This is a genomic window from Adlercreutzia faecimuris, assembly GCF_022669055.1.
Lineage (GTDB): Bacteria > Actinomycetota > Coriobacteriia > Coriobacteriales > Eggerthellaceae > Enterorhabdus > Enterorhabdus faecimuris.
Map to the genome: position 1 here is coordinate 922,747 of NZ_JAJMLW010000001.1, position 427,127 is coordinate 1,349,873.

At 70.4% G+C, this 427,127-nt stretch carries 393 protein-coding genes, 5 tRNA genes, 1 other RNA gene, 2 pseudogenes and 1 riboswitch; of the genes and pseudogenes, 333 read left to right on the forward strand and 68 right to left on the reverse strand.

All coding sequences use genetic code 11. The features are described 5' to 3' along the window. Positions 1 to 91: 91 nt before the first annotated feature. The 5 genes from LPT13_RS03240 to LPT13_RS03255 all read left to right on the forward strand — a co-directional run bounded on the left by LPT13_RS03240 (position 92) and on the right by LPT13_RS03255 (position 4,032). Positions 92 to 1,084, forward strand: coding sequence for a uroporphyrinogen decarboxylase family protein (locus LPT13_RS03240; RefSeq protein ID WP_242163460.1), 993 nt, complete (start codon positions 92 to 94; stop codon positions 1,082 to 1,084). Positions 1,085 to 1,126: 42 nt separating this feature from the next. Next, complete coding sequence (locus tag LPT13_RS03245) at positions 1,127 to 2,116, forward strand: uroporphyrinogen decarboxylase family protein (protein ID WP_242163462.1); 990 nt, start codon at positions 1,127 to 1,129, stop codon at positions 2,114 to 2,116. 44 nt (positions 2,117 to 2,160) lie between these two features. Next, on the forward strand, positions 2,161 to 2,799 hold the full coding sequence (locus LPT13_RS03250) for a corrinoid protein (protein ID WP_242163464.1): 639 nt from the start codon (positions 2,161 to 2,163) through the stop codon (positions 2,797 to 2,799). A 9-nt stretch (positions 2,800 to 2,808) separates the two neighbouring features. Then, complete coding sequence (locus LPT13_RS11885; RefSeq protein ID WP_430622551.1) at positions 2,809 to 2,994, forward strand: zinc-ribbon domain-containing protein; 186 nt, start codon at positions 2,809 to 2,811, stop codon at positions 2,992 to 2,994. Between the two features lie 147 nt (positions 2,995 to 3,141). Continuing rightward, entirely contained in the window at positions 3,142 to 4,032 is an 891-nt protein-coding gene (locus LPT13_RS03255; RefSeq protein WP_242163466.1) for a hypothetical protein, read from the forward strand. Positions 4,033 to 4,347: 315 nt separating this feature from the next. Here LPT13_RS03255 and LPT13_RS03260 read toward each other — a convergent pair whose 3' ends face one another. Together LPT13_RS03260 and LPT13_RS03265 are read right to left on the reverse strand one after the other, a co-directional pair. After that, a complete protein-coding gene (locus tag LPT13_RS03260) occupies positions 4,348 to 4,878 on the reverse strand; it encodes a DUF2284 domain-containing protein (RefSeq protein WP_242163468.1) in 531 nt (176 codons plus the stop codon). Positions 4,879 to 4,974: 96 nt separating this feature from the next. Beyond that, positions 4,975 to 6,876, reverse strand: coding sequence for an ASKHA domain-containing protein (locus tag LPT13_RS03265; RefSeq protein ID WP_242163471.1), 1,902 nt, complete (start codon positions 6,874 to 6,876; stop codon positions 4,975 to 4,977). Between the two features lie 545 nt (positions 6,877 to 7,421). Here LPT13_RS03265 and eno point away from each other — a divergent pair. From eno to LPT13_RS03290, 5 genes are all read left to right on the forward strand, one after another. After that, a complete protein-coding gene (gene eno / locus LPT13_RS03270) occupies positions 7,422 to 8,714 on the forward strand; it encodes a phosphopyruvate hydratase (protein WP_242163473.1) in 1,293 nt (430 codons plus the stop codon). 188 nt (positions 8,715 to 8,902) lie between these two features. Further along, complete coding sequence (locus tag LPT13_RS03275) at positions 8,903 to 10,159, forward strand: molybdopterin molybdotransferase MoeA (RefSeq protein WP_242163475.1); 1,257 nt, start codon at positions 8,903 to 8,905, stop codon at positions 10,157 to 10,159. 27 nt (positions 10,160 to 10,186) lie between these two features. After that, on the forward strand, positions 10,187 to 10,690 hold the full coding sequence (locus LPT13_RS03280) for a MogA/MoaB family molybdenum cofactor biosynthesis protein (RefSeq protein WP_242163478.1): 504 nt from the start codon (positions 10,187 to 10,189) through the stop codon (positions 10,688 to 10,690). Between the two features lie 141 nt (positions 10,691 to 10,831). After that, positions 10,832 to 12,283: an alanine racemase gene (alr, locus tag LPT13_RS03285; protein WP_242163480.1), complete on the forward strand. Its 1,452-nt coding sequence runs from the start codon at positions 10,832 to 10,834 to the stop codon at positions 12,281 to 12,283. Positions 12,284 to 12,388: 105 nt separating this feature from the next. After that, positions 12,389 to 12,979, forward strand: coding sequence for a uracil-DNA glycosylase (locus LPT13_RS03290; RefSeq protein WP_242163482.1), 591 nt, complete (start codon positions 12,389 to 12,391; stop codon positions 12,977 to 12,979). Positions 12,980 to 13,040: 61 nt separating this feature from the next. Here the strand turns inward: LPT13_RS03290 and LPT13_RS03295 are convergent, their stop codons facing one another. Continuing rightward, complete coding sequence (locus tag LPT13_RS03295) at positions 13,041 to 13,964, reverse strand: CorA family divalent cation transporter (RefSeq protein WP_242163484.1); 924 nt, start codon at positions 13,962 to 13,964, stop codon at positions 13,041 to 13,043. A gap of 304 nt (positions 13,965 to 14,268) precedes the next feature. Here LPT13_RS03295 and LPT13_RS03300 point away from each other — a divergent pair, with 304 nt between their 5' ends. The 3 genes from LPT13_RS03300 to LPT13_RS03310 are packed head-to-tail and all read left to right on the forward strand — an operon-like array spanning position 14,269 to position 19,138. Then, on the forward strand, positions 14,269 to 15,465 hold the full coding sequence (locus LPT13_RS03300; protein WP_242163486.1) for a sulfide/dihydroorotate dehydrogenase-like FAD/NAD-binding protein: 1,197 nt from the start codon (positions 14,269 to 14,271) through the stop codon (positions 15,463 to 15,465). 3 nt (positions 15,466 to 15,468) lie between these two features. Next, entirely contained in the window at positions 15,469 to 17,226 is a 1,758-nt protein-coding gene (gene gltA / locus LPT13_RS03305; RefSeq protein WP_242163488.1) for an NADPH-dependent glutamate synthase, read from the forward strand. Between the two features lie 4 nt (positions 17,227 to 17,230). Then, positions 17,231 to 19,138 carry a bifunctional folylpolyglutamate synthase/dihydrofolate synthase gene (locus LPT13_RS03310; RefSeq protein ID WP_430622552.1) on the forward strand — a complete coding sequence of 636 codons (1,908 nt, stop codon included), beginning with the start codon at positions 17,231 to 17,233 and terminating at the stop codon, positions 19,136 to 19,138. 70 nt (positions 19,139 to 19,208) lie between these two features. On the opposite strand, the gene LPT13_RS03315 is transcribed toward LPT13_RS03310, so the two are convergent. Continuing rightward, positions 19,209 to 19,427, reverse strand: a complete 219-nt coding sequence (locus LPT13_RS03315; RefSeq protein ID WP_242163490.1) for an acyl carrier protein — start codon at positions 19,425 to 19,427, stop codon at positions 19,209 to 19,211. Between the two features lie 2 nt (positions 19,428 to 19,429). Further along, positions 19,430 to 20,014 carry a ribosome hibernation-promoting factor, HPF/YfiA family gene (gene hpf, locus LPT13_RS03320; RefSeq protein WP_242163492.1) on the reverse strand — a complete coding sequence of 195 codons (585 nt, stop codon included), beginning with the start codon at positions 20,012 to 20,014 and terminating at the stop codon, positions 19,430 to 19,432. Positions 20,015 to 20,381: 367 nt separating this feature from the next. On the opposite strand from hpf, the gene nhaA reads away from it, so the two are divergent. Then, positions 20,382 to 22,082 carry a Na+/H+ antiporter NhaA gene (gene nhaA, locus LPT13_RS03325; RefSeq protein WP_242163494.1) on the forward strand — a complete coding sequence of 567 codons (1,701 nt, stop codon included), beginning with the start codon at positions 20,382 to 20,384 and terminating at the stop codon, positions 22,080 to 22,082. A gap of 21 nt (positions 22,083 to 22,103) precedes the next feature. Here the strand turns inward: nhaA and LPT13_RS03330 are convergent, their stop codons facing one another. Next, the gene (locus LPT13_RS03330; RefSeq protein WP_242163496.1) at positions 22,104 to 23,195 is read right to left on the reverse strand and encodes an imm11 family protein; all 1,092 of its coding nucleotides are present in this window, start codon (positions 23,193 to 23,195) and stop codon (positions 22,104 to 22,106) included. Between the two features lie 534 nt (positions 23,196 to 23,729). Here LPT13_RS03330 and LPT13_RS03335 point away from each other — a divergent pair. The 15 genes from LPT13_RS03335 to LPT13_RS03405 all read left to right on the forward strand — a co-directional run bounded on the left by LPT13_RS03335 (position 23,730) and on the right by LPT13_RS03405 (position 39,103). Next, complete coding sequence (locus LPT13_RS03335) at positions 23,730 to 24,089, forward strand: metal-sensing transcriptional repressor (RefSeq protein WP_242163498.1); 360 nt, start codon at positions 23,730 to 23,732, stop codon at positions 24,087 to 24,089. 9 nt (positions 24,090 to 24,098) lie between these two features. Continuing rightward, a complete protein-coding gene (locus LPT13_RS03340; protein WP_242163500.1) occupies positions 24,099 to 26,429 on the forward strand; it encodes a heavy metal translocating P-type ATPase in 2,331 nt (776 codons plus the stop codon). Positions 26,430 to 26,637: 208 nt separating this feature from the next. Next, positions 26,638 to 28,005 (forward strand): bifunctional UDP-N-acetylglucosamine diphosphorylase/glucosamine-1-phosphate N-acetyltransferase GlmU, encoded by a 1,368-nt coding sequence (glmU, locus tag LPT13_RS03345; RefSeq protein ID WP_242163502.1) that lies wholly within the window; start codon positions 26,638 to 26,640, stop codon positions 28,003 to 28,005. Positions 28,006 to 28,078: 73 nt separating this feature from the next. After that, positions 28,079 to 29,050, forward strand: a complete 972-nt coding sequence (locus LPT13_RS03350) for a ribose-phosphate diphosphokinase (protein WP_242163504.1) — start codon at positions 28,079 to 28,081, stop codon at positions 29,048 to 29,050. Positions 29,051 to 29,089: 39 nt separating this feature from the next. Then, on the forward strand, positions 29,090 to 29,647 hold the full coding sequence (pth, locus tag LPT13_RS03355; protein ID WP_242163506.1) for an aminoacyl-tRNA hydrolase: 558 nt from the start codon (positions 29,090 to 29,092) through the stop codon (positions 29,645 to 29,647). Further along, entirely contained in the window at positions 29,647 to 31,011 is a 1,365-nt protein-coding gene (locus LPT13_RS03360; protein WP_242163508.1) for a DHA2 family efflux MFS transporter permease subunit, read from the forward strand. Before pth ends, LPT13_RS03360 begins: the two co-directional genes overlap by 1 nt. A gap of 3 nt (positions 31,012 to 31,014) precedes the next feature. Further along, the gene (locus LPT13_RS03365; protein ID WP_242163510.1) at positions 31,015 to 32,913 is read left to right on the forward strand and encodes an ABC-F family ATP-binding cassette domain-containing protein; all 1,899 of its coding nucleotides are present in this window, start codon (positions 31,015 to 31,017) and stop codon (positions 32,911 to 32,913) included. 3 nt (positions 32,914 to 32,916) lie between these two features. Beyond that, complete coding sequence (locus LPT13_RS11815) at positions 32,917 to 33,534, forward strand: IMPACT family protein (RefSeq protein ID WP_242163512.1); 618 nt, start codon at positions 32,917 to 32,919, stop codon at positions 33,532 to 33,534. 317 nt (positions 33,535 to 33,851) lie between these two features. Further along, positions 33,852 to 34,271 (forward strand): 6-pyruvoyl trahydropterin synthase family protein, encoded by a 420-nt coding sequence (locus LPT13_RS03375; RefSeq protein ID WP_242163514.1) that lies wholly within the window; start codon positions 33,852 to 33,854, stop codon positions 34,269 to 34,271. 4 nt (positions 34,272 to 34,275) lie between these two features. Further along, the gene (locus tag LPT13_RS03380) at positions 34,276 to 35,181 is read left to right on the forward strand and encodes a radical SAM protein (RefSeq protein WP_242163516.1); all 906 of its coding nucleotides are present in this window, start codon (positions 34,276 to 34,278) and stop codon (positions 35,179 to 35,181) included. Positions 35,182 to 35,198: 17 nt separating this feature from the next. Continuing rightward, positions 35,199 to 35,936 carry a 7-cyano-7-deazaguanine synthase QueC gene (gene queC / locus LPT13_RS03385; protein ID WP_242163518.1) on the forward strand — a complete coding sequence of 246 codons (738 nt, stop codon included), beginning with the start codon at positions 35,199 to 35,201 and terminating at the stop codon, positions 35,934 to 35,936. A gap of 139 nt (positions 35,937 to 36,075) precedes the next feature. Further along, complete coding sequence (queF, locus tag LPT13_RS03390; protein ID WP_242163520.1) at positions 36,076 to 36,627, forward strand: preQ(1) synthase; 552 nt, start codon at positions 36,076 to 36,078, stop codon at positions 36,625 to 36,627. An 8-nt stretch (positions 36,628 to 36,635) separates the two neighbouring features. Next, positions 36,636 to 36,968: a hypothetical protein gene (locus LPT13_RS03395; RefSeq protein ID WP_242163522.1), complete on the forward strand. Its 333-nt coding sequence runs from the start codon at positions 36,636 to 36,638 to the stop codon at positions 36,966 to 36,968. A 147-nt stretch (positions 36,969 to 37,115) separates the two neighbouring features. Beyond that, a complete protein-coding gene (locus LPT13_RS03400; RefSeq protein WP_242163523.1) occupies positions 37,116 to 37,418 on the forward strand; it encodes a ferritin family protein in 303 nt (100 codons plus the stop codon). 467 nt (positions 37,419 to 37,885) lie between these two features. Next, on the forward strand, positions 37,886 to 39,103 hold the full coding sequence (locus tag LPT13_RS03405) for a MerR family transcriptional regulator (RefSeq protein ID WP_242163525.1): 1,218 nt from the start codon (positions 37,886 to 37,888) through the stop codon (positions 39,101 to 39,103). Between the two features lie 206 nt (positions 39,104 to 39,309). On the opposite strand, the gene LPT13_RS03410 is transcribed toward LPT13_RS03405, so the two are convergent. Both LPT13_RS03410 and LPT13_RS03415 read right to left on the reverse strand, forming a co-directional pair. Then, on the reverse strand, positions 39,310 to 39,525 hold the full coding sequence (locus LPT13_RS03410) for a helix-turn-helix domain-containing protein (protein ID WP_242163527.1): 216 nt from the start codon (positions 39,523 to 39,525) through the stop codon (positions 39,310 to 39,312). Positions 39,526 to 39,696: 171 nt separating this feature from the next. Further along, positions 39,697 to 40,905: a diphosphate--fructose-6-phosphate 1-phosphotransferase gene (locus LPT13_RS03415; RefSeq protein ID WP_242163529.1), complete on the reverse strand. Its 1,209-nt coding sequence runs from the start codon at positions 40,903 to 40,905 to the stop codon at positions 39,697 to 39,699. 235 nt (positions 40,906 to 41,140) lie between these two features. Between LPT13_RS03415 and recJ the strand changes: the two genes are divergently transcribed. The 5 genes from recJ to LPT13_RS03440 all read left to right on the forward strand — a co-directional run bounded on the left by recJ (position 41,141) and on the right by LPT13_RS03440 (position 49,743). Next, positions 41,141 to 44,470: a single-stranded-DNA-specific exonuclease RecJ gene (recJ, locus tag LPT13_RS03420; protein WP_242163532.1), complete on the forward strand. Its 3,330-nt coding sequence runs from the start codon at positions 41,141 to 41,143 to the stop codon at positions 44,468 to 44,470. Positions 44,471 to 44,495: 25 nt separating this feature from the next. Further along, a complete protein-coding gene (locus LPT13_RS03425) occupies positions 44,496 to 46,922 on the forward strand; it encodes a RelA/SpoT family protein (RefSeq protein WP_242163534.1) in 2,427 nt (808 codons plus the stop codon). Between the two features lie 196 nt (positions 46,923 to 47,118). Next, the gene (locus LPT13_RS03430) at positions 47,119 to 47,796 is read left to right on the forward strand and encodes an MBL fold metallo-hydrolase (protein ID WP_242163536.1); all 678 of its coding nucleotides are present in this window, start codon (positions 47,119 to 47,121) and stop codon (positions 47,794 to 47,796) included. 237 nt (positions 47,797 to 48,033) lie between these two features. Then, complete coding sequence (locus LPT13_RS03435; RefSeq protein ID WP_242163538.1) at positions 48,034 to 49,089, forward strand: inorganic phosphate transporter; 1,056 nt, start codon at positions 48,034 to 48,036, stop codon at positions 49,087 to 49,089. Positions 49,090 to 49,113: 24 nt separating this feature from the next. Further along, positions 49,114 to 49,743 carry a DUF47 domain-containing protein gene (locus LPT13_RS03440; protein ID WP_242163540.1) on the forward strand — a complete coding sequence of 210 codons (630 nt, stop codon included), beginning with the start codon at positions 49,114 to 49,116 and terminating at the stop codon, positions 49,741 to 49,743. A gap of 63 nt (positions 49,744 to 49,806) precedes the next feature. Here the strand turns inward: LPT13_RS03440 and LPT13_RS03445 are convergent, their stop codons facing one another. After that, entirely contained in the window at positions 49,807 to 50,934 is a 1,128-nt protein-coding gene (locus LPT13_RS03445; RefSeq protein ID WP_242163542.1) for a trimeric intracellular cation channel family protein, read from the reverse strand. A 6-nt stretch (positions 50,935 to 50,940) separates the two neighbouring features. Beyond that, positions 50,941 to 51,942 carry a zinc dependent phospholipase C family protein gene (locus LPT13_RS03450; protein ID WP_242163544.1) on the reverse strand — a complete coding sequence of 334 codons (1,002 nt, stop codon included), beginning with the start codon at positions 51,940 to 51,942 and terminating at the stop codon, positions 50,941 to 50,943. A gap of 224 nt (positions 51,943 to 52,166) precedes the next feature. Between LPT13_RS03450 and LPT13_RS03455 the strand changes: the two genes are divergently transcribed. Beyond that, entirely contained in the window at positions 52,167 to 53,411 is a 1,245-nt protein-coding gene (locus LPT13_RS03455) for an MFS transporter (RefSeq protein WP_242163546.1), read from the forward strand. Between the two features lie 142 nt (positions 53,412 to 53,553). Here LPT13_RS03455 and LPT13_RS03460 read toward each other — a convergent pair whose 3' ends face one another. After that, positions 53,554 to 54,411, reverse strand: coding sequence for a DegV family protein (locus LPT13_RS03460; RefSeq protein ID WP_242163548.1), 858 nt, complete (start codon positions 54,409 to 54,411; stop codon positions 53,554 to 53,556). A 141-nt stretch (positions 54,412 to 54,552) separates the two neighbouring features. Here LPT13_RS03460 and LPT13_RS03465 point away from each other — a divergent pair, with 141 nt between their 5' ends. From LPT13_RS03465 to LPT13_RS03485, 5 genes are all read left to right on the forward strand, one after another. Then, a complete protein-coding gene (locus tag LPT13_RS03465; RefSeq protein ID WP_242163550.1) occupies positions 54,553 to 55,197 on the forward strand; it encodes a DUF1836 domain-containing protein in 645 nt (214 codons plus the stop codon). A gap of 336 nt (positions 55,198 to 55,533) precedes the next feature. Then, a complete protein-coding gene (locus LPT13_RS03470) occupies positions 55,534 to 56,811 on the forward strand; it encodes an aspartate kinase (RefSeq protein ID WP_242163552.1) in 1,278 nt (425 codons plus the stop codon). A 212-nt stretch (positions 56,812 to 57,023) separates the two neighbouring features. Further along, complete coding sequence (locus tag LPT13_RS03475) at positions 57,024 to 58,073, forward strand: aspartate-semialdehyde dehydrogenase (RefSeq protein ID WP_242163554.1); 1,050 nt, start codon at positions 57,024 to 57,026, stop codon at positions 58,071 to 58,073. A gap of 398 nt (positions 58,074 to 58,471) precedes the next feature. Further along, positions 58,472 to 58,633: a rubredoxin gene (locus tag LPT13_RS03480; protein WP_242163556.1), complete on the forward strand. Its 162-nt coding sequence runs from the start codon at positions 58,472 to 58,474 to the stop codon at positions 58,631 to 58,633. A gap of 214 nt (positions 58,634 to 58,847) precedes the next feature. Continuing rightward, complete coding sequence (locus tag LPT13_RS03485; protein WP_242163558.1) at positions 58,848 to 59,624, forward strand: TlyA family RNA methyltransferase; 777 nt, start codon at positions 58,848 to 58,850, stop codon at positions 59,622 to 59,624. Positions 59,625 to 59,709: 85 nt separating this feature from the next. Here the strand turns inward: LPT13_RS03485 and LPT13_RS03490 are convergent, their stop codons facing one another. Then, positions 59,710 to 61,074, reverse strand: a complete 1,365-nt coding sequence (locus LPT13_RS03490; RefSeq protein ID WP_242163560.1) for a PFL family protein — start codon at positions 61,072 to 61,074, stop codon at positions 59,710 to 59,712. A gap of 335 nt (positions 61,075 to 61,409) precedes the next feature. Between LPT13_RS03490 and nrfD (LPT13_RS03495) the strand changes: the two genes are divergently transcribed. From nrfD (LPT13_RS03495) to LPT13_RS03505, 3 genes are all read left to right on the forward strand, one after another. Then, entirely contained in the window at positions 61,410 to 62,339 is a 930-nt protein-coding gene (gene nrfD, locus LPT13_RS03495; RefSeq protein ID WP_242163562.1) for an NrfD/PsrC family molybdoenzyme membrane anchor subunit, read from the forward strand. Positions 62,340 to 62,516: 177 nt separating this feature from the next. Continuing rightward, positions 62,517 to 63,470, forward strand: a complete 954-nt coding sequence (locus LPT13_RS03500) for a slipin family protein (protein ID WP_430622561.1) — start codon at positions 62,517 to 62,519, stop codon at positions 63,468 to 63,470. A 75-nt stretch (positions 63,471 to 63,545) separates the two neighbouring features. After that, entirely contained in the window at positions 63,546 to 63,944 is a 399-nt protein-coding gene (locus LPT13_RS03505) for a GntR family transcriptional regulator (protein WP_242163566.1), read from the forward strand. Between the two features lie 34 nt (positions 63,945 to 63,978). On the opposite strand, the gene LPT13_RS03510 is transcribed toward LPT13_RS03505, so the two are convergent. Further along, positions 63,979 to 64,932 (reverse strand): LysR family transcriptional regulator, encoded by a 954-nt coding sequence (locus LPT13_RS03510; protein WP_242163569.1) that lies wholly within the window; start codon positions 64,930 to 64,932, stop codon positions 63,979 to 63,981. Between the two features lie 232 nt (positions 64,933 to 65,164). On the opposite strand from LPT13_RS03510, the gene LPT13_RS03515 reads away from it, so the two are divergent. The 5 genes from LPT13_RS03515 to LPT13_RS03535 all read left to right on the forward strand — a co-directional run bounded on the left by LPT13_RS03515 (position 65,165) and on the right by LPT13_RS03535 (position 72,070). Next, positions 65,165 to 67,375 (forward strand): molybdopterin-containing oxidoreductase family protein, encoded by a 2,211-nt coding sequence (locus LPT13_RS03515; protein WP_242163571.1) that lies wholly within the window; start codon positions 65,165 to 65,167, stop codon positions 67,373 to 67,375. Next, positions 67,375 to 67,710, forward strand: coding sequence for a 4Fe-4S dicluster domain-containing protein (locus LPT13_RS03520; RefSeq protein WP_242163573.1), 336 nt, complete (start codon positions 67,375 to 67,377; stop codon positions 67,708 to 67,710). Before LPT13_RS03515 ends, LPT13_RS03520 begins: the two co-directional genes overlap by 1 nt. Positions 67,711 to 67,953: 243 nt before the next feature. Next, entirely contained in the window at positions 67,954 to 69,372 is a 1,419-nt protein-coding gene (locus LPT13_RS03525) for a radical SAM protein (protein ID WP_242163575.1), read from the forward strand. 52 nt (positions 69,373 to 69,424) lie between these two features. After that, positions 69,425 to 69,814: a CdiA C-terminal domain-containing protein gene (locus LPT13_RS03530; protein ID WP_242163577.1), complete on the forward strand. Its 390-nt coding sequence runs from the start codon at positions 69,425 to 69,427 to the stop codon at positions 69,812 to 69,814. 105 nt (positions 69,815 to 69,919) lie between these two features. Further along, positions 69,920 to 72,070 (forward strand): helix-hairpin-helix domain-containing protein, encoded by a 2,151-nt coding sequence (locus LPT13_RS03535; protein WP_430622553.1) that lies wholly within the window; start codon positions 69,920 to 69,922, stop codon positions 72,068 to 72,070. Between the two features lie 23 nt (positions 72,071 to 72,093). Here LPT13_RS03535 and LPT13_RS03540 read toward each other — a convergent pair whose 3' ends face one another. Then, positions 72,094 to 72,636, reverse strand: a complete 543-nt coding sequence (locus LPT13_RS03540; protein WP_242163579.1) for a hypothetical protein — start codon at positions 72,634 to 72,636, stop codon at positions 72,094 to 72,096. After that, on the reverse strand, positions 72,620 to 73,171 hold the full coding sequence (locus LPT13_RS03545) for a DUF6036 family nucleotidyltransferase (protein WP_242163581.1): 552 nt from the start codon (positions 73,169 to 73,171) through the stop codon (positions 72,620 to 72,622). The genes LPT13_RS03540 and LPT13_RS03545 overlap by 17 nt, the downstream gene beginning before the upstream one ends. Positions 73,172 to 73,539: 368 nt before the next feature. Between LPT13_RS03545 and LPT13_RS03550 the strand changes: the two genes are divergently transcribed. The 8 genes from LPT13_RS03550 to LPT13_RS03585 all read left to right on the forward strand — a co-directional run bounded on the left by LPT13_RS03550 (position 73,540) and on the right by LPT13_RS03585 (position 85,472). Then, complete coding sequence (locus LPT13_RS03550) at positions 73,540 to 76,086, forward strand: molybdopterin-containing oxidoreductase family protein (RefSeq protein WP_242163583.1); 2,547 nt, start codon at positions 73,540 to 73,542, stop codon at positions 76,084 to 76,086. A gap of 1 nt (position 76,087) precedes the next feature. After that, complete coding sequence (locus LPT13_RS03555; RefSeq protein ID WP_242163585.1) at positions 76,088 to 76,720, forward strand: 4Fe-4S dicluster domain-containing protein; 633 nt, start codon at positions 76,088 to 76,090, stop codon at positions 76,718 to 76,720. Between the two features lie 14 nt (positions 76,721 to 76,734). After that, positions 76,735 to 78,012, forward strand: coding sequence for an NrfD/PsrC family molybdoenzyme membrane anchor subunit (nrfD, locus tag LPT13_RS03560; RefSeq protein WP_242163587.1), 1,278 nt, complete (start codon positions 76,735 to 76,737; stop codon positions 78,010 to 78,012). A 235-nt stretch (positions 78,013 to 78,247) separates the two neighbouring features. Continuing rightward, complete coding sequence (locus LPT13_RS03565) at positions 78,248 to 78,610, forward strand: hypothetical protein (RefSeq protein ID WP_242164267.1); 363 nt, start codon at positions 78,248 to 78,250, stop codon at positions 78,608 to 78,610. 5 nt (positions 78,611 to 78,615) lie between these two features. Further along, on the forward strand, positions 78,616 to 79,104 hold the full coding sequence (locus tag LPT13_RS03570; RefSeq protein ID WP_242163589.1) for a DUF4405 domain-containing protein: 489 nt from the start codon (positions 78,616 to 78,618) through the stop codon (positions 79,102 to 79,104). Further along, a complete protein-coding gene (locus LPT13_RS03575; RefSeq protein ID WP_242163592.1) occupies positions 79,088 to 79,792 on the forward strand; it encodes a TorD/DmsD family molecular chaperone in 705 nt (234 codons plus the stop codon). Before LPT13_RS03570 ends, LPT13_RS03575 begins: the two co-directional genes overlap by 17 nt. A gap of 208 nt (positions 79,793 to 80,000) precedes the next feature. Next, a complete protein-coding gene (locus LPT13_RS03580) occupies positions 80,001 to 80,624 on the forward strand; it encodes a TetR/AcrR family transcriptional regulator (RefSeq protein ID WP_430622562.1) in 624 nt (207 codons plus the stop codon). A gap of 27 nt (positions 80,625 to 80,651) precedes the next feature. Beyond that, on the forward strand, positions 80,652 to 85,472 hold the full coding sequence (locus LPT13_RS03585; protein WP_242163596.1) for a 2-hydroxyacyl-CoA dehydratase: 4,821 nt from the start codon (positions 80,652 to 80,654) through the stop codon (positions 85,470 to 85,472). 353 nt (positions 85,473 to 85,825) lie between these two features. On the opposite strand, the gene LPT13_RS03590 is transcribed toward LPT13_RS03585, so the two are convergent. Both LPT13_RS03590 and LPT13_RS03595 read right to left on the reverse strand, forming a co-directional pair. Next, complete coding sequence (locus tag LPT13_RS03590) at positions 85,826 to 86,410, reverse strand: NUDIX hydrolase (RefSeq protein WP_242163598.1); 585 nt, start codon at positions 86,408 to 86,410, stop codon at positions 85,826 to 85,828. A 5-nt stretch (positions 86,411 to 86,415) separates the two neighbouring features. Beyond that, positions 86,416 to 87,954 carry an LCP family protein gene (locus LPT13_RS03595; protein ID WP_242163601.1) on the reverse strand — a complete coding sequence of 513 codons (1,539 nt, stop codon included), beginning with the start codon at positions 87,952 to 87,954 and terminating at the stop codon, positions 86,416 to 86,418. Between the two features lie 70 nt (positions 87,955 to 88,024). On the opposite strand from LPT13_RS03595, the gene rsmI reads away from it, so the two are divergent. The 3 genes from rsmI (at position 88,025) to LPT13_RS03610 (ending at position 90,603) form a co-directional block, all read left to right on the forward strand. Next, positions 88,025 to 88,933, forward strand: a complete 909-nt coding sequence (gene rsmI, locus LPT13_RS03600) for a 16S rRNA (cytidine(1402)-2'-O)-methyltransferase (protein WP_242163603.1) — start codon at positions 88,025 to 88,027, stop codon at positions 88,931 to 88,933. Beyond that, positions 88,930 to 89,508 (forward strand): M48 family metallopeptidase, encoded by a 579-nt coding sequence (locus LPT13_RS03605; protein ID WP_242163606.1) that lies wholly within the window; start codon positions 88,930 to 88,932, stop codon positions 89,506 to 89,508. The genes rsmI and LPT13_RS03605 overlap by 4 nt, the downstream gene beginning before the upstream one ends. Before the next feature lie 240 nt (positions 89,509 to 89,748). Then, entirely contained in the window at positions 89,749 to 90,603 is an 855-nt protein-coding gene (locus LPT13_RS03610; protein ID WP_242163608.1) for a DegV family protein, read from the forward strand. A 37-nt stretch (positions 90,604 to 90,640) separates the two neighbouring features. Here the strand turns inward: LPT13_RS03610 and LPT13_RS03615 are convergent, their stop codons facing one another. Then, positions 90,641 to 91,042 (reverse strand): RrF2 family transcriptional regulator, encoded by a 402-nt coding sequence (locus tag LPT13_RS03615; protein ID WP_242163610.1) that lies wholly within the window; start codon positions 91,040 to 91,042, stop codon positions 90,641 to 90,643. Between the two features lie 192 nt (positions 91,043 to 91,234). Between LPT13_RS03615 and nifS the strand changes: the two genes are divergently transcribed. Further along, positions 91,235 to 92,440, forward strand: coding sequence for a cysteine desulfurase NifS (nifS, locus tag LPT13_RS03620; RefSeq protein WP_242163613.1), 1,206 nt, complete (start codon positions 91,235 to 91,237; stop codon positions 92,438 to 92,440). A gap of 33 nt (positions 92,441 to 92,473) precedes the next feature. Further along, positions 92,474 to 92,947, forward strand: coding sequence for a Fe-S cluster assembly scaffold protein NifU (nifU, locus tag LPT13_RS03625; protein WP_430622554.1), 474 nt, complete (start codon positions 92,474 to 92,476; stop codon positions 92,945 to 92,947). Between the two features lie 386 nt (positions 92,948 to 93,333). Here nifU and LPT13_RS03630 read toward each other — a convergent pair whose 3' ends face one another. Then, on the reverse strand, positions 93,334 to 93,693 hold the full coding sequence (locus LPT13_RS03630; protein WP_242163615.1) for a YccF domain-containing protein: 360 nt from the start codon (positions 93,691 to 93,693) through the stop codon (positions 93,334 to 93,336). A gap of 95 nt (positions 93,694 to 93,788) precedes the next feature. Between LPT13_RS03630 and LPT13_RS03635 the strand changes: the two genes are divergently transcribed. The 5 genes from LPT13_RS03635 (at position 93,789) to LPT13_RS03655 (ending at position 98,358) form a co-directional block, all read left to right on the forward strand. Next, positions 93,789 to 94,430, forward strand: coding sequence for a DUF4230 domain-containing protein (locus LPT13_RS03635; RefSeq protein WP_242163617.1), 642 nt, complete (start codon positions 93,789 to 93,791; stop codon positions 94,428 to 94,430). Between the two features lie 74 nt (positions 94,431 to 94,504). Continuing rightward, positions 94,505 to 95,257 carry a hypothetical protein gene (locus tag LPT13_RS03640; protein WP_242163618.1) on the forward strand — a complete coding sequence of 251 codons (753 nt, stop codon included), beginning with the start codon at positions 94,505 to 94,507 and terminating at the stop codon, positions 95,255 to 95,257. A 540-nt stretch (positions 95,258 to 95,797) separates the two neighbouring features. Next, a complete protein-coding gene (gene metG, locus LPT13_RS03645; protein WP_242163620.1) occupies positions 95,798 to 97,387 on the forward strand; it encodes a methionine--tRNA ligase in 1,590 nt (529 codons plus the stop codon). A 2-nt stretch (positions 97,388 to 97,389) separates the two neighbouring features. After that, a complete protein-coding gene (locus LPT13_RS03650; protein ID WP_242163623.1) occupies positions 97,390 to 97,686 on the forward strand; it encodes a nitrate ABC transporter substrate-binding protein in 297 nt (98 codons plus the stop codon). A gap of 18 nt (positions 97,687 to 97,704) precedes the next feature. Further along, entirely contained in the window at positions 97,705 to 98,358 is a 654-nt protein-coding gene (locus LPT13_RS03655; protein ID WP_242163624.1) for a TatD family hydrolase, read from the forward strand. A 90-nt stretch (positions 98,359 to 98,448) separates the two neighbouring features. Here the strand turns inward: LPT13_RS03655 and LPT13_RS03660 are convergent. The 3 genes from LPT13_RS03660 to selA form a co-directional block, all read right to left on the reverse strand. Further along, positions 98,449 to 98,545: transfer RNA gene (locus tag LPT13_RS03660), tRNA-Sec, on the reverse strand. A gap of 251 nt (positions 98,546 to 98,796) precedes the next feature. After that, positions 98,797 to 100,722 carry a selenocysteine-specific translation elongation factor gene (gene selB / locus LPT13_RS03665; RefSeq protein ID WP_242163626.1) on the reverse strand — a complete coding sequence of 642 codons (1,926 nt, stop codon included), beginning with the start codon at positions 100,720 to 100,722 and terminating at the stop codon, positions 98,797 to 98,799. Continuing rightward, positions 100,719 to 102,239: an L-seryl-tRNA(Sec) selenium transferase gene (selA, locus tag LPT13_RS03670; protein ID WP_242163629.1), complete on the reverse strand. Its 1,521-nt coding sequence runs from the start codon at positions 102,237 to 102,239 to the stop codon at positions 100,719 to 100,721. Before selA ends, selB begins: the two co-directional genes overlap by 4 nt. Positions 102,240 to 102,597: 358 nt before the next feature. Here selA and LPT13_RS03680 point away from each other — a divergent pair, with 358 nt between their 5' ends. The 9 genes from LPT13_RS03680 (at position 102,598) to LPT13_RS03720 (ending at position 113,018) form a co-directional block, all read left to right on the forward strand. Then, positions 102,598 to 105,744 (forward strand): molybdopterin-dependent oxidoreductase, encoded by a 3,147-nt coding sequence (locus tag LPT13_RS03680; RefSeq protein ID WP_347263835.1) that lies wholly within the window; start codon positions 102,598 to 102,600, stop codon positions 105,742 to 105,744. Positions 105,745 to 105,754: 10 nt separating this feature from the next. Continuing rightward, positions 105,755 to 106,687, forward strand: a complete 933-nt coding sequence (locus LPT13_RS03685) for a 4Fe-4S dicluster domain-containing protein (RefSeq protein ID WP_242163635.1) — start codon at positions 105,755 to 105,757, stop codon at positions 106,685 to 106,687. Then, positions 106,680 to 107,450, forward strand: a complete 771-nt coding sequence (locus tag LPT13_RS03690; RefSeq protein ID WP_242163637.1) for a cytochrome b/b6 domain-containing protein — start codon at positions 106,680 to 106,682, stop codon at positions 107,448 to 107,450. The genes LPT13_RS03685 and LPT13_RS03690 overlap by 8 nt, the downstream gene beginning before the upstream one ends. Next, positions 107,447 to 108,349, forward strand: coding sequence for a formate dehydrogenase accessory protein FdhE (locus tag LPT13_RS03695; protein WP_242163640.1), 903 nt, complete (start codon positions 107,447 to 107,449; stop codon positions 108,347 to 108,349). Before LPT13_RS03690 ends, LPT13_RS03695 begins: the two co-directional genes overlap by 4 nt. Before the next feature lie 140 nt (positions 108,350 to 108,489). After that, positions 108,490 to 109,215, forward strand: a complete 726-nt coding sequence (locus LPT13_RS03700; protein WP_242163642.1) for a formate dehydrogenase accessory sulfurtransferase FdhD — start codon at positions 108,490 to 108,492, stop codon at positions 109,213 to 109,215. Positions 109,216 to 109,688: 473 nt separating this feature from the next. Further along, on the forward strand, positions 109,689 to 110,408 hold the full coding sequence (locus LPT13_RS03705) for a flavodoxin family protein (protein ID WP_242163644.1): 720 nt from the start codon (positions 109,689 to 109,691) through the stop codon (positions 110,406 to 110,408). Beyond that, positions 110,395 to 111,351: a 16S rRNA (adenine(1518)-N(6)/adenine(1519)-N(6))-dimethyltransferase RsmA gene (gene rsmA / locus LPT13_RS03710; protein ID WP_242163646.1), complete on the forward strand. Its 957-nt coding sequence runs from the start codon at positions 110,395 to 110,397 to the stop codon at positions 111,349 to 111,351. The genes LPT13_RS03705 and rsmA overlap by 14 nt, the downstream gene beginning before the upstream one ends. Positions 111,352 to 111,719: 368 nt before the next feature. Continuing rightward, a complete protein-coding gene (locus LPT13_RS03715; protein ID WP_242163648.1) occupies positions 111,720 to 112,520 on the forward strand; it encodes an SDR family NAD(P)-dependent oxidoreductase in 801 nt (266 codons plus the stop codon). Between the two features lie 282 nt (positions 112,521 to 112,802). After that, positions 112,803 to 113,018 carry a DUF6440 family protein gene (locus tag LPT13_RS03720; protein ID WP_242163651.1) on the forward strand — a complete coding sequence of 72 codons (216 nt, stop codon included), beginning with the start codon at positions 112,803 to 112,805 and terminating at the stop codon, positions 113,016 to 113,018. Positions 113,019 to 113,114: 96 nt separating this feature from the next. Here LPT13_RS03720 and LPT13_RS03725 read toward each other — a convergent pair whose 3' ends face one another. Further along, positions 113,115 to 114,227: a DUF5692 family protein gene (locus tag LPT13_RS03725; protein WP_242163653.1), complete on the reverse strand. Its 1,113-nt coding sequence runs from the start codon at positions 114,225 to 114,227 to the stop codon at positions 113,115 to 113,117. 64 nt (positions 114,228 to 114,291) lie between these two features. Beyond that, positions 114,292 to 114,888 carry a TetR/AcrR family transcriptional regulator gene (locus LPT13_RS03730; RefSeq protein ID WP_242163655.1) on the reverse strand — a complete coding sequence of 199 codons (597 nt, stop codon included), beginning with the start codon at positions 114,886 to 114,888 and terminating at the stop codon, positions 114,292 to 114,294. 465 nt (positions 114,889 to 115,353) lie between these two features. Between LPT13_RS03730 and LPT13_RS03735 the strand changes: the two genes are divergently transcribed. Genes LPT13_RS03735 through LPT13_RS03750 form a run of 4 tightly spaced genes read left to right on the forward strand, consistent with a single transcriptional unit; the run spans position 115,354 to position 119,035 of the window. Continuing rightward, on the forward strand, positions 115,354 to 115,890 hold the full coding sequence (locus LPT13_RS03735; RefSeq protein ID WP_242163657.1) for a cytochrome c3 family protein: 537 nt from the start codon (positions 115,354 to 115,356) through the stop codon (positions 115,888 to 115,890). A gap of 11 nt (positions 115,891 to 115,901) precedes the next feature. Next, complete coding sequence (locus LPT13_RS03740; RefSeq protein ID WP_242163659.1) at positions 115,902 to 116,426, forward strand: FMN-binding protein; 525 nt, start codon at positions 115,902 to 115,904, stop codon at positions 116,424 to 116,426. Continuing rightward, positions 116,419 to 118,260, forward strand: coding sequence for an FAD-dependent oxidoreductase (locus tag LPT13_RS03745; RefSeq protein ID WP_242163661.1), 1,842 nt, complete (start codon positions 116,419 to 116,421; stop codon positions 118,258 to 118,260). Before LPT13_RS03740 ends, LPT13_RS03745 begins: the two co-directional genes overlap by 8 nt. 1 nt (position 118,261) lies before the next feature. After that, positions 118,262 to 119,035: a hypothetical protein gene (locus LPT13_RS03750; protein WP_242163662.1), complete on the forward strand. Its 774-nt coding sequence runs from the start codon at positions 118,262 to 118,264 to the stop codon at positions 119,033 to 119,035. Positions 119,036 to 119,143: 108 nt separating this feature from the next. On the opposite strand, the gene LPT13_RS03755 is transcribed toward LPT13_RS03750, so the two are convergent. Further along, positions 119,144 to 120,109, reverse strand: a complete 966-nt coding sequence (locus LPT13_RS03755) for a MarR family transcriptional regulator (RefSeq protein ID WP_242163664.1) — start codon at positions 120,107 to 120,109, stop codon at positions 119,144 to 119,146. A gap of 608 nt (positions 120,110 to 120,717) precedes the next feature. Between LPT13_RS03755 and LPT13_RS03760 the strand changes: the two genes are divergently transcribed. From LPT13_RS03760 to LPT13_RS03785, 6 genes are all read left to right on the forward strand, one after another. After that, positions 120,718 to 121,053: a Veg family protein gene (locus tag LPT13_RS03760; RefSeq protein WP_242163666.1), complete on the forward strand. Its 336-nt coding sequence runs from the start codon at positions 120,718 to 120,720 to the stop codon at positions 121,051 to 121,053. A gap of 115 nt (positions 121,054 to 121,168) precedes the next feature. After that, positions 121,169 to 122,395, forward strand: a complete 1,227-nt coding sequence (locus LPT13_RS03765) for a glycosyltransferase family 4 protein (RefSeq protein WP_242163668.1) — start codon at positions 121,169 to 121,171, stop codon at positions 122,393 to 122,395. Between the two features lie 514 nt (positions 122,396 to 122,909). After that, positions 122,910 to 123,992: an extracellular solute-binding protein gene (locus LPT13_RS03770; RefSeq protein ID WP_242163670.1), complete on the forward strand. Its 1,083-nt coding sequence runs from the start codon at positions 122,910 to 122,912 to the stop codon at positions 123,990 to 123,992. Positions 123,993 to 124,064: 72 nt separating this feature from the next. Then, positions 124,065 to 125,042, forward strand: coding sequence for an ABC transporter ATP-binding protein (locus tag LPT13_RS03775; protein ID WP_242163672.1), 978 nt, complete (start codon positions 124,065 to 124,067; stop codon positions 125,040 to 125,042). Positions 125,043 to 125,161: 119 nt separating this feature from the next. Next, positions 125,162 to 126,952 (forward strand): ABC transporter permease, encoded by a 1,791-nt coding sequence (locus LPT13_RS03780; RefSeq protein ID WP_242163674.1) that lies wholly within the window; start codon positions 125,162 to 125,164, stop codon positions 126,950 to 126,952. Positions 126,953 to 127,066: 114 nt separating this feature from the next. Then, positions 127,067 to 127,142 (forward strand) — tRNA-Ala (locus tag LPT13_RS03785). A 90-nt stretch (positions 127,143 to 127,232) separates the two neighbouring features. Here the strand turns inward: LPT13_RS03785 and LPT13_RS03790 are convergent. The 5 genes and pseudogenes from LPT13_RS03790 to LPT13_RS03810 all read right to left on the reverse strand — a co-directional run bounded on the left by LPT13_RS03790 (position 127,233) and on the right by LPT13_RS03810 (position 131,256). Continuing rightward, a complete protein-coding gene (locus LPT13_RS03790; RefSeq protein WP_242163676.1) occupies positions 127,233 to 128,279 on the reverse strand; it encodes a tyrosine-type recombinase/integrase in 1,047 nt (348 codons plus the stop codon). Positions 128,280 to 128,516: 237 nt separating this feature from the next. Next, complete coding sequence (locus LPT13_RS03795) at positions 128,517 to 129,467, reverse strand: Abi family protein (protein ID WP_242163678.1); 951 nt, start codon at positions 129,465 to 129,467, stop codon at positions 128,517 to 128,519. A gap of 219 nt (positions 129,468 to 129,686) precedes the next feature. Continuing rightward, positions 129,687 to 129,950: pseudogene (locus tag LPT13_RS11820) on the reverse strand (S24 family peptidase); the annotation flags it as partial. Positions 129,951 to 130,059: 109 nt separating this feature from the next. Beyond that, positions 130,060 to 130,800, reverse strand: a complete 741-nt coding sequence (locus LPT13_RS11825) for a hypothetical protein (RefSeq protein WP_242163683.1) — start codon at positions 130,798 to 130,800, stop codon at positions 130,060 to 130,062. Next, complete coding sequence (locus tag LPT13_RS03810) at positions 130,801 to 131,256, reverse strand: helix-turn-helix transcriptional regulator (RefSeq protein ID WP_347263844.1); 456 nt, start codon at positions 131,254 to 131,256, stop codon at positions 130,801 to 130,803. It abuts the gene before it with no gap. Between the two features lie 64 nt (positions 131,257 to 131,320). Between LPT13_RS03810 and LPT13_RS03815 the strand changes: the two genes are divergently transcribed. Together LPT13_RS03815 and LPT13_RS03820 are read left to right on the forward strand one after the other, a co-directional pair. Then, a complete protein-coding gene (locus LPT13_RS03815; protein WP_242163687.1) occupies positions 131,321 to 131,536 on the forward strand; it encodes a hypothetical protein in 216 nt (71 codons plus the stop codon). Next, positions 131,533 to 131,766: a helix-turn-helix transcriptional regulator gene (locus LPT13_RS03820; RefSeq protein ID WP_242163688.1), complete on the forward strand. Its 234-nt coding sequence runs from the start codon at positions 131,533 to 131,535 to the stop codon at positions 131,764 to 131,766. Before LPT13_RS03815 ends, LPT13_RS03820 begins: the two co-directional genes overlap by 4 nt. 174 nt (positions 131,767 to 131,940) lie before the next feature. Here LPT13_RS03820 and LPT13_RS03825 read toward each other — a convergent pair whose 3' ends face one another. Continuing rightward, positions 131,941 to 132,384, reverse strand: a complete 444-nt coding sequence (locus tag LPT13_RS03825) for a hypothetical protein (protein ID WP_242163690.1) — start codon at positions 132,382 to 132,384, stop codon at positions 131,941 to 131,943. 67 nt (positions 132,385 to 132,451) lie between these two features. Between LPT13_RS03825 and LPT13_RS03830 the strand changes: the two genes are divergently transcribed. Together LPT13_RS03830 and LPT13_RS03835 are read left to right on the forward strand one after the other, a co-directional pair. After that, a tRNA-Arg gene (locus tag LPT13_RS03830) sits at positions 132,452 to 132,526 on the forward strand. Positions 132,527 to 132,624: 98 nt separating this feature from the next. Beyond that, entirely contained in the window at positions 132,625 to 132,846 is a 222-nt protein-coding gene (locus tag LPT13_RS03835) for a helix-turn-helix transcriptional regulator (protein WP_242163692.1), read from the forward strand. On the opposite strand, the gene LPT13_RS11890 is transcribed toward LPT13_RS03835, so the two are convergent. Next, on the reverse strand, positions 132,782 to 133,033 hold the full coding sequence (locus LPT13_RS11890) for a helix-turn-helix domain-containing protein (protein WP_430622555.1): 252 nt from the start codon (positions 133,031 to 133,033) through the stop codon (positions 132,782 to 132,784). The two genes, LPT13_RS03835 and LPT13_RS11890, sit on opposite strands and share 65 nt — an antisense overlap. A 132-nt stretch (positions 133,034 to 133,165) precedes the next feature. Between LPT13_RS11890 and LPT13_RS03840 the strand changes: the two genes are divergently transcribed. From LPT13_RS03840 to LPT13_RS03950, 23 genes are all read left to right on the forward strand, one after another. Next, complete coding sequence (locus LPT13_RS03840) at positions 133,166 to 133,507, forward strand: hypothetical protein (RefSeq protein WP_242163694.1); 342 nt, start codon at positions 133,166 to 133,168, stop codon at positions 133,505 to 133,507. Positions 133,508 to 133,522: 15 nt separating this feature from the next. Continuing rightward, positions 133,523 to 133,810, forward strand: coding sequence for a helix-turn-helix domain-containing protein (locus LPT13_RS03845; RefSeq protein ID WP_242163696.1), 288 nt, complete (start codon positions 133,523 to 133,525; stop codon positions 133,808 to 133,810). A gap of 223 nt (positions 133,811 to 134,033) precedes the next feature. Further along, positions 134,034 to 134,381 carry a hypothetical protein gene (locus LPT13_RS03850; protein WP_242163697.1) on the forward strand — a complete coding sequence of 116 codons (348 nt, stop codon included), beginning with the start codon at positions 134,034 to 134,036 and terminating at the stop codon, positions 134,379 to 134,381. Next, positions 134,365 to 134,622 carry a hypothetical protein gene (locus LPT13_RS03855; protein ID WP_242163699.1) on the forward strand — a complete coding sequence of 86 codons (258 nt, stop codon included), beginning with the start codon at positions 134,365 to 134,367 and terminating at the stop codon, positions 134,620 to 134,622. The genes LPT13_RS03850 and LPT13_RS03855 overlap by 17 nt, the downstream gene beginning before the upstream one ends. Position 134,623: 1 nt before the next feature. After that, positions 134,624 to 135,289, forward strand: a complete 666-nt coding sequence (locus LPT13_RS03860; RefSeq protein WP_242163700.1) for a DEAD/DEAH box helicase family protein — start codon at positions 134,624 to 134,626, stop codon at positions 135,287 to 135,289. Beyond that, positions 135,289 to 135,453 (forward strand): hypothetical protein, encoded by a 165-nt coding sequence (locus LPT13_RS03865; protein ID WP_242163701.1) that lies wholly within the window; start codon positions 135,289 to 135,291, stop codon positions 135,451 to 135,453. The genes LPT13_RS03860 and LPT13_RS03865 overlap by 1 nt, the downstream gene beginning before the upstream one ends. After that, complete coding sequence (locus LPT13_RS03870) at positions 135,450 to 135,689, forward strand: hypothetical protein (protein WP_242163702.1); 240 nt, start codon at positions 135,450 to 135,452, stop codon at positions 135,687 to 135,689. The genes LPT13_RS03865 and LPT13_RS03870 overlap by 4 nt, the downstream gene beginning before the upstream one ends. Before the next feature lie 3 nt (positions 135,690 to 135,692). Next, positions 135,693 to 136,235 (forward strand): hypothetical protein, encoded by a 543-nt coding sequence (locus LPT13_RS03875; RefSeq protein WP_242163704.1) that lies wholly within the window; start codon positions 135,693 to 135,695, stop codon positions 136,233 to 136,235. Positions 136,236 to 136,248: 13 nt separating this feature from the next. Further along, a complete protein-coding gene (locus tag LPT13_RS03880; protein ID WP_242163706.1) occupies positions 136,249 to 136,737 on the forward strand; it encodes a PDDEXK family nuclease in 489 nt (162 codons plus the stop codon). Further along, entirely contained in the window at positions 136,719 to 138,758 is a 2,040-nt protein-coding gene (locus tag LPT13_RS03885; RefSeq protein WP_242163707.1) for a virulence-associated E family protein, read from the forward strand. The genes LPT13_RS03880 and LPT13_RS03885 overlap by 19 nt, the downstream gene beginning before the upstream one ends. 204 nt (positions 138,759 to 138,962) lie before the next feature. Continuing rightward, positions 138,963 to 139,232 carry a hypothetical protein gene (locus tag LPT13_RS03890; protein WP_242163709.1) on the forward strand — a complete coding sequence of 90 codons (270 nt, stop codon included), beginning with the start codon at positions 138,963 to 138,965 and terminating at the stop codon, positions 139,230 to 139,232. Positions 139,233 to 139,383: 151 nt separating this feature from the next. Beyond that, positions 139,384 to 140,199, forward strand: coding sequence for a hypothetical protein (locus LPT13_RS03895; RefSeq protein ID WP_242163711.1), 816 nt, complete (start codon positions 139,384 to 139,386; stop codon positions 140,197 to 140,199). 2 nt (positions 140,200 to 140,201) lie between these two features. Then, on the forward strand, positions 140,202 to 140,387 hold the full coding sequence (locus LPT13_RS03900; RefSeq protein WP_242163713.1) for a hypothetical protein: 186 nt from the start codon (positions 140,202 to 140,204) through the stop codon (positions 140,385 to 140,387). Positions 140,388 to 140,405: 18 nt separating this feature from the next. Beyond that, positions 140,406 to 140,555 carry a hypothetical protein gene (locus LPT13_RS03905; RefSeq protein ID WP_242163715.1) on the forward strand — a complete coding sequence of 50 codons (150 nt, stop codon included), beginning with the start codon at positions 140,406 to 140,408 and terminating at the stop codon, positions 140,553 to 140,555. Beyond that, positions 140,555 to 140,842 (forward strand): hypothetical protein, encoded by a 288-nt coding sequence (locus LPT13_RS03910; RefSeq protein ID WP_242163717.1) that lies wholly within the window; start codon positions 140,555 to 140,557, stop codon positions 140,840 to 140,842. Before LPT13_RS03905 ends, LPT13_RS03910 begins: the two co-directional genes overlap by 1 nt. 70 nt (positions 140,843 to 140,912) lie before the next feature. After that, the gene (locus LPT13_RS03915; RefSeq protein WP_242163719.1) at positions 140,913 to 141,161 is read left to right on the forward strand and encodes a hypothetical protein; all 249 of its coding nucleotides are present in this window, start codon (positions 140,913 to 140,915) and stop codon (positions 141,159 to 141,161) included. After that, positions 141,158 to 141,484 carry a DUF4406 domain-containing protein gene (locus LPT13_RS03920; protein ID WP_242163720.1) on the forward strand — a complete coding sequence of 109 codons (327 nt, stop codon included), beginning with the start codon at positions 141,158 to 141,160 and terminating at the stop codon, positions 141,482 to 141,484. The genes LPT13_RS03915 and LPT13_RS03920 overlap by 4 nt, the downstream gene beginning before the upstream one ends. 169 nt (positions 141,485 to 141,653) lie before the next feature. Next, entirely contained in the window at positions 141,654 to 141,941 is a 288-nt protein-coding gene (locus LPT13_RS03925) for a hypothetical protein (RefSeq protein ID WP_242163722.1), read from the forward strand. Further along, entirely contained in the window at positions 141,934 to 142,242 is a 309-nt protein-coding gene (locus tag LPT13_RS03930) for a hypothetical protein (RefSeq protein ID WP_242163723.1), read from the forward strand. The genes LPT13_RS03925 and LPT13_RS03930 overlap by 8 nt, the downstream gene beginning before the upstream one ends. Before the next feature lie 312 nt (positions 142,243 to 142,554). Further along, positions 142,555 to 142,731 carry a hypothetical protein gene (locus LPT13_RS03935; RefSeq protein WP_242163725.1) on the forward strand — a complete coding sequence of 59 codons (177 nt, stop codon included), beginning with the start codon at positions 142,555 to 142,557 and terminating at the stop codon, positions 142,729 to 142,731. After that, a complete protein-coding gene (locus LPT13_RS03940; RefSeq protein ID WP_242163726.1) occupies positions 142,728 to 143,087 on the forward strand; it encodes a LexA family protein in 360 nt (119 codons plus the stop codon). The genes LPT13_RS03935 and LPT13_RS03940 overlap by 4 nt, the downstream gene beginning before the upstream one ends. Positions 143,088 to 143,161: 74 nt before the next feature. Next, a complete protein-coding gene (locus LPT13_RS03945; protein ID WP_242163728.1) occupies positions 143,162 to 143,674 on the forward strand; it encodes a hypothetical protein in 513 nt (170 codons plus the stop codon). Between the two features lie 153 nt (positions 143,675 to 143,827). Beyond that, positions 143,828 to 143,998, forward strand: coding sequence for a hypothetical protein (locus LPT13_RS03950; RefSeq protein WP_242163731.1), 171 nt, complete (start codon positions 143,828 to 143,830; stop codon positions 143,996 to 143,998). Between the two features lie 7 nt (positions 143,999 to 144,005). Here LPT13_RS03950 and LPT13_RS03955 read toward each other — a convergent pair whose 3' ends face one another. Next, entirely contained in the window at positions 144,006 to 144,188 is a 183-nt protein-coding gene (locus tag LPT13_RS03955; RefSeq protein ID WP_242163733.1) for a hypothetical protein, read from the reverse strand. Positions 144,189 to 144,461: 273 nt separating this feature from the next. On the opposite strand from LPT13_RS03955, the gene LPT13_RS03960 reads away from it, so the two are divergent. The 21 genes from LPT13_RS03960 (at position 144,462) to LPT13_RS04060 (ending at position 159,505) form a co-directional block, all read left to right on the forward strand. Further along, on the forward strand, positions 144,462 to 144,830 hold the full coding sequence (locus tag LPT13_RS03960; RefSeq protein WP_242163735.1) for a hypothetical protein: 369 nt from the start codon (positions 144,462 to 144,464) through the stop codon (positions 144,828 to 144,830). Between the two features lie 125 nt (positions 144,831 to 144,955). Beyond that, complete coding sequence (locus tag LPT13_RS03965) at positions 144,956 to 145,414, forward strand: hypothetical protein (protein WP_242163736.1); 459 nt, start codon at positions 144,956 to 144,958, stop codon at positions 145,412 to 145,414. Beyond that, positions 145,386 to 147,068, forward strand: coding sequence for a terminase TerL endonuclease subunit (locus tag LPT13_RS03970; protein ID WP_242163738.1), 1,683 nt, complete (start codon positions 145,386 to 145,388; stop codon positions 147,066 to 147,068). Before LPT13_RS03965 ends, LPT13_RS03970 begins: the two co-directional genes overlap by 29 nt. A gap of 127 nt (positions 147,069 to 147,195) precedes the next feature. After that, positions 147,196 to 148,365: a phage portal protein gene (locus LPT13_RS03975; RefSeq protein WP_242163740.1), complete on the forward strand. Its 1,170-nt coding sequence runs from the start codon at positions 147,196 to 147,198 to the stop codon at positions 148,363 to 148,365. Beyond that, positions 148,362 to 149,159: a head maturation protease, ClpP-related gene (locus LPT13_RS03980; RefSeq protein WP_242163742.1), complete on the forward strand. Its 798-nt coding sequence runs from the start codon at positions 148,362 to 148,364 to the stop codon at positions 149,157 to 149,159. The genes LPT13_RS03975 and LPT13_RS03980 overlap by 4 nt, the downstream gene beginning before the upstream one ends. Positions 149,160 to 149,184: 25 nt before the next feature. Next, complete coding sequence (locus LPT13_RS03985; RefSeq protein ID WP_242163744.1) at positions 149,185 to 150,417, forward strand: phage major capsid protein; 1,233 nt, start codon at positions 149,185 to 149,187, stop codon at positions 150,415 to 150,417. A gap of 16 nt (positions 150,418 to 150,433) precedes the next feature. Then, on the forward strand, positions 150,434 to 150,766 hold the full coding sequence (locus LPT13_RS03990) for a hypothetical protein (RefSeq protein WP_242163746.1): 333 nt from the start codon (positions 150,434 to 150,436) through the stop codon (positions 150,764 to 150,766). Then, the gene (locus LPT13_RS03995) at positions 150,732 to 151,091 is read left to right on the forward strand and encodes a hypothetical protein (protein WP_242163748.1); all 360 of its coding nucleotides are present in this window, start codon (positions 150,732 to 150,734) and stop codon (positions 151,089 to 151,091) included. The genes LPT13_RS03990 and LPT13_RS03995 overlap by 35 nt, the downstream gene beginning before the upstream one ends. After that, positions 151,078 to 151,431, forward strand: coding sequence for a hypothetical protein (locus LPT13_RS04000; RefSeq protein WP_242163750.1), 354 nt, complete (start codon positions 151,078 to 151,080; stop codon positions 151,429 to 151,431). The genes LPT13_RS03995 and LPT13_RS04000 overlap by 14 nt, the downstream gene beginning before the upstream one ends. Beyond that, complete coding sequence (locus LPT13_RS04005) at positions 151,428 to 151,841, forward strand: hypothetical protein (RefSeq protein WP_242163752.1); 414 nt, start codon at positions 151,428 to 151,430, stop codon at positions 151,839 to 151,841. Before LPT13_RS04000 ends, LPT13_RS04005 begins: the two co-directional genes overlap by 4 nt. Before the next feature lie 16 nt (positions 151,842 to 151,857). Further along, on the forward strand, positions 151,858 to 152,424 hold the full coding sequence (locus LPT13_RS04010; RefSeq protein WP_242163755.1) for a hypothetical protein: 567 nt from the start codon (positions 151,858 to 151,860) through the stop codon (positions 152,422 to 152,424). A gap of 16 nt (positions 152,425 to 152,440) precedes the next feature. Continuing rightward, entirely contained in the window at positions 152,441 to 152,716 is a 276-nt protein-coding gene (locus tag LPT13_RS04015) for a hypothetical protein (RefSeq protein ID WP_242163757.1), read from the forward strand. Between the two features lie 76 nt (positions 152,717 to 152,792). Continuing rightward, a complete protein-coding gene (locus LPT13_RS04020) occupies positions 152,793 to 153,134 on the forward strand; it encodes a hypothetical protein (protein ID WP_242163758.1) in 342 nt (113 codons plus the stop codon). Between the two features lie 32 nt (positions 153,135 to 153,166). Continuing rightward, on the forward strand, positions 153,167 to 153,358 hold the full coding sequence (locus LPT13_RS04025) for a hypothetical protein (protein WP_242163760.1): 192 nt from the start codon (positions 153,167 to 153,169) through the stop codon (positions 153,356 to 153,358). Positions 153,359 to 153,362: 4 nt separating this feature from the next. Then, positions 153,363 to 155,816 (forward strand): hypothetical protein, encoded by a 2,454-nt coding sequence (locus LPT13_RS04030; protein WP_242163762.1) that lies wholly within the window; start codon positions 153,363 to 153,365, stop codon positions 155,814 to 155,816. Between the two features lie 216 nt (positions 155,817 to 156,032). Next, a complete protein-coding gene (locus tag LPT13_RS04035) occupies positions 156,033 to 156,659 on the forward strand; it encodes a hypothetical protein (RefSeq protein ID WP_242163765.1) in 627 nt (208 codons plus the stop codon). After that, the gene (locus LPT13_RS04040) at positions 156,650 to 157,606 is read left to right on the forward strand and encodes a hypothetical protein (protein WP_242163767.1); all 957 of its coding nucleotides are present in this window, start codon (positions 156,650 to 156,652) and stop codon (positions 157,604 to 157,606) included. The genes LPT13_RS04035 and LPT13_RS04040 overlap by 10 nt, the downstream gene beginning before the upstream one ends. Positions 157,607 to 157,612: 6 nt before the next feature. Then, positions 157,613 to 158,380, forward strand: a complete 768-nt coding sequence (locus tag LPT13_RS04045) for a hypothetical protein (protein ID WP_242163769.1) — start codon at positions 157,613 to 157,615, stop codon at positions 158,378 to 158,380. A gap of 10 nt (positions 158,381 to 158,390) precedes the next feature. Further along, on the forward strand, positions 158,391 to 158,927 hold the full coding sequence (locus LPT13_RS04050) for a hypothetical protein (RefSeq protein WP_242163771.1): 537 nt from the start codon (positions 158,391 to 158,393) through the stop codon (positions 158,925 to 158,927). Position 158,928: 1 nt separating this feature from the next. Next, positions 158,929 to 159,066: a CD1375 family protein gene (locus LPT13_RS04055; RefSeq protein ID WP_242163773.1), complete on the forward strand. Its 138-nt coding sequence runs from the start codon at positions 158,929 to 158,931 to the stop codon at positions 159,064 to 159,066. After that, entirely contained in the window at positions 159,056 to 159,505 is a 450-nt protein-coding gene (locus LPT13_RS04060) for a hypothetical protein (protein WP_242163775.1), read from the forward strand. The genes LPT13_RS04055 and LPT13_RS04060 overlap by 11 nt, the downstream gene beginning before the upstream one ends. On the opposite strand, the gene LPT13_RS04065 is transcribed toward LPT13_RS04060, so the two are convergent. From LPT13_RS04065 to LPT13_RS04075, 3 genes are all read right to left on the reverse strand, one after another. Continuing rightward, positions 159,502 to 159,660 carry a hypothetical protein gene (locus LPT13_RS04065; protein WP_242163777.1) on the reverse strand — a complete coding sequence of 53 codons (159 nt, stop codon included), beginning with the start codon at positions 159,658 to 159,660 and terminating at the stop codon, positions 159,502 to 159,504. The genes LPT13_RS04060 and LPT13_RS04065 overlap by 4 nt on opposite strands. Positions 159,661 to 160,125: 465 nt before the next feature. Beyond that, positions 160,126 to 160,395, reverse strand: coding sequence for a hypothetical protein (locus LPT13_RS04070; RefSeq protein ID WP_242163779.1), 270 nt, complete (start codon positions 160,393 to 160,395; stop codon positions 160,126 to 160,128). A gap of 46 nt (positions 160,396 to 160,441) precedes the next feature. Beyond that, complete coding sequence (locus LPT13_RS04075; RefSeq protein WP_242163781.1) at positions 160,442 to 161,425, reverse strand: tyrosine-type recombinase/integrase; 984 nt, start codon at positions 161,423 to 161,425, stop codon at positions 160,442 to 160,444. Between the two features lie 52 nt (positions 161,426 to 161,477). Here LPT13_RS04075 and LPT13_RS04080 point away from each other — a divergent pair, with 52 nt between their 5' ends. From LPT13_RS04080 to LPT13_RS04100, 5 genes are read left to right on the forward strand one after another with little or no spacing between them, the layout of a single operon-like run. Further along, positions 161,478 to 161,924 carry a hypothetical protein gene (locus LPT13_RS04080; RefSeq protein WP_242163783.1) on the forward strand — a complete coding sequence of 149 codons (447 nt, stop codon included), beginning with the start codon at positions 161,478 to 161,480 and terminating at the stop codon, positions 161,922 to 161,924. Positions 161,925 to 161,930: 6 nt separating this feature from the next. Next, positions 161,931 to 162,254: a hypothetical protein gene (locus LPT13_RS04085; RefSeq protein ID WP_242163785.1), complete on the forward strand. Its 324-nt coding sequence runs from the start codon at positions 161,931 to 161,933 to the stop codon at positions 162,252 to 162,254. Then, a complete protein-coding gene (locus LPT13_RS04090) occupies positions 162,251 to 162,412 on the forward strand; it encodes a hypothetical protein (protein ID WP_242163787.1) in 162 nt (53 codons plus the stop codon). Before LPT13_RS04085 ends, LPT13_RS04090 begins: the two co-directional genes overlap by 4 nt. Further along, positions 162,399 to 163,136, forward strand: coding sequence for a peptidoglycan-binding protein (locus LPT13_RS04095; protein ID WP_242163789.1), 738 nt, complete (start codon positions 162,399 to 162,401; stop codon positions 163,134 to 163,136). The genes LPT13_RS04090 and LPT13_RS04095 overlap by 14 nt, the downstream gene beginning before the upstream one ends. A gap of 53 nt (positions 163,137 to 163,189) precedes the next feature. Next, on the forward strand, positions 163,190 to 163,765 hold the full coding sequence (locus LPT13_RS04100; RefSeq protein ID WP_242163791.1) for a DUF4145 domain-containing protein: 576 nt from the start codon (positions 163,190 to 163,192) through the stop codon (positions 163,763 to 163,765). Between the two features lie 290 nt (positions 163,766 to 164,055). Here the strand turns inward: LPT13_RS04100 and LPT13_RS04105 are convergent, their stop codons facing one another. Then, complete coding sequence (locus LPT13_RS04105) at positions 164,056 to 164,625, reverse strand: DNA-3-methyladenine glycosylase I (RefSeq protein ID WP_242163793.1); 570 nt, start codon at positions 164,623 to 164,625, stop codon at positions 164,056 to 164,058. Between the two features lie 128 nt (positions 164,626 to 164,753). Continuing rightward, positions 164,754 to 165,641: an arylamine N-acetyltransferase family protein gene (locus LPT13_RS04110; RefSeq protein WP_242163795.1), complete on the reverse strand. Its 888-nt coding sequence runs from the start codon at positions 165,639 to 165,641 to the stop codon at positions 164,754 to 164,756. Between the two features lie 85 nt (positions 165,642 to 165,726). Here LPT13_RS04110 and LPT13_RS04115 point away from each other — a divergent pair, with 85 nt between their 5' ends. After that, complete coding sequence (locus tag LPT13_RS04115) at positions 165,727 to 166,533, forward strand: serpin family protein (protein WP_242163797.1); 807 nt, start codon at positions 165,727 to 165,729, stop codon at positions 166,531 to 166,533. Between the two features lie 28 nt (positions 166,534 to 166,561). Here the strand turns inward: LPT13_RS04115 and proC are convergent, their stop codons facing one another. Next, positions 166,562 to 167,356 carry a pyrroline-5-carboxylate reductase gene (gene proC, locus LPT13_RS04120; RefSeq protein WP_242163799.1) on the reverse strand — a complete coding sequence of 265 codons (795 nt, stop codon included), beginning with the start codon at positions 167,354 to 167,356 and terminating at the stop codon, positions 166,562 to 166,564. Between the two features lie 640 nt (positions 167,357 to 167,996). On the opposite strand from proC, the gene LPT13_RS11950 reads away from it, so the two are divergent. Beyond that, positions 167,997 to 168,377 carry a hypothetical protein gene (locus LPT13_RS11950; RefSeq protein WP_488211937.1) on the forward strand — a complete coding sequence of 127 codons (381 nt, stop codon included), beginning with the start codon at positions 167,997 to 167,999 and terminating at the stop codon, positions 168,375 to 168,377. Continuing rightward, a complete protein-coding gene (locus LPT13_RS04125; RefSeq protein WP_488211938.1) occupies positions 168,287 to 169,765 on the forward strand; it encodes a molybdopterin dinucleotide binding domain-containing protein in 1,479 nt (492 codons plus the stop codon). The genes LPT13_RS11950 and LPT13_RS04125 overlap by 91 nt, the downstream gene beginning before the upstream one ends. 109 nt (positions 169,766 to 169,874) lie before the next feature. Here the strand turns inward: LPT13_RS04125 and pdxR are convergent, their stop codons facing one another. After that, positions 169,875 to 171,257, reverse strand: a complete 1,383-nt coding sequence (gene pdxR, locus LPT13_RS04130) for a MocR-like pyridoxine biosynthesis transcription factor PdxR (protein ID WP_242163803.1) — start codon at positions 171,255 to 171,257, stop codon at positions 169,875 to 169,877. 181 nt (positions 171,258 to 171,438) lie between these two features. Between pdxR and LPT13_RS04135 the strand changes: the two genes are divergently transcribed. The 7 genes from LPT13_RS04135 (at position 171,439) to LPT13_RS04165 (ending at position 178,383) form a co-directional block, all read left to right on the forward strand. After that, positions 171,439 to 172,032: a 4Fe-4S dicluster domain-containing protein gene (locus LPT13_RS04135; protein ID WP_242163806.1), complete on the forward strand. Its 594-nt coding sequence runs from the start codon at positions 171,439 to 171,441 to the stop codon at positions 172,030 to 172,032. A gap of 115 nt (positions 172,033 to 172,147) precedes the next feature. Next, entirely contained in the window at positions 172,148 to 174,700 is a 2,553-nt protein-coding gene (locus LPT13_RS04140) for a molybdopterin-dependent oxidoreductase (RefSeq protein WP_242163808.1), read from the forward strand. An 11-nt stretch (positions 174,701 to 174,711) separates the two neighbouring features. Continuing rightward, positions 174,712 to 175,047 carry a hypothetical protein gene (locus tag LPT13_RS04145; RefSeq protein WP_242163809.1) on the forward strand — a complete coding sequence of 112 codons (336 nt, stop codon included), beginning with the start codon at positions 174,712 to 174,714 and terminating at the stop codon, positions 175,045 to 175,047. Between the two features lie 8 nt (positions 175,048 to 175,055). Then, the gene (locus LPT13_RS04150; protein WP_242163812.1) at positions 175,056 to 175,397 is read left to right on the forward strand and encodes a chaperone NapD; all 342 of its coding nucleotides are present in this window, start codon (positions 175,056 to 175,058) and stop codon (positions 175,395 to 175,397) included. Between the two features lie 58 nt (positions 175,398 to 175,455). Continuing rightward, on the forward strand, positions 175,456 to 176,406 hold the full coding sequence (locus LPT13_RS04155) for a NapH/MauN family ferredoxin-type protein (RefSeq protein WP_242163815.1): 951 nt from the start codon (positions 175,456 to 175,458) through the stop codon (positions 176,404 to 176,406). Positions 176,407 to 176,427: 21 nt separating this feature from the next. Beyond that, on the forward strand, positions 176,428 to 177,660 hold the full coding sequence (locus LPT13_RS04160; RefSeq protein WP_242164271.1) for an ammonia-forming cytochrome c nitrite reductase subunit c552: 1,233 nt from the start codon (positions 176,428 to 176,430) through the stop codon (positions 177,658 to 177,660). 18 nt (positions 177,661 to 177,678) lie between these two features. Beyond that, on the forward strand, positions 177,679 to 178,383 hold the full coding sequence (locus tag LPT13_RS04165; protein ID WP_242163817.1) for a cytochrome c3 family protein: 705 nt from the start codon (positions 177,679 to 177,681) through the stop codon (positions 178,381 to 178,383). A gap of 75 nt (positions 178,384 to 178,458) precedes the next feature. On the opposite strand, the gene LPT13_RS04170 is transcribed toward LPT13_RS04165, so the two are convergent. After that, complete coding sequence (locus LPT13_RS04170) at positions 178,459 to 179,514, reverse strand: FAD:protein FMN transferase (RefSeq protein WP_242163819.1); 1,056 nt, start codon at positions 179,512 to 179,514, stop codon at positions 178,459 to 178,461. A gap of 894 nt (positions 179,515 to 180,408) precedes the next feature. Between LPT13_RS04170 and LPT13_RS04175 the strand changes: the two genes are divergently transcribed. The 19 genes from LPT13_RS04175 to LPT13_RS04265 all read left to right on the forward strand — a co-directional run bounded on the left by LPT13_RS04175 (position 180,409) and on the right by LPT13_RS04265 (position 204,991). Beyond that, on the forward strand, positions 180,409 to 181,347 hold the full coding sequence (locus LPT13_RS04175; RefSeq protein ID WP_242163821.1) for a 3-hydroxyacyl-CoA dehydrogenase: 939 nt from the start codon (positions 180,409 to 180,411) through the stop codon (positions 181,345 to 181,347). Between the two features lie 35 nt (positions 181,348 to 181,382). Then, positions 181,383 to 182,135: an SDR family NAD(P)-dependent oxidoreductase gene (locus tag LPT13_RS04180; protein WP_242163823.1), complete on the forward strand. Its 753-nt coding sequence runs from the start codon at positions 181,383 to 181,385 to the stop codon at positions 182,133 to 182,135. Positions 182,136 to 182,437: 302 nt separating this feature from the next. Then, positions 182,438 to 183,106: a cytochrome c maturation protein CcmE domain-containing protein gene (locus LPT13_RS04185; RefSeq protein ID WP_242163825.1), complete on the forward strand. Its 669-nt coding sequence runs from the start codon at positions 182,438 to 182,440 to the stop codon at positions 183,104 to 183,106. A gap of 3 nt (positions 183,107 to 183,109) precedes the next feature. Then, positions 183,110 to 185,386 (forward strand): heme lyase CcmF/NrfE family subunit, encoded by a 2,277-nt coding sequence (locus LPT13_RS04190; RefSeq protein WP_242163828.1) that lies wholly within the window; start codon positions 183,110 to 183,112, stop codon positions 185,384 to 185,386. Continuing rightward, positions 185,383 to 186,105, forward strand: coding sequence for an ABC transporter ATP-binding protein (locus LPT13_RS04195; protein ID WP_242163830.1), 723 nt, complete (start codon positions 185,383 to 185,385; stop codon positions 186,103 to 186,105). The genes LPT13_RS04190 and LPT13_RS04195 overlap by 4 nt, the downstream gene beginning before the upstream one ends. Then, complete coding sequence (locus tag LPT13_RS04200; protein WP_347263868.1) at positions 186,106 to 186,876, forward strand: heme exporter protein CcmB; 771 nt, start codon at positions 186,106 to 186,108, stop codon at positions 186,874 to 186,876. A gap of 30 nt (positions 186,877 to 186,906) precedes the next feature. After that, positions 186,907 to 187,674 (forward strand): cytochrome c biogenesis protein, encoded by a 768-nt coding sequence (gene ccsA / locus LPT13_RS04205; protein WP_242163833.1) that lies wholly within the window; start codon positions 186,907 to 186,909, stop codon positions 187,672 to 187,674. A 121-nt stretch (positions 187,675 to 187,795) separates the two neighbouring features. Then, positions 187,796 to 187,987, forward strand: a complete 192-nt coding sequence (locus tag LPT13_RS04210; RefSeq protein ID WP_242163835.1) for a CcmD family protein — start codon at positions 187,796 to 187,798, stop codon at positions 187,985 to 187,987. Positions 187,988 to 188,241: 254 nt separating this feature from the next. Continuing rightward, entirely contained in the window at positions 188,242 to 189,054 is an 813-nt protein-coding gene (locus LPT13_RS04215; RefSeq protein ID WP_242163837.1) for a UTP--glucose-1-phosphate uridylyltransferase, read from the forward strand. 305 nt (positions 189,055 to 189,359) lie between these two features. Next, positions 189,360 to 190,679 carry a replication-associated recombination protein A gene (locus tag LPT13_RS04220; protein ID WP_242164275.1) on the forward strand — a complete coding sequence of 440 codons (1,320 nt, stop codon included), beginning with the start codon at positions 189,360 to 189,362 and terminating at the stop codon, positions 190,677 to 190,679. Between the two features lie 141 nt (positions 190,680 to 190,820). Next, on the forward strand, positions 190,821 to 191,594 hold the full coding sequence (locus LPT13_RS04225; RefSeq protein ID WP_242163839.1) for a DUF948 domain-containing protein: 774 nt from the start codon (positions 190,821 to 190,823) through the stop codon (positions 191,592 to 191,594). A gap of 15 nt (positions 191,595 to 191,609) precedes the next feature. Further along, entirely contained in the window at positions 191,610 to 193,178 is a 1,569-nt protein-coding gene (locus LPT13_RS04230; protein ID WP_242163840.1) for an AI-2E family transporter, read from the forward strand. 281 nt (positions 193,179 to 193,459) lie between these two features. Next, entirely contained in the window at positions 193,460 to 196,096 is a 2,637-nt protein-coding gene (gene alaS, locus LPT13_RS04235) for an alanine--tRNA ligase (protein ID WP_242163842.1), read from the forward strand. Between the two features lie 121 nt (positions 196,097 to 196,217). After that, positions 196,218 to 198,725 (forward strand): type I restriction-modification system subunit M, encoded by a 2,508-nt coding sequence (locus LPT13_RS04240; protein WP_242163844.1) that lies wholly within the window; start codon positions 196,218 to 196,220, stop codon positions 198,723 to 198,725. Then, on the forward strand, positions 198,718 to 199,980 hold the full coding sequence (locus LPT13_RS04245) for a restriction endonuclease subunit S (protein WP_242163846.1): 1,263 nt from the start codon (positions 198,718 to 198,720) through the stop codon (positions 199,978 to 199,980). The genes LPT13_RS04240 and LPT13_RS04245 overlap by 8 nt, the downstream gene beginning before the upstream one ends. Positions 199,981 to 200,007: 27 nt before the next feature. Next, positions 200,008 to 200,193 carry an antitoxin VbhA family protein gene (locus tag LPT13_RS04250; RefSeq protein ID WP_242163848.1) on the forward strand — a complete coding sequence of 62 codons (186 nt, stop codon included), beginning with the start codon at positions 200,008 to 200,010 and terminating at the stop codon, positions 200,191 to 200,193. Continuing rightward, positions 200,183 to 200,833 (forward strand): Fic/DOC family protein, encoded by a 651-nt coding sequence (locus tag LPT13_RS04255; RefSeq protein ID WP_242163850.1) that lies wholly within the window; start codon positions 200,183 to 200,185, stop codon positions 200,831 to 200,833. Before LPT13_RS04250 ends, LPT13_RS04255 begins: the two co-directional genes overlap by 11 nt. A gap of 24 nt (positions 200,834 to 200,857) precedes the next feature. Beyond that, complete coding sequence (locus tag LPT13_RS04260) at positions 200,858 to 204,094, forward strand: type I restriction endonuclease subunit R, EcoR124 family (RefSeq protein ID WP_242163851.1); 3,237 nt, start codon at positions 200,858 to 200,860, stop codon at positions 204,092 to 204,094. A 15-nt stretch (positions 204,095 to 204,109) separates the two neighbouring features. Continuing rightward, the gene (locus LPT13_RS04265) at positions 204,110 to 204,991 is read left to right on the forward strand and encodes a GIY-YIG nuclease family protein (RefSeq protein ID WP_242163853.1); all 882 of its coding nucleotides are present in this window, start codon (positions 204,110 to 204,112) and stop codon (positions 204,989 to 204,991) included. A gap of 43 nt (positions 204,992 to 205,034) precedes the next feature. Here the strand turns inward: LPT13_RS04265 and LPT13_RS11895 are convergent. Continuing rightward, a pseudogene (locus LPT13_RS11895) lies at positions 205,035 to 205,436 on the reverse strand (restriction endonuclease subunit S); the annotation flags it as partial. A 102-nt stretch (positions 205,437 to 205,538) separates the two neighbouring features. Here LPT13_RS11895 and LPT13_RS04270 point away from each other — a divergent pair. After that, positions 205,539 to 206,852, forward strand: coding sequence for an ATP-binding protein (locus tag LPT13_RS04270; protein WP_242163855.1), 1,314 nt, complete (start codon positions 205,539 to 205,541; stop codon positions 206,850 to 206,852). Here the strand turns inward: LPT13_RS04270 and LPT13_RS11900 are convergent. Next, entirely contained in the window at positions 206,804 to 207,274 is a 471-nt protein-coding gene (locus tag LPT13_RS11900; RefSeq protein ID WP_430622563.1) for a restriction endonuclease subunit S, read from the reverse strand. The two genes, LPT13_RS04270 and LPT13_RS11900, sit on opposite strands and share 49 nt — an antisense overlap. A gap of 27 nt (positions 207,275 to 207,301) precedes the next feature. Continuing rightward, positions 207,302 to 208,306 (reverse strand): Fic family protein, encoded by a 1,005-nt coding sequence (locus LPT13_RS04275; protein ID WP_242163857.1) that lies wholly within the window; start codon positions 208,304 to 208,306, stop codon positions 207,302 to 207,304. An 83-nt stretch (positions 208,307 to 208,389) separates the two neighbouring features. Between LPT13_RS04275 and LPT13_RS04280 the strand changes: the two genes are divergently transcribed. Beyond that, positions 208,390 to 208,950: a restriction endonuclease subunit S gene (locus LPT13_RS04280; RefSeq protein ID WP_347263953.1), complete on the forward strand. Its 561-nt coding sequence runs from the start codon at positions 208,390 to 208,392 to the stop codon at positions 208,948 to 208,950. A gap of 10 nt (positions 208,951 to 208,960) precedes the next feature. Here LPT13_RS04280 and LPT13_RS04285 read toward each other — a convergent pair whose 3' ends face one another. After that, entirely contained in the window at positions 208,961 to 209,887 is a 927-nt protein-coding gene (locus LPT13_RS04285) for a site-specific integrase (RefSeq protein ID WP_242163860.1), read from the reverse strand. Between the two features lie 163 nt (positions 209,888 to 210,050). On the opposite strand from LPT13_RS04285, the gene ruvX reads away from it, so the two are divergent. The 10 genes from ruvX to efp all read left to right on the forward strand — a co-directional run bounded on the left by ruvX (position 210,051) and on the right by efp (position 219,260). Further along, positions 210,051 to 210,473 carry a Holliday junction resolvase RuvX gene (gene ruvX / locus LPT13_RS04290; RefSeq protein WP_242163862.1) on the forward strand — a complete coding sequence of 141 codons (423 nt, stop codon included), beginning with the start codon at positions 210,051 to 210,053 and terminating at the stop codon, positions 210,471 to 210,473. A gap of 11 nt (positions 210,474 to 210,484) precedes the next feature. Continuing rightward, positions 210,485 to 211,624, forward strand: a complete 1,140-nt coding sequence (gene mltG, locus LPT13_RS04295) for an endolytic transglycosylase MltG (RefSeq protein WP_242163864.1) — start codon at positions 210,485 to 210,487, stop codon at positions 211,622 to 211,624. A gap of 6 nt (positions 211,625 to 211,630) precedes the next feature. Next, positions 211,631 to 212,182, forward strand: a complete 552-nt coding sequence (locus LPT13_RS04300) for a YqeG family HAD IIIA-type phosphatase (protein ID WP_242163866.1) — start codon at positions 211,631 to 211,633, stop codon at positions 212,180 to 212,182. Then, positions 212,179 to 213,135, forward strand: a complete 957-nt coding sequence (locus LPT13_RS04305) for a shikimate dehydrogenase family protein (protein ID WP_242163868.1) — start codon at positions 212,179 to 212,181, stop codon at positions 213,133 to 213,135. Before LPT13_RS04300 ends, LPT13_RS04305 begins: the two co-directional genes overlap by 4 nt. 120 nt (positions 213,136 to 213,255) lie before the next feature. Beyond that, on the forward strand, positions 213,256 to 214,428 hold the full coding sequence (gene aroC / locus LPT13_RS04310) for a chorismate synthase (protein WP_242163870.1): 1,173 nt from the start codon (positions 213,256 to 213,258) through the stop codon (positions 214,426 to 214,428). Beyond that, positions 214,425 to 215,102 carry a shikimate kinase gene (locus LPT13_RS04315; RefSeq protein WP_347263878.1) on the forward strand — a complete coding sequence of 226 codons (678 nt, stop codon included), beginning with the start codon at positions 214,425 to 214,427 and terminating at the stop codon, positions 215,100 to 215,102. Before aroC ends, LPT13_RS04315 begins: the two co-directional genes overlap by 4 nt. Next, positions 215,084 to 216,196 (forward strand): 3-dehydroquinate synthase, encoded by a 1,113-nt coding sequence (aroB, locus tag LPT13_RS04320; protein ID WP_242163874.1) that lies wholly within the window; start codon positions 215,084 to 215,086, stop codon positions 216,194 to 216,196. The genes LPT13_RS04315 and aroB overlap by 19 nt, the downstream gene beginning before the upstream one ends. A gap of 72 nt (positions 216,197 to 216,268) precedes the next feature. Beyond that, positions 216,269 to 216,790 carry a type II 3-dehydroquinate dehydratase gene (aroQ, locus tag LPT13_RS04325; protein ID WP_242163876.1) on the forward strand — a complete coding sequence of 174 codons (522 nt, stop codon included), beginning with the start codon at positions 216,269 to 216,271 and terminating at the stop codon, positions 216,788 to 216,790. Positions 216,791 to 216,858: 68 nt separating this feature from the next. Then, positions 216,859 to 217,992 carry a M24 family metallopeptidase gene (locus LPT13_RS04330; RefSeq protein ID WP_242164277.1) on the forward strand — a complete coding sequence of 378 codons (1,134 nt, stop codon included), beginning with the start codon at positions 216,859 to 216,861 and terminating at the stop codon, positions 217,990 to 217,992. Positions 217,993 to 218,696: 704 nt separating this feature from the next. Next, a complete protein-coding gene (gene efp, locus LPT13_RS04335; RefSeq protein WP_347263880.1) occupies positions 218,697 to 219,260 on the forward strand; it encodes an elongation factor P in 564 nt (187 codons plus the stop codon). A gap of 214 nt (positions 219,261 to 219,474) precedes the next feature. Here efp and LPT13_RS04340 read toward each other — a convergent pair whose 3' ends face one another. From LPT13_RS04340 to LPT13_RS04355, 4 genes are all read right to left on the reverse strand, one after another. After that, positions 219,475 to 220,323 (reverse strand): DegV family protein, encoded by an 849-nt coding sequence (locus tag LPT13_RS04340; protein WP_242163877.1) that lies wholly within the window; start codon positions 220,321 to 220,323, stop codon positions 219,475 to 219,477. Positions 220,324 to 220,740: 417 nt separating this feature from the next. Further along, positions 220,741 to 222,180 carry a helix-turn-helix transcriptional regulator gene (locus tag LPT13_RS04345; protein ID WP_242163878.1) on the reverse strand — a complete coding sequence of 480 codons (1,440 nt, stop codon included), beginning with the start codon at positions 222,178 to 222,180 and terminating at the stop codon, positions 220,741 to 220,743. 139 nt (positions 222,181 to 222,319) lie between these two features. Further along, on the reverse strand, positions 222,320 to 224,047 hold the full coding sequence (locus tag LPT13_RS04350) for an FAD-dependent oxidoreductase (RefSeq protein ID WP_242163879.1): 1,728 nt from the start codon (positions 224,045 to 224,047) through the stop codon (positions 222,320 to 222,322). Next, positions 224,037 to 224,723 carry a cytochrome c3 family protein gene (locus LPT13_RS04355; protein ID WP_242163881.1) on the reverse strand — a complete coding sequence of 229 codons (687 nt, stop codon included), beginning with the start codon at positions 224,721 to 224,723 and terminating at the stop codon, positions 224,037 to 224,039. The genes LPT13_RS04350 and LPT13_RS04355 overlap by 11 nt, the downstream gene beginning before the upstream one ends. Positions 224,724 to 225,217: 494 nt before the next feature. On the opposite strand from LPT13_RS04355, the gene accB reads away from it, so the two are divergent. From accB to LPT13_RS04390, 7 genes are all read left to right on the forward strand, one after another. Further along, on the forward strand, positions 225,218 to 227,110 hold the full coding sequence (gene accB / locus LPT13_RS04360; protein ID WP_242163883.1) for an acetyl-CoA carboxylase biotin carboxyl carrier protein: 1,893 nt from the start codon (positions 225,218 to 225,220) through the stop codon (positions 227,108 to 227,110). Beyond that, on the forward strand, positions 227,110 to 228,462 hold the full coding sequence (accC, locus tag LPT13_RS04365; RefSeq protein ID WP_242163884.1) for an acetyl-CoA carboxylase biotin carboxylase subunit: 1,353 nt from the start codon (positions 227,110 to 227,112) through the stop codon (positions 228,460 to 228,462). The genes accB and accC overlap by 1 nt, the downstream gene beginning before the upstream one ends. Further along, positions 228,459 to 228,809: an Asp23/Gls24 family envelope stress response protein gene (locus tag LPT13_RS04370; protein ID WP_242163886.1), complete on the forward strand. Its 351-nt coding sequence runs from the start codon at positions 228,459 to 228,461 to the stop codon at positions 228,807 to 228,809. Before accC ends, LPT13_RS04370 begins: the two co-directional genes overlap by 4 nt. 118 nt (positions 228,810 to 228,927) lie before the next feature. Further along, positions 228,928 to 229,563: a transcription antitermination factor NusB gene (gene nusB / locus LPT13_RS04375; RefSeq protein ID WP_242163888.1), complete on the forward strand. Its 636-nt coding sequence runs from the start codon at positions 228,928 to 228,930 to the stop codon at positions 229,561 to 229,563. Between the two features lies 1 nt (position 229,564). Next, positions 229,565 to 229,885, forward strand: coding sequence for an exodeoxyribonuclease VII small subunit (locus LPT13_RS04380; RefSeq protein ID WP_242163890.1), 321 nt, complete (start codon positions 229,565 to 229,567; stop codon positions 229,883 to 229,885). A 10-nt stretch (positions 229,886 to 229,895) separates the two neighbouring features. After that, positions 229,896 to 231,785, forward strand: coding sequence for a 1-deoxy-D-xylulose-5-phosphate synthase (gene dxs / locus LPT13_RS04385; RefSeq protein WP_242163892.1), 1,890 nt, complete (start codon positions 229,896 to 229,898; stop codon positions 231,783 to 231,785). Positions 231,786 to 232,007: 222 nt separating this feature from the next. Then, the gene (locus tag LPT13_RS04390; protein ID WP_242163894.1) at positions 232,008 to 236,264 is read left to right on the forward strand and encodes a hypothetical protein; all 4,257 of its coding nucleotides are present in this window, start codon (positions 232,008 to 232,010) and stop codon (positions 236,262 to 236,264) included. Positions 236,265 to 236,429: 165 nt separating this feature from the next. Here LPT13_RS04390 and LPT13_RS04395 read toward each other — a convergent pair whose 3' ends face one another. Further along, positions 236,430 to 236,984 carry a GNAT family N-acetyltransferase gene (locus LPT13_RS04395; RefSeq protein WP_242163897.1) on the reverse strand — a complete coding sequence of 185 codons (555 nt, stop codon included), beginning with the start codon at positions 236,982 to 236,984 and terminating at the stop codon, positions 236,430 to 236,432. A 316-nt stretch (positions 236,985 to 237,300) separates the two neighbouring features. Here LPT13_RS04395 and LPT13_RS04400 point away from each other — a divergent pair, with 316 nt between their 5' ends. The 10 genes from LPT13_RS04400 to recN all read left to right on the forward strand — a co-directional run bounded on the left by LPT13_RS04400 (position 237,301) and on the right by recN (position 251,315). Next, positions 237,301 to 238,629 carry an ammonium transporter gene (locus LPT13_RS04400; RefSeq protein WP_242163899.1) on the forward strand — a complete coding sequence of 443 codons (1,329 nt, stop codon included), beginning with the start codon at positions 237,301 to 237,303 and terminating at the stop codon, positions 238,627 to 238,629. 106 nt (positions 238,630 to 238,735) lie between these two features. Further along, complete coding sequence (locus LPT13_RS04405) at positions 238,736 to 239,074, forward strand: P-II family nitrogen regulator (RefSeq protein WP_242163901.1); 339 nt, start codon at positions 238,736 to 238,738, stop codon at positions 239,072 to 239,074. A 68-nt stretch (positions 239,075 to 239,142) separates the two neighbouring features. Beyond that, the gene (locus LPT13_RS04410) at positions 239,143 to 241,356 is read left to right on the forward strand and encodes an efflux RND transporter permease subunit (RefSeq protein ID WP_242163903.1); all 2,214 of its coding nucleotides are present in this window, start codon (positions 239,143 to 239,145) and stop codon (positions 241,354 to 241,356) included. Beyond that, on the forward strand, positions 241,353 to 243,242 hold the full coding sequence (locus LPT13_RS04415) for a hypothetical protein (RefSeq protein ID WP_242163905.1): 1,890 nt from the start codon (positions 241,353 to 241,355) through the stop codon (positions 243,240 to 243,242). The genes LPT13_RS04410 and LPT13_RS04415 overlap by 4 nt, the downstream gene beginning before the upstream one ends. Before the next feature lie 267 nt (positions 243,243 to 243,509). Then, positions 243,510 to 243,758, forward strand: coding sequence for a TIGR03905 family TSCPD domain-containing protein (locus LPT13_RS04420; protein WP_242163907.1), 249 nt, complete (start codon positions 243,510 to 243,512; stop codon positions 243,756 to 243,758). Positions 243,759 to 244,030: 272 nt separating this feature from the next. Then, positions 244,031 to 245,245: a 30S ribosomal protein S1 gene (gene rpsA, locus LPT13_RS04425; RefSeq protein ID WP_242163909.1), complete on the forward strand. Its 1,215-nt coding sequence runs from the start codon at positions 244,031 to 244,033 to the stop codon at positions 245,243 to 245,245. A gap of 244 nt (positions 245,246 to 245,489) precedes the next feature. Continuing rightward, on the forward strand, positions 245,490 to 246,560 hold the full coding sequence (gene mnmA / locus LPT13_RS04430; protein WP_242163911.1) for a tRNA 2-thiouridine(34) synthase MnmA: 1,071 nt from the start codon (positions 245,490 to 245,492) through the stop codon (positions 246,558 to 246,560). Next, entirely contained in the window at positions 246,561 to 247,160 is a 600-nt protein-coding gene (gene coaE, locus LPT13_RS04435; protein WP_242163913.1) for a dephospho-CoA kinase, read from the forward strand. Between the two features lie 95 nt (positions 247,161 to 247,255). Beyond that, positions 247,256 to 249,406 (forward strand): excinuclease ABC subunit UvrB, encoded by a 2,151-nt coding sequence (gene uvrB, locus LPT13_RS04440; protein ID WP_277926815.1) that lies wholly within the window; start codon positions 247,256 to 247,258, stop codon positions 249,404 to 249,406. A gap of 160 nt (positions 249,407 to 249,566) precedes the next feature. Next, positions 249,567 to 251,315 (forward strand): DNA repair protein RecN, encoded by a 1,749-nt coding sequence (gene recN, locus LPT13_RS04445; RefSeq protein WP_242163915.1) that lies wholly within the window; start codon positions 249,567 to 249,569, stop codon positions 251,313 to 251,315. A 90-nt stretch (positions 251,316 to 251,405) separates the two neighbouring features. On the opposite strand, the gene LPT13_RS04450 is transcribed toward recN, so the two are convergent. Beyond that, positions 251,406 to 253,097, reverse strand: coding sequence for a polysaccharide deacetylase family protein (locus LPT13_RS04450; RefSeq protein ID WP_242163917.1), 1,692 nt, complete (start codon positions 253,095 to 253,097; stop codon positions 251,406 to 251,408). Positions 253,098 to 253,763: 666 nt separating this feature from the next. Between LPT13_RS04450 and LPT13_RS04455 the strand changes: the two genes are divergently transcribed. The 8 genes from LPT13_RS04455 to pheT all read left to right on the forward strand — a co-directional run bounded on the left by LPT13_RS04455 (position 253,764) and on the right by pheT (position 263,655). Continuing rightward, positions 253,764 to 254,444, forward strand: a complete 681-nt coding sequence (locus LPT13_RS04455; RefSeq protein ID WP_242163919.1) for a hypothetical protein — start codon at positions 253,764 to 253,766, stop codon at positions 254,442 to 254,444. A 9-nt stretch (positions 254,445 to 254,453) separates the two neighbouring features. Next, the gene (locus LPT13_RS04460) at positions 254,454 to 255,293 is read left to right on the forward strand and encodes an energy-coupling factor ABC transporter ATP-binding protein (protein WP_242163921.1); all 840 of its coding nucleotides are present in this window, start codon (positions 254,454 to 254,456) and stop codon (positions 255,291 to 255,293) included. Next, complete coding sequence (locus LPT13_RS04465) at positions 255,290 to 256,177, forward strand: energy-coupling factor ABC transporter ATP-binding protein (RefSeq protein ID WP_242163924.1); 888 nt, start codon at positions 255,290 to 255,292, stop codon at positions 256,175 to 256,177. The genes LPT13_RS04460 and LPT13_RS04465 overlap by 4 nt, the downstream gene beginning before the upstream one ends. Position 256,178: 1 nt before the next feature. Next, positions 256,179 to 256,949: an energy-coupling factor transporter transmembrane component T family protein gene (locus LPT13_RS04470; RefSeq protein ID WP_242163926.1), complete on the forward strand. Its 771-nt coding sequence runs from the start codon at positions 256,179 to 256,181 to the stop codon at positions 256,947 to 256,949. A gap of 198 nt (positions 256,950 to 257,147) precedes the next feature. Beyond that, a complete protein-coding gene (locus tag LPT13_RS04475) occupies positions 257,148 to 257,981 on the forward strand; it encodes a deoxyribonuclease IV (RefSeq protein WP_242163928.1) in 834 nt (277 codons plus the stop codon). Positions 257,982 to 258,272: 291 nt separating this feature from the next. Then, positions 258,273 to 259,364 (forward strand): PcsB-like coiled-coil domain-containing protein, encoded by a 1,092-nt coding sequence (locus LPT13_RS04480; RefSeq protein ID WP_242163930.1) that lies wholly within the window; start codon positions 258,273 to 258,275, stop codon positions 259,362 to 259,364. A 578-nt stretch (positions 259,365 to 259,942) separates the two neighbouring features. Further along, on the forward strand, positions 259,943 to 261,004 hold the full coding sequence (gene pheS / locus LPT13_RS04485; RefSeq protein WP_242163932.1) for a phenylalanine--tRNA ligase subunit alpha: 1,062 nt from the start codon (positions 259,943 to 259,945) through the stop codon (positions 261,002 to 261,004). Positions 261,005 to 261,204: 200 nt separating this feature from the next. Continuing rightward, the gene (gene pheT, locus LPT13_RS04490) at positions 261,205 to 263,655 is read left to right on the forward strand and encodes a phenylalanine--tRNA ligase subunit beta (RefSeq protein ID WP_242163934.1); all 2,451 of its coding nucleotides are present in this window, start codon (positions 261,205 to 261,207) and stop codon (positions 263,653 to 263,655) included. Between the two features lie 578 nt (positions 263,656 to 264,233). Here pheT and LPT13_RS04495 read toward each other — a convergent pair. Further along, positions 264,234 to 265,025 carry an MBL fold metallo-hydrolase gene (locus LPT13_RS04495; RefSeq protein WP_242163935.1) on the reverse strand — a complete coding sequence of 264 codons (792 nt, stop codon included), beginning with the start codon at positions 265,023 to 265,025 and terminating at the stop codon, positions 264,234 to 264,236. A gap of 295 nt (positions 265,026 to 265,320) precedes the next feature. Between LPT13_RS04495 and LPT13_RS04500 the strand changes: the two genes are divergently transcribed. The 9 genes from LPT13_RS04500 (at position 265,321) to LPT13_RS04540 (ending at position 277,226) form a co-directional block, all read left to right on the forward strand. Continuing rightward, a complete protein-coding gene (locus LPT13_RS04500) occupies positions 265,321 to 268,158 on the forward strand; it encodes a molybdopterin-dependent oxidoreductase (protein WP_242163938.1) in 2,838 nt (945 codons plus the stop codon). Positions 268,159 to 268,184: 26 nt separating this feature from the next. After that, positions 268,185 to 268,763, forward strand: coding sequence for a 4Fe-4S dicluster domain-containing protein (locus LPT13_RS04505; RefSeq protein WP_242163940.1), 579 nt, complete (start codon positions 268,185 to 268,187; stop codon positions 268,761 to 268,763). Then, a complete protein-coding gene (gene nrfD, locus LPT13_RS04510; protein WP_242163942.1) occupies positions 268,763 to 269,746 on the forward strand; it encodes an NrfD/PsrC family molybdoenzyme membrane anchor subunit in 984 nt (327 codons plus the stop codon). The genes LPT13_RS04505 and nrfD (LPT13_RS04510) overlap by 1 nt, the downstream gene beginning before the upstream one ends. 108 nt (positions 269,747 to 269,854) lie before the next feature. Next, the gene (locus LPT13_RS04515; protein WP_242163944.1) at positions 269,855 to 270,907 is read left to right on the forward strand and encodes a heterodisulfide reductase-related iron-sulfur binding cluster; all 1,053 of its coding nucleotides are present in this window, start codon (positions 269,855 to 269,857) and stop codon (positions 270,905 to 270,907) included. Between the two features lie 11 nt (positions 270,908 to 270,918). Further along, positions 270,919 to 273,186 (forward strand): molybdopterin-containing oxidoreductase family protein, encoded by a 2,268-nt coding sequence (locus LPT13_RS04520; RefSeq protein WP_242163947.1) that lies wholly within the window; start codon positions 270,919 to 270,921, stop codon positions 273,184 to 273,186. Between the two features lie 78 nt (positions 273,187 to 273,264). Continuing rightward, complete coding sequence (locus LPT13_RS04525; RefSeq protein WP_242163949.1) at positions 273,265 to 274,134, forward strand: TIGR04282 family arsenosugar biosynthesis glycosyltransferase; 870 nt, start codon at positions 273,265 to 273,267, stop codon at positions 274,132 to 274,134. A gap of 3 nt (positions 274,135 to 274,137) precedes the next feature. Beyond that, complete coding sequence (locus LPT13_RS04530; RefSeq protein ID WP_242163950.1) at positions 274,138 to 275,472, forward strand: radical SAM protein; 1,335 nt, start codon at positions 274,138 to 274,140, stop codon at positions 275,470 to 275,472. A 256-nt stretch (positions 275,473 to 275,728) separates the two neighbouring features. Continuing rightward, positions 275,729 to 276,703 carry a DUF169 domain-containing protein gene (locus LPT13_RS04535; protein ID WP_242163952.1) on the forward strand — a complete coding sequence of 325 codons (975 nt, stop codon included), beginning with the start codon at positions 275,729 to 275,731 and terminating at the stop codon, positions 276,701 to 276,703. Positions 276,704 to 276,800: 97 nt separating this feature from the next. Continuing rightward, positions 276,801 to 277,226 (forward strand): GNAT family N-acetyltransferase, encoded by a 426-nt coding sequence (locus tag LPT13_RS04540; protein ID WP_242163954.1) that lies wholly within the window; start codon positions 276,801 to 276,803, stop codon positions 277,224 to 277,226. A gap of 48 nt (positions 277,227 to 277,274) precedes the next feature. Here the strand turns inward: LPT13_RS04540 and LPT13_RS04545 are convergent, their stop codons facing one another. Together LPT13_RS04545 and LPT13_RS04550 are read right to left on the reverse strand one after the other, a co-directional pair. Continuing rightward, the gene (locus LPT13_RS04545) at positions 277,275 to 277,931 is read right to left on the reverse strand and encodes a flavin reductase family protein (RefSeq protein ID WP_242163956.1); all 657 of its coding nucleotides are present in this window, start codon (positions 277,929 to 277,931) and stop codon (positions 277,275 to 277,277) included. 98 nt (positions 277,932 to 278,029) lie between these two features. Further along, positions 278,030 to 278,473, reverse strand: coding sequence for a PadR family transcriptional regulator (locus tag LPT13_RS04550; protein WP_242163958.1), 444 nt, complete (start codon positions 278,471 to 278,473; stop codon positions 278,030 to 278,032). Positions 278,474 to 278,763: 290 nt separating this feature from the next. Between LPT13_RS04550 and glmS the strand changes: the two genes are divergently transcribed. The 5 genes from glmS (at position 278,764) to ligA (ending at position 285,409) form a co-directional block, all read left to right on the forward strand. After that, complete coding sequence (gene glmS, locus LPT13_RS04555; protein WP_242163960.1) at positions 278,764 to 280,593, forward strand: glutamine--fructose-6-phosphate transaminase (isomerizing); 1,830 nt, start codon at positions 278,764 to 278,766, stop codon at positions 280,591 to 280,593. 101 nt (positions 280,594 to 280,694) lie between these two features. Beyond that, the gene (gene acpS, locus LPT13_RS04560) at positions 280,695 to 281,327 is read left to right on the forward strand and encodes a holo-ACP synthase (RefSeq protein WP_242163963.1); all 633 of its coding nucleotides are present in this window, start codon (positions 280,695 to 280,697) and stop codon (positions 281,325 to 281,327) included. Further along, positions 281,324 to 282,217 (forward strand): NAD(P)H-hydrate dehydratase, encoded by an 894-nt coding sequence (locus LPT13_RS04565; protein WP_242163965.1) that lies wholly within the window; start codon positions 281,324 to 281,326, stop codon positions 282,215 to 282,217. The genes acpS and LPT13_RS04565 overlap by 4 nt, the downstream gene beginning before the upstream one ends. Positions 282,218 to 282,520: 303 nt before the next feature. Next, the gene (locus LPT13_RS04570; protein WP_242163966.1) at positions 282,521 to 283,066 is read left to right on the forward strand and encodes an HdeD family acid-resistance protein; all 546 of its coding nucleotides are present in this window, start codon (positions 282,521 to 282,523) and stop codon (positions 283,064 to 283,066) included. 201 nt (positions 283,067 to 283,267) lie between these two features. Then, positions 283,268 to 285,409: an NAD-dependent DNA ligase LigA gene (ligA, locus tag LPT13_RS04575; protein ID WP_242163967.1), complete on the forward strand. Its 2,142-nt coding sequence runs from the start codon at positions 283,268 to 283,270 to the stop codon at positions 285,407 to 285,409. 301 nt (positions 285,410 to 285,710) lie between these two features. Here the strand turns inward: ligA and LPT13_RS04580 are convergent, their stop codons facing one another. Then, on the reverse strand, positions 285,711 to 286,700 hold the full coding sequence (locus LPT13_RS04580; protein ID WP_242163969.1) for a hypothetical protein: 990 nt from the start codon (positions 286,698 to 286,700) through the stop codon (positions 285,711 to 285,713). A gap of 652 nt (positions 286,701 to 287,352) precedes the next feature. Between LPT13_RS04580 and LPT13_RS04585 the strand changes: the two genes are divergently transcribed. The 4 genes from LPT13_RS04585 to LPT13_RS04600 all read left to right on the forward strand — a co-directional run bounded on the left by LPT13_RS04585 (position 287,353) and on the right by LPT13_RS04600 (position 291,484). Further along, the gene (locus LPT13_RS04585; protein WP_242163971.1) at positions 287,353 to 288,036 is read left to right on the forward strand and encodes a C40 family peptidase; all 684 of its coding nucleotides are present in this window, start codon (positions 287,353 to 287,355) and stop codon (positions 288,034 to 288,036) included. A gap of 306 nt (positions 288,037 to 288,342) precedes the next feature. Next, positions 288,343 to 289,383 carry a FecCD family ABC transporter permease gene (locus LPT13_RS04590; protein WP_242163972.1) on the forward strand — a complete coding sequence of 347 codons (1,041 nt, stop codon included), beginning with the start codon at positions 288,343 to 288,345 and terminating at the stop codon, positions 289,381 to 289,383. A 91-nt stretch (positions 289,384 to 289,474) separates the two neighbouring features. Continuing rightward, positions 289,475 to 290,308, forward strand: coding sequence for an ABC transporter ATP-binding protein (locus LPT13_RS04595; RefSeq protein ID WP_242163974.1), 834 nt, complete (start codon positions 289,475 to 289,477; stop codon positions 290,306 to 290,308). Positions 290,309 to 290,362: 54 nt separating this feature from the next. Continuing rightward, positions 290,363 to 291,484 carry an ABC transporter substrate-binding protein gene (locus LPT13_RS04600; protein ID WP_242163976.1) on the forward strand — a complete coding sequence of 374 codons (1,122 nt, stop codon included), beginning with the start codon at positions 290,363 to 290,365 and terminating at the stop codon, positions 291,482 to 291,484. Between the two features lie 44 nt (positions 291,485 to 291,528). Here LPT13_RS04600 and LPT13_RS04605 read toward each other — a convergent pair whose 3' ends face one another. Then, positions 291,529 to 292,215, reverse strand: coding sequence for a Crp/Fnr family transcriptional regulator (locus tag LPT13_RS04605; protein WP_242163978.1), 687 nt, complete (start codon positions 292,213 to 292,215; stop codon positions 291,529 to 291,531). Between the two features lie 155 nt (positions 292,216 to 292,370). Between LPT13_RS04605 and LPT13_RS04610 the strand changes: the two genes are divergently transcribed. From LPT13_RS04610 to LPT13_RS04680, 15 genes are all read left to right on the forward strand, one after another. Continuing rightward, complete coding sequence (locus LPT13_RS04610; RefSeq protein WP_242163980.1) at positions 292,371 to 293,573, forward strand: molybdopterin molybdotransferase MoeA; 1,203 nt, start codon at positions 292,371 to 292,373, stop codon at positions 293,571 to 293,573. 149 nt (positions 293,574 to 293,722) lie between these two features. After that, positions 293,723 to 294,568: a ModD protein gene (gene modD, locus LPT13_RS04615; RefSeq protein WP_242163982.1), complete on the forward strand. Its 846-nt coding sequence runs from the start codon at positions 293,723 to 293,725 to the stop codon at positions 294,566 to 294,568. Between the two features lie 287 nt (positions 294,569 to 294,855). Next, positions 294,856 to 295,761, forward strand: a complete 906-nt coding sequence (gene modA, locus LPT13_RS04620; RefSeq protein WP_242163984.1) for a molybdate ABC transporter substrate-binding protein — start codon at positions 294,856 to 294,858, stop codon at positions 295,759 to 295,761. Between the two features lie 89 nt (positions 295,762 to 295,850). Next, entirely contained in the window at positions 295,851 to 297,419 is a 1,569-nt protein-coding gene (gene modB, locus LPT13_RS04625; RefSeq protein WP_242163986.1) for a molybdate ABC transporter permease subunit, read from the forward strand. Beyond that, positions 297,416 to 298,522, forward strand: coding sequence for a sulfate/molybdate ABC transporter ATP-binding protein (locus LPT13_RS04630; protein WP_242163990.1), 1,107 nt, complete (start codon positions 297,416 to 297,418; stop codon positions 298,520 to 298,522). Before modB ends, LPT13_RS04630 begins: the two co-directional genes overlap by 4 nt. A gap of 187 nt (positions 298,523 to 298,709) precedes the next feature. Beyond that, positions 298,710 to 299,711, forward strand: a complete 1,002-nt coding sequence (gene moaA, locus LPT13_RS04635) for a GTP 3',8-cyclase MoaA (protein WP_242163992.1) — start codon at positions 298,710 to 298,712, stop codon at positions 299,709 to 299,711. 66 nt (positions 299,712 to 299,777) lie between these two features. Beyond that, entirely contained in the window at positions 299,778 to 300,290 is a 513-nt protein-coding gene (moaC, locus tag LPT13_RS04640) for a cyclic pyranopterin monophosphate synthase MoaC (protein WP_242163994.1), read from the forward strand. A gap of 153 nt (positions 300,291 to 300,443) precedes the next feature. Further along, a complete protein-coding gene (gene pyk, locus LPT13_RS04645) occupies positions 300,444 to 301,895 on the forward strand; it encodes a pyruvate kinase (protein ID WP_242163996.1) in 1,452 nt (483 codons plus the stop codon). A gap of 147 nt (positions 301,896 to 302,042) precedes the next feature. Beyond that, the gene (locus LPT13_RS04650) at positions 302,043 to 302,843 is read left to right on the forward strand and encodes a YebC/PmpR family DNA-binding transcriptional regulator (RefSeq protein WP_242163998.1); all 801 of its coding nucleotides are present in this window, start codon (positions 302,043 to 302,045) and stop codon (positions 302,841 to 302,843) included. Between the two features lie 193 nt (positions 302,844 to 303,036). Next, complete coding sequence (locus tag LPT13_RS04655; protein WP_242164000.1) at positions 303,037 to 303,816, forward strand: 4Fe-4S binding protein; 780 nt, start codon at positions 303,037 to 303,039, stop codon at positions 303,814 to 303,816. Positions 303,817 to 303,899: 83 nt separating this feature from the next. Next, positions 303,900 to 304,490, forward strand: a complete 591-nt coding sequence (gene ruvC, locus LPT13_RS04660) for a crossover junction endodeoxyribonuclease RuvC (RefSeq protein WP_242164001.1) — start codon at positions 303,900 to 303,902, stop codon at positions 304,488 to 304,490. Then, on the forward strand, positions 304,487 to 305,080 hold the full coding sequence (gene ruvA, locus LPT13_RS04665) for a Holliday junction branch migration protein RuvA (RefSeq protein WP_242164003.1): 594 nt from the start codon (positions 304,487 to 304,489) through the stop codon (positions 305,078 to 305,080). Before ruvC ends, ruvA begins: the two co-directional genes overlap by 4 nt. Positions 305,081 to 305,089: 9 nt before the next feature. Further along, on the forward strand, positions 305,090 to 306,178 hold the full coding sequence (gene ruvB, locus LPT13_RS04670) for a Holliday junction branch migration DNA helicase RuvB (RefSeq protein ID WP_242164005.1): 1,089 nt from the start codon (positions 305,090 to 305,092) through the stop codon (positions 306,176 to 306,178). 43 nt (positions 306,179 to 306,221) lie between these two features. After that, positions 306,222 to 306,635, forward strand: a complete 414-nt coding sequence (locus LPT13_RS04675; protein ID WP_242164007.1) for a hypothetical protein — start codon at positions 306,222 to 306,224, stop codon at positions 306,633 to 306,635. Between the two features lie 536 nt (positions 306,636 to 307,171). Continuing rightward, positions 307,172 to 307,375, forward strand: a complete 204-nt coding sequence (locus LPT13_RS04680; RefSeq protein WP_160708638.1) for a cold-shock protein — start codon at positions 307,172 to 307,174, stop codon at positions 307,373 to 307,375. 63 nt (positions 307,376 to 307,438) lie between these two features. Here LPT13_RS04680 and queA read toward each other — a convergent pair whose 3' ends face one another. After that, the gene (queA, locus tag LPT13_RS04685) at positions 307,439 to 308,524 is read right to left on the reverse strand and encodes a tRNA preQ1(34) S-adenosylmethionine ribosyltransferase-isomerase QueA (protein WP_242164009.1); all 1,086 of its coding nucleotides are present in this window, start codon (positions 308,522 to 308,524) and stop codon (positions 307,439 to 307,441) included. 51 nt (positions 308,525 to 308,575) lie between these two features. After that, on the reverse strand, positions 308,576 to 309,439 hold the full coding sequence (locus tag LPT13_RS04690) for an epoxyqueuosine reductase QueH (RefSeq protein ID WP_242164011.1): 864 nt from the start codon (positions 309,437 to 309,439) through the stop codon (positions 308,576 to 308,578). 118 nt (positions 309,440 to 309,557) lie between these two features. Here LPT13_RS04690 and LPT13_RS04695 point away from each other — a divergent pair, with 118 nt between their 5' ends. The 4 genes from LPT13_RS04695 to LPT13_RS04710 all read left to right on the forward strand — a co-directional run bounded on the left by LPT13_RS04695 (position 309,558) and on the right by LPT13_RS04710 (position 314,933). Further along, positions 309,558 to 310,484 carry an HAD family hydrolase gene (locus LPT13_RS04695; RefSeq protein ID WP_242164013.1) on the forward strand — a complete coding sequence of 309 codons (927 nt, stop codon included), beginning with the start codon at positions 309,558 to 309,560 and terminating at the stop codon, positions 310,482 to 310,484. A 2-nt stretch (positions 310,485 to 310,486) separates the two neighbouring features. Next, a complete protein-coding gene (gene tgt / locus LPT13_RS04700; protein ID WP_242164016.1) occupies positions 310,487 to 311,632 on the forward strand; it encodes a tRNA guanosine(34) transglycosylase Tgt in 1,146 nt (381 codons plus the stop codon). Between the two features lie 207 nt (positions 311,633 to 311,839). Beyond that, entirely contained in the window at positions 311,840 to 314,599 is a 2,760-nt protein-coding gene (gene secD / locus LPT13_RS04705) for a protein translocase subunit SecD (protein WP_242164019.1), read from the forward strand. Between the two features lie 4 nt (positions 314,600 to 314,603). Then, a complete protein-coding gene (locus LPT13_RS04710; protein ID WP_242164021.1) occupies positions 314,604 to 314,933 on the forward strand; it encodes a DUF1292 domain-containing protein in 330 nt (109 codons plus the stop codon). 256 nt (positions 314,934 to 315,189) lie between these two features. On the opposite strand, the gene LPT13_RS04715 is transcribed toward LPT13_RS04710, so the two are convergent. The 4 genes from LPT13_RS04715 to LPT13_RS04730 all read right to left on the reverse strand — a co-directional run bounded on the left by LPT13_RS04715 (position 315,190) and on the right by LPT13_RS04730 (position 319,145). Continuing rightward, a complete protein-coding gene (locus LPT13_RS04715) occupies positions 315,190 to 315,606 on the reverse strand; it encodes a pyridoxamine 5'-phosphate oxidase family protein (RefSeq protein WP_242164023.1) in 417 nt (138 codons plus the stop codon). Positions 315,607 to 315,796: 190 nt separating this feature from the next. Beyond that, the gene (locus LPT13_RS04720) at positions 315,797 to 316,606 is read right to left on the reverse strand and encodes an energy-coupling factor transporter transmembrane component T family protein (RefSeq protein ID WP_242164025.1); all 810 of its coding nucleotides are present in this window, start codon (positions 316,604 to 316,606) and stop codon (positions 315,797 to 315,799) included. Next, positions 316,596 to 318,626, reverse strand: coding sequence for an ABC transporter ATP-binding protein (locus tag LPT13_RS04725; protein ID WP_242164027.1), 2,031 nt, complete (start codon positions 318,624 to 318,626; stop codon positions 316,596 to 316,598). The genes LPT13_RS04720 and LPT13_RS04725 overlap by 11 nt, the downstream gene beginning before the upstream one ends. After that, on the reverse strand, positions 318,627 to 319,145 hold the full coding sequence (locus tag LPT13_RS04730; RefSeq protein WP_242164283.1) for an ECF transporter S component: 519 nt from the start codon (positions 319,143 to 319,145) through the stop codon (positions 318,627 to 318,629). A 339-nt stretch (positions 319,146 to 319,484) separates the two neighbouring features. Further along, positions 319,485 to 319,670, reverse strand: a riboswitch (FMN riboswitch). A gap of 152 nt (positions 319,671 to 319,822) precedes the next feature. Between LPT13_RS04730 and LPT13_RS04735 the strand changes: the two genes are divergently transcribed. The 15 genes from LPT13_RS04735 to LPT13_RS04805 all read left to right on the forward strand — a co-directional run bounded on the left by LPT13_RS04735 (position 319,823) and on the right by LPT13_RS04805 (position 339,028). After that, complete coding sequence (locus tag LPT13_RS04735; RefSeq protein WP_242164030.1) at positions 319,823 to 321,244, forward strand: alanine/glycine:cation symporter family protein; 1,422 nt, start codon at positions 319,823 to 319,825, stop codon at positions 321,242 to 321,244. Between the two features lie 311 nt (positions 321,245 to 321,555). Beyond that, positions 321,556 to 322,977, forward strand: coding sequence for an alanine/glycine:cation symporter family protein (locus LPT13_RS04740; RefSeq protein WP_242164032.1), 1,422 nt, complete (start codon positions 321,556 to 321,558; stop codon positions 322,975 to 322,977). 422 nt (positions 322,978 to 323,399) lie between these two features. Beyond that, the gene (locus tag LPT13_RS04745) at positions 323,400 to 324,734 is read left to right on the forward strand and encodes an NAD(P)/FAD-dependent oxidoreductase (protein WP_242164033.1); all 1,335 of its coding nucleotides are present in this window, start codon (positions 323,400 to 323,402) and stop codon (positions 324,732 to 324,734) included. Beyond that, on the forward strand, positions 324,731 to 326,446 hold the full coding sequence (locus LPT13_RS04750; RefSeq protein WP_242164035.1) for an NAD(P)/FAD-dependent oxidoreductase: 1,716 nt from the start codon (positions 324,731 to 324,733) through the stop codon (positions 326,444 to 326,446). The genes LPT13_RS04745 and LPT13_RS04750 overlap by 4 nt, the downstream gene beginning before the upstream one ends. 96 nt (positions 326,447 to 326,542) lie before the next feature. Then, positions 326,543 to 328,186, forward strand: a complete 1,644-nt coding sequence (locus LPT13_RS04755; protein ID WP_242164037.1) for a PucR family transcriptional regulator — start codon at positions 326,543 to 326,545, stop codon at positions 328,184 to 328,186. Between the two features lie 260 nt (positions 328,187 to 328,446). Further along, positions 328,447 to 328,707 carry a DUF2089 domain-containing protein gene (locus LPT13_RS04760; RefSeq protein WP_242164039.1) on the forward strand — a complete coding sequence of 87 codons (261 nt, stop codon included), beginning with the start codon at positions 328,447 to 328,449 and terminating at the stop codon, positions 328,705 to 328,707. A 25-nt stretch (positions 328,708 to 328,732) separates the two neighbouring features. Then, positions 328,733 to 328,921, forward strand: a complete 189-nt coding sequence (locus LPT13_RS04765; protein WP_242164041.1) for a hypothetical protein — start codon at positions 328,733 to 328,735, stop codon at positions 328,919 to 328,921. 61 nt (positions 328,922 to 328,982) lie between these two features. Then, positions 328,983 to 331,343, forward strand: a complete 2,361-nt coding sequence (locus tag LPT13_RS04770; protein ID WP_242164044.1) for a molybdopterin-dependent oxidoreductase — start codon at positions 328,983 to 328,985, stop codon at positions 331,341 to 331,343. 12 nt (positions 331,344 to 331,355) lie between these two features. Then, positions 331,356 to 331,691 carry a 4Fe-4S dicluster domain-containing protein gene (locus LPT13_RS04775; RefSeq protein WP_242164045.1) on the forward strand — a complete coding sequence of 112 codons (336 nt, stop codon included), beginning with the start codon at positions 331,356 to 331,358 and terminating at the stop codon, positions 331,689 to 331,691. 89 nt (positions 331,692 to 331,780) lie between these two features. Beyond that, positions 331,781 to 333,130 (forward strand): MFS transporter, encoded by a 1,350-nt coding sequence (locus tag LPT13_RS04780; RefSeq protein WP_242164047.1) that lies wholly within the window; start codon positions 331,781 to 331,783, stop codon positions 333,128 to 333,130. Between the two features lie 39 nt (positions 333,131 to 333,169). Then, the gene (locus tag LPT13_RS04785; RefSeq protein WP_242164049.1) at positions 333,170 to 335,527 is read left to right on the forward strand and encodes a molybdopterin-containing oxidoreductase family protein; all 2,358 of its coding nucleotides are present in this window, start codon (positions 333,170 to 333,172) and stop codon (positions 335,525 to 335,527) included. A 9-nt stretch (positions 335,528 to 335,536) separates the two neighbouring features. Further along, positions 335,537 to 335,872 carry a 4Fe-4S dicluster domain-containing protein gene (locus LPT13_RS04790; protein ID WP_242164051.1) on the forward strand — a complete coding sequence of 112 codons (336 nt, stop codon included), beginning with the start codon at positions 335,537 to 335,539 and terminating at the stop codon, positions 335,870 to 335,872. Positions 335,873 to 335,916: 44 nt separating this feature from the next. Beyond that, positions 335,917 to 336,099, forward strand: coding sequence for an FmdB family zinc ribbon protein (locus LPT13_RS04795; RefSeq protein ID WP_242164053.1), 183 nt, complete (start codon positions 335,917 to 335,919; stop codon positions 336,097 to 336,099). Positions 336,100 to 336,195: 96 nt separating this feature from the next. After that, positions 336,196 to 337,461 (forward strand): MFS transporter, encoded by a 1,266-nt coding sequence (locus LPT13_RS04800; RefSeq protein WP_242164055.1) that lies wholly within the window; start codon positions 336,196 to 336,198, stop codon positions 337,459 to 337,461. 313 nt (positions 337,462 to 337,774) lie between these two features. Next, positions 337,775 to 339,028, forward strand: coding sequence for an MFS transporter (locus LPT13_RS04805; RefSeq protein WP_242164057.1), 1,254 nt, complete (start codon positions 337,775 to 337,777; stop codon positions 339,026 to 339,028). 57 nt (positions 339,029 to 339,085) lie between these two features. On the opposite strand, the gene LPT13_RS04810 is transcribed toward LPT13_RS04805, so the two are convergent. After that, positions 339,086 to 339,481 carry an MGMT family protein gene (locus tag LPT13_RS04810; RefSeq protein ID WP_242164059.1) on the reverse strand — a complete coding sequence of 132 codons (396 nt, stop codon included), beginning with the start codon at positions 339,479 to 339,481 and terminating at the stop codon, positions 339,086 to 339,088. 88 nt (positions 339,482 to 339,569) lie between these two features. Between LPT13_RS04810 and LPT13_RS04815 the strand changes: the two genes are divergently transcribed. From LPT13_RS04815 to ychF, 27 genes are all read left to right on the forward strand, one after another. Further along, positions 339,570 to 340,091, forward strand: a complete 522-nt coding sequence (locus LPT13_RS04815) for a cob(I)yrinic acid a,c-diamide adenosyltransferase (protein WP_242164062.1) — start codon at positions 339,570 to 339,572, stop codon at positions 340,089 to 340,091. 199 nt (positions 340,092 to 340,290) lie between these two features. Next, positions 340,291 to 340,890 carry an L-threonylcarbamoyladenylate synthase gene (locus LPT13_RS04820; protein ID WP_242164064.1) on the forward strand — a complete coding sequence of 200 codons (600 nt, stop codon included), beginning with the start codon at positions 340,291 to 340,293 and terminating at the stop codon, positions 340,888 to 340,890. After that, positions 340,887 to 341,855, forward strand: a complete 969-nt coding sequence (locus tag LPT13_RS04825; RefSeq protein ID WP_242164068.1) for an alpha/beta fold hydrolase — start codon at positions 340,887 to 340,889, stop codon at positions 341,853 to 341,855. The genes LPT13_RS04820 and LPT13_RS04825 overlap by 4 nt, the downstream gene beginning before the upstream one ends. 204 nt (positions 341,856 to 342,059) lie before the next feature. Further along, positions 342,060 to 342,503 (forward strand): ribose 5-phosphate isomerase B, encoded by a 444-nt coding sequence (gene rpiB / locus LPT13_RS04830; RefSeq protein WP_242164069.1) that lies wholly within the window; start codon positions 342,060 to 342,062, stop codon positions 342,501 to 342,503. Between the two features lie 3 nt (positions 342,504 to 342,506). Beyond that, a complete protein-coding gene (gene glyA, locus LPT13_RS04835) occupies positions 342,507 to 343,763 on the forward strand; it encodes a serine hydroxymethyltransferase (protein WP_242164071.1) in 1,257 nt (418 codons plus the stop codon). A gap of 64 nt (positions 343,764 to 343,827) precedes the next feature. Next, entirely contained in the window at positions 343,828 to 344,466 is a 639-nt protein-coding gene (gene upp, locus LPT13_RS04840) for a uracil phosphoribosyltransferase (RefSeq protein ID WP_242164073.1), read from the forward strand. A gap of 39 nt (positions 344,467 to 344,505) precedes the next feature. Continuing rightward, complete coding sequence (locus LPT13_RS04845; protein WP_242164075.1) at positions 344,506 to 344,985, forward strand: deoxycytidylate deaminase; 480 nt, start codon at positions 344,506 to 344,508, stop codon at positions 344,983 to 344,985. A gap of 267 nt (positions 344,986 to 345,252) precedes the next feature. Continuing rightward, entirely contained in the window at positions 345,253 to 345,534 is a 282-nt protein-coding gene (locus LPT13_RS04850; RefSeq protein ID WP_242164077.1) for a hypothetical protein, read from the forward strand. Between the two features lie 17 nt (positions 345,535 to 345,551). Beyond that, positions 345,552 to 346,334, forward strand: a complete 783-nt coding sequence (gene atpB / locus LPT13_RS04855) for a F0F1 ATP synthase subunit A (protein WP_242164080.1) — start codon at positions 345,552 to 345,554, stop codon at positions 346,332 to 346,334. Between the two features lie 140 nt (positions 346,335 to 346,474). Continuing rightward, positions 346,475 to 346,693: an ATP synthase F0 subunit C gene (gene atpE, locus LPT13_RS04860; protein ID WP_347263917.1), complete on the forward strand. Its 219-nt coding sequence runs from the start codon at positions 346,475 to 346,477 to the stop codon at positions 346,691 to 346,693. Positions 346,694 to 346,747: 54 nt separating this feature from the next. Beyond that, the gene (gene atpF, locus LPT13_RS04865; protein ID WP_242164082.1) at positions 346,748 to 347,365 is read left to right on the forward strand and encodes a F0F1 ATP synthase subunit B; all 618 of its coding nucleotides are present in this window, start codon (positions 346,748 to 346,750) and stop codon (positions 347,363 to 347,365) included. Further along, positions 347,355 to 347,933 carry an ATP synthase F1 subunit delta gene (gene atpH / locus LPT13_RS04870; protein WP_242164084.1) on the forward strand — a complete coding sequence of 193 codons (579 nt, stop codon included), beginning with the start codon at positions 347,355 to 347,357 and terminating at the stop codon, positions 347,931 to 347,933. Before atpF ends, atpH begins: the two co-directional genes overlap by 11 nt. Next, positions 347,927 to 349,498, forward strand: a complete 1,572-nt coding sequence (gene atpA, locus LPT13_RS04875; protein ID WP_242164087.1) for a F0F1 ATP synthase subunit alpha — start codon at positions 347,927 to 347,929, stop codon at positions 349,496 to 349,498. The genes atpH and atpA overlap by 7 nt, the downstream gene beginning before the upstream one ends. Before the next feature lie 12 nt (positions 349,499 to 349,510). Further along, positions 349,511 to 350,440 carry an ATP synthase F1 subunit gamma gene (atpG, locus tag LPT13_RS04880; protein ID WP_242164088.1) on the forward strand — a complete coding sequence of 310 codons (930 nt, stop codon included), beginning with the start codon at positions 349,511 to 349,513 and terminating at the stop codon, positions 350,438 to 350,440. Continuing rightward, entirely contained in the window at positions 350,441 to 351,886 is a 1,446-nt protein-coding gene (gene atpD, locus LPT13_RS04885; protein ID WP_242164090.1) for a F0F1 ATP synthase subunit beta, read from the forward strand. Beyond that, positions 351,886 to 352,320: a FoF1 ATP synthase subunit delta/epsilon gene (locus LPT13_RS04890; protein WP_242164092.1), complete on the forward strand. Its 435-nt coding sequence runs from the start codon at positions 351,886 to 351,888 to the stop codon at positions 352,318 to 352,320. The genes atpD and LPT13_RS04890 overlap by 1 nt, the downstream gene beginning before the upstream one ends. Positions 352,321 to 352,569: 249 nt before the next feature. Then, positions 352,570 to 356,076 (forward strand): DNA polymerase III subunit alpha, encoded by a 3,507-nt coding sequence (gene dnaE / locus LPT13_RS04895; RefSeq protein ID WP_242164094.1) that lies wholly within the window; start codon positions 352,570 to 352,572, stop codon positions 356,074 to 356,076. A 187-nt stretch (positions 356,077 to 356,263) separates the two neighbouring features. Beyond that, positions 356,264 to 357,223: a tRNA pseudouridine(38-40) synthase TruA gene (truA, locus tag LPT13_RS04900; protein WP_242164096.1), complete on the forward strand. Its 960-nt coding sequence runs from the start codon at positions 356,264 to 356,266 to the stop codon at positions 357,221 to 357,223. Beyond that, positions 357,220 to 357,474: a hypothetical protein gene (locus LPT13_RS04905; protein ID WP_242164098.1), complete on the forward strand. Its 255-nt coding sequence runs from the start codon at positions 357,220 to 357,222 to the stop codon at positions 357,472 to 357,474. Before truA ends, LPT13_RS04905 begins: the two co-directional genes overlap by 4 nt. Before the next feature lie 213 nt (positions 357,475 to 357,687). After that, positions 357,688 to 358,593: an NrfD/PsrC family molybdoenzyme membrane anchor subunit gene (gene nrfD / locus LPT13_RS04910; RefSeq protein ID WP_242164100.1), complete on the forward strand. Its 906-nt coding sequence runs from the start codon at positions 357,688 to 357,690 to the stop codon at positions 358,591 to 358,593. A 21-nt stretch (positions 358,594 to 358,614) separates the two neighbouring features. Continuing rightward, the gene (locus tag LPT13_RS04915) at positions 358,615 to 359,013 is read left to right on the forward strand and encodes a GntR family transcriptional regulator (protein WP_242164102.1); all 399 of its coding nucleotides are present in this window, start codon (positions 358,615 to 358,617) and stop codon (positions 359,011 to 359,013) included. A 9-nt stretch (positions 359,014 to 359,022) separates the two neighbouring features. Next, positions 359,023 to 359,952 (forward strand): slipin family protein, encoded by a 930-nt coding sequence (locus LPT13_RS04920; RefSeq protein ID WP_242164104.1) that lies wholly within the window; start codon positions 359,023 to 359,025, stop codon positions 359,950 to 359,952. Between the two features lie 324 nt (positions 359,953 to 360,276). Further along, positions 360,277 to 362,733, forward strand: coding sequence for a molybdopterin-containing oxidoreductase family protein (locus LPT13_RS04925; protein WP_242164106.1), 2,457 nt, complete (start codon positions 360,277 to 360,279; stop codon positions 362,731 to 362,733). Positions 362,734 to 362,743: 10 nt separating this feature from the next. Further along, the gene (locus LPT13_RS04930) at positions 362,744 to 363,364 is read left to right on the forward strand and encodes a 4Fe-4S dicluster domain-containing protein (RefSeq protein WP_242164108.1); all 621 of its coding nucleotides are present in this window, start codon (positions 362,744 to 362,746) and stop codon (positions 363,362 to 363,364) included. A 53-nt stretch (positions 363,365 to 363,417) separates the two neighbouring features. Next, positions 363,418 to 364,686, forward strand: a complete 1,269-nt coding sequence (gene nrfD / locus LPT13_RS04935) for an NrfD/PsrC family molybdoenzyme membrane anchor subunit (protein ID WP_242164110.1) — start codon at positions 363,418 to 363,420, stop codon at positions 364,684 to 364,686. A 266-nt stretch (positions 364,687 to 364,952) separates the two neighbouring features. Further along, positions 364,953 to 366,332 carry a sodium-dependent transporter gene (locus tag LPT13_RS04940; protein WP_242164112.1) on the forward strand — a complete coding sequence of 460 codons (1,380 nt, stop codon included), beginning with the start codon at positions 364,953 to 364,955 and terminating at the stop codon, positions 366,330 to 366,332. A gap of 110 nt (positions 366,333 to 366,442) precedes the next feature. Beyond that, complete coding sequence (gene ychF, locus LPT13_RS04945) at positions 366,443 to 367,516, forward strand: redox-regulated ATPase YchF (RefSeq protein WP_242164114.1); 1,074 nt, start codon at positions 366,443 to 366,445, stop codon at positions 367,514 to 367,516. On the opposite strand, the gene LPT13_RS04950 is transcribed toward ychF, so the two are convergent. Continuing rightward, a complete protein-coding gene (locus LPT13_RS04950; protein ID WP_242164116.1) occupies positions 367,513 to 368,442 on the reverse strand; it encodes a DNA-binding protein in 930 nt (309 codons plus the stop codon). The genes ychF and LPT13_RS04950 overlap by 4 nt on opposite strands. A gap of 245 nt (positions 368,443 to 368,687) precedes the next feature. Between LPT13_RS04950 and LPT13_RS04955 the strand changes: the two genes are divergently transcribed. Further along, positions 368,688 to 369,395 (forward strand): 7-cyano-7-deazaguanine synthase, encoded by a 708-nt coding sequence (locus tag LPT13_RS04955; RefSeq protein ID WP_242164118.1) that lies wholly within the window; start codon positions 368,688 to 368,690, stop codon positions 369,393 to 369,395. A gap of 49 nt (positions 369,396 to 369,444) precedes the next feature. Here the strand turns inward: LPT13_RS04955 and LPT13_RS04960 are convergent, their stop codons facing one another. Then, entirely contained in the window at positions 369,445 to 370,791 is a 1,347-nt protein-coding gene (locus LPT13_RS04960) for a serpin family protein (RefSeq protein ID WP_242164120.1), read from the reverse strand. Between the two features lie 244 nt (positions 370,792 to 371,035). On the opposite strand from LPT13_RS04960, the gene gatC reads away from it, so the two are divergent. The 21 genes from gatC to LPT13_RS05065 all read left to right on the forward strand — a co-directional run bounded on the left by gatC (position 371,036) and on the right by LPT13_RS05065 (position 394,102). Further along, a complete protein-coding gene (gatC, locus tag LPT13_RS04965; RefSeq protein ID WP_242164122.1) occupies positions 371,036 to 371,347 on the forward strand; it encodes an Asp-tRNA(Asn)/Glu-tRNA(Gln) amidotransferase subunit GatC in 312 nt (103 codons plus the stop codon). Then, entirely contained in the window at positions 371,347 to 372,840 is a 1,494-nt protein-coding gene (gene gatA / locus LPT13_RS04970; RefSeq protein WP_242164124.1) for an Asp-tRNA(Asn)/Glu-tRNA(Gln) amidotransferase subunit GatA, read from the forward strand. Before gatC ends, gatA begins: the two co-directional genes overlap by 1 nt. Positions 372,841 to 372,842: 2 nt before the next feature. Beyond that, a complete protein-coding gene (gene gatB, locus LPT13_RS04975; protein WP_242164126.1) occupies positions 372,843 to 374,444 on the forward strand; it encodes an Asp-tRNA(Asn)/Glu-tRNA(Gln) amidotransferase subunit GatB in 1,602 nt (533 codons plus the stop codon). Positions 374,445 to 374,630: 186 nt separating this feature from the next. Then, complete coding sequence (locus LPT13_RS04980; RefSeq protein WP_242164128.1) at positions 374,631 to 374,915, forward strand: holotricin-3; 285 nt, start codon at positions 374,631 to 374,633, stop codon at positions 374,913 to 374,915. 187 nt (positions 374,916 to 375,102) lie between these two features. Then, a complete protein-coding gene (locus LPT13_RS04985) occupies positions 375,103 to 375,477 on the forward strand; it encodes a MerR family transcriptional regulator (protein WP_242164130.1) in 375 nt (124 codons plus the stop codon). A 444-nt stretch (positions 375,478 to 375,921) separates the two neighbouring features. Continuing rightward, positions 375,922 to 376,899, forward strand: coding sequence for a nickel pincer cofactor biosynthesis protein LarB (gene larB, locus LPT13_RS04990; protein WP_242164132.1), 978 nt, complete (start codon positions 375,922 to 375,924; stop codon positions 376,897 to 376,899). Positions 376,900 to 377,164: 265 nt separating this feature from the next. Further along, positions 377,165 to 378,109 (forward strand): nickel pincer cofactor biosynthesis protein LarC, encoded by a 945-nt coding sequence (larC, locus tag LPT13_RS04995; RefSeq protein ID WP_242164134.1) that lies wholly within the window; start codon positions 377,165 to 377,167, stop codon positions 378,107 to 378,109. Positions 378,110 to 378,667: 558 nt separating this feature from the next. Next, a complete protein-coding gene (gene hisG, locus LPT13_RS05000) occupies positions 378,668 to 380,368 on the forward strand; it encodes an ATP phosphoribosyltransferase (RefSeq protein WP_242164136.1) in 1,701 nt (566 codons plus the stop codon). 95 nt (positions 380,369 to 380,463) lie between these two features. Further along, positions 380,464 to 381,792, forward strand: a complete 1,329-nt coding sequence (gene hisD / locus LPT13_RS05005) for a histidinol dehydrogenase (RefSeq protein WP_242164138.1) — start codon at positions 380,464 to 380,466, stop codon at positions 381,790 to 381,792. Continuing rightward, entirely contained in the window at positions 381,789 to 382,868 is a 1,080-nt protein-coding gene (gene hisC, locus LPT13_RS05010) for a histidinol-phosphate transaminase (protein ID WP_242164140.1), read from the forward strand. Before hisD ends, hisC begins: the two co-directional genes overlap by 4 nt. Continuing rightward, on the forward strand, positions 382,865 to 383,458 hold the full coding sequence (gene hisB, locus LPT13_RS05015) for an imidazoleglycerol-phosphate dehydratase HisB (protein ID WP_242164142.1): 594 nt from the start codon (positions 382,865 to 382,867) through the stop codon (positions 383,456 to 383,458). Before hisC ends, hisB begins: the two co-directional genes overlap by 4 nt. 12 nt (positions 383,459 to 383,470) lie before the next feature. Further along, a complete protein-coding gene (gene hisH / locus LPT13_RS05020) occupies positions 383,471 to 384,136 on the forward strand; it encodes an imidazole glycerol phosphate synthase subunit HisH (protein WP_242164144.1) in 666 nt (221 codons plus the stop codon). A gap of 20 nt (positions 384,137 to 384,156) precedes the next feature. Further along, positions 384,157 to 384,957: a 1-(5-phosphoribosyl)-5-[(5-phosphoribosylamino)methylideneamino]imidazole-4-carboxamide isomerase gene (gene hisA, locus LPT13_RS05025; protein ID WP_242164146.1), complete on the forward strand. Its 801-nt coding sequence runs from the start codon at positions 384,157 to 384,159 to the stop codon at positions 384,955 to 384,957. Between the two features lie 13 nt (positions 384,958 to 384,970). Beyond that, entirely contained in the window at positions 384,971 to 385,735 is a 765-nt protein-coding gene (hisF, locus tag LPT13_RS05030; RefSeq protein WP_242164148.1) for an imidazole glycerol phosphate synthase subunit HisF, read from the forward strand. Positions 385,736 to 385,762: 27 nt separating this feature from the next. Next, a complete protein-coding gene (gene hisI / locus LPT13_RS05035) occupies positions 385,763 to 386,086 on the forward strand; it encodes a phosphoribosyl-AMP cyclohydrolase (RefSeq protein WP_242164150.1) in 324 nt (107 codons plus the stop codon). Between the two features lie 324 nt (positions 386,087 to 386,410). Beyond that, a complete protein-coding gene (locus LPT13_RS05040; protein ID WP_242164152.1) occupies positions 386,411 to 387,097 on the forward strand; it encodes a transaldolase family protein in 687 nt (228 codons plus the stop codon). Then, positions 387,094 to 388,956 (forward strand): transcription termination factor Rho, encoded by a 1,863-nt coding sequence (rho, locus tag LPT13_RS05045; protein ID WP_242164155.1) that lies wholly within the window; start codon positions 387,094 to 387,096, stop codon positions 388,954 to 388,956. Before LPT13_RS05040 ends, rho begins: the two co-directional genes overlap by 4 nt. An 18-nt stretch (positions 388,957 to 388,974) precedes the next feature. Further along, on the forward strand, positions 388,975 to 390,135 hold the full coding sequence (gene sppA, locus LPT13_RS05050; RefSeq protein ID WP_277926828.1) for a signal peptide peptidase SppA: 1,161 nt from the start codon (positions 388,975 to 388,977) through the stop codon (positions 390,133 to 390,135). Further along, positions 390,116 to 392,143 (forward strand): class I tRNA ligase family protein, encoded by a 2,028-nt coding sequence (locus LPT13_RS05055; protein ID WP_242164156.1) that lies wholly within the window; start codon positions 390,116 to 390,118, stop codon positions 392,141 to 392,143. The genes sppA and LPT13_RS05055 overlap by 20 nt, the downstream gene beginning before the upstream one ends. A 54-nt stretch (positions 392,144 to 392,197) precedes the next feature. Continuing rightward, entirely contained in the window at positions 392,198 to 392,827 is a 630-nt protein-coding gene (locus LPT13_RS05060) for a cysteine hydrolase family protein (RefSeq protein WP_242164158.1), read from the forward strand. A 324-nt stretch (positions 392,828 to 393,151) separates the two neighbouring features. After that, positions 393,152 to 394,102: a hypothetical protein gene (locus LPT13_RS05065; RefSeq protein WP_242164160.1), complete on the forward strand. Its 951-nt coding sequence runs from the start codon at positions 393,152 to 393,154 to the stop codon at positions 394,100 to 394,102. A gap of 642 nt (positions 394,103 to 394,744) precedes the next feature. Here the strand turns inward: LPT13_RS05065 and LPT13_RS05070 are convergent. Continuing rightward, a complete protein-coding gene (locus LPT13_RS05070; RefSeq protein ID WP_242164162.1) occupies positions 394,745 to 396,226 on the reverse strand; it encodes a DUF1846 domain-containing protein in 1,482 nt (493 codons plus the stop codon). A gap of 285 nt (positions 396,227 to 396,511) precedes the next feature. Between LPT13_RS05070 and pyrG the strand changes: the two genes are divergently transcribed. From pyrG to LPT13_RS05175, 21 genes are all read left to right on the forward strand, one after another. Continuing rightward, complete coding sequence (gene pyrG / locus LPT13_RS05075; protein ID WP_242164165.1) at positions 396,512 to 398,170, forward strand: CTP synthase; 1,659 nt, start codon at positions 396,512 to 396,514, stop codon at positions 398,168 to 398,170. A 207-nt stretch (positions 398,171 to 398,377) separates the two neighbouring features. Beyond that, the gene (locus tag LPT13_RS05080) at positions 398,378 to 399,268 is read left to right on the forward strand and encodes a site-specific tyrosine recombinase (RefSeq protein ID WP_242164167.1); all 891 of its coding nucleotides are present in this window, start codon (positions 398,378 to 398,380) and stop codon (positions 399,266 to 399,268) included. A gap of 634 nt (positions 399,269 to 399,902) precedes the next feature. After that, entirely contained in the window at positions 399,903 to 400,379 is a 477-nt protein-coding gene (locus LPT13_RS05085; RefSeq protein ID WP_242164169.1) for a division/cell wall cluster transcriptional repressor MraZ, read from the forward strand. A gap of 18 nt (positions 400,380 to 400,397) precedes the next feature. Beyond that, on the forward strand, positions 400,398 to 401,354 hold the full coding sequence (gene rsmH, locus LPT13_RS05090; protein ID WP_242164171.1) for a 16S rRNA (cytosine(1402)-N(4))-methyltransferase RsmH: 957 nt from the start codon (positions 400,398 to 400,400) through the stop codon (positions 401,352 to 401,354). Positions 401,355 to 401,498: 144 nt separating this feature from the next. After that, complete coding sequence (locus tag LPT13_RS05095) at positions 401,499 to 401,957, forward strand: FtsB/FtsL family cell division protein (RefSeq protein ID WP_242164173.1); 459 nt, start codon at positions 401,499 to 401,501, stop codon at positions 401,955 to 401,957. Positions 401,958 to 401,967: 10 nt separating this feature from the next. Further along, complete coding sequence (locus tag LPT13_RS05100) at positions 401,968 to 403,707, forward strand: peptidoglycan D,D-transpeptidase FtsI family protein (protein ID WP_242164176.1); 1,740 nt, start codon at positions 401,968 to 401,970, stop codon at positions 403,705 to 403,707. Between the two features lie 12 nt (positions 403,708 to 403,719). Further along, positions 403,720 to 405,222 (forward strand): UDP-N-acetylmuramoyl-L-alanyl-D-glutamate--2,6-diaminopimelate ligase, encoded by a 1,503-nt coding sequence (locus tag LPT13_RS05105; protein WP_242164178.1) that lies wholly within the window; start codon positions 403,720 to 403,722, stop codon positions 405,220 to 405,222. Beyond that, positions 405,213 to 406,670 carry a UDP-N-acetylmuramoyl-tripeptide--D-alanyl-D-alanine ligase gene (locus LPT13_RS05110; protein WP_242164180.1) on the forward strand — a complete coding sequence of 486 codons (1,458 nt, stop codon included), beginning with the start codon at positions 405,213 to 405,215 and terminating at the stop codon, positions 406,668 to 406,670. Before LPT13_RS05105 ends, LPT13_RS05110 begins: the two co-directional genes overlap by 10 nt. A 2-nt stretch (positions 406,671 to 406,672) precedes the next feature. Then, positions 406,673 to 407,713: a phospho-N-acetylmuramoyl-pentapeptide-transferase gene (gene mraY / locus LPT13_RS05115; RefSeq protein ID WP_242164183.1), complete on the forward strand. Its 1,041-nt coding sequence runs from the start codon at positions 406,673 to 406,675 to the stop codon at positions 407,711 to 407,713. Positions 407,714 to 407,728: 15 nt separating this feature from the next. Next, positions 407,729 to 409,243 carry a UDP-N-acetylmuramoyl-L-alanine--D-glutamate ligase gene (murD, locus tag LPT13_RS05120; protein ID WP_242164185.1) on the forward strand — a complete coding sequence of 505 codons (1,515 nt, stop codon included), beginning with the start codon at positions 407,729 to 407,731 and terminating at the stop codon, positions 409,241 to 409,243. A 1-nt stretch (position 409,244) separates the two neighbouring features. Further along, positions 409,245 to 410,477 carry an FtsW/RodA/SpoVE family cell cycle protein gene (locus tag LPT13_RS05125; RefSeq protein WP_242164187.1) on the forward strand — a complete coding sequence of 411 codons (1,233 nt, stop codon included), beginning with the start codon at positions 409,245 to 409,247 and terminating at the stop codon, positions 410,475 to 410,477. 4 nt (positions 410,478 to 410,481) lie between these two features. Beyond that, entirely contained in the window at positions 410,482 to 411,594 is a 1,113-nt protein-coding gene (murG, locus tag LPT13_RS05130; protein ID WP_242164189.1) for an undecaprenyldiphospho-muramoylpentapeptide beta-N-acetylglucosaminyltransferase, read from the forward strand. A 37-nt stretch (positions 411,595 to 411,631) separates the two neighbouring features. Beyond that, positions 411,632 to 413,035 (forward strand): UDP-N-acetylmuramate--L-alanine ligase, encoded by a 1,404-nt coding sequence (gene murC / locus LPT13_RS05135; protein WP_242164191.1) that lies wholly within the window; start codon positions 411,632 to 411,634, stop codon positions 413,033 to 413,035. Positions 413,036 to 413,042: 7 nt separating this feature from the next. Beyond that, positions 413,043 to 413,969, forward strand: coding sequence for a UDP-N-acetylmuramate dehydrogenase (gene murB / locus LPT13_RS05140; RefSeq protein ID WP_242164194.1), 927 nt, complete (start codon positions 413,043 to 413,045; stop codon positions 413,967 to 413,969). Positions 413,970 to 414,153: 184 nt separating this feature from the next. After that, positions 414,154 to 414,987, forward strand: a complete 834-nt coding sequence (locus tag LPT13_RS05145) for a cell division protein FtsQ/DivIB (RefSeq protein ID WP_242164196.1) — start codon at positions 414,154 to 414,156, stop codon at positions 414,985 to 414,987. A 183-nt stretch (positions 414,988 to 415,170) separates the two neighbouring features. Continuing rightward, positions 415,171 to 416,295, forward strand: a complete 1,125-nt coding sequence (ftsZ, locus tag LPT13_RS05150; protein WP_277926830.1) for a cell division protein FtsZ — start codon at positions 415,171 to 415,173, stop codon at positions 416,293 to 416,295. Between the two features lie 20 nt (positions 416,296 to 416,315). Next, complete coding sequence (locus LPT13_RS05155; protein WP_242164289.1) at positions 416,316 to 417,134, forward strand: purine nucleoside phosphorylase YfiH/LACC1 family protein; 819 nt, start codon at positions 416,316 to 416,318, stop codon at positions 417,132 to 417,134. A gap of 4 nt (positions 417,135 to 417,138) precedes the next feature. Beyond that, positions 417,139 to 417,828 (forward strand): YggS family pyridoxal phosphate-dependent enzyme, encoded by a 690-nt coding sequence (locus tag LPT13_RS05160; protein ID WP_242164199.1) that lies wholly within the window; start codon positions 417,139 to 417,141, stop codon positions 417,826 to 417,828. 111 nt (positions 417,829 to 417,939) lie between these two features. Further along, entirely contained in the window at positions 417,940 to 418,842 is a 903-nt protein-coding gene (locus LPT13_RS05165) for a cell division protein SepF (RefSeq protein ID WP_242164202.1), read from the forward strand. 45 nt (positions 418,843 to 418,887) lie between these two features. Next, the gene (locus LPT13_RS05170) at positions 418,888 to 419,142 is read left to right on the forward strand and encodes a YggT family protein (protein WP_242164205.1); all 255 of its coding nucleotides are present in this window, start codon (positions 418,888 to 418,890) and stop codon (positions 419,140 to 419,142) included. Between the two features lie 85 nt (positions 419,143 to 419,227). Next, the gene (locus LPT13_RS05175) at positions 419,228 to 420,064 is read left to right on the forward strand and encodes a DivIVA domain-containing protein (protein WP_242164208.1); all 837 of its coding nucleotides are present in this window, start codon (positions 419,228 to 419,230) and stop codon (positions 420,062 to 420,064) included. A gap of 109 nt (positions 420,065 to 420,173) precedes the next feature. Here the strand turns inward: LPT13_RS05175 and rnpB are convergent. Next, positions 420,174 to 420,531: RNase P RNA component class A (rnpB, locus tag LPT13_RS05180), an RNA gene on the reverse strand. A gap of 54 nt (positions 420,532 to 420,585) precedes the next feature. On the opposite strand from rnpB, the gene LPT13_RS05185 reads away from it, so the two are divergent. The 7 genes from LPT13_RS05185 to LPT13_RS05215 all read left to right on the forward strand — a co-directional run bounded on the left by LPT13_RS05185 (position 420,586) and on the right by LPT13_RS05215 (position 425,349). Further along, complete coding sequence (locus LPT13_RS05185; protein WP_242164210.1) at positions 420,586 to 421,212, forward strand: thiamine diphosphokinase; 627 nt, start codon at positions 420,586 to 420,588, stop codon at positions 421,210 to 421,212. 168 nt (positions 421,213 to 421,380) lie between these two features. Continuing rightward, complete coding sequence (gene thiC / locus LPT13_RS05190) at positions 421,381 to 422,736, forward strand: phosphomethylpyrimidine synthase ThiC (protein ID WP_242164212.1); 1,356 nt, start codon at positions 421,381 to 421,383, stop codon at positions 422,734 to 422,736. 80 nt (positions 422,737 to 422,816) lie between these two features. After that, positions 422,817 to 423,485 (forward strand): thiamine phosphate synthase, encoded by a 669-nt coding sequence (thiE, locus tag LPT13_RS05195; RefSeq protein WP_242164214.1) that lies wholly within the window; start codon positions 422,817 to 422,819, stop codon positions 423,483 to 423,485. A 35-nt stretch (positions 423,486 to 423,520) separates the two neighbouring features. Next, the gene (locus tag LPT13_RS05200) at positions 423,521 to 424,126 is read left to right on the forward strand and encodes a cysteine hydrolase family protein (RefSeq protein WP_242164217.1); all 606 of its coding nucleotides are present in this window, start codon (positions 423,521 to 423,523) and stop codon (positions 424,124 to 424,126) included. Between the two features lie 25 nt (positions 424,127 to 424,151). Further along, positions 424,152 to 425,006, forward strand: a complete 855-nt coding sequence (gene thiD / locus LPT13_RS05205; RefSeq protein ID WP_242164219.1) for a bifunctional hydroxymethylpyrimidine kinase/phosphomethylpyrimidine kinase — start codon at positions 424,152 to 424,154, stop codon at positions 425,004 to 425,006. A gap of 133 nt (positions 425,007 to 425,139) precedes the next feature. Then, a tRNA-Gln gene (locus LPT13_RS05210) sits at positions 425,140 to 425,213 on the forward strand. Between the two features lie 59 nt (positions 425,214 to 425,272). Further along, a tRNA-Glu gene (locus LPT13_RS05215) sits at positions 425,273 to 425,349 on the forward strand. Between the two features lie 67 nt (positions 425,350 to 425,416). On the opposite strand, the gene LPT13_RS05220 is transcribed toward LPT13_RS05215, so the two are convergent. Continuing rightward, a complete protein-coding gene (locus LPT13_RS05220; RefSeq protein WP_242164221.1) occupies positions 425,417 to 426,814 on the reverse strand; it encodes a CCA tRNA nucleotidyltransferase in 1,398 nt (465 codons plus the stop codon). Between the last annotated feature and the right edge of the window lie 313 nt (positions 426,815 to 427,127).

Sequence of the window (427,127 nt, forward strand, 5' to 3'; positions counted from 1 at the left end):
TATTGTGCATAAGGCCTAATTCATTATAGCGTGTCGCTTCCTATCATGAGACCCGTGGAAAGCAGTGTCCGGGACGGGAGAAGGGGGCGTCATGCTCACGAAGCGGGAGAACTTCATCGAGTGCATCACCGGGGGAAGCCCCGATCGGTTCGTCAACCAGTACGAGGCCCTGGCCATGATCGCGCCGAGTCCCTTGAGCGACAAGTCGCACCTGGCCAGCGACGGCTACCTCATCGACGCGTGGGGCTGCTACCAGGGCAAGGTGGCCGGCGAGCCCGGCTTCTTCCCCTTCCACGACCTCGAGCACCGCGTCATCACCGACATCTGCGACTGGCGCAGCCAGGTGAAGGTGCCGGGCGACCCCGACATCCCCGAGTTCTGGGAGCCCTTCGCCAAGCAGGCCGAGGAGGTCGACCGCACCGAGCAGCTCGTGTGCAGCGCGGTGATGCCGGGCATCTTCGAGCGCTGCCACCACCTGGGCGAGATCACCGAGACGCTTATGAACTTCTACGAGGAGCCCGAGGCCATGCACGAGCTCATCGACGAGATCGTGGCGTGGGAGCTGCGCCTGGCCGACGCGCACCTCAAGTACCTCAAGCCCGAGGTGCTGTTCCACCACGACGACTGGGGCACCCAGATATCCACCTTCATGTCGCCCGACATGTTCGAGGAGTTCTTCCTCGAGCCCTACAAGACGGTCTACGGCTACTGGAAGGACCACGGCGTGAAGTACGTGATCCACCACTCCGACAGCTTCGGCGAGACGCTCGTGCCCTACATGATCGACATGGGCGTGGACGTGTGGCAGGGCGTCATCAGCTCGACCAACGACATCCCCAAGCTGGTGGATCAGTACGGCGGGCAGATCTCGTTCATGGGCGGCGTGGAGTCGCAGCTCATCGACAAGCCCGACTGGACGCCCGAGGAGGTCGCGGCCGAGGTCGAGCGCGCGCTGACGTCGGTCGACCGCACGCGGTACTTCATCCCGTCGCTCACGTCCGGCCTCAACAACAGCGGGTACCCGGGCGTGTACCAGGCGGTCACCGACGAGATAGCGAAGCTGAGCCCGCGGTTCTTCGGCTAGGCCGGGCGGGTTGGACGCAGGAAAGGGAGAAGGAGGAACGGCATGGAGATGACCCCGCGCGAGAACATGATGGCCATCCTGGAGGGCAGGCAGCCGGAGTACTACGGCGACTTCCAGTGGGCCGTCAAGCTGATGATGGACCCCGTCTGGAAGAGCGACTCGATGCCCAAGGACGGCCTCGAGCACAAGGACTCCTGGGGCACCGTCTGCGTGAACCCCGTCGGCGGCGCCGGCAAGCACCCGGTCATCACGCCGGAGAACGCGGTGGTGACCGACATCGAGAAGTGGCGCGAGCAGCTGGTCATCCCGTCGCTTGACGACAAGGACTGGTCGGACGCCGCGGCGAAGGCGGCGGCGGTGGATCGCAGCCAGTACTTCGTCGAGTACTTCTGCGCCCAGGGCCTGTTCGAGCGCTCGCACTTCCTCATGGGCATGGAGGAGGCCTTCTGCGCCTACCTCGAGGAGCCCGAGGCCATGTACGAGATGCTCACGGCCATCGCCGACTACAAGAAGCGGCTCATCAAGGAGGCCGCCTTCCACCTCAAGCCCGACGTGATCTTCTTCCAGGACGACTGGGGCTCCAAGCAGAACCTGTTCCTCCCGCCGGACGTGTGGCGCGAGATGATCAAGCCGCTGCAGACCGAGATCGCCCAGGTCATCCACGAGTGCGGCATGATCTACGTCCACCACGCCGACTGCATCTGCGAGCCCATCGTCGAGGACATGGCCGAGATCGGCATCGACATCTGGCAGGGCGTCATCCCGCAGAACGACATCCTGTCGATCCAGGAGCGCCTGGGCGGGCGCATGGCCCTCATCGGCGGCATCGACGGCCCGGCCATCGACGACGTGGACACGACCGACGCCGAGATCATGGCCGAGGTGCACCGCTGCGTCGACACGTACTGCCCGGCCGGGCGGTTCTTCCCGGGCGCGCCGGCGCACCTGCTGCGCGACCCCAACGAGCACCTGGTGGAGGCCGACCTGCGCGTCTACGGCGCGCAGTGGGCCCGTGAGCATCCCATCCGCTGAGAGGCGAAGACCCCGTAGACGACCCTGAGAGAAAGGAACCCATCATGACCATCCTCGACGACATCTCCTCGGCGGTGCAGCGCGGCAAGCGCAAGGAGGTCGCGCCGCTCGTGCAGCAGGCGCTCGACGAGGGGCTCGACCCCGTCGCCATCCTGAACGACGGCCTCGTGCCCGCCATGTCCGTGATCGGCGAGAAGTTCAGCGCCGGCGAGGCCTTCGTGCCCGAGATGCTCGTGGCCGCCCGCGCCATGGCCGCCGGCACCGAGGTCCTGAAGCCCCGCCTGGCCGAAGCGGGCGCCGAGCCGCTCGGCAAGGCCGTCATCGGCACCGTGCGCGGCGACATGCACGACATCGGCAAGAACCTCGTGCGCATGATGATCGAGTCGAAGGGCTTCGAGGTGACCGACCTGGGCGTCGACGTGGCGCCCGAGCAGTTCGTGACGTTCCTGCAGGAGCACGAGGACACCGACATCGTGTGCTGCTCGGCGCTGCTCACCACCACCATGCCCGAGATCGGCGCCACCATCCGCGCCATCGAGGAGGCGGGCCTGCGCGACCGCGTGAAGGTCATGATCGGCGGGGCTCCCGTCACCCAGGCCTTCGCCGACGAGGTGGGCGCCGACGCCTACACCGTCGACGCCGGCGCCGCGGCCGTGCGCGCCGTCGAGCTCGTGCGCGGCTAGCCGCCGGTCATGTGCTACCAGTGCTCGGGATGCGGGCGGTGCCTGGGGAAGGACACCACGGCGCCGGGGGTGACGCGGTGCCCCTGCTGCCGCGCCGAGGTGCCCGAGGGGGATCGGCGCTGCCCGAAGTGCGGCGCCTTCATCCGGCCCGCGCCCGGGAGCCTGGGGCGGCGCCCGAAGCCGCCTGACGCCTGATGCCTGACGCGATGGAGGTCCGCCTGAGTGCGGGCCTCTTCTTCGTTGTGCCACTAAATAGGCTGATTATCTCAACTATTATAAGCCGGAATGATATTAGAATAGCGCCAAGAGAGATCTGCCAGAGGCGAGTGAGGGGAGCATGCCATGGGATACGCCGGCCAGGGGAGGATCGTGCGGGGGATCGCCGCCGTGGCGGCCGCGACGGCGCTGGGGGTGCTGCTGGCGCTGGGGGTGCCCGGGGCCGCGGGGGCAGACGAGGGGCCGGCCGACGGTGGCGCCTACTACCTGGGCAGCGCCGTGAACACCGGCACCGACAACGGCTTCCAGGGCAAGCAGGCCCTGCGCAAGGGCGACCCGCACTTCGAGTGGGAGCTCGGCCGGTTCTCGGTCGACGGCTTCGCGCGCGTCGAGGAGGGCGCCGACGGCGTGCCCACCTTCATCGTGGCGCCTGGCGGCGGCGTGACCCTGCGCTTCACGCTCGACCAGGACCTGGTGGGCACGAGCCTCAACCCCGCGCTCTCCGTCAACCGCGACGAGAACGGCCGCGACGCGCAGTACGGCGTGCCCGAGCAGGACTTCGGCCGCGGCGCGCTCATCATCTCGCGGGCGCCGGCCGACGGCGAGCCGGCCGCGCCGGAGGTGACGCTCGACTTCCTCGGCAGCCAGGCCGTGCGCGACGAGGCCGTGGCCGTGGGGACGTTCGGCGCGGGCGACTACGGCGTGGCGCTCGACTACGAGCTGCGCGAGGACGCGCTGGTGCTGCTGGGGGTGTCCGTCTTCCCGTCGTTCACCGACTACCGCATCGCCTTCGACTTCCGCGTGCGCGCCGAGGAGGGGCTGGAGCCCGGCGCCGTGAGCGCTGCGCCCGTACCCGCCGCGTCCGAGCCGGCGCCGGGCGAGGGCGCCGCGGCCGAGGATCCCGCTCCGACGGGGATGCCGCTGTGGCAGGTCATCGTCATGGTGGCGGCCATCTCCATCGGCGGGCTCATGGTCATCCGCGGCGAGCGCGGCCCGGCCAGGCGCCGCGGGAGGTAGGGCCGGCGGCGCGGGCGCCGGCGCCCAGGGCGGGACGCCCGGAGCGGGGCGCCCGGGGCGGGGCGTCTGGGGCGAGGTGCCCGGGCGTGGTGCCCGGGGCGAACCGCGGCTTCCCGGCCTCTTGCTGCAAATTCGCGCGGTTATGCACTCTCTTCTAGGCCTCGGAGGCTGATGGCCGCCGCCGGCTTTCTCGCGACCTGGCCTTTTCGCGAGCTGGAGGAGCTTTGCGCTCCACGTGGCGAGTTTCGCGGGTGCAAAACCGCGCGAATTTGCGTTTTCGGGGCGAAAAACGATGACGGGCCTCGCGCGGCGCGCCTAGACGAGGGCGCAGCTGGTGTAGGCGATGGTGCCCCGGCCATGGTTGTAGGGGGTGCCCGCCGCGACGCAGACGTCGGAGACGAGCAGGCCGGCGGCCTCCATGGACGTGAGGGCGCGCCCGGGCTGGCGGCAGGGCTCATCGGGGCAGGTGCACGCGGGGCAGAGGGTGCAGGTGCCCGCGCCCAGCAAGAGCGCGTCCGGCGCGACCGCGCGCGCTCGCTCGGCGAAGGCGCTGAAGCGGCGCTTGTGCAAGGCCTCGGCTTCCATCATGCCCTCGAAGTCGAACTCGTCCTCGAGCTCCCAGACGGTCTGGACCACCAGGCAGCGGCCGCGCGCGGCGATGAGGGCGGCGAACTCGTCCAGGTCGCCGCAGGCCGGCGGGCAGCGCCAGTTGCGCCCGTAGGCCTGGCAGCGGTCGGCCGCGCACATGTCGCGCACCTCCGGGCGCACGCGCAGCTCGGTGGCGTCGGCTATGCCCGTGGCCTCGAAGCCGGCCTCGAGGGCGATGGCTCGCAACTGGTCGATCATGGCGGCTCCTTTGCTCGGGACGTCGCGCCGCGTGCGGGCGGGTGGGCGACGCGGCGTGCGGGTGGTCGGCGGGCGCCCTCCCGGCGCCCGCGCTGCCTACTCGTCGAAGGCCATAGCTTCGATGTAGGCGTCGTTGAAGGCGGGGTGGGTGGAGAGCTCGAGGTACTCGCAGCGGGCGGCGACGTCCTCGAGCGCGGCGCGCCCCTCGTCGGCGAGCGCCGCGACGGCGCCCCGCCCCGCCGCGTTGCCGATAGCCGCGGTGCGCCCGGCCAGCTCGGGCGGGATGAGCCCGATGCGCGCGGCGCTGGCCGTGCGCAGGTGCGACCCGAAGCCGCCGGCCAGGGCGAGCTCCTCCACGTCGGCCGCCGTGACGCCCAGCTCTCCCATCAGCACCTCGATGCCGGCGCGGATGGCTGCCTTCGCCAGCTGGGTCTGGCGCACGTCGGCCTGGGACAGCCACACGCGGCGCGCCGGGTCGAGATAGCACACGGCCTGGCCGTCCTCCTCGCCGATGCGCGCGGCTAGGCCGGCGGGCACGCCCTCGTCGACGGCCTCGTCGGCGTCGAACAGGTAGCCCGTCTCGTCGATGATGCCGGCGTCGATGAGGCACGCCACGGCGTCGAGCAGGCCCGAGCCGCACAGGCCCCGCGCCGCGCCGCCGCCGATGACGCCGACGCGCAGGGCGTCGGCGTCGAGCTCGACCGACTCGATGGCGCCCGGCAGCGCCGGCATGCCGAAGGTGATGCCCGCGCCCTCGAAGGCGGGGCCGGCGGCGGTTGCGCAGCAGACGATGCGGCGCGCGTCGCCTAGGGCCATCTCGCCGTTGGTGCCGATGTCCACGAGCAGCTGCAGGCCGTCGCGCCCGCGCATGCCCGCCGCGTGGAGGCCGGCCGTGATGTCGCCGCCGACGTAGGCCGCCACCGACGGCGCGAGGTAGGCGCGGGCGAGGGCGGGCAGCGGGGCGTCCGCCGGCGCGGCGCCCGGCGCGCCGGCCTGTGCGGACGGGGCCGCCCCGGCGTCACCCGCGTCCGGCGTGGCGCCGCTGCCGGCGGGGCATGCTGGCGGGGGCGTCCCGGCGCCGCATGCGCCAGCGTCGTCCGCGGGCGCAGGTGCCCCGGTGTCGCGCGCGTCCGCGTCGGGCGCCGGAGTGGCGGGGGAGAGGTCGGCCTCCGCGCCGAACAGCGTGGGCGGGGTGAAGGGCGCCACGCCGAGGGGCGCCGGGTCGATGCCGGCGGCCAGGCACTCCATGACGGTGTTGCCCGCGCAGGCGACGCGCTCGACGCGGGCCGGGTCGATGCCGCGGCGCGCGCAGAGCCCCGCGGCCGCCTCGGCGACGGCGGCGCGCACGGCGTCGCGCTGGGCCGTGAGCCCGCCGGGCCGCGCGGCGGCCTCGATGCGCGCGATGACGTCAGCGCCGAAGGGAGCCTGGGGGTTGACGAGGCCGGCCGTCTCCAGCACGCGCAGCCCGTCGAGGTCGACCAGGTAGAGCGCGATGGTGGTGGTGCCGATGTCGACGGCCACGCCGTAGCGGGCGTCCCCGGCCGGCGCCGGCGCCTCGGAGCGCGCCGCGCCCTCGGCGATCGTCGCCCCACCACCTGGCGCCGTTCCCTCGGCGGTCGTCGCCCCGCCCGGCGCCGCGCTCGCCGCGGGCCCGGTCGGGCCGGGGGAGCCTGCGCCGCCTGCCGCCGGGTCGGCTACGCCCTCCACGCTCATGGCGCCCAGGTCGTCGACGAGCACCTCCATCCCGGCCTCGGCCGGCGTCTGGCAGGCCAGGACGCGCCGCGCGCCGCCCGGCGCCGCGTCGTCGGCCAGCGCCACCTCGCAGCGGCCGCACGTGCCGGCGCCCCCGCAGGGCGCGAGCACGACGATCCCCGCCGCGCGCAGCGCCTCGAGCAGCGTGTCCCCCGGCGCGAACGGCACCGCCTCCGCGTGCCCGTCCCCGTGCCGCGCCGTCAGCGCGCCCGCCGCGCTGCCGCGGCCCTCTCCCTCGCTCCTCATCACATCCCCCTTACTAATATATGCACCCCCGATGATAGGCCATCCGCCCCGCCGCGGCCACCTTCCTGGAGCCCCTTTGCACGCGGGAGGCGGTTTCATATCCATTTCGTCGAGTTTTCCGAGGCTGTGACGGGGCGTCGCGGGCCGCTTGGCGACGTTTGCCCAGGTCATGATTTTTCCGTTGCGCGAAAACGGCGCGAAAACGCCCCTGGAAGGCGGACGAGCCTCGGAAAACTCGACGAAATGGATATGAACGGCGATTTTCGCTGCACGGCGCCCGTGGGGACGGGCCACAGCGCGCGGGCGACGGCCCTCCCGTGCCGCGGCGCGACGCCGCCGCCGCGGGTGATGGCCCTCATGCTGGCGCCGGAGCGCGGCGTCGCGTCACGCGTGTGGTGGCCCTCGCGTCGGCGCCACGGCACGCCGCGGCCACCCCGGGCGGCGCGGCTGCCCGCACGCGCGAAAGAGCCGTGGCGGCGGCGCGGCCCATGCTATGATGGAAGCGCTATGGGTAAAGCACCTTTTTCACCTGCTAGGAGGCATACATGAGCGTCATCATCGATGTGTACGGGCGCGAGATCCTCGACTCCCGCGGCAACCCCACGGTCGAGGTCGAGGTCGTTCTGGAGGACGGCGCCTACGGGCGCGCGGCCGTTCCGTCGGGCGCGTCGACGGGCGCCTTCGAGGCCGTCGAGCTGCGCGATTGCGATAAGAACCGCTACCTGGGCAAGGGCACGCAGGACGCCGTGGGCCACGTCAACGAGGAGATCGCCGAGGCGCTGCTCGGCAAGGAGGCCGACGACCAGCGCGCCATCGACGCCGCGATGATCGCCGTGGACGGCACCGACAACAAGGGCGCGCTCGGCGCCAACGCCATCCTGGGCGCGTCGCTGGCCGTGGCCCGCGCCGCCGCCGACTCCGCCGACCTGCCGCTGTACAAGTACGTCGGCGGCGTGAACGCGCACCTGCTGCCCACGCCGATGATGAACATCCTGAACGGCGGCGTGCACGCCGACAACAACGTCGACTTCCAGGAGTTCATGATCATGCCCGTCGGCGCCAAGACCTTCGCCGAGGGCCTGCGCTGGTGCGCCGAGATCTACCACACGCTGAAGAAGGTCCTGCACGACGCGGGCCTCGGCGGCGGCGTGGGCGACGAGGGCGGCTTCGCGCCCAACCTCACCACCAACGAGGAGCCGTTCAAGTACATCGTGGAGGCCTGCGAGAAGGCCGGCTACAAGCCCGGCACCGACATCATGTTCGCCATGGATCCGGCGTCCACCGAGTTCTACGACGCCGAGAAGGGCAAGTACGTCCTGGCCGGCGAGGGCCGCGAGCTCACGAGCGACGAGATGGTGGACTATTGGGAGGCGCTGGTGAACAAGTACCCCATCGTCTCCATCGAGGACGGCATGGCCGAGGAGGACTGGGACGGCTGGAAGGCGCTCACCGAGCGCATCGGCGACCGCGTGCAGCTGGTGGGCGACGACCTGTTCGTCACCAACTCCAAGCGCCTGTCGAAGGGCATCGCGCTGGGCTGCGCCAACGCCATCCTCATCAAGGTGAACCAGATCGGCAGCCTCACCGAGACGCTCGAGGCCATCGAGATGGCGAAGCAGGCCGGCTACGCCTGCGTCATGAGCCACCGCTCCGGCGAGACCGAGGACACCACCATCGCCGACCTGTCCGTGGCCTGCAACACCGGCCAGATCAAGACCGGCGCGCCGTGCCGATCCGATCGCGTGGCCAAGTACAACCAGCTCATCCGCATCGAGGAGCAGCTGGGCGACCAGGCCGCCTACGCGGGCATGGACGCGTTCTACAACATCAAGCGCTAGGGCAGCGCGAGAAGGGGGGCCGTGCCGAGGGGTGCGGCCCTTTTTTGCGCGTGGGCGAAATCCCGGGCGTCCTCGTCCGGGGCTTTCCGGGCGCGGGATATTCTCGAACGGGTATAATGGCCCCAACTCTAGGAACATGGCGCGGCGCCGGCCCCGGCCGGGGCGCGCCTTCGCGGAAAGGATGGCCCATGACCGACATGATCTCGCTGGAGGAGGCGCGCGCGCTCGTGCTCGCGCAGGTGGCGCCGCTCGACTCGGAGGTCGTTCCCCTGCTGGAGGTGGTGGGCCGCGTGGCTGCCGCCGACCTGGCCAGCGACATCGACATCGCCCCCTTCGCCCACTCGGCCATGGACGGCTTCGCCCTGCGCGCCGCCGAGATCGCCGGGGCGACCGAGGACGCGCCGACCCAGCTCAAGGTCATCGCCGAGATCGGCGCGGGTGATGTGTTCTCCGGCGCCATCGCGCCGGGCGAGTGCGTGCGCATCATGACCGGCGCCCCGCTGCCGGACGACGCCGACTCCGTGGTGAAGTACGAGATCGTCGCCGTGGTCGAGGGCGACGGCAAGCCCGGGTCCACCGTGGCCTTCGCCGCCCCCACGGCCGAGGGCTCCAACGTGCGCCCGGCCGGCGAGGAGGCGCGCGCCGGCGAGGTGGTCGTGGAGCGCGGCGAGGTCATCGGCGCCGCGGGCGTGGGCTTCCTCGCCAGCTGCGGCGTGCTCGAGGTGCCGGCCTACCGGCGCCCGCGCGTGGCCATCATCGCCACGGGCAGCGAGCTCGTGCCGCCCGATCAGGTGCCCGGCCCCGGCCAGATCCGCAACTCCAACAGCTACGCCATGGCCGCCTGCGCCCAGGAGGCCGGCGCGGTGCCCGTCGTGCTGCCCATCGTCGCCGACACCTTCGAGGCTCTGCGCGACGCGGTGGACGCCGCCTCGCGCGCCTATGACTTCGTGGTGACCACCGGCGGCGCAGCCAACGGCGACTTCGACTTCATCAAGCCGGTCGTCGACGAGCTGGGCGACCTGCTCATGACCTCGGTCAACATGCGCCCCGGCAAAGCCCAGACGTTCGGCCTGGTCAATGGCACGCCGGTCTTCGGGTTGCCGGGCAACCCCGCTGCGGCCTACTGCGGCTTCGAGCTCATCATCCGCGCGGCGCTGCGCAAGATGCAGGGCTTCGCGCACGTCGATCGGCCCACGGTGCGGGCGCGCCTGACCGCGCCGGTGCGCAAGAAGGACGTGCGGCGCCTGTTCAGCCGCTCGACGCTCACGCGCGCGGCCGACGGCGCCTTCGAGGTGACGCCCGCCAAGAACCAGAGCTCGGGGCTGTTCGGCCCCATCCAGAAGTCGAACTGCCTGGCCTCCATCCCCGAGGGCCCGCAGATGCTCGAGCCGGGCGACGAGGTGGAGTGCATCCTCCTCGACGTGTCGGAGGAAGTGCCGCTGTAGGCGGGGAAAGCAAGCGAAAGGAACCCTATGTCCCACGATCATGATCACTCTGCGCCGGCGCTCACCTTCGCCATCGTCACCTGCTCGGACACGCGCACGATGAGGGAGGACGCCGCCGGCGCCGCCCTCGAGCGGCTCATCGCCGAGGCGGGCTGGACGTGCGCCTCGCACGTCGTCGTCAAGGACGAGCGCGCCGACATCGGCGCCGCCATCGTCGAGGCCGCCGACCGGCCGGAGGTGGACATCGTGCTCACCTGTGGCGGCAGCGGGCTGTCGCTGCGCGACGTGACCCCCGAGGCCACCCGCGACGTGTGCGAGCGCGACGTGCCCGGCATCGCCGAGGCCATGCGCTACCACAGCCTCCAGATCACGCCGTTCGCCATGCTGTCGCGCGCGGTGTGCATGCAGCGCGGGCGCACGCTCGTCATCAACCTGCCCGGCTCGACCAAGGCCGCGACCGAGAACTGGGAGGGCATCGTGGCCGCGCTGCCCCACGCCGCCAAGATGATGGCCGGCGGCGGCCACGAGTAGCACCTGACGCGAGGGCGCGGCGAGCCACGGGTAGGCCTGTCGCGCCGCCGCCCGCAGGCGGGCCCGGGGCGCGCGGCCGCCCCGGGCCCGTTGCGCTATACTGGCAGGTGATCAGGTAGGCGAGCGAAGGCGAATACGGACATGACAGAACCACTCAACGGCTTCACGGGGTTCGGGCGGCGCGACCCCGGGTTCGTCTCGGCCAGTCAGGCCATGCGCCAGGCCGAGACCGAGGCGCGCATGGCGCAGTCGGATCCGGCCGGCGCCGCGCGGCGTGCCCGTGACGCCCGGGCGGCCAACGCCCAGGCGCTCTCGCAGGCCACGGCCGACCTGGGTCGCGCGGCCGGCGCGTGGGGCGCGCCCACGGCCAAGACGGGCGTGCTGCGCTTCGCCCAGGCCGGCGCCGGCGAGGCCCCGCGGTTCGACCCCGACAAGCTCGCCCTCATCCCGCCCGCCGACCGCCGCTGGTCGTGGGTGGAGATCGACCTCAACGCCATCCGCCATAACGCCTCCGCCGTGAAGAAGCGCCTGGCCCCGGGCACGCGCCTCATGGCCGTCGTCAAGGCCGACGCCTACGGCCACGGCGCCGTGCAGTGCGCCAAGACCGCCCTCAACTCCGGCGCCGAGTACCTGGGCGTCGCCACGGTGAACGAGGCCATCGAGCTGCGCGAGGCGCTCATCAACGCGCCCATCCTCATCCTGGCCGAGCCGCCCGCGGCGTCCATCCCGCTGCTCCTGGGCTACAAGGTGATGCCGACCGTCTACTCGGCCGAGTTCGCCATCCAGTACGCCGAGGCCGCCGACGCCATGGGCCTGCGCGCGCCCTTCCACCTGAAGGTGAACACGGGCATGAACCGCATCGGCGTGCGCCATGACGAGGTGGTGCCCTTCATGCACCAGGTGGGCTTCCACCGGGCGCTCGAGCTGGTGGGCACGTTCACGCACTTCGCGACGGCCGACTGCGCTGAGACCCTCGACTTCCAGATCCAGGTCAAGCGCTTCATCGAGGCGATCAACGCCCTGCGCGGGGCCGGCATCGACCCGGGCATCGTGCACGCGGCCAACTCGGCGGCGGCCATCCGCTACCCCGACGTGCAGTTCGACATGGTGCGCCTGGGCATCGGGCTGTACGGCTTCCACCCGTGCCCGGAGACGTTCCCCCTCATCGAGCTCCGGCCGGCCATGAGCGTGAAGGCGCGCATCACCGACGCGCGGCTCGTGCCCATGAGCGAGGGCGTCAGCTACGGGCTGCACTACCGCAGCCCCGGCTCGATGAAGATCTGCACGCTGCCCATCGGGTACGCCGACGGGCTGCGGCGCAACCTCTCCGGCCGCGTCGAGTTCCTGCTGGGCGAGCAGCGCGTGCGCCAGGTGGGCAACATCTGCATGGACCAGTGCATGTTCGAGGTGGACATGCGCACCTACGGCACGCGCACGCGCATCGACCCGCAGGTGGGGGACGAGGTGGTCATCGTGGGCGCCGTGGGCGACGCGGTGGTCACCATCGACGAGATGTGCGATCTGCTCGACACCATCCCGCACGAGGTGGCCATCGGCTTCGGCTGCTCGCGCATGCCGCGCATCTACGTGTAGGGGCCGCGCGCCCTCTGCTCGCGCCCGCTGCGAGCGTCGCCGCGCTCGCACCGCTGCCGCTGGCCCGCCCTCGTACCCGCCCCGTCCGACCGAAAGGAACCCGCCATGTCCAAGCCCCACATCCCGCTGGACGAGCTGCGCGCCCAGGTGGCCGCGTGCCACCGCTGCCCGCTCGCCGACGGGCGCACCCAGACGGTCTTCGGCGTCGGCGACCCCGAGGCGCGCGTGCTCATCGTGGGCGAGGCGCCCGGCAAGAACGAGGACCTGCAGGGCGAGCCCTTCGTCGGAGCCGCGGGGAAGTACCTCGACGAGCTTCTGGCCATCGCCGGGCTCACGCGCGGCGACGTGTTCATCGCCAACGTGCTCAAGTGCCGCCCGCCGGGGAACCGCGACCCGCGCCCCGAGGAGATCGAGCTGTGCACGCCGTTTCTGCGCGAGCAGACGCGCACCATCGACCCGGAGTTCATCGTCACGCTGGGCAACTTCTCCACCAAGTTCATCCTGAAGACCGAGGTGGGCATCACGCGGCTCCACGGCACGCTGCAGCGGGCCGGCCGCTTCAAGGTGTTCCCCATCTTCCACCCGGCCGCCGCGCTCTACGACTCGAAGAAGCGCGAGGCGCTCGAGAACGACTTCGCCACCTTGGGCGAGCTTCTGGGCACCCGGCCACCTGCCGCCGCGCAGCCGACCGCTTAGCGTCGCCGCGTGCTCTGCGGGGCGCCCCGCCGCGCCACCGCCGCGTCCCGCGTGGCCGGCGCTACAGCCAGTGGCGCCGGCGGAAGTAGATGAGGAAGCCGGAGGTGGTGACGACGGCCAGCGCGATGAGCGCGGCGGCCATCCAGGGCCAGTCGACGCCGGGCAGCACCGTCAGGTTCATGCCGAACCAGCCCGTGACCAGCGTGAGCGGGGCGAACAGCACCGTCACGATGGTGAACGTCTGCATGATGGAGTTCTGCTTGAGGTCGATGCGCGTCTGGTGCAGCTCGTGGAGCTGGATGCCGTACTCCTTGATGATCTCGGCCCGGTTGGCCAGCCGGTCGGCCAGGTTGGACACGCGGGTGAAGGCCCGTGCGTCGGCGGGCTCCATCAGCTTGTTCTCGTCGTCGGCGATGATGGCGGCCATGGCGGCCACCTGCTGGTAGTAGGTGCCCAGCCGCGACGACGCGCGCCGGTACGCCATGATCATGCTCGTGGTGATGTCGGCGCCGCGCTCGATCATCGCCTCCTCGGCGTCCTCCATGGTGTCCTCCAGGCGGCCCAGGTAGGCCAGGTCGTCCACGAGCAGCGTCTTGAAGAACAGGTAGAGGCAGTGGGCGGTGCCCATGGTGCGCATGACGCCGCTCTTGGCGATGGAGGCCAGGATGGCCTCGGCCACGGTGCCGTCCTCGATGAAGATGAGGTGCTCGTCTTCCAGGTAGAATGAGAACAGGGCCGGGTCGCCGGTGGGGTCGGCCTTGTCGGGCACGGCGAAGGAGCCCACCAAAAACCCGGGGTAGACCTCCACGAAGCTGGTCTCGGACGCCTCGAGGGAGCGGAGGGCCTCGACCCCGTCCCGCTCGATGCCGGTGAGGGTGCGGAAGGCGTCGGAGGTGATCACCTCCACCACGGGGACGTCGGAGCGCTTCGCCTCGTCGGCGGAGACCTCCGCCATCTTGTCCCTCAGCTCGTAGCGAACGGCCATGGCTCCTCCTCCCTGCTTCCCCGCGTTCCTCGCCGCTCGCGCCCTGCGCGGCGGCCACGTCCCATCGCCCCGATTATAGGCCGCGGCCCCGGGGTGCCCCGGTTCTGTGGGCAGTTCGTGGACTTCTCGTTTTCGCTACAAATGCAGGGGCACGCAGCGGGCTTTCGCTATAATTCGCCCTGATCAACGTGAGACGGGGCGGCCGGCATGCCGAGGGGGCGCGCCGGCCGCCCCGCGTCCCCCGGCCGCGTCCGCCGCGCCGGCTGCGGGGGTCTGCCCGAGGCAAGCGGGGAAGGGGTCTGGCATGTACCCAATCGAGAGCGTCGAGGCGCTGAACGACGAGGTGACCCGCATGGTGGTGCGCGCGCCCGACATCGCGCGCAAGATACGGCCCGGCCAGTTCATCATGCTGCGCATCGACGAGCGCGGCGAGCGCATTCCGCTCACCATGAACGACTGCGACCCCGAGGCCGGCACCGTCACCATCGTGTTCCAGGCCGTCGGGGCCACCACCATGCGCCTGGCCACGCTCAAGGCCGGGGACGCGCTGCTGGACTTCGTGGGGCCGCTCGGCAACCCCACCGAGCTCGAGGGCGCCCGCCGCGCCTGCGTCGTGGGCGGCGGCCTGGGCACCGCCATCGCGTACCCCCAGGCCAAGTGGCTGCGCGACCACGGCTGCGAGGTGGACGTCATCACCGGCTTCCGCACGGCCGACCTCATCATCATGGAAGACGAGATCGAGGCCGTGGCCAGCCGCTCCATCGTCATGACCGACGACGGCTCCAACGGCAACAAGGGCGTGGTCACCGAGCCTCTGCAGCGCTGGATCGACGAGGGCGCCGGCTACGACCTGGTGCTGGCCGTGGGGCCGGTCATCATGATGAAGTTCGTGGCCAAGACCACCGAGCCCCACGGCATCCGCACGCTCGTGTCGCTCAACCCGCTCATGATCGACGGCACCGGCATGTGCGGCGGCTGCCGCGTGAAGGTGGGCGGCGAGTACCTGCACGCCTGCGTGGACGGGCCCGACTTCGACGGGCATCTGGTGGACTACGACGACGCCATGCGCCGCGGCGTGATGTACCGCGGCTACGAGGGCTCGGCGCGCGAGGCCATGGCCAAGCGCCTGGCGTCCGAGGCGCGCGACTGCGACGTTGCCGCGGGGCTGCGGGCGGCCGACGGCGGGGCCTGTGGGGCTGCGGGCGACGGCGGCCGCGCGCGGCGCGCCGCGCGCGGCCGCATCACGCTCGACGCCGCCACCGAGGCGCAGCTGGCCGCCATGGAGCCCGAGAAGGCGAAGAAGGTGCGCGCCGCGCTGGAGGCCAAGGCCGCGCGCGAGGCCGCGGCGGCCGCCGCCGAGCGCGCCGAGCGCGCCGGGGCGGGGCAGTCCGCCGCCGACGCCGACGATGCCAGCGCCGCCCGCGCCGCGGGTGCCGGGGGCGCTGCGGGCGCCGGGCGCGCCGCCCGTCTCGCGCGCGCCGACGAGGGGAGGGGGGAGTAGCCGATGGCGAAGATGGTCAACTACAACCGCCAGGGGTACAAGACCCCGATGCCCGTGCTTGACCCGGCCGAGCGCGCCCACACCTTCGCGGAGGTGTCGCTCGGCTACAACGCCGAGCGCGCCGTGAACGAGGCGCGCCGCTGCATCCAGTGCAACTCGCGCCCCTGCGTGGCGGGCTGCCCGGTGGGCGTGCCCGTGCGCGAGTTCGTCGGGCACATCGCGCGGCGCGACTTCCCGGCCGCCTACGCCGCCGTGAAGGACGCCAACGCGCTGCCCGCCATCTGCGGGCGCGTGTGCCCCCAGGAATCCCAGTGCGAGGGCGTGTGCATGCGCGGCCGCAAGGGCGAGGCCGTCGGCATCGGGCGCTTGGAGCGCTTCATCGCCGACTGGGCCGAGGAGCACCCCGACGAGGCCGCCCGCGCGCTCGCCGAGCGCCGCGCCGCGCACCTGGCGGCCCGCGCCGACGCGGCGGGGGCGGCGGCCGACGCCGAGGAGATCACCCCGCTCGGCGGCAAGGCCGTGCCCGTCATCCCGCCGGGAACCGACCTGTCCGCCTTCCGCGTGGCGGTGGTGGGCTCGGGCCCCGCGTCGCTCACCTGCGCCGGCGAGCTGGCCAAGGCCGGCGCGTCGGTCACCGTGTTCGAGGCGCTCCACGCCGTCGGCGGCGTGCTCACCTACGGCATCCCCGAGTTCCGCCTGCCCAAGTCGCTCGTGGCGCGCGAGGTGGCCGCCATCGAGGAGCTCGGCGTGACCTTCGAGGTCAACGCCGTGGTCGGCAAGCTCTTCGACATCGACGAGCTCATGGGCGAGCGCGGCTTCGACGCCGTGTTCGTCGCCACGGGCGCGGGGCTGCCCAGCTACCTGGGCATCGAGGGCGAGGGGCTCAACGGCGTGTGCGTGGCCAACGAGCTGCTCACGCGCGTGAACCTCATGCGCGCCTACGAGTACCCGGAATACGAGACGCCCGTCTTCGCCGGCCAGCGCTGCGTGGTGGTCGGCGGCGGCAACGTCGCCATGGACGCCGCGCGCACCGCCCGGCGCCTGGGCGCCGACGTGACGGTGGTCTACCGCCGCAGCCGCGAGGAGATGCCCGCGCGCCGCGAGGAGATCCGCCATGCCGAGGAGGAGGGCATCCGCTTCGCCACGCTCACCAACCCGGTGCGCCTGATCGGCGACGACGCGGGCTGGCTCACCGGCGTCGAGGTGGTCGACATGGAGCTGGGCGAGCCCGACGACAGCGGCCGGCGCCGCCCGCACGAGGTGGCCGGGTCGAACCACGTCATCAGCTGCGACATGTTCGTGATATCCATCGGGAACAAGACCAACCCGCTCATCGCGCAGACCACTCCGGGGCTCGACACGACGCCGCGCAACCTCATCGTGGTGGACGAAGAGACGTGCGCCACCTCGGTGCCGGGCGTCTTCGCCGGCGGCGACGCGGTGTCGGGCGCGGCCACGGTCATCCTGGCCATGGGCGCCGGCAAGCGGGCGGCCGCGGGCATCGCGGCGTACCTGAACCCCGAGGGGCCGGCCGCGGGGCTGGCCGAGGCCGAGGTCGCGGGCTTGGAGCTCGTCGCGGAGGAGGCTGTCGTCGAGGCCGAGGCCGCCGAGGAGGCCGCGCCGTCCGGCGTGCCGGCCGAGGAGCGCGCCGCCGTCGACGAGGAGGCCGCGCTGGCCGCGGCGCTGGTGGCCGCCGGCATCGCGCCGGACGTGGCCGCCCGCGCCGCCGCAGCCGCCCTCATCGAGGGCGCGAAGGGGTAGGCGCGTGGCCGAGCGGGAAGAGGGGCGCGCCGCCCGCGCGGAGGCGCGGGGCGCTGCGGGCGTGACGGGTGCTGCGAGCGTGACGGGCGCCGTGGCGGGCGCCGCCGGCGTGGACGCGTCGGGTGGCGTTGTCGCGGACATGACGGACGCGGGCACCGACGCGATGAGTGCGGGTGCGGCGAGTGCCCCCGATGCGGGCGCGTTCGACCCGGTGGCGTACATCAACACGCCGCGCTGGCAGGCCTCGCGCCTGGGGCTCGACCGCATCCGCGCGCTGCTCGAGCGGCTGGGCCGCCCGCAGGACGCGCTGCGCTTCGTCCATGTGGCCGGCACCAACGGCAAGGGCTCGACCTGCGCCTACCTGGCCTCCGTCCTGCAGGCTGCGGGCCTTCGCACGGGCCTGTTCACGAGCCCCTTCATCCTGCGCTTCGAGGAGCGCATCCGCGTCGATGGCGCCGACATCCCCCGTGACGACCTCACGCGCGCCACCCTGCTCGTCCGCGAGCAGGCCGAGGCCCTCGAGCACGAGACGGGCGACCATCCCACCGAGTTCGAGCTGATGTGCGCCGTGGCGCTCGTCCACTTCCGCGCCGCGCGCTGCGACATCGTCGTGATGGAGGTGGGCCTGGGCGGCCGCCTCGACTCGACCAACGTCATCGATGCGCCCGAGACCTGCGTCATCGCCCGCATCGGGCTCGACCACACGGCGCTGCTCGGCGACACCCTGGCCGCCGTGGCGGGGGAGAAGTGCGGCATCATCAAGCCCGGCGCCCCCGTCGCCAGCTGGCCCCAAGACCCCGAGGCCGACGAGGTGGTGCGTCGCGCCTGCGCCGCTGCCGGCTGCAAGTTAGTTGAACCTGACTTCACGCAGCTCCAGGTCAGCCCCCTGGAGTTGCCCTCGGCCGTCCCGTCCGTCCCGCCCGTCCCGCCCGCATCGGCTGCCTCGCCTCTTCCGTCGCACGAGCCTTGCGAGCATGTCGAAGGCGCGGAAGTCACGTCGGCATCTTCGAGCCAACTTCAGAATGTTTCACGTGAAACATTTGTGCGCCATTTCGCGTATAAGGGCGCGCGGTACGAGACGGCGCTTCTGGGGAGCTACCAGCCGGCGAACGCGGCGCTGGCCATCGAGGCCGTGGGACTTCTGCGCGAGCGCGGCTGGCGCATCCCGGACGAGGCCGTGCGCGCGGGCATCGCCGCGGCGCGCTGGCCGGGGCGCTTCGAGGTGGTGGCCGCCACTCCGCTCACCATCGTCGACGGCGGCCACAACCCCCAGGGCGCCCGCGCCCTCGCGGATTCCCTCGCCGACCTGCTGTCCGCCCTCTCGCCGGCGTCTCACCCGCGTGCTGGCTGTGCGGGCGCGGACGCGGACGAGGCGTCGCCTGCCGTCGCCCCGTCGGCCGCCGTCCCGTCGCCCGCCGCCTCGACGCCGGCGACCGGCGCCCCTGCCGCCTCGTCGGGCGCCGCCTCCGCCTCCAAAGAATATGACCGAGAAGGTCATCAAAAAGTCGTCCTCGTCATGGGCGTGCTCGCGGACAAGGACTACCCGGCCATGATCGCCGAGGTCGCCCCGCTGGCGGACGCCTTCGTCTGCTACGCTCCCGACAACCCCCGCGCCCTGCCCGCCGTCGACCTGGCCGCCGCCATCGCCGCCAACGCCCCTGACCTCATCGCGGCTGCTCCCGACGGCCCTTCCGCCGCGGCTGCTCCCGACGGCCCCTTCGCCGTGGCTGTCGCCCCGGGCGCTCCCGCCAACGCCGGCGAGAGCCCCGCAGGGGAGGGCGGCCCCCTCGTCGAGGTCGCGCCGGGCGCCGCGGAGGCGCTGCGCCGCGGCCGCGCCCTCGCCGGCGCGGACGGCATCGTCGTCGCCTTCGGCAGCCTCTACGCCATCGCCGACCTCAGCCGCGCCCTCTAGCGCCGCGTCTCGCGCGCAAAAAAAGACGCGCCCGGGGGGCGCGTCTTTTTTTGCCGCTCGCTTCTCGCTGCTACAGCGAGTCGATGTAGGCCACCAGGTCGGCGGTGGTCGTGAGGCCCTCGGGCTCGCCGAAGTCGATGTCCAGCTCGTCCTCGAGGTCGCAGATCAGCTCGACCATGTCGAGCGAGTCGATGCCCAGCGACTCGAAGGTGGACTCCTCGGTGACCGCGGCCGGGTCGATGTCGAGGTTGCGCTGCAGGATGCCGCGGACGGTGTCGATGGTGGCCATGCCTAGTTCTCCTTCTGCTTCAGCAGGCCGTAGCCGCCGTCGTCGCGGCGGTACAGCACGTTGACCAAGTTCGTGTCACGGTCAGTGTAGACGAAGAAGTCGTGGCCGAGCAGGTCGATCTGGACGAGCGCCTCGTCCTCGGTCATGGGCGTGAACTCGGTCTCCTTGCGGCGGACGACCTCGTCGCCGGCCAGCTCGTCCATCAGCTTGTCCAGGTCGAGCTCGCTCTCGGGCTTGGCGTCCTCGTGGGCGTAGTCGACGATCTTCTCGGTGGCGCGCACCTTCTTGTCGATGATGCGGGTCTTGTACTTGCGGATCTGGCGCGCGATCTTGGCGGCGGCCACGTCGATGGCTGCGTACATGTCCTCCTCGTTCTCCTCCACGCGGACGATGTGGCCCTTGATGCGGACGGTCACCTCGCAGATGGCCGGCAGGGGGTTCGCCGGGTTCTTCTCCTTCATCAGCACGACCTCGCAGGAGATGGGGTCGGCGTCGATGGCCTTCAGGGAATTGCCGACCTTTTCCTCGGCGTACTGGCGCAGCGCGTCGGTGATGGGCATCTTGCGGCCGGTGACGGTAATGCTCATAACGTTCACCTCTTTGCTCGAAGCGAATAAAAAAACAGCTGATGAGAAGGCGTTTCCGCGTGCCGTATCGTCGTCTCGGGGAACGCGCGTCATGGGGCACGTCTCTGTCCTCAAGGTCGATCCGTCTGCGGCGGCCTCCTTCGTCAGGCTGTGGGTCAAGCATAGCGCAAAACCGGGGGGAGGGCGAGCCAAAATGAGGGCGGAAGAAAACGTTTCCATGACGCGCCGCGGGGGCGCGGGGAGGGCGCGCGGGGCTGTTACGGGGTTTTTACGGAAGTTCGCTTTTGCGCCGCATGGGCGGCCCGTTGGAGGATAATAGGGCGCTTACACGAGGTTTCGCACGCGTCGAGGCATACGAGGTGTCCCCATGGAAAGCACGCATAAGGCCCAGGACGAGCAGGCTCCCCGGGAGGAGGGCCCCGCGCCGGACGCGCCTGCGGGCGAGCACGGCGAGCACGGCGAGTCTGGCGGGCTGTTCATCGACGCGGTGCAGGGGCACCAGCGCCGCTTCACCAAGCTCCTCCACTTCACCCACTCCTCCACCAAGGCTGCGGGCGCCATGCTCGTGGCGGCCGTGGTGGCGCTCCTGGTGGCCAACTTCGGCGACCACGAGGCGTTCCTCGAGTTCTGGCACATGCACGTGGTGGCGGGCGTCGGCCCGCTCGTGGGCGAGATGTCGATGGCGCACGTCATCAACGACATCTTCATGGCCGTGTTCTTCCTGCTGGTGGGACTCGAGATCAAGTACGAGATGACCGTCGGCGAGCTGACGAATATCCGCCAGGCGGCGCTGCCCATCATCGCGGCGGTCGGCGGTGTGCTGGCGCCCATCGTCATCTACTCGATCTTCAACGCGGGCAACCCGGAAACGGCCCACGGCTGGGGCGTCCCGACGGCCACCGACATCGCCTTCGCGCTGGGCATCATGGCGCTTCTGGGCAACCGCGTGCCCAACGGCGTGCGCGTGTTCCTGTCGACGCTGGCCGTGGCCGACGACATCATCGCCATCCTGGTCATCGCCATCTTCTACGGCCAGAGCCCCTCGCTTCTGTGGCTGGCGGCCGCGGCCGTGGTGTTCGTGCTGCTCATGGTGATGAACCGCACCCACGTGTACTCGCTGTTCCCGTACCTGGCCGTCGGCGTGGTGCTGTGGTTCTGCGTGTTCATGTCGGGCGTGCACTCCACCATCGCTGGCGTGCTGCTGGCCTTCTCCATCCCGTCGGGGTCGCGCGTCAACCTGCGCAGCTTCCTCAAGTGGTCGGGCGACCGCGTGCAGCAGGCGCGCGAGGTGTACAAGCCGGACACCCCGGTCATCGCCCAGGGCGAGTACATGGAGACGGTGAGCAGCCTGTCGCAGGTGGCGCGCCAGGTCATCCCGCCGGCCACGCGCCTCGAGCACAAGCTGTACCCGTGGGTGTACTTCGGCGTGCTGCCGCTGTTCGCGCTGACCAACGCCGACGTGGCCATCTCGGGCGATCTGGGCGTCATGCTGTCGAGCCCGGTGCTCCTGGGCGTGTTCTTCGGCCTGGTGCTGGGCAAGCCGCTCGGCATCATGCTGTTCAGCCTCATCACGGTGAAGCTGGGGATAGCGAGCCTGCCTCAGAACGTGAACTGGCGCCATATGCTGGGCGCGGCCATCCTCGGCGGCGTCGGGTTCACCATGGCCATCTTCGTGGCCAACCTGGCGTTCCCCGAGGCCATCATGGTGTCCGAGGCGAAGCTCGGCATCCTGGCGGCGTCGCTCGTGGCCGGCGTGGTGGGCTTCCTGTTCCTGCTGGGCCAGGCGAAGGTCGCCGACGCCCAGGGCGTGGCCTACGTGACCGCCTACAGCGACGACGTGCACCCGCAGACCGCGAGCGCCGAGGTCGACCGCGCGGGCGAGGAGCTTCTGGCCACGCTCCACGACGAGGAGCTCGAGCGCGAGCTGAAGGCGCGGCTGCAGGACGGCAGCCACAGCGCCGAGATCGTGGTCGAGCTGCCCCACGAGGCGGCCGAGGCCGCGCGCGAGGACGCCCTGCGCGACGAGGCCTGCGACGTCACCGGCCTCTCCGGCGACGAGCGGCGCTAGCGCGGGCGGCGCGCGGGCGCGCTAGCCCTTCCAGACGGGGACGAACTTGAAGCCCCGGATGCCGTTTCGCTCGATGACGGCCTTGAGCTTGTCCGTGACGTAGGGGTGGGCGGGGGCCTCCTCGGGGATCTTGAAGATGACCTCGTCCTCGACCAGGGCCTTGTCGAACGCGTACTCCTCGATCCGCATGACCCGGCCGGTGCTGGGGAAGCGCTTGAGCTTCGAGCGCTCCTCGTCCAGGCAGTCGATCACGCGCGTCACGTTGAGGACGTAGGCGGCCTCCGATCCCCAGGCGGCCGGGAGGACCTGCGCGCTGTCGCCCAGGTAGGGGCCGATGAGGCGGTAGCACCGCTCGCCCACGACGACGGCGCCCGGCCAGACGGGGAAGACGTCGCCGACGGGCTTGCCCTCCTCCGCGTGGTGCGCGCTCGGAACCAGCTCTATCGGGAGCCAGTCGGCGACGGGCTCGCCGTCGAAGCGGAGGGCCTGCCAGCCGCCCTCCTCCCGCGTCTCGAACGCCCGGTACGCGTGGTCGGGCCAGAGCTGGTAGAGCGTGACCTGCCGGGGCTCCTTCCTGATGCGGGTGAAGCGCTCGCCGTTGACGTCCGCCGCCGCGGCCTTCGCCTGGTCGCCGCCCGACTGCTCGCGCTGGTAGAGGATGTCCAGGTCGCCGTCGACGAAGCCGAGGGCGACGGCCGCCTTGGCCTTGAGGACGTCGCGGTGCGCGCCGGTCTCGAGGTACCGCGCGATGAGGTCCCGGGCGAGCGCGAGGACCTCCTGCCAAGGGCCGTCGTGGGCTATCGCGAAGGGATGCCGGCGGGTGGCGAACAGCTCCTCGCAGGCCCAGTCGGACCCGGCCGCCGAGAAGCGGCGCGTGCCCACCAGCTCGAGCGACCAGCGCCCGCCGCCGTCCTCGTAGAGGTTGAAGCAGAAGGCGGCGGCCTGGTCGACGCCCTCTGAGGACAGCACCCAGTCGAGCCATGCGCAGAAGCTGCCGTAGCTCGCGGCGCCGTCGGCCTCCGCGTCCGATCGCGCGGCCTTGTCGGCCTGGCGCTTGGCGCGCAGCGCCAGCTTCGCCAGCGAGCCTATGGCATGTGCCGCGTCGAGTCCCATGACGCCCTCCGCTCTCCCACGGCGCGCATCCGTGCCGGCGCGCCTGCCGCCATGATAGCGCACGTGGGACGTTGGCAGCGCGGTGGGGAGCGAGGGCGCGTGACGCGTAGTGCGCGGGGCGGGTGCGTGGCGGGTGAGGGTGCCGCGTTTGATGCCAAAATGGCCGAAACTGACGGTTTGACGACAGAAACAGGCCCGTCGGGGCATGATTTTGGTAGCTCTGCTCTATCTCTGAATGAGGATAAAGAAGCTGACCTGGGGTTTCGTCTTCCGCTGCTTCACGGAGACGCGGGGATTCGTCGTCAAACCGTCAGTTTCGGCCATTTTGCGCAGGATTTCTGCGGGGGCGTGGGTACAGATCGCGTGGCGCGCGTGGTGCACGGCGCGTCGCGGGGCGTCTTTGCGCGTACGAACGTTTCACGTGAAACATTTTTCCGGCGTTTTCCTATTGGGTGTTGAATATACCAGGGGAGGGTATACAATCGAGGGAAAATACCCTATGGGGGTATCGATGCCCCCCGGAAGCGAGGAATCATGGATGAGGCGAAGAGGGAGGGCGCGGCTGCGGGCGCGTCCTCGGCGGCGTCCGCGGGCGGCGCGGCGGGGTGCGAGTGCCGCTACAAGCACACGCCGCGCAGCGCCGAGCTGCAAGACGACGTGCAGCGGCGGCTCAACCGGGCCATCGGGCAGCTGACCGGCGTGAAGGCGATGGTCGAGGACAACCGCTACTGCGGCGACGTGCTCACGCAGCTGGCCGCCGCCGAGAGCGCTGTGCGGCGCGTCTCGGAGCTGCTGCTGGAGGAGCACCTGCGCACCTGCGTCGCCGAGGGCCTGCGCGCCGGCGACGACGCGGTGGTCGACGAGGCCGTGGCGCTCATGCGCCGGTTCCGCTAGGAGGGCTCCATGGAGAACGAGAAGCTCGCGTCCACGCCCGCCCCCGCATCGCCCGCCGCCGGCAGCGCCCCCGCGCCCGCCGCGGCCACCATCCGGCTGGCCATCGACGGCATGCACTGCGCGAACTGCGCGGCCAACATCGAGAAGCACTACCGCGCCACGCCCGGCGTCGTCGACGTGGCCGTCAACCTGGCCAACAACACCGGCTCGGTCACCTTCGACCCGGCTATCGCCAGCGTCGACGACATGCTGCGCGTCTTCGACGACCTCTCCTTCACGGCCGAGGTCATCCCCGACGACGCCTCGCTCGTCGACGAGGGCCGCCGCGCCAAGGAGGCCGCGCGCGCCAGGCACGACCTGCGCGTCTTCGCCGCGTCCGCCGCGCTCACCGTCGTCATCTTCTGCATCGGCATGCTGCCCGGCGCCCACATGGCGGTGGGCTCCGCGCTCGCGGGCCTCATCACGCCCGACCCCACCCACGCCCAGGCCATGTTCGCGGCCAACCTGGTGCTGCTCGCGCTCACCATCCCCGTGCAGTTCGGCTGCGGCGCGCGCTTCTACCGGGGCGCGTGGGCGTCGCTCAGGAGCGGCTCGGCCAACATGGACGTGCTCGTGGCGCTCGGCACCACCATCGCCTTCGCGTTCTCGCTGTGGATCACGTTTCTGCCCGTGGCGACCGGCGACTGGGCGGGCCACCCGCCCGTGAACGACGGCATGCCCTACTACGAGACCTGCGCCATGCTCATCACCTTCGTCCTTCTGGGGAAGATCCTCGAGGGACGCGCGAAGGGGGCCACCAACCAGGCCATCGAGGCGCTCATGAACCTGACGCCGCCCACGGCGCGGGTGGTGCGCGGCGGCGCGGAGGTCGAGGTGCCGCTGGCCCAGGTGGTCGTCGGCGACGTGGTGATGGTGCGCCCGGGCGAGAAGGTGCCCGTGGACGGCGTGGTGGTGGAAGGCGCGTCGGAGGTGGACGAGTCGATGCTCACCGGCGAGCCGCTGCCGGCGCTCAAGGTGCCCGGCGACGACGTGACCGGCGGCACGGTGAACGCCGCCGGCGCGCTCACCGTGCGCGCGCTGCGCGTGGGCGCCGACTCCACGCTCGCGCGCATCGTGCGCGCCGTGGAGGATGCCCAGGGCTCGAAGGCCCCCGTGCAGCGGATGGCCGACAAGATCGCGGCCGTGTTCGTGCCGGCCATCCTCGCCATCGCCGCCGTCACCTTCTGCGCGTGGCTCGTCCTCGCGCCGCCCGCGGACGGCGGGTCGCTGCTCGAGCGAGCGCTCCTGCCGGCCATCGCCGTCATCGTGGTGGCGTGCCCCTGTGCGCTGGGGCTGGCCACGCCCACGGCGCTCATGGTGGGGATGGGCAAGGGCGCCCAGATGGGCATCCTCATCAAGGACGGCGAGGTGCTCGAGCGCGTGTGCAAGCTCACCGACGCCGTCTTCGACAAGACGGGCACCATCACCGAGGGCGCGCCGCGGGTGGTCGCCTGCGACGTGGCGCCCGGCGCCCTGCGCCTGGCCGCCGCGCTCGAGGCCCGCAGCGAGCACCCGCTCGCCCGCGCCGTGGTGGCCTACGCCGCCGCGTCCGGCGCGCTCGGGCCCGCGGCCGCCGCGGCCGAGCCCGGCACCGAGGACGCCGCCCGGGCCATCGCCGCCGCCCTGCCGCCCGTCGAGGCCTTCGAGGCCGTGGTGGGCCGCGGCGTGCGCGGCGTCGTGGAGGGCCACGACGTGTTCGTCGGCTCCCGCGTGGAGGTGGACGGCGCCGACGCGGGCGGCCTGGCCTTCGAGGACGAGCCCAAGCCCGGCGCCGCGGCCGCCCTGGCCGAGCTGCGCGAGGGCTACGGCGTCACGCCGCATATGGTGACCGGCGACGCCGAGGGCCCGGCGCTCGCCGTGGGCGCGGCCGTCGGCATCGACCCGGCCCGCGTGTCCTGGGGCGTCAAGCCGCTCGAGAAGGCCGACCGCGTGCGCGCCGTGCGCGAGGCCGCCGGCCCCGCGGGCGTGGTGGCCTTCGTGGGCGACGGCATCAACGACGCGCCGGCGCTCGCCGCGGCCGACGTGGGCGTGGCCATGGCGTCCGGCACCGACGTGGCCCTCGACGCCGGCTCGGTGGTGCTCATGCGCAACCGCCTGGGCGATCTGGCCTGCGCCGTGCGCCTGTCGCGCGCCACCATGCGCAAGATCAAGCAGAACCTGTTCTGGGCGCTCATCTACAACTGCGTCATGATCCCGCTGGCCGCCGTGGGCATCCTGGCCCCGGCGCTGGCCGGCGCCGCCATGGCCTTCTCGAGCGTGTCGGTGGTTTGCAACTCGCTGCTCCTCAAGCGCTTCAGGTAGCGCGGCCGCCGGGGGGGCGTAGCGCGGCCGCCGGGGGGGCGTGGGCACGCCCCCGCGCCCCCGGCCGACGGGCGCACGGGGCCTCCACAGCCTTGCGCTATACTCCCTAGGTTCGCGACGCGGCCGGTGGGGGCCGCCCGTCGCGGCGGGCCCCGCGCGGGCCCGGCACTGCCAGGGCGCCCCCAGGCGCGACACGAGAGAAGGTCCCATGGATACTGCCGCCATCATCCTCGCCGCCGGCGCGGGGACGCGCATGAAGTCAAAGAAGCCCAAGGTCGCCCACGAGGTGCTCGGCCGCCCGCTCGTCCGCTGGGTGGTCCAGGCCGCCCGCGACGCCGGCGCCGGGCGCGTGGTCACCGTGGTGGGCCACGGCCGCGACGTGGTGGAGCCGCTCGTGGCCGACACCGACGTGGTGGTGCAGCGCGAGCAGCGCGGCACGGCCGACGCGGTGCTCGCGTGCGCCGACGCGCTCGCCGGCTTCGACGGATCGGTGGCGGTGCTCTCGGGCGACTGCCCGCTCATCACGGCCGACACCATCGCCGCGCTCTGCCGCGCCCGCGAGGAGGCCGGGGCCGCCGTGGCGGTGCTCACCATGGACATGGCCGACCCCTTCGGCTACGGGCGCATCGTCCGCGACGCCGCGGGCCAGGTCGAGCGCATCGTCGAACAGAAGGACGCCACGGCCGAGGAGGCGGCCCTCACCGAGTGCAACTCCGGCTTCTACTGCTTCGACGCGCGCGCCCTGTTCGACGCGCTGGCCCAGGTGGGCAGCGACAACGCCCAGGGCGAGTTCTACCTGACCGACGTCATCGCCATCAGCCGCGCGGCCGGCCGCCCCGTCGTGGCCCTGCGCGCGGACGACGCGACCGAGTGCCTTGGCGTCAACTCGCGCGTCCAGCTGGCCGAGGCGACCAAGGCCATGCAGCGCCGCGTCAACGCCGCGCACATGGCCGCCGGCGTCACCATGACCGACCCCGGCACCGTGTGGATCGGCCCCGACGTCGCCATCGAGCGCGACGTGGAGATCCTGCCCGGCGTCATGCTCATGGGCGCCACGGCCATCGGCGAGGACTCCCTCATCGGCCCCAACACCCGCCTCACCGACACCCGCGTCGGCCGCGGCTGCGTCGTCGACGAGACCGTCGCCGTGGAGGCCCTCATCGAGGACGGCGCCACCTGCGGGCCGCGCGCCTACCTGCGCCCCGGCGCGCACCTGTGCGAGGGCGCCAAGGCCGGCACCCACGTGGAGATCAAGAAGTCGACGGTGGGCCGCGGCTCGAAGGTGCCGCACCTGTCCTACGTCGGCGACGCCACCATCGGCGAGGGCGTGAACCTGGGCGCCGGCACCATCACCTGCAACTACGACGGCGCCAAGAAGCACCCGACCGTCATCGGCGACGACGTGTTCGTCGGCTCGAGCACCATGCTGGTGGCGCCCGTCACCATCGGCGAGGGCGCCATCATCGGCGCCGGCTCGGTCATCACCGAGGACGTGTCCGCCGGCGCGCTCGGCCTGGGCCGCGCCCGCCAGGTGGAGAAGCCCGGCTGGGCGTCTGATCACGCCAAGAGGGGGTAGCTGCGCTACAATAGCCAGCTAACGGAAGAACCCGCGCGCGGCGGGGCTGGCCTACCCTTGAAGGAGCGTCTCCATGACCGAAATGCAGAAGAGCCTGGCGTTGTTCTCCGGCTCGGTGAACCCCGAGCTGGCCGATAAGGTCGCCAACGAGCTGGGCGTGAGCCTGGGCAACGTGAAGCTCGAGCGGTTCTCCAACGGCGAGATCTACGCGCGCTACCTCGACAGCGTCCGCGGCGCCGACGTGTTCCTCATCCAGTCAGTGGCCGGCGACCGCATCAACGACGCCCTCATGGAGCTGCTCATCATGGCCGACGCCGCCAAGCGCGCCTCGGCCCGCACCATCACCGCCGTCATCACCCACTACGGCTACGCGCGCCAGGACCGCAAGGCCGCGGCCCGCGAGCCCATCACCGCCAAGCTGGTGGCCAACCTCATCACCAGCTCGGGCATCACCCGCGTCATGTCCATCGACCTGCACCAGGGCCAGATCCAGGGCTTCTTCGACATGCCGGTGGACCATCTGACGGCCCTGCCCATCCTGGCCGACTACTTCAAGGCGAAGAACCTCGACCACAGCAAGCTGTGCGTCGTGTCGCCCGACGTGGGCCGCGCCAAGGCCGCCAAGAAGCTCTCCGACATGCTCGAGGCCGACCTGGCCATCATGCACAAGGGGCGCCCCGGCCACAACAAGGCCGAGATCACGGCCCTCATCGGCGACGTGGCCGGCAAGATCTGCGTCCTCAACGACGACATGATCGACACGGGCGGGTCGGTGGTGGCCGCCGTCGAGACGCTCAAGAACAAGGGCGCCGAGAAGATCTACGTCTGCTGCACCCACCCCGTGTTCTCGGGCCCCGGCCTCGACCGCATGGCCAACCTGGACGTGGAGGAGGTCGTCGTCTGCGACACCATCCCCGTCCCGCTCGAGAAGCAGACGGGCAAGATCAAGGTGATCTCCGTGGCGCCGCTCTTCGCCCGCGCCATCGCCAACGTCTACTCCAACCGCTCCGTGTCCGACCTGTTCGACCCCGACTTCGCCCTGTAGGGCCGGGAAGAGCCGGGGAAGAGGGAAGACGGGCGAGGAATGTACCTGATCGTGGGCCTGGGGAACCCGGGCGATGAGTACGCGCACACGCGGCACAACGCCGGGTTCGACGTGGTGGACGCCATCGCGGACGAGATCGGCGTGCGCTACTGGAAGACGGAGTGCGGGGCGCTCACGGCCAAGGGCGCCTGGCACGACCACGACGTGGTGCTGGCCAAGCCTCAGAGCTACATGAACACCTCGGGCGGCCCGGTCAAGCAGCTCATGAACGCCTACGGCGTGGACGGCGCCCACCTCATCGTCGTCCACGACGAGCTCGACATCGACCCGGGCACCGTGCGCGCCAAGTTCGGCGGCGGGCACGCGGGCCACAACGGCCTGCGGTCGATCTGCGACAAGACGGGCACGCGCGACTGGTTCCGCCTGCGCATCGGCATCGGCCGGCCCCCGGGGCGCATGGCCGTGGCCGACTACGTGCTGTCGCTTCCCAAGCGGGAGGCCAAGGAGGACTTCGACTGCGCCGTGGACAAGGGCGCGCAGGCCGTGCTCTACCTGATCGACAACGGGCTGGAGAAGACGCAGCAGAGGTTCAACTGATGATCCGCCTGACCGACCGCGGGCACGTCTACGCCCTGTTCGCCATCGTGGTGCTGGCCACGGCGCTCGGCTCGCTCACCCAGACCGTGATGAACTCGATGCTCGGCGGCGTGGAGGCCGACTTCGGGGTGGACGCCGCCGTGGGCCAGTGGCTCACCACCGCCTACATGCTCGTGCTCGGCGTGACGGTGCCGGCCGTCACGTGGCTGGCGCAGCGGCTGCCGATGCGGCGCCTCGTGTTCCTGGCGCTCGGCATCTTCGTGGCCGGCGCCGTCGTGTCCGGCGCGGCCCCGTCCTTCGGAGTGCTGCTCGCCGGCCGCGTGCTGCAGGCCGTGGCCGCGGGCATCACGCTGCCGGTGCTCCAGTCCATCGCCATGACGCGGTTCCCGCCGGGGCAGAACGCCACGGCTATGGGCATCGCCGGCATCGCCATGGGCTTCGCGCCCAACATCGGCCCGCTCATCGGCGGCGCGCTGGTGGACTCGCTCGGGTGGCGCAGCTTCTACGCCATCCTGCTGGGCATCCTGGCGACGCTCGTGCTGGCCACCGCGCTCACCGTGCCCCGCGGCGAGGCCCCGACCCGCGACGCGCGGCTCGACGCCCGCTCGCTCCTGCTCTCCACGCTCGGCTTCGGCGGCCTGCTGCTCGGGTTCTCCGAGGCGTCCACCCTGGGGCTCTCCCATCCGCTGGTGTGGGCGGCCGTCGCCGTGGGCGCGGCGTGCCTCGGGCTGTTCGTGCGGCGCCAGCGCCGGGTGGACGACCCCCTCATCGACCTGCGCATCTTCGAGTCGCGCCGCTTCCGCGCCAGCTTCGCCGCCCAGAACCTGCTGTTCGCGTCGTTCATGGGCATCACCCTCATCGTGCCGCTGTTCGTCGTGGGGCTCCAGGGCGGCACGGCGCTCGAGGCCGGCATCGTGTTCATCCCCGCCACCATCATGGCGCTCGTGTGCAACCCGCTGGCGGGCTTCCTGGCCGACCGCGTGGGCGTGCGCCCGGTGACGGTGGTGTCGGCCGTGCTTTTGGCCGCCGGGTCGGTCGCCATGGCGTTCATGGACGAGGCCACGCCGCTGTGGGCCATGACGCTCATGCAGACGGTGCGCGGCCTGGGCGTGAGCTCGCTCATCGGGCCCTACGCGTCCTGGGGGCTCTCCAAGCTGCCGCGCGCCATCGTCATGGACGGCAGCGCCTTCTTCGCCACCGCGCGCCAGGCGTGCGCGTCGCTGGGGACGGCGGCGATGGTGCTGCTCATCACGACCGCGGGCTCGCTCGGCGCGGCCCCGGCCCTCGGCTACCAGCTGGCCTTCGGCCTGTCCGCCGCGCTGGCCGTGGCCGTGCTGGCCGTCACGCTGGCGAAGGTGAGGTAGCCCGTGGCCTTCCTCCTGGGATGCGAGCGCGCGCGGGTGGAGTTCCCCACCAAGACCGTCTTCGAGGGCGTGTCGCTCGGCGTGGACGAGGGCGCGCGCATCGGCGTGGTCGGCCGGAACGGCGACGGGAAGTCGACGCTTTTGCGCCTGCTGGCGGGGATGGTGGAGCCCGACGAGGGCCGCGTCATCCGCACGCGCGGCGTGTCGGTGGGCGTGCTCGGCCAGGCCGACGCGCTCGACGGCGCGGACACGGTGGGGCGCGCCGTGGTGGGTGACGCCCCCGAGTACGAGTGGGCCGCCGACGCGCGGGTGCGCGACATCATCGCGGGCCTTTTGGCCGACGTCCCGTGGGACGCGCGCGTGGGGACGCTGTCGGGCGGGCAGCGGCGCCGGGTGGACCTGGCGCGCCTCCTGGTGGGCGACTGGGACGTGCTCATGCTCGACGAGCCCACCAACCACCTGGACATCCGCGCCATCACGTGGCTCGCGGCGCACCTGCGCGAGCGCTGGCGCCCGGGCCAGGGGGCGCTGCTGGTGGTCACCCACGACCGCTGGTTCCTCGACGAGGTGTGCACCGCCATGTGGGAGGTGCACGACCGCGCCATCGACCCGTTCGAGGGCGGGTTCTCGGCCTACATCATGCAGCGGGTGGAACGCGACCGCCTGGCCGACCTGGCCGAGCAGAAGCGTCGAAACCAGCTGCGCCGCGAGCTGGCGTGGCTCTCGCGCGGGGCGCGGGCCCGGGCCACCAAGCCCAAGTTCCACGTGGCCGCCGCCCGCGCGCTCATCGCCGACGTGCCCGAGCTGCGCAACCCCATCGAGCTGCGCCGCATGGCCATGGCGCGCCTGGGCAAGCAGGTGGTCGACCTCGAGGGCGCCACGGTGCGCTTCGGCGACGGGCCCTGCGTGCTCGACCACGTGGACTGGATCATCGGGCCGGGCGACCGCTACGGCATCGTCGGGGCCAACGGCGCCGGCAAGACGACGCTCCTGCGCACGATCCAGGGGGTGCAGAGGCTCACGGCCGGCCGCGTGAAGATCGGCCAGACCGTGCGCTTCGCCGTGCTCTCGCAGCACCTCGACGAGCTGGCGAAGTGGGGCGACGACCGCGTGCGCCAGGTGATCGGCCGCTACTCGCGCCGCACGATGCTCGACGGCAAGGAGGTCACCCCGGCCCAGCTGCTCGAGCGCCTCGGGTTCTCGAAGGCCGACCTCAACGAGCCGGTGTGCGACCTGTCCGGCGGCCAGAAGCGGCGGCTGGCGCTCATGCTCATCCTGCTCGACGAGCCCAACGTGCTCATCCTCGACGAGCCGGGCAACGACCTGGACACCGACATGCTGGCCGCCGTGGAGGACCTGCTCGACGGCTGGCCGGGGACGCTTCTGCTGGTCACCCACGACCGCTACCTCATGGAGCGCGTGACCGACCACCAGTTCGCCATCCTGGATGGCAAGGTGCGCCACCTGCCGGGCGGCGTGGACGAGTACCTGCGGCTGGTCGACGAGCGCGAGCGCGCCGCGGCGCGCGAGGCGGCGGCTGGCGGCGCGGGCGCGGGCGGGTCGCGCGGCGCCGCGGGCACGCCCGCGGGCGGCGGAGCGCGGGGGGCGGCGAGCGCGGCGGCCCCGGGCGGCGTGGCCGCAGGCGACGCGGAGGCCCCGGTCACGGGCGCGCGCCTCTCCGGCGGCGAGCAGCGGGCGCTGCGCAAGCTCATGGCGTCCAACGAGAAGCGGGCCGACACCCTGCGCGGCAAGATCGAGGCCAAGCGCGCCGAGATGGCCCAGGCCGACCCGTCCGACTACCTGGCGCTCACGGCCCTCCAGGAGGAGATCGCCGACTTCGAGGAGCAGATCGACGCCCTCGAGCTCGAGTGGCTCGATGCCGCCGAGAAGCTGGGGGAGTAGCCCGTGGCGGCGTACCGGACCGTCGCGGGGGAGGCCGCGGCGGAGATCGTGGAGAAGAGGTCGCGGTTCATCGCGCGCATCGCGCCGGTGGCGACCGAGGAGGAGGCGCTCGCGTTCATCGAGGCCGTCCGCGCCGAGCACCGCATGGCGCGCCACAACGTGTACGCCTACGTGCTGCGCGGCGGCCGCGTGCGCTACACCGACGACGGCGAGCCGGCCAAGACGGCCGGGATGCCCACGCTCGAGGCCGTCCAGCACGCGGGGCTCGAGGACGTGGCCGTGGTGGTGACGCGCTACTTCGGCGGCGTGCTCCTGGGCACAGGCGGGCTCGTGCGCGCCTACGGCGACGCGACGCGGGCGGCCATCGCCGCGGCCGACGTGGTGAGCGTGTCGCGGGTGGTCGACGTGCTGGCCGAGGTGCCCTACCGCCTCTACGAGCCGGCGGTGCGCGCCGCCGAGGCCGCCGGCGCCCGCGTCCAGGACGCCGACTTCGGCGCGGCGGTGGCGCTCACCCTGCGCGTCCTCGACGGCTGCCAGGATGACCTCGCCCGCGCCCTCACCGAGGCCACCGCCGGCGCCGCCGAGCTGCTGCCGGGCGATCCCTTCGACGCCCCGTTCTAGCGACGGGCGCCGAGGTGCGCCGCCGGTCGCGTCGCGCCCATCGCGCCAAACGCGCCCCGTTCTGCAAATTCCGACGGTTTTGCACCCACGCAACGGCCCCCAGCCGCGATTGCGCCCATCGCCGCCCATCCCCACCTGGGGAAACGCGGGCGCCCGTGCGGCCAGGCGTCCCGAACGCCCGCGACGGGAGTGCAGAACCGGCGGAATTTGCGAAACGGCGGCGGTTTTCCGTGGCGTCGACGCGGCTGGCCTATAATGGTGCGCGACCGAAACGCCACCCGCGGGCGCGCCCGCGCCGGCCTGACGAGAGGGGCCCCATGTACGGACTGAGAACCGAGAGCGAATTCGACGCCGCCCACTTCCTCACCGACTACCACGGCAAGTGCGAGAACCTGCACGGCCACCGCTGGCGCGTCGTCGCCTACCTGGAGGTCGACGAGCTCCAGCGCGAGGGCACCTGCAAGGACATGGTGGTCGACTTCGGCGAGTTCAAGGGCGCCCTGCGCGCGCTGACCGAGCGGCTCGACCACCACTTCCTCGTCGAGGAGGGCTCGCTTTCCCCCGACACGCTGGCCTGCCTCGACCGCGAGGGCTTCACCCTGTTCACGGTGCCCTTCCGCGTGACGGCCGAGAACCTGGCCCGCTGGTTCTTCGACTGCCTGGCCGAGCTCGGCCTGCCCGTGTCCCAGGTGGACGTCTACGAGACCCCCGCCAACTGCGCGATCTACCGGAGGTAGCCCGATGACCAGAGACAAGGGAAACGACCTGCCCGACTGGCTGGAGAACGTCGTGGCCAAGGAGGAGAAGGCGCGCCGCCAGGCCGTCCAGGCCGCCGAGCGCCGCGCCGCGGCCGAGAACCGCGCCGAGATCATGCCCATCGCCGAGCGCTTCGTGTCCGTGAACGGCGAGGGGCCGCGCTCGGGGCGCCTGGCCGCGTTCATCCGCTTCGCCGGCTGCAACCTGCGCTGCGCCTGGTGCGACACCGCGTGGGCCCAGGGCTCGGACTCGGTGAGCGAGTGGCGCACCACCGAGGAGCTCGTGCGCTGGGTGCGCGAGGCCGGCGTGGAGTGCGTGACGCTCACCGGCGGCGAGCCGCTGCTGCAGCCGGGGGCCGCCGGGTTGGTGGAGGCGCTCGTGCGCGCGGGCGCGGCTGCCGCCGACGAGGGGGGCGCCACGTCCTACGCGTCGCTCGTGGAGCGCGCCTCGGCCGCGGCGGAGGAGGCGCCGGCCGCCGGCCCGCTGTTCGTCGAGATCGAGACGAACGGCTCGCAGCCCATCCGCCCGCTCGTCGCCCTGCGCGACCGCCTGGCCGAGGAGGGGCTGCCCGGCCGCTTCGGCTTCACGCTCGACTGCAAGCTGCCCGCCAGCGGCGAGGCCCGCGCCATGAACGAGGACAACTACGCGCTTCTGGGCGCCGACGACGTGGTGAAGTTCGTCATCGCCGAGGAGGACGACCTGGACGCGATGCTCGCGGTGGTGGAGGCCCACGGCCTGGGCGGCCGCTGCGGCGTGTACCTGAGCCCCATCATGGGCGTCGTCGACCCGGCCGTGGTGGTCGACTTCATGCGCGAGCACGCCATGGCCTACGCCACGCTGCAGCTGCAGCTGCACAAGATCATCTGGCCCGGCGTGGAGCGGGGCGTCTGATGGCGGGGGAGGAGCGCGTGGAAGCCGGGCCCGGCGCGGCCGTGGGCGCGCGGCCCGCGGCGGGCGCCGACGCGCCCAAGGCGCTCGTGCTGTGCAGCGGCGGCGTGGACTCGACGACGCTTCTGGCCCGCGCGGTGCGCGACTTCGGAGCAGCCAACGTCTACGCGTTGTCGGTGTCCTACGGCCAGCGCCACGCCCGCGAGCTGGACGCCGCCCGCGCCGTGGCGGCCTTCTACGGCGTGGAGCAGCGCTTCCTCGACCTGGCCGCCATCTTCGCCGACAGCGACTGCTCGCTTCTGTCCCACTCGGGCGCCGCGCTGCCCCGGGGCGCCTACGCCGACCAGCAGGACGCCGCCGAGGGCGCGCCGGTGAGCACCTACGTGCCCTTCCGCAACGGGCTGTTCCTGTCCTCGGCGGCCTCGATGGCGCTGTCGCTCGGCTGCTCGACGGTGCTCTACGGCGCGCACCACGACGACTGGGCCGGCAACGCCTACCCCGACTGCTCGCCGGCGTTCGTGGACGCCATGGCCCGCGCCATCGCCGAGGGCACGGGCGGCGAGCTGCGCCTGGAGGCTCCGTTCGTGAACGCGAACAAGGCCGCCATCGTGGCCGAGGGGCTGGCGATGGGCGTGCCCTACGAGCTCACGTGGTCGTGCTATGAGGGAGGCGAGGCCCCCTGCGGCACGTGCGCCACCTGCATCGACCGGGCGGCCGCCTTCGCCGCCAACGGCGCGGCCGACCCGCTGCTGGGCTAGCCCGGCGAGCGCGCCGGGCGGCACCGGCCCCGGCGCTGGGCATCGGCGCGCCGTGCCCGCCACGCCCCGCAGTGCCGCGCCGCCCCGCGTCCGCCTGCCTCTTCCGCATTCCCCGTCTTCCCCCAGAAAGGACCTTCCCATGACCTCCTCCAGCCTCTCTGCCGCCTTCGCCGACTTCCAGGCCCGCGGCGCCGGCCGCGACGACGCCGAAACCCGCGCCGGCGGCGTCACGCACCTCGGCAGCCAGGGCACGCGATACCCCTCCGACTACGACCCGTCGGTGCTCGAGACCTTCGTGAACAAGCACCCGGGCAACGACTACTTCGTGAAGTTCAACTGCCCCGAGTTCACGAGCCTGTGCCCCATCACGGGCCAGCCGGACTTCGCCACCATCTACCTCTCCTACGTGCCCGGCGAGCTCATGGTGGAGAGCAAGTCGCTGAAGCTCTACCTGTTCAGCTTCCGCAACCACGGCGACTTCCACGAGGACTGCATGAACATCATCATGAAGGACCTCATCGCGCTCATGGATCCGAAGTACATCGAGGTGTGGGGCAAGTTCACGCCGCGCGGCGGCATCTCCATCGACCCGTACTGCAACTACGGGCGCCCCGGCACCCGCTGGGAGGAGGTGGCCTGGAACCGCCTGGCCAACCACGACCTGTACCCCGAGAAGGTGGACAACCGCTAGGAGGCGCCGTGGGCTACGGGTACGACGAGCTCGTCGAGGCGCGGCGCCAGGTCGACTCGACGCTGCACAAGCTGCGGGAGACCCTGCGCACTCTCGAGGCGAAGGAGAACGCCACGCGGCTCAAGCCGCAGATCACGCTGGCGCGCCGGCGCATCGCCGCCTTCGAGGTGGCGAGCGACCTCATCGGCCGCGAGGCCGACGCCGTGCGCGCGGAGGCGGATGCGGCGGGCGCGCGAGGTGCGGACGACGTGCGAGGCGCGCGGCGCGCTGATGCGGCGGCTGACGCGTGGGATGCGGCGGACGCGGGCGCGACGCTGGGCGCGGGCGCGGCGGGGGAGTAGTCGGCTTTCTTTCGAGGCGCCTACGGGTTGGTTGCGAGGGCCGCGCGTCCGGCGCGGGCGGCCGTTGGCTGCCTAGGATGTACGCATCGCCGCCGGGTGGGTCCGCGCGGCGCATGGTTGCGAACATCCCGCAGAAAGGAGCGACTTATGGCCATCCTGTCCAATCCGTTCGTCATGGAAGTGCCGCGCAAGCTCACCGACGAGGAGCTCGTGAACGCCATCCGCCAGGATCTGGTGGGCGAGCTCGAGGCCATCCACGAGTACGACGCGCACGTCCAGGCCACCGACAACGAGGACGCCAAGAAGGTGCTCTCCGACATCCGCGACGAGGAGCGCGAGCACATGGGCGAGCTGCTCGAGCTGCTGGAGCGTCTGGCTCCCGACGAGAAGGGCCTGCACGACGAGGGTCGCGAGGAAGTCCGCGAGATGCTCGGCAAGGCCAAGAAGTAACGCATCCTGCCACCGCCAGGGCCCCGGCCGCGCCAAGCGCCCGGGGCCTTTCGCGTCCTCGGGCGCCACGCCCCGCCCACGTCCTATCCGTGTCCCGCCTGCATCGCGCTCCGCCTCCCAAGCGCGCATGTTCCACTCGCGCCCGCCCGCGCTGCGCACGTTCCGACACGCCCGCGCCCCGACTCCCAAGCGCGCATATCCAATCAGCCTTTTCCGCCAAAAATCGTACTTGTGCGCTCCGCTCCCTCCCTTCCGCGCCTCCTCCTCCGTTCCCTCTGGGTGTTTTCCCAGGAAAAAGACGCGGCTAACTTATCTGCCCGCCGTTTGCAGGCGCTCTGCGGGTTCACAAGTCCAATTTTTGGCGAAAACCCGTTGACCTGCACGTTACGTGCACGTTTATGCTTCGGGTGAGAACGACGCCGCCGTCCCTGCGCGGGGTGGCGGCCGGAGAGGGAGGAGCCGACGCCATGACCGATGGAAGAAACCAGTCGAACACCTGGAAGGGGCGCCCCGCGCTGTTCGTGCACGGGCAGCCGGAGGACGGGCGCCTCATGACCGCGGGGGAGGTGGCGCGCCTCGCCGACGTGAGCCCGCGGACGCTGCAGCACTACGACGACATCGGACTGCTCTGCCCGCGGCGCAGCGGCCAGGGCGTCGCCAACAACCGCAAGCTCTACGACGAGGGGGACATCGACCGGCTGGGTCGCATCATCGCGCTCAAGGAATACGGCTTCACGCTCGCTGAGATCAAGGGGGTCATCGATGCGGGCGACGGCGCCATCCTGGCGGTGTTCGACGAGAAGCTGGCGGCTCTGCGCCGGCGCGAGGCCGAGCTGCGCGACCTCATCCTGTTCGCGCGCTTTCTGGCGCTCACGGAATCGGACCTGATCGAGGGGCTCATCGCCGGGCCAGCCGTCATCGACGATCTGGCCGACGCCGCGCGTCTGCTGCCACCCTACGAGCACGGGCGCCGCTGGGACGACGAGATGGCGACGCCGGAGGAGCGCGCGGTGGCGTTCCTGGCGCTTGACAAGATCATCGAGGAGTTCAGGGAGGCGGGGACGGCGGGCGGCTTCGCGCCGTTCGAGCGGATGGTCGCCCTCCTGTCGTCGTGGTGGGACTTGTACGTGCATCCCTACGATGAGCTGGGAATACTGGGCTGGTGGGCGCTGTTCGAGGACGAGCGGCCCATCGCGGCCGAGGTGGAGCGCGTCGGGGGCGAGGCGATGTGCGCCACCGTGGAGACGGCGTTCTTCCTGGTGTTCCTGCGCCGGTTCATGGATGAGGCCGCTCCGCTCGTCCCGCTTGCCGCTGCGGCGTGGAAGCACGACCTCGCGTCGAAGGGCGCAGCCGTGGCGCGCCCCTTGGTGGCCGAGGCGCGATCGCGGGAAGCCGCCGAGGAGCTCGCGTGGCTGATCGGGCGCATGACCGGCGGGTTCTACGTCAAGAACGGCCCGGTGTCCGAGGCCTCGGGTCGGGCGGGGTACGCGCGGCTGCGCGAGCGCATCCTGCGCTTCGCGGGCAACGCGCTGGATGATGGGGAGATCATGACGCTCATCGACCCGGAGGGTGCCATCGGCATCGACGCGGGGGAGCTGCAGGTGGCGGCCGACGCCGTCGTCCGCGCGGTGGAGGCCGGCGCCGGCGGCCGCGACCCCTCCTGGTGGGAGGGCCTGCGCGACTAGGGGAGGGTGCGGTGCGATGCGTCGCCCCTCGCTCTGAAAGCGTGCTGGGTGTGGTTGCCACATGACGCCGTCCCTGCCTCGAAAGCAGGCTGCGCACGGTAGCAGTGCGATGCCCACCTGAAAGCGCGTCGGGTGCGCACGTCGTGACGGCCACCGCGCGCAGCGGCGGCGCCCTCCGGGTCGGGGGAGTCGGCCGCGGCGGGCGGCTAGAACGCGATGAAGTCGCCCACGCGGGCGTCGAGGGCGTCGGCGATGCGGATGAGGTCGTCGATGCCGACGGACACGCGCCCGGTCTCGATGCGCCAGATATGTGACTTGCTGCTGCCCATCATGAGCGCGAGCCGCTGCTGCGAGAGCCCTTGCTCCTCGCGCCGCCGGCGGACGGCAATCCCCAGCGCAGCTCTTTTCTCTTTGGCGTCCATGCCCAAAGGCTATGTGCTGGGCCACCTAAGATGGCTTCAAATCCGAAGTCATTTACCGTGATGGGGCGAGGAGGCTCGGCGGTGTCGCGCCCAGCGGGCGCCGGGCGGCAAAAGAGGGCCCCGTGTCCGGAAGACGCGGGGCCCTCTTAGCGGTGTAGGCGCGGGGGCGCGCTAGCGCCGGTTGAACGGCACCACGGTGGCGGGCAGGCCGTGCTCGTAGACGAGCTTGGGCTCGCCCTCGATGAGGGGCGCGAAGTAGCGCAGCGCCTCGTCCGAGACGCCCTGGTAGTCGGGCAGGATCCACTCGGCGGGCAGCTGGCGCACGTAGTTGGCGAACTCGCCCGCCGGCCCGGCGAAGAAGCGGGCCTCGTAGGGCGCGTCCAGGTCGGCGCGGGGCGCCACGCCCACCACCATGCCGGTGAACGCCGGGTCGGCCGAGCGCATGTGCGCGCTCAGGCCCAGCTCGTAGGCCTCGGTCATGTCCACCAGCGACTGCGCGAAGTTGGACGAGCGCGCCGCGCGCGACAGGTCCTGCACCACGCCGCGGGGCGCGATCCCCGCGTCCACGATCATCTGCTTCAGGGTGAGCGCCGCGCCGCCGAGCACCGCGTGGGCGAAGCCGTCGTTGGCCGTGTCGTCGGCGGCCAGGTAGGTGCCGTCGGCGTAGCGCGCGCCCTCGGACACCACGATGTAGCAGGCGCCCGTCTCGTCCATCTTCCGCTGCACCTGGGCCAGGAACGCGTCGCGGTCGAAGGGGGCCTCGGGCAGCAGCAGCAGGTCGACGTCGCCCGACACGCAGCAGCTGGCGGCCAGCCAGCCGGCGTCGCGGCCCATGGTCTCCAGCACGAACACCTCGGGGCGCTCGTAGGCGTCGTAGTCGAGCCTCGTGGCGTGGGTCACCAGGTTCGCCAGCTTGGCGGCGCTCGGGAACCCGGGGCAGTGGTCCACCGGCACCAGGTCGTTGTCGACGGTCTTGGGGATGCCGACGAAGCGCTTGGCGCAGCCGTTGGCGGCGGCCCACTCGGAAAGCGCGTCCACGGTGTCCATCGAGTCGTTGCCGCCGATGTAGAACATCACGTCCACGTCGTGGGCGTCCATGACCTCCACGAGCCGCCGGTAGTCGGCGTCGTTGCCGCGCTTGAGCTTGTAGCGGCAGGTGCCCAGCGCCGAGGAGGGCGTCTGCTTGAGCACCTCGATCTCGCGGGCGGGCAGGTCGGTCAGGTCGAACAGGCGCCCGGCCAGCACGCCCTCGATGCCGTGGATGCCGCCGAGCACGCGGCCGTAGACGGGGTTGAGCTGGTTGGCGCGGATGACGCCGGCGAGGCTGGCGTTGATGACGGCGGTCGGGCCGCCGGACTGAGCGACGAGGCAGTTGCCCATGGGGTGTCCTCCTTGTCCCTTCGGGTCGGCGCCGCGGGAGGCCCTGCGGCGGGCTTGCTGGGGCCACGGTAGCGCCGCGCCCGCGGCGCCGGCGACCCCTGGCCGGGAATCGTGCCCGAATTGTAACGAACCCGGGAAAGGGGGCAAGGGGGCAAATGACAGCCCACCGGGTTTGTGAGAAAATAACCACCGATCAAGCAGAGAAGACGACGCAGATGAATGTAGGTAGCACGTCATGCCAGCCCAGTTCAACATCCGGGCGGCCGACCCGGCGCGGACGGCCGCGTTCCAGCAGGCCCTCGGGCTCCCCCGCTTCATAGCCGCCACCCTCGCCGCCCGCGGCGTCGCCGACGTGGAGGAGGCGCGCGCGTTCCTGTCGCCCTCCCTCGACCGCGACTGGCTCAACCCCTACGACATCCCGGGCCTGCGCGAGGTGGCCGACCTTTTGGAGGAGGCCCTGCGCGAGCGGCGCCATGTCGTTGTCTTCGGCGACTTCGACCTGGACGGCATCTCGGCCACCACCGTGCTCACCCGCGGCCTGCGCGCCCTGGGCGGCAAGGCGACGCCCTTCATCCCGCGCCGCTTCGAGGAGGGCTACGGCATCACCGCCGCCTCCTACGCGCGCCTGCGCGAGCTCGGCCCCGAGGTCATCGTCACCGTGGACTGCGGCATCGCGTGCAGAGACGAGGTGGCCGCCATCGTGGCCGACGGCGTGGCCGTGGCCATCACCGACCACCACGAGGCGGGCGATCTGGTGCCCGAGGGCGTGCCCGTGGCCGACCCCAAGACGGTGGAGGGCTGTGAGAGCGCCATCCTGGCCGGCGTGGGCGTGGCCCTGAAGCTCGTGCAGGTCCTCGGCGCGCGGTTCGGGTTCCCGCACCTGTGGCGGTCCTACACCGACCTGGCCACCCTGGGCACCGTGGCCGACCTTATGCCCATGCGCGGCGAGAACCGGGCGCTCGTGGCCGACGGCCTGGCGCGCATGAACGCCAGCCCGCGCCCGTGCATCGCGGCGCTCATCGGCACCTGCGGCGCGAACGGGCCGCTCACGGCCACCAACCTCAGCTTCTCGCTCATCCCGCGGCTCAACGCCGCCGGGCGCATGGGCGACGCGTCGCTGGCGCTCGACCTGCTCATGTCCGACAGCTTCTCCGACGCCTGCGCGCTGGCCGAGCGCCTGGAGGAGGTCAACTCCCAGCGCCGCGCCATCGAGTCCGAGCTGTCCGAGACGGCCAAGGCGCGCGCGGCCGAGGCCTACCACGGCCAGCGGGCGCTCGTCGTGTGGGGCGAGGGCTGGCACGAGGGCGTGAAGGGGATCGTGGCCAGCCGGCTCGTCAACATCTACGGCGTGCCGGCGCTGCTGTTCACCGTCGACGGCGACGAGGCGCGCGGGTCGGGTCGGTCGGTGGGCGCGGTGAACCTGTTCGCCGCCGTCGAGTCGTGCTCCGACCTCATCACCCGCTTCGGCGGCCACGAGGCGGCCGTCGGCGTGACGCTGCCCACGGCCAACCTGCCGGCCTTCGCCGAGCGGCTGGCCGCCCTCATGGACGAGCTGCCCGAGGACGCCTTCCACCCCCGCGTGGACGTGGACGCCTGCGTCACTCTGGACGAGCTCACCCTGCCGGCCGTGGAGGCCTTAGACGTGCTGGCCCCCTTCGGCCAGGAGAACCCCGTGCCCACCTACCTGGCGCGCAACGTCACCCTGGCCAGCTGCCGGGCCGTCGGCGCCGACAAGAACCACTTCTCGTGCACGCTGTCCGACGGGCGCTGCGCGGTGTCCGGCATCATGTTCCACTGCCCCTCCATCGACGCGCTCCTGGGGACGGAATGCGTGGTGGACGCCGCGTTCTCCGTCCAGGTAGACGAGTGGCGCGGGCGGCGCTCGGTGAAGGCCATGCTCGACACCCTGGCGCCGGCGCGCACCTGCTGCGGGCTGACGGCCTGCCTCGACCCGCGGGCCCAGTCCTTCGTGGACGGCCTCTACGCCGGCGGCGACGGCTGCTGCGCGGCGCGCGAGCGGCGGCCCCGCGGCGCCTGCGAGCGCCTGGACGAGCGGCTGGCCCTGCGCGAGCGCTGGGCGGCCCTCGGCGCGGCCGACCCCGACGCCCTCGAGCGCGCGCTCGTGGAGGCCCTCATCGGCGACCGCGAGCTGCACCCCTCGCAGCGCGCCATCCTCGATAGGCTGCGCGCGGGGCTGTCCACCCTGGCCGTCATGGCCACGGGCCGCGGCAAGTCGCTCACCTTCCAGGTCTACGCCGCCCTGCGCGCGCTCACGGCCGGCGAGGCGAGCCTGCTCATCTACCCGCTGCGCGCCCTCATCGCCGACCAGGCCTTCCACCTGACGGCCGCCCTCGAGCGCTTCGGGCTGACCTGCGCGGTGCTCACCGGCGAGTCGTCGCCGGAGGAGCGCGCCCGCGTCTACCGGGGGCTGGCGAGCGGCGCGGTGGACCTCGTGCTCACCACGCCGGAGTACCTCGCCTTCCACGCCCCCGAGCTGTCCGCGAGCGGTCGCATCGGGTTCGTCGTGGTGGACGAGGCGCACCACATCGGCCAGGCCAAGGCCGGCCAGCGGGCCGCCTACGCCCAGCTGGGCCGGGCCGTCGCCCTGCTCGGCGCGCCGGTGGTGCTGGCCGTGACGGCCACCGCCCCCGACGAGGTGGCCCGCGACATCGGCGAGGTGCTGCCCCTGGCCGACCGCGTCATCGACGAGACGGCGCGCGACAACCTCTACCTCGACGACCAGCGCGACCTCAAGAACCGCGACGACTACCTGGCCAACCTGGTGGCCGCGGGCGAGAAGACGGTCGTCTACGTGAACTCGCGCGAGCAGTCGGTGGCGCTGGCGCGCCTCCTGCGGCGCAAGGTGCCCCAGCTGGCGCCGCTCATCGGCTTCTACAACGCGGGGCTCTCCCGCGAGGAGCGCGCCCGGGTGGAAGACCTCTTCCGCGCCGGCGAGATGCTCGTGCTGGTGGCCACCTCGGCCTTCGGCGAGGGCATCGACATCCCCGACATCCGCCACGTGGTGCTCTACCACCTGCCGTTCAACGAGGTGGAGTTCAACCAGATGGCGGGCCGGGCGGGCCGCGACGGGCTGCCGGCCGGCGTGCACCTGCTGTTCGGCCACCGCGACGTGGCCGTCAACGAGCGCATCCTGCACGACATGACCCCCGACCACGACGTGATGGCCCAGGTCTACCGCCGCCTGCGCACCGCCCAGCGCGAGGCGCCGGGCGACTACTTCTGCCTGCCCGACGACGACCTGGCCGCCCAGGCCTCCGACGCCCTGCGGGCCGTGAGCCCCACGTCGGCGGCGTGCGGCGTGGCGGTCTTCCGCGAGCTGGGGCTCATCGAGACGCGCGTGTCCTACCGCGAGGGGCGCCCCGTCCGCTGGATCCGCGTGGTGGAGGACGCTGCCAAGGTGGACCTGGGCGACTCGGTGCGCTACCGCGAGGGGCTCGGCGAGCGCAGCGTGTTCGAGGCGTTCCGCGACTGGGCCTTGCGCGCAGACCCCCAAGGGCTTATCGTGCGCGTGTCGCATCCCATCGTGCCGCGCGGCGGCCGATAGGGGACTTGAGAAGGGAAGGTGCGCCATGGGCGCTGAGCATAGAGACGGCGGGCCCGGCGCCCGCGAGGAGCTTCTGGGCGAGCCGGCGTCCGGCGCGGCCCAGAAGCAGACGGTGGACGCCCTCCTGGGCCGCCCCTACGTGGCCGAGCGCTCGGTGGTGCGCGGCGTGGGCCGCCACGGGGCCGAGCTCGGCTCGCGCACGCCCGAGGAGCGCTTCGCCGAGCTCCAGGAGCTGACGGGCGCCTACCTCTCGCCCGAGGAGGAGGCGATGCTCGCGCGCGCCTTCGCCTTCGCCAGCGCCGCCCACAAGGGGCAGTGCCGCAAGTCGGGCGAGCCGTTCATCGTGCACCCCATCGAGGTGGGCATCATCCTGGCCGACCTGCGCATGGACGCCGAGACCATCTGCGCGGCGCTTCTGCACGACACGGTGGAGGACACCAAGGTCACCTCCGAGGACGTGGAGCGCGAGTTCAACCCGCAGGTCCGCGCGCTCGTGGAGGGCGTCACCAAGATCACGCGCATCGAGGTGGAGAGCCTCACCGACGAGCAGGCCGCCACCATCCGCAAGATGTTCGTCGCCATGAGCCAGGACATCCGCGTCATCGTCATCAAGCTGGCCGACCGCCTGCACAACATGCGCACGCTCGCGGCCTTGCGCGAGGACCGCCGCATCTTCAAGGCCCGCGAGACGCTGGAGATCTACGCCCCCATCGCGCACCGCCTGGGCATCAACTCCATCAAGTGGGAGTTGGAGGACCTGGCGTTCTTCTACCTGGAGCCCAACAAGTACAAGCAGGTCAGCCGCATGGTCACCGAGTCGCGCGGCGCGCGGGAGGGCTACCTGCAGGACTGCATCGACGTGCTGCGCGACGAGATGGGGAAGGTGGGCATCGAGGCCCAGATCATGGGCCGCCCCAAGCACCTCTACTCCATCTACCAGAAGATGTCGCGCAAGGGCAAGGGCTTCTCGGAGATCTACGACCTCATCGCCGTGCGCATCATCGTGAAGTCGGTGAAGGACTGCTACTCGGCGCTCGGCGCCGTGCACACCCTGTGGCACCCGATGCCGGGGCGCTTCAAGGACTACATCGCCATGCCCAAGTTCAACATGTACCAGTCGCTCCACACGACGGTCATGGGGCCGGCGGGGCGCCCGCTCGAGGTGCAGATCCGCACCGAGGACATGCATCGCGCCAGCGAGTACGGCGTGGCGGCGCACTGGCGCTACAAGGAGTCGGGCGGCAGCGGCCGCGGCAACGCGGACGCGCTCGACCAGCAGCTCGCGTGGCTGCGCGAGATGGTGGACTGGCAGGACGAGACGGAGGACTCGCGCGAGTTCCTCAAGTCGCTCAAGATGGACCTCGACAACACCGAGGTGTTCGTGTTCACGCCGAAGGGCGAGGTCATGAGCCTGCGCGCCGGCGCGACCCCCATCGACTTCGCCTACGCCATCCACACCGAGGTGGGCAACCACTGCGTGGGCGCCAAGGTGAACGGCTCCATCGTGCCACTCACCTACGAGCTGCAGGTGGGCGACCGCGTGGAGATCCTCACCCAGAAGTCGGCCGGCCCCTCGCGCGACTGGCTCAACGTGGTGAAGACGCCCTCGGCCCGCAGCAAGATACGCTCGTACTTCTCCAAGGTGTCGCGCTCCGACGACCTGCAGTTCGGCCGCGACCGCCTCACCCGCGAGATGCGCAAGCACGGGCTGGGCATCTCCAACGCCCAGTCGATGCGCGCCCTGCGCACGGTGGCCGACGCCATGGGGTTCAACGACCCCGACGACATGCTCGTCCACATCGGCACGGGCAAGGAGAGCGCCCAGCACGTGGCCAACCGCCTGCTCAAGATCCTCGTGGACAAGGGCAACGAGGAGGCGCAGAAGCCCCAGATAGGGATGTCCGACAGCTCCACGGGCATCATGGCCCCCATGCTCACCTCGGTGAAGCGCCCCAAGAAGCACGAGACGCACTCGTCCCACGGCATCGTGGTGAAGGGCATCGACGACGTGCTCGTGCGCCTGTCGCGCTGCTGCAACCCCGTGCCGGGCGACGAGATACTCGGGTTCGTCACCCGCGGGCGCGGCGTGTCGGTGCATCGCGCCGACTGCCCCAACGCCATCGACCTCAAGAAGCACCCGGAGCGCATCATCGACGTGTCGTGGGAGGGCACGCCGCCCAAGGGCGCCTCCTACCAGATAGAGATAGCCATCGAGGCGCTCGACCGCATGAACCTGCTGCTCGACGTGACGCGCGTGCTCTCGGAGGCCGGCGCCAACGTGCTGTCGTGCACCACCACCACCCACCGCGACGGCATGGTGGAGATGCGCTTCCTGTTCCAGGTGTCCGACCTGGCCGTCATCGAGCGCACCCTGAAGCGCCTGACCGAGGTGGAGGGGGTCTTCGACGCCCACCGCATGGTCCCAGGCCAGGCCATCGGGAAGAAGAAGTAGCCGGAGTCGGCCGGAGGGGCGCCGGGGTTCCCGGCACGCTCCTCACGGCGGAGGGCTGTGGTAGGTTATACCACAGCCCTCCTTGCTCCGGGGAAGTGCCGGGAACCCCGGCGCCCCTCCGGCCTACGCGTCGGCTTGTGTCGGCGTGGGCGGTGCGGTGAGCGTCTTCGAGAGTGGATGAGAAAGGACTGAAGGCATGCAGAAGCGGCTCTTCGAGGTGCAGGGGCTCTGCGCCGATGTGGAGTACCTGGTCATGGGCCAGCTCCAGAACAACGTGTACGTCATCTCCGACGGACGGGGCACGATGGTGGTCGACCCGTCGTGCGACGTCGACGACATCCTGGCCGCGGTGGGGGAGCGCGCGGTGGACGCCATCGTGCTCACCCACGCGCACAACGACCACGTGGGGGCCGCCGCGGCCCTGCGCGAGGCCACGGGCGCGCCGGTCATCGCGTCGGCGGCGGACGCGGACGCCATCGAGGACCCGCGCCCCGGCGCCTTCCTCGACGCGGCCCCGGCCTGCCCGGTCGACCGCCGCGTGGCCAACGGCGACGTGGTCACCGTCGGGGGCATGGCCTGGAAGGTCATCTCCACGCCGGGGCACACCCCCGGGTCCATCTGCCTGTTCCTCATCCCGCAGTTCGGCAATCACGGCGACGGGCTGCCCATCCTCGTGTCGGGTGACACGCTGTTCGCCGGCACCGTGGGGCGCACCGACTTCGAGGGCGGCTCGATGGACGAGATGCGCGCCTCCATCAAGAAGCTGGCCGCCCTGCCCGACGACACCGCCGTGCTGCCCGGCCACAACGACCTCACCACCATCGGCGCCGAGCGCCGCCGCGTCTTCGCCCGCTTCGGCGACGAGGAGGAGTAGAGGCGCCGCTTCGTCCCCCAGCCTCCCTGTAGGCGGGGGGGAGCGCCGGACGGCCCGGGCATGCGGGGGCGTCGCGGCGCATCCGCCGGGGCCGCCCCGCCGTTGGCAACAGGTTCGTTCCATCTGCGGAAAAGGGTCGCCCCGGCTGGCGGGTTCCCGTAGAATTCGGATAAACTTGATGCGTTTGCGCAGCGAACCGTGGCGGCCGCCGGGCCTGCCCGCGTCGGAAGGACTTCCGTGACCATAGAGTGGACCCTTTTCCTCTCGGAGCTCTTGGCGAACCCCGTCCTGGCAGTGGTGACGCTGCTCAACGTGGGGGTCATCATCGTCAACGGCGCCACTGACGCCCCCAACGCCATCGCCACGGTGGTGTCCACCCGGGCCATGAAGCCGCGGCACGCCATCATCATGGCCGCCATCTGCAACTTCTTCGGCCTCCTGCTCGTATCCCTCGTATCCTCGGCCGTCGCCCAGACCATCTTCTCGATGGTGGACTTCGGCGGCAACTCCCACCAGGCCATCATCGCCCTCATGTCGGCCATGGTGGCCATCATCGTGTGGGGCGCCGCCGCCTGGTGGTTCGGCATCCCCACGTCGCAGTCCCACTCGCTCATCGCCGGCCTCACCGGCGCGGCCATCGCCGTGCAGGGCGGCTTCGACGCCATCAACGGCGCCGAGTGGATCAAGGTCATCTACGGCATCCTGCTCTCCACGCTCATGGGCTTCGGCCTGGGCTGGGTCAACTTCAAGGTGTTCGGCTTCTTCTGCCGCAACCTCAACCGGCCGCGGGCCAACCACTTCTTCCGCTGGGCGCAGATCATCGCCGGCGCGGGCGTGGCCTTCATGCACGGCGCCCAGGACGGCCAGAAGTTCATGTCCATCTTCCTCCTGGCCATCACCATGGCCGTGGGCCTGGGCATGAGCGGCGCGTCGATGGTGCTGCCCGTGTGGCTCATGGTGTTCTGCGCGCTGTCGATGGGCTTCGGCACCGCCGCGGGCGGCGAGCGCATCATCAAGTCCGTCGGCGTCGACATGGTCAAGATGGACGCCTTCCAGGGCTTCGCCGCCAGCCTCTCCACCTGCGTGAGCCTGGCCGTGGCCACCTTCGGCGGCCTGCCCGTGTCCACCACCCACACCAACACCACGGCCATCATGGGCGTCGGCGCCGCGCGCAACCCCAAGGCCGTCAAGTGGAGCATCGCCATCGACATGGTCAAGACCTGGGTGCTCACCTTCCCCGGCTGCGGCATCCTGGGCTTCGTCTGCGCGAAGCTGTTCCTGCTCATCCTCTAACGACGCTCGAGAAAGGGCCTCACCATGGCAAGGAAGAAGAAGTTCGACTACTTCGAGGCATACGAGAAGCTGTCCGACCTGGCGGTGCGCGAATCCGAGCTGCTGCTCGAGAGCTTCAAGTCGTTCGACGGCGCGCCGTCGCTGGTGGGCACCCTCGAGGCCGTCCACGAGCTGGAGCATCAGGGCGACGACATCAACCACGACATCTTCCAGAGCGCGGCCGTGGACTTCATGCCGCCCATCGACCGCGAGGACATCGTGGAGCTGGCCCAGGCCCTCGACAACGTGCTCGACAACGTCGAGGCCGTGCTGCAGCAGGTGTACATGTGCGACGCCCGGGTCATGCCCGAGGACGCGGTGCGCTTCGCCAAGCTGGTGAAGAAGAGCTGCGAGGCCCTCGACAAGGCCATGGAGGACTTCCGCAACTTCAAGAAGTCCAAGGCGTTCAAGCAGCTCATCGTGGACGTCAACACCTACGAGGAGGAGGGCGACACGCTGTACCTGACCGCCATGCGCGCGCTCCACACCCAGGAGAACCCCGACGTCATGCACGTGTTGCGCTGGTCGCGCATCTACAGCCGCATCGAGAAGTGCTGCGACGCCTGCGAGCACGCCGCCGACGTGATGAACACCATCCTGCTGAAGAACCTGTAGCACGCAGTTGCGCGCCGACGAGGGGTACGGGACGGCGGGCTCTCCGCGCGCGGGCCGCTCGGGCTAGCTGCGGGGCTCGAAGGGGTCGCGGGGCTGCTCGGCGGCGTGGCGGTCCTCGATCTCGGCTAGGGCGCGGCGCAGCTCATCGCGGTCGACGAGGAGGCGGTCGCTCGGGTCGGGCGCCGGCGCGGGCGGGCGGTCGTCGGGGGCGTCGGGCGCCGCGTCGCCGGCGGGCGCGCGCCGGGCATCCGACGGCGCGGGGCGGGTGGCGTCGGCGAGCGCCTGGTAGGGCACGTCGGCCTCGGGCGGCACGTCGGCCCAGTGGGTGCAGTCGGCCTCGGCCCCCTCGGCGCAGCCGGCGTCATGCCCGGCGGCGTCGTCGCGCACCGTGTCGCGCAGCTCCATCCACCGGCCCGAGACGCGGTTGTAGAAGCGCGTCCACAGCTTGGCCGCCCGGGCCAGCCGCCCGCTGTCGCCGCGGTCGCGCGCGGTCTTGCCCAGCGGGACGCGGGCCTTGCGGGCCACGAACTGCATGGGCTTGGCGACGGCCCGGGTGACCTTGTCGCTGTAGTCGCGCGGCGGCCGGGTGCTCCAGCCGAAGACGAGGCTGCCGTAGCGGATGCCGAGCACGAGCGCCGCGCACATGCCCGCGGCCAGGCTCGGGAAGAAGGCGTAGGTGCGCATGAGCGCGAAGGCGGTGCAGCCCAGGAGCGCCGCGCTGCCGTAGAGGGGGCCGGCCTGGAACGCCTCGGGCGGCCGGTTCATCAGCACGTCGCGCATGACGCCGCCGCCGATGGCGGTGATGGTGCCCAGGATGATGGAGGGGATCACCCCGAGCCCCGCCGAGAGCGACTTGCCCACGCCGATGATGGCCCACATGGCCACCGACAGGTTGTCGAGCAGATCGACGATGGGGTCGAGGTAGGTGGCCAGCTTGCCGAAGTAGAACACGATGACGCCGGCGATGGCGCACGACAGCAGGAGCGAGGGGTTCTGGAAGGCGTAGATGCCGTAGTCCTGCAGCAGTACGTCGCGGGTGATGCCGCCGCCCAGGCCGGTGGCACAGGCGATGAAGACGCACCCGAAGATGTCGAAGCGGGCGCGCACCGCGCTCATGGCGCCAGACAGCCCGCCGGTCAGCGTAGCGGCGAGCTCCAGCCAGAACGGTATGGCGATGGCGACCTCGAGCATGGCCGGCTAGCGCGCGTCCGTGGCGGCGGGTGCGTCGTCCGGGGCGTCCGCGTCGTCGACGGCCACGATGACGGCCACCGTGGGCTCGCCGGAGAAGTCGAGGTCGCCGGTGAGGGCATGGGCCGCCGCCAGGTCGAAGCCGGGGGCGTCGAAGGCGTCCAGGGCCGCGCCCGCCCGGGTGCGGGCGCGCTCGAAGAGGTCGGCGAAGCTCGCGTCGGACACCTCGCCGGTGTAGGGGTTCTCCCAGGGCGCGCGGCCGCTGTTGGCGAAGGCGCTCTCGGTGAGCGGCTCGGCCCGGTGGCTCATGGCGCGGTAGAACGAGAAGGGCCGCACGAGCTCCTCGACGCGGCCGATGACGGCGCGCTTGGCGCCAGTGGGGGACCAGAACAGCCGCTGGGCGCGGCGGAACAGCTTGACGGACGCCTTGAACGAGTCGGCGGGCAGCGCCACGCCGTACACGTCCATGGCCACGTAGGCGTAGAGCGCCGACACCACGTCGAGCACCCGGTCGGAGGCCCTGAGGATCTCGCGGGAGGGATCGAAGTCGGCGATGGAGCGGCCGCGGCGCGTGGTGAGCACCAGCTCGTCGAGCTCGCTCTCGATGACGGCGTGCACGTCCGAGCCGCTCTCGCGCGTGAGGCCCGGCTCGCCGGCGTCGCACAGCGCGTACTGCTGGCTGAAGACGAGCGGGTGGACGGTGGAGTCCAGCACGTAGTGGCACAGGAACCCCAGGGCGTAGGCGCGCCCGATGGCGCGGCTCTCGTCGGGCAGCATCCCCACGGCGCGCTTGAGCGCGGCCAGCAGCTCGGCGGGCCGCTGGGCGTGCATGACCGACCCCAGGCGCCGGGCGGCGCCCAGGCGCGGGCTCGCCACGGCGTAGAACAGCGGGTCGGGCCCCTGGTTGCCCAGGAGGAAGGCGTCGCACTCGTCGCGACCCTCGCCGATGAGCTCGTAGCGCTCGGCGTAGGTCTCGCGGCCGAAGGTGTCGTGGGTTATGAGCGCGGGCATGGGGTCTCCCTTCTGGCGGATCCGCCGGCTGCCCTCCATCATATACAATGGGCGTCGCGGCGCGAAGGCCGCGTTGCCCAAGCGTGACCAACTTCCCGGCCGGCCCTCGGCCCGCGTGCGACGCCGGCCGACCCCAGCCGCCGGGGCGCGGGGCGGAGTGCTAGGGTGGGCACACGACGATGGCGGCCGCGGGCCGGTGCGCGAGAAGGCGAGGATCAGGCGCTATGTCCATGAAGATGACCAAGCAGGAGCGCAGCTGGGTGCTCTACGACGTGGGCAACTCCGCCTTCGTGATGCTGTCCACCGCGCTCATCCCCGTCTACTTCGCCACCCTGGCCGAACCGGGCTCGTCGGTGGTGGTGGCCTGGGGCTACGCCGAGACGGTCGCCTCGCTCGTGCTGGCCCTGCTCATGCCCGTCCTGGGCAGCCTCGCCGACCTCAAGGGCAACAAGAAGAAGTTCCTCATCGGGTTCATCGGCACGGGGGCGGTGGCCTGCGCGGCGCTCGGCATCCCCACCCACGCCCTGGCCTTCCTGGTGGTCTACGTCATATCCTCGGTGATGCTCAACGGCTCGATGGTGTTCTATGACGCCTTCCTGGTGGACGCCACCACCGAAGACCGCTACGACCTGGTGTCGTCCAACGGGTACGCCTGGGGCTACATCGGCTCGTGCATCCCGTTCGTGGCGTGCCTGGCGGTGGTGCTGGGCGGCCCGGCCGTCGGCATCGACATGGGCGTGGGGATGAAGATCGCCTTCCTCATCACGGCGGCGTGGTGGGTGGCCTTCAGCGTGCCGGTCATCCGCAACGTCCACCAGACCCACTACAAGCCGCGCCAGCCGCGCCTCATGCGCGCCACCTTCCGCGGGCTGGCCGCCACGATGCGCTCCATCGCGCGCGACCGGCGCATCCTGCTGTTCATGCTGGCGTACTTCTTCTACATCGACGGCGTGCACACCATCATCAAGATGTCGACGAGCTACGGCACCGAGCTCGGCATCGACGCGGTGCAGCTGGTGCTGGCGCTTCTGGTCACGCAGTTCGTGGCGTTCCCGTCGGCCATCGCCTACGGGCGGCTGTCCACGCGCTTCGGCACGCGGCGGATGCTCCTGGTGGCCGTGGGCGCCTACTTCTGCATCACGCTGTTCGCCGCGTTCTTCCTGCGCAGCGCCTTCGAGTTCTGGGTGCTCGCCATCTGCGTGGGGCTGTTCCAGGGCGGCATTCAGGCGCTCTCGCGCAGCGAGTTCGGCAAGATCATCCCCAAGGAGCACGCCAACGAGTACTTCGGGTTCTTCGACATCTTCGGCAAGTACGCCGCCGTGATGGGAACCTTCCTGGTGAGCCTGTTCACCCAGCTGACGGGCAACCCGTCGGCCGGCGTGCTGTCCATCGCCGTGCTGTTCGTGGTGGGCTTCGTCCTGATGGCGAAGGTGCCCGCCGGCGTCTACGAGGACGGCCCGGCGCGGTAGGCGGCGCGGCGCGCGGGTAGCGCGCGTGACGCGCGGGTAGCGTGCGAGCGCGGTGCCCGCGTGGCCGGCGCGCGCATGGCGTGTGGCCGACCGGCGGCGCGGGCGTGGCGTGCGGCCGGTCGGCCACACGCGCCCGGCGCGCCTAGGCGCCCTCGAAGCCGACGAGCAGGCCGCCGCGCTCGGCGTAGAAGCCGCAGAGCGCCCCGGCGGGGTAGACGGCGATGTCGGCGGCGGGGTAGGCGTCGGCGATCAGGTTGGCCAGGCGCTCGGCCAGAGGCTCGTCCAACACGTGGGATAGGCGCACCTTGCCGCCCGCGAAGCCGCCGCGCGCCAGCTCGCCCATGAGCGCGGCGAGGGTCTTCCGCTCGCCGCGGCACTTCGCGAAGGGCTCGATCTCGCCCGAGTCCGAGGCGCGGGCCGCCAGGCGCACCCCCAGCATCCCCGCCAGCTTGGCCACCGCCGGGCTCACCCGCCCGTTGTTCGCCAGGTTGGTGAGCGATTGGAGGGCGAACATGAGGTGCGTGCGCTGGCGGTAGGCGTCGATGGCGGCCGCCGTCTCCTCGAAGGAGGGGGCCGGCTCGGCGCGCAGCAGCTCGGCCAGCCGCTCCACGATGAGGCGCATCTCCGGCCCGGTCGACAGCGAGTCGACCAGGTGCACCCGGCGTCCGGGGTGGGCCGCCTCGTAGGCGTCGCGCGCCATGCACGCCGACTCGTAGCTGGCCGACAGGGTGGAGGTCATGGTCACGCCGAACACCTCGTCGCCATCCTGGAAGGCGGCCTCCCACTCGCCGACCGAGGGGCACGCCGTGCTCGAGCGCCCCTGGTAGGAGGCCAGGTAGTCGGCCATGGCGGCCACGTCGGCCGTGCCGTCGTCGACGAAGTGGCGGTTCCCCGCGACGATCTTGAGCGGGGCGAAGCCGAAGGGGATGCCCTCGGCCCCGGGGATGGACGCCAGGTCGGCCAGGTCGGCGGACGAGTCGGCGATGATGACGCGCTTCATGGGTGCTCCTGTCGTTGGTGCAGCGGTTTTCTATAGCCACTCTATCAGGTATTGAAAAACCTGTATACCATTATGAGGAACTTCATCAGGTTTCCGAGAGCCGGTTGCGCGGGCGGCGGCGGGGCGATAGAATCCAGTCCCATGACCAGATCGATCGACAATTCCGCCGTCGCCCCGCGGCGCCCCGCGGGCCCCGCGGGCCCCGCCGCCTCGCCGCGCGCCGTCCGCCCGGCCGCCCCCGGCATCGCCGCCGCCGTGCCCGCGCCGGAGGACTTCCGCCTGCCGCGCTTCCGCGACATCCCCGACGTGGGGCTCTACCTCGAGCAGGTGGTCGCCTACGTGAACGGGGCGCTCGCGCCGCTCGCCGTTCCGCCGCTCACGCCGTCGATGGTCAGCAACTACGTGAAGCAGGGCATCGTGCCCGGCCCCGTCAAGAAGCGCTACGGCGCCGAGCAGCTGGCCTACCTCGTGTTCGTCGCCTGCGCCAAGACGGTGCTGTCGATGGAGGACATCGGGCTGTTCTGCGCCATGCAGCGCGTCACCTACGACACGGCCACGGCCTACGACTACTTCTGCGATCAGCTGGAGGCGGCCATCGCCTTCGTCTTCGGCGAGGCTGACGACATCCCCGAGACGGGCGTCACCACCTCCGCCGAGAAGACGATGCTGCGCTACTGCGTCATCGCGCTGGCCAACGTCGTCTACCTCACCGCCGCCTTCGCCGCCGTGCGCGCGGCGGGGGAGGGTGGGCCGAGGGCGCCTGAGGGGCCGACCGCGGAAATCTAGGCTCCGGCTGCAAATTCGGACGATTCTGCACTCCCATTCGGCGGCCAAGGAGCGATTTCTCTCGCGGCGAGGCCTTCTCGCGGCCGTTTCGGGCGGCGGAGGGGCATCGGGGCGGTTGCCGAGGGTGCAAAATCGCTCGAATTTGCAGAACGAGGCTCTTTTTCGTGGTACGCGCCCCCTGCTCCCCGGAATTCGGCCCGCGTGCCGCCGGCGTGCGGCCTCGGCGCGAATGGGCGCGCCCCCGTCCGAGGGCGGCGCCGTTTTGCTATAGTGATGCGACGCTGTGCGTTCTCGCCCGGCGCCTCGTATGCGGGCCTCGATTCGGAAAGACGTGCCATGTCACTCATCGTCGCAAAGTTCGGGGGCACCTCGGTCGCCTCCCCTGAGCGCATCAAGAACGTCGCGAAGCGCCTCGTGCGCATCCGGCAGAACGGCAACCAGGTGGTGGCGGTGGTGTCGGCCATGGGCAAGACCACCGACGAGCTGGTGGGCCTGGCCGCCGCCCTCAACGACAACCCGCCCTCGCGCGAGATGGACCGGCTGCTGTCCACCGGCGAGCAGGTGTCCATGACGCTTCTGGCCATGGCCATCGAGGCGCTCGGCTACAAGTCGATGAGCTTCACCGGCCGCCAGGCGGGCATCATGACCGATGGCACCCACAACAAGGCGCGCATCACCAAGGTGGACAACGAGCGCATCGAGGCGGCGCTCGCCGCCGGGGTCATCCCCGTCATCGCCGGGTTCCAGGGCATCGACGCCAACGGCGACATCACCACCCTCGGGCGCGGCGGCTCGGACACGACGGCCGTGGCCGTGGCCTGGGGCATCAACGCGGACGTGTGCGAGATCTACTCGGACGTGGACGGCGTCTACACCACCGACCCGCGCGTGGCGCCGCGCGCCCGCAAGCTCGACGAGATCTCCTACGACGACATGCTCGAGCTGGCCAGCGCCGGATCGGGCGTGCTGCAGAGCCGCGCGGTGGAGTTCGCGCGCAAATGGAACGTGGTCATCCACTCCCGCTCGGCGTTCTCCGAGGCGGAAGGCACCTACATCAAGGAGGAGACGGACATGGAGGAAGCGGTCATCACGGGCATCGCCCACGATACCTCCGAGGTGAAGGTCACCATCCGCGGCGTGCCGGACAACACCGGCGTGGCCGCGAAGGTGTTCTCGGCGCTCGCGACCAACGCGGTGAGCGTCGACATGATCATCCAGAACATATCCGAGGACGGCATCACCGACATCAGCTTCACGTGTCCCGGCGCCGACCTGCCCCGCGCCACCGACACCATGGAGCGCATCCTGCCCGAGATCGACGCCCGCGAGTTCGTCGTGGACGAGGACATCGCCAAGGTGAGCCTGGTGGGCACGGGCATGAAGTCGTCGCCTGGCGTGGCGGCGCGCGCCTTCCAGACCCTCGGCGAGAACCAGATCAACATCCTGGCCATCTCCACGTCGCCCATCCGGCTGTCCGTGGTGGTGGACGCCGCCCAGACCACCCAGGCCGTGCGCTGCCTGCACACCGCCTTCGGCCTGGACTCCGACAGCGTGTTCGAGGAGACGCAACTGTCTGCCGAGGAGATAGCGGCGAAGATGAAGAAGGGGCGGTAGGCTGTTCCGCCGTTGCTGACGCAACGACGGGTGCGGGTGCGGGGCGAGGGTGCCGTGCTCAGACAGTCCTCGCTCGGCGAAACAGCCCACTGGGCTGTTTCGTTCGCTGCGGAACTGCGCGCGGGCCCTCGCCCCGCACCCGCACCCGCACGGCGCGACGCCGATTCCGTCCTGCAAGAAGACATCTGAGAGAGCTGAGAGAGGAAAGAACGATGACCTGGGATAAGACGATGCCGGCTAACCCGGTGGTGGCCGTGGCGGGGGCCACGGGCGCGGTGGGGCGCGAGTTCCTGCGCGTGCTGCACGACGTGGACTTCCCCGCGAGCGAGGTGCGCGCCCTGGCGAGCGCGCGCTCGGCCGGCAAGAAGGTGCCCTTCGACGGCTGCGGGCTGGTGCCCGCCGGCGAGCTCACCGTGCAGGAGATGACGCCCGAGTCCTTCGAGGGCGTCGACATCGCCCTGTTCTCGGCTGGCTCGGGCGTGTCCGAGGCCATGCGCGAGGCCGTCGTGGCCGCCGGCGCCGTGATGATCGACAACTCGAGCGCCTTCCGCATGGACGAGGACGTGCCGCTGGTAGTGCCCGAGGTGAACCCCGGCGACGTGGCGTGGCACTCCGGCGTCATCGCCAACCCCAACTGCTCCACCATCCAGATGGTGGCGTCCCTGAAGCCGCTGCACGACCTGGCGCCCATCACGCGCGTCGTGGTGTCCACCTACCAGGCGGCCTCCGGCGCCGGCGCGCCGGCCATGGCCGAGCTCTACGACCAGACGCGCGAGTTTTTGGACGGCACGCCCGACGACGAGCTGACCGTGAGCGCTTTCCAGCACCGCATCGCGTTCAACTGCATCCCGCACATCGACAGGTTCCTCGAGGACGACTCCACCAAGGAGGAGTGGAAGATGGTGGCGGAGACGAAGAAGATCATGGGCGACGACGGCATCCAGGTGGCCGCCACCTGCGTGCGCGTGCCCGTGCTGCGCTGCCACGGCGAGTCGATCAACGTGGAGTTCGCCGACGAGGTGACCGTGGAGGCCGCCCGCGCGGCGCTCGAGGCGGCGCCCGGCATCACGGTGATGGACGACCCGGCGGCCAACGTCTACCCGATGCCCGGCATCCTGGCCGGCACCGACGGCGCCTTCGTCGGCCGCCTGCGCAAGGATCCGACGGTGCCCCACGGCCTGGCCTTCTGGAACGTGGCCGACCAGATCCGCAAGGGCGCGGCGCTCAACGCCGTGCAGATCGCCCAGCTGCTGCTGCCGTAGCGCGCCAGCCGGCACGCGCGTCGCGGGAGGGCGCCCTTCGGGGCGCCCTCCCTTGCTTTTGCGGGCGCGTTGCAGCGGAATCGGGGTTTCATATCCATTTCGTTGAGTTTCCCGAGGCTCGGGACGGCCTTGTGGCCGTTTTCGCGGCCTTTTCGCATCCGCGGTTTTCCGCGACCTGGGCAAATGCTCGCGAGGGTCTCCCGGCGGCGCTCGGCTGCCTCGGGAAACTCGCCAAAATGGATATGAAACGGGCTTTTTCCTACGGCTGGCCCACGAAGCGGCCGCGCGCGAGCCGGCCGGGGCGGCGGGGCGCTAGGCTGGCGGGTGTCGTGAAGAGCGCCCCGGCGGCGCCGGCGAGGGCCGGCCGCCGGGCGGGGCCGAGACGTGAGGAGTCTGCCATGAGAAAGTTCCTGTGCCCCTGCGGATACATCTACGACGAGGCCCTGGGCGACCCCGACGGCGGCGTCGAGCCCGGCACCCTGTGGGAGGACGTGCCCGACGACTGGACGTGCCCGGTGTGCGGCCTGCCGAAGGACGCCTTCGAGGAGATCGTCGACTAGCGCGGGCCTCTCTGCCAGCGTGTCGCGGGCGCCGGCCCCCTTGGGAGCCGGCGCCCTTGCGTTGGGAGGGCGGGGCGCCCGGGGCGGCACCTCGCCCGGGGCGGCGCTCTCGCGTCGGAAGCGTCTCGCCGGGGGGGTGGGGGTGGCCGGGCGCCGGCCCCCGCCGGGCCGCCCGCGCCGGGCGCGCGGCAAGCGCGCGGGTATAATGGCGCCCATGGATACCGAGAGACATGGCGGCGCCGCGGCGCCCGCCCCGCGAAAGCCCAAGAAGGTGCGCCTCGACGAGCTGCTGGTGGCCCGCGGCGACTTCGCCGACGCCGGCGAGGTGCTGCGCGCCGTCGTGGCGCGCGAGGTGCGCGTGGACGACGTCTACGTGACGAGCGCGGCCGTGCGCGTGCGACCCGACGCCGACGTGTTCCTGCGCGGCCGGCGCGCCTACGTGTCACGCGGGGGCCACAAGCTGCGCGGGGCGCTCGACGCCTTCGGGCAGGACGTGGCGGGGCTGCGCTGCCTGGACATCGGCTCGTCCACCGGCGGCTTCACCGACTGCCTCCTGCAGGCGGGCGCCGCCGAGGTGGCGGCCCTCGACGTGAACTACGGGCAGCTGGCCTGGAAGCTGCGCCAGGACCCGCGGGTGCGCGTCTTCGAGCGCACCAACATCCGCGAGGCCGATCCGGCGGCCCTCGGCGCGCCCTTCGACCTCATCGTCATCGACGTGAGCTTCATCGGCCTGGCGCCGCTCGCGCCGGTGATCGCCGGGCTCTGCGCGCCGGGCACCGTGTTCATCGGCCTGGTGAAGCCCCAGTTCGAGTCGCGCCATGACGAGACCGACCGCGGCATCGTGCGCGACGAGGCCGTGCGCGCCCGCACGGTGGCCGAGGTGCGCGCGGCCCTCGAGGCGGCGGGACTCGCCGTGACGGGCGTCGTCGAGTCGCCCATCCGCGGCGCCGAGGGCAACGTCGAGTACCTGGTGCGCGCCGTCTTCGCGTAGCGCGCGGGGCGCCGGAAGACGACGAGGGGCGCCCCGGCCGGGGCGCCCCCTCGCAGCGGGCATCGGGCCCGGCGCGTCGCCGCGCCTAGTTCTTGAGGGAGTTGAGCGGGGCGGGCATGCGGCCCCCGCGGTGGGCGAACACGGTGCCGGCGTGCTGGTTGACGGGCATGACCGGCGCGTAGCCGAGCAGGCCGCCGAAGTCCAGCCGGTCGCCCACCTGCTTGCCGATGGCGGGGATGATGCGCACGGCGGTGGTCTTGGAGTTGATCATGCCGATGGCGCACTCGTCGGCGATGATGCCGAAGATGGTCTCCACCGAGGTGTCGCCCGGGATGGCGATCATGTCGAGGCCCACCGAGCAGACGCAGGTCATGGCCTCGAGCTTCTCGAGCGAGAGCGCCCCGTCCTCGGCCGCGCGGATCATGCCGGCGTCCTCGGACACGGGGATGAAGGCGCCCGACAGGCCGCCGACGGATGACGACGCCATCACGCCGCCCTTCTTCACGGCGTCGTTGAGCATGGCGAGCGCCGCCGTGGTGCCCGGGCCGCCGCACTCGCCGACGCCGATGGCCTCGATGATCTCGGCGACCGAGTCGCCCTCGGCCGGCGTGGGGGCCAGCGACAGGTCGAGGATGCCCTTCTGCACGCCCAGGCGGCGGCTCGCCTCGCGGGCCATGAGCTCGCCGGCGCGGGTGATCTTGAAGGCGGTGGCCTTGATGGCCTCGGCCACGGTGGTCAGGTCGGCGGAGCGGGGCAGGTCGGCCAGGACGGCGCGCACGACGCCGGGGCCCGACACGCCCACGTTCACCACCTCGTCGGCCTCGCCGGAGCCGTGGAAGGCGCCGGCCATGAAGGGGTTGTCCTCCACGGCGTTGCAGAACACGACGAGCTTGCCGGCGCCGATGCACTGGGCGTCGGCCGTGGCCTCGGCGGCCTTCTTGACGATGCCGGCCATCTTGAGCACGGCGTCCATGTTGATGCCGGCGCGGGTGGAGCCCACGTTGACGCTGGCGCAGACGCGCTCGGTGGCGGCGAGCGCCGCGGGGATGGAGTCCATGAGCTTGTGGTCGGCGGCCGAGGCGCCCTTCTGCACGAGGGCAGAGAACCCGCCGACGAAGTCGACGCCCACCTCGCGTCCGGCGCGGTCCATGGCGACGGCGACGGGGGAGAGGTCCTGGGCCGTGACGGCGGCGCAGATCTCGGCGATGGGCGTCACTGAGATGCGCTTGTTGACGATGGGGATGCCGAACTCGCGCTCGAGCTGCTCGGCGGTGGGGACGAGGTGCTCGGCGGCCGTGGTCATGCGGTCGTAGACCTTGGCGGCCAGGCGGTCGACGTCGGTGTCCACGCAGCCTCGCAGGCTGATGCCCAGCGTGATGGTGCGGATGTCGAGGTTCTGCCGGTTCACCATGGCCAGGGTCTCGGCGATTTCAGCAGGGGTGATCTGCATGGGGGCTCCTCATCTTCGGGCGGTCGGTCGGGTCGGTTGGGCGCCCCGGCGGGCGTATCGCCCTAGCATAGCAAACGCCATCGGGCCGTTCTGCGCGACGGGGGCGGTTTTCGGCGTTATACTTCGATTGTCGTAAAGTATTGCGACATTGATTCATAGGAGGAAGGCGCGGCGGCGCGAGCGGGCTCGGGCGCGGCGAGCGGCGAGCGAGTGCGAGCATGGGCGCGCGGCGGCGCGAGCGGGCGCGGGCGCGGCTGCCCGCGCCCCGCGCGTGCCGGCCGCAAGGCGGGCGGCGTCGGAGGAAGGCGTGCGATCAGGCGACGGAGGGCGACGGCGTGTTCAACGCGTTGACGACAGGGTACCTCTTCCTGGGCGGCACGGGTGCCGGCCTGGCCGCCGTGCTCGCGGCGCTCGAGCTGGCGGGCCCGCGGTGGCGCCGCCCGGGTGCCGCGGCCGGGCGCGTGGCGCGCACGCTCGCGCTGCCCGGCGAGCTGTTCGCCCGGGCGTGGCCGGCCTGCCTGGTGGTGCTGGGCGCGGCGGTGCTGTGCCTGGTGGCCGACGTGGGCCGCCCCGACCGGCTGCTCGCCCTGTTCGCCTCGCCGGCCCCCACGCCCATGGCGGTGGGCGCCTGGGCGCTCGCGGCGACGCTGGCCGTGGCCGCGGCGTTCTCGGCCGCGGCGCTCTTGGACGGGTGGGCGCCCCCGGGCGCGCTCATGCGCGCCGCGGCCGCCCTCGGCCTGGCGACGGGCCTCATCGCGGCCGCCTACACCGGCGTGCTGCTGAGCTCGCTCGCCTCGGTGACGGCCTACCAGACGCCGCTTCTGCCCGCGGTGTTCACGCTGTCGTCGGCGTCGTGCGGGCTGGCCTGCGTGTTCGCGGCCCTCGTGTTCGTGGAGTCGCGCCACGCCTACGTGCGGGCGCTCGGCGCGCTCAGCGGCGCCGACACCGTCGTGGTGGCGGCCGAGGCCGCGGCGCTGGCGGCCTACGTGGCGTGGATGGCGCAGGCGCCGGGCGCCCGGGCCGCCGCCGACGCCCTGCTCGCCGGCGAGATGGCGCCCCTGTTCTGGGGCGGCCTGGTGGCCGTGGGGCTGGCGGCGCCGCTCGTGCTCGAGCGGTTCCTCACCCACGGCAACGCGCGCACCCAGCTCCTCTGGGCGTCCGGGTGCCTGCTCGCCGGCGGCCTGGCGCTGCGCCTGTGCGCGGTGGGGCTGGCGGCCTACGACGTGACGCAGATGCCCGAGCTGGCGTTCGGGCTGGTGGGATAGGACGCCGCGCCCGAGCGCGGCGAGTGGGGGCGTCCCGACGGCGGGGCGCCGGCGCGGGCCCCGACGCGGGGCGCGCGGAAGACGGGGCGCCCGCGGGCGCCGGAAGGGAAGGCCATCGTGGCGAAGTGGGACAAGCAGGCGGATCGGGCCGGCGCGCGCCGGCAGCCCGTCGGCCGCGTGGGGCGCGACGCCCCCTACCCGTTCAACGACAAGGAGGCCGAGGTGCGCGCCGCTACCTCCTACGTGCCGCGCAAGTCCTCGCGCAACGGCGCGGTCATCTTCAACATCGCCGTCTTCGCCGTCGCCTGCGCGGCGGTGCTCGGCGCGGGCTGGGCGGTGCTCGGGCGCATTGACTTCGGCCTCATCTGCCTCATGGTGGTGGTGGCGCTCTTGGCGCTGTCGTCCGTCCACATCGCGCTGTCGTGGGAGAAGGTGGTCGTGCTGCGCTTCGGCAAGCTCGCCCGCGTGGTGGGGCCGGGGCTCTACCTCACCATCCCCATCATCGAGCACGGCACCATCCGCGTGGACCAGCGCGTCATCGCGACGCCCTTCTACGCCGAGAAGACGCTCACGGCCGACCTCGTGCCCGTCAACATCGACGCGGTGCTGTTCTGGGTGGTGTGGGACGCCGAGAAGGCGTGCACCGAGGTCGAGGACTACTACGCGGCCGTGTCGTTCCTTGCCCAGACGGCCATGCGCGAGGCGGTGGGCCGCTCCACCGTGGCTGAGGTGGCGCTGCGCCGTGACCAGCTTGACGTGGAGATAAAGGCCGACATCGAGAAGGAGGCCGCGGGCTGGGGCGTCGACATCATATCGGTGAAGGTGCGCGACATCGTCATCCCCGACGAGCTGGTGGACGTCATGTCGCTCGAGGCCCAGGCTGACCGCGAGAAGAACGCGCGCATGGCCGTGGCGAGCGTCGAGGCCGACCTGGCCGAGATGCTGGCCGAGGCGGCCCGGGCCTACGGCGACCCCGAGGCGGCGCTGGCGCTGCGCACCATGCTCATGCAGTACGAGACGGTGCGCAAGTCCGGCAGCGCCGTGGTGACGGTGCCCACCGCCGTGAGCGACGGGTTCACCGAGGGCGCGGCCCGCGCCGCCGGCCAGTCCGGCCGCGGCGCGCCGGCCTGACGGCCTCTGGTAAGATGACCCCAGAGGTCTCCCTTCTCCCGTCTCGTTCCCATCCCCTCCTAAGGAAGCAAGCCCATGAGCGTACTCGAGTCCTTTGAGATCGACCACAACAGCGGCATGCCCGTGTGGATCCAGGTGAAGAACCGCCTGGCCTACCTCATCGGCGCCGGCACCTACGCGCCGGGGGAGCGGCTGCCCACCGTGCGCTCGCTCGCCATCGAGCTGGACATCAGCTACAACACGGCCAACCGCGCCTACATGGATCTCGAGCGCGAGGGCTACATATCGACGCGGAAGGGCCGCGGTACCTTCGTCGCGGAGCGCAACGACGTGGGCGCCGCCCGGGCCTCGGACAGCCCCGTCGAGCTGGTGATCGACGACATGATCCGCGCGTGCAGCGCGTCGGGCCTGGCCGACGAGGACATCCTGGCCATGGTGGCGGCCCGCCTGGAGCACCGCCGCTACAGCGCCTAGGCCGCCCGCGCGGGGCGCCCGCGGCCGCGCGGCCCTACGGGAGGGGGTGGCGGGCGCGGTAGGGGGCGCACGTCGTCGTGATGCACGCCGCGAGCTGGCGCAGGTAGCGCCGCTCCCCGTCGTCGAGCTTGGCGGGGTTGTCGGCCGCGCCCACGATGAAGGAGGGGCCGTCCTTGATCGGGACGAAGATGCGCGGGTCGGTCTCCGCGCCCAGGAAGGCGCTGAACGAGTCCCAGAACGTCACGGCCCTGCCCGCCGCCACCAGCTCCTCGATCATGGGCAGGTTGGTGGTGTGCTGGATCTCGTTTCGCAGGGGGATGGCGGCGAACAGCCGCGCCACCAGGTCGTCGAGCATCCTCTCGCTGTAGGAGGCTATGGGCAGCTGCGCCACGTCGGCCGCGGCGATGCCGCGCAGCCGGGGCGAGAGGAGCGCCGAGGTGCCGATGACCCCCAGGTCGGCGCTGATGAGCGGCTCGAAATCCAGGGCGGGGTCCGCCGCCAGCGCCGCGGCCTCGTCGGACGGCAGGGCCACCAGTGCCAGCCTGCAGGGGCCGGCGGGGCTGCGGAGGGCTTGCAGGACGTCGGCGCGGTCCCGCTCGACCAGCACCGCGTGGCGCAGCCCCCAGCTTTCGAGATCGCTCTTCATGTAGTTGAACACCACGCTCGACGTGAACGACGTCGTCCACAGCGTCACGGCCTCCTCGGGGCGATCGGGCGCGAGCTTGCGCATGGCGTCGCGGATATCGCGGTCGAGGGCGAGGTAGTCCTGGGCCAGCGGCACGAGGCGCTTGCCGGCCTCGGTGAGGTGTACCTTGCGGCCCGTCTTCTCGAACAGCGGCACCCCCAGGTCGCGCTCGAAGGCCCGGATGGACTTGCCCAGGCCCTGCTGGGACACGTAGAGCCGCCGGCTCGCGAGGGAGTACGATCCGCACTCGGCGATGGCCAGGAAGTACCGTAGTGTCTCGACGCGCATGCCCCTCCCCCTCATCCTTGACATCCTCCCATGATAGGCGCGCCGCCCGCGCCCGCACAAGCCAAAAATGAAACCGTTGGTTGTGAAACCAGAACTTTTGCCTGTTGGACGCCACGTCGGCGGCGGGCCTACGATATCCCCACCTTGGCCATCGGATGCGGCGCTTCAGCCTCCCCCGGGCAGCAGGCCCGGATAACCCGCGGTAGGGAGGGCCGCCCCCAACGGCCAGAGTCGAAAGGAGATTGGCATGACGGTCAAGAAGACTCGGACGCAGTGCACGACGTGCCATGCGCGATGCGGGGTGTTCGTGTACTCCGAGGACGGCAAGATCCTGAGGATCGAGGGCGATCCCGACAACCCGAAGTCGCACGGCGTGTGCTGCAGCTCGGGCATGTCGGAGCGCGAGATCCACAACAACACCGAGGGGCGCGTGCTCTACCCGATGAAGCGCATCGACTGGAACCCCGACAAGGGCGAGCGCAACCCGCAGAACCGCGGCAAGAGCGAGTTCGTGCGCATCAGCTGGGACGAGGCCCTGGGCCTGATCGCCGACGAGTGCCTGCGCATCAAGGACGAGTACGGCCCCGAGGCCATCATCACCGGCCAGGGCACCGGCCGCACCTCCAACCACTGGCACTGCCGCCTGAACTCGTCGCTCGGCCTGGAGGGCTGGTCGCTCGTGCCCACCCACGTGTGCCTGATGCCCCACATGTTGCCCAACGCGTTCACGCTGGGCGTCTACAGCCCCGCCGACGGCGACCTGGCCAACTCCAGTACCATCGTCCTGTGGGGCGAGAACCCCGCGATGGAGCGCGCGATCACCCGCACCATCTTCGACCGCCAGCGCCAGGGCGCCAAGCTCGTCGTCATCGACACGCGCTTCCAGGACATGTCCAAGCACGCTGACGTCTTCCTCCAGCCCCGCCCCGGCACCGACGCGGCCATCGCGCTCGCGCTCATGCACGAGATCATCGAGCACGGCTGGTACGACCGCGAGTGGATCGACGCGTGGACCTACGGCTTCGACGAGCTGGCCGAGCGCGTCCGGGACTGGACGCCCGAGCGCGCCGCCGAGGTCGCCCAGGTTGATGCCGACGACATCCGCGCCATCGCCGAGCTTCTGGGCACCAACGGCCCGGTTGGCATGAAGATCGGCCTCGGGCCCGGCTGCATGCACACCAACGCCATCCAGAACGGCCGCGCCGTCGCCTGCCTGCAGGGCCTGCTCGGCTGGGTCGACCAGAAGGGCGGCATCAGCGTGCCGGTGTCGTTCTCGGTCATGCTCGACGACCGCATCACGCTGTGGGACGACAAGGACCCCGGCCGCCCCGAGCTGTTCACCTTCGGCGGCGAGGAGCACCCGCTCTACAAGTCCTTCGGCCGCTCGAACGACCCCCACGCGACGTTCGAGGCCATCATCACCCAGGAGCCGCGGCCGGTGCGCGCCTACATCGCCATCGCGAACGACCCGCTTCTGTGCTACGAGAACACGAACCTCACCTACGAGGCCATGACCAGCCCGAACCTGGACATGCTCGCGGTCAAGGACTTCTACTTCTCGCCGACGGCGAAGATCGCCGACCTGGTGCTGCCGTCGTCTGACTGGGCCGAGCGCTGCACCTACGACGAGGAGATCGACGGCAACATGATCCTCACCTTCGACCAGGCCGTCGAGGCGCCCGGCGAGTGCAAGGACGACTGGTGGTTCTTCCTGCACCTGGGCAAGCTCATCAAGGAGGAGGACTGGCCGTGGGAGGACGAGAAGGACATGGTGCTCTGGCGCCTGCGCGAGTTCTACGGCTTCGACCTGACCTGGGACGAGTTCCAGTCTGAGACCGTCCGCTCCACCGAGCCCGGCGGCGAGGCGGGCGAGGTCGTCTACGAGAAGTACAAGAAGGGCCTCATGCGCCCCGACGGGCGGCCCGGCTTCCCCACGCCCACCGGTCGCATCGAGTTCTGGTGCGATGCGCTCGCGTCGTTCGGCTACGACCCGCTGCCCGACTACGTCGAGCCCCTGGAGAGCCTCGTGAGCCAGCCCGAGCTGGCTGAGGAGTACCCGCTGACGGTCATCACGGGCCATCGCCTGTACTCGTTCTTCCATTCCGCGTGGACGAACATCCCCGCCCAGCGCAAGCTCTATCCCGAGCCGTTCGCGCTTGTGCACCCCGATGACGCGCAGGCCTTCGGCGTCACCGACGGGGAGTGGATCACCATCTCGTCGCCGCGGGGCAAGATCATCTCGAAGGCGCGCGTCACGCGCGAGATCAAGAAGGGCGTCGTCGCGGTGCCGCGTCCCGGCTGGCGCGACGAGTGCCCCGAGCTGGGGCTGCCGGGGTACGGCTGGAACAAGGCGAACGGCAACATCCTGGTGCCGTCCACGCCGGCCGAGCCGGGCTACGGCGCGACGGCCATGCGCTCGTCGCTTTGCAAGATCGAGTCAGGAAGGGGTGACCTGTAATGGGCAGGATTCAGGGGAACGGCATCGCGCTGCTGCTCGACTTGGATGATTGCACGGGCTGCTTCAGCTGCGAGGCCGCGTGCCGCGAGACGCACCGCTACCCGTACGAGGAGGACTGGATGCGGGTGGTGCGCCGCGACCCGTTCCTCGTCGACGGCAAGCTGCGCCAGTACCACCTGGTCGCGCCGGTGATGGACAAGTGCGCCGCGTGCTACGACGGTGAGCACGAGCCACTGTGCGTGAGCGGCTGCCCGGCGGCGGCGCTGCGGATCGGCTCGCTCGCCGACATGGCGCGCGAGGCCGAGGGGCGCCACTGCGCCATCTACACGGCCTAGCGGGGGATGCGCGGGGGCGGGGCGCCGGGAGGCGGCCCGCCCCCGCCTGCGTCGGCTGCGCCTGGGGCGGCCGCGCGCGGCGCGGGGCGCTCGACGTGGCGGGGCGCCCCGCGGGGGAGGGCGCCTCGTGCCCGCCGGTTGATTGTCGCAAATGGCTGCGATACTATGACAATCGAAGACGGGACGTCGGGCGCGGCCCCGCGCATGGCGCGGCGCCGCGCCCCCTTTCGAGAGGGGAAGGCGATGGGCGAGCGGGACGAGGCGGCGCGGGCGCGCGGGGCGGCCGCGGGCGGCGCGGGGGAGGCTCCCAACCCGCAGCGGGACGCGGCGCTGGCGCTCTACCGCGGCATCGAGGACGACTACCTGCGGGCGCTCGAGGCCACGGGCGTCGCCTTCGCGCCGCGCGACGAGGAGCGCGCGCGGGCCCGGGTGCTCCGGGCCCAGGTGGAGGCCGCGGGCGGGCGCGTGCGCAACGGCGGCGCCAGCGTGGCGTCGGGCTTTCTCAGCCGGGCCTGCGCGGCGTGCACCGGCGACTGCGTGAGCCGCAGCTTCGCCCTCACCAACAACTGCCACCGCGACTGCTTCTTCTGCTTCAACCCCAACCAGGAGGACTTCGCCTACTGGTGCGAGCATCCCTTCCCGTGGCGCCGGCTCCTAGACGAGCTGGCCGCCGAGGAGCCCCGGCCCGCCGCCGTGGCGCTCACCGGCGGCGAGCCTCTGCTCATGCCCGACGAGGCAGTGGCCTTCTTCGCCCGGGCGCGCGAGCTGTTCCCCGACGCGCACCTGCGCCTCTACACGGCCGGCGACATGCTCGACCGCGCGCTGCTCGGGCGGCTGCGCGACGCGGGGATGGACGAGGCCCGCTTCTCCGTGAAGCACGACGACGCGCCGGCGGCCCTGGAGCGCGTGCTCGGCAACCTGGCGCTGGCGCGCGAGGTGATCGGCACCGTCATGGTGGAGATGCCCGTCATCCCCGGCACCGAGGGCTTCATGCGCGATCTGCTGCGCCGCCTGGACGCCATGGGCGTCGACGGCGTGAACCTGCTGGAGTTCTGCTACCCGCTGTGGAACTGGCCGGTGTACGAGTCGATGGGGCTCACCCTGCGCAACCCGCCGTTCCGCGTGTTCTTCGACTACTCCTACGCCGGCGCGCTGGCGGTGGAGGGCAGCGAGGAGGCGTGCCTGGAGCTCATGGCATGGGCGCGCGCGGAGGGGCTCGCCCTCGGGCTGCACTACTGCTCGCTCGAGAACAAGCACCGCGCCCAGGTGCGCAACGTGAACGAGCCGCACCGCGATGTGGACGCGCGCTACGCCTTCGACTACGGCGACTTCTTCCTCAAGGCGGGGATGGTGTTCGGGCCCGACCGCGCGCCGGTGCGCGCCGCGCTGCGCGAGACCGGCTGCCGCGACTTCCTGGAGGACGAGGCGGCGGGCTCCACGACGTTCCACCCGCGCTGGCTCGCCGCAGCCGCGGCGGTGCGCCGGCCCGACGGAGGCCTCGCGCGCCCCTGCGTGTCGAGCAGCATCGCGGTGGCCGGCGAGGACGGCGCCGTGGGCCTGCGCGAGCTCAAGCTGGAACCCCTGGAGGACGCCGCCCCCGTCCAGCTGGACGACGCCACCGCCCCTGCCGATGCCGCTGCCGGCATCACCTGCTGGGGCTAGCGCCCTCCCCGGCAGCCCGCCCCGGCGCGGGGCGAATGCGTATAATCCCCTTATGCAGAAACCGGTGGGGAACATAACCATTCCTGGCGATGCCAACGTTTGGCCGCATGAGTACCAGACTGCGCTTGCGCTGGCCAAGTCCGGCCGTAGCGTCGCCTTCATCAAGAAGAGCGAGAGCGACCACCAGTCCACCCCTGACATTCTCATGGATGGACTGACCTGGGAGCTGAAGGCGCCGACGGCGTCAAATATCAAGGCGGTGGAGAGGAACTTGAAGCGTGGTCGGTGGCAGTCCTCCCGCATTGTGTTCGATTCCCGGAGAATGAAGGGCATACCCGATGCGGCCATAGAGAGGGAGCTGAGAAAGCACGCATTCGCTCTGAAGGGGATCGATCGCGTCCTTTTCGTGAACCGTCGCGGTGATGTCGTTGACATTAGGTAGGGGTTGCCTACAATGAGTTCATCAACGCCCGAACGGTACGTCAGTTACCTTCCTCGGGCGTTCTTTTTTGCCCGACCCTTCTTTTAGGCCCTGAGAGGAGCCCTGGTGGACATCTCTTCCGTTCTCGCTGATGAGCTGGGGGTGCGGCGGTGGCAGGTGGAGGCCGTGCGCGGGCTTCTGGCCGAGGGCTGCACCATCCCGTTCATCGCGCGCTACCGCAAGGAGGCCACCGGCGGCCTGGATGACGCGACCCTGCGCGAGCTGGGCGAGCGCCTGGCCTACCTGGAGGCGCTCGAGGCGCGCAAGGCCGAGGTGCTGCGCGCCATCGACGAGCAGGGGCGGCTGACCGACGAGCTGCGCGCCCGCATCGGGGAGGCGCAGGTGCTCCAGCGCGTGGAGGACCTGTACAAGCCGTTCAAGAAGAAGCGCGCCACCCGCGCCTCGCGCGCCCGCGAGGCCGGGCTCGGGCCGCTGGCGTCGCTCATCCTGGCCCAGGGCCGCGGGAGCGCCGCCGACCCGGCCGCCGAGGCCGCGCGCTACGTGAACGCGGCCGCCGGCTACGCGACCGCCGCCGCGGCGCTCCAGGGTGCCCGGGACATCGCCGCCGAGGCCATCGCCGAGGACGCCGACAACGTGGCCGACCTGCGCGCCTTCACCCGCGCGACCGGCTCGCTGGAGGCGCGCGCCGCCGACGAGTCCGCGCATGAGGGCTACGAGGCGTACTGCGACTTCTCCGAGGGGATCGGCCGCGTCCCGGGCCACCGGGTGCTGGCCGTCAACCGCGGCGAGCGCGAGGGACGCCTCAGGGTGCGCGTGCGGGTGGACGCCGACGCGGCCGTCGAGCGGCTCGGCCGCCGCGTCATCCGGCGGGGGAGCGCCGCGCCGCAGCTCGAGGAGGCCGTCGCCGACGGCTACAAGCGCCTGATCGCCCCGTCGCTCGAGCGCGAGATGCGCGCCGAGGCCACCGCCCGGGCCGAGGCCGACGCCATCCGCGTCTTCGCCAGGAACGTGGAGGGCCTGCTGCGCCAGCGGCCCGTGCGCGGCGTGCGCGTCATCGCGCTCGACCCGGGCTACCGCACCGGCTGCAAGGCGGCCGTCATCGACGAGTACGGCAACCTGCTCGACTACGGCACCGTCTTTCCCACGCCGCCCCGCCGCGACGTGGAGGGGACGCGCCGCGCCCTGGCCGCGTGGGCGCGCCGCTACGACGTCGACGTCATCGCCATCGGCAACGGCACCGCCAGCCGCGAGACCGAGGAGGCGGTGGCGGACTTCATCGAGGGGTTCGACCGGCCGCTGCGCTACACCATCGTCAACGAGGCCGGCGCGTCGGTGTACTCGGCCTCGGCGCTGGCCGGCGAGGAGTACCCCGACCTGGACGTGACCACGCGTGGCGCGCTCAGCCTGGGGCGGCGGCTGCAGGACCCGCTGGCCGAGCTCGTGAAGATACCGCCGCAGTCCATCGGGGTGGGGCAGTACCAGCACGACCTGGACCAGGCCGAGCTCGGGCGCGTGCTCGCCGGCGTGGTGGAGCGCGTGGTGAACGAGGTGGGCGTCGACCTCAACACCGCGAGCGCGAGCCTGCTTAGCTACGTGGCGGGCGTGAGCGAGGCGGTGGCGCGCAACATCGTGGCCTATCGCGACGAGCACGGGCCCTTCCGCAGCCGCCGCGAGCTCAAGGACGTGCCCCGGCTGGGGCCCAAGGCGTTCCAGAACTGCGCCGGGTTCCTGCGCGTCGCCGGCGGGGGCGAGCCGCTGGACGCGACGGGCGTGCATCCCGAGAGCTACGAGGCGGCCCGCGCGGTGCTGCGGCGCGCGGGCGTGGGGCCCGCGGCGCTGGCCGGCGGCGGGGCGGCGGGCCTGGCCGGGCGCGTGGGCGACGTGGGCGCGCTCGCGGCCGAGCTGGGGGTGGGGGAGCCCACCCTGCGCGACATCATCGCTGAGCTGGAGAAGCCCGGCCGCGACCCGCGCGACGACGCGCCGCCCGTGGTGTTCAGCCGCACCGTGCGCGATATGGGCGACCTGGCGCCGGGGATGGAGCTTTCCGGTACCGTGCGCAACGTGGTCGACTTCGGCGCCTTCGTCGACATCGGCGTCAAGCAGGACGGCCTGGTGCACGTGTCGAAGATGGCCGACCGCTTCGTCCGCCACCCGAGCGAGGTGGTCACGGTGGGCGACACCGTCACCGTGTGGGTGACCGCCGTTGACGCTCAGCGCGGCCGCATCTCGCTGTCGATGGTGCGCGACAAGGCCTGACCCGCCGCGTCGCCGCCGGGGCGTCAGCCCTTCGCCGTCTCCCTTGCGGCCGCGGAGGCGTGCTCCATGATCCGGCGCGCGGTCGCGCGGCTCACCTTCGCGTCGTCGCCGGCGAGGTAGGCGTAGAGGTTGCCGGCGTTCAGCCCGAGGTCCTTGCAGAGCCGGTAGCGGGTCATTCCCGCGGCATCGAGCGCGGCGAGCGTGCGCGTGCGCAGCAGGCCGTTGATGCGGCGATCCGCGGCCAGCGCATCATCGGGCGCGCGGTAGGCGTCGAGGACGGCGGCGTAGCGCTTCGGCGCCTCGCCTGATTCGAGGAAGGGCAGCACGCCGCCGTGCTCCCGGATCGATTCGGCGACGCCCTCCCATTCCTCCCCGAGCCGGCTGCCCTCGGCCAGCTTGAGGAGGTAGTCCTCCCTTCCCTCCTCGAAGGCGAGGAGCAGGAGCGGCTCGGCCACGCGGGGTGCGCGTTCCCGCGCGGCGGCGCAGAGCCTTCGGAGGCTGGTGGTTCGCATGCCGGAGAGCTCCGCGCAGTATGCCTTGAGGAAGCCCCTAAACGTGCGGTTCATGGCCGTGCCTCCTCGCGTAGTCGTCATAGAGGCCCGCCATCTCGCGGTAGCGCCGCGGCGACAGGGCGGAGGCCCGCGCCTCCTCTTCGCCATGCACGAGCTCGTCCATGAGATCCCAGTCGATCTGCCGGAGGAGCTGGGGACTCTCGAGATCCTCCTGGTCGGTGGGACGCCAGGCGTAGAGCTTCATGACCGCCAGATCCTCCAGGCTCGGGCGCATGAACCGGATGCGCCTCGCGGGGAGGGGGAGCGGCACGAGGCGATCCTCGAAATTGTAGGGGACGTGGTCCAGGTAGGCTGCGACCGCGCCGTTGGCGACGCGGTGGGCCGCGATGACCTTCCTGACCGCGGCATCGCACTGCAGCACGTCGATGTCATGGGTCGCGGGCCGGCTGGTCAGGTCGGCCAGCATGAGCGCGCTGCCTCCCACGATGACCACCTGGGGGTGATGGCGGCTCTCGGCCAGCAGCAGGTCGGCCTCCTCATCGATCCTCAGGAGCGTGGCGGCGAGCCGGTCTTTCCCCAATGCGTCCATGATTCATCCCCTTCATATAATTATTATTGATATTGAATAATAATACTCTTCGCCTAAACGGGGCAAGACGCGCGGCATATTCTCCTCAAATCAGATAACGTCACATTGTCGCAATGACTTGCGACAATCATACGATCGGCGTACACTACGGCCCAGAAGGCGGGGAGGGGCCAGCCCCGCCGAGGCGCAGGGCCCGCCGGGATGCAGGACCGGGCGCCGAGACGCGGGCCCGCCGCTGGGCGGGGTCGCGCCGGCGGGAGCCGCCCGTGCACGGCGGCTCGCGCACGGGGGAGGGCCGCGCATGCGACGCCCTCTCCTGGGGAGGGAAGGACGCGGGAGGCGTCCTTCACGCAAGAGAAGGAGGAGGAATGTCGGATTCCGCCGCCCCGGTCCGGGGCATATCCCGCAGAAGCTTTCTCAAGACCTCCGCTGCCGTGGCCGGCGCCGCGGCCGTGAGCGGGGGCGCCATGACCACCCTGGCGCCGGATGCCCACGCGGCCGAGACGCCCGAGGAGCGCGAGGTCGTCTGCGTCTGCGGCTGCAACTGCCAGGGCACCTGCTCGCTGGTGGCCACCGTCCGCGAGGGGCGCATGGTCAACATCCGCGCCAACGAGAACATCCCGTACCCGGCCTACGAGCGCATCTGCATGCGCGGCTTCAGCCACGCCAACCGCCTGTACGACTTCAACCGCGTGCTCTACCCCATGAAGCGCGCCTCCTGGTCGCTCGAGGATCCGCACGTCGAGAACCGCGGCAGCGACGAGTGGGAGCGCCTGACCTGGGATGAGGCCGCAAAGCTGGTGGGCGAGACCCTCGAGTACAACACGAAGAACTACGGCCCGCACTCCAACTGCATCCTGGTGTCGGCGGGCAACTCGTTCGCCGCCTATGGCGGGCTCACCGCGGGCATCGGCTTCATCAACGCCTTCGGCTTCCAGGGCCTGGACGTGTGCCTGGACTACGGCGACCTGGTGGGCATCGGTGAGGTGACGGGCAGCGGCTGGGACTTCAACCAGCGCAACATGTCGGGCGACTACCGCTTCGCCAAGACGCTGCTCATCTGGGACTCCAACCCGCCGAACTCCGAGCCGCACAACTGGCACTTCTGCATCGAGGCCAAGGAGGCCGGCGCGAACCTGGTGGTCATCGACCCCACCTACACCATCGCGGCGCGCCAGGCCACGAAGTGGGTGCCCATCAAGCCCGGCACCGACCCGGCGCTCGGCATGGCCATGGTGAACGCCATCATCGAGAACGAGTGGTACGACACCGACTTCCTGCGTGACAAGACCTGCGCCCCGCTGCTCGTGCGCGAGGACAACGGCCACTTCCTGCGCAGCACCGACTTCGGCGAGGCCGGCCCCGCCCAGCTTCCCGAGTACCCCTTCTACGGCATGCTGCTGCTCCAGGGCACCAAGGCCGGCAAGATCCCCACGGCCGAGCAGACGGCCGCCTACGTGGTGTGGGACGCCGACGCGGGCGCCCCGGGCGGCCTGAACGACGTGGCGAACCCCGCGCTCGAGGGCACCTTCGAGGTCAACGGCGTCAAGGTCACCACGGCCTGGACCCTGCTCAAGGAGCACATGGCCGAATGCACGCTCGAGTGGGCCGAGGAGATGACCGAGGTTCCCGCCGACACCATCCTGGAGCTCGCGCGCATGTACTCCCAGGACACCCCATCCACCATCTACGCCGGCTACCACCTCTACGATAACTGCGAGGAGATGGGCATGACCTGGGCCACCCTGGCCTCCATCACCGGCAACATCGGCAAGCGCGGCGCCTCCATCGGCCACCTCGGCAAGAACAAGCCCTCCATCAACCAGGCGGGCATCCTGTTCCCCGCGGGCCTGGCCGGCATCACCGACGAGCTGCCGTGGCTCCAGCTCCCCGAGGTCCTCGAGACGGGCCAGTACAAGGGGAAGGACTTCCCCGTGCGCCTGCTCTACAACATCGGCGCCAACCCCGTGGGCAGCTACGCGGCCCAGCGCAAGACCATCGAGGAGGTCCTGCCGAAGATCCCCTGCATCGTCACCAACGACATGGAGTTCAGCGAGACCTGCGAGTACAGCGACATCGTCCTGCCGTGCACCCACTACTTCGAGTACGACTGGGTGCAGGCGTCCTCGCACACGCCGTTCCTCTACATGGCCAACAAGGTGGTCGACCCCATCGGCGAGGCCAAGGAGGACGTCGACATCTTCCGCCTGATCGCCCAGCACACGAGCAACGAGAAGGCCAAGGCGTTCTACGCGAAGACCAACGAGGAGATGATGCGCATCGTCCTCGATACCGAGAAGGGCAAGCCCTGGGGCATCAGCTACGACAACCTCAAGGAGAAGGGCGTCATCGCCGACCGCGAGGAGAACTGGATCCACTGGGAGGACCAGCGCTTCCCGACGCTGTCCGGCCGCCTCGAGTTCTACGTCGAGAATCCCGGCGCCCGCATCAACATCGGCAAGCCCATCGACAAGGACTTCTACCACCTGCCCACCTACCATACGCCCGACGAGGCCTATGACGGATCCGAGCAGCACGCGAAGTACCCGCTCTACCACTACTGCGAGCGCACCCGCTGGCACCTCCACACCCAGTACAACCACGCGCCCATCCTGCGCGAGCTCGACCCCGAGCCCTACCTGCGCATGAACCCGGTGGACGCCGAGGCCCGCGGCATCGCCCCGGGCGACTACGTGGAGGCCTACAACGACCGCGGCCACTGCGTCTGCAAGGTGAAGTTCGACAACGCCGTGCGCCCCGGCATGGTGGCCTCGCCCAAGGGCTGGCACCGCAAGGCCTACGTGGCGGGCAGCTACCAGGAGCTCACCAACGATCATCTGAACCTGCTGCACCAGAACAGCTCGTTCGACGACACGCTCGTCGAGGTGCGCAAGTACGAGGGAGAGGTGAAGTAGGATGACCCATTACGGAATGGTGATCGACACCGAGAAGTGCATCGGGTGCCACGTGTGCGCCATGGCGTGCAAGCTGGAGAACAACCTGCCCAACGACATGTGGTGGAACCGCGTCCTCACCGACAACGGGGGAGACGCCGAGTTCGACATGGTGGGCGGCACCTATCCCGATGATCTGAAGTTCGGCTACATCCCGGTGTCGTGCCAGCACTGCGAGAACCCGGCCTGCGTGAAGGTATGCCCCGTGGGCGCCACCTACCGCGACCCGGAGACGGGCGTCGTCCGCCAGGACTACGACAAGTGCATCGGCTGCCGCATGTGCATGTCGGCCTGCCCCTACAACGGCGTGCGGTCGTTCAACTGGGAGGACCCGCAGTACCACATGGACTACGCGACGGGCAGCAAGGACGCCCCGGCGCACCAGAAGCACGTCGTCGAGAAGTGCACGTTCTGCTACCACCGTACCTCCCAGGGCGAGGAGCCGGCCTGCATGCGCCTGTGCGTCGGTCGCGCCCGCTTCTGGGGCGACCTGGACGACCCCGACAGCGACGTGTCCAAGATGATAGCGAGCCGCAACTACAAGCAGCTGCTGGAAGACCGCGGCACCAAGCCGTCCGTCTACTACCTGGTCTAGAAAGGATGACGACCATGTCTGATATCAACAACGGCGTCGGCGTCATCGACGACGACTTCAACCCGGCCGCGGCGCCGAAGGCCCGCGAGGCCGCGGGCGCCCGGGCGGCGACCTGGGGCGGGAAGGGCCTCACCGTCGGCATCGGCGTGTCGGCCGTGATCACCCTGATCGGCATCGTCTTGTGGGTCATGCAGCTCTCGGGCGGCATGGTGCAGACCGCCATGAGGAACCTCGACTCCTGGGGCCTCTACATCACGATGTTCATGTTCTTCGTCGGCTTGAGCGCCGGCGGCCTGATCATCTCGTCGGTGCCGAAGGCCTTCGGCATCAAGGGCTTCGGCGGCATCTCCAAGGTGGCTGTGTTCAGCTCCATCGCCTGCACCGTGGCCGCCATCGGCTTCGTCGTGGTCGACCTGGGCCAGCCGGTGCGCCTGTGGGAGCTCTTCGCGTACTCCAACCTGGGCTCGCCGCTGATGTGGGACATCATCGTGCTGGGCACCTACCTCATCCTGTCGTGCGTCTACCTCTGGGCGCAGGTACAGGCTGAGAAGGGCAAGGTGTCCCACACGGCCCTGCGCGTGATCTCGGTCGTCGCCCTCGTGTGCGCCGTGCTGGTGCACAGCGTGACCGCCTGGATCTTCGGCCTGCAGCAGGGCCGCGAGATGTGGCACACGGCGCTGCTAGCCCCCTGGTTCGTGTCCTCGGCCCTCGTCTGCGGCACCGCGCTCGTCATGGTGGCGTCCATGGCCCTGCGCGCGGCCGGCTACCTCAAGCTCGACCAGGCCCACCTGGTGAAGCTCGCCAAGCTCCTGGCCGTGTTCGTGCTCGTCGACCTGTACTTCTTCGGCTGCGACCTGCTCACCGAGGCCTTCCCGGCCGCCGACGGCATGGCCGTGGTGGACATGCTCGTGTCCGGCCCGCTCGCGCCCTTCTTCTGGGGCGAGATCGTGCTCTGCGTCGTGGCCGCCGTCATCTGCCTGGTGCCCTCCCTACGCACCAACCCGCTGCTGGCCGTGGCCGGCGTGGCCGCCATCCTGGCGATCCTCTGCAAGCGCGTGCAGCTGCTGGTGGGCGGCTTCCAGATCAACGGCCTGGCGGACTACGCCGGCCCCCTGACGCCGATGACCGTCACCGGCTGGGAGTCGGGCATGGCCGGCGCCTACCAGGGCATGGTCTACTGGCCGGCCCCCATCGAGTGGGGCGTGTGCCTGGGCGTCATCGGCCTGGCCGTGCTCATCTTCCTGCTCGGTGTGAAGTACCTGCCGCTGCGCCCGAAGGCCGACGAGCAGTAGCCGGCCCGGGCGGGCTTGCCTGCCCCCCCCTCTCTCTTCGGGGCGGATCGGATCTCTCCCTCCTCCGATCCGCCCCCTTCCTCACGCAGGCGCGGCCGCTCCCTCCCGGGGGGTCGGCCGCTTCCTGTCATATCTTGTCATAGTATCTACGACCTGACATAATGCAGGTAGTTCGCGGGACGGCCCGAGGGCGCAGGGGAGCGCCGGCATCCCGCCTGAGGAGAAGGCTGTGCCCATGGTGAAGAAGCTGCTGATAACGTTCGCTGCGCTGGCGCTCATCGGCGCCTGCGTCCTGGGGGCCGGGGCCCTCGCCCAGCCGGGCGCGGCGCCCGTGCCCGTGCCCATCGAGGAGTCGTCGCCCTGCCCGGCCACCGGCTGCGCCAGCGGGTCGTGCCACGGCTTCGACGACGTGCCCGAGCCCGACGGCGTCCACGAGATGACCTGCCCCGAGGCGGGCTGCGCCTCCGTCGAGTGCCACGCCTGGGACACCCTGCGCGGCCGCTACCACCAGGCCTCCGACGCCTCGCTCAACCTGTGGATACTCATGCCCGTGGCCGTCGTCATCGCGCTGGTCCTCGTCGTCCGGAAGGTGAGGTGATCGCCATGCGCGGAAAGCTCGCCGTCGACGCCGTCGCGCTCGTCGCCTACGTCGTCGTGTCCCTGCCCGCCCTCACGGGCGTGGCCTTCCACGAGTGGCTGGGCCTGGCCGTGTTCGTGGTGCTGGGCGTGCACCTGGCCCAGCACCTGATCCAGGCGCTGCCCCGCCGCAAGGCGTCCCCCGCGCAGGACGCGGCCGCCCCGGTTCGCGGCGCCGGGGCCCGCACGGCTCGCACGGTGCTCGCGGTGCTGCTCGCCGTGGCGCTCATGACCTGCGTGGTATCGGGCGTCATGGTGTCGGGCGCCGTGCTTCCGGCGCTCGGGCTCTACGCCGAGGGCTACTACTTCTGGAACCCGCTGCACGCCGCCTCGGCCAAAGTCCTTTTGGCTCTCCTTCTGATTCACCTGTTCCTGAACGCGGGAATAGCGTATCGTTTGCTCAGAAGAAAAAGCCCCTCCGCGAAGAAGGAGACCGACCATGACCGTGACCGCTGATACCTGGCAGGCCCGCGCCGCCCTGTGCGAGCTGCTCGCCCTGAGCTTCCGCTACCCCGATGACGTGCTGGTGGGCGCGCTCGCGAGCGGCGAGTGGGGCGAGGCCGCCGAGGAGATCGTCGGCGTCCTGGGCCTGGACTGGCCGGCCGACGGCGCGCCCGGCGCCGCCGAGGCCGCCCAGATGGACGACCCCGACGAGCTCAAGCACGCCCTGCGCGCCGAGGCCACGCGCCTGTTCGTGGGCGCGCCCGAGCCGACGTGCAGCCCCTATGAGGGCGTCTGGCGCGCGGCCGACGACGGGGTGCAGGCGCTTCTGTTCGTGAACCCGCACTCCATGGACGTGGAGCGCTTCTGCAAGGCCTGCGGCCTGGGCCGCCCCGAGGGCACCAACGAGCCGCTCGACCACATCGCCACCGAGATGGAGCTCTTGGAGTACCTGGCCCTGCGCGCCGCCGTGGAGGCGGCGGGCGCCGACGCGGCCCCCGACGGCGACGACGCCGGCGAGCCCGGCGACGTGGTGGCCTCGGCCGACCTGCCGGGCGGATCGCCCGAGGCGGCCTACGCCCAGTTCCTCGACGAGCACGTCCGCACTTGGGCGCCCCGCTTCGCCGACAAGGCCGCCGAGGAGGCGCGCCTGCCGTTCTACCCCCAGGCGGGCAGCCTGCTCAAGGCGTTTCTCGCCGCCTAGCGCCCGCTGCGCGCCTGCGCCGGCCCGCGCCCGCGCCGTGCCCGCCGCGCGCCATCCGCGCCTTTCCGACGGCCCCCGGATCCCCCGGGGGCCGTCCTGCGTCTGGGCCGTTCGTGACGGTTGCGGCGGTCGTTGGTTCCAGGTACAATGCGCCCTAATGAACAGCGTGTTCATTTTTGCTCTCGCTGTGCAAGACGGGGGAAGGAGCCTGTTGGCTGATACCGGTGGGGCCTGCGTGCAGGACCGGCGCATCGTCCGCTCGAAGCGGGCGCTGCGCGACGCGCTCATCGCGCTTCTGGAGGAGCGCGGCTACGACGCGTTCACGGTCAATGACCTGTGCGCCCGGGCCGATCTCAACCGCGGCACGTTCTACAACCACTTCCGCGACAAGGAAGATCTGCTGCTCACGCTCGAGGACGAGGTCATCGCCGACCTCGACCGCTTCCGCGAGTCGATGCGGCAGATCTCGCTCACGCAGCTTCTGCGCTCGCGCCTCGGCCGCGCGCCGCTGCCGTTCCTCGTGGATCTGTTCGACTACCTGCGGGGCCAGGCCGACTTCCTGCGCGCGGTCATGGGGCCGGGCGGCGACGTGCGCTTCGCCCCGCGCCTGCGCGATGCCGTGTGCACCGATCTCATCGAGAACATCCTCCACGAGCGCTACCGCGAGAACCCCACGCCGTTCGTCAGCTACTACGTGGCGTTCTACGCGTCGGCGTACCTGGGGGTCATCACCCGTTGGCTGGAGACGGGCATGGCGGAGTCATCCGAGGAGATGGCCGTCATCGCCCTGCGCCTGCTCTTCATCAAACCTGGCGAGTCCATCGAGCTTTAGGCCACGACAGGGAGAGGCTAAAGGATCATGAAGCGAGCCAAGACTGGCAAGTACGTGCAGATCAGAAACGACGAGAGCGTCGACCCCGCCGTCATGCGCGTCACGCGCGTGGAGGAGACGTGGCCCGGGTCGGCTGCGTCGCCGCAGGGCGGGGAAGGCGGGGAGGGTGCCGGCGGAGGCGGAGCGAGGGCTGCGCAGCTTCTGAGCGGAGCCTCCGCCGGCACCCTCCCCGCAGACGCCGACGCCGCGCCGGCCGCCGACCCGGCCGCCCTGCGCATCGGCATCGACGTGGGCTCGACCACGGTGAAGCTGGCCGTGCTCGACGCCGCCGACGAGGTGCGCTGGTCGGTGTACCGCCGCCACCACGCCGACGTGCGCGCCACCATCATCGAGGTGCTGCGCGAGGCCGCCGCCGCCTTCCCCGACGAGGCCATGACCGTGGCCATCACCGGATCCGGCGGGCTTCTGCTGTCGCAGTGGCTGAACGTCGCCTTCGTGCAGGAGGTCATCGCGTCGAAGACGGCGGTCGAGACGTTCATCCCCCGCACCGACGTGGCCATCGAGCTGGGCGGCGAGGACGCCAAGATCATCTACTTCGACAACGGCATCGAGCAGCGCATGAACGGCACCTGCGCCGGTGGCACGGGCGCGTTCATCGACCAGATGGCGGCGCTCCTCAACACCGACGCGGGCGGCCTGAACGAGCTGGCGAAGAGCCACGAGACCATCTATCCCATCGCCAGCCGCTGCGGCGTGTTCGCCAAGACCGACGTGCAGCCGCTTTTGAACGAGGGCGCGCGCAAGGAGGACATCGCCGCGTCCATCTTCCAGTCCGTGGTCACCCAGACCATATCCGGCCTGGCATGTGGGCGCCCTATCAGGGGAAACGTCGCCTTCCTCGGCGGCCCGCTCCAGTATCTGCCCGAGCTGCGCGCCCGCTTCTACGAGACGCTCGCCCTCGACGAGGACCACATCCTCGTGCCCGAGAACGCGCACCTGTTCGTGGCGTCGGGCTGCGCCATCGCCGGCGCGGCCGAGGGCGCGGCCCCCGAGCGGCTCGCCGACATCCTCACGCGCCTGGAGGGCCTGGGCGATATGCAGGGGTCCGAGGTGGTGCGCCTGGCGCCGCTGTTCGCCGACGACGCCGAGTACGCCGCCTTCCGCGAGCGCCACGACGCCGAGCGGGTGCGCCGCGCCAGCCTGGCCGACTACCGCGGCACCGCCTTCCTCGGCATCGACGCGGGCTCGACCACCTTCAAGGCCGCCCTCATCGGCGGCGACGGCGCGCTTCTGTGGTCGACCTACGCGTCGAACAAGGGCGACGTGCTCGGCTGCGCGAAGGCGGCGCTCGCCGACCTGTACCGCGCGCTGCCGACCGATGCCGCCACCGGCGAGCCGCTCGTGACCATCGGGCACGCCACCGTCACCGGCTACGGCGAGGGCCTGCTCCTCGAGGCGCTGCGCGTCGACTCCGGCGAGATCGAGACGGTGGCGCACCTGCGCGGCGCCCAGGCGATGCTGCCCGGCGTCGAGTTCATCCTGGACATCGGCGGCCAGGACATGAAGTGCCTGCGCGTGAAGGACGGCGTCATCGACCACATCATGCTCAACGAGGCGTGCTCGAGCGGCTGCGGCAGCTTCATCGAGAGCTTCGCGAGCGGGCTCGACCTGGACGTGGCCTCCTTCGCCGAGACCGCCATCCGCGCCGAGAGCCCGGTCGATCTGGGCAGCCGCTGCACCGTGTTCATGAACTCGCGCGTGAAGCAGGCCCAGAAGGAGGGCGCCACGGTGGGCGACATCGCCGCGGGCCTGGCCATCTCGGTCATCAAGAACGCGCTGTTCAAGGTCATCAAGATCCGCGACCCGCACGACGTGGGCACCAAGGTCATCGTCCAGGGCGGCACGTTCCTGAACGACGCGGTGCTGCGCGCCTTCGAGCAGCTCTCCGAGGTGAACGCCGTGCGGCCCGACATCGCCGGCAACATGGGCGCGTTCGGCGCGGCGCTTCTGGCCCGCGACCGCTACGAGGCGGCCCTCCAGCGCGACGTGCGCGCCGAGCCGCCGACGTCGTCGCTGCTCACCCTCGACGCCATCGAGGCGCTCGCACCCACCCACAGGACGGTGCGCTGCAAGGGCTGCGCGAACGCCTGCCTGCTCACCGTGAACGACTTCGGCGTCGACGAGGCCACGGGCAAGCACCGCCGCTTCATCACCGGCAACCGCTGCGAGAAGGGCGAGAGCCTCGGCGCGGGCAAGGGCGCCGCGCAGGTGCCCAACCTCTTCGAGTACAAGAGCCGCCGGCTGTTCGACCACTACGAGCCGCTCGCGCCCGAGGACGCCCCGCGCGGCACCGTGGGCATCCCGCGCGCGCTCAACCAGTACGAGAACTTCCCCTTCTGGTTCACCTTCTTCACGCGCCTGGGCTACCGCGTCATCCTCTCCGACCCGTCCACGAAGAAGACCTACGAGGCGGGCATCGAGTCCATGCCGTCCGAGAGCGTGTGCTACCCGGCCAAGCTCTCCCACGGCCACATCATGAACCTGCTGGACAAGCGGCCCGACTTCATCTGGATGCCGTGCTCCAAGTGGGAGCGCCAGGAGGACGAGACCGCGGGCAACCACTTCAACTGCCCCATCGTGGCGAGCTACCCCGAGGCGCTGCGCCTCAACATCGACGAGCTGCGCGGCGGCGACGTGCCGCTGCTCACGCCGTGGCTGCCCTACGACAACAAGGAGCACCTGAAGGAGCGCCTGTTCGTGGAGCTGGGGCGCAACCTGGCCGACGCGGCCGGGCGCCACGGCGCGCCGCTTGCGGCCGACGAGGTGGCCGCCGCGGTGGACGCCGCCTGGGCCGAGGACGAGGCGTTCAAGCGCGACATGCGCACCAAGGGCGTCGAGACGCTCGCCTGGATGGAGGAGACGGGCACCCGCGGCATCGTGCTGGCGGGGCGCCCCTACCACAACGACCCGGAGATCAACCACGCCATCCCCGAGCTGCTCACGAGCTTCGGCCTGGCCGTGCTCACCGAGGACTCGGTGGCGCACCTGGGCCAGCTCGAGCGGCCCATCCGCGTGGTCGACCAGTGGATGTACCACACGCGTCTCTACGCGGCGGCGAAGGTGGTCACCCAGCGCAAGGACCTCGACCTCATCCAGCTGAACTCCTTCGGCTGCGGCCTGGACGCGCTCACCACCGACCAGGTCCAGGAGGTGCTCGAGGCGGCCGGCAAGGTGTACACGGTGCTCAAGATCGACGAGGTGTCCAACCTTGGCGCCGCCCGCATCCGCGTGCGCAGCCTGCTCGCCGCGCTCAAGGACCAGGCCGACCGCGACGCCGAGGCCGAGGCCGACGCCCGCGCCGCCGGCCACCCGTGCCCGGCCGCGTCCATCAACCTGGACGACATGGACAAGCTCGTGCCCGCCTCGTTCACCGAGAAGGCCGACGGCGTCGTGCGCGCCGCCGAGGTCGAGCAGCGCGAGGGCGCGTCCACCGAGTTCGCCCGCCCGCAGTTCACCGAGGAGATGAAGGAGGCCGGCTACACCATCCTGGCGCCGCAGATGGCCCCCATCCACTTCGACCTGCTCATCGACATCTTCCAGCGCTTCGGCTACAACGTCGAGCTTCTGCCGTCGGTGGACCACGGGGCGGTGGACGCGGGCCTCAAGTTCGTCAACAACGACATCTGCTACCCGTCCATCCTGGTCACGGGCCAGATCATGGAGGCGGTGCTGTCGGGCAGGTACGACACCGACAAGCTGGCCGTGCTCATCACGCAGACCGGCGGCGGCTGCCGCGCCACCAACTACATCGCGCTCATCCGCAAGGCGCTCAAGGCCGTGGGGCTCGGGCACATCCCCGTCATCGCGCTGTCGTTCAAGGACCTGGGCGAGGTGAACCCCGGCTTCAAGATCACGCCGAAGATGCTGCTCCAGGCCATCTACGCGCTGTGCTACGGCGATCTGCTGATGATGTGTTTGTACCGCACGCGTCCCTACGAGGTGGAGCCGGGCAGCGCCACGCGCCTGTTCGACCACTGGATGGCCACGTGCAAGGGGCAGCTGCACCGCGGCGTCAAGTACGGCGAGTTCAAGCGCACGGTGCGTCAGATCGTCGAGGACTTCGACACGCTGCCGCTGGCCGGCGAGGGCACCAAGCCGCGCGTGGGCGTGGTGGGCGAGATCCTGGTGAAGTTCCACCCGACGGCCAACAACCAGCTGGTGGACGTCATCGAGCGCGAGGGCTGCGAGGCCGTCGTGCCCGGGCTCATCGAGTTCTTCCTGTTCGGCATCGCGGGCGCCATCTTCCAGAAGGACCCGCTCGGCCGCTCGTCAAAGGGCGCGGTGGGGTCGAAGATCGCGCTCGAGGCCATCGCGAAGTTCCGCAAGCCGGTGAACGACGCCCTGCGCCGCTCGCAGCGCTTCCAGCCGGTGACCGACATCTACGAGCTGGCCGACTACGCCGAGCAGATCCTGTCGCTGTGCAACTCGATGGGCGAGGGGTGGCTGCTCACGGCCGAGATGGTCGAGCTCATCCGCGAGGGCACGCCCAACGTGGTGTGCGCCCAGCCCTTCGCGTGCCTGCCCAACCACGTGGTGGGCAAGGCGGTCATCAAGGAGCTGCGCCGTCAGTACCCCGAGAGCAACATCGTGGCGGTGGACTACGACCCGGGCGCCTCCGAGGTCAACCAGCTCAACCGCATCAAGCTGATGATCGCCGTGGCCAAGGCGAACCTGGCCGCGAAGGAGCGCGAGGCCCGCGCCGACCGCGATGCCTTCGTCGCCAAGCCCGGGAAGCCCAAGAGCGAGAAGGTGGGCTACGTGGAGATAAGGACCGAGACCGCGGAGTAGCGCCGCGCCCCGCGCCCCACGCGCGGGGCGCGGGCCCACGCGTGGGTGCGTGAGGGAGGGGTCGCCCGGGTGGGCGGCCCCTCCCTTTGCGGGCGCGTCCGCGTCCTTGCGGCTTTTTGCGCTCTCCGGGGCGTTTCATATCCATTTCGGCGAGTTTTCCGAGGGCGAGCGGCGAAAATCAGTGCCTCGCGCGAACGATGGCGCCCCTATGAAATATCGTGACCTGGGGAAATGGTAATCGCATCCCAAGAGGAGCCCTCGAAAGGCGGCCACGTGGGGCAAAGAGCCTCGGAAAACTCGCTGAAATGGATATGAAACGGCAAATCGGCTGCAAGGAGGGCGCCGCGCCGGCGCTACCTCGGCTGCACGGCGGGGAGCTTGGCTATGAGCTTGCGGTAGATGCGGTCGCGGATCCAGGGCTCGGTGGAGAGCGCCAGGGCCTCGTCGAGGGCGGCCCAGCGGACGCCGGAGTTCTCGTCGGGCTTGGGGCGCAGGGGCGCGGCGGGATCGGCCACCGCCAGGTACGTGACGTTGAGGTGCAGGTGCGAGCCGACGTAGCGGCCGCGCTTCTCGTGGCCGTCCACGGTGAGCACCTCGAGCGAGTAGATGCCGCCCGGCCCGCAGGGGACGAGGCGCGCGTCCTCGACGCCGGTCTCCTCGGCCAGCTCGCGCAGGGCGATGGAGGCCAGGTCGGCCTCGCCGTCGGCATGGCCTCCGATCCAGCTCCACGAGTCGTAGATGTTGTGGTAGACGAGCAGCGTGCGCGTGAACGTGGGATCGACCGTCCAGATGGAGCAGGCCAGGTGCGCGAGCGCCGAGCGGTCGAGGCAGGCGGGGCCGGCCGTGAGCGCGCGCAGGATGACCGGCTTGTCGACGGCCTCCTGCTCGTTGAACGGCTCGTAGGCGCGGATGTCTGCGATGAGGGCGTCGAGGGCCATGGGGATCAGGCGGCCTTCCCCGCGGCCGCGCCCGCCGCGCTGCCGGCTGGCGCCGAGCTCTCCGCCGGCGCGCCGCCAGCGGGCTGCTTGCCGCCCGCCGCGCCGGCGTCCGGCTTGACGGCCCCGCCGCCCGCGCCCGCGTCGCCGGATCCCGCGCCGCCGTTGGGCTTGGTGCCGCCGGATCCCGCGCTTCCGCCGCTGGATCCGCCGTCGCCCGCGCCGTCGCCCGGCTTCCCGGCGCCCGCGTCCGTGCCGCCGCCGTCACCGCCGGCGGGCGGCTTCGCGTCGCCTCCCGCGCCCTCGCCCGCGCCCGGCTTCCCGCTGATCGTCCCCGCCCCCGCATCACCGCCCGGCTGGGCCGCCGGCGGCTGCTCGGGGGCCGCGGGCGCCGCGGGCTGCTCGGGTTCAGCTGGCGCCGCGGGCGCGCTCGGGGCGGTCGCGGCGCCGGATCCGCCCACGTCGGCCGCCGACTTCGTCGACACGATCCCGCTCGGGTCCTCGCCCGCCTCCACCAGGGCCATCATCTCGGCCGTGGCCTCCGCGTCGTTGATGACGTAGGACACCCCGCCGATGTTCTGCGTGAACGACGGCAGCATGGCCGAGTAGATGACCAGGTCGCCCGCGTCGCGGAACTGCAGGGCCAGGTCGAGCACCTGGGCGATCGTGAGGTCGGTGGTCACGCACTTCGCGCCGGCCTCCACCACGGCGGGCAGCTGCGTGGGCGACAGGCCGAGGGCCTGGTTCACGATGGCCATGATGAGGGTGCGCTGGTGCGCCGTGCGCGTGAAGTCGCCGTCGGGGAAGGCGCGGCTGCGCGCGAAGGTGAGCGCGTGGCTGCCGTCGAGGTGCTGCAACCCCGGCTCGATGACGTTGTGGCGGTCGTAGGTGTTGTAGTCGGCCTTCACGTCGTCGATGCGCACGTCGACCTCCACGTCGACGCCGCCCAGGGCGTCCACCAGCTCCATCAGCTTGTCGAAGTTGACCTCGGCGTAGTGGGCCACCTCCACGCCCAGAAGGTCGTTGGTGGCGCGGATGACGCCCGGCACGCCGCCGTAGGCGTAGGCCGCGTTGAACTTGCAGGTGCCGTGGCCGGGGATGGTGACCTTGGTGTCGCGCGGGATGGAGACGAGGGTGACCTGGTCGGCCACGGGGTCGACGCGCGCGAGGATGTTGGTGTCGGACCGCGCCCCCATGGACGGGTCGTCGGGCCGCGCGTCCGAGCCGATGAGCAGCAGGTAGAAGGGCTCGGTGAAGTCGGAGTGGTGGGCGAGGGCCTCCTCGATCTCCTCGACCTCCTCGACGGTCTTGTCGCCCTGGGTGAGCTCCTGGTTCACGTTGGCGAGGTAGCTGGCGAAGGCGAGGCCCGCGCCGACGAGGGCGCCCACGACGGCGATAGCGCCGGCCGCGACGAGGCGCTTGCCGCGCGCCGAGAGGCGCCTTCTGGGAGCGGGGGCGTCGGGCGCAGGCGTCACGGCGGCTTCCGCAGGCGGCTCTTCCCCCGCGTCCGGGAGGCGGTCGGCGTGGGGGAGGGGGTCTCGTTCCATGGCTGCTCCTCGCTCCGGGATACCACGATTACGCCCGTATTCTACCGCGTGCGGGCTATAATTCCCGTCTATGGAAACGAGAACGGGAAAACTCATCATAGTGCCGACGCCCCTGGGCAACCTGGGCGACATGACCGACCGCGCGCGGGCGGCGCTGGTCGAGGCGGACGTGGTATGCGCCGAGGACACGCGGGTGACCGGGCGGCTGCTGGCGGCCTTCGGGATAGGGAAGCGGCTCGAGCGGCTAGACGAGGCGCTGGTGGGAACCCGCGCGGCGGCCGTCGTGGAGCGGGTGCTGGCCGGCGAGCGCATCGCCTACTGCTCGGACGCGGGGATGCCCGGCGTGTCCGACCCGGGGCTGCGCCTGGTGGCCGCGGCGCGGTCGGCCGGAGCGCCGGTGGAGGTGCTGCCCGGGCCGACGGCCGCCGCGACGGCCTACGTGGCCAGCGGCACGGTGAACCCGCGCTTCTACTTCGGCGGCTTCCTCCCGCGCAAGGCCGCCGAGCAGCGCGCCTGCCTGGAGGCCCTGCGCGGGCTGGACGCGGCGCTCATCTTCTACGAGAGCCCGAACCGGCTGGCCGCGTCGCTGGCCGTGGTGGCCGAGGCGCTGCCCGCGCGCGACGTGGCCGTCTGCCGCGAGCTGACGAAGCTCCACGAGGAGGTGGTGCGCGGGCCGGCGCCCGAGGTACGCGACGAGTTCGCGCGCCGCGCCGCGGGGCCGGGCGGCATCCGCGGCGAGATCGTGCTGGTCATCGACGGGCCGAATGCCGCCGAGGCCGCCGCCGGCGCCGAGGAGGCGGCGGCCTCGGCCGAGGCGATGGCCACCGAGCTGGCGGCCGAGGGCCTGCGCACCAAGGAGATCGCCCGCCGCGTGGCCGCCGCCTGCGGCATCGCCCGCAACGACGCCTACGACCTGGCGATGGCCGCCGCCCGCGCCCGGGATGCCGGCGCGAACGGCCCGCGCGCGGAGCGCCCGTGACGCGCGCCGGCGGCCCGCGCGGCGCCAGGGCCGAGACGCGGGTGCTCGTGGTGGACGGCCTGGAGGTGGCCCTCACCCGCAAGCGCGTGAAGAACGTGAACCTGCGCGTGCGGCCCGACGGCACCGTCGCCGTGTCGGCGCCCCCGCGCACGTCCGACGCGTTCGTCAGCGCCTTCGTGCGCGAGAAGCGCCCGTGGATCGAGGCGCGCCGCCGCGACCTGGCCGCGTCGCCCCGGGCGCGCGCCGCCGCGGCCACGCCGGAGGAGGTGGCCGAGTGGCGCGCCGTCGTCGAGGCCTGCGTGCCCGCGCTCATCGCCGCCTGGGAGCCCATCATGGGCGTGCGCGCCGGCACGGTGGCCTACCGCAACATGACGAGCCGCTGGGGCAGCTGCCAGCCGTCCACCGGCCGCATCTGCATCAACGTGCGGCTGGCGCTCTACCCGCCCGAATGCCTGGAGTACGTGGTCGTCCACGAGCTGTGTCACCTCATCGAGCGGGGCCACGGACCTCGCTTCCAGGCCGCCATGGACCGCCTCATGCCCGACTGGCGCGCCCGCCGCGCCAAGCTCCGCTGAGCCCCGGCCATCCCTGCGCCCCGCATTCCGCCCCCGCACCCCGCGCCGCCCCGCCGCTCGTCGCGCTCCGTCGCGCCCTCCATCCCTCCTTCCTTCCCCTCCTTCCGCTGTGTTTCCCTTGTGATGGCGTCGAGTATTCCCCATTTCGCTGGTAAACTGGGGAATAACTAACCACTTAGATTCTCAAACTAAATTGCCGCCGCACACGGGCGCGGGGACAGGTTGGAGGGGGAGGGCGCCATGGGCCGCTACATCATCGTCACGGAGACGGGCGGGGACATCCCCGCGGAGTTCGTCGAGCGCTACGGGCTGGAGATGGTGCCGATGCACGTGACCTTCGGCGATCGCAGCCTCGACGACGGCAGCTTCCCGGTCGCGGACATCTTCGCGCACTACCGCGCCACCGGCGACCTGCCGCGCACGAGCGGCTGCACCCCGCAGGACTTCGCCGACGCCTTCGCCCGCATCGACGCGCGCAGCGCGGGCGAGCACGTGCTGTACCTGGCGTATTCCGCCTGCACCACCTGCTCGTTCGAGTCGGCGCGCATGGCGGCCGAGGGGCGCGGCGACGTGACGGCCATCGACACGAAGTCGGTGACGGCCGGACTGTTCCTGGTGGTCACGAACACGGCGCGCTTCCTGGAGGATCACCCGGACGCGCCGCTGCCCGAGGTGGAGGCCTTCGTCGCCAGCCAGGTCGAGCGCGTGCGCATGGCGTTCATCCCCGGCGGCCTGGACTTCCTGCGCGCGGGCGGCCGCCTCAGCAACGGCGCCTACCTGGGCGCGCAGCTGCTGCGCATCAAGCCGGTCATCGAGATCCTGGACGGCAAGCTGGTGGCCACCAAGAAGCTGCGCGGGTCCATGGAGAAGGCGGTGCTGGCCCTGGTCGACGACTTCCTCTCCCGCGAGCCGCTCGACGTCGCGCGCGTGGCGCTCATCCGCAACGAGGGGCTCGACGAGGGGCTCCAGCGCCAGGTGGAGGATCGCGTCCGCGCCGCCGGCTTCCAGGAGGTCACCTGGATCGAGACCGGCGGCGTCATCTCGTCCCACTGCGGCCCCGGCTCCTTCGGCATAGCCGCCGTGGCCGCGGAGTAGGGGGGGGGCGCCGGGTGCCGCGCGCCCGGCCCGCCGCCTAGTCGGCGACGGCGTCGGCCAGGGTCATGCCGGCCAGGTAGTCGTGGATGGCGCGCTCCATGCCGCCCCAGATGCGCTGCGAGGGGCAGCCCTCGGCGCGCTCGCAGGCGAAGACGCCGCTCATGCAGTCGAGCAGCTCCAGGCCGTCCTCGCTGGCCGAGACGATGTCGGCCAGGCTGATGTCCTCGGGCGGGCGGGCCAGCTCGTAGCCGCCCTGGTAGCCGCGCGTCACGCGCAGCAGCCCGGCGGACGTGAGCGGCGCCACCACCTGCTCCAGGTACTTCTTCGAGATGCCCTGGCGCTCGGCCACGTCCTTCAGGGCGACGCAGCCGCCTTCGCGGTGCTGGGCCAGGTCGATCATGAACCGCATGCCGTAGCGGGTCTTCGTCGATATCTTCATCGGGCTCCTCTCCGGGGCTCCTCGTCCGCGCGCTGGCGCCGCCCGTCGCTCGCGGCCTCTCCCCACATCCTACGCGAGCGATGGCGATTTCGCGACCGCGGAATTAAATCTACCAAAACACTTGACATTGTCTCACGGCAGTCTATATTAAAGTCCAGCAAATTACTAGACAATGAGGATCCGAGGACACCCATGAAGCAGATATACCTGGACAACGCGTCGACCACCCCGGTTCGCCCCGAGGTACTCGAGGCCATGATGCCCTACTTCGCCGAGGACTTCGGCAACCCCTCGTCGCTCTACCCGGCCGGCCAGCGCGCCTCCGACGCCGTTGCGGCGGCCCGCGCCACGCTGGCGGGGCTCATCGGCGCCAAGCCGTCCGAGGTGTACTTCACCAGCGGCGGCTCCGAGGCCGACAACTGGGCGATCAAGGGCTTCGCCCGCGCCAACGCCGGCAAGGGGCGCCACCTGATCACCAGCGCCATCGAGCACCACGCGGTGCTGCATGCCTGCGAGGCGCTCGAGCGCGAGGGCTTTGAGGTCACCTACCTGCCCGTCGACGGCGACGGCCTGGTCGACCCGGCCGCCTTCGAGGCCGCCATCCGCCCCGACACCATCCTGGCGTCGGTCATGTTCGCCAACAACGAGATCGGCACCATCGAGCCCATCGCCGAGCTGGCCGCCATCGCCCGCGCCCACGGCGTCGCCTTCCACACCGACGCGGTGCAGGCCTTCGGCCACGAGGACATCGACGTGCGCGAGCTGGGCATCGACCTTCTGAGCGCGTCGGCCCACAAGCTCAACGGCCCCAAGGGCGTCGGGATGCTCTACGCGCGCAAGGGCGTCAAGCTGGCCAACCTCATCGACGGCGGCCAGCAGGAGCGCGGGCGGCGCGCCACCACCGAGAACGTGCCCGGCATCGTGGGCTTCGCCAAGGCCGCCGAGCTGGCCTGCGCCGAGGCGGCCGGCGAGCGCGAGCGGCAGACGGCCATCCGCGACCACGCCATCGCCCGCGTGCTCGCCGAGATCCCGCACGCGCGCCTCAACGGCAGCGCGACGAGGCGGCTGTCGAACAACGTCAACTTCTCCTTCGAGTTCATCGAGGGGGAGGGGATGCTGCTCCAGCTGGCGGCGCGCGGCATCTGCGTGTCGTCGGGCAGCGCCTGCACGTCGGGCTCGCTCGACCCGAGCCACGTGCTGCTGGCCATCGGCCTGCCGCATGAGATCGCCCACGGCTCGCTGCGCCTGACGCTCGGCCGCGACACCACGCGCGAGGACGTCGACTTCGCCATCGACTGCCTCAAGCAGACGCTCGGCAACCTGCGGATGATGAGCCCGCTTTACGAGGACTACCAGCAGGGCCGCGTCGAGTCGATCATCGAGAAGATGGCCGCCTAGGCCGCCCATCCCAGTCAGAAAGAGAGAACCATCATGGCTATGAACTACTCCGAGGCGGTCATGGACCACTTCACCAACCCGCGCAACGTCGGCGAGATCGAGGGCGCGAGCGGCTGCGGCACCGTGGGCAATGCGGTATGCGGCGATATCATGCGCATCTACCTGGACATCGACGACGACAGCGTCATCCGCGACGCCAAGTTCAAGACCTTCGGCTGCGGTGCGGCCATCGCCACCAGCTCCATGGCCACCGAGCTGGTGAAGGGCAAGACCGTCCAGCAGGCGCTCGAGGTGACCAACAAGGCGGTCATGGAGGCGCTCGACGGGCTGCCGCCGGTGAAGGTGCACTGCTCGCTTTTGGCCGAGGAGGCCATCCACGCGGCGCTGTGGGACTATGCCGAGAAGCACAACCTGGTGATCGAGGGCCTCGAGAAGCCGGTGAGCGACATCGGCGAGCACGACCACCATCACGGCGTCGAGCTCGTGGAGGATGCGGACGACCTGTAGAACGGGCGCCCCACGCGCCACGCCGCGCCCGGCGCCTCGCGCGCCGTGCCGCGCCCCGCGCGGGTGATGCGCCTCGCGCCTGACGCATCCCCGGCGCCCCGCCCTGCGCATGCCGCGGGCGGCGTTTCCGCCAAAAATCGGACTTGTGAACCGCGGAGGCGGCCCGTCGAGGGCCGCCTCCGGCGTATCGGGGGTGTTTCGCCAGGAAAAAGCCGCGGCTAACTCTCGCAGGGACTGCGTAACACCCCCGCGGGAGCGCACAAGTCCGATTTTTGGCGGAAACGCCGCCTCGCGTCTGCGAGGTGACGCACTGTTCGAGCGCGCCCAGCGCGTTTCCCGCGTCCCGAGAGCCGCCGGGCCCGCCCCGCGCGGGGCTCGCGCGCGCCCTAGCGCACGACGGCGCCGAAGGGGAGCAGCGAGAGCTTCGCCATCTTGAACAGCTGGATCCCCGGCGGCAGCCCGATGACGGTCACGCAGAACAGCACGCCGGCTACGGCGTAGTAGAGCGCCATGGGGATGCCCGCGATGACGAGCCAGACGACGTTGGCGACGAGCGAGGGCGCCCCGCCGCCGTAGACGACCGTCTTCCCGAACGGCGCCAGCGTCAGCGCCGCCATCTTGAACGCCTGGCGCCCCAGCGGGATGCCGACGATGGTCACGTAGCACAGCATCCCCGCCACGCACCACCAGAGGGCGGTGAACACCCCGCCCAGGATAATCCAAACGATATTGGCAACCGTGCTCACGAGCCCTCCGCTCCCATCGCCCCGCCCTATGCTACGATAATTGTAACGGCTCCGTATATGGAGCCGGCAGAAGAACCAGGGGAAAGGGGAGGCGGATGGCGACGAAGAAGAAGTGGAAGCTGGGGGCGAAGGCGAAGTCGTTTCTCGGGGGCATCGTCTTGGGCCTGGTGGGCGGCGCGGTGGTGGCGACCCTCCTGCTGACGTACAACCCGCCCGACCGGCCCGACTCGGCAAAGGTCGACGCCGCCATCCTGCTCGAGGAGATATCCCAGATCAACGAGCTCGCCACGGCCGAGCAGTCCTACACGGTGGCCGAGAAGGTGTCGAGCTCCAGCCGGCTCTTCGACCTGGTGGACATCCCCTTCACGGAGAAGTTCTTCATCCTGACCTACTCGGGCACCATCAAGGCGGGCGTCAACCTGGACGCGGCGTCGGTCGCGGTCGAGGGCCAGACGGTTCACGTGGCGCTGCCGCCGGCGGAGGTGCTCTCCGACGCCATCGACACCGAGAGCTTCAAGACGCTCCACGAGCAGGAGGGCCTGTTCAACCCCCTTCACGTGGATGACGTCACCCAGTACATCGACAAGACGCGCCAGGAGGCCGAGGCCGCCGCGCTCGCCGGCGAGGTGCTCGCCGAGGCCCAGGCCAACGCCGAGGCCTCCGTCCGCGCCCTCCTCACCGCCGCCCTCCCCGAGGGCTACGCCATCGAGTTCGAGCCCCCAGAGGCGGGGGAGTAGTGGGTTAGCGGCGAGCTAAGGACGCACAGCAAAGGCGCCGCTACCATGACCATGCAGGAGAGAGGAGAGTGAATATGGCAGAGCAGAAGAATGCGCCAGCGAAGACCGCCGATGACTACCAGGCGGCTGTCGACGCTGTTTTCGAGGTGGTCGGATTGGCCGCCGCTGCGGTTATTCCGGGTGGAAAGGCGGCCCTCGCGGTTCAGGCGGCCCTGCCTGTGGTGAAGGCTGCCGCCAAGGTTGCTCCGCAGGTGGGGAAGGTAGCGCAGCCCGCCCTTGGCAAGATGGCCGACGCGGCACCTGATGTGGCGCAGAAGGCGGGTGTTGCTATCGGCGATGCAGCTGCCGGTGTCGCCGGCGCGGTCGGGGCGGCGGCGAAGAGGGTGTTCGATCCCATCGGCGATGCCCTTGATGCGCGCAAGGAGGAGCAGGCCCGCGCTGAGGCGCGGCGCGTCATTCTCGAGGGCGCTGGCGTTCGGATGAGCGTCGAGCGCTTCCGAGAGAACAAGGAGACGCACGAGCGCGCTTCCGAGGAGACGTATCTCGGCTATCCGGGCTGCTACGCCATCGCCGTCTACGATCATGCGCCCAAGGAGAAGGGTTTCGGGAAATACCGCGGCATCTACGTGGGGAAGTCGCGGAGCATCGGGCAAGGTGTCGCTGATGACTTCGCCGGGCGTGGCAACGTTGATGTCTACGCCGATGCGAAATATGAGCAGGACATCCTCGTCTACCTCTTCCCGTGTCCCGAGGAGAGCCTGGACAGGCTGGAGCAGTCGCTCATCGTGGCGCTTGATGCTGATGAGTCGTATAACGTTGCTAAATAAATGACCTTTTAACTTATAGCGTCGTTTCCTCTCTTTCCCAATTTTTCCTTTCTTTCCTATTTTGTAAAGGATGGGGATCAGCGGGAGTGCGGGCTTGGCTGGTGCCGCAAAGTGGCGTTGAAGTGCACAGAATTCACGAGTTTGCGACAGTGGGAAGTGCTTTTTCGGGCTTTTGGGGCGGAATGGGGCGGAAATGCCCGGGTCTCGGGGGAAGGTTGGCCTCCAAGCTACCGGTGCGCGTCGCAAAGTCGTGAATTCTGTGCACTTGGCGCGCGTCGGCGCGCTGGCGGCGCACACGGGCGGCACGCGCGGACGCGCTGCATGCAGGCGGTGGTGGCGCTGGTGGAGGGTGCAGCGCACTTTGGCGTGGCGTGCGGCCACGCCGACGGGCGCGCCGCACGCAGGTGGCGGCGGACGTGGCGCGCGCCGCGCGGGCACGCGGGAACGCGGCGCACACGCGGCTCGTGGTACAATGAGCGGCTGTATGCTGGCGGGTTGGCGGCGTCATTGGCCGTCGGCCCCGGGAAGAGGAGTCGCTCCATGCCTAAGGGAACCTACGCGTTCACCACGCCGATCTACTACGTCAACGCCGCGCCGCACCTGGGGACGGCCTACACCACCATCGCCGCCGACACCGTGGCGCGCTACCAGCGCATGAACGGGCGCGAGGTGGCCTTCGTCACCGGCATGGACGAGCACGGCCAGAAGGTGGCCGACGTGGCCGCCGAGCACGGCATGACGCCGCAGGCCTGGTGCGACTCGATGGAGCCCGCCTTCCGCGAGGCGTGGGACATGCTCGGCATCACCTACACCGACTTCGTGCGCACCACCGAGCCGCGCCACGCGCGCTCCGTCCAGAGGTTCTGGACCGACCTCTACGACAAGGGCTACCTCTACAAGGGCGCCTACGAGGGCTGGTACTGCGTCCACGAGGAGACCTACTACGCCGAGAGCGACCTGGAGAAGGACGAGGAGGGCACCTTCGTCTGCCCCGACTGCAAGCGCCCCGTGCAGCTGATGGCCTCGGGCGAGGAGAACTGGTTCTTCAAGCTGTCCGAGTTCCAGCAGCCGCTGCTCGACTTCTACGAGGCGCACCCCGACTTCATCCGCCCCGAGTCGCGCAGAAACGAGATCGTGTCGTTCGTGAGCCGCGGGCTGAAGGACCTCTCCATCAGCCGCTCCACCTTCGACTGGGGCGTGCCGCTGCCCTTCGACGAGGGCCACGTCGCCTACGTGTGGGCCGACGCGCTCATCGCCTACCTCACGGGCATCGGGTACGCCGACCCCGACCGCCCCGGCGAGTTCGACGCCGCCTGGCCCATGCAGTACCACTTCGTGGGGAAGGACATCATCCGCTTCCACTGCGTCATCTGGCCGGCCATGCTCATGGCGGCCGGGCTGCCCGTCACCCACACCGTCTTCGGCCACGGCTTCCTCCTCACCAAGGGCGAGAAGATGTCGAAGTCGAAGGGCAACGCCGTGCGCCCCGCCGACCTGGTGCGCGTGTTCGGCGTGGACGCCTACCGCTACTACTTCATGAGCGACGTGCAGTTCGGCCACGACGGGTCCATCTCGCTCGAGCGCATGGTGCAGGTGTACAACAACGAGCTGGCCAACACCTGGGGCAACCTGGTGTCGCGCGTGTTCAACATGACGAAGAAGTACTTCGACGCGCTGGTGCCCGCGGTGCCGGTGTCGATGGCGGGCGCCGACAACCCGCTGCGCGACGAGGCCGCCGGCCTGTACGCGGCCTATGACGCGGCCATGGAGCAGGTCGACTTCACCGCGGCCGCGGCGGCGGCGCAGCGCCTGGCCGCCCGCGCCAACCGCTACATCGAGGAGACCGAGCCCTTCAAGCTGGCGAAGGATCCGGAGCGCGCCGACGAGCTGGCCTTCGTCATGTACAACCTGCTCGAGGCCATCCGCATCCTGGCGCTGTACTTCGCGCCGTTCGCGCCCGCCACGTCGGCTGAGGTCTTCCGCCGCCTGCACCTGGGCGACGTGACGGGCGTCGACGACATCGAGGCCGCCACCGCCTGGGGCCAGCTGCCCGCCGGCAACCTGGTGGAGACGGGCGACCCGCTCTTCCCCCGCCTCGACGCCGAGACCATCGACCTGGAGATGGAGTAGCCGTGGCGCGCGAGGACGAGCCCGTCTTCCGGGACCAGTTCTTCCGGAGGAAGAGGCGCAACGGGGAATGGGAGGTGGTGGCGTCGCCGACGCTGTTCACGTCGGTCGCCGACACCCACGCGCACCTGCAGCTGCTGCCCGACCCGGGGCTCGCGCTGGCGCGCGCGGCCCTGCACAAGGTGCGCTTCATCGAGACCATCGTGGACGTGTGGGAAGACGGCGATACGACCTTCGAGAAGCTGGGGGAGTGGAAGCGCGAGGGCGCCATCGGCATCCGCACCATCGCCCGCCACTGTTGAGGCGTGCCCATTCCGTGCGTGCCACGGATCCGCATCGCCATCGGGTGCCATCCCCATAACGCCGCGCACTACGACGACGCCTTGGAGGCGCGCCTGCGCGAGCGCCTGCACGACGAGAACGTGAGCGCCGTGGGGGAGATCGGGCTCGACTACCACTACGACCTGTCGCCGCGCGAGGACCAGCGCGAGGCGTTCCGCCGCCAGATCCGCCTGGCGAAGGAGGCCGGCCTGCCCGTCGTGCTGCACCTACGCGAGGCTCACGACGACGGCTTCGCCATCCTGTCGGAGGAGGGATTCCCCGAGGCGGGGACGCTGCTGCACTGCTTCAACCTGGACGCTGCCGAGCTCGCCCGCTGGGTGGACGCGGGCTGCTACATCGCCTTCGGCGGGCCGCTCACGTTCAAGAAGGCCGACTACGTGCGCGAGGCGGCCAAGCTGGTGCCCCTCGACCGGCTGCTCACCGAGACGGACGCGCCCTACATGACGCCCGAGCCCCTGCGCGGCACCACCTGCGGGCCCGAGCACGTCGTGTTCACGGCGGCCAAGCTGGCCGACGTGCGCGGCTTCGAGGGCGACCGCACGCCGGCGCGCTGGGAGTTCATGCGCCACACGCTGGAGAACGCGCTCGGGCTGCTCGACCGCGAGCCGACGCCCTGGCAGCGCGGGGAATAGGGGAAGAGGGCCGGCGCCGCCGCGCGGGCGGAGGAGCCGGAAGAAAGGCGGGCCCCGCGACCTGGTGGTCGCGGGGCCCGCGCGCGTCTCTGGCGGAGATGCGTGCGAATCGAACACACCCGAGACGTTCTGCGCGCCTCACAACGGCTTTGAAGGCCGCGGGGGCCACCAGGCCCCATTCATCTCCAGGAAGGGGCGGCCTGGTGAGGAGCCGCCCGCAGTGATGGCCATGATACCCCATGCCCGCGGCGGGAGGCGCGGGAACTTTCGTCCGTCGCCGCGACGTTGAGGCGAGGACACGTCGGGGGAGCATCGCAGCCAGGCGGGCGCTGCCGCTGCGCGCGGCAGCCGCCACGACCGGGCGGGCGCCCGGCGCGCTTGCGAGGGAGGGGCGGGCGCGCCGGGGAGCGGGGGAAGCTGGGGAAGCCTTCGCGCGCCCTAGCGCTCCACCAGGACGCGGAGGTCGCCCTCGCGGCGGGTGAGGCCCTCGGCGTCGAAGCGCTCGAGCAGCGGCATCGCGTACTTGCGGGTGATGCCCATGGCGTCCTTGAGGTCGGCGGCCGTGGCGGGCCCCCGCTCGCGGATGAGGCCGGCCACCAGCTGGCGGTAGCCCTCCACCACCGCGGCGTCGTAGAAGCGCTCCGAGTCGATGCGCACGGCGCGCCCGTCGCGCTCGAGGGCCGCGGCGGCCTTGCGGGCCTGGGGCATCGCCATGCCGGACTGCTCGCAGAACTCGGGCAGCGTCGGCGGCATCCCTGCGGCCGCGGCCAGCGCCGCGGACAGCTGGTCGGCCGCCTCGGCCTCGGCCATGCGCGCTCCGGCGCCGGCCTTGGGGTGGCTCACCTCGCCGCCGGAGCGCACCGCGGCCCCGCGCCGGACGGCCTCGTCGAGCAGCGCGTCGAAGACCGCCGGCGCCGCGGCGGGCGCGGCGGCCTGGCGCAGGGCATCCTTGGCCATGCCCGTGGCCCGGGGGTCGGCGGCGTGGAAGCCCGTGAGCGCCCGCTCCACGGCGGCGACCGCCTTCTGGATGAGGGCCGGCCGGGCGTAGAGCGGCTCGCGCCCCTCCAGCACGGCCACGGCGCCCTCGTCGGCCAGGCGCCCGAGGGCCGCGGCGGTGGTCGCCTCGTCCAGCCCCGCGGCCGCGGCCACCTCGGCCAGCGGCTCGGGCAGCGCGGCGAGCCCCAGGTGGGCCCCCACGGCGCCGTCCACGTCGCCCTCGCCGAGCGCACCGAGCAGCAGCCGCTCCTCGTCCTTGAGGTTGGTGCGTCGCCGCGGGTGGGCGGCGAGCACCGTGCCGCCGCCGATGACGTGGACGGGGGAGTAGGAGCGCACGATGAAGCGGTCGCGGTAGGCCACGGGCAGCGGCTCCTCCAGGCGCAGCTGCGCGAACGCCGTCTCGCCGGGGGCGAGCGCCTCACGCCCGTCCATGAGCAGCACGCGCCCGAGCACCTCGCGGGTGCCGTGGGCCACGTGCACGCGGGCGCCGGTCTTGAGCGGCTTGCCCAGGGCGAAGGGGTCGCGGTAGGCGAGCTCGGCGTCGAAGCGGTCGGTGGGCTCCACCGCGCCGGGCGCCGCCAGCAGGTCGCCGGGCCGCACCTCGTCGGTGGACAGCCCCGCCAGGCTCACGGCCACGCGGTGCCCGGCCGCGGCCTCGGCGGCGTCATGGCCGTGCATCTGGATGCTGCGGACGCGGGTGGCCAGCCCCGCGGGCAGCACGACGAGCGGGTCGCCCTCGGCCACGGTGCCGCTCCAGAGCGTGCCGGTGGCCACGGTGCCGAAGCCCCGCACGGTGAACACGCGGTCGACGGGCAGGCGCGCCGGGCCGTCGAGCTTGGTGCGCTCGGCGCGCGCGGCGGCCTCGTCGATGGCGGCCCGCAGATCGTCCAGGCCCTCGCCGGTGCGGCTCGACACGCCCACGATGGGCGCGCCCGCGTAGGGGCCGCCCTCAAGGCGCGCGGCCACCTCGCCGGCCACGAACTCGCGCCACTCGTCGTCCACCAGGTCCACCTTCGTGAGCGCCACCACCAGCGTGCGCACGCCCAGGAGCTCCAGCACGGCCAGGTGCTCGACGGTCTGCGGCATCACGCCGTCGTCGGCCGCCACCACCAGCAGCGCCACGTCCACGCCGGTGGCGCCCGCCACCATCGAGCGCACGAAGCGCTCGTGGCCCGGCACGTCCACCACGCCGAGCGCGCGCCCGCTCGGCAGCTCGAGCTGCGCGAAGCCGAGCTCGATGGTGATGCCGCGGCGCTTCTCCTCGGCCAGGCGGTCGGGGTCGGTGCCGGTCAGCGCGCGGACGAGGGAGGACTTGCCGTGGTCGATGTGGCCGGCGGTCCCCAGGATGAGGGAGGGCTGCGCGCTCATCGGGCCACCTCCCCGTCCCGGGCGCCGGACGGCCCGGCGTCGCCCGCCGCCCCGTAGCCTGCGCCCGCGTCCCCGCCCAGGGCGGCGGCCACGGCCTCGGCGACGAGCGGCAGCTCGTCCTCGGTCAGGGTGCGTGCGTCGAAGAGCAGCTGACCCTGGCGGATGCGGCCCACCACGGGCACGGCCGCGCGCCGGATGAGGGCCTCCTCGCAGCGCTGGGCGCCGTCCTCGGCGCGGAAGGCGAGCGCCACCGCCGCCGAGGGGATCTCCAGCAGCGGCAGGGTGCCGCCGCCCACGCAGCTCACCTCGTCGACCACCGACACCGCCGCCGCGCCGCCCACGGCGCCCTCGAGCAGCGCCGCCAGCCGCCCGGCGCGCTCGCGCACCGACGCAGCGGGCTCGGAGAGCATGGCGAGCGTGGGGATCTCGGCCAGGGCGCGCTCGGGCTCCAGGTACAGGCGCAGCGTGGCCTCGAGCGCGGCGAGCGTCATCTTGTCCAGGCGCAGGGCGCGCACCAGGGGGTTGGCCTTGAGCCGGTCGATGAGCGCGCGCCGCCCGATGACGATGCCCGCCTGCGGGCCGCCGAGCAGCTTGTCGCCCGAGAAGGACACCAGGTCGCACCCCTGGGCCAGCGCCTCGCCGGCCGTGGGCTCGGCGTCGGCGCCGAGCGCCGGCGGGCGCAGCAGCGCGCCCGAGCCCAGGTCCTCGTAGACGATGATGCCGGGCGCCGCGGGGTCGGCCGCCCGGCGCGCCGCCACGGCCGCGTCGGCGATGGCGCGCATGGCGGAGGCCGGCACCGTCTCGGTGAAGCCCACCACGCGGTAGTTGGAGGTGTGCACCTTCAGCAGCATGGCCGTGTCGGCGCCGATGGCGCGCTCGTAGTCGGCCGGGTGCGTCTTGTTGGTGGTGCCCACGCCCACCATGACGGCGCCGGACTGGGCCATGATGTCGGGGATGCGGAACGACCCGCCGATCTCCACCAGCTCGCCGCGGGACACCACGGCCTCGTGCCCGGCGGCGAACTCGGCCAGCACGAGCATGACGGCGGCGGCGTTGTTGTTGACGGCGATGGCCGCCTCGGCCCCGGTGAGCGCGCAGAGCAGCCGCTCGCAGTGGCTGTGGCGGCTGCCGCGGGCCATGGCCTCGGTGTCGTACTCCAGCGTGGAGTACGACCGCGCCGCCTCCTCGACGGCGCGCACGGCGCTCTCGGCCAGGCAGCTGCGCCCGAGGTTGGTGTGGATGATGACGCCGGTGGCGTTGACCACCCGGCGCAGCGACGGGCGCTGGAAGCGGGCGAGCGCGGCCAGGGCCCCGTCGGCCAGGGCCTGCGCCGTCACATCCGCCTCCTCGCCGGCCAGGATGCGCGCCCGGGCGGCGTCGAGGGCCGCGCGCACGGCGTCGGCCACCCGGTCGCGGGGCGCCTGGCCGAGCGCCGCCGCCAGGGCGGGGAGGTTGAGCATCTGGTCGACGCTCGGCAGCGCCCGCAGGCGCTCGTTCAGGGACTTCTCTTCGCTCATGGCTCTCCTTAGGGGGAGGGAAGGGGGGAAATTGCGTGGTACGACGCGCATTCTACCACCGCCGCGGCCCGCGCGCGGCGGCCTGGCGCCCCCTTGACAGAAGGCGGAAACCCCCCTGCGCCCCGGCCCTGCCCGCAGATCCGCCGCCCTCGCCCTCCTCCCTGGTCGCGACACGGTATTCACCAGGGAAAACTTCAGGTAGGGCCCTCATCAATGGACGGAATCTGCAGAAAGCGGCCCGCGCGAGATCGCCAGGTGCGCCGCGGCCGCGTGCTGGTATGTTGCGTCGCGCCGAAAACGGGCCCCGGCGGGGCCCGCGAGGAAGTAGAAGGAGCGAGACGAGGAAAGGAGCAAGCCCATGACACTGTCACGCCGCGGGTTCTTCAAGGCCACCGGCGCCGCGCTCGCCGCGACCATGGCCTACGAGGTCACGGCCGCCTCGCCGGCCCTGGCCGTCGAGGCGTCGGGGGACTGGAAGCTCGTCAATACCGAGGAGTACACCAACATCTGCTGCTACTGCGCCGGCGGATGCGGGTCGCTGTGCTCGGTGCGCGACGGCGAGCTGGTCAACCTGGAGGGCGACCCGGACCACCCCATCAACGAGGGCGGCCTGTGCCCCAAGGGCGCGGCCATGCTGCAGCTGCGCAACGTGGTGGACCCCGCCACGGGCGCCGTGTCCAAGAACGCCGACCGCGTCACCAAGCCGCTGGTGCGCCGTCCCGGCGCCGCCGACTGGGAGCCCATCTCCTGGCATGACGCCATCAAGGAGATCGCCCGCAAGGTGAAGGAGACGCGCGACGCCACCTTCGTCGAGGTCGAGGACGGCCTCACCGTCAACCGCTGCGAGGGCATCGCGAGCCTGGGCGGGTCCCAGCAGAACTCCGAGGAGGAGTACCTCATCCTGAAGATGATGAGGTCGCTCGGCCTGGTTGCCATCGACAACCAGGCGCGTGTTTGACACAGCCCCACCGTCGCCGGTCTGGCGGCATCATTCGGTCGCGGCTCCATGACGAGCCACTGGTGCGACTTCCAAAACGCCGACGTCATCCTCCACTGCGGGTCCAACTCCGCCGAGAACCACCCCGTCAGCGCCAAGTGGCTCAACCGGGCCCACGAGCGCGGCGCCAAGTGGATCGTCGTCGACCCCCGCTACACCCGCACCGCGGAGCTGGCGGACATCTACTGCCCCATCCGCTCGGGCACCGACATCGCCTTCTACGGCGGGCTCTGCAACTACATCATCGAGCATGACCTGTGGCAGCACGACTACGTGCTCAACTACACCAACGCGTCCTACCTGCTCGACCCCGACTACGGGTTCGACCCGGCCACGGGCCTGTACTCCGGCTTCGACGCCGACAGCGCCACCTACTCCAACCGATCCTGGCACTACCAGGTGGAGAGCGAGTCGCACTGGGACACCGCGCCGGGCGGCGCGTACGCGTGGGCCGCGGCCCCCGGCGTGCCGGCCTTCACGCCCCCGACCGTCGAGCATCCCAAGCGCGATATGACGCTTGCCGACCCGCTGTGCGTCTGGCAGCAGTTCAAGAAGCACTACTCCCGCTACGACCTGGACACCGTATGTGCCATCTGCGGCATGGACAAGGAGACCCTCGAGCTGGTCTACGCCACCTACGCCGCCTCGGGCGCGCCGGACAAGTCGGGCACCATCCTCTACGCCCTGGGGCAGACCCAGCACACCTACGGCGCCCAGAACACCCGCGCCATGTGCATCGTCCAGCTGCTGCTGGGCAACATCGGCATGGCCGGCGGCGGCGTGAACGCGCTGCGCGGCGAGCCCAACGTCCAGGGCGCCACCGACATGGGCATGATGGTCAACGAGCACCCCGCCTACCTCAAGTGGCCCAACACCACCGACCGCAAGAGCCTGCGCGACTGGATGGAGAGCCAGACCTACGCGGACGGCTACTACACCAACAAGCCCAAGTTCCTCGTGTCGAGCCTCAAGGAGTGGTGGGGCGAGCACGCCACGGCGGACAACGACTACGGCTACGACTGGTGGCCCAAGGTGCACGCCGGCGGCCTCGCCGACACCATCATCCCGTCCTTCGAGATGATGGAGCAGGGAAAGATCCGCGGCTACTTCAACTGGGGCATGAACCCCGCCAACTCGGCGCCCAACACCGCCAACGTGCGCCAGTGCATGAGCAACCTCGACTGGCTCGTGGTGGTCGACCAGGTGGCCACCGAGTCGGCCACGTTCTGGAAGGCGCCGGACATGGACCCGGCCTCCATCGACACCACCGTGTTCCTGCTGCCCTGCGCGCTCATCTTCGAGAAGCCGGGCCTCATCCTGAACTCGGGCCGCTGGATCCAGTACCGCCACCAGGCCGTGGAGCCCTGGGACGAGGCGAAGCCCGACTACGAGATCTGCGACCTGCTGTGGCGCGAGATCCGCGCCCTGTACGAGGCCGAGGGCGGCGCCAACCCGGCGCCGGTGCTCAACGCCAAGTGGGACTACTACGTGGACGGCAAGATCGACCCGCGCCCCGTGGCCTGGGCCCTCAACGGCTACCGCGTGGACGGCACTGACTTCGCCCGGGCCGAGGTCGACCTGTGCTCCGGCTACGGCGAGCTGGCCGCCGACGGCTCGACCGCCTGCGCCATGTGGATCTACACCGGCTTCTGGGCCAACTCCGAGGCCCCGCTCGACCCCGAGAAGCAGGCGTGCTGCCGCCGCGGGCACGAGGATCCGAGCGGCCTGGGGCTGTACTCCAACTGGTCGTTCAGCTGGCCGTCCAACCGCCGCATCCTGTACAACCGCGCCTCGGCCGACCCCGCGGGGCGCCCGTGGAGCGCCGACAAGGTGCTCGTGGAGTGGACGGGCGAGGCCTGGAAGACCTTCGACCAGCCCGACTTCGTGGCCGCCCAGGGCGGCGTGCCCGTGCCGCCCAACGACAACGCCTTCTTCATGCTGTGGGAGCAGAACGCCCGCCTGGAGAGCTACGCCATGGAGGACGGCCCGCTGCCCGAGCACTACGAGCCCTTCGAGTCGCCGACGGACGTGAACCCGCTCAACGGCGCCTTCAGCTCGCCGTGCATCCGCTTCGCCGACTACCCGTCCACGAAGCGCGGCACCAACGAGGAGTACCCCATCGCCGCCACCACCTACTCGGTGGTCGAGCACTGGCAGACCGGCGGGCAGACCCGCATGTGCCCCGCGCTCATCGAGGCCATGCCCACCCAGTTCATCGAGCTGTCGCCCGAGCTCGCCGCCGAAAAGGGCATCAAGGCCGGCGACAAGGTGCGCGTGTGGAACAACCGCGGCTCGGCCGTGGTGGACTGCGTCATCACGCACCGCTTCAAGCCGATGACGGTCAACGGCAAGCTGACCCACCTCGTGGGCATGACGCACCACTTCGGCTGGGCCGGCGTCTACGCCACCTCCGAGAGCATGGTGAACGACCTCACCCCGAACGTGGGCGACCCGAACACCCAGGTGCCGGAGTACAAGGCGTTCCTCGTCGACATCGAGAAGGCATAGGAGGGGGATCATGGCTGAGAAGGCGATACTGTTCGACACGTCCCAGTGCAGCGGCTGCAAGGGCTGCCAGGCGGCGTGCAAGTGCTGGAACGACCTGCCGTCGCCCACGGCGCTCAACGCCGACGCCCCGTCGTTCACCGGCACCTACCAGAACCCCCCGGACCTGAGCGGCGTGACGCGCCTCGTCATGACGTTCTCCGAGGAGCAGGGCGGCCCCAAGGGCATCAAGTGGGCCTTCGGGCGCCGCTCCTGCCAGCACTGCGGCGACGCGCCCTGCGCCACCATCTGCCCGGCCGGCGCCATCTTCGTGGACGAGGCCACGGGCCTGGTGACCACCGATGCCGCGCGGTGCATAGGCTGCCGCTTCTGCGCGTCGGCGTGCCCCTTCGACGTGCCCCGCTACGCCGGGGACCGCGGCGTCATCAACAAGTGCACCGGCTGCGTCGACCGCGTTGCCAACGGCCTGGCGCCCGCCTGCGTGACCACCTGCCAGCCCGGCGCGCTCAGCTTCGGCGACCGCGACGAGATGGTGGCCCGGGCCGAGGAGCGCGCCGCCGTCCTGCGCGAGCGCGGCTACGCCGACGCCGTGGCCTACGGCGCCGACGAGGTGGGCGGGCTCCACGTCATCCAGGTGCTCAAGTACGGGGCCGCGGCCCACGGCCAGCGCCCCGACCCCGCCGTCAACCCGGCGGTGCAGCTCACTCAGGTCATGAAGCCGGTGACCGGCGCCGTGACGGGGCTCACCGTGGCGGGCCTGGCGGCCATGTTCGCCCTGGGCGCCGGCTATAAGCGCGACCGCCGCGCCTACAACCCCGCGACCGGCGACACGCTCGACGTCGACACCCGCGAGGTCATCAAGCACGGCGACGGCCAGGACACCGAGTCGGTCAAGGAGCACATCCTGGAGAATCTTCCGCGGAGGAAGGGAGGCGACCATGAGTAACGAGGCCTACGTCCCCACGGCCGCGGAGGCCCGGGCCGACGAGGAGTTCCTGCGCGCGCAGGAGGCCTCCGGCACGGAGCGGTTCATCAAGCGCCACTCGCTCCAGGCCCGCGTCACCCACGGCGTCACCATCGCCTGCTGCCTGTGGCTGGTGGTAAGCGGCCTGTTCGTGTTCATCCCGGCGCTGGCCCAGGCGGCCGGCCCGGGCGTGGTGTTCGCCATGCGCATGTCCCACCGCGTCATCGGCGTGGCCTTCATCGCGGTGCCGCTCGTGAGCGCGCTCCTGGCGCCCAAGGGCGTGCGCCACATCTTCAGGAACCTGTTCGCCAAGTGGGACTCCGATGACAAGAAGTGGATGATCCTGTTCTTCCCCTACCTGTTCATGGCCAAGTGGATCCACATGCCCGACCAGCACGAGCTGAAGAGCGGCCAGCGCTTCGCCGACGGCATGCTGTGGTTCTCCGGCGCGCTCATGGCGGTGACCGGCGTCATCCTGCTGGTGGGCTCCACCGTGGCGAGCTTCCCGGCGGTGTACGCCTGGACGCTGTTTTTGCACGACATCGGGTTCTTCCTCATCTGCGTGTTCGGCCTGGCCCACATCTTCCTGGGCGCGGGCATCTTCCAGCCCTACCGGGGCAGCGCGCGCCTGATGTTCGGCGACGGCATGGTGTCGGAGTCCGACGCGCTGTACCACTGGGGCCATTGGGCCCGCGAGGAGCTCGAGAGCGGCGAGAACGTCGTGGAGAAGGAGGCCCGCCGATGAACCTCGGGCTGATCGACGCCGCCATCCGCGGCTACGGGGCCTCGCTCGACGAGGCCGACCGGGGGCGCCTGGCGTTCTTCCGGGGGCTGTGGGGCGCGGCGCAGGCCGCGGCCGACGACGCCGGGGCCGGGACGGACGCGGCCTGGGAGCCGCCCTCGGCCCACGCGCTGCGCGCCGCCCGGCGCGAGGGGCGGTCGGTGCTGGCCCAGGCGCCGGCGGCCGTGGACGGCGCGGCGCTGGCCCGGGTGGCCGACGCCGTGGCCGCGGCGGCCCTGGCGCACGGCGCCTTCCCGCCGGCGGTGGCCGAGGCGCTCGGCGCCGTGCGGTGGGATCGCGTCGTGCGCGCCAGCGACCTGACGCTCGCCGGATCGGACCCGGCGGCGTGGCTGGCCGACCTGGAGGCCGTGCTGGCCGACGACGGCCTGGACGGGCAGGCGGCGCGCCTGGGGACGCTGCTGGCGTCGCTGGCCCTGCGCCCGCTGATCGAGGGCCCGGCGGCCCGGGCGTCGGCGGCCCTGGAGGCGGCCGGGCCCGAGGGGCCGCGCCCGCTCGCGTGCCCCGTGTGCGGCAGCGCGCCGGCGCTCGCCCACGTGGGCGGCGAGACGTCCACGGCCGGGCGCGGCCGGCGGCTCGCGTGCCTGCAGTGCGGCACGTCCTGGGAGTTCGAGCGGGTGCGCTGCGCCCGCTGCGGCACCACCGCCCAGACGTCGCTGCACTTCTACAACGTGGAGGGCGACGACGCCCACCGCCTGGCCGCCTGCGACGAGTGCGGCGGCTACATCCGCACGCTCTACGCCGGGGACGCCCTGGCGCCGGTGGCCTACGAGGTGGAGGACGTGGTGATGGCCCGGCTCGACGCCATCGCCCGCGACCCCTCCCTGGCCGCCGCCGAGGGCTAGGGGGCTGCCGTGGACGCGCGCCTGACGCTGCCCGGCACCGTCGCCGGGGCCCCTCTCGCCGCCGGGGCGCCGGCGGCCCTGCACCGCGTGCCCGAGGCCGCGCGCTTCGGGGCGCCGTCGTCCGCGGCGAGTGCCGCCGGGTGGAGCTGCCCGCCGAGCACGCCCTGGACGTGCACGTCGACGGCGCGCTGGCCATGGAGCTGACCTGCACCCCCACCTACCTGCGCGAGCTGGTGCTCGGGCGGCTGCTCACGTCGGGCGTCATCGCCGAGGCGGCCGACGTGCGCTCCCTCTCCGTGACGGCCGACGGATCGCGGGCCGACGTGGTTCTGGCCCCGGGCGCCGCCGCGCCCGCCGGCGTGGCGGCGGTGCCCACCTACGGCACGGCCGGCCGGCGCCGCGACGTGCCGGCGGGCGCGGATGTGTCGCGGCCGGGGGCGTGGGATCCGGCCCAGGTACTCGCCCTGGCGCGCGCCTTCGCCGAGGACACCCCGCTGCACCACGCCACCTACGGCACCCACAGCTGCTATCTGGCCCTCGACGGCGAGCTGCGCTTCGCCTGCGAGGACCTGGGGCGCCACAACGCCCTCGACAAGGCCATCGGACACGCGCTCGACGCGGGGCTGCCCCGCGAGCGCTGCCTCGTGTTCTCCAGCGGGCGCATTCCGCTGGACATGATCTCCAAGGTCATCCGCGCCGGCATCCCCGTGCTGGCCACCAAGTCCATCCCCACCGACCTGGCCGTGCAGACGGCGCGCGAGACGGGCCTCACCCTCATCTGCTGCGCGCGGCCCGACTCCGTCAAGGTGTTCAACGACCCCACCGACCGCCTCTTCGGGCTCCCCGGCGCCGCCTCCGCGGCCTAGGCCGCGGAGGCGGCGCCGGGGAGCCCCGTCCGCCTAGGTCGTGGGGGCGTGTCGCCTCGCCCCGCCCCGTCCCGCCTAGGCCGCGGGGGCACGTCGCCCGCCCTGGGGCCCTCGCGCCCCTCCCCTGGGAAGCCCTCGCGCCTCCTCGCCAAGGCTGCGGCGCCGTTCCGCCCCCCCCTCCTGCGAGATCGCCGGTTTTCGTCCAGATCCTTGGACAAAAACCGGCGATCTCGCATTCGCGTGGACAAAAACCGGCGATCTCGCAGCCCTCGCGCCCCCTTCTCCGCCCTTCTCCGATTCCCTCGCTTCGCTGACCTGGGGAAACGCGCTCGCGCCTGCGAGAGGCGCCCGCCTTTTCCTGCGAGATCGCCGTTTTTTGTCCACGCCCCCGCCTCCGGGCCGGCGCGGGGGTGGCGAAACGCGGCGGAGGTGCGATAATGGGTGGCCGAACCCTACCGGAAGGACGGACCTCCATGCACCGACTCATCATCGCCGGCTCGCCGCGGGCTGACGGGCGCAGCGCCCACCTGGCCGACGAGCTGTTCAACGCCTGCATCGAGGAATGCCCCGGCGACGGCGTGTCCATCGTGTCGGTGGCGAGCACCGAGGTGGCGCCCTGCACCGGCTGCGACGCCTGCCGAGCCGCCCGGCCCGAGCCGCCCGCCGCGCCCCCCGAGGGCGACCCGCTGTCCCCCTGCGCGGCCATGGCCGCCAGCGACGCGGCCCGGCACCAGTGCGTCATCGCCGACGACATGGCCGAGGTGCGCAAGCACCTCGACGCCGCCGACGAGCTCATCGTCGTGTCCCCGGTCTACTTCGCCTCCGCCCCGGCCCAGATGAAGGCCCTGCTCGACCGCCTGCAGCCCTACTACTGGTCCGACGCGCGGCGCGGCCCCGCCCGCCCGGCTGTCCTCCACGTGGTGGGGGAGGGGGGCGACCCCCACGGTATCGGGCCTCTGGTGGGCACCGTGCGCTCGGCCCTGGCCGTGGCCGGGTTCCGTCTTGAGCTCGTCTTGGACTGGGTGGGCAAGATCGACGCCGACGGCGAGATCACCGCCGAGGCCGACGAGTACCCCGTCGAGCCGCTGGACGCCGCGTGGGGCGACGGGGCCGACGCGCCCGCGCCCGCGGAAGACGAGGACGACGGCTGGGACGACCCCTGGGAGGACGAGCGCCGCGATGGCCGCCGATAGGATGTCGCCCCTGTCCTCGGTGTCCGCCGCCCGCGCGGTGCTCGAGGACCACGGGCTCCAGGCCAAGTACACCCTGGGGCAGAACTTCCTGGTCAACGACGAGATCCTGCGCAAGATCGTCGAGCTTGCCCAGGTGGGGCCCGACGATGTGGTGCTCGAGGTGGGACCGGGGCTCGGCACGCTCACCATCCCGCTTCTGCGCCATGCCGCCCGCGTGGTGTCGGTCGAGCGCGACCCCGACCTGCCGGCCGTGCTGGCCGAGACGCTCGACCCGTGGAAGGAGGGCTTCGCGCTCATCCGCAAGGACGCCCTCGACGTGACGGCCGACGACCTGCGGGCCGTCGGCTGCGAGCCCGAGGTGCCCGGCGGCTCGCCGGGCAAGCTGGTGGCCAACCTGCCCTACGCCGTGGCGGCCACCGTGGTGCTGGACTACCTCGAGCGCTTCGCGTCCCTCCAGTCGGCCACCGTCATGGTGCAGCGCGAGGTGGCCGACCGCATGGCCGCGCGCCCCGGCACCAAGAGCTACGGGGCCTACACGGTCAAGCTCGGGCTCCACGCGCAGCTGGCCGGGCGCTTTGCCGTGGGGCCGGGCAACTTCTTCCCGCCGCCGCGGGTGGACAGCGCCGTGGTGCGCCTGGAGCGCCGCCTGCCCGTCGACGCGGCGGGCATCCCCCTCGGGCCGCGGGCCGTGCGCGCCGCCTGCGCCATGGCCGACGCCGCCTTCGCCAGCCGCCGCAAGACGCTCGCCAACTCGGCCAAGACGTGGTTCGCCGGCCGGGGCGCGGCGCCCGCGGACGCCGCGGCCGCGCTCGCGAAGGTGTGGGAGGCCGCGGACATCGACCCGGCGCGCCGCGGCGAGACCCTCGACCAGGCCGAGTTCATCCGCCTGGGCACGGCCCTGCTCGACCGGGGCGGCTCCCTCGTGGCGGCCGCGGGCCTCTAGGGGCCGTACGTGGCGCGCCGCTACTCGAAAACGCGCAACGAGGGCTTCAAGGAGGCGCTCGACCGCGCGCCCGTGCCCGCCTCGGGCGGCGGCGCGCAGGCCAACGGTCGGCGCCCGGGGAAGGCGCGCGCCTCGGCGGCCGGCGCCCGGGGCCTGGAGGGCGTGCTCGCCCATCCCGTGGAGGCCCTCGTCGCCGCCTCCCGGCCCGCGCACCCGCGTCCTGGCGTCCGCCGACCTTCCCTAGGGCGCTCCCTCCCGGCGCGCGAGGCGTCCGCGGCCGGCGGGGAGCGGCCGCTTCTGCTATAGTCGCGTGTGTTTCTTCGGGCGCCCGACCGGGCGGCCCGCCATCGCAGGAGAGAAGAGGAACCATGGGATTTCTTGAGGGCAAGACCGCCATCATCACCGGCGCCGGCTTCGCCGCGCTGAAGGACGGCTCGGCCGGCTCCATCGGCTACGGCATCGCCACCGCCTACGCCAAGGAGGGCGCCAACCTCGTCATCACCGGCCGCAACGTGGCCAAGCTCGAGACCGCCAAGGAGAAGCTCGAGGCCGCCTACGGCATCCAGGTGCTCGCCGTGCAGGCCGACGTCAACGCCGGCGCCGACAATAAGGCCGTCGTGCAGTCCGTCATCGACCAGGCCATCGAGAAGTTCGGCCGCATCGACGTGCTGGTGAACAACGCCCAGGCGTCCGCGTCGGGCGTCACCCTGGGCGACCACACCACCGACCAGTTCGACCTGGCCATCTACTCGGGCCTCTACGCCACCTTCTACTACATGCAGGCCTGCTACCCGTACCTCAAGGAGACGAAGGGCTCGGTCATCAACTTCGCGTCCGGCGCGGGGCTGTTCGGCAACTACGGCCAGTGCGCCTACGCCGCCGCCAAGGAGGGCATCCGCGGCATGAGCCGCGTGGCCGCCACCGAGTGGGGCCCCGACGGCATCAACGTCAACGTCGTGTGCCCGCTGGCCTGGACCACGGCGCTCGAGAACTTCAAGGAGGCCTACCCCGACGCCTTCGAGGCCAACGTGCACATGCCCCCCATGGGCCACTACGGCGACGTCGAGAAGGAGATCGGGCGCGTGGTCGTGCAGCTGGCCAACCCCGACTTCAAGTTCATGAGCGGCGAGACGCTCACGCTCGAGGGCGGCATGGGCCAGCGCCCGTAGCCCCCGTCCTCCCGAGACGAGAAGGGGGCCGCCCGGTGGCGGCCCCGCCCTTCGGGGATGGCCGCCGCCCGCGTCCTTCCCCGCCTGCGAGGGGGCCCGCCGATGGCGGGCCTCCTCGCTTTCACGGCCCTGACCGGGGATGTCAAAGACTTTGGACAGGCATCCGCCGGCGTTTTCGCCATGGTTTCCGCCCCGGGCGCCTACACTGCCCCTGCGCGTTCCCGCGGGGTGGGCGATGGGGCGGGGCGCGCGGCATCCCGCATCGCCCACGAAGGAGCCATCATGGCCAAGAAGCGCTTCGTCCGGATCTACTACGCCGGCGTCTTCGAGCAGCAGCGCGTCTACGTCGACACGCTGACCGGCGTGAACTACCTCCTGCTCATCTGCAACACCAACAACATGGGGTCGGGCCTCACGGTGCTGCTCGACGCCGACGGCAAGCCCGTGGTCACGCCGCTCGACGAGATCGACCGCCTCGCCATCGAAGACGACGACTAACGCGCCGCGGGCGCGGGCGCGCGGCGCAAAGGGAAGGGCCCCGCGGCCGTTCGGCTGCGGGGCCCTTGGGGGAGGGGGTGTCCCAGCGGGCGGGCGTTACTTGCGCACGTCCTCCTCGACGGCGACGTAGACGAAGCCCGGGGTGCCCTCGGCGGGCAGCTCGTTGTAGGCCACCATCTCGGCGATCTCGGCCGGCGTGGCGCTCTTGGGCTCGGTGGCCAGCAGCTCGGCCGTGTCGGCACGGCGCTCCATGGCCTCGCGGAAGTCCTTGGTGCCCACGAAGACCTCCTGCTTGTAGGGGTTCACGCCCAGCTTCTTAGAGCGGTACACGATGTAGGCCAGGGCGGCGATGTTGGCGAACAGGGCCAGAAGCGACACGACCAGGTTCACGTCCGGGTTGTTCACCGACTGCGCGGCGAAGATGGAGTCGTTGGCGAACATCGGCACCATCTGGCAGAACATGCACCACATGGAAAGCGTGAAGGCGCGGTTCTGGATCCAGCCGCCCTTGTTCCAGATGAGGCCGGCGATGGTCGGGGCGAGCAGCAGCGCGATGCCGCAGTACCAGGAGTGGGTGGGCAGGTTGTTGTAGGTGTAGCAGAAGTTCCACAGGTCATAGGCGATGATGAACACCCACGTCATGTCGGGCCACAGCATGTCCTGGCGCTTCTTGGAGATGTAGATGCCGAACCAGCCGGTCATGCAGAAGATGTTGAGGATGCCGGCGATGCCGTTGAACACGTTGTGCCAGCCGCCGTACAGGGTGACGCCCTCGGAGGACACCCAGGTGGTGCCGAAGGCGCGGATGGCGCTCTCGAAGTCGCTCACCACGGCGATGAGGATGTTGATGGCCACGATGACGAAGGGGAAGGCCTTGAACCAGTGGGAGCGGCCCACCTTCGTCCAGGAGTACTTGATCATCATGAAGCCGATGCAGCCTGCGGTGGCGGCGTAGACCTTCGCGTAGTGGAACCAGCTGTTCATGTCGGTGTGGGTGGGGTTCGTGAGCGCCCACTCGGCGCCCATGGCCGCGCCGATCTCGACGGCCAGGCAGTAGACGGTCATGGCGCCGCAGACGCCGAAGAACATGAACACGCCGCCGGCCTTGGAGCGTCGGGCGAGCTCGTTGAGCAGGATGAGGGCGACGAGCACGATGATGAGCCCGGCCCACTGGTACAGGGCGTTGGGGCCGTAGACGTCGAACAACATGGGTGAATCCTCCTTAGGTCTCGGTTTCCTTCTTATGTGCCTTGTCCGCTTGCGCGGCTGGTCGCTAGCAGGGGAGGGGCGCCGCCCGGGGCGAGGTGCCCCGCTCCATGTGGAGCGTCTGGGCGATGAGGTCGGCGATGAGGGCGTCGTCGGCGTCGGGGTGCTGGCGCATGTAGCCGATGATGCCCAGGATGAGCACGTAGAACGTCTCGTACCGATGATCGATGCGCACCTCGTGGCGCGCCTCGTAGTCGCGCACGGTGCTCTCGAGGAGGTAGGCCGCCGTCTGGTCGGCCACGCGGTTGACGAAGTCGAGGTAGAGGGCCGCGTTCTCGCGCGAGGCGAGCGCGGTGCGGAAGGCGTCGTGCTCGAACAGCGCCACGCGCAGCAGGTGGACGACGCTCGACAGCGCGTGCTCGATGTCGCCCGGGCGCCGGTTGTCGTTCCAGTAGTGCAGCGCCTCCAGGTAGTCGGCGATGTAGGCGTCGAGCACCGCCGAGGTGACGGCCTCCTTGTCGGGGAAGTAGTGGTAGAACAGCGACCGCGCCACGCCCAGGCGGTTGGCGATGTCCTGGATGGTGGTGCGCGCGAGCCCCTTCTCCTCGTAGAGGGCGCGGGTCGCGGCGATGATCTCCTCGCGGCGCTCCGTCGGGCTTGCCATGGCGGTCCTCCCTTCCCTCGCACTCGATCCGGTTCTTACGGTCGCGAAGATTACTCGTGAATTGACAGCCCGTCAATGTACACATTTGACAATCCGTCAATGGTTGACGGCTTGTAACCATACGTCAATGAATGCTTTTCTGTACTGGGACGATGGTGCTATACTCGCCGCAATAAACTTCATTGATGTATTAATAAAAATACTTCGGTGAAGCAATTACTAGGAAGCGATGATGAAAAGACGGGAGGCGCTATGGACGAGCGGAAGACAGGGGCGGGCCCGGCGGAGGGCCCAGGCGCCTCGGCGGGACGGGCTCCGGACGTCCCGGCGGGGACGGGGTCTGCGGGACGTTCGGACGCCGCCTCGGCAGGCGCGGGGCACGCGGGGTGCCCGGATGCCGGCGCGCCCGGCGCGGCGCCCGCGCAGGAGGCCCCGGCCGCGCGGCGGCCCCGGCGGCGGTGGCCCGTGGCCGTGGGCGTGGTGGCGGTCGTCCTCCTGGTGGCGGGAGGCGGCTTCTGGGTGTGGCACGAGCAGCCCAGCTTCTGCAACGCCGTCTGCCACCAGCCCATGGACGCCTACGTCGACGGCTACTACGAGGATGACTCCCTGCTGGCCCACGCCCACATGACGGCGGGAACGACGTGCCTCCAGTGCCACGAGGCCAAGATCGAGGACCAGGTGCACGAGGCGATGGTGTGGGTGTCCGGCGACTACCCGATGGACGAGAACGGGCTGCTCACCCGCGTGGGCGTGCGTGCGGACGAGGCCCTGTGCGCCACGGCCGGCTGCCACGACATGGCCGAGGTCATCGCCGCCACCGCGGACTGGGGCGGCGAGCCCGGCGTGAACCCTCACGACTCGCACCAGGGCCGCGCCATCGACTGCTCCAACTGCCACGGCGTCCACGAGCAGTCGGTTATGTACTGCAACACCTGCCATGACTACGCGGTTCCCGAGGGCTGGGCCGAGCCGGTCCGCACCGACGCCGCGGCCGCGAAGTGAAGGAGGATGCGATGAGGACGACGAGGCTATCGGCCGTGGCCTGCGGGGCCGCGGCGCTCACCCTGGGGCTCGCGGGATGCGGCGCCAGCTTCGAGGGGTCTGGGTCGAAGGACGCGGCCTCCGCCGAGCAGCTGGCCCTGCGCGCCGACGACCCGTGGGCCGCCGAGGTAGTGGCCGACCCGCAGGCGCGGGCCGAGGGCGACCTGCATGACGGCGTGTACACCGGCACGGGCCGCGGCATGGAGGGCCCCATCACCGTGACGCTGCTGGTCAGCGACGGGCGCATCACCTGCCTGGAGACCACCCAGGAGGGCGAGAGCCAGAGCCGCGGCGGCTACGAGGCCATCCGCGACGGCAAGTTCGCCGCCATGATCGAGGCGGCGCAGGGATCCGACATCGACGCCATATCGGGCGCCACCATCACCACCGCCGGCGTGCGCCAGGCCGTGGATGACGCGCTCGCCCAGTCCGAGGCGGGCGCCGCCGCCGACGCGGCCGTGCCCGGCGCCGCCGAGAAGGGAGCCGACGATGAGTAAGGCAGACGTTTCCGCCCGCGGCCTGTCGCGCCGCGACTTTCTGGCCGGGGGCGCCCTGGCCGCCACGGCCGCCGCGGCGACGGCGCTCCTGGGCCCGGACGCGGCCCTGGCCGCCGAGGGCCGCATCGGCGACTGGGCGGCCGACGGCAGCGCCGCCATCCCCACGCCGGCCAGCGACGCCACCAACGCGAGCGCGTCCGACGGCACCTACCGCGACCACAACCCGGCGTGCTTCCCTGCCAACGACGCAAGCCCCATCCCGCCGCGCGCCGTGCCCGACGTGTGGGACTACGAGTGCGACATCTGCGTGGTGGGCGCCGGCGGGGGCGGCCTGAACGCCGCGGCCCGCTCCGCCGAGCTGGGCGCGAAGGTCATCTGCGTCGAGGCGCTCGGGCTCCACGGCGGCAACGCCCAGGAGGCGGGCATGTGCGGCATCCTGGGCGGGTACTCCGGCCAGGACGAGAAGAAGTTCGCCTTCCCGAGCTACCCCTTCGACGCCCAGGCGCTCACCGACTGGGCCATGGACGAGTACCACTACGCGGCCGATCCCAAGCTCATCTACCGGCTGGCCTCCGAGGGCGGCAAGTCGCTTGACTGGATGGCCGACTGCGGCGTGCAGTGGCGCCTCGGCGAGGTGCCCGTGTACGTGGCGCCGAAGAACTCAACGCTCGACCACCACGTGCTGAAGATGAAGGACGCCACCGACGCCATGTTCGCCTACGGCCAGCGCCAGGGCGTGGACTACAAGTTCCAGAGCCCGGCCGTGGCCCTCGTACGGGACGACGGCGGACGCATCGTGGGCGTGGTCGTCAACGAGGGCTTCTCCCATGAGCGCTACATCCACGCGAAGGACGCCGTCATCCTCACGGCCGGCGGCTTCTGCAACAACAAGGCGCTCTTGGACAAGTACATCCCCACGGCGGCCATGGGCTGCGCGTCGAGCTACCTCACGGCGGGCGAGACGGGCGAGTGCTTCCGCATGGGGCTCGGCGTCGGCGCCGACGTGTCGGGCTTCAACAGCTCGGCCTCCTTCGACGGCGGCGTGGACTGGCAGGCCGAGGGCGGCCAGTGGGCGCGGTTCCTCTACGATGGCATGACCCAGCTCTCGCGCCAGCCGTGGCTCACCATCGACCGCTGCGGCAACCGCCTGCGCTACATGGACTCCCGCGTGGGCGAGGACGGCGCCAACGCCATCTACGCCCTGGGCGACCTGGCCACCATCCAGATGACCCCGCCGGGCCACCGCTCCTACATCATCTTCGACTCCCACTACGAGGACCACCTGGCCGGCTTCGCCCAGGAGCACTGCCGCAAGCTCATCACGCCCGACCTCGAGCAGATCGACAAGGTGCCCGAGCACTACCGCGACTGGCATCACGGCGTGCAGGACGCCATCGACGCCGACGTGCTGAAGCGCCGCGACACCCTGGAGGAGCTCGAGGCCGACCTGGGGTTCGCCCCGGGCGTGCTCACCGGGGCCGTGGCCGCGTGGAACGAGGCCTGCGCGCGCGGCGAGGACGACTTCCTGTACCCGATGCCGCCCGAGTGGCTGCACCCCGTCCTCGACCCGCCCTTCTACGGCTGCCGCATCGGCGGCAACCTCTACGGCACCAAGGCCGGCCTGCTCATCAACGACCAGATGCAGGTGGTGGGCACCGACGGCCTGGTCATCCCCGGGCTCTACGCCGGCTGGCACACCGCCGGCGGCGCCTGCGGCGAGAACAGCTACATCGGCGACCCCATCTTGGGATCGCTCATGGGAGACGTCGGGCTCGCCTTCTGCGGCGGGTACCTGTGCGGCACGTCCGCGGTGGCGAACGAGAGGGGTGAGTAGCATGGGAGAGGTCATGCGGAGGACGGCGCGGCCCTACCTCACGCTGTTCGGGCTGGCGCTCGTGGTGGCGCTTCTGGGGCGCGTGGCGCTCGGGGTGGCCGGCGCGACGGGCATCCTGGCCTTCGACTACATCTCGGCGTCGGGGGTGCCCATGCTGGACGTGGTCTGCTCCATCCTGACCGGGTCGGCGCTCGTGGCGTTCATGTTCGCGGCGGGGCTCGCGCTGGTGGTGTCCACCGCCGGCCCCGTGCTGGGCGCGGTCCTCTACGCCCGCGGCGAGGAGGGCGCCGGCCGGCCGGTCGTCGCGTTTCTGTGGGGCTGGGCGACGGCGCTCGCGGCCGTCGTGTGCCTGGCGGTGCTGGCGCTGGGGATACTCTCGGCCGTGCAGGTGGGGTCGATGAGCTCGAAGCTGCCGGGGCTGCCGGTGATCGCGCTGGGCGCCGTGGCGTTCGCGGCGTTCATTGGGACGCTCCTGGCCGCGGCGCAGATGGTGCTCGTGGCCTGCGTCGAGCGCGCCCGCGCCGGCCGCTCGCTGGCCGCGTCGCTGCTCGCGGCCTGCGCCGTCTGCGGCGCCGTGGCGGCCGCGCTCACCCTGGGCACGTTCGCCGCGCTCAACCAGGCGAGCGTGCAGGTGCCCGCGCTTCTGGGCTGGGTCGCCGCCGACGTGGCGGCCAACCTCCTCATGACGGCGCTCGCCGCCCGCGTGGCCCGGCGCGCCCGTGCGGCCAAGGCGGCGGGATCCGGTGGCGCAGTAGGCGCCCCTGTGCTGCAGTAGGATCAATCGGCGCCCCGCCTGGCCGGGCAGCATCGGTTAATGGTTAAGCCGGGTCCGCCCTAGACGGGTGGCCCGGCTTTCTCTTTTCCCAACGCCGTTTGTCGCGCCCTATTCCGCGGGCACCAGCTGGTCGAGCTCTGCCTGCTCGCGGGCGGCCTTGCGGTCGCGCAGGTCGGCGACGACGGTGTGCCCCACCCGGGCGATGGCGTCGCGCTGCCCCGGCTCCAGGTTCGCCCACAGGCGGGTGCGCGCCAGCTCGTTCACCGTCGCGCCGATGAGGTCGGCCTGGAACGCCCCCTCGTCGGTGAGCGCCACGTAGACCGCCTTTTTGTCCTGGGGCGATCGGAGGCGCCGCGCCCACCCGCGCCGGACCAGCCGGTCGGCCGCGCGCGCCGCGTTCACCGACGACAGCAGCAGCGACTCGCCCAGCAGCCCCAGGCGCTGGGGCCGCCCCTCCTCGGCCAGGCGCTGGACCATGCGGCACTCGTTGAACGAGGCGCCGCAGGCCTCGCGCAGGGTGCGCTCGGTCTCCTGGCGGATGAGCTCGACGGCCATGAGGGCGCGCGTGGCGGGGAAGCGCGGCGGCTGGCCCCCGTCGAGCGGCGGCTCGATGCGCGCGCCGGCGGCGATGGCGGCCTCCAGGATGGTGCGGTAGGCCGGGTTGTCGGTGGGGAAGGTGGCGTAGAGGCTGGCCACGAGCGCCTCGTTCACGGCGGCCACGTGGGCGGCGCCCTCGTCGGTGACGGCCAGGAAGCGGGTGCGCCCGTCGGCGTCGCCGGCGGTGCGCGTGACGTAGCCGGCGGCCTCGAGCGCGTCGACCGCCTGGGTCACCACGTTGGGCTTGAGGGCCAGGAGCCGCCCGAGCTCGCCCTGGTTGACGGCGCCGGGCGCCTGGAGCAGCTTGGTGAGCACGCGGTACTGGGTGGCGTTGAGCGTGCTGGCGGCGGCGAGCCCGCGGCGCAGCGCCTCGTGGGCCATCTCGAAGGCCACGAAGTACGTGGAGTCGAGCGTCAGGTCGTCCGCGCCGGCGCGGAGGGCGGCGGGGGAGGAGGATGCGGGGGAAGCGGGGGTCATGGTCACCTTCGGCTCGGACGAGAGTTAGTTCATCGGTGTAGCGATAAGTCTAGCCCTCCCGCGCGCCCCCGCGCCGCGCGCCGCGAAGAATCCACAAGGGCGCTACGTCGCCGCTGCCCCGCCGGCGCGCCGTGGACAAAAAACGCCGATCTCGCGGGTTTTCGGGGGCCCAGAATCGGGATGGGGAAGCTGTGCTGCGCGTTTCCCCAGGTCAGAATCGCTGGTGGTTGGCGCAGGGCTTCGGGTGGCCTGCGAGATCGGCGTTTTTTGTCCACCGAGATGCGAGATCGCCGCTTTTTGTCCACCGGAGGGCCGCGTGCGTCCCTCGGGCGCGTCGCGTGCCGCCGCCCACTCGCGCCCCTCGGACGCGTCGCGCCGCCCCGCGCCCCTCGGGCGCGCCGCGCGCCGCCCACCCGCGCCCACCCGCGCCCCTCGGGCGCGCCGCGTGTCGCCGCCCACCCGCGCCCTCGGGCGCGCCGCGTGTCGCCGTCCTGTGTGGATAGCCAGGAAAAACTTACCAAGCCTAACTTTTGCTTGACAAGGATGGTATGATATGCAGCTGTTATCTGTGAGTTTTGCCCCGAGACACCCGGTAAGGATGATTGAGCATGGATTTGGCCAAGCAGGCAAAGATCGTCGATGGCATTCATGATACCCTTCATGACTTCGTCGGTCAACGACTGAAGGTGCGCGCCAACATGGGCCGCTCGAAGATCGTCGAGAGCGAGGGCGTGCTGACCCAGGTGCACCCCCAGCTGTTCATCATGGAGGTGGACCGCAAGCGCGGCCGCACCGCCCGCCAGTCCTACCAGTACGTCGACGTGCTCACCGGCATGGTGGAGCTGTCGCAGAACGGCGAGCCGCTGTTCGCCCCGTTCATCGAGGAGAACCCGCTGGAGGACGGCCTCCTGGGCGAGCCCGAGGCCGAGCGCGTGCTGGCCTAGGCCTCCCGCCCGCACCGTCCCGCCGCCCCCGTCGCGCAGCGACCGTTGCAAGCGCCCCGCCGCCCCTGGCCGCGGGGCGCTTCTCTTCCATCCCCTCCCTCCTGAAAGGCACGCCATGCGAATCCTCAACGTCCTCGCCCAGAAGCCCGACTCCACCGGCAGCGGCACCTACCTGGCGCAGCTGGTGGCTGCCCAGCGCGCGTTCGGGCACGAGGCGGCCGTCATCTGCGGCATCGGCCCCGACGACGTGGTGACCACCCTGCCGGCCGACGTGGAGGTGCGCGCCGTGCGCTTCGAGACCGAGGCGGTGCCCTTCCCCGTCTGCGGCATGTCCGACGCCATGCCCTACCGCGCCACGCGCTACCGCGACCTCACGCCCGCGCAGTGCGCGCTCTACGAGGCCGCCTTCACCGAGGCGCTCGACGCGATGGACGCCTCCTTCCGGCCCGATGTGGTGCTGTGCCACCACCTCTACCTGCTCACGGCCATCGCGCGCGAGCGGCTGGAGCACCGGCCGATGGGCGCGGTGTGCCACTCCACCGACCTGCGCCAGATGCAGACCCACGGCCTGGAGCGCGAGCGCATCATCGCGGGGGTGCGCGGGCTCGACCGCGTGTTCGCGCTCCACGAGGAGCAGGCGCGCGAGGTCGCCGACGTCTACGGGGTCGATCCCGCGCGCATCGACGTGGTGGGCGCCGGCTACGACTGCCGGGTGTTCGCGCCGGCGGGGGAGGAGGCGCCCGGCGGCGCGGAGGTCGGCGACCCGCGTCCGGCGCGAATCGTCTTCGTGGGCAAGATCACCCAGAAGAAGGGGGTGGCGAGCCTGCTGCGCGCCCTCGACGCGGTGGAGGCGCCCGCCGGCCTGGAGGCCGACCTCATCGGCGGGTCGGGGTCGGAGGCCGAGCTGGCCGAGATCACGGCCCAGGTCGCCGCGTGCCGCTGGCCCGTGCGCCTGCAGGGCCGGCGCGACCCCGCGGCCGTGGCGGCCTTCAACCGCGCGGCCGACGTGTTCGTGCTGCCCTCGCTGTTCGAGGGGCTGCCGCTCGTGGTGGTGGAGGCGCTGGCCTGCGGCTGCAAGGTGGTCGTCACCGACCTGCCCGGGCTGCGCCCCTGGCTGGAGCGCCATATCCCCGGCGCGCCGGTCACCTACGTGGCGATGCCCGCCATGGCCTCCATCGACGAGGCCGAGCCGGCGGCGCTGCCCGCCTTCGAGGAGCGGCTTGCCCGCGCCATCGAGCAGGCCATCGCCGCGCCGCGCGTGGCCTGCGACGCCTCGGGCGCCTCGTGGGAGCGCGTCACCGAGCGCATCGTGGGGGCGCTCGCCGCCTGCCGGGCGCGCTAGGGGAGGGCACCGGCGGGCGCCTGGCGGGCGGGGCGCCGCGTGCCGCCGCGTTGCCGGGGGCCGCGCCGGCGGGTGCCCTGCCCCGGCCTGCCGCCTCCGCCACCTCGCCCCGCGTTCCGCGCGCCGTCTGCCGGCTCCCCGCGGCCTTCCCGTCGCCCGCCCCCGCCTCTGCCAACGCCGACCTCTTCGCTTATCTTACGGGACGTCAACGCCGGCCGGCCGTCGATCCGGCCCCGCGCGCCCGGCGTGCTATACTCGCGCGAGGATCGCGGCCGGCCATTGATTCTGCACCTTGGCCGCCCTCGGGGCGATCCGGTTCGTTTCGCCCGCGCCCTCGCGCCGCGGGTCCAGGAAGGCGACATCTTCTGCGGATGCCGCGAACGCCGCTCGGCAGTGACGCGTCCCCTCGCGGGCGCCTCGTCCCCGTGCGCGCAGCCGGCGAACCCACCTCATCTCTGGTGCCTTCCCCGGCGGCCCGCGCCAGCCGAGCCGAGGAGACCGAGGAGGCACATCCGTGCTCAACAGGAAGATCACCGCCGCGCTGTGCGCCGGCGCGCTGGCGCTCACGCTGGCCGGCTGCTCCGGCGGCGACGCCCCCAAGCAGGAGGCCGACAAGGCCCCCGACGCCCCCGCCCAGGAGCTCGAGGACACCGTCGTCGTCTACTCCACCCACCCCGAGAAGCTGCTGACCGCCGTGGCCGACGACTTCACCGCCGAGACCGGCGTCAACGTCGAGTTCGTCAACCTCAAGGGCGAGCTGGCCGACCGCGTCCGCAGCGAGAAGGGCAACCCCCAGGCCGACGTGATGTACGGCGCCGACGTGTCGGTGTACCTGCAGCTGGCCGACGAGGGCTGCTTCGCCGTGTCCGACCCCACCTGGGCCGCCGAGCTGCCGAGCGAGTTCAAGAGCGACAAGGGCCTGTGGTACGGCACCATCAAGACGCCAGTCATGATGTTCTACAACACCGACAAGCTGGACGCCGCCGACGCGCCCGCGGACTGGTCTGACCTGACCGACCCGCGCTTCGCCGACCAGATCGTCGCCCGCGACTACCTGTCGTCGTCCATGCGCTCGGCCGTCTGCAACCTCTACTACTACTTCAGCCAGGACGGCGGCGACGAGGCCGCGGTCAACTACCTGACCGGCCTCAACGCCAACGTGAAGAACTACTACAACTCCGGCTCGATGATGTTCAAGGCCATCGGCAACGGCGAGGCGTCGGTGGGCATATCCACCATGAACGACATCATCGACAACCGCGACAACAACGGGATGCCGCTCGCGTACGTGAACGCGACCTCGGGTGACGTCATCGTCACCGACTGCGCCGCCGTCATCAACGACGCGCCGCACCCCAACGCCGCCCAGGCGTTCCTCGAGTACGTGGGCAGCAAGGACACCCAGGTGATGCTGGCGAACGACTTCAACCGCATGCCCACGCTCGACTCGGCGCTGGCCGAGGCGCCCGAGTGGATGCGCGCCGACGTGAAGATGCTGCCGGCTGACTGGAACGTCATCGCCGCCAACCAGAAGGCCTGGCTCGACGAGTGGCAGAACGCCATCTACAGCCAGGACAAGACGGGGGCCTCGAGCTAGGCCGCCCGCCGGGGCGTCCGGTCCGCGCCGGGCGCCCCGGTTGCTTTTCCGCCCCGACCGTCAGGAAGCCCCATGGCCGACATCGCCCTTGAATCCGTCACCTGCTCCTACGGGGGCGCGCCCGTGCTGTGCGGGGTGGACCTCACCATCGCCGACGGCGAGCTGCACACGGTGCTCGGGCCGTCGGGCTGCGGCAAGACCACCACGCTGCGGCTGATCGCCGGCTTCCTGCGGCCCGACTCCGGGCGCATCCTCATGGACGGGGCCGACATCACGCACCTGCCGCCCGAGAAGCGGCGCATGGGCGTGGTGTTCCAGAACTACGCGCTGTTTCCCCAGATGACGGTCGCGCAGAACGTGGCCTACGGGCTGCGGGTGGCGCGCCGCCCCAAGGCCGACGCGGCCCGGGCGGTGGCCGACTACCTCGATCTGGTGGGGCTGGCCGATCTGGCCGACCGCAACGCCATGGAGCTCTCCGGCGGCCAGCAGCAGCGCGTGGCGCTGGCCCGGGCGCTCGCGCCCGAGCCGCGGGTGCTGCTTCTGGACGAGCCGCTGTCGAACCTCGATGCCGAGCTGCGCCAGCGCATGCGCGAGGAGATCCGCCGCATCCAGCGCCAGGTGGGGGTGACGACGCTGTTCATCACCCACGACCAGCAGGAGGCGCTCGCGCTGTCCGACGCGGTGTCGGTGATGCACGCCGGCGCCATCGCCCAGACGGGCGCCCCGCGCGAGGTCTACGAGCACCCGGCCGACGCCTTCGTGGCGGCCTTCACCGGCGAGGTCAACCGCATCCCCGGCGCGGGGCCCGACGGGGGCGAGGCGCTCGTGCGCCCCGAGGCACTGCGCCTGGCGGCCGAGCCGGGCCCGCGCGCCCTGCTGACGGGCCGCGTCGCCGTCGCGCGCTACGAGGGCTTCGCCACCCGCTACGAGGTGGTGTGCGAGGGCGCGGGGGAGGGCGTCGCGGTCCTGCGCGTCGGCGTGCTCATGCTCAACGACGGGCGTTCGCCGGTGTTCGCCGAGGGCGACGCCGTGGCCGTGGAGCGCGCCTGATGAGCGGGCCCGCCCCCGCATCCGACGCCGTGTCCCCCCGCCTCGGCGCCCGCGCCTTCGGCGCGCATGCCGGGAGGGCCGGCCGTGGCGGGTCCGCGTGGCCGCGGCGGCGCTGGCGCGTGACGCCCTTGGGCGTGGCCGCGGCGCTCTACTTCGCGCTGGTCGCCTTCCTCGCCGTGGGCTACATCCTCGTGCCCGCCCTGCGCACGGCGGCCATCTCGCTCGACGGCCGGGGTCTGGCGGGCCTTGCCACCTACGCCGGCTTCCTTTCCGACCCCGTCAACCAGACGGCCGTGCTCAACACGCTGGCCGTGGGCGCCGCCTCGACGCTGACCTGCGCCGTCGTGGGCATCGCGCTCGCCGTCTACGTGCGGTTCTTCTGCACGCGGCACCGCCGCCTGCTCCAGATACTGCTCATGAGCCCCGTCATGATCCCCGGCGTGGTGATCGTGGTGGCGTTCATGCAGCTCTACGGCGAGAGCGGCATGGTCACCCGCGCCCTCGGCGCGCTTTTGGGGGCCGACCGCCCGCTGCTCTCCTTCGGCGGGTTCGGGGGCATCGTCTTCGTCATCACCTACACCCAGTACGTGTACTTCTACCTCAACGTCTACACGGCGCTGCAGTACGTCGATGCCAACGTGGTGGAGTCGGTGCGCAGCCTGGGCGGCGGGATGGGGCGCGTGGTGCGCGACGCCGTGCTGCCCGTGGTGCGGCCGGCCGTCATCGTGTCGGCCATGACGACGTTCGTGTCGGCCGTGGGGTCGTACTCGGCCCCGGCGCTCATCGGCGGCACCTACCGGGTGCTCTCCACCCAGATCGTGCTGGCGAAGGTGAACTACGACATGGTGCTGGCGTCGGTGGAGGTCATGGTGCTTCTGGCCATCGGCGTGGCGGCCACGGCGCTGTGCTCGGCCCTCGCGCGGCGCTACCGGGTGGCGGCGGGCGCGCGGGCGGTCTACTGGCGCCCCGACGTGGGGAGATCCCGCGTGGCTCGGGGGCTGTTCACGGCGTTCGTCGCCGTGCAGCTCGTCGTCGTGCTGCTGCCCGTGGCCGTCATCTTCTACCTGTCGCTCATGTCCACCCAGTCGATCATGACCGAGGTGTTCCCCACGGGCCTCACGCTCGGCAACTACGAGGCCGTCCTCACCAACCCGCGCACCTTCCGTCCCCTGGGAAACTCGCTCGTCATGGCGCTTGCGGCCGTGGGCGCGGGCCTGGCGCTGACGCTGCCCGTGGCCTACGCGTCGCGCAAGGGGAAGAGCCTGCCGGCGGCCGTGCTCGAGGGGCTGCTGATGCTGCCCTGGTGCATGCCGGCCAGCGTCATCGCCATCGACCTCATCAACGTGTTCAGCGGCCCGTCGCCGTTCTCGCTGGGGCGGCCCCTCATCGGCACCTTCGAGATCCTGCCCATCGCCTACGCCGTGATGGCGCTGCCGCTTCTGCTCAACGCGTCGCGGGTGGCCGTCGGCGGCGTGCGCGAGAACGCCGAGGAGGCCGCGCGCAGCCTGGGCGCCGGGCCCGCGCGCACCTTCGCCCAGGTGGTGCTGCCGGCCATCGTGCCCGGGGTGCTGGCCGGCGCCATCTTGGCGTTCGTGCGGACGATGGGGGAGTACACCATGTCGGCGCTGCTCTACGGCGTGCACAACCGGCCCATCGCCGTGAGCATCGTCACCACCATGCAGGAGTACCAGATCGGCGTGTCCATGGCCTACGGCGCGCTGGTGATCGCGCTGTGCTGCGTGCTGCTCTTCGCCATCCTGCGCCTCGACGCCGCCCGCCTCGGCGTGGAGGACGCCCCGCGCCGGCGCCGGGCGCGCGGAGCCGGCGGTGCGAAGCCGCGGGGCGTCGACGCGCCCGGCTGCGCAGAGGAGGCCGACGAAGGGCAGGCCGCCCTCCCGCCCGAGAAGTAGCGCGCGGTCGGGCACGCTCCCGCCTCTGGCGGTTGTGGAATTCCCCGTCTTGCGCGTTGACAAACGCCCCGCCATCCGTCATCATATGATCTTGCGCCAAGGCGCATGACCCGTGGGGATGTAGCTCAGCCGGGAGAGCATCACGTTCGCAACGTGGGGGTCGTGGGTTCGAATCCCATCATCTCCACCACGGAATACCAGGTCAGGGCTTAAAAACCCTGACCTTTCTTTTTTGCTGGAATTGACCTTTGTACAAAAAATGGACAAATCGTTCTGACGCCTACCAGTCAACCACGTCCAGGGCAGCCCGCTTGTCCTCCATGTCAACATGGGCGTAGATGTCCATGGTGGTGCTGTACTTCGCATGACCTGCGATCTTCTGGAGTACCTTAGGCTCGACCTTACGCCTCGCCAGCTCCGTTATGTAGCTGTGCCGAAGCCCGTGGAGGGTTATGTCCCCGAATCCGAGGGACGACCTGTTCCGCGTCCACCAGCGGGTCGAGGAGTGCGGCAGCATCCGCTCCCCGAGCCCGTTGCACACGAGGGGCGTGTCGTCCCCCAGCACGGGCACTTCGGCCTTGTACCGCCTCCTCGCTCGCGCGAAGCTGCGCTCTATCGCGTCGAGTCGCGCTTCGATGTCGGACATGGCGCTCTCCGTGAGCGGGAGGTCGCGCGCCCCGGCGGCGGTCTTGGGCTCCTTGAGGTTGCCGTCGTCGTCGAAGCTGTGCCTGATGCGCAGGATCATGCCCTCGCGGTCGACGTCGCCTGCGGACAGCCCGTGCGCCTCGCCCCTCCGTATGCCGGTCTTGGCCATGAGCCGGATCGCGAACTGTATGGGATCCTCCGGGTCGAGCTTGTCGATGAGGTCTACGATGCCGTCCCTGCGCAGCGCGGTCTTCTCTGCCGTATCACGCGATGGCGCCTCGGCGCAGTCGCAGGGATTCGCCGTCAGGAGCCCGTCCTTCACGGCCTGCTTGAACATGGCGTGCAGCGTCGCGGCGACGTCGCTCACCGTCGTGCCCCTGAGCGGCCTCCCGGACACGCTCTCGCCGGCGAGCAGCTTCGAGTACACGTCCTCCAGCACTGACGGCGTCACCTCGTCCAGCCGCGCGCCCTCAAGGTGCAGCCGCGCGTTCTTCAGCCGCTCGCGTGAGCTGCGCCACGTGCCGTGGGACTTCTGCTCCCGCCGCACCGCCAGCCATATGTCGGCGTACTCCCCGAACGTGACGCCGGACTTGGACACGACGTCCCCGCGCTCTACCTCGGCTATGAACTCGCGCAGCGCGGCCTTAGCCTCGGTGCGGGTGCCGTGGAACGCCCGCGTCATGGTGCGGTACTTCCCGGTCGCCAGGTCTCGTCCGACGGATACGCGCAGCTGCCAGCTTCGGCACCTCGACTTAGGGACGCCCTTGTCGAGCTGCACTATCGTGCCGCTTCCCCTGACTCTAGGCATGGGGCATCATGGCGTATAATCACCTTGCCTTCCGTTTTCGGTGGGTGTCTTTCGAGCCTCGTGCTAGGGTTGCCGCCCTGTGACGCGCGGGGCTTTCTGTTCCTCGATCTTCTAGACTCCCTTCTTTTCGAGAAGCTTCATCAGCGACTCTGTTTGCTGGTCGTGCCGGACGACGAAGTCCTCAAACCCCATCGCGAGGATGACGTGCGAGGCGCCCTTGCTGAGTCCGGAATCTTTGCCGGCTAGAGCGGCGATGCCCCTCAGGAGAGCAACGTACTCATCGCTTGGCATGAACTTTGACGCGTAGGAGACACATCCGAAGTAGTCGACCGGGTTCCTTTTGTCGACGCGTGCGCAATACAGGCGCTCGTCGTGTGCACAGATGTTCCTGAATTTCACCAACACGTCAATGGCTCGCCTAGCTGAGATGGGAGCGAGGTGGCCCGGGCTGTCGGTCATCTGCACGATGCGCCTGCAGATAAGGTTCTGATCCTCTCGGCTCATCAGATTGAAGAAGTGCTCGATGGCGCCGAAGGAAAGCGTGTTGGCCAGAACCCATATAGGCACCTCTCCGTATTCGTGGAGGTAGTGTTCCACAGCTTCGTTCCTTGGGTTCTCCAAGGCATTGTTGAACGTTGCCTGAAGTCTTGTCATGTTGCGGGCATAGTTGGAAAGCCCTAGCTCACGGTACTCCTTCTGGGTGGCAAATGACCCCCTGTCCAAGTAGCTGCTGCACTCAGGGTGCCTCTCTGCGAACGTATAGCAGGAAACGGTTCTCAGCAACGCCTCTATTCTCAGCAGGTGATGAAAGGTAAGTTCTCGCAGATCCCGATCAAAGGCGAACACGCCATAGATATCGTCAAAGGACGTGCCTGGCCTGTACCGGTCTTCCCCCGCCTCCTTGGTGCGCTCTTCGTCGATAAACGGGCCTTTGTACCCGTTTACTACCGAGTAGTATCCCTCGCGCATCAAGATTCCTGCTGTGGTTGAGTCGATCTTGACGCCACGAGATTGCAGCAGCTCGACCTGCTCCTCGATACTCTTGAAGGGTTTCTTGTCCATGACGTCTTCCTAAAACCACAAAAGCGACCACCGATAGGCAGTCGCTTTTGCTTGGCCGGGACTCCGTGGAGTTGCCCGTCATAACCACTGCCATTACTCTATCAATGGAAACCATGTTTGGTCAATTACTTGGTACAAAAAATTTAACGTTTCTATTTATGAAACTATCTAAAAGTTCTGTACTTAAGTAGATTCCGGCTTTCGCCTCCTCCTGTGTAGCTATGCCAGCTCCTTTGCGGGTTGGTACCAAACAACGGTGCCGGCAAGCTCGACGGTCTTGCCGCTCGCGGCGGTAATGACGATGTCCTCGTGTTCTGGATTGAAGCTCTCCGGCGCAAGCACGATAGTGCTAGGCGTCTTCAGGAGGCGCCTCATGACGTAATTCGCCCCATCGATGCTCACGGCGGCTATGGAGCCGTTTCTGGGCTCCTGGTCGGGGTCCACCAGAATGAGGCAACCTTCTGGGTACACCTTGTCCATGCAGTCTCCCTCGACTCCAGGATCCGCATCTTGCCGCCTCCCGTCTGGAGCGCGAGGGTCAGCCGCTCCTCGCTCCTGTTCGCGTAGACCTTGTAGCCCTTCGTGTACATGCTCACTCCTGCCCCTCCAGGCCCTTCTCGTACTCGTCGAGGAAGTCGAATATCCCGGGCCTCTTCCATCCCGTAACCCTGAAGCTGACCGGCTCGTCGTACTCGAGTCGGTTCCCCTCGGAGAAGATGCCCTCGTCGGGGAGGCCGTCCTCCTCGAGCGCCGCGGCCCACTCGGCAGGCTTGCGCCTGATCCTAGCCCTGGTCGCCGCGCTGATCTGGAACACGCGCGCCGACTCGTCCTCGTCTATGTAGTCGAGGTAGCCCTGCGCGTTGAGGAGCTCCGCCGCGTTCATGCGCCGCCTGTCGTCCTTCTCCACGCGGCGCTGCTCGCCGTCCAGGAGCTCGAGTATGAGCTGCTTGCGGTCGCGCGGCATGGCCATGAACTCTTCCGTCTCGCGCTCCCACGCCTTGAACTCAGCAAAGCGGGACGGGTTGACGCTGCGCCTGACGGCGTCGTCCCTCTCGGCCTCCAGCTCGGCTATGCGCTCGGCGGTGACGCCCTCCCGGGTCATCCGGCGCCGCCTCAGCGACCATCCTGCCCAGAAGCCGCATCCGAGGGCGGCGAGCGGGAACATCCACCACGAGTTGTCCAGCGTCCAGGCCATGAAGCCCGTCAGCTGCGCATCGTGCTCGCCGACTATCGTTATGGCCCCAGACCACAGGCCTACGAGGCCGACGGCCGCCTTTCCGATGACGGACAGCACCCTCCTACCCGTCCACTCCTTCCCCTTCGCCTCGCTCACCTACGCGCTCCTCTCCACCTGGGCCGGAATTCCAGGAGACGCGGCCCTATCTTTTTCGATGCGCGTGTCCGGAGACCCGCTCATGAGCTCGGCGGTGCCGAGGAGGGCAGACCGCCCCTTGTCGTTCATGGACTCCCAGTAGCCGTTGAGGGCCTCCTGCGCAGGGTCTGCGTATGAGACGGGAGGGGAGTAGCCTGCTATGGCGTCGATGGAGCAGCCGAGGATGACTGCGCAGTCATAGGCTTGCTTGAGGGAAAGCATGCGCTCACCTCTCTCCCATGTGCCATATCTGCTGGTTTTCACCCCCAACTTCTCAGCCATTTCGTCTTGAGAAAGACCTTTGAGAGTTCGCAGTTTTTTCAACTGTAAGTTCATCTTCTGCCCTTTCTCTCCAACACAAATCATACATTTATATTTGAATCGGTTCAACAGAAAGATGAAATTCATGCTTGACATTTCATCTTTACGCTGATTTAATCAGAATCGTTTCATCGCAAAGTTGAAGTTTTGAGGAGAACCCGTGAAGGGAGAAGAAATGAGGGGTGATCCGCAGGATGTGGCCGTCCACCTTGTCGCCGGCCTCCTGGCTGCCGTGTTCCTGGCGCTTCAGATTTTCTTCGTGATCAGGGGCGACGCGCATATGGCGACGCTTATGTGCGGGGCGTGCCTGGCGTGCGTGGGGATGAGCGCGGGGTGGAGCCTCGCGGGGAGGAAGAGGGGAGGTGACGGCGAGTGATCGAGTACGAGAACGAGAGGGTCGCGCGGAACCTCAAGGTCGAGCGCGCTAAGCACGGCTGGAGCCAGGACGACCTGGCGAAGGAGTCCGGCGTCGGCCAGAACAGCGTCGCCCGCTACGAGATGGGCGGCACGACGCCGGGGCTTGACCAGGCCTACAAGATGGCAAAGGCCCTGGGCTGCTCCATCGACGCTTTGGTCGGGTGGACGCCGCCGGCTGACGCTATCTAGCGAAGGTTAACCACCAGATACCTACAGCGCGGCTTAGTCACGCCAAAGTCTATGCACCTTGAAAACGAGATACGGAAAGCGGACGCGGGAAAGGTGGCCTAAATTGAAGCTCACCGACTCTGATAAGCGTATTTTTCTCAGATGCTTTTCCGCTTCGTTTGCACTAGGCCTTTTCTATTCGCTGTTCATGAGATTGGTAGGGCAGTGGTGAGGCTTGCTATAGCGGCGACTATCCTGTCCAGGTTTTTCAGACAACAAGCCCAATAGGAATCCAATCGCTGCGCTGAACAGGGATACCTTGTAGTCATGGCGATGTTCGGCTTTTCTCTCGCGAATAGCCTCTGCCTTGTCTTCAAAGTAGCTTCTTCCTCGGCTTGTCAGCCCACCATAAGTCTCTGTCCTATCGTCGAACCAGCAATCGATCATTTTTGCCTGTGCAAGCCCGATCAATGCGCTGTTTGCTGATTCGATCTCTTTCCTGTTTCCACAACCGGAGACGTAATCGTTCCTTATCGATTCAATCTTGTTGATTACGGCGTCTTCGCCGCTGCTTTCGTCAATCTCCTTGAGTTGACCTAAGAGACGTTCGTCCTCTGCTGGCAGCTTGCATAGCTCCATTTTGCCCCCTGTTCTCCCCTTTTCAATCATACGCGCCCGTTTTCCGTATCTCGTTTTCCGCAACAGCGCCCGCCTAGCTCAACGGACAGAGCGCCGGCCCCCTAAGCCGGGCGTCGGGGTTCGACTCCCCGGGCGGGCGCCACGCACATTGAAAACCGAATGGCCGACTTGGGGAACGCTGGCGTGAAAAGCGACCCCCAGATGATTGGTGGACTACATGGACGAGGGGAGGTGGCGCCCATGTCACGAGACAACCTCAAGGCCGCCCGCAAGGGCGCCGGCATGACGCAGCAGCAGGTGGCCGACCGGCTGGGGATCAGCCTGCGGTACTACCAAGACATCGAGGCTGGATCAAAGACAGGCGCGTTCGAGATTTGGGACGCCCTGGAAGACCTGTTCAGCGTTCATCAGCGTTGTCTAAGAGAATCCAACGCCTTTCGTAGGGCTCGGAATGGTCGGTGAGGCCGAGCAGGTAGTCGGCAGACACGCGGAGCGTCGCGGCGATGCTCGCGAGGGTGTCTAGCGGGGGGTTTCGCGACCCCTGCTCGTAGTTCTGATAGTTGCGCAGGGACACGCCGATCAGATCGGCGAGCGCCTGCTGCGTGAGGCCAGCGTCCATTCGGGCCTGGCGGAGTCTTTTGCCGAACACTGCGCTCCTTCCGTTTACGCTCAAATTGTACGGAAGTTCATTCCTGTGCTTATACGATCTTGTTGAGCGTGCTACTATTAGGACGTAGCTCAATTAGGACGTAACTCGAATAAGACGTAAAAGGAGGCAGCGATGATCACGCCCATTTCGCGCGCGGAGATACCGCCGTACCGCGACGAGCCGCGCAGCCCGATGCGCCAGTTCGCGTTCGAGGCGGCGATGGACTTCATGTCCCTCGCCAAGAACGGCGACGTGTGCGAGGTGACGGGGTACCCCGGTGAGGGCTCGGAGGGATGGCTGCGCGCCGTCCAGAGCCTGACGGCGGCCCTCAACACCGAGCTGTACCACCTGGGCAGGCGCTCCGACGTGCGGGTGTTCCGCAGGAGGGGCCGCGTGTTCATGGAGATGAAGGAGCCGCTGGCCGCGCCGGCGCGGGCGCGCAACCCGTGGCCGGGCGACCTGCCGAAGGTCTAGGAAGGAGGTGGCGCGATGACGGTCAAGATGATGACGACCGGCGAGTACGCGCGATTGATGGGAATGCACGAGCACTCCGTTCGACGCATGTGCGAGCAGGGGCGCATCAGCTGCGCTAAGGTCGGCGGCCGCTGGCGCATAGCGCACGAGGAGCCCGCCGCTGCCGGCGGCGCGCGCCCGGCGGACGCGCAGGAGGTGGACGCCGGTGAGCTCGTGGCCGCGCTGTCCCTGGCCGCGGAGTCCCTGGCTGCCGCATGTCGGGCGGCCGCGGTGGCGCTCGGCTCCAAGGGGGAGCAGGCGTGAGGCCATGGCGGATGCCGCCGAAGAGGCGGCGCGACGCGGGGCCGACGCGCAGGCCGTACGTGCGCGTGCCGAAAAAGAAGACGGGCCCCGATGCTTGGCGGCGAGGGCCCGTACGTCCGTCCACGGCGGACGAAGACGATCAGATTATAACACGGCGCGACCGCGCCCTGCTGCTGGCCGTGGCGGCGGCATGGGTGCTGATAGCGCCTGATTGGAGCTACGTATGGGACTGTTTGACAAGGTGACCGGGCGCGAGGCCGACGGCATGGACGTGGGCCTCGTCGTCAGGGCGGGCGGCTCCGTCGTCGAGGAGGCCGAGGCCGACGTCGCCATCTACTGCTCGACGGCCGGGGACGGCGAGGGAGGGATGTCCTCCAGGGCGGGGGTCGTCGGCACCCCCACCGTGGACAGGCTCAACTCCGCTGTCAAGGGATGCCTCGCGGCGTACCTGTCGGCCTGCGAGAAGCTGGGCCTGCCGAGGGCGATCATCGCGGTCATGCTGCTCGATGTGATCGAGTCCGCGCTTGGGGCCGAGGACAGCGAGGAGGTCGGCGATGACGATGCAGCTTAGTCGGCTCCTCGACCTCGTGGACGCCAAGTACCGCTACGACGCCGCGCACTTCCGCGCGCTCGGCTCCGTGGCGTCGGACATCTACATGGACTCCGCCACCGACCTCGTGGAGGCGGCGCGCGTCCTCGACCGGCCCATCCGCCGCACCGACACGGACGGCGCCACCAAGGTGCTGTCCATGGACTACAGGGGCGTGACGTTCCGCTACGTGGGCAGCGCGCTTCCCGAGGAGGTGGCCTAGCATGGGCGTCTCGGTGCTGATCCTGGGCCACTCCGGCTCGGGCAAGTCCACCTCGCTGCGCAACTTCGCCGAGGACGAGGTGGGCGTGTTCAACGTCGCTGGCAAGCCCCTGCCGTTCCGCAAGCGGCTCCCGTCCCTCGACCACGCCGGTTACGCCGACATCAGCAAGATGCTCGCGGCGAACCACCGCCGTGCCTACGTGATCGACGACGCGAACTACCTCATGGCCTTCCAGAACTTCGCCATGGCCCGCCAGTCGGGCTACGGCAAGTTCACCGAGATGGCCGTCAACTTCGAGCAGCTGCTGGAGGCGGCGAACCGCACGAGCCCCGACACGGTGGTGTACTTCATGATGCACCCCGACTACGACGAGTCGGGCCGCATGAAGGCCAAGACCATCGGCAAGATGCTCGACAACCAGCTCACCGTCGAGGGGATGTTCCCCATCGTGCTCATGGCGGAGTGCGGCGAGTCGGGGTACCGGTTTGTCACCGCATCGGACGGCACCAACCCCGTCAAGGCGCCCATGGGGATGTTCGGCGACGAGGGACGCATGGACAACGACCTCAAGGCGGTGGACGACGCGATCCGCGAGTACTGGGGCATGGCCCCGCTCGCGGCGCCGCAGGGCATGGTCGTGTCCGAGCCGGTGTACGAGGTGGTCTGATGGGATACGACCCGACCTACAGCCAGCGCATCAGCGAGCTCGCGGGCACACGCCCGCTGCCGGGCGCGCGCCACGGCACCATCCGCGCCGTCATGGACGGGTGCCGCTGCCCGAGGTGCCAGGAGCGCCTGAAGAAGGCGCGCAAGCGGGGGATGCGGCTATGAGCCTGTCGCGGCGCACGAGCCGCATCTACATGGACGAGTTCGACGTGGGAGGCGCGCTCAAGGTGCTCGCCGACCGCATAGAGGAGGGAGGGGGCGCGGCGCCCTACTACGTGGGCGCCCACCTCGTCCTCAACCTCATCAACAACCACAGCGAGATCAGGGATCAGAGCGTGCTGCTCGCCCTGTTCGACAATCAGCTGCGCGAGCACGGGGTGCTGGCGCCGGAAGGAGAGTGACGCATGAAGGTCATCAACTGGGAGCTCATCGAGGAGTCTAGGCCGGGCACGATGCTCGAGCCGGGCGGGTACGTCTGCCGCATCGAGCGCGTCGAGGACGTCCCGTCTCGCGAGTACCTCTGGGTGGTCTACGACGTCGCCGAGGGCGAGAAGGCCGGCTGCTACGCCGGCGTGCCGGTCACCGACGACTGGAAGCACCGCTTCACGCGCTCCTACAAGGAGTCGGCACAGGGGATGTTCAAGGCGTTCCTCAACCGGCTGGAGGAGTCCAACAGGGGGCGCTTCAGCGTGGCCAACTGGCAGGCCCGCGGGTGCAACGAGCACGAGCTCGTGGGCCTGGAGGTCGGCCTGGTGTTCGGCAAGGAGCTCTACACCAACGACAGGGGCGAGGACAAGGAGCGCACCGTCGTCTCCTTCGTCGAGGCCGCCCAGGACATCCGCAACGGCGACTTCCGCGTGCCCGAGCCCAAGGATCGCCGCGAGTCGGTGGCGCAGGCCCCCGCGCCCGCCACGTACGCTCCCGCAGACGACTACCTGCCGTTCTAGGGGCCGCTGAGCCATGGCCCTGATAGAGGACGTAAACAACAAGCTGGGCCAACACGCCGCCAAGAACGACTACTGGGCGTCGGCCGGCGTCAGGGTCATCCGCTGCAAGCTGCCCTATGGCGACTACTGCGTGCCGCCGGCCGTGGTCGTCGACACGAAGCGGGACGTGGCCGAGCTGGCCATGGACGTGTCGAGCGACCACCGGCGCTTCCGCGACGCGGCGATACGGGCCCGCGACCACGGCAGCACCATGGTCATCCTCGTGGAGAACGAGGAGGGCTACCGCTGCCTGGACGACCTGGCGGCCTGGGAGAACCCGCGCGCCGGCGTCAACCGCCGGAAGGGCATGAGGCCCCCCATAGGGGGCGCCAGGCTCGCGAAGGCGTGCAAGTCCATGAGGAGCCGCTACGGGCTCCAGTTCGCGTTCTGCAGCCCGCAGGAGGCGGGCCGCGCGGTCATCGAGATACTGAGGGGGGAGGGAGCATGGCTGGATCGGAGCTGACGGAGGCGGCGCTGGAGTACGCCCGCATGGGGCTGGCGGTGTTCCCGCTCGCCGAGCGCGACAAGGTGCCGGCCGTGTCCGGCGGGTTCACGGTCGCGACGACCGACCGAGATCAGGTCGATGCGGCGTGGGCCGTCCGGCAGCACATGAACGTCGGCATAGCCACGGGCGCCGTCTCCGGCGGCCTCGTGGTGATCGACCTGGACGTGGACGACCTGCGCGGCAAGGACGGCCTGGCGACGCTGCGCGCCTGGGAGGCCGCCAACGGCGAGCTGCCCGAGACCGCAAGCGTCGTGACCGGCTCGGGCGGCACGCACCTGTACTACCTGTGCGACGAGCCGGTGGGCTGCTCGGTGGACGCCGACCTCGGCGTGGACGTGCGCGGGGACGGCGGCTACGTGGTCGCCCCTCCCTCGACCCATCCCAACGGGCGGCGCTACGAGTGGGAGGAGTACTTGTCGGACAGGCCGATAGCTCGTGCGGACGAGCGCGTCATGCGGTTCATCCGCCACGTGCAGGGCGCCGCGCGCGGAAAGGCGTCTAAGTTCCGCCTGCCGGATGCCATAGGCGCGGGGCGCCGCAACGACACGCTCTACAAGCTGGCGTGCTCGATGATGTCCCGCGGCGATGACGACGACGTGATATGCGCCTACGTCGAGGCGGTCAACGACGCCCGCTGCAAGCCTCCGCTGCCGCGCGACGAGCTGGGGAGGCTGCTGGCGAGCGCCCTGTCACATGACAAGGGCCACTCCGCCGAGGTGCGCGCCCAGGAGGCGACCAGGCGCCCCGCTCTCATGCTCAACGAGCGCGGAAGGCCCATGCAGACCATCGACAACTGCACGCGCGTGCTGACCGCAGACCCGGCGCTCTCTGGGCGCTTCGCGTACAACACCATGGCCCACACCCGCATGGTCGAGCTGCCGGTGCCGTGGGATCGCGGCGCGGGGTGGCGGGCCGTGGCCGACCACGACTACTGCGGGCTGTCGGCCTACATGGAGAGGGAGTACCTGCTGACCGGCAAGGAGCGCGTGCGCGACGCCGTGGTCAACGTCGCCATGGCCAACCGGCGCAACCCCCTCGTGGAGTGGCTGGACTCGCTCTCCTGGGACGGCGAACCCCGCGTGGACACGCTGCTGCCGTGCTTCCTCGGCTGCGACCCGAGCGACTACAACGTGTCGGTCATGCGGCTGTTCATGCAGGGGGCGGTAGCGCGCGCCTACGAGCCGGGCGTCAAGTTCGACGTGATGCCCATCCTCGTCGGCGCCCAGGGCCTCGGCAAGTCGATGTTCCTCAGGCGCCTGGCGGCCCGCAGCGAGTGGTACTGCGACAACTTCGCCACCGTCGAGGGCGACGCCGCCGTGGAGCGGCTGCGCGGGATGTGGATCGTGGAGTTCGCGGAGCTGCTGGCCACCAAGCGAAGCAAGGACGTGGAGGGCATCAAGGCGTTCATCACATCGACGGTGGACGTCATACGCCCCAAGTACGGCCACGAGACCGAGCAGCGCCCGCGCACCTGCGTGCTGGCGGGCACCACGAACAATCCCCACTTCCTCACCGACAAGACGGGCAACCGCCGGTTCCTGCCGGTCGAGTGCGGAGCCCACGAGCCGCCCATGTCGCTGTTCGGCGAGGGCGTGGAGGCCTACTTCGAGCAGGCGTGGGCCGAGGCGGTGGACACCTACAAGTCCGGCCGCGGGTCGCTCGTGCTCGACCGTCCCATGCAGGCCTACGCCATGGAGCGCCAGAGGCAGTACCTGGAGGACGATCCGCGAGTGGGCGCCATCCAGGCCTACCTCGACGAGCGGGAGGCCGCGGACGGCCCGGTGTGCGTCGCGGAGCTCTGCGAGAGGGCGCTGGGGCTGTCTCGGGAGGACTACTACGGCAAGCGGTCGCTGTCCAACGAGATACACGCGATCATGCGCACCGAGATCGAGGGGTGGCGCAAGATGGAGCGGAAGTTCAAGACGAGGGCGTACGGCGCCCAGTACTGCTACGAGAGGGTTCCGGACGATGGTTCCTAAGGGCGTGCAGTCAGGAATTTCGGCACCTCGGAAAGTTTCGGAAACGCTGGGAACTGGGAATCGGGGCCGAAAAGGGGCTCCGGGAACCTCCTGGGAACCGATACGGAACTAATTAGGTTCTGCTTTGACCTGGGAGGATACCTGCTAATTCCTTAGGTTCCTTACTTTTATATATAAGTAATAAATATAGGTATAGGGGTGTATATGGGCTTTATAGGCAACGATGGAACCTGGGAACGCCCAGACGACCCCTCCATGGCTGCCGACGCGTACTGGTCGGCAATCGAGGAGGCGCGCGAGCGCGAGCTCGAGGCGGCGACGTGCGGCGGCTGCCGCCTGTTCGCCGAGCCGCCCGCGTCGGAGTTCCCCGAGGCGGCCGCGACCGGCATCGGCTGGTGCCTGGCCTACGGGTGCTTCGCGGACGCGGGCGACATGGCGTCGGACTACGGGTGCGACAGGTACGAGGCGATGTGACGCCTGCGGCTGGCACGCAGATGCCCATGCTGGGCGCTGTGGCGCCCCTGGGAGCCTAGTTTACGCGATTTGTGCACTCCGAGCCACGATTGCGAAACATGGGGCCTTAGAAACGACCAGAGCCGGCGTGCCCGGTTGGAGAGGATAGGACATGGGAGAGACGAAGAAGGGCGTGGCCGAGAGGCTGCGCGGGTATGAGGGGGCAGATGACGGCTGCTCCATGGAGAGGCTTGCCAAGGCGATGGGGTGGGGCGCGCCAGTGTGCAATGGCGTCCTATGCGTGGATTGTTATGGTCGCATCATCGGCAAGCTGTCCGAGGAGCTCGACGCCGAGCTCACCGCTGCCCGCGATGCGAGCGCGCGGGAAGGCATGGTGTTCATCGCCGCTGCCGAGGGATGGCCTGACCTGCACGACGGCGAGTCCGTGACCGAGTGGATGGCGCGCTGCTGGCTGCCGCGACCGCTGTACGAGGACGGCGAGCCGGTGCAGATGGGGGATCGGTACCTCATGGCCAACGGGAGCCATGACACGGTCAGCTCCCTGTCCTACTCCAAGGGCAGCGTCGACTACGTGAGCATCAACGGCCGCCGCAGGATGCTGTCGGAGCGCGTCAAGCGCCCCGCCACCGAGGCGCTGGGAGCCGACGGGAAGCCCATCGTGGTGGGCGAGACGGTGTGGAACAGATTCGGCACTAAAAACACGGTCGAGCGTCTTGAATATTCAAAGTCGGGACTCGTCAAGGTTTGGTATAAGAACGGACACTTCGACATCAGCTGCACGATTACCCACACCCCTCCCGACACCCAGCAGAAGATTGACGATGACGCGACCATGCCGCCTGCCGAGTACTGCGCCGTGCGCGGCATCGACCTCGGCGATGACCCCGACAGGGCGACTGCAACCGAGGCCATGGTGCTCGACCTGCTGCGCCGCCAGCGCGCGGTGCTCGCGAGAGGGGGCGAGTAGCCATGATGAACCTCGGCGTTGAGACCGAATTGACGCTCGGTGCCCTCGGCTACTCCAAGGACGACGTGCTGGCCGTCGGATGCAAGGACTTCCGCGTGCCGACCGAGCTGTTCTGGCGCATCGCCCACCTGTCCACCTACGACGAGGGGTACGGCGCCCAGGCGGTGGCTAGCGACCTCGTCATCTGACTTCGCGACGGGGCGGCGATGATCCGCTGCGAGTACGACGGGTCGGAGTGGTGGCACCTCGTCCCGCAGCCGCCGGACGTGATCCGGGATGACATCCTGAGGCTCGCCGGCGGCCCGTGCTGGTCGACCATCGACGAGAAGAACAAGCGAGAGGGGGGCGAGCAGTGATGGCCGACCTCATGGACGAGCGCCCCGTCACCATGGACTACGGCCTAGTCCACATGGTGGTATGCGGCGCCGTCCGATACTACATGGGGCGCGCCACCATCGGCGCCCACGCGGTCGCGGACGGCATCGCCGAGCTGCTGCCGCAGCTCACCTCCGCCACCAAGGGCTGCCTGGCACGCGATATCCGGCGGTACCTGGAGGATCACCCGCACCTCATGTGCGGCCCCATCGACGACAGCGCCCCGTGGGCTCGCCTGCTCGCCGCCATCGAGGAGGAGCCGTGCTAGCCGCGATCCCCTGGGTGGCCGGCGGGCTGCTCGCGGTGGTGGCGGTGGCGGCGATCATCGAGGGGGTGAGGTGCCGGTGAGCGAGGCCCTGGCCGCCTACGATGGCTCCTCGCTCGCGATCCTGCGCAGGGTAGCCCGCTGCAAGGACTGCGCGCTAGCCAGCCCTCTCGACCCGGCGGAGCTGCCGTGGCTGCCCGGGGATGCCGCCGAGCAGACGACGGGGTACATGACCTGCTGGAGGTATTCGCGAGATGACGACCCCTGGATCGTTGAGGCCGACGGCTTCTGCGCATGGGGCTACCGAGAGGAGGAGCTATGAGGCTCTACGTGTCCGGCCCGGTGACGGGCCGGCCTGACGGAAACCGCGCCGCGTTCGAGGAGGCGCGCGCCGCGCTCGAGGTCGCAGGGCATGACGTGTTCGTGCCGCACGACCTCGTCCTTGAGAGCGACACCCACGAGACAGCCATGCTGATTTGCCTCAATGAGCTGACTGGCAGGGACTTTTTCAGAGGGCAGGTACAGCCCCGCTTCAACGGCGTGGCGCTGCTGGACTGGTGGCACGTGTCCAAGGGCGCGTGCGTCGAGCGCGACGTGGCCGAGGCGTGCGGCATCGAGTGCAGGCCGTTGCGGGACTGGCTATGACGTGCCCGGCGAGCAAGGACGGAGTCTGCCAGCTTGTCGTCGCGCTCGGCCAGCGGTGCGACGGGTACAGCGTGTCGTGCGGGATGCGGCCCATCCTCGAGAATCGGCAAAGGCTTGCGGAAGATGCTGTCCGATCATTTCGCAAGGCATTCGGCATAGAAGGAGACAGATGATGGGCGGATTCTACCGCTTCCCGGCCATGGCCGGGATACCTACCTGGACGCGCGAGGAGCAGGTGGACAAGATCCTCGCCGAGGCAAATGAGGTTCTAGCAGAGCAGTTCCGCCTGGACTGCAAGGAAGATGCCGGGCGCCGCGTTGCCTACGGCATGGAATTGCTTGATGTGATCCATGCCGCCGAGACCGCGCTGAGGATGGAGTTCGGCGACGAAGAGGTGGAGACGCTTCGCGGCTGCGTTGAGCGCAAGAACAGGGAGCGGGGGTACTACGGTGAGTGAGATCAAGCGCAACGAAGGGGCGGTTTCGGCTCCTTCGATGTCCGATATTCCGCGTCTCGGCGCGATTCCGCGCAACGGGGGAGCCGATCAGCAGATTCGCTGCGGCGCCGAGGGGGCTGGCGAGCGCACCGCCCACATCGAGGTCTGCCACGGCGACCACGGCCCGGAGCCGAGGTTCGAGGGCGACGTGTGGACGATGTGGCACGTGTGCTCGGCGTGCCGTTACCCCGTGAGCCAGGGCGATGCGTTGTGCGGGCACTGCAGTGCGAGATTCGAAGAGGTGGCAGGCGATGACGAGTGAGCCCAAGACCTGCGGCACCTGCCACCACTGGCAGAGAGACCCTGGCTGTGATCACATGGGGGTCTGCTGGCGCACGTGCTTCAGGGATGATTATGGAAGCGAAGTATACGCCGAGATAGGCGACTATTACAAGGCTTGCGCCATACACGAGCCGCGAGGCGACAGCCTCGAGCGGGTTGCGCTGGACGCCCTTAGGGTGATCAATGACGCGGCCGAGGACATGCATGGCGCCGGTATGTTTTCTGAGGCGCAGGCAGCGTGGATGAGCTACAGAGGACTCAAGGCCCGCCTGAGCGAGCTGGGGGTGGGGGAATGATCGTGATAGATGTGCTGTACACGGTCGCGCTGACCACGGGCGTCCTCGTTGGGCTCGCGGTCTCCTTTGCGCTGGCCCTGCTTGCGTTCACGAGCCTGTACGCGCTCGTCAAGCCGCACGTCGCCCCGCTCGTGGACGCGTGGATCGACTGGTTCGAGGGAAGGGTGCTATGAGCCTGTTCCGAATAGGAGCCGACGGCGACCGCATGGACGCCGACCTCGAACACCAGGCCGAGGGGTGGGATCGCGATGACGGCATCGACTGGGGCAGGGTCGAGTGGGTTGAGGTTGAGGGCGTCACGTTCGTGAGGGCCGACCTCGCCCGACGCATCCCGACGCCGTCCAACGACCGGGCCCTCGACGCCATCCGCGAGTACCGCGCCGAGCGCGGCTTCAGCCCGACGATACGCGAGCTGGCCGCCGCCCTCGGCGTCTCGCCGTCGACCGCCGAGGGCCACGTGCGCCGTCTTGAGCGCCGCGGCCTCGTGGAGGTCGACCGCCGGCGGCCCCGCGGCGTGAGGCCCCTCTAGACGACGAGAGCCGCCCAACCCGTGGACAGCCCCCTGCGCAAAGGCGATTGTACCACGGACGTGAGGAGCGGCGGTTGGACAGGCACGACTACGAGGTAATGCGCATATGCGTCATCGCGTGGCTGCGGGACGTGCGGGCCATGGAGGAGTCCATGCGCGACCTGGAGCACCGCATAGACGACATGAGGCACCGCATAGCGGGCGTCGCCGGGGTGGACTACTCCGCGGCCGGCGGCTCGGGCGGCGCGGCGTCCCCAGACCCGACGGGCGAGGGGGTGGCGGCGCTGCACGCCCTGCTTGACGAGTGGGACGGCCTGGCGGCGGCGTACGCGGCCGAGATTGCCGGCGCCATGGCCCTGTGCGACGCGCGCTGGCCCAACCGCCGGGCGCTGTGGCTGCACGAGGCGTGCCGGCTCACCTGGGCGCAGGTTGCCGGCAGGATGGGGTACTCGGTGGACAGGGCGAAGCACATGGGTGCGGAGGGGGTCGTCGAGCTATACGCCTTGATGCCGGAGCGGTGGCGCAGAGACGTGATCCCCAACGCGGTTCCGGCCGACTGTATGGCGGACGGGCGGATGCGATCTTAGGGGCTTTTTCGGCCGGGGCGGAAAGATAGCACGTTTTAGCACGGTCAACCGTGCTATTGTGGTATCAGCGGTTCCCCGCGAGGGGGAGCCAAGCGATAAGACTTCAGAGGGCCGTCCCGAGTGGGCGGCCTTCGTGCGTCCAGGGGGTGGCCCATGACGCTGCTCGAGGTGGCCCGCATCGCGGCCAAGCACGAGACCGAGATCGCCCACGCCTGCCTCCAGGCGGTCGCCTGGGCGCTCTCGCGCGGCCGCCCGTGGGACGACCCCGTGGGAGCCGGGATAGGGGACTGGGGCCTGTCCGACGAGGACGAGGCGCCGGCATGACGGCGTGCTACTCGCCTGGCGCCGCCACGCGGCCCTCCATGTCCGCCCTGACGAGCGACTTTAGGTAGCCGGCCATGTTCTCCTTGCCCTCGATGAACTCGAGCAGGTCGGGCTCGGTGTTGCGGTTGAAGGCGACCATGACCTTTCGCAGGGCCTTCTTCTCGTAGCGCGACTGGGCGTTGTCTGCCATGCCCTTTCTCCTCTCTGATAGAATGTGCGGAGGTGAGGGATGAGACCGAGGCGGCGCCCGCCCGTTTCCGAACGGGCGCCTCGTCTGCTACTTCCTGCGAACCGTGAACCTGACAATCCACTTCGCAAGAGCAACCTCGATGCTTATCCTCATTCCTCACCTCCTTTCTCTCGATGAATATAGTATACAATATAGTTAGCTATATTGCAACGACTTTTTCAGTAAGGGCCCGCTGTCGCGGGCCCGTTCTCTTTCCGGGGGGGGGTGGCGCGCGTGAGGGTACCGCTCGACCGCCCTCTGGCGTCGTGGATACGCGAGCTCGAGGCGGAGGGCAGGCTGTACCTGTTCTACAAGAGCCCCGAGTGGCGCGCCCTCCGCGATCAGGTAATGGCCGACCACCACTGGGAGTGCGAGCGGTGCGCGGCGAGGGGGGAGTACGCGCGGGCCGACACCGTGCACCACGAGTACGAGGTCAAGAGGCGTCCGTGGATGGCGCTCATCCGCTACGTGGACGAGCCGGACGGCACGCGGCGAGAGGTGCTGCACCCGCTGTGCGGAGACTGCCACAACGAGGCGCACGGCCGCAGGATGGCCGGGCCGGCGCGGAGGAGGCCGCAGGTGAACGAAGAGCGGTGGGACTAACACCCCCCGCCCCCCCCATAGGGCCACTGCTGGGGAGGGGGCGGCAACGCGGGAGGGTACCCGACTGATCCATTTTTTTCCCGAGAACGGGCGCTGAATCTGGGAACTGGGAGGAGGTGAGCGCCATGGCAAGACCGAGGAAGCCGATGGCCCAGAAGGTGGCAGAGGGCGCGCACATCTCCAAGGCGGCGAAGCAAAAGGGCTTGGAGAGCGAGGTCTACGCGTCTGATGGGGCCATCGAGCCGCCTCCCTATCTGAACGGCCCGTCGCTGGCCCACTTCCGCAAGGTGGCGCGCTACATGATGCGCAAGAACGCGATGGCGAAAGCTGACATCTACGGAGAGATCGACGCGGAGGCTCTGGCGATGGCGTGCGTCTCCTACCAGAAGTCACTCGATGCGCTGCAGGAGGAGAAGGACGCGGACTCGAGCGAGGACATGGCCAGGGCGCAGCGCAAGCGCATATCGGAGAACAAGAACTACCGCGAGTTCATGACGAAGCTGCAGCTGGATCCGTCGAACCGCTTCATCGTGAACGCGAACGACGGTGACGACGATGCCGGCAGCGAATACGACGACGTGTAAGGCGCGCAAGAGGAAGCAGATCCGCTGCACTGAGATCACTGAGTACCTGCGCCTGGTCGAGACCGGCAAGGTGCGCTCGTGCGAGCGCCAGAAGAAGCTGTGCGCCTACGTCCGCAGGGTGTTCGCCACCGAGGAGCTGGTCATAGACACCGCGCGCCTGGAGAAGTACAAGGGCTTCATACGCTTCTTCCCGTTCGACAGGCTGTTCCCGTGGGAGACGTTCCTGCTGGCGCTCTTCCTCTGCGTGTACCGCAAGGACGGGGAGCCCAGGTGGGACGAGCTTATCTGCATAGTCGGGCGCGGAGCCGGGAAGAACGGGCTCATATCCTTCTTCTCCTGGTGCCTGACGACGGCAGCGAACGGCATAGAGAGGTACAACGTCAACATCGTGGCCAACTCCGAGGAGCAGGCCATGACGTCATTCAACGACGTCCGCGACATCCTCGACGGCGATCCGCTCCACTGGGGGCCGAAGTGGAGGTGGAACAAGAAGGAGATCGTCAACAGGTCGACCGGCTCGAAGATCAAGTACCTCACGAGCGGGGCGAACTCCAAGGACGGCGGTCGCCCCGGAATGGTCGTGTTCGACGAGGTCCACGAGTACGTCCGCTGGAAGCTCGTCGAGGTCATGACGACCGGCCTCGGCAAGGTCGACCACGGGCGCGCCGCCTACATCACGTCGATGGGTGACATCCGCGACGGCGTGCTCGACTCACTGCTGTCCGACTGCGACGACATCCTGGACGGCGACGAGCCGGACAACGGACGGCTCCCGTTCGTCTGCACGCTCGACAGCCGCGACGAGGTGCACGACGAGAAGAACTGGGAGAAGGCCAACCCGTCGCTACGATACCTGCCGCCGCGCTTCGTCGCGAAGCTGCGAAAGGAGTACCAGAAGTGGAGGAAGAACCCGGCTGGCGGCAACGCGTCCTTCATGACGCGCCGCATGGGAATCCCTCAGGGCGACATCGAGCACCAGGTGACCTCGTGGGAGAACCTGAAGCGGGCGTCGCGGCCCGTCCCAGACCTCACCGGCTGGCCGTGCGTGCTCGGCCTCGACTTCGCGAAGAAGGATGACTTCGTCTCCGCCGTGCTGCTGTTCAAGGACGGCGAGAGGTTCTACGCGATCCACCACTCGTGGTTCTGCCTGCAGTCACGCGACCGCGCGCGCATCAAGCCGCCGCTCGACGACTGGGCGGGCATGGGCATCCTCACGCTCGTCGACGACGTGGAGGTGCACACGAGCCTAATCAGGCAGTGGGTGAGCGACATGCAGGACGTCTACGACATCGAGATGGTCGCCATAGACGACTACCGCTACGACACCCTGCACGAGGCGCTGAGGGACGTCGGCTACGACGCCGCCGACGGCACGGTGTTCAGGGTGCGCCCGTCGAACCACATGAGGGTGCAGCCCATCATCAACTCCGCCTTCCTCACCGGGGGCATCGCGTGGGGCGACGACCCGGCCATGAGGTGGTTCACGAACAACACGAAGGTGGTTCCGTTCGCCAACGGGAACTACAAGTACGAGAAGATCAGCCCGAGGGACCGCAAGACCGACGGATTCATGGCGCTGGTGGCGGCCTTCTGCATCCAGGACAAGATACCGGAGCGCTACGAGCCGGTGTTCATGGAGCCGCTCATCTTCTGACAAGGCGCCGCCAAAAGGGTTAAAAGCGCATGGAAACGCGCGATTGGCGGCCACTTCCAGCAGAAAACAGTGAAAAACGCGCCCAAAGGCGCGAGGAACGCGGGATAAGGCGAAAGGAGCGCGAACAATGGCCAACTTCCTCACCAGGCGCCTTGGCTTCCTCGGCAGGCCCTTCACTGAGGCCGAGATCGACGCGGTGATAGGGTCGATGAGCGAGCGGGTCGCCTTCAAGCAGCTGGCCCTCTACATCGCCAAGTCCTACGTCGCGAACGCGCTCTCGAAGTGCGAGGTCAAGGTGTACGACGGCGGCGAGGAGGTGCATGACGACCTGTACTACCGCCTGAACGTCTCGCCGAACCCAAACCAGAGCGGATCGCAGATGCTCAACGCCCTCGTGGACAGGCTCTGCACCGACGACGAGGCGCTGATCGTGCCGTACAGGAAGAAGTACCTCTACGTCGCCGACAGCTTCGCGCTGGACAAGCAGCCGCTCCGGGACCACGTCATGCGCAGCATCGTCGTGGAGGGCAAGCAGGTGAGGGACATGAGGGCGTCCGACGTCTACTACTTCCGGCTGAACGGGGACTCCTGCGGGAACAGCGTCAAGTCAATCATCGACAGCCTCTACGACGACTACGGAAAGCTGATCGGGGCGGCCATCGAGGGCTTCCGCGCCACGCGCGGGCGGAAGTACAAGCTGGTGCTCGAGAACGTCAAGATCGGCGACGCGAAGTTCAACGAGGAGTACGAGAAGGTCGTCAAGAAGCAGCTCGAGGCGTTCATGGCCAACCCAAACGCCATCTACCCGCAATTCAAGGGATACGACCTGCAGGAGATGAAGCACGAGACGGCCGGCGACTCCGGCGACATCATCGCCATGCGCAAGGAGATATTCGACACGGTGGCCCAGGCGTACAAGATCCCAAACTCGATGATGTACGGCAACATGACCAACACCAACGACGTGGTCAACCAGTTCCTCACGTTCGCCGTCGACCCCATCGCCTCGGTGATCTCCGACGAGCTCACGCGCAAGTCGTTCACATTCCAGGAGTGGGAGTCCGGGTCGAAGGTTCAGGTCGACACCAAGCGCATCAACCACGTGGACATCTTCAACGTCGCCAACGGCATAGAGAAGCTGATCGCCTGCGGGGCCTTCAGCGTCGACATGGTGCTGGCGGAGCTCGGCTACCAGCCGCTCGACACCGAATTCAGCGCGGCCCACTTCATCACGAAGAACTACAGCCGCGCCGAAGATGCGATGAACCCGCTCTTAGAGGGAGGTGAGAAACAATGAAACGCTACTACTCGCTAGTCCAGGACGGCGCCACCGCCGACGTCGACATCTACGGCGACATCACGTCATACCCGTGGAGCGAGTCGGACGTGAGCGCCTACGGCCTCTCCAAGCAGCTCGCCGAGCTCGAGGGCGTCGAGACCATCAACGTCAACATCAACAGCTACGGCGGCGAGGTGGCGGAGGGCCTGGCGATCTACAACGCGCTCAAGCGCCACAAGGCGCGGGTGGTCACGCGCTGCGACGGCTTCGCGTGCTCCATCGCGTCGGTGATCTTCGCCGCCGGCGACGAGCGCGTCATGCACGACGCCTCGCTGCTGATGATCCACAACGCGTGGACGTCGGTATGGGGCGCCAACGCCGCCGAGCTGCGCAAGCAGGCCGACGACCTCGACACGATCACCCAGGCGTCGAAGGCCGCCTACATGGCCAACGTGAGCATCACCGAGGAGGAGCTGTCCGCGCTCATGGACGCGGAGACGTGGATCAGCCCGCAGGACGCGCTGGACATGGGCTTCGCGACATCTGTCGAGAGCTTCGAGTCGGCGGCCAACGTGAGCCAGAGCGCCCGCGCCTCCGTGTTCGCCAAGATCGCCGCCGCGCAGGCCGAGGAGCCCGACGACCCCGACGACGAGACGGAGGAGCCGGAGGATCCCGGTGAGCCGGACACGCAGCCCGATGACCCCGAGGGGCCTGAAGACCCGGAGGAGCCCGACGAGACGGAGGGCGCAGACGACGAGGACGATAAGGGGGCGCAGCGATGCGCCTCCTTCGTATCCATGGCATTCAACTAAAAGCAGAAACTAGGAGGCAACGAGAATGGCAATCAAGCTCAAGAACGCTAACATCGGCTCCGTCATGGCCAAGGCGATGAAGTCCGGGGATGAGAAGGAGATCGAGTCGGCGTGGGATCAGTTCCACGCCGCCCTCGCCGAGCAGGTGGCTGACGACGCGGAGGAGGTCAGGCAGTCCAACGACGCGGCGATCCTCGCGCAGCGCGGCTACCGCCAGCTGACCGCGAGCGAGACGAAGTGGTACCAGCGCTTCGCCGAGGCGGCCAAGTCCGACAACCCGCAGCAGAAGTTCACCGAGATCATCGGCTCCGGCGAGGAAGCCGACCTGATGCCCGAGACGATCATCGAGAACATCTACAAGGACCTCGTCGAGGATCACGCGCTGCTCGGCAAGGTGAACTTCCAGTACGTCAAGTATGCCGTCAAGTGGATCCTCAACGACCACACCAAGCAGAAGGCCGTCTGGGGCAAGATCACCGACGCGATCACGAAGGAGATCACCAGCGGCTTCAAGATCATCGACATCAACCAGGCGAAGCTCTCCGCCTACTGCTTCATCGAGCGCGGGATGCTCGACCTCGGCCCGGTGTTCCTCGACGGCTACATCCGCACGGTGCTCCTGGAGGCCCTTAAGTGCGGCCTCGAGACCGGCATCGTGTCGGGTAACGGCCTCAACGCTCCCGCCGGCATCGACCGCGACATCCACGAGGGCGTGTCCTTCTCCACCACCACCGGCTACCCGAAGAAGACCGCCGTCGCGGTGACCGACTTCACGCCCGCGACCTACGGGGAGCTGCTAGGCAAGATCGCCGTGACCGAGAGCGGCGCCATCCGCAAGTTCGACAAGGTGCAGATGGTCGTGAACATGGCGGACTACCTGACCAAGGTCATGCCGGCCACGACGATGCTCACGCCGCAGGGCACCTACGCCAACAACCTGTTCCCCTTCCCGACCGAGGTCATCGTCTCCAACGAGGTGGCCAAGGGCGAGGCCCTGATCGGCCTGCTTGACGAGTACAACATGTTCGTCGGCGGCGAGCAGAACGGCGTGATCGAGTTCAGCGACGACTTCAAGTTCCTGGACGACACCCGCTACTTCAAGGTCAAGCAGTACGGCACCGGCCGTGCCTTCGACAACACCTCGTTCGTCCTGCTCGACATCAGCGGCCTCGACCCCGCGTACCTCAACGTCAAGACGGTCGCTACGGTCGCAGGCGAGGTCAACGTCAACTCCACGGACGTGACCCCCACGGTCTAGGAGGAGGTGACGGCGAATGGCTGCCATCAGCCTCAAGGACATGGTGCGGGCGAGGATCAGCGTCACGTGGAGCGACCCCGCGACCGACGCCCGCATCGACGATGCGATCATCCCAGCCGCCGAGGCGGCCATCCGCCAGAAGGTCGGCATCCCGGACGGCGCCGGATTCGAGTTCGGCGCCCCCGGGTCTGAGGCGGAGACGATGCTGCTCCTGGCCCACTGCTACTACCAGTGGAACAACGCCGAGGACGAGTTCGACGGCAACTACGGCCACGAGATCGCCCAGGCGCGGATCAGGTGGGAGGTGCTGCAGAATGCTCAAGCCGAGGAAGCACCTGCCGGCCTATAACGACGGCATCCTCCGCGTCTACCGCGAGGAGCGGGGGCGCGTCACCGACTTCGGCGCGCCCCGCAACGTCTACGGCATCGCTGACATGGAGCTCGTGGCGCGGCTCGCGTACCGGGTCGAGGGATGCCGGGAGCAGGACTTCGAGTTCGCGGAGCGGGCCAGCTTCCAGCTGACGCTGAAGGTCAGCACGCAGCGGGTCGGCGGCATCGACGCCGGCTGCAAAGTGGTCATCGGGAGGACGCTGTTCGATATCGGGCACGTCGACCCGAGCCGAACCGAGCTGTACTTCTACCTGCAGGAGGTGGGCGAAGTTGACGACGCTTAACGACGTGCGGGACGCGCTCGCGGATATCGACCCGAACGTGTACTACGGCACCGCCGCGAAGCTGCCGAAGGGCGCCCCGTGGAACTACATCGTGTTCTCGCGGTCGACCATGGGGCGCTCGCCCGGCAGGACGGGCATGGCCGACGGCGTGGAGGTCGCCATCGTGCGCGAGGAGTACATACCCGACGGCCTGGCCGAGGCGGTGGTCGAGGCCGTCGAGGCAATACCGGGGATGCGCCAGGCGTCAGGCGACGCCCGCTACTACTACGAGGTTCGCCCCGGCACCACGACGACGTGCGAGATGCTGCTGCTGGACTTCACGAGGGCGAGGAGGCGGTGAGGGGCGGCGTCGTCTCGATGGACTACTCGGAGATCGCGGAGCTGTCCGAGGCGGCAGCCAGGTTCGGGGACGGGGCGGAGGACGCCGTCAGCGACGTCCTGCACAGCGAGGCCGGCGCCGCAATCTACGAGCGCATCAACCCGCTCATCCACCCGTCCGGCAGGAGGTTCAAGGGGCACACCGCTTCCGCCGCGCGGGCGGACTGGCCGCGCTACGACACCGACGAGGCCCTGGCCGTCACCGTCGGCGCGAAGGCTAGGTGGCGGTACCTCTACTTCCCGGACGACGGGAGCGCCACTGCTCGGCACGCCGGCAACCAGCGGTTCTTCGAGCGCGGCGCCGAGCAGGCCGCGCCGGAGATCGCCAGGAGATGCGTCGACCGGCTGCTCGGCAAGTGGAACGAAGAATGAAGAAGGAGTGATCCGAATGGCAACTACCAACGAGACGCAGTTCAGCGAGTTCGAGTGCGACCTCCTGAGCATGAAGATCGGAGAGACCGCCTACGATGTGAAGTGCATCGGCAACATCGAGCAGGAGTCGGAGGTGCGCAAGGTCACCAAGAAGTGCTGCGGCGTCGTCGCGAAGAGCCGCACCTACGGCACCGGCAACGGCACGCTGAAGCTCACCGCGCACATGCCCTACAAGTGCTACGTGGAGCTGCACGCCATGGACGGCGCCGACCTCAAGGACGGCATCTACGGCTACGGGCGCGGCAGCCTCCACCCCGTCGTCCCCATCACGGGGCACATCACCAACGAGGACGGGGACGAGAAGTACAAGGCGTGGCCCTGCTGCACCGTCTCCACCGGCCCCGCCGACAAGATCGAGAACGGCGCCGAGGAGGTGGCCGAGGTCGAGCTTGAGATCGCGTTCACGCCCGACGTCAACGGCTACGGCGTGTACGAGGCTCTGGCCGACGACCTCGACGAGGCCACCAAGGCGGCGTGGATGAAGGAGTTCACCCCCGCGCTCATGCAGGTTGCTACCGTCTAGCAAGGAGGAACGAGACATGGCAGAGAGCAAGACCAAGAAGAGCGCCGTCAAGGCGGCCGAGCCCGAGGAGAAGTCCGTTGAGCCCATGGCGCCCGACGCGGCGCCGGAGGCCGAGGAGGCCGGGCCCGAGGAGGCGGCTGCCGATCTCGTGGCCGCGCGCGTCGTCGAGAAGTTCCGCGACGCCAAGACCGGCAGCATCCTCGACGTGGGCCTCGTTGTCGTCCTGACCCGCGAGCGGTTCGACGAGATCGCCGCGAAGGGCCGATACGTCGAGGAGGCCATGGCCGTCTAGGCCACGAGGCGACGACGCAGAATGACACGGGGGGGCGCGGGCGACCACGCCCCCCTCTCATTTGGAGGAATGACTGATGAAGGATATCAACTACCGCGACTTCACGCTGGGGAGCGGCGAGACGGTGAAGCTGTCGCTCGCCCACATCCTGCAGCTCAAGCTGAGCACGAAGCGCAAGGACATCTACGCAAAGTACTCGAAGATCAGCGGCAGGGGCCCGCAGAACGAGCTCGAGAACGCCTACATCCTCTACGCGGCCTACGCCTGCGCCTACGTCGGCATGAACGACGGCGACGGGGGGATGATGGGGGAGACGGAGTGGTACGAGGCCATGACCGAGGATCGCGACGCCATCAACGAGGCGCTCCAGGGGCTGTATTACCCAAACCGCAAGACGGCTTCCGCGGGCCGTTCGTAGAGGCAACGAGCAGGACAAGGCCGAGGAGGAGGGTGCCGCGCTTCGAGATCGAGGGCGTCGAGGACGCGTACACCTACTACGTCCTCCTGCTGGGGATACCGGAGGGCGTGTTCTGGTACGCGGACCCGCCGTTCGTCCAGCGCGTAGCCGAGAACAAGTCGGCGTACGACGCGTGGGACGCATGCGAGCGGGAGAAGGAGATCGAGAGGGCGGGGAGGAGGTAGGGCCATGGCCAGGAACGAGGCGAAGGTAAGGTTCGTCGCCGAGACGGAGGGGCTTACCGCCGGCATATCCAAGGTAAACGGCGCAAACAAGGAGCTGCGAAGCGAGCTGAAGCTGGTCGACGCGCAGATGAGGAGCGGCGGCGAGTCCGCGTCCCTCCTTGAGCAGCGCCAGCGCATCCTCGGGGAGCAGGCGGCGAACACGGCCGAGAAGGCCGCCATGCTGCAGCAGAAGCTGGAGGCGGCGGAGAGGGCGTTCGGCACGGGCTCGGCCGAGGCCGAGCGCCTGCGCACCTCCCTCAACTACGTGCGCGTCGACCAGGAGAAGCTGGCCGCCGAGATGGCCTCGACGACCGCGAGGCTCGAGGCCCAGGCCGCCGCAGAGCGGAGCTCGGAGAGCGCGCTGGACAAGCTGACGGCCACCATCGGCCGCCAGAAGGCGGAGGTCGCGCGTCTCGAGGGCGAGTACAAGAGCGCCGTCGTGCAGTTCGGCCGGTCGTCTGCCGAGGCGCGCCAGCTGGAGTCCGGCCTGTCGCGCGCCAACTCCGGGCTCGCGCAGAGCGAGGCCAAGATGCAGGAGGCCGAGCGCGCCGCCAAGGACCTCGCGTGCGGCCTGGACGACGCGGCCGACAGCGCGCGCGACGCCGGCTCGAGCATCGGGGACATCGCCGCGGGGAACATGCTGGCAGACATGGCCGGCGGCGCAGCGAGCGCCCTCGCGGGGCTCTCGGAGGCCACCGAGGAGAACCGCGCGGCCATGAACAGGCTCGGAGTGGCCTACGAGTGGTCCGGGCGCAGCATCGACGAGGCCAGGGACGTGTACCAGGGCTTCCTCGGCCTGTGCGGGGACAGCGGCCAGGCCGTCGAGGCGGCGCAGCTCATGAACAACCTCGCCGACGCCGGCGCGAGCATCGACGAGTGGTACGGCATCGCCGCCGGCACCACCGCGGCCTTCGGCGACGCCCTGCCCATCGAGAGCCTGATCGAGTCTGCGAACGAGACGGTCAGGTGCGGCACGGTGACGGGCGGCCTGGCGGACGCACTCAACTGGACTGCGATCAGCCAGGCGCGCCTGAACGACCAGCTGGGCGACCACCCCGCCGTCATGGGCGCCTACAACGAGGCCGTCGCGGAGGGGGCGAGCCAGGAGGATGCCATGAACGCGGCCCTGGCCGCCTGCTCGTCCGAGCAGGAGCGCCAGGAGGTGCTGACGGCCGCGCTGCTGCAGCAGTACGGGGAGCTGGGCGCCGGCTTCGCCGAGGTCAACTCCGACATAGACGCCGCGCGCAGGGCCAACGACGACCTCGTGCAGGCGCAGTCGCAGCTCGCCGAGCAGGTGGCCCCGCTGCAGACCGCGGTGACCCAGCTCGCCGCCGATGGCATAGGCCTCCTCGCCGGCAACCTGCAGACCGTCGTCCCTGTCGTGGTTGGGCTCGGGACCGCCCTTGGCGGCCTCTGGCTCGTCATGAACGGCGCCAGCGTCATCCAGGGCGTCGCGACGTCGTTCGGCGCGCTCAACGCCGTCATGGCGGCGAACCCGGTCGGGATAGTGGTCGTCGCGGTCGCGGGGCTCGTGGCCGGCATCATCACGCTCTGGAACACGAGCGAGGAGTTCCGCGTGTTCTGGATAGGCGTCTGGGACGGGGTGCGCGCGGCGGCGGGCGACGCCCGGGCGTGGGTCGAGGGCAACGTGATCCAGCCCATGTCGACCGGGTTCGGGCAGTTCTGCGAGTTCATCAACCTTCTGTTCTCCGACCCGTTCGCCGCCCTGCGCGTCGCGGGGGAGGGCATAATCGCGTGGTTCTCCTCGAGGTTCCCCGGCGTCAGCTCGACCGTCGGGTCGGTCATCAGGGCGGCCCAGGCGTTCTTCTCCGACCCGTTCGGGGCGCTCCGCTCGGCCGGGGACGCCGTCGTCGCCGCCATAGGGGCGAGGTTCCCCGGCGTCAGCTCGACCGTCGGGTCGGTCATAGGCGCCGTCAAGGGCTTCCTCGCTGATCCGTTCGCTCCCCTGCGAAACGCGGTCGACTCCGCCGTGTCGTGGTTCAAGCGCACGTTCCGGCTCGAGATACCGCCCATCAAGATGCCCCCGCTGCCGCACCCGAAGATCAGCGGGAGCTTCAGTCTCAACCCCCCTAGCGTCCCGCACATCAGCGTCGAGTGGTACGCGAGGGCCATGGACACCGCGACGGTGCTCACGGGCCCCACGATCTTCGGGGCCGCCGGCGGATCGCTCCTTGGCGGGGGAGAGGCCGGCAGGGAGGTCGTGTCGGGCGAGGGCCACCTGATCGGCCTCATCGAGGCGGCGGTGTCCCGCAACGTCGACAGGTCCGGCATCGACCGCGTCGTGGCGGCCATCCGGAGGCTCGACGATGGCCTCGGCGGCAAGATCCGCGACAACTCGCCGCGGTTCCCGGACGAGCGCCAGTTCGGCCGCATGGCGAGGAAGGCGGTGGAGAGATGAGCGACGGGTTCACCTACGCCGGCGGAAACGGCGACGTGATCGACTTCCTCTCCGAGCCGTACTTTGCCGACCCCACCGCTTTCTGCGCCCATGAGTGGTCGGTGCTGCAGCTCGGCTCGTCGATAGCGGGCCTGGGCAACGCCAGCGGCGAGTACGAGGTCAGCGTGGGCATATCAGCCGCCACCCAGGATGGGGGGGCGAGAGGCGTACAGGCGGATGGCCGACGCGTTCGAGTTCGACGCCGCGGCCGGCAAGCCCGCCGCGCTGACCGTGAACGGGTACGGGGCGAGGGCCTACGCGACAGCCGTCGGCGTCTCGGAGGACGACTCGTTCGGCCTCTACGAGGTCACCTGCCAGGTGAGGTTCGTCGTGGACGGCGGGCTCTGGACGATGGAGCACCCGCGCTTCTTCGCAGCCGGGTCGGGAGACGGCCTCAACTACCCGTACGACTACCCGTACAACTTCGGCAGCGGCACGGGCCAGCACGTCGCCAACCCCGGCTCGCCGCCCGCGCCGGTCGTGATAACCGTCTACGGCCCGGCGGAGGGCCCCAAGGTCGTCATCGCCGGCAACTCCTACGAGGTGGACGCCGCCGTTGACGCCGGCGGGAGGCTCGTCATCGACGGCCTGGCCAAGACCATCACGCTCTACGACGCCTACGGGCGGGCGGAGAACGCGTTCTCCAAGCGCCGGGGGGTGCAGAGGGAGGGCAGCGGCTCCTACGTGTTCCAGCGCGTCCCGCGCGGCCAGTCGCCGGTCAGCTGGGACGGCGGGTTCTCGTTCGAGGCGCGCGTCGTCGAGGTCCGCGGCTCGCCGATCCCGGAGGTGCCGCGATGGTGGTAGACGTTGTGTACACGGACGCCGCCGGCGTGGAGCAGGGCATGGTCGACTGCGACCTAGACCTGGCGTACGGCGATGACGAGAACGACTTCGAGGCCGTCATCCCCTACGGGGCGCAGGTCGCCTACGGGTCGCTCATGTACGTGGACGGCACGGAGTGGGGAGGGGTCGTCAGGGGATTCCGCGAGGACACCACCGGCCCCGCCCCCGTCCTGACAGCCCTCGGCCAGACGTGGCACGGCATCCTCGCCGAGACGTACGTCTGCCCCGACGGCGACCACCTGGCCGTGTCGGGCGACGCCAACGCGGCCATCGCGGCGGTGATCGCCCACGTGGGGCTGTCCGCCGTGTTCGACGTGGAGGCGGGCCCGAGCGGCATCGCCGTGTCCCACCAGTTCGCACGCTTCTGCGACGCCTACTCGGGCATCAGGGAGATGCTGGCGAAGGCGAACGCGAAGCTGCGGATCACCAAGGATCCCGGCGCCAGGCCGCGCCTTGCCGCCGTAGAGGCCGGCGAGCACGCGGACGGCGAGATGGGGATACGCATCGGCTACAAGATGCAGCGTACGAGGCCCGTGAACCACCTCATATGCCTGGGGAAGGGCGAGCTGTCCGAGCGCACAGTCCTGCACCTCTACGCGGACGAGGACGGCAACGTGTCGCAGGGGCAGACGCAGTACGGCCTGGCGGAGCGCCAGGCGATCTACGAGAACACCAACGCCGAGGACGACGAGCTCATGGCGGACGGCATGAGGGAGCTGGCCGAGATGCAGGCCACGTCCACGGTGACGCTCAGGCCGCCGGCAGGCATGGAGCTTGAGGTGGGGGACGCCATCGGGGCGTCATCTGAGCGAATCGGACTCTCGGCCATGGCTCGGATCACGAAGACGGTCGTGAGAATCAGCGGTGGCGCCGTGGAGATAGAGCACGACGCCGACGAGAGGAGGTAGCGATAGATGACGGTAGAGCTGGTAACGGGGAAGGGCGCGGACAGCCACGTCGGCTCCGATGACATCGGCCTGTATAACGCGCGCACCATAGGCCCCGGCCGCTACATCCTCCACGGATGCGAGGCCACCGTGGTCAACGCCAACACGGTGCGCATCGGCGAGGGCGAGATGCTGCTGGACGGCAGGTACGTCCGCGTCAAGGGCAGCGAGGACGTGGCCATACAGAGCGGCGTCGTCGACAAGAAGAGGATCGACCTGATAGCGGTCAGGTACTCCAAGGGGACGGACGGTGTCGAGGACTCGCCCATCGCGGCTATCCCTGGCACGCCGACCGCGGGTGAGCCCGCCGATCCGGCCCACGTCGACGGGAGCATCCTGGACGGCGACGTGGACGTGGACATCCCCGTCTACAGGGTGAGGGTGGACGGTCTCGCGGTCGGCGACCCGGAGCTGCTGATAGACCAGGGCCCCGAGCCCTACGTCGGCCACCTGCACGGGAAGGGCGACATCACCGACCTGGCCACGTGGGCCAAGGCCGACAGCAAGCCGTCGTACACGCCGGATGAGGTGGGCGCGGCGGCCAAGAGCCACAGCCACGTCGCGGCGAGCGTGACCGACCTCAAGGCGTGGCTGCTCGCCAACATCTTCAGGGTCGGGTACATCTGGCCGTCCCGCGTGGCGACCAACCCGGCCTCGATCCTGGGCGGCACGTGGGTGGAGATCACGGACACGAAGCTGTTCATCGGCGTCTACCTGTACCGCCGCACGGCATAAGGAGGGAACCATGAGAATCATCGACGCCGACGGCATCGAGGTCGAAGACCCCGACCTGTCCCTCGGCCGCCTCGAGCCCGACACGCTCGTCATCGCGAGCCACCCGGCCGTGCCCGAGGTCGAGGAGCTGCGGGAGGAGGTGCTCGTCTGGCCCGAGCCCGGGATGCCCGAGTGGGACGAGCGCGACGGGGACGGGCGGCTGCTCGCCGCCCTCTACCGCGAGGAGGTCGTCCGCGAGTGGCAGCCAGCCCAGGACGCCTGGGACGAGACCGAGGACGTGCTGCGCTACGTGCCCTACACGGAAGAGGAGCTGGCCGAGATCGCGCGCGCCGAGGCAGAGGCCGAGGAGGCCCGCAAGAGGGCCGAGGAGGAGGCCGCCCGTCGCGCCGAGCTGGACGCGTGGCTCGCCGGCGCGCCCGAGCAGGCGGCCGACCTGGACGAGGCCGTGGTTGAGCTGTACGAGGCCCAGTCCCAGGCGCAGCTCGACACCGACGAGGCCCTGACGGCCCTATACGAGGCCATTCTCTCGATGAACGGAGGAGACTAGCATGAAGACCATCGCCAAGAGCTACGCACGCCTTATCCGGGCCGGCCGCAAGGCGCTCGCCGAGGTGCCCGCCGAGATCGTGCCGGCGCTGCGCGAGGTGGCCCCCGACCTGTTCGAGGAGGCGACTGATGGCGATTAACTACAAGAAGACCGCCTGGAACGACAACGCCAGCGGCTACACGCCCATCACGCCCACGCGGCTAAACAACATCGAGAACGCCCTCAAGTCGGTTTGCGACGGCTGGGATTCCGTATCCCAGCCGACCGCCTTCGCCTGCGCGATGCATAACTGCACCAGCTCAGGCGTGCTCAAGGGCTACAAGGTAGGCCGGCTCGTAACTCTCTACATGACGGGCATCCCCGCGCTGTCGGCCGACCTCGCGGCCTGGAACGGCCGCCAGGTCGCCACGGTGCCGGCCGGCTACAGGCCGGCGGCCGAGGCATGGCTCCCGGCCTCGTTCGACCGCGGCGGCGGCTACGTCACCATTGCCACTAACGGCGCCGTGACGATCCACGCGCGCGACGTCGCGCTGCCCAAGGGGTACGGCTTCGCCGTCGGCGGGCCTTACGTATCCTAGAGGATGCGCCAGACGGCCGTGACGGGCGTCGCCGACGAGTATCCGGCGGCCGTGAAGCCGTTGCCTACGGCGGTAGCCCTGGACAGCATGATGGAGCACCTCTTGAGCGTCAGGGTGTTGCCCGAGATCGCGAACCAGCCGCCCCAGTCCTGCACGTCCCAGTCGACTACTTCTGGGACGAATTGCGTCGCCGCGAACCGCACGTCTCCGCTCTTCAGGACGACCGGGAAAACCTGCCCGTTTCCGTCCTTGAACTCAAGCCCGATCACCTTGCACGCGCTCAGGCCGTTGATCGTGACGCTACTCCCAGGGTTTAGGGTACCCGCCCAGAGCCTCTGGGATACGGAATGCCGTCAGCCGACGACGAGCCAGTTGACCAGGAACCCTTTGTGCGTGATGCCAGACGTTGTGAACACGTACAGCGTGAAGCTCGTCGTGGTCTTTCGCCGGACGCTACAGCCTGCCGGCACCCCGTCCGCCTGGGCGGTCGCCAGCACGGCATAAGAGGTGTCGGGCATGGTTCGCCCGATGCTGACGGTGATTTCGCAAAAGGCGAAGTTGCCCCACGCTGACAAGTCTCGTCCGCCGGCGTCCACGACGCCACGGGATACGGAATGCCGTCAGAACCCGATGGGGTAGGACGCGGTGCCGGTGCGCTTGTCCGACGAGCCCGTGTTGCCGTAGTTGCCCACCTCTATGACGCCGCTCGCGAACACCGTCATGTAGCCCGTACAGCTCGCCCCGTTGGCGGTAAGCATCGGCACTTGGATATCCACCCTGGGGCGGTACCCCTCAGGGATGGTATAGGGGCACCGCACCGTGTCCCACGAGCCGGCGCCGGTGCGGACGTCCTTGGCCATGACCCATACCTCGCCGTTGTGGCGCTGCACGTACCAGCCATTCCCCTCATACATCTTGACGCGGGATACGGAATCCCTATGCGGCCATCGGCAGCGCCTGGGCCGACGCGAGGTCTATCCCAGCGTACATGTCGTCGCAGGTCTTGCCCATGACGCGCCGGGCCACCTTGCGCTGGGCGCGCTTCGCGCTCGCCTGGGTGAGGGCGAAGTAGTACCGGTAGGTCGTCTGGATGGACGAGTGCCCCATCATGGCGGCCACCGTCTCCATGGGCACCCCGGCCTGCGCGGCGATGGAGCCCCAGGTGTGCCGCAGGTTCTTCATCGTGATCCTGGGCAGCCGGTTGCGCCGTATCCACGCCTGGATGCGGTAGGCCGCCTGGCGCGGCGTGAGGGCGCCGATGACGAGCCCGCGGGGCCGCCCCTTGGCCACCCACAGCTGGTGCAGCCGGTCTAGGGCCCAGGGCGGCAGGCAGCAGTCGCGCTCGCCCTTGGCGGTCTTGGTGGGCCACTCGCGCGCCCCCTCCGAGCCCTGGACGAGCGTGGAGCGGATGGGCACCGCGCCCGTGCGCCAGTTGACGGACTCCCAGCGCACGGCGTAGCACTCGCCCGGGCGCGTCCCGAGGGCCGCCTGGATGATGGCCGTGGCCTCGCACTCGCAGCCGACGAGCCCGCGTATGAGGCGCTTGAGCCGCCTCTGGGTCAGCGTCTCGGGCCTGTAGGCGGGCTTGCGGGGCATCTCGACGCCGCGGGTGGGGTCGGCGACATAAAGACCCCACTTGTCGATGGCCCAGCGGATCACCTGCCGCAGGCACTTGTAGGCCTTCTCCGCGCCCCCGGGGCCGGCTGAGGGCGCGAGCTCGTCCACCCAGTCCTGCACGGCGTCCCGGGTGATGTCGCGGATGGCCATGCCGCCCCAGCGCGGCAGCACGTGGCGGCGGATGGACGACTCGTAGCCGTCCACGGTGTGCGCCCTCTTGCGGCGGCGCTTCTCGGGCAGGTAGTGCTGGGTTGCGATCTGCCCGATGGTCATGGCCATGGCGGCCTCGGCTGTGACGGTCATGGTGGGCTCCTCTCGTTTTCCGGTCAGCGATCCCATCGTATGAAAGGATGTGATGCCAATGCCAGGAGAGGACGCGGCGACGCACTACATCGACGCCATGGCGGCGGCGGGGGAGGGCCCGATGTGGCTCTTCGCCCTCGGGGTGCTGGCCATCGCGGCCGTCGTCGCCTACAAGATCCTCCCCGTCGTCAAGGAGTGCAAGCTGCGCTCCATCGACATCGAGGAGCAGCGCGAGCAGCGCAAGGCCGAGGAGGCCAGGATGCGCGACGAGCGCGACCGGGAGAGCGCGGCCATCAACGCGCGGGCGGTGGACGCCCAGGAGAGGTCTACCGCCGCCATGGCGGCCATGACCCAGCAGATGGCCGTGATGTCGGGGCAGCTCGAGATGTCCCGCGACAGGAGCGCCCACATGGGCGGCCAGATCGACGACATGGCCCACAAGGTGAGCGAGATCCACGGGGCCGTTGTCGTAAACCAACCACCTAACAGCAAGGAGTGATGCAAAATGACCATGATCGAGGCAGTCGCGGTGATCGTCGCCGCACTGGCCGTGCCCTACGGGGTGCAGCTCATCAAGCACGGGGCCGTGTCCGGCTCCGCCGCCCGCTGGCTCGCCATCGGCGTGTCGGTCGCGGCCGGCCTGCTCTGCGGCCTGGCGGGCGGGCCGCCCCAGTCCCCGGGCGCCTGGCTCGCCTGCGTGATGTCCACCGTGGGCGGCGTGCAGGTGGCCTACTCGACGTACAAGTCTGTCGGCGTGACGTCCAAGTGGCTCGACGCGCTCGCGGACGTGGCGACCGGCTGGGAGACGACGCCCGAGGACGAGCGATGACGCGCCAGGACTGGGCGGACGCCGCCGTGTTCGCCGTGTGCGCGGCCGTCGCGCTGGGGTGCTGCGGGCTCATGTGGATCGCGCAGCACCCGCTGGACGAGCCCGGGCCGGCTCCCATCGCGGCATCGGCCGAGGAGGCGCGCCATGGCGACCGCTGACGAGCTCGTGGCCCTCGCCCAGGGGGAGGTCGGCTACTCGCGCTGGGACGACCCGCTGCCGGGCACCAAGTACGGCAGGTGGTTCGAGGAGCAGGTGGACAAGGATCCGAGCAACTTTGACTACGGGGCCAGCGGCGTGGCCTACTGCGCCATGTTCGTCAGCTGGTGCCTGTGGATGCTCGGCGTCGAGTGCGCCGGGATGCCGTCGGCCTACTGCCCGGCCATACACAACCACCAGCACCTGAGCGCCGGAGAGCTGGAGCCGGGCGACCTCGCGCTGTTCGACTGGGAGGACGACGGCACCGACGACCACGTCGGCATCGTCGTGTCCAACGACCGCGAGGCGCGCGTGATCCGCACCATCGAGGGCAACACCGCGGGCGGGCGCGTCGCCGAGCGCACGCGCGCCTACTCGACGGTCTGCGGGGGCATCCGTCCCCGCTTCGACGCGGCACCGGCCGCGAAGCCCTCTGCTCCGACTGCTCCGACCGAAGGAAAGGAGGAGACGGTGTACGCCTTCCCCCTCGTCAAGCGCGGCGCCGAGGGCGACGCCGTGCGCCTCATGCAGGCCGCCCTCAACGTCCGCGCCGCCGCCAAGCTCAGCGTGGACGGCGACTACGGAGACAAGACCGGCAAGGCCCTCGTCGCCTGGCAGCGCCGATGCGGCGTCGAGGCCGACGGAGACTGCGGCCCCATCACCTGGGGCACGCTGCTCTGCGACTAGAAACGATGATGTCCGCAAAGTGGTAGGATGAGACAGAGATGAGAGGAGGGCCAGTGGCGCTTGGGTGGTATAACACATCTGACATGAGTAGCATGGGGTGGACGTGCGGATACTGCGGGAGGGCTGTTGGCGGGAGCGTTGGATACCATCGCAATGCGACAAGCGATGATTCGCGAGTCATCTACATCTGCCCCCATTGCGAGAACCCGACGGCGTTCGTCCGTAATGATTCCGGCCGGTATGAGCAGTTCCCCGATGCTGTGCGAGGCAACGAGGTGGGAAGCCTGCCGCCCTCAGTGGCATCGCTCTACGGAGAAGTGCGGCGCTGCATCCAGTATACGGCCTATACCTCCGCAGTTCTTGGCATGAGGAAGCTGCTCATGCACGTAGCCGTGGATAAGGGCGCTCCCGAGAACTGCGCCTTCATCTCGTACATAGACTTCCTCAACGACAACGGCTGGATTCCACCGAGCGGTCGGGACTGGGTGGACGCCATCCGGAAGGGCGGCAACGAGGCGACCCACGAGATAGTCCTCATGTCGGAGGAGGATGCGGTGAGGCTCCTGGACTTCGCCGAGATGTTGCTGAAGATAGTGTACGAGTTCCCGGCTAAGATCAACCCCTCGTAAATCGCTCTGCCTGATGCGCCCCGTCCCCGCATAACGCTGGAGGCGGGGCGCCTTTTGCTTTTCGTGTACAAATTCGTGTACAAATAAACGGATTTGAAGCGTACTATTCCGTATTGTCCGATAGTTCGAATAATACCGAATTATTCGTTTGATCAGGTAAAACGTATTCGAACGATAACGTCTGATAATGTCCAATTTAGATTTCGCAACGTGGGGGTCGTGGGTTCGAATCCCATCATCTCCACCACGGTAACTCGAGCGGGGCCGGATCGTCTGATCCGGCCCCGCCTTCATTTCCCCGCCTTCTCCTCGTGCAGGAAGCAGCCCTCGTCGTGGGACCAGATGACGCCGACGGACTGGAGGTAGGCGTAGGTGACGGTGGTGCCGACGAAGCGCATGCCGCGGCGGCGCAGGTCGGCCGACACCGCGTCGGAGAGCGGCGAGGACGCGAGCCCCGCCTCGCGCACGACCTCCCCGCCCGTCCAGCCCCACAGATACGCGTCGAAGTTGCCGAACTCGCGCTGGATGGCGCGGAAGGCGCGCGCGTTGCCGATGGCGGCTTCGATCTTGCGGCGGTTGCGGACGATGCCGGCGTCGGCCATGAGCCGCTCGACGTCAGCGGGGCCGAAGGCGGCGACGGCGTCCAGGTCGAAGCCGGCGAAGGCGCGGCGGAAGGCCTCGCGCTTGTTCAGGATGCACTCCCAGCTGAGCCCGGCCTGGAAGCACTCCAGCACGAGCATCTCGAAGAGGCGCCCGTCGTCGTGGCAGGGCACGCCCCACTCGCGGTCGTGGTAGGCCAGGTAGGTCGGGTTGTGCGGGTTCGCCCACGCGCACCGCGCCTTGCCGTCGTTCCATTCCATGGGCGCTCCCTCCGCCGTCGTGGTCGCCGCGCGGCCGCGGCGCGGGGTTCCATGGTAGCGCATCGGGTGCGGGGAGGGCGGGGGCGCCGCGCCCGACGCGTCCCGCGGCGCGGCGCCTTTCCGCGTTGTCAGACGCGTCCGTAGCGCAGGCCGAAGCGCTCGGCCAGGGCCGCGGCGACGGCGTCGTCGTCGGGCAGGTCGATGATGTCCCTGCGGCCGTCCTCGCGGATGGTGAGGCGCCGATCGCGCAGGCCGACGTAGCCGCGTGGCGTGCGGAGGTTGGCCAGGTCGTGGTCGCGGAAGAGCGCGCCGGGGCTCGAGAAGGCCAGGTTGAGCGCGTCGAAGTCCTGCTCCTCGACGGCGGCCGCGCACAGCTCGAGCTCCACCTGGCGCCGCGGGGGAGCGGCCTCGTTGAACAGGTCGCCGGCCGCGCTCGTCACGCGCTCGACGCGCCACCAGCCGCCGCCGGCGTCCGCGGCGACGAACGTCTCGCCTGCGACGGCCTGCTCGACGCCGTCGCGCAGCGGCAGCGCGCCCAGGGGCATGGGGCCGCCGAAGCCCACGTCCGCGAAGAGCTCCTCGCCGCCGAGGGCGACGACCATGCCGCGGTGGTTGACGGGCATGCGGCCCGGCCGGCCCAGCACGGCGCGGCAGAGCACGGGCCGCACGCTGAAGCCGAGGGAGGCGAGCAGGGCCTGGAACAGCCGGTTCAGCTCGAAGCAGTAGCCGCCGCGCCCCTCGGCGACCACCTTGCGGAACAGGGCGTCCAGCGCGAGGTCGGGCGTCCCGCCGGCGCGGCGCAGCCCGATGGTCTCGAAGGGCACGCTCAGCTGGTGGAGCGCCACCAGCGCGTCGAGCGTCGCGCGGTCGGCCCGCGCCGCGCCCGCGAACTCGATGCGCGCCAGGTACGCGTCGACCTGCGCGGGCGCGAGCATCGGTTCCGCGCTCGCTGTGCCCGCCTCCTGCGCGCCACCCCCGGCAGCCCTCGCGGTATCCTCGTGCTGGGAATCGGCCACATCGTCCTCCTCGCCGATCGGCGGCCCGCCATCGCGGTGCCGCGCTGACAATCCGGCCGGACGAGGCCGTGCGCCTTAGTATAGCGTGAGAACCGCCGCCTCCTACGGCGCCGAGGTGCGCGCCATCCCCTTCGACGCCTCCGGCTGCCAGGCGGTGAACGACTGGGTCGCCCGCCAGACCCGCGGGCGCATCCCGCGCCTGCTCGCCAGCCTGCCCGAGCGCGGCGAGATGACCCTGGTGAACGCCCTGGCCCTCGACGCCGCGTGGGAGAGCCCCTACGAGGACGCCCAGGTGGCGCGGGCCGATTTCCGCAACGCCGACGGAACCGCGTCCTCGGTGGATCTCATGGCGTCGACGGAGCGGGGCTACCTGGAGATCGCCGGCGGCACGGGTTTCACGCGGCCCTATGCCGACGGGCCCTACGCCTTCGCGGCGCTTCTGCCGCCCGAGGGCACGGCGCTCGCCGACTACCTGGGCGCCCTCGACGGCGACGCCCTCGCCCGCGTCCTGGTCAGCCCCTCCTTCCGCGAGGTGCGCGCGTGGCTGCCGGCCTTCGAGGTTCGGACGCACGTCGACCTCACCGAGCCGCTGCGCGCGCTCGGCATCGTCGACGCCTTCGACCCGCACGACGCGGACTTCGGCCCCCTGGGCTCCTCGAGCGCGGGCCCGCTGTTCATCGGCGGCGCGGTCCAGGCCTGCGCACTCGAGGTGGACGCCGAGGGCACGCGCGGCGCCGCGGCGACGGCCCTGGTGCTCGAGGCCGGCGCCGCCCCCGACCCCGCCCCGCCCGCCGAGGTGCGCCTCGACCGGCCGTTCCTCTACCTCGTCTACGACCGCGCGGCCGGCGTGCCCCTGTTCATCGGCACGGTGGAGTCCCTGCCCTCCGCGTAGCGGGTCGCAGGTCGCGCGACCGGGCGCGCTAGAGGCGCTGGGCCTTCTCGACGCAGGCGGCGACGGCCTCCATGACGGCGGCGCGGAAGGCGCCGGCCTCGAGCGCGGCAACGCCCTCGATGGTGGTGCCGCCCGGCGAGCACACCATGTCCTTGAGCTCGCCGGGGTGCCGGCCGGTCTCGAGCGCGAGCTTGGCGCTGCCCATGACCGCCTGGGCGGCGAACTCGAGGGCCTGGGCGCGCGGCATGCCCGCGGCCACCCCGCCGTCGGCCAGGGCCTCGACGAACATGAACACGAAGGCCGGCGAGCTGCCCGCCACGGCGCTGGCGGCGTCCATCAGGCGCTCCGGGATGACCGAGGCCGTGCCGCAGGCGCCCATGAGGCGCAGGACGAGGGCCTCGTCGTCGGCGGTGGCGCGGGGCCCGGGGCACACCGCCGTGCAGCCCGCCCCCACGAGCGCCGGCGTGTTCGGCATGCAGCGCACCAGGCGGACGGGACGGCCGAAGAGCCCCTCGATCACCTCGACGGTGAGCCCGGCGGCGATGCTGACGACGAGCGTCTCGTCGCGCACGGCATCGCGCGCCTCGGCGATGACCTCGGGGAAGAAGACCGGCTTCACGGCCAGCACCAGCACGTCGGCGGCACGCGCCACCGCGGCGTTGTCGGCCGTGACCTCGATGCCGAGCTCCGCGGCGCGACGCTCGCGCGTGGCCGCGGTCTTGGCCGAGCCGATGACGTCGCCCGGCTCCACGATACCCTGGGCCAGAAGCCCGCCGATGATGGCCGTCGCCATGTTGCCCAGCCCGATGAACCCGATGCGCATGTCGCGCCCCCTTCGTCGCCGCGCCCGCCGGGCGCCCTCGCGCGGGGCGCCGCGCGCCCCGCTCCTTCCGTGCCAGCCATTATAGGCCGCCCGCCCACCCCCGGTACCCGTGACCTCCCGCAGCGGCGCCGGCGCCCGCCGACGCCGCGCCGCACGCGAATGGCCCACGCTGCCAGAAAAGCCGACTTATCACACGGGATTCCCTCCTCCTGCGAGATGACCTTCTCCTTCTATCAGCGTTTTACCTGTTAGAAATTATTCTCAATATAAATAATTAAACGAAAGAGGCCGCAGAAGCCGAAAAACCGCGAAAACGCGTGTGATAAGTCAGCTTTTCTGGCAGCGAGATGTGATAAGTCCGCGTTTCTGGCAGGATCTGCCGAAAAAGCGGAGATATCACACGCCCGCCAGCGCGCTCACGGCGCCGCACCTCCCGCCGCCCCCGGCGCCCGCGACCTCCCACCTCCGCCCGCGCCCCGGCCCGAAGAAAACCCCGCGTGGGGCGCTTTCTTTCCAATATGGAATCTTTCTTTCCATCCCCCTAACAACGTCTCGGCCAAGGCGCCCTTATGCTTCGGGGCATCGGGCAGGGCCCGGCCTCGCGCAGGCGGAACCGCCCGGAAGAGAGAAAGGGGATACCATGGTAAAGAAAGGCGTCGGGGCCGACTCCTCGCACCTCCTGGGCCTCGGCTGGTGCGGCAACGGCCTGGGCTCCAACACCGCCGTCGTCGACGTGAGGGACGGCAAGATCCTGCGCACGCGCAACTTCGACTTCTCCGAGGGCTACGCGCCCGAGGACCTGAACGCCTGGAAGCTCACCGTGGGCGACAAGACGTTCGAGGGGCCGATGGTCATGCCGCTGCCGCCGGCGTCCACGCCGACCGCTGGATACCGGTCTACCCCAACACCGACCTGGCGCTGCAGTTCGCCATCGCGTACGTGTGGATCACCGAGGGGCTCTACGACCGCGACTACGTCGAGACGCACACCGTCGGCTTCGACTGGCTCGAGTACGAGGTGATGGGCGGCGCCACCGGCGTGGTCAAGACGCCCGAGTGGGCCGAGGCCGTCTGCGGCGTGCCCTCCCGCATCATCAAGGCCCTCGCCCGCAAGTGGCACCGCCAGGCCACCACCGTCGCCCACTGCAACGGCGGCGGCTACATCCGCAGCGCCTACCCCCACGAGCCGGCGCGCATGGAGGTGGTGCTCCTGGCCATGCAGGGGCTCGGCAAGCCGGGCCGCAACCAGTTCAAGTTCGTGGAATGGGGCCTCTACGGGGCCGACAGCCAGAAGGCCGTGCCGCTGAGCGTTCCCTTCGGCACGCTCCAGGCCGGCTACAACGGCGCGCAGTCGCCCTTCGTGCGCTTCATCCCCAAGACGCTCATCCCCCAGGGCATCCGCGCGAAGGAGCCCTTCACCTGGATGGGCATCCCACGCCCGAGCATGCCGCGCGAGAACCAGTTCCGCGAGTACCGCTTCCCCATGACCGACGACGACCCGTACCTGCACATGATCTGGACGGACTGCCCCTGCTGGACCACCTGCTGGAACGGCGGCAACGACTTCATCGACGCCCTGCGCAGCCCCGAGCTGGAATGCGTGGTGGCCCAGCACCCCTGGCTTGGGAACGACTGCCTGTTCGCCGACCTGCTGCTGCCCGTCAACACCAAGTACGAGGAGCGCGACATCGGATCGGAGTTCGACGACGCCGTGCCCAACGTCATCTACCTGGAGACCCAGTGCATCGAGCCTCTGGGCGAGTCGAAGTCCGACTGGGAGGTGGCCTGCGCCGTGGCCGAGCGCGTGGGCCTGCTCGAGGAGTACACCGACGGCCGCGACGTGGACGCCTGCATCCGCGACGCCTTCGACGACTCGGGCGCGCCGGACTTCATATCCTGGGAGGAGTTCGTGGACAAGGAGTACCTGGCGGTGCCGTTCGTCAAGGACTGGGAGGACATCCCCGCCGGCTACGAGGAGTTCTGCGCCGACCCGAAGGCCCACCCGCTCACCACGCCCTCCGGCCTGCTGGAGATCTACTCCACGTCGCTGGCGGCGCGCTTCCCCGATGACGTGGAGCGCCTGCCCTACCCCCACTTCATCGACGAGGGCCCGAGCCATCAGGAGAGCCGCCTGGGCGAGCGCGGGAGGGACTACCCCTTCCTCATGGTGTCCAACCACCCGCGCTGGCGCGTGCACGCCCAGATGGACGACATCCCCTGGCTGCGCGAGGTGGCCAAGGTCACGGGCGAGGACGGCTACGCCTACGAGCCCGTCTGGCTGCACCCCTCCGACGCGGCGGCCTACGGCATCGCCGACGGCGACGTGGTGCGCATCTACAACGAGCGCGGCTGGACGCTCGGCGGCGCGGTGGTGACCGAGCGCATCATGCCCGGCTCATCCTCACCATGAACATCGACGGGGAGCTGCGGCGGCGCTGCAACTTCATGCGGCTGCGCCAGGACTCCTTCTGCGTCGCGACGCCGCTCGGGCACCCCCTGGCCGGCCGCGCAGGGGCGCGCTACTCCCCGAACCAGGCCGCCGTCAGGGCGCGCACGCCGGGGGCGATGTCCTCCTCGGCGATGGCCGAGAACCCCACCAGCACGCAGCCGGCCGGCGCGGCGGACGCGCGGGCCCAGTAGCGCTTCGTGCCGTACACCGCCACGCCCCCGGCGCGCGCCGCCTCGATCAGCTCCTCCTCCGTCCTCCCGTCGCGCACGCGCACGAGCAGGTGCAGCCCCGTGCCGTTCTCCAGCACGTCCACGCGATCCCCCATCTCCTCGCGCAGCGCGCCGGTGAGCGCCTCGTACTTGCGGCGGTTGCGCACCTGGATGCGCCGGAGGTGCCGATCCCACCCGTCGTGCATGAACTGCCCGAGCACCGCCTGGTTGAGCCACGGCACCTCGGCGTAGGCCCCCTCGAAGACGGCCCGCCACCGCTCGAGCAGCGTCGGCGGCAGCATCAGGTAGTTCATGCGCAGGGCGGGGGAGAGCGACTTGGAGAACGTCCCCATGTACGCCACGCGCCCGTCCCGATCCATGGTGGCCAGGGGCGGCAGGGCCCGCTCGCGGTAGCGGAAGTCGCGGCAGTAGTCGTCCTCCAGGATGAAGGCGTCGCGGTCGCGTGCCCATTCCAGCAGCCGGGCGCGCAGCGCCGCCGGCATGACCTGGCAGGTGGGGAACTGGCTCGAGGGCGTCACGTAGGCGAGCCGCGCGCCGCTGGCGTCCAGGTCGTCCAGGAAGTGGGCGTAGTCGTCGCCCACGCGGCACGGCGCCACGGCGAACCGCGCGCGCTCGACGGCGGCGCGCACCCCGCCGTAGCCCGGATCCTCCATGGCCACCACGTCGCGCGGGTCGAACAGCGCGAGCAGATTGCGCACGCCGCTGCACGTGCCGCCCTGGATGATCACCTGGTCGGGCGTGCAGTCGATGCCGCGCTGGGTGGTCAGGCGCCACGCCACCTCGGCGCGCAGCTCCGGCTCGCCGGCCGGGTCGTTGTAGGCGTCGCATCCGACGCCCTCCACCGACAGCAGGACGTCGTCGGTGAGGGCGCGCCAGGCCGCGGCGGGGAAGGTGCCCGGCTCGAGGTCACCGTAGGTGAAGTCGTAGCGGGCGCATGGCGCGGGCTCGCCCAGCATCACGGGCCGCTCAGGCGCGCTCGGCGACACTAGCGCCAGGTCGCAGGCCACGTACCCCGACCCGGGGCGGCTGGCGACGTAGCCCTCGGCCACGAGCATCCGGTAGGCGGCCTCCACGGTGTTGCGCGAGCAGCCCACGTCGTCGGCCAGGCCGCGGATGGAGGGGAGCCTGCTGCCCGGTGGGTAGGCCCCCGTCTCCACCCCGTCGTGGATCTGCCGGTAGATCTGCTGGTAGATGGGCTCGTCAGACCGCTCGTCGATGTGCATGGCGTCGCTCCCTCCCGCGGTAAGCCTCGGGCAACTTTGTGGAGGCCCTGTGGAACCGTCCCCCTCGACCGCCCCAACTGTCCCCATGATTTTAACAGGCGCCGTCCCTTCCGCCGCCGGCGCGCGGCTTCGTAAGATGCGAGGCGGAAGGGAAGACCGCGCAACTGGGGAGAGGAGGCCCATGGCCCGCATCGGCACCATCGCCGCCGTCGGCGCCGCCACGCTGCTGGCCGCCGTCGCCGCCTGGGAGGGCACCCGCCCGCCCGCGGCCCTGCTGCGCCCGCCGGGGGCCGGCGAGCCCGCCCGCTTCGACGCCCGCTGCATCAAGTGCGGCCGCTGTCTGGAGGCCTGTCCCTACCAGGCCATCCACGTGGCGCCCCTCGCAGCCGGGGTGGCTGCGGGCACGCCGGCCGTCGACGCGCGGGCCCAGGCCTGCCGGCTGTGCCCCGACTTCCCCTGCATAGCGGCCTGCCCTACCGGCGCCCTCGCGCCGGTGGAGGGACGCGCGGCGGCCGCCATGGGCACCGCGCGCATCGACGAGGGGCTCTGCCTGTCGTTCAAGGGCATGCGCTGCGAGGTGTGCTACCGCGCCTGCCCCCTCATCGACGACGCTATCACCATCGACTACCGCCCGCGCGAGGGCGACGCCATCCACGCCGTGTTCGCGCCCGTCGTCCACGAGGGGCGCTGCGCCGGCTGCGGCCTGTGCGAGCAGCGCTGCCCGGTGAGCGACCCGCGACCCGCCATCGAGGTGGTTCCGACGGGGTTCGCCTGACGGCGCCGCGCCGGCGCCTCCCGCCCCGGCGGGGAGGCGGCGCGCGGGGCCTCGGGGCCGGCCGGGAGGCAGGGCGCGCGTGGGCGCGCGGGAGCAAGCAAGGAGGAGAGAGCACATGGAGCTTACGCGACGGAAGTTCGTGAAGACCACCGCGGTGGCGCTTGCCAGCGCCGCGGCCGCGGGCACCATGGCCACCATGGCCGGCTGTGCCGGCGAGCCCGCCAAGGGCGGCGCTCAGGCGCCGGCCGGGCAGGGGGACGTCACCCGCACCGTGGGCGTCTGCCGCTTCTGCGGCTGCGGCTGCGGCGTCATCGTCGAGGCCAGGGACGGACGCCTCGTGTCGGTCACGGGCGATCCGGAAAACGGGTCGAACCGCGGCCTGAACTGCGTGAAGGGCTACTACCTGGCCAGCGCCCTGTACGGCGACGACCGCCTCACCACGCCGCTTGTCCGCGATGACAAGGCCACCAAGGGCGCGCCGGGCGGCCTGCGCGAGGCCACCTGGGACGAGGCGCTCGACCTGGTGGCGTCCAAGCTGCGCGAGACGTGGAAGGCCGACAAGAGCCGGCTGGCCTTCTGGGGAAGCGGCCAGCAGCCCATCGTCGAGGGCTACTGCACCGCCAAGTTCTGGAAGGCGGGCCTGCTCTCCAACAACATCGACCCCAACGCGCGCCTGTGCATGGCCAGCGCCGTCGTCGGCTTCATGAACGTGTTCCAGACCGACGAGCCGGCCGGCTGCTACGCCGACATCGACGAGGCTGACGTCTTCGTCACCTGGGGCGCCAACATGGCCGAGGCGCACCCCATGCTCTACTCGCGCCTGACCGCCCGCAAGCTGGCCGACGACCGCGTGCGCCACTACGACCTGACCACCCTGCGCACCCGCACCTCCGCCAGCGCCGACAAGGTGCTCATGTTCAAGCCCGGCGCCGATATCGCCATCGCCAACGCCATCGCCAGCTACCTGGTGGAGAACAACCTCTACGACAAGGCCTTCGTCGCCGACCACCTGCAGTTCAAGCAGGGGACGGAGAACATCGGCAACGCCTTCGAGGACGGCTACGACGCCTCGGAGACGGGCCAGTCGGTCGACGCCGTCACCTCCATCACCTTCGAGGAGTACGCCGCGCGCCTGGCCCCCTACACCCTGGAATACGCCGAGGAGGTCTCCGGCGTGCCGGCCGCCGACATCCAGGAGCTGGCCGAGGTGTTCGCCGACAAGTCGCGCAAGGTGCTCTCCCTGTGGACCATGGGCGTGAACCAGCACAACCGCGGCACGTGGATGAACCACTGCATCTACAACATCCACCTGCTCACCGGCCGCTACGCGCGCCCCGGTGACGGCGCCTTCTCGCTGACGGGCCAGCCCACGGCCTGCGGCACGGCGCGCGAGGTGGGCACGTTCAGCCACCGGCTGCCGGCCGACCTGCTGGTGGCCCAGGAGCCGCACCGCCGCTACACCGAGGCTATCTGGAGCCTGCCCGAGGGCTACCTCGACGCCATCGCCAAGCCTGGATTCCACACGGTCAAGATGTTCCGCGAGCTCTCCAAGGGCAACATCGACTTCCTCTGGAGCGCCCACAACAACTGGGCCGTGAGCCTGCCCAACCTCACCCGCTTCCTCGGCCGCGGCGACAAGAGGGGCGTCATCGACGCGTTCATCTGCGTGTCCGAGGTCTACCCGACGCTTTCCACCCAGTACGCCGACGTGGTGCTGCCCGCGGCCATGTGGGTAGAGCGCGAGGGCCAGTTCGGCAACGGCGAGCGCCGCACCGCCGTCTTCGAGAAGGCGGTCGACCCGCCGGGAGACGCCCGGTGGGACCTGTGGATGCTCATGGAGGTGGCCAAGCGCGTGCTGGCCGGCGAGCAGATCGGCGGGAAGGACGCCTTCGACGTGCTGTTCGGCGCCTGGTACGACCCCGAGGCCGGCGCGTTCCGCGGCACCGACCGCGAGGTGTCGCGCGCCATCTGGGAGGAGTACCGCACGTTCTCGAACCCGGCGCTCAACGAGGCGGCCGCGGCCATCAACGAGTCCGCGGGCCTCAAGATGGAGGCCAAGCAGCTGGCCCCCTACGACCTCTACATCGACAACCACGGCCTCACCTGGCCCGTGCGCGAGGTGGACGGCGAGTGGCTGCCCACCCTGTGGCGCTTCTGCGACGGCCCCCAGGCCGACGGCTTCGACGAGCAGGGCGTCGAGCGCTACGGCGAGCACGACAGGGCCGGCGGCGTGAGCTTCTACAAGTCGGCTGGCAAGCGCCCCTCGGTGGTGTTCCGCCCCTGGGAGCCCCCGGCCGAGATCCCCGACGACGAGTACCCGTTCTACCTGTGCACCGGGCGCCTGCTGGAGCACTGGCACACCGGCTCGATGACCCGCCGCATCGCCGAGCTCGACCGCGCGCTGCCCGAGGCGCTCCTCGACGTGAACCCGGCCGACTGCGAGCGGCTGGGCGTCAAGGACGGCGACCGCGTGCGCGTCACGTCGCGCTACGGCAGCTGTGACATCACCGTGTCCACCACCGGGCGTACCGCGCCGCCCGAGGGCATCGTGTTCGCGCCGTTCTTCGCCGAGGAGACGCTCATCAACCTGGTGGTCCAGGACGTGTACTGCCCGCTCTCCAAGGAGCCGGACTACAAGAAGACCACCGTGTCCATCGAGAAGATCTAGGGAGGCGGAAGATGAAGAGAAGGATCATCATCGGCGCCGCGGGCGCGCTCCTGGCTCTCTCGCTGGCCGGCGTGGCCGGATGCGCCGCGCCTGCCGGCCTTGGCGGGGCGGGCGACGCCGCGCGCGCCGCCGGGGAGCCGGCCCTCATGCCGGCGAGCCACGAGGGTCGCTTCCAGGAGCTCGGCGCCCCCGGCTGCTACGGCTGCCACGGCGCCGGCAAGGATGCCGACTCCCTGCTCGCGCAGGCTCCGGCGTTGCCGGCGGACCACTACGTCGACGGCGACCCGGCCACCCGCGAGGTGTTCGGCCCCCGCGGCGAGTGCATCACCTGCCACCCGCAGGGCTAGGAGGGCGCATGATGGCGAGCGATCAGGTGGCGGTCGGCCCCCGCGGCGTCGACGGGGTCCCGGAGCCGGCGCCCGTGGCATCCGGCGCGCCCACCGCGGGGGAGCCCGTGGTCATCTCCAGCCTGGTGGTGGAGACGGCCCCGGAGCTTGCCGGGGCCGTGGCCGGCGAGCTGGCGGCGCTCCCGGGCGTGGAGGTGCACGAGCGCCAGGGCCACAAGCTGGTGGTGACCATCGAGGCCGCCAGCGTGGAGGCATCCCACGCCCGGGCGAGCTCCTTCATCCAGGTGGCGGGCGTGACCGGCGTCAACCTGGTGTACTGCAACTTCGAGGACGAGGCGGCGGCCCGCTGAGGCGGGTTGCCCGGATGCGCCCGCCGCGAGGTGCGGGCGACGCGAGAGGAGGGGAGAGATGGTAAGGGGAACGAGGCCGCGCCGCGGCATCGGGCGCGTCACGGCCGTGCGCCGCGTCGTGCAGTGCGCGGCGCTCGTGCTGTTCTGCCTGCCGCTCGTGGCGGCGGGCTGGGGCCTGGCGGGCGGCTTCGCCGGCGGCGACGCGGCGGTGCCCACGCCGGCCGAGGGCGTCTTCTACGGTAGCCTGGCCTCCTCGTCGGTCGGCGGGGTGACGCTGCTCGACCCGCTCGCCGCCCTCCAGGTGGCGGCCGCCTCGCGCGAGCTCGCCCCGGCGCTGCTTGTGGGCGTGCTGCCCGTCGTGGCGGCCTACGGGCTCATCCGCGGCCGCGCCTTCTGCGGCTGGGTGTGCCCGGTCAACTTGCTGGGCGAGGCCGCCGACTGGCTGCGGGCCCGGCTGGGGATCGAGGTGCGCGAGCGGGCGGTGCCGCGCCACGCCAAGCTCGGCGTGGCCGCGGGCGTGGTCGCGCTGTCGGCGGTGGCGGGCGTGCCGGTGTTCGAGTCGTTCAACCCCGTCGGCGCCGTGAACCGCGGCCTGCTGTTCGGCGCGCTGGCCGGCGTGTGGACGCTCGCGGCCGTGCTGGCGTGCGATGTGCTCTGGGGCCGGCGCGTGTGGTGCCGCGCGCTCTGCCCGATGGGCGGCGTCTACGAGGCCCTCGGCCGCATGGGCCAGGTCAACGTGGCCATCGACCACGATGCCTGCACCCGCTGCGGCCGCTGCGAGGCCGTCTGCCCGGCCGACCCGGCCATCCTGGCGCCGGCCGTCGACGGGGCCGACGCCATCGTCCGCGCCGGCGACTGCATGGCCTGCGGCGCCTGCGTGGATGCCTGCCCCGCGGACGCCCTGCGCTTTCGCCTGGGGCGCCCGCGCCGGCCCGCGGCAGCCGGCGCCCCATCGCCGGCAGCGGCTGACGCCGCGCCGCCTGCGCCCGCCGGCGCAGGCACCGAGTAACACGAGGGAAAGGGAGTGACGATGCTCAAGAGCAAGAAGCTGCGCCTCACCCTGGCCGCGCTCTGCGCCACGGTGATGGTGGTGGGCCTGGCGGCCTGCGCGCCGCGGGCGAACAACCCCGCGGCCCCCGAGGCCGACCTGACGCCCGCAGAGGATCGCTTCGGCGTCATCAAGGCCGAGGAGTGGGCGGGGCTCTACCCGCACCAGTACGAGACATGGAGGGCCAACGAGGCCAACTCGCCGGAATCCGGCAAGGACGACTACCTGGAGACGTACCCCGCGCTCAGGACCATGTACAAGGGCTACGGGTTCGCCAAGGGCTATGACGAGGCGGCGTCCCACAGCTACACGCTGCGATCCATCGCCGAGACCCCGCGCGTGACCGACGCCACCCTCGCCAACTGCATCACCTGCAAGACCCCCCAGTTCACCGCCCTGGTGAACGAGGAGGGCGACGGCGTCTACGCCGAGAAGTTCAGCGAGCTCATCGTCCAGTTCGACGAGCCCGTCAGCTGCTACAACTGCCACGGCAACGACCCGACCGCCCTCGAGGTGACCTCCGGCTTCTACCGCGCCTCCCTGGGCGACGCCGCCGAGTCCACGCCCCTCGAGGCCCAGGTGTGCGGCCAGTGCCACAACGAGTACTACTTCAACGCCGACAAGGTGACGAGCAACCCCTACGATGGCCTGGCGGGCATGGACGCCGAGGCGATGCTCGCCTTCTACGACTCCATCGGCTTCAAGGACTGGGAGCACCCGGACACGGGCGCCCCGCTGCTCAAGGCCCAGCACCCCGAGTTCGAGACCGTCTACGGCGGCCGCCAGTCGCACATGGCCGCGGCCGGCTTCAGCTGCGCCGACTGCCACATGGCCACGATGGAGACCGAGGGCGGCGCGCGCTACGCGTCCCACGACCTGGTGAGCCCGCTCGAGAGCCCCGAGCTCATGGAGAAGTGCTCGCTGTGCCATGACGACCTTGCCGGCGAGGTGGCAGGCTGGCAGAAGGAGGTCACCGATCGCGAGCAGGCCATCTCGCGTGACATCGTCCGATACATCGAGGCCCTGGCCGCCGCCCGTGACGCCCTCGACCCCGACACCCTGGCCCGCGCCCAGCAGATCCACCGCCACGCGCAGTTCTACTGGGACTACGTGATGGTGGAGAACAGCGAGGGCGCCCACAACCCCGAGGCCGCCCACGCCAACCTCGACAAGGCCGAGGCGCTCCTGGCCGAGGGCTTCGCCCTCTTGGCCTAGGCGGAAGGAGGAGACGACATGACCGACGAGAAGAATAACGCCGTCCCCGGCGCGCCCGCGTCCTCGCCTGCTGCCAGGCGGGTGCCGCGCAGCCGTCGCAAGCTGGCGGTCGCCGGGGCCGTGGTGGCCGCGGTGGTCGTCGCGGCCGGCGCCGGGTTCTGGGTATGGCACGAGCAGCCGAGCTTCTGCAACGCCATCTGCCACGCGCCGCAGGATCCCATCAACGCCACCTACGACGGCGAGCCGGGCCAGGCGGGCCTGGACAAGTGGGGAAACCCGGTCGATGACATGGGAGACCTCATGGTGGTCCAGCACAAGCAGGCGGGCCTCACGTGCCTGTCGTGCCATGAGCCCACCTTGGGCCAGCAGGTAACCGAGGGGCTGCACTGGGTGAGCGGCGACTTCGAGTACCCGCTTGACGAGCGCTCGCTCACTGACCTCAACCACTACCTGCAGAAGGACGATCCCGAGTCGTTCTGCCTGAACGAGGGCTGCCACAACATGACCCGCGACGACCTGGCGGCCGCGACCACGGCTCTGGGGAAGCGGAACCCCCACGCCACCGAGGTACGTCACGAGCAGATCGAGTGCGGCGAGTGCCACAAGTCCCACCGCCAGTCGGTGAACGCCTGCAGCCGCTGCCACGACGACGCGCCCATCCCCGACGGCTGGCTCGGCGCCCATGAGGCCGCCCAGCTCGACGCGAGCGGGTTTCCGTACTAGCGCGCGAGGGCGCGGCTCTCGGGAGGGGACGCCCCGCGGGGCGCCCCCGTCCCTCGCGTTCGGGGGCGGGCCCGGCTAGCGCGCCGCGGTGACGGCGCCGTCGAAGCCGACGAAGAACGCCTGGTCGATCTCGGGGCGGCTGCGCGCGAGGGCGAGCCCGCGCCCGAGGCCCAGGGCGAGCAGCGTGGTGGAGAAGCCCTCGGCGTCTAGCGAGCGCGCGGCCACCACGGTGACGCCGGCCACGTCGGTGGCGGCGGGCCGGCCCGTGCGCGGGTCGAGCACGTGGTGGCAGAGGCGCCCGTCGGCCGTGGTGAACGACCGCTCGTAGACGCCGCTCGTCACGGCCGAGCCCGCCGCCAGGGGCACGGCGCCCAGCAGGGCCTTGGGGTTGCGCGGATCGCGCGGGTCGCGTATTCCGACGCGCCACGGCCCGCCGCCGGGCTTGGCGCCGCCCACGGCCACGTTGCCGCCCAGGTTCACCACGTAGCCGGGGATCCCGCGCGCGGCCAGCAGCGCCGTGAGCTCGTCGGCGATCCAGCCCTTGGCGATGCCGCCTGCGTCCACCGCCGCGGCCGGGTCGGCCAACCGCGCCCAGCAGCGCCGCCGCCCCGGTGCGTCGCCCGCGTTGCCCGCGCCCGCCGTGCTGCCCGCGTTGCTCGCGCCCGCGCTCGCCGCGCCGTCCGCGTCCTCCCATAGCTCCAGGTTCTGCCAGCCCACGTGGCGCACGGCCTCGGCGAGCGCGGCCGGGTCGGGCTCGCGGCCCTCGTGGAAGTCCCACAGCCGCACGGCCGGCCCCACGGTCACGTCGAAGGCGCCCTCGCTCGCCGCGCAGTACCCGAGCGCCGCGCGCAGCAGGCCCGCGGTGCGCGCGTCCACCTCCACGGGCGCGCCGCCGGCGGCGTTGAGCCGGGCGATGTCGGAGTGGGGCAGCGTCCGCGAGAGGAGCCGCTCGTAGGCGCGGCAGGCCGCCACGGCCTCGTCGAGCGCCGCGGCCACCGCGTCGGCCTCGCCGTAGGCGGCCAGCTCCGCCACGGTGTTGAACGCCAGGAACCGCACGCCGCCCGGCGCGTCGCCCGCGGGCGCCCACGCCTCGCGCCACGCCTCGTCGGGTATGGGGTCGACCTCGCCCACGCCCCCTCCTCTCGCCTCGCCGCCCGCGCGGCCGGCCGTCCGGCGGCCGTCCCGCCGGCGCCGCCCCGCGCCCTCGTTGCGCCCATTGTACCCCGCGCGCCCCGGATGCGCCGCATCCGCCCGCGCGCCGGCGCCGTCCCGCGCGTTCGGCTGCCCACGTCGCCCCGCGCCCTCGGCGCGCCCATTGCGCCCGCGCGCCCCGGATGCGCCGCATCCGCCCACGTGTCGGCCCCGCGTCTTCGTCCCGTGCCCTTGGCCGTGACGGCATGGCGCCGCTTGCCGCCGTCCTGCGCGCGACCCGCCCCTCCCGGCCGTCTCCGGCTGGGTCGTGGTAGCCCGATCGCCCGTTCATATCCATTTCGTCGAGTTTCCCGAGGCTTGGAGCGCCTTTTCGGGGGGATTTGGGGGCATTCGGCGCCCGCGAAAAAACGTGACCTGGGGAAACTTCACGCCCGCGTCGCGCGCGGCGGGGTCATGCCTCGGGAAACTCGCCAAAATGGATATGAAACGCCGTTTCGCCTGCATCCCGCGCCTCCTGCGCGCCACTGGGCGCGACGGGGCCCGTGCCGTCCGGCGTCCCGCGCCCCGCCGGCCCCGCACGCTGCGCCCCGGCCCTGCGCCTCCGCCGCGCCCCGCCGGCCCCGCGCCCCGCCGGCCCGGCCCGCGCCTCGTCTCGGTCCCGCGCCCTCGTCGCGCCCATTGTACCCCGCGCGCCTCGGATGCACCGTGTCCGCCCGCGCGACGGCCCCGCCCGTCCTCGGCCGTGACGGTATGGCACCACTTGCCGCCGCGCCGGGCCGCCGCCCGCCCGCCGCCGGTACAATTACGCGCACCCGACCACGGAGGACGGCCCGCCTGCGCGGCGCCCTCTTCCCCGACCTCTAAGGAGGCCCCATGGAAATCAAGAACGTCACCGTCGCCGGGGGCGGCGTGCTCGGCAGCCAGATCGCCCTGCAGAGCGCCTACAAGGGATTCGCCGTCACGCTGTGGCTGCGCAGCGAGGGCTCCATCGAGCGCACGCGCCCCAAGCTCGAGCGCCTGCGCGGCATCTACAAGGCGTCCCTCGAGGCCCTCAAGACCGACCCGTCCGCCTTCTGCCGCGGGCTCACCGACTCGCCCGACGTGCCGCCCGCCCAGCTCGACGAACTCATCGCGCGCGTGGACGCCGCCTTCGACTCCCTCGTGCTCACCACCGACGTCGAGCAGGCCTTCGGCGGCGCCGACCTGGTCATCGAGGCCATCGCCGAGGTCATCGCCGAGAAGGAGGCCTTCTACGGCTCCATCGCCGGCGCGCTGCCCGAGCACGCCGTGCTGTGCACCAACTCGTCCACGCTGCTGCCCAGCGCCATGGCCAGCTTCACCGGGCGCCCCGACCGCTTCCTGGCGCTGCACTTCGCCAACAACATCTGGAAGAACAACACCGCCGAGGTCATGGGCACCGCCGAGACGAGCCCTGCGTCCTACCGGGCCGTGGTCGACTTCGCGCGCGCCATCGGCATGATCCCGCTGGAGCTCAGGAAGGAGCAGCCCGGCTACCTGCTCAACAGCATGCTCGTGCCCTTCCTCAACGCCGCCGAGGCGCTGCTCGCCAACGACGTGGCCGACGTGGAGACCATCGACCGCGCGTGGATGCTCGGCACGGGCGCGCCGCTCGGCCCCTTCCGCATCCTCGACATCGTGGGGCTCACCACGGCCTACAACATCGTGGCCGCCAGCCCCGCCGCCCAGGAGCCCGGCTCCACCGCCGCCCGCATCGCCGCGATGCTGAAGGCGCGCATCGACGAGGGCAAGACCGGCGTCAACGCCGGCGAGGGCTTCTACCGGTACAACTAGGGGATCGACCAGAGAGAAGAGAGAGGAACCGCATCATGGGAAAGCTCGAGGGACGCGTCGCCATCGTGACGGGGGCCAGCTCCGGCGTGGGCCGCGGCGTGGCGAAGGTGCTGGCCGAGAACGGCGCGCGGGTGTGTGCCTGCGCCCGGCGCCTGGAGAAGCTCGAGGAGCTGCAGGCTGAGGTGGCCGCGTTCGGCGGCGAGGTGCTGCCCGTGGCCTGCGACGTGACCGACGTCGAGCAGATCAGAAACGTGGTGGCCCGCTGCGCCGAGCACTTCGGCGGCATCGACATCCTGGTGAACTGCGCCCAGGGCGCCATGCAGTACCGCGAGATCAACGACATCGACGAGGCCTACGCGCTGGAGGCCTTCGAGTCCGGCGCGCTCGCCTCGCTCATGTTCATGAAGGAGTGCTTCCCGTATCTGCGGGACAGCGGCCACGGGCGCATCATCAACACCGCCTCGGCGGCCGGCTACGACGGCAACGCCGGCTTCGGCGCCTACGGCATGGCCAAGGAGGCCATCCGCGCCATCACCCGCACGGCGGCCAGCGAGTGGGGCCGCTACGGCATCACGGCCAACGTGTTTTTGCCCATCATCGCCACCGACTTCTTCCGCGAGACCCAGCCCGAGGCCCTGAAGAGCCTGGAGGCGAAGACGCCGCTCGGGCGCATCGGCACCACCGAGGAGGACTGCGCCCCGCTCATCGTGTTCCTCGCGAGCGATGACGGCAGCTACTTCACCGGCCAGTCCTACATGGTCGACGGCGGCATCCACAAGCACTCCTAGGCCGCGGCCCGGCCGACCTGAGCGCCTCGAGGGGGCGCCCCGCCATCGCGCGGGGCGCCCCCTTCGCTTCCGGGCGCCCGCGGGGCGCCAAATTACACCAGCTGGGTGATGCCCACGTCGCGCCCGAGCGGCTATGATGGTTCCACGACCTTGCGCTGTCCTGCTGGTTTTCCGCGAAACCGTACCTTCGACGGCGCTCGAACATGGTAGATACTTGCGAAGGGGAGCGCGGGCGTCCCGCCCCGGGGCGCCGAGCCGCCGCGCCGGCGGCCGCGCGTGACGCATGGAAGAGAAAGGGCAGCATGAACGCGAAGATGAAGAGGCGCCTGATCGCCGTGTCGGGCATCATCGTGATCGTCCTCATCCTGGTGCTCGCCTTCGTCGGCGGCAACTCCGCGGCGAGGACGATGTCGGTGGCCGAGGCCGCCGAGCTGGCCGATCCGGGCCAGAAGGTCCAGGTGTCGGGCAACGTGGTGGCCGACTCGTTCTCCACCAGCGACAACGTGCTGACCTTCAGCATCTACGACCCCGAGGGCGACCCGTCCACGCACCTGGCCGTGCGCTACGGCGGCGCCGCGGCGTCCACCTTCGGCAACGACGTGACCGCCATCTGTACCGGCAAGGTGGGCGACGACGGCGTGCTGGAGGCCACCGAGCTGGTGACCAAGTGCCCCTCGAAGTACGAGAGCGCCACCGATGCGCTCACCGTGGGCCAGCTGCTCGGCTACGGCGAGTCCGTCCACGGCAAGGTGGTGAAGGTGTCCGGCACGGTGGGCGCGGGTACCCTGGGCCCCGCGGGCCAGGACGTACGCTTCAGGCTCACGGACGACGAGTCCCTGAGCGTCACGCTGCCCGTCAGCTTCGACGGGGCGCTGTCCGACGAGGTGGCCGACGGCTCGGCCGTGGTGCTCACCGGCGCGCTCGGCGCCGACGGCACCTTCGCCGCCACCGACGTCGCGCTGGAGGGTTAGGCCATGGCATTTCCCCTGATGGGCCTTCTGGGCCTGCTCATCGCCTTCGCCTCCTGCCTGCTGTCCCTCGGGTGCCTCGGCGCGGGCCGCCTCCTCGGCCGCCGCTCGCCCGAGCGCGGCGAGACGCTCGCCTGGGGCGGTCGCGTGGCCGTGGTGGTGGGCGCCATCGGCCTCACCTTCTGCTGCGCCATCCTCGTGTGGTGCTTCTTCGCCGGCGACGTCAGCATCGAGTACGTCGTGCGCAACCGCTCGGACGCCACGGGCGAGCTGGGGTGGCTCTTCCACCTGGCGGGGCTCTGGGCCGGGCGCCAGGGGTCGCTCCTGTTCTGGGCGTGGCTCATCGCCGTGTTCAACCTGGTGGTGGTGCTGCGCACCCGCAGGGACGCCCGCCCGCTCGACGACGTGGCGCTCCTGGTGGCCCAGGTGGTGCTGACGGCCTTCGTGGGCGTGCTGCTGTTCTCCGAGGGCAACATGCCCTTCACGGCCCTCGACCCGCGCTACGTGGGCGCCGACGGCCAGCTCACGGGCGCGGCGGCCCTCTGGGGCATGAACGCGCTCCTGGAGCACTGGGCCATGGCCATCCACCCGCCGACGCTCTTCGTCGGCTACGCGGGCCTCACCGTGCCCTTCGCCTACGCCATCGCCGCCCTCGTCGTCAATGACGACTCGCCGCGCTGGGTGGTGCGCTGCACCCCCTACGCCGTGTTCTCGTGGCTTCTGCTCGGCATCGGCATCGGGCTGGGCGCCGTGTGGGCCTACGTGGTGCTCGGCTGGGGCGGCTACTGGGGCTGGGACCCGGTGGAGAACGCGAGCCTCCTGCCGTGGCTCGTGGGCGTGGCGCTCATTCACTCGTTCACCGTGTACCGCCAGCGCGGCGCCTTCAAGCGCTGGAGCGTCATGTGCGCCTGCCTCACCTTCGCCTTCGTCATCCTGGGCACGTTCATCACGCGCTCGGGGCTCGTGCAGTCGGTGCACGCCTTCGAGGGCGACCCGGTATCGCTCGTGCTGTTCCTGGCGCTCATCGTCGCGTCGCTCCTGGCGGGGGCCGTGGGCCTCATCGCGCGCCGCGGGAGCTTCGGCGCCGCGGTCGCGGGCGGCGACGACATCGAGTCGATGGCGTCCAAGGAGGCCGCCTACTACGTGAACAACCTCGTCATGGTGGTGTTCGCGGTGCTCTTGGCCTACCTGACCGTGTCGAGCGCGCTGCCGGCGTTCCTCCCGTTCGGCGGCCAGGCCATCTCGGCCGGCACCTACAACGCCGTGGCGCGCCCGCTCGGCATCGCGTACTGCGCGCTCATCGCCGTGTGCCCGCTGCTCGGCTGGCACCGGACCGACCGCGCCGCCTTCTGGAGGCGCGCCCGCGTCCCCGGCATCTGCGCCATCGTCCTGTTCGCCGTGCTCATGGCCTACTTCGCCACCTATCTGCTGCCGAGCTACGACGCCATCGTGGCCGCCGGGGGATCCGGGGCCGAGGGGCTGCTCGAGCAGGGGCCGGGCTGGTACTACAACGGGCTGGCCGTCGTCGGCTTCGCCGTGGCGAGCCTGCTTCTCTTCAACGCCGGGTTCATGGCGGTGAAGGTGATCGCCCGGGCCAAGGGCGCCTGGCGCACCCGCTTCCCGGCCCTCGGCGGCGCCGTGTGCCACCTGGGCATGGCCGTCGTGCTGGTGGGCCTCATCGGCTCGTCGATGTACGTGACCGAGAAGGTGACCTACCTGCCCCTCGACGCGGACACCGGCACGGCGGCCGAGCCGCTCGTCATCCAGGACTTCGAGCTCGTCTACGTGGGGGGCTCCCTCGAGGAGCTGGAGAACGGGAGCGACATCCTCAACGAGGCCACCTTCGACGTCTATCGCGACGGCGCCTACGTGGGGTCGGTGAGCCCGGCGGTGCAGATGGTGAAGGCCACCATGCAGACCAAGCAGATCGCCAGCGTCATCAGCTTCCCGCTCGAGGACCTGTTCGTAGTGTACCGCGGCGCGAGCTCCGACGGCGCGCTTTCCATGGACGTGCGGGTGAACCCGCTGATCAGCCTCGTGTGGGTGGGCTTCGGGCTCATCGTGGCCGGCGGCCTGGTCGCCCTGCTCGCCCGCCGCTCGGCGCGGCGCGAGGCGGATGGCGGCGACGGTGAGGCGCGGACCACGGGCTGCGTCGCGCCCATCGTGGACGCCTGCGTGCCCGGCGCGGCTGCGCCCGTGGACGCGCCCACCGTGCCCGCGCCCGACGCGCCTGCCGCGTCCGACGCACCCGACGAGCCCGCCGGGGACGGGGGCGCGCGATGAGCGCCGCGCCGGCCGCCATCCGCTGCGAGGGCGTCACCAAGGCCTTCGGCACGCGCAAGGCCGTCGACGACCTCTCGCTCGAGCTGCCCCGCGGCGCGTTCCTGTCGGTGTTCGGCCCCAACGGCGCCGGCAAGACGACGCTTCTGCGCATGATCGCCACGCTCACGCGTCCGAGTGCCGGGCGCATCGAGGTGGAGGGCGTCGACGCCAAGGAGGAGCCCGACCGCGCCCGCGAGGCCATCGGCCTCATCTCCCATAACCCCATGCTCTACCCCGACCTCACGGCTGAGGAGAACCTGCTGCTCTACGCGCGCCTCTACGGCGTGCGCGACCCCGGGGCCCGCGTCATCGAGCTGCTGGACGCCGTGGGCCTCAAGCACCGCCGGCTCGACCGCGTGCGCACGTTCTCGCGCGGCATGACCCAGCGCGTCTCCATCGCCCGGGCGCTCGTGAACGACCCGGCGGTGGTGCTCTTAGACGAGCCCTACTCAGGGCTCGACCCTCACGCCATCGAGGTGTTCGACGACCTCATCGCCAGCGTGCGGCAGGACCGCACCTTCGTCATGGTCAGCCACGACCTGGAGAAGGGCCTGCGCCTGGCCGACCACGTGCTGGTGATGGCCCGCGGCCGCGCGGTGGCCTTCGACCCGAAGGACGAGCTGGACGAGGACGAGTTCCGCGCGCTGTACCGCTCGACCGTCGGGATGGGGGTGGCCTAGATGGCGGAAAGGGAGAAGCAGGAGCGCGCCCGGCGTTCCGACGCGCCCGCGTCGCCGCGCAGCGAGCTCTGCGCGCGGCCGAGCGCGCTTGAGCAGTACCGCGTCCTGCTCATGAAGGACCTGCGCCAGGAGCTCCGCACCAAGGAGATGCTCGTGTCCATGGGCATCTACGCGCTTTTGGTCATCGTCGTCTTCGGCGTGGCGCTCTCCTTCGCGCGCCCCGGCGCCGACTTCCTGGAGGTGTCGGGCGGCCTTCTGTGGGCGCTCGTCGTGTTCACGTCGCTTCTGGGCCTCAACCGCTCGTTTTCCCACGAGACCGAGAACGGCTGTCTGGAGGGGCTGCTGCTCGCGCCGCTCGACCGCGGCGTGGTGTTTCTGGCCAAGGCCACGTCCAACCTGGCGTTCCTCGCCATCGTCGAGGTCATCGCCGTGCCGCTGTACTGGGTGTTCTTCTCGTCGTTCGCCGCTCCGGCGGCCTCGGCGCCGCTCATCGTCGTGCCGCTCCTGCTCGGGTCGGTGGGCATCGCCGGCATCGGCACGCTGCTCTCGACCATCACGGCGTCGACCCGCGGCAAGGACGTGATGCTGGCGCTCCTGTTCGTGCCCGTCGTGTTCCCGCTGCTCTACGCGTGCGTGTCGGCCACCACGGCCGCGCTCGCGGGCGGCGTGCTCATGGAGGAGGCGTTCGCCACCTCGCTCGCCCTGGCCGCCGGCTATGACGTGGTCATGCTGCTGGCGTCGTGGGTGCTGTACGATTTCGTCGTGTCCTAGGCGCGCCGCGCCCGGGGGAGAGGAGGGCCCATGGCCCCAGAGGGAAAGAGCCCGCGCCTGCCCGAGGCGGGGCAGTGGCCCGACAGGGTGGCGCCCGCCGCGCTGGTGGCGGGCATCGTGCTGACCACCGTCGGGTTCCTCATGGCGTTTCTGTGGGTGCCGCCGGTGGGCGGCGCCTCGGTGGGCGGCGCCGAGCTCATCGGCGACGCCATGGTCAGCCAGAAGCTGCTGCTGTCCCAGAAGATCTTCTACTTCCACATGCCCGTGGCCATCACGTCGTTCATCGCGCTGGTCTTCGGCGCGTGGTACAGCCTGCGGTTCCTGCGCACCCGCGAGGCGCGCTACGACACCTGCGCGCGCATCGCCCTGGAGATCACCCTGCTGTTCATCGCGCTGACCATGATCACCGGCGAGATGTGGACGCGCTTCGAGTGGGGCGTGTGGTGGAGCTGGGAGCCGCGGCTGACCACCTACCTGGTGCTCATGCTCGTCGTGATCGCCTACTTCGTGCTGCGCGGCTCGGTCGACGAGCCCGAGCGCCGCGCCGCCTTCAGCGCCGTGGTGGCCATCATCGCCTTCATCGACGCGCCCATCTGCTTCATGGTCACGCGCCTCATCCCCTCGTCGATCCACCCCGTGGTGCTGCGCGAGGGCGGCATGAGCCCCGAGATGGGGCTGTGCGTGGCCGTCGTGGCGGCGGGGATGCTCTGCGTCGCCTTCGCCCTGTACCGCGCCCGCTTCCGCCAGGTGCGCCTGGCCCAGCGCGTCGAGGCGCTCAAGGAGGAGCTGGGCGACTAGCGCGCCCGCCTGCCGGCGCCGCGCCGCCCGGGAGCCGCCGCCGCGCGGGAGCCGCCGCGCCCGAACCGTCGAAGACCGAGCCGGCCCGCCCGCCGCGGGCCGCCCGTGAAAGGAGACCACCGTGAACCCGATCCTCGCCGACATCTACTCGACCATCCTGCCGTCGGCCCCCTACGTCATCGCCGCCTACGCGCTTCTGTGGGTGGCGCTGCTCGCCTACGTGCTCGTCATCGCCCGCGGCCAGAAGCGCGCCGAGGCCCAGCTCATGCTGTTGGAGGAGGCCCTGGCCGACCGCCAGGCGAAGGGGGAGTAGCGCCCCTGTCGGGCGCCGGGAGAGCAGCGCCCCCGCCGGGCGCCGCGCCTGGCCCCGCACCACGTCGCGCCGGCGTCCAGGCGTGCGGCGTTCCCCGCCGGGCGTCGGGCCTGGACGTGGGAAAGCGCTCGCTCGCCAGAAATCGCGCGAAAATCCGCCCGCGCCCTTCTGTAGTATCATGGAGCCCGACTCGGCGGCGCTGCGTGCGCCGCCTTCGCGCGCCCTGGGGCGCACCCCGAAGAGAAAGGCACTCGATGAAGGCGCTCATCCCCGCCGCGGGTCTCGGAACCCGCTTCCTGCCCGCCACCAAGGCCCAGCCCAAGGAGATGCTGCTGGTGGTGGACCGCCCGGCCATCCAGTACGTGGTGGAGGAGGGCCTGGCCTCGGCCGCCGACGAGGTGGTCATCATCAACAGCCGCGACAAGAAGTCCATCGAGGAGCACTTCAGCCCCGCGCCCGAGCTGGTGGCCCTGCTGCGCGAGCGCGGCAAGGACGCCTACGCCGACGTGGTGGAGAAGGTGGGCTCCTACAACGTGAGCTACGTCTACCAGGACGAGGCGCTCGGCCTGGGGCATGCGGTGCGCTGCGCCGCCGAGAAGACGGGCGACGAGCCCTTCTACGTGCTGCTCGGCGACGTGCTCGTGCCCGACAACAAGATGCTGCCGGCCATGCAGGCGGTCTCGGACGCCCACGGCGGCGCGAGCGTCATCGCCGTCATGCCCGTGCCCGACGAGGAGGTGAGCCGCTTCGGCGTCATCGCCGGTGAGCCTGTGGCCGACGACGTGTGGAAGGTGGACTCGCTCGTGGAGAAGCCGGCGCTGGCCGACGCGCCGTCGAACCTGGCCGTGTTCGGCCGCTACCTGCTGAGCCCGCGCGTCATGGAGCTTTTGGCCGATGTCGAGCCCGGCGTGGGCGGCGAGATCCAGCTGACCGACGCGCTCGATGCCGTGCTGCGCGAGGAGGAGATGTACGCCCTCATCGTCGACCCTGCCGACGGCTTCGACACCGGCACCGTGGAAAGCTGGCTCGCGACCAACAACGAGCTCTACCGCCGCGCCCACGCCTAGAAAGAAGTGGCCCGGTGGAGAGGGGAGCTCCACCGGGCCGAAAGGAGGGGATGACGCGGCTCCGAGGAGCCGCTTCTGCTTCGTTTCAAAGCAGGCAAGTGGAGTAGGAGGGGAACCTTCGCACTTGCTGTCTCACAGTATAAAGTGACCCTTTGAATAAGCCATGAATGCCCGGTGGGCATCTTGTGAATTTCCCATCCACACTTTGAGGATTTTGTCAAATCCCCGCTTTTCGTCAATGGGTTTTGCAAACATTTGTTTGTTTCTCGTATCAGATCCGGGGAAGCCGTGCTACCATGGCCGTCATGGATACCTTGTTTACCGAAATGGAGAACGTCGAGCGCAGCCGGGTAGCGCCCCTGGCCGTGCGCATGCGCCCGCGCGCCCTCGACGAGCTCGTCGGCCAGGCCGAGGCCGTGGGGCCCGGCAGCTGGCTGCGCACCGCCATCGAGCAGGACGCCCTGAGCTCGGTCATCCTCTACGGCCCGGCCGGCACGGGCAAGACCTCGCTCGCCCACGTCATCGCCGAGACGACCAAGGCCACCTTCGTGGAGGTGTCGGCCATCGGCGGCACCGTGTCCGACCTGCGGCGCGAGATAGACGCGGCCGAGAAGCGGCTGCTCATGGGCGGCCTGCGCACCATCCTGTTCGTCGACGAGATCCACCGCTTCAACCGCTCCCAGCAAGACGCCCTGCTCCACGCCGTGGAGGATCGCATGGTGGTGCTGGTGGGCGCCACGACCGAGAACCCCTTCTTCGAGGTGAACTCGGCGCTCATATCCCGCTCGCGCGTGGTGGAGCTGCACTCCCTGGGCGACGACGACATCGCCGCGCTCGTGGGGCGCGCCGTCGCCGACGAGCGGGGGCTCGGCGGCCGCTACCAGCTGGAGGACGCGGCGCTCGACGCCATCGTGCTTCTGGCCGGCGGGGACGGCCGCACGGCGCTCACCACCCTCGAGCTGGCCGCCGGCATGGTGGGCCCGGGCACGCCCGAGGCGCCCGTCGCCATCACCGAGGCCATGGTGCGCGCCGCCACGCCGCACCGGGCGCTGCCCTACGACAAGAACAAGGACATGCACTACGACGTCATATCGGCGTTCATCAAGTCGATGCGCGGGTCCGACCCCGATGCGGCGGTCTACTGGCTCGCCCGCATGATCGACGGGGGAGAGGACCCGAAGTTCATCGCGCGGCGCATGTACATCGCCGCGTCGGAGGACATCGGCAACGCCGACCCGCAGGCGCTCCTGGTGGCCGCGGCCGCCTTCCGCGCCGCCGAGGTCATCGGGTACCCCGAGTGTCGCATCAACCTGGCCCAGGCGGCCATCTACCTGGCGCTCGCGCCCAAGTCCAACGCGGCCGAGGCGGCCATCGACGCGGCCCTGGCCGAGGTGCGCCACGGGCCGGCCCGCAAGGTGCCCGACCACCTGCGCGACCGCCACCGCCCCGGGTCGGAGGACTACGGCGCCTACAAGTACCCCCACAGCTACCCGTCCGGCTGGGTGGACCAGCAGTACCTGCCCGACGGGCTCTCCCGCGGCGCCTTCTACCAGCCCGCCCCCCGCGGCTGGGAGGCCTACCGCGCCGACGCCGCCGCCCGAGACCGCGCCGACGCCGCCGAGTAGCCGCGTCTCGCACGCCCAGGGGAGGTAACGGCGCGGCATCGGGGGTGGGGCGGCGCGCAAAAGCGTGGGCGGCCTGTATAGAATGACTCGTGAAGTCCGCGAAGTGCTATAGTTTAGCTTTCGAGTCAACAGGAGGCTGACATGGAACTGCTCAACATCGCCCTGCCCATCGTCTACGCCCTCGTCGGCGTGGCCCTGGTCTGGTTCATCATCGAGCTGGTCATGACCGTGCGCACTGCGCGCAAGACGGTGAAGTCCGTCAAGAAGCAGATCGACCCCACGCTGGAGAACGTCGGCAAGATCACCGCGTCGCTCGAGCCGGCCGTGGCCAACGTGAACCGGCTGACCGAGCAGCTCCAGCCCACCGTCGAGCACGTGAACAGCATCACCGCCTCCCTCGAGCCCGTCTCCGCCAAGATCGACCCGCTGGTCGACCGCGTCTCCCTCACCGTGGACGCCGCCAACCTCGAGATCATGCGCGTGGACCAGATCCTCGAGGACGTCACCCAGATCACCGAGTCGGTGTCCAACACCCTCGACACGGTGGACACGGTGACCAACGCCCCGCTCGAGCTCGTCACCTCCGTGACCGACCGCGTGCGCTCGCGCTTCAAGCCGCGCTACGCCAGCAAGGAGTCCGAGCAGCTCGGCCAGGCCGCGCCCGAGGCTGCCAGCCCGGTGCGTGACTTCGTCGACGCCGCCTCCGACGCGGCCGGCGCCGCCGTGGCCGACCAGCGCGCCCGCATGCAGGAGCGCAAGGAGGCCCGCGCCGCCCGCACCGAGGCCGCCCACGCCCGCGAGGACGCCCTCTCCGGCACCGCCGCCGCCATGACCGACGCCGCCGTGGCCGCAGTCGACGCCGACACCCCGGCTGCCTCCTCCGGCTACACCACCATCGCCTCCGACCAGCGCTAGCCCTCCGAGGCGCCCATGAAGCTCCCCAACCCGTCCAAGCCCGCGGGCAAGCCCCCGCGCCGTCCCTCGGTGATGGACACCGTCTCCATCCCGCCGGTGGAGGACGCCGTGGCCGCCTACGCCGAGGCCGACGGGCCGGTGTGCGCCCCGGGGCCCGAGGCCAGCGCCGCCGCCCGTGCGGTGGAGGCCGCCGACGGGCCCGACGCGGCCGCGCCGTCGGCCGAGGAGCTGCGCGCCCTCCGGTCGCGCCGCCGCTTCCTCGACGTGTGGACGCTCGTCGGCGCCATCCTGCTCACCGGCGTCATCGTCTACCTGCTCGGCATCCTCGCGGTGCCGGTGTCCATCGTCATCTGGACGGTCATCATCGTCTTCTGCCTGCGCGGCATGGTGGGCGGGCTCGAGAAGCGCGGCGTCAACCGCACGGTGGGCACGGCGCTCGCCTACGTGGCCATGGCGGCCGTGCTCGGCCTCATCGGCTTTCTGCTGTTCTCGCCGATGTTCGGCCTGAACGCCCAGTTCGCCGACCTCATGTCGTCCATCCCGCAGTACGTCGACGCGCTCACCACCTGGGGCAACGACCTGTACGCGCGCTACTCCCACGTCTTCGAGGACGAGACGGTCAAGCACCTCATCGACGAGGTGCAGGCCAACCTCACCTCCTGGGCGAGCGCCGTGGCCCAGGGCAGCGCCTCGGGGCTCGTCGGGGTGGGCACCGTCATCGCCAACGGGCTCATGGCGCTCGGCTTCGCGCTCGTCATCGCCTTCTGGATCCTCATGGAGCTGCCGGCCATCGGCCGGGAGTGCGCGCGCCTCATCGGGCCGCGCCACGTCCAGGACGCCGAGTTCCTCCACTGCACCTTCACCCGCGTGATGGGCGGCTACATCAAGGGCACCCTGCTCCAGTGCGCCATCATCGGCGTGGCCTGCGGCATCCTGTTCGCCGTCCTCGGCATCCCCAACGCGGCGGCCCTCGGCGGCATCACTGGCGTGCTCAACATCATCCCCATCATCGGCCCGTGGCTCGGCGGCGCCGCCACCGCCGTAGTCGCCGTGTTCGCGAGCCCGCTGGCCGCGCTCATCGCGCTGGTGGGCACCATCCTCATCCAGCAGTTCGTCTACACCTTCATATCCCCCAAGATCATGTCGAGCTCGGTGGACGTGCACCCGGCTCTCACGCTGATGGCCCTCATGGTGGGCTCCGCCCTCGGCGGCGCCATGAGCGGGCTGCTCGGCTCGCTCGTCGGCATGCTCGCCTCCATTCCCGCCGTGGCCGTCATGAAGTCGGTGTTCGTCTACTACTTCGAGAAGCGCACCGGCCGGCGCGTGGTGGCCGAGGACGGCGTCTTCTTCAAGGGCACCACGTCCGAGACCAGCGGAAACGCACCCGATCCCATGGCCGACGCCGTCTCGCCGCATCCCGACTCGACGGCCGCCATGGAGCGCATCGAGCTCGCGCGCGCCGAGGGGCGCCGCGGCCCCTTCGCCGGCTGGAGCATCGCGGCGCCGGACAAGGCGGCCAAGGGCAAGGCCGCGTCCGCGGGCAAGCGCGGCAAGAAGCCCCCGACCAAGGGCCGGCACGGCTAGCGCCCGCCCCGCGCTCCTCGCGCCGCCCGCGTCCCGCGCATCGCCCTGCACGTCTCGCGCCTGCCGCGCCCGGCCTCCTGCGTTTGCGCGCCCGTCGCGCCGCCCGCGCCCGGCGTCCCGCGGCCATCCCGCCCCGCCTTCCGCTGATCGCGCGGATCCGCGCCCGGCGGCCCCGTTCCGTACTATAATGTTCCGTCAGCGTGCCCGCCGCCCGGCGGGTGCCGCGCGTGTGGGAAAGCGGGCCCTTCGCGGGCCCTTCGCCATAGACAGGAAGAACGCCCATGGAATTCATGACAACCGCCGAGATCCGCGAGAAGTACCTCAGCTACTTCGAGGGCAAGGGCTGCAAGCGCATGCCGTCGTCCTCCCTCATCCCCGATGACCCGTCTCTTCTGCTCACGAGCGCCGGCATGGTGCAGTTCAAGCCCTACTTCCTGCAGCAGAAGCAGCTGGAGGAGCCCTACGTCGGCACCACCACCGTGCAGAAGTGCGTCCGCACCAACGACATCGACATCATCGGCACCACCGGCCGTCACCTGAGCTTCTTCGAGATGCTCGGCAACTTCTCCTTCGGCAGGTACTTCAAGAAGGAGATGTGCGCCTGGGCCTACGACTTCTCCGTCAACGTCCTGGGCCTGCCGGCCGAGCGCCTCTACTTCACCGTGTTCGAGGACGACGACGAGACCATCGAGATCTGGAAGGACCTCGGCGTGCCCGAGGAACACATCTCCAGGCTCGGCGAGGACGACAACTTCTGGCGCGCCGGCCCCACCGGCCCCTGCGGCCCCTGCTCCGAGATCTACTTCGACCAGGGCCCCGAGTTCGGCTGCGGCAGCCCCGACTGTGCGCCGGGCTGCGACTGCGACCGGTTCCTGGAGTACTGGAACTGCGTGTTCACCCAGTACGACGGCCAGGAGGACGGCACCCTGCTGCCGCTTCCCAAGAAGAACATCGACACGGGCATGGGCCTGGAGCGCATGGCCGCCATCATGCAGGGCGTGCAGTCCAACTACGACACCGACGTGCTGCGCAGCCTGGTGGGCGTGGGCGAGCGCCTCTCGGGCAAGGCCTACGGCGACGACCCCGAGGCCGACCTGGCCCTGCGCATCATCGCCGACCACAGCCGCGCGGTCACCTTCATGATCGCCGACGGCATCCTGCCCTCCAACGAGGGCCGCGGCTACGTGCTGCGCCGCCTGCTGCGCCGCGCCATCATGAAGGCGCACCTCATCGGCATCGAGGGCCCCTTCCTCAACGAGTACGTGGACGAGATCGTGCGCCTCATGGGCGACGTCTACCCCGAGATCGTGGAGAACCGCGAGCTTGAGCGCAAGCTCATCCTGTCCGAGGAGGACCGCTTCGGCGCCACCCTGCGCCAGGGCCAGAGCTTCCTGGAGGAGGCGCTCGCCAACCTGGAGGGCGACGTGCTGGCCGGCGAGGAGGCCTTCACCCTCCACGACACCTACGGGTTCCCCGTGGAGGTCACCCGCGAGATCGCCGAGGCCCGCGGTGTGACGGTGGACATGGAGGGCTTCGAGCGCTCCATGGCCGCCCAGCGCGAGCGCGCCCGCGCCGCCGGCGCCAAGGACGCCGAGGCCGCCTGGTCCACCTACGGCGGCGTCTACGCCGACCTGCTCAAGGAGCTGGGCCCCACCCGCTTCGTGGGCTACGAGGCCACTTCCGCCGAGGCCCGCGTGGCCGCCCTCGTGCGCGACGGCGAGCGCGTGGAGTCCCTGGCGGCGGGGGAGACCGGCGAGGTCGTCCTGGACGTCACCCCCTTCTACGCCGAGATGGGCGGCGAGGTGGGCGACACCGGCCTCATGGACAACGGCGAGGGGCACGTCTACGTGCTCGACACCAAGGCGCCGGAGAAGGGGCTCACCGTCCACTCCGTGCGCTGCGAGGACGCCCCCCTGGCGGTGGGCGACGCCGTGGTCGCCCGCGTGGACGCCCAGCGTCGCGCGGCCATCGAGCGCAACCACACGGCCACCCACATCCTCCACGCGGCCCTGCGCCAGGTGCTCGGCGAGCACGTCAAGCAGGCCGGCTCCTACGTGGGCCCCGACCGCCTGCGCTTCGACTTCACCCACTTCGAGGCCCTCACCCCCGAGCAGATCGCCGAGGTGGAGCGCGTGGCCAACCTGCGCATCATGGAGGCCGTGCCCACCACCATCTACGAGACCTCCCTTGACGAGGCCCGCGCCGACGGCGTGACGGCCCTGTTCGGCGAGAAGTACGGCGAGACGGTGCGCGTGGTGGCGGCCGGCGAGTTCTCCCGCGAGCTGTGCGGCGGCTGCCATGTGGGCAACACCGCCGAGATCGGCTTCGCGAAGATCACCTCCGAGTCGTCGGTGGGCGCCAACCTGCGCCGCATCGAGGCCGTGACCAGCTACGGCGCCCTCGCCTACGTGAACAAGGTGGAGGCCGAGCTCAAGGACGCCGCGACGGCCCTGCGCGTGGCCCCCTTCGACGTGGCTGAGCGCGCGGCCGCCAACGTCAAGGCGCTCAAGGAGCTCCAGCAGAAGGGCAAGCGCGCCCAGGGCGCCATCGGCGGCGACGCCGTGGCCGGGCTGCTGGCCCAGGTCCAGGAGGCCTCGGCCGGCTACCCGGTCATCATCGCCCGGACCGAGGTGAGCGACGGCGGCCAGATGCGCAACCTGTGGGATGTCGTGCGCTCGCGCATGGAGCGCCCGGGCGCGCTGGTGGCGGCTGCCGTGGCCGGCGGGAAGCCCGTGCTCATGGCCGCCGGCTCCGACGAGGCCGTGGCCGCCGGCTTCAACGCCGGCGCCGTCATCAAGGCCATGGGCCCGGCCATCCAGGGCGGGGGCGGCGGCAAGCCCTCCATGGCCCAGGCCGGCGGCAAGAACGCCGAGGGCATCGACGACGCCCTCCAGATCGCCCGCGACCTGATCCTCTAGCGCCCGCGCCAAGAGAGCCCCGAGACGCCCCGCCCGCCACCCGGCGCGCGGGGCGCCTCTCGTTATGCCAACGTCCGGTATAATCGTCCCACCTGCGATTATGCGAGGAGGAGACGAACCTATGAACAAGCAGCAGCTCGCATCCAAGATCTGGGAATCTGCCAACCGCATGCGCGGGAAGGTGGAGGCAAGCGAGTACAAGGACTTCATCCTTGGCTTCATCTTCTACAAGTACCTCTCTGAGCAGGAGGAGCAGTTTTTCCTCAGGGAAGGCATGGCGGCCGCCGACATGGTGCAGCTCACTGAAGAGGACGAGGACACGGTGGGGTACGCTCAGAACTACCTGGGCTATTTCATCTCCTACGATAACCTCTTCTCCACGTGGATTGCCGAGAGGAACGACTTCACCATCGCCCGCGTATACGATGCGCTCTCGGCTTTCAGCCGTCTTGTCAGCCCCAAGCGCAAGAGGCTGTTCGAGGGCGTGTTCGCCACGTTGCAGACGGGGTTGTCCAAGCTGGGAGACGCCTCCTCGCAAACGCGATCCGTGCGCGAGCTCATCCACCTCATCCAGTCCATTCCCATGGATGGCCGTCAGGGCTACGACGTGCTTGGCTACATTTACGAGTATCTCATCGAGAAGTTCGCGTCGAGCGCCGGCAAGAAGGCCGGTGAGTTCTACACGCCCCATGAGGTATCTCAGCTCATGTCCGAGATCGTGGCCGACCATCTCCGCGAGCGTGACAACATACGCATCTACGACCCCACGAGCGGGTCGGGCTCATTGCTCATCACCATTGGCGAGGCGGTCAAGCGCCGTATGGGCAATGCCGACGGCATCGTCTACTATGCCCAGGAGCTTATCCAGTCCACCTATAATCTCACGCGAATGAATCTGGTCATGCGCGGGATCAACGCCGCGAACATCTACGTTCGCAACGGCGATACGCTTGAAGACGATTGGCCGTACTTTGACGACGCGGATCCGTCGGGCACTTACGATCCGCTTTACGTTGATGCCGTGGTGTCTAATCCGCCCTACTCTCAGCGCTGGGAGCCGGATGGAAAGAATGTAGACCCGCGCTTCTCGAATTACGGCCTGGCGCCGCGATCCAAGGCGGACTACGCGTTCTTGCTCCATGACCTCTTCCACCTGAAGCCGTCGGGCATCATGTGCATCGTCTTGCCGCACGGCGTCTTGTTCCGCGGCGGCGAGGAGGGGCAGATTCGCCGGAATCTTATCGAGAACGACAAGATCGCGGCCATCATAGGACTGCCTGCGAACATCTTCTACGGTACCGGCATCCCCACCATCATCATGGTGCTGCGGCAGAACCGATCCGATAGCGATGTGCTCATCGTCGATGCCTCAAAGGGTTTCGAGAAAGATGGGAAGAACAACAAGCTAAGGTCGTCGGACATCAGGCGAATTGTCGACGTCGTTGACTCACGTGCGACAGTCGAGGGCTTCTCCCGTCTTGTCGGAAAGGATGAGATCCGCGAGAACGACTACAACCTGAACATTCCCCGCTACGTGGACTCCTCGGATCCGGTGGAGTCGTGGGATCTGTACGCCTCGATGTTCGGCGGCATCCCCCTTGCCGAAATCGACGCTCTGGATGGGTTCTGGCAGGCGTTTCCCGGCTTGAGGGAGTCTGTCTTCGGTTCCGATGATGGGCATTGCGCCCGTCTCGGCGTTGACGATCTTAAGGGAGCGGTTCTCGGTCATGGGGCGGTAAGGGCTTATTTCTCCCGCTATGACGAGGCCTTCGAGACTCTTCGTGCCGACGCTACGACAAGGCTTGTCGACAACTGGGAATCGGTCGATCCCTTGGGAGCCAAGGAAGAGCTTGCCGGCGAGATATTCGAGCGAATGGAGCTCTTCCCCCTGCTCGACAAGTACCACGCGTTCCAGGCGCTTGATGATGTGTGGGAGGCGGTTTCTGCTGACTTGGAGATGCTGCAGACTGAGGGGTTCGAGGCGGCGCGTAGCGTTGATCCGCGGCTGGTTATCAAGAAGAAGAACGGCAAGGACATCGAGGTCCAAGAAGGCTGGCAGGGGCACATCATCCCCTTTGATTTGGTGCAGCGCCTGGTTTTGGCTGACGACCTTGAGGCCCTGAGGAACTTGGAGGGCGATCTTGCCCGCGTGGATGGCGAGTGCGATGCTCTTGCCGAAGAGCTGCCCTCGGAAGAGGAGGGCGCGGCAGAGACCGAGCTAACCGAGGATGAGGTAGCGCAGAAGCAGGAGGAACTTGCCGCGCTGCAGAAGCGTCAGAAGGCGCTGAAGAAGTCGGTCAAAGAGGCGAGGGGGGCGCTGGAGCTCGCGACAGCCGAGGCGATGAAGGGCCTGTCGGACGCCCAGGTTCATGAGTTGCTGGAGCGGAAGTGGATCGATCCGCTCGTTGAGGCGTTGGAGGAGCTGCCTCGGAAAGCCGTCGATGAGTTGGTGGGGAAGATCGAGGGGCTAAAGGGCAAGTACGGTGACACCTACGCCGATGTGGCCCGACAGATTAGCGAGACGGAACGCGAGCTCGATGAGATGCTGGGCCAGCTCGTCGGAAGCGAATTCGACATGCTCGGCATCGCCGAGCTGCGCCAGCTCCTGGGCGGTGGACAGCATGACTGAGCAGCGTAAGCCGGAATCAACCCTCAAACCCGCCCTGCGATTCAAGGGTTTCACCGATCCTTGGGAACAGCGTAAGCTGGGAGACCACGGAATAACCTACGGAGGATTGTCTGGGAAGACGAAAGAGGATTTTGGCCATGGCGAGGCCAGATTCGTGCCGTATACAAACGTATTCGATAATCCCATTACGGATTCTCTCAGGCTCGAATCGGTTGAAGTAGATTCGAAACAAAACCAAGTGAAGCTAGGGGACGTTTTCTTCACGGTATCATCGGAGACACCCGAAGAAGTAGGAATGTCTTCAGCCTGGCTCTCCGACCAGCCAAATGTGTATTTGAACAGTTTCTGTTTTGGATACCGGCAGGATGGGTCTTTCGATTCTAACTATCTTGCGTATATGCTGCGATCGAAAGGTTTCAGGGAAGACATCGCGTTGTTGGCTCAAGGCATATCGCGCTTCAACATTTCGAAAAAGAAGGTCATGGAGCTTGATGTTCCTTTTCCTAAGAAGGCCGAGCAAACCCGCATCGGCTCCCTCTTCCGCAAGCTCGACTCGCTCATCACCCTTCACCAGCGTAAGGTTGATAAATTAAAGACCGTCAAACAATCGCTGCTCGACAGAATGTTTCCGAAAGAGGACGAGAGCGTCCCCGAGCTCCGCTTCGTCGGTTTCACCGATCCTTGGGAACAGCGTAAGCTGGGAGACCACGGAATAACCTACGGAGGATTGTCTGGGAAGACGAAAGAGGATTTTGGCCATGGCGAGGCCAGATTCGTGCCGTATACAAACGTATTCGATAATCCCATTACGGATTCTCTCAGGCTCGAATCGGTTGAAGTAGATTCGAAACAAAACCAAGTGAAGCTAGGGGACGTTTTCTTCACGGTATCATCGGAGACACCCGAAGAAGTAGGAATGTCTTCAGCCTGGCTCTCCGACCAGCCAAATGTGTATTTGAACAGTTTCTGTTTTGGATACCGGCAGGATGGGTCTTTCGATTCTAACTATCTTGCGTATATGCTGCGATCGAAAGGTTTCAGGGAAGACATCGCGTTGTTGGCTCAAGGCATATCGCGCTTCAACATTTCGAAAAAGAAGGTCATGGAGCTTGATGTTCCTTTTCCTAAGAAGGCCGAGCAAACCCGCATCGGCTCCCTCTTCCGCAAGCTCGACTCGCTCATCACCCTTCACCAGCGAGAGGTCGATATTCTCAAGAACGTAAAACAGGGTTTGCTCGATAAGATGTTTGTCTAGCGCTTACGCTGGCGATGGGAGGCTCCTATGGATCGCGAACGCGTGATGAAAGAGGCCATACACTCCGGGGAGATGGAGGGCGCCTATGTGTCTGCTGAGTTTCGGGAGGATGCGGACGAGTATGTCGCAGGGGAAATCTCCATCGAAGAGCTCATGACGCGCACCAAGCGTCGATGGGTTCCCAAGAAGAAGGCGTCTGCTCATGGAGCGTGAGTTCGTTGACCCTTATCTCGACCCCTCGTCGGGCGTCTTGCGCAACCTTGTCGGCGCCACCACCTACGACACGCTGAGAAACGCGGAGGGCGAGCTTGTGGCCATGCGCATGGGGCAGTTCCTCGAGGAGCTCCCCCTGCGTCCCACGGGATCCCTGGATGATTTCAAGGCCATCCATCAGTGGCTTTTCCAGGACATCTACGATTGGGCTGGTATCCCCCGTACCGTGGAGATCTGCAAGAACGCGGAGAATTCCGAGTTCTTTCTGCCGTCTGCCAATATCGGCATGGGGTTCTCCTGGTCTCAAGAAGAGCTCCTCAGGGACGGTGCGCTCAAGGGCCTTCCTCCGGATGGGTTTGTCCAGCGGTTGGCCTATCATTTCGATAACTACAACTTCATCCATCCGTTTCGTGAGGGGAACGGCCGCACTCAGCGCCTCTTCTGGACGCTTCTGTGTCACGATGCGGGCTATGACTTGGATTGGTGCCAGGTGAGCGGGGAAGAGAACGATGAGGCCAGTCGCGCCGCCGCGGAGGAAGGCGATCTGTCCGGTCTGGTGCGGATGTTCGCGCGCATCGCAAGGCCGACTGACCCCGCTTTGCCGATAAACCAGGGCCTCCTGAGGCTCTCTGACCGATAGCAGGATCTGCGGAAAGGATCTCCTATGGTGTTCGATAGCGAGGCGGCCTTCGAAGACGCGGTGGTTGAGGCCCTGTGCTCCTACGGCTGGGGGGATGCGGATGACGTGATCGTTCGTCCCACGGAGCAGCAGCTCATCGCCAATTGGGCTTCGATCCTCTTTGATCGGAACAAGCACCGTGATCGCCTGAATGACGTTCCTCTCTCCGATACGGAGATGGCGCAGATCATAGGCCAGCTTCAGACCCTGAGAACTCCGCTTGCCCTGAGCAAGCTCATAAATGGCGAGGAGATCATCATCACGCGCGACAGCGCCGACGACGACCTCCATAGGGGAAAGAACGTCGCCCTCAAGATCTTCGATCCCAACGAGATAGCCGGAGGAAGCAGTCGCTATCAGATCGTGCGGCAGCCGGTGTATGCCGCCAAGTCTAAGCTCGGTCACGACCGCCGGGGCGACCTCATGCTGCTCATCAACGGCATGCCCCTCTTCCATATCGAGCTGAAGAAGAGCGGTGTCCCTGTGAGCGAGGCAACGGGGCAGATTGAGAAGTATGCCAAGGAGGGGGTCTTCACAGGGCTGTTCTCCCTCGTTCAGATATTCGTGGCCATGAACCCCGATCAAACCCTCTACTTCGCCAATCCAGGCCCCGACGGCGCCTTCAACGAGAAATTCCAGTTCCATTGGGCTGATTTCAACAACAACCCCGTCAATCACTGGAAGAGCGTCGTGAAGAGCCTGCTGAGCATCCCCATGGCCCACCAGCTCATCGGATACTACACGGTAGCCGATGATTCCGACGGGGTGCTGAAGGTCATGCGCAGCTACCAGTATTACGCGGCGAGTCGGATATCGGATCGCGTGACGAAGGTCAATCGCGACGGACGGTGGGGCGAGCGCGGGCTTAAGGGCGGCCATATCTGGCATACCACAGGCAGCGGAAAGACCATGACGAGCTTCAAGTGCGCCCAGCTCATCGCCGCGTCGCGGGACGCGGACAAGGTTGTGTTCCTCGTGGATCGCATCGAGCTGGGGACGCAGTCGCTCGAGCAGTACCAGGCCTTCGCCAACGAGGATGAGAGGGTGCAGGAGACCAAGAGCACCGACGACCTCAGGGCAAAGCTAAGGAGCGACGACCCCGCCGATACGCTCATCGTCACCTCCATCCAGAAGATGGGGAACCTGGAGGCTGACGACTTGAGTGCCGCCGAGCTTGCCGTCATCAGGGCGAAGCGCCTCGTGTTCATCGTGGACGAGTGCCATCGCTCTACGTTCGGCAAGAACATGGAGACCATCCACAAGACCTTCCCGGCAGCCCTTCTGTTCGGCTTCACGGGAACGCCCATCCACGACGAGAACAACAAGAAGCTGAGCACCACGGTGGATGTCTTCGGCGATGAGCTCCATCGCTACAGCATCGCCGATGGAATTCGGGATGGAAACGTGCTCGGCTTCGATACCTATCTGGTCACCACCTTCCCCGATACCGACGTGCGCGAGGCGGTGGCCCTCGGCGAGGCGAAGGCGTCGTCGGTGGGCGAGGCTCTGGCCGATCCCCAGAAGGCGCGGGTGTATAACCTCTACATGGGGGAGCTGCCCATGGGGCCCTGGTATGATGAGGCGGGAACCCTGCGCCAGGGCGTGGAATCCAAGCTTCCCGAGGCGCAGTACGGAACGGCGGAGCAGACGGAGCCGACCGCCCACCAACGCCAGGTCGTGGCCGATATCGTGCGCCGGTTCCCCTTCCTGAGCAGGGATCGTAAGTTCCACGCCATCTTCGCCACCCATTCCATACCGGAGGCGCTCGATTACTATCGCCTTCTGCGTGAGGCTGACCCGACTCTGGCCGTCACGGTGCTGGTTGATCCCTCGGTGGACAACGAGCAGGGGCAGATCGATCGCGCCCTCATCAAGCAGGAGGCGCTGGAGGGGATCATCGCTGACTACAACGAGCGGTACGGCACCGATTACGACCTGCCGGGATGGGCTCGCTTCAAACTCGACGTGTCCAACCGGCTGTCTCACAAGCGACCCTACCTGGGCATCGACGGCAAGCCTGAGGAGCGCCTGGATATCCTCATCGTGGTGGATCAGATGCTCACGGGCTTTGATTCCAAGTGGGTCAACACGCTCTTCCTGGATAAGGTTCTGCGCTACGAGATGATCATCCAGGCTTTTAGCCGCACAAATCGCCTTTTCAACGAGAGCGAGAAGCCCTTCGGCAACATTCGCTACTATCGTCGTCCCCACACGATGAAGAAGAACATAGAGGAAGCGGTGGCGTTGTACTCAGGTGACAAGCCGTTTGGTCTGTTCGTTCCCAAGCTTGAGGCCAATCTCGTCACGTTGAACGAGACGTTCGACGCCATCAAGGCGGTATTCGCGAGCGCTGGGGTGGAGGATCTTCAGCGGCTTCCCGACGAGCCGGCCGCGCGTGCCAAGTTCGCGTCGCTGTTCCGTGAGCTCGACCTGGTGGTGGAGGCTGCCAAGGTCCAAGGATTCAGCTGGGAAGAGGACGTGTACGTCTTCGACGATAGCGAGACGCTCCTTGACGCCATGAGGGCCGAGGAGGCCCTGGAGAGCGGGCTGGACTTCGACGGCGCTGATGCTGTGGCGGTCTTCGTCGATCTCTCTGAGCGTGACTTCCTCGTGTTGGCTCAGCGATACAAGGAACTGTCGAGCCGTGCTCCTGGGGCGGAGGGGGACTCCCCCATTCCCTATGACCTGCGAAGCTATCTCATGGAGATAGACACGACCCGCATTGACCATGATTACATGAACGAGAACTTCGACAAGTGGCGCAAGCAGCTTGAGCTAGAGGGGCCAGATGCCGAGGCGACGGATTTGGCGTTGGCGGCGCTGCACAAGAGCTTCTCGTCTCTCTCCCAAGAGGAGCAGAAGTACGCGATGCTGTTCATCCACGACGTTCAAAGTGGGGATGCCTTCGTGGAGCAAGGCAAGACCTTCCGTGACTACGTGACCGAGTATCAGCGTCGCGCCAAGGACGAGCAGGTGACTCGGGCGTCTGAGGTTCTTGGCGTAGACCCCGCCTTGCTCTCAGCGCTGCTCGAAAGCGGTGCAAATGAGGATAACATCGACGAGTTCGGCCGTTTCGAGAGGCTCATGGAAACGCTCGACCGCCAAAAGGCACGCGAGTATTTCTCCGATCTGGAAGGATCTCAGATCCCGGTCTTCAAGGTGGGCATAAAAGCTGACAAGCTGCTAAGGGACTTCGTGCTAGAGGGCGGATTCGATCTGTAGGGGAGGGGAGTTCTTGTGGCGATAATAGACCTAAAGACGCTTACCATGCAGGTAATAAATGGCGATCCGGAAGGAATTAAGATTTGCCGCGTGGCCGGATCTACGCTGGTTACGGTTGTTGTCCCGCGTCAGATCCTTGGTGAAGCGAAGGCCCTTCCTGATATCCCTAAGCGCGGTATTTACTATCTGCTAGATGATATGCAAGGACGGCTTCGACGGGTGTACGCTGGCCAGACCGTTAAGGGGATTTTGCGCCTAGACGATCATAATAGCCGCAAAGAATGGTGGAACAAAGCTGTCATGTTCCTTGCGCCTGATAGCGAGTTTAGCATGGATGTTGTAAGCGGACTTGAGGCCCTTGCCATTCAATATATTAGGCGACACGGAGCTTACGAAGTGGAGAACTCCAACGATCCAAAGCCCTATATAGACCCCTATACCGAGGCTTTCATACATTCTCTCCATGATGACATTTTGTTCCGTATGACGTTGCTGGGGTTTGGACTTGATGCGATTGGTGACGAGGGGCATGCCGCCGTCGGTTTGTTTCACACGACGAGGCGTGGCGTGCGGGGAATTGGGCGATATGATGCCGCGGAAGGCACCTTTGAGGTGCTTGAAGGGTCGATGATTGACCTAGACAGGGTTCCCGGTTCGCGAAAAAGTCCCGTGAAAAGCCTCGTCGCGCTGAGGGAGGAGCTTGAGGGCGCCGGTGGCATTGTTCCCGGAGAGGGCCCACTCTTCCGCTTGGCAAGGCCGGTGAGCTTTACGAGCCCGAGTATGGCGGCGGATTTCGTTTTGGGAGGGAGTTGCAATGGTTGGACGGAGTGGGTGGACGAGGAGGGAAGAACCCTGTCCGATATCTTTCGAAGCACCCCTCACGCTGGTGAAGGGTGATGAGCGAGTCGAGGTCTCTCAAGAACGAGCCGATTCTGTGCTGTTCATGCTTGTTGGGCAGTAATGCCCCAATCTCTTTAAGCGTGCTTACCGCAAGACCGGGCTGTGCGGATTGGCCCGAATATTGCCCTAAATTCATACGACTAAGGAGATACACCAGAAAACCTGTATCGTTGCATTGATTAGCCTGGACGGCAACAGCATGCTCGGTAAAATATGCCTTACCATCAGCGCAATTAACATTTCCGCAGAGCGCTCCTTGTCGACCGATTAGTGCATAGAAACCCTCGTGGTTATAGCGATTCGTATAGCCCCTCAGACCGTTGCCGCCATAAACGGGATAATCTCCGTTTTCGGTTATTTCGACTGCGGAGACAAACTCGCCACTTTGAAATTCGGAAGTGACTTCCCCCAGCTTACGCTGTTCCCAAGAATGCGGTTCGATTGGGTATTATCCATGAGAAAATATCCAAAAATGGTTATAATACCCCATGAAAAATAACCAAATATGGCTATCTTCTCAGCTATAAGAACCAGAGGAGACTCCATGGAACGGTATTTGATGAAAGAGCTACTGGCATGGAAGGAGGCGCCTCGCAGGAAGCCTGTCGTCATAAATGGAGCACGACAGGTCGGCAAGACGTGGCTGCTGAAGGAGTTCGGACGCAGACACTTCGAAAACGTGGCGTACGTGAACTTCGACGGCAACGATGCCATGGCCTCCCTTTTCGAGGGCGGATACGACATCCAGCGACTGCTGCTAGGGATTCAGGCTGAAACGGGAGAAAAGGTGGTTCCGTCACGCACGCTCCTGGTATTCGATGAAGTGCAGGAGTGCCCGAAGGCACTCACGTCCTTGAAATACTTTCGCGAGAACATGCCAGAGTTGCATGTAGCCGCCGCCGGATCGCTGCTGGGCCTCACCATACATAGCGGCACGGGCTTTCCCGTGGGCAATGTGACGATGCTCAACCTCTTTCCCCTCACATTCGAGGAGTTTCTCGATGCAAGGCATGAGGAGAATCTGCGAGAGCTCCTCACAACTGGCGATGGGGTCGCCGTATCATCTTTCTCCTCCTTGGCAATCCCGTTGCTGCGCGATTACTACTATGTGGGGGGTATGCCGGCGGCCATCCTCGCCTTTATGGAGGATGGCTACGCGGCAGCTCGGCAGGAGCAGGAGCAGATATTGCTGGCCTACCGCCTCGACATGTCGAAGCACATCGACGCTCGCGAAGTTGAGCGCATCCTTGCCGTCTGGGACTCGATCCCCCGGCATCTGGGCAAGGAGAATAAGAAGTTCGTTTTTGGGCAGATCAAAGACGGCGCTCGGGCTAGGGACTACCGAAGCGCCATCACATGGTTGTCCCAGGCGGGACTCGTTATCGTGGTGCAGCGCGTGGCTAAGCCCGGAATGCCTCTCTCGGCCTACGCCGATGACTCCGCGTTCAAGCTGTTCGCCCTGGACGTAGGGCTCTTGGGGGCCATGTCCGGCCTGAGCCAGAAAGCTGTGGTTGAGGGCAACCGGATCTTCACGGAATTCAAAGGATCCCTGACCGAGCAGTACGTGTGCCAGCAGCTGACGGCAGAGGTGGGCGATAGACCATATTACTGGACCTCGGCTAATGGGGCGAACGAGGTAGATTTTATCGTTCAGAACGAACACGGCACCTTTCCTATTGAAGTAAAGGCTGAGGAAAACCTGAGATCGAAGAGTCTCCGTGCGTTTTCTGAGCGATACGAGGGAATGGAGCCCCTGCGGTTTTCGATGTCGGGCTTCAGGGTTGAAGCGTGGCTGCGCAACATTCCCCTCTACGCAATGGCGAACAGCGATCTTTGGACAACCACCTCACGCTGGTGAAGGGTGATGAGCGAGTCGAGGTCTCTCAAGAACGAGCCGATTCTGTGCTGTTCATGCTTGTTGGGCAGTAATGCCCCAATCTCTTTAAGCGTGCTTACCGCAAGACCGGGCTGTGCGGATTGGCCCGAATATTGCCCTAAATTCATACGACTAAGGAGATACACCAGAAAACCTGTATCGTTGCATTGATTAGCCTGGACGGCAACAGCATGCTCGGTAAAATATGCCTTACCATCAGCGCAATTAACATTTCCGCAGAGCGCTCCTTGTCGACCGATTAGTGCATAGAAACCCTCGTGGTTATAGCGATTCGTATAGCCCCTCAGACCGTTGCCGCCATAAACGGGATAATCTCCGTTTTCGGTTATTTCGACTGCGGAGACAAACTCGCCACTTTGAAATTCGGAAGTGACTTCCCCCAGCTTACGCTGTTCCCAAGTTAACGCCCCTTAGCCCTTTTCAGCGATCTCCCAATGTCCATTTCGGTTGGCACCAACACGGATGAGCACGCCCTGCACCTTCATGGACGCAATCAGTCTTTCAGCTTGGCGCTTACTCACTCCAAGCTGCTCGGCGATTTGAGCAACGGTGATTGTGGGGGACTTTTGCACAAGCGCGAGGATCATTTCCCTCGCTTGTGTCGACTCATTTTTTATACCGACATTTATACCGACATTTATACCGACATCGGTTGATCCAGGCAAAGATTCATCAAGGGCATCAAAGATGATCTTGAGCATAAACGCCACAAAGCCCGTACAATCACCGGCGGTATCGGCGCGGTTGAGCTCGCGGTAATATTCCTCCTGGCGTTCCTTCACAACCGATTCAACGGGAAGCCATGCGAAGAGCTGATTCCATTCGCTCAGGATTAAGGTCTGCCACAGGCGGCCCATGCGCCCGTTTCCGTCCGCGAAGGGATGGATGAACTCGAATTCATAATGAAACACGCACGAGGCGACGAGGGGATGCGCGTTCGTGCTACCCAGCCAGGTGAACAGCTCGCCCGTCACTTCGGGAACATAACGGGCTGGCGTGCCCGCGTGAATGAGTTTCTTGCCGGCAAAGACACCCACATTGCCACTTCGGAAGCGTCCGGCTTCGGGAGTGAGGCCCTCCATAAGTATCCGGTGAGCCGAAAGCAAATCGTCCACGGAATTTGCGTTGAGCGACCCGAGGGCCTCATAAGCTCTGATCGCATTCTGTACTTCCAGGATATCCTTAGGTGGGGCAATGACGTGCTTCCCCTCGATCACTGCCGTAACTTGGTCAAGCGTAAGGGTGTTGTTCTCGATCGCCAGCGAGGAGTGAATGGTTCGGATGCGATTTTCCTTGCGGAGCTTCGGAGCGGATCGCGCTTCCTCGCGAGCCGCAGCTCGTCCAACCTTTTGCGCGATGTCGGCAACAAGAGACAGAATTTCGTCGTTCAGCGAAAACGGCGGTTGATACGCCACGGCAAGCCCTCCTTCGACGAGACTGTCCTGTCTATTGTAATGAAAGCAATCCGAATTAGAGGCACAGAGAGAGGTCTCCCTGTATAACTTGGGAACAGCGTAAGGTTGGAGAAGTTTTGCGAGTTGTGTTTCGTGCTGTCGCCCTAGAGGACGAGAGAGAATACCAGCTTGTAACCGTTAAGAGGCGTAATGAGGGTGTTGTAGCGCGTGCTCGGTTAATCGGCGGAGAGATTTTGGTCAAAAACTACCAAGAAATTCGCGCGGGTGATTTCATCATCTCAAAGCGTCAACTTGTGCATGGCGGCAACGGCTTGGTTCCATCACATTTGTCCAAGTCAATCGTTTCAAACGAATATCTGGTTATTAGGGGCAACGAAGATATTTCAGCTGAGTTCTGGGCACTTATTTCTCGAACAAAACTCATGTATCGGCAATACTTCCTTAGTTCCTTTGGTGTGGATATCGAGAAACTTGTTTTCGATATCCAGGATTGGAAGAAGCGTGAAATCACTATCCCCAAGATAAAGGAGCAGAAAGAGCTGGAGACGCTCTTCCGCAAGCTCGACTCGCTCATCACCCTTCACCAGCGTGAGGGATTGGCTGCGCGTTTAGGCTCGCGGCCTCTTGTCGGTTCGTCAGCGTGAGCGCGCTGGGTTAGATGAGGCTAGAAATCGAGCGCATGACCAAATCAACGTCCTGGTTCTCCAATTCTTGGATGATGTGCAGGTAGGTCTTCTGCGTTGTGTTCATGCTGGCGTGACCGAGCCTCTTGGCGACGCTAGCGATGGACACTCCCGCGAAGAGCAGGAGCGACGCGTGGGTGTGCCGGAGCCCATGAATGGAGATGATGGGAATCTGCGCCTGGCGGCAATGTCGTTCGAGAACGCTGTTGGCGGTCGAGTTGTAGACCTTGCCCTGGACGAAGATGGGCTCATCACTTGGCATGGACTTGGTGAGCTCGGAAAACTGGATGACGAGCTGCCAGTCAAGCTGCACCTTGCGCACTGACGAGCGATTCTTCGTGGGAACGAATCCCGCGCCTGACTTGTAGTCCCAGGTTTTGCTTATGGAGACAATCTGCCGCGAGAAGTCGAAGTCTGCAGGCGTGAGGGCGATGGCCTCAGAAAACCGCAGGCCTGTCTTGGCGATGAGCAGGATGAGCCAGTCCCAGGATATCTCGGGGCCGAGATCCAAGTCGTTGAGCAGGCGGTGTAGCTCAAACTGATTGAGGTACTTCTGCTTCTTCGCCTTAGGCGGGACTCCCTTGATGATGGCCTTTCGCGTGGGGTCCCGGTCGATGAGGCCCTCGTCGACCGCATCGAGAACCGCTCCCTTGAGCTGATGGTGGAAGTCCATGGTCGTCTGCCGCTCGTGGCAGGAGGCGTAGTCGTTGAGCAGCCTCTGATAGGTTATCCGGTTAAGCTCCGAGAGCTTCAGCTGGGGGATGAGCTTCGAGAGCCACATCTTGGTCAGCTGGTACTTTCGCAGGGTGACATCGCGGACTGCGCCTTCCTTGTACATGGCGACCCATTGCTGATAGTAGTCGCAGAAAGTGCTGTCTGCGGTAAGCTCGCTAGGCATAGAATCTCCTCTCTCTCCGAAAACAAAAAGCGCGCTCACGCTGATTCGATAGGGGAGAAGGGGGAATTTTTCATGATGCGCACGTCGTCGCCAAAGCGCAAGGGAACGAACGTGCGATGCGGTAGAATACCGGCAGCGAACGTTGGCGGGGAAGGAGGCGCGGATGCGGGTCATGGCGTTGGACATCGGGGAGGTGCGCGTGGGGGTGGCGGTGAGCGACCCGGGGGAGCGCGTGGCGTCGCCGGTGTGCGTGCTGCCGGCGGCCGAGGTGGCGGGCGGCGCCAAGCCCTTCCGACGCCTCCTGGAGGACTGGGAGCCGGAGCTTCTGCTCTGCGGCCTGCCGCTTACCCTGGCCGGCGAGGAAGGGCCCCAGGCGCAGCGCGTTCGGAAGGTCGCGGCCCAGGTCAGCGCCGCGACGGGGCTTCCCTGCGCCTTCACTGACGAGCGCCTCAGCTCGGCTGCGGCAAAGCGTAGTTTGCGTGAAAAGGGCTATGACGAGCGGGCCATGCGCGGTAAAGTCGATATGATAGCCGCTAGTTTGTTTCTGCAGGCGTGGCTCGACGAGCGCGCTGCCCAGGCGAGATAAGGATACCCGCCATGCCCCTTCACCGAAAGCAGCTCACCTATTCCGAGCGCCCCAACCACGCCGCCCGCGCGGCGCACGCCAAGGGCGACGAGCTGTTCCGCACCTATGACACGAGCGCCATCCTCCCCAAGCGCAGCAAGGCCCCGGCCATCGTGGCCGTGGTGCTCGCGCTCGCGGTGGTGGCTGTGGCCGCCTTCCTCATCCTGCGCGTGGTGAACCCGCCGGTCGAGCTTTTGCCCGAGGGCCAGACCGCCGTCATCACCGTGGAGCAGGGCGAGGGCGCCTACAACGTCGGCCAGTCGCTCGAGGAGGCCAAGCTCGTGGCGTCGGTGGACAAGTTCGTCGATCGCGTGCGCGAGCTCGACGCCGAGGCGGCCCTCATCCCCGGCACCTACCAGTTCGCCGGCGGCACCTCGATGGATGACATCATCGCCATGCTCAAGGCCGGTCCCGCGGTCACGGGCGACACCCTTACCGTGCCCGAGGGCCTCACCCGCGAGGCGACGGCCGACGCCGTGGCCCAGGCCACGGGCGGCCGCGTGAGCGCCGAGGACTTCCTGGCCGCCTCCGCCGACGCGAGCGCGTGGGCCGGGCGGTTCCCTTTCCTGGAGAGCGCCGGCTCCAATTCGCTCGAGGGCTTCCTCTTCCCCAAGACCTACACCGTCACCGCCGCCGATGACGCCGACGCCATCGTGGCCATGATGCTCGCGCAGTTCCAGACCGAGACGGCGGGGCTGTCCTTCGCCTACCCGGAGTCCCAGGGGCTGAGCCTCTACGACGCGGTCAGCCTGGCCTCCATCGTGGAGAAGGAGGCGGCGCCGGAGAACCGCGCCACCGTGGCCTCGGTGTTCTACAACCGCCTGGCATCCGATCGCCCCTACCTGGAGTCCGACGCCACCACCGCCTACGAGGTGGGCCACGACCCCACGGCCGACGAGGTGCACGCGAGCACCCCCTACAGCACCTACTCCAACCCCGGCCTGCCCCCGACGCCCATCTGCTCGCCGAGCCTCGAGTGCCTGAGCGCCGTGTGCGAGCCGGAGCAGACGAACTACCTGTTCTTCTACTTCAGGCCCAATGCGCAGGGCGGCATGGACTACTTCTTCAACGAGACCTACGACGAGCACCAGCAGGCCATCGCCGGGAGCTAGGTAGCCATGGGCCTGCTTGAGCCAGACCGGTACTTCTCGCGCCTGTCCCATATCGACCTGGAGCGCGACCTGCGTGCCCGCGGGCTCGACTGCGTCCTGCTCGACATCGACAACACCATCCTCGCCCGCGATACCCACGAGGTTCCGCGCGACGCGCGGCTGTGGCTCGCGCGCGCCCGCGAGGCGGGGGTGGGCGTGTGCCTGGTGTCGAACAACTGGCACGCCTCGGTTCACCAGCTGGCCGGCGAGCTGGACCTGCCCATCGTGGCCAAGGCGCTGAAGCCGCTGCCGCACGGCCTTCTGCTGGGGATGCGCAAGCTCGGCGGCGACCGCGCCTCCACGGTGATGGTGGGCGACCAGCTGCTCACCGACGTGCTGGCCGCCCACCTGGCGGGGATGAGGGCCTACATGCTGCAACCGTTGGTCGAGCAAGACCTGCCCCACACCCTCCTGCTGCGCAACCTGGAGCGTATGATGCTGGGGTCGCGTCAGCCCGAGCCCGCGCCGCCGGCCTGCCGCCAGAACCTAGACGCCCATCCCCAGGAGGGACTGCGATGACCGATACCGCCGCCGGCGCCCCGGCCGCCACGCCCCAGCGCCTCTACGTGCTGGGCCACCCCATTGCCCACTCGAAGTCGCCGGTGATGTACAACGCCGCCTACGAGGCGCTCGGCCTGCCGTGGCGCTACGGGGCCATGGACCTGCCCGACGCCCTGGACGCCCGCGCCTTCCTCAAGCGGCGCGACTTCCTCTCCGTCAACGTCACCACGCCCTACAAGCCGCTCGCCTTCGAGCTGGCCACGGCTCGCGCCGCCTCGGCGCGCCTGGCCCACGGGGCCAACGTGCTCGTGCGCAAGGGCGACGCGCTCGTCGGCTACAACACCGACGGCCGCGGCTGCGTCGCCTACCTCGAGCGCGCCGGCTTCGCCTTCGCCGGCAAGCGCGTGGCCGTGTGCGGCACGGGCCCCACGTCGCTGGCCATCCTGCACGCCGCCGCCCAGGCCGGCGCCGACGAGGCGCTCCTGCTCGGGCGCGACAAGGACCACGCGGCCGAGGTGCTGCGCGCCTACGTGGACGAGTACGGGCTTCTGGCCCGTGCCACCATCGACCTGCCCGCTGCCGACGAGGGGCACCTGAGCTTCCGCGAGGCCTACGACCACGTGTGCTTCAAGTTCGGCAGCTACGCCACGTCGACCCAGGCCATCGCCGCAGCCGACCTCATCGTCGACGCCACGCCGCTCGGCATGGCCGCGGGCGACCCGGCGCCCTTCGACACGGCGCTTCTGCACGAGGGCCAGTGGGTCTTCGACGCCGTCTACGGCCACGGCGAGACGGCGCTCGTCGCCGCGGCCCGCACGGCCGGCGCGAGGGCGCTCGACGGCGCCGGGATGCTCGTGGCCCAGGCCGCCGTCACCGTCCAGATCGTCTGCGACATCGCCGAGGCCCCCCAGCCCCTCTCCTTCGACGAGCTGTTCGCCCTCATGGCCGACGCCGCCGGCTTCGACTGCTAGCCGGATCGCGTCGCGCGCGCCAGCGGGCTGCGCTACAATAGCGGGCGGACATCGCCGTGGCGCGCCGTCTCCAGGCGGGGGTCGGCCCCCGCAGCGCGCACGGCTCGAAAGGTTCCCCCAATGGAATACATCACCGCAGGCGAGAGCCACGGGCCGGAGCTGACGGCCATCGTCACCGGCGTGCCGGCCGGGCTCGTCATATCCGAGGAGCAGATGAACAGCGACCTGGCGCGGCGCCAGGGCGGCTACGGCCGCGGCGGCCGCCAGACCATCGAGCGCGACACGGTGCGCGTCACCGGCGGCCTGCGCTTCGGGCGCACCCTCGGCGGCCCCATCGGCCTTTCCGTGCGCAACCGCGACTGGGTGAACTGGTCGGATCGCATGGCGCCGTTCGGCCAGCCGCCGGCCGACCTCAAGCGCGAGGTCACGCCGCGCCCCGGCCACGCCGATTTGGTGGGCGCCCTGCGCACCAACACCGACGACTGCCGTAACATCCTGGAGCGCGCGAGCGCCCGCGAGACGGCGGCGCGCGTGGCGGCCACGGGCATCGCCCGCGAGCTTCTGGCCGAGCTGGGCGTGGAGGTGTTCTCCTACGTGGTGTCGGTCGGCGACGCGTCCATGGACGAGGACGACTTCCTGGCCAAGGCGCCCACCTACACGCCGCTCGACATCGAGCTGTCGGAGATGCGCTGCCCGAGCGCGCGCGCCACCGAGTCCATGAAGGCCGCCATCGACCGGGCCCGCGCCGCCGGCGAGAGCCTGGGCGGCACCTTCCGCGTGGTGGCCCGCGGCCTGGTGCCGGGCATCGGCAGCTACGCGAGCGCCGGCGAGCGCCTGACGGCGCGCATCGGCGCGGCGCTCTTCGGCATCCCCGCCATCAAGGGCGTCGAGTTCGGCCTGGGCTTCGAGGCGGCGCGCCGCCCGGGCTCGGAGGTGCACGACCCCATCGTGCTGGAGGGCGCCGAGGGCTTCCAGCGCTCGTCGAATAACGCCGGCGGCCTGGAGGGGGGCATGACCAACGGCATGCCGCTCGTCGTCACCGTGGCGATGAAGCCCATCCCCACGCTCATGCGGCCGCTCGACACGGTGAACCTGGACACGCTGGAGGTGGAGCAGGCGTCCAAGGAGCGCAGCGACGTGTGCGCCGTGCCCGCCGCGGCCGTGGTGGCCGAGGGCGAGGTGGCGTTCGCGCTGGCCAACGCCTACCTCGAGGCGTTCGGCTGCACCAACATGACCGACCTCAAGGCGTCGGTGAAGTCCTACAAGCAGCGGCTGAGGACGATGTCGCGGTGAGCCGGCGCAAGCGACGCGGCGGAACCGGCGGGCGCGGCGGGGCCGCGGGCGCGTCCGGCACTCGGGCCCGGGCGGCCGCGCGCGGCGGCCGTGGCGGCGCCCGCCCGGCGCCGACCCCGGCCCCGGCGCCCCGCGAGCCCCTGGAGCTCACGCGCCCGGTGTTCTTCGTCGGCTTCATGGGGGCCGGCAAGACCTCGGTGGCCCGCCGGCTCGCGCGCATCTGCTCGGTGGCGTCCGTGGACATGGACACCTACCTCGAGCGGCGCGAGGACCGGCGCGTCAAGGACATCTTCGCCGAGGACGGCGAGGACGCCTTCCGCGCCATCGAGACCGACGTCCTGGCCGAGCTGGCCGCCAAGGACCCGCTGCTCGTGTCCTGCGGCGGCGGGGTGATCCTGCGCGAGGAGAACCGCGCCATCCTGCGCGAGGGCGGCTTCGTCGTCTATCTGCGCGTCACCGCCGACGAGGCGGCCTCGCGCATCAGCGACACGTCGTCGCGCCCGCTGTTCCAGGACCTGGCCGCGGCGCGGGCCCGCTGCGAGGAGCGCCTGCCGCTCTACGAGGCCGTGGCCGACGTGACCGTCGACACTGCGGGCAAGGGGGTCGCGGCCATCGCCCGCGAGGTCCAACGCCTGCTCGAGAAGGAGGGCGTGCTATGCCGGCAACCAAGATAGTGGTGAACATCCCGGGCGAGGAGCCCTACGCCGTGCGCGTGGGCGCCGGCGTGCTGGGGGGGCTGGGCGAGGCGCTGCGCGCGCTGCCGGCCGTGGCCGCCGCGCCGCGGCTGCTCGTCATAACCGACGAGAACGTGGCGCCGCTGTACCTGGACGCGGCCAAGGCGTCGCTTTCGGCCGCCGGGTTCCGCGCGGCCGACATCGTGGTGCCGGCGGGGGAGGGCTCGAAGTCCCTCGCGGTCATCGGCGAGGTGTGGGAGGCCATGGCGGCGCTCGGGCTCACGCGCGACTGCGCGGTGGTGGCCCTCGGCGGCGGCGTCGTGGGCGACCTGGCCGGGTTCGCGGCCTCCACCTACATGCGCGGCATCGCCGTGGTGCAGGCGCCGACGACGCTGCTGGCCATGGTCGACTCGTCGGTGGGCGGCAAGACCGGCGTCAACCTGGAGGCGGGCAAGAACCTGGTGGGCACGTTCAAGCAGCCTGCCCACGTGTGCGCCTGCACGTCCACGCTCGCCACGCTGCCCGAGCGCGAGTGGCGCTGCGGCTGCGCCGAGGTGGCGAAGGCGGCCGTCATCGACTCCGACGACTTCTTCTTCTGGCTGCTCGGCAGCGCCGACGCCCTGGCGGCGCGCGACGAGGCCGTCACGGCCGAGGCCATCGCCCGCTCGGTCGTGTTCAAGGCGCGCGTGGTGGCCGAGGACAAGGAGGAGAGCCGCGGCGTGCGCGAGTGCCTGAACTACGGCCATACCCTGGGGCACGCCGTGGAGGCGCTCGCCGGCTACGGCACGTTCTCGCACGGGGCCGCGGTGGCCGAGGGCATGCGCTTCGCCGCGCGGCTGGGGCGCGAGCTGGTCGGCACGCCGGATGATCTGGTGGCCACCCAGGACGAGCTCCTGGACGCGCTGGGGCTGCCCCCGCTCGAATGGGCGGCGCCGGCCGCGGACATGCTGGCGGCCATGAAGCGCGATAAGAAGGCCCGCGCCGGGGTGGTGCGCTTCGTGCTGCCCGCCGACGTGGGGCGCTGGGAGCTCGTGGACGTGGCCGACGATGTGATCTTGGCCGCGCTGCGCGACTGGGAGGCGGCGAAGGCCTAGGGCGCCGGCGCGCCGCACGGCGCGGCGCTCCCGCGGCGCGGGGGCGCCATCGGTAAGCGAAGGAGCAAGCACGTGAAGAAGATCCTGCTCATGAACGGGCCCAACCTCAACATGCTGGGGGTGCGCGACCCGGCCCTCTACGGCACCGACACGCTCGCGGCCATCGAGGCCGAGTTCGCCGCCTATGCCGCCGGGCGCGGCGCCGCGGTCGACTGCTTCCAGTCGAACCACGAGGGCGCGCTCATCGACCGGCTGCACGAAGCCCATGGCCGCTACGACGGCATCGTCTACAACCCGGGCGCCCACACCCACTACTCCTACGCGCTCCACGACGCGGTGGAGACCATCGACGTGCCGGTGGTGGAGGTGCACCTGACCGACATCTCCCAGCGCGAGGAGTTCCGCCGTACCTCGGTCATCGCGCCGGCGTGCGTGGCCCAGGTCAAGGGGATGGGGAAGGCGGGCTACCTGCGCGCCCTCGACCTCCTGCTGGACGGGCCGGCGGGGGATGCCGGCGCGTCGGATGCGTGTGACGCGGCGCCTGCGGAGGCCGGCGCGCCCGAGCCCGCGGATGCGGAAGGCGGCGCGCGATGAGCGGCGCCACCGCTCCCTTGGCCATGACGGCCGCCGATGCCCGGGCGCTCGCCGACGAGCAGGCGGCCATGGCGGCCGACCCGGCGGGGGCCGGGCTCGTCGACGCGGGGGCCTGCGCGCGCCGGCTCGGCCTCCTGCGCCGCGCCTGCGCCGACGCGGACGTGGGCGCCTTCCTCGTGCGCGACACCTCCGACATCGCCTGGCTCACCGCCTTCGATCGCGTCTTCGACGAGGAGGCGGCCCACGCCCTCTACGTCGACGGCGACCGCGCCGTCCTGCACACCGACTCGCGCTACGCCACCGCCTGCCGCGCCGCGGCGGCGGGCACGCCGCTCTCGGTGGACGACGCCCGCGAGACCCACGCGGCGTTCGCCCGGCGCCTCCACGGCGACGCTATCGCCGATGACCTGGGCATCGACGACGGCATCACGCTCGCGGAGTACCGCCGGCTCGAGGACGCGTTCTCGCCCTCGGCGCCCTTCCGCGAGACGTCCGGCGTGGTGGTGGGCCTGCGCGCCGTGAAGGACGCCGCCGAGGCCGCCCGCCTGCGCGCCGCCCAGGCCATCACCGACGCCGCGTTCTCCCACATCGTGGGGTTCATGGCGCCTGGCATGACCGAGCGCGAGGTGCAGCTGGAGCTGGAGGGCTTCATGGAGCGCCACGGCGCCTGGGGCCTGGCCTTCCCCTCCATCGTGGCGACGGGGGCCAACGGGGCGAGCCCGCATGCCATTCCCGGCGCCGCGGTGCTCGAGGCCGGCCAGTGCGTCGTGCTCGACTTCGGTGCGCGGGCGTGGGGCTACTGCTCGGATATGACGCGCACGGTGTTCCTCGGCGAGCCCGCAGGCGAGATGCGCGCCGCCTGGGAGGCCATCCGCCGCGCCAACGAGGAGGTGGAGGCGCTGCTGCGTCCCGGCGTGACGGGGCGGGCCGCCCACGAGCACGCCGAGCAGGTGCTCGCCGATGCCGGCTTCGGCGGCGCGATGGGCCACGGCCTGGGGCACGGCGTCGGCATCGACATCCACGAGGAGCCGGTGCTCTCGCCGCGAAACGACCGCTCGCTCGTGGCCGGCAACGTGGTGACGGTGGAGCCCGGCATCTACCTGCCCGGCCGCTTCGGCATGCGCCTGGAGGACTTCGGCATGGTGACCGAGGGCGGCTTCGACGTCTTCACCCGGTCGACTCACGAGATGGTGGTCATCTAGCGCACGCGAGCGCCTCGCGCCCGGTGCTCGCCGCGGGCCGCCTCCGGGCGCGCCCTCGCATGCTCCGCGCCCGCCGCCTGCTCCCGCCCCGGACTTTCGTGCCCGAGCCGGCCGGGATTCCGCTTTCCCAGGCTCCCCGCGCCCTCGCACTGGCGTGCCGAAGTGGCCCCGGCTCACGCTGGTGTGCCGAAGTGACCCCGGCTCACGCTCGTCACCTCTCCCTGGGCTTCTGGACAGCCGGTCACGTTGTCCGTTCTGCGAGATTGCCTGTTTTTGTCCCGGAAGCTGGACAAAAACGCTTGGAGTCGCGTCTGGGTGGACAAAAAACGGCGATCTCGCAGGTTTCTCGGGCGATTTTACGGGCGAGCGCGGAGGCAGTTTATCGTTTCCGCAGGTCAGAGCATGACCCTCTCGCTGACGAGTGCGAGGGAGGGCCCAGATTCCCGCGAGATCGCCAGTTTTTGTCCATCGCGCATCGGCTTCGGCTGCCCCGCGCTCGGCCGCCCCGCGGCCCCCCCGCTCTTGCGCCCCTCCCCGCGCCCGTGCCGGCGGGCGCGACGCCACCTGAGGGGTCTCCGCCCCTCCCCATCCGGGCTTTTCCAGGTTTTTTCGCACAGGGCCCGGGCCGCGCGTATAATAGACCAGTTTGAAACCCCAGGCCCGCCGGCTTCGAGAGCGGGCGAGCTTCGTGAAAGGACACTCCAGTGGCTTCTGTCTCCACCGCGGACTTCCGCAACGGCATGTGCATCGTCAACAACGGCAAGATGTGCACCATCGTCGAGTTCCAGCATGTCAAGCCGGGCAAGGGCGGCGCGTTCGTCCGCACCAAGCTGCGCGACATCAAGACCGGCCGCGTCGTGGACTACACCTTCAACTCCGGCACCAAGTTCGACTCCGTGCGCCTGGAGACGAAGAAGATGCAGTACCTCTACAACGACGGCGCCGACTACTACTTCATGGACAACGACACCTACGAGCAGATGTCCATCCCGGTCGACACCGTGGGCGAGGCTGCCAAGTGGCTCAAGGAGAACGACGAGGCCACGCTGCTCTACGCCGGCGACGAGCTCATCTCCATCGAGCCCCAGATGTTCGTCGAGCTGGAGGTCACCCACACCGAGCCCGGCTTCAAGGGCGACACCGCCACCAACACCACCAAGCCCGCCACGCTCGAGACCGGCGTGGAGCTGCAGGTGCCCACCTTCATCGAGATCGGCGACGTCCTGCAGATCGACACCCGCGACGGCCGCTTCATCAAGCGCGTCTAGCACGCCACGCACCGAGGAAGGCGGAGGGCCCGCAAGCGCGAAGCTTGCGGGCCCTCCTTGCGTTCAGGCGCCCCTCCCGCCCGCCCCGCCCGGCGGTCGGCGGTCGGGGCGGGCGGGAGGGGGGTGCGTAGGGGAGGCTGCGGCTGCGCCTAGGCGTGGCCTGATGGCTTGCACGGGAGCAGCGGGGCGTCGGGATGCCGTGCGCCGACCGCTCCTAGGCGTGGAAGAACGCCACGGCGATGGCGCCGGGGCCGACGTGGGTGCCGATGACGCTGCCGACATGGGTCGTGGGCGGCTCGGGCACCTCGGCGTCGTAGAGCTCGCGGCTGTCCTCGACGTACTTGCGCAGGAGCGCGTCGTCCAGCCCCGTGTAGCCCAGCCAGATGGGGCGCGAGAAGTCCACCCCGCCGCTCTCGGCGATCTTCTGGCGCAGCAGGTTGTTGCCCTGCTTCGAGCCGCGGGCCTTGCCGAGCATGGTCACCTCGCCGTCGACCACGCCGATGACCGGCTTGATGGACAAGAGCCCGCCCGCCAGCGCCACGGCCGCCGAGATGCGGCCGCCCTTCTTCAGGAACTCGAGGGTGTCGAGCACCGCCACCAGGCACACCTCCTCGCGCTCGCGCTCGAGCTGGGCAGCGATGTCGGCGGCGGACGCCCCCGCGTCGCGCAGGGCGATGGCGCGCTCGGCCACCACGCGCTCGCCGACGGTGGCGTTCAGGCTGTCCACGACGAACACGCGCCCGGGATGGGCGGCCGCGGCCAGCCGCGCGCTGTCGCAGGTGCCCGACAGCTTGCTCGACAGGCACACGCACACCACGTCATCGCCGGCTGCGACGGCCTCGTCGAACAGCGCCTGGAACTCATGGGGCGGCACCTGGCTCGTGGAGGGGATCTCGTCGCTCTCCACCAGGCGCGCGTAGAACTCTTCGCGCGTGATGTCGACGTCCTGGGCGTACTCGCCGTCGGCGAACGCCACCTTCAGCGGCACGACCGTGACGTCGTGGGCAGCCGCATAGACGGCCTCCATGTCGCTGCCGGAATCAACGATGATGCGAACGCCCATGGGCGCCTCCTGTCTCGAGGGGGAAGGCGCCCGCGCGCGGCCGGCCGTCCCCGTGTTGCGTGAAACCGCAGGACAGGTTAGCAATCTGCCGTCGCGTCGCCAATAATTATTTAGATAACCAAACAATTTCCCCATAGGGAAGGGAGAGGAGGGAGGTGGGGAGGTGGGGAGGTGGGGAGGTGGGGAGGTGGGGAGGTGGGGAGGTGGGGAGGTGGGGGGCTTCGTCGTCTTCTGATCCGAAATCTGCCAAAAATCGGACTTGTGAACCCGAAAGCGGAGCCCGGCGGCCCCTGTGAGAAGTTAGCCCAGGCTCTTTCCAGGCACGATGGCGCGCCAGCGCAGCCGAGGGGCGCCTCGGCACGTCAGGCAGGGCTCACAAGTCTGATTTCTGGCAGGTTTTCCCGCCGCGCGACGCGCCTATTCCTCCACCAGGTCGATCAGCTCCTGGTGGGAGTGGATGCCCAGCTTGGCGTAGATGTGCTTGACGTGGGCCTTCACGGTGTTGCGCGACACCACCAGCGCGTCCTCGATGTAGGCGCGGTCGCGGCCGCGGGCGAGCATCGCGAACACCTCGGCCTCGCGCGGGGTGAGCCCGAACGCGGCGGCCAGCTCGCCGCAGCGCTCCTCGAGCCGCTCGGCGGGGGAGCCGGCCGCGTCCCGCTCGCCCACGGGTTGGATGCCCTCGATCACGCCCGAGAAGGTGAAGCCCCGCAGCCCGAAGATGACGTAGGCGGCGAACACCAGCAGCAGCGTGGCCGACACGGCGAACGCGGCGCCGGGGCTGTGGCCCACCGCCTGGTTGGCGCCCACGCCGGCCGCCGCGCCCACGAGCGACCCCAGGCTCGACACGCCGCCGCCCCAGGCCAGCGTCGTGGCGGCGGCGAGCGGGTTGCGCGCCGCGATGGAGGCGAGCGCCAGGCGCGAGGTCATGCCGAACAGCGCGTTGCCCGCGTGGAGCAGCAGGAGGGCGCCCGCGGCGTAGGCGGCGGTGCCCTCCGACGACAGCAGGAACCCGGCGATCACCGCCAGCGCTGAGGTCTGCACGAGGAAGTCGGCGGGGAAGGGGCGGCGCCCCGCGCACACCCACAGCGCCACCAGCAGCACCGGCAGCCACGACAGCGGGCTCTCGTGCGGCGCCCCGCCCACCTCGTCGAAGCGCAGGGCGAAGCCGAAGACCACCTGGAACAGGAACAGGCACACGAACAGGGCCGAGAACGGGGCCAGGAACGACGCCGGCCGCGTGACGGACAGGTCGCTGGGCGCCTCCCGGCGGCTCGCGGGGCCGAGCACCTCCTCGGTCGCCCGGCGCGCCAGGGCCGCCGCGATGACGGGGAACGCCAGAAAGCAGGTGACGCCCAGGCCGACGGGCATGGCGAAGGCGCAGCTCGTGGCCAGGTACTGGGCCGTGAAGGCGGCGCAGACGGCCACCGCCATCCCCCGCGCCTCGAGCCGCGAGAGCATGAGCCCGGCCATGACGATGGCCCCGGCGCGCCCGATGGCGCCCAGGCTCGCGCCCGCCGTGAGCAGCGCGCCGCCTTCCAGCGCCAGCCCGGCTGCCAGGCCCACGGCGCCGACCACCTGGAACCCGATCGCCGCCGCGACGAAGGGGCCGGGCGCCAGCAGGCGCGGTGCGCGATAGGCCACGTAGCCCAGCGCGATGAGCGCGCCCGCGTTGAAGGTGACCGAGATGTCGCGCGCGTAGGTGAAGATGGGGTCGAACAGGGGGAATACCGTCGTGTTCATCCACGTGCCCGACACCAGCACCAGGGCGAGCGCCGTCGCCGCGGCCGCCGTCGGCCGCAGGCCGCCCCGCGCGCCGGCGCCCTGCCCGGCGCCCCGTCCCCGCTCATCTGCCATCGCTCCTCCTCCCGCCCCGGGCCGCGCCCGTTCGATCGTCCCTCCCATTGTACGCGCCGCGAGCCCCGGCTCCCCGCAGGAGGGGGAGCCGGGGCTCGGGTAGGGGATGCGGGCCGCCGCGCGGCCGGGCCGCAGGCTCTTAGGCCTGGCCGGTGGCGGCCAGCATGCCGGCGCGGCGCCCGAAGGTCATGGTGCGCCCGCAGGCGAGTCCGGTCAGCAGGTTCGGGTAGCTCACGCTGAAGAAGCCGCCCGAGTCGTTGCCGGTCAGGTACAGGCCCTCGATGGGGTCGCCGTCCTCGTCGCAGGGGTGCAGGTTGGTGTCAATGGTGATGCCGTCGAGCGTCGCCAGGAACCACGCCCCGGTGCGCACGCCGTAGAAGGGCGGCGTGTCGATGGCCATCAGGCGGTGCTTCTCCTTGAAGTAGTCGGTGTCCTCGCCGGCCGCGGCCATCTCGTTGTAGCGCCTCCACGACGCCACGGTGGTCTCCACGGGCAGGTTCAGCTTCTCGGCCAGCTCCTCCATGGTGTCGGCCTTCTGCACGTAGCCGTCCTCGATGAGCTTGTCGATCATGCCGTCGACCACCTGCATGGGGATGTTGTTCTTCGCCCCGTTGGGGAAGGGGAACAGGCGGCAGCAGCCCACCTCGTCCATGGCCTCGGCCTGGGCGGCGTGGTTGGCGTCCCAGATGTCCACGTAGGTCTGGTGCGGCTGCATGATGGTGGAGTGCAGCATGTAGTCGTAGGGGCCGGACTCGTTGCAGAAGCGCTCGCCCTTGAGGTTGAGCTTCAGGAAGGGCTGCTCGCCGAACCAGAACCAGCGGCCGAGCACGCCGTCGCCGGCGTACTGGTCGGGCTTCACGCAGGCGCGGTTGAAGGTGCACGCCGCGCCGAGCGGATCCATGGTGGCGCCCAGCCACAGGCACGCCTTGATGCCGTCGCCCGTGGGGTTGCCGCCGGACCCGGGGGCCGCGATGCGGATCTTCTGGTTCCAGGCCTGGCGGTCCTCCATCATCTCCAGGTTGTTGCCGTAGCCGCCGGTGGACAGGATCACGCCCTTGGACGCGTTGATGCGCAGGTAGTGGCGGTCGCCCTTCACGTCGCGGGCGATGACGCCGGTCACGCGGCCGGACTCATCCTGCTCGCACTTCACGAACTCGCAGAACCAGCGGGCCTCGGCGCCCTTCTCGGCCGCGTAGGCCAGGATGGACTGGGCGAAGCTCCACTGCTCGTCCTTGCCCACCAGGCTCGTCTTCTGGGGGCTGTGGCCGGTGGCGAAGGCCTTGTCGCGGCCCGGGTCGGAGGTGTCGCCGACGCCGCCCTCGAACTCCATGACCAGCTTGCCGTCGCGCTCGATGATGTCGGTGAGCCAGTCGACCATGGCGCCGGACTCGTCGGCCCACAGCTTCACCAGGTCGTAGTCGACGAATCCGTTGGCGTAGCGGACGATGTCCTCGATGGCCTCCTTCTTGTCGATCCGGAACTCGGGGAACTCCTCGAAGGACGCCTGCTGCAGGCGCGAGTCGATGGCGCCGATGTCCTCGCGGACGTTCTTCGGCGTGCCCTGGCGGTCGATGCCGAGCACCTTGGCGCCGTTCTCGGCGGCCGAGATCATGGCGGGGATGCCGCCGGTGCCCATGCCCACCACGAGCACCTCGGTGTCGACGGTCTCGGTGATCTGGCTCTCCTCGATGGCGGGCGGCTCGCCGAGCCACGACGGGCCGCCGAAGTCGCCCAGGCGGCGCTCGGCCGGCTCGGGGGCGACGTAGCCCTTGCCGCAGCCGGTAAGCGTGGTGGCGCCGAGCGCGCCGAGGGCCGCGATGCCCGCTCCCTGCAGGAAGCTGCGGCGCGAGAATCCTCTACTGCTCACTGGGGGCCTCCCATCCCTCGGGCATGGTCAAGTCGTGGCACTCGTTGCACGCCAGCACGTTGGCCTCGTGGATGCCGTGGCAGTCGCCGCACTCCAGCGCCAGGTCCTGGTGGCTCGCGTGGGGGTTGTACTTCTCGTCGTTGCCGGCGAAGCCCCACAGGTTGGCCGTGATCTCGTCGTAGCTGTCGCCCAGCTCGTGGTGGCAGCCGCTCTTGGCGCAGAACTGTTCGGTGGCGAACTCCTTGCCGGTGGCCAGGCGGCCGTCCTCGGTCACGGGGTAGTTGTCCGACGTCCACGCCATGAGCTCGGATATCTGTGTGGTCAGCTCGGCGTCATGGCACTTGAGGCACGTCACCCCGTCGGCCGCGTGGGCGGTGATGCCCAGATGCGGGTCGCCCGAGTCGTAGCTCTCCACGTAGTAGTCCATGGGGCTGTGGCAGACCGCGTTGCAGAACCCGGGCTGCTCGTGCCACACCCAGAACCCGGCGCCCGCCACCACGATGATGGCCGCCACGATTCCCACGGTGGTCCAGGCGCGCCGATGCGGCTTGCGCGCCGCGGGCTCGCCGGCGGGCGGCTGGGCCGCGGCGCCGGTCTGCGCCGCGCTGCCCGCGCCGGCGGTCGGGGCCGCGCCCTCGGGCGCCGCGCCTGGCGCCTTCTCCTGATCGTTCGTCATCTCTCACTCCTCCCTTGTCGCTGATGAGAAACGCTGCCCCGATTCTGCGCCCCCGCGCGCCGCGCGGCTATTACCCCGCCAGGGTAAAATTCGCGAAACCCCAGGTGGGGAAGGGGTGAAGAAGAAAAGGGCGTTTCATCGGAGGGACGGCGGGAAGGGATGGGAAGGCGGGGTTCTCGGCGAGCGCCCCAGCGGGTTTCTGGCCAAAAACGCCATGAATTCCGCAGCAGTGACGCCTGGCCGACCGCTTTGGGGCGGTTTCTGGCCGGAAACGCTGCGAATTCCGCAGCCGGGGTTCCGTATCCTGCGGAATTCATGCCAATTCCGGCCAGAAACCCGCGTTGCGTCCTCTTCCGCGTACCTGCCGCCCCCTACCGGCGGTTAGTGTTTGTTGTCGGCAAATTCGCCGGGCCCCCGCGCGCGGCCGGGCTGGCTCGCCTATAATCCTCTCCTTGATCCTTGACGACCGACAGAGAAGAAGGGGGTGCGAGTTCATGCCACGGCTGCAAATCATGGATACCACCATCCGCGACGGACAGCAGAGCCTCTGGGCCACCCGCATGCAGATCGGCGAGATGCTGCCGATCCTCCCGAAGATGGACCGCGTCGGCTACTGGGCCATCGAGGCCTGGGGCGGCGCCACGTTCGACACCTGCCTGCGATTCCTCGACGAGAACCCGTGGGAGCGCCTGAGGTCCATCAAGGCGAACACGCCCAACACGCCGCTCGCCATGCTCTCGCGCGGCCAGAACCTCGTGGGCTACAAGCACTACTCCAAGGAGATCGTGCACCGCTTCATCAACGCGGCCCACCGCAACGGCATCGAGATGTTCCGCGTGTTCGACGCGCTCAACGACATCCGCAACGTCGTGGACAACGCCGAGGCCATCAAGGAGTGCGGCGGCCACTTCGAGGGCGCCATCTCCTACACCATATCGCCCGTGCACACCCTCGACAGCTTCCTGGACTACGGCCAGCAGCTCAAGGAGCTCGGCGCGGACAGCATCGCCATCAAGGACATGGCGGGCATGCTCACCCCGTACCGCACCGAGCGCATGGTCAAGGCCTTCAACGCCGAGATCGGCCTGCCGGTGCACATCCACTGCCACTACGTCGGCGGCATGGCCCCGGCCAACATCATCAAGGCCGCCGAGGCCGGCGCCGCCATCGCCGACACGGCCCACGCGCCGCTCGCCTTCGGCAACTCGCACCCCGCGGTGGAGATGATCGCCGCCGCCTTCCAGGAGTCGCGCTACGACACGGGGCTCGACCTGGAGCTGCTCTTCGAGATATCCGAGTACTGGGAGGAGATCCGCAAGCGCGGCCACTACAAGCGCGGCGTCAGCTCGCTCACCCACATGAAGGTCAACCTGCACCAGGTGCCCGGCGGCATGATGAGCAACCTCGTCAGCCAGCTGGAGGTGCAGAAGGCCGGCGACCGCCTGGCCGAGGTGATGCTGGAGATCCCGCGCGTGCGCGCCGAGGTGGGCTATCCGCCGCTCGTCACGCCGCTGTCGCAGATCGTGGGCACCCAGGCGGTGTTCAACGTGCTCACCGGCAAGCGCTGGAGCGTCATCTCCAAGGAGATGAAGGACTACATCTGCGGCTTCTACGGCAAGGCCCCCGGCCCCATGGACAAGGACATCGTGGCGAAGGTGGCCGGCAACGCCGAGATCCTGCCGCCCGACGTGGCGCCCGGCTCGCTCGTGACCACCACCTATGACGAGGTGGCGGCCGAGATCGGGGACCTCGCCAAGAGCGAGGAGGACGTGCTCATGTACGCCCTGTTCCCCAACGAGGCGCGCACCTACCTGAGCAAGCACCGCACATCCGAGAAGGTCGACTTCCTGCTCGAGCAGGAGTCCAGCGGCACCAAGGAGGACGATTACGTGGACATCAATCAGATTCGCGAGCTGGTTCGCGTCGCCGAGGAGAGCGGCGTCGGCGAGATCGTAGTCGAGGAGGAGGGCGTCCGCATCGCCGTGCGCATGCCCGGCCAGGTCGAGGCCCCGGTGGCCGCGCCCGTGGCCGCCGCCCCCGCCGTGCAGGCCGCCCCGGCCCCGGCCGCCGCGCCGGCACCCGGCGCCGACGACGGCAAGCAGCGCCCCGCCACCTGGCAGGCCGTCACGGCCCCCATGGTGGGCACCTACTACGAGGCCCCGGCCCCCGGCGAGCCGCCGTTCGTGCGCGAGGGCGACGAGGTGGCCGCCAACGAGACGCTGTGCATCGTCGAGGCGATGAAGCTCATGAACGAGATCACCGCCGAGGAGATGGGCACGGTGCGCGAGGTGTGCCTCGAGGACGCCACGCCGGTCGAGTACGGCACGGTGCTCTTCTACATCGAGCCCCACGAGCCCGTCCCCACGGTGGCCGAGGCGGCGCAGTAATGTTCGACAAGATCCTCATAGCCAACCGCGGCGAGGTGGCCCTGCGCGTCATGCGCGCCTGCAAGGAGCTGGGCGTGAAGACGGTGGCCGTCTACTCGACGGAGGACGCCGACACCTACCCGGTGCGCTACGCCGACGAGGCCGTCTGCATCGGCCCCGCGCCCGCCAACAAGAGCTACCTGGTCATGGGCAACATCATCGAGGCCGCCAAGACCACGGGCGCCCAGGCCATCCATCCCGGCTACGGCTTTCTGGCCGAGAACGCCGACTTCGCCCGCGCCTGCATCGACAACGACCTGGTGTTCATCGGCCCGTCGCCGGAGTGCATCGAGCGCATGGGCGACAAGTCGAGCGCCCGCGAGACGATGAAGTCCTGCGGCGTGCCCACGGTGCTCGGCTCCGACGGCTGCCTGGACACGGTGGAGGAGGCCCGCGAGTTCGCCCAGGCCGTGGGCTACCCGGTGCTCATCAAGGCCACCGCCGGCGGCGGCGGCAAGGGCATGCGCGAGGTGCACGACCCGGCCGACCTGGAGTCGCAGTACCGGGCCGCCCGCACCGAGGCGGGCGCCGCCTTCGGCAACGACGGCGTGTACCTGGAGAAGCTCGTCCTGCGCCCCCGCCACGTCGAGGTGCAGATCCTCGCCGACGACTTCGGCAACAACGTGGCCCTGTGCGAGCGCGACTGCTCCGTCCAGCGCCGCCACCAGAAGCTCATCGAGGAGGCGCCCTCCCCGGCGCTCACCGAGGAGCTGCGCCGCGCCATGGCCGTGGCCGCGGTGAAGGCCGTGCGCGCCACCAACTACAAGAACGCCGGCACCATCGAGTTCCTGCTCGACGAGCGCGGCCAGTTCTACTTCATGGAGATGAACACCCGCGTGCAGGTGGAGCACCCCGTCACCGAGGAGATCACCGGCACCGACATCATCAAGGAGCAGCTGCGCATCGCCGCCGGCGAGCCCATGAGCTGCGCCGACCGCGCGCCGTTCGCGCCGGCCGGCCACGCCATCGAGCTCCGCATCAACGCGGAGGACCCGGCCCACGGCTTCAGGCCGTGCCCGGGCACCGTGACCCGCTTCGAGCCCCCGGCGGGCCCGGGCGTGCGCGTCGAGAGCTACGTGCGCACCGGCTCGCGCATCTCGCCCTACTACGACTCGCTCGTGGCCAAGCTGATCGTGCACGGCCAGGACCGCGCCGAGGCGCTCGCCCGCGCCCGCCGCGCCCTGGACGAGTTCGTGATCGAGGGCATCGAGACCACCATCCCCTTCCACAAGCGCGTGCTCGCCAACGATGCCTTCATCGCCGGCGATGTGACGACGGACTTCATAGAGACCCAGATGGGAGACGTGCTATGAGCAACGAACTGAGCGTAGAGGGCATGTCCATCGCCCCCGGCGTGGTGGAGACGATCATCTCCATCGCCGCCAACGAGGTGGACGGCGTGGCGTCGGTCGGCTCCTTCGCGACCAGCTCCATCCGCTCGATGCTGGCCGCGAAGCCCTCGGCCGCGGGCATCGAGGTGGTCGTCGACGACGACGGCCGCCTGCGCATCACCATCCACGTCGAGGTGTACTACGGCTTCGTGCTGCCCGAGGTGGCGGCCAACCTGCGCCAGTCGGTGGCCGACGCCCTGCTCGTGCAGGTGGGGCTCGAGGCCGCGTCCGTCGACATCTTCGTCGACGGGCTCCAGTTCGCCGCCTAGCGTCATCCGCATGTTCCTTGCAACGACGCCCTCCCGCGCGCACAATGGCGGCAGGGCGTCGCGTCATGCCCGCCGGCCCGCGCCGGGCGGGCGCCGTCTGAGCTGATAGGGAGTTCCCATGTCCAAACGCCACGAGCGCATATCCGGCCGCCGCAGCGCGGTCCAGGTGCTCTACACCAGCGAGATCCAGGGCCGGCCGGCCACGGTGCTCCTGGAGGAGGGCTGCTGCCTGTCCGAGGACGGGCCGCTGCCCGGCTACACGGTGTCGCTGGTGCGCGGCATCGAGGATCACCTGGCCGACATCGACGCCTGCCTGGAGGCCACTTCCGAGAACTGGGCGGTGGCGCGCATGCCCATCGTCGACCGGTCGATCCTGCGCCTGGCCGCCTTCGAGATGATCTACGAGGACGACGTGCCGGTGTCGGTGGCCATCAACGAGGCCGTCGAGCTGGCCAAGGAGTTCGGCGGCGAGGACGAGTCGCCGCGCTTCGTGAACGGCGTGCTCGGCCGCATCGCCAAGTCCCTCGAGGCCGGCGAGCTGGCCGTGGAGGGCGCGCCCGCGCCCCAGCCGGCGCCGGGCGAGGTGGCCGCCGCTGTGGCCGCCCTGGCCGCCGAGGTAGCCGCCGAGGACGCGGCCGCCCGCGCCGCCGCGGACGCCGCGGACGCTGGCGAGGACGCCGCCGCGGACGCTGGCGCGGACGCCGCTGGGGACGCCCCCGCGGACGCCGCCGCGGACGCGAAGGCGGGTGAGTAGCGTGGAGGAGCACGGCACCTTCGAGGCGGTGCGCACGCGCCTCGACGAGATCGTCGACGCCGTGAGCGCCGAGGACGTCACCCTCGACGAGGCGCTCGCCCTCTACGAGGAGGCCGTCAATCTGGGCCTTTCCGCCTGCGACCTGAGCGAGAAGGACGTGGAGGCCGCCTTCCCGGAGGAGGCGGCGGGGGAGGAGGGTGCTCCTGCGCCCGCCGACGCCGAGGCTGCCGGCGCCGATGTCGCCGATGCCGCGTCCGCTGATGCCGAGCCCGCCGATCCCGCGCCCGACGCCCCGGCCGCCGAGCCCCGTCCCCAGGACTAAGGAGGCCGCCGTGGACGAAGCGCGCATCCTCGATGCCGTCCGGTCGCCCGCCGACCTGAAGGTGCTCACCGACGAGGAACTGGCCATCCTCGCCCAGGAGATCCGCGAGGAGATGGTGTCGGTCACCTCGCGCACCGGCGGCCACCTAGCCTCGTCGCTCGGCGCCGTCGAGATCATCCTGGCCGTCCACAGCCTCATCGACGCGCCCAAGGACCGGTTCGTCTTCGACGTGGGGCACCAGGCCTACGCCCACAAGCTCGTCACCGGCCGCCTCGGCGAGTTCGAGACGCTGCGCTCCTACGGCGGCATCTCCGGCTTTCCCAAGCCCGGCGAGAGCCCCTACGACGTGCACCCCTCGGGCCACGCGTCCGACTCGCTGTCCGTCGCGACGGGCCTGGCCAAGGCCCGCGTGCTGTCCGGCACCGACGAGAAGGTGGTCGCCCTCATCGGCGACGCGGCCCTCTCCGGCGGCATGGCCTTCGAGGCCCTCAACTACATGGGCGCCGAGCAGCTGCCGCTCGTGGTCATCCTCAACGACAACGAGCGCTCCATATCGCGCAACGTGGGCGCGCTCATGAAGCACCTCGGCTACATGCGCACCACCGCCGAGTACCGCGACGCGCGCGACTCGTTCCAGGAGCTGCTCGAGACCAGCGCCCCGCTCGGCCGCGCCATGGTCCGCTTCGGCAAGAACATGAAGGAGTCCATCAAGCAGATGGTCATCCCGCACTCCATGATGTTCGAGCAGCTGGGCATCGTGTGCACCGCGCCCGTCGACGGGCACGACATCGCGGCTTTGCGCGAGACGCTGGCCGTGTGCCTGGCGGCTGACGCGCCGGTGCTCATGCACGTGGTGACGAAGAAGGGCGCCGGCTACGAGCCGGCCCTGCGCGACCCCGAGCGCTTCCACGGCGTGGGCCCCTTCGACATCGCCACCGGCGCCGACGCGCCCAAGAAGCCCGGCCCGCCCAGCTACACGGCGGTGTTCGGCGAGGCGCTCGTGCGCGAGGCGCGCGCCGACGACCGCATCGTGGCCATCACGGCGGCCATGGAGGGCGGCACCGGCCTGAAGCCCTTCGCCGCCGAGTTCCCCGAGCGCTTCGTGGATGTGGGCATCGCCGAGGAGCAGGCCGTCGCCATGGCGTCGGGCCTGGCCATCGGCGGGAAGAAGCCGGTCGTGGCCATCTACTCCACCTTCATGCAGCGCGCCATCGACCAGATGGCCATCGACTGCGCCCTGCCCGACCTGGACGTGGTGTTCGCGCTCGACCGCGCCGGCATCGTCGGCGAGGACGGGCCCACCCACCACGGCATGTTCGACCTGGTCTACACGCGCATGATCCCCAACATGCGGGTCGTCGCGCCCTCCGACGAGGCCGAGCTGGCCAGCGCCCTGCGCACCGCGCTCGCCCTGGGCGGCCCCTTCGCCATCCGCTATCCGCGCGGCGCGGCCGAGGGCGTGCCCGTGCCCGAGGACCCGCCGGTGCTGCCCGTGGGCGTGAGCCGGCTTCTGCGCGACGGCGACGACGTGGCCATCCTGGCCTTCGGCTGCATGGCGCCGCGCGCCGTCAAGGCGGCGCGCCTGCTGGCGGCCCGCGGCATCGAGGCGCGCGTCGTGGACATGCGCTGGGTCAAGCCCATGGACGAGGAGGCCATCCGCGACGCCTGCGACACGCGGCTCATCGTGACGGTGGAGGCCGGCGTCATCGCCGGCGGCGCAGGCGAGGGCGTCTGCGGCTACTTGGCCGAGATGGGCCTCGACTCGCCGGTGCGCATGCTCGGCGTGCCCGACGTGTTCGTCCCCCAGGGCCGCGCCGACCTGCTCGTCGACGACCTGGGCCTGTCGCCCGAGGGCATCGCCGACGCCATCCTCGAGACCCTGGCCGAGCAGGTGGCTTAAGCCTGCCTTCCCCGCGCCCTGCCCGAGGCCCCGCCGGCACCCGCCGGCGGGGCCTCGTCATGCTCCCGTCCGCCCGCGCCCGGCAGGGGAGGGGCGGCCTGTCTTTTGTAACCATACTGTTATATACTTTGTAGCTATCTCGCGTCAGAGGGCGGCCCGTCAGGCATGCGCGCCGCGCTCTTTGCGATCCAGCTCACGCATCGACAGAAGATGGGGAACGCAATGCAGCATCCAGACACCCTCGTTCTCGGCAGGAGCCTGCGCCGCAGGGCCCTGTCCATCGCCGTCGCCTCCACGCTGGCTGTGGGCATGATGCCCGCCCTGGCCCTGGCCGAGGGGACGGACCTCTCCACGACGGCCGCTGAGGCGGCCGCAGACACGACACCCCCCCCCTTCGCTGAAAACGGGGTCGCGCTAGCCGCCGACGCGGGCGATGCGCCCGGGGCCGCGACCGGCTCCCGCGCCCTGTCCGCCACGGGGCTCTCCATCGCCGGCGGCGTCGAGGGCACCGACTTCACGGTGGACGACGCCGCCAAGAAGATCGTCTTCACCTCCGGCAAGGCCATGACCGTCAGCGGCACCTCGGCCGGCTACACCCTGGAGGTGGCGGCCGGCGTCCACGCCACGCTCACCCTGGACAACGTCACCATCCGCTTCACCCGCACGGGCGATGCCCAGAGGGTGCCCCTCAACATCGTCACGAACGTGATGGACCTCGGCGGCGAGGAGCGCACCGCGCCCGCCACCGACGGTGCCCAGATCACCAACCCCACGTCGCTCCACCTCATCCTGGCCGACGGATCCACCAACACGCTGACTGCGGGGGCCAGCGCCCCTGGCATTCGCTGTGGAGAAGGGTCACGGCTCGTCATCGATGACTCGGTGGTAAACAGCGACGAGAACGGCAATCACATCGTGCCTGTCGAGGGCCGTGTTCCGGCTGACTTAACCCTGGAGAACGGCTTGAGTATCGCGAAGGGGGATCCTCTTTACAAGCTGGACGCTGTAAGGCCTGGCAAGCTCATCAGCCAGGGTGGAATCGGCGGCGCGGGCATCGGCTCGGCTCCTCACGAGAATGCGGGTACCATCATCATCGACGGAGGCGTCATAGAGGCGAGTGCCTATGGCAACAGCAGCTCCTCTGCCGAGACCTACAACAAGACGGGTGCCGGCATTGGCGGCAGCTATGGCGGCGGTGGCATGGACATCACCATCAACGGCGGTGTCATCGTGGCCACCGGATCCTATCATGGGGCGGGCATCGGCGCCGGCTGCACGAGTCTGCCCGCCTCTACGACCGTTTCGGTGCCGCAGTACGAGAAGCTCGAGCTTCCCGGAGCTATCCGAACGCGCGAGTACAAGGCCGGCCAGCGTTGCCGCAGCATCACTATCAACGGCGGCAACGTCGAGGCTTGGGGATACGTTCACGGCTTCTCGCTCGGCGATGGCTGCGGCGGGCAGTCGAGCGCCGGACACTCCCTGACCATCACGGGAGGAAACGTCACGCCGAAGAAGGACCTTGCTGGTGCGAGCGATACCCACACCGGGGGTCTTCTCGGAGCGAGTGGCCTCGACATTATCGTGCAGGGAGGCTCCTTCAACGTTCCCTACTTCGGATTCGCCTCCAGCCCGGCTTCCACCTCCGTCACCGACGGGCGCGGCCACACGCTGCAGATGGTCACCATCAACCTCGACGGCTTCGACGAGCTGAAGGGTGCCCAGCTCAAGAACCTCACCGTCACGGTGAACGGCGCGCCCCTCACCGACGCCGACGGCAAGCGCTACGACTACGGCATGCCCTACGGCGTCGACGCCGCCGGCTGCGTGTACTTCTGGCTGCCCAGCGTGGTGAACGGCGAGCCCCTCAGCAAGCAGACCGTCTCCATCGGCAGCTTCGAGACCTCGGTGCTCGACCCTGACACCGGCGAGCGCGATGACGTGACCTCCGACTTCGACTTCGTCGTGCCCAACCCCGGCACCGGCTCCTTGGCCAAGCGCTACGTCGAGATCGACATCGACGAGTACGTGGAGAAGACCGAGGACCTGTACAAGACCCTGTTCAAGCGCTACGACGGCACGCCCGTGGGCCTGGAGGGCGGCCTCGTCGACACCATCGCCGGCTTCGGCGTCCCCGCCGGCGAGCCCAAGGGCAAGTTCCTCACCAGCTCCGCCACCATGACCGTCAGCTCCCAGCGCACCCACGACAAGAACGGCGACGAGACCACCGACGCCATCCAGGCCGGTGCCACCTTCTCCGACGTGGGCGACTACGACCTCATCGTGGAGTCGAAGGAGTACTCCGGCGATGCGAGCTTCGCCAAGTCGTTCTGGGGCCACAAGCTGTACTTCTCGGCCGCCATCACGCCGGCGGATTCCCGGGTGAGCGTGCTGAACCACGTGATCGACTACGACACGGCCGTCACCCGCGCGGCCAAGCCCGTGAAGGGCGTCACGTTCACCGCCCACGTCATGCCCCGCGACATCGGCGAGGCCCCCGAGGCCAAGACCTGCGCCAGCCCCGACGGCACCGTGCAGTTCTACGCCAACGGCGTGGCCGTGGGCGACCCGGTGAAGGCCGTGGCCGCGCCGGGGCTGACCGAGTCTGGCTACCACTACAGCGTGGCCACCCTGGTCTGGGACAAGACCGGCGTGCAGATTCCCCGCAACCCCGACGGCACCATCGAGATCACGGCCAAGTTCAACGGCGGCACCAACTACCTGGCCTCCGAGAGCAACGACGACCGCACCACCGAGGAGCTGCAGCCCGACTTCCCCTTCGGCAGCACGCCCGAGATCACCGTGAGGCCGCAGAACCCCGACCCCTCGGTGCCGGTGCCCGACATCTCGCCCGAGGGGGTGGCGAAGCCGGGCGAGCCCGACCCGGACGCCACGGACAAGGACATCGCCAACACGCTGCACTCCACCGCCGACGACAGCGTGTCCTACCCCGTGCGCCCGAACGCCCGGCCGCTGACGCCCGAGGGCGGCCTGCGGGACTGGGTGGACGAGCGCTACGACATCCCCGCCGGCTGCGAGGTGTCCTCCATCACCGTGAAGAACGCCGACGGCACGCCGGCCGCGGCGATCGACCCCTCCAAACCGGGCAGCTACCAGGTCGACATCGTGGTGCGCGATCCCGTCACCGGCAACACCACCACGCTCTCGGTGGACTACGCGGTGGTGAACCCGCCGGCGGTGAACATCCCCGTCACGCCTGACGGCCCGAAGGACGTGCCGTCCGACAAGGTGGACGACGAGCCCAACGGCGGCACGGTGCACGGCACCGGGCACGACACCGTGAGCCGCCCGGTGAAGCCCGGCCACGTCGAGTCGCCCGACTCGCTCAAGGAGTGGGCGGAGTCGCGCTTCGACATCCCGGAGGGCTGCACCATGGCCGAGCCGACCATCACCCAGGACGGCAAGCCCCTGGCCTCCATCGACTGCGGCACCCCCGGGCGCTACGAGGTGAGCTTCGTCGTGACCGACGAGCGCGGCAACAGCACCACGGTGAACGTGGACTACCGCGTCACCAACCCGCCCGCCGTCACCATCCCCGGCGCCGACGGGCAGCCGAAGCCCCCGGCCGGCTCGGACGACCCGACTGGCCCCGGCGCGGTGGAGGAGGGGCCGGGCAACGGCACCGTGCACACCACCATCGAGGACACGCTGTCGCGTCCCGCGGCACCGGGGCAGAAGGACACCCCGGCGTCGCTCAAGGACTGGGCCGACGACCGCTATGACATCCCCGATGACTGCGAGATCGCCCTGCCCGTGATCAAGGACGCGGACGGCAACCCCGTCGACGAGATCGACCGCGGCAAGCCCGGGCGCTACGAGGTCACCTTCGAGGTGAGGGATCCCCAGGGCAACAGCACCCAGGTCGTCGTCGACTACACGGTGCACGGCGCGCCCGACGTGACGCCCACCGACCCGGACAAGAGCGACCTGGTGGAGAAGGAGCCGCCCCGCACCGATCCGGACGGCACCGTCCACGAGGACCTGGAGGACCGCAAGCCGGTCGACGTGACGCCCGATGCGTCCGACCCGGCCAAGCCCATCACCAAGGACGACATCAGGGACGAGGTCGAGGACCGCTACGACATCCCGGAGGGATCCGAGGTGGAGATCACCATCATCGATCCCGACGGCAACCTCGTCGACGAGATCGACCCCCGCCGGCCCGGCGTCTACGAGGTGTCGGTGGTCATCCGCTCGCCTGAGGGCGACACCGTCACCATCGGGATGCACTGGGTCGTCTCCGAGGCGCCCGCCGCGCTCCCCGGCACGGGGGAGGGCTCGGGCGGCGCTGGCGGCGCCGACGCCGATGACGACGAGCGGAAGCGCCTCGCCGCCACGCGCCTCGCCGAGACGGGCGACGAGGGCGCCGCGGGCGTCCTCGCCCTGGGCGCGGCCGTCGCGTCCCTGCTCGCCGCCGCCGGCGCCCGCCTGCGCGCCCGCAAGCCAGGCGAGGACGCCTAGCCCGCCGCCCAAGAGAGAGGCCCCCGCCGGCAGATGCCGGCGGGGGCCTCGTCGTTGAGCGGGGAACTCCCTGGTAGACCGCGTTGACTACCCGATTTTACAATCTCTCACTACCTGATTTTCGCCTATCGCACTACCTGGTTTCACCGGGTTTCCGTCGCGCCCCTAAGCGCCGGCGGGCTTCTCCATTATGTAGTCGTCCATGATGAAGCCCTCGCCGATGTCGGTCTCGACGGCGTCGATGGTCTCGAAGCCCTTGGCCCTATAGGCGCGGATGCCCAGGTCGTTGTGCTTGTTGACCGTCAAGTACATGGCGGCAAGGCCGCGGTCGGCGCACAGGCGGTCGTAGAAGGCGATCACGCGCGAGGCGAAGTGCTTGCCGCGCTCGTGCGCGTAGAGGTAGATCTTCGAGATGAAGAAGCGGCCCGTCTCGGCCTCGACGCGCCCGCCGGTGTAGCCCACGTCGCGGAAGGCGGGCTCGGCGCCCGCGGCCAGCTCGGGCTCGGTCAGCTCGTCGGCGGCGCGCACGAGCCAGTACTCGTAGCCGTGCTCGGCCATGTCGCGCTCGATGGCCTCGAGGCTCTGGAAGTTGGCCACCATGTACTCGGTCTGGGCCTCGCCGATGAGCGCGGGCCAGTACTCGCGCCAGATCTCGCCGGCCATCTGCGCCAGGCGCTCCTTGTCCTCGTCGGTCACGACCGGCTGAAACTCCACCAGCATGCTGCTCGCCTTTCTCCCGGGGATGCTGCGAGGGCCATTGTAGCCCTTCGGCGCGGGGGAGGGGAGCGCGCTCGGGCGGACGACGCGGCGCGCCGGCCTGCGCGCCCGTCCCGCGGCCAGGTTTCCGGCGTGTAACGCCCGGGCTTCCCGCTTGTTAAAAGGGCTTTGTGGCCTCGTTAACATCCCGCCTCGCCGTCCCCGCCGGCCCGGGGCGGGGGCATCATCGGAGGTGCCCGGGGCGCGGGCGGCCGGTCACCCCGCCGCGCCCCGGGCCGCGTGACCGACGAGCCAAGCGAGAAAAGAGGAGGAAAGCGACATGATCGACACGGGATCGACGGGCTTCATGCTCATATGCACGATGCTCGTCCTGCTGATGACGCCGGGCCTGGCGTTCTTCTACGGGGGCCTGTCTCGGCGCAAGAACGTGGTGAACACCATGATGATGACCTTCGCGGCCCTGGGCATCGTGGGCATCACCTGGGTGGTGTGCGGCTGGTCGTTCGCCTACGGCGGCGACGGGTCCATCCCCTTCTTCGGGGGGCTCGACCAGATCGGCTGCCTGAGCGCGGTGGGCGACCTTCTGGCCGAGGCCGAGGGGACGCCGACGGCGTTTACGGTGTTGGCGGGCCAGGGTGCCCTCGATGTCGCCGATCCCGGGCTATCCGCCGGATATCCCGCCATCGTCGACATCGCCTTCCAGATGGCCTTCGCCATGATCACCTCCGCCATCATCACGGGCGCCGTGGCCGGCCGCATGAAGTTCGGCGCGGTGTGCGCGTTCCTGGCCCTGTGGGTGGTCGTCGTCTACGCGCCGCTCGCCCACATGGTGTGGGGCGGCGACGGCTCGCTCATCGGCGACATGATCGGCGCGCTCGACTTCGCCGGCGGCGACGTGGTGCACATCAGCTCGGGCCTGACGGGCCTCATCCTCTGCCTGTTCCTGGGCGGGCGCAAGGGCTACGGCCTCATCAGCTACCGGCCCCACAACGTGCCCTTCGTGGTGCTGGGCGCGACGCTTCTGTGGTTCGGCTGGTTCGGGTTCAACGCCGGGTCTGAGTTCGCAGCCGACGGCGTGGCGGGGCTCGCCCTGCTCAACACCGTGGCGGCCTCGGCGGCGGCGCTCGCGTCCTGGATGCTGGTCGAGCGCGTGCGCGTCGGCAAGCCCACCCTGGTCGGCGCGGCCACCGGCCTGGTGGCGGGGCTCGTGGTCATCACGCCTGCCGCCGGCTTCGTGGAGCCCTGGGCGGCGCTGGTGATGGGACTCGTCGTCTCGCCCATCTGCTACCTGGCCATCAGCGCCCTCAAGCGCAGGATCGGCTACGACGATGCCCTCGACGCCTTCGGGTGCCACGGCATCGGCGGCATGGTGGGCGGCGTGCTCACCGGCGTGTTCTGCGTGCCGGAGCTGTCCTGGACCGACTTCGGCGGCCTCATCTACACCGGCGACGCCCACCTGCTGGGCGCCCAGGTACTCGGCATCCTAGTGACCGTCGTCTTCGTCGGCGTGCTCGCCAGCCTGCTCGCCCTCATCGTGCGTGCGCTGTTCGGCGGCAGCCTGCGGGTGAGCGCCGAGGACGAGGCCCAGGGCCTGGACGTGGCGGCCCACGGCGAGAGCGCGTACCCCGCCTACCTGGGCATGGACTAGCCCGCCGCCTGCGGCCGCCGGCCCGCCTGAGGGCGGCGGCCGCCCCGCGAAGACGACGCGCCCCGCCGCCCGGCGGCCGGGGCTTGACGAGAGGAGAGGACCCATCGTGAAGAAGATCACCGCCATCGTGCGCCCCGAGAGGATGGAGGCGCTCAAGGAGGCCCTGTTCGCGGCCCATGTGTCCGGCATGACCGTGTCGCAGGTGCAGGGCTGCGGCAGCCAGCACGGCTGGACGGAGTACTACCGCGGCACCGAGGTGCTGCTCAACATGGTGCCGAAGGTGAAGTTCGAGGTGGTCGTGGACGACGCCCGCGTCGACGAGCTGGCGGGCGTCATCTGCGACGCCGCCCGCACTGGCGAGGTGGGGGACGGCAAGATATTCGTCTTCCCCGTGGACGAGGTCATCCGCATCCGCACCGGCGAGCGCGGGGACGCGGCCGTGTAGGCCGAAGAAATCATGGCGGGCCCGGCGCCTCGGCCCCGGGCCCGCGGTTTGCTGGTATCCTCCCGGGTATGGAGAAGCTCATCTCGGGGATACTCGCGCACCGGCGCGCCGTCGTCGCGGCCTTCGTCGCGCTGGCCGCCGTGTGCGCGGCGATGATCCCGCTGGTCAAGGTGAACTACGACATGGTGGACTACCTGCCGCCCGAGGCCCAGTCCACCGAGGCCGTGCGCATCATGGCCGAGGAGTTCGACCAGGCCGTCCCCAACGCCACCGTCCTCGTCCACGACGTGGACGTGCCCGGCGCCCTGGCCCTGAAGGACGCCATCGCATCGGTGCCGGGGGTCGACTCGGTGCTGTGGCTCGACGACGTGGCCGACCTGGCCGCCCCGCTTGAGACGCTGCCCGCTGCGACGGTGGAGCCGTACTACCGCGACGGCGCCGCCCTGTTCCAGGTGTCGGTGGCCGAGGGCGAGGAGGGCCCGGCCGTGTCGGCGCTGCGGGCCATCGCCGACGGGGCCGGGCCCGGCAACGCCGTGGCCGGCGAGGCCATGGACACCGCCCAGATGCAGGCGTCCATGGTCGACCAGGTGCTCAAGGCCGTGGCCATCGTCGTCCCCATCATCGTGCTTCTGCTGGTGCTGTCCACCCTGTCGTGGATCGAGCCGGTGCTGTTCCTGGCCGCCATCGGCGTGTCCATCCTCATCAACATGGGCACCAACCTCCTTCTGGGCGGGGTGTCCTTCGTCACCTTCTCGGTGAGCCCCATCCTGCAGCTGGCCGTGTCGCTGGACTACGCCATCTTCCTCTTGCACGCCTTCGCCGCCGAGCGGCACCGCGGCGGCACGGTGGAGGAGGCCATGGCCCGCGCCATGCGCTCATCGGCGTCCACCATCGCCGCCAGCGCCACCACGACGCTGTTCGGCTTCGCGGCGCTCGCCTTCATGCAGTTCCAGATCGGCGCCGATTTGGGGCTGAACCTGGTGAAGGGCATCGCGCTGTCGTTCGTGACCGTCATGGTGTTCCTGCCGGCGCTCACCCTGTGCCTCTGCCGCGTCATCGACCGCACCACCCACCGCCGCCTCATGCCCTCCTTTGCGGGCATCGGCGGGCCCCTGGCCAAGGTGCGCGTCCCGGCGCTCGCGCTGGTGGCCGTCCTGGCCGTGCCGGCCTTCCTCGGCCAGGGCAGCGTCGTGTTCACCTACCAGAACAACGTGGCCGACGCCACCCTGCGCGCCGGCGCCGACACGCTCATGGTGGAAGACGAGTTCGGCCGCCAGAACGCCGCGGTGGTGCTCGTGCCGCGCGGGGACGTGGGCGCCGAGGAGGCGCTCGCGCGCGACCTGGAGTCCCTCGACGCCGTGACGGGCGTCATGGCCTACGCCACCACGGTGGGCGCCGCCATCCCGCCGGGCTTTCTCGACGAGGGCGTGGTCGGCCAGTTCTACTCCGACGACCACGCGCGCCTCATCGCCTACCTCGACACGCCGCTCGAGGGCGATGCGGCCTTCGCCGCCGTGCAGGAGGTGGAGGACGCGGCCGCGCGCCACTACGGCGAGTTCTACGTGGCCGGCCAGTCGGCCAACCTCTACGACATGAAGCAGGTGGTGGCCGTCGACAACGTGACGGTGAGCCTGGTGGCCGTCATCGCCATCTTCCTGGTGGTGGCCGTCACCTTCCGCTCGCTGGGGCTGCCGGTGGCGCTGCTTCTGGCCATCGAGTGCGGCATCTGGATCAACCTGGCCATCCCGTACTTCACCGGCACCGAGGTGAACTTCATCGGGTACCTGGTCATCAACACGGTGCAGCTGGGCGCCACCATCGACTACGCCATCCTGCTGACCACCCACTACCTGCGCCACCGCCGCCGCGAGCCCGCCCGGCCCGCCATGCGCGCCGCCCTCGGCGAGGCGTTCCCGTCGCTTCTGGTGTCGGCCGGCATCCTGGCCACGGCCGGCTTCGCCCTGGCGGTGTCGTCGTCCATCGGCGCCGTGGCGAGCCTGGGGCTTCTGCTCGGGCGCGGGGCGCTCATATCGCTGGCCATGGTGACGTGCTTCTTGCCGGCGCTTCTGGTCTACGGCGACGGCGCCATCCGCCTCACCACGTGGCGCAGCGGGTTCTGGCGCCCGGGCGCGGGCGGGGCGGGCACCAGCGCGCCCGCCGCCGCTGCCGATGCGGCCGGCCTCGCACCCGCCGCCGCGCCCGGCCTCGCGTCCGCCGATGCGAGGGCCGCCCGTCCGCCTGCCGCCGCGCCCTCTCATCCTGACGAAGGAGATGCCTCATGAACGCGTCCGTCCTGCCCCGCGCCGCCCTGGCCGCCTTCCTGGCGGTGATGCTGGCGCTCACGTGCCTGTCGCCAGCCCTGGCCGTCGACGCCGAGCGCCCCGCCGCGCCCGCCGCGGCCGCCGCCGAGCCGGCCGCCTTCGAGAAGACCGAGGTCGTCTACGCCAACCTCTCGGCCGAGGGCGCGCCCGAGGCCGTGTTCGTGGTGAACCGCTTCGACGTGGCGTCCGCCGGCGTCGTCACCGACTGGGGCGCCTACGCCGAGCGCGCGAGCCTCACCGATGGGCGCCAGCTCAAGCCGGCCGCGGACGGGGAGGGCGCCTCCGACGGCGTGGAGGTCGTCTGCGACGAGGGCGTGTTCTCCTACCAGGGCACCGACCCGGCCGGCGTGGCGCTGCCGTGGGACATCGCGGTGAGCTACCGCCTGAACGGGCAGAGGATGACGCCGGACCAGATCGCGGGGAAGTCGGGCGATGCCGAGGTGCGCCTCACGGTGACGCGCGACCCCGACGCCGACCCCGCCTTCGCCGCCAGCTTCATGGTGCAGGCCACCTTCACGCTGCCGGGCGCCGTCTGGTCTGACGTGCGGGCCGAGGGCGGCGTCGTGGCCCTGGCCGGGTCGGACCAGACGGTGGCCTTCACGGTGCTGCCCGGCCACGACGGCGACTTCACCCTGACGGGGCATGTGGAGGGCTTCGAGCTGGCCGGCGCGCAGATCGCCGCGCTGCCCTACGCGTCGGTCATCGAGATGCCCGACGCCTCCGACCTCGAGGGGCAGATGGGCCAGCTGGCCGACGCCGTGGCGGCCCTCGACGACGGCACCGCCTCGCTCGCCGCGGGCGCCGAGGGCCTGGCCGCGGGCAGCGCGGGCCTGCGCGACGGGGTGCGCTCGCTTAGCGACGGGCTCGGCGCCCTGGATGCCTCCTCGGGCAGCCTCACCGTCGCGTCGTCCCAGGTGGCCGGTGCGCTCGACGCCCTGGCCGCGGGCCTTGCCGGGGCCGACCTCTCGGGCGTGGAGGACCTGGGCGCGCTCACCGGCGCGCTCGGCCAGGCGGCCGACGGGCTCGACGCCCTGGCGGCGCAGTCGGCGGCCGTGCGCGACGGCTACGGCCGGGCGCTCGGGGCCCTGGACGGCGCGATGGCCGCCATCCCCGCGCCGACGCTCGGCGAGGCGCAGATCGGCTCGCTCATGGCCGCGGCCCAGGCCTCGGGCAACCCCGCCGACGCCGCCACCGCCGCCGAGCTCGCGCGCGCCTACGAGGCCGCCCAGACGGCGCGCGGCACCTACCAGGCCGTGGCGCCCGCCCTCGACGGCGCCCGCCAGCTTCTGGCCGTGCTCGGCGCCGACGCCGTCACCGCCGGCTCGCCCGCCTTCCTCGCCGCGTCGCTGCGCGCCATGGCCGGCGGCCTCGAGCAGGCCGACCCGGCCGCGGCCGTCGCCCAGCTGCGCGAGCTGGCCCCTGGCGTGGCCGAGCTCGCCGGGCAGTACCGCGCCCTCGACGAGGGGCTTGCCTCCTACGTGGGCGGCGTCGGCCGGCTGGCCGCGGGCGCGGCGGCGCTCTCCGGCGGCGCCCGCGAGCTCGCCGGCGGTCTGGGGCAGTTCGCCTCCGGCGCGTCCGACCTGGCCGCGGGCGCCGGGCAGCTGGCGGGGGAGACCGCCGACCTGCCCGCCCGCATGCGCGCCTCGATGGACGAGCTGATGGCCGACTACGACTTCCCGGAGTTCGAGCCCGCGTCCTTCGTGGACGGGCGCAACCAGTCGGTGGCGGCGGTGCAGTTCGTCATGGCGCTCGCCCCCGTCGAGCCGGCGCCCGCGCCCGAGCCCGAGCCGGCCGAGGCGTCCGAGCCCACCGTCCTCGACCGCCTGCTCGCCCTGTTCGGCCTGTAGGCCCGCGCCGCGGGGTCGCGCGCCGCGGGCCACGTCGAGGCTCGCGCGCGGCGTCCCGCGTCGCCGCGCAGGCCGGCGCCCGCCGCGCCCCGTGCGCCCGCGCCCCGCCGCCGTACCCGCGGCATCGCGCCCTCGCGCCCGCTCCGTCTTGTCGCGCCCGCGTGCCGCCGCCGTGTCCCGCGCCCGCCCGCGCCCCGGGCGTCCCCTCCCGCGGCCCGTTGTGGCACAATGGCGCCCAGGCGACGAAGCGAGAGAGAGGAACCCGCCATGCACACCTACCGTCCCCGGGGCGTCTGCTCCAAGGCCATCGACGTCGAGCTCGACGGCGACACGATCAGGCAGATCCGCTTCACCGGCGGCTGCGACGGCAACCTGAAGGCCATCGCCAAGCTCGTGGCCGGCCAGCCCGTCGACGACGTGGTGGCGCTCCTGCGCGGCAACACCTGCGGCCCGCGCTCCACCTCCTGCGCCGACCAGCTCACCTACGCTTTGGAGGAGGCCCGCGCCCAGGCCTAGGGGCCCTCGGCGCCCGCGTCCCGGCGCCGCGCCGCGGCGCGTCTGTGGCGGCCGCGCGAATTCCCCCCGAATGGGGCGAAATTCTCGAATACCCCCCGCGTAGCCGTGATATACTAGCCAAACTTGCGGAAAACCCGCAGGAGGAAGTATCTGTTGGCCCCCGAGACATGTTTTATTGACCGTCCTGAGCAAGCTCGTGCAAGCGAACATGGCAAGCATCAATCAATCATGACGAAGGGTCCCCAGAATGTAATGTTCGAAAGGGGTCCGTTTTGACCGAAATCAAGAACACGTCCGTAATCGACTTCTCCGACATCTCCGACGAGCAGATGAACGAGATGATCGACGGCACGCTGACCGACTTCGACGAGGGCGATCTCGTCGACGGCACCGTCGTCAAGCTGGAGCACGATGAGGTGCTCGTGGACATCGGCTTCAAGAGCGAGGGCGTCATCCCCTCCCGCGAGCTGTCCATCCGCAAGGACGCCGACCCGGCCGACATCGTCAGCCTGGGCGACAAGATCGAGGCCCTGGTCCTTCAGAAGGAGGACAAGGACGGACGCCTGATCCTCTCCAAGAAGCGCGCCGAGTACGAGCGCGCCTGGATCCGCGTCGAGGAGAAGTTCAAGGCCGGCGAGGTCGTCACCGGCGAGGTCATCGAGGTCGTCAAGGGCGGCCTGATCCTCGACATCGGCCTGCGCGGCTTCCTGCCGGCGTCGCTCGTCGACCTGCGCCGCGTGAAGGACCTCGATATGTACCTGGGCACCGAGATCGAGGCCCGCGTCATCGAGATGGACCGCAACCGCAACAACGTCGTGCTGTCCCGCCGCGTGCTGCTGGAGGAGGGCCGCAAGAACGAGCGCGCCGAGATCCTCTCCAAGCTGTCGAAGGGCATGCGTCTCAAGGGCACCGTCTCCTCCATCGTGGACTTCGGCGCCTTCGTGGACCTGGGCGGCATCGACGGCCTGGTGCACATCTCCGAGCTGTCCTGGAACCACGTCAACCACCCCTCCGAGGTCGTCAAGGTGGGCGACGAGGTGGAGGTCGAGGTGCTCGACGTCGACCTGCAGCGTGAGCGCATCTCGCTCGGCCTCAAGCAGACCACGCCCGACCCGTGGATCAAGCTCGTCGAGTCCTACCCGGTGGGCACCATCGTCGACGGCAAGGTCACCAAGATCGTGCCCTTCGGCGCGTTCATCGCGCTCGGCGACTCCATCGAGGGCCTGGTGCACATCTCCGAGATGGCCGGCCGCCACATCGACACCCCGGCGCAGGTCGTCAAGGCCGGCGACGAGGTCAAGGTCAAGGTCATGGAGATCAACCCGGATCGTCGCCGCATCTCCCTGTCGATGAAGGCTGCCGCCGAGGAGCTCGGCTACGAGATCGAAGTGGACGAGTCCATCCAGGCCGAGGAGCGCCCGGCCAAGCGCAAGAAGGATCGCGCCGAGAAGCCCGAGGCCGCTGCCGAGGAGACGGCTGCCGAGTAGGCTGCGCTTCAAGCTGAACCCTGAGGAGGGGCGGGGCCTGGTGCCCCGCCCCTCTCTTTTCGCCCGGATTCCGCAAATTCGGACGGTTTTGCACCGGCGGCCCGGCGAAAATGGGGCTCTCCGGGCTGTTTGGCGGCGTTTTGCGCCGGTTGACCGGCGTTTTGCCCAGCCAGCGCCAACCCGGGGAGTGCATAACCGTCCGGATTTGCAGGCGGAGGCGGTTTTTCCGAGGAAAGGGGGAGAGATGCCCGGTTCGCAGACGACCGACGCGCCGCGTGGGCGCGTGGCGCTGGGGATGAGCGGGGGCGTGGACAGCTCGGTGGCCGTGGCGGCGCTCGCGGCCGAGGGCTACGAGGTCGTCGGCGTCACCCTCGTGCTGCGCGATGCGCCCGATGCCCGCGACGCGGCCCGCGCCGCCGCAAAGGTGTGCGCCCGCCTCGGCGCCGAGCACCGCGTGGTCGAGGCCGCGGCTGCCTTCGACGCAGCCGTGGTGGCGCCCTTCGCCGCGGCCTACGGCGCCGGCCTCACGCCGAGCCCGTGCGTGGGCTGCAACGCCGCGGCGAAGCTGCCGCTCCTGCTGGCCGCCGCCGACGAGGCGGGCTGCGCCCACGTGGCGACGGGCCACTACGCGCGCGTGGGAGCGCTCGCCGACGGGCGCTACGCCGTGCTGGCCGGGCTCGACCACGGCAAGGACCAGAGCTACATGCTGGCCGCCCTCACCCAGGGCCAGCTCGCGCGGCTCGTGCTGCCGCTCGGCGGCATGACGAAGCTGGCGGTGCGCGCCGCCGCGGCCGAGATGGGCCTGGCCTGCGCCGACGCCCCCGAGAGCCAGGACATCTGCTTCGCGCCGGCGGGCTACCGCGCGCTCCTGGCCGAGCGCGGCGTGCGCGCCGAGCCCGGCCCCATCCTGACGCGCGACGGGCGCGAGGTCGGCCGCCATACGGGGCTTTCCGACTACACGGTGGGCCAGCGCAAGGGCATCGGCGTGGCGGGCCCCGAGCCCTACTACGTGCTGGAGAAGCGTCTCGCCGACAACGCGCTGGTGGTGGGCCCGGCGGCTGCCGCCGTCATGGGGCGCGCGGAGGTCGGGCCCGTCAACTGGCAGGCCGTCGCCGGGCTGGACGCGCCGGCCGACGCCATGGTGAAACTCCGTTACCGCGCGCCGGCCGTTCCGTGTATCATTGTCCCCAGAGTTGGAGGCGGGGCGACCGTCCGGCTGCGCGAGCCGCAGCCCCTCACGGCGCCTGGCCAATGGGCCGTGTTCTACCAGGGCTCCACCGTGCTGGGGGGCGCCGTGATCGAGGAGGTAGGGTAGATGAGGAAGATATTCGTGGTCGGCGGCATGGGCGCCGGCAAGTCCACGGCGCGCCAGGCCCTGGTCGATGCGGGGCTGCCCTTCATCGACCTGGACCAGGTGGGCCATCAGGTGCTCAAGTGGGACACGGTGAAGGAGGAGCTGGCCGAGACCTTCGGCGACGACGTCATCGGCGAGGACGGCGAGGTCGTCCGCAGCCTCGTGGCCGCCCGCGCCTTCGTGTCGCCGGCTGAGACGCGCAAGCTCAACCGCATCACCATGCCGCGCATCGAGGAGGTCTACACCGACACCCTGGCCGAGCTCGAGGCCGCGGGCAACGACGCCGTGGTGGTGGAGTACTCCGTCTTCAAGAACCGCGAGATGTCGCTGGCGTATTCCGCCGACGTGGTGCTGGCCGTGCTGGCCCCGCTCGACCTGCGCATCGAGCGCGCCGTGGCGTCCGGCTTCGACGAGGCTGACGTGCGCCGCCGCATCGCCCGCCAGATCACCGACGCCGACCGCATCGAGGCCTCCGACGTCGTCTTCAACAACGACGGCACCAAGGAGGAGCTCCATAACAAGGTCCTCGCCTGGTGGGAAGGCTACCAGGCGTCCCTGTAGCGCCTTCGCAACGACTTTTCCCATCCCGCTTTCCTCGCGGCGGCAGTATGGTATAGTAGAACAACTGTACGTTTATGCTGCGATGAGGAGGCGGGATGGCTCATCTTTCCAACCTGGAGGGCGTGGCCATGGAGGGCAAGCTGCCGGAGGTGCGGCTGGCCTCCACGCCGCTTAAGGTGGTGTCGCCCTTCGAGCTGTCGGGCGACCAGCCCCAGGCGGTGGAGAAGCTGGCGGCCGGCATAGAGGAGGGCCTGCGCTACCAGACGCTCCTGGGCGTCACCGGCTCGGGCAAGACCTTCACCATGGCCAAGACCATCGAGGCGGTGCAGAAGCCCACGCTCGTCATGGCGCCCAACAAGACGCTCGCGGCGCAGCTGGCCGCCGAGCTCAAGGAGTTCTTCCCCGACAACGCCGTCGTCTACTTCGTGTCCTACTACGACTACTACCAGCCCGAGGCCTACGTGCCGGCGTCGGACACCTTCATCGAGAAGGACGCCTCCATCAACGAGGAGGTGGAGAAGCTGCGCCATGCGGCCACGAGCGCGCTGCTGTCCCGGCGCGACGTGATCGTGGTGGCGTCGGTGAGCTGCATCTACGGCATCGGCAGCCCCATGGACTACGCGGGCATGGCCGTGTTCGTCGACAAGGAGGTGCCGGCCGACCGCGACGACGTGATCCACGACCTCATCGACATCCAGTACGACCGCAACGACTACGAGCTCAAGCGCGGCACGTTCCGCGTGCGCGGCGACGCGCTCGACGTGTTCCCGCCCTACGCCGACAACCCGCTGCGCATCGAGTTCTGGGGCGACGAGGTCGAGGAGATCGCCGAGGTCGACCACGTCACCGGCGAGGTCCTGCAGACCTACGAGGCGCTGCCCATCTGGCCGGCGTCGCACTACGTCACCGCGCGCCCCAAGATGGACCGCGCCATCCACACCATCCAGGACGAGCTGCGCGAGCGCCTGCAGCAGTTCAACGAGGACGGCAAGCTGCTCGAGGCCCAGCGCCTGGAGATGCGCACCAACTACGACCTGGAGATGCTCGAGACCATGGGCTTCTGCTCCGGCATCGAGAACTACTCGCGCCACCTCGACGGCCGCGAGCCGGGCGAGCCGCCCTACACGCTCATCGACTACTTCCCGAGCGACTTCCTCTGCATCATCGACGAGTCCCACGTCACCGTGCCGCAGATCCGCGGCATGCACGAGGGCGATCGCTCGCGCAAGATCACCCTGGCTGAGCACGGGTTCCGCCTGCCGAGCTGCCTGGACAACCGGCCGCTGCGCTTCGATGAGTTCGAGGCGCGCGTGCCCCAGTTCGTCTACGTGTCGGCTACGCCGGGCGACTACGAGGAGAAGGTGTCCCAGGCCCAGGTGGAGCAGATCATCCGCCCGACGGGGCTTCTGGATCCCGAGATCATCGTGCGCACGAGCGCGAGCCAGATCGACGACATCATCGACGAGGCGAAGGACCGCGCCGCCCGCGACGAGCGCGTGCTCATCACCACGCTCACCAAGAAGATGGCCGAGGACCTGACCGACCACCTGCTCGACCAGGGGGTGCGGGCGCGCTACATGCACTCCGACATCGCCACGCTCGAGCGCGTGGAGATCCTCTCGGCCCTGCGCCGCGGCGAGTTCGACGTGCTGGTGGGCATCAACCTGCTGCGCGAGGGGCTCGACCTGCCCGAGGTGTCGCTCGTGGCCATCCTCGACGCCGACAAGGAGGGCTTCCTGCGCAACCACCGCTCGCTCATCCAGACCATCGGGCGCGCGGCCCGCAACGTGTCGGGCCAGGTCATCATGTACGCCGACCGCATCACCGACTCCATGGACCGCGCCATCACCGAGACGCGGCGCCGCCGTGAGATCCAGATGGCCTACAACGAGGAGCACGGCATCGAGCCGCAGACCATCCGCAAGGCCATCAACGACATCATGGGCTACGTCGCCGACGAGGCGGGCTCGGTGACGGCCGAGCAGGTGAACAAGGAGCTCGCGGAGCTGTCGCGCGAGGAGGTGCTGCGCATCATATCGTCGATGGAGGACGACATGGCCGCGGCCTCGCGCGACATGGACTTCGAGGAGGCCGCGCGCCTGCGCGACCAGGTGGTGAAGCTGCGCGCGAGCGTCGAGGGCCAGAGCGAGGACGACGTGCTGAAGGATCTCAAGAGGACGGCGCGCAAGGGCAGCGCCTACGGCAACCGCAAGCACGCCGCCTACGGCAGCGCCCGCCGCTCGTAGGCGCCGCTGCGCCTGGCGTGCGGACGGAAGGGGCAGCCGTGGCGGCGGCGTTCGGTGTTGGCGTGAGGATGGGGCGGCGCGGGCGACCTGGGGGCGTTTGTTGCGCTAAGCTGGGACTCGGCAGACACGAGCGCGCCCGCCGCGCCTGAAGGAGACATCCATGATCGACGAGATACAAGTGGAGAACGTGGCCCTCATCCGGTCGGCGTCCATGGCGCCCTCGGCGCGCCTCACGGTGCTCACGGGCGAGACGGGCGCCGGCAAGACGGCGCTGCTCTCGGCGGCGAAGCTGCTCATGGGCGCGCGGGCCGACAAGGGCGCCGTGCGCGAGGGGAGCGACGCGGCCGTGGTGCGCGGGCGCTTCTTCCTGCGTGCGGGCGCGGACGACGCGGCGGATGCACGCGGCGCGGGCGCAGATGGCGTGGCGGGCGACACGGGCGACGATGCGGCGGCCGATGCGGCAGGCGGCGCGGACGCGACCGACACGGGCGGCGTCGACGGCGAGGAGGAGCTGGTCGTCGCGCGGCGGCTCTCGGCCGACGGGCGCTCGCGGGTCACGCTGAACGGCGCGCTGGCCAGCGTGGCTGAGCTGGCCGGGCGCGTGGGCCCCTCCATCGACCTGTGCGGCCAGCACGAGCACCAGGCCCTCATGAGCCCGGCGGCCCACGGCCGCCTGCTCGACGCCTGGGGCGGCGCGCCTGTCGCCGAGGCGGCCGGCGCCTACCGCGCGGCCTTCGCCGAGGCCACCGAGGCGAGCGCCGCCTACGAGCGCGTCTGCGAGGCGGCCAGCGCCTCGGAGGCGGCGCTTGACGAGGCGCGCTTCACCCTGTCCCAGATCGACGCCGTGGCGCCCCAGGAGGGCGAGTACGAGGAGCTGATGGCCTACCTGGCCAAGACCGAGAACGCCGAGGCGCTGGCCCGGGCCGCCCACGGCGCGAGCGACGCGCTGGCGGGGGAGGGCGGCGCGCTCGACGCCCTGGGCTCGGCCGCGGCGCTGCTCGAGGACGCGGCGCGCTTCGACGAGGCCCTCGGCGCCTACGCCCAGTCGCTGCGCGAGGCCGGCTTCATCGTCGAGGACGTGTCCCGCGACATGGCCTCCTACGCCGAGGACGTGGAGTTCGACCCCGCCGAGCTCGCCGCCGCCCAGGAGCGCGCCGCCGCCTTCCAGGGCCTTCTGCGCAGCTTCGGCCCGCGCCTCGAGGACGTGACGGCCCGCCGCGAGGAGGCGGCCGAGCTGGTGGCGTCGGTGGACGACGCCGACGGCCGCCGCCGCGCCGCCGCCGAACGGGTGGAGCGTGCCGAGGAGGCCCTCGCCGCCGCGGCGGCCGCCCTGCACGAGGCCCGCGCCGCGGCCGCTCCGGCGCTGGCCGAGGCCGCGACGGCGGTCATGGGGCGCCTGGAGATGGGCACCGCGGCCCTCGAGTGCCGCGTCGAGCTGCTCGGCCGCGACCGCTGGTCGAAGGCGGGCCCCGACGCGGTGGAGCTGTTCTTCCGCCCGGGAGCCGGCATGCAGGCGCGCCCGCTCGCTCGCATCGCGTCGGGCGGCGAGGTGAGCCGCGTCATGCTGGCCGTCAAGGTGGTGCTCGGCGCCCACGACGAGGTGGACACCCTCATCTTCGACGAGGTGGACGCCGGCGTGGGCGGCGCCACGGCCGTGGCGCTCGCCAAGGTGCTCGCCGACCTGTCCCGCACCCACCAGGTCATCGTCGTGACGCACCTGGCCCAGGTGGCTGCTCGGGCCGACGTCCACTACGTGGTGGAGAAGTCGGACGGCGACGCCCCCGAGACGGCCCTGCGCGAGGTGGCCGGCGCCGAGCGTGAGGCCGAGCTGGCCCGCATGCTGTCTGGCGACGCCACCGAAGCCTCCCTCGCCCACGCCCGGGAGCTGCTGGCGGCCGCCCGGCCCTAGCACACGCGAAAGGCCCCGCCGGCACAGCCGACGGGGCCTCGTCATTCCACTCGCAAGGCCCCGCCGCCGTGGCCGACGGGGCTGATCGCGCTACATGTCCGCGGGGTCGTTGTAGGCCAAGAGCTCGTCGATGGTGATGAAGCGATAGCCCTGCTCCCTGAGGTAGGGGAGCGCCTGGCGCAGGGCCTCCACCGTCTGGGAGCGGTCGCCGCCGCCGTCGTGCATGAGGATGATGCTGCCGGGCTTGGCCTGCTTGATGCGGTCGGCGATGGCCTGGGCGCCGGGGCGGCGCCAGTCCTCGGTGTCGATGTTCCAGCCGATCTCCGCCGTGATGTGGGGCTGCAGGATCTGCGCCGTCTCGGCGCTGAAGTTGCCGCCCGGCGTGCGGAAGGCGTGGCTTGCCGGCGCGCCGGTGGCCGCCTCGATGGCCTCGTAGCCCTTCAGCACCTCGTCCACCTGCTCCTGGGCCGTCTGGCGCCCCATGTCCACGCCGCGGCCGTCGCCGGCGCTCGCGTGGTCGAAGCTGTGGCTGCTGATCTGGTGGCCGGCCGCCGCCGCGCGCTTGACGGACTCGGCGTTGCCGCCGCTGATCTGCTGGCCGATGGTGAAGAACGTGGCCTTGGCCCCGTTCTGGTCGAGGATGTCGAGGATGGCGTCGGTCGACTCGGGCCAGGGGCCGTCGTCGAAGGTGAGGGCCACCACCTTGTCGCCGGCGGTGTCGGCGTTGTACTTCTTCACCACCTCGGCGACGGGCTCGGTCACCACCTCGTCGACCGTGATGCCCGACACGCTGCCGGTGCGGCGCAGCGACGTGCCCGCGGCGCCCGTGCCCTCGTAGGCGTGGATGGCGCCCACGCCCTCGAACCCGATGGTCGGCGGCGCGGCCACCTCCTCCTCGGCGTAGTCCTCGGTGTCGTCGGCGCCGTCGGTGACGGAGATCGCCGCGTCGCGCGGCAGCCGAGCGGCGCCGTCGGCGAAGGGCTCGCCGTTGACCTGCGCGGTGAAGCGCTTGCCGCCGCCCTCCTGCAGCAGGCTGCCGTCCACGGCCAGCAGGTCGCCCGGCGCGGGCGCCACGGTGCCGTCGGCGATGAGCTTGTCGATGCTCGTGTCGGAGGGCACCTGGATGGTCTGCCCGTTGACCGTGAGGCTCATGACCGGCGGGTTGAGAAGCAGGTAGGCGCCTGCGCCCACGACCGCGATGACGAGCGCCGCCGCGATGAGGGCGCCCCTGGAGGGCCGCCGCGGCCGGTTGCGCCGGCGCACGTCGGGCAGGGCGACCGCGCCGTCGCGGGCCCCCTGGAGGCGCGGGGTGGGGCTGGCGCCGCGCAGGGGCTCGTCGCCGTCGGCGCGCGGGATCACCCGGGCGTGAGCGGTGTCCACGCCGATGACCGGGGTGGATCCGGTGACGCCGGGCTGGATGACGATGCCGCCCGGCACCGCGCCGCCGACGCCGGCGTCCTCTGCGTCGGGGCGGGCGCTCACGGTGACCCGGTCGCGCGGGTTGCCCGGCACGGCGCCCGCGGGCTGGCCCTGGGGCGCCTCGTCGACGAACTCGAAGGCCTCCTCGGCACCGGCCCACGCGGCCGCGCCGTCCTGGGCGTGGGGCGCCTCGGCGGCCGGGCCGGCCGTCGGGACGTCGTCGGGAGTGCCGGCCTGGCGGGCGGCATCCTGCGCGGGCGCGGCGTGGGCGGCGTGACGCGGGCGGGGGGCGCCCGCGTCCACGGGGGCGGCGTAGCGCCCGCGCCGGGCACGCGGGTTGTTCTGAGGGTAGGGCTGGGACATGCTGTTCTCCTGGGGGGGCCGGCGATGCCACGCCGGTATCTAAGGGCTAACTTTCGCCATTCAAGCACGTTATCGGGGCGCTTTCCACCCCTTGGGCAAAAAGACGCAAAAAGGGGAAGAAAATTAAGGAATACCAGGCGTTTCCGGGCTCCCTCGATCCCGCAGGGCCCTGGGGGCGCCCTCCCTGCGCCGACCCGTTGCCGAAACGACCCCTTGCACGCCTGCCGTGATGTGCTAAAGTGCCCTCAGCAATTGAATACCTCAAACCGATGAGGCGAAGGTCAAGCCATCAGAGCACTCACAGAGAGCGGGCGCAGCTGGGATTCCCGTAGTAACGCTGGATGGTAAATGGGTCGCCGAGGGAAAGGGGAAAGGCCGCGGGCGCTGGCGCCGGGGGCCGAGTATCCGGACCGTGAGCCTGCGTTAAGGGCAGAGCGTGTGATGGCATGCTCATGAGGGGGTTCGCGCAAGCGAGCCAATTAAAGGTGGCACCGCAGATCAAGGGATCTGTCCTTTAAGCAAAGGACGGATCCCTTTTGTTTTGCGGGGGTCATCGCCGGAAAGCCAGCGGCGCGTCGGAGGGGATGCAATTGCGATCGAGGGGCCCGCCCATCGGGGGCGGGCACGTACGAGGCGGCCGGACGGGCCGCCGGAAGGGAGATCGCCATGACCGATGCCAACGCCGTTTCCGCCGAGGACGCCCCGAAGGGCGCCCTGCGCACCCCCGCGGCCGCCGCCGAGCCGACGGGCGCGCTGCGCCAGGCCGCCGCCGCCGCGCCGGACGCGCCGGCCGCCGCCCGCGCCCCGCGCGCCGCGGCCGACCGCGCGTCCGGGGGCCTCGCCATCCAGGACCTCATCCTGGTGGCGGTGCTGCTGGCCGCCGGCGCGGTGCTCAAGCTCACCGTCGCCAGCTTCTTCAGCTTCGCCGGCATGAAGCCCAACTTCATCATCGCCATGTACTGCCTGGCCATCATCCTGGTGCGCCCCAACATCGCCCAGGCGGCCGTCATCGGCCTCATCGCCGGCCTCATCTGCCAGATCCCCATGCTCAACGCCACCCCGTGGGTCAACGTCCCCGCCGAGGTGCTGGGCGCGCTGGCCTGCGGCCTGCTCATCCGCGTCCCGATGCGCGTCGGCAAGGTCGACCTCAATCCGCTCGTGACGACGTTTTTGTCCACGGTGGTGTCGGGCTACACCTTCGCGCTCATCGTCGGCGTGGCCATGAACGGCCTGCCGCTCGTGGTGACGCTCGCCACCTACGCCGTCATGGTGCTGGGCACCGCGGCCGTCAACTGCGTGCTGGTGGCCGTCCTGACCCTGCCGCTGCGCAAGGTCCTCAAGCGCTAGGGAGGCGTCATGATCGAGTTTCGCGACTTCAGCTTCCGCTACCGGGAGGGGGACGCGCCGGTGGTGCGGGACGTGACGCTCACCATCCCGGACGGCTGCTTCGTGGGCATTACGGGCGCCGCCGGGTCGGGCAAGTCGACCCTCACCTACGCGGTGAACGGCATCATCCCGCACTGCTACCCCGGCGACTTCTACGGCGCGGTCACCGTGGAGGGCATGGACACCGTGGAGACCTCGCTCACCGACCTGTCGCGGGCGGTGGGCAGCGTCTGCCAGGACATCGACTCGCAGATGGTGTCGTCCATCGTCGAGGACGAGGTGCTCTACGGGCTGGAGAACTTCGGCGTGCCAAGGGACGAGGTGGAGGCGCGCCTGGCCGACGCGCTCGAGCTCATGGGCATCGCCGATTTGCGCCACCGCGCCATCGACAGCCTGTCGGGCGGCCAGAAGCAGAAGGTGGCCGTGGCCTCCATCATCGCCCTGCGCCCGCGGGTGCTCGTGCTCGACGAGCCCACGGCCGAGCTGGACCCGGCCTCGTCGGCGGCCGTGTTCGACCTGCTCGCCACCTACGCCCGCGAGCACGGCACGACGGTCATCGTGGTGGAGCAGAAGATAGCGCTCCTGGCCGAGCACGCCGACATGCTGGTGATCGTGGACGGCGGGCGCGTCCGCTTCGCCGGCGCGCCGGGCGAGGTGCTCGAGCACTCCGCCGAGCTGCTCGAGCTGGGCGTCAACTGCCCGCGCTCGACGAGCCTGGTGAACCGCCTGCGCGCCAGCGGGCTCTACGCCGGCCCGGCGGCCCGCGACGTGGCCGAGGCCGCGGCCGCCTGCCGGGAGGTGATCGCATGATCGAGTTCCGGAACGTGAGCGCGTCCTACGACGGCGAGCTGCCCGTGCTGCGGGACGTGAGCCTCACCATCCCCGACGGCGACTTCGTGGCCTTCGCCGGCACCAACGGCGCGGGCAAGTCCACCACGATGCGCCTCATCAACGGCCTGCTCAAGCCGACTTCGGGCGAGGTGCTCCTGGACGGCGTGCCCACCACGGCGCTGCGCACGAGCGAGGTGGCCCGCAAGGTGGGCTTCCTCTTCCAGAACCCCGACCGCCAGATCTGCCAGCCCACCGTGCGCGAGGAGCTGCTGTTCGGCTTCACCGCGGTGGGGGAGGGCGGCCCCGACGCCGAGGCGTGCGTGGACGCGATGATCGAGGCCTTCGGCTTCGACGCCGACGCCGAGCCCTTCCTGCTCAACCGCGGCACGCGCCAGCTGCTGGCGCTGGCGTCCATCATCGTGCGCGAGCCCGACGTGGTGGTGCTCGACGAGCCGACGACGGGGCTCGACTACCGCGAGTGCGCGAAGGTGATGGAGGCCGTGGGGCGCCTCAACGCCGCCGGGGCCACCGTCGTCATGGTGTGCCACGACATGGAGGTGGTGGGCGACTACGCGCGCCGGGTCATCGCCATGACCGCGGGCACCGTGGTCGACGACGGGCCCACCTTCAAGGTGCTGCGCCGGCCCGAGACCCTGCGCCGCGCCCACCTGCTGCCGCCCCAGGTGACCGAGGTGTCGATGCTGCTCGGCGCCGACCCGGCCCTGGCCGGCACGGCCGTGGCCCGCGCCGACACGCTCGACGAGATGGCCGCCGCGGTGGCGGCCCTGGCATCCGAGGCCGCCCGCGCGGCGGCCCGCGAGCGCGCCGCCCTGGGCGCGTGCGCGCCGATGGGAGGGGAGTAGCATGGCCGGCTTCCTCGAGTACGTCCCGGGCGAGAGCCTGCTGCATCGGATGAACCCGGTGGCCAAGCTGGCCTGCGCCCTCATCCTGTCCGTCGCCTGCTTCTGCACGGGCAACCTCGTCTTCCTGCTGGGCGTCGTCGTGCTGGACCTGGCGCTGGCCGCCAGCTGCTCGATGACGCGCCAGGCCCTCGGGCTCGCCCGGGCGGTGGCCGCCTTCTCGGCGGTGCTCGCGCTCATCGCGCTGCTCACCACGCCCGAGGGCGCCGTCTTGGCGCCGCTGCCCTGGGGATACGTCGGCACCGGGTCGGTGCTGGCGGCCGTGCGTATCATCGTGCGCCTGGTGGCCTGCGCCGTGCCGCTGTTCCTGGTGATGTACGTCACCCAGATGAACGACCTGGCCAACGCGCTGGTGAAGATGGCGCACGTGCCCTACCGCTACGCCTTCACGTTCACCTCCACCGTGCACTTCATCCCCGTGTTCATGAACGACATGGCCGGCATCATGGAGGCCCAGACGGCCCGCGGCGTGGAGTTCGACGGATCCTTCGCCAAGCGCCTGCGGCTCATGGCGCCCCTGTGCGTGCCGCTGCTGGTGAGCTCGGTGCGCAAGACGAACTCGGCCGCCATCGCCGCCGAGGTGCGCGGCTTCAACCTGCGCACGGCCGCGAGCGGCTACAAGACCTACCCGATGGCCGCCCGCGACTGGGCCGCCCTGGCCGCGTGCGTCCTCGTCCTGGCCGCCGCCATCGCGCTCAGCGCCCTGGGGATGTAGGCGGTCTGGCGGCCCGGGGCTCCGCGGGGATTTATTTGGTAGCATAGGCGTCTTCGGCGAGCGTGGTGCCGGGGCTTGTCCACAAAGCGAGTTCCGCAGCGACTGCGACAGCCCGGTGGGCTGTCGCACCAAGCGAGGACTGTCTGAGCGACTGGACATGCCCCGGCACCACGCGGACAGACGACGAAAGGACCTTCCATGCTCACCATCGGGTGCCACCTGTCCAGCTCCAAGGGCTACGAGGCCATGGCGGCCGCGGCGGCCTCCATCGGGGCGAACACCTTCCAGTTCTTCACGCGCAACCCGCGCGGGGGCAAGGCGAAGGCCCTCGACCCGGCGGACGTGGCCGCCTTCGGGCGGCGCGCGGCCGAGGAGGGCATCGACGTCATCCTGGCCCACGCCCCCTACACCTTGAACCCCGCGGCCGCCGACGAGCGCGTCCAGGACTTCGCCCGCGCCACCTTCGCCGACGATCTGGCCCGCATGGAGGCCACGCCCGGGCAGCTGTACAACTTCCACCCGGGGTCCCACGTCAAGCAGGGGGCCGACGCGGGCATCGCCAAGATCGCCGCGGTGCTCAACGAGGTGCTCGCACCCGGGCAGACCACTACGGTGCTCCTGGAGACCATGGCGGGGAAGGGCACCGAGGTGGGCCGCAGCTTCCAGGAGCTGGCCGCCATCATCGACCAGGTGGAGCTCGCCGAGCGGGTGGGTGTGTGCCTGGACACCTGCCACGTGTGGGACGCCGGCTACGACATCGCGGGCGACTTGGACGGCGTGCTGGGGGAGTTCGACCGCGTGGTCGGCCTGGATCGGCTGCGGGCGGTGCACCTCAACGACTCGATGAACCCGCTCGGCGCCCGCAAGGACCGCCACGCCGCCATCGGCGAGGGGTGCATCGGCTTCGACGCGCTGTCGGCCGTAACGCGCCACGAGGCCCTGCGCGACCTGCCGTTCTTCCTGGAGACGCCCCACGATGACCTGTCCGGCTACGCCGACGAGATAGCGCGCCTGCGCGAGGCCTGGGCCTAGCCGGGGCGCCCGCCCCCGCGCCCTGCCGCCCCGCGCCCGCCCTGCGCATCACGCCTCGTTCCGCCCTGCCCGCCCTGCGCCCCGCGGGGGTTGTCTGCCCTCCCCCGCGCGCCCCGCGTCCGCGGGGCGCGGGGCGCGGACCTGTGTTTTTCCGCGGAAACGCTTGCCAGCGGGGGTCACTTTAGGGAAGATGGATTGATCTGCCGGCGCCCCGGCGCCTCCCTCGGGAGGGACGCGGGCCCACCCGCGCCCGGCGCGGGCGCGGCAGCAGGACAACGGAAAGGTGACCCCTTGACGATAACGAGGTTCACGACGAGGCTGGTGGCCGTCATCACGGCCCTCGTGCTCGTCTGCTCCTGCCCCGGCTTCGCCACCGGCGCCGCCTGGGCCGACGAGGTGGACGACGCTCAGGCCGTGCTGGACGACGCCGAGGCCCGGATGCAGGAGCTCTCGGCCGAGTACGAGTGGCTCCAGGGGCAGGTCGACGAGCTCCAGGCCCAGGTCGACCAGGCCGCGGCCGATGCCCTGGAGGCCCAGGCCGAGGTGCTGGCCGGCCGCGCCGCGCTCGGCGCCACGGCCGCGTCGGAGTACCGCGGCGGCAGCTCGGTGTCGCTCCTGTCGGTGGTGCTGGAGTCCTCCAACCTCAACGACCTTCTGCGCAACGTCGAGTACGTCGGCCAGATCATGCAGTACCAGGCCGATGAGGTGCAGGCCCAGAAGGAGCGCAAGGAGCGCCTCGACGCCATCGCGGCCGACCTGAACGACAAGAAGGCCGCCCAGGAGCGCGCGCTGGCCGACCTGGAGCAGAAGAAGGCGGAGGCCTCCGAGGTGGTGGTCGCCGCCAGCGACCGGCTCGCCGACGCCAAGGCCGAGCAGGCCGCGCGCCTGGCCGAGCTGGAGCGCCAGGCCGCCGCCCTCGAGCAGGCGCGCCAGCAGGAGGCGGCCCCGGTGGTCGACAACGCCACCACCACCGGCCGCGACGAGGTGATCCCCGACACGTCCCCGGTCAAGCCCAACCCCGACACGTCGGCCCCCGGCTCCGGCTCGAGCGCGGGCGGCTGGCTCACCGGCATCGCGTCGGCCTACGGCGGGTCGTCGGACAAGACCACCCCCAACCCCGGCACGACGGCCAACGGCTCGGTCTGCGATGACTGGTCCATGGGCGTTGCCGTGCCGCTGTCGATGCCCAACTGCCGCAGCTACCTGGGCCGCACTGTCGAGATCTCCTACAACGGCATGACCGTCTACGCCACCGTCAACGACCTGGGCGGCATGGGCGGCAGCAGCCGCAAGCTCGACCTGCAGCCCGGTGTCTTCAAGGCCTTCGGCTTCAACACCTGCCAGGCCTGGGGCCTGCGCACCGTCAGCTACCGCTTCCTGTAGATAATCGCCCGCGCTCTGCAATTTCGGACGTTTTTGCACTCCTTTCGGAGCCCTTCCCGCGCGTCGTCGCGCGATCGCCGGGGTTTTGCCTGCAAAGAGCCGAGGCTAACTTCGCGAGGCCGCCTCGGACGCCGGAAGTCGGGTGCATAACCGCCCGGATTTGCGTTTCGGCGCGATAAATCCCCCGGCGCCCTCCATCTGCGCTATACTTCACGGTTACATGCGATGACGAAGACAGTGGCGCGCACCGCCCCGCCCCCAGAGAAGGGCCCCTTGGCTGAGAGGGCCCGGCCCGGGCAGCCCGCCAATTCCCTTCCGAGCAGCGTCCCTGAGAGCGGACGCCCCGCCGACGCGCGCCCCGCGGCCGCGCCCCGGGGCGAGACGGCCGGTAGGGGGCGACGGCCCGCCCCCGTCACCGGGCCCAAAGAGCGGGCGACGCCCGCGCCCCCGGGGCCCCGCCCCGCCGGCGCCGTCGCCAACCAGGGTGGTACCGCGAGAGCCTCCTCTCGTCCTTGGATCCGGATCCCGCATCCGCCAAGGGCGCGGGGAGGCTCTTTCACGTTGGAAAGGAAGGAAAGATGGCAATCACCGAGGAGCTGTCGGCGCTGCGCGACGACACGCTGGCCGCCATCGCCGCGGCCGGCACGACGGCGGCGCTGGAGGAGGTGCGCGTGGCCGTGCTGGGCAAGTCCGGCACGCTCACGGGCTACCTGCGGTCCATGGGCCAGGTGCCCAAGGAAGAGCGCGCCGCCGTGGGCAAGGCCGTGAACGAGGCCCGCGTGGCCGTGGAGGAGGCGCTCGGGGCGCGCAAGGCCGTCCTCGACGCCGCCGAGCTCGACGCCGCCATGGACGCGGCGGCCGTGGACGTGACGCTGCCGGGCCGCGTACAGCAGCGGGGCACCCGCCACCTCATCAACGGCATCATCGACGAGGTGTCCGAGATCTTCCTGGGGCTGGGCTACTCGGTGGCCGAGGGCCCCGAGGTCGAGACCGACTACTACAACTTCGAGGCCCTGAACGCCCCGGCCGACCACCCCAGCCGCTCGATGCAGGACACCTTCTACGTCCTCGACCGCTCGGGCGACGCGGCGCGGGTGCGCGGCGAGTCCGACGTGCTGCTGCGCACCCAGACCTCCGGCGTGCAGGTGCACTGCCTGGAGGACCAGGGCCTGCCCATCTACGTCATCGCGCCGGGCAAGGTGTACCGCCGCGACGTGGCCGACCCCTCGCACCTGCCCCAGTTCCACCAGATCGAGGGCCTGGTGGTGGACGAGGGCATCACCTTCGGCGATCTCAAGGGCACGCTCGACTACGTCTGCAAGCAGATCTTCGGCCCCGAGCGCAAGACCCGCTTCCGCGCCCACTACTTCCCGTTCACCGAGCCCTCGGCCGAGGTGGACGTGAGCTGCGGCATCTGCCACGGCGAGGGCTGCCGCATGTGCAAGGGCACCGGCTGGCTGGAGATCCTCGGCTGCGGCATGGTGGATCCCAACGTGCTGGAGATGAGCGGGGTCGACCCTGAGCGCTACTCCGGCTTCGCCTTCGGCATGGGCGTCGAGCGTATCGCCTGCCTCAAGTACAACGTCCCCGACCTGCGCATGCTGCTCGAAGGCGACATGCGCTTCCTGCGTCAGTTTTAATTTCGTGAGAAATTAAAACTGACTGTCGACGCTGCGGCCCCCCGCGGCCCCCCGCCTCGGGGTTTTCGTGCTTGCCCTCGCGTAACGAAGTACGCTCGGCCGCACGACACCCCGATGCGGGGCACCGCAGGGGCCCTCGCTGACTTCCTTAGGCGAACCAGTTTCCTCTCATTGCGAGAGGTATAAGAAAGGGAAGAAGAATGAGAGTATCCCTCAAGTGGCTTTCCGAGTACGTCGACGTGCCGGCGGACGTGAAGGCGCTCTGCGACAGGCTCGACCTGACCGGCACCGGCGTCGAGGGCGTCGAGAAGACGGGCGAGGCCTTCGACCACGTGGTGGTCGGCCACGTGCTCACCTGCGAGCCGCATCCCGACAGCGACCACATGCACGTGGTGACCGTGGACGTGGGCGCGGGCGAGCCCGTCCAGATCGTCTGCGGCGCGCCTAACATCGCGGCGGGCATCAAGGTGCCCGTGGCCTGCGTGGGCGCCGTGCTGCCCGGCGACGTGAAGATCAAGAAGTCCAAGCTGCGCGGCCAGGTCAGCTGCGGCATGTGCTGCTCCCAGCGCGAGCTGGGGATGGGGTCGGACCACGCCGGCATCTGGGTGCTGCCCGACGACGCGCCGGTGGGCGCCCCCATCGCCGACTACCTGAAGATGGGCGATACGGTGCTCGACCTGGAGATCACCCCCAACCGCCCCGACTGCCTGTCGATGACGGGCATGGCCCGGGAGCTGGGCGCCATGTACCAGGAGGAGGTGCGCGACCCGCTGGTCGCCATGGCGGCGCGGCTGCCCGAGGTCACCGCCGGCGACGACGTGGCCGGCACCGTGACGGTGGAGGTGGCCGACCCGGCCCGCTGCGCCCGCTACACCGCCCGCGTCATCGACAACGTGAAGGTGGGCCCGAGCCCCGACTGGCTGGCCGAGCGCGTGACCGCCGCCGGCGCGCGCTCCATCAACAACGTGGTCGACGTGACCAACTACATCCTGTTCCTGTTCGGCCAGCCGCTGCACGCCTTCGACTACGACCGCCTGGTCGGCGATGACGGCGTGGCCCGCGTCATCGTGCGGGCGGCCGGCGAGGGCGAGGCGTTCACCACCCTCGACGGAACCGACCGCGTGCTCACCCCCGACATGACCGTCATCGCCACGCCCGAGCGCGCCGTGGCGCTCGCCGGCGTCATGGGCGGGCTCGACAGCGAGGTGGAGGACGACACCGCCACGGTGCTCCTGGAGGCCGCCACCTTCGAGCGCGGCCGCACCTCGCGCACGAGCCGCAACCTGGGGCTCATCTCCGAGTCGTCCATGCGCTACGAGCGCGGCGTGGACGACAACCCCATCGACGTCATCTCCCAGGCCGCCGCGGCGCTCCTGGCCGAGGTGTCGGGCGGCACCGTGCGCCCCGGCGTCGTGGACGTGTGGGCCGAGCGCACGCTGCCCCGCGCCCTCGAGTTCCGCATCCCGCGCTTCTGCGCCATGATGGGCGCCGACATCCCGCGCGACTTCATCGCCGATGTCCTCGCCCGCCTGGGCTGCGAGGTGGCCGTGACCGCCGACGCCGACGTGCTGGCCGTCACGGCGCCCACCTTCCGCCCCGACCTGGAGCGCGAGATCGACCTGTACGAGGAGGTGCTGCGCCTGTGGGGGATGGACCGCATCCCCGCCACGCTGCCCGGCAGCCCCAAGCGCGTCGGCACGCGCACCGAGGCCGAGCGCACGGTGGCGCTCGTGAACGAGACGCTGCGCGCCGCCGGCCTCAACGAGACGATGACCTACTCCTTCGCCGAGCCGGCCGACCTCGAGCGCCTGCGCCTGCCCGCCGAGGGCCTGGGCGAGCCGGTGGAGCTGCTCAACCCGCTCAACGCCGAGCAGTCCGTCATGCGCCAGTCCATCGTGCCGGGGCTTCTGCGCTCGGTGTCCTACAACCTGGCGCGCGGCGTGGCCGACGTGCAGCTCTACGAGGCGGGCACCGTGTTCGCCGCCGCCGAGGGCCGCAAGAAGCCCAAGGAGCGCAAGCGCGTGGCCGGCGTGCTGGCCGGCGCCATGGGCGACGCGGCGTGGAACCGCCCGCGCGTGCCCTTCGACTTCTTCGACGGCAAGGGCGTGCTGGAGAGCCTGGCCCGCGAGCTGGCGCTGCCCAAGGTGCGCTTCCGCGCGCTCGCGCCCGACGAGGCGCTGCACCTCCAGCCCGGCCGCGCGGCCGAGATGATGGCCGACGGCGCCGTCATCGGCTGGGTGGGCGAGCTGCACCCGCTGGCGGCGCGTGCCTTCGACATCGAGGTGCCCGTGACCGTCTTCGAGCTCGACCTGGGCGCGCTCGTCAAGGCCGCCCGCCCGGCGCGCCCCTACGTGGACGTGCCGGCGTTCCCGCCCGTGTCGGTGGACGTGGCGCTCGTGGTGGACGAGGGCGTCACCCACGAGCGGCTCGTGCAGTGCATGACCTCGGCCGGCGGCAGGCTCTTGGAGGACGTGCGCCTGTTCGACGTGTACCGCGACGAGGAGCGCGTCGGCGCCGGCAAGAAGTCGATGGCCTACAGCCTGACCTACCGCGCCCCCGACCGCACCCTCACCGGCGAGGAGGTGGAGAAGGCCCACGCGCGCCTCATCGCCAAGGTCGAGAAGGCCACCGGCGCCGAGGTCCGCGGCTAGCGAAGGCGAGGGCGCGGCGCTAAGGTTGCCGCGCTTCCAGGCCGCACCCGCGAGGCGGTCGCCCTCCCGGCGGCCGCCTTTTTCACGCCGCGGGGCGGGACAATAAGCTACGTCCCCGTCGTCCTGCCCTGCCCCGCCCTGCCTTTTGGTGAGATCGCCGCTTTTTGTCCTTCGGGGTGGACAAAAAGCGGCGATCTCGCATTTGGGTGGACAAAAAGGCGAGATCTCACCGTTCGCGGGCGGGGGAGGGGAGGAGGCTCGCCGCGCCCCGAGACTGTGACCTGGCAAAACGCAGCGGCGAGGCGGGGCGCCCCGGAAAACCGGCGCCCGAATTCCGCGAGATCGCCGTTTTTTGTCCAGCGGGTGCAGGGCGGCAGCGCCGGCGAGCGCGGGATGGGCGCGGGGCGGGCACGGGGTGGGCGCGGCGGGCGACGGGTGGGCGCGGGGCCAGCGGCCGCGGCGGCGAGCGGGCGCTGGGCGGCGGGTGCAGGGCGGCGGGTGCAGGGCGGGCGACGGGCGGCGTGGGGCGGCGCTGGCAGCGGGCGCCTCGGCGCCCCATGCCCGCGCCCGCCGCCCGCCTAGATCTCGATGGTCATGCCGTCCATCGCGGCCACCACGCGGCCGTCGTACTGGCGCAGGTAGTCGTTCAGCTCGGCCATGGTGATCGGCTCGTCGTAGTGCAGGCACATATGGGTGAGGTAGAGGGTGCCCGCGCCGAGCGCCAGGCCCTCCTCGATGCACTCCTGGACGGAGTGGTGGGCGTCGGGCGACCAGTTGCGCTTCCAGAAGGTGGCGTCCATGGCCAGGATGTCGCAGCCGCGCACGCGCTCGGCCGTCTCCGGCGGCAGGGCGGCCGTGTCGCTCGCGTAGAACATCCGCGTGGAGGGCGTCTCGATGAGGTAGCCGTAGGTGCCCGGCGCGTGGGCGACGGGGCAGGCGGTGTAGCGCACGCCGTCGAAGACGTGCTCGTCGAAGGGCGCCAGCACGTGCTCGTCCAGGCAGTAGTCCATGTAGTGGAACTCGCCGTTCACGCCGGCGAGCGCCTCGGCGCTGCCGAAGACGGGCAGCGGCCGCTTCTGCACCAGCTGCACCAGGTACTCGTACTCGCCCATCCCGCCGATGTGGTCGAAGTGGCAGTGGGTGAGCAGCACCTCGTCCACGCGGCGCACGTCCTCGCGGATGAGCTGGTGGCGCGCGTCGGGCGGCGTGTCGATGACGAGCGTCCGCTCGCCGCGCACCATGACGCCGCAGTCGCCGCGGGCCAGGCGCGGGTCGGCCCGGGCCTCCTCGCAGGCGGGGCAGTCGCAGAAGAACGACGGCACGCCGCAGCCGGCGGCGGTGCCCATGAAGGTGAAGCGGTGGTCGGTCATGGGGGAAGGGCCCTCTCTCCTCGGGTTTCTCGGGGCGATTATAGCGCCCGGGCCGCCGCCGGCCGCCCCAGGCGCCTTTCATCGGAAAATACCAGGGGCCCACCGCCACTAGTGGACGAGGCCACTATAATCTGCCCTGATTCGGCCCGACCATGCCCTGGGGAGGAAAGGCCCCTCCGGGAAGAGGCCCCGGGCCGCGTCTTGCACCACGTGAGAACGCCACCGCTTCTCGCGGTGCGCTTGCGTCAAAGGGAGAGAGAAAAAGGAACCCAGCGAGAAGAAGAGGGGAAGGTAGATGACGGAAATCGATATCCATGCCGATGACGTCAAGATGGTGAAGTCGCTGTGCTACTTCTGCCACGCCAACTGCGGCGTCCTTGCATACGTCAAGGACGGAGACGTTATCAAGATCGAGGGCGATCCCGACTACTCGAACCAGGGCGGCCTGTGCTGCCGCGGTACGAGCGCGCTTCTGCACCTCAACCACCCGGCCCGCGTCAACCACGTGCTCAAGCGCGTCGGCGAGAAGGGCGAGGGCAAGTGGGAGCAGGTCGACTACGACCAGGCCATCCAGGAGGTCGCCGACCGCCTGAACCAGATCAAGGCCGAGTCCGGCGCCGAGGCCGTGGCCTCCGCCGGCGGCACGACGCGCACCGACGACTGGGCGCGCCGCCGCTTCCTCAACCAGTTCGGCACGCCCAACGGCTTCCACAACGCGCTTCTGTGCTGGATCCCGACCTTCATGGCCGAGACCTGCGTGGCCGGCTGGTCGCCCTTCGAGACCGACCTGGGCGCCGCCCGCTGCCTCATCCTGTGGGGCATGAACCCCGGCGCGTCCACCCTGGGCGGCATGCACGGCTACTGGGACCTGCACAACGCCGGCATGAAGATGATCGTCGTCGACCCGCGCTACTCCGAGACGGCGTCGAAGGCCGACCTGTGGCTGCCCCTGCGCCCCGGCTCCGACGCGGCGCTGGCCCTGGCCATGCTCAACGTCATCATCTACGAGGGCCTGGTCGACTACGACTTCGTCGGCCAGTGGTGCAGCGGCTTCGACGAGCTCTCCGAGCACGTGGCCCAGTACACGCCTGAGTGGGCGGCCCCCATCACCTGGCTCGAGCCCGAGCAGATCCGCACCGCGGCCCGCATGTACGCCACCAACACCCCCGGCTGCATCCAGTGGGGCTGCACCTGGGACCAGATCGGCCGCGCGTCGACCACCGGCTCCCATGCCATCGCCCTCATGCGCGCCCTCACCGGCAACCTCGACGTCCCCGGCGGCGACGGCATGCCCGGCCCGGCGCTCAACTTCCTCACCGACGAGGAGATGGAGCTCAACGAGCTTCTGCCCGAGGAGCAGCGCGCCAAGCAGATCAGCCGCTTCAAGCTGACCTCCTGGCCCGGCTACTCGCTCATCTCCGACACGGCCAAGCGCACCTGGGGCAAGACCCTGCCCACCGAGTGGTTCTGCGAGGCCCACGGCCCGTCGGTGTTCAAGGCCATCCTCACCGGCGACCCGTATCCGGTGCGCGCCCTCATCTGCAACGCCACCAACCCGGTGAACTCCTACGGCGACGCGAAGATGACCCTCGAGGCCCTCAAGAAGTGCGAGTTCCTCGTCGTCGTCGACTACTGGATGACCCCGACGGCGCTGTTCGCCGACTACGTCTTCCCGGCGGCTGGCGCGCTGGAGCGCCCCACCATCGTCACCCACTACGGCGCCACCGACTCCCTCATGGGCGGCTCGCGCGCCATCCAGCCGAAGTTCGACCGCCACACCGACATGGTGTTCTGGCGCAAGCTCGGCCTGGCCTGCGGCCAGGATCCCGCGAACTGGCCGTGGGAGACCGAGGAGGAGGCCTACTACCACATCATGGAGCCGCTGGGCCTGCCCATCAGCTGCTACGATGACTTCGTCTCGATGATCCGCATGTACTACCCGCCGCTGCACCAGAAGAAGTTCGAGGCCAACGGCGGCTTCTGGACCCCGTCGGGCAAGGTGGAGCTCAACTCCACCATCATGCAGGAGCTCGGCTTCCCGGGCATGCCGGAGTACGTCGGCTGCATCGAGAACGAGATCGACACGCCGGAGCTGTGCGAGGAGTACCCCGTGGTGCTCACCACCGGCGGCGGCTTCATGCCCTACCACCACTCCGAGCACTTCCAGATGCAGGGCATCCGCTACCTGTACCCTGACCCGTACTTCTCCATCAACCCGGCGCTGGCCGAGAAGCTGGGCATCGAGTACGGCGACTGGTGCTGGATCGAGACGCGCCGCGGCCGCATCAAGATGCGCGCCAACGTCGACAACGAGACCCATCCCAACGTGGTGTTCGCGCCGCGCGGCTGGTGGTTCCCCGAGCGCGACGGCTCGGCCGACCTGTCCAACCCCTTCGGCTGCCTGGAGTCCAACGTCAACGTGCTCACCTCGGTCGACGAGGAGGACTGCGATCCCATGGGCGGGTCGTGGGCCAACCGCGGCCTCATGTGCAAGGTGTACAAGTGCGGTGACTTCGACGCCGAGTTCACGGCCGAGGACGCCCAGTTCTCCATCCCGGGCAACGCATCCGAGCCCGGCATCCACGCCAAGCCGAGCGAGCGCCCGCTGGCGCGCGAGCCGCGTCCCTTCACCAAGCCCGAGCCCGAGATCGAGGTCCCGGAGGGCTACGAGTGGGTGTGGCAGAACAACACCCTGTACCAGAAGGGCACCAACTTCCGCCTGGATGAGTCCGGCTGGCTGGTGAACCCGCGCACCAAGGGCTACCACGACGCCTACACCGGCTGGCGCTACGACGCGGCCGGCGAGTACCTGGTCGACGACGAGACCGGCAAGATCTACACCATGGAGCGCGAGGAGATCCCGTTCCTCGGCGGCGTCCGCGGCTACCCCGGCGTCGAGGCGGCCCCGTTCGAGATGCCGGAGCACCTGCGCTGGAACGTCGAGGCCGGCTACGCCATGCTGCCCGACCGCCAGCTGGTCTACGATCCCAACAGCGGCTGGATGATCGACCCGGAGACCGGCGCGTACCATGACGCCTACTACGGCTACAAGTACGACGCCGCCACCCAGCAGCTGGTGGACGAGAACACTGGCACCCGCTACACCATGACCTACGAGCCCGTCGTCGAGTAGAGCGACCGAGGAGGAAGGATAGAGACATGACCCGTTACGTTATGGTCATCGACCAGCGTCGCTGCATCGGCTGCCACTCCTGCACGGTCGCCTGCCGCACGTGGAACGAGCTGCCGCTCGACATCGTCTACAACCCGGTGGTCACCGAGGGCGTCAAGGGCACCTGGCCCAACGTCCACCGCAGCTGGCTGCCCACCCTGTGCATGCACTGCGAGAAGCCGGCCTGCGTGCCGTGCTGCCCGACCGGCGCGTCGCACCAGGACGAGGACGGCGTGGTCTGGATCGACTACGACAAGTGCATGGCCTGCCTGGCCTGCGTGAACGCCTGCCCCTACGGCATGCGCGACCAGTCCAAGCTGCAGCCGCGTCTGCACCAGTTCGTGCGCAAGTGCACGTTCTGCCGCGACCACCGCGCCGCCGACCCGGGCGCCGAGCCCTACTGCGTGGCCACCTGCCACCAGAAGGCCCGCATCTTCGGCGACCTGGACGACCCGAACTCCGAGGTCTCCAAGCTCATCGGCTCCGTGGAGACGGTGCGCCTGATGGAGGACCTCGGCACCGGCCCGCAGATCTACTACATTCCTGAGTTGGGAGGTAAGGCATAATGAGACATCATTACTGGGAGTGGCCCATTCCGACCTACCTGTTCCTGGGCGGCCTGGGCGGCGGCATCTTCTGCCTCGCCGCCATCCTGAGCTTCTTCGTGTTCCCCGGCGTCCCCATGGTGGGCGAGGCGCTGGCGTGGCCCGGGTTCCTCGGCATCTGCGCGCTCGGCCTCGGCTGCGTCATGCTGATCGTCGACCTCGGCCAGCCGATGGTGTTCTACCGCGCCTTCGTCAAGAGCACGAGCGTGCTCGCCTGGGGCGCCCGCTTCCTGACCGTGTGCGCCATCTTCGGCGTGCTGTGGTTCGCGAGCTACGTGCCGTGGGACTGGTTCGCCCCCATCGCGGGCTTCTTCGTGCCGTTCCGCGGCCTTAACCTGGCCATCGCCGGTATCTCGGGCACCTGCATCATGCTCTACACCGGCATCTTCCTGTCGACCCTGAAGGCCCATGCCTTCTGGGCGACTCCGGCCCTGCCCGTGCTGTTCACCGTGTCGGCCCTGTCGACCGCCTGCGCCGCCATCACGCTGTCCATCGGCTGGTGGCCGGCGGTGCCCACCATGGACACCATCGTCACGGCCCTCGTGTGCAACGAGATCCTGCACACCGTCGACATCATCCTGATCGTGGTGGAGATCGTCGTGCTGCTGGTCATGGTGCTGTCCTTCCTGGGCGCCGGCAACAAGACCGCCAACAAGGCGGCCCACCGCTGGGTGCACGGCTCCTACGCGCCGCTGTTCTGGGGCGGCATGATCGTGGGCGGCCTGGCCCTGCCCGAGCTGCTCTACGTCTTCGGCGGCCACAGCGCCGCGTCGACGGTCGTGGCCCCGGTGCTCGTGCTGCTGGGCGGCCTGCTGCTCCGCTTCATGGTGGTGCTCTCCGACGACCGCGCCCCGCTGCCCGGCGAGGACCGCTACTACAACCGCCTGGCCGACAAGGACGACGCCTTCGTCACCGCGTGGAAGTACGGCGAGAACATCTTCTAGACAGTCGTTGCTGACGCGACGGAATTGAAAACAGGGGGCCCGGCTTGCAAAGGCCGGGCCCCTTGCGTATGCTGGCCCCTCACGCATGAGGGCGGTAAGGAGGAGAACGTGGAGGAGTACGTGCTCGAGGACGCGCTGACCGGGGCGACGGTGGCGTTCGACGCGGCGACGGGGGAGGCGCGCCTGGCATCGCCGGGCACGGGGGAGCTGGCGGCGTGCCCGTCGGTGTTCTTCCCGGGCTGCTCGCTCATCAACTACGCGCTGCCGCTGGTCATGGCCGTCTACGACACGCTGCTCGAGGCGGGCAGCGTGGACGGCGCGTCGCTTCTGTGCTGCGGCAAGATCCTCTCCTACGAGCCTGACGGGGATGCCGTGCGCGCCTCCTTCGAGGAGGAGCTGCGCGCGCACGTGGCCGCGGCCGGCGTGGGCCGCATCGTGGCGGCGTGCCCGAACTGCGCGGCCGCCCTGCGCGGCGCCCTCGCCGCCGACGGGGCCACCGCGGCGGTGGAGGTGGTCGCGCTGCCGGCCGAGCTCGCCCGCCTGGGCTACCGCGTCGACGCCGAGGCGGCTGCGCGCCTGGTCGGCGCCGAGGGCCGTCCCGCGCGCCTGGCCGCCCACGACTCGTGCCCCGACCGCGACCGCGGCGAGTTCGCCGACGGCATGCGGGCGCTGCTTCCCGAGGGACTCTGCGTCGAGCCGGCCCACAGCCGATCGCGGTCGCTGTGCTGCGGGTCGCTCCTGCGCGCGGCCGGCAAGTTCGAGGCGGCCGACAAGATGGCCGTCCGCAACGGCGAGGAGGCGGTCGAGGCGGGCGCCGACGCCCTGGTGACGGCGTGTCTGTCCTGCGCCTTCCAGCTGAACATGGCCCAGGCGGCCGTGCCCGCGCTCCACTTCCTGGAGCTGCTCTACGACTGGCGCGTCGACTGGGCGAGCGTGGGGGCGTGGATGAAGCTGCGATTCCTGTTCGGCGAGACGCTCGGCGTGGCCGGCGCCGAGGGCGGCCGGGCCTTCGTGGGCCTGGAGGCCGGCGGCGAGCCCACCGTGGCCGACGAGGCCGCCGTGGAGGCGTCCGAGGACGACCGCGCGCTCAGCGGGGCCGAGGAGGACGCGCGCCACGACGTGACCATGAGCAACGAGGACGTCGAGGTCCTGGGGGAGTAGGAGGAAGCCCGATGGCCATCGAGCAGAGAAAGACCAACTGCCACTTCTGCGGCTACCTGTGCGCCTTCACCGCCACGGTGGAGGACGGCCGCATCACGGCGGTCGAGCCCGACCCGACCCGCTACCCCTACGACCCGCAGGTGCTGGCGGGCTGCCGGCGCTGGCCCATGAATCTGGAGGTGCTCGACGGCGCCGACCGGGTGAACCGCCCGCTGCGGCGCGTCGCGGGCACCGAGCGCGGCGCCGGGGCGTGGGAGGAGGTGTCCTGGGACGAGGCGCTCGACGACATCGCGGCGCGCCTGGAGGCGCTGCGCGCCGAGCACGGCCCGGGCACCCTCGCCTCGATGATCGGCGGCCCGCACACGTCGTTCTGGCCGCTGCACCGCTTCATGACCCTGTTCGGGTCGCCTAACAACATGGGCATCGGGCAGATCTGCTGGAACCCGCGCATCTGGATGGACGTGCTCACCTTCGGCTGGACGGTGGAGGCCGACATCACGGATGAGACCGGCTGCGTCGTCATCTGGGGCACCAACCCCGCCGAGTCGGACAACTCGCTGTTCTGGCGCACGCTGCTCAGGATCGGGCGCTCGGAGGTGCCGCTCGTGGTGATCGACCCGCGCTACACGCGCACGGCCGCCGCGGCCGATATCTGGCTGGCGCCGCGCCCCGGCACCGACTGCGCGCTGGCGCTCGGGATGCTCAACGTCATCATCGCCGAGGGCCTCGCCGACGACGCCTTCGTGGGGGAGTGGTGCCACGGCTTCGACGAGCTGGCGGCGCACGTGGCCCCGTGGACGCCCGAGGCGGTGGCCGCGGAATGCGGCGTGGACGCCGACGACATCCGCCGCGTGGCGCGCCTGTTCGCCGGGCCCTATCCCTCGGCGCTCGTGTCGGGCCGCGGCATCGACCAGGTGGGGCGCTCGGTGGCGCCCACGCACCGGGCCATCTGCTGCCTGCGCGCCATCACCGGCAACGTGGACCGTCCCGGCGCCTGCGTGCTGGCCGAGGGCAGCGACTTCACGCCCGAGGTCGACCTGGAGCTGACCCTGGAGCACGCCGGGGAGCTGGCTGCCCGCTCGCTCAACACCGGCGTCACCCCGCTGCAGAGCTACGACGGCTACGCGCGGGTGGCGGCCCTCACCGAGCGCCTGGGCCGCAAGCTGCCGGCGCGCTACCTCACGTCGGCCCATCCCGACCTGGTGCTGCGCGCCATGGAGACGGGCGAGCCCTACCCGGTGCGCGCCCTCATCGTGGAGGCCACCAACCCCCTGCTCACCTACGCCGACACCCATCGGGTGTTCGACGCGCTCATGGGACTCGACCTCATCGTGGCGCTCGACTACTACCTGACGCCCACGGCGTCCATCGCCGACTTCGTGCTGCCGGCGGCCGGCGCCATGGAGCGCCCCACCTTCCAGGCCCACGGCGGCGTGGCGAACATCGCCTACGGCGGCCCGGCGGCCTGCGCGCCCTACTACGAGCGCAAGGTGGACTACGACGTGTTCCGCGAGCTGGGCCTGCGCCTGGGCCAGGCCGACGAGTGGCCCGAGGAGACGTTCGAAGACGCCATCGCCGCCACGCTCGCGCCCGCCGGCATGGACTGGGATGCCTACTGCGAGCTGGGGCTGTACCACCAGCCGCCGGCCTACGCCAAGCACCTGCTGCCCGGCCCGGACGGCGCCCCCCAGGGCTTCGCCACCGCCACGGGCAGGATCGAGCTGGCGAGCGAGGCGCTCGACGCGCTGGGCGGCCCGCGGCTGCCCGAGCCCGGCGAGCCGCGCCGCCTGTGCTCCGACGCCTTCGTCGCCGAGCGCGAGGCCGCCGGCTGGACGCACCTGCCCCTCATCACCGGCGCGCGCAAGCAGCCCTACAACGCGTCGATGTACTTCAACAACGAGGCCTTCCGCACGCGCCACCCCTACCCGGTGGCCGAGGTGAGCGAGGCCACGGCCGCGGCGCTCGGCCTGTCCGCCGGTGATACGGTGGTCCTGGCCACCGACCATGGCGAGGCGCGCTTCGTTTTGGCTACAATACGTATGAGAGATGGTCTAATAAATGCGGACTACGGATGGTGGCACCCCGAGTGGGCCGCCGGCGCCCCGGCGTTCGGCGGGATGTGGGAGTCCAACGTCAACTGCCTCACGTCGTGCACGGTCGAGGAGGGCGAGCCGATGATAGGCACCTGGTCCTACAACGCCGTTGACTGCATGGTCCGCGCCGACGACCGTCCGCTCACGTGGCAGCCGGGCTTCACGCCCGACCCCGCCGGGAGGTGACGAGCCGCGGCCCAGCCGGGCCGCGCAACGAGGGTATCAGCCGGGCGCCCGCGCCCGAGAGGAGAAGGAGACACACCCGTGACCGAGAAGAAGCAAGCCCTGCTGGTGTTCAGCAAGCCGCCCGTGCCGGGCATGGTGAAGACGCGCCTGACCGTGAAGCACGGCGGGTTCCTCACCGACGAGCAGGCCGCGGAGTTCTTCCGCCGCTCGCTCTACGACGTGAGCGAGGCGTGCATGCACGCGCTCTACGAGCTCCAGGCCGCCAACGACGCGGCCGTGGCCGCCGACCCGACGGCCGACAAGATCACCTACGACTTCTTCGTGTCCACCACGCCGGCGTCCAACGTCGATCTGATGCGCGAGACCTACGAGGCCATCGGCCCGTGGCCCATGGAGATCCACTACCTCACCGACGCGGGCGCCACCTTCGACGACCACTTCGACGATGCCTTCCAGCAGATCTTCGCCCTGGGCTACGACGCCATCGTGTCGGTGGGCGGCGACATCCCCACCCTGCCGAAGTCCCACATCATCCAGGCCTTCCAGTGGATCGACTACTTCGAGTCGCTCGGCACGCCCGGCTTCGTGGCCGCGCCGTGCCAGGAGTGCGGCACGTCGCTGGTGGGCTTCAGCCGTGACACGCCCATGGACCACCAGGGCGTCTACTACAACCTGGACGGCAAGGCGGCGCTCGACGCCTACATGGAGAAGCTCGAGGCCGAGGACATCCCCTGCGCCTACTTCTCGCCCGTGGCCGACATCGACGACCGCACCGACCTGGCCCACGCCATCTCCTGCATGCGCGCCATCGAGCGCGCCGCCAAGTACCAGCACGAGCTGTTCGTGCCGCGCCGCGTGCTCGACTGGGTGGACTTCATGGGCATCACCGTGTGCACCCCGCCCAACGACGAGCACGACCCGCGCCAGTACATCGACAGCGAGGAGTAGGCGATGACCGACGAGAACCGCCGCTTCCTGCACGCGACGGGCGCGCTGTGCCCGACGTGTCTGCGGGAGCTGCCGGCCGAGGTGTACGCCGACGGCGACGGCGTGGTGTGGATGACGCGCACCTGCCCCGACCACGGGCGCCTCGACACGCGCATGTGGCCCGACGCCGACCACTACGAGTGGCTGCGCTCCGAGGCGTTCCCCAAGACGCCGCCGGAGAACACGACGCCGGTCTGCGGGCCGTGCCCCAAGGGCTGCGGCACCTGCGGCCGCCACGAGCGGCGCGGGACGCTGCTGGAGATCGAGGTCACGCGCAACTGCAACCTGCGCTGCCCCGTGTGCTTCGCCAGCGCCGAGGGCAACGAGGACGACCCGACCCTCGACGAGATCGACGCCATGTACGACGTGATCGCCGACGCGGTGGGCACCGACGGCGCCGTGCAGATCACCGGCGGCGAGCCGACGTGCCGCAAGGATCTGGCCGAGATCATCTACCGCGGGCGCCAGAAGGGCTTTTGGGGCATCGAGATCAACACGAACGGCCTGGTCATCGCCGCGCGCGACGGGTACCTGGAAGAGCTGGTGGCCGCCGGCCTCACCGGCGTGTACCTGTCCTTCGACGGGCTGACGGGCGACGTGTACGAGGCCACCTGCGGCCGCGACATCCTGGACGTCAAGCTCAAGGTGATCGAGCGCTGCCGCGCCGCGGGCATCCAGTGCGTGCTGTCGGTGGCCGTGGTGGCCGGCGTGAACGACGGCCAGCTCGGCGACCTTCTGCGCTTCTGCCTGGAGAACTCGGACGTGGTGGCGGGGCTCGCCCTGCAGCCGGCCTTCACATCGGGCCGCTTCGACGCCGAGCGCGCGCTGCCCATGAGCTCGGGCGACGTCATCTTCGCCCTGGCCGAGCAGTCCGACGGGCTCTTGGAGCCCCGCGACATCTGGCCGCTCGGCTGCTCGAACCCGCTCTGCGACACCGGCGTGTTCCTGGTGAAGGACGCCGCGGCCGCGCACCCGTCGGGCTTCTACCCGGCCACGCGCGCCATGACCATGGAGGAGTACGCCGCCGGCTACAGCCCCGACAGCCCCCAGGGCTCGGTGTTCCTCGACATCCTGTACAAGAAGGGCGTCGAGGTGAAGACGGGGCTGTCCGTCATCATCATGAACTACATGGACGCCGTGTCCATGGACACCCAGCGCCTGCGCGAGTGCTCGATGATGGTGACCGTGCCCGACGGCCGCGCCATCCCGTTCTGCTCCTACCACCTGACCGACGCCGCCGGCAAGCGCGTCTACCCGCCCTGGGGCAAGGAGGAGCTGCGCGGAGTGGGGGATCGCTAGACCGGGGGACGGCCGGCGGCGGCGTGGGGCTGCGCTCAGAAGCTGCGCAGCCTTCGCTTCGCCCCACGCCGCCGCCGGCCTCGCCGTTCTTCGGACGATGCCGCAAGCCGCGAGAGGGGAGGGGTGGCGGCGGTGCTCACCAAGCGAGTTCCGCACGAGCCGAACAGCCCAGTGGGCTGTTCGTGCGAGCCAGGACTGTCTGAGCGACTGAGTGCCGCCGTCACCCCTCCCCACAGGTACGATAGAAGGAAGAGAAGTGGCTGACTACAAGATAACGAACGATCCCGCGCGGTGCGTCAAGTGCGGGCTGTGCGTGGCGTTCTGCCCGTGCTACGTGCTGGAGGAGGGGCCCGACGGGCACCCCTTCGCGGCGCACCCCGACCAGTGCGTGGGCTGCACCACCTGCGCGGGCAACTGCCCGCGGCGGGCGCTCACCGTGGAGGCCATCGGCGACGCGACCTTCGACCCCTACGCCGACGAGCCGCGCGCCGAGCCGCTCGACGCCGCGCGCCGCGAGGAGCTCGCGGGCTACCAGCGCTCGATCATGGCGTCGCTGGGGCTGCGCTGGCAGCCGGTGGCCGTGGGCCTCATCGCGGCCGATGAGCCGCTGCCCGACGTGCCCATGCCCCCGGAGAACCTGCGCTTCTGCCAGGCCATGATGGCCGCGCGCCGGGGCGCGTCCATCCTCATGCCGCCGCATCGCCACTCCTGCCCCGACGGCACGTCCATCTTCGGCATGACCGGCGTGCCCGAGAAGCTGGCCACGGGCGAGATCTACGTGCTGTTCCACAAGGTGGTCGACGCCGAGGCCGCGGCCCGCATGGTGGCCGAGCGCCCGACGCTGCCGCCGAAGAGCCGCCGCGCCACCTACGTGGCGCCGCTCGACGCGACGGTGCGCGAGCCCGAGGTGGTGGTGTTCACCGGCACGCCCGAGCAGATGATGTGGCTTTGCATGTCCATGAGCTACTACACGGGGCACCGCCACGACTTCCACGCGAGCGGCTTCAACTCGATGTGCGTCGAGGCCGTGCTGCTGCCGCTGGCCAACGACGAGCCCAACATCACCTTCGGCTGCTACGGCTGCCGCGCCGCGAGCGACATCGGCGAGGACATGATGTTCATGGGCGTGCCCACGCGCCTGCTGCCCCAGATAGCCCAGGGAGCCGCGGAGCTGGCCAAGAAGGCCATCCCCGACTCCCGCAACAAGATCTACGTCCCGCCCATCATGTAGGGCGCCCCGCCCGCCGCGGCGGGGGAGGGGGCGCGTCAGCCGGCTCGCGCCGCCCTGGCGTCGAGCCGGGCGGGTCGCGTTGGCGAGAGGAGAGCTCATGGCCGATCTGTTCACGCTGAGGGCGGCGGTGGAGGCCGACCGGCCGTATCTCGACGCGTACTGCTGGAACGAGGGGATGGACAACCTGCCCTCGCTCGAGCGCGTCACCGTGGCCGCCAACGCCGACGATGAGCCGGTGGGCTTCATCCGCATCGCGCTGGGCGCCAACGGGGCGGCGCACGTGAACCCCGTGGTGACCCACGCGTCCTGGCGCGGGTACGGCGTCGGCCGCGCGCTCATGGAGGCCGCGGCCGCCGAGCACGGCGAGCTGCGGCTCGTGGCCCGCGGCGCGTCGGTGCCCTTCTACGACGCCCTCGGCTTCGAGGAGTGCGACTGGGGCCTCATCGACACCTCGGTCACCGAGAACTGCGAGGGCTGCGAGCTCGTCGACGAGTGCAATCCCAAGCCCATGCGGCGAGGATAGCAGAAGGAGAAGGGGCGCCGGGAGCGATGTCCTGGCGCCCCTTTCTGCCTAGGGAAGTTCGAGCGGCGCGCCCACGGGGGCGTAGGCGCCGTGGTGGATGCAGAGCAGCGTCTCGACGGGGGCGAGGCGGCCGGCGTCGTCGCGCGAGCCGCGGGTGGCGGCGCGCGTCACCTCGCCGATGACGAGCAGGTGGTCGCCGGCCTCCTGGACGGAGCGCACCGCGCACGCCTCCCACGAGAGCGCCATCGCCGGCACCGGCACGAGCGCGGCCCCGTCGGCGCTCTCGCCCGGCGCGTCTGCGGCCGGCACCGCGGCGTCCTCGTCCTCCGCATCCTCCGCCGGCGCGGCCCCGCCGGCTGCCACCAGCACGTAGTCCACGGCGGCGGCCTTGTCGAAGGCGTGGCCGGTGCGGTTGCCGCAGAGCTCGGCCAGGCGCGCCGCATCGGCATCGGCGGGCAGCGTGGCCAGGCTGAACGCTCCCGACTCTCGCAGGAGCCCCATGGTGTGCGACCGCGCGCGCAGGGCGAGGGCGACAAGCGGCGGGGTGTGGGACACCGGCGTCGCCCAGATGATGGTGGCGAACCCGACTTCCCCGCCGGTTCCGCGCGCGCCGACGATCACGAGGGGGCGCGGGTCGTGGATAGCCGCGATGTCGCGGCCGCAGGCGGGCTCAAGCGCGGCGGGGAAGGCGGGCAGCTCGGGCATGGGGGCCTCCTCGGAAGACGGGCGGCGCCTGCCGCCGCGGAAGACGAGGGGCCGCGCATACCAGCGGCCCCTCGGACAGGTCTGATGGCGGCGCGCTCCTACTCGGCGGCGCCGTGGGAGCACACGGGCGCCTCGGGCAGCTCGATGCCCAGGGCGTCGGCAGCGTCGACGCGCAGCTCCTCCAGGGTGAGCTGGTAGCACGCCAGGGCGTCGATCCAGCGGCGCAGGCAGCGGTAGCCCTTGTCGGTGAGCGTGAACAGGCGCTTGGCCGAGCCCTCCTCGGGGGTGTCCCACGCGGACGTGACCAGGCCGGCTTCCTCCATGCGCTTGAGCGCCCGGTAGATGCCCGTCGCGTCGGGCTTCTTGCCGCCGAACATGGGGGAGTGGGCCGCCTGCTGCACGATGATGTAGCCGTGCATGGGCTCGCCGTGCTTCGCCATGAGCGTCAGGATGGTGGGCTGGGACAGCCGGTTGAGCGACTTGCCCAGCTCGGCGCATTCCTTCAGGTCTTCATCGGATTTCGGGTGGCAGCTGCTCCACATGGGCGGGCCCTCTCTCATCGTTCGGCGGTCTGGAACACGGGCCCATTCTCGCATAACTATTTGCAGGGTGCGAATAGTTTCTCGCTGAAGGCGTCGCCGGCGGGAGGGGCGGGCGCGCCGGGGCCCGCGCGCCGCGGCCGTCCGCCCGGCGCGGGAGGGCGTCGGGCGGGTGTTTACCGGGGCGAAACATCGCCGCCCGCCCGGTGCCCTACAATGGTCGGCGGAATTCCCGCGCCCCGGCGCCGCGCCCGCGGCCGGCCGGCGACGCACGTCACCTGACAGGAGCGCTTATGTGCGGAATCGTGGGCTACACGGGGGCCGACGCGGCCCAGGGCATCCTCATCGAGGGGCTGACGCGGCTGGAGTACCGCGGCTACGACTCGGCGGGCGTCGCCATCGAGCAGGACGGCGCGCTCCAGGTGGTCTGCCGCAAGGGGAAGGTGTCGGGGCTCGTCCACACGCTGTCCCACTTCGACTTCGCGGGCACCTGCGGCATCGGCCACACGCGCTGGGCCACCCACGGCCGGCCCTCCGAGGCCAACGCGCATCCCCATACCTCGTGCGCCGGCGACATCGCCGTGGTGCACAACGGCATCATCGAGAACTTCGCCGAGCTGCGCGAGGAGCTCGCCGCGCGCGGCCACGCCTTCAAGAGCGACACCGACACCGAGGTGGTCGCCCACCTGGTGGAGGAGGCCTACGCCGACGTGGGCGACCTCCAGGCGGCCGTCGCCCACGCCGCGGGCCGCCTCATTGGCGCCTACGGCCTGGCCGTCGTCTGCGCCTACGAGCCCGGCGTCATCATCGTCACTCGCAAGGACTCGCCCATCGTGGTGGGCCGCGGCGAGCGCGGCAGCTACGTCGCGAGCGACATCATCGCCATGATCGACGCCACGCGCGACGTGGTGGTGCTCGCCGACGGCCAGGTGGCGCGCCTCACGCCGGACGCCATCGCCTTCTTCGACGAGGCCGGCCGGCCCCTCGATCCCCCCGTCACCCACGTGGACTGGGACCTGGACGTGGCCGAGAAGGGCGGCTACCCCGACTTCATGCTCAAGGAGATCCACGAGCAGCCGCGCGTCATCCGCGACACCCTGGCCGGGCGCCTGTCCGCCGGCGCGCTGGAGATCGACGAGCTCGACCTGTCGCCCGAGGAGCTCGACCTCATCGACCGCGTCTACGTCATCGCCTGCGGCACGTCGTACCACGCCGGCCTCATCGCGAAGAACCTCATCGAGGCGTGGGCGCGCATCCCCTGCGAGGTGGAGGTGGCCAGCGAGTTCCGCTACCGCAACCCCATCATCACGCCGACGACGCTGGTGGTGGCCGTGTCGCAGTCGGGCGAGACGGCCGACACCCTGGCCGCCATCCGCGATGCGCGCGTGAAGGGCGCCAAGGTGTTCGGCATCACCAACGTGGTGGGCAGCCCCGTGGCGCGCGAGTCCGACGGCGTCATCTACACCAAGGCCAACAAGGAGATCGCCGTGGCCTCCACGAAGAGCTTCCTCGGCCAGGTGGTCTCGCTCACCCTGCTGGCGATGCTTCTGGCCCAGGCCAAGGGCAAGCTCAAGACGAGCCAGGTGCGCCTGCTGTTCCGCGAGCTGGCCGACACCGCCGAGCAGGTCGAGCGCATCCTGGCCGACGACGCGGCCATCCAGGAGGCGGCGCTGGCCTGCAAGGACGCGTCGAGCGCGCTGTTCATCGGCCGCGGCATGGGCGCGGCGGTCAGCTACGAGGGCGCCCTCAAGCTCAAGGAGATCAGCTACCTGCACGCCGAGGCCTACGCCGCCGGCGAGATGAAGCACGGCCCCATCGCGCTGGTGGACGAGGGGTTCCCCGTCATCGCCATCGCCACAAAGAGCCCCGTCTACGACAAGGTGGTGTCCAACCTCCAGGAGGCGAAGGCCCGCGGCGCCATGGTGGTGGCCGTCGCCACCGAGGGAGACGAGGACATCCGGGCGCATGCCGACCACGTCATCTACATCCCGAAGGTGCGCGACGCGTTCTCGGCCATCACGGCGAGCGTGCCGCTGCAGCTGTTCGCCCGCGCCATCGCCGTGGCCCGCGGCTGCGATGTCGACCAGCCCCGCAACCTGGCGAAGTCGGTCACGGTAGAATAGGGGCGTGCGCGCCTTGGGGCCCCGCGTCCGCCCGCGGCGGAGGTCCGGCGCCACGCGGGCGCCGGCGTGCGGCGCGCCGAGGCAGAGGGAAGGAAGCGAAGATGGCCCAGAGCAAGCGATCCCGCGAGATGGTGGAGGGGGCGCTCGGCATCCCCATGGCGTCTGACCAGGTGGGGCTGGGGGTGGATATCGTCGAGATAGCGCGGGTGCGCGCCATCCTGCATCGCAGCCCCGCCTTCGCGCGACGCGCGTTCTCGGAGGAGGAGCGCGCCTACTGCGACGCCAAGGCCAACCCCGAGGCGCACTACGCCACGCGCTTCGCCGCCAAGGAGGCGGTGCTCAAGGCGCTCGGCACCGGCTTCGCCGACGGCATCGGGCCGCGCGACGTGGAGGTGCGGCGCACCAAGAAGGGCAAGCCCTACGTGGTGCTCTCCGGGCGCGCCCGCGACGCGGCGCGGGCCCAGGGGGTGCGCGAGGTGCCCATCTCGCTGTCGTTCACCCACAGCGAGGCCGTGGCCTGCGCCATGGCCATCACCCAGGACGCCGTCACGGCCGCGAAGAGGCGCGAGGACCCGATGGAGGAGCTGACGCGCCAGTTCAAGGACGCCCGCAGCCTCCTCGACGAGCTGCCCGCGTCCGGCCCCGGGGCCGCGGGCGCGGGGGCGCCGGATGCCGCGGCGGGCGCCGCCCCGGAGGTCGCCGCGAGCGCGCCGGGCGCCGGGGACGCGCGATGAGCGAGCCGGCCGCCGAGCGGTGGGACGACGCGCGGCTGGCGGCGCTTCTGCCCTGGCCGGCGCCGGACGCGAACAAGTACGCCCGCGGGGCGCTCGCCGTGGTGGGCGGCTGCGCGCGCTACCCGGGCGCGGCCTGCCTGGCCGCCGCCGCGGGCCAGCGCGCCGGCGCCGGCTACGTGACGGTGGTGTGCGCGCCCGAGTCCCTGGCCGTCGTGCGCGGATTCCGCCCCTCGCTGGTCGCGCGCTCCTGGGAGGGCTGGCAGGCCGCCGACCTGCCCGCGGCGCGCCCCGCCCGCCCGGCCGCCGCCGTCGTGGGGCCGGGGCTCGACCCGGCCGACGACGCCTGCGCGCGCCTCGCGCTCGCCGTGCTGGCCGCGGCTGCCTCGCCGCTGCTCGTCGACGGCGGCGCGCTGGCGGCGCTCGCGACGGGGGAGGGCCGCGCGCTCGCGGCGGCCCGCGCCGCCCAGGGCCGCGTGACGGTGCTCACGCCCCATGGCGGCGAGGCGGCCCGCCTCGCCCGCGGCGCGCGCATCGGCGGGGACGCGGCCGCCGACCCCGCGCGCCTGGCCGCCGCCCTCGCCCGCGCCTACGGGGCCGTCTGCGTGCTCAAGGGCCCCGACACCCACGTCTCGGACGGCGCGCGCACCGTGCTGGTGGACCGCGGGACCGCCGCGCTGGCCAAGGCCGGGACGGGGGACGTGCTGGCCGGCGTCGTGGGCGCGCTTTTGGCCCAGGGCGCGTCGCTGCTCGAGGCGGCGGTGCTCGGCGCGACGCTCCACGCCGAGGCGGGGTGCGCGGCCGCCGACCGCATGACCGCCATCGGCGTCGTCCCTGAGGACGTCGTCGACGCGCTCCCCGAGGCCGTCCGCCGCCTCGCCGCCGCCGGGTAGGCGCCCGCGCCGCCTGGCTTCGCCGCGGGCGTCCCGTCCGTCTTCCGCGCCTTCCCTTCCGCATCCTGCCGCGGGCGTCCGCCGCGCCTTCCGCGCCTCTCCGCATCCTGCCGCCGGCGCCCCGCCCATCTTCCGCGCCTCTTCCCCTGCCCTTTCCGCCCGCGCCGCGCGGCAGGGGGAAACGGCGCCCCCTCGCTCCGCTGACCGCTCATCAACGGCTCCCCCTCGCCACCTGCGACGCGCCCGCCCGGCCCAACAATGGCGCCAGAAGGGCATTCATCGAACGAAGGAGCGTGATCGCAAATGGATGCAACCAGCAAGCGCGACTGGGGGATGTTCGCCGCGGGCATCGCCCTGGTCATCGTGGGATTCGTGTGCCTGTGGGCACCGGGGCTGACCCTGCTGAGCGTCGCCGCCATCGTCGGCGCCATGTTCTTGGTGGTGGGCGTCTTCGACGTCTACGCCTACGCGCGGTACCGCAAGTCCATGAGCCTGTCGGGATGGCTCGTCGCCTACGCCCTGTGCGACATCGTCCTGGGCGTCATGTTCCTGGCCAACCCCGTCATCGCGGCCGAGGTCGTCCCCTGGGTGGCCGGCGCGTTCATGGCGGCCTACGGCGTCTTCCAGATTTTCGCGGCCGTGCGGCTGCGCACCGCCATCAGCTGGGGCTGGCTCATCGCCAGCGGCGTGCTGAGCGTCCTGTGCGGCATCTGCTTCTTCGTGTGGCCCGGCTCGTTCGCCATCTTCCTCGGGTTCTTCCTGATGATGCGTGGCGTCACCCTGGCGGTCTACGGGGCCACGCCCCAGGCCGAGCTCGGCGGCGACACGACGGCGCACCACGTGGCCTAGCCGGCGCGCCCGGCGCCCGCCGGGCCGCCCCTCCGGCGCCCCGGCGTGGTAACATGATCGACTGATGAGGCCGAGGGGCCCGGTGGATTCCGGGCCCCTCTCATGCGCGGGACGGGACGCGCCCCGGGCGCCCCGCGCGGCGCGCCTGAGGGGCTCGCCGCCCGCCGGGCCGGCCGTCGAAGCGAAGGAAGGGACGTCGCCATGGAAAACGAGCAGGGGTCGCTCTTGGACGAGAAGGCGCTGGCCGAGGCCGCCACCGATCCGGCCGCCCGCGTCGAGGCGCTGCGCCGCGAGATCGAGCACAACTCCTACCTCTACTATGCCCTCGACGCGCCGGTGCTCTCCGACGCGGCCTTCGACTCGCTCATGCGCGAGCTGCGCGAGCTGGAGGCGGCCCACCCCGAGCTCATTGACCCGACCTCGCCCACCCAGCGCGTCGGCGGCTACGTGGGCGAGCAGTTCGCCCCCGTGCGTCACGCGCGGCGCATGTACTCGCTCGACAACGCCATGGACTTAGGCGAGCTCGACGCGTGGATGGAGCGCGTCGTCGAGGACTTCGGCCACTTTCCGCCCATGGACTGTGAGCTCAAGATCGACGGCAGCTCCATCGCGCTCACCTACGAGGACGGCGTGCTCGTGCGCGCCGCCACCCGCGGCGACGGCACCACCGGCGAGGACGTGACGGCCAACATGCGCACGGTGAAGGACGTGCCGCTGCGGCTGCGCCCCGAGGCGCTCGGCGCCATCGCCGACCGGACGGCCCCGCTCGAGCTGCGCGGCGAGGTCTACCTGTCCAAGGCCAGCTTCGAGCGGCTCAACCTGGCGGCCGAGGCCAACGGCAAGGCGCCCTTCGCCAACCCGCGCAACGCCGCCGCCGGCAGCCTGCGCCAGAAGGACCCCAAGATCACCCAGGGCCGCGAGCTGTCCACCTTCATGTACGCCATCGCCGAGGACGGCGCGCTTTCCGTGCCCGGCCAGTACCAGCTGCTCGAGTGGCTGCGCGAGGCCGGCTTCCACGTGAACCCCGACGTGGAGCTCTGCGAGAGCGCCGAGGCGGTGCGCGCCTTCTGCGAGCGCGCCCTCGAGCGCCGCGAGCAGCTTCCCTACGAGATCGACGGCGTGGTGGTGAAGGTGAACGCCTTCGCCCAGCAGGAGGCCCTCGGGTTCACGGCCCGCGCGCCGCGCTGGGCCATCGCCTTCAAGTTCCCGCCCGAGGAGAAGACGACGCTTCTGCGCGACATCACCGTGCAGGTGGGGCGCACCGGCGCGCTCACGCCCGTGGCCGAGCTGGCGCCGGTGGTGGTGGCCGGCTCGACCGTGGCCCGCGCCACCCTGCACAACCTCGACGAGGTGCACCGCAAGGACGTGCGCGTGGGCGACACCGTGGTGGTGCGCAAGGCCGGCGACGTGATCCCCGAGGTGCTCGGCCCGGTGCTGTCGCTGCGCCCGGACGGCGCGGCGCCCTGGGCCATGCCCGACGTGTGCCCGAGCTGCGGCTCGCCCGTCATCCGCGAGGAGGGCGAGGTGGCGTTCCGCTGCATCTCCATCGACTGCCCGGCCCAGGCCCAGGAGCGGCTGCTCCACTGGGCGAGCCGCGGCGCGCTCGACATCGACGGCATGGGCGAGGAGATCGTCACGCGGCTCGTGGAGGTGGGGCGGCTCACCGACGTGGCCGACTACTACTCGCTCGACGAGGTGGAGCTCGCGCTGCTCGACATGGGCCGCGTGAACAAGGAGGGCCAGCCCATCCGCCTGGGCGCCACCATCGCCGCCAAGCTGGTGGCCGCCATCGAGGCCAGCCGCACGCGCCCCTTCGCCCGCGTGCTGTTCGGCCTGGGCATCCGGCACGTGGGCAAGACCACGGCCGAGGCCCTGGCCGGGGCGTTTCCCTCCATCGACGCGCTTGCCGCCGCCACCGAGGAGGAGCTGGCCGCCGTCGACGGCATCGGCCCCAAGATCGCCCGTAGCGCCTACGTGTTCCTGCGTGTGCCCGAGAACGCGGCCGTCATCGACCGACTGCGCGCCGCCGGCGTGCGCCTGGCCGAGGAGGCCCCGGCGCCCGGCGAGGAGCGCCCGCAGACGCTGGCCGGGCTCACCTTCGTGCTGACCGGCTCGCTCGTGGAGAGCGGCATGACCCGCGACGAGGCGGGGGCGGCCCTGAAGGCGCTCGGCGCCAAGGTGTCGGGCAGCGTGTCGAAGAAGACGAGCTACGTGGTGGCCGGCGAGGCCGCCGGGTCGAAGTACGACAAGGCGGTGTCGCTTGGCGTGCCGGTGCTCGACGAGGCGGCGCTGCTGCGCGTTCTGGAGACGGGCGAGCCGCCGGCCGCCGAGCCCGCCGAGTAGCGCCGGGCCCGCCCCCGCGGGCGGCGCCGTGCGAGGGGGCGGGCCCGGCGGCGCCGTGCGGGCTGGTTGGGCGTCGACGCCGCGCCGGCTGGCGCGAGGTGTGCAGTTTCGACGACTTTGCGACGCCGCCGGCGCCCCCGCCCGAACGCGCGCCGGTAAATCCCCAGGTCAAGGGCTTTCGCCCTCGCATGATCTTCCCGATGGGTTCCGCGACCTCGCAGAAGGGCGTCCGCGCGCCCCGCATTCCGTCGCAAAGTCGTCGAAACCGCACAGCTTCGGCGGCTGGCAGCGCGCCGGGCGCTCAGCTGCCGAAGCGGATGAAGCGGGCGATCGCGTCCTGCCCGAGCCCGACGCCGAGCACGTGGCGCCGCAGCTCGCGCTGGCGCTGCTCGAAGTCGCGGCAGCGTATCTGCCGCCGCACCCCGAGCTGGCGGCGCAGCGTCGTCTCGAGCTGGCGGAACTGGCGTGGCTGGTAGATCTGGTCGTGGGTGGCCGTGACCACCGTGATCCCCAGGGCGAGGAGCGCCGTGCGCCGGGCGGCGTCGCTGTTGAGGCGGTCGGCGTCCGCATGGCAGAGGTCGCTGTCGTACTCGAGCGCCAGGCGCGCCTCGGGCCAGAGCAGGTCGCAGTCGTAGAAGCTCGCCGAGGTGGCCTCCCTCCCGCGACGTCCGGGCGTGACGCGCCGGTTCAGCTCCGGCCGCGGCAGCCCGAGTCCCCCGAGGCGGTTCGGCAGGCCGAGCAGGAGCGCGACGGCGGCCTCCATGGGGGAGTGCGCGTTCCCGCCCATGTGGGGGATGGCGCCGCGCAGGGGCTTCGCGCCCGGCGCGCCGGCGTTCGCCCGGCCGCAGGCCGCGATGCGCCGAGGGGTGGTGAGCGGCTCGGCCTCGAAGAACCCTGGCTGCTCCAGCCTGATGCGATAGCGCCCGCAGAGCTCGTGGGCCACCATGAGCAGGGCGGCGGGATGCAGGTCGGCGGCGAGGTGCAGGAGCGCGAGCTCAGGCCCCAGGCAGCAGAGCCCCTCGACGGGCTCGCGGAGCTGGGCGGCGGGGACGCGGGCCGACCAGGTGTGGAAGACGACGTCCGCCGTGTTGCGCGGGCGCTTCCCGTCGGGGGCGAGCACGTGCAGCGGCCGCGGGCACTCCGCGAGCAGGGGGTTGTCGCAGGCGACCTTGGCCACGTAGGCGGCGGAGGGGGTGCGCGCGAGCTCGCGTCCGGCCGCGGGGGCAGGGGCCCGCCGGGAGAACATGCGGAGGAGGAACAGCGCCGTGTGTTTACAAAAGATGATTTTCACGCAGGAATTCTAGCGATTCACCTGCCGGCGCACACGCCTTTTCGGCGGAAATCCCGATTTCCACAGTTGCCTTCGGAGTATTCTGCACACTTTCTTCGACTTTGTGACGGATTGGGAGGGGGAGTGGGCGCGATACTCGATTCAAGGCCGCCTGACGCGGGATAGGGCGCGCATTTCCCGGCGGCGAGGGGCCGTGACTGGCGGATCCTGTCGCAAAGTCGTCAAAACCGTGCAGTTCGGCCGGCCTTTCGAGGCGGAGGGGATGCAGTTCGGCCGGCCTTTCGAGGCGGAGGGGGAGTGCAATTCGACCGGCCCCTCAGGGGGCTGCGGGGCTATATATCAGCGGCTGAATCATGAATGAAGGACTTGCGGAGCGCCGGCGGCGAAGCTGTGGAGAGGCGCCCCGGGCGGTTGCGCGCCGGCGTTGCCCTGCCGTAACCTTCACGATGCCGATAGGGCAACCGCCCCTCCCGGCCCCGCGACAACCGGGGCCGCGGGAGCCGCCGCCGGGCCGAGGGGCCCCGGCCTCCCGTCTCGCTCGCGCCGCCTTCGCGAGCCGCGGTCGCCCGAGCCGCCCGCCGCAGAGCCGGGGGCGACGCCAAGCCGTCCCGCAAGGCGCAAGGGAAACGCGGGCCCGTTCAAAGGAATCTCCTTGATCAAAGCCAACCTGACCTGCAAGGCCGCATCGCGCGATGCGGTGGCCTCGTGCACCCGAAATCGCCTGCTGCTGGCCGGATTCGCCGTCGCGCTGTCCCTGGGGCTGGCGCTTTCGCCCCAGAGCGCGCTCGCCGACGAGGCGCCCGCCGAGGATCCCGCCGCGCCCGCGGAGGCGGGCGACCACGAAGGGCACGGCTCCGACGCCGCCTTCGGCCACGCCGTGGCGGCGCTGACCGCCACGGTCGTCAACGAGCAGTCCGCCCAGGAGATGGACGCCTACACGGCCCACCTGGAGGCCACCGCCGCCGAGGCCGTCCGCGCGTCCAAGGTCGACGCCGTGCTCGCCGAGGCGCTGTCCCACAAGGGCGCGCCCTACGCCTACGGCGGCACCACGCCGCGCGGCTTCGACTGCTCCGGGTTCACGTCGTACGTGTTCCGCACGGCGCTCGGCGTCGAGCTGCCCCGCACCGCGGCCGCCCAGGCCGGCGTGGGCGAGCCGGTGTCGATGGACGCCCTGCTCCCCGGCGACCTGCTGTTCTGGGGCCGCGGCTCGGGCGTCTACCACGTGGCCGTCTACGTGGGCGACGGCAGCTACATCCACGCCGCCGGCAGCGGCAAGGGCGTGCGCGTCCAGACGATGGAGTACTTCCACCCCACCTTCGCCAAGCGCCTGATCTAGGGCGCGACGCGCAGGGCGCCTGGCGGGCGCCGGGGAAGGGGCCGGTCCTGCGGGGCCGGCCCCGCTGCGTTGGGGGGGCATCCGATGACGCCCCCGCCTTCCCACCCGAAGCCGTTCCGCCCCTCTCCGCTCGCCTCCTTCCGCCAACCCCTTCAGGCCCCCCCCCTCCTTCATCGCCGGGGGGCTCGCTCGCCTGCCCAAGGGCAGCTTTCTCCCCCTGTTTCCCCGTTCGTGGCAAATCCAACAGATTATTCTCACTTAAATATTATTCTTATATAAGAATAATATTGAGAGAGAGAGGACGCCATGGGTCGGAAAGTGGGGACGCGGTCGCGCCGGCAAGGCATGGCGGCCATCGCGGCGGCCGCCGTCGTGCTGGCGACGCTGTTCTTCGTCTCGTTCATGATCGGGCAGTTCCCCGTCGACCCGACCGGAGTGGTCAGTGCCTTGGGAGCCCAGCTCTTCGGCCTGCCGTGCGAGGAGTCGGCGATGGCCCAGACGGTGGTGTGGAAGGTGCGCCTGCCCCGCGTCTGCGCAGCGGTGCTCGTGGGCGCGGCGCTCTCGGTTGCCGGCGCCGTCTACCAGGGGCTGTTCAGAAATCCTATGGTCTCGCCCGATATCCTAGGCGCGTCCTCAGGTGCGGGATTCGGCGCGGCGCTGGCCATCCTGCTGTCGCTTCCCTACGTGTTCATCCAGGTCAACGCGTTCGTATTCGGCATCGTTGCCGTGGCGCTGGCCTACCTCATGTGTCGCTGCGTGAGCCAGGGCAAGGACGCCGTCCTCATGCTCATCTTGGGCGGCATGATCGTGTCCACCCTGTTCTCGTCGTTCATCACGCTCATCAAGTACGTGGCCGATCCCGACTCCAAGCTGCCGGAGATCACCTACTGGCTCATGGGGAGCCTGTCGACCGTGTCGCTGCGTGACCTCGCGTTTTTGCTGCCCCCGCTGCTCATCGGCTTGGCGCCGCTGGCGTTTCTGCGCTGGCAGCTCAACGCCCTGGCCTTCGGCGACGAGGAGGCCCAGGCCATGGGGCTCAACGTCAACCGCCTGCGCGCCGTGTTCATCTTCTGCGCGACGCTGCTCACCTCAGCGTCGGTGGCCATCGCGGGCATGATCGGATGGGTGGGCCTCATTATCCCACACATGGCGCGCTTCATCGTGGGGCCCAACTGCAAGGAGCTCATACCCATGTCGTTCCTGCTGGGAGGCTGCTTTCTCCTGGTGGTGGACAACGTGGCCCGCAGCCTCTTCACCGTGGAGGTGCCGCTGGGCATTCTAACCTCCGTCATCGGCGCTCCGTTCTTCTTCTACCTGCTGTTCAAGCGCAAGAGGGAAGGAGCCTGATGCGGGATGACGTGCGATACCCGCCGCGGCCCGGCGCGGGGGAGCGTTGGCCCCGCGCGGGGGCGAGGGTCGACGACGGAAGGGAGGGAACATGGGTGGCATGAGGATGGAGGCGCGCGAGGTGCGCGCGGGCTACCGCGGACGCGACGTCGTGCGCGACGTGAGCTTCACGCTGGACAGCGGCGAGGTGCTGTGCCTGCTGGGTCCCAACGGCGTGGGCAAGACGACGCTGTTCAAGTCGCTGCTCGGGTTCATCCCGCTCACGGCCGGCAGCCTGACGGTGGACGGGCGTCCCGTCAACCACCGCGACCGCAAGGCGACGGCCTCGCTTATCGGCTACGTGCCCCAGGTGCATGAGCCGCCGTTTCCCTTCGTCGTCCATGACGTGGTGGTGATGGGGTCCATCTCCCGCGCCGACCCGCTCTCCGGGCCCCCGCGCAGGGCTTTCGAGGAAGCTGATTCCCTGCTCGAGCTGCTCGGCGTGGGCTACCTGCGCGACCGGGTGTATACCGAGATCAGCGGCGGCGAGCGCCAGATGGTGCTCATCGCCCGGGCCCTCATGCAGAACCCCTCGTTCCTCATGATGGACGAGCCCACCTCCAACTTGGACTTCGGCAACCAGATGCGGGTGCTTGCCCAGGTGTGCGCGCTTGCGCGACGCGGCGTGGGCGTCATCATGACGTCGCACTTCCCCGACCACGCGTTTCTGTGCTGCGACAAGGCGGCCGTCATGAGCCGTGGCGAGCCGTTTCGCGTGGCGTCGGTGGATGAAATCGTAACCGAGGGCACCCTCGAGCGCGCCTACGGCATTCCCGTGAAGGTGGCGTCCATCGACGTGCCCGAGCATCCCGACGGCAGGGTGACCACCTGCGTACCCCTGCTCAAGACCAAGGAACGCCCCTGTCCCTGCGAGGCGGCGGGCTGAGAGAGTCGGTAATCCGCCCGCGGGAGCGGGCGCGCGAGAAAGGAGCGGATGAGGATGGACAAGGCTGAGAAGGAGCTGGTGATGATGCGCGCGATGACGCGCCGCCGGTTCATGGAGCTGGCCGGCGCGGCGGGCGTGACCGCCGTGGCCGCGCTCGCCTTGGGCGGGTGCGCGGGAGGCGGCTCCAAGGATGGAGGCGCGTCGTCGGGCGACGCGGCCCCCGAGGCCGCCGCGTCGGCGCCGACCGTCGTCGTGGACGCCAAGGGCAACGAGTTCGTCATCCCTGAGGCGGTGGATCGCATCGCCATCACCTGCAACGGCGGCACCACCCAGGAGGTGGCCATCTTCGGGGGCGCCGACAAGATAGTGGCCCAGCCCTCCATGACCAAGTTCCCCCAGCTGTTGAGGATGTACCCGCAGTTCGAGTCCGTGGTCAACGCCGGATCCTTCGACGACCTCAACATCGAGGCGCTCATCGCCACCGAGCCGGACGTGGCGCTGGTGGGCATCAGCTCCGACAAGGGCAATGCCCAGATAGCCGACGTGGGCATCCCCACCTACGTCATGCTCATTGGCTGGGCGGCCGTCGACACGCTCAAGCAGGAGTTCCTCAACGTCGGCCAGATCGTGGGCGGCGGGGCCGGCCAGGCCAAGGCCCAGAGGCTCGTCGACCACTGGGACGACGTGTTCGCGCGACTGGACGCGCGGCTGGCGAAGGTGCCCGACGCCGAGCGCAAGTCGGTCTACTACCTGAGCAAGGCCGATGTCACCGCGGCCAACAAGGGCGACTGGGGCCGCGAGTGGGTGGCCGGCTCGGGCGGCGTGTTCGCCGTGCCCGATGCCGACCTCAACGGCGAGGTGACCGTGGAGAAGGCGCTTGAGTGGAATCCGGATGTCATCGTGGTGCAGAAGGGCGCCGACCTGAACGAGCTCTACGCCAACGAGCAGGTCGGGGACATGAGGGCCATCCAGGAGCGCCAGGTCTACACGGTGCCCATCGGCGCCTTCTGGTGGGATCGCCCCTGCCCGGAGGCCACCCTCGGGTTCCTGTGGCTGGCCAAGACGCTCTATCCCGAGCAGATGGCCGACGTGGACCTGGAGGCCGAGACCAAGGCGTTCTTCCGCGACTTCTACGAGTACGACTTGTCCACCGAGGAGTACGAGTCGTTCTTCTAGGGGAGGCGGGCGGCGCGGAGGCCGGCCGCCCCGGCCCCGCGCCGCTACCGGAGGGGGCGAAGCAGCTCGAAGCGTCGCCGCCGGAAGCGGATGAGCCCCTCGTCCTGGAGGCGCCCCAGCTCATGGGAGAGTGCGCTGCGCTCGACGTAGAGGAGATCGGCCAGCTCCTGGCGGGAGTAGGGGATGTCGAAGGCATCGGCGCCGGCCGCCTCGGCCTGTTGGGCGAGGAAGGCGAGCGCCTTCTCGCGCGTGGTACGCTGGGACAAGATCCCGAGGCGCCGCAGGAGGTCGGCGTTCATCCGCAGGGCGATGCGGGCGAGGTTCTCGCGGATGCGCGTGACATGCGCCCTGCAGCAGGGCCTGGCCTCCACCGCGGCGTCAAGGTCGAGGACGAGCACGTCGCAGGGCTCGACGGCCACCACGCACCCGTGGGAGGGGGCTTCGAGCCCAAAGAACCGCTCGGCGGCGATGGCCGACCCGGGGGCGTACTCGCCTAGGATGGAGGTGTTGCCGGCGACGTCGTAGCTGACTAGCCGTGCGTGCCCGGCACAGAGGTAGCCCGTGTGCCGTTGCCGGCTGCCCGGCTCCACGATATGCTCCTGGCGGTCGTAGCGGCGGACGCTGGCGTTGAGGCAGCGCAGCACCCGGGGCACCTTCTCCGCCGGCACCCCCTCGAAGAGGGGGAGGCGGGCGTAGCGGCTCGCGAGGCTGTGGTCGTCGGGCTGGGGCACGGCATGCTCCTTCTGCTTGCGAGGGGAGGGGCGGCCGGCGCCGCCTGGCCGCATCCGGCGCGGCCAGGTATTATTGTAGGGTGACTATATTCTAAATCAAGAATAATACGGAGAGAGGCCCGCGGCGCTGGCCGGCGGGAGGAACGGAGGGAGCCATGAAGTTCGATATCGATGCCGCGCTCACGCGGGACGAGGCCCTGGGGGCGCTGACGTCGCGGTGGAGTCCGCGGCTCTGCGAGGAGGCGGTTCCGGCGGCGCGGGCCTGCGGCCGGGTGCTGGCCCGGGACTGCCACGCGCGCTACGACCTGCCGCGCCACCGCGTGTCGTCCTTCGACGGCATCGCCGTGCGCTCGACGGACTTCGCCGACGGCATGCCCGACACGGCGGGCTGGAAGCTGGGGCGCGACTACGTGCGGGCCGACACGGGGGACGACTTCCCCGACGAGTTCGACGCGGTGGTGGCCATCGAGGACGTGGAGCTGCGGGAGGACGGGTCGGTGGCCGTCGATCCGGGCGTCGAGGTGCGCCCCGGCCTGGCGGTGAAGCCGGCCGGCGCCACCATGGCCGACGGCGAGCTGCTCTACCGGGGCGGCACCCTGCTCACGCCCGAGGCCATCGCGCTTCTGGCCGCCGGCGGCTGGGCTGAGGTGCCGGTGCTGCGCCGCCTGCGCGTGGGCTATGTGCCCACCGGCACCGAGCTCGTCTCCGTGGGCGTGGAGCCGACGCGCGGGCAGAACGTCCAGACCAACTCGCTCGCCCTGGGGGCCTACTGCGCCCAGTGGGGTGCCGACTTGGTGGCCTACGACATCGTGGCCGATGACCGCGACGCCCTGGCCGCTGCCCTTGACCGCGCCCTGGCCGAGTGCGACCTGGTGCTCGTCAACGGCGGGTCGTCCCGCGGGTCGGAGGACTTCAACTCCGAGCTTTTGGCCGAGAGGGCGTCGTTCTTCGCCCACGGCGTGCGGGCGGTGCCCGGGCGTCCCATCGGGCTGGCCATCGTCGGCGGCAAGCCGGCCGTGAACGTCCCCGGGCCGATGATAGCTGCGCTCTTGGCGGCAGACTGGCTCGTCCACGGCCTGGTGTGCCACGGCTACGGGCAGCCCCTGCCGCGCCGCGTGGCGGTTCCGGCGGTGCTCGATGCGCCGCTCGGCGCGCGTCCGGGCTTCGAGCAGCTGGCTCGCCTGGTGCTCGCCGAGCACGACGGCGTCCTGCACGCCGCGCCCGTGCCGGCTGGTGCCACCCTGGCTCAGAACGTGGGCGCGGTGAACGGCTTCGTCGCCGTCCCCGCCGGAGAGCGCTGGGAGACGGGTTCCATGGTGGACGTGGAGGTGCTCGGCACCGTGGCGCCGATGCTCTAGCGCGCGACGCGAGGGCGCCCGCCGGGCGCTCGGGGAAGGGGGCCGGTCCTGCGGGGCCGGCCCCTCTCTTATATAGGGGGCCTTTGCCAGCGGGCGGCCGATTCGCTACCCTGTCTGACGAGAGAGAAGCCCCGCAGAGAGGAACCGCCATGACCGTCCGATTCTCCCGCGCGCGCATCGACGAGCTCATCGCCGAGGACGTGCCCTACATCGACCTGACCAGCACCGTGCTCGGCGTCGGCGACGCGCCTGGGCGCCTGGAGTACTTCACGCGCGAGGACTGCGTCGTGGCCGGCACCGACGTGGTGGCCGCCGAGGCCGCGGCCCTCGGGCTCGAGGTCGCCGCCACGCGGGCGCCCGGCGAGCGCGTGGCGGCGGGGGACGTGCTCCTGGCGGCGGAGGGCCCGGCCTGCCAGCTGCACCTGCTGTGGAAGGCGGGGCTCAACGTGCTCGACCACCTGTCGGCGGTGGCCACCAAGACCCGCGCCATGGTGGACGCGGCTCACGGCGCCAACCCGGCCTGCGAGGTGCTCACCACGCGCAAGTCGCTGCCGGGCGCCAAGGACCTGCTGACGGCCGCGGTCATGGCCGGCGGCGCCTTCCCGCACCGGCTGGGGCTGTCCGAGACGGTGCTCGTCTTCGACCACCACCTGGCGTTCATCGGCGGCTTCGACGCCTTCGTCGCGCAGCTGCCGGCCATCCGCCGCCGCTGCGTCGAGAAGAAGCTGTTCGTGGAGGCCGACGCCGACCAGGCCCGGGTGCTCGCCCGCGCCGGGGTGGACGGCATCCAGCTGGACAAGGTGCCCGTGGACGAGCTGGCCGCGCTCGTGGCCGAGCTGCGCGCCATCGACGAGCGCCTCACCCTGGTGGCGGCCGGCGGCATCAACCCGTCCAACGCCGCCGCCTACGCCGCCACCGGCGTCGACGGCCTGGCCACCACCGCCCCCTTCAGCGCCAAGCCCCTCGACATGAGCGCCCGCATGCTGCCCCTGTAGGCCACGCGGGGGAGGGCGCATGCGGGGCGCGCACCTCCCGTGCGCATCGGCGCGAATGCCCGCCCCCTCCTCGGAAGCGCGCCGGGGACGCGCGCGCCGAGGCGGCCGGCCGTGCGCGGGGGAGGGGCTCGCGCCTGGCGGTACCTCTCGCGATGATTATCCTCAAATACAAATAATTTTCTTTGACTATATTCTCGATAAAGAATAATATACGTCTCGAAGGATCGCTTACCGGAGCGCTTAGGGTTTTGCCCGGCCGGCGATGGGATCGGATGAAGGAGGAACCCATGAAGAAGGCACGGGCCGCGGCAGCGGCGGCAGCCACCCTGGCCCTCGTCGGCGCGCTGGCGCTCGCCGGCTGCGCGGGCGACGGCGCGAAGGCGGGGGCCGGCGACGGCGCGAAGGCGGGCGACGCCCCCCAGTCCCAGCCGGCCGAGTCGGTGCAGCTGCAGGTGTTCGCGGCCAACTCGCTCACCAAGGCCATGGCCGAGGCCCAGGCACTCTACACCGAGCAGCACCCCGGCGTCACCTTCGCCGACACCCAGTACGAGGCGTCCGGCACGCTCAACGAGATGCTCGGCGCCGGCCAGTACGCCGACGTCCTCATCACCGCGTCGGCGGGCACCATGGACGCCGCGGTGGAGAAGGGCTACGTCGACGAGGGCACGCGCCAGACCCTGTTCCTGAACGACCTGGTCGTCGTCACCAAGCAGGGCGGCCCGCTGGTGGGGAAGGACATCACCCTGGCCGACATCGCCGCCGGCGCCTACACCCTGGCCGTGGGCGACGAGGCCGTGCCGGCCGGCAACTACGCCTGCCAGGCGCTCTCCACGGTGGGCGGCTACCTCGAGCCGGACGGCAAGACGGGCGCCGAGGCCACGGGCAAGGGCGGCCAGTTCTCCGCGACGCTCCAGCCCCTGGTGACGCTCGGCGCCAAGGTGGGCGACGTGTGCAAGTACGCCGAGACGGGCGACGTGGACATCGCCATGGTCTACACCTCCGACGTCTACCGCATGGGCGGCGTGGAGATCGTCTCGGTGGTGCCCGGCGACACCCACAAGAAGATCCAGTACCCCGGCGCCGTCTGTGCCGACTCCGAGCACGCCGAGGCCGCGGCCGCCTTCCTCGAGTGGTGCCTGACCGACGGGGACTGCGCCAAGATCTGGCAGAAGTGGGGCTTCGAGCTGGCCTAGCGGGGGCTTACGGAACGCTCCTTGTTCTGGAATAATACGGAGGGCGGGTCGCAGGGGGCGTCCCGCCCTCGTCATCTGAAGGGACGTCCATGGATACACGCAGGCAAGCGCGCCGCGCATCGGCGCTGGGGGTGCTCGCGGCGCTCGCGCTCGCGTGCGCGCTCTGGGCCGCCGCGCCGGGGGCCGCCCGCGCCTGGGCCGACGAGGCCGCGTCCGCCGCCGGGGAGCCGGTGGAGGTGTCGGCCGACGGCGCCGCCGCCCGCATCGAGGGCGTCGCCTACGCGGCCGAGGCCTTCGAGTGCGCCCGCACCGGGTCGGCTCGCGCCATCGGCGGCGTGGACTACGGCTACGCCTACCAGATGCCCGGCCCCGACGTGGTGACGGTGGTCAACACGGCCGACGTCGCCGTGCTGTTCATCCCGCGCGCCGTGGCCGACGAGTTCGGCATCGACCCGGCCGACGAGGCCTCGCTCGCGCCGCTCAAGGCGCTCCTCGTTGCGCTGGACGACAACTACGCCGCGGGCGTGAGCCCGCTTGGGCGCCAGGACGCCTGGGTCGCCTTCGTCGGCGATCCCGGGGGAGCCGAGGGCGCGGCGCTCATCCGGGGCGACGTGACCTTCGCCTTCGGCCGCGAGCTGGCCGAGGGGCGCTGGTACGCCACGGTGAGCGGCCCGGACGCGGGCTTCGACGTGAAGGCCGAGGTGGCTCCGGCGCAGATGGACACCTGCCGGCTCGTGCCGGCCGACGCCGCCGTCATCGCCGGCGCGGGCGGCCCCCTCGACGAGCTGGGGGCCTTCCTCGCCGAGCTCGACTGGTCGCCCCTGTGGATCACGCTGCGCACCTCGGGCACGGCCATCCTCATCGTGTTCTTCCTCGGGCTCGCGGCCGCCTACTTCACCATGCGCATCTCCAGCCGCGCCCAGGACGTCTTCGACACCCTCTTCACCATCCCCATGGTGCTGCCGCCCACGGTGTGCGGCTTTCTGCTGCTCATGCTGCTGGGGCGCAACACGGCGCTCGGCCAGTTCTTCATCGACGTGGGCTTTCCGCTCGTGTTCAGCTGGCAGGCCACGGTGATCGCCGCGGTGGTGGTGGCCTTCCCGCTCATGTACCGCAGCGCGCGCGGCGCCTTCGAGGCGCTCGACCCCAACATGATGGACGCGGCCCGCACGCTCGGGTGGTCCAACCCCCGCATCTTCTTCCGGCTGATGCTGCCGCTGGCGTGGTCGTCCATCGCGGCGGGCACGGTGCTCGCCTTCGCGCGCGCCCTCGGCGAGTTCGGCTGCACGCTGTTCCTCGCCGGCAACCAGCTGGGATCCACGCGCACCATCCCCATCGCCATCTACTTCGAGTGGATGAACGGCAACCAGGCCGCCACCTGGTTCTGGACCATCACGCTCATCGTGTTCAGCTTCGTGGTCATCCTGTTCATCAACCTGTGGAGCCGCCACACCACCAAGTACCGCCGCAGCGCGCGGCCCGACGGGCGCTCGCCCAAGCCGCGCCGCAACGGGCGGCGGCCGAGCGGCGAGCGCGGCGCGGGCCGCCCGGTAGGCGGGCCCGGGGCGCGGGACGGCCGCGCGCCGGCGACGCTGGCGGCCGCGGGCGACGACGCCGGAACCGCGGCGGCGGGCCCGGCCGGAGAGGGGGCGCGATGAGCCTCGAGGTGGACATCCGCAAGTCGTTCGGCGCCTTCACGCTGGACGTGGCCTTCGCGGCCGGGGACGAGACGGTCGGGTTCCTCGGCGCGTCGGGCTGCGGCAAGAGCCTCACCCTGCGCTGCATCGCCGGCATCGAGACGCCGGACGAGGGCCGCATCGTGGTGAACGGCCGCGTGTTCTTCGACTCCGAGGCCGGGGTGAACCTGACGCCGCAGCAGCGCAAGACGGCGCTCCTGTTCCAGAACTACATGCTGTTCCCCAACCTGACCGTGGCCGACAACGTCGCCGCCGGCATCGGGCGCGACGTGCCCCGGGTCGAGCGCGAGCGCATCGTGTCGGCGGAGCTCGAGCGCTTCGGCCTGCGCGGCTTCGGCCAGCGCTACCCCGCGCAGCTCTCGGGCGGCCAGCAGCAGCGCGTGGCGCTCGCCCGCATGCTGGCGGCGCGTCCGGGCATCCTCATGCTCGACGAGCCGTTCAGCGCGCTGGACGCCCACCTCAAGGGGCTTCTGGAGCAGAACCTGGTGAGCCTGTTCGACGCCTTCAGCGGCACCATCCTGTACGTGAGCCACGACATCGACGAGGCCCTGCGCTTCTGCGACCGCATCGCCGTGGTGGAGGCCGGGCGCATCATGGAGATCGACACGGGGGACGACCTGGTCAACCGCCCGCAGTCCGAGGCCGCGCTCAAGCTGTCGGGCTGCAAGAACGCGCCCGAGGCCCGCTACGCCGGCGACCATCGCGTGCTGCTGCCCAAGTGGGGCGTCACGGTGGAGACGGACGAGGAGGTGCCCCCCGACGTGCGGTGCCTCGGCATCCGCGCCTCCTACCTGGAGCGGGCCGACGGGCCGGGGCCCAACTGCTACCGGGTGCGGGTGGACCGCGTGAGTGACTCGCGCTTCGAGCGCACGGCGCTGCTCGGGTTCGTCGATCGCGAGGAGGGCGCGCCCGACGCGGTGGGCAGCGACGAGAACGAGATGACCTACCTGCACCAGCACCTGTTCTGGCGCGTGAGCAAGCTGCGCTCAGACGGCCTGCCCCAGGCCGGCGAGGAGCTGTGGGTGCGCATCCCGCCCGACCGCATCTACCTGGTGACGCGCTAGGGGCGGCCGCCGGGGACGGGCGCGTTGGGTGGCGCGCGGCGCGCAGGGCGGCGCGGCGCCGGACGGGCGCGCGAGGGCGCGCCCTTTGTCCTCGCTCGTGTATAATGGCGCCGAGAAGAAGAGGGGAGCCGCCGCAAGCGGCTTCGCGGCCGCCCGCGGCGGCCATCGGGAGAAACGGAGGGTGCCCATGAAGGACGCCCATGGCAGGACCATCGACTACCTGCGGCTGTCGCTGACCGACCGCTGCAACTTCCGCTGCATCTACTGCATGCCCGCCGAGGGCGTGGCGCAGATGAGCCACGACGAGATCCTGCGCATCGAGGAGATCGAGGAGCTCGTGCGCATCGCCGCGGGCATCGGCATCAAGAACGTGCGCCTCACCGGCGGCGAGCCGCTCGTGCGCAAGGGCGTGGTCGAGCTCGTGCGCTCGATCACGGCCATGCCGGGCATCGAGAACGTGTCCATGACCACCAACGGCGTGCTTCTGCCCCAGATGGTGGACGACCTGAAGGCGGCGGGGCTCTCGCGCGTGAACATCTCGCTCGACACCCTCGACGCCGACCAGTTCCGCATGGTCACCCGCTGCGGCAACCTCGACGACGCGCTGGCCGGCATCGACGCGGCGCTCGCGGCCGGGCTCAACCCGGTGAAGGTGAACGCCGTCACGGTGAAGAGCCTCGACCAGGACTTCCTCGCCTTCGCCCGGCTGTCGGTGGACCGCCCGCTGCACGTGCGCTTCATCGAGTACATGCCCGTGGGCGACTCGGCCGGCATCGACGGCTGCGGCTGGGGCAAGAAGGACGTCATCCCCAGCGAGGAGCTGTTCGACCTCATCAACGAGCGGGCGGCCGCCGCGGGGATGCCTGCGCTCGTGCCGGCTGGGGGCTCGCGCCCCGTCGGCTGGGGCCCGGCGCGCTACTTCCAGTTCCCCGGGGCCCAGGGCACCGTCGGGTTCATATCCCCGCTGTCACGCCACTTCTGCAGCGAGTGCAACCGCCTGCGCATGACTGCCGACGGCAAGATCCGCCCGTGCCTGTTCTCCGACGAGGAGTTCGACGTGCGCGCGGCCCTGCGCGACGGCGGCGAGGACGCGGTGCGCGCCGTGCTCATGGAGGCCCTGGGCGCCAAGCCCGACGAGCACCACGACCGCGTGGGCACCGAGCGCGGCATGTCCCAGATCGGGGGATAGCGCCGCCTGGCCAGCAGGAGTTCGTCGCGGCCCCGCGTGCCGCGTGATACCACGAGGAGAGAGAACATGACCGACCAGCAGCTGACCCATATCGACGAGCAGGGCGACGTGCGCATGGTGGACGTGTCGCAGAAGGCCGACACCGAGCGCGTGGCCGTGGCCGAGGGCTTCATCGCCATGAACCCGGCGACGCTCGAGCTCATCACCACCGGCACCGCCGCCAAGGGCGACGTGCTCGCCTGCGCGCGCGTGGCCGGCGTCATGGCCGCCAAGAAGACGAGCGACCTCATCCCCATGTGCCACCCGCTCAACATCACCAAGGCGAAGGTGGAGTGCGCGCCCGTGACCGCCGGCGAGCGCGCCGACGGCCGCGTGGGCATCCACGTCACCACCACCTGCGGCGTCACCGGCAAGACCGGCATCGAGATGGAGGCGCTCACGGCGGCGTCCGTGGCGTGCCTGACCGTCTATGACATGTGCAAGGCGGTCGACCGCGGCATGGAGATCATGGACGTGCGGCTGCTTCGGAAGGACGGCGGCAAGACGGGCCTGTGGCTGCGCGAGGGCGCCGAGGCCTAGGGTCGCGGGGGAGGGGCGCCCTGCCCCGCCTGCTCCCAGGTAACCAACCTGCTGCGCTTGGGGCGCGCCCGGCACCGTCGGGCGCGCCTCTTGCTATGATGGCCCCGAGCGCGCCCGAGAGGGGCGCCGCGGGCCGTTCGGAAGGGGAGCGCCATGACCAAGCGCACGAAGATCATCTGCACCATGGGACCGTCCGTCGACGACGACGAGACGCTTTCCGCCCTCATCGCCGCCGGCATGGACGTGGCGCGCCTCAACTTCTCCCACGGCACCCACGCCGAGCACGCCGAGCGCATCGCGCGCATCCGCCGCGTGCGCCAGGCGCTCGGCTCGCCGACGGCCGTCATGCTCGACACCAAGGGGCCCGAGATCCGCACGGGGCGCCTCGCCGGCGGCGCGCCGGTGCGCCTGGCCGCGGGCGACCCGCTCATCCTCACCGCCGACGACGTGGAGGGCAACGCCTTCCGCGTCAGCCAGACGGCGCCCGAGCTGCCCGGCTGCGTGGCTCCCGGCGACCGCATCCTGCTCGACGACGGCCTCATCGGCCTCACCGTCGAGTCGGTGGAGGGCGCCGACGTGTTCTGCACCGTCGAGAACGCGGGCACCCTGGGCGAGCGCAAGTCGGTCAACGTCCCCGGCGTGTCCGTGCCGCTGCCGGCCGTCACTGACAAGGATCGCGCCGACCTCCTCTTCGGCATCGAGCAGGGCGTCGACTACGTGGCGGCCTCCTTCATCCGCGACGGCGCGGGCGTGCGCGAGATCCGCGACTTCCTGGCCGCGAACGGCGGGGGCGACATCCGCATCGTGGCCAAGGTGGAGAACGCCGACGCCGTGCGCAACATCGACTCCATCATCCAGGAGGCCGACGGCGTGATGGTGGCCCGGGGCGACCTGGGCGTGGAGGTGCCCGAGTACACGGTGCCCCACATCCAGAAGATGATCATCCGCGCCTGCAACCGCGAGTCCAAGCCGGTCATCACGGCCACCCAGATGCTCGACTCGATGATCCGCAACCCGCGCCCGACCCGCGCCGAGGTGGCCGACGTGGCCAACGCCATCTACGACGGCACCGACTGCGTCATGCTCTCGGGCGAGACGGCCATGGGGAAGTACCCCGTCCAGGCCGTGCGCACCATGGTCGAGATCGCCGAGGAGACCGAGCCGCGCCTGTTCGACGAGCGCTTCCCCGACCGCGAGCGCACCCGCGCCCGCGTGTCCATGGCGGTGGGCCTGGCCGCCGTCCAGACGGCCGAGACGCTCGAGGCCGCCTGCATCGTGGCGCCCACCATGTCGGGCCGCACGGCGCGCCTCATATCCAACCTGCGCCCGCGCATGCCCATCTACGCCGTGACGCCGTCTCCGCGGGTCATGCGCCAGATGCAGCTGTCCTGGGGCGTGACGCCCCTGCACGACGACGTGCGCGGCGACATGCGCCAGGTCATCGAGAAGGCCGAGGCGGTGGTCGCCGCGCGCGGCCTCGTCGAGCCGGGCGACCTGGCGGTGTTCACGGCGGGCGACCCCGACACGAGCCCCGAGGAGCTCGTCGGCAGCGCCTTCCACGGCACCACCCCCACCAACGTCATGTACGTCGTCCAGATCCGCTAGGCGCGCGGCCCGGGCCCGCGGCGGCGCGCGGGGCGTTCGCCCCGCCCCACCGCGGCCGCTTTCTGCCCTTCCCGAGAAGACGGGCCGATCGGGCGCGCCCTGTGCTAACATAGACGGCTGGAATTTACCCCTTCGGAAGGATCGTCTATGTCTGGGCACTCAAAATGGGCAACCACCAAGCACCGCAAGGCCGCGCAGGACGCTAAGCGCTCGGCCCTCTTCTCCAAGCTGTCGCGCAACATCACCGTGGCGGCGAAGGAGGGCGGCGACCCCAACCCCGACAACAACGCCTCCCTGGCCGCGGCCATCGAGAAGGCGAAGGGCTACTCGCTTCCCAAGGACAAGATCAAGACGGCCATCGACAAGGCCTTCGGGTCGGGCAAGGACGCCGCCAACTACGAGACGGTCGTCTACGAGGGCTATGGCCCGGCCGGCGTGGCCGTGTACTGCGAGGCCCTGACCGACAACCGCAACCGCACCGCCGCCGACGTGCGCAGCGCGTTCTCCCACGCGGGCGGCAGCCTCGGCACCTCCGGCTCGGTGGCGTTCCAGTTCGAGCGCAAGGGCCAGATCGTCGTCCCCAAGCAGGTGGAGACGGGCGACAAGAAGAACCCCATCGGCCCCAACGGCGCGGCCGCCGACGAGGAGGAGTTCATGCTCGCCGTGGCCGAGGCCGGCGGCGACGACTACGAGGACGCCGAGGACGAGTGGATCGTCTACACCGCGCCCACCGACCTCATGGCCGTGAAGAAGGCCCTCGAGGAGCAGGGCGTCGAGACCAAGGGCGCCGAGATGACGATGGAGCCCACCACGCCCACCGCCGTGTCCGTGTCCGACGCACGCAAGGTCATGCGCCTCATCGACAAGCTCGAGGAGCTCGAGGACCTGCAGAACGTCTACCACACGATGGACATCACCGACGAGATCGCGGCGGCGCTCGACGAGTAGCCCGCCACCTCAGCGCGCTTACCAGGCGCCCGGGGCCCGTGCCCCGGGCGCCTTCTCTTTTCCGGGGCGCGGCCCTCGGTCACTTCGGCCCGGCTGTCCGGTCGCGTCCGCCCCCTGGCCCGGCAAGGGCCTACAATGGAGGCATCGGAGAAGGAGGAGGGCGGCGGGAGCCGCCGAGGAGAGAGGGGTCATCATGACGGGAAAGCTGGCGGTCATCTACTTCAGCCCCACGCACACGAGCCGCACGACGGCGCTCGCCGTGGCCGAGGGCCTGGCGGAGCTGGGGATGGAGGCGCAAGACGTCGACCTGACGATGGCGCCGGCCCGCGAGGGCTTCGCGCTTGAGCTCGGCGAGGGGGACGTGGCCGTGGTCGGCTACCCGGTCTACGCCGGGCGCGTGCCGCGCGTGCTGGCCGAGGCGCTGGCGGGCCTTGCCGGCGAGGGGGCGGTCGCCGTCCCCGTGGCCGTCTACGGCAACCGCGACTTCGACGACGCGCTCGTGGAGATGGCCGACATCCTGGCGGAGGCGGGCTTCGCGGTGCCCGCGGCCGGCGCCTTCGTCGGCGAGCACTCGTTCACGCGCCTGGTGGGCACCGACCGCCCCGACGCGGCCGACGTGGAGGCCGCCGTGGCCTTCGGCGCCGCCGTGGCCGCCAAGCTGGCCGCCGGCGACCTCTCGGCCGCCGAGCCGCGCGGCAACCGCCCCTACACTGACTACCAGGCCGACCTGCCCTTCATGCCCGTGACCACCGACGCCTGCACCGACTGCGGCGTCTGCGCGCACGTGTGCCCCATGGGCGCCATCGACCCGGCCGACGTGCGCCGGGTGGACGAGTGCTGCATCAGCTGCTGCGCCTGCGTGAAGGCCTGCCCCGAGGCGGCGAAGACCTTCGAGGGAACGCCGGTGGACGGCGTGGCCCACATGCTCCAGGAGAACTGCGTCGCGCGCCGGGAGCCCGAGACGTTCCTGTGATCTTTACGCGAATCCCGCTTGCACTAGACAAACATATGTTCTAAGATAGGGCCCGCTAACCCCAAGAGGAAGGCGGGCCCTCCGTGTCGCGGACCCAGCGCATCATACTCGGCATCGACCCCGGGCTGGCCCACACGGGCTGGGGGGTCGTGTCCCAGGACGGCCCCCGGCTGGCCTGCGTGGCCTACGGCTGCGTGACCACCCGGGCATCCGATGGGCTCGGGGCGCGGCTGCTCAAGGTGCACGACCAGGTGGGTGCCGTCGTGCGGCGCTTTCGGCCCTCCTGCGTGGGGATAGAGACGGTGTGGTTCGGCAACAACGTCACGGCCGCCTTCGCCACCGGCCAGGCCCGCGGCGCGGCCCTCGTCGCCTGCGCCGAGGGAGGGCTCGCGGTGGGGGAGTTCTCGCCCAGCCAGATAAAGCTCGCCGTGGTCGGCACGGGCTCGGCCGAGAAGGAGCAGGTGCAGTACATGGTGGCGCAGCTCCTGGGCCTGCCGGAGCCGCCCTCGCCCGACCACGCGGCCGACGCCCTGGCGGCGGCCATCTGCTACAGCACCCACGAGGGCCTCGCGCGGGGCGCCTCCCGCCTCGATAGGGCGGTGGCCGCGGCCGTGGCCCGCGACGACGCCGCGCGCCGCGCGGCCGTGGGAGGAAGGGGGGATATCTCCTCATGATCGCGTTCATCCGCGGGCCGCTCGCGGCCAAGACCGCCCAGGCGGCCGTCGTGGACGTGGCCGGCGTCGGCTACGCCGCGGCCATGTCCCAAGCCAGCCTCGCCAAGCTGCCGGCCGTGGGCCAGGAGGTGCGCATCCTCACCCACCTCCAGGTGTCCGAGAGTGGCATCGCCCTCTACGGGTTCCTCGGCGAGGAGGAGAAGGCCCTGTTCGAGCGCCTCATATCCGTGTCGGGCGTGGGGCCCAAGGTGGCCCTGGCGGCGCTCTCCACCTTCTCGCCGGCGGCCCTGGCCGACGCCATCGCCGCCCAGGACGTGGCCCTGGTGCAGAAGGTGCCCGGCGTGGGCAAGAAGACGGCCCAGCGCATCATCCTGGAGCTGAAGGGCTCCCTCGACCAGGATGGCCTGGGGCTGTTCGACCGCGCGGAGGACGCCTCATCGGTCATCGAGGACCGCCTCAAAGGGGCGGCCGAGGCGCTGCTGTCCATGGGCTTCACCACCGCCGAGGCCGACCTGGCCCTCAAGGGCGCGCCCGAGGGCGCCACGGAGGCGGCCCTGCTACAATATGCCCTCAAGCGTCTGGGGAGCTGATAGGAGGCCATGGAACGCGACGTTGAGATAGAGGGCATCGTCTTCGAGGCGGGCGATGACGACCGGGACGCCCTGGCGGGGCGCCTGGCCGCGCGCGAGCGCGCCGTGAGCGCCGCCCTCCAGGAGGACGACCTCGCCCTCGACCGGTCGCTGCGCCCGCGGCGCCTGGGCGACTACCTCGGCCAGGCGAAGGTGAAGGACTCCCTCGCCATCCTCATCGAGGCCGCCCGCGGCCGCGGCGATGTGGTGGACCACATCCTGTTCTCGGGGCCGCCGGGCCTCGGCAAGACCACGCTCGCCCAGGTGGTGGCCAACGAGGTGGGCGCCTCCATCCGCACCACCAGCGGGCCGGCCATCGAGCGCACGGGAGATCTGGCCGCCATCCTCACCAACCTCGAGGAGGGCGACGTCCTGTTCATCGACGAGATCCACCGCCTCAACCGCATGGTGGAGGAGGTGCTCTACCCGGCGCTGGAGGACTTCGCCCTCGACATCGTGGTGGGCAAGGGGCCGGCGGCCCGCTCCATCCGGCTCGACCTGCCGCGCTTCACGCTCATCGGCGCCACCACGCGCACGGGGCTGCTCACCGGGCCTCTGCGCGACCGCTTCGGCATCGCGTTTCGGCTGGCGTACTACGCGCCCGAGGAGCTGGCCGCCATCGTGCGCCGCTCGGCCGCCATCCTGGGGGTCGAGGTGGAGGAGGAGGGCGCGCTCGAGATAGCCCGCCGCAGCCGCGGCACGCCGCGCCTGGCCAACCGCCTGCTCAAGCGCGTGCGCGACTGGGCCCAGGTGCGCGGCGACGGCTGCATCACCGAGGACGTGGCCGCCCAGGCGCTGTCGTTCTTCGAGGTGGACGACCTGGGGCTCGACGCGGTGGACAACCGCATCCTCGAGCTTCTGTGCGTGCAGTTCTCGGGCCGACCCGTGGGGCTCACCACGCTGGCCTCGGCGCTGTCGGAGGACCCGGACTCGGTGGAGGACGTCTACGAGCCCTACCTCATGCAGCAGGGGCTCATGGTGCGCACGCCCAAGGGGCGCCAGGCCACCGCGCGTGCCTGGGAGCACCTCGGCATGCTGCCCCCCGAGGGCGTGGCCTAGCACGGGCGGGCGCGGCGTCGGATACGTGAAGGGATGACCGACTATGTTCGAGCAGGACTACCTCATGCGGCTTCTGGCCGAGTTCGCGGCGGCGGTGCGCCGGTCGATGGAGCGCGCCACGGGGCTGCGCGACCCGCGCGGCGCTGCGGCCATGCTCGAGGCGGCCGTGGGCAACGCCGTCGAGATGGACGGCGAGACGCTGCTGGCCCTGGCACCCGAGTCCATCGCGTCCGTGCTCGCGGTGACCGGCGTCGACCCCCACGTGACCGAGTACCTGGCGCGCAGCCTCATGCTGGCGGCGCGCTACCGGGCGGAGGCGGGCGAGCCCGACGCGGCCGCCCTGCGCGAGGCTCAGGCGCGCGCCATCGCCGACGCCTGGGGCCACGACCTCGACGCCGACGCCGGCGACCCCGTCTCGGTGGAGGCCTTCCTCCTCCGCGCCGAGGCCGGCCGCTAGCCGCGCCTCGCGGCGGCGCGCCCGTTCGCGGGGCCCTCGCGGATGCCCTGGCGGCTCTCGCCGCGATAGCGCCGGACAACCTGTCTCCTCCCTGCGCCTCGCGGCGCTCCACGCGAGTCCTCCGGGGCTTCCGCGCCTTGCGCGGCGGCGCTCCAGGCGCCCTCGCGAGGGTCGGGAACAGGGGCGCGCGGAGGCCTCGCGCAGGCTCCGCGGAAGGGGTCGCCGCGCCTACGTCAGAGGCTCTTTTTTCGTTCGGAAATCTAAGCATCCACTGCGCTGATCGTTTAAGTTAGAGTTAAGTAAAACTCCAGGTCAGAGCAGGAAAACGAGTGGAATTATGACCGATTTCCCGCCCCTGGGGAACCCTATTCTTACAGTTTGGAAAAAAAGCACGCCTTGGACGGAATCGTCGCCGCCATCCCCCTCAAAAAGGCGTATAGTAAACCCCGTGCTTTCAAAATGAAAGCGAGCAGGTCATCATTTTGAGGGTCTGTAGGATTATTCCCCGTCCGGCGGGGAGGGAAAAGAGGATTATCATGGCGGAAGGTACTGTTAAGTGGTTCAACCCCGAGAAGGGCTACGGCTTCATCTCCCAGAGCGACGGCGAGGATCTGTTCGTTCACTTCTCCGAGATCAAGATGGACGGCTTCAAGACCCTCGATGAGGGTGCCGCGGTCTCCTTTGACGTGACCACCGGCCAGAACGGCAAGCTCCAGGCGAGCAATGTCGTGCGCCTCTAACGAGTCGCTTCGTTTACCGCAAACGCTCAAAGGGCCCCTCGGGGCCCTTTTTGTTTGCGGGCGCTAGTGGAGGAACATGGCGTCGCCGAAGGAGAGGAGGCGGTAGCGCTCCTCGACGGCGTGGGCGTAGGCGGCCAGGACACGCTCGCGGGACGAGAAGGCGGACACGAGCATCATGAGCGTGGACTTGGGCACGTGGAAGTTGGTGATGAGCGCGTCGACCACGTGGAACTCGTAGCCGGGCAGGATGTAGAGCGAGGTGGCCTCGCGCTCGCGCGGCAGCAGGGTGCCCGCCTCCTCGTCCCAGGCGCTCTCGAGCGAGCGCACCGACGTGGTGCCCACGGCCACCACGCGGCCCCCCGCCGCGCGGCAGCGCCCCACGGCCTCCACCGTGGCGGGCGGCACCGTGTAGCGCTCGGTGTGGATGACGTGGTCTGCCGGGTCGTCCTCGTCCACGACGCGGAAGGTGTCGAGCCCCACCTCCAGCTCGACGGTGGCCCACTCCACCCCCTGGGCCCTCAGGCGCTCGATGAGGCCGGGTGTGAAGTGGAGCCCCGCCGTGGGCGCGGCCGCCGAGCTCTCCCGGCGTGCGTAGACGGTCTGGTAGAGCTCCTCGTCGCCGGCGTAGTCGCGGATGTAGGGCGGCAGCGGCGTGTGCCCCACGGCGTGGAGCGCCTCGTCGAGCGAGGGCAGCTCGGTGGACAGGCGCGCCACGCGCTCGCCCCTCTGCGCGCCGGGGGCCCAGTCGATGACCTCGGCCGACAGGGCCACCCGGCCCGCGGCGTCCGTGAAGTCCACCACGGCCCCCGCGCCCGGCTTCAGGCGCTTGCCCGGGCGCACGAGCGCCTCCCAGAAGGCGACGCGGTTGGTGCGGGGCTCGGGGCCGCCGCACTCCCGCAGCAGGAACACCTCGGCCGCTCCGCCGGTGCCGCGCTTGGCGCCGAGCAGCCGCGCGGGCATGACGCGCGTCTCGTTGGCCACGAGGAGGTCGCCCGGGCGCAGGTAGTCGGCGATGTCGCGGAAGACGCGGTCCTCGAGCGCGCCGGTGGCGCGATCCATCACGAGCAGGCGGCACTCGTCGCGCACGGCGGCGGGCGCCTGGGCGATGAGCTCCTCGGGCAGGTCGTAGTCGAAGTCGGCGGTTCTCACAGGGGTTCCTTTCGATGGAGTGTAGCGGGATGGGGGAGGGCGGGCCGGGGCCTAGGGGCGGCCCTGCCCGCGCAGGGCCCTCAGGGCCGCGCGCTGCCGGGCGCGCTTGGCGTCGTAGGCGGCCCGCTCGGCGCGGCGCGCGGCGCGCGCCTCCTCCTCGGCGGCCCGCTCCTCGGCGTGGGCGGCGCGCTCGGCTGCGCGCTCGGCAGCCCGGGCCGCACGCCGCTCGGCCCGCTCGACGGCGGCCTCCTCGTCGGAGAAGCGGCAGCCGCAGTAGTTCTGGCGGTACATCCCCTCCTCGCGCGAGCGGCGCGTGGCCTCGTCGTAGAAGGGGCGCCAGTCGTCGAAGCGCGCGCGGATGCCCGCCTGGGCGCAGGCGCGCTCGAGCTCCTCGCGGATGACGGCGGTGTACTGGTAGGGGCTCACCGAGAGCGTCGTGCCCAGTTCGTCGAAGCCGTGGGCCGCCGCCCACGCGGCCGCCTCCTCGAAGCGCAGCCGGTAGCACGCCCGGCAGCGCGCGCGGCGCGCCTCCTCGGCCGGGTCGGCGTCGCCGGGCGCATCGTCGTTGCGCGCCGGGGCCGCCGCGCCCCCGCCCCCGCTCGCCAGCGCCGGGTCGGGCCCGTGGGTGATGACGCCGAAGCGCGCCCGCGCCGCGTCGCCCACGCGCCCGGCGGCGTCCTCCCAGGCGGCGGGGTCGTAGGCGCCCTCGACGACCTCGAGTCCCTGGCCCTCGGCCCAGGCGCGCAGGGTCGCCAGGCGCCGGGCGTACTCGTCGGCGGGGTGGATGTTGGAGTTGGCGTAGAAGACGACGGGCTCGACGCCCTCCCCGCGCAGGACGCGCACGGGCTCGAGCGAGCAGGGCCCGCAGCAGGCGTGGAGTAGCGTTTTCGTCGGTTTCCCAGATACGTTGTCCATGGGCGCTATACTACCATGACGCCCGCGGGGGCGCCCCTGCCACCCGCGCCGCGACGCGGCCGCCCCGCCGGGCGGGCCGCCGCCCGACCGACCCTCGAGCCCCTCCAGGAGGGATCCCATGACCGACCGCCCCGCGCCTGCCGCCCCGCGCGCCTACCGCGCCGTCTGCTTCGACTTGGACGGCACGCTCCTGCCCATGGACATCGACGAGTTCATGGGCGCCTACTTCGCCGCCATCGCCCGCTTCGTCGCCGAGCGCGGGCTCGACGCCGAGCGCTTCATGGCCGGCCTCAAGGCGGGCACGCGCGCCATGGCCGTCCACGAGGACGACCGCACCAACGCCGAGGCCTACTGGGACGAGTTCTACCGCCACGTGGACGCCGGCGCGGCCGACTGGGACGTGCTGCTCGCCGAGTTCTACGACGTCGACTTCGCCCGCATCGGCGAGGGCTTCGCCCCCGACCCCGCCGCGGCCCGCGTCCTGGCCTCCCTGCGCGCGAAGGGCTACCCGCTCGCCCTCACCACCATGCCCATGTTCCCGCTGCGCGCCGTCGAGCACCGCCTGGCCTGGGCCGGCGCCGACCCGGCCGACTTCGCGCGCATCACCAGCTACGAGAACTCCAAGGCGGTCAAGCCCAAGCAGACCTACTACGCCGAGAACCTGGCGGCGCTCGGCGTGGCCGGCGCCGACGTGCTCATGGTGGGCAACAACACCCTGGAGGACCTCGCCTTCCTCGACCTGGGGGCCGACGCCTTCCTGGTGACCGACTGGCTGCTCGACCCGGTGGGCTACGACCTGGAGACGGTGCGCCACGGCACCATGGCCGACCTCGAGCGCTGGGCGGAGGCGCTGCCCCCCTGCGCCGACCCGGCGCGCGGCATCCTGCGCGGGCCCGTCCCCCGCGACTCCATGGAGGCCGCCTTCGCGGCCAACGCGGTGGGGGACATCGACCGGGCGGAGGCCGCGGCCCGGGCGGCCGCGGTGGCCGACGACGTGGCCTCCCACGACCGCGGCGCGACCGCGGCGGCCGAGGGGGCGTGCTAGCCATGGCGCTGTTCGACTGCACCTGCGACGCGACGAGCGGGCACGCCCGCGCCCTCACCTACCAGACGGCCCACGGCCCCTTCCGCACGCCGATGTTCATGCCCGTGGGCACCTCGGCCACGGTGAAGGGGGTCATGCCCTCCCAGCTGCGCGACCTGGGCGCCCAGGTGGTGCTCGCCAACACCTACCACCTGTCCCAGCGCCCCGGGGCCGAGCTGGTGGCCGCGGCCGGCGGCATCCACTCGTTCATGGCCTACGACGGCCCCATGCTCACCGACTCGGGCGGCTTCCAGATATTCTCGCTGGCCGACACGCGCAAGCTCGACGACGACGGCGTGAGCTTCCGGTCGATCTACGACGGCGCGAAGGTGCGCTGGACGCCCGAGGACAACATGCGCATCCAGGAGCTGATCGGCGCCGACATCGCCATGCAGCTCGACCAGTGCCCGCCCTACCCGGCCACGCGCGAGTTCGTGGAGCGGGCCGTCGACCTGTCGAGCGCCTGGGCGCGCCGCTGCCTGGCGGCCCATGCGCGCCCCGACCAGACGCTGTTCGGCATCGTCCAGGGCGGCATGCACCTCGACCTGCGGCTCGAGTCGGTGCGCCGCCTGCGCGCCATCGAGGAGGAGTCGCTGGCCGCGGGCGGGCGGCGCTTCGGCGGCTTCGGCATCGGCGGCTACTCGGTGGGCGAGGAGCACGACGTGATGTTCGAGACGCTCGGGCAGGTGGCCCGGGCGTGCCCCGCCGACCGGCCGCGCTACCTCATGGGCGTGGGCAACCCCACCACGCTCGTGCGCGCCGTCCGCGAGGGCGTCGACATGTTCGACTGCGTGCTGCCCACCCGCACGGCCCGCATGGGCACGGCGTTCTCGAGCACCGGGCGCATGAACCTGCGCAACGCCAAGTACAAGGACGACTTCGGCCCGCTCGACGCCGCCTGCGCCTGCCCCACGTGCCAGACGCACTCGCGCGCCTACCTGCGCCACCTGGTGAAGCAGGACGAGATGCTCGGCGCCATCCTCCTGTCGGTGCACAACCTACACTTCCTCATCGATCTCATGGCCCGCGCCCGCGAGGCCGTGCTCGCCGACGCCTACGAGGAGTTCTACGCCGCCTGGATGGCCGGCCCCGGCGCCAAGGACTACTAGGGCGCGCGATCCCTGCGGGACGCCGCCGCGGTGATGGCGGATTTTGCGGCGTACGCGAAGAAACCCGCCGGATGAGGGCGCGCTGCCGCTGAGTTGTGGCAAAATAGACAAGTTAAACCGCAGGCGCGACTCGCGCCTGTTTTCATGGGCGCGCCCGGCCCGGTCGGTCGGGGGCGCGCGAAGCGACACGCAAGGAAGGTCTGCCCCATGGCGCTCGAACGCACTGTCAAGAAGAAGCCGGCCCGCAACGCCAACCGCCGGAACCTCTGGCTGCTCATCCTCACCACCGTGCTGGTGGTCGTCTCGGCGGTGCTGTTCACCCCGCCCTCCGAGAAGATCAACCAGGGCCTCGACATCCGCGGGGGCCTGTCGGTGGTGCTCACCGCCAAGACCGACGACGGCACGGCCATCACGCCGGAGGACATGGAGGCCAGCCGCGCCATCATCGAGAGCCGCGTGAACGCGCTCGGCGCGTCGGAGGCCACGGTCCAGCTCCAGGGCACCGACCAGATCCTCGTGCAGATCCCCGGCCTGTCGGACACCGAGGAGGCCCTCGCCACCATCGGCAAGACCGGCTCGCTCGAGTTCGCCCCGCTCAGCTCCTTCACCGACGAGGACGTGAAGAAGGCCATCGAGAACGGCAACTACGGCCAGGAGGGCACCATCACCGACAGCTTCGGCAACTCCTTCCCCTCGGGCAAGGTCGAGCACCTGGAGGTGGAGCCGGGCACCTACACCCCCGTCGTCACCGGCAGCGAGATCACCCGCGTCCAGGTGGGCCGCGCGAGCGAGACGTCGTCGGACTACGCCGTCGACATCACGCTCGACTCCAAGGGCGCCGCGGCCTTCGCCCAGGCCACCAAGGAGCTCGCGCCCACCAAGGAGCCGATCGTCATCATCCTCGACAACGAGGTGCAGTCGGCCCCGCGCGTCCAGAGCGAGATCCCCAACGGCCAGGTGCAGATCACGGGCAACTACACGCTGGAGGAGGCCAAGGCGCTCCAGACCGTGCTCGAGTCCGGCTCGCTGCCCGTGAGCTTCGAGTACGCCCAGTCCCAGGTGGTCGGCCCCACGCTCGGCCAGGAGGCGCTCGCCTCCGGCGTCGTGGTGGCCCTCATCGGCCTGGTCATCGTCATGCTCTACCTGCTGTTCTTCTACCATGGCCTGGGCCTCATCACGGCGGCGGCCATGGTGGTGTTCGCCATCCTGTACCTGGGCATCCTGGCGGCGCTCTCGGCCTTCGGGCTGTTCAGCCTGTCGCTGGCGGGCATCGCCGGCATCGTGCTGACCATCGGCATGGCGGCCGACTCCTCCATCCTCGTGCTCGAGCGCTTCCGCGAGGAGATCCGCATGGGCCGCAGCGTCCGCGCCGCGTCGCTCACCGGCGTGAAGCACGCCATCTTCACCTCCATCGACGCCGACCTGGTGACCATGGTGTCGGGCCTGTGCCTGTTCTTCCTGGCGAGCGCGTCGGTCAAGGGCTTCGGTTTGACGCTCGTGCTCGGCATCCTCTGCGACATCGTGATGATGGTGCTGTTCAAGGCGCCCATCATCCGCCTGCTGGCCCCCGGCGTCATCGCCAAGAACCCCGGGTTCTGGGGCATCCGCGACTCCGAGGAGGCCGCGCGCCGCTACGGGGCGCTCGCGGCGGCCGAGGGCGTGGACGTGGCCGAGGCCGAGACGGCCGCCGAGATGGACGGCGCCGAGGCCGACGCGGTGGCCGCGCGCCGCGGCGGGGAGGCCGCCGAGGTGGCCGCCGTGGCCGTGGACAAGGTCAAGGGCCGCTTCATCAAGCACGACATCAACTTCCTGGGCTACCGCAAGGTGCTGCTCACCGCGGCCGCGGTGGCGATGGCGCTGTGCCTGGCGGTGGTGGGCATCCGCGGGCTCAACTTCGGCATCGAGTTCGTGGGCGGCACCTCCATCGCCTTCCACGGCACGGGGGACGTGACCACCGAGCAGATGCGCACGGCCTTCGACGACGCCGGCGAGCCCGACGCCGTCATCCAGACCACCCAGACGGGCGGCGAGGACGGGTTCCTCGTGCGCACCACCACGACCTCGGCCGAGGACGCCACCCAGCGCGCCAACGCCGTGGCCGATGCGCTGGGGCTGTCCACCAGCTCCTTCGAGGTGACCACCATCGGCCCGGACTGGGGCGCGAGCGTCATCCAGTCGTCGCTTCTGGCCTTCCTCGTGTCCATCGTGCTCATCATCATCTACATCGGGTTCCGCTTCGAGTACAAGATGGGCGTCATGGCCGTGGTGGCGCTGTTCCATGACCTCATCCTGGTGGTGGGCATCTACGCGCTCGTCGGCCGCGAGATCAACCCCAACACCATCGCCGCGCTGCTCACCATCCTGGGCTACTCGCTCTACGACACGGTGGTCGTGTTCCACCGCATCAACGACAACATGAAGGGCGAGAACATCCGCTGCACCTTCATGACCATGGCAAACCACTCCATCAACCAGGTGTTCATCCGCACCATCAACACGACGCTGACCTCGCTCATCCCGGTGCTCGCGATGCTCCTGTTCGGCGGCGAGACCCTGAAGGACTTCGCGTTCGCCATGGTGATCGGCCTCATCGCCGGCTCGTACTCGTCCATCGCCATCGCCACGCCGCTCTACTGCCTGTGGAAGACGCGCGAGCCGCGCTACGCCAAGCTGCAGAAGAAGTACGGCACCGAGATCGGCCGCTTCGAGTTCGACCACGCCGGCTCGCCGGCCCTGACCCAGGTGCCGCTGGCGCGCCTCGAGGCCGAGCAGGCCAAGGCGGCTGCGGCCGAGCGCGCGGCGGCGAAGGCCGCCAAGGCCGCCGGTGGGGACGCGGCGGGGGAGGCCCCGGCCGTCCCGGCCAAGGGCTCCAAGGGCGCCAAGCCCGCGCCGTCCAAGGGCGGCGCGTCCAAGTCGGCCACGCGCACGGGATCCAAGAACCCGCGCAAGAACAACCACGGGAGGTAGCGCTATGAGCACGGTACGCGAGGGGAGCGCCCCCAACTTCTGCCCGCCCGTCGAGGAGGGCGTCACCATCCAGCTCGAGGACGAGCGGGGCGACGCGCTCACGCTCGAGTTTTTGGGCCTGCTCTTGGAGGGAGACCGCAGCTACGGGTTCTTCTTCCCCGTGGACGAGGACACGCCGGCGCTGTCGTCGGGCGAGGTGGTGCTGCTCGAGGTGACCGAGCTCGACGAGGACGGCCAGCCCGCCGCCTTCGAGCTGGTGGAGGACGAGGCCATCGCCGCCGACCTCTACGCCGCCTTCCAGGAGGCCACCCGCGGCCTCTACGAGTTCGCCTAGGGGCCCGAGGGCCCGAACATGCGCCCCAAACGAGGGGGCCGGCCGCGAGCCGGCCCCCTCGTGCGTCTCCGGCGGCTAAAATGGTCGAAACACGCGGTTTGACGACAGAATCGGGCCCCGAGGGCAGTCCTCGGGGCCCGATTGCCTCCCACGGTCGAAGCCGATCTGGGGAAACGCCGGGACATACGGCGCGACGGGCGGCCAAGGCGTCGTCAAACCGTCGTTTCCGGCCATTTTGCGCGCACGTTCTGCGCGGCTAGAGGTCGAGGGGCGTCCAGGAGCCGTCGATGTCGCAGAGCCAGGCCTCGGCGCCGGTCATCGAGAAGAGGGTGAGGCGGGGGTCGTGCGGGCCCTCGTAGCTCTCGCCGAGCGACTCCAGGTGGCGCCAGGCGGCCTCGCGCACCGCCTCGCCCGCCCGGTCGTCCAGGTCGGCGCGGCCGCGCAGGATGATCCAGCCGTGCCCGGGCTTCCAGGCGGTCAGCTCGAATCGCGGGTTGGCCTCGAGCTCGCGGTAGACGTCCTTGGTGGTGGCGGTGGCGAACCAGATACGGCCGCCCTCCTCGGCGGCGAAGCTGAAGGGCCGCACGTGGGGCTGATCGTCCTCGCAGGTGGCCAGGTACCACGCGGGCACGCTCGTCAGGTAGTCGACGACGGCCTTGGTTCCGTCTTGCATGGGATTCCTTTCTCTCGTCCGGTCGTCTCGGGGAGGGGCGCCGGCAGAGGGTGCTTCACAAGCTTCGCAGCGTTTCGCACCCCCTGCCGGCGCCCCTCCCCGAGACGACCTGCTGGTGGGTTCCTGCGGCGGGGGCGGCCCGGTCAGCTGCGGGAGAGCGTGCCCGCGTGGTGCCTGGCCGCCGCTTCGGTTAGGCGGGGAGGAGGGCGTTGGCCGCTAGCACGCAGGCAGCCAGGGCGGCTAGGGCGATGGCGGCGCCGGCGTCGCGCGGGGCCAGGGCGAGCGGGTGCAGGCGGGTGCGGCCGACGCCGCCGTGGTAGCAGCGGGCCTCCATGGCGGCCGAGAGCGTCTCGGCGTGGCGGAAGGCGCTCGCGAACAGGGGCACCATGAGCGCGGAGAGCGACGCCGCCCCGCCGCGCAGGGGGTTGGCGGCCAGGCGCGCGCCGCGGCTCAGCTGGGCGCGGCGGATGATGCGCAGCTCGTCGGCGAACTGCGGCAGGAACCGCAGCGCGATGCCCATCATCATCCCCAGCTCGTGCGCCGGCAGCCCCACCCGGGCAAGCGGGGCGAGCAGGCGCTCGAAGGCCTCGGTGATGTCGAGGGTGGTCGTGGTGAGCGTGAGCAGGCTCACCCCCAGAAGGAGCAGGACCAGGCGCACGGCGATGAAGGCCGCCTGGCGCAGGCCCGCCTCGCTCACGCACAGGGGCCCCCACTGGAAATAGACCTGGCCGCCCTGGACGAACAGCACGTTCAGCAGCGCCGTCACCACCACGATGAAGAGCAGAGGCGCGATGGAGCGCGCCGCCTGGGGAAGCGGGATGCCCGCCGCCAGGTAGAGCCCGACGATGAACGCGGCGCACACCCCCAGGCCGGCCCAGCCGCGCGCCAGGAAGATGACGGCCATGAGCGCGAGCGAGCCCACGAGCTTCACCCGCGGGTCGAGCCGGTGCATGACGCTCTCGCCCGGCCAGTAGCGGCCGAAGACGGCGCTATCGCCCATGGCGCGCCTCCCCTCCGGCGCCGATGAGGGCCGCCAGGTCGGCGGCGAGGGACTGCTCGTCGTAGAGCGGGCGCGCGAGCGGCCAGCCCTCCCGGCGCAGGCGGGCGGCGAGGGCCTGGGCCGCGGGGACGCCCAGGCCCACGGCGTGCAGCGCCTCCTCGTCGGCGAAGACCTCGGCCGGCGTGCCGCAGGTGAGCACGGCGCCCTCGTTGAGCACGAGCACGCGGTCGGCCATCCGCGCCAGGTCGTCCATGGAATGCGACACCAGCACGCAGGTGAGGCCGTCGGCGTGCAGGCGGCGGATGAGGGCGAGGAACTCCTCGCGGGCGCGCGGGTCGAGCCTGGCCACCGGCTCGTCCATGACGAGCACCTCGGGCGCCATGGCCAGCACGCCGGCGAAGGCCACGCGGCGCTGCTGGCCGCCGGACAGCTCGAAGGGGCTCTTCGCGCCCACGGCGCTCGCGTCCATGCCGACGGCGGCGAGCGCGCGGCGCACGCGGCCGTCGACCTCGTCGGGGCCGAGCCCCAGGTTGCGCGGGCCGAAGGCGACGTCGTCGTAGACCGTCGCGGCGAACAGCTGGTGCTCGGGGTACTGGAAGACGAGCCCCACGGCCGTGCGCGCCCGGGCGCCGACGGCCTTGTCGGCCAGGTCCTCGCCGCGCAGGAGCACGCGCCCGCGCGTGGGGCGGGACAGGCCGTTCATCTGCTGGATGAGCGTGCTCTTTCCGCTGCCGGTGTGCCCCGCGATGCCGAGGAGCTCGCCCTCGCGCACCTCCAGGCTCACGTCGCGCAGGGCCCACACGGCCTCCGGGTCGGTGCCCCATGCGGCCCGCTCGGCCTCGGGCGCGCGCCTGCCCCCGCGCCGCCGCCGGCGCTCCTTGCGCTCGGGGTCGCCGTAGGAGTACCACACGCCCTCGAACGAGAGGAGGGGCGCGCCCGCGCCGGCCGTGCCGCCGCGGGGAGCGTCCCCGTCCGCGCCGGCCGCCCAGGCGCCCGCGCCCCGCGCCGCCGCGCCGCCGCCCCCGCCGGCGGGCGCCAGCGCCGCCAGCTCGCGTTCCAGGTCCGCGTCGTCCACGCAGGGGGCGATGGGCGCGCCGTGCTCGCGCAGGGCCAGCGAGAGGCTCGCCGCGAAGGGCACGTCCAGGTTGAGGGCGCGCAGCTCGGCGGCGCGGGTGAGCACCTCGCCCGGCGCGCCGTCCATCGCCACGCGCCCCGCGTCGAGCACCACCACGCGCTCGGCCAGGGCGGCCTCCTCCATGTAGTGGGTGATCATGATGATGGTCATGCCCGCCTCGTGCAGCTCGCGGCACACGCGCATGAGCCCGGCGCGCCCGCGGGGGTCGAGCATGGCGCTCGCCTCGTCCAGGATGAGGACGGCCGGGTCCATGGCCAGCACGCCGGCGATGGCCACGCGCTGCTTCTGGCCGCCGGAGAGCGCCGCCGTCTCGTGGCGCTGGAAGCCCTGGAGCCCCACCTCGCCGAGCGCGTCGGCCACGCGCCGCGCCAGCTCGGGCGCGGGCACGCCCAGGTTCTCCGGGCCGAAGGCCACGTCGTTCTCGACGAGGGAGGCCACCAGCTGGTCGTCGGGGTTCTGGAACACGAGCCCCGCGTTGGAGCGGATGAAGTAGGTGGCGTCGGCGTCGCGGGTGTCGCGCCCGAAGGTGAGCACGCGCCCGGCGTCGGGCGTGAGCAGCGCGTTCACGCACTGGGCCAGCGTCGACTTGCCCGACCCGTTGCCGCCGAGCAGGCACAGGAACTGCCCTTGGCCCACGCGCAGCCCCAGGTCGCGGAAGACCCAGGCGGCCCCGTCGTAGGTGAACGACGCGTCCTCGAAGACGACGAAGTCGCCGCCCGCGGCCCCCGCCGCGCCGTCCGGCGCGCTCGCCCCCGCCCCTGCGTCCGCCCGGGGCGACCCGCCCGGGGCAACGGGCCCGCCCGCCGCGCCGTCCGGCGCCCCCGCATTCGCCCGGGGCGCCCCGTCCGCCGCGGCCATGCCGGCCCCCTTCTCCTCGTCAGCCATCTAGCGTCCCTTCACCTGGTCTTTCCTCGGGGTGATGAGGTTGGACACCGACTTGTACACCACCAGCGTCAGGACGGCGTTGATGACGCCCTTCGCAAGGTTGAACGGGATGAGCACCGGCACGATGAGGGCCACCACCGCGTCGAGGGGCACGCCCAGCCAGCTGGGGGTGAGCAGCAGGTTGCCCACGACGGCCATGGCCACCACGCCGACGACACCGAGGGCCAGGCCCGCCAGCGCGCCGCGGAAGGTGCGCACGCGCCCGTAGACGAGCGCGGCCGGCGCCACGAAGCCGACGACCACGAGGATGTTCATGAGCGCGCCGGTGAAGTCGGCCATGAGGATGCCGTGGATGACGGCGCCCACGACGCCCACGGCCAGGCCGCCGGCCGGCCCGTAGGCGAAGCCGCACACCATGGCCGGCATGGCCGAGGCGTCGTACTTGAGCCAGGTGACGCCCGGCAGCAGGGGGAACTCGATGAAGGACAGCAGTACGCCGATGGCGCACAGAAGCGCCATGGTCACGAGCTGGCGGGTGGACCAGGCGTTGGTGTTGGCCAGCGCGGCCTGGGCCGTGGGCTGGCGGGGCGAGGGGGCCGCGGGCTGCTTGGGCGCGCGCCCGGCCGCGGCCGGGGCGGGCTCGTCGTAGACGCGGGGCTGCTTGGCGATCTTCTCTTCCATGGTGACCACTCTTCCTGCGGGACGTCCGGTCGGTGGGTCTGCCCCTCCGTCCCGTGAGAAAGGGACAGGCCCGCGTGAATTCCAATTCACACAGGCCTGTGACGATGCGGATGCGGCCGGCTCGCCCGCCCCACGGCGCCCCGGCGGGCGCGCGGCGGCGATGCCGTCCCCTCGCGTAGTCTGCCTCTTCCATCCGGACTGTGACCGTTGGTCCCGGGATCTCACCGGGTCAGCCGGGCGGCGCGCCGCGGAGGCGCCGCCGTCCCAGGTCGCGGACTCGCATTCCCCCGCGTGCCGGCCGAGCCGCCGCGCGAGGTCCTGATTACCGCCAGTGGGGAGTTCCACCCCGCCCTGAAACAGAATTCAACGGGGAAAATGGTAGCGCGCCCGGGGCCCGGGCGCAAGGGGCCGCGCGGGCACGGGTGCGTGCCGCTTCTGTAACGCTTCGCCCCGCGGCCGCGCCGAGGGGGTACCCTAGCCGCGACGAGATAAACCGAGGTGACCGGACGGACGCCATGATAGAGACACTTCAAGCCATCGACGCCTTCGTGTGGGGGCCGCCCATGATAGCGCTGCTCTTGGGCACGCACGTCTTCCTCACCTTCCGCACGGGGTTCATCCAGCGCAAGCTCCCCGAGGCCATCCGCATGTCCTTCCGCAAGGACCCGGAGGGGCGCGGCGACATATCCAACTTCGGGGCCCTGGCCACGGCGCTCGCGGCCACCATCGGCACCGGGTCCATCGTGGGCGTGGCCACCGCCATCCTGGCGGGCGGGCCCGGCGCGGTGTTCTGGATGTGGGTCACCGGCATCTTCGGCATGGCCACCAAGTACGTCGAGGTGTTCGCGTCCATCCGCTACCGCGTGCGCGACCACAACGGCAACATGCTCGGCGGCGCCATGTACGTGTGGGAGCGCGCCTTCAAGCGCCCGGACGGCACCGTGCCGTGGTGGGCGCGGCTGGGGGCGGGCGCCTTCGCGGCCTTCGCCGTGGTGGCCACCATCGGCACCGGCTCGGCCGTGCAGGCCTCGGCCATGACCGGCATCATCACCGCGGCCCTGCCCGTGCCCGCTTGGGCCGTCGGGATCGTCATCGTGGGGCTGGTGGCGGCCGTCATCTTCGGCGGCGTGCACGCCATATCGAGCGTGTGCGAGAAGCTGGTGCCCGTCATGGCCGTGGCCTACGCGGGCGGCTGCGTCGTCATCCTGGCGCTCAACGGGGCGGTGCTCGGCGACGCGCTCGCGCTCATCCTGGAATGCGCCTTCACGGCCAAGGCGGCCTTCGGCGGCGCCGTGGGGTCGGGTATCGTCATGGCGCTGCAGTTCGGCTGCGCCCGCGGCCTGTTCTCCAACGAGTCGGGCCTGGGCTCGGCCCCCATCGTGGCCGCGGCGGCGCGCACCCGCAACCCCGCCGAGCAGGCGCTCGTGGCCATGACGGGCACCTTCTGGTCCACCGTCGTCATCTGCGCGCTCACCGGCGTGGTGCTCGTGTCCACGATGATCACCTACCCCGACATCCAGGCCGAGATCCTGGACAACCCCACCTTCTACACCGGTGCGGTGCTGGCCTCGGCGGCCTTCGCGAAGATCCCCTACGTGGGTACGCCGGTGCTGGTCATCGGCATGGTGGCGTTCTCCTACTCCACCATCCTGGGCTGGTCCTACTACGGCAACCGCTGCGTGACCTACCTCCTCGGCCGCCGCGCCATCATGCCCTACCAGGTGCTCTACGTGGCCGTGGCGTTCCTCGGCGCCATCGGGGTGGGGGACGTGGTGTGGACGGTGTCCGACATCGGCAACGCGCTCATGGCGCTGCCCAACATCATCGCCATCCTGCTGCTGTCGGGCCTCATCGCGCGCGAGACGCGCCACTACGTCTACGAGGGGCACCTCGACGAGGTGTGCGAGCGGCCCATCCCCGTGCTCGAGGGGAAGTAGCGCGCCCCATCTGGGGCGATGGCGCGCCGGCCGCCTTCCCGCGCGTGCCCGTGCGTCCGCGCGCCCCGATGGGCGCGACTGGCGCCGCTCGCCTGATAATTCCGCGGTTGTTGGCGGGATGCCCCACGGCGTCTGCCTATAATCGGCTCACTTTCGCAGAGTAAAGCGGCGCTGGTGAAAAGGCTTCGGCGGGGGTTCTCACCCCGGTCGCCCGCCGGCAGGGGAGGGCCGCTCCGCCCTCGCCCCGCCGAAACCCTTTCGACACGCCTCCCTTCGCGAAGCGATCCGTACCGCGAGAAAGAGAGACGACGATGGACGTTATCATCAACGCCATCAACAGCATCGATGCCTTCGTGTGGGGGCCGCCGATGATCATCATGCTGTTGGGATCCCACCTGTTCCTGACCTTCCGCACGCGCTTCATCCAGCGCAAGATCCCCACCGCCATCAAGCTGTCGGTGACCAAGGATCCCGACGCCCCCGGCGACATCAGCCAGTTCGGCGCGCTCACCACGGCGCTGTCGGCCACCATCGGCACCGGCAACATCGTGGGCGTGGGCACGGCCATCCTGGCCGGCGGCCCGGGCGCGGTGCTGTGGATGTGGCTGACCGGCGTGTTCGGCATCGCCACCAAGTACGCCGAGACCTACGCGGCCGTGAAGTACCGCGTCGAGGACCACAACGGCAACATGCTCGGCGGCGCGATGTACGCGTGGCGCCGCGCCTTCAAGGGCAAGGACGGCAAGACCCCCTGGTGGGCCATGCTCGGCGCCGGGGCGTTCGCCCTGTTCGCGGCCATCGCCTCGTTCGGCATCGGCTCGGCCGTGCAGTCCTCGGCCATGACCGGCATCATCACCTCCAACCTGCCCGGCGTGCCCGCCTGGGGCATCGGGCTGGCCATCGTCATCATGGTGTCGCTCGTCATCTTCGGCGGCATCCAGTTCATCTCGAAGGTGTGCGAGAAGCTCGTGCCCTTCATGGCCATCGCCTACGCCTGGGGCTGCATCATGATCATCGGCATGAACTGGGAGTACGTCTGGCCGGCCATCTGCCTGATCTTCGAGTGCGCCTTCACCCCCAAGGCCGCCTTCGGCGGCGCCGTGGGCTCGGGCCTCATGCTGGCGCTGCAGTTCGGCTGCGCCCGCGGCCTGTTCTCCAACGAGTCCGGCCTCGGCTCGGCGCCCATCGTGGCGTCGGCCGCCTCGACGCGCAACCCGGCCCGCCAGGCCCTCGTGTCGATGACCGGCACGTTCTGGGACACGGTAGTGATCTGCGCGCTCACCGGCATCGTGCTGGTGTCCACGATGCTCGCCAACCCCGAGATCATGGAGCAGGGCCTCATCACCGCCGGCGCCGACCTGACGAGCGCGGCCTTCGCGTCCATCCCCTACATCGGCACGCCCATCCTGGTGTTCGGCATGATTCTGTTCGCCTACACCACCATCCTGGGTTGGTCCTATTACGGCAACCGCTGCGTGACCTACCTGTTCGGCAAGCACGCCATCCGCCCCTACCAGGTGATCTACGTGCTGGTGGCGTTCCTGGGCGCCATCGGCATCGGCGATGTGGTGTGGACGGTGTCCGACATCACCAACGCGCTCATGGCCGTGCCCAACATCATCGTGGTGCTGCTGCTGTCGGGCATGATCGCCCGCGAGACGCGCCACTACGTGTGGGAGGGCAACCTCGACGAGGTGGACGAGACGCCCATCCCGCAGCTCGAGAGCAAGTAGCGCCCGCGCGGCCGGCGAGGCCCGGCGCGCAGAGGAGAGCGAGGCGGCCCCGGGCAACCGGGGCCGCTTTTCGTGTGGGGCCCGCGCGGCCGGCCGGGGCGGCCGCGGGGCGATGCTAGAATGGCCAGACGGTCAGTGGGCGATAAGTCCTGGGCGCCGGGCGGCACCTTGCTCTTCGGAGGGAGGTGATTCGCTTGGATGTTATCGTGCTCGTGTTGCGACTGGCGGCTGCGGTCGTCGGGCTGCTGCGGGAGGCGGTGGCGTTCGCCAAGACGCTTGGGAGGCCCCATAAGGAGAAGGACCGCTAGTTAGCCGCTAGCGGTCCTCAAAAACCGACGGTGCCGCCTGCATCTCACCTCAGGCGCGTCCGCTGGCCCCATCATAGCACACCGCGCCCGCGGGATAAACCATCAGGAGGCGCCATGGGCACCAACGTCATAGCCGTCGTCGGCGGGGGAGCCGCCGGGCTGGCCGCGGCCGTCGCGGCCGCCGAGGCCGGCGCGCGGACGGCGCGCGCCGCGGGCGCCGCTGTGCCCCGCGTCGTCGTGTACGAGGCCGACGAGCGCGTGGGCCGCTCGATCCTGGCCACCGGCAACGGGCGCTGCAACTTCTCCAACGCCGACCCCGACCCGGCGCTCTACCGCAACGCCGCCCACGCGGCCGCGACGCTGGCGGCCTTCGAGGAACGCGCCCGCGCCGAGCGGGCGGCCGCCCTGGGCGCGGGCGCGGACGCGGCGTGGCCCGGGGCCGCGAACGGGGTGCAGGCGTTCTTCGCCGACCGCGGCCTGGCCTGGCGCGAGGAGTCGGAGGGGCGGCTCTACCCGCTGCCGAACAAGGCGACGGCGGTGCTCGACGTGCTGCGCGCCGCGGCGGCCGCCGCCGGGGCCGAGGAGTGCTGCGGCACCGCCGTGACCGCCGTCGAGCCGGCGCGGCGCGCGGGCGGCCCGCTCACCCTGCGGATGGCCGACGGGCGCCTCGAGCGCGCCGACGCGGTCGTCGTGTCCGCGGGCGGCGCCGTGGCGCGCGCCCTCGTGCCCGACGCCGTGCCCCTCCGCGAGCCCGAGCCCACCCTCGGGCCGATCGCCACCGAGACGCGCCTCGTGCGCCAGCTCGACAACATCCGGGTGCGGGGCGCGCTTGCGCTCTGGCGCGGCGGCGCGCCTGCGGCCCGCGAGGCGGGCGAGGTGATGTTCCGCAAGTACGGCGTGTCCGGCATCGCGGCGTTCAACCTGTCGCGGATGGCCCGCCCGGGTGACGAGCTGGCCGTCGACTTCCTGCCGGCGGTGGGCGAGGACGCGGCGGCCGCCTTCCTGCGCGAGCGCGCCCGCGCCCTCGCGGCCACGCTCGGCGCGGCGCCGACCTGCGAGGACGCCCTGCGCGGGCTCGTGCTGGCGCCGGTGGCCCACGTGCTGCTCGAGGCGGCGGGGCTGCGGGGCGACCGGGTGCTCGACGGGCCCGCGGCCGACGCGCTCGCGCCCGTGCTCAAGGGCCTGCGCCTTAAGGTGGAGGGCCTGGGCGACGTGCGTCAGTGCCAGGTGCGCCGCGGCGGCGTGGAGGTGGGCGCCGTGGACGCGGCCACGGGCGCGTGCCGCGCGGTGCCGGGGCTCTACGTGGCGGGCGAGGCGCTCGACGTGGACGCCCCCTGCGGCGGCTACAACCTGCACTGGGCCTGGGCGAGCGGCCTTCTGGCCGGCTGGAGCGCGGCGGACGCCGTGGTCGGCGCGCCCGCCCGCGGCGAGGAGAGGGGGCGGCGATGATCCTGCGCGCCTCCAACGTCCCCGTCGCGCTCGACGCGCTGCTGCCCGACGGCGACGCCCTGCTGCGCCGCGAGGCGGCCCGTGCCCTGGGGCTGCGCGCGGCCGACGTGCGCGCCGTGCGCGTGCTGCGCCGCAGCGTCGACGCGCGGAAGAAGGCCCGCGTCCACTTCGTGTGCGCGCTCGCCGTCGAGGTGCCCGACGACGCCCGCCCCCGGCCCGCGCGCGGCGTGGCCGTGGGCGAGCACCGCGAGGCCGCGCCCCTGGCCGTGCCCGACGCCGCGGCGGCGCTGGCGGCCTCAGGCGAGCCGCGCCCCGTGGTGGTGGGCACGGGGCCGGCCGGCCTGTTCTGCGCGCTCTACCTGGCCCGGGCGGGGCTCGCGCCGCTCGTGGTGGAGCGGGGGCCCGCGGTGGAGGAGCGCGTGGCCGCGGTGGGCGCCTTCGCCGCCGGCGGCCCGCTCGACCCCGAGGCCAACATCCAGTTCGGCGAGGGCGGCGCCGGCACGTTCTCGGACGGCAAGCTCAACACCGGCACCAGGAGCCCGCACATCCGCCACGTCCTTCGGGCCTTCGTCGACGCCGGCGCGCCCGCCGACATCCTCGTGGACGCCAAGCCCCACATCGGCACCGACCTGCTCGTCGGCGTCGTGCGCGCCCTGCGCGCCCAGATCATCGAGGCGGGCGGCGAGGTGCGCTTCGGCACGCGGCTCGACGGCGTGGAGTGGGACGGCGGGCGCGTGGCCGCCGTCGTCCTGCGCGACGGGACGACGGGCGACGAGGAGCGCGTGGCGGCCTCGCGCGTGGTCGTCGCCTGCGGGCACTCGGCGCGCGACACCTTCCAGATGCTCAGGGACGCGGGGCTGGCGATGGAGCGCAAGCCCTTCGCCGTGGGCGTGCGCGTCGAGCACCCCCAGGCCCTCGTCGACGCCGTGCAGCACGGCGACGCGGCGGGGCACCCGGCCCTCGGCGCCGCCGACTACAAGCTGGCCGCGCACACCGCGGACGGCCGCGGCGTCTACACCTTCTGCATGTGCCCGGGCGGCGAGGTGGTGGCCGCCGCCAGCGAGGAGGGCGGCGTCTGCGTCAACGGCATGAGCCGGCGCGCCCGCGACGGGGCCAACGCCAACAGCGCGCTTCTGGTGGGCATCGACCCGGCCGACCTGCCCGGCGACGACCCGCTCGCCGGCGTCGCCTTCCAGCGCGAGCTGGAGCGCGCCGCCTACGAGCTGGGGGTCGCGGCCGGCGGCGCCCCCTACGCCGCCCCCGCCCAGACCGTGGGCGACTTCCTGGCCGCCTCGCGCGAGGCGGCGGAGGCGGGCGCGCGGGGCGGGGTGCCGGCGGCCGCCGGGGACAGGGCGGCCATCGTCGCGCCCACGTACCCGCGCGGCGTGGCGTGGGCCGACCTGCGCGCGTGCCTGCCGCCGCTCGTGGCCGACGCGCTGGCCGAGGCGCTGCCGCTGCTCGACCGCAAGCTGCCCGGCTTCGCGCACCCCGGCGCCGTGATGACGGCGGTGGAGGCGCGCAGCTCGAGCCCCGTGCGCATCCTGCGCGACGGCGCCGACTTGCAGGCGCGCCGCGTCCAGGCGCCCGCCGTGCCGACCGGCGTCTACCCCTGCGGCGAGGGCGCCGGCTACGCCGGCGGCATCACGAGCGCCGCCGTCGACGGCCTGCGCGTGGCCGAGGCCCTCGTCGCCGACCTGCTGGCGAAGGGGTAGAGGGGAACGCCGGCGCCGCGTGGGGGAACGCCGGCGTCGCGCGCCGTTGGGGCGGGTTGTGGTACAGTTCTCCGAAAACAGGGGGAAGGGGAGCCCATGCGGGAGGCGACGGTCGATCTCAGCCATCGGTTCGGCGACGTGAGCTACGTCATGCTGCTCGACGCCCTGGAGGGCTCGCGCGTGCTGCACCGGCCGCGGCGCTGCGCCCGCCGCTTCAGCTGGCTCGAGACCGTCTACGACGAGGACAACCTCGCCGCCCGCGACAGCCGCCCCAACACGCTGTTCCTCTGCCGCGTCGAGAGCGCCCGCCAGCTCCTCGAGCGCCATCCCAGCTGCTTCTGCGTGGCCCTCGCGCCCGACGACGCCGTGCCGGCGTGGGTGTCCGAGCGCAACTTCGGCAACCGGCTGGTGCTCGTGCAGCAGCGGGAGCGCTTCGCCCGCTACGACAGCCTGCTGCGGTCGCTGTTCGTCTCCAACCTCATCTGGGAGAACGAGATGGACCGCGTCGTCTACGCCCACGGCAAGCTCGACCGCCTCATCGCCGTGAGCGAGCGGACGCTCGGCAACTTCGTCTGCATCACCGACACGGGCCACAACCTCATCGCGTGCTCGCGCGGCATCGAGCCGCCGCAGGCCGAGGGCGCCGACGTCTACCGCGCCCTCATCGAGGACGGCTGCTATCCGCCCGAGGAGATCGCCTGGATCGAGGAGAGCATCCTGCCGGTGTCACGCACCCGCAGCCAGCTGGTGGAGGCGCCGGCCGACGAGCGCCACCCCTGCCCCACGCTGCACTACCCCGTCTACATCGACGGGGCCTACCTCTTCCACGTGACCATGGCCTGCTCCTCGGGGCCGGCCGACCTCCTGCGCGACCTGTTCACGAAGTTCATGAAGCGCGTGCTCATGCTGTGCACCGACTTCTGGAAGGCGACGGTGAACCTGGAGGCCCCCTGGCACCGGGTGTTTCTGGGCCTCATCAACGGCGAGCCCATGACCGACGAGTACGTGCAGACCCAGCTGGCGAAGACGGCGGTGCCCCGGGCCCGCCAGTTCCGCCTGCTCTACGTCCCCTTCGACTCCAACATGGCCCAGCCCGTCCGTGCCCAGGTGGTCAAGGCGGCCCGGGGCCTCTGCGGCGGAGCGTGCTACCCCTTCATGCTGAAGGATCGGCTGCTCGTGCTGCTCTACACCGAGTCGGACGAGTCGTCGGCGCTGTCGGGGCAGTCGGTCTGGCGCGAGCTGCGCGCCACCCTCTACGGCACCTTCGGGCTGCAGGCCGGCGTCTCCCAGGCGTTCAGGCGCATCCAGGACCTGGAGAAGGCCTACCGCGAGGCCTTCGCCGCCTACTCGCTGCGCGGGCCGCTCAAGCGCGAGTACGACGCGCTTTTGGGCGAGCAGGCCGTCCCGTGCCTGCCCTTCGAGCACGCGCTCAAGTTCTACCTGCTCACCGAGGGCCACGACGACGACCTGGTGGCCTTCGCCTTCGAGGACTGCATCCTGTCCCGGATCATCGAGGAGGACCGCGAGTCGGGCACCTCCATCGCCCAGATGGTGTGGGTCTACCTCAGCCACGGCCGCAACGCCACCGAGACGGCCAAACTCATGCACGTCCACCGCAACACGGTGCTCTACCACCTCTCGCGCATCGAGGAGCGCTTCGACATCTCCTTCGACTCCCCGCTGCTGCGCAGCCGCATGGTGCTCGACTACCAGCGCCTGCTGCTCGACGGCCGGGTGTGACCCGCGCGCCCGGCGCGCATACCCGCTAGAAATCACCCCTCAACTCGCCATTCCCCGACGCTATGGCCCCCATTCCAAATTATGGGGGCTTTTTTGTAATCGGCGCTAATGCGGGCCGCGGCCGCCGTTTCATAGACTAGACGGCGTGGAGAGCTTGGCCAAGCACCTTGCCACGAGAAGGCAACCCCGGAGGGGCTCGCCTGCCGCGCGGCCCTCGCGGCCGCCCGGCGCACAGGCCCCTTCCAGAAAGGAAAACGGCTATGTGTTTCAGACCCGCTGAAGCCAATACGGGCGCAGCCTGCCCCAACTGCGGCAAGAAGATCAACGTCACCCAGGGCCTCCTGCCCAAGAAGTGCCCCTTCTGCAAGACGAGCCTCGAGGGCATCGACCCGGCCTCCCTGGCCCCCGCCGCCGCCCCCGGCGCTCCTGCGGCTCCGGCCGCCCCCGGCGCCCCCGCGGCCCCGGCCGCCCCTGGCGCCCCCGCGGCGCCCGGCGCCCCGAAGCCCCCGGCCGGAAACTAGCGCCCATCCCGCGCGAGGAGTACCCATGTGCTTCGGAAGCTGCCGCGTGACCTGCGACAACTGCAAGCCCAAGTTCGTCTGGTGCGACCAGTGCGGCCGCAAGAACCTCCTCGTGTTCAAGAAGTGCAAGCAATGCGGCGCGCCCCTCACCGAGGAGATGAAGGACGCGGCGCGCGCTGACTGGGCGGCTCGGGCCGCCGAGCGAGGCAGGTAGGAGGCCGGCGCGACCCCGCAGGAGGGCGGACGGTCCGGCTTATCGAGTGAGAGGAAGACCTATGACCATGGACAAGGAATGGCGGGTCGAGGAGGGCGACCTCATCAGGACCCGCACGTGCGGCTGGTCCCCTCCGGGATGCCACCCGGTGGGATGCGGCATGTTCATCTACACTGACAAGGACGGAAACTTCGTCAAGGTCGAGGGCGACCCCGACCATCCCATCACCCAGGGCCGCCTGTGCCCGCGGTGCCTGGCCATGGGCGAGTTCCTCAACCACCCCGACCGCATCAAGTACCCCATGAAGCGCGCCAAGGCCGACCGCGGCAAGGACAAGTGGGAGCGCATCTCCTGGGATGAGGCCCTCGACATCCTCGAGACCGAGGTCCGCAAGATCTGGGAGACCTACGGGCCCGAGGCCATCTACGTGTCCAAGGGCACGGGCCGCGAGGCGACCGAGTACGCTCCGCCCATGGCCCAGGCCGTCTTCAAGACGCCCAACAACGCCTTCATGATGTCCGGCGCGTCCTGTTACGGCCCGCGTACCGTCATCGGCGACTTCCTGCTGGGCGCCGGCTACCCCGAGCTCGACTACGCCGCGTTCTTCCCGGATCGCTACGACGACCCGCGCTACGAGGTGCCCAAGTACATCATCCTGTGGGGCAAGAGCCCGCTGCAGTCCAACCCGGACGGCTTCTTCGGCCATGCGATCATCGACCTGATGAAGCGCGGCTCCAAGCTGATCGTCATCGACCCGCGCCTGACCTGGCTCGCCTCGCGCGCCGAGTTCCACCTGCAGCTGCGCCCCGGCACCGACGCGGCCATCGGCCTGGCCATGCTCAACGTCGTCATCGGCGAGGACCTCTACGACCACGCCTTCTGCGACGAGTGGGTCTTCGGCCTGGACGAGCTGGCCGAGCGCGTCGCCGACAAGACGCCGGAGTGGGCCGAGCCCATCACCTGGGTGCCGGCCGACGTCATCCGCGGCGCCGCCCGCGCCTTCGCGATGAACGCGCCGTCCTCCATCATGTGGGGCCTCGCCATCGACACCCAGCAGAACGGCGCCCAGGCCGGCCAGGCCCTGCTCGCGCTCGGCGCGATCTGCGGCTACATGGACGTGCCCGGCGGCATCACGCTGGCGCTGCCCTCCAGCTTCATGGGCCGCTGGACCTACGAGACCCTCCAGTTCGTCGGCGAGGAGGTCGAGAAGAAGCGCATCGACGGCGAGGAGGACCACCCGGCCTACGCCGTGGGCCCCTACGCCCACCCCGACAGCGTGCTCACCACGCTGGAGACCGAGGATCCCTACGCCTTCCACATGTTCTACTTCTACGCGTCCAATCCCATCGCCCCGACCTGCTACGCCGAGCCGGAGCGCTGGTACAACGCCATCGTCAAGATGGACTTCAACGCGGCGCAGGACTGCTTCATGACGCCCACCATCATGGGCCTGTGCGACCTGGTGCTGCCGGTGAGCTTCTTCCCCGAGCATGACGGCTTCGTACTGCCGCACTTCGGCCGCAACACCCACTTCCTCGGCGCGATGAACGCCGCCGTGGACCCGGGCGAGGCGCGCTCCGACCTGGAGATCGACATGATCGTCGGCAAGCGCCTCAACCCCGAGGCGTGGCCCTGGGACACCGTCGAGGAGTTCTTCGACGCGCAGATCCACACCCAGTACGACTGGGGCTTCAACGACCTGCGCGAGTTCGGCGCCTTCCAGCAGCCGTTCGAGTACAGGAAGTACGAGAAGGGCATGCTGCGCCCCGACGGCGAGCCGGGCTTCAACACCCCGACCGGCCTCATCGAGGTGTCGTCGTCGATCTACGACGACTTCGGCGAGGACCCGCTGCCCTACTTCATGGAGCCGGCGATGAGCCCGTACTCCACGCCGGACCTCTATGAGGACTACCCGCTCGTGATGACCACCGGCGGCCGCAGCTTCGTGTCGTTCCACAGCGAGCATCGCCAGATCCCCTCGCTGCGCGCCATTCACCCCGACCCGCTGGTGACCATCAACCCCAAGACGGCGGCGAAGTACGGCATCAACGACGGCGACTACGTGCTCATCGAGAACCCGCTGGGCAAGTGCGTCGAGCGCGCCCGCGTGACCAACGAGGTGCCCGAGCGCGTCATCCACGCCGAGCACGGCTGGTGGTTCCCCGAGGACGACCCGGAGGCCCCCAACCTCAACGGCGTGTGGAAGTCCAACGTCAACCGGCTCATCCCCATGTACAAGGTGGGCGTGACCGGCTACGGCGCCCCCTACAAGAACGTGCTGTGCCGCATCAGCAAGGCGGACGGCTACGAGGCCGGCGCGGCCGACCCGGCCCTCTACGAGCCCCGCGCCAGCCGCGGCCCCGAGTCCATGACCAACGGCCCCTCGCAGCCTGCCAGCTACGAGGTCATCCATCCGGAATAGGGAGGTACCCCCATGGAGAAGCACGCGCTGCTCATCGATTACAAGTACTGCACCGGCTGCCACTCCTGCGAGCTGGCCTGCCGCCAGGAGAAGCAGATCGCCTCGCAGGACGAGTGGGGCATCAAGCTCGCCGAGTTCGGCCCTGAGAAGCTCGCCGGCGAGTGGTACTGGAACTACGTGGCCGTCCCGTCCAGCCTCTGCGACCTGTGCGAGAGCCGCCTGGAGGAGGGCAAGAAGCCGGCCTGCGTCCACCACTGCCTGGCCAAGTGCATGGAGGCCGTGCCGCTGACCGAGGTGCCGGTGCGCCTGGCTGAGCTCGGCGACGGCGTGGCGGTGTTCGTCCCCTAGGCCCGCCTGCGGCGCCCCGGGTCTTTCGGCCCGGGGCGCCCCGAGGGTAGGACGGGGCAGAGGAGCAGGGAAGGGGGCTTCGGCCGACCATGGAAAAGGTGACGGTCTCGGATATCCTCGAGCAGCCGGGGGGATGGCGGTTCTCGGTGAGGATCCTCGTCTTCGTCGGGCTGGCGATGGTGTTCGACGGCTTCGACTACATGATCGTGTCGTTCACGATGCCGCAGATCACCCAGGAGATGTCGCTGGGGCTCATCGAGACGGGAAGCCTCGCCTCGTTCAGCCTGCTCGGCATGCTCGTCGGGGGGTTCGCGTCGGGATACCTGGCCGACCGCTTCGGCCGCAAGCACGTGATGAACGTGAGCATCATGATCTACGCGCTTCTGACGGTGCCCATCTTCTTCGTGCACTCCTATGACATGTTCGCCCTGTGCCGGATCTTCTCCGGCGTGGGCGTGGGCGCGGTCATCCCGCTCAGCGTCACCATCGTGTCGGAGTACGCCCCCACCGCCCACCGCGGCGCCTTCGTCACCATCACCAAGACGTTCATGATGCTCGGCTGGGTGGTGGCGGGCCTCACGGCCATGTACGTGGTGCCCAACTTCGGGTGGCGCCTGTGCTACCTCATCGGCGGCTTCCCCTTCGTCTACGGCATCGTCATGCACTTCGTCATGCCGGAGTCCGTGCAGTGGCTGTTCGGGAAGGGGAGGGTGAGCGAGGCCCTGGCCATCGTCAACAAGATCAACGCCGGCCTCGACCATCCCAAGCCCGGCGGCTATGCGGCCGCCGACATCGCGGTGCCCCCGGCCGTGCAGGGCGGCCAGCTCAGCCAGCTCGTCTCCAAGCGCTACCTGCGGGTGACGCTCGGGATCTGGCTCGTGGCCTTCACCACCTGCTCGCTGTCCTACGGGCTCACCAACTGGATGCCCACCGTGCTTCTGGCCAGCGGCTACTCGGTGAGCGCCAGCTACGGCTACACCACCCTCATGAACCTGCTGGGATGCGCGGGAGCCGTGGTGGCCGGCGTGGCGGCCGACCGCATCGGGCGCATCCGCAGCACCTACGTGGCGCTCGCCCTGGCCGCGGTGTCGGTCGTCTTCACCGCCGTCTTCGGATTCGGCGGCCTGATGATCCCGGCCTGCATCTTCATGGGCTTCGCCATCAACTACGCCTACATGACCCCGGCGCCCATCACCATCGAGGCGTATCCCACCGAGATACGCGCCACCGGCCAGGCCTGCGTGACCACCGTGGCCCGCATCGGCGGCTTCATCACCCCGATGGTCATCGGCGGCGCGCTCCAGACCGGCTCGACGTTCTCCACGGTGCTCGTGGTGTTCCTCGTGCCGCTGGCCCTGGCCGCCGTGTTCACCAAGCTGCTCATCAAGCGCGAGACGCGCGGCGTGCAGCTGGAGGCCCTCGGCGCCGACGAAAGATAATCCCACCCGTTTCTCAAGGAGAGAGAAAGGAGAAAGCGAATGGATGCAGAGTGGAAGAAGGAGGTAGGCGACCTCATCCGGGTGCGCACCTGCGGCTGGTCGCCGCCGGGTGACCATCCCGTCGGATGCGGCATGTTCATCTACACCGACAAGGACGGCAAGTTCGTCAAGGTCGAGGGCGACCCGGATCATCCCATCAGCCAGGGCCGCCTGTGCCCGCGGTGCCTGGCCATGGGCGAGTTCCTCAACAGCCCCGACCGCATCAAGTACCCCATGAAGCGCGCCCGCGAGGATCGCGGCAAGGACACCTGGGAGCGCATCACGTGGGACGAGGCGCTTGACATCCTCGAGCGCGAGGTGAAGAAGATCTGGGAGAACTACGGCCCGGAGACCATCTACCTGTTCCAGGGCACCGGCCGCGAGGCCACGCTCTACGCGCCGCCCATGGCCCAGGCCTGCTTCAAGACGCCGAACTGCTCGTTCTCGATGTCCGGCGGCTCCTGCTACGGCCCGCGCACCGTCGTGGCCGACTTCCTGCTGGGCGCCGGCTACCCCGAGCTCGACTACGCGGCCTACTTCCCGGATCGCTACGATGACCCGCGCTACGAGATCCCCAAGTACATCATCCTGTGGGGCAAGAGCCCGCTGCAGTCCAACCCGGACGGCTTCTACGGCCACGCCATCGTCGACCTCATGAAGCGCGGCTCCAAGCTCATCGTCATCGACCCGCGCCTGACCTGGCTCGCCTCCCGCGCGGCCTTCCACATCCAGCTGCGCCCCGGCACCGACGCCGCGGTGGGCCTGGCCATGCTCAACGTCGTGCTGGGCGAGGACCTCTACGACCACGAGTTCTGCGAGAACTGGGTCTTCGGCGTGGACGACCTCAAGGAGCGCGTCGCCGACAAGACGCCCGAGTGGGCCGAGGAGATCACCTGGGTGCCCGCCGAGGTCATCCGCGGCGCCGCCCGCGCCTTCGCCACCAACGCCCCGTCGTCGATCATGTGGGGCCTGGCCATCGACACCCAGCAGAACGGCGCCCAGGCCGGCCAGTCGCTCCTGGCCCTGGCCGCCATCTGCGGCTACATGGACGTGCCCGGCGGCATCACGCTGTCGCTGCCCTCCAGCTTCATGGGCCGCTGGCGCTTCGAGACCGCCCAGTACGTGGACGCCGAGACCATGGCCAAGCGCATCGACGCCAAGGAAGATCACCCGGCCTACGCGTGCGGCCCCTTCGCGCACCCCGACGAGGTGCTGACGGTCATGGAGACCGAGGAGCCCTATGCCTTCCACATGGCGTACTTCTACGCCACCAACCCCATCTCGCCCACGGTCTACGCCGAGCCCGAGCGCTGGTACAACGCGCTCATGAAGATGGACTTCAACGCCGCCCAGGACTGCTTCATGACCCCGACCATCATGGGTCTGTGCGACCTGGTGCTGCCCGTGTCCGGCTTCGCCGAGCATGACGGCGTGGTGCTGCCCCACTTCGGCCGCAACACCCACTTCCTCGGCGCGATGAACGCCGCCATCGACCCGGGCGAGGCCAAGTCCGACATCGAGATCGACATGATCGTCGGCAAGAGGCTCAACCCCGAGGCGTGGCCCTGGGAGACGGCCGAGGAGTTCTTCAACGCCCAGATCCGCACCCAGTACGACTGGGACTTCAATGACCTGCGCGACATGGGCGTGTTCCAGCAGAACTTCGAGTACCGCAAGTACGAGAAGGGCATGCTGCGCCCCGACGGCGAGCCGGGCTTCAACACCCCGACCGGCATGATCGAGGTCTGCTCGTCGATCTACGACGACTTCGGCGAGGACGAGCTGCCCTACTTCATGGAGCCGGCCATGAGCCCGTACTCCACGCCCGACCTGGCGGCCGAGTACCCCTACGTGCTCACCACCGGCGGCCGTGACTTCGTGTCGTTCCACAGCGAGCATCGCCAGATCCCCTCGCTGCGCCACGTCACCCCCGACCCGCTCGTGACCATCAACCCCAAGACGGCCCGCGCGCTGGGCATCAACGCCGGCGACTACGTCTGCATCGAGAACCCGCTGGGCAAGTGCGTCGAGCGCGCCCGCATCTCCAACGAGGTGCCCGAGCGCGTCGTCCACGCCACCCACGGCTGGTGGTACCCCGAGGAGGAGGGCGAGGCCCCGAACCTGTTCGGCACCTGGAAGTCCAACGTCAACAAGCTCATCCCCATGTACAAGGTGGGCAAGCTCGGCTACGGCGCCCCGTACAAGAACGTGCTGTGCAAGATCTACAAGGTGGACGGCTACGACGCGGGCGACTCCAACCCCGCCGAGTACCAGCCGCCGGCCAGCCGCGGCCCCGAGTCGATGACGAAGGGCGCGCCCTCGCCGATGAGCTACGAAGCCAAGCACGCGGGCGAGTAGGTGATGGCCATGAAGAAGCACGCGCTGCTCATCGACTACAAGTACTGCACCGGCTGCCACTCCTGCGAGCTGGCCTGCCGCCAGGAGAAGCACATCGAGTCCCAGGACGAGTGGGGCATCAAGCTCGCCGAGTTCGGCCCCGAGAAGCTCGCCGGCGAGTGGTACTGGAACTACGTGGCCGTCCCGTCCAGCCTCTGCGACCTGTGCGAGTCGCGCCTGGAGGAGGGCAAGAAGCCGGCCTGCGTCCACCACTGCCTGGCCAAGTGCATGGAGGCCGTGCCGCTCGAGGAGGTGCCGGTGCGCCTGGCTGAGCTCGGCGACGGCGTGGCCGTGTTCGTTCCCTAAGGCCCCGTGCCTGAAGCATGAAAGACCGTTGTAAGGAGGAGACCATGGCTTACAGCCCCGACCAGAAGGACGTGGAGGGCATCAAGGAGATCGCCGACCAGGCGCCGAAGGTATGCCCCAACTGCGGCAAGCCCCTGCGCAAGATCGTGACGAGCCGCGAGTTCGGCAGCTTCACGACCAAGTGCCCGTGGTGCAAGACCAAGTTCGAGTACGAGGTCAAGGAGTAGCCCGCGACGCGGGATGCCCGGACGGGGGGCGGCGCTTCGGCGCCGCCCCTTCTTTTGCCCCCGAGGGGGCGGGGAAGAGGAGAGGAGGGGAGACCCGTGGGGGAAGAGACCGAGCGGCTGTGGAGCCGGCCCTACGTCGTGCTCCTGCTGGCCATCTTCGGCGTGAGCCTGGTGACCAGCATGTTCAACCTGGGGATGACCTACTACGCCGACCTCATCAACGGCGGCATCGCGTTGGCCGGGGTGTCGGCGGGCGTGTTCTCGCTGGCGTCGATGGCGTCCAAGCCCCTGGCGGCCGCGGTGTCCAACCGCTTCGACGACGGCCGCGTGATGGTGGTCTGCGCCCTGCTCATCGCGGCGGCCGCGTCCCTGCACCACCTCGCCGAGACCATCCCGGCCCTCGCCGTGGCGCGGGCCGTCCACGGGGTGCTCTTCGGCGTCTTCTCCACGGCCGCGGGCGCCGGCATCAACCAGGTGCTGCCCCGCTCGCGGCTCGCCGAGGGCCTCGGGTTCTTCGCCGTGGTGTCGATGCTCGTGCCCGCCGTGGGCCCGACGCTGTTCCTGCTCATCGTCACCGAGGGCGACCTGGCCTCGTTCAACGGCCTGTTCGTCCTCGCGGCGGCGCTCTGCGCGGGCGCGGCGGCGGTGACCTTTTTGGGCGTGCCCTGCTTCGGGCCCCGCAACGTGCTCGCGCGGCACGGCCGCGGCGGTCGGGCGGGGGAGGGGGCCGCGGGCCCGGACGGCGCCGAGGCCCCGGCCGCGGCGGGTGCGCCGGGCGGCGAGGCGCGGGCGCTGCCCCGCACCTTCCTCGGCCTGGAGCCGCGCACGCTTCTGCCGGCGGGGCTTCTGTGCCTGTTCTGCGTGGCCTTCTCGTCGGTGAACTTCTACCTGCCCCTGCTCGCCTTCGAGCGCGACCTCGGGGACGTGGGGCCGGTCTACGCCGTGTTCGCCGCCATGACCCTCGGCTGCCGGTTCCTCGTGGGCCGGCGCGCCGACGAGCACGGGCCCGACCGCTACCTCACGGCGGGCATGGCGTGCCTGGCCCTGTCCTACGCGGCCATCCCGCTGTGCCCGACCGCGGCGGCCCTCTACGTGGTGGCGGTGCCGCTCGGGCTGGGCATGGGCACGGTGGCGCCGTTCCTCAACGCCTACATCGTGCGCCGCTGCTCGCCCGAGCGGCCGGGCAGCGCGTCGGCGGCCTACTACCTGGCCTACGACGTGGGCTACAGCACAGGCTCGTTCGCCTGCGGCGCGATCATCGCGGCGGCGGGGTGGGACGTGCTCTTCGCGGGGTGCGCGGCCCTGTGCCTGGTCGGGCTCGTCCTCTTCCGCCTGACGCTCGCCCGCCCCGGGCGCGGGTAGGGGGCCAGGCGGCCTCGCCCCGCGCGCCGGGCGCGGCCGGGGCGCGGGGCGGGTCGGCGGGGCGCCGTCGATGACCGCGCCGCCAAATTCCGCGCCGTTTTTTGTGAGCGCGGCCAATGAAGCCCGATCAGGCCGTTTTCTATAATGGCCGGTAAGAGCCCGACTGGCCAGCGCTCGAGCAGTTTCGCAGAGGGGAGAGGGGACCTCTTCGCATAGGGAGGGGGCTTTCCCCGACAGAGAACGGGTATGCAAGCGGCGCCCCGCGCGGCGCCGGCTGCATGCCCTTTGGAAAGGACAAGGGGGTTCGGACTCTATGTTCACGCTAAAGAACAGCAAGGCCCAGGCATGGATCATCCTCGGCCTGGTCTGGCTGGGCGCCTTCATCGCATCCTACGCCCAGAACCAGCTGGCCGGCATGGCCATCCAGTTCCAGGAGCACTACGGCTTCACCGGCGAGCAGTACGCGGCCATCTACTCGGCATCGCAGCTGCTCGGCGTCTTCCTGGCGTTCGTCACCGGCATCATCTCCGACAAGATCGGCACGCGCAAGATCGTGCTCATCGCCGGCATCGTCGTGTCCGCCTCGCTCATCGTGCGCATCTTCGCCACGTCGTTTGAGCTCCAGTACTTCGCCAACATGATGTCGGGCTTCACCGGCCTGTTCATCGCCGTCAACCGCTCCAAGATTCTCGGCGGCTGGTTCGCTCCCTCGATGCTGGCGCTTGCGGTGGGCATCTCCTCCACCACCACGCCGGTGGCCAACACGGTGGGCATCGGGCTGACCTCGCTCATGCCCTCGGTCGAGTTCGCCTTCACCGTGACGGCCGTCATCGCCGTGGCCTTCACCGTCATCTGGTTCCTCTTCGGCAAGGACGCTTCCGACGAGATCGCCGCGTCCGAGGCCGGCGTCGAGAAGCCGAGCATGCTCAAGAGCCTTGCCGAGGTGGCCAAGAGCCCCTGGGCGTGGGTGCTGTCGCTGGCCGCCCTGTTCTGCATGGCCGGCCAGGTGCCGCTGATGGCCTTCACCACCGCCGCGCTCCAGACCCTGCGCGAGATGGATCCCGTCGCCGCCGGCGGCATGGCCACCGCCATCACCATCGGCATGGGCGTCGGCTCCGTCGTGTCGCCCATCATCGTGCGCGCGCTCAAGTCCTTCCGCATCGTCATCGCCATCTACGGCGTGCTCACGGCGCTCGTGATCTACTTCGGCTGGCAGATGCCGCTCGGCCCGATTATGTACGGCGTGTTCTTCGTCGGGGGCTTCACGCTCGGCTACCTGCTCGCCATCATCTTCACGCTGCCGGTCATGCTGTTCGGTCGCGAGAAGGCCGCCACGGCCCAGGGCCTGGTGCAGACGTTCCTGCTGATCGGCGCGTCGGTGTTCCTGACCAACGTCACCATCCCGCTGGCGGGCGGCGCCAACCCGGGCACCTTCCCGACCATCTTCATGATCGCCGCCATCTACATCGTCATCGGCTCCGTCCTCATGTTCATCATTCCCGATCAGGGCAAGAAGATGACCAAGAAGGTCGAGGAGAAGAAGGAGGCCGCCGAGCCCCAGCTGTAGGCCCGCGCCCTCGTCATCGCCTCAAGGAAGCGCCCCGCACCCGCGGGGCGCTTCTCGCTATTCCCCCAGCTCGCGTGCCCAGTCGAAGTCGGGCGGGGGCGCGGTCGGCAGGCCAGGCGCGTCCTCGGGGGCGGCGGGGTCCCAGGCGCAGGCGGCCAGGTCGATGCGGCCGTCCTCGAGGAAGGGGACGCCCTCGGCCTCGAGCATCTCGCGTTGGACCTCGGGGCCGCCGAAGGCGAAGCCGCGGCAGAGCGAGCCGTCCTTGAACACCACCCGGTGGCAGGGCGTGGCGGCCGCGTCGGCGCCGGGAGCCGGATTCGCGCGCAGGGCGTAGCCCACGTAGCGCGCCGTCCGCGGCCGCCCGATGAGCCGCGCGACCTGGCCGTAGGTGGCCACCTTCCCGCGCGGGATGCGGCGGACCTGCTCGAACACCTGCTCGGCGTACTCTCCCATTCGATGACGTCCCTTCGTCGGCTGACGGGGTGATTATCCCCGTGTGCTAAGGTGGCGTCAAACGGATCGGCGGCGAAGGGAGCGCGCGATGCAGACGACGGTGACCAGGACGGGCGACGGCGGCGAGACCTCGCTTCTCGACGGGACGCGCGTGCCCAAGGCGAGCGCGCCCATCGAGGCGCTCGGGGCGGTGGACGAGGCCCAGGCGGCCCTCGGGATGGCGCGCGCCCTGGCGCGCAACGCGGCGGTGCGCGAGGAGCTGCGTGGCGCCGAGGTCCTGCTCGCCGAGCTGATGGGCGACATCGCCGCGCCGGGCCGCGACCCGCGCCTCGGCGCCGACGCCGCGGCCGCCCTCGAGCAGGCCGTCGCGCGGCTCGCCGCGCCGCTGCCCGACCGCTTCGGGTTCGTGGTGCCGGGCGACGACGTCGCCTCGGCCCAGCTCCACGTGGCGCGCACCGTCGTGCGCCGCGCCGAGTGGGCGCTGTGGCGCCTGCGGGCGGCGGGGGAGGAGGGCGCAGTACCCCTCGCCTCCGACGAGGCGATGGCCTGCCTCAACCGCATCTCGGACCTCTGCCACGTCTGCGCCCTCATCGAGGCCCGCGAGGCCTAGGGGCCCGGCCGCCGGCATCGATCCGGCATCGACGCGGCATCGCCGCTCGGCGTCCTCGCGCGAACCGGGCGCGGACTTGGAGGATACTCCCGGTTCGGGGTTACGAAAGCCGCCGCGGTGGGGTATCGTGTCCTACAACGTCCGCCGCCTACCCGTGCGGCCCCCTCGTCGGGGAGGGGTGCCGCGGAAAGCGACCAGCATGACACACACCATCACCTTCGCCGAGGCGCGCGACGCCCTGGCCGAGGGGCGTCCCGTCATCCTGCCCACCGACACCGTCTACGGGCTCGGCGTGGCCGTGGGCCCGGCCGAGGGCCCCGGCGAGCTCTTCCGCCTGAAGGGGCGCGACGAGGGCAAGCCCGTGGCGTGGCTCGTGGCCGACCCTGCCGACCTCGGCCGCTACGGCGCCGGCGTCCCCGCCTACGCCCGCGAGCTGGCGGCGCGCCTGTGGCCCGGCGCCCTCACTCTTATAGTGGGGGCCTCCGAGGAGGTGCCGCCGGCCTTCCGCTCGGCCGCGGGCACCATCGGCCTGCGCATGCCCGCCTGCGAGGAGACCCTGGCGCTCATCCGCGCCGCTGGCGCTCCCCTGGCCGTCACCTCCGCCAACCCCGCCGGCGCCCCGGCGCCCCGCCGCGCCGCCGACGTGGACGCGGCCCTGGCCGCCGCGGCCGGCGGCGTGCTGGCCGGCGACGACCCGCTCGGCGGCACGGCCTCCACCGTGGTCGACTGCACGGGCGACGCCCCCCGCGTCCTGCGCGAGGGCCCCCTGGCCGCCGCCGTCGCCGGGGCGCGGCCATGACGGGCGCCGGCCGCCCGGAGGCGGCCCCCACGCCGCTCGGCTTCCGCTCCTCGGACGGCGCGACCGCCGCGCGCGGGCTCCTCTGGCAGCCCGCCGACGCCGCGTCCGCCGCGCGTCCGCGCGGCATCGTCCAGGTCGTCCACGGCATGAGTGAGCACATCGGCCGCTACGACGAGCTCGCCCGCTTCCTGGCCTCCCACGGCTTCGTCGTGTGCGGCCACGACCACCTGGGCCACGGCAAGACCGCCCCCGACCCGGCGCTGCGCGGCGTGATGCCGGCCCGCGGCGGGGCCGACGCGATCGTGGCTGACGTGGGGGCGCTGCGCTCCATCGTGTCGGCCCGCTACGCCCGTGACGTGCCCTACTTCCTGCTCGGCCACTCCATGGGCTCGCTCGTCACCCGCGTCTACCTGGCCGGGCACGGCGAGGGCCTGGCCGGCGCCGTCATCTGCGGCACCGCGGGCCAGCCGCTGGCCGTCTGCAAGGCGGGCAACCTCCTCGCCCGAACGCTCGCGGCCGTGCGCGGCGACGACGCCCGCATCCCGCTTCTGCACGCCCTGGCCGACGGCGCCTTCTCGCGGTCGGTGCGCGGGGCGCGCACGCCCTTCGACTGGCTCTCCCGCGACGAGGAGGCCGTCGACGCGTTCATCGCCGACGAGGCCTGCGGCTTCATGTTCTCGGCCGGGGGCTACGCGACCCTGACCGAGCTCGCCTTCCGCGCCGGGCGCCCCGCGGCCTTCGCGGCGGTGCCCAAGGGGCTGCCCGTCCTGTTCATCGCCGGCGACGCCGACCCGGTGGGGGACAGGGGACGGGGCGTGGAGAACGCGGCCACCCGCATGAGGGCCGCCGGCGTGGCCGACGTGACGCTTCGGCTCTACGAGGGCATGCGCCACGAGATATTCAACGAGATCGGCCGCGAGCAGGTGCTCGCCGACCTCCTCGCCTGGCTCGACGCCCACGCCTAGCGCGCCCGCCCGACCCTGCGGGCGCCGCCGCCGCGCGCAGGGGGCGACGCGTGCTCGGCGGGCGCCCGCCCTCCGCGGGTTTTTCGCGTGCGGGGGCCGATCCCGCGTCCGGGTGCGCGCCGTTGGCCTACAATGTCATGCTGTCCCTTGGAACCCCCGGCCGGCCCGCGAGGGGCGGCCCCGTCCCCGGCAGGAGGCAAGCCCATGCGCCTGAGCATCGCAAGCGACCACGCCGGCTTCGACCAGAAGCAGGCGCTCGTCGGCTACCTGGCCGAGCGCGGCCACGAGGTGGCCGACCGCGGCCCGGCCGACGACGGCCGCGTCGACTACCCCGACTTCGCGGAGAAGGTGGCCCGCGACGTCGCCGACGGTGCCGCCGACCTCGGCATCCTCGTCTGCGGCACCGGCATCGGCATGGCGGTGGCCGCCAACAAGGTCGACGGCATCCGCGCCGTCAACGTCGTGCGCCCCGACTTCGCCGCGCTCGCCCGCGAGCACAACGACGCCAACGTGCTCACGCTGTCGGGCCGCTTCGTCAGCCTCGAGGAGAACGAGGCCATCGTCGACGCGTTCCTCTCCACCGCGTTCGGGGGCGGCCGCCACGCCGGCCGCGTCGCCAAGATCCACGACCTCGAAAGGAAGCGCTAAGCCATGGCCCTGGAATACCTGTCCCAGACCGACCCCGCCGTCGAGGCGGCCCTGCGCGCCGAGCTCGCCCGCGAGCGCGGCTCGGTGGAGCTCATCGCCTCGGAGAACTTCACCTCCCGCGCCGTCATGGAGGCGGTCGGTAGCGTCCTCACCAACAAGTACGCCGAGGGCTACCCCGGCAAGCGCTACTACGGCGGTTGCGAGAAGGTCGACGTGGTGGAGGACCTCGCGCGCGACCGCGCCTGCGAGCTCTACGGCGCCGCCTTCGCCAACGTGCAGCCCCACTCCGGCGCCAGCGCCAACTTCGGCGCCTACCTGGCCATGATCGAGCCGGGCGACACGGTGCTCGGCATGAGCCTCGACCACGGCGGCCACCTCACCCACGGCAGCCCCGTCAACTTCTCGGGCCTTCTGTACGACATCGTGTCCTACGGCGTGGACCCCGTCACCGAGACCATCGACTACGACGCCCTCGAGCGCCAGGCCAAGGAGGTGCGCCCCAAGGTCATCGTGGGCGGCGCGAGCGCGTACCCCCGCGTCATCGACTTCGAGCGCATGGCCGCCATCGCGCACGAGGTGGGCGCCTACCTCATGGTGGACATGGCCCACATCGCCGGCCTCGTGGCCGCGGGCGCGCACCCCAGCCCCGTGCCCTGGGCCGACATCGTCACCTCCACCAGCCACAAGACCCTGCGCGGCCCGCGCGGCGGCTTCATCCTCACCAACGACGAGGAGATGGGCAAGAAGATCAACAAGGCCATCTTCCCCGGCGCCCAGGGCGGCCCGCTCATGCACGTCATCGCCGGCAAGGCCGTGGCCTTCGGCGAGGCGCTCCAGCCCTCCTACAGAGACTACATCGCCCACGTCGTCGAGAACTGCCGCGTGCTCGGCCAGGGCATGATGGACGGCGGCCTGAGGCTCGTGTCGGGCGGCACCGACAACCACCTGTGCCTGGTGGACCTCACCGCCGCCGACATCACCGGCAAGGACGCCGAGAAGCTGCTCGAGTCGGTGGGGCTCACGGTGAACAAGAACTCCATCCCCAACGAGCCGCGCTCTCCCTTCGTCACCTCCGGCATCCGCGTGGGCTCGGCCGCGGCCACCACGCGCGGCTTCACGGCTGAGGACTTCTACCAGGTGGGCCAGCTCATCGCCGCCGCCGTCTTCCACCCGGCCGACGACGCCCTGCTCGCCGACGTCCGCGCCAAGGTGGACGCGATGCTCGAGGCGCACCCGCTCTACCCGGGCCTGGAGTACTAGCACGCAACGCGCGCCCCGAGGCCGGAGCCGGCCTTCGGGGCGCGCCCGAGGGAAAGGCACCCCCATGGACAACGAACGCGTCGTCGTCATCGACCACCCGATGGTGCAGCACAAGCTCTCCATCCTGCGCGACCGCGACACCTCCTCCAAGCAGTTCCGCGAGCTCGTGCGCGAGCTGGCGCTGTTCGAGGGCTACGAGGCCACGCGCGACCTGCCGCTCGAGACGGTCACCATCAGCACCCCCATCTGCGACGCCGAGGCCCGGCAGATCGGTGGCAAGAAGCTGGCCGTCGTGCCCATCCTGCGCGCCGGCCTCGGCATGGTCGACGGCGTGCTCGAGCTCATCCCGGCCGCCCGCGTGGGACACCTCGGCATGTTCCGCGACGAGGAGACCCACGAGCCCCACGTCTACTACGACAAGCTGCCCGCCGACATCGCCGGGCGCCAGGTGCTCGTGGTCGACCCGATGCTGGCCACCGGCGGCTCGGCCGCCGCGGCCGTGGGCTACCTGCGCGAGGCGGGGGTCAAGGGCACCATCAAGCTCATGGTGCTCGTGGCCGCCCCCGAGGGCATCGAGGCGGTGCTCGCCGCCGACCCGGACGTGCGCGTCTACACCTGCGCCGTCGACGAGGGCCTCAACGAGAACGCCTACATCGTACCGGGCCTGGGCGACGCGGGCGACCGCATCTTCGGGACGAAGTAGCCGCCCGCGCCGGCGCGTGGGCAGGGAAGGGAGGACGCCATGTCAGAAGGCTTCCGCGACAGCCGTCCCAGCTGGGACGAGTACTTCATGAAGCTGGCCAACGAGGTGGCCGAGCGCACCACGTGCCTGCGCCGCGGGGTGGGCGCCGTCATCGTCAAGGACCGACGCATCCTGGCCACCGGCTACAACGGCGTCCCCACCGGGCTCGCCCACTGCGCCGAGACCGGCTGTCTGCGCCAGCAGCTCGGCGTGCCCTCGGGCCAGCGCCACGAGATCTGCCGCGGGCTGCACGCCGAGCAGAACGCCATCATCCAGGCGGCCCGCTTCGGCACCGACATCGACGGCGCCACCATCTACGTGAACACCCAGCCCTGCGTGGTGTGCGCCAAGATGCTCATCAACTCCGGCATCGAGGAGATCGTCTACCAGAACCCCTATCCCGACGAGCTGGCCATGGCCATGCTCGAGGAGTCGGGCATCAAGGTGCGCGTCTTCGAGCCGGGCGAGCCGGCGAGGTAGCGATCCCCCGCGCCGGTGCTGCCCCCCCCGTCAGCCGCCCCCTGCGCCGCCCCCGCCCGTCTCCTTCCCGTCCGCGACCCGGCCTGCAAGGCCGGGTCGCGCCCCCTGCGGGCGCCCCGCGGCGGCCTCCGCCGCCCCCGCGCCGCTCGCGCCGCTCGCCTATTTCCGCAACATCTCACCTTTGGCTTGGAAACGGGACGTTATCATACGTAGCGGTCTATAAGGGTCGAATGCGCGTGAGCGCCCGGACGAGAGCAGGCTTGCTTCATGGCACTAGCGATTATCCTCGGCGCCCTGGCGGGTTTGGCGGGCTTCACCCCGCTGCTCGTCGGTCTGCGTATGACGCGGAAGACGGTCCGTGCGGGGCTCGCCGGCTCGATGCTGGTGCTGTTCCTGGCGCTGTTCGTCTCTTTCGTCATCTTGGTCATGACGGCTGTCTGCTGCATCGCCCTCGACCGCGGGCTCGGCTTTCCCTTCGTGGTAGCCGAGGTCATTGCCCTGAGCACGGCGGCCATCGCCTACGGCGTGGCCTCCGTCGTGAGAAAGTAAGAGGAAAGGGTTGATACGTGGACGCTCTTGAACAACTGTCACACCACGCGCAGGAACTGCAGGAGTCCTTTAACTCCACCATCGTCATCGGGAGCAGCACCTTCGGCATGACCCAGTACGTGCTCTGGATGGTGATCTGCTGGATCATCACCTGCGTGGTCGTCCTGACGGTCGCCCGCAAGCTCACCCTGGTGCCCACGAACAAGTTCGTGAACACGGTGGAGTACGGCTACCAGTTCGTCCGCAACGACATGGGCGAGGGCATCATCGGCCACGGCTTCAAGAAGCACGTCCCCTTCCTGGCCACCCTGTTCTTCTTCATCCTCGTGTCGAACTTCGTCGGCCTCATCCCCGGCTGCAAGACGCCCACCGGCACCATCTCGGTCACCTGGGCGCTGGCCACGCTGTCCTTCGTCTACTTCAACTGGTGCGGCATCAAGGCCCACGGCGGCCTCGGCTACATCAAGTCCATCGCCCCGTCCGGCCTGCCCGCGCCCATGGTGCCCGTCATCTGGTTCTTCGAGCTCATCTCGCTGATCCTGCGCTGGCTCACCCTGGCCGTCCGACTCTACGGCAACATGTTCGCCGGTCACATGGTCCTCGGCATCTTCGCCCTGGCCACCGGCATCTTCCTCACCACCGGCATCGAGGCCATGAGCCCGACCGCCGGCATCTCGGTGGCGTGGTTCGCCCTCCTGCTCGTCATGTACGCGCTGGAGACCCTCGTCGCCTTCCTTCAGGCCTACGTGTTCACGGTGCTCACCGCCGTGTACATCTCGCTGGCCACCTCGGCCCACTAGGCCGAGCGGGGCCCCGGGGCCCCGGGGGCGCCTCGCCCCGCATTCCCGCTCGGGTTCTGCCGGCACATCCACACTGCCGGTTGACCATAGATGTCATTGTTTTTGGGAAACAGGCTCAAAAACGGTAAAAGGAGGAAACTGTGGAAATCGAACTCGTACTCTCTGCCCTGAAGGTCATCGGCTACGGCCTCGGCGCCATCGGCCCCGGCGTGGGCATCGGCCTGGCCTGCTACGGCTGCTGCGTCGGCACCGCCCGCCAGCCCGAGGTTCAGGGCCGTCTGTTCACCAACTTCATCATCGGCGCCGCCCTCGCCGAGGCCCTCGCCCTCATCGGCTTCGTTCTGGCCTTCATCCTGTAGCCTCTTCAGTCTTATTCGGTTCATAAGCCGCGATAGGCTAGAAGGAGGTTATACGTGAAAGCACAAAGCAAGGCAGTTGCGAAGATCGGCGCCGCGGCGCTGACGGTGACGGCTGCTTTCCCGGCGCTCGCGTTCGCCTCTTCTGAAGCTGCCGACGAGCAGGCGGGCGGCATCGCCCAGATCCTGCCCGACATGATCGAGTTCATCCCGATGCTCGTCGCCTTCATCATCCTGTGGATCATCCTCGCGAAGTTCGGCTGGCCCATGTTCAACGGCATGCTCGAGAAGCGCGAGAACACGATCCGCGAGGCCCTGAGGAAGTCTGAGGAAGCTCAGATCGAGAGCGAACGCGTGCTCCAGGAGTACAAGCAGCAGCTCGCTGACGCCAAGGCCCAGGCCGCCCAGATCATCTCCGACGCCCGTGCCACGGGCGAGGCGGTGAAGGCGGACATCAGCGCCAAGGCCCAGTCCGAGGCTGAGGACATGATCGCCAAGGCGAGGGTCGCCATCGAGGCCGAGAAGAAGCAGGCCGTGGCCGACCTTCAGGGCTCGGTCGTCGACATCTCCGTCGACGTGGCGGCCAAGCTCATCGGCGAGGACCTCACCGAGGGCGAGCACCGCAAGATCATCGAGCGCTACGTGAGCGAGGCAGGTAGTTTCAATGCCAACTAATCGCCTCGTCGTCAAAGAGGAAGTCGCCACCTACGCCGCCGTCATGTTCGACGGCGCGAACGGGGCCGGCGGCCAGGACGCCGTGATGGAGGTCCGCGACCAGATGGAGGAGGTCCTGCGCGTCGTGAACGCGGACATGGACCTTTCCCAGGCGCTCTCCAACCTCGACTACACCGCGCAGCAGCGCCACGACCTGGCCAAGGCCGTGTTCGCCGACTGCAACCCGGTGTTCACCGAGGTGATCGCGGTCATGGCCGAGCGCGGCGACGCCGACCTGCTCTCCCGCGTCTACGAGGCCTACGGCGAGGAGCTCGACTCCAAGCTCGGCCTGTGCGTGGTGGACGTGACGACGGCGGTTCCGCTGGACGACAACCTGCGCACCCTTATTACCAGCAAAGCCGAAGCCGATTTGGGCAAGAAGATCGTTCTGCGCGAGCGCATCGACAAGTCTATTTTGGGCGGCATCATCATGAGCGCCAACGGCAAGCGCATCGACGCGAGCATGGTCTCCCAGCTCAACCACGCGCGCCACGTGCTCAAAGATTCTTCAGATGGAGGTGAATGCTAGTGACTGAAATCACCGCACAGTCCATTGACGATGCCCTGCGCAAGCAGCTCGCGGCCCTCAACGTCAGCGTCGAGTCTCGCGAAGTCGGCACGGTCATCCAGGTCGGCGACGGCATCGCGCGCGTCGACGGCCTGCGCGACGCCATGGCCGGCGAGCTCCTCGAGTTCGTCAGCAAGGAGGGCAAGACCGTCTACGGCCTGGCGCAGAACCTCGAGGAAGACGAGGTCGGCGCCGTGCTCCTCGGTGACGTCACCGCAATTCGTGAAAACGACCAGGTTCGCACCACCGGTCGTATCGTTGAGGTTCCGGCGGGCAAGGGCCTGCTCGGCCGCGTCGTGAACCCGCTCGGCATGCCCGTCGACGGCAAGGGCCCCATCACCGCCGAGGGCTACCGCCCCGTCGAGTTCAAGGCCCCCGGCGTGACCTCGCGCAAGCCCGTGCACGAGCCCATGCAGACCGGCATCCTCGCCATCGACTCGATGATCCCGATCGGCCGCGGCCAGCGCGAGCTCATCATCGGCGACCGCCAGACCGGCAAGACCGCCATCGCGATCGACGCCATCATCAACCAAAAAGATACCGACATGATCTGCATCTACGTCGCTATCGGCCAGAAGGCCTCCACGGTTGCTGGCGTCGTCGAGACCCTCGAGCGCCACGGCGTCATGGAGAAGACGATCATCGTCTCCGCCAACGCGTCCGACTCCGCCCCGCTGCAGTACATCGCGCCGATGGCCGGCGCCGCCATGGGCGAGTTCTTCGTCTACAACGGCGAGAACGGCGAGCCCGCGGGCCCCGAGAACCCGGGCCGCGCGGTCCTCATCATCTACGACGACCTGTCCAAGCAGGCCGTGGCCTACCGCCAGATGTCGCTGACCCTGCGCCGTCCTCCGGGACGCGAGGCCTACCCGGGCGACGTGTTCTACCTGCACTCCCGCCTGCTGGAGCGCGCGGTCAAGATGTCCGACGAGAACGGCGCCGGCTCCATGACGGCCCTGCCGATCATCGAGACCCAGGCCGGCGACGTGTCCGCCTACATCCCGACCAACGTGATCTCCATCACCGACGGCCAGATCTTCCTGCAGACCGACCTGTTCTTCCAGGGCCAGCGCCCTGCTGTCGACGTGGGCATCTCGGTGTCCCGAGTCGGCGGCTCCGCGCAGATCAAGGCCATGAAGCAGGTGGCCGGCTCCCTGCGCCTCGACCTCGCGTCCTACCGCGAGCTGCAGGCCTTCACCCAGTTCGGCTCCGACCTGGACAAGGCCACGCAGGACCAGCTGACCCGCGGCTCCCACATGACCGAGCTGCTGAAGCAGGGCCGCTACAGCCCGATGCCCGTCGCCGAGCAGGTGACCGCCATCTTCGCCGGCAACGAGGGCTACCTCGACGACCTGCCGCTGGGCGACGTGGTGCGCTTCCGCACCGAGCTGCTCGACACCATCCGCGCCCAGAAGCCGCAGATCTTCGAGAGCATCATGACGGAGAAGAAGCTGACCGACGACATCAAGGCCGCCCTGAACGAGGCCATCAGCTCGTTCAAGCAGTCCTTCGTCCCGACGGCGTAAGAGGCGGTCGACATGCCCAACCTTCACGACATAGAGCGGCGAATCAACTCCGTCGCCTCGACGAAGCAGATCACGCGCACCATGGAGATGGTGGCCGCGGCGAAGATCCGCCGTGCCACCGAGCGGGTGACCGACGCGCTGCCCTGGGCCATGGCCGTATCGGACATGCTCATCAACGCGGCGAAGCACGCGCCCATGGACTCCGAGCCCCTGCTCCAGGTGCATGACGAGGTGAAGCGCGCGCTGGTCATCGTGGTCACCTCTGACCGCGGCCTGGCCGGCGGCTTCAACAGCAACGTGCTGCGCCATGCCGAGAAGCTCATTCGGGAGAAGGAGCGCCAGGGCGTCGAGGTCGAGGTCGTGGCGTGCGGCAAGAAGGCCCTGGGCTATTTCAGCTACCGCAACATCACGCCGGTGATGGAGTTCCAGGGGCTTTCCGCCGACCCCACCTACGAGGAGGCGGCCCAGATCTCCGCTTACCTGGCCGAGGGCTACCGCGACGGCAAGCTGGACGAGGCGGTCATCGTGTACAACCACGCGAAGAACGCCGCCGAGCAGCGCCTGGTCGAGCAGCAGGTGCTGCCCGTCAACCAGCAGTCCTACGCCGAGCTCCTGGGCCTCAAGCCCAAGGAGGAGGACGTCTTCGCGGGCTTCCGCGAGAAGGACGACACCGTCCCGCCGGGAGACCTCGACTTCGAGCCCGACGCCGAGTCCGTCATGCGGTACCTGATGCAGGCCTACCTGCGCAACGCCTTCTACTTCGCACTTCTCGATTCCGCTGCGGGCGAACAAGGCGCTCGCCGCAACGCAATGAAGTCGGCTACCGACAACGCTAACGAGATGGTCTCGACCCTGACCCGCGTCTACAACCGCGTGCGCCAGGGCGCTATCACCACCGAGATCACCGAGATCGTTGGCGGCGCCGCAGCTTTGGAGGAATAAATGGCTGATACTATCGAAAAAGGAGCGGCCAAGCAGGGCGCTACGGGGCGGATCGTCCGCATCGTCGGCGCTGTTGTAGACGTTGAGTTCCCGCCGGACGCCATGCCGGCCATCTACAACGCCTTGACCGTGAAAGCTACTACCCCGATGGGCGAGGTCAGCACCGTTCTCGAGGTCCAGACGCAGCTTCCCGGCGATCTGGTTCGCACGGTCGCCATGACCTCGACCGACGGCATGGTGCGCGGCATGGACGCCGTGGACACGGGCGCTCCCATCATGATGCCCGTGGGCCAGGCGACCCTCGGCCGCATCTGGAACGTGCTGGGCGAGCCCGTCGACGGCAAGCCCATGCCCACCGACGTGGAGTGGATGCCCATCCACCATCCCGCGCCCCCGTTCGACACGCTCATCACCACCACCGAGACGTTCGAGACCGGCATCAAGGTCGTCGACCTGATCGAGCCCTACGTCAAGGGCGGCAAGACGGGCCTGTTCGGCGGCGCCGGCGTCGGCAAGACCGTTACCATCCAGGAGCTCATCAACAACCTCGCCCAGGAGCACGGCGGCACCTCGGTGTTCACCGGCGTGGGCGAGCGCACCCGCGAGGGCACCGACCTCTACCTCGAGATGGAGGAGTCGGGCGTCATCAACAAGACCTGCCTGGTCTACGGCCAGATGAACGAGCCTCCGGGAGCCCGTCTGCGCGTGGGCCTCGCCGGCCTGACCGAGGCGGAGTACTTCCGCGACCAGGGCCAGGACGTGCTGCTGTTCATCGACAACATCTTCCGCTTCACCCAGGCGGGCTCCGAGGTGTCGGCCCTGCTCGGCCGCATGCCCTCGGCCGTGGGCTACCAGCCGACGCTGGCCACCGAGATGGGCGACCTGCAGGAGCGCATCTGCTCCACCACGACGGGCTCCATCACCTCGGTGCAGGCCGTCTACGTGCCCGCCGACGACCTGACCGACCCCGCGCCGGCCACGACGTTCACGCACCTCGACGCCAAGACGGTTCTCTCCCGCGGCATCGCCGAGCTGGGCATCTACCCGGCCGTCGACCCGCTGGAGTCCACCTCCCGCGCCCTCGATCCCGAGATCGTCGGCGAGGAGCACTACCGCGTGGCCGTCGGCGTGCAGCAGATCCTCCAGCAGTACAAGGACCTGCAGGACATCATCGCCATCCTCGGCATGGACGAGCTGTCCGAGGAGCAGAAGCTCACCGTCAACCGCGCCCGCAAGATCCAGAAGTTCCTGGGCCAGCCGTTCCACGTGGCCGAGGTCTTCACCGGCCTGCCGGGCGTCTACGTCCGCGTCGAGGACACCGTGCGCTCCTTCGCCGAGATCCTCGACGGCAAGTGCGACCACATCCCCGAGCAGTGCTTCGTGAACAAGGGGCCCATCGAGGATGTGTACGCGGCCTATGAAGCGATGCAGAAGGAAGAGAACTAATGGCAAGCCTCCGCTGCACGGTGGCCACCCCCACCCGCGAGCTGTTCTCCGGTGAGATCCACTACGCGTCGGTTCCCGGCGCGGAGGGCAGCTACGGCGTCCTGCCGGGGCACGAGATGCTCGTGTCCTCCGACAAGCAGGGCATCCTCACCCTCTGGCTGGACGAGGCGGGCAACACCCGCCGCCAGTTCCTGCTCTACGAGGGAGCGGCCCAGGTCTATCAGGACACCCTCACGGTGCTCGGCCGCTTCGGCACCGATCTCGACACGCTCGACGTGGAGGTCGTCAAGGAGAAGGCCGAGGCCCTGCGCCAGCAGATCGAGGACCTGGAGGGCCAGGAGGGCGAGCAGGCCCGCGTGGCGCTTGAGAACTGCAAGAACCACATGGCCTGGTACGACCTGCAGCTCAAGGTGGCGGCTGAGCCGGCCAAGTAACCACTCTTCACCGTAAGAGCCTGTTTGAAGGGGGCGCACCCATCCGGGGCGCCCCCTTTGAGTTTCCGGGACAGGGGAGGGAGGATGCCGTGCCGCGCCCTCGCGGGGCGGCCGGCCCATCCAAATCTCCACGGTTTGTTCGGGGGCGGCGGCGCGGCATTGCTGGTATCATGGCTTACCGAAAATCACCCTGCGCCCACCACACCACCAACGCACCCCGGCGCCCGAGATAGCATGCGAGGCGCATCCATGGCATTCGTCCATCTGCACAACCATACCGAGTATTCCCTGCTCGACGGCGCGACTCACGTCAAGGACATGGTGCGGCGCGCGGCTGAGCTCAAGATGCCGGCCGTGGCCATCACCGACCACGGCGTCATGTCCGGCGTGCCCGAGCTCTCCGACGCCTGCGACGCGGTGGAGGCCGAGACCGGGTTCCGCGTCAAGCCCATCTTCGGCTGCGAGGTGTACTTCACCACCGACGAGGAGCTGCGTCGCGACGTGAAGCCCCGGCTCTACCACCTGCTGCTCCTGGCCAAGACCAACGAGGGCTACCACAACCTGCTGCGCCTGGTCAGCGAGTCCCACGTCGACAACTTCTACTACAAGCCGCGCACCACCTTCTCGATGCTGCAGAAGTACGGCCACGGCATCATCGGCGCCTCGGCCTGCATCGCCGGCATCATCCCCAAGCTGCTCGACGACCGCCGCTTCGACGACGCCGTCGAGTGGGCCAAGAGGTTCGCCAGCTGCTTCGATGAGGGCGACTTCTACATCGAGCTGCAGGACCAGGGGCTGCGCACCGACGCCGGCCTCACCCAGAACGAGCTGAACCGCCAGCTCACCAAGGTGGCCCAGGCCGCCGGCCTCAAGACCATCGCCACCAACGACTTCCACTACCTCACCAAGGAAGACGCCCGCGCCCAGGACATCATGCTGTGCATCGGCACCGGTTCCCTCATCAACGAGGAGAACCGCATGAAGTTCGAGAACGACCAGTTCTACATGAAGACCGAGGAGGAGATGCGCGCGGCGCTGGCCGACTTCCCCGAGGCCTGCGACACCACGGTCGAGGTGGCCGAGAAGTGCGACGTGGTGCTCGAGCGCGACTCCATCCTGCCGCGGTTCCCCCTGCCCGAGGGCGAGACCGAGGAGTCGTGGTTCCGCAAGCGCGTCCAGGAGGGCCTCGTCAAGCGCTACGGCGACCCGGTGCCCGCCGAGGCCCAGGAGCGCGCCGACTACGAGATGTCCGTCATCATCCAGCAGGGGTTCCCCGCCTACTTCCTCATCGTGCAGGAGTACATCGAGTGGGCGCGGTCCCAGGGCATCGGCGTCGGCCCCGGCCGCGGCTCGGCCGCAGGCGCCATCGTGGCCTACGCCATGGGCATCACCGACCTCGACCCGCTGCCCAACGGCCTGCTGTTCGAGCGCTTCCTGTCGCCCGAGCGCGTGGAGATGCCCGATATCGACGTCGACTTCGAGCAGGGCCGCCGCGAAGAGGTCATCAACCACATCAAGGACGTCTACGGCGAGGACCACGTGTCCCAGGTGATCACCTTCGGCACGCTCCAGGCCAAGAACGCCGTGCGCGACACGGCGCGCGTGCTGTCGGGCACGCTGCAGCTGGGCGCGGGCCTCTCGGCCGACGACGCCCGCAAGGCCGCCTACGGCCTGGGCGACCGCATCTGCAAGATGATCGGCGACGAGCTGGGCATCACCATCGACAAGGCGCTCGAGACCAACCCCGACCTCAAGAAGGCCTACGACACCGACCCGGACGTGAAGACCATCGTCGACGCCGCCCGCTCCATCGAGGGCCACGTGCGCGGCGAGGGCGTCCACGCCTGCGCCACCATCATCTGCCGCGACCCCATGTCCGACCACGTCCCCATGAAGCGCGACACCAAGGGCGGCGGCATCATCACCCAGTACGACGGCCACTACACGCCCGACCTGGGCCTTCTGAAGATGGACTTTCTGGGCCTGCGCACCCTGGACGTGCTGTCCATCGCGTGCCGCAACATCGAGGAGCGCTTCGGCACCAAGATCGTGCCCGAGGAGATCCCCATCGACGACCCGCTCGCCTTCAAGCTCATGCAGTCCGGCAACATGGACGGCCTGTTCCAGGTGGAGGGCTCGCTCTACGTGAGCCTGTTCGCCCGGCTCCCACCGACGCAGTTCTCCGACGTCGTGGCCTCCATCGCGCTCAACCGCCCGGGCCCGCTCGAGTCCGGCATGGTCGAGGACTACATCAAGGTGGCCAACAACCCCGCCTCCATCCACTACTACGACGACCGCCTGCGCCCCATCCTGGAGGAGACCTTCGGCACCATGGTCTACCAGGAGCAGATCATGCAGATCTCCATGGCCATGTCCGGCTTCTCCGCCGGCAAGGCCGACAAGCTGCGCAAGGCCATGGGCAAGAAGAAGATCGACGTCATGCGCCAGCTCCAGGAGGACTGGAACAACGGCGCGGTGGAGAACGGCTTCTCGCTCGACATCGCCAAGCAGATCTGGGAGGACGCGGAGAAGTTCGCGAAGTACGCCTTCAACAAGTCGCACTCGGCGGCCTACGCCATCCTCGTGATGCGCACCGCCTACCTGAAGGCGCACTACCCCAACGACTTCATGGCCGCGGTGCTCACCAGCTACATGGGTAACACCGACCGCCTCATCCGCTACATCGCCAGCTGTAACCACAACGGCACCCCGGTGCTGCCGCCTGACATCAACTCGTCGCGCGCCGAGTTCACCCCCGTGGACGAGGGCATCCGCTTCGGGCTGGTGGGCGTGCGCGGCATCGGGCGCAACGTGGCCGACGCCATCATCGCCGAGCGCGAGGCCAACGGCCCGTTCGAGTCGCTCCACGACTTCGTGAACCGCGTGGACGCCAAGTGCTACAACCGCAAGACGCTCGAGGCCCTCATCAAGGGCGGCGCCTTCGACACGACGGGCTACACTCGCAAGCAGATGATGCACTTCGTCGAGGATACGCCGATGCTCGAGGGCGCGGCCAAGCGCCAGAAGGACCGCGACGCGGGCCAGGTGTCGATGTTCGACCTGTTCGCCGATGAGCCCGACTCGGGCTTCCAGGAGGAGGTGCCCGCCCCCGACGGCGTGGAGTGGGACAAGCGCACGAAGCTGGCCTACGAGAAGGAGATCATGGGCATCTACGTGTCCGAGCATCCCCTGGCGCCCTACGAGGGGCTGCTGTCGCGCATGACGAAGTTCACCCTGGCCGACCTGGCCGAGCGCACCAAGGAGATCAAGTCCGCCGTGTTCGTGGGCATGGTGTCCAACGTGGTGGTTAAGCTCACCAAACGCGGCACCAAGATGGCCACCTTCACGCTGGAGGACACGACGGGCCACGTCGAGTGCATCTGCTTCAAGTACGACGAGAACGCCGCCGCCATCCAGGACGACGCCATCGTCAAGGTGAAGGGCAAGTTCGAGGTGAACGACCGCGGCAGCCAGATCATGGCCTTCGAGATGGAGGCCATCGAGCTGCGCGAGGAGGACGCCCTGCCCTCGCACCTGGAGCTGCGGGTGTCCTCGGCCGAGTTCAACCAGACCAAGTCGCTGCGGCTCAACCGCATCCTCCAGTCCTACCCGGGGCGCGACGGCGTGGTGCTGTTCGTGAACCAGGCCGACGGCCGGCGCTTCCGCGCCGAGCTGCCGGTGACGGTGGACGCGCGCTCCGCCGTGATGAAGTCCGAGATCCAGGAGCTCTTCGGCCGGTCCGTGATGATCGCCTAGGGGAGGCCCCGCCCTCGCCCCCCTCCTCTCTCCCTGGGGGGGGAGCGCGGGGGAGCGGGGGCCTTTCGTGTGCTGGGGGATGCGGGCCCCTCCTGCTTTGCGCTACAATGGGCGTGCTTTCGCGCAAACGACCTACTGAAACGCAGCCAGCACCCCGCCCTCGTGCGGGCCCCTGAAGGAGAGCCCCGTGCCGGATCCCGCATCCGCCCCCATCCCCGCATCCGCCGCCGTCGCGCGCCCCTCGCTCGCCGAGCGCGCTGCGGCATGCCCCCGCGACGCCAGCTTCGCGCTGGCCGTGGCCTACGACGGCGCGCCCTTCGCCGGGTTCGCCCGGCAGCCCGGGCAGCTCACCGTCCAGGGCGAGCTGGAGCGGGCGCTTGAGGTGCTGCTGCGCCGCGAGGCGCCCGTCACGTGCGCCGGGCGCACCGACGCCGGCGTCCACGCCCGCGGCCAGGTGGTGAGCTTCGACGCCGACGCCGCCGAGCTGGCCGGGCGCACGGCGCGCAGCCTCCAGCGGTCCCTCAACGCGCTCGTGGACGACCGCATCGCCGTCACGCGCGTGGCCGCCGCCCCGCGCGGGTTCTCCGCGCGCTTCGACGCCGTCGAGCGCGAGTACCGCTACCTGCTGTTCGACGGGCCCTTCCGCCCCGTGCTCTTCGCCGACCGCGCCTGGGCCGTCGGCAAGCCGCTCGACGTGGGCGCCATGGCCGAGGCCGCGGCGCACCTGGTGGGCGAGCACGACTTCAAGAGCTTCTGCCTGGCGGCCTCGGCCGTCGGCAAGCCCACCACGCGCCTCGTGCGCGAGGTGGCGGTGGAGCGCGCCGAGGTGGCGGGCGAGCCCGTCGTCGTGGTGCGCGTCACCGGCAACGCGTTTCTGCACTCCATGGTGCGCACCATGGTGGGGACGCTCGTGGCCGTGGGGCTCGGGCGCCGCGCGCCGGGCTGGGCGGCCGAGGTGCTCGCCGCCCGCGAGCGCGCCGCCGCCGGCGAGACGGCGCCGGCCTGCGGGCTCGTGTTCTGGCGGGTGGCCTACGAGGGCGCCGTCGGGCGCCTGCTGGGCGGCGGCGACGCGTGGGAGCGCGCGCCGTGGCCCGTGCCCGGCGCCGCCGCCCCGGCTGCCGCGGAGGGAGAGGGGGGCCGCCGATGAGCGCCCGCTACGTGGACTACTCGCGCTACGCCCCGCGCGCGGGCGCCCCGGCCGCCGCGGCGCCCGCGCCTGCCCGGGGGGAGGCCCGCGCGGCCGGCCCCGCGCCCGAGCGCCCTGCCCGCGAGCCCGAGGCCCGCCCCGGCGCGCTCGCGACCTTCTGGCTGCTCTACGAGAGCCGCGACCAGCGCCTGAGCCTCTTCGAGACCCGCGACGGTCACCTCGCCGCCGTCAACCCCGCGCGCCTGGTGTAGCCCCGCTCCCCGGCGCGGGGCGGCTCCTTCGAGCTGCCCTCGGCAGGCGCCGGGGGCCTCGTGCGCGGCGGGCTGCCGCCGCCCCGGCGCGGGGACGGCGCGCCTTTGAACTACTCCGCTATGACAAAGATGCTACAATGGCCCGAAACGCCGGCGACGGGGACGCGCGGCGCCGGGCCGCGCGGCGGCGCCGGCGCGCGGGAGGGGAGGGGCGTGGTCTTCAGCGGCTTCATCGTGGGCTACCTCTTCCTGGCCGGCACCGGCGCGGGCGCGTTCGCCGTGGCCATGGGCGTGTGCGCCTGGGACGCGTGGCGCCCGACGCCGCGCGGCGAGGCCGTCGTGCGGGCCGTCCAGCCCGCGCTCGCCGCCGCGCCCGCGCTCGTCGTGGCCGGGGCGCTCATGCTCCTGGCCGACCTGGGCAGCCTCGAGGGCGCGGCGCGCGTGCTCGCCCAGCCGCCCCGCTCGGTCATGGCCGTCGGCGCGTGGCTCGTGGCCGTCCTCGCCCTGGCGAGCGGCGCCGCGGCCGCCTTGGGCGCGATGAGGCGCCCGGGCTCGCCGGCCCTGGCCCGGGGCTGCGCGCTCGTCGGCGTGGTTGCGGCCGCGGGGGTCATGGCCTACTCGGCGCTGCTGCTCTCCGACGCGGTGGCCGTCGACTTCTGGCGCACGCCGTGGCTCGTGGCGCTGTTCGTCGCCTCGTCACTGTCGTGCGGCGCGGCGCTCGTCGTGGCCGGGGCGGTGCTCGTGCCCCCGCGCGGCCTGGACGCCCGGGCCCGCGAGGCGGCCGCGGACGCCCTCTGGCGGCTCGCCGGGGCGCTCGCCTGCGTCGAGCTGGCGGTCCTTGCGCTATTCTTGGCGAGCCGCGGCCTTTCCACGGAGTGGGCCCGCGCCTCGTGCGCGCTGCTCCTGACCGGCGAGCTCGCCGGCGCCTTCTGGGGCGGCGTGGTGGGGGCGGGCGGCGTCGTGCCGCTGGGGCTGCACCTCGCGGCGGGGCGCCTCGGCGGGGCCCGGTCGGGCTGGATGCTCGCGTCGGCCGCGGGCGTGCTGGCCGGCGGGCTGGCGCTGCGCTGGTGCGTCATCGCGGCGGCGGTCGTGGCGCCCCTTACCCTGACCATGGTATGAGAGAGGACGGATAGGCGCGTTTTGGCAGACCAGGGCAACGTCATACACATGACCATCGACGAGGACAGCGGCATCCCCATCTGGCTGCAGCTGCGCAACCGCCTCATCTACCTCATCACGTCCGGCGCCTTCGCGCCCGGCGACAAGCTGCCCACCATGCGCCAGCTCGCCGTCGACCTGGGCATCAACTACAACACCGTCAGCCGCGTCTACCAGGACATCGAGCGCGACGGCTACATCATATCCCAGCGCGGGCGCGGCACCTTCGCCCACGACGGCTATCTCAAGCAGGAGCTGGCCGCGGGCAGCGCCGCCGAGTCGCTGGCCGACGCGTTCATCCTGCAGTGCCGCGAGCTCGGCGTGCCGCGGGAGGACATCGCGAAGCTGGTGGAGGGCCGCCTGCGGGCGGCGGAGAGATAGGAGGGCGCCATGGGGTTCAGCCTGAGGGGCCGCGCTTCCGCGGCCGACGCGGTGCCGCGGCCGGTGGAGGCCACCGAGGTGACCGACAACGAGGCCACGCGCGTGGGCGTCTACCTGTTCGCGCTGGCGCTGTTCGCCGTGGGCGCCGGCATCGTCACGGCCGCGTGGGCGGCCGCGGCCGGCTCGGTGGACGTGCTGACGGCCGTCGTGGCGGTGGCCGTCGGGCTGCTGGCGGCCGCCACCGTGCGCGTCGCGCCCCAGTGGGAGCGCGTCGCCATCCTGCGTCTGGGCCGCTTCAGCCGCATCGCGGGGCCCGGCCCCTACGTGGTGGTGCCCTTCGTCGACTACGCGGCCATGCACATCGACCACCGCATCATGAACTCGTCCTTCTCGGCCGAGGCGGCGCTCACCGCCGACCTCGTGCCCGTGGACGTGGACGCCATCCTGTTCTGGATGGTGTGGGACGCCAAGAAGGCCTGCCTGGAGGTGGAGAACTACCCCAAGGCGGTGCTGCGCAGCGCCCAGACGGCCATGCGCGACGCCATCGGCCAGGTGAACCTGGCCGACCTGTCCCTGCGCCGCCGGCAGATCGACCGCGAGCTGCAGGAGGTCATGGGCGCCAAGTGCGAGGAGTGGGGCGTCACGGTGATGTCGGTGGAGATCCGCGACGTGAAGGTGCCGCCCGAGCTGGAGGACGCGCTGTCCAAGGAGGCCCAGGCTGAGCGCGAGCGCAACGCCCGCACCATCCTGGCCGAGGTGGAGAAGGACATCTCCGAGATGTTCGTGGAGGCGGCCGAGGTCTACGAGCGCAAGCCCGTCGCCATGAAGCTGCGCGCCATGAACCTGGCTTACGAGGGCGCCCGCGAGGGCAAGGGCATCCTGCTGGCCCCCAGCGGCCTGGCCGACGGCTTCGACCTGGGCAAGATCCTGGAGGACTAGGCGCCGCGGGCGAGGGGGGGCGGCGTGCGCCCCGTCGCTCAGACGGCCCTCGCCACGCCCGCTACCACAACCCCGCCGTCTTTCGCGTTCGCCGCGCTCGCTACCACAGCCCCGTCGCCTTTCGCGGCGGGGCTTTTATTTCGTCACAAAAACGTCAAAAAATGATTGCATTGAACTAATTAACTATGATAATATCACGCCATCAGGATCGGCCATCCAAGGGAGAGACTCAGGGGGAGAGCAGCCGATCGGACGCGGGCGACGGCCCGGCGCCCGCCCTCCAGGAGGGAAATGGCGGCCTCCGCCACCAGGCAAGGAGGAGAAATGTCCGAAATGAACGTGCCGCAGCGCGGGATATCGCGCCGCAGCTTCCTCAAGGCGACGGGCGCGCTGGCCGGCGCGGCGGCCGTGGCGGGCGCCGCGACGCCGTCGCTCACGGCGCTCGCGGCCGAGGACGGCGCGGCGGGCGCGGGCGGCGAGGTCGTCGGCTACGGCGTCTGCCGCTCGAACTGCATGCAGTCCTGCCGCTACAAGGCCCACGTGCGCGACGGCAAGCTCGTCAAGCTCACCCCGGCCGAGTACGGCGAGGACCTCTACCGGGGCAGCTGCCTGCGCGGCATGTCCTACCAGCACCGCATCTACAGCCCCGAGCGCATCAAGTACCCGATGCGCCGCGTGGAGGGCACTGAGCGCGGCGCCGGTGAGTGGGAGCGCATCAGCTGGGACGAGGCCATCAGCGACATCGCCTCGCACTTCCAGGCCATCATCGACGAGTACGGCCCCAAGGCCATCGCCTTCGACTTCGGCACCGGCAACTACGGCGAGATCCAGGGCCAGACGGGCATCTTCAACCGCCTGGGCGGCATGCTCGGCGTGTCTAAGCCCGCGGGCATGAACGACCTGTCCACCGGCTACGGCATCGACCGCGTGCTGGGCACCGGGCTCATGTACTTCGCCAACGAGGCCAAGAGCGTGCTCGACTCCTCCCACATCTTCATCTGGGGCTCCAACCCCGTGCACTCCACGCCGCAGAACTGGCGCTGGATGCAGCGCGCCAAGGAGCAGGGCACCAAGATCATCACCATCGACCCGGTGAAGTCGGCCACGGCGCACAAGTCCGACGAGTACTTCGCCATCAAGCCCACCACCGACGGCTACCTGGCGCTGGCCATGGCCAACTACATCATCGAGAACGGCCTGCAGGACGACGACTTCATCGCCAAGCGCTCGACGGCGGCGTTCCTCGTGCGCGACGACACCGGCATGCTGCTCCACAAGAGCGCCTTCGAGGCCGTGGCCGAGGGCGAGGACGACCCCGTCTTCGTGTGGGACGAGGCCGCCGGCGCGGCCGCCCTCCACGGCAGCGCCGCGAGCCCCGCGCTCGAGGGCCGCTTCGAGGTGCAGGGTATTCCCGTGACCACCTCCTACACGCTGCTCAAGGAGCGCCTGGCCGACTACACCGTGGCCGACGCGGCGCGCGTGTGCGGCATGGATGAGGACGACATCGTCTACCTGGCCCGCGAGCTGGCCGGGGCCAAGGCGGCCTCGGTCAACATCTCCTTCGGCATGGACCACTACTACAACGGCTACCAGTCCTGCTGGGCCATCGCCATCCTGCTGGCCCTCACCGGCCAGGTCGGCCGCGACGGCGCCGGCTTCACGGGCATCTTCCTCAACACGGCGCTTGCGCTGAACACCAAGGGCCTGTGGGCCGCCAAGGGCTTCAAGGGCATGGCGACCACCTTCCCCATGACCATGCTGCACGAGGTCGTCGAGACCCAGCAGCTCAACGGCCAGCCCTACCCGATGAAGGCCCTCGTCTCCATCATCTCCAACTCGGTGAGCAACTGGCCGGCGCAGAACAACTACCTGAACAAGATCATCCCCAACCTCGACTTCATCCTGGCGATGGACATGGAGATGACCGACACCGCGCGCCACGCCGACATCGTGCTGCCCACCGCGTCGTTCTACGAGAACGAGGACTTCCGCAAGGCGCATAACCTGCCCTACATCGTGCACCAGGACAAGGTGATCGAGCCGCTCTACGAGGCCAAGGACGACGTGGAGATCGCCGGCCTGATCGGCCGCGCCCTCGGCCTGGCCGACGCCTTCCCCGAGAGCGCCACCTTCGACACCTACGCCAACGCCCTGCTCAAGAGCGAGGCCTGCGAGAAGGCGAACGTCACCCTCGAGCGCCTGCGCGCGGAGGGCTACATCGACCTGACGGTGCTACCGGGCAAGCCGGGCATCGTCGGCCGCGCGAAGTTCCCCACCAAGTCGGGCCTGGCGCAGCTCTACACCGAGACGCCGGCGCCGCGCGTGAGCTACGGCCAGGACGTGAAGGCGCGCTTCGCCAAGGAGCACCTGGTGTACTACCAGGAGTCGGCCGAGGTGTCCGAGAACAGCGAGGCGGCCAAGAAGTTCCCCATCGTGTTCTACCAGGAGCACTCGCGCTGGCGCACCCACTCCCAGTGGTTCAACTCGCCGCTGCTCAAGGAGCTCGACCCCAAGCCGGTCTTCAAGATCAGCGCGGCCGACGCCGCCGAGCGCGGCATCGCGTCGGGGGACGTCGTGGAGGTGTTCAACGACCGCGGCCACATGGTGGTCGAGTGCGTCATCGACCCGAGCCTGCCGGCCGGCGTGAGCCGGATGCCGAAGGGCTGGCAGCGCGACCAGTTCATCGAGGGCGGCTATCAGGAGCTGACCTACCCCGTCCACGACGAGTGGTCGGTCGCCTTCAATTTCTACGACACCCGCGTCGACGTCCGCAAGAAGTAGGGGGAGAGCCATGCATTACGGATTCGCCATTGACCAACAGCGCTGCATCGGGTGCCATACCTGCGCAGTGGCCTGCAAGATAGAGAACAACCTGCCCGACGAGATGTGGTGGAACCGCATCCTCACCGACGGCGGGGCCGAGATGGACATCCCCGCCGGGGAGTTCCCGAACTCGACCATCGAGTACGTGCCGGTCAACTGCCAGCACTGCGCCAATCCCGCCTGCGTCAAGGTGTGCCCCGTGGGCGCCACCTACCAGGATCCCGAGACGGGGATCGTCCGCCAGGACGCGGACAAGTGCATCGGCTGCCGCATGTGCGTCGCCGCCTGCCCCTACACCGGCGTGCGCTCCTTCAACTGGGAGGAGCCCCAGTTCATGCTGGGCATGGATCTCGGCGACGCCGACGCGCCCAAGCACCAGAAGCACACGGTGGAGAAGTGCACCATGTGTTGGCACCGCGTGGCGAAGGGGGAGGAGCCGGCCTGCGTCGAGGCCTGCCCCGGCCGCGCCCGCATCTGGGGCGACCTGGACGACCCCGAGAGCGACGTCGCGAAGCTCGTCGCGAGCCGCAGCAAGAAGCAGCTTTTGCCCGAGAAGGGCACCAACCCGTCCGTGTACTACCTCGTGTAACCCCCTCGCGCGCGCCGCTGCCGAGCGGCGCGCCTTCTCCGAAGGAGATAACCATGTCTGATATCAACAACGGCGTCGGCGTCATCGACGACGACTTCAACCCGGCCGCGGCGCCGAAGGCCCGCGAGGCCGCGGGCGCCCGGGCGGCCGCCTGGGGCGGGAAGGGCCTCGCCGTCGGCATCGGCGTGAGCGCCCTGATCGCGGCGGTCGGCATCGTGCTCTGGGTCATGCAGCTCTCGGGCGGCATGGTGCAGACCGCCATGAGGAACCTCGACTCCTGGGGCCTCTACATCACGATGTTCATGTTCTTCGTGGGGCTCTCCGCCGGCGGACTCATCATCAGCTCCGTGCCCAAGGCCTTCGGGATCAGGGGCTTCGGCGGGATCTCCAAGGTGGCCGTGATGAGCTCCATCGCGGCGACCGTGGCCGCCATCGCGTTCGTGGTGGTGGACCTGGGCCAGCCCCTGCGCCTGTGGGAGCTCTTCGCGTACTCCAACCTGGGCTCGCCGCTGATGTGGGACATCATCGTGCTGGGCACCTACCTGATACTGTCCTGCGTGTACCTCTGGGCGCAGGTGCAGAACGAGAAGGGCAAGGTGTCCCACACGGCCCTGCGCGTGATCTCGGTCGTGGCCCTCGTGTGCGCCGTGCTCGTGCACTCGGTGACCGCCTGGATCTTCGGGCTGCAGCAGGGCCGCGAGATGTGGCACACGGCGCTGCTGGCCCCGTGGTTCGTGAGCTCCGCGCTCGTGTGCGGCACCGGCCTCGTGCTGGCCGTCTGCGCCGGGCTGTCGAGGGCCGGCTACATCGAGTTCGGGCGCGACAGCCAGGTCAAGCTCGCCAAGCTCCTCGCCGTGTTCGTGCTCGTCGACCTGTACTTCTTCGGCTGCGACCTCTTGACCGAGGCCTTCCCGGCCGCGGGCGGCATGGAGGTCGTCGCGATGCTCACGTCCGGCCCGCTCGCGCCCTTCTTCTGGGGCGAGATAGTGCTCTGCGCCGTGGCCGCGGTCATCTGCCTGGTGCCCTCCCTGCGCACGACCCCGCTGCTCGTCGTGGCCTCGGTGGCCGCGATCCTCGCCATCCTCTGCAAGCGCGTGCAGCTCCTCGTCGGCGGCTTCCAGCTGACGAACCTGGACCTCGCCGGCCCCGTCACCCCCGCCACCGTCACCGGCTGGGAGTCCGGCCTCCAGGGCGCCTATACGGGCATGGTCTACTGGCCGGCCCCCATCGAGTGGGGCGTGGCGCTCGGCGTGGTCGCCCTCGGCGTCATGATCTTCCTGCTCGGCGTCAAGTACCTGCCCCTGCGCCCGAAGCAGGACTAGCCCACTTCGCGGGGCGTGCGGGGACATCCCCTCTCTGACATGCGTCCTCGCGCGCCCCTCTTCTCCTTCCTTGGATGCGCCCGCCCCGTGCGGGCGCATCCGTGTCCGGGGCCTCCGCTCGCGGACGGTCTGGGCGGCCGCTCGAAGTCTTCGCCCCGCGCGCGGCGGACGCGCTTATAATCACCCGGTTAGCGATTGATCGTCTCGACGGGGTTCGAGGGCGCGAGGAGGCGCCGGCCCGTCGGGGAGCTTGAGAAGGGGATGCTATGACGACGAAGTCTCCCGCCCGCGCCAGCTGGTCTGGCAAGTGGGCGTTCATCTTGGCGGCGGCCGCCTCGGCCGTCGGCCTGGGCAACATGTGGCGCTTCCCGTACCTCGCGGCGAAGTACGGCGGCGGCACCTTCCTGCTCACCTACATGGTGCTCGTGTTCACGTTCGGCGTGTCGCTGCTGCTGCTCGAGACGGCGCTCGGCCGCAAGACGGGGCAGTCGGCCATCGGCGCCTTCAAGAGCTTCGGCAAGAAGTACGCCTTCATCGGCGTGCTCGCGTCGGCGGTGCCGTTCATCATCACGCCGTACTACTGCATCATCGGCGGCTGGGTGACCAAGTACACGGCGGCCTACCTCGTGAACGGCCCGGCGGCCCTGGCCGACGGCGGCGACTTCTTCGGCGCCTTCATCACGTCCAACGTGGAGAGCTACATCTGGATGCTCGTGTTCATGGCCATCGTGTTCATCGTCGTGGCCCTGGGCGTGAAGGGCGGCATCGAGAAGGCCAACCTCTTCATGATGCCCGCGCTCATCGTCATGGCCATCGGTATCGCCCTCTACACGCTCACCATGCCGGGCGCCATCGACGGCGCGCTGTACTACCTGACGCCGGACTTCAGCAAGTTCTCGCCCGAGCTGGTCATCAGCGCGCTGGGGCAGATGTTCTACAGCCTGTCGCTGGCCATGGGCATCATGATCACCTACGGCTCCTACATGCGCAAGCAGGACAGCCTCACCTCCTCGGTGGTGCGCATCGGCGGCTTCGACCTGGGCGTGTCGTTCATCGCCGGCCTGCTCATCGTGTCCGCGGCCTTCGTGGCCATGGGCTCGGGCGACGCCGTGGCCGCCAAGGCGGGCCCGTCGCTCATGTTCGTGACGCTGCCCACCGTGTTCGTCGACATGGGCGGCATGGCCACCATCATCGGCTTCCTCTTCTTCCTGCTGGTGCTGTTCGCGGCCCTCACGAGCGCCATCTCGCTCACCGAGACGCTCGTGTCCATCGTGCAGGACGGCATGGGATGCGCCCGCGGCAAGGCCCTCGGCATCGTGATCGCCTTCGTGGTCATCGCCGGCGCGCTGGTGAACGCGGGCTACAACGGGCTGTCGTTCATCGAGCCCCTGGGCCCGGGCAGCTCGCTGCTCGACCTGGCCGACTTCTTCTCGAACTCGGTGCTCATGCCCATCGTGGCGCTGCTCACCTGCGTGTTCGTCGGCTGGATCATCAAGCCCAAGGCCATCATCGACGAGGTGCGCGTGTCCTCGAAGTTCGCGCTGTCGGGCGCCTGGACCGTCATGATCAAGTACATCGCGCCGGTGCTGGTGATCGTCATCCTGGTGGCCTACGTGGCCGCGCAGTTCGGCTTCTTCAGCATGTAGCGCCGCCGCGCTCGTTCGTTTTCCCTGGGGAGGGGCGTCTCATCGGGCGCCCTTCCCTCGTTTTGCGGTAGGATGCCTCCTACCATCCCATCCCGACCGGAGGAACTCCCATGGCACTCTCAATCGGCATCGTCGGGCTGCCCAACGTGGGCAAGTCCACCCTGTTCACCGCGCTCACCAACAAGGGCGGCCTGGCGGCCAACTACCCGTTCGCCACCATCGAGCCCAACGTCGGCATCGTGCCGGTGCCCGACGCGCGCCTCGACGCGCTGGCGGCCATCGACCACCCGGCCAAGATCGTCCCGGCGACGGTGGAGTTCGTGGACATCGCGGGGCTCGTGGCCGGCGCCAGCCAGGGGGAGGGCCTCGGCAACCAGTTCCTCGCCAACATCCGCGAGACCGACGCCATCGCCGAGGTCGTGCGCTTCTTCGCCGACCCGGACGTCACCCACGTGGCCGGCAAGGTCGACCCGCTCTCGGACGTGGACACCATCAAGACCGAGCTCATCCTGGCCGACATCGCCACGCTGGAGAAGGCGATCCCGCGGCTCGAGAAGGAGGCTAAGCGCGACAAGGCCGGCGCCGCCAAGCTCGAGGCGGCCAAGAAGGCGCTCGCGGGCCTGAACGAGGGGCACCGCGCCCGGACGCTCGGCCTTTCCGAGGACGAGCAGGCGGCGCTCTACGACCTGCACCTGCTGACCATGAAGCCCATGCTCTACATCGCCAACGTCGACGAGGACGCCGTGGACGCCGAGCTGCCCGAGATCGACGGCTGCACGCCGGTGCCCATCTCGGCGAAGGTGGAGGCCGACATCGCCGAGCTGGCCGAGATGGACCCGGCCGAGGCGCGCGAGTACCTCGAGGCGCTGGGGCTGCCCGAGAGCGGCCTGGCCCGCCTCATCCGCGAGGCGTACCGCCTGCTCGGGCTCCAGAGCTACTTCACTTCCGGCGAGACCGAGACGCGCGCCTGGACCATCCCCGTGGGCGCGAAGGCCCCCCAGGCGGCCGGCGTCATCCACACCGACTTCGAGCGCGGCTTCATCAAGGCCGAGACGGCCGCCTACGACGACTACGTGGCCCTCGGCGGCGAGAAGGGCTGCCGCGACGCGGGCAAGCTGCGCCAGGAGGGCAAGGACTACGTCGTCCAAGACGGCGACGTCATGCACTTCAAGTTCAACGTCTAGCGCGGCTCGAGGAGGGAGATGACCTCCTTCATCCGCTCGGCCTCGTATCGGCCGACGATCTCGATCATCGGCGCGGCGTCGCCGTCGCGGTAGAAGCTGTCGAAGGCGTCGTAGTAGCGCCGGCGGTCGGCGTACTTCACGTTCACGGGCAGAAGGCCCGCGCGCATCAGCTGGAGGTTCATGAGGAGCCGGCCCGTGCGCCCGTTGCCGTCGATGAAGGGGTGGATGCCCTCGAACTCCAGGTGGAAGCGGGCGACGCGCTCGATGGGATGCATCGCCTTCGCGCGCCCGGCGTCGCGGCGAAGGAGCCCGGCGACCTCCTCCTCGATGAGGTGGGGTGCGGTCGGCTCGGCGAAGGCACCCATGATCGTGACGGGTATCGTGCGGAACGAGCCGCGATCCTCGGGGCGGTCGGCGAGCACGAGCGCGTGGATGGAGCGGATGTCGTGGGCCGAGAGCGCCCGGCCGTCGCCGACGATGGACTCGACGAACGCGAACGCGTCGCGCTGCCCGATCGCCTCCAGGTGATCCCTCAGCGGCTTCTGGTCGATGGTGATGCCTTGGAGCGCGAGGGCCGTCTCGCGCAGCGTGAGGGTGTTGCCCTCGATGGCGTTCGAGTTGTAGGCGAAGTCTATGAGGAACTCGTCGCGCAGCCGCTCCGCCTCGCCGGCGGTGAGGGGCCGTGCGGCGTCCAGGCGGGCGCGGAGCGTGTCGACGAGCGCGAAGAGGGAGGCCTGCCCGGCTGGGGCCGACCTCGTCCAGGCGCGCCGGCCGTCCGGCGGCATTGTCGCGTCCTCGGGAACCAGGTAGAGGTTTCCCCGTCGCGTCGCGCCCGCTATCTTCCCCTCGCTGCACCAGAGGCGCACGGTGCGCGGCGTGACGCCCCAGCGCCGCGCGGCCTCGGATGCCTTGATGAATTCCGCCATCGATTGCACCTGCCTCAAAATGGGAAATATACCTTCATATAGTAAGACACTTAATAGTATTTTTCCCATTTTACTCGATAGGGGAAGGGAATGGGAAAACCGATGGCGAATGCGCGAAGGTCTGCGGCGTTCAGGGAAGGGCGGAAAACCGCGCCCTGTTGTGCGAGAATGATGCGGTTGAATTTCCGATGATGCGACTCGGGCAGCGCCTGAGATGGCGGGGCGCTCGAGAGGGAGGGGCGGACGTGGCGGGGGATCGCGAGGCGCGGCTGGCGGCGGACGGGCCGGATGTAGGGGAGGGGCAGCGGCTCGGAGCTGAGCCGCTCGAGGCGTTCCTCGCGCGGACGCCGCGGCTGGCGGTGGCGTTCTCGGGCGGCTGCGACTCGGCCTACCTGCTGGCGGCCGCCCGCGCGGCGGGGTGCGAGGTGCGCGCCTACCGCGTGGACACCGCCTTCCAGCCCGCCTTCGAGCGCGACGACGCCGCGCGCGTGGCCGCGGCCCTCGGCGTGCCGCTCACGACCATCCCGCTCGACGTGCTGGCCTGCGATGACGTGGCCGCCAACCCGCCCGATCGCTGCTACCGCTGCAAGAGGCTCATCTTCGACGCCATCCGCGCCCAGGTCGAGCGCGACGCGGCCGCGGGCCTGTGGGGAGACGCCGGTGCGGCCGTCCCGATCGCGGACGGCACGAACGGCTCGGACGACCCGGCCCGGCGTCCCGGCTTCCGGGCGCTGGCCGAGCGCGGGGTCGTCTCGCCTCTGCGCCGCGCCGGCCTCGCGAAGGCCGACGTGCGCGCCGCCGCCCGCGCCCTCGCCGCGCGCGAGGGCGCCGACTCCGACGCGCTCCTGGCCGCCAAGCCGAGCTTCCCCTGCCTGGCCGTCTTCGTCGGCGAGGGCGCGCCCCTCACGCCCGCCTCCCTCGCCGAGGCCGCCCGCGCCCGCGGCCTGGCCTGACCGTCCGCCTGCCTCCTGCGTGCTAGGGGGGCGTCTCGCGTCTGGGGCGCTACTCCATGCCGTCCATGATGCCGATGAAGACGGGGACGTTGGTCTCGTTGTCGATGATGAGGTAGGCGAAGGGGCGGTCGAGGCGCACCTCCTTGGGCTCGGCGCTCGGCCGGGCGCTCGTCACCCGGATGCCCACCGAGGTGGCGGCCGCGGCGCGGGTGCCGCTCTCGTCGACGGCCGCGAAGGCGCGGTGGTTCACCTCGCTGATGCACAGGCCCCCGTCGGCGCTGATGCCGGTGAAGTCGGCGCCGTCGCCGAAGGCGTCGGGCATCCCCATCGCGGCCAGCACGCCCGACAGCTCGATGCCGCAGCTGTCCTCGAACTTGGGCATGAGCGCGCGCACCTCGTCGAAGGAGGCGTCGCGCAGAAGCCCGCGCAGCTCCGAGCCGCTCAGCGACGCGAGCAGCTCGCCGGGCGTCGTCCCCTCGGCCGGCAGCAGGGCGGCCAGCGCGTAGCGGCCGTCGGCATAGGGCTTGATGAAGCCGGTGGCGCCGGCTCCCTCGAGGTAGAGCCCCTCGTTCGAGGCCATCAGCGGCAGCGTCTGGGCGGTGCCGTCGCCGCGGGTGAAGGTGTCGTCGGCCACCTGCGACTCCTCGTAGGGGGTCTCCCACGCGCCGTCGAAGGCCACGGCGTTGACCAGGTACATCATCGACTGCGGCCCCACCACGTCGACGATGCGGTCGATCATGCCGTCGGTGTTCTCGTCCACCCAGCCGTTGATGGCGTCGGCGGTGCCCCCGTCGAAGGGCTCCTGGAAGATAGCGGCGTCATAGTAGTTGACGCAGTCCTGGAGGAAGGGCCGCTCGACGGCGAGCCCCTCGCGGATCCACACGGAGTCGGCCAGGCGCAGGGCCGGGCCGGCCGCCTCGCCGTCGGCATCCCCGTCCGCGGCGCCCTCCGCGTCGGGGCCGAGGGTGGCGGCGAAGGCGTGGAGCGCCTCGTTGAGGTCGCTCACGGGCAGGCCGAGCACGTCCTCCATCTGGGCGAGGGTGTCGCCCCGCGCGCCGTTGGCCGTCATGGCCAGAGCGTACTCCACCGACACGGGCGACAGGAGCGCGCCGCCCTGGCCGCCCTGGGCGGCGTAGGCCTCGTTGAAGAGCGTGAGCGAGAAGTCGGTGAGCGCGTCGGCCTGGGCCTCGGTGAGCTCGTCGGCGGCGACCACCTGGTCGGGCTCGAGGCCGGCGGTGAGGCTCGTCGCGGACGCGGGCGCGCCCGCCCCGCCGCCGGAGGGCGCCTCGGTGGCCGGGCCGCCGGCCGCGCAGCCGGCGAGGACGACGGGCAGCGCCAGCGCGCACGCGGCGGCGCCGGCGCGGGCGAGCGGGGAGGGGTGGGGGGTGCGGGCCATGGATGCCTCCTTCGGGTTCCTTCGAAGCGGATGGCTCATCCTACCACGGCGCGCCCGCCCCGCCGCCCCGCGCCGGCGCCGCCGTTGCCGTCCCGCAGGGCGGCCGCCGCCCGCCTGATCCGCAGGTCCCGCGCCCCAGGCGCCCGGCAGCCCCGCCTCCCCGCGGCAACGCCGCCGGCGCCCTGCGCGCGCCTTTGCTATCATAAGCAGGTTGAATCCGACGACGAAAGCGGGGCAGCTCCCTATGACCCAACACCTCACCGAGCACGACGTGCGCGGCATCGCCGAGTACACGCGCATCGGGCTCACGGCCGAGGAGGTCGTCGCCATGACGGCCGACCTCAACGCCATCATCGACAGCCTCTCGCCCATCACCGAGTACGATCTGGACGGCGTCGAGCCCACCTTCCACCCCATCGGCGACCTCTCCAACGTCATGCGCGACGACGTGGAGCGCGCCGGCTTCACCCAGGAGACGGCGCTCATGAACGCGCCGCGGCAGGAGGACGGCAGCTTCCTCATCCCGTCCATCCTCGGCGAGGGGGGTGACCGCTGATGGCCGCGACGTTCGGGGAGATGTCCGTCCGCCAGATCCAGGCGGGCCTGGCCGCGCGCGAGTTCTCCGCCGCCGAGGTGGCCCGCGCCACGCTCGAGCGCATCGGCGCGGCCGACGAGGCGGTGCACGCCTTCCTCCAGGTGACCGAGGACCTGGCCCTCGCGGCGGCATCGCGCGTCGACGCGGCCGCGGCCGAGGGGCGCCTGGCCGAGCTGGGGCCGCTCGCCGGCGTGCCCGTGGGCTACAAGGACAACATGAACCTGACGGGCACGCGCACCACCTGCTCGTCGAACATGCTGCGCGACTACGTGTCGCCCTACACGGCCACCTGCGTGCAGCGCACCCTCGACGCCGGCGCGCTGCCCATCGGCAAGCTGAACATGGACGAGTTCGCCTTCGGCTCCTCCACCGAGACGTCCGCCTTCGGGCCCACGCGCAACCCGTGGGACCTCGGGCGCGTGCCGGGCGGGAGCTCGGGCGGCAGCGCGGCCGCCGTGGCCGCGGGTCTCGTGCCGGTGACGCTCGGGTCGGACACGGGCGGGTCCATCCGCCAGCCCGGCTCCTTCTGCGGCATCGTGGCCGTCAAGCCCACCTACGGCGTGGTCTCGCGCTACGGCGTGGTGGCCTTCGGCAGCTCGCTCGACCAGGTGGGCCCCTTCGCCCGCTCGGTCGAGGACGCTGCGCTCGCCCTGAACGCCATCGCCGGCCGCGACGAGCTGGACTGCACGAGCCAGCCGTGCGACGTGGACTTCACGGCCAACCTGGCCGAGGGGGCCGCCGGCCTGCGCGTGGGCGTCGTCCCCGCCTTCATGGAGGCCGCGGGCCTCACGGCCGAGGTGCGCGCCAAGGTGGAGGAGGCCGCCTCGGCACTCGAGGCCGCCGGCGCCGTCCTCGTCGACGTGGAGCTGCCCCACGCCCAGGCCGCCATGAGCGCCTACTACGTGCTGGGACCGTGCGAGGCGTTCTCCAACCTCGCCCGCTTCGACAGCGTGCGCTACGGCTACTGCGACCCGGGCCACGCCGATCTGGGCAGCCAGTACGAGGCCAGCCGCGAGCGCGGCTTCGGCCCCGAGGCGCGCCGCCGCATCATGCTCGGCAGCTACCTTCTGTCCGCGGGCGTCTACGACACCTACTACTACCCGGCCCAGCAGGTGCGCACCCTCATCACGCGTGACTACCTGGACGCCTTCGAGAAGGTCGACGTGATCCTGGCCCCCGTGGCGCCGCGCACCGCCTTCAAGTTCGGCGAGATCGGCGACCCGACCGAGATGTACCTGTCGGACATGTTCACCATCTCCATCAACATCGCGGGCAACGGCGGCATGTCCATGCCGGTGGGCCTGGGCGCCGACACGGGGATGCCCGTGGGCGTGCAGCTCATCGCGCCGCCCTTCCGCGACGCCAACATGCTGCGGGCGGCCGCGGCCCTCGAGCAGGTCTTCGGGCCGGCGCCGGTGGCGCCCGCCTTCGCCGACGGAAAGGCGGGTGAGTAGCCGTGAGGAAGCTGGAAGAGGTCCTGCGCGACTGGGAGGCCGTCATCGGCCTGGAGATCCACGCCGAGCTGACCACGCTCAACACCAAGATGTTCTGCGGCTGCAAGCTGGAGTTCGGCGCCGACCCCAACACCCACACGTGCCCCGTGTGCCTGGGGCTGCCCGGCGCGCTGCCCGTGCCCAACCGCGCCGCCATCGAGTCCATCGTGCTGGCGGGCCTGGCCACCAACTGCGACATCGAGAAGCACTCGATGTTCTACCGCAAGAACTACATGTACCCCGACATGGCCAAGAACTTCCAGACCACCCAGGGGCCCGTCGCCTTCTGCATGCGCGGGCACCTCGACCTGGACGTGGACGGCCCGGCGGCGGGCGAGCGCATCGACCTGGACGGCCTGGCGGCGGGCGAGTCGCGCGGCAACGTCACCCGCACCGAGGACGGCTACGTGGCGCACGTGGGCATCACGCGCATCCACATGGAGGAGGACGCGGGCAAGATGGTGCACCTCGGCGGCGGCGAGGGCCGCATCGCCGGGGCCACCCACTCGCTCGTGGACTACAACCGCGCCGGCACCCCGCTCATCGAGCTGGTGACCGAGCCCGACCTGCGCACGCCCGAGGAGGCGCGCCTGTTCATGCAGAAGCTGCGCCAGATCTACCTGGCCATCGGCATCTCCGACTGCTCGATGGAGGAGGGGTCGCTGCGCTGCGACGGCAACGTGTCGCTGCGCCGCCGCGGCACGACGGGCCTGGGCACCAAGACCGAGCTCAAGAACATGAACTCGTTCAAGAACCTGCACGACGGGCTGGCCTACGAGATCTGCCGCCAGGCCGAGGTGCTCGAGGAGGGCGGCGTCATCTACCAGGAGACGCGCCACTGGGATCCCACGGCCAAGCGAACCATCGTCATGCGCGTGAAGGAGACGGCCGACGACTACCGCCTGTTCCCCGAGCCCGACCTGGCGCCCTATGACCTGACCGACGAGTTCATCGAGGGCGTGCGCGCCAAGCTGCCCGAGCTGCCGCACGAGAAGGCGGTCCGCTACGCCGCGGCGTTCGGGCTCTCGGCCTACGACGCGCGCCACCTGGTGGAGCACCGCGCCACGGCCGACTTCTTCGACGCGTGCATGGCCCTGGCCGACGCCGGGAAGGACGGCGCCGCGTTCGCCAAGCCGCTCGCGAACCTCGTCATCAACGACGTGACCGGCTACGTGAACACCCACGACGGCTCCGACGGCGCGCCCGCGGGCTTCGACGGGGTGTTCGCACGCCTCACGCCCGCCCGCGCGCTCGAGCTGGTGGGGCTGGTGGCCGACGACGCCATCTCGTCCAAGCAGGCCAAGGAGGTCTTCGCCGCGGTGATCGCCGACGACGCCGACCCGGCGGCCGTGGTGGAGGAGCGCGGCATGCGCCAGGTGTCCGACGCCGGCGCCATCGAGGCCGTGGTCGACGAGGTGCTGGCGGCCAACCCCGACAAGGTGGAGCAGTACCGCGGCGGGAAGACCGGCCTCATCGGGTTCTTCGTGGGCCAGTGCATGAAGAAGACCCAGGGCCAGGGCAACCCCAAGGTCATCAACGAGCTGCTCGCCGAGAAGCTGGGGTAGGGCGGTCCGCAGGCGGGGGCGTCGCCGCGGGGCGTGCGCCCCTCCCGCCTTTCTGGAGCGGGCGCGGCGCGGCCCGTAACGGTTGGGCCACGGAAGCGCGCCCTCGGCATCGATGAGCCTTTCGGTGATAGCATGGGCCGAAAGACCGCGCCGAGGGCGCTTCTTCACGCAGAGGGGGTCTCAACCATGGCAAGCGATTCCGGCGGCCGTCGCGCCGGCGACTGGACCCACAAGGGCCAGCGCACCCACGAGAAGGCGAACACCATCGTCAAGGGCCCGGGGGCCAAGCGCTGGTACGAGGACAACTTCTGGATCATCTTTCTGCTGGTGGTCTTCTGGCCGGTGGGCCTCGTGCTCATGTGGCGGTCGGACTGGCACGTGGCGGTGAAGGTGGTCGTGTCCGTCGTGCTGGCCGGCGTGGTGCTCCTGTCGTTCTCGATGTGGTCGGCCGTCCAGGCGTCCATGGCCTAGGTCCGTGCGGCCCGCCGGCGCCGCGCACGGGCCCCTCGGGCCGCACGCACCGCGGGAACCGGGCCATACGCGGGCCTTTCCCGAGGAATTTAGACTGTCAAACTTGACATGAAGTTAACTCTATGTGGTGTAATAGGGATGCCCCTCGGGGCCGGTTTCACTTGCACTACAAGGAGCACTGCGCACTATGAAGATCGCTGAAGTAAGCAAACGCTACGGGATCTCCGCCGACACGCTTCGCTATTACGAGCGCATCGGCATCCTCCAGGGAATACCGCGCAATGCCAGCGGCATTCGCGACTACAACGAGGCGAACTGCAAGACGGTCGAGTTCGTCAAATGCATGCGCGACGCGGGCATGTCCATCGAGGCCCTCACCGAGTACATGGACCTGTTCTACCGCGGCGACGAGACCATGGAGCGCCGCAAGGCCATCCTGCAGAACCAGCGCGAGGACATCCGGCGCCGCATCGTCGAGCTCGAGGACGCGCTCTCGCGCCTCGACTACAAGATCGACCACTATGAGGACGTCATGGAGCACGAGCGCGACATCCTGAAGTAGCGCTGCTTCGCCATGAGCGACCGCCGCCCCGCGGGCCCCTCGGCCCGCGGGGCGGCTTGCGTTGCGGCGCGCTTGGCCGCGGCCGTGGGCGCGCGATCGGGCAGCGGGCGCGGCCGGGCGATGGGCGGGTGCGGATGCGTGATGGGCGCGGGTGCGGACGCGCGTTGCACGCTGGAGGGCGTTTCATATCCATTTCGGCGAGTTTCCCGAGGCTTGCGGGCGTATCTTCGCCTTCAAGCTTCCGGATGCCCCGGCGTTTTCCCAGGTCGGCTTAAAATGCTGGCCGGCGAAGGGGGCGTAAGGGCGCTTTTTCGCGCTTGGAGGCTCGGAAAACTCGCCGAAATGGATATGAGTCGGCTTTTTCTTGACTTGGATCCTGCTTCAAGTGATGTAATGTGGGGCCGTGTCGCGCGCAGGGCGCGAGGCGGATGACCGAGGAGAGGAGTGCCGGTGGACGAGGCCGAGCTGAGACGGCTCCTGGAGGCCATGGCGGCGGGGGAGACCCCCGTCGAGGAGGCGCTGGCCCGCTGCAAGACGGCGCCCTTCGCCGATTTGGGCTACGCGAAGGTGGACACCCACCGCGGCGTGCGCCAGGGCGTGGCCGAGGTGGTCTACGGCGAGGGCAAGACGGCCGCCCAGGTGGCGGGCATCTGCCAGGCGCTGCGCGTGTCCGGCCAGCCCCGGGTGCTCGTCACGCGCCTGGACGCCGAGAAGGCCGCCGCCGTGGCGGACGCCCTGGCCGCGGGCTGCGTGGGGACGAGCGATGCGGACGTCTTCGCCGGCGCGTTGCTCGCGGAGGCGCGCGCCATGGGTGCGGGCGCGGGGGCGGATGTCGCGGGCGGCGAGCGCGCGGGCACAGCGCCCGACGCTGGCGCGGGCGCGGCGGCGCCAGCCGCGGGCGGCGGGGCTGCGGCTGGCGTGGGCGGCGCAGGCGTGAGCGTGGCGGCGCCGGGCGCGGGGGCGTGGCGCTACTTCCCCGAGGCGCGGCTGGGCGTCGTGGGCGGCATGCCCGCGCCCGACGGCGCGGGCGAGGTGGTCATCGCGGCCGCCGGCACGAGCGACCTGCCCGTCGCCGAGGAGGCGGCGCTCACCGCGGAGTTCCTCGGCAACCGCGTCACGCGCCTCTACGACGTGGGCGTCGCCGGCATCCACCGGCTGCTCGCCCACGGCGACGTGCTCGCCCGGGCCCGCGTGGTCGTGGCCGTGGCGGGCATGGAGGGCGCGCTCGCCTCGGTGGTGGGCGGTCTGGTGTCGTGCCCGGTCATCGCCGTGCCCACGAGCGTCGGCTACGGCGTCTCGTTCGGCGGCGTGACGGCGCTTCTGGCCATGCTCAACTCCTGCGCGAGCGGCGTGTCGGTGGTCAACATCGACAACGGCTTCGGCGCTGCCTACCAGGCGAGCCTCATCAACCACCTGCGATGAGGCGGCAGGCCGGGCGCGGCGCGGCAGGCCGCGCCCGGTACCAGCGTGCCGTGCCGCGGGCCGCGCAGCAGCGAGCATATGCGTCGCGCTGACGTTCGCGTGCCGCACCGCGCGCCGTGCGGGCGGCGGCGAGGCCCTAGTCGAGCGTGCGAAAATGTTTCACGTGAAACATTCGTATGGAGAAGCGGTGGATGACGGGGAATGTTTTACGTGAAACATTTGTTTTGAGATTAGCCCGGGAGCGGGCGGAAGGGAAGCGTGCGGAATGGGCGAGATGCTGTACCTGGAGTGCGCGTCGGGCATCAGCGGGGACATGGCGGTGGCGGCGCTCATCGACGCGGGCGCCAGCGAGCAGGCCGTGCGCGCGGCCTGCGCGAGCCTTCCCGTCGAGGGCTTCGAGCTGCGTATCGGCCGCGTCGCGAAGTCGGGCCTCGACGTGTGCGACTTCGACGTCGTCCTCGACGCCGCCCACGACAACCACGACCACGACCTCGCCTACCTCCACGGCCACGACCATTCCCGCGCCGACGCCCCCGCGGGCGCCTCGCATCCCCACGGGCACACCCCTGCCGATTCCGCCCCTGACGGCCACGCGCATCCCCATTCGCGTCCGCACGCCGACCCCGTCTCCGGCGCGTCCGACGCCCACGCGCATGACGCGCACCCCCACGCGCACCCCCACGAGCGCCGGGGCATGGCCGAGATCGCGGCCATCCTGGAGGCGGCGAGCCTCACCGACGGCGCCCGTGAGCGCGCCCTGCGCATCTTCGGGATCATCGCCGAGGCCGAGGCCGAGGCCCATGGCGTGCCCGTCGCCGAGGTCCACTTCCACGAGGTGGGCGCCGTCGACTCCATCGTCGACATCGTGGCCGCGGCCGTCGCCCTCGACGATTTGGCGTCGCAGGGGATCGAGGACGTCGTCGTGGAGGAGCTCGTCGAGGGCCGCGGCACCATCCGCTGCCAGCACGGGATCATCCCCGTGCCGGCGCCGGCCGTCGTGAACATCGCGCGGGCCGCGCGCCTGCCGCTGCGCCTGGCCGCCGTCGAGGGCGAGCTCGTCACCCCCACCGGCGCCGCCATCGCGGCCGCAGCGCGCACGCGCACGCGCCTGCCCGAGCGCTTCACCGTCCGCCGCGTGGGCATGGGCGCCGGCAAACGCGCCTACGAAACCGCCGGCATCCTGCGCGCCCTCGTCATCGAGGAGGCCTAGCGCCCGCTCCCCGCCTCCTGCCGCGCGTTGCGCCGCCCGGCTTCGTGGCGTTCCGGTTCCCGTCCCCCCACGTCGCTCCGGCCGGCTTCGCGGCGTCTCGCCCCTGACGCGGGCATCGGCGCCGTGCCCGCCTCCCGCGGCGCGTCGGAGGGCTTCGCGGCGACTGCGCCCGGCGCCCTCGTTCGCGCCGGAGTCGCCGTGCGCGTGGGGGGGCTCGTCCGTGGACAAAAAGGCGCGATTTCACTTTCGGGTGGACAAAAACCGGCGATCTCGCATCCCGAAACGCGACAGAACGGCGAGATCGCCGGTTTTCGTCCCGATTTTGGACGAAAAGGCGCGATCTCGCAGATTCGCGATGCGAGATCGCCGATTTTTGTCCAACAACGGACTTTTCATTGCTTTATTACTCTACTGTGCTAAAGTATGCGAAGCGAAGACGGCGGCCACATGTGCGCGGGCGTCGTCGGCGTTATTTGCGGGCATTCGGCCGATTGGGCGCGACGGGGCGCCCGCGGACGGGTACCATGGGACGGCTACGACACGAGGAGAGGAAGGCCCTTGAGCATCGTCACCCCATCTGGATTCCGCGACGTGCTCGCGGAGGAGGCCGCGGCGCGCGAGGCCATCACCCGCGCGGTGCAGGACCTCTTCGCGTCGCGCGGCTACGTGCCCGTCGAGACGCCGACCCTGGAGGTCATGGGCGTGCTCGAAGCGGGCGGCCGCGTCCCCGCCACGCCCTTCAAGTTCTTCGACTCCCGCGGCGACCTCCTGGCCATGCGCCCCGACGTCACCCTCCAGGTGGCCCGCATGGGCGCCACGCGCCTGGCTGCCGAGCCGGGGCCGCTGCGCCTGCGCTACACCCAGCGCGTCTTCCGCGAGGCCGACTCCGACGCCCGCGAGGGAGCGCGCGAGCTCACCCAGATGGGCGTCGAGTGCCTGGGGGAGGAGGGGCCGGCGGCCGACGCCGAGATCATCGGCTTGTTCTCCGAGGCGCTCGCCACCGCCGGCGTCGAGGAGTTCTCGCTGGCCGTGGCCACGGTGGCGCCGCTGCGGGCCCTGCTCGACCGCTCGGGCGCGCCCGAGGCGTGGAAGGCGGCCGTGCTCGACGCGTACCACGCCTCCAACTTCGTGGAGCTCGACCGGCTGACCGACGTGGCCGACCCGGCGCTGGCCGGCCTGGCCGCGGGCACGGCGCCGGCCTACGCCGCGGCCATCCGAGCGCTGCCGCGCATCCGCGGCGGCCGCGACGCCATCGAGGCGGCGCGTGCCCTCACCGCGCCGCTCGGCTGCGCCGGGGGCCTCGACGACTTCGAGCGCACCTACGAGCTGCTCGCCGCCGCCGGTGACGGCGCGCGTCGCGTGCTCGTGGACTTCTCGGCCATGAGCTCGTTCGACTACTACACCGGCATCGTGTTCGCCGCCTACTCGCCGCGCCTGGGCACCCCGCTCGGCTCGGGCGGCCGCTACGACCGCCTGGCCGCCGCCTTCGGGGCCGACCGCCCCGCCGCCGGCTTCGCCTTCTACCTGGAGCAGGCCATGGCGGCCGCCGCCGACGGCGACGCGCCCGCCGCGCGCCCGCTGCGCGTCGCCGTGCCCAAGGGGGCGCTCAACGCCGACGCCATCGACGCGCTCGCCGCCGCGGGCCTCGATGTGACGGGCCTGGCCGACCCGGGCCGCGCGCTCGTGGTGTCCAACCCCGGCGTCGACTACATCATCGTGCGGCCCTCCGACGCGCCGGCCTTCGTGGCCCTGGGCGCGGCGGACTGCGGCATCTGCGGGAAGGACTCGCTTCTGGAGGCGGCCCCCGACGTGGTGGAGCTGGCCGACCTCCGGTTCGGCGCGTGCCGCTTCGTCGTGGCCGAGCCCGTCGGCGCGGCCGAGGCGGTGGCCGAGCGCTACCGGCGCCTCGGGTCCATCCGCGTGGCCACCAAGTACCCGCGCATCACCCGCGCCCACTACGCGCGCACCGGCGTCCAGGTGGAGATCGTCTACCTCCACGGCAACATCGAGCTGGCGCCGCTCACGGGCCTGGCCGAGCGCATCGTCGATATCACGGCCACCGGCACCACCCTGCGCGAGAACAGCCTGGAGGTGGTGGAGGAGGTGCTCGGGTCCACGGCGCGCTTTTTCGCCAACCCCTGCGCCTTCCGCACCGACGACCGCATCACGGCGCTGGCCCAGGCGCTCGCCGACCACGCCGCCACCGCCGACTACGCCCCCATACCCGGCTCGTCCCAGCCTGGCGGCCCCGCCAGCTGAGGTACCCGGAGCCCTGCTCCCGCCCCGTCCGGGCCCGCGCCCACCGCGCGCCCGCACACCCCGCCCGCCGACACCCCAACGAAGGAGAGAACCCCATGCGTCGCGTCATCCTAAGCAGTGAAGAGGCCCTCACCCGCGCCGACCTCAACCGCACCGGCGCCTTCAACGCCCAGGCCCTCGAGGCCGCCACGGCCATCGTCGAGGACGTGCGCCAGCGCGGCGACGCGGCCCTGCGCGAGCTGACCGCGCGCTTCGACGGCGTGGAGGTGACCGACTTCCGCGTGCCCCAGTCCGCCATCGACGAGGCGGAGCAGCGGGTCGACCCGGAGGTGCTGGCCGCCCTGCGCCAGGCCGCCGCGCAGATCCGCGAGTTCCACGAGCGCCAGGTGCAGCAGAGCTGGTTCTTCGCCCGCGAGGACGGCGCCATCGTCGGCGCGAAGGTGACCCCGCTCGAGTCCGTGGGCGTCTACGCGCCGGGCGGGCGGGCCCTCTACCCCTCGTCGCTGCTGATGAACGCCCTGCCGGCCCAGGTGGCCGGCGTCGAGCGCATCGTCTGCGTCACGCCCCCGGCCGCCGACGGCACGCTCGACGCCGCGATGCTGGCCGCCTGCAAGATCGCCGGCGTCACCGAGGTCTACACCGTGGGCGGCGCCCAGGCGGTGGCGGCGCTCGCCTACGGCACCGAGACCATCGCGCCGGTCGACAAGGTCACCGGCCCGGGCAACGCCTTCGTGGCGGCTGCCAAGAAGATCGTGTCGGGTGATGTGGGCATCGACATGATCGCCGGCCCGTCGGAGGTGTGCGTCGTGGCCGACGAGACGGCCGACCCGGCGCTCGTGGCCATCGACCTCATGGCCCAGGCCGAGCACGACCCGCTGGCCGCCTGCTACCTGGTCACGTTCTCCGAGGCCTACGCCGACGAGGTGGAGGCCGCCATCGGGCGCCACATGGCCGCCTCGACCCGCGCCGACATCACGACGGCGTCCCTGCGCGACCAGGGCCTCATCGTCATCTGCCAGACGCTCGGCCAGGCCGTCGACGCCGTCAACGTCATCGCCCCGGAGCACCTGGAGCTGCACCTGGCCGGCGCCATGGACCTGGTGGGGTCCATCCGCAACGCCGGCGCCATCTTCCTGGGCGAGTGGACGCCCGAGGCCGTCGGCGACTACGTGGCCGGCCCCAACCACACGCTGCCCACCGGCGGGACCGCCCGCTACGCGTCGCCTCTGTCCGTCGACGAGTTCGTGAAGAAGTCGTCCATCATCCAGTACACGCCGCGCGCGCTCGCCCGCGATGCCCGCGCCATCGTGTCCATCGCGCGCCACGAGGGGCTGTGGGCCCACGCCGAGTCCGTCGCCCAGCGCCTGGAGCTCCTGGACGAGGCGGGGATGGACGGCGTGCCGAAGGCGGGGGAGCTCCGATGAGCGGGGTGCGCGCCGCCGCGCCGCAGCTGGCCGGCCTCGAGCCCTACGACCCCAAGTACCTGCCGGCCGAGGCGTTCCTGTCGGCCAACGAGAACCCGACCGACGTGGACGCCGCCCTGCGCGCCGAGATCGTCCGCGAGATCCGCAAGACGGCCCTCAACCGCTACCCCGACCCGCTCGCCAACGACCTGCGCGACCTCATCGCCGAGGCCAACGGGCTCGACCGCGACCAGGTGCTCGTGGGCAACGGCGGCGACGAGCTCCTCTTCGACCTGGCGCTCGCCTGGGGCGGGCCCGGCCGCACGTTTCTGAACCTGCCGCCCACGTTCTCGGTCTACGAGGCCAACGCGCGGCTCACCAACACGGCCGTGGCCGAGGTGCCGCGCCGCGCCGACTTCTCCATCGACGAGGAGGCGGTGCTCGCGCGCGTGGCCGCCGGCGACATCGACTTCGCCATCGTCACGAGCCCCAACAACCCCACCGGCGAGCGCGCGCCCGAGGACTTCGTCGTGCGGCTGCTCGAGGCCACCGACGCCCTCGTCATGGTGGACGAGGCCTACTTCGAGTTCTCGCGCCGCACCATGCGCCCCTACCTCGAGTCCCACGAGAACCTGATCATCCTGCGCACGTTCTCCAAGGCGTTCTCGCTGGCCGGCGTGCGCGTGGGCTACGTGATGGGCTCGCCGGGCGTCATCCGCGAGCTCGTGAAGGTGCGCCAGCCCTACTCGGTCGACGCGCTGTCCCAGGCCGTGGCCCGGGTGGTCTTCGCCAACCGCGCCTCCTTCGAGCCGGGCATCGCCGCCATCATCGAGGAGCGGGCGCGCCTCACCGACGCCCTGCGCACCCTGCCGGGCGTCACCCCGTTCCCCTCCGACGCCAACTACGTGCTCTTCCGGATGGACGCCGCCGACGAGGCGTGGGCCCACCTCTACGAGCGGGGCATCCTCGTGCGCGACTTCAGCCACGCGCCGGGCCTGGAGGGATGCCTGCGGGCCACCGTGGGGACGCCGGATCAGAACGACGCGCTCGTGGCCGGGCTGCGCGATTTCGTCATGGGAAGGTGTGATCTGCGATGAGCGATCGGACGGCGCGCGTGGCGCGCGCGACCAGGGAGACGGACGTCACCGTGGAGGTGGCCCTCGACGGCATGGGGCGTGTGGACGCGGCCACGGGCGTCGGGTTCTTCGACCATATGCTCGACGCGCTGGGGCGCCACGGCCTGCTCGACTTGACGGTGCGCGCCGCGGGCGACCTGCACGTGGACGCCCACCACACGGTGGAGGACGCGGGCATCGTCCTGGGCCAGGCGCTCGATGAGGCCCTCGGCGACAAGCGCGGCATCACCCGCTTCGGGTCGTGCGTGCTGCCCATGGACGAGGCGCTCGTGCTGGCGGCCGTGGACGTGTCGGGCCGCGGCCAGCTGCACTGGGACGTGGACCTGCCGTGCGCCCTGGTGGGCGACTTCGACGCGCAGCTCGCCAAGGAGTTCTTCATCGCGCTGGCGTCCAACGCGCGCATCACCCTGCATGTGCGCGAGCTGGCCGGCGAGAACGCCCACCACGTGATCGAGGCCTGCTTCAAGGCCGTCGGCCGCGCCCTGCGCCAGGCCGTCGAGCCCGACCCGCGCATGGCCGGCGAGCTGCCCACCACCAAGGGCGCGCTCTAGGGGGCGGGGGAGATGGAGAGCCAGCCGCAGGTGGTCGTCGTCGACTACCGCAAGGGCAACCTCAAGTCCGTCGAACGCGGCCTGGCCGCCGCCGGGGCCGCGGTGGAGGTGACCTCCGACGCGGAGGCCATCGCGCGTGCCGGGGCCGTGGTGCTGCCGGGCGTAGGCGCCTTCGCCGACGCGGCCGCCACCATGGCCGAGCTCGGCCAGGTGGACGCCGTGCGCGCCGCGGTGGACGCCGGCGCGCCGTTCCTCGGCATCTGCCTGGGGATGCACCTCATGTTCGAGGCGGGGGAGGAGCACGCCCCCGCGGGCGGTCCGCTGCCGCGGGGCCTGGGGCTCATCCCCGGCACCGTGGGCGCGCTCGCGCGCACCGACGAGGAGGGCCGCCCCTACAAGGTGCCCCACGTCGGGTGGAACTCCGTCCACGCGTACGGCGCGCCCTCGCCCCTGCTCGCGGACGTCCCCGACGGGGAGTACTTCTACTTCACCCACAGCTTCGCCGCGCCCGACGGGCCCGCCACCATCGCGCGCGCCGTGCACGCCCGGCCCTTCCCCTGCGCCGTCCAGGTGCCGGGGCGGCCCGTCTTCGGCGTGCAGTTCCACCCCGAGAAGAGCTCGGACGCCGGCGCGCGCCTGCTGCGCAGCTTCGTCCGCCTGGCGACGCGCGCCCGCTGAGGGCGCAGGAAGGACCTGCCATGTACCTGCTTCCCGCCATCGACATCCTGGGGGGGCGCGCCGTGCGCCTGGCCCGGGGCGACTACGACCAGGTGACCGTCTACCACGACGACCCGGCGCTCCAGGCGCAGCTGTTCGAGGAGGCCGGCGCCGAGTGGCTCCACGTGGTCGACTTGGACGGCGCCCGCTCGGGCGTGCCGGAGAACCTGGCCGTCGTCGAGCGCATCCTCAAGCTGACCAAGCTCAAGGTGGAGGTGGGCGGCGGCGTGCGCTCGCTCGAGACGGCCTGCCGCCTGGCGGACGCCGGCGTGGCCCGCGTGGTGCTCGGCACCGCGCTCGTGCGCGACCCCGAGCTGGCCCGCGCGGCCGTCGAGCGCCTGGGCGCGCCGCTCCTGGCCGCCGGCATCGACGCGAAGGCGGGCGAGGCCGCGGTGGCCGGCTGGCGCGAGGGCACGGGCGTGGGGGCCCACGACCTGGCGCGCGCCATGGCCGAGATGGGCTACGAGCACCTCGTCTACACCGACATCGCCCGCGACGGCATGCAGACGGGCGTCGACGCGGCCGCCTACGAGGCCATGGCGGCCGCCTTCGGGCACCCGGTCATCGCGTCGGGCGGCGTGGCGTCGCTCGCCGACATCGAGGCGCTCGCGGCCGCGGGCGGCGCGGTGGAGGGCGTCATCGCCGGGCGCGCCGTCTACGAGGGCGCCTTCTCGGTGGCCGACGGCGTGGCGGCGTGCGCGGGTACCCTGCGCGCCTCCGACGCCCTCGAGCGCGAGGCGCGTCCGCTCACCGCGGCCGACCTGGCCGCCGACGAGGGCTAGGGGGGTCTGCCCGATGCTCACCAAGCGCGTCATCCCCTGCCTCGACGTCAAGGACGGCCGCGTCGTCAAGGGCGTCAACTTCGTCGGCCTGCGCGACGCGGGCGACCCCATCGAGCTGGCCTGCCGCTACGACGAGCAGCGCGCCGACGAGGTGGTCTTCCTCGACATCACTGCCACCTCCGACGACCGCGCCACCACGGTCGGGCTGGCCAGCCGCGCCAGCGAGCAGCTGCACCTGCCCTACTGCGTGGGCGGCGGCTTCCGCACCGTGGCCGACATGCGGCGCATGATCGCCGCCGGGGCCGACAAGGTGTCGGTGAACTCGGCCGCCGTGGCCGACCCCGCGCTCCTCACGGCCGCGGCCGCGGCCTTCGGCACCCAGGCGGTCGTGTGCGCCATCGACGCCAAGGCGGTCGCGGGCAACCCGAACAAGTGGGAGGTCTACGTCGCGGGCGGCCGCAAGGCCACGGGGATCGACGCGGTGGCCTGGGCGGCGGAGGCGGCGCGGCGCGGGGCGGGGGAGATCCTGCTCACGTCCATGGACCGCGACGGCAGCCGCGACGGCTTCGACTGCGCGCTCACCCGCGCGGTGGCGCGCGCCGTGGACATCCCCGTCATCGCCTCGGGCGGCGTCGGCGAGCTCGAGCACTTCGCCCAGGGCATCCTCGAGGGCGAGGCCGACGCGGTGCTCGCCGCGAGCGTCTTCCACTTCGGCGAGCTCACCATCCGCCAGGTGAAGGAGTCGATGCGCTCCTACGGCATCCCCGTGCGGCTGTAGCGGCCGCCCCGATTCGAGAGGCACCCCATGGACATCGCCGAGCTCACCTTCAACGAGGCCGGACTCATCCCCTGCATCGTGCAGGACGCCGACGACGGCGCCGTGCTCATGATGGCGTGGATGAGCGCCGAGTCGATCGCGCTCACCCTCGAGCGCGGCGAGACCGTCTTCTGGAGCCGCAGCCGCCGCGAGCTCTGGCACAAGGGCGCCACCAGCGGCAACGTCCAGCGCCTGGTCGACCTGCGCTACGACTGCGACGCCGACGCGCTGCTCGCCCTCGTCCACCCGGCCGGCCCCGCCTGCCACACCGGCGAGCGCACCTGCTTCTACCGCTCGCTTCGGGGGGAGTAGCCGCGCGGGTCGGCGGGACGTCCCGGGCGAGGGCCGCGGGCGCGGCGGACGGAAGGCGGGGCGGGGGCCGCGCGGCTTCCGGCCGCGCCCGTCGGCGGCCGGCGGACGCGCGCCCGCTGGCGCTTGAAACCTCCGCGCGGTTGCGCTACCATGGCCCCGTCGAACTATTTCCCCACGTAAACGCCGCACGACGCCCCCGGGCGCCCGCCGCGCTTGCCGTCGGCCGGATCATTCGCACGTTCCTTTTCCTTCCATGCTCCTGAGGGCTGTCATGCGCCGCGCGCGCATTGCTCCATAGTCAACCACCTGTCAGAGGAGGACACCTTGAAGTTCTTTCTGGACACCGCCGACCTCGCCGAGATCGAGGAGGCCGCCAGCTGGGGCGCGCTCGGCGGCGTGACCACCAACCCGTCGCTGTACGCCCGCATCGGCGGCAAGCTCGACGACTTCCACGCCCACATCGGCCGCATCTGCGAGATCGTCGGGCCCGACTGCCCGGTCTCGGCCGAGTCCGTGGCCATGACCCGCGACGAGATCGTCGCCGACGGCCTCGAGCTCGCGGCCATCGCCCCCAACGTGGTGGTGAAGGTCCCCACCATGGTCGAGGGCCTGGCCGCCACCCACGAGCTCGCCCAGCGCGGCGTGCCCGTGAACATGACCCTGTGCTTCACGGTGCCCCAGGCGCTCCTGGCCGCCCGCGCCGGCGCGCGCTACATCTCGCCGTTCGTCGGTCGTTTCGACGACATCTCCGACGACGGCCTGGCCCAGCTCGAGAGCATCGTCACCGCCATCGGCAACTACGACTTCACCGACAGCACCGTGAACGGCGAGAAGCTCGAGATCATCGCCGCGTCCATCCGCAGCGCCAACCACGTGACCCAGGCCGCCCTCATGGGCGCCGACATCGCCACGGTGCCGTTCGGCGTGCTCAAGAAGATGGTCCAGCATCCGCTGACCGATCGCGGGCTCGACGCCTTCATGGCCGACTGGGAGAAAGTGCAGGGCGCATGAGCGATACCGAAGAGAACCTGACGGCGGCCCCCGAGGCCGACAAGCCCAAGCGCCGCGCACGCGCCAAGGCCGACGCGGGCGCCGCCCCCGAGGCCGCCGAGGCGGCCCCCAAGCGCCGGGGCCGCCCCCGCAAGGCCGACGCCGACGCCGCCGCGCCCGCGCCGGAGGCCGAAGCCGCCGGCGACGCGCCCAAGCGCCGCGGGCGCCCGCGCAAGTCCGTCTCGGTGGAGACGGGAACCGAGGCCGCCGGCGTGGCGGCCGCCCAGGCCGAGGCCGCCGCCGAGGCCGCTCCCAAGCGCCGGGGCCGCCCCCGCAAGGCCGACGCCGCCCCCGCCAAGGACGCGGCCCCCGCGCCCGAGGCGCCCGCATCCGACGCCGAGCGCGCCCCCAAGGGCGCCGACCGCCCGGCCAAGGGCGGCCAGCAGCCCGCGCAGCCCAAGGGCGGCCAGGGCCAGCAGCGCGCCAAGGGCAGCAAGCAGCAGGGCGGCAAGCAGGGCGGCCAGCAGCAGCGCCAGGACAACCGCCACCAGCAGCGCCGCCAGCACCGCCAGCAGCAGCGCGAGGTGGTGCCGAGCGTCACCAAGGAGGAGCTGGCCGAGCTCAAGGTGGCCGAGCTGCGTGCCAAGGCGGCCGAGCTGGCCGTCGACGCCGCCGGCCTCAAGAAGGCCGAGCTCGTCGACGCCGTCTACGACGCCGCCCTCAAGGCCGAGGGCTTCCTGGAGGTCACGGGCGTCCTCGACATCCTGGCCGACGGCTACGGCTTCCTGCGCACGGGCGGCTACCTGCCCGGCGAGCACGACTGCTACGTGGGCCTGGCCACCATCCGCCGCAACGGCCTGCGCAAGGGCGACATGGTGAGCGGCCAGACGCGCCCCGCGCGCGAGAACGACAAGTTCGCCGCCCTGCAGAAGGTGACGTCCGTCAACGGCATCCCGGCCGACGAGCTGGGCGCGCGGCCGAAGTTCGCCGACCTCACGCCGGTCTACCCCGACGAGATCCTGTCCATGGAGCACGGCCGCACCACCACGACGGCCCGCGTCATCGACCTGGTGGCGCCCATCGGCAAGGGCCAGCGCGGCCTCATCGTGTCGCCGCCGAAGGCCGGCAAGACCACCATCCTGAAGGACATCGCCTCGGCCATCACCGCCAACAACCCCGACGTGCACCTCATGTGCCTGCTCGTCGACGAGCGGCCCGAGGAGGTCACCGACATGGAGCGGTCGATCCGCGGCGAGGTCATCTCGTCGACCTTCGACATGCCCACCGAGAACCACATCGCCGTGTCCGAGCTGGTCATCGAGCGCGCCAAGCGCCTGGTGGAGCAGGGCCGCGACGTGGTGATCCTGCTCGACTCGATCACCCGCCTCGCCCGCGCCTACAACCTGGCGCAGCCCGCGAGCGGCCGCATCCTGTCCGGCGGCGTCGACTCCACGGCCCTCTACCCGCCCAAGCGCTTCCTCGGCGCCGCCCGCAACATCGAGGGCGGCGGCTCGCTCACCATCCTCGCCTCGGCGCTCATCGACACCGGCTCGAAGATGGACGAGGTCATCTTCGAGGAGTTCAAGGGCACGGGCAACATGGAGCTCAAGCTCGACCGCAACCTGGCCGACCGCCGCATCTTCCCGGCCATCGACCCGGTGGCCTCGGGCACCCGCAAGGAGGAGCTGCTGCTCGACCCGCAGGAGGCGCCGCTCATCTGGGCCGTGCGCCGCATCCTGTCCAACATGAACAACACCGAGCGCGCGATGGACATGCTCATCAAGTCGCTCAAGCAGACCGACACCAACCAGGAGTTCCTCATCCGCACCGCCAAGAAGGCCCAGGGGGCCCACGGCAAGTCGGACGACCTGGAGCTCTAGGCCGACGGGAGGCCCCCCATGACCCAGCAGGAACAGTGGCCGCGCGACGTGTGGCCCGATAACCGGGGCGCCCAGGGCGGCGCCCCCTCCCCGGACGCGGGGGCCCAGCCCTCGCCCGCCGCGGGGGCCTACGTGGCCCCCGGCTGGCAGCCCGCCGCCGGGCCCGGCCCGGACGCCGGCGCGGCCGGCTTCCCGCCGCCCGCCTACGGCCAGCCCGCCTACGCGGCCGCCTACGCCGCGCCGGCCAAGCCGCGCAGCCGCGCCTGGATCGTCGCGCTGGTGGCGGTCGTCCTGCTGTTCGCGGCCATCTTCGCCGGCATGGCGTCGTGCACCTCGCTCATGAGCTCCTCGCTCGGGTCGGCCGGCCTCGCCTCTTCGGGCCCCACCGCGGCGTCGGGCCCCACGGTGGGCATCATCAACATCGACGGCACCATCGACTACGACGGCACCACGGCCAGCCCCGAGGGGCTCAAGGCCCAGCTCGACCGCGCCGAGGCCGACCCGGACATCCGGGCGGTCGTGCTGCGCGTCAACTCCGGCGGCGGCACGGCCACGGCCGGCGAGGAGATGAGCATCTACGTGCGCGAGTTCTCCAAGCCCGTCGTGGTGTCGAGCGCCTCGATGAACGCGAGCGCCGCCTACGAGATATCCTCGCAGGCCGACTACATCTTCACGGCCAAGACCACGGCCATCGGCGCCATCGGCACAGCCATGCAGATCACCGACGTGTCGGGGCTGCTCGACAAGCTCGGCATCACCGTCGACAACGTCACCTCGTCCGACTCGAAGGACTCCAGCTACGGCACCCGCGCCCTCACCGAGGAGGAGCGCGCCTACTACCAGGCGATGGTCGACCAGATCAACGCCACCTTCATCGGGGCCGTGGCCGAGGGCCGCGACCTGCCCGTCGAGGAGGTGCGCTCGCTGGCCACCGGCATGACCTTCACCGGCATGGACGCCGTGGACAACGGCCTGGCCGACGAGATCGGCACGCTCGAGGACGCCTGCGACAAGGCGGCGGCCCTCGGCGGCATCGGTGCGGGCTACCGTACGATGTACCTGCAGCCCGAGGTGAGCGACCTCTCGGCGCTGCTCGGCCTCATGGGGATGGAGACGAAGGCCGCCGACGACGGCCTGATGGCGAAGGAGCAGGACCGCGATGTCCGATTCGAGAACTGACGCCCGCGTGGCGTGGCCGGCGCGCGCCGTGGTGACGGCGGGCATGCCCTACGGCAACAAGGCGCTGCACTTCGGCCACATCGGCGGCGTGTTCGTGCCCGCCGATGCCTTCGCGCGCTTCCTGCGCGACCGCATCGGCGCCGACAACGTCCGCTTCGTGTCGGGCACCGACTGCTTCGGCTCGCCCATCGACGAGGGCTACCGCAAGGCCGTGGAGGCCGGCGCCTTCTCCGGCTCCATCGCCGACTACGTGGCCGCCAACCACGACGCCCAGAAGGCGGCTCTCGACGCCTACCAGGTGAGCCTCGACATCTACCAGGGGTCGGGCCTGGGGCACGCCGGCGACGTGCACCAGATGGTGACCGACTCGGTCGTCGAGCGGCTCCACGCCAACGGCTGGCTGCGCCGCGAGGCGACGCTGCAGTTCTACGACGCCGAGGCCGGCACGTTCATCAACGGCCGCCAGGTGCAGGGTCGCTGCCCGGTGCAGGGCTGCAAGTCCGAGCACGGCTACGCCGACGAGTGCGACCTGGGGCACCAGTACGAGCCCCAGGACCTCATCGCGCCGGTGTCCACCGTCACCGGCACCGTGCCCGAGATGCGCCCGGTCGAGAACTGGTACTTCGACCTGCCCGCCTTCGCCGACTTCCTGCGCGGGCGCGTGGCCGAGCTCGAGGCCGACCCCGAGGTGCGCCCCGTGGTGCCCCAGACGGTGCGCGAGTTCCTGGCGCCGCCCATCGTCTTCATCAAGAACGAGGCGCTCGATGACTACCGCGCCGTCGCCGACGAGCTGCCGCCCCACGCCTTCCGCGAGGCCCAGGGCGGCAAGCAGAGCTTCGAGATCGAGTTCGCCACCATCGCCGAGCGCGACGAGGCGCGCCCCGTGCTCGCCCGTGCCGGCATCCGCTTCCGCACCGGCAAGACGCTCGTGCCCTTCCGCATCACGGGCAACATCGAGTGGGGCGTGCGCGCGCCCGAGCTCGACGGTGTGGGCGGGCTCACCGTGTGGTGCTGGCCCGAGTCGCTGTGGGCGCCCATCTCGTTCACCATCGCCGCCAACGACGCCCGCGGGCTGCCCCGGGGCAGCTGGCGCGACTTCTGGTGCTCCGAGGACGCCCAGGTCTACCAGTTCATCGGCCAGGACAACCTGTACTTCTACGGCGTGGCCCAGCCGGCCCTGTGGGAGGCCCTCGAGCCCGGCGGCATCCTCGCCGGAGACGAGGGCGAGCCGCCCCTGCGCCAGACGGCGCTCGTGGCCAACCACCACCTGCTCTTCGGCACCAAGAAGGCGTCGTCGTCGGGCGCGGTGAAGCCGCCCACCGGCGAGCAGCTGCTCGAGCACTACACCCCCGAGCAGCTGCGCGCGCACTTCCTGGCCCTCGGGCTCGACCAGAAGTCGGTCGGCTTCAAGCCCAAGCCCTTCGAGCAGGACGCGGCCAAGCGCGACGACCCGCGGGTGGCCGACCCCGTCCTCAAGGAGGGGGCGCTGCTCACCAACGTGTTCAACCGCCTGGCCCGCAGCTGCTTCTACGAGGCGCAGCGCAACTTCGACGGCTGCATGCCGCTCGGCGCGCCCGCGCCCGAGGCCCACGCCGAGGCCGTGCGCGTCCTGCGCGCCTACGACGAGCTCATGCACCGGGTCGAGCTGCACTCGGTCATGTCGCTCATGGACGGGTTCATCCGCTTCGCCAACAAGTGGTGGACCGACGGCATCTCGGCGGCCGAGGCGTCGGGGGACGCCGAGGCGCGGCGCCAGGTGCTCGTGGACTCGTTCTACCTGCTGCGCATCGCGACCCTGCTCATGCACCCGGTGGTGCCCGCCGGCTGCGAGAAGATCTGCGACTACCTGAGCTTCGACTTCGCCGACTTCTTCAGCTGGAACTACGACTTCGACTCCTGCGAGGAGCTGTGCAGCGCCATGGAGATCGACAAGGGCTCCCACCGCGTCCAGGAGCTGCCGCCGCGCTTCGACTTCTTCGAGCGCCATCCCTCCCAGCTCAAGAAGTAGGGAGCCCACCCGTCCGGGCGCCCGCACGGCGCCCCCGTGAGGAGAGGATGTCTCGTGATCGACCCCGCGCGCGCCACGCTCGTCATGATCGACATGCAGCGCGGCTTCATCGACCCGGGCTCGGCGCTCTGCGTGCCCGGGGCCGCCGCCACCGTCGGCGCCTGCGCCGACGCGCTCGCCGCGGCGCGGCGGCAGGGGATGGCCGTCGTGCACGTGCGACGCTCCTACGCCGCCGACGGCTCGGACGTGGAGCCGGCGCGCCACGGGACGTGGCTCGCCGGGGGCCGGCCGCTCTGCGCCGCGGGCGACGACCCGTCGACCCTCGACTGCCCCGACGTGCTCACACCGGCTGACGGCGAGCGCGTGCTGGTCAAGCCCCGCTACTCGGCCTTCTTCGGCACGCCGCTCGACGCCGCCCTGCGCCGCGCCGGCGTCGACACCGTGGTGCTCACGGGCACCGCCATGCCCAACTGCGTGCGCTCCACCGCCTACGACGCCCTGTCGCTCGACTACAACGTGGCCGTGGTGGCCGACGCCACGTCCTCGCGCACGCCCGAGGCCCAGGCCGCCAACCTGGCCGACCTGGCCGCCGCCGGCGCCTACGTCCTGGATGTGGCCGAGCTTTCCGAGCGCGGCCTGGCCGCCATGCCCGACCACCTCGCCGCCTGGCCCGGCCGCCGCTAGGGCGCGCCGGCGACGGCCGGCGCCGGCGTGGGGCGGCTTTCGGGTCGCCTGCCTCTTATCCCGTCAGGTGCTCCCCGACGCCTCTCGTGTGGCTTTCCCCGAAAGTGTGCCTTCGAAGTGCAAATCGGGGCGGTTTTGCACCCTGCTAACGCCCGCAAACAGGTGTATGGTGAAAAACGCTTTTCCTCACCTGGGCTTTTACCTGAGCGCTATCCGCAGGCAGCGGTGGAGCGGCTGAATCTGGGTGCAAAACCGCGCCGATTTGCGATTCGAGGCGCGATTTCCGAGGGCGCCTGATCCTCGGCATCGTGCTAGGGTGCGTCCATGAGCATCTTCCTCAGCCACGATACCGCGCTCGAGCACCTCCGATCGCCTGCCGCGGAGCGGGACTTCCCCCTCTGCTATGCCGCGCCGCGCCGTGATGTGCCCCAGGGCGCGGCGCTCGCCGATGCGGGCCTGCACGCCTTCGGCATCCACGGGCGGCCCTACCACGTGCTGGTCGCCGACGCCGCCGCGCGCGGCAAGTCGCGGCTGGTGCGCTCCCATGTGTGCGCTGCTGCCTACCCGCCCGGATCCTTCCGCCGGTTGGCGCGCGACCTGTACGTGAGCTCGCCGGAGCTGTGCTTCCTCCAGATGGCGCCGAGCCTTCCCTTCGGCCGCCTCGTGCTGCTGGGGATGGAGCTCTGCGGCGGGTACGCCCTCGACCCCGACAGCTTGGAGGGCTTCCGGTGCCGCGAGGCGCTTTCCTCGGCGGCGGCGCTCAGGCGCACCACCCGGCGGCTTGCCGGCGTCAAGGGGGTCAAGGCGGCGCGCTTCGCCGTGCGCTTCGTCGCGGACGGGGCGCTGTCCCCGATGGAGGCCGCCGTCGTGCTGCTGCTGTGCGCCCCGACCTCGCGCGGCGGCTACGGCCTGGAGCTTCCCGCGCTCAACGCGGAGGTGCGGTTGACGCGGTCGGCCGGGCGCTGGCCGGCCAGCCGCCTCTGCGACCTCTACTGGCCCGCCCGCCGCCTGGCTATCGAGTACGACTCCAATCGCTTCCACGTGGGGGCCGAGCGCATCGCGCGGGATGCCGCGCGCCGCGCACAGCTCGCGCGCGAGGGGGTCGAGGTGCTCACGCTCACCTGGGATCAGGTGCGCCATGCGGGCCGGTTCCATGAGGTGGCCGTGCTGGTCGCGATGCGCCTGCGGGGCGGGTTCCGCTGCTCGCGGTCGGATTGGGAGGCGCGGCGGGCCGAGCTGCGACGCCAGGTGCTCCCGGGGCGCGACGCGGGCTGACGGAGCTCACTCGCCTTCAGCGCTTCCTCCGGTTGACTGGGGGCGGCGGTAGTCGACGGCTGGTCGCTTGCGTCTCCCGCCGCTCGACCGGTACGCTGGTCGTGAGACGACGGCACCGGGGAAGGGAGCGCACGCGGATGAGATCAACCTGGGGCGGCGCATCGCCGAGGCGCGCCGCCCTCGCCGCCCAGCTCGCCGCCGCCTGGGCCCACGCCTTCCGGGAGCCCTGGCCGCTGCCCGGCGCCTTCGAGCTGGCGCCCACTGCTACCGCCCAGCTCCTCCGCAGCCTCGGCATCGTCCTGCCTCGGAGGGCTCTCGGCTGGCCCTGCGGCCTCATCGACCTCCGGAATCCCGGCCGTTGCCGCAAATTCGCGCGGTTCTGCACCCGGCTGATCTCCGTGAGCCGCCTCGATCCAGCGCCTTCGGGGCAAAACCCCTGGTCGCTTCTGGCGGGCGGCTCCCCAGGAGGGGCTGCTTGACGCCGGGGAGGCCCGTCGCGGGTGCATAACCGCGCGGATTTGCGGCAGGCCCCCGTTTTCGCGAGGCCTGCGCCCCCGCCCGCGAAAAGAAGGGGCCGCGCCCAGCCAGGCGCGGCCCCCTCTGCGCCCGCCGCGGGCGCCCCTCGCGTCCCGGCCGGGACGCCTACTTGTGGTAGTAGCGATGCGACTCGTACTTGGGCTCGCAGCAGATGTTGATGCCCAGCGTGCGGTAGAGCTTCTCGTCGGTCGCCGAGATGATGACCGAGAAGAACGCGTCGCAGCCGCGCAGCTTGTCGATGTTGTCCACCAGGCGCTCGGCCATGGGGTCGTTCACCGAGCTGATGGACAGCGCCAGCAGCGTCTCGTCGGAGTGCAGGCGCGGGTTCTGGCTCTTCAGGTGCTCGGTCTTCAGGTGGCAGATGGGCTCGAGCACGTCGTCGGAGATGACGTAGAGCTCGTCGTCCACACCGGACACCCCCTTGAGCGCGTTCATGAGCAGGGCCGACGCGGCGCCGAGCAGGTTGCCCGTCTTGCCCGTCACCACCGAGCCGTCCGGCAGCACCATGGCCCCGGCCGGCGCGCCGGTCATCTCCTCCTTCAGCAGCGCGGCCGAGCGCGCCGGCGAGTAGTTCGGCGTGACGCCCGCCTGGTTCATGAGGATCTCGATCTTCTCGAGGTCGCGCTCGCCCTGGCCCGAGCGGCGCACCTCCACGGCGGTCTGGAAGTAGCGGCGCACGATCTCCATCTTGGCGGCGTCGCGGCAGGCCTCGTCGTCGGAGATGGCCATGCCGGCCATGTTGACGCCCATGTCGGTGGGGGAGCGGTAGGGGCTCTCGCCCGAGATGCGCTCCATCATGGCCTTGAGCACAGGGTAGATCTCCACGTCGCGGTTGTAGTTGACGGTGGTCTCGCCGTAGGCCTCCAGGTGGAACGGGTCGATGATGTTGTCGTCGTCCAAATCGGCCGTGGCCGCCTCGTAGGCGATGTTCACCGGGTGGGTGAGCGGCAGGTTCCAGATGGGGAAGGTCTCGTACTTGGCGTAGCCGGCCGTCACGCCGCGCTTGTTCTCGTGGTAGAGCTGCGAGAGGCAGGTGGCCATCTTGCCCGAGCCGGGGCCCGGCGCCGTCACCACCACGAGCGGCCGTGACGTCTCGATGTAGTCGTTCTTGCCGTAGCCCTCATCGCTGACGATGTGGTCGATGTCGGAGGGGTAGCCGGCGATGGGGTAGTGCAGGTAGCTCGTGATGCCCATGGACGTGAGGCGCTTGCGGAAGGCGTCGGCGTCGGGCTGGCCGGTGTAGCGGGTGATGACCACCGAGCCGACCATGAAGCCCATGCCGCGGAAGGTGTCCATGAGGCGCAGCACGTCCTCGGCGTAGGTGATGCCCAGATCGCCGCGCACCTTGGAGCGCTCGATGTCGTTGGCGTTGATGACGATGACGATCTCCACGTCGTCGACGAGGCTCTGGAGCATGCGGATCTTCGTGTCGGGCGCGAAGCCGGGCAGCACGCGCGAGGCGTGGTAGTCGTCGAAGAGCTTGCCGCCGAACTCCAGGTAGAGCTTGCCGCCGAACAGCTCGATACGCTCGCGGATGTGCTCAGCCTGCAGGGAGATGTACTTGTCGTTGTCGAAGCCGGTGCGCATGGGCGGGGATCCTTCCCTCTGAAGACGTCGTGCGATGGGGGCGCCCGCGCGAGGGCGCCCGCTCGATTATAGCGGACGGGCGGCCGCGCGGCCCCCGGGCGGGCGGCCCCACGGTTACTCCTTTGTTAAATCGCCGCCGGCCCCGCGCGCGGGGCGCGCCGGCGCCTAGAATAGGTTGGCGTCTGCGGCGCGGGCCGCGGGCGCGCGGTTCTCCCCTCCGGGCCGCCGCCCGGCCCGCGCCCGTCCGCGCGAGCGCCGCGCCTGCGGCGGGTTGGGAGGCTCTCCATGGCCAAGCACATCTTCGTGACCGGCGGCGTCGTCTCGTCGCTGGGCAAGGGCATCACCGCCGCGTCCCTGGGGCACCTGCTCAAGGCCCGCGGGTACAAGGTGACCATGCAGAAGATGGATCCGTACCTCAACGTCGACCCGGGCACCATGAGCCCCTTCCAGCACGGCGAGGTCTTCGTCACCGAGGACGGCCACGAGGGCGACCTGGACCTGGGCCACTACGAGCGCTTCATCGACGAGAACCTCTCGCGCGAGTCCAACTTCACCCAGGGCTCGATCTACCAGGCCCTTATCGCCCGCGAGCGCCGCGGCGACTTCCTCGGCGGCACCGTCCAGGTCATCCCGCACGTCACCGAGGCCATCAAGGAGCGCCTGCGCCGCATCGCCGGGCAGTCCGGCGCCGACATCGTCATATCCGAGATCGGCGGCACCATCGGCGACATCGAGAGCCTGCCGTTCATCGAGGCCGCGCGCCAGTTCAAGACCGAGCTGCCGCCCGGCGACGTGCTGTTCGCCCACGTGTCGCTCGTGCCCTACATCGCCGCGGCCCACGAGGTGAAGACCAAGCCCACCCAGCACTCCGTGAAGGAGCTGCGCTCGCTCGGGGTGCAGCCCGACTTCATCGTCTGCCGCTCCGACCACGAGGTGTCCGACGCGGTGCGCGCCAAAATCGCCATGTTCTGCGACGTGCCAGCCGACAACGTGCTGGCCTGCGTGGACGCCCCCTCCATCTACGAGGTGCCGCTGTCCCTGCACGACCAGGGCCTCGACGAGAAGGTGCTCGCGCGCCTGGGGCTGCCCGCGCGCGAGGCCGACCTGGCGCCCCTGCGCGGCTTTCTGGCCGCGTCGGCCGCCTGCGAGGGCGAGGTCGACATCGCCGTGGTGGGCAAGTATGTGAGCCTGCCCGACGCCTACCTGTCGGTCATCGAAGCGCTCGGGCACGCCGGGGTGGCCTGCGGGCGCCACGTCAACGTGCACCTGGTGGACGGCGAGGAGATCGACGAGGGGAACGTGGCCGAGGTGCTGGGCGGCATGGACGGCGTCCTCGTGCCGGGCGGGTTCGGGCGGCGCGCCTTCGAGGGAAAGATCCTGGCCGCGGGCTGGGCGCGCGCCCACGAGGTGCCCTACCTGGGCATCTGCCTGGGGCTCCAGGCGGCGGTGTGCGAGTTCGCCCGCAACGTGGCGGGGCTTCGCGGCGCCACCTCGGCCGAGTTCGTCGAGGAGATAGCCGCCTCGGCCACCGAGGCGAGCGAGGGGCACCTGGCGGCCGCGGCCGCCTCGGCGGTGCCGCTCGTCGTCGACCTCATGCCCGAGCAGGCCGACGTCGAGGACAAGGGCGGCACCATGCGCCTGGGCGCCTACCCGTGCCGCCTCGTGCCGGGCAGCCGCGCCGAGGCGGCCTACGGCGAGCCGGTGGTCTACGAGCGGCACCGCCACCGCTTCGAGGTGAACAACGCCTACCGCGACCGGCTCGCCGAGGCCGGGCTCGTCGTGTCGGGCACCTCGCCCGACGGGCGCCTCGTCGAGATGGTGGAGCTGCCGGGCCATCCGTGGTTCGTCGCCACCCAGGCCCACCCCGAGTTCAAGAGCCGCCCCACGCGGCCCCACCCGCTCTTCCGCGGCTTCGTGGCCGCCGCCGCGGCGCGCCGGGGGTAGGGGAGGGCCCGCGCCCGCCGACCCCCGGCGCCCGCCGACCCTGCGCGCCCATCCCGCCGCCGACGGCCGCGCCGGCCCGCCTCGCGCGCCATCCCGCCGCGCTCGTCCCGCCCCTCCCGCGGCCGGCCGCCAGGGCGCCCCGCGCGGCCGCCGGCCCGGCCGCCCGCGCCCGGGAAGCGCTACAATGCCCACCGGGAGGGAGGCGCCGTGGAAGAGGCCGTCAAGGAGTACCTGGGCTACCTGCGCGTCGAGCGGGGCAGCTCGCCGCGCACCGTCGAGGCCTACGGGCGCGACTTGCGCGACTACGCCGCCTTCCTGGCCGGCCGCGGCGCGACACGCCCCGACGACGTCGACCGCGCCCTCATCGCCGCCTACGAGGCCGACCTCATCGAGCGCGGCTACGCGCCGGCCAGCGTGAAGCGCCGCGTGTCGGTGGTCAAGGGCCTGCACCGCTTCTGCCTGCGCGAGGGGCTCGCCGCCGCCAACCCCGCCGACGCGCTGCCCCTGCCCAAGGTGCCCGAGCGCCTGCCCGACGTGCTGTCCGCCGCCCAGGTGGGGCGCCTCCTCGACGCGCTCGACGACCCGTCCCCGCGCGGCCTGCGCGACCGCGCCCTGTGCGAGGTGCTCTACGGCTGCGGCCTGCGCGTGAGCGAGCTCACGGGCCTCGACGGCGACGCCGTGTTCCTGGACGAGGGCTTCCTGCGCGTCACCGGCAAGGGCTCCAAGCAGCGCATCGCCCCCATCGCCGGGGCGGCCTCCCGGGCGCTCGCGCGCTACCTCGCCGAGGGGCGCCCCGCCCTCGCCCGCGCCGGGTCGCCGGGCGCCGTGTTCCTCAACGCCCGGGGCGGGCGCCTCTCGCGCCAGAGCGCGCACGCCGTGGTGGCCCGCGCCGGCCGCACGCTCGGCGTGACCGACCTGCACCCCCACACGTTGCGCCACTCCTTCGCGACCCATCTGCTCGAGGGCGGCGCCGACCTGCGCGTCATCCAGGAGATCCTCGGCCACGCCGACGTCTCCACCACCCAGATCTACACCCACGTCGACCGCACCCACCTCCAGGCCGAGTACGCCGCCGCCCACCCCCGCGCCCGCAAGTAGGGGCGTCGCGCCCCGCGTCCCCGCCCCTTCCGCCCGCCGCGCGCCCCGCGTCCCCGCCCCGGCCGCCCGCCGCGCGCCCCACGTTTTTCTCGCCGGATCCGCAAATCGGGACGGTTATGCACCCTCGCCTCGCCCATCGTGGGCGCTTTCGGGGCCATGGCGATCCGAAACCCGTCTCTTGGGGTGCTTTCGGGGCGAATTCCCAGCCGGGCAGAGTGCATAACCGTCCCGATTTGCGTTTGAGGCTCGAAAAACGAAGGCGCCCCACCCTGTCCCATCGCGCGCCCCATCCGGCGCCTCGCGCCCACCCCGCCCGCCACCCCGTGCCCCTCGCGCCCACCCCGCCCGCCACCCCGTGCCCCTCGCGCCACGCCGCGCGTTCCTTACGGCCGGTAAACGGCGAACACAGGCCCTCCACAACGCCCCACAACCCCTCGTTCCCATATTTTGTGCGTCCCGTCTACCGGCCCCCAAGATTTGGGTACGCTCCTGCTCAACATAAGCGAACACCCGTTTTCATCAGGGCTTTCTGTGGGTCACGGATGGGTCAGTGGGGCAGGAAAATGTTGCGAAGTGGGGCATTGTGGGGTATTATGCATCCCACGAACCCAGCGAGACCAAGCGGAGAGGGGCCATGGCCGGAGCCGAAGCCAAAGAGGAGGGAGCCGTCACGCCGCGACCCGCGGTGGACCTCAACGGCCAGCACTCCTTCAAGGTGGACGGCAAGGGCCGCGTGGCCATCCCCGCCCCGTTTCGCAAGGTTCTCTCCAAGGAACTCGTGGTAACCCGCGAGCCCAAGGACGAATGCGTCTACGTGTTCGAGAAGCCCGACTTCGACGAGTGGGTGGAGAAACTCTTCTGCGACCGCTTCGGCGGCTACAAGGAGTCCGATCCGCGCCACGTCGGGCTGCGGCGCAAGCTGAAGGCGAGGGCCTACGACGTCGAGGTTGACGCCTCGGGCCGTATCATGCTCTCGCAGGACGCGCGCACCGCGGCGGGCATCGACAAGGACGTCGTCATCGTGGGCAACACGGGCCGCTTCGAGATCTGGGACGCGAAGCGTTACGCGCAGATGGACGACGAGATCGACCTCGGCCTCCTGTTCGCCTGAGCGTAAGACGTGAGCGACGTGACAAGCGAATACCGGCATACACCCGTCCTGCTGGCCGAGTGCCTGGAACAACTCGAACTCAAAACACAGCACACGTTCCTGGACTGCACGCTCGGCTTCGCAGGGCATTCCTTCGAAGCCGCCAAGAGGCTGGGCCCGGAAGGCCTGCTCCTCGGCATCGACCAGGACGAGGTGGCCCTCGCGGCCGCCGCCGAGCGCCTGGCGTCGATACCGGAGGGCGAACGTCCCGCGGTCGAGCTTCTGCGCGGCAACTTCGGGGACATGGACGAGCTACTCGTAGCGGCGCGGGTGCCGGGGGTCGACGCGATCCTGTTCGACCTCGGCGTCTCGTCGGTGCAGATAGACACGGCGTCCCGCGGCTTCTCCTTCAAGGAGAACGGCCCCCTCGACATGCGGATGGATCCGGGCACACAGACCCTAACCGCAGCAGAGATCGTCAACACCTACAACGCAGCAGATCTCACCCGGATCATTCGCGGCTTCTCGGACGAGAAGTGGGCCAGCCGCATCGCGGACTTCATCGTGAGGGCCCGCGAGCAGGCGCCCATCGAGTCCAGCGAGGCCCTGGTGGACGTCATCAAGGCCGCCATCCCCGCCTCGGCGCGCCGCGCCGGGGGACATCCCGCGAAGCGTACGTTCCAGGCCCTCCGGATAGAAGTCAACTCGGAGCTGACCGTCCTGCGTCGAGGACTCGACGCCGCGGTCCGCTGGCTCAACCCCGGAGGACGCCTGGCGGTCATCAGCTACCACTCGCTGGAGGACCGCATCGTGAAGGACACGTTCGCGAGCCTCGCGAACCGCTGCACCTGCCCGCCGGACCTGCCGGTGTGCATGTGCGGGAGAGAGCCGGTACTCGACATCATCACGCGCAAGCCCGTGCTTCCCAGCCCCGAGGAGGTCGCGCGCAACCCGCGGGCCCGCAGCGCCAAGCTGCGCGTCGCGCGCAAGCGCTAGCGGATCTCAGGCTTTAGGCAGGGTGGCCCGCCGGGCACCCCGCCTAAAGCCTGAGCCGTCTCTAGGGAACGTTCAACGATCGGGAAACGATCGTGTGAGAGGCCAGGCGCCCCCGCGGCGCCGCCGCGGAGGGAGGTCAGCCCCATGAGCGCAGCGCCCGCCTACGCGCCCTTCGTGGAGCGCGCCCCCGAGCGCCCCCGGCGCGCGTCGGTATCCGTCGTCCGCGGCCAGGGCGCCGACGCCCGGGCCCGCGAGGGCGCCTCCGCCATCGTGATCGCCGCCCGGGCCATCGCCTGCGTCGTCGTGGTGCTGGCGATCCTCGGCTTCGTCCGCGTCACCCTGAGCTCGGCCACCGTGGCCACCGCGCTCGAGACCCAGAAGCTCTCCTCCCAGATCGACGTCGCCCGCTCCGAGGGCAGCGCGCTCGAGGTGCGGCAGAGCTCGCTGGCCAACCCCACCCGCATCCGCGTGGTGGCCTCGTCGCTGGGCATGGCCGCCCCCGCCTCCACCACCGCCATCGACCTGTCCGGGGACGTCGTCGTCACCGACGAGGCCGGCAACCTCTCGCTGTCGGGCAGCGCCGCCGCCGTGGCGCAGGGCTAGGGGCCCCGCCATGGCCGACCGCCGCCCGCCCCGCGCCGGCCGCCCCGGCGCGCGCCCGTCCCGCCCCGGCCGCCCCGGCGCCCCGGCGCTCGAGGCCCTCACCGGCAGCCGCATGACCGTCGTGGTGCTCGTCTTTTTGGCCCTGGCGGCCGTCTTCCTCCTGCGGCTCGTGTACCTCCAGGTCATCGTGGCCGACCGCTACTCGGCCATGGCCAGCGAGTCGCGCACCGTGAGCTTCACCACCACGCCCCGGCGCGGCACCATCTACGACCGCAACGGCATCGTGCTGGCCACCAGCGTCGAGGCCACCACCATCTACGCCAACCCCTCCGAGGTCGAGGACGTCCCCTTCACCGCCTTCCGCCTGGCCGAGACCCTCGGCGGCAAGGAGGCCGACTACGAGCGCATCCTCGAGGGCGACACCACCTTCGCCTACGTCAAGCGCCAGGCCACCGTCGAGGAGGGCGACGCGGTCAAGGCGCTCAAGCTGCCCGGCATCTACTTCATCGCCGACACGCGCCGCGAGTACCCCAACGGGTCCATCGGCGGCCAGGTGGTGGGCTACTGCAACGTCGACGGCGAGGGCATCACGGGGCTCGAGCTCCAGTACAACGACATCCTCAAGGGGACGCCGGGCACCTACTCGGCCGAGCGCGGCAACGCGTCGAAGGGCTCGACCCCCATCCCCGGCGGCGTCCACGAGGAGACCCCGGCCGTCGACGGCACCGACATCATGGTGTCGCTCGACATCAAGATGCAGAACACCGTCGAGCAGGCGCTCGCGGCGGGCGTGGAGAAGCTGGGCACCGACGAGGGGAGCGTCGTGCTCATGGACGCCGGCACCGGCGAGCTCTACGCCATCTGCTCGCTGCCCTACATGGACCCCTCGGACATGGCCAACTCCAAGGTGGGGTCCGACCAGCTCAAGCCCATCACCCAGGCCTTCGAGCCCGGCTCCATCTTCAAGACGGTGTCGATACTGTCCATCCTGGAGGGCGGCTCGATGACGCCGGAGAGCACGCTGTTCTGCCCGGCCACCCTCTCGGCCGACGGCTACACCATCTCGGACTCCCACGAGCGCGGCGACGAGACCTACACCCTGCGCCAGATCCTCGACCACTCGTCCAACATCGGCGTGTCGCTGGCGGTGCAGAACGCGGGCTTCCGCCCCTTCTACGACGACATCGTCCAGTACAACCTCAACGAGCGCACGGGCGTGGACTACCCCGGCGAGGCGTCGGGCACCCTGCGCCCCTTCGAGAACTGGGGCCGCGTCATCGGCTACAACGCCAGCTTCGGCCAGGGCCTGTCGGTCACGCCGCTGCAGATGGTTCGCTTCTACGGCGCCATCATCAACGACGGCGTGGAGGTGACCCCGCACTTCCTCATCAGCAAGCCCCAGACCGGGGAGCGCCCCGAGTACGCCTCCGAGAACGTGGTGGACAACCCCGCGGCGCTCGCGGACATGCGCTCGATGCTGCGCACCGTGGTCACCGACGGCACGGGCAAGGCCGCCGGGATCGAGGGCTTCGAGGTGGCGGGCAAGACCTCCACCGCCGAGATCGCCGAGGGCGGCGTGTACAAGAAGGGCGTCTACAACCTGTGCTTCACGGGCTATATCGACAACTCGTCGAGCCAATTAGTTTGTTTTGTGGGAGCCAACGAGGTTTCGGGCATGTACCAGGTGACCCAGGTATTCCACGATATAATGGCGAACGCCATCGAGCAGTACAACATCACCCCGAAATAAGGATCTAACGCTATGGGCAAGACTTGTTCAGAGCTCTTCTCCGGTGCCGCGGGCACCATCATAGGGGACGGGTCGGTGGAGGTGGAGGGACTGGCCTACCGCAGCGACCGCGTCCGCCCCGGCGACGCCTTCTTCTGCATCGTGGGCCTCACCACCGACGGGCACACGTTCGCCCAGGACGCCATCGACCGCGGCGCGCGCGTGATCGTGGCCGAGCGCAAGGTGTACCTGGCCGACGCCACCGACGTGACCGAGGTCATCGTCCCCGACAGCCGCAAGGCCATGGCCGAGGCGGCGGTCGCCTTCTACGACCACCCCTCCTCCGCGTTCCAGCTGGCCGGCGTCACCGGCACCAACGGCAAGACCACCACCACCTACCTCGTCGAGCACATCGCGCGCGTGGCCGGTCGCAAGACCGGCGTCATCGGCACGGTGGGCAACGTCATCGGCGACGTCCGCGAGAAGGCCGAGCACACCACGCCGGAGTCGCCCGACCTCCAGGCGCTGCTCGCGCGCATGCGCGACGCCGGCTGCGAGACCGTGGCCATGGAGGTCAGCTCGCACGCCCTCGACCTCATGCGCACCTGGGGCACCGACTTCGCCGTCACCGCCTTCACCAACCTCACCCAGGATCACCTGGACTACCACCACACCTTCGACGCCTACTTCGCCGCCAAGGCGCTGCTGTTCTCGGCGGACTACCCGGCGCGGCGCGTCATCGGCATCGGCGACAAGTGGGGCCGCGAGCTGTGGCGCCGCTGCTCCGAGCGCGGCGACGCCGTCATCACCACCGGCTTCGACGCCGAGGCGCAGATCCACCCCGTGGCGGTGGAGTACGGCGCCGCGTCGACGGCGCTCACCCTCGACGTGCGGGGGCGCCAGGTCGAGCTCACCTACCCGCTCGTGGGCCGCTTCAACGTCGAGAACGTGATGACCGCCTTCGGCATCGGGCTTGCCCTCGGCATCGCCGCCGAGGACATCGCCCGCGCGCTGGCCGACGTGCCGGCGCCCCCGGGCCGCCTCGAGCGCGTGGCCGTCCCCGACGACGGCGGCGTGTCGGTCTACGTCGACTACGCCCACACCCCCGACGCCCTGGCCAAGGCCATCGCGTCCATCGACGCCGTCGGCGAGGGCCGCACCATCGTGGTCTTCGGCTGCGGCGGCGACCGCGACGCCACCAAGCGCCCCATCATGGGCGCCAAGGCGCTCGCAGCCGACTACGCCGTGGTGACGAGCGACAACCCGCGCCACGAGGACCCGGGCGCCATCATCGACGACATCGTCGCCGGCATGGACGACGCGGCCCGCTTCGAGGTGGTCCCCGACCGCCGCGCGGCCATCGCCCGCGCCATCGAGCTGGCCCGCCCCGGCGACGCCGTGCTCGTGGCCGGCAAGGGGCACGAGGACTACCAGCTGGTGGGCGACGAGGTGCTCGCCTTCGACGACCGCGCCGTGGCCGCCGAGGAGCTCGCGCGCGCCGCGGCCGCGAGGGGCGGCGATACGCCGTGCGCCTGAACGCCAAGCAGGTAGCCGCCTGCACCGGCGGCACCATCCTCGTCGAGCCCCTGGACGCCCGCTCGCTCATGACGGGCGTCACCTGGGACTCCCGCGAGGTCCAGGACGGCTGGCTCTACGTGGCCCTGCCCGGCGAGCGCGTCGACGGCCACGACTTCGTGGCCGCCGCCCTGCGCGCGGGCGCGGCGGGCGCGCTCGTGATGCAGGCGCCCGACGCCCCCACCCAGCTGCTCGCCCGTGAGATGGGCGCCGCCGTCATCGAGGTGGCCGCCACCGCCGCGGCCATCACCGACCTGGCCCGCGAGTGGCGCTCCCACCTGCACGGCCGCGTCATCGGGGTGACCGGGTCCACCGGCAAGACCACCACGAAGAACCTCGTGCGCGACGTGGCCGCCGCCGGCCGCAGCGTCGTGGCCACCGCCGGCAACCAGAACAACGAGCTGGGCGTGCCGCGCACGCTGCTTGCGGCCGACCCCGAGACCGAGGTCGTCGTCGTGGAGATGGGCATGCGGGGCGCGGGCCAGCTGGCCGAGCTGTGCGACTTCGTCCGTCCCGACTGGGGGCTCGTCACCAACGTGGGCGAGAGCCACATCGAGCTGCTCGGCAGCCGCGACGCCATCGCCGCGGCCAAGGCCGAGCTTCTGGAGGCCCTGCCGGCCGGCACGGGCCGCGCCTTCGTGAACGGCGCCGACGGCTACGCCGGCGTCCTGGCCGAGAGGGCCCGCCTGGCCGAGCGCGGCATCCCCTGCGTCGCCTTCGACGGCGCCGGCCGCCCCGGCGACGCGGCCGCGCCGGCCGCGCGCGTCTGGGCCGAGGACGTGTCCCTCGACGCCGAGGGCCGCCCGCGCTTCACCCTGCGCGCCGAGGGCCTGACGCAGGCGCCCGTCGCCGAGCCCTGCGCGCTTTCCCTGCGCGGGCTGCACAACGTGTCGAACGCCTGCGCCGCCGCGGCCGTCGGGCTCGCGCTCGGGCTCGCGCCCGCCCAGGTGGCCGGCGCTTTGGCGTCGTCGCTTCCCGAGGCCGGCCGCCAGGAGGTCATCGCGGCCCGGGGTGGCTTCACCATCGTCAACGACGCCTACAACGCCAACCCCGACTCCATGCGCGCCTCGCTGGCGACGTTCTGCTCGCTTTCCGTCCCCGGCCGCCGCTACGCGGTGCTCGGCGACATGGGCGAGCTGGGCGACTTCGCCGCGGAGTGCCACCGCGGCGTCGGGCGGGCGGCGGCGGCGCTGCCGCTCGACGGGCTCATCTGCGTGGGCGAGCTGGCCTCGCTCATCGCCGAGGGGGCCGAGGGCGCCGGCATGGCGCCTGAGAAGATCACGCGCGCGGCCGGCGTGGCCGACGTGCTGGGAGAGTTGGACGTGCTCCTGGAGCCGGGCGACGCCGTGCTGGTCAAGGCGTCGCACTTCATGGGCCTCGAGCGCGTCGCCGAGGGATTGGTCAGCTAACGATGTTCTCCATGTTCGCCGCATACCCCACGTTTTTGGTGTTCCTCGCCGTGGTGATATCCATGGTGGTCACCATGGCCCTCATGCCCGTGTGGATCCGCTTCCTCCGGTCGAGCCACATCGGCCAGCAGGTGCGCGCCGACGGGCCCCAGAGCCACCTGGTCAAGCAGGGCACGCCCACCATGGGCGGCGTCATCATGCTCGTGGCCGTCATCGCCTGCACGCTGCTCATCGGCGCCCCCACCCCCGAGATCTGGCTGCTTCTGGGCGCCACGGTGCTCACGGGGCTGCTCGGGCTCGTCGACGACGGCTCGAAGGTGGCCCACGAGCGCTCGCTCGGGCTCACCCCCAAGGCCAAGCTCGTCGGGCAGTTCGCCATCGCCACGGCCTTCGCCCTGGCCGCCGTCAACGTGCTCGGCGTCGAGCCCACGGTCACCATCCCCTTCGTCTACACCTTCGACCTGGGCATCCTCACCACGGTGGTGCCCGTCGCCGGCGGCATCGCCGTCCCGTGGCTCTACCTCCTGTTCGTGAACATCCTGCTCGTGGGCATGTGCAACGCCGTCAACCTCACCGACGGCCTGGACGGCCTGGCGGCGGGCTCGGTGATGATCGTCATGCTCGTCATGGCCGCCATCGCCTACCGCTCCGACGTGCTCCCCTCGGCCATCTTCGCGGCCACGCTCGCGGGCGCCTGCGTGGGCTTCCTCTGGTTCAACTCCTACCCGGCCGACATCTTCATGGGCGACACCGGCTCGCTGGCCCTGGGCATGGCCCTCGGCTGCCTGGCCGTGGTCACCAAGACCGAGTTCGTGTCGCTCATCATCGGCGGTTTGTTCGTGGCCGAGGCGCTCTCGGTCATGATCCAGGTGCTCTACTACAAGAAGACGAAGAAGCGCATCTTCCTCATGGCGCCCCTTCACCACCACTTCGAGAAGAAGGGCTGGTCGGAGACGAAGGTGGTCGTGCGCTTCTGGATCGTGTCCGGCGTCCTGGCGGCCCTCGGCTTCAGCCTCTACTTCGCCGGCTCGCTGGTCGGCTAGGGGAGGGACGGGCCCATGACGGGGGAGAAGCGACGTGAGATGCTGCCCGGCCGCAAGGCCGCGCCCGCGCGCCTCGGGCGCGTGCTGGTGCTGGGGCTCGGCAAGTCGGGCCGCGCGGCGGCCGACTACCTGATCCCGCTCATCGGCACCCGCGTGGACGCGCTCGCCGTGGCCGCCGGCGCGCCCAACGACGACGCGCTCGCCTGGGCCGAGGAGGCGCGGGCGCGCGGGGCCGTCGTCGCGTTCGACCACGAGGCCATCGAGGGCTCCTACGACCTGTGCGTCGCCAGCCCCGGCATCTCCGAGCGCTCCGCCTTCTACCGCAGCGCCGCCGCGGCGAGCGCCGAGGTGGTGAGCGAGGTCGAGCTCGCCTGGCGCGAGAGCGCCACCGACGCCCGCTGGGTGGCCGTGACGGGCACCAACGGCAAGACCACCACCACCTCCCTCATCGCGCACGTCCTGCGCGGGGCGGGGATGGACGCCGTGGCCGTCGGCAACATCGGCGACACCTGCATCGGCGCCGTGGGCGCCGGCGGCGCGGCGGTCTACGTGGCCGAGACGTCCTCCTACCAGCTGGCCTCCACCCGCGACTTCGCCCCCGACGTCGCCGTGGTGCTCAACATCACCCCCGACCACCTGGCGTGGCACGGCAGCCACGAGGCCTACGCGGCCGCCAAGTGGAAGGTGCTCGCCAACCTGGCCCGCACGCCGGGCGCCGTGGCCGTGCTCGACGCGGTCGACGACGCCGTGCGCGAGCGCGTCCGCGCCCTGCGCGCCCAGGGCCTTGCCGAGCGCGGCTTCGCCTACGTGCCCCTCGGCACAGCTCGCGGCCTGGGCTTCGACATGCGCGCGGCCTGCGGGTCGGACAACGCCGCCTTCGTCGCGCCCGACGGCACGCTCACCGTGGCCCTCGGCGCAGAGGAGCGGCGCCTGTGCCGCGTGGACGACCTCAAGGTGCGCGGCGACCACAACGTCGCCAACGCGCTCGCTGCCGCCTCCGCCGCGCTCGCCCTGGGCGCGCCGGCGGACGCCGTGGCCGCCCACCTGGCCTCCTTCGCCCCGCTCGAGCACCGCATCGAGCCCTGCGGGGCCGTGGCGGGCGTCGAGTGCTACAACGACTCCAAGGCCACCAACGTCGACGCCACCCTGGTGGCGCTCACCGCCTTCCCGGGCCGGCGCCTCACGGTGCTCCTCGGCGGCCGCGACAAGGGCACCGACCTGGCGCCGCTCGTGGCGGCGTGCCGGGACCGCGCCCGCGCCGTCGTCTGCTTCGGCGAGGCGCGCGAGCGCTTCCTGGACGCCTTCGGCGGCCCGTCCGCGCCCGAGGGGGCCGAGGGGCTCGCCGTCCTCGAGGCCGCCGGCATGGAGGCCGCCCTCGACGCGGCGCTCGCCGGCGCCGCGTCAGGCGACGTGGTGCTGCTCTCGCCGGCCTGCGCCTCCTTCGACGAGTTCTCCTGCTTCGAGGAGCGCGGCGACGTGTTCCGCTCGCTCGTGGCCGCGCGCGCCCGGAAGGCCGCGGAGGCGCGCTAGGATGGCCGTCGCGGGGAAGAGGGGGCCGTCGCCCGAGGTGGTCGGCCCGCGCGCGGTGCTCCTGCTCTGCGTGCTGTCGCTTCTGCTCATCGGGTTGGTGATGGTGTACTCGGCCGGGTCCATCGACGACGTGAAGGCGGGGCACTCCGTCGTGCGCAGCATCCAGTCCCAGGCGCTCTACGCCGGGGTGGGCGTCGTCTGCGCGGCGGTGGTGTGGCGGTTCATCCCCGTGAGCGCCTGGACGGGGCCCCTGGTGTGGGCCGTGTGGGGCGTCGCCGTCGTGATGCTCGGGCTCACGGCCGTCATCGGCACCGAGATCTACGGCGCCCGGCGCTGGCTCGGCATCACCGAGACCATCGGCATCCAGCCCTCGGAGTTCGCCAAGATCGCGCTTCTGCTCATGGCCGTGCGCATCCTGTGCCTCCTGCGGGAGGGCTCCCTCGAGCCGCGCGCGGCCGTCGTCCAGGCGATCGTCCTGGTCATGATGCCGCTCGGGTTCCTCTACGTCACCCAGTCCGACCTGGGCACGACCCTCATCTGCTTCGTCGGCATCTACGCCGTCATGTGGGTGGGCGGCGTGCCGGGGCGCCTCATGGGGGCCATCGCCGTGGCCGGCGTCGCCCTGGCGGCCTTCGCCGTGTTCGGCACGGGCTACCGCTCGGGGCGCATGGTCTACCTCGACCCCTGGAACGACGGCGAGGGCGGCTACGGCGACGGCTTCAACATCATCCGGTCCTACTACGCGCTCGCCGAGGGCGGGCTTCTCGGCGTGGGGCTCGGCAACTCGCGCGAGAAGTTCGGCTACCTGTTCGCGTCGGACAGCGACTTCATCTTCGCCATCATCGGCGAGGAGCTGGGGATGGTCGGCGCGCTCGTCGTCATCGGGCTGTTCGTGGCCTTCCTCGTCGCCGGCCTGCGCATCGCCCAGGGGGCCCCGGACGACCTGGGCCGCATGGTCGCCGGGGGCTGCACCATCATGCTGGTGGCCCAGGCGTTCCTCAACATCGGCTGCACCATCGGCGTGCTGCCCACCACGGGCAAGCCCCTGCCGTTCATCTCGTCGGGCGGCTCGTCCATCCTGGCCACCATGATAATGGTGGGCCTCATCCTGTCGGTCTCCCGGGCCCAGGACGCGCCCACTGTCTACGAGCAGCGCCGCGCCGACCTGCGCGTCGTGAGGGCCGAGCGCCCCGCGCCGCCCGAGCGCCCGTCGTCGCGCGCCCCAAGGAGGTAGCCCCATGCGCGTCATCCTCTCCGGCGGCGGCACCGCCGGCCACATCAACCCCGCCCTCGCCCTGGCCGAGGTGCTTGCCGAGCGCGGCCACGAGGTCTTCTTCGCCGGCACCCCCCACGGGGTGGAGTCCCGCCTCGTGCCCCAGGCCGGCCTGCCCTTCAAGGCCTTCGAGGCTGGCGGCTTCGACCGCAGCCACCCCTCCTCGCTCGTCAGCGGCGTGGCCAAGATCGCCCGGTCCACGCGCCAGGCCAAGCGCTGGTTCGCCGAGGTGCGCCCCGACGTGGTGGTCGGCTTCGGCGGCTACGTGTCCATCCCGGTGGCCCGCGCCGCCGAGTCCCTCGGCATCCCCGTGGTGGTCCACGAGCAGAACTCGGTCATGGGCATGGCCAACAAGTACCTGTCCAAGCGCGCCCAGACCGTCTGCGTCACCTACGGCTGCTCGGCCGACGCCGCGTCGTGCCCGGCCGTCTGCGTCACCGGCAACCCCGTGCGCCGCTCGGTCATCGAGTCGAGCCGCGAGGCGGGCCGCGCGATGCTCGGCATCCCCGACGACGCGCTCATGCTGCTCGTCTTCGGCGGCAGCCTCGGCGCGCGCCACATCAACGAGGGGATCGTGGGGATGCGAGACGAGCTGCTCGCCCGCGAGGACCTGCGCATCGTCCACATCACCGGCCCCAAGGAGCTCGACGCCGTCCGCGAGGCGCTCGCGCTCACGCCCGAGCAGGAGGAGCGCTGGCAGCTCATGGGCTATCAGGACCGGATGGGGGAGACCCTCGCCGCCGCCGACGTCATCATCTCGCGCGCCGGCGCCACCTCCCTCGCCGAGATATCGGCCCGCGCCATCCCGGCCCTGCTCGTGCCCTTCCCCCACGCCACCGAAGACCACCAGACCACCAACGCCCGGGCCTGGGTCGACGCCGGCTGCGCCCTCATGATGCCCGACGACGAGCTGGGAACCGAGGCCTTCCGCGACCAGGTGCGCCGCCTCCTCGACGACGGCGACCTGCGCGCGTCCATGGCCGCGGCCGCCCGTAGCCAAAAGACCGCCGACGCGGCCGCCAAATTGGCAGATGTTGTGATAGCGGCGGCGGCCCGCGGGGGCGCTGCGGTACAATAGCCGCTTGCCATACCATCACCTACGGAAGAGGGCGTCCATGGACTCACGGGACATCGCGTCTCTGCACTTCATCGGCATCGGCGGCGTCGGCATGAGCGGCATCGCGAGCGTCGCCCACGACCAGGGCATCGCCGTCACCGGCTCGGACCTGAAGGAGAGCCGCTACACCAAGCAGCTCGTCGCCCAGGGCATCCCCGTGGCCATCGGCCAGGACGCGGCCAACATCCCCGACGGCGACCCGGTCGTCGTGGTGTCCACCGCCATCCTCGCCAACAACCCCGAGCTCGTCGAGGCCCAGCGCCGCGGCCTGCGCATCGTGCACCGCGCCCAGATGCTCGCGCACCTCGGCCGCGACCTCAGGACGCTGGCCGTCGCCGGCACCCACGGCAAGACCACCACCTCGTCCATGCTCGCCTCCACCCTCGAGGCCATGGGGGCCGACCCGACGTTCCTCATCGGCGGCATCGTGCGCGCCTTCGGCACCAACGCGCACTCCGGGCGCGGCCCGTGGTACGTCGTGGAGGCCGACGAGAGCGACAAGTCCTTCACCTACCTGGCGCCCCAGGCTGTCATCGTCACCAACATCGAGGCCGACCACCTCGACCACTACGCCGACCTCGACGACATCTACGAGAACTTCCGCGCGTTCATCGCGTCGGTGCCCGACGACGGCGTGGCCGTGGTCTGCGGCGACGACGCGGCGCTGGCGGACCTGGCCCGCTCGACGGGCCGGCGCGTGGTCACCTACGGCTTCTCCGAGGGCTGCGACGCCCGCGTCACCGCCTTCGAGCCCCGCGGCGTGGGATCGGCCTTCACCCTGCGCCTGCCCGGCGGGCGCGAGGTGGCCGGGCAGGTCCGGCAGAACCCCGGCGCGCACAACGTGGCCAACGCCGCGGGCGTGCTCGCCCTCATCGACGCCCTCGGCATGGACGTCGACGACGCCGCCGCCAAGCTCGGCGAGTTCGCCGGCGTGCGCCGCCGCTTCGACCTGGTGGGCCAGGCCGCCGGCGTCACCGTGGTGGACGACTACGCCCACCATCCCACCGAGATAGCCGCCACCATCCGGGCCGCCAAGGCGCTCGACTTCAACCGCGTCCACGTGCTGTTCCAGCCCCACCGCTACTCCCGCGCGCCCCTGTTCACCGAGGTGCTGCGCGACGAGTTCGGCAGCGCCTTCGACGACGCCGACGACGTGGTGTTCATGGACGTGTACCCCGCCGGCGAGGCGCCGGTCCCGGGCGTCAACGGCAAGACCTTCCTCAACGTCGTGCTCGACCACCCCGGCCACCCCGACGCCGCCTTCGTGCCGCGCCGCGTGGACGTGGTGCCCGCGCTCGTCGACGCGGCGGGGGAGGGCGACCTGGTCATCACCATGGGCGCCGGCGACGTGACCGCCATCGGCCCCCAGCTCGTCGACGAGCTGCGCCGCCGCGAGGCGTAGGCGCCCCATGGCCGCCCGCCACGCCACGCCGCTCCAGGCGCTCCTCGTCGACGAGCGCTTCGACGGCGACATCTACCCCCACGAGCCCATGGCCCGCCACACCACCTACCGCATCGGCGGCCCGGCGCGCTTCTTCGTGCGCGTCGGGTCGGTGGGCGCGCTGACGCGCCTCATCGCGGTCTGCGAGGAGGAGGGCGTGCCCTGGGTCGCCGTCGGGCGCGGCTCCAACCTGCTCGTGGCCGACGAGGGCTACCCGGGCGTCGTCGTCTCCCTCGGGCGCGACTTCCGCACCCTGCGCGTCGACGAGGAGGCCGGCCGCTTCTACGCGGGCGCCGGCGTGATGCTGTCGGCCGTGGTGCAGGAGGCCTTCAGGCGCTCGCTGGCGGGCCTCGAGTTCGCCGTGGGCACCCCGGGCACCGTGGGCGGCGCCATCGCCATGAACGCGGGCTCCCGCGACGAGTGGATCGGCTCGCGCGTGGTGTCGGTGACCACGCTGGCTCCCGGCCGCGGCCTCGTGCGCCGCGCCGGCGACGAGGTGGCCTGGGGCTACCGCTCCTCGTCGCTGCCCGCCGACGAGGTGGTGGTGGAATGCGAGCTGGCCGCCGAGAAGGCCGATCCGTTCTACATCCGCGGCAAGATGGAGGCCAACCTCGCCAAGCGCAAGAAGACCCAGCCGATGAGCGAGCCGTCCTGCGGCAGCGTCTTCCGCAACCCCGAGGGCGGCTCGGCCGCGGCCCTCATCGAGGGGCTCGGCCTCAAGGGCGCTCAGGTCGGCGGCGCCCAGGTGTCGCAGGCCCACGCGAACTTCATCGTGAACACGGGCGAGGCCACGGCGCGCGACGTGCGCGACCTCATCGCGCTCATCCAGGGGAAGGTGGAGGAGGCCCATGGCGTCAAGCTCGCGCCGGAAGTCCGCTTCCTCGGGTTCGAGTAGGCCCGGGCAGGGCCCCCGCCGGGTGCCCATGCCCCGCTCCTCGGGCCGTCCCGCCGCCGCTCCCGCGCCCCGCGCCTCCGCCCCGTCGCGCCGCGCGCCCGCGCCCGCGTCACGCGGCCAGCGCCGGGGCGCCCCCGCGCCGCGCCCGGGGCGCGCGCCGGCGCCCCGCACCGCCCGCGGCGGCGTGTCGTCGGTGCGCATCGGCGACATGGACCGGGCCGACCGCGCCCGCCGCGCCCGCGAGGCCGCCCGCCGCTCGCTCATCCGCGTGGGCGTCGCGGTGGGCGTCGCCGCCGCGCTCCTCGTGGGCGCCGGCGCCCTGTACCTGTCGCCCGCCTTCACCATCGAGAAGGTGGACGTGGTGGGCGCCGAGCACCTGACCAGCCAGGACATGGCGGCCCTCGCCTCCATCCCCCAGGGCACGACCCTGCTCACCGTCGACACGGGCGCCATCGAGCGGTCCATCGACCGCGACGCGTGGGTGAGCGGCGTGACGGTCAACCGCGTCTTCCCCTCGACGCTCCAGATCGTCGTCACCGAGCGGGAGATCGCCGCGGTGGTGGAGGTGGCCGCCGACGACGCCGCCACCATCCAGCCCTGGGCCATCGCCTCGGACGGCATGTGGCTCATGCCCATCCCCGACCGCGACTCCGAGGTGGGCCAGGCCATCGCCCCGCAGATCTACGAGGACGCCGAGCGCGTCCTCCACATCAGCGGCGTGCCCTACGGCCTGGTGCCCGAGATCGGCTCCTACTGCACCGACGTCAACGTGAACAACGCGCTGGCCATCGTCGACGGCATGACCACCGATTTGGCCGACCAGGTGCGCAAGGTGTCGGCCACCGACGCCGAGTCCACCCTGCTCACGCTCGACAACGGCATCGAGATCGCCTTCGGCACGGCCGACGACATCCGCGAGAAGGAGCGCATCTGCCTCAAGATCATGGAGGAGAACCCGGGCAAGGTGGCCTACATCAACGTCCGCGTCGTCGACCGCCCCACCTGGCGCGCGGTCTGACGCGGTAGGGGATCCCCCGAACGCGCCCCGCAATCTGTCGAATTATTGTCCAATCAGGCCCTTTGCACCCGCTTCTCGTTGCATTCGGTGGGGCATCGTGTACAATTACCCCGCGTGTATCGCGCGCTCGCGCGCGCCTTTCGTGAACGCAGCAGAGAAAACGCAGCAGGTGTGGAGGAAACAATGCCAAACAACATAGGCTCGGATCACTTGGCGGTCATCAAGGTCGTCGGCGTCGGCGGCGGCGGCACGAACGCCGTGAACCGCATGGTCGAGGCGGGCGTCAAGGGCGTGGAATTCATCGCGGTCAACACCGACCGCCAGGCGCTCCTCATCTCGGACGCCGACAAGACCATCCACATCGGCGAGGAGCTCACCCGCGGGCTGGGCGCCGGCGCCAACCCCGAGGTGGGCTGCCAGGCGGCCGAGGAGAGCCGCAACGAGATCCGCGAGGCCCTGGCCGAGGCCGACATGGTCTTCGTCACGGCGGGCGAGGGCGGCGGCACCGGCACCGGCGCGGCCCCCATCATCGCCGAGATCGCGCGCGAGGAGATCGGCGCGCTCACCGTGGGCATCGTCACCAAGCCCTTTACCTTCGAGGGCCGGCTGCGCCGCAACCAGGCCGAGCAGGGCATCGACCTGCTCTCCCAGAAGGTCGACACCCTCATCATCATCCCCAACGACCGCCTGCTCGAGATCGTCGACAAGAAGACCTCCATGCTCGACGCCTTCCGCATCGCCGACGACACCCTGCGCCAGGGCATCCAGGGCGTGACCGACCTCATCACCATCCCCGGCCTCATCAACCTCGACTTCGCCGACATCCGCACCGTCATGAAGGACGCCGGCACGGCCATGATGGGCATCGGCCTGTCCACAGGCGAGAACCGCGCTCTCGACGCCGCCCAGCAGGCCACCAACTCGAGCCTGCTCGAGGCCTCCATCCAGGGCGCGTCCCGCGTGCTGTTCTCCATCGCCGGCGGCCCCGACCTCACGCTGACCGAGGTGTCGGAGGCGGCCCGCACGGTGGAGGCCTGCGCCGACGAGAACGCCAACATCATCTACGGCCAGATCATCGACGAGGATATGAAGGACGCCGTCCGCATCACGGTCATCGCCACGGGCTTCAAGATGGGCGCCTCCCAGTCCTCCATGGACTTCGCGCCGCTCAAGAAGGACCTGTTCGCCTCGACCGAGGCCCCGGCCCCGGCCCCGCAGCCCCAGCCGGTGACGTTCTCCACCTCCTCGGGCAACGGCCGCTTCGCCGACGAGGACTACATCCCCGACTTCCTGAAGCGCCAGCGCTAGGGGCATCGCCCGTGACGGCGATGGAGCTTCCCCTGCCGAGCCTCGCCGCGCGCGAGCCCGGCGGCATCCCCATACTCACCGACGACGCGCTCGCCCGCACCACGGGCGTGCGCGTCGCCTTTACGGGCCGCGCCGGGGGCGTGAGCGGGGGCGATTGCGCCACGCTCAACCTCGGCGGGCACGTGGGCGACGACCCCGCCGCCGTCGACGAGAACCGCCGGCGCCTGATGGCGGCCCTCGGCGCGGCCGACGTGCCGCTCGTCGTGCCGAGCCAGGTGCACGGCACCGAGCTCGTCGCCGTCGACGCGTCCGACCCCGCCGCGCTGGCCCGCGCCCGCGAGCAGGCGGCCGCCGGCGCCGACGGCATCCTCGTGGAGGCGCCCGGCGTGGCGGCGCTCCTGTGCTTCGCCGACTGCGCGCCGGTCGTCCTCGTGGCGCCGGACGGGCGCCTCGCCGTCGTCCACGCCGGCTGGCGCGGCTGCGTGGGCGGCATCGCCTCCAAGGCCGCGCGCGCCCTCGTCGCGGGGAGCGGCGGGGACGACGCCTCCCAGCTGAACGCCTACATCGGCCCGCACATCGGCTCGTGCTGCTTCGAGGTGGGGCCCGATGTGGCCGCCCGCTTCCGCGACGCCTTCGGCGACGGCTGCGTGAGCGCCGACGGCGCGCGCGTGTCGCTGCGCCGCGCGCTCGGGGCCGACCTCGCCGCGGCGGGCCTCGACCCGGCGCGCGTCTGCGCCGCGGGCGCGTGCACGCGGTGCCGCCCGGACGAGTACTTCTCCTACCGGGCCTCGGGGGGCGCCTGCGGGCGCCACGGGGCCCTCGCCTACCGAGGAGCGTGATCCCATGAGCATCCCCACCCGCTATCGCCGCGTCCTCGACGAGGTGGCCGCCGCCTGCGAGCAGTGCGGGCGCGACCCGTCCGAGGTGCGCGTCGTGGCCGTGTCCAAGACCGTCGGCGCCGACGGCGTCGCGGAGGCCCTCGCCGGCGGCGCGCGCGACTTCGGCGAGAACCGCCCCGACCAGATCACCGAGAAGGCGGCGGCGTTTCCCGAGGCCACGTGGCACTTCATCGGCAACATCCAGTCGCGGCGCATCCCCGACATCGTGGGGGCGGCCTCGCTCATCCACTCGCTCGGGTCGCTGCGCCACGGCCAGAGGATCGACGAGGCGGCGGCGCGCCTGGGCAAGGTCCAGGACGTGCTCGTGGAGGTGAACGTCTCGGGCGAGGAGTCGAAGGGCGGCGTCGCGCCCGACGAGGCGGGTGGGCTCGTGCGCGAGCTGGCGGCGCTGCCGCACGTGCGCGTGCGCGGCCTCATGACCATGGCGCCCCGCGGCGACGCGGCCGCCGACCGGGCCGCCTTCGAGGGCCTGGCGCGGCTCGCCGACGACATCCGCGCGACGCTCCCGCCCGATAAGGCTGACGCGTTCGATGAACTTTCTATGGGCATGAGCGAGGACTGGCCGGCCGCCGTTTCGGCGGGGGCTACCATAGTGCGGATAGGACGCGCCATCTTCAGCGACGACTTCGAGTAGCAGGCCGGCCCGCCGGGGCCGGATGACGGCAGGGCGCCCCGCGGCGCCCGCGATAAGGGACCTTGAGGCCCAGCCCCCGGCGGGGGAGGGGCCGCGAACCAGGAGGCCACCATGGATCTATCAGACGGCAAGCGCATGTTCGGCGACATCAAGTCGAAGCTCGGCTTCAAGGGGAAGGCCGACGCGCCCGCCTACGACGAGTACTACGACGACGGCTACGATGACTACGGCGACGGCTACGACGACTACGCCGACGACGGCTACGACTCCTCCTACGACGGGGGCGGCTCCTCGTCGCGCTACGACTCCTACGGCGGCTCGGTGACCACGCGCCGCTCGTCCGCGCGCTCGTCCTCGTCGAGCCTGCCGCGCCTCGTCTCCATCGACGACGTGCGCGCCAACACCCAGGTGCCCTCGAGCCTCACCCGCGACCCGCTGCCGGCGCGCCACGTGACGCGCGCCTCCTCGGCGTCGAGCTCCTACCGCTCCACCCGCACCATGGTCGACTCGTCGCTGCCGCCCGAGATGACCCCCGAGGGCACGGCCGCCACGGCCGCCGCCGCCTCGCGGCGCCACTCCGACGGCCTGGACTCGCTGTTCAGCTCCACCGCCGAGGAGCCCGGCCGCCTGTCGGTCGACGGCGGCCTGCACGCGCGTCCGTCGTCGTCGGCGTCCGGCGCCTCGGCCCGCGGCTCCTACGACCCCTACGACGCGCTGTCGGGCTCCACGGGCTCGAGCTACAGCGCCAAGCGCTCCGTCGTGGTGCTGCGCCCCGCCGACTACGGCGAGGCCGAGCAGGTCGCCCGCGCCCTCAAGGCCGGCGACGTGGCGGTGCTGTGCCTCGGCGCCACCCCCGACGCCCTGGCCAAGCGCATCCTCGACTTCTCCTTCGGCGTGGCCGCGGCCCTCGACGCCAGCGTGGAGTGCGTTGCCGACAAGACCTTCGCCATCACGCGCTTCAAGGAGCTGTCAGACTCCGAGCGCGTGGGGCTGCACGCCCAGGGGGTGCTCTAGGTGGCCCGGCTCGCCGGCGCGCTCGCCCGGCGCTAGGGAGGCCCCATGCTCACCTACCTCATCGTGCGCCTCGCCGACGCCTATTCCATGATCATCTTCGTCTACGTCATGATGTCGTGGCTGCCCACCAGCCGCGGCGTCGTCGCCGACATCTACCAGGTGCTCGGCAAGCTGTGCGACCCCTACCTGAACCTGTTCAAGAAGCTCATTCCGCCGATTGGAGGAATGGTGGACGTGACCCCCATCGTCGCGCTGCTTGTATTACAATTCGGAGTACGTTTACTGGTGGCCATATTCTAGTGTGAAACAATAGGGCGGATCAGGCGCTTTGCCCGGCCCGTGTCGGGCGCCCGCCCCTGTTTAAGGACGTGCGAAGGGAACGACCATGGCAATTACCGCTGAAGACATCCACAACCAGAGCTTCTCCATCGACCGGAAGGGCTACGATGTTGACGAGGTCGACGTCTTCCTGGAGCACGTCGCCGACGAGATCGACGACCTCAACGACCAGATCGCGCACCTCGAGCGCGCGCTCTCCGACGCCAAGTTCGAGGGCTTCGACGCGCCGGCCGCCGCCACCGCCATCATCGCCGCCGAGGAGGCCGTGCCCTCCCCGCAGGTCGCCGAGCTCGAGGCCGCCCTCATCACCAAGGACACCCGCATCGCCGAGCTCGAGCGCCAGCTCGAGGACAAGCGCGCCGACGACAACGCCATCGCCCAGGCCCTCATCATCGCCCAGCGCTCGGCCGACGAGATCCTCGTCAAGGCCAACGCCCAGGCCACCGAGACCATCCAGGACGCCCGCGACGAGGCCCAGCGCATCGTCGACCGCGCCAACGACGACCGCCAGGACGTGATCGACGCCATCCGCAAGCTCCAGGACGACCGCGAGGACGCCCGCGAGGAGTACTCCGACCTGCTGCGCGACATCATCGCCGACGCCTCCCGCAAGCTGGCGAGCATCGGCGGCGACCTGGCCATGCCGGCCTCCGCGTCGGCCTCCCGCGCCGCGAGCCCCGTGGTGCAGCCCGAGGTCGTCTCTGCCGAGGTGACCTCCGAGTTCGAGATCGACGAGTTCGTCGCCTCGCCGATGGACTACACCACCCCCCAGGCCTCCGAAACCGTCGTGGCCGCCGCCACCCCCGTGGCGAGCGCCTACGAGAAGGACCTCTCCGGCTTCGGCGACGCCGACGACTCCTTCGAGTTCGAGGAGATCGACTAGCCCGCCGCGCCGCCGCCGACGCGACGGCGACCCCCCCCTGACGCTGAGAGGCCCCCAGGTACCTGGGGGCCTCTTGCTGTCCTTATCGGCAAGGTGGGTTTCTCTTGCAGGGGCGAGCGGGTCGGTAAGCCGGGTTCTGTCGTTGGACGGCCATTTATCTCGAGCGCCTGTCGCCAGGCGCCTCTAGCACGCAACCCGAGCGCACGGCGGGCCACCGTATGGCGCTCCTATTTGCGCTTGCTCCAGATGGGGTTTGCCAAGCCGCGCCGTTGCCGGCGCGCTGGTGCGCTCTTACCGCACCGTTTCAGCTTTTCTCCCGTTCGGGCGGCCGGGCCGTTCCTCGCGGGGGAGTCTTCTTTTCTGTGGCACTTTCCGTCGGGTCGCCCCGCCCAGCCGTTAGCTGGCATCTTGCCCTGCGGAGCCCGGACTTTCCTCGCGCCGAAGCACGCGACCGCCTGGCCCGCTCGCCTGTGGTATTCTAGCAAATCGCACGGCCGGATCAAGGAGGAAGGAGGCGCGCCATGGCAACCTGCGCGCTGGTGGGCGCATCGGAGTTCAACGCCCCGCGGTTTCTCGAGATGCACGCCGAGGGCGCCTTCGACTACGTGATCGCCGTGGACGGCGGCCTCGCGCACCTTGAGGAGGCGGGCGTGCGGGCCGACCTGGCCATCGGCGACTTCGACTCCCTCGGCTACGTGCCCCGCGGCCTGCGCGTGGCGCGCTTCCCCGTCGACAAGGACAAGAGCGACATGGAGCTCGCGCTCGACCGGGCGCTCTCCCAGTGCTACGGCGAGGCCTACGTCTTCGGCGCCCTCGGCGGGCGCCTCGACCACACGCTGGCCAACCTCCAGCTCCTCGCCTCGTTCTCGGAGCGGGGCCTGTACGTGACCGCCGTCGGCCTCGACCAGGCCGTCGCCTTCGTCACCGGGCCGGACGTCTTCGAGCTGCCGGCCGCCGAGGAGGGCACCGTGTCGGTCTTCGCCATGAACGACGCGTGCACGGGCGTCTTCGAGCGGGGCCTGCGCTGGTCCCTCGACGACTTCACGATGACCAACCGCACCTCGCGGGGGCTGTCCAACGAGCTGCAGGGCGAGGCCGTCGTCATCGGCGTCGAGGAGGGCACGCTCGCCGTCTTCCTGCCCGCCTAGGGCCGCTTCCCGCATCGGGCCGGCCGCGCGCCGGCGCCGGTGCTAGAATCATCCCGTCACAACCTCATAGCCGGGGAGCTTGCGATCACGCGGCAGGCTGAGAGGGGGCGCGCCGACGCCCCGACCCGCGAACCTGACATGGGTAATGCCAACGAAGGGAGTCCGCTCATGACGCACGTCGCGTCGGCGCCGCACGAGGCGCCCCTCACCCAGATCGACCACGCCCGCGCCGGGCGCGTCACGCCCCAGATGGCCGCCGTGGCCGCCGCCGAGGGGCGCGACGCCGAGGCCATCCGCGCCGCCGTGGCCTGCGGCCGCATCGCCATCCCGGCCAACGTCCGCCACGGCTCCCTCGCGCCGGCTGGCGTGGGGTCGACCCTCGACGGCGTGCCGCTGTCCACCAAGGTGAACGTCAACCTCGGCATCTCGGGCGACCTGTCCGACGAGGCCGCGGAATGGGAGAAGGTGGCCGTGGCGCTCGAGCTGGGGGCCGACGCCATAATGGACCTGTCGAACTCCGGCAAGACCGCCGCCTTCCGCCGCGAGCTCATCCGGCGCTCGCCGGCCATGATCGGCACCGTGCCGATGTACGACGCCATCGGGTACCTGGAGAAGGCGCTCGTCGCCATCACGCCCGAGGACTTCCTGCGCGTCGTGCGGGCCCATGCCGAGGACGGCGTGGACTTCGTCACCATCCACGCGGGCATGAACCGCCGGGTCATCGAGTCGTTCAAGGAGACGGGGCGCCTCGCCAACATCGTGTCGCGCGGCGGCTCGCTCATCTTCGCCTGGATGGAGGCCACGGGCCGCGAGAACCCCTTCTACGAGTACTACGACGAGGTGCTCGCCATCCTCCACGAGTTCGACGTGACCATCTCGCTCGGCGACGCCATGCGCCCCGGGTCCGGCTACGACGCCACCGACGCGGCCCAGGTCGCCGAGCTGGTGGAGCTGGGGAAGCTGACGAAGCGGGCGTGGGACGCCGGCGTGCAGGTGATGGTGGAGGGCCCGGGGCACATGGCCCTCGACGAGATCGCCGCCAACATGAGGCTGGAGAAGCGCCTGTGCCACGGCGCCCCCTTCTACGTGCTTGGGCCCCTCGTGACCGACATCGCGCCGGGCTACGACCACATCACCGCGGCCATCGGCGGCGCCGTCGCCGCCAGCGCGGGCGCCGACTTCCTGTGCTACGTGACGCCCGCCGAGCATTTGCGCCTGCCCGACGCGAGCGACGTGCGCGAGGGGCTCGTGGCCACGAAGATAGCCGCCCACGCCGCCGACATCGCCAAGGGCGTGCCCGGCGCGCGCGACCGCGACGACCGCATGAGCGACGCGCGGCGCCGCGTGGCCTGGGACGAGATGTTCGACCTGGCGCTCGACCCGGCCCGCGCCCGCGCCGTCTTCGAGAGCGCGCCGCCGTCCAACGAGGGCACGTGCACCATGTGCGGGAAGATGTGCGCCCTGCGCACCGTCAACGCCATCATGGACGGCCTGGCCGTCGACCTGGACGCCGACCAGCGATAGGGAAGGGCGCCGGGGGCGGCGAGGGGGCGATCGGAGCCTCCCGGCGCAGCCCCGGCGCGGACGAGCAGAGAGGAGCCGCCATGCCGGCAGCAACGAGGGGCGCCTGGTCGCCCGAGGACATCCGGGGCGCGATGCGCCTCTACGCCGTCACCGACGACGCGTGGCTGGGGGGCCGCACCCTCACCGCGTGCGTGCGCGAGGCGCTCGAGGGCGGCGCCACCTGCGTGCAGCTGCGTCAGAAGGGCGCCCCGACCGCCGAGGTGGCCCTCAGGGCGCGGGCGCTTCTGCCCCTGTGCCGCGAGTTCGGCGTGCCGCTGCTCGTCGACGACGACGTGGAGGCCGCCCGGGTTGCCGGCGCCGACGGCGTGCACGTGGGCCAGTCCGACGTGGCCTGCGCCGCGGCGCGGGCGGCGCTGGGGGCCGACGCCGTCATCGGCGTGTCCGTCCAGACGGTCGCCCAGGCCCGCGCCGCCGAGGCGGCCGGCGCCGACTACCTGGGCGTGGGCGCCGTCGTCGACACCTCCACCAAGCCCGAGGCCTGGGTGGTTCCCCCCGCGGAGTTCCGCGCCATCGCGGCGGCCGTGGACATCCCCGTGGTGGCCATCGGCGGCCTCAACGCGGACACGATGCCGCTTCTGGCCGACTACGCCGTGGACGGCGCCGCCGTGGTGTCGGCCATCTTCGCCGCCGACGACATCGCGGACGCCACGCGCGAGCTGTCCCGTATCATGGGGGAGACCCTCGGCTAGCCGCCGCGGGCGCCCCGAACCCAAGGAGGATTTCCATGCTGGGAGACGAGAACAACAACGACCAAGTCGACCTTGACGCCGTGGATCCGGCGACGTGCGCGCTGCTCGTCATCGACGAGCTGGGCGATCCGACCGGTGGCCCGCTCGAGGACGTGCTGCTGCCCGCCATCCTGCAGACCGCGCGCCTGACCGAGGCGGCCCGCGCCGTCGGCATGCCCGTCATCTTCACCAACGACGCCCACATCCCCGGCCTCGACCGCGAGCTGGAGCTGTGGGGCACCCACGGCATCGCCGGCAGCCCCGACGCCCAGACGTCCCCGCAGCTGGGGCTCGCCGAGGGCGACTTCGTGGTCGAGAAGCGCCGCTACAGCGGGTTCTTCCAGACCGGGCTGCGCCTGCTCCTCGACGAGCTGGGGGTGACCACCCTCATCTGCTGCGGCATGGACACCAACATCTGCGTGCGCCACACCGTGGCCGACGCCTACTTCAACAACCTGGCCACCATCGTGGTGTCCGACGCCACGGCCACGTTCCTCGTGGGCGACCAGGCCTCGGGCCTCGACTACATGCGCACGTGCTACGCCTCGAAGGTGGTCGACGCCGACGAGGCGCTCGCGCTCATCGAGTCGGCGCGGGCCTAGGGTCGCGCGGCGGGAAGGCGAGGTCATGGAGGCAGTGCTCACCATAGCCGGCTCGGACTCCAGCGGCGGGGCCGGCATCCAGGCGGACGTGAAGACCATCGAGGCGATGGGCCTGTTCGCGGAATGCGCCGTCACGGCGCTCACGGCCCAGAACACCCTCGGCGTCCACGGCGTGCTCGACGTGGACCCGGCCTTCGTCGAGCAGCAGATCGACGTCGTGTTCGACGACATCCGCCCCGACGCCGTGAAGGTGGGGATGGTGTCGTCGCCGGCCATCGTGGAGGCCATCTCGCGGGCGCTCGTCCGCAACGGGGCGCGCCACGTGGTGGTGGATCCCGTCATGGTGGCCACGAGCGGCTCGGCCCTCATCGAGGGGGGCGCCGTCGACGCGCTCGTGCGCCTGCTGTTCCCGCTGGCCGAGGTCATCACCCCCAACCTGCCCGAGGCCGAGGCCCTCTCGGGCATCGCCATCGCCGATGAGGCCGACGCCGAGCGCGCGGCCCGGGCCATCGCCGAGCGCTGCCGGGTGGCCGCCGAGGCGTTCCCCGGCGGGGCGCCCGGGCCCGCGCCGGCCGTGCTCGTGAAGGGCGGCCACGGCCTGGGCGGCCCGCGTGCCGCCGACGACCTCCTGCTCGCCTGCGACGGCCGCGCCACGTGGCTGCGCGGCGCGCGCGTCGACAACCCCAACGCCCACGGCACCGGCTGCACGCTGTCGTCGGCCATCGCCGTCAACCTCGCCCGCGGCCTCGGCGTCGAGCGGGCCGTGCGCGGGGCGAAGGGCTATGTGACCGGCGCTTTGGAGGCGGGCCTCGACCTCGGGCGGGGCAGCGGGCCCCTCGACCACATGTGGGCCTACCGCCCCACCCTCATCCAGGCCTGAGGGTGCGGGGCGGCACTGCCCGCTGGCGCGATTTTTCAGCGAATGCGAAAAAACGCTTGACGGGCAGGAGGGCATTCCCTAATATATCCACTTGCGCTTGCGCATGAGCTTGCCAGGTGCAGAGGAATGTCGTTGGGGTGTCGTCTAATGGCAGGACAGCGGTTTCTGGTGCCGTATGTGAGGGTTCGACTCCTTCCACCCCAGCCACTAAAATTCCTCTGGACAAGTCGGGCGGTTCGTGTATACTAGCAAGGCGCTGCAAACGTGGCTCCGTCGTCTAGCGGTTTAGGACGCCGCCCTCTCAAGGCGGAGGTCGCCGGTTCGAATCCGGTCGGAGCTACCAAGAACCTTCAGGGCCGCCCCTCGGGGCGGCCCTTTTGCGTTGCGCGGAGGCTGCGAGCGGGGGAGGGCTACTGCCCGGCCAGCCACGCCGCCAGGAACGCCCGCAGCGCCTCGGCCTCGTTGGGCACGCGCTCGTCGGTGACGGCGTCGAGGGCCGCGTGGAGCGCCGCCCCCACCGTCGGCCCCGGCTCGACGCCGAGTGCCAGCACGTCGCGGCCGCCGACGGCTAGCTGCGCCAGGGTGAAGGCCTCGTCGGCGGCGAGCACCTCGTCCAGCACGCGCTCCAGCTCGTCGGCCAGCTCGGCTCGTGGCGCGCACCGGGGTGCCTGGGCCAGGGCGTCGGCGCGCTTGAGGGCGCACAGCATGCGGAAGAGCGCCGGGTCGCCGCCCAGCCGCCCGAGCATCCTCTTCACCGAACGCGGCGTGGCCTCCACCACGTCATCGTGGCGCCGCACCAGCGCGAGCACCTCCTCGCGCAGCGCTCCAGGCGCCTTCAGGCGCTCGAGGATCCCGCGGGCCAGCTCAACGCTCACGGCGGCGTGGCCGTAGAAGTGTCCTACGCCGTCGGGGCCGGTGAAGGCGGCGGCCGGCTTGCCCATGTCGTGGCAGAGCGCGGCCCAGCGCAGGGCCGGCTCGGCCGGCACGCGCTGAACGACCCAGGCGGTGTGCTCGAGCACGTCATATATATGGTAGGGGGTCGCCTGGGGGAAGCCCCGCATGGCCGCGAGCTCCGGCAGCGCGAAGGAGAGCACGTCGACGCAGCCCAGGAGCGCCTCGCGCGCATGCGCGCCGCAGAGCAGGCCGTCCAGCTCGGCGCGGATGCGCTCGACGGAGACGCGGGCGAGCAGGCTCTTCTGCGATACCGCGGCCGCCCACGTCTCCTCCTCCAGGACGAATCCCAGCTGGGAGACGAAGCGGCATCCCCGCAGGATGCGCAGCGCGTCCTCCTCGAAGCGCTTGCGAGGATCGCCCACGGTGCGCAGAACGCCCGCCCCCAGGTCCGCCAGGCCTCCGAAGGGGTCGAGCAGCCCGCGCTGGGGGTGGTAGGCCAGCGCGTTCACCGTGTAGTCCCGCCGCGCCAGATCCTCCTCGATGCTCGTCGAGAAGGACACCGCATCCGGATGGCGCCCGTCGCCGTAGGGGCCGTCCACGCGATAGGTGGTCACCTCGAGGGGCTCGCCGCCGGCCACCACCGTGAGGGTGCCGTGGGCCACGCCCGTCTCGTGGGTGCGCAGCCCTGCCGCGGCGAACAGGGACTGGGCCTCCTGCCAGCGTGCGTCCGTGGCGACGTCGACATCGTGGAGGGGACGGCCCAGCAGGGCGTCGCGCACGAAGCCGCCCACGCACCAGGCCTCGAAGCCGCCCTCCTCGAGCACCTCCAGCACCGTGAGGGCCGAGGGCGGAAGCGCGGCCTCCAGCAGGGCGAGGCGCTCCGGCGTGCTCAGGTCGAGGGGGCGTGGCGGCATGGCATTCCCTTTCTCTTTATAGGCTGGGATCAGCATACGCCAAGTTTTTCGAAAAAAGTCAAAATACCCCCTTGCGCTTTTTCGCGAGGGAGGTAATATACACAAGCTGTCTTTTTCGGGAGAGGGAGACGGTGGCGACCTCCGGGAAGTGCCGACAACGACTTCAAAGAAATTTGAAAAAAGTTGTTGACACGAAGGAGCAAGCCGAGTAAAGTATCTCCTTGCGCCGCACGCGAGAGCGGCGAGCGCGGAACCTTGAGAACCGGATACTGTGGATGAATTTCGAGATGGATCGAATAGTGTCAGACGGACA

What these genes read in the sequence shown, in the direction of transcription:
- LPT13_RS03240 (WP_242163460.1), top strand. Translation starts at nt 92, where the DNA reads ATGCTCACGAAGCGGGAGAACTTCATCGAGTGCATCACCGGGGGAAGC.
- LPT13_RS03245 (WP_242163462.1), top strand. Translation starts at nt 1,127, where the DNA reads ATGGAGATGACCCCGCGCGAGAACATGATGGCCATCCTGGAGGGCAGG.
- LPT13_RS03250 (WP_242163464.1), top strand. Translation starts at nt 2,161, where the DNA reads ATGACCATCCTCGACGACATCTCCTCGGCGGTGCAGCGCGGCAAGCGC.
- LPT13_RS11885 (WP_430622551.1), top strand. Translation starts at nt 2,809, where the DNA reads ATGTGCTACCAGTGCTCGGGATGCGGGCGGTGCCTGGGGAAGGACACC.
- LPT13_RS03255 (WP_242163466.1), top strand. Translation starts at nt 3,142, where the DNA reads ATGGGATACGCCGGCCAGGGGAGGATCGTGCGGGGGATCGCCGCCGTG.
- LPT13_RS03260 (WP_242163468.1), bottom strand. Translation starts at nt 4,878, where the DNA reads ATGATCGACCAGTTGCGAGCCATCGCCCTCGAGGCCGGCTTCGAGGCC.
- LPT13_RS03265 (WP_242163471.1), bottom strand. Translation starts at nt 6,876, where the DNA reads ATGAGGAGCGAGGGAGAGGGCCGCGGCAGCGCGGCGGGCGCGCTGACG.
- eno (WP_242163473.1), top strand. Translation starts at nt 7,422, where the DNA reads ATGAGCGTCATCATCGATGTGTACGGGCGCGAGATCCTCGACTCCCGC.
- LPT13_RS03275 (WP_242163475.1), top strand. Translation starts at nt 8,903, where the DNA reads ATGACCGACATGATCTCGCTGGAGGAGGCGCGCGCGCTCGTGCTCGCG.
- LPT13_RS03280 (WP_242163478.1), top strand. Translation starts at nt 10,187, where the DNA reads ATGTCCCACGATCATGATCACTCTGCGCCGGCGCTCACCTTCGCCATC.
- alr (WP_242163480.1), top strand. Translation starts at nt 10,832, where the DNA reads ATGACAGAACCACTCAACGGCTTCACGGGGTTCGGGCGGCGCGACCCC.
- LPT13_RS03290 (WP_242163482.1), top strand. Translation starts at nt 12,389, where the DNA reads ATGTCCAAGCCCCACATCCCGCTGGACGAGCTGCGCGCCCAGGTGGCC.
- LPT13_RS03295 (WP_242163484.1), bottom strand. Translation starts at nt 13,964, where the DNA reads ATGGCCGTTCGCTACGAGCTGAGGGACAAGATGGCGGAGGTCTCCGCC.
- LPT13_RS03300 (WP_242163486.1), top strand. Translation starts at nt 14,269, where the DNA reads ATGTACCCAATCGAGAGCGTCGAGGCGCTGAACGACGAGGTGACCCGC.
- gltA (WP_242163488.1), top strand. Translation starts at nt 15,469, where the DNA reads ATGGCGAAGATGGTCAACTACAACCGCCAGGGGTACAAGACCCCGATG.
- LPT13_RS03315 (WP_242163490.1), bottom strand. Translation starts at nt 19,427, where the DNA reads ATGGCCACCATCGACACCGTCCGCGGCATCCTGCAGCGCAACCTCGAC.
- hpf (WP_242163492.1), bottom strand. Translation starts at nt 20,014, where the DNA reads ATGAGCATTACCGTCACCGGCCGCAAGATGCCCATCACCGACGCGCTG.
- nhaA (WP_242163494.1), top strand. Translation starts at nt 20,382, where the DNA reads ATGGAAAGCACGCATAAGGCCCAGGACGAGCAGGCTCCCCGGGAGGAG.
- LPT13_RS03330 (WP_242163496.1), bottom strand. Translation starts at nt 23,195, where the DNA reads ATGGGACTCGACGCGGCACATGCCATAGGCTCGCTGGCGAAGCTGGCG.
- LPT13_RS03335 (WP_242163498.1), top strand. Translation starts at nt 23,730, where the DNA reads ATGGATGAGGCGAAGAGGGAGGGCGCGGCTGCGGGCGCGTCCTCGGCG.
- LPT13_RS03340 (WP_242163500.1), top strand. Translation starts at nt 24,099, where the DNA reads ATGGAGAACGAGAAGCTCGCGTCCACGCCCGCCCCCGCATCGCCCGCC.
- glmU (WP_242163502.1), top strand. Translation starts at nt 26,638, where the DNA reads ATGGATACTGCCGCCATCATCCTCGCCGCCGGCGCGGGGACGCGCATG.
- LPT13_RS03350 (WP_242163504.1), top strand. Translation starts at nt 28,079, where the DNA reads ATGACCGAAATGCAGAAGAGCCTGGCGTTGTTCTCCGGCTCGGTGAAC.
- pth (WP_242163506.1), top strand. Translation starts at nt 29,090, where the DNA reads ATGTACCTGATCGTGGGCCTGGGGAACCCGGGCGATGAGTACGCGCAC.
- LPT13_RS03360 (WP_242163508.1), top strand. Translation starts at nt 29,647, where the DNA reads ATGATCCGCCTGACCGACCGCGGGCACGTCTACGCCCTGTTCGCCATC.
- LPT13_RS03375 (WP_242163514.1), top strand. Translation starts at nt 33,852, where the DNA reads ATGTACGGACTGAGAACCGAGAGCGAATTCGACGCCGCCCACTTCCTC.
- LPT13_RS03380 (WP_242163516.1), top strand. Translation starts at nt 34,276, where the DNA reads ATGACCAGAGACAAGGGAAACGACCTGCCCGACTGGCTGGAGAACGTC.
- queF (WP_242163520.1), top strand. Translation starts at nt 36,076, where the DNA reads ATGACCTCCTCCAGCCTCTCTGCCGCCTTCGCCGACTTCCAGGCCCGC.
- LPT13_RS03400 (WP_242163523.1), top strand. Translation starts at nt 37,116, where the DNA reads ATGGCCATCCTGTCCAATCCGTTCGTCATGGAAGTGCCGCGCAAGCTC.
- LPT13_RS03405 (WP_242163525.1), top strand. Translation starts at nt 37,886, where the DNA reads ATGACCGATGGAAGAAACCAGTCGAACACCTGGAAGGGGCGCCCCGCG.
- LPT13_RS03410 (WP_242163527.1), bottom strand. Translation starts at nt 39,525, where the DNA reads ATGGACGCCAAAGAGAAAAGAGCTGCGCTGGGGATTGCCGTCCGCCGG.
- LPT13_RS03415 (WP_242163529.1), bottom strand. Translation starts at nt 40,905, where the DNA reads ATGGGCAACTGCCTCGTCGCTCAGTCCGGCGGCCCGACCGCCGTCATC.
- recJ (WP_242163532.1), top strand. Translation starts at nt 41,141, where the DNA reads ATGCCAGCCCAGTTCAACATCCGGGCGGCCGACCCGGCGCGGACGGCC.
- LPT13_RS03425 (WP_242163534.1), top strand. Translation starts at nt 44,496, where the DNA reads ATGGGCGCTGAGCATAGAGACGGCGGGCCCGGCGCCCGCGAGGAGCTT.
- LPT13_RS03430 (WP_242163536.1), top strand. Translation starts at nt 47,119, where the DNA reads ATGCAGAAGCGGCTCTTCGAGGTGCAGGGGCTCTGCGCCGATGTGGAG.
- LPT13_RS03440 (WP_242163540.1), top strand. Translation starts at nt 49,114, where the DNA reads ATGGCAAGGAAGAAGAAGTTCGACTACTTCGAGGCATACGAGAAGCTG.
- LPT13_RS03445 (WP_242163542.1), bottom strand. Translation starts at nt 50,934, where the DNA reads ATGCTCGAGGTCGCCATCGCCATACCGTTCTGGCTGGAGCTCGCCGCT.
- LPT13_RS03450 (WP_242163544.1), bottom strand. Translation starts at nt 51,942, where the DNA reads ATGCCCGCGCTCATAACCCACGACACCTTCGGCCGCGAGACCTACGCC.
- LPT13_RS03455 (WP_242163546.1), top strand. Translation starts at nt 52,167, where the DNA reads ATGTCCATGAAGATGACCAAGCAGGAGCGCAGCTGGGTGCTCTACGAC.
- LPT13_RS03460 (WP_242163548.1), bottom strand. Translation starts at nt 54,411, where the DNA reads ATGAAGCGCGTCATCATCGCCGACTCGTCCGCCGACCTGGCCGACCTG.
- LPT13_RS03465 (WP_242163550.1), top strand. Translation starts at nt 54,553, where the DNA reads ATGACCAGATCGATCGACAATTCCGCCGTCGCCCCGCGGCGCCCCGCG.
- LPT13_RS03470 (WP_242163552.1), top strand. Translation starts at nt 55,534, where the DNA reads ATGTCACTCATCGTCGCAAAGTTCGGGGGCACCTCGGTCGCCTCCCCT.
- LPT13_RS03475 (WP_242163554.1), top strand. Translation starts at nt 57,024, where the DNA reads ATGACCTGGGATAAGACGATGCCGGCTAACCCGGTGGTGGCCGTGGCG.
- LPT13_RS03480 (WP_242163556.1), top strand. Translation starts at nt 58,472, where the DNA reads ATGAGAAAGTTCCTGTGCCCCTGCGGATACATCTACGACGAGGCCCTG.
- LPT13_RS03485 (WP_242163558.1), top strand. Translation starts at nt 58,848, where the DNA reads ATGGATACCGAGAGACATGGCGGCGCCGCGGCGCCCGCCCCGCGAAAG.
- LPT13_RS03490 (WP_242163560.1), bottom strand. Translation starts at nt 61,074, where the DNA reads ATGCAGATCACCCCTGCTGAAATCGCCGAGACCCTGGCCATGGTGAAC.
- LPT13_RS03505 (WP_242163566.1), top strand. Translation starts at nt 63,546, where the DNA reads ATGAGCGTACTCGAGTCCTTTGAGATCGACCACAACAGCGGCATGCCC.
- LPT13_RS03510 (WP_242163569.1), bottom strand. Translation starts at nt 64,932, where the DNA reads ATGAGGGGGAGGGGCATGCGCGTCGAGACACTACGGTACTTCCTGGCC.
- LPT13_RS03515 (WP_242163571.1), top strand. Translation starts at nt 65,165, where the DNA reads ATGACGGTCAAGAAGACTCGGACGCAGTGCACGACGTGCCATGCGCGA.
- LPT13_RS03520 (WP_242163573.1), top strand. Translation starts at nt 67,375, where the DNA reads ATGGGCAGGATTCAGGGGAACGGCATCGCGCTGCTGCTCGACTTGGAT.
- LPT13_RS03525 (WP_242163575.1), top strand. Translation starts at nt 67,954, where the DNA reads ATGGGCGAGCGGGACGAGGCGGCGCGGGCGCGCGGGGCGGCCGCGGGC.
- LPT13_RS03530 (WP_242163577.1), top strand. Translation starts at nt 69,425, where the DNA reads ATGCAGAAACCGGTGGGGAACATAACCATTCCTGGCGATGCCAACGTT.
- LPT13_RS03540 (WP_242163579.1), bottom strand. Translation starts at nt 72,636, where the DNA reads ATGAACCGCACGTTTAGGGGCTTCCTCAAGGCATACTGCGCGGAGCTC.
- LPT13_RS03545 (WP_242163581.1), bottom strand. Translation starts at nt 73,171, where the DNA reads ATGGACGCATTGGGGAAAGACCGGCTCGCCGCCACGCTCCTGAGGATC.
- LPT13_RS03550 (WP_242163583.1), top strand. Translation starts at nt 73,540, where the DNA reads ATGTCGGATTCCGCCGCCCCGGTCCGGGGCATATCCCGCAGAAGCTTT.
- LPT13_RS03555 (WP_242163585.1), top strand. Translation starts at nt 76,088, where the DNA reads ATGACCCATTACGGAATGGTGATCGACACCGAGAAGTGCATCGGGTGC.
- nrfD (WP_242163587.1), top strand. Translation starts at nt 76,735, where the DNA reads ATGTCTGATATCAACAACGGCGTCGGCGTCATCGACGACGACTTCAAC.
- LPT13_RS03565 (WP_242164267.1), top strand. Translation starts at nt 78,248, where the DNA reads ATGGTGAAGAAGCTGCTGATAACGTTCGCTGCGCTGGCGCTCATCGGC.
- LPT13_RS03570 (WP_242163589.1), top strand. Translation starts at nt 78,616, where the DNA reads ATGCGCGGAAAGCTCGCCGTCGACGCCGTCGCGCTCGTCGCCTACGTC.
- LPT13_RS03575 (WP_242163592.1), top strand. Translation starts at nt 79,088, where the DNA reads ATGACCGTGACCGCTGATACCTGGCAGGCCCGCGCCGCCCTGTGCGAG.
- LPT13_RS03585 (WP_242163596.1), top strand. Translation starts at nt 80,652, where the DNA reads ATGAAGCGAGCCAAGACTGGCAAGTACGTGCAGATCAGAAACGACGAG.
- LPT13_RS03590 (WP_242163598.1), bottom strand. Translation starts at nt 86,410, where the DNA reads ATGGCCCTCGACGCCCTCATCGCAGACATCCGCGCCTACGAGCCGTTC.
- LPT13_RS03595 (WP_242163601.1), bottom strand. Translation starts at nt 87,954, where the DNA reads ATGGAACGAGACCCCCTCCCCCACGCCGACCGCCTCCCGGACGCGGGG.
- rsmI (WP_242163603.1), top strand. Translation starts at nt 88,025, where the DNA reads ATGGAAACGAGAACGGGAAAACTCATCATAGTGCCGACGCCCCTGGGC.
- LPT13_RS03610 (WP_242163608.1), top strand. Translation starts at nt 89,749, where the DNA reads ATGGGCCGCTACATCATCGTCACGGAGACGGGCGGGGACATCCCCGCG.
- LPT13_RS03615 (WP_242163610.1), bottom strand. Translation starts at nt 91,042, where the DNA reads ATGAAGATATCGACGAAGACCCGCTACGGCATGCGGTTCATGATCGAC.
- nifS (WP_242163613.1), top strand. Translation starts at nt 91,235, where the DNA reads ATGAAGCAGATATACCTGGACAACGCGTCGACCACCCCGGTTCGCCCC.
- nifU (WP_430622554.1), top strand. Translation starts at nt 92,474, where the DNA reads ATGGCTATGAACTACTCCGAGGCGGTCATGGACCACTTCACCAACCCG.
- LPT13_RS03635 (WP_242163617.1), top strand. Translation starts at nt 93,789, where the DNA reads ATGGCGACGAAGAAGAAGTGGAAGCTGGGGGCGAAGGCGAAGTCGTTT.
- LPT13_RS03640 (WP_242163618.1), top strand. Translation starts at nt 94,505, where the DNA reads ATGGCAGAGCAGAAGAATGCGCCAGCGAAGACCGCCGATGACTACCAG.
- metG (WP_242163620.1), top strand. Translation starts at nt 95,798, where the DNA reads ATGCCTAAGGGAACCTACGCGTTCACCACGCCGATCTACTACGTCAAC.
- selB (WP_242163626.1), bottom strand. Translation starts at nt 100,722, where the DNA reads ATGAGCGCGCAGCCCTCCCTCATCCTGGGGACCGCCGGCCACATCGAC.
- selA (WP_242163629.1), bottom strand. Translation starts at nt 102,239, where the DNA reads ATGAGCGAAGAGAAGTCCCTGAACGAGCGCCTGCGGGCGCTGCCGAGC.
- LPT13_RS03685 (WP_242163635.1), top strand. Translation starts at nt 105,755, where the DNA reads ATGGCTGAGAAGGCGATACTGTTCGACACGTCCCAGTGCAGCGGCTGC.
- LPT13_RS03690 (WP_242163637.1), top strand. Translation starts at nt 106,680, where the DNA reads ATGAGTAACGAGGCCTACGTCCCCACGGCCGCGGAGGCCCGGGCCGAC.
- LPT13_RS03695 (WP_242163640.1), top strand. Translation starts at nt 107,447, where the DNA reads ATGAACCTCGGGCTGATCGACGCCGCCATCCGCGGCTACGGGGCCTCG.
- LPT13_RS03705 (WP_242163644.1), top strand. Translation starts at nt 109,689, where the DNA reads ATGCACCGACTCATCATCGCCGGCTCGCCGCGGGCTGACGGGCGCAGC.
- rsmA (WP_242163646.1), top strand. Translation starts at nt 110,395, where the DNA reads ATGGCCGCCGATAGGATGTCGCCCCTGTCCTCGGTGTCCGCCGCCCGC.
- LPT13_RS03715 (WP_242163648.1), top strand. Translation starts at nt 111,720, where the DNA reads ATGGGATTTCTTGAGGGCAAGACCGCCATCATCACCGGCGCCGGCTTC.
- LPT13_RS03720 (WP_242163651.1), top strand. Translation starts at nt 112,803, where the DNA reads ATGGCCAAGAAGCGCTTCGTCCGGATCTACTACGCCGGCGTCTTCGAG.
- LPT13_RS03725 (WP_242163653.1), bottom strand. Translation starts at nt 114,227, where the DNA reads ATGTTGTTCGACGTCTACGGCCCCAACGCCCTGTACCAGTGGGCCGGG.
- LPT13_RS03730 (WP_242163655.1), bottom strand. Translation starts at nt 114,888, where the DNA reads ATGGCAAGCCCGACGGAGCGCCGCGAGGAGATCATCGCCGCGACCCGC.
- LPT13_RS03740 (WP_242163659.1), top strand. Translation starts at nt 115,902, where the DNA reads ATGAGGACGACGAGGCTATCGGCCGTGGCCTGCGGGGCCGCGGCGCTC.
- LPT13_RS03745 (WP_242163661.1), top strand. Translation starts at nt 116,419, where the DNA reads ATGAGTAAGGCAGACGTTTCCGCCCGCGGCCTGTCGCGCCGCGACTTT.
- LPT13_RS03750 (WP_242163662.1), top strand. Translation starts at nt 118,262, where the DNA reads ATGGGAGAGGTCATGCGGAGGACGGCGCGGCCCTACCTCACGCTGTTC.
- LPT13_RS03755 (WP_242163664.1), bottom strand. Translation starts at nt 120,109, where the DNA reads ATGACCCCCGCTTCCCCCGCATCCTCCTCCCCCGCCGCCCTCCGCGCC.
- LPT13_RS03760 (WP_242163666.1), top strand. Translation starts at nt 120,718, where the DNA reads ATGGATTTGGCCAAGCAGGCAAAGATCGTCGATGGCATTCATGATACC.
- LPT13_RS03765 (WP_242163668.1), top strand. Translation starts at nt 121,169, where the DNA reads ATGCGAATCCTCAACGTCCTCGCCCAGAAGCCCGACTCCACCGGCAGC.
- LPT13_RS03775 (WP_242163672.1), top strand. Translation starts at nt 124,065, where the DNA reads ATGGCCGACATCGCCCTTGAATCCGTCACCTGCTCCTACGGGGGCGCG.
- LPT13_RS03790 (WP_242163676.1), bottom strand. Translation starts at nt 128,279, where the DNA reads ATGACGCGGGCGTTCCACGGCACCCGCACCGAGGCTAAGGCCGCGCTG.
- LPT13_RS03795 (WP_242163678.1), bottom strand. Translation starts at nt 129,467, where the DNA reads ATGGACAAGAAACCCTTCAAGAGTATCGAGGAGCAGGTCGAGCTGCTG.
- LPT13_RS03810 (WP_347263844.1), bottom strand. Translation starts at nt 131,256, where the DNA reads ATGTCAAGCATGAATTTCATCTTTCTGTTGAACCGATTCAAATATAAA.
- LPT13_RS03825 (WP_242163690.1), bottom strand. Translation starts at nt 132,384, where the DNA reads ATGGAGCTATGCAAGCTGCCAGCAGAGGACGAACGTCTCTTAGGTCAA.
- LPT13_RS03835 (WP_242163692.1), top strand. Translation starts at nt 132,625, where the DNA reads ATGTCACGAGACAACCTCAAGGCCGCCCGCAAGGGCGCCGGCATGACG.
- LPT13_RS03840 (WP_242163694.1), top strand. Translation starts at nt 133,166, where the DNA reads ATGATCACGCCCATTTCGCGCGCGGAGATACCGCCGTACCGCGACGAG.
- LPT13_RS03845 (WP_242163696.1), top strand. Translation starts at nt 133,523, where the DNA reads ATGACGGTCAAGATGATGACGACCGGCGAGTACGCGCGATTGATGGGA.
- LPT13_RS03850 (WP_242163697.1), top strand. Translation starts at nt 134,034, where the DNA reads ATGGGACTGTTTGACAAGGTGACCGGGCGCGAGGCCGACGGCATGGAC.
- LPT13_RS03855 (WP_242163699.1), top strand. Translation starts at nt 134,365, where the DNA reads ATGACGATGCAGCTTAGTCGGCTCCTCGACCTCGTGGACGCCAAGTAC.
- LPT13_RS03860 (WP_242163700.1), top strand. Translation starts at nt 134,624, where the DNA reads ATGGGCGTCTCGGTGCTGATCCTGGGCCACTCCGGCTCGGGCAAGTCC.
- LPT13_RS03865 (WP_242163701.1), top strand. Translation starts at nt 135,289, where the DNA reads ATGGGATACGACCCGACCTACAGCCAGCGCATCAGCGAGCTCGCGGGC.
- LPT13_RS03870 (WP_242163702.1), top strand. Translation starts at nt 135,450, where the DNA reads ATGAGCCTGTCGCGGCGCACGAGCCGCATCTACATGGACGAGTTCGAC.
- LPT13_RS03875 (WP_242163704.1), top strand. Translation starts at nt 135,693, where the DNA reads ATGAAGGTCATCAACTGGGAGCTCATCGAGGAGTCTAGGCCGGGCACG.
- LPT13_RS03880 (WP_242163706.1), top strand. Translation starts at nt 136,249, where the DNA reads ATGGCCCTGATAGAGGACGTAAACAACAAGCTGGGCCAACACGCCGCC.
- LPT13_RS03885 (WP_242163707.1), top strand. Translation starts at nt 136,719, where the DNA reads ATGGCTGGATCGGAGCTGACGGAGGCGGCGCTGGAGTACGCCCGCATG.
- LPT13_RS03890 (WP_242163709.1), top strand. Translation starts at nt 138,963, where the DNA reads ATGGGCTTTATAGGCAACGATGGAACCTGGGAACGCCCAGACGACCCC.
- LPT13_RS03895 (WP_242163711.1), top strand. Translation starts at nt 139,384, where the DNA reads ATGGGAGAGACGAAGAAGGGCGTGGCCGAGAGGCTGCGCGGGTATGAG.
- LPT13_RS03900 (WP_242163713.1), top strand. Translation starts at nt 140,202, where the DNA reads ATGATGAACCTCGGCGTTGAGACCGAATTGACGCTCGGTGCCCTCGGC.
- LPT13_RS03905 (WP_242163715.1), top strand. Translation starts at nt 140,406, where the DNA reads ATGATCCGCTGCGAGTACGACGGGTCGGAGTGGTGGCACCTCGTCCCG.
- LPT13_RS03910 (WP_242163717.1), top strand. Translation starts at nt 140,555, where the DNA reads ATGGCCGACCTCATGGACGAGCGCCCCGTCACCATGGACTACGGCCTA.
- LPT13_RS03920 (WP_242163720.1), top strand. Translation starts at nt 141,158, where the DNA reads ATGAGGCTCTACGTGTCCGGCCCGGTGACGGGCCGGCCTGACGGAAAC.
- LPT13_RS03925 (WP_242163722.1), top strand. Translation starts at nt 141,654, where the DNA reads ATGATGGGCGGATTCTACCGCTTCCCGGCCATGGCCGGGATACCTACC.
- LPT13_RS03935 (WP_242163725.1), top strand. Translation starts at nt 142,555, where the DNA reads ATGATCGTGATAGATGTGCTGTACACGGTCGCGCTGACCACGGGCGTC.
- LPT13_RS03940 (WP_242163726.1), top strand. Translation starts at nt 142,728, where the DNA reads ATGAGCCTGTTCCGAATAGGAGCCGACGGCGACCGCATGGACGCCGAC.
- LPT13_RS03950 (WP_242163731.1), top strand. Translation starts at nt 143,828, where the DNA reads ATGACGCTGCTCGAGGTGGCCCGCATCGCGGCCAAGCACGAGACCGAG.
- LPT13_RS03955 (WP_242163733.1), bottom strand. Translation starts at nt 144,188, where the DNA reads ATGGCAGACAACGCCCAGTCGCGCTACGAGAAGAAGGCCCTGCGAAAG.
- LPT13_RS03965 (WP_242163736.1), top strand. Translation starts at nt 144,956, where the DNA reads ATGGCAAGACCGAGGAAGCCGATGGCCCAGAAGGTGGCAGAGGGCGCG.
- LPT13_RS03970 (WP_242163738.1), top strand. Translation starts at nt 145,386, where the DNA reads ATGCCGGCAGCGAATACGACGACGTGTAAGGCGCGCAAGAGGAAGCAG.
- LPT13_RS03975 (WP_242163740.1), top strand. Translation starts at nt 147,196, where the DNA reads ATGGCCAACTTCCTCACCAGGCGCCTTGGCTTCCTCGGCAGGCCCTTC.
- LPT13_RS03980 (WP_242163742.1), top strand. Translation starts at nt 148,362, where the DNA reads ATGAAACGCTACTACTCGCTAGTCCAGGACGGCGCCACCGCCGACGTC.
- LPT13_RS03985 (WP_242163744.1), top strand. Translation starts at nt 149,185, where the DNA reads ATGGCAATCAAGCTCAAGAACGCTAACATCGGCTCCGTCATGGCCAAG.
- LPT13_RS03990 (WP_242163746.1), top strand. Translation starts at nt 150,434, where the DNA reads ATGGCTGCCATCAGCCTCAAGGACATGGTGCGGGCGAGGATCAGCGTC.
- LPT13_RS03995 (WP_242163748.1), top strand. Translation starts at nt 150,732, where the DNA reads ATGCTCAAGCCGAGGAAGCACCTGCCGGCCTATAACGACGGCATCCTC.
- LPT13_RS04010 (WP_242163755.1), top strand. Translation starts at nt 151,858, where the DNA reads ATGGCAACTACCAACGAGACGCAGTTCAGCGAGTTCGAGTGCGACCTC.
- LPT13_RS04015 (WP_242163757.1), top strand. Translation starts at nt 152,441, where the DNA reads ATGGCAGAGAGCAAGACCAAGAAGAGCGCCGTCAAGGCGGCCGAGCCC.
- LPT13_RS04020 (WP_242163758.1), top strand. Translation starts at nt 152,793, where the DNA reads ATGAAGGATATCAACTACCGCGACTTCACGCTGGGGAGCGGCGAGACG.
- LPT13_RS04030 (WP_242163762.1), top strand. Translation starts at nt 153,363, where the DNA reads ATGGCCAGGAACGAGGCGAAGGTAAGGTTCGTCGCCGAGACGGAGGGG.
- LPT13_RS04035 (WP_242163765.1), top strand. Translation starts at nt 156,033, where the DNA reads ATGGCCGACGCGTTCGAGTTCGACGCCGCGGCCGGCAAGCCCGCCGCG.
- LPT13_RS04040 (WP_242163767.1), top strand. Translation starts at nt 156,650, where the DNA reads ATGGTGGTAGACGTTGTGTACACGGACGCCGCCGGCGTGGAGCAGGGC.
- LPT13_RS04045 (WP_242163769.1), top strand. Translation starts at nt 157,613, where the DNA reads ATGACGGTAGAGCTGGTAACGGGGAAGGGCGCGGACAGCCACGTCGGC.
- LPT13_RS04050 (WP_242163771.1), top strand. Translation starts at nt 158,391, where the DNA reads ATGAGAATCATCGACGCCGACGGCATCGAGGTCGAAGACCCCGACCTG.
- LPT13_RS04055 (WP_242163773.1), top strand. Translation starts at nt 158,929, where the DNA reads ATGAAGACCATCGCCAAGAGCTACGCACGCCTTATCCGGGCCGGCCGC.
- LPT13_RS04060 (WP_242163775.1), top strand. Translation starts at nt 159,056, where the DNA reads ATGGCGATTAACTACAAGAAGACCGCCTGGAACGACAACGCCAGCGGC.
- LPT13_RS04075 (WP_242163781.1), bottom strand. Translation starts at nt 161,425, where the DNA reads ATGACCGTCACAGCCGAGGCCGCCATGGCCATGACCATCGGGCAGATC.
- LPT13_RS04080 (WP_242163783.1), top strand. Translation starts at nt 161,478, where the DNA reads ATGCCAATGCCAGGAGAGGACGCGGCGACGCACTACATCGACGCCATG.
- LPT13_RS04085 (WP_242163785.1), top strand. Translation starts at nt 161,931, where the DNA reads ATGACCATGATCGAGGCAGTCGCGGTGATCGTCGCCGCACTGGCCGTG.
- LPT13_RS04090 (WP_242163787.1), top strand. Translation starts at nt 162,251, where the DNA reads ATGACGCGCCAGGACTGGGCGGACGCCGCCGTGTTCGCCGTGTGCGCG.
- LPT13_RS04095 (WP_242163789.1), top strand. Translation starts at nt 162,399, where the DNA reads ATGGCGACCGCTGACGAGCTCGTGGCCCTCGCCCAGGGGGAGGTCGGC.
- LPT13_RS04105 (WP_242163793.1), bottom strand. Translation starts at nt 164,625, where the DNA reads ATGGAATGGAACGACGGCAAGGCGCGGTGCGCGTGGGCGAACCCGCAC.
- proC (WP_242163799.1), bottom strand. Translation starts at nt 167,356, where the DNA reads ATGCGCATCGGGTTCATCGGGCTGGGCAACATGGCGACGGCCATCATC.
- LPT13_RS11950 (WP_488211937.1), top strand. Translation starts at nt 167,997, where the DNA reads ATGGTAAAGAAAGGCGTCGGGGCCGACTCCTCGCACCTCCTGGGCCTC.
- pdxR (WP_242163803.1), bottom strand. Translation starts at nt 171,257, where the DNA reads ATGCACATCGACGAGCGGTCTGACGAGCCCATCTACCAGCAGATCTAC.
- LPT13_RS04135 (WP_242163806.1), top strand. Translation starts at nt 171,439, where the DNA reads ATGGCCCGCATCGGCACCATCGCCGCCGTCGGCGCCGCCACGCTGCTG.
- LPT13_RS04140 (WP_242163808.1), top strand. Translation starts at nt 172,148, where the DNA reads ATGGAGCTTACGCGACGGAAGTTCGTGAAGACCACCGCGGTGGCGCTT.
- LPT13_RS04145 (WP_242163809.1), top strand. Translation starts at nt 174,712, where the DNA reads ATGAAGAGAAGGATCATCATCGGCGCCGCGGGCGCGCTCCTGGCTCTC.
- LPT13_RS04150 (WP_242163812.1), top strand. Translation starts at nt 175,056, where the DNA reads ATGATGGCGAGCGATCAGGTGGCGGTCGGCCCCCGCGGCGTCGACGGG.
- LPT13_RS04155 (WP_242163815.1), top strand. Translation starts at nt 175,456, where the DNA reads ATGGTAAGGGGAACGAGGCCGCGCCGCGGCATCGGGCGCGTCACGGCC.
- LPT13_RS04160 (WP_242164271.1), top strand. Translation starts at nt 176,428, where the DNA reads ATGCTCAAGAGCAAGAAGCTGCGCCTCACCCTGGCCGCGCTCTGCGCC.
- LPT13_RS04165 (WP_242163817.1), top strand. Translation starts at nt 177,679, where the DNA reads ATGACCGACGAGAAGAATAACGCCGTCCCCGGCGCGCCCGCGTCCTCG.
- LPT13_RS04175 (WP_242163821.1), top strand. Translation starts at nt 180,409, where the DNA reads ATGGAAATCAAGAACGTCACCGTCGCCGGGGGCGGCGTGCTCGGCAGC.
- LPT13_RS04180 (WP_242163823.1), top strand. Translation starts at nt 181,383, where the DNA reads ATGGGAAAGCTCGAGGGACGCGTCGCCATCGTGACGGGGGCCAGCTCC.
- LPT13_RS04185 (WP_242163825.1), top strand. Translation starts at nt 182,438, where the DNA reads ATGAACGCGAAGATGAAGAGGCGCCTGATCGCCGTGTCGGGCATCATC.
- LPT13_RS04190 (WP_242163828.1), top strand. Translation starts at nt 183,110, where the DNA reads ATGGCATTTCCCCTGATGGGCCTTCTGGGCCTGCTCATCGCCTTCGCC.
- LPT13_RS04195 (WP_242163830.1), top strand. Translation starts at nt 185,383, where the DNA reads ATGAGCGCCGCGCCGGCCGCCATCCGCTGCGAGGGCGTCACCAAGGCC.
- LPT13_RS04200 (WP_347263868.1), top strand. Translation starts at nt 186,106, where the DNA reads ATGGCGGAAAGGGAGAAGCAGGAGCGCGCCCGGCGTTCCGACGCGCCC.
- ccsA (WP_242163833.1), top strand. Translation starts at nt 186,907, where the DNA reads ATGGCCCCAGAGGGAAAGAGCCCGCGCCTGCCCGAGGCGGGGCAGTGG.
- LPT13_RS04215 (WP_242163837.1), top strand. Translation starts at nt 188,242, where the DNA reads ATGAAGGCGCTCATCCCCGCCGCGGGTCTCGGAACCCGCTTCCTGCCC.
- LPT13_RS04220 (WP_242164275.1), top strand. Translation starts at nt 189,360, where the DNA reads ATGGATACCTTGTTTACCGAAATGGAGAACGTCGAGCGCAGCCGGGTA.
- LPT13_RS04225 (WP_242163839.1), top strand. Translation starts at nt 190,821, where the DNA reads ATGGAACTGCTCAACATCGCCCTGCCCATCGTCTACGCCCTCGTCGGC.
- LPT13_RS04230 (WP_242163840.1), top strand. Translation starts at nt 191,610, where the DNA reads ATGAAGCTCCCCAACCCGTCCAAGCCCGCGGGCAAGCCCCCGCGCCGT.
- alaS (WP_242163842.1), top strand. Translation starts at nt 193,460, where the DNA reads ATGGAATTCATGACAACCGCCGAGATCCGCGAGAAGTACCTCAGCTAC.
- LPT13_RS04240 (WP_242163844.1), top strand. Translation starts at nt 196,218, where the DNA reads ATGAACAAGCAGCAGCTCGCATCCAAGATCTGGGAATCTGCCAACCGC.
- LPT13_RS04245 (WP_242163846.1), top strand. Translation starts at nt 198,718, where the DNA reads ATGACTGAGCAGCGTAAGCCGGAATCAACCCTCAAACCCGCCCTGCGA.
- LPT13_RS04250 (WP_242163848.1), top strand. Translation starts at nt 200,008, where the DNA reads ATGGATCGCGAACGCGTGATGAAAGAGGCCATACACTCCGGGGAGATG.
- LPT13_RS04255 (WP_242163850.1), top strand. Translation starts at nt 200,183, where the DNA reads ATGGAGCGTGAGTTCGTTGACCCTTATCTCGACCCCTCGTCGGGCGTC.
- LPT13_RS04260 (WP_242163851.1), top strand. Translation starts at nt 200,858, where the DNA reads ATGGTGTTCGATAGCGAGGCGGCCTTCGAAGACGCGGTGGTTGAGGCC.
- LPT13_RS04270 (WP_242163855.1), top strand. Translation starts at nt 205,539, where the DNA reads ATGGAACGGTATTTGATGAAAGAGCTACTGGCATGGAAGGAGGCGCCT.
- LPT13_RS04285 (WP_242163860.1), bottom strand. Translation starts at nt 209,887, where the DNA reads ATGCCTAGCGAGCTTACCGCAGACAGCACTTTCTGCGACTACTATCAG.
- ruvX (WP_242163862.1), top strand. Translation starts at nt 210,051, where the DNA reads ATGCGGGTCATGGCGTTGGACATCGGGGAGGTGCGCGTGGGGGTGGCG.
- mltG (WP_242163864.1), top strand. Translation starts at nt 210,485, where the DNA reads ATGCCCCTTCACCGAAAGCAGCTCACCTATTCCGAGCGCCCCAACCAC.
- LPT13_RS04300 (WP_242163866.1), top strand. Translation starts at nt 211,631, where the DNA reads ATGGGCCTGCTTGAGCCAGACCGGTACTTCTCGCGCCTGTCCCATATC.
- LPT13_RS04305 (WP_242163868.1), top strand. Translation starts at nt 212,179, where the DNA reads ATGACCGATACCGCCGCCGGCGCCCCGGCCGCCACGCCCCAGCGCCTC.
- aroC (WP_242163870.1), top strand. Translation starts at nt 213,256, where the DNA reads ATGGAATACATCACCGCAGGCGAGAGCCACGGGCCGGAGCTGACGGCC.
- aroB (WP_242163874.1), top strand. Translation starts at nt 215,084, where the DNA reads ATGCCGGCAACCAAGATAGTGGTGAACATCCCGGGCGAGGAGCCCTAC.
- LPT13_RS04330 (WP_242164277.1), top strand. Translation starts at nt 216,859, where the DNA reads ATGGCGGCCGACCCGGCGGGGGCCGGGCTCGTCGACGCGGGGGCCTGC.
- LPT13_RS04340 (WP_242163877.1), bottom strand. Translation starts at nt 220,323, where the DNA reads ATGGGCGTTCGCATCATCGTTGATTCCGGCAGCGACATGGAGGCCGTC.
- LPT13_RS04345 (WP_242163878.1), bottom strand. Translation starts at nt 222,180, where the DNA reads ATGGCAGATGAGCGGGGACGGGGCGCCGGGCAGGGCGCCGGCGCGCGG.
- LPT13_RS04355 (WP_242163881.1), bottom strand. Translation starts at nt 224,723, where the DNA reads ATGACGAACGATCAGGAGAAGGCGCCAGGCGCGGCGCCCGAGGGCGCG.
- accB (WP_242163883.1), top strand. Translation starts at nt 225,218, where the DNA reads ATGCCACGGCTGCAAATCATGGATACCACCATCCGCGACGGACAGCAG.
- accC (WP_242163884.1), top strand. Translation starts at nt 227,110, where the DNA reads ATGTTCGACAAGATCCTCATAGCCAACCGCGGCGAGGTGGCCCTGCGC.
- LPT13_RS04370 (WP_242163886.1), top strand. Translation starts at nt 228,459, where the DNA reads ATGAGCAACGAACTGAGCGTAGAGGGCATGTCCATCGCCCCCGGCGTG.
- nusB (WP_242163888.1), top strand. Translation starts at nt 228,928, where the DNA reads ATGTCCAAACGCCACGAGCGCATATCCGGCCGCCGCAGCGCGGTCCAG.
- LPT13_RS04390 (WP_242163894.1), top strand. Translation starts at nt 232,008, where the DNA reads ATGCAGCATCCAGACACCCTCGTTCTCGGCAGGAGCCTGCGCCGCAGG.
- LPT13_RS04395 (WP_242163897.1), bottom strand. Translation starts at nt 236,984, where the DNA reads ATGCTGGTGGAGTTTCAGCCGGTCGTGACCGACGAGGACAAGGAGCGC.
- LPT13_RS04400 (WP_242163899.1), top strand. Translation starts at nt 237,301, where the DNA reads ATGATCGACACGGGATCGACGGGCTTCATGCTCATATGCACGATGCTC.
- LPT13_RS04410 (WP_242163903.1), top strand. Translation starts at nt 239,143, where the DNA reads ATGGAGAAGCTCATCTCGGGGATACTCGCGCACCGGCGCGCCGTCGTC.
- LPT13_RS04415 (WP_242163905.1), top strand. Translation starts at nt 241,353, where the DNA reads ATGAACGCGTCCGTCCTGCCCCGCGCCGCCCTGGCCGCCTTCCTGGCG.
- LPT13_RS04420 (WP_242163907.1), top strand. Translation starts at nt 243,510, where the DNA reads ATGCACACCTACCGTCCCCGGGGCGTCTGCTCCAAGGCCATCGACGTC.
- mnmA (WP_242163911.1), top strand. Translation starts at nt 245,490, where the DNA reads ATGCCCGGTTCGCAGACGACCGACGCGCCGCGTGGGCGCGTGGCGCTG.
- coaE (WP_242163913.1), top strand. Translation starts at nt 246,561, where the DNA reads ATGAGGAAGATATTCGTGGTCGGCGGCATGGGCGCCGGCAAGTCCACG.
- uvrB (WP_277926815.1), top strand. Translation starts at nt 247,256, where the DNA reads ATGGCTCATCTTTCCAACCTGGAGGGCGTGGCCATGGAGGGCAAGCTG.
- recN (WP_242163915.1), top strand. Translation starts at nt 249,567, where the DNA reads ATGATCGACGAGATACAAGTGGAGAACGTGGCCCTCATCCGGTCGGCG.
- LPT13_RS04450 (WP_242163917.1), bottom strand. Translation starts at nt 253,097, where the DNA reads ATGTCCCAGCCCTACCCTCAGAACAACCCGCGTGCCCGGCGCGGGCGC.
- LPT13_RS04455 (WP_242163919.1), top strand. Translation starts at nt 253,764, where the DNA reads ATGACCGATGCCAACGCCGTTTCCGCCGAGGACGCCCCGAAGGGCGCC.
- LPT13_RS04460 (WP_242163921.1), top strand. Translation starts at nt 254,454, where the DNA reads ATGATCGAGTTTCGCGACTTCAGCTTCCGCTACCGGGAGGGGGACGCG.
- LPT13_RS04465 (WP_242163924.1), top strand. Translation starts at nt 255,290, where the DNA reads ATGATCGAGTTCCGGAACGTGAGCGCGTCCTACGACGGCGAGCTGCCC.
- LPT13_RS04470 (WP_242163926.1), top strand. Translation starts at nt 256,179, where the DNA reads ATGGCCGGCTTCCTCGAGTACGTCCCGGGCGAGAGCCTGCTGCATCGG.
- LPT13_RS04475 (WP_242163928.1), top strand. Translation starts at nt 257,148, where the DNA reads ATGCTCACCATCGGGTGCCACCTGTCCAGCTCCAAGGGCTACGAGGCC.
- pheS (WP_242163932.1), top strand. Translation starts at nt 259,943, where the DNA reads ATGGCAATCACCGAGGAGCTGTCGGCGCTGCGCGACGACACGCTGGCC.
- pheT (WP_242163934.1), top strand. Translation starts at nt 261,205, where the DNA reads ATGAGAGTATCCCTCAAGTGGCTTTCCGAGTACGTCGACGTGCCGGCG.
- LPT13_RS04495 (WP_242163935.1), bottom strand. Translation starts at nt 265,025, where the DNA reads ATGACCGACCACCGCTTCACCTTCATGGGCACCGCCGCCGGCTGCGGC.
- LPT13_RS04500 (WP_242163938.1), top strand. Translation starts at nt 265,321, where the DNA reads ATGACGGAAATCGATATCCATGCCGATGACGTCAAGATGGTGAAGTCG.
- LPT13_RS04505 (WP_242163940.1), top strand. Translation starts at nt 268,185, where the DNA reads ATGACCCGTTACGTTATGGTCATCGACCAGCGTCGCTGCATCGGCTGC.
- nrfD (WP_242163942.1), top strand. Translation starts at nt 268,763, where the DNA reads ATGAGACATCATTACTGGGAGTGGCCCATTCCGACCTACCTGTTCCTG.
- LPT13_RS04520 (WP_242163947.1), top strand. Translation starts at nt 270,919, where the DNA reads ATGGCCATCGAGCAGAGAAAGACCAACTGCCACTTCTGCGGCTACCTG.
- LPT13_RS04530 (WP_242163950.1), top strand. Translation starts at nt 274,138, where the DNA reads ATGACCGACGAGAACCGCCGCTTCCTGCACGCGACGGGCGCGCTGTGC.
- LPT13_RS04540 (WP_242163954.1), top strand. Translation starts at nt 276,801, where the DNA reads ATGGCCGATCTGTTCACGCTGAGGGCGGCGGTGGAGGCCGACCGGCCG.
- LPT13_RS04545 (WP_242163956.1), bottom strand. Translation starts at nt 277,931, where the DNA reads ATGCCCGAGCTGCCCGCCTTCCCCGCCGCGCTTGAGCCCGCCTGCGGC.
- LPT13_RS04550 (WP_242163958.1), bottom strand. Translation starts at nt 278,473, where the DNA reads ATGTGGAGCAGCTGCCACCCGAAATCCGATGAAGACCTGAAGGAATGC.
- glmS (WP_242163960.1), top strand. Translation starts at nt 278,764, where the DNA reads ATGTGCGGAATCGTGGGCTACACGGGGGCCGACGCGGCCCAGGGCATC.
- acpS (WP_242163963.1), top strand. Translation starts at nt 280,695, where the DNA reads ATGGCCCAGAGCAAGCGATCCCGCGAGATGGTGGAGGGGGCGCTCGGC.
- LPT13_RS04565 (WP_242163965.1), top strand. Translation starts at nt 281,324, where the DNA reads ATGAGCGAGCCGGCCGCCGAGCGGTGGGACGACGCGCGGCTGGCGGCG.
- LPT13_RS04570 (WP_242163966.1), top strand. Translation starts at nt 282,521, where the DNA reads ATGGATGCAACCAGCAAGCGCGACTGGGGGATGTTCGCCGCGGGCATC.
- ligA (WP_242163967.1), top strand. Translation starts at nt 283,268, where the DNA reads ATGGAAAACGAGCAGGGGTCGCTCTTGGACGAGAAGGCGCTGGCCGAG.
- LPT13_RS04590 (WP_242163972.1), top strand. Translation starts at nt 288,343, where the DNA reads ATGGGTCGGAAAGTGGGGACGCGGTCGCGCCGGCAAGGCATGGCGGCC.
- LPT13_RS04595 (WP_242163974.1), top strand. Translation starts at nt 289,475, where the DNA reads ATGGGTGGCATGAGGATGGAGGCGCGCGAGGTGCGCGCGGGCTACCGC.
- LPT13_RS04600 (WP_242163976.1), top strand. Translation starts at nt 290,363, where the DNA reads ATGGACAAGGCTGAGAAGGAGCTGGTGATGATGCGCGCGATGACGCGC.
- LPT13_RS04610 (WP_242163980.1), top strand. Translation starts at nt 292,371, where the DNA reads ATGAAGTTCGATATCGATGCCGCGCTCACGCGGGACGAGGCCCTGGGG.
- modD (WP_242163982.1), top strand. Translation starts at nt 293,723, where the DNA reads ATGACCGTCCGATTCTCCCGCGCGCGCATCGACGAGCTCATCGCCGAG.
- modA (WP_242163984.1), top strand. Translation starts at nt 294,856, where the DNA reads ATGAAGAAGGCACGGGCCGCGGCAGCGGCGGCAGCCACCCTGGCCCTC.
- modB (WP_242163986.1), top strand. Translation starts at nt 295,851, where the DNA reads ATGGATACACGCAGGCAAGCGCGCCGCGCATCGGCGCTGGGGGTGCTC.
- LPT13_RS04630 (WP_242163990.1), top strand. Translation starts at nt 297,416, where the DNA reads ATGAGCCTCGAGGTGGACATCCGCAAGTCGTTCGGCGCCTTCACGCTG.
- moaA (WP_242163992.1), top strand. Translation starts at nt 298,710, where the DNA reads ATGAAGGACGCCCATGGCAGGACCATCGACTACCTGCGGCTGTCGCTG.
- moaC (WP_242163994.1), top strand. Translation starts at nt 299,778, where the DNA reads ATGACCGACCAGCAGCTGACCCATATCGACGAGCAGGGCGACGTGCGC.
- pyk (WP_242163996.1), top strand. Translation starts at nt 300,444, where the DNA reads ATGACCAAGCGCACGAAGATCATCTGCACCATGGGACCGTCCGTCGAC.
- LPT13_RS04650 (WP_242163998.1), top strand. Translation starts at nt 302,043, where the DNA reads ATGTCTGGGCACTCAAAATGGGCAACCACCAAGCACCGCAAGGCCGCG.
- LPT13_RS04655 (WP_242164000.1), top strand. Translation starts at nt 303,037, where the DNA reads ATGACGGGAAAGCTGGCGGTCATCTACTTCAGCCCCACGCACACGAGC.
- ruvA (WP_242164003.1), top strand. Translation starts at nt 304,487, where the DNA reads ATGATCGCGTTCATCCGCGGGCCGCTCGCGGCCAAGACCGCCCAGGCG.
- ruvB (WP_242164005.1), top strand. Translation starts at nt 305,090, where the DNA reads ATGGAACGCGACGTTGAGATAGAGGGCATCGTCTTCGAGGCGGGCGAT.
- LPT13_RS04675 (WP_242164007.1), top strand. Translation starts at nt 306,222, where the DNA reads ATGTTCGAGCAGGACTACCTCATGCGGCTTCTGGCCGAGTTCGCGGCG.
- LPT13_RS04680 (WP_160708638.1), top strand. Translation starts at nt 307,172, where the DNA reads ATGGCGGAAGGTACTGTTAAGTGGTTCAACCCCGAGAAGGGCTACGGC.
- LPT13_RS04690 (WP_242164011.1), bottom strand. Translation starts at nt 309,439, where the DNA reads ATGGACAACGTATCTGGGAAACCGACGAAAACGCTACTCCACGCCTGC.
- LPT13_RS04695 (WP_242164013.1), top strand. Translation starts at nt 309,558, where the DNA reads ATGACCGACCGCCCCGCGCCTGCCGCCCCGCGCGCCTACCGCGCCGTC.
- tgt (WP_242164016.1), top strand. Translation starts at nt 310,487, where the DNA reads ATGGCGCTGTTCGACTGCACCTGCGACGCGACGAGCGGGCACGCCCGC.
- secD (WP_242164019.1), top strand. Translation starts at nt 311,840, where the DNA reads ATGGCGCTCGAACGCACTGTCAAGAAGAAGCCGGCCCGCAACGCCAAC.
- LPT13_RS04710 (WP_242164021.1), top strand. Translation starts at nt 314,604, where the DNA reads ATGAGCACGGTACGCGAGGGGAGCGCCCCCAACTTCTGCCCGCCCGTC.
- LPT13_RS04715 (WP_242164023.1), bottom strand. Translation starts at nt 315,606, where the DNA reads ATGCAAGACGGAACCAAGGCCGTCGTCGACTACCTGACGAGCGTGCCC.
- LPT13_RS04720 (WP_242164025.1), bottom strand. Translation starts at nt 316,606, where the DNA reads ATGGGCGATAGCGCCGTCTTCGGCCGCTACTGGCCGGGCGAGAGCGTC.
- LPT13_RS04725 (WP_242164027.1), bottom strand. Translation starts at nt 318,626, where the DNA reads ATGGCTGACGAGGAGAAGGGGGCCGGCATGGCCGCGGCGGACGGGGCG.
- LPT13_RS04730 (WP_242164283.1), bottom strand. Translation starts at nt 319,145, where the DNA reads ATGGCGCTTCTGTGCGCCATCGGCGTACTGCTGTCCTTCATCGAGTTC.
- LPT13_RS04735 (WP_242164030.1), top strand. Translation starts at nt 319,823, where the DNA reads ATGATAGAGACACTTCAAGCCATCGACGCCTTCGTGTGGGGGCCGCCC.
- LPT13_RS04740 (WP_242164032.1), top strand. Translation starts at nt 321,556, where the DNA reads ATGGACGTTATCATCAACGCCATCAACAGCATCGATGCCTTCGTGTGG.
- LPT13_RS04745 (WP_242164033.1), top strand. Translation starts at nt 323,400, where the DNA reads ATGGGCACCAACGTCATAGCCGTCGTCGGCGGGGGAGCCGCCGGGCTG.
- LPT13_RS04750 (WP_242164035.1), top strand. Translation starts at nt 324,731, where the DNA reads ATGATCCTGCGCGCCTCCAACGTCCCCGTCGCGCTCGACGCGCTGCTG.
- LPT13_RS04755 (WP_242164037.1), top strand. Translation starts at nt 326,543, where the DNA reads ATGCGGGAGGCGACGGTCGATCTCAGCCATCGGTTCGGCGACGTGAGC.
- LPT13_RS04760 (WP_242164039.1), top strand. Translation starts at nt 328,447, where the DNA reads ATGTGTTTCAGACCCGCTGAAGCCAATACGGGCGCAGCCTGCCCCAAC.
- LPT13_RS04765 (WP_242164041.1), top strand. Translation starts at nt 328,733, where the DNA reads ATGTGCTTCGGAAGCTGCCGCGTGACCTGCGACAACTGCAAGCCCAAG.
- LPT13_RS04770 (WP_242164044.1), top strand. Translation starts at nt 328,983, where the DNA reads ATGACCATGGACAAGGAATGGCGGGTCGAGGAGGGCGACCTCATCAGG.
- LPT13_RS04775 (WP_242164045.1), top strand. Translation starts at nt 331,356, where the DNA reads ATGGAGAAGCACGCGCTGCTCATCGATTACAAGTACTGCACCGGCTGC.
- LPT13_RS04780 (WP_242164047.1), top strand. Translation starts at nt 331,781, where the DNA reads ATGGAAAAGGTGACGGTCTCGGATATCCTCGAGCAGCCGGGGGGATGG.
- LPT13_RS04785 (WP_242164049.1), top strand. Translation starts at nt 333,170, where the DNA reads ATGGATGCAGAGTGGAAGAAGGAGGTAGGCGACCTCATCCGGGTGCGC.
- LPT13_RS04790 (WP_242164051.1), top strand. Translation starts at nt 335,537, where the DNA reads ATGAAGAAGCACGCGCTGCTCATCGACTACAAGTACTGCACCGGCTGC.
- LPT13_RS04795 (WP_242164053.1), top strand. Translation starts at nt 335,917, where the DNA reads ATGGCTTACAGCCCCGACCAGAAGGACGTGGAGGGCATCAAGGAGATC.
- LPT13_RS04805 (WP_242164057.1), top strand. Translation starts at nt 337,775, where the DNA reads ATGTTCACGCTAAAGAACAGCAAGGCCCAGGCATGGATCATCCTCGGC.
- LPT13_RS04810 (WP_242164059.1), bottom strand. Translation starts at nt 339,481, where the DNA reads ATGGGAGAGTACGCCGAGCAGGTGTTCGAGCAGGTCCGCCGCATCCCG.
- LPT13_RS04815 (WP_242164062.1), top strand. Translation starts at nt 339,570, where the DNA reads ATGCAGACGACGGTGACCAGGACGGGCGACGGCGGCGAGACCTCGCTT.
- LPT13_RS04820 (WP_242164064.1), top strand. Translation starts at nt 340,291, where the DNA reads ATGACACACACCATCACCTTCGCCGAGGCGCGCGACGCCCTGGCCGAG.
- LPT13_RS04825 (WP_242164068.1), top strand. Translation starts at nt 340,887, where the DNA reads ATGACGGGCGCCGGCCGCCCGGAGGCGGCCCCCACGCCGCTCGGCTTC.
- rpiB (WP_242164069.1), top strand. Translation starts at nt 342,060, where the DNA reads ATGCGCCTGAGCATCGCAAGCGACCACGCCGGCTTCGACCAGAAGCAG.
- glyA (WP_242164071.1), top strand. Translation starts at nt 342,507, where the DNA reads ATGGCCCTGGAATACCTGTCCCAGACCGACCCCGCCGTCGAGGCGGCC.
- upp (WP_242164073.1), top strand. Translation starts at nt 343,828, where the DNA reads ATGGACAACGAACGCGTCGTCGTCATCGACCACCCGATGGTGCAGCAC.
- LPT13_RS04845 (WP_242164075.1), top strand. Translation starts at nt 344,506, where the DNA reads ATGTCAGAAGGCTTCCGCGACAGCCGTCCCAGCTGGGACGAGTACTTC.
- LPT13_RS04850 (WP_242164077.1), top strand. Translation starts at nt 345,253, where the DNA reads ATGGCACTAGCGATTATCCTCGGCGCCCTGGCGGGTTTGGCGGGCTTC.
- atpH (WP_242164084.1), top strand. Translation starts at nt 347,355, where the DNA reads ATGCCAACTAATCGCCTCGTCGTCAAAGAGGAAGTCGCCACCTACGCC.
- atpA (WP_242164087.1), top strand. Translation starts at nt 347,927, where the DNA reads ATGCTAGTGACTGAAATCACCGCACAGTCCATTGACGATGCCCTGCGC.
- atpG (WP_242164088.1), top strand. Translation starts at nt 349,511, where the DNA reads ATGCCCAACCTTCACGACATAGAGCGGCGAATCAACTCCGTCGCCTCG.
- atpD (WP_242164090.1), top strand. Translation starts at nt 350,441, where the DNA reads ATGGCTGATACTATCGAAAAAGGAGCGGCCAAGCAGGGCGCTACGGGG.
- LPT13_RS04890 (WP_242164092.1), top strand. Translation starts at nt 351,886, where the DNA reads ATGGCAAGCCTCCGCTGCACGGTGGCCACCCCCACCCGCGAGCTGTTC.
- dnaE (WP_242164094.1), top strand. Translation starts at nt 352,570, where the DNA reads ATGGCATTCGTCCATCTGCACAACCATACCGAGTATTCCCTGCTCGAC.
- LPT13_RS04905 (WP_242164098.1), top strand. Translation starts at nt 357,220, where the DNA reads ATGAGCGCCCGCTACGTGGACTACTCGCGCTACGCCCCGCGCGCGGGC.
- LPT13_RS04920 (WP_242164104.1), top strand. Translation starts at nt 359,023, where the DNA reads ATGGGGTTCAGCCTGAGGGGCCGCGCTTCCGCGGCCGACGCGGTGCCG.
- LPT13_RS04925 (WP_242164106.1), top strand. Translation starts at nt 360,277, where the DNA reads ATGTCCGAAATGAACGTGCCGCAGCGCGGGATATCGCGCCGCAGCTTC.
- LPT13_RS04930 (WP_242164108.1), top strand. Translation starts at nt 362,744, where the DNA reads ATGCATTACGGATTCGCCATTGACCAACAGCGCTGCATCGGGTGCCAT.
- nrfD (WP_242164110.1), top strand. Translation starts at nt 363,418, where the DNA reads ATGTCTGATATCAACAACGGCGTCGGCGTCATCGACGACGACTTCAAC.
- LPT13_RS04940 (WP_242164112.1), top strand. Translation starts at nt 364,953, where the DNA reads ATGACGACGAAGTCTCCCGCCCGCGCCAGCTGGTCTGGCAAGTGGGCG.
- ychF (WP_242164114.1), top strand. Translation starts at nt 366,443, where the DNA reads ATGGCACTCTCAATCGGCATCGTCGGGCTGCCCAACGTGGGCAAGTCC.
- LPT13_RS04950 (WP_242164116.1), bottom strand. Translation starts at nt 368,442, where the DNA reads ATGGCGGAATTCATCAAGGCATCCGAGGCCGCGCGGCGCTGGGGCGTC.
- LPT13_RS04960 (WP_242164120.1), bottom strand. Translation starts at nt 370,791, where the DNA reads ATGGCCCGCACCCCCCACCCCTCCCCGCTCGCCCGCGCCGGCGCCGCC.
- gatC (WP_242164122.1), top strand. Translation starts at nt 371,036, where the DNA reads ATGACCCAACACCTCACCGAGCACGACGTGCGCGGCATCGCCGAGTAC.
- gatA (WP_242164124.1), top strand. Translation starts at nt 371,347, where the DNA reads ATGGCCGCGACGTTCGGGGAGATGTCCGTCCGCCAGATCCAGGCGGGC.
- LPT13_RS04980 (WP_242164128.1), top strand. Translation starts at nt 374,631, where the DNA reads ATGGCAAGCGATTCCGGCGGCCGTCGCGCCGGCGACTGGACCCACAAG.
- LPT13_RS04985 (WP_242164130.1), top strand. Translation starts at nt 375,103, where the DNA reads ATGAAGATCGCTGAAGTAAGCAAACGCTACGGGATCTCCGCCGACACG.
- larC (WP_242164134.1), top strand. Translation starts at nt 377,165, where the DNA reads ATGGGCGAGATGCTGTACCTGGAGTGCGCGTCGGGCATCAGCGGGGAC.
- hisD (WP_242164138.1), top strand. Translation starts at nt 380,464, where the DNA reads ATGCGTCGCGTCATCCTAAGCAGTGAAGAGGCCCTCACCCGCGCCGAC.
- hisC (WP_242164140.1), top strand. Translation starts at nt 381,789, where the DNA reads ATGAGCGGGGTGCGCGCCGCCGCGCCGCAGCTGGCCGGCCTCGAGCCC.
- hisB (WP_242164142.1), top strand. Translation starts at nt 382,865, where the DNA reads ATGAGCGATCGGACGGCGCGCGTGGCGCGCGCGACCAGGGAGACGGAC.
- hisH (WP_242164144.1), top strand. Translation starts at nt 383,471, where the DNA reads ATGGAGAGCCAGCCGCAGGTGGTCGTCGTCGACTACCGCAAGGGCAAC.
- hisA (WP_242164146.1), top strand. Translation starts at nt 384,157, where the DNA reads ATGTACCTGCTTCCCGCCATCGACATCCTGGGGGGGCGCGCCGTGCGC.
- hisF (WP_242164148.1), top strand. Translation starts at nt 384,971, where the DNA reads ATGCTCACCAAGCGCGTCATCCCCTGCCTCGACGTCAAGGACGGCCGC.
- hisI (WP_242164150.1), top strand. Translation starts at nt 385,763, where the DNA reads ATGGACATCGCCGAGCTCACCTTCAACGAGGCCGGACTCATCCCCTGC.
- rho (WP_242164155.1), top strand. Translation starts at nt 387,094, where the DNA reads ATGAGCGATACCGAAGAGAACCTGACGGCGGCCCCCGAGGCCGACAAG.
- sppA (WP_277926828.1), top strand. Translation starts at nt 388,975, where the DNA reads ATGACCCAGCAGGAACAGTGGCCGCGCGACGTGTGGCCCGATAACCGG.
- LPT13_RS05055 (WP_242164156.1), top strand. Translation starts at nt 390,116, where the DNA reads ATGTCCGATTCGAGAACTGACGCCCGCGTGGCGTGGCCGGCGCGCGCC.
- LPT13_RS05065 (WP_242164160.1), top strand. Translation starts at nt 393,152, where the DNA reads ATGAGCATCTTCCTCAGCCACGATACCGCGCTCGAGCACCTCCGATCG.
- LPT13_RS05070 (WP_242164162.1), bottom strand. Translation starts at nt 396,226, where the DNA reads ATGCGCACCGGCTTCGACAACGACAAGTACATCTCCCTGCAGGCTGAG.
- pyrG (WP_242164165.1), top strand. Translation starts at nt 396,512, where the DNA reads ATGGCCAAGCACATCTTCGTGACCGGCGGCGTCGTCTCGTCGCTGGGC.
- LPT13_RS05085 (WP_242164169.1), top strand. Translation starts at nt 399,903, where the DNA reads ATGGCCGGAGCCGAAGCCAAAGAGGAGGGAGCCGTCACGCCGCGACCC.
- LPT13_RS05095 (WP_242164173.1), top strand. Translation starts at nt 401,499, where the DNA reads ATGAGCGCAGCGCCCGCCTACGCGCCCTTCGTGGAGCGCGCCCCCGAG.
- LPT13_RS05100 (WP_242164176.1), top strand. Translation starts at nt 401,968, where the DNA reads ATGGCCGACCGCCGCCCGCCCCGCGCCGGCCGCCCCGGCGCGCGCCCG.
- LPT13_RS05105 (WP_242164178.1), top strand. Translation starts at nt 403,720, where the DNA reads ATGGGCAAGACTTGTTCAGAGCTCTTCTCCGGTGCCGCGGGCACCATC.
- mraY (WP_242164183.1), top strand. Translation starts at nt 406,673, where the DNA reads ATGTTCTCCATGTTCGCCGCATACCCCACGTTTTTGGTGTTCCTCGCC.
- murD (WP_242164185.1), top strand. Translation starts at nt 407,729, where the DNA reads ATGACGGGGGAGAAGCGACGTGAGATGCTGCCCGGCCGCAAGGCCGCG.
- LPT13_RS05125 (WP_242164187.1), top strand. Translation starts at nt 409,245, where the DNA reads ATGGCCGTCGCGGGGAAGAGGGGGCCGTCGCCCGAGGTGGTCGGCCCG.
- murG (WP_242164189.1), top strand. Translation starts at nt 410,482, where the DNA reads ATGCGCGTCATCCTCTCCGGCGGCGGCACCGCCGGCCACATCAACCCC.
- murC (WP_242164191.1), top strand. Translation starts at nt 411,632, where the DNA reads ATGGACTCACGGGACATCGCGTCTCTGCACTTCATCGGCATCGGCGGC.
- murB (WP_242164194.1), top strand. Translation starts at nt 413,043, where the DNA reads ATGGCCGCCCGCCACGCCACGCCGCTCCAGGCGCTCCTCGTCGACGAG.
- ftsZ (WP_277926830.1), top strand. Translation starts at nt 415,171, where the DNA reads ATGCCAAACAACATAGGCTCGGATCACTTGGCGGTCATCAAGGTCGTC.
- LPT13_RS05155 (WP_242164289.1), top strand. Translation starts at nt 416,316, where the DNA reads ATGGAGCTTCCCCTGCCGAGCCTCGCCGCGCGCGAGCCCGGCGGCATC.
- LPT13_RS05160 (WP_242164199.1), top strand. Translation starts at nt 417,139, where the DNA reads ATGAGCATCCCCACCCGCTATCGCCGCGTCCTCGACGAGGTGGCCGCC.
- LPT13_RS05165 (WP_242164202.1), top strand. Translation starts at nt 417,940, where the DNA reads ATGGATCTATCAGACGGCAAGCGCATGTTCGGCGACATCAAGTCGAAG.
- LPT13_RS05170 (WP_242164205.1), top strand. Translation starts at nt 418,888, where the DNA reads ATGCTCACCTACCTCATCGTGCGCCTCGCCGACGCCTATTCCATGATC.
- LPT13_RS05175 (WP_242164208.1), top strand. Translation starts at nt 419,228, where the DNA reads ATGGCAATTACCGCTGAAGACATCCACAACCAGAGCTTCTCCATCGAC.
- LPT13_RS05185 (WP_242164210.1), top strand. Translation starts at nt 420,586, where the DNA reads ATGGCAACCTGCGCGCTGGTGGGCGCATCGGAGTTCAACGCCCCGCGG.
- thiC (WP_242164212.1), top strand. Translation starts at nt 421,381, where the DNA reads ATGACGCACGTCGCGTCGGCGCCGCACGAGGCGCCCCTCACCCAGATC.
- thiE (WP_242164214.1), top strand. Translation starts at nt 422,817, where the DNA reads ATGCCGGCAGCAACGAGGGGCGCCTGGTCGCCCGAGGACATCCGGGGC.
- LPT13_RS05200 (WP_242164217.1), top strand. Translation starts at nt 423,521, where the DNA reads ATGCTGGGAGACGAGAACAACAACGACCAAGTCGACCTTGACGCCGTG.
- thiD (WP_242164219.1), top strand. Translation starts at nt 424,152, where the DNA reads ATGGAGGCAGTGCTCACCATAGCCGGCTCGGACTCCAGCGGCGGGGCC.
- LPT13_RS05220 (WP_242164221.1), bottom strand. Translation starts at nt 426,814, where the DNA reads ATGCCGCCACGCCCCCTCGACCTGAGCACGCCGGAGCGCCTCGCCCTG.